Here is a 346,291-nt window from a genome sequence, read left to right as displayed (position 1 = left end):
CGCCACACCCACCGGGCCTGAGCCGACAGAGACGGTGTCGGTGACGGCGTTGGTGCCGGCGTCGATCACCGACACCGTGCCTGAACCGGAGTTGGCGACGTAGACGCGGGCGCCGTCCGGGGAGACCGCCACACCCACCGGGCCTGAGCCGACAGAGACGGTGTCGGTGACGGCGTTGGTGCCGGCGTCGATCACCGACACCGTGCCTGAACCGGAGTTGGTGACGTAGACGCGGGCGCCGTCCGGGGAGACCGCCACACCCAGCGGTCCTGCGCCGACAGGGACGGTGGCGATGACGGTGTTGGTGCTGGTGCTGATCACCGACACGGTGTTCGCGTCGGCATTGGCGACGTAGACGCGGGCGCCGTCCGGGGAGACCGCCACACCCACCGGGTTGTCGCCGACGGGGATGGTGTTGGTGACGGTGTTGGTGCTGGTGTCGATCACCGACACGGTGTCCGATCCGGCATTGGCGACGTAGGCGGCCGCAGTCCGGCTGGGAGGTGGGGGCGTGGGGGAAGGTTCCGATGGCCCGGTTCTCGCACTCGCCACGCTGTCCGCGTAATTGTTGTTGACGCTGTCCGCGCGATTTTCGTTGACGTTATCCGAGTGATTTTCGTTGACGTTGTCCGAGTGGCTGTTGTTGATGACGTGGACAGATGGTCCCGTCTGGCCGGGAACCGGTGGGGTCGACGACACAGCCATCGATGCCGACAGCCCGGCCGCAATGACTACTCCGAGCAGGGTAATTCCGACCCTGAGCCACCAGATTGCCGTGGCAGGTGTGATTGGTCTCTTCCGCAACGGGGCCTCCATACCCATGCGACACACGCCAAGGCTCGCCAAGGCGGCAGCGCTTCACAGTGATGCCGCGAGCATAGGAATCCCATGTAACTTCGACGCGCTCGTTGGACCTTCTGCGGCGAGTCGCCCAGCACTCATGCCCTGCAAGCGGCGGAATAGTCACACCAGCCGCGTCACCAACCTGACCGAACAGCACACCTACCGCGTCAGCCGGTGCCGCAAGCGGCACCGGCTGACAGGATCCAAATTCTTCACCGGGGCGCCCATCACGGTATGCCGAAAGATCACCTAGGCTTCCCGGAAAAGCTGCAGGTAGTCGACTGCCGCACCCCCCGGCGAGAAGGGCGGCCCACCGGTTGGATCCGCCTCCAATAATCCATTCACGCCTCGGTAACAACAATGGGAACCAGAGCACCTCACACGAACGGCCGAGCGCATAATGTGCGCCCCCGTCATGTGGAGGAATGATCTTTTTCGACTCGCCATCGGGAGCCACGGTTTGCTACAAACGGCGACAACTCTCGGCCAACGGGATTACTCCGTTTGGGTGGTTGGTGGTGGCGGTGTCTTGTCACCCGGTTGGGTGTGTGGGTCACTGAGAGTGTGAACCGGCGGGCTGCCCATCCCCGTGCCGGGGGAACGTTGAGACAGGCAGCCGTTTGCCGGTTTTTCTTCTTGCCCACAGGAGATGCCCGCAGGCTGCAGCGCCCCTAGCCGTGGCCACGGCGGTGCGTCGCGTCCATTCGTCCTCCCTGGCTCCTGGCGGCGTTGACCGCGTGATGGTCTTGTCCCTTGTCACGCTGTCGTCGGTGGCTGGATGGCCTTTTGTGCCGGTTCCTCGCAAGTCCCCACAAGAGCGAGGAGTACAGCAATGCCCATCTCTCCGAATCAGGGTTCCACCGGCGGTGGCACGCTGGTGACCATCACGGGCACGAATCTGTCCAACACCAGCGCGGTGAGTTTCGGCACCAAGCCGGCCACGAACATCACGCAGGTCTCGCCGACCCAGGTCACCGCCGTCTCCCCCTCGGGTACCGGCACGGTCGGGGTCACGGTGACCACCCCGGGCGGGACGAGCAACCCGGTGCCGTTCTTCTACGTCGGCGCCCCGTTCAAGTCGTCCCTGAGCACGTCGTCCGGGCCGCTGGCCGGCGGCAACACCATCACGATCAACGGCACCGGGCTGTCCACGGCCACCAGTGTCGACTTCGGCGGCGTGACCGCCACCCCGACGGTGACCTCCGACAGCTCGCTCAGCGTCGCGGTGCCCGCCGGAGCCGCTGCCGGCCCCGTCTCGGTGAGTGTGACGACCGCGGGCGGCACCAACAACGGCCTGTCCTACACCTACATCGACAACCCCACGATCGGCACGGTCAGCCCGACCTCGGGTCCGACCTCGGGGGGCACGGCGGTGACCATCACCGGAACCAACCTCGACAGCACCGACTCGGTCACCTTCGGTGGCACCCCGGCGCCGTTCTCGGTGATCAACGCCACCACGCTGTCGGCGGTCACCCCGCCCGGCACCGCAGGAGCGGCCGACGTGGTCGTCACCAACCCCGCCGGATCCGACACCGCCGTCGGCGCCTTCACCTACGTCGCCGGACCTGGCATCTGACCCACCCGTCAGCCTCCGCTGCAGGGTGGCGGTGAACCCCGTCCGGGCGGAAGTCCCCCCTCCGCCCGGACGGCCCTCGGCCCCAGCGGCGCCACGATCCTGCCTGCCGTGTGTGATCAATTTCCGCGTTTTCTTCCCTGAAGGAGTCCTGTCATGGCTGCCCCTGTGGTCTCTTCGGTCAGTCCCAACCAGGGGCCCGCCGTCGGCGGCACCACCGTCACCGTGACCGGGACGGGCTTCACCGGCGCAACAGCCGTCCGTTTCGGAACCAAGACCGCGACATCGTTCACCGTCAACAGCAGCACCCAGATCACCGCGGTCAGTCCCTCCGGCACCGGCGCGGTGAACGTGACCGTCACGACCAGCCAGGGCACCAGCACACAACAGGTCCCCTTCACCTACCTCGTGGCCCCTTCCCTGTCGGGCCTGTCTCCCGCTCAAGGACCCGCCGCCGGCGGTACCACCGTCACCGTGACCGGGACGGGCTTCACCGGCGCGACGGCCGTGCGCTTCGACGGGATCGCCGCACCATCGTTCACGGTGGTCTCCGCCACCCAGATCACCGCCGTCACCCCCGCCCACGTCGCCGGCAGCGCCGCAGTCACCGTCACCACCCCCGGCGGCACCAGCAACCCCGACAATCCCGGCGCGTACTTCTACTACGCCGCGCCGCCCTCGCTGACCGCGGTCGCACCTGCCTCCGGAACGACAGCGGGCGGCACCACGGTCACCTTGACCGGCAACGACCTGCTCGCCGCGACGGCCGTGCGCTTCGACGGGATCGCCGCACCATCGTTCACGGTGGTCTCCGCCACCCAGATCACCGCCGTCACCCCCGCCCACGCCGCCGGCAGCGCCGCAGTCACCGTCACCACCCCCGGCGGCACCAGTAACACCCTCAGCTACATCTACCTCTCGGCGCCCACACTGACCTCGCTGGTGCCTGCCCAGGGACCGACGCACACCGGGACCGTCATCACTCTGACCGGCGCCAACCTCACCACGACCACCGGTGTTCAATTCGGTTCGACCCCGGCGTCGTTCACGGTGGTCTCCGCCACCCAGATCACCGCCGTCGCCCCCGCAGGCGCGGCCGGACCGGTCACCGTCACGGCCACCACCCCCGCCGGCACCAGCAACGGCCTGCCCTACACGCGGCGCGACGCCCCGGTCATCTGACCCTGCAAACGCGATGCACCGGCGACTGGCCCCCGGTCGCCGAAAGGATCGGCAGGCAAGCGATCCCGACTGCGACGACAATGCTGGACAGTACGTCCCTTCGGTGCATGGCCACCTCGGTCGCCCCTGCGACAACGGTCGTGGAAACCGTGAGAGCTTCGCGTGAAGGAGAGCCCCGACGATGTCCCGCCTCGCCGACCTGAGGTTCCGTGCCGCAACGTCCTTCCAGCGCCGCGTCAACCCGGTCCTGCGCCGCCTCCCCCTCCAGACCGTCCTCGAGACGACGGGCCGCGTCTCGGGCCTGCCCCGCCGCACGCCGGTGGGCGGCCGCCGCGTCGGCGACTCCTTCTGGCTGGTGTCGGAGTTCGGCGAGCGGTCGCAGTACGTGCGCAACATCAAGGCCGACCCGCGGGTGCGGGTGCGGATCCGGGGGCGGTGGCACACGGGAACCGCGCACCCGCTGCCGGACGACGACCCGGTGGCGCGGCTGCGGCGGCTGCCCAGGGTCAACGGGCTGGGGGTGCGGGCGTTCGGGACGGATCTGCTGACGGTGCGGGTGGATCTCGCCGACTGACGGCTCCCTGCCGCACGGCACTCACCCCGGCCACACGATCGCCTGTACCTCGCTGTACGCGTGCAGGGCGTACGAGCCGACGTCCCGGCCGACGCCGCTCTTCTTGAAGCCGCCGAAGGGGGCTTCCATGTTGCGGCCCACGGTGTTGATGCCGACACCGCCGGCCCGCAGGCGCCGGGCCAGCCGGAAGGCCCTGGCCACGTCGGCCGACCAGACGTAGTCGATGAGGCCGTAGTCGGTGTCGTTGGCCAGGGCCACGCCCTCCTCCTCGTCGTCGAAGGGGATGACGACCACCACCGGGCCGAAGATCTCCTCGCGGGCCACCCGCATGTCGTTGCCGCAGTCGGCGAGGAGGGTCGGGGTGACGTAGAAGCCGGTCGGCAGGCCGGGGCGGTCGCCGCCCGTGACGACCACCGCGCCTTCCTTCCGGCCGAGTTCGACGTACGACTCCACCCGGTCCCGGTGCGCCGCCGAGATCACCGGACCGACCACCGTGTCCGGATCGCGAGGGTCTCCCACCTTCAACCGGCCGGCGTACGCGGCCAGTTGGTCGACCAGACGGTCGTAGATGCCCCGCTGCGCCAGCACCCGGGTCGGGGCCGTGCAGATCTGGCCGCTGTAGAAGGAGAAGGTGGTGCCGATGCCGGCGACGGCCGAGCCGAGGTCGGCGTCGTCGAGGACGAGCGCCGCGCCCTTGCCGCCCAGCTCCATCAACTGCCGCTTCATGCCGCGCCCGCACACCTCGGCGATGCGCTGCCCGACCGCCGTGGAGCCGGTGAAACTGACCATGTCGACGTCCGGCGATTCCACGGCCGCCTCGCCGACCTCGGTACGCGCCCCGCTGACGACGTTCACCACCCCCGGCGGCACGCCCGCCGCCTCCAGGGCCTGAGCCATGCGGTAGACCGACAGCGGATCCTGGGGCGCCGGCTTCACCACGACCGTGTTGCCCATCGCCAGGGCGGGGGCGATCTTGCCGGCCGGGTTGGCCCAGGGGTTGTTGTACGAGGTGACGCACGAGACGACCCCGACGGGCTGGCGGACGGCGAGGGCGCCCATGACGCCCGCCCGCCCCATCGGCCCCGCCTCGTTGATCTGCGGCGGGATCGGCCACTCGGCGGGCTCCACGCGCGCGTAACGCCGGAAGCGGGCGGCGGCGACCCCGACCTGCATGGCGCGGGCGGTACCGGTGGTCGCGCCGGTCTCCGCCCGGGCCAGCTCGGCGTACGGCACGAGACGGTCCCGGATGATGTCCGCCGCGCGGGCGAGGACCGCGGCCCGCTCCTCGGCAGGCGTGGCCGACCACGGGCCGAAGGCCTCGCGGGCCGCGGCGCAGGCCGTGAGCACCTGGTCCCGCGAGGCCTGTGGCGCCCACCCGACGGTCTGCTCGGTCGCCGGGTCGATCACCTCGTAGTGCCCGCCGTCCGGTTCCACCCAGGAGCCGCCGACGAACAGCGCCTGCCGCTGCGTCACCTCGTGCTCACCGTCTCCGTGTCCCGGCCGGAGCGCAGCACCCGCCCCGGCACGGCACCCGTCACCACGTCGTCCCGGATCGCCTCGACCCCGTTGACCCACACGGCCCGCACGCCCAGCGCCCGGGAGTCCAGCCGCGGGCTGTCACCGGGCAGGTCGTGCACCAGGGTGGCCGGGCCCGCGTCGATCCGCTCCGGGTCGAACAGGACGAGGTCGGCGTGCCAGCCCTCCCGCACCCGGCCCCGCTGCCGCAGGCCGAAGAGCCGGGCCGGGTCGTCGGTCAGCATCTTCACGGCCTGCTCCAGACCCACCAGCTTCCGGCCGCGCAGACAGTCCCCGAGGAACCGGGTCGTGTACGGCGCCCCGCACATCCGGTCCAGATGCGCGCCCGCGTCGGACCCGCCGAGCAGCACGTCCTCGTGCCGCCAGGTCTCGGCCCGCAGCGCCCAGGACGCCGGGTCGTTGTCGGGCGGCATCGGCCACAGCACCGTGCGCAGCGCGTCGTTGGCGCAGATCTCCACCAGGCACGCGAAGGGCTCCTGGCCGCGCTCCTCGGCGATGTCCTCGACCACACGCCCGGTCAGCCCGGCGTTCGCCTCGCTGTAGGTGTCGCCGATGACGTACCGCCCGAAGTTCGCCAGCCGCCGGAAGACGCCCGCCTCCTTGGACCGGGCGCGCCGCAGCATCTCGTCCCGCACGTCCGCGTCGCGCAGCTTCTCGATCCGCTCGGGCACGGGCAGCCCCAGGATCGGTCCCCACCCCGGGATGAGGTTCAGCGCGCAGAACGTCCCCAGCGACATGTTCATCGGCGTGAGGATGGGCATGGTCAGCGCCACGACCCGGCCGCCCGCCTTGCGGGCCTGCTCGCTCGCCAGGAGCTGCCGGGGCACCCGCTCGGGCACGGCCGCGTCGATGGTCAGCACGTTCCAGTTCAACGGCCGCCCCGCCGCCGCGCTCATCTCCACGAACAGGTCGATCTCCGCGTCGCTGAACTGGTCCAGGCAGCCCGCGACGATCGCCTCGATCTGCGTGCCCTCGTGCTCCCCGACGGCCCGCGACAGCGCCAGCAGCTCGGCCGGCCCGGCGTGCCGGGAGGCGACCGGTTTCCCGTCGCCGTCGGAGTGACTGGTCGACTGGGTGGTGGACAACCCCCAGGCCCCGGCGTCCATGGCGTCCCGCAACAGCGCGACCATCGCCGCCAGCTGCTCCCCGGTCGGCTGCCCGCCGATGGCCTGCGGCCCCATCACGTACCGCCGCAGCGCACAGTGCCCCACCATGAACCCGGCGTTGACGGCGATCCGCCCCTCCAGGGCGTCGAGATACTCCCCGAAACCGTGCCAGCTCCAGGGCGCGCCCTCCTCCAGCGCCACCAGCGACATGCCCTCGACCTTGGACATCATCCGCCGTGTGTAGTCGGCGTCCTCGGGGCGGTCAGGGTGCAGCGGGGCGAGGGTGAACCCACAGTTGCCGCCCGCGACGGTGGTGACCCCGTGGTTGAGGGAGGGCGTGGCGTAGGGATCCCAGAAGAGCTGGGCGTCGTAGTGGGTGTGGGGGTCGACGAAGCCGGGGGTGAGGACGAGTCCGTGCGCGTCCTCACTGGTGCGCGCTTCCTCGGTGACCCGACCGATGACTGCGACCCGACCGCCGCGGATGCCGACGTCGGCGGTGCGTGCCGGGGCGCCCGTCCCGTCCACGACGGTCACACCCTTGATGACGTGATCAAGCACGACCACTCAACTCCTTGGAGTTCATCGTCCTTAAGGGGCGCGGGGAACTGCGCGAAGAACCACAACGCACGCCGCACCCGCCCGCGAACGCTCAGGCCCCTTGACGGAACCGCGAAGTCCGATGCACGGGATCCGTATCGATCTTGGGAATCACGTACTCCCCGACCAGCCGGATCGTCTGCAGCGTCTCCTCCTTCGGCACCCCCACCGGCAACCCGAAACTCAACTGGTCCGCCCCCGCCTGCTCCCACCGCTTGCACTGCGTGAGCACCTCGTCCGGATCCCCGCAGATCAGCAGCTCCTCCTCGATGAGGACCTCCACCAGCTCCTCGGTGTACTCCGGCAGCGTCTCCGGCCACACCGGAAACCCCTCGGGCCGCGGGAACGTGTCGTGGTACCGGAACACCAGCGACGGCAGATAGTGCAACTGCCCGTTCGCCGCGATCCGCACCGCCTCCGCGTGGGTCGGCGCGCAGATCGCCGTGGTCGTCACCATCACGTTGTCGTTGACGAAGTCACCCACCGGCTCGGCGTCCACGATCGCCGTCTTGTACTGCTCCAGCACCCACTCCATGTCGGAGACCTTCTGCACGCTGAAGCCGAGCACCCCGAGCCCCTTCTTCGCGGCCATGGCGTACGACGGCGGCGACCCGGCCGCGTACCACATCGCCGGGTGCGAGCCGCCGTACGGCTTCGGCAGGACCTTCCTCGGCGGCAGGGACCAGTGTGTGCCCTGGAAGCCGGCGTACTCGTCCTGGAGCCACATCTTGGGGAACTCGGCGATGGTCTCTTCCCAGATCTCCTTGGTGTGGTTCATGTCGGTCACCCCCGGCATGAATCCCAGGATCTCGTGCGAGCCGGCGCCCCGTCCGCTGCCGAACTCGAAGCGGCCCTCGCTGAGATGGTCGAGCATCGCGACCTTCTCGGCGACCTTGACGGGGTGGTTGACGGGGGCCAGCGGGTTGAAGATGCCCGAGCCCAGGTGGATCCGCTTTGTGGCGTGTGCCAGGTACCCGAGGAAGACGTCGTTGGCGGACAGGTGCGAGTACTCGTCCAGGAAGTGGTGTTCGGAGGCCCAGGCGTACTTGAAGCCCGACTTGTCGGCCTGGATGACGTACTCGGTCTCCTCCATCAGCGCCTTGTGTTCGGCCATCGGGTCGGTCTCGGCCCGTTTGCCCACGTATCCCTGTACGAAGACCCCGAATTCCAAGGAGATTCACCGCCCTACGGTCAGTTCTGACGGTCCGTCAGATACATGGCTCCGACTGTTCCACCGCTCCCGGGGAGCGTCAATAGCTGACGACTCGTCAGAGCGACGGGGGGGCCGGGTCAGAGGACACTCACGCCCGCCAGCCACCCCCCGTCGATCACGAACGGCTGCCCGGTGATGTAGGAGGAGTCCTCGCACGACAGGAACAGGGCGAGCCGCGCCACCTCCTCCGGCCGCCCGACCCGCCCCAGCGGCACGAGCTTGCGGTACAGCCGGTCGAGCCCCCGGGCCGTCTCCTCCGCGTCGGCGGCCGGGTCCAGCCGGGCCGGGTTGGACATCGCGGTGTCGACGGCGCCCGGGCAGACGGCGTTGACGCGTATCCCCCGCCCGGCCAGCTCCAGCGCGGCGACCCGGGTCAGCCCGACCACGGCGTGCTTGCTCGCCGCGTACGCGCCCACCGCCGCCATCCCGGTCAGGCCTGTGTACGAGGCGGTGTTGACGATCGTGCCCCCGTCGGCCATCTGGGGCGCGACGGCCCTGATGCCGAGGAAGCAGCCCACCTGGTTGACCTGGACGACCCGCATGAACTCGTCGAGGGGTGTGTCGAGGAGGGAGTTGAAACGGAGGATGCCGGCGTTGTTGACGAGCCCGTCGACCGGGCCGTACGCGTCCTGGGCGGCGGTGACGGCCGATTCCCAGTCGTCCTCCCGGCCGACGTCGAGATGGACGTACCGGGCGCCGATCTCCTTCGCGAGGGCCTCGCCCTGGTCGTCGAGGACGTCCGCGACGACCACCCGGGCGCCCTCCGCCGCGAACAGCCGGGCCTCCTGCTCGCCCTGGCCGCGCGCCGCTCCGGTGATGATGACGACCCGTCCGTCGAGCTTGCCCATGGCAGCCCCCTTCGCGCGGTGGACACGGTGACTCGGCATCGTACCGGCATACCTGACGGAGCGTCAGATGCAAGACCTGGCCGTTGCTGAGGCGAATCTCACGTAACCCACAAGTAGGGATGTTTGACCCTGTCGGGGTCGGTCGGGATCTTCCAGGATCTGGTCCATGGCCAAGAGGAGACTGAAGAACAGGAAGATCCGGGTCGTCGCGATCGGAGCGGCTCTCGTGACCGGCGGCGCCGTGGCCGCGGTACTGCTGCCCTCGGCGAACGCCGCCGACGAGAAGACCCCCGAGCAGATCATGACGATGTGCCAGCGGGCCAAGGTGCTCAACGGAAAGCAGCAGTCCATCTCCGATTTCGGCGGCCACCCCATCGCCGGCCCGAGTTTCGCGTCCGACAACTGCGATTTCGTCGAGACGAAGTTCGAGACCTTCGACGGACCGACCGAAAAGGCCTCCATCGACTTCCCGAACTGCGAACCCAACGCCACCGAACCGGCGAAGGTGTCGGTCACCTGGCAGGCGACGACCGGACAGGGCCAGGGCAAGTACACCGTCACCCAGCAGGGCGCCGCCGGAGGGCTCTTCGGGGCGCTGAGCGGATCCTGGGTCAAGCACAAGGGCACCCTCGACATGACCCTCACGTCGGCGACCGCCGGTGACACGGAACAGCGGGAGGTCCCGGTCGGCAAGGTGCTCCACATGGAGTTTACGCCGAAGATGCAGCGTATGACGGGCGAATGGCGGGTGCGGATCGACGCCCGTGAGGCGACGACCGTCACCAACGCCACTCCGGAACAGAACTTCGTCGCACCGGAGGTCGTCGAGGGCCCGGTCGTGCTGCCGGGCGCGGCCGGCGCTCCGGGTGTCGTGGACGGCACCTCCAAGGCCGTCCTGACCGACTGCTGACCGACCGCCGGCCTTCCTTCCCCCAGAGGAGAACCCATGACACGCACCAGCCGCTCGAGAAGCCACCGGAGCAAGAAGAAGCGCATCACCCTCGCCCTGGCCCCGGTCGCGGCCGTCGCGGTGGCCGTGCCGCTGATGAACCCGGCGGGTGCCGCCACCCCTTCCGAAGTGACCGCCGACTGCGCGGCGGACTCCGACAAGCTGGAGAACTGCGAGTTCGTCGACGTCCAGTTCAAGCGGGACAGCCTCGGCCCCAACGAGCGCGTCTCCGCGGTGACCGACAACTGCGGATCGACGGCCGCCGCCTCGAAGACCTTCAGCGTGAGCACGACCGTCACCAGGATCATTCAGCTGGAGGACGGATTCACCGCGGGCGCCGACACGAAACTCGGCAATTCCTTCTTCGAGATCGGCTCGAAGTTCAGCACGTCCGAGATCAACATCACGCGTGACGACAAGGCGACCACCTTGCAGTTCAGCAGGACGGACAATGTGCAGCCCGACAGCATCGGGTTCTTCATGTGGTCCGCGAAGCGCACCGACGTGAGCGGCTTCCTCAAGGCCACCTACAAGGAGGCGCAGGACGGCAGCAAGGTCTTCTTCGCCCCGAGCGAGGGCGCCGCGAGCGTGCACGTCTTCTATCCGCAGATCCTCAAGAACGGCACCCCGGACGGGCGGCTGTGGCTGCGCAACGTGAAGTGCGGAACGCCCGAGGCGCAGGGCCTGAAGAATTCCACGCGCGCCCTGCGCTCCGAACCGGGATTCGGCGAGGCCGGCGCGAACGTCACCGACGTCGAGATCCCGCTGTCGGAGGTTCCGGCGCCGTAGACAGCAGAGCCTGAGAGGTTCTCAGATGCGAAGCACGGGCGCGGCTCCCAGCCACCTCAGGACCGCGTCCGTGCTGCCGCGGGCGTCCAGTTTGGCGTAGATGTTGCTGAGGTTGTTGCGGACGGTCTTCTCGCTCAGCCGTAGCCGCAGCCCGATCTCCTGCGCGCCCAGACCGGTCGACAGCAGCTCCATGATCTGCCGCTCGCGCGGGGAGAGCTGCCCGCGCAGCCGCTCCAGCGCCGTGTCCTCGGTGGACGCCCGCCGGGCTTCCTCGCGCAGGGCCGCGCAGGCAGCCGGGGAGAGGTAGGTGTGCCCGATGGTGGCCCCGACGACGGCCGAGGAGAGCATGCAGGTGCAGTAGTCGCCCTCGACCAGGTACCCGGCGCCGCCCCGGAACACCTCCACGATCGTCTCGGCGTCCCGGTCCGGACCGATCACGATCACCGGCACACCGTCGGTCCGTAACTCCCGCAGCCCGTCGACCGGTTCGGCGCAGCGCAGCACGACCACGTCGACGCCGTCCGGGACGCGGAAGGGCGGGGGCGGGCGCAGGCACACCGTCCGCTCGACGTACCGGTCGTCCGGGGCCGGCCAGTCGGGATGCGGCCAGGGGCCCTCCGGGCAGGCGAGGGCGACGGAGAGTTTCCGGGAAGTGCGCACGTCATTGTGTCCTTCCGCCGAAGCCGTACGTGTCCGTACGTGTCCGTACGTCCGTGCATACGGAGATCGGCGTGGACATGTTCAAGCTTTCAAGGAACGCTTTACGGCAGCAGCGGTGCGACCTCCTCCCCGAACTGCTCTATCTGCGCGACGAGTTCGGCCCGACTCCGGCTGCGGAAGCGCACCTGGAGCTGGTCCGCCCCCATCGCGCGATAGGCCCGCAGCGACTCGGCGACCGCCCCGGCGGGCCCGCTGACCGTCCGCCGCCCGACGTCCCAGCCCGGTGTCCCGACGTACAGGGGCTCGGCGATGGCGCCGACGGTGAACGGCCCCTCGATCCCGGCCTCTTCCCTGAGCCGCCGTATCCGCGCGATCCGGTCCGGCAGCACGTCCCTCGGGTCTCCCTGGGGCAGCCAGCCGTCGCCCTTGAGCGCGGCCCGGCGCAGGGCGGCGGGCGAGGACCCGCCGACCCAGAGAGGGACCCGGTCCTGCGCGGGGCGGGGCCGCTGCCCGAGACCCTCGAAGTCGTACAGCTTGCCGTGGTGTTCGGGGAACTCCTCCGGCCCGAGGGCGGCGCGCAGGGCGTCGATGGTCTCGTCCAGGACGGCGCCGCGCCGCTCGAAGTCGGCCCCGAGCGCCTCGAACTCCTCCCGGACGTGCCCGGCCCCGACCCCGAGGATCAGCCGGCCGCCCGAGAGGTGGTCGAGGGTGGCGTACTGCTTGGCCGTCAGCAGCGGATGCCGCAGCCCCACCACGGCGACGTGACTGAGCAGCCGGGTCCGCTCGGTGGCCGCCGCGAGGAAGGCGAGGGTGGCGACCGGGTCGTACCAGACCGTGCTCATCGCGGACGCGAGGTGGCGCGGGATGGCGACGTGGTCGCAGCTCGCCAGGTAGGAGAAACCGGCGCGGTCGGCGGCGCGGGCCACGGCGAGCAGGTCCTCGGGTCCGGCGGCGGCCTCCCAGGGCTCGGCGTAGATCGTGCTCTGGGACTGGACCGGGAGCTGGATCCCGAACGACAGGGTCACCGCGGCCCGTCCCAGAGGCCGTCGTCGGTCAGGCCGAGCAGCTCGATCGCGTTCCCCCGCACGATCCGCTCCACGGCCTGCGGCTCCAGGTGCCCCATCTGTGCCTCGCCGACCTCGCGGGACTTGGGCCAGGTGCTGTCGGAGTGCGGGTAGTCGGTCTCGTAGAGGACGTTGCCCAGGCCGATCGCGTCCAGGTTGCGCAGCCCGAAGGCGTCGTCGAAGAAGCAGCCGTAGACATGCTCGGCGAACAGCTCTGACGGCGGCCGGTGCACCTTGTCGGCGACGCCGCCCCAGCCGCGGTTCTCCTCCCACACCACGTCGGCGCGCTCCAGGATGTAGGGGATCCAGCCGATCTGCCCCTCGGCGTACATCACTTTCAGATTCGGGAACTGCTCGAACTTGCCGCTCATCAGCCAGTCGACCATCGAGAAGCAGCAGTTGGCGAAGGTGATGGTGGAGCCGACGGCGGGCGGGGCGTCGGCGGAGGTGGAGGGCATCCGGCTGCTGCTGCCGATGTGCATGGCGACGACCGTGCCGGTCTCGTCGCACGCGGCGAGGAAGGGGTCCCAGGCGTCGGTGTGGACGGAGGGCAGCCCGAGGTACGGCGGTATCTCGGAGAAGGCGACGGCGCGGACCCCGCGGGCGGCGTTGCGCCGGACCTCCTCGGCGGCCAGCTCGGGGTCCCAGAGGGGGATCAGGGTGAGCGGGATGAGCCGCCCGTGCGCCTCGGGCCCGCACCACTCCTCCACCATCCAGTCGTTGTAGGCGCGGACGCAGAGCAGACCCAGTTCGTGGTCCTTGGCCTCGGTGAAGGTCTGGCCGCAAAAACGCGGGAACGTCGGGAAGCAGAGGGCGGACTGGACGTGGTTGACGTCCATGTCGGCGAGCCGGGCCGGGACGTCGTAGGAACCGGGCCGCATCTGCTCGTAGGTGATGACCTCCAGGCGTATCTCGTCCCTGTCGTACCCGACGGCGGTGTCGAGGCGGGTCAGCGGCCGGCGGAGGTCCTCGTAGACCCACCAGTCACCGACGGGCCCGTCGTCGCCGGGCGCGCCCATGACGGGCTTGAAGCGCCCGCCGAGGAACGTCATCTCCTTCACGGGCGCACGGACGATCCGGGGACCGGCCCCCCGGTACTTACCCGGGAGCCGGTCCTGCCAGACGTTCGCGGGCTCCACGGTGTGGTCGTCCACGGAGATGATCAGCGGAAACGTGCTCGCGTGGCTGTCCATGGGACTCACGGTAGCGCCGATCTGACGGATCGTCAGCTATGCCCGGAGCGCACGGGTGATCGATCGCAGGAGTACGGCACGGCATGGCGGCCTGTGGACACCTCTCGGGTCACCCGGAGGCACCCGGGTCATCTGCGGGCACACTTCGGCCGCGACGGCTCCCCCTCCGCGCCGCCGCGGCCGAACCCCGTGTTGAGATGGCTTACTTCGTCGGCTTGAAGGGCTCCGACGTGGCGTGCAGGTCCTTGGTCTCCAGCGGCTCGTCGGTGGCGTGCAGGTCCTGCGTCGTCACGGTTCCCTCTTCCGTGGCGTGCAGGTCCTCCGTCGAGGCCTCGCCGTCCGTGCCGCCCGTGGCATGCAGGTCCTGCGGCTTGAGCTCGTCGCCCATGATCGTCAACTCCCCTTGGCATGGATCAAGCAGTGAGGTCGGCGGGCCTGCCCGGTCACTCCCCCGAGGGTGACCGGGCAGGCCCGCCCGGGCCGCTCACCCGGTTGCGCGGTGGCAGGCCCTGCGCAGTGACCCGTCTGCCCCCCGACGCGACGGATCGACTGCCTCAAGCATGGCGGGGAGCGATAAACGAATGATGAACGCGTGCGCGCCGGGCCTCAGGCAGCCCGCACCGGCGACAGCAGCGCGCGCACCTCGGCGGCCTCGGGCGACCCCAGCTCCTCGTAGATCGCCGCCGCCTCCTGCCAGCAGACCTGGGCCCGGCCGGTCTGCCCTATACCGCTGAGCGCGCGGCCGAGGACGGTGAGGACGTTGCCCCGCCGCCACTCCCCGCCGATGCCGCGCAGCACCGTCAGGGCCATCTCGGCGTTGGCGGCGGCCTGTGCGGGGCGCAGGGCGGCGAGATCCACCTCGGCCAGCCGGAACAGGCTCATGCCCTCCCACAGGCGTTGCCTGCTGTCCCGGAACACCTCCAGCGCCTCCTGGAGCCGGCCGGCCGCGTCGCCCAGCTCACCGCTCTGCGTGAGGGCGAGGCCGAGGGCGTAGCGGGCGTTGGCCCCGCGCATGGAGTTGCCCATGGCGTCGTAGATGTCGATGCCCTCCTGGGCGAGTTCGACCGCGCTCTGGGTCCGCCCGGTCGCGAGGTGAATCCGGGAGAGGTTGCACAGCGCGGCGGCCTCGCCGGGACGGTCGCCCAGGGCCCGGAAGTGCTCGATGGCCCGGGAGAGGTGTTCCTCACCGTCCTCGTGCCGGTTCTGGTAGAGCGCGATGATGCCGCGGGCGTTACTGGCCCAGCAGACGGGCAGCAGATCGCCGGCCTGCTGCGCGAGGACGATGGCCCGTTCCGCCTCCTGGTCCGCCCGCTCGAAGCGGCCGCCGACGTGGTGGACGTTGACGAGCGTCATCAGCGCCCGGGCCTCCGCCCGCGCGAGGCCGAACTGCCGCGCCGCCTCCAGGAGCGCCCCGGCCGTCGCCTCGTACTCCCGGGAGTTGGCTCCCGACTCGGAGAGGTCGTGCCCGGCCCACAGCAGGTCGATCGCCCGGGGGAGGGTGTCCGGCAGCGCCGCGGACTGGCGTACGCAGGCGAGGAGGCAGATGGCCTCGGCGTACAGCCAGTCCTGCGCCGCGTGCCGGCTGTCGAACCGCAGCCCCGGGTACGAGGCCGGCTCCAGGTGGTCCACCAGCCCGTCGCCGGGCCGCTCGATCGCGTACACCCCGGCCGCGGACGCCAGGTAGAAGTCCAGCAGCCGCGACAGCGCCGCCCCCCGCTCGCTCGGCGGGAGTTCGTCCCTTTCCGCACAGGCACGCGCGTAGAGCCGGACCAGGTCGTGGAAGCGGTAGCGGCCGGGGGCCGCCGATTCGAGGAGGGAGGTGTCGACGAGGGCCTCCAGGAGGTCCTCCGTGTCCTCCACCGGAAGGTCGAGGACCGCCGCCGCGGCCGGCAGGGAGATGTCCGGGCCGTCGGCGAGGCCGAGCAGGCGGAAGGCGCGGGCCTGGGCGGGCTCCAGCTGGCCGTAGCCCAGCTCGAAGGTGGCCTTCACCGCCAGGTCGCCGGCCTGGAGTTCGTCCAGGCGGCGGCGTTCGTCGGCGAGCTTCGCCGCGAGGACCGACACCGTCCAGGTCCGGCGGGCCGCCAGGCGGGAGGCGGCGATGCGGATCGCCAGCGGCAGGAAGCCGCAGGCCGCGACCACGTCCAGGGCGGCCTTCCGCTCGGACGCCACCCGCTCCTCGCCCACGATCTTCGTGAACAGGGCCAGGGCCTCCTCCGGTGACATCACGTCCAGGTCGATCAGGTGGGCGCCCGCCAGGTCCACCATTCGCACCCGGGAGGTGACCAGCGCGGCGCAGCCGTCCGTGCCGGGCAGCAGCGGACGCACCTGGGCGGCGTCGCGGGCGTTGTCCAGCAGGACCAGGACGCGGCGGCCGTCCAGCACCGAGCGGTACAGCGCCGCGCGCTCCTGAAGGGAGTCGGGGATCGCCGTGTCGGCCGTGCCGAGCGCGCGCAGGAAGGAGCCCAGGACGGTCTCCGGATCCGCCGCCCGGGCGCCCGCGCCCTGGAGGTCGACGTACAACTGCCCGTCCGGGAACGCCCCGCGCGCCTGGTGGGCCACGTGCACGGCGAGGGTCGTCTTTCCCACGCCGCCGATGCCGGCCAGGGCGGAGACCGCCATGACCCGGTTCTCGGCCGAGGCCAGGATGTCGCCGAGTTCGCGCACGAAGGCGGAGCGGCCGGTGAAGTCCGGCACCGTCGCGGGCAGCTGCGCCGGACGGACCAGGACGGCGGCCGGCTCGGGGGCCGGGGAGGAGGGCTCCGCGAGTCCCGGGTCCGCCTGCAGGATGCGCTGCTGGAGTTCGCTCAGGCCGGGGCTGGGGTCCACGCCCAGTTCGTCGGCGAGCAGGCGCCGCGTGTCGGCGTAGACCGCGAGGGCCTCGGCCTGGCGGCCGCTGCGGTACAGCGCCAGCATCAGCAGTTCGCGCAGCCGTTCGCGCAGCGGATGGGCCGCGGTGAGGGCGGTGAGCTCCGAGACGGCCTCCGCGTGGCAGCCCTGCTCCAGGTCCATGTCCAGCCGGGATTCGGTGAGCTGGAGCCGCCACTCCTCCAGGCGGACGCGCTGTGCCTGCGCGTACGGGCCGGGTACGCCCGCCAGGGTCTCCCCGTCCCACAGGGCGAGGGCCCGCCGCAGCACCTCCCGGGCGTGGCAGAGGTCGCCGGCCGACCGGGCCTTCTCCGCCTCGGTGGCCAGGTCCTGGGCGACGGTCAGGTCCAGGGCGCCGTCGCCCAGGCCCCGTACCGCGTAGCCGCCCGATTCACTGACCAGGACACCGGGGTCCAGCACCTTGCGCAGCCGGGAGGCGTAGGTGCGCAGCGCCGCCAGGGCCTGCGAGGGCGGTTCCTCGCCCCACAGGGCGTCGATCAGCTCGGCGGCCGTGGCCGTACGGCCCTCGCGCAGCAGCAGGGCGGCGAGCAGGGCGCGCTGCTGGGGGGAACCGGTGGCGAGCGGCTCCTCGCCCCGCCAGGCGCGCACCGGTCCGAGCACGCCGAACCGCAGCGCGGTCGGCCCCGTCGCCTCAGCCGGCTCCGGCGGCTTCGCCGGGGAGTCGGAACGCCGCTGCTCCGGTACGCGCGGTACACCGTCCGGTACACCGTCCATGCAGTCCCCCTAGACATCCTGAGCAACCAGGCCAGTTTGCCTTGTGCACGGCGGATACGTCAGCCGTGGGAGACACCGATCACAGGCCGGGACACGGGAGTCCACAAGGTCCGCACACTCTCTCCGTTCCCGGGGGACGTCGCTCCGTTCCGGCATCCGGAGGGGATTGGAGCGGCTGGGCCACGGGGCAGGCGGCTTTCCCGGGTATCAGGGGCCCGCAAGGCGCCCATACGCTCCAGTTTCCCGTGTTGGCGGGGGTGCGGGGTGGCGGTGGGGGGATAGTGGTCCGGCAGGGCAGGAGTCGAGGCGAAGGTGGAGGTGGCGGGGGATGCCGGGTGAGCAGCCGCAGACGTACGAGACGCTCGACGAGCGGTTCCGGACCGGGCGGTGTCAGGCGGGGGACTCCCGGCTGGAGACGCTGTTCGACGGGTGCCGCTGGGCCGAGGGGCCGGTGTACGTGCCGGCGGGGCGGTATCTGCTGTGGAGCGACATCCCGAACGACCGGCTGCTGCGCTGGGACGAGACCACCGGGTCCGTCGGGGTCTTCCGCTCGCCCGCCGGGTACCCGAACGGCAACACCCTGGACGGCCAGGGGCGGCTCATCACCTGCGAGCAGGGCAACCGGCGGGTGACGCGGACCGAGCACGACGGGTCGGTCACGGTGATCGCCGAGCGGTTCCGGGGGAAGCGGCTCAACAGTCCGAACGACGCCGTGGTGCGGTCCGACGGGTCGGTGTGGTTCTCCGACCCCGAGTTCGGGATCGCGACCGACTACGAGGGGCACCGCGGGGAGAGCGAGATCGGGGCGCGGAACGTCTACCGCGTGGACCCGCGCAGCGGCGAAGTGCGGGTGGCCGCCGAGGGCTTCCAGGGCCCGAACGGGCTGGTGTTCTCCCCCGACGAGCGCAGGCTGTACGTGTCGGACAGCCTGGCCAATCACATCCGCGTCTTCGACGTCCGGCCGAACGGCACCCTGAGCGGCGGCGATGTCTTCGCCGAGTGCCGCGACGGCAACTTCGACAACATCCGGTTCGACGACGAGGGGCGCCTGTGGGCCGCCGCCCTGCACGGGGGTGTGCACTGCTACGACCCCGACGGCACGCTCCTCGGCCGTGTCCTGGTGCCCGGCACGGTGGCCAACATCCGGTTCGGCGGCGCCCGCCGCAACCGGCTGTTCATCGCCGCCGACACCACCCTGTACTCCCTCGTCATGTCCGTCACCGGGACCCCGGCGCTGCCGTCGTCCGGCCGCTGAGGAGGCCGTCCCGCAGCGCCCCCTTCACGACCTTGCCGCTCGCGTTGCGGGGCAGTTCGGCCACGAACTCCACCGTCCTGGGGACCTTGTAGTTCGCCATCTCCCTGCGGGACCAGGCGATCAGGTCGTCCGCCGTCAGCAGCGCGCCCGGCCGCCGTACGACGTAGGCCCTGCCGACCTCGCCCAGCCGGGCGTCGGGGACGCCGATCACGGCGACGTCCGCCACGTCCGGGTGGAGGCCCAGGAGTTGCTCTATCTCGGCGGGGTAGGCGTTGAAGCCGCCGACGATGAACATGTCCTTGAGGCGGTCGGTGATGCGCAGGTTGCCCGCGGCGTCCAGGACGCCCACGTCGCCCGTGCGCAGCCAGCCGTCCTCCGACAGCACCTCGGCGGTGGCCGCCGCGTCCTCGTAGTAGCCGGTCATGACGTTGAAGCCGCGGACCATGACCTCGCCCGGCGTGCCGGGCCCCAGGGGTTCGCCCCGCCCGTCCGCGACCCGGATCTCGGTGCCGGGGATCGCGCGGCCCGACGTCGACGCGATCACGGTCGGGTCGTCGCCGCGCCGGCACATCGTGACGATGCCGGAGGCCTCGGAGAGGCCGTAGGCGGTCAGGACCGTGCCGACGCCGAGTTCTCCGCGCAGCCGCTCGACGAGTCTGAGCGGCACCACCGCCGCTCCCGTCACCACGAGGCGCAGGTCCGACAGGTCGTGCGCGTCCCGTGCCGGGTGGTCGAGGAGGGACTGGAGGAGGGTCGGGGGGCCGGGGAGGACGGAGACGCGTTCGGCGGCGATGTTGGCGAGGACCGTGTTCACGTTGAACACCGGCTGGGGGATCATCGTCGCGCCCCGCATCAGGCAGGCGAGCACCCCGGCCTTGTAGCCGAAGGTGTGGAAGAACGGATTGACGATGAGGTAGCGGTCGCCCCGGGCCAGGCCCGCCAGGTCGCTCCAGATGCCGTACGCCCGCAGCGTCTGGGCGTGGGTGATGACCGCGCCCTTCGGGCGGCCGGTCGTGCCCGAGGTGAAGACGATGTCCGAGGGCCGGGAGCCGTCGACCGCCTCCGCCCTCGCCCGCACCTGTGCCGCGCCGGCCGTCTCTCCGCTCGCCAGGAAGTCCTTCCAGGTGCGGAAGCCGGCCGGGGCGTCCTCCGAGAGGACCACCACGTGCTCCAGGTCCGGCAGGCCGGGCAGCGGTCCGGTGCCCGGGCCCTGGCCCGCCGCCCGGCGCAGCGACGCCACGTACGACGTGCCGAGGAACGTGCCCGTCACGAACAGCAGCCGCGCCCCACTGCGGCGCAGCACGTCCGCCGCCTCCGCGCCCTTGAAGCGGGTGTTCAGCGGCACGAGCACCGCGCCCGCCGAGACCGCGCCGAGGGCGCTGACGATCCAGTCGAGCGTGTTCGGCGCCCAGATGCCGATCCGGTCACCCGGTCCGATGCCGTGCGCCAGGCAGGCCGCCGCCGCGCGCTCCACGCGGGCGCCCAGCTCCGCATAGGTGATCCGGGTGCGGCCCTCGACGACCGCCTCGACGTGCGCGTACCGCTCGGCCGCCGTGCGCACCAGGCCCGGGATGCTTCCCCACTCCGTATCCGCTCGCACCGCAAGCCTCCCCAGCAGTAGCCGGCACAGGAGCTGACTGACCGTCAGATTAGCTGTAATCTGACGACCTGTCAGCGAACCGTCGGCCTGGAGGTGCGTGCGGCATGGCAGCAGGATCGGACGGCCTCAAGGACGCCACCGCCATCGTCGGCATAGGCCAGACGCCCTTCGCCAAGCGGCTCCCCGAGGACGAGCGCACCCTCGCCTGCCGTGCCGTCCTGGCCGCCCTCGACGACGCCGGGATCGCACCCGGCGAGGTCGACGCCCTCGCCTCCTACACCATGGAGGAGACGGACGAGGTGGAGCTGGCGAAGGCCTGCGGCTTCGGTGACCTCACCTTCTTCAGCAAGGTCGGCTACGGAGGCGGCGGTTCGTGTGCCACCGTCGCCCATCTCGCCGCCGCCGTCGCCACCGGGCAGGCGAGCGTCGGCGTCGCCTGGCGGTCGCGCAAGCGGGGCAGCGGACCCCGGCCCTGGACGAACACCGCCGTCCAACTGCCCACCCCGGCCCAGTGGACCCGCCCGTTCGGGCTGCTCAGACCGGTCGACGAGATCGCGATGCTGGCCCGCCGCTACATGCACGAGTACGGCGCCGGCCGGGACCACCTGTTCAACGTCGCCCTGGCCTGCCGCAACCGGGCCAACCAGAACCCCGCCGCGATCATGTACGACCGGCCCCTCACGCGCGAGATGTACATGACGTCCCGGTGGATCAGCGAACCCCTGTGTCTCTTCGACAACTGCCTGGAGACGGACGGGGCCCTGGCCTGTGTCGTCGTCTCCGCCGAGCGCGCCCGGGACTGCCGCCGCACCCCCGTCTACGTCCACTCCGCCGCCCAGTCGCTCCCCGCCCAGCACCACGGCATGGTCAACTACTGGAACGACGACCCCCTCACGGGCCCGGCCTGGGCCGCAGCCCGGCAGCTGTGGAAGCACTCCGACCTGACGCCGCAGGACGTGGACGTCGCGCAGATCTACGACGCCTTCACGCCCCTGGTCCTGCTGTCCCTGGAGGGGTACGGCTTCTGCGGGCGGGGCGAGGGCGGGGCGTTCACCGAGGGCGGGGCGCTGGAGACCGGCGGGCTGCTGCCCGTGAACACCGGCGGGGGCGGCCTGTCCGAGGCCTATGTGCACGGCTTCAACCTGATCAACGAAGGGGTGAAGCAGTTGCGCGGGACCAGTACCGCACAGGTGCCGGGCGCGTCGGCCTGTCTGGTCACCGCGGGTGAAGGCGTGCCCACCTCCGCCCTCCTGCTGAGGAGTTGACATGCTGCGTCCCGTCACCGACACCGACGGCGCCCCCTTCTGGGAGTACGCCGCCCGGGGCGAGCTGCGGGTCCAGGCCTGCGCCGGCTGCGGTGAGCTCCGCTTCCCGCCCCGGCCCTGCTGCCCGCACTGCCAGTCCTTCCAGGCCGACTGGCGCCGGATGTCCGGCCGGGGCCGCGTCTGGTCCTACGTCGTTCCGCATCCGCCGCTGCTGCCCGGCTACGCCGAGCTGGCGCCGTACAACGTGGTCGTCGTCGAACTCGACGAGGCGCCGCGCATCCGGCTCGTCGGCAACCTCGTCGCCGGGCCCGGTGAGCCGATCGGCTCCCTCGCGGCGGACCGCCTGAGGATCGGCGCCCGGGTGCGGGCCGTGTTCGACGACGGGCTTCCCCGGTGGGTCCCGGAGCGGTCGTGAGCAGGGTCCTGGTCAGTGCCGACGAGGACAGCGGGGTCGCCGTCGTCACCCTGAACCGGCCCGACCGGCTCAACGCCGTCGACCTGGAGATGGCCCGTGAACTCGCCGGGACCTGGCGGACGTTGAGATTCGAGGACTCCGTGCGGGCGGTCGTCCTCACCGGTGCCGGGGAGCGGGCCTTCTGCACGGGCATCGACCGGGACGCCGTCGTGCCGCAGCCGGACTCGCCGTACTCCCAGGACGATCCGCTGCTCGGCATCGGGCCGAAGGCGAACGACCTGTGGAAACCGGTCGTCGCCGCCGTACGCGGGATGGCCTGCGGAGGTGCCTTCTACCTCCTCGGGGAGGCGGAGTTCCTGGTCGCCGACACCACCGCCGCCTTCTTCGACCCGCACACCACGTACGGAATGGTCAGCGCCTACGAGTCCGTCCTGATGGCGCAGCGCATGCCGTACGGGGAGGTCGCGCGGATGGCGTTGATGGGGACGGCGGAACGGATCTCGGCTCGTCGGGCCTACGAGATCGGGCTGGTGTCCGAACTCGTGGCGGAGGGCGAGGCGTTGGGGGCGGCGCGGGCGTGCGCCGCCGTCCTCGCCGGGTATCCGGCCGAGGCGGTGCAGGGGACCGTGCGGGCGCTGTGGGCCGCGAGCGAGGCGGGGCGGGCCCAGGGGTTCGCGCAGGCTCCGCATCTGATCGCGCTCGGGAACGCGACGGGCGAGGAGCAGGCCCGGCTGTTCGCGGGGCGGCGGCGCGAGTACCGGTCGCGGTAGCCGGTCGGCCGGTCGCGGTAGCCGCTTGGCCTTGCGCCAGGGAATCGTTTCCCCTTACACGCGTATGCTCGACGGGTGGTTGAGCATCGGATGATCGACGTGAACGGCATACGGCTGCACATCGCGGAGCAGGGCGAGGGCCCGCTCGTGGTGCTGCTGCACGGGTTCCCGGAGTCCTGGCACTCCTGGCGGCACCAGTTCGGGCCGCTGGCCGAGGCCGGTTTCCGGGTGGTCGCGCCCGACCAGCGCGGATACGGGCGCAGTGATCACCCCGAGGACGTGACGGCGTACAGCATCCTGCACCTGGTGGGTGACGTGGTCGGGCTGGTCCACGCCCTGGGTGAGGAGCGGGCGTTCGTCGTCGGGCACGACTGGGGAGCGCCGGTGGCCTGGCACACCGCGCTGCTGCGGCCGGACGTGGTGCGCGGGGTGGCGGGGCTGAGCGTGCCGCCGCCGTTCCGGGGCGCACAGCCACCGCTCAGGACCATGCGGGAGCGGTTCGGCGGGCGCTTCTACTGGAACTACTTCGAGGAGCCCGGGGTCGCCGAGGCCGAGTTCACCGCCGACACCCGCGCCACCCTGCGCAGGCTGCTGTACTCCGCCTCCGGTGACGCCCCGGGCGCCGGACGCCCCGAGCAGGCCCTGGTCGACCTGGACCGCGGCTGGCTGGCGGACGCGCCCGACCCCGAGGTGCTGCCCGAATGGCTGACCGAGGAGGACCTCGACGCCCTCACCGACAGCTACGCGCGGGGCTTCACCGGCGCGCTCAACTGGTACCGCAACCTGGACCGCAACTGGGAGCTGACCGCCCCCTGGCAGGGAGCGGTCGTGTCCACGCCCGCGCTGTACGTGTACGGCGACCGGGACCTGGTCCCGGCCTTCCCGGGCACGGCCGAACTGATCGAGAAGCTGCCCGAGTTGATGCCGAACCTGCGCCGGAAGCCGCTCGTGCTGCCGGGCTGCGGCCACTGGACGCAGCAGGAGCGGCCCGCCGAGGTGAACCAGGCGCTGCTGGACTTCCTGACGGAGCTGCGGGACTGACGTCCCATCGCCCGTCGGAAGGAAGTCCCCCTCGGCTCCGGCCCTGTTCAGTCGTCGACGAGGGCCTGGCGGTCGACCTCGCAGTGGTCGACCGAGTCCACCAGGCCCGCTCCGCCGCCCACCTCGACCTGGACGGTCGCCTTGCCCCGGGCGGGGACCGTGACGTCCGCGTACCGGTCGATGACGGTGATGCCCCGGGCGTCCTCGAAGGTCACCGAGACGGAGAACGTGGCCTTGCGGCTGTTGGGGTTGCCGACCTCGACGGTCGCGTGGGGCGTGGCGGGGGTCGCGCAGGTCACCAGCTTCGCCGTACCGTCCCGCAGGGCCTTGCCGGAGCCGGAGCCGGTCGTGGCCGTCGGCCTGGACCCGTAGTTCGGCCTGCGGTTGTAGGAGCCGCCGCCGCTGGTCGCGTAGTCGTCGTCATCGTCGTCGTCGGAACGGTAGGAACCGCCGGAGCCGCCGGAGCTGTACGAGCCGCCGCCCGACGTCGACGACGACCTCGAACTGTCGTGGTCCTGGCGGGAGCTGCTGCACCCGCCCCCGCTGCCGTGGCTGCCGCTGTGGCTGTGGCTGTGGCTTCCGCCGCGGCCCCGGCCCGTGGAGAAGCCGGTCAGTGCCAGTACCACCAGGATTGACACCGCTGTGAACTTGAGCCCGCGCCCCCGAATCCGCATGGCGGACAGCCTAGTGATCGACTGTCACGGTCATGTCACCGTGGGGCGACCGGCGCGTGCCCGAGGCGGTCGGGCACGCGGCGGGCGCGTCACGCGGTGCGCGCCGTGCCCGTGCCCTTCTCGGCGTCCAGCGCGTACACGCAGCGGTCCTTGCTGCACGCGTACACCACTCCGTCCCGGACGACCGGGGAGCCGGTGATCTCGCCGCCGGTGGCGAGTTTCCAGCGCAGCCGGCCGTCGTCGGCCTTCAGGGTGTAGAGCAGGTGGTCGGTGGAGCCGAAGTGGATACGGCCCTCGGCCACCGAGGGGGCGCCCACGATGTCGCCGCCCGCCTGGAAGCGCCACTTGGGTGTGCCGGTGACCGCGTCGAGGGTGTAGAGGCCCTTGCCGCTGCCCACGTGGACATGGCCGGCGGCGACCAGGACGGGGTCGACGGACGCCCGGGACTCGGTGGCGATGCGCCAGCGGTCCCGGCCGTCGGTGGCGTCGAGGGCGTAGACCGTGCCGAGGTAGTCGGCGAGGTAGATGCCGCCGCCGGTGACGGCCGGGCCGGGGACGAAGGCGGGCGGGGACAGGAAGACGGCCGGGGCCTCGAAGTGCCACTTCACGTGCCCGGCGGCCACGTCGAGGGCGAGGACGCGGGTGCCGGCGCAGACGTAGACGTAGCCGTCGGACGCCTGGGCGACCCGGACCGGGACGCCGCCGCAGGAGGCCGTGTCGCCGATGGGGTACGACCAGCGCTCGTCGCCGGTGCGGGCGTCCAGGGCGCGCAGCCGGGCGTCCTGCCACACGTAGACCGTGCCGTCGTGCAGGGCGGGTCCGGCCTCGGGCGACTCGAAGTCGCTCTGGCAGCCGGTGACCTCCCAGAGCTTCTGGCCGTTCGAGGCCTCCCAGCCCTGGACGCCGCCGCCCCGGGTGCCGGTGACGACCGTGCCGCGTTCGGCCTTGAGCGAGTAGACCCAGGCGTCCGTCTGCAGGCGCCACAGGTCGGCGCCCTCGCGGGCGTCGAGGGCGAACAGCGTGGGCCCGTCGGAGGCGTGGATACGGCCGTCCGCGACCGCCATGGACCAGGCGACGTCCCGGGTCTTGAAGCGGCGGCGGCCGGTGGCCACGTCCAGCGCGTGCACCTCGAAGGAGGTGACGTAGACCAGGTCGCCGTCGACGGACGGGGTGCCCCAGACGTCGTTCGACATGCGGAAGCGCCAGGGCCGCCAGCCGCTCGCCTGCTCGGGCGGCGCGGCCGGGGCCGGGGGCGCGGCGACGGCGGGGCCCACGGCGGGGTCGGTGCCGTTGACGCCGGGGCGGGGCTTGGACCAGGAGGCGGCCAGGGCGGCCTCCGGAGGGGGTGCCTGGACGGCGGCGGCACGGACGTCGGCGACGCGCGGGCCGGGGCCGATGGGCACCTGGGCGCCGGCCAGCCGTACCGGGCCGGTGTCGGGGCCGCCGACGGGGGCGGGCACGGGCGCCGGGACGACCGGGGCGTGCGAGGGCGGGGGCGGGACGGGGGCGGGCGCCGGGGCGGGGCGTCCGCCGCCGCTGCGGCCGGTGGCGGTGGCGGGCTTGCCGGCCGGGCGGCCGTTGCGGCGGGACTCGATCAGGCCGACGGCCCGCTCGGGCAGCCACGCGGAGGCCGTGCCGCTGTCGTCGGAGCCGGAGCCGAAGAGGTGGGGGGCGAGCTGGGCCTGGAGGTCGGCCGGGTTGGGGCGGGCCGTGGGGTCCATCTGCATACAGGACTCGATGAGCGGCCGCAGCTCGTCCGGGAGGCCCTCCAGGTCCGGGCCTTCCCGCAGCAGCATGAAGACGGTCTCTACCGGGTTGGCGCCGTGGAAGGGCGGGTGTCCGGTGGCGGCGAAGACCAGCATGGAGCCGAGGGAGAAGACGTCGCTCGCGCCCGTGACACTGCGGGAGTCCTTGGCCTGTTCGGGGGACATGTAGGCGGGCGTGCCCACCGCCACGTTCGTCATCGTCAAACGTGTGTTCGAAACGCCCGACGCGATACCGAAGTCGATCACCCGGGGGCCGTCCTCGACGACGAGGACGTTCGACGGCTTGAGGTCCCGGTGCACCAGCCCGGCACCGTGGATGGACTGGAGCGCCTCGGCCACGCCCGCCGCCAGCCAGCGCACCGCCTGGGCCGGGAGCGGCCCGCAGTCGTTCACTATCTCTTCGAGGGAGGGTGCGGGAACGTACGCGGTGGCGAGCCACGGCACGGCGGCGCGCGGGTCGGCGTCCACCACCGCGGCCGTGTAGAAGCCGGAGACGGCGCGGGCCGCCTCCACCTCACGCGTGAAGCGGACCCGGAACAGCTGGTCCTCGGCGAGCTCCGTGCGGACGGTCTTGATCGCCACGCGCCGGCCGGACGCCGAGCGCGCGAGATAGACCAGCCCCATGCCGCCGGCACCCAGCCGTCCCAGCACCTCGAACGGCCCGATCCGCCGCGGATCGTGCTGCGTCAGCTGATCCACCACTCTGCCTGCCACCTCCCCGTACGAGCCGCGCCAAGCCACATGTTCCACGCGACCCCGTGCAGCGTCTCACCACCGCACCGCCATGGCGGCACGCACCCCGATTCTTCCTGGCCGGAGCCCTGGTTGCGAACCCGGTGACAATTGGGATGTCTCTGGACACAGGCGATCAAACGACGACCAAAACACTGCGCGATCAGCCCTGCTCAGCGGTGCAGCAGCGCGAAGGACGCCCCCTGATTGTCCGTGACGACGGCGACCGTCCCGTACGAGGTCGCAAACGGCGGGGCCTGGATCCGTCCGCCGAGCCGGGTGACGTCCTCCAGCGCGGCCGGTACGTCCTCGACGGCGAAGTGGACCAGGAAGTGGGGCGGCATCTCGGCCGGGAACACGTCGGTGACCGGGGCGCGGCCGACATCGGGCTCGGCGTCCGGTCCGAACAGTGCCTCCTGGAAGAGATCGCCGTAGAAGGCGTTGGCCGCCTCGGTGTCCCGGGCGTACAGCTCGGCCCAGGCGAAGGTGCCCGGCTCGTGCCGCCTGCCGAAGCCGGGGTGCCCGACCGCCTGCCACAGGGCGAAGACGGCCCCTTCCGGGTCGGTGACCAGGGCGGTGACGCCGAGCTCGCCGGCCGGCACCGGCGCCGAGACGACCTGCCCGCCGGCCGCCCGGATGCGCCGGGCCAGGGCCGCCGCGTCCGGGGTCGCGAAGTACACCGTCCAGACGGTGGGCAGCCGGCCGTCCATCTTGCGGACCAGCGCGGCCACGGGTTCACCGTCCTTCAGCGCCTGCGCGAAGGGGCCGAACCAGTCCTCGAAGGTCCACCCGAAAAGTTCACCGTAGAACCGCTTGCCCGCCTCGACGTCGGGAAGCTGCGCGTCCACCCAGCAGGGAACGCCCTCTGCTTACACCGATGCCCTGTTTTCGGCCATGCCGACAACGTAACCGCGACTGCCACAGCCCGCAGACCAGGCACACCAGCCCCCGCACTCCCTTGCACCCCATTTGCAGTCGGCCGAATCGCGCCCCGATCACGCCTCGGTAAGCTGACGGCATGACAGGACAAGTGCGTACCGTCGACGGCCGCGTGGCCGGCAGGCGTGGGCAAGCGACCCGGCAGAAGCTGCTCGACTGCCTCAGCGAGATGCTCAGCTCCTCCCCGTACCGGGACGTCAAAGTCATCGATGTCGCCCGGAAGGCGGGCACTTCGCCCGCGACCTTCTACCAGTACTTCCCGGACGTCGAGGGCGCCGTCCTGGAGATCGCCGAGCAAATGGCGACCGAGGGCGCCGCGTTGACCGAGCTCCTCCAGGGCCGTTCCTGGGCCGGCAAGGCCGGCTGGCAGACGGCGCAGGAACTCGTCGACGGGTTCCTGGAGTTCTGGCGCAAGAACGACGCGATCCTCCGGGTCGTCGATCTCGGCGCCGCCGAGGGCGACAAGCGCTTCTACAAGCTCCGGATGAAGATCCTCAACTCGGTGAACAACTCCCTCGCGGACTCCGTCGCCGAGCTCCAGGCCAAGGGCCGGGTCGACAAGGACGTGAACCCGGCGGCCGTCGCCGGTTCGCTGGTCGCGATGCTCGCGGCGGTCGCCTCCCACCAGAAGGGCTTCTCCTCCTGGGGCGTGAAGCAGGCCGAACTGAAACCGAACCTCGCGCTGTTGGTGCACCTGGGCGTCACGGGCAGAAAGCCCACGAAGTAGCCCGGCCCGCCGGTCCCGGCCTTTTTCCCGCATCCAAGTCCTGTCTGGCAGGCGGCGGTCCACCCGAGTGGACCGCCGCCTGTTGCGCTTTCCGCCGTCGTCGGATACGCGACTTTCTACCGTCGTACGACCCTGAATACCCGTATCTCCCGCTCCACCCGCGCCTGATACGCCGCGTACGGCGGCCAGAACGCCAGCACCGCCCGCCAGGCCGCCGCCCGCTCCGCCCCCTCCAGCAGCCGGGCCGTGACCGGGATGTCCTGGCCCTTCCAGCTGATGCGGGCGTCCGGGTGGGCGAGCAGGTTGTGACTCCAGGCGGGATGCCCGGGCCGCCCGAAGTTCGACCCGACGAGGATCCAGCCGTCCTCGCCGCCCTCCGGCATACAGGCCAGCGGTGTACGACGGGGCAGACCGCTCTTCGCCCCGGTCGAGGTCAGCACCACTCCCGGCAGGAGCTGCGCGCTGAGCAGCACTTTTCCGCCCGTGAGCCGGTGCACGGCCCGGTCCAGGGCCGGGAAGACGTGCGGCGCCACCCGCGCGAAGCCCCGGGTGGAGGACACCTTCTGCACGAACCGCACGCCCCTCATCGGCCGGCCTCCTCGAAGACATGCGCCACGTCGGCGGCGTGCGCCCGCAGCCGGTGCACCGGCCCGAACAGCAGCTCGTCGCCCGCGGCACGCTTGAAGTACAGGTGAGCCTCGTGCTCCCAGGTGAAACCGATGCCGCCGTGCAGCTGGATCCCCTCGGCCGCGGCCGAGCGCAGGGCCTGGAGCGCCTGCGCGAGGGCGAGGCCGCCCACCCGCTCCCCCTGGGCGACGGCCCAGGCCGCGTAGTACGCCGCCGAGCGGGCCGCCTGCACCTGGACGTAGACATCGGCGAGCCGGTGCTTGACCGCCTGGAAGGAGCCGACCGGCCGCCCGAACTGCTCGCGCTGACCGACGTACTCGACGGTCCGCTCCAGCACCCGGCCGGCGGCGCCGACGGCCTCGGCGGCGAGACAGGCGGCGGCGGTGTCACCGAGGCGGGCGAGGGCGGTCAGGGCGTCGGTGTCCTCGCCGCCCAGCAACTCGGCGGGGGTGTCGCGCAGTTGAAGGCGAGCCTGCGGACGGGTCGCGTCCAGCGCGGTCTGCCGTACGCGGGTGAGACCGGCCGCCTCCCCGCGCACGAGGAAGAGGGGCACGCGGGAACGGGCGAAGCCCCCGGTGTGCGCGGCGACCACGAGCAGCCGGGCACTGTGCCCGTCGAGGACCTGCTCGACCTGCCCGTACAGCCGCCAGCCGCCATCGGCTCGCCGGGCCTGCACACCCCCGGCCCGCCCGCCGCCGGCCCACTCCCCGTGCGGGTCGTGGCCGGTGAGGGCGAGGGCGGTGACGAGGGCGGGACCCGGTACCGCGAGGGCCGCGGTGAGTGTCCCGGAGGCGATCCGCGGGAGGAGGGCGGCCCGCTGGGCGTCGGTGCCGAGGGCGAGCAGCAGCGGGGCGGCGAGGACGGCCGTGGCGAGCAGCGGGGAGGGGGCGAGGGCCCGGCCCGTCTCCTCGCAGGCGAGGGCCAGCTCCGTGACGGAGCAGCCGACACCGCCGTGACGCTCGGGCAGGGCCAGTCCGGGCAGGCCTAGCTGCTGCGCGAGGGCGGTCCACAGGGCCGGGTCGTGCCCGGCCGGCGTGCCGGCGGCGGCCCGCAGCTCCTCGGGGCCGCACCGCTTGTGGAGCAGTTCGCGCAGGGCGCGGCGGATCTCGTCCTGTTCGGGGGTGAAGCGGGCGTCCATGGGGGCAGCACCTCCATATCTGACGGTGCGTCATATTAGGGCGCGGGGGCGGGGATGCCCAGAGCCCGGGCGGCCTTGCGCCACCGATTAGCTGATGTACCGTCAGATTCATGGTTGCCCGGAGGAAAGTGGCCGTCGTGGGCGTGGCCCTCTCGGACTGCGGCCGCGTGGACGACGCGACCCCGTACGCCCTGCACGCCCAGGCGGCCCGGCGCGCCCTGGCCGACGCGGGCCTGGACCGCCGCCTGGTCGACGGCTTCGCCTCGGCGGGCCTGGGCACCCTGGCCCCCGTCGAGGTCGCCGAGTACCTGGGCCTGCGTCCGACCTGGGTCGACTCCACCTCGGTCGGCGGCTCCACCTGGGAGGTCATGGCCGCCCACGCGGCGGACGCGATCGCGGCCGGGCACGCGCGCGTGGTACTGCTCGCCTACGGCTCGACGGCCCGCGCGGATGTCAGGGCGGGCCGCCGCACCGCGACCCTGTCCTTCGGCACGCGCGGTCCCCTCCAGTTCGAAGTCCCCTACGGCCACACCCTGATCGCCAAGTACGCCATGGCGGCACGCCGTCACATGATCGAGTACGGCACGACGATCGAGCAGTTGGCTCAGGTGGCGGTCCAGGCCCGGGCCAACGCGGCCCTGAACCCGGAGGCGATGTTCCGCACCCCCGTCACGGTGGCAGAGGTCCTGGCCGGCCCGATGATCGCCGACCCCTTCACCAAGCTGCACTGCTGCGTCCGTTCCGACGGCGGGGCGGCGGTGCTGCTGGCGGCGGAGGAGTACGTACGGGACTGCCGCAGGCCGCCGGTGTGGGTGCTGGGCAGCGGGGAGCACGTCTCGCACGCGGCGATGTCCGGGTGGGCGGACTTCACGGTGTCCCCGGCGGCGGTGAGCGGACGCCTGGCCTTCGAGCGCGCGGGCGTACGGCCGGACGAGATGGACTTCGCGGAGATCTACGACGCGTTCACCTACATGACCCTGGTGACGCTGGAGGACCTCGGCTTCTGCGGGAAGGGCGAGGGCGGGGCGTTCGTGGAGCAGGGCCGGCTGCGGGTCCAGAGCGGGGACCTGCCGGTGAACACCGACGGGGGCGGGCTGTCGGCCCAGCATCCGGGGATGCGGGGGTTGTTCCTGCTGGTGGAGGCGGTACGGCAGTTGCGGGGTGAGGGCGGGGAGCGGCAGGTGCGGCGGGGCGCCGACGGGGCGCTGCCGCGGCTGGGGGTGGCGTCCGGGACGGGCGGGTGGTTCTGCTCTTCGGGGACGGTGGTGCTGGGGGTGGGGTGAGGGGCACGCCCACAACCAAACGAAGCACTACTAGCGCAGCTCGCGCGGTGGAGCACACGGACGCCGCCACGGTCAGCGCTTCGATCACCCGGACCGGCACGGATTCCGCGCGGATCACCGTGACCGACACCTCGCGCACCAGACCCTCCCGCTCCCGCCGGTTGGGGACGGCCGGCCGTGTGCGGGGCGAGGCGCGCCATCGCGGCCGGTTGTTCCGGCTGTGGATCTGCTTGGTGTCCTTGCTCCGCATAGGTCTGGAGGGGTGTGGCACCGCTGCGGCGGTGGTTGCCACCCAGGCCCTGGAACCAGTTTCTTGCTCACGACCCGTCCCGACTGTGATCATGGAATGTGGCGAGCACGGATGAGAGCAGAGTCGAGGGCGCGCGAGAGACGGACCGGTGGCCGGACATACCCGGCGACACCGCGTTCACCATCAGGATCCCCGAGGCAGATCCGCTGGTCCGGGCCGGGTTCCCCGCCCATGTGACCGTGCTCTACCCGTTCGTGCACGAGAGCCGCATGGACGCCCCGGTCCACCGGGAACTGTCCGGCCTCTTCGCCGGGCACGATGCGTTCACACTGACCTTCGCCGCATTCGGCCGCTACCCCGGTGTCCTGTATCTCGACCCGCAGCCGCACGCCCCGGTCAAGGCGCTCACGGCGGACCTCACCAGGCAATGGCCCGAACTGGCGCCGTACCGGGGGCTCTTCGGCAGCGGCCTCGACCCGCACCTGACCGTCGCGAACCACGAGGGCCCCGCGACCCAGGACGCGGCGTACGACGCGCTGCAGGCCGAACTCGCGCCGCTGTTGCCCCTGAGCTGCCACGTCAAAGCGGTCCAGCTCATCGTCTGGGACGGCGAACGCTGGCAGAACCGAGCCGAATACCCGCTCGGTCGCGACAAGGCCTGTTGCGGGCAAGTTATCTGACGTACCGTCAGATGACAGTGTCGGGCGGCGTCGACGCGGGAGCATGGGCATGGACACGATCTGGCTCAGCGGAGCGGAATGGCTGGCCGTGCTGCGGATCGGGCTCGGGCTGTGGTGGCTGGAGAGCTGGCGGCACAAGGACCGCAAGGCCTGGTTCGCACGCGGCACCGGCATCGCGTGGGCGGCCGGGATAGCCGCCAAGCACCGGTGGAGCGCCGTACGGTCGGGCTTCGACACGGTCGTCGCGCCCCACCCGCGCGCGATGGCGTACGTCGTCGTCTACGCGGAACTCGCGCTCGGACTGGGTCTGATCACCGGCTTCCTCACTCCGGTCGCCCTGGTCGGCGGATTCCTCCTCAACGCCCTCTACTTCACCCTCATGATCCACGAAGTCGCCGAGCAGGGGCAGAACTCCATGATGGCGCTGATGTCGGTGGTCGGGCTGTTCGGCATGTCCTGGCAGACCTGGTCGCTCGACAGCGCGCTGGGGCTGTTCTGATGGCCGGGCGGTTCGACCTGCCCGAGCCGGACGCCTTCACCCGGACGTACTGGGACGCGGCCGCCGAGGGCCGGCTGCTGATCCGCCGTTGCCGGGCCTGCGGCCGGGCCCATCATTATCCGCGCGAGTTCTGCCCCCACTGCTGGAGCGAGGACGTCGCCTGGGAGCCCGCGAGCGGCCGCGCCACCCTCTACACCTGGTCCGTCGTCCACCGCAACGATCTGCCGCCCTTCGCGGAACGCACCCCGTACGTCGCCGCCGTGGTCGACCTCGCCGAGGGGCCGCGGATGATGACGGAGGTCGTGGGGGCGGCGGAACCATCGGCGGGAGAACCGACGGCCGGGGAGCTGTCCGCCGGGGCGGAGCTGGAGGTCGTGTTCCGGGACGGGATCCCGGTGTTCCGGGTGGTGTCATGCGCGGCCGACGGGTGAACGGCGCCGCCCCACGCGCTTGAATGGCCCCATGGCCCCCATACCCGACCGGTCCCTGACCGGCCCCCTCCCGGAAATCCACGGCCACGGCCTCCATCTGCGCCCCTGGGACGCCACGTCCGGCGCCGACGTCGAGACCTGGCTGCGCGGCATGCGGGACCCGGAGTTCCGGCGCTGGAACACTCCGCTGAGGCTGGTCACGGACCGGACGAGCGCCCGGGAGTCGCTGCTCGCACGGGCCCAGAGCGCGACGGAGGGCACATCCATGTCGTTCCGGATCGCGGACGCCCGCAGCGGCATCGCCCTGGGCCACATCGGCGTCAATGAGATCAAGTACCACGTGAAGGTCGCCCGCGTCGGCTACTGGGTGCTCCCCGAGGCCCGCGGCCAGGGCGTCGCCACCCGGGCCCTGCTGCTCGCCGCCCGCTGGGCCCTCACCGAACTCGGCCTGCACCGGCTGGAACTGGACCACGCCGTCGGCCACGAGGCCTCCTGCCGGGTCGCCGAGCGGTGCGGGTTCGCGTACGAGGGGACCCTGCGCGGGGCGATCTTCGAGGAGGGCCGGCACGACGCGTTCCGGAACGCCCACCTGCACGCCCGCCTGGCCACGGATCCGGAACCGGGCGCGGAATCGGCTCCGGAATCGGATGCGGGCCGTGGGCCCGGGGCGTAATTCGGAGGAGCCGAGCCGGGCGCGGGCGGCATCATGGGGCATGCGCACCGACGACTGGCACTGGCATCTCACCCAGGACCTCGACGCCTTCCTGACTCGCGCCGGCGATTTCCTCCGCTCCCAACCGGCCCTGCACACCGTCCCGTTGACCGTCACGGAGACCCTGCGCACGCGCGGGCTGCACGTCTACGGCGACGGAACACCGGAGTTCGGCGTGCTGGAACAGGACGGCACGGTCCGGGCGACGTTCTTCCGCACACCACCGCACCGGCTGAACCTCACCGCCCTGACGGCCGAGGACGCCGATGCGCTGGCCGCGCGGCTGGCCGCCCTCGGCCGACGCCTGCCCGGCGTGCAGGCCGACCACGACACCGCCACCGACTTCGCCGAGGCCTGGCAGCGGCACACGGGCGCCACGATCGCGCTCGGGCAGCGTCAGCGGCTCTACCGGCTCGGCACCCTGACCGTGCCCCGTCCCCTACCGCCCGGCCGGCCGCGCATCGCCGGCGAGGCGGACCGGGAGCTCCTCATCCGCTGGCACGACGAGTTCGTCGCAGCCGCCGGCTCGGGCGTCTTCCAGGACGCCGCCGAGTGGGCGGACGCCCGTATCGAGCGGGGCGGCATCACGTTCTGGGAGATCCCCGACGGCACCCCCGCCGCCATGGCCGACACGACCCCCGAGGTCGCCGGCCAGGTGCGCGTCTCCGCGGTCTACACCCCGTCCCCTCTGCGCGGCCGAGGCTACGCGGGCGCCGCCACAGCCGAGGTCAGCCGCGCCGCCCTGGCCGCCGGAGTGCAGGAGGTGCTCCTCTTCACGGACCTGTCGAACCCGACCAGCAACGGCCTGTACCAGCGCATCGGGTACCGGGCGGTGGCGGACTTCGCGGTGTACGACTTCACCGGGTCCACCGGGTCCACCGCGCGAACCGCACCCGCTTGACCTTGACACGGTGACAAGGCCTTCACTGGGGCGAGGAGGTGATCCCGATGAGAGGTCTCCGAGGCCTGGAGGACAGCAGCCCGTCCGTGCGGCTGCGGGCGGCGCTGGCCGCCGGCACGGCGCCTGACCCGCGGTTCGTCGGCAAGCTCATCGAACGATGCGCGAGGGAGCCGGAGTTCTCCGTGCGCGAGATGCTGACCTGGGCGCTCACCCGCCACCCGGCGTCGACGACGGTCCCGGGGCTTGTCAGGGAGCTCCGCTCGGAGCGTGCGCAGGCCCGGAGCCAGGCGTTGCACACGCTGTCCAAGATCGGGGATCGGCAGGTCTGGCCCGCGATCACACGGGCGCTGCTGACCGATGCCGACGACGAGGTGGCGCGCAGCGCCTGGCGGGCGGCGGTCGTTCTCGTGCCCGAGGGTGAAGAGGCGGGGCTGGCCGGGGTGTTGGTGACACAGCTGGGGCGCGGCGGGCGTGAGACGCGGTTGAGTCTCAGCCGGGCACTGATCGCGCTCGGTGAGGTGATCACGCCGGTCCTGCACGATGCGACGGCGGATCCCGACCCCCGCGTGCGCGCGCACGCGCTCGCCACGGAACGGCTGTCCCGCGACCCGGATGCCGGGTTCGAGTTCGCGATCGAGGAGGCGAAGCGCGTCGTGGCTCTCGGCGCGACCGGCCAGGAGGGGTGACAGGCCGTGCTGATCGGTGAGGTGGCCCGGCGGTCGGGGGTCAGCGCCCGCATGCTCAGGCACTACGAATCGCTCGGCCTGGTGCGGCCGACGGGTCGTACCGATGCCGGTTATCGCGAGTACTCCGGCGCGGACGTCCGGCGGATCTTCCACATCGAGAGCCTGCGGTCGTTGGGGCTGTCGCTGCGTGAGGTCAGGCGCGCGCTGGATGATCCCGGCTTCGCTCCCGCAGAGCTGGTCGACGGCCTCGTCCGCCAGACGCGAGAGCGCATCGCGGCGGAGACGGAGCTGCTCACGCGACTCCACAGGATCGGCGCGGCGGAACCCTCCGACTGGGAGGACGTCCTGCACGTCGTCGCGTTGCTTCGGGGGTTGGGGTCGAAGAGCGCCGGAACGCGCCAACGTGCGGCCCTGTCCTCGGGCGACGAGGTCCCGGTGCCGGTGGAAGCCCTGGTCGAGGCGGTGCTGAGCGAGACCGACCCGAACGTCGCCGGAGCCCTGCGGTGGGCTTTGGCGCGATCGGGCCACGGCGCACTGGCGCTGCTGGCCGAGGGCCTCGGCTCACCGGCGGCCGAGGTGCGCAGGCGTGCCGTCGAGTCGATCGCCGAGCTTGCGGACGGTGAGGCGACCGCACTGCTCCGGGACGCCCTCGGGCACCCCGACATCGCGGTCCGCAGGTATGCGGCTGTGGCGCTCGGGACACGCGGGGTGGCCGACGCGGTCCCGACGCTCATCGACATGGTCGTCGAGGAGGCGAACGACGTCGACGCGGCCGATGCGCTGAGCGCGCTGGCGGATCGCCCCGCGGCGGCGGACCGGATCGCTGCCGGGCTCGTCGACCGCCTCGCCGACCACGCCGTCGGATCGTCCGCACGTCGACGGCTGACACAGGCGCTCGCGGACATCCCGTCAAGCACGGCGGCACATGCCCTCGCCGAGCTGTCCCAGGACGAGGACCGTGCCGTGGCGCTCACCGCGGCCTACGTTCTCGGGCTGCGCGAGACGCGATAGGCCCGGGCCCGTTCACGGCCACAGCAGTTCCCGCGTCCACTCCTCCCCTGTACTCCGATAGCGGAGCCGTACGTGCCGCCGTGCCGCGTCTCCCTGGAAGAACTCCACTTCTTCCGGCCGCAGCCGGTACAGGGTCCAGGACGACACGGGGGCATCCGGCTCGCTCCGGGCTCGTTCCCACGCCGCCTCGGACACCCGCGCCAGCTCCTCCACAGAGCCCAGGATCTCGCTCTGGCGGCCGGTCAGCGCCGCGGCCAGCGCGCCCGTCGAGCGCGCGTGGAGGTCGCCCTGGGCCTCCTCGGACGGAGCCGACGACACCGGGCCGCGCACCCGGACCTGCCGGCCCAGGACCGGCCAGTAGAAGCAGAGCGCGGCGTACGGGCGGGCGCCGAGGTGGCGGCCCTTGCGGCTGCCGGCGTGGGACGCGAAGGACCAGCCGGTCTCGTCGGCGCCGTGCAGCATGACGGTCCGTACGTCGGGCAGGCCGGACTCGTCGGAGGTCGCCAGCGACACGGTGTGCGGCTCGGTCTGCCCGGCCGCCACCGCCGCCGCGAACCATTCGGCGAAGAGCGGCAGCGGGGCGGCGGGGGCGGTCGTCGGGTCGAAGGGGGGCAGTTGGGTGACCTGCGGGTCCCAGACCCGAAGCGACCTCAGCAGCTCGTGAAGATCCGTTGCCATGCCCCGATTGTCACCCGGGAGGGCGTCTCACACCCGCCTCACACCTGCCCGAGGTCCGACGACACCCACCGCTGCGGCCTCATCCGCAGCACCACCAGGTCTCCGTCGTTCTTCAGGGAGAACTCGACGTAGTCGTCGACCTTGTCGGCCGGCAGGTAGCGCGCCGAGAGCTCGCGGAGCTGGTCGCGAGTGGCCGGGGCCGTGTCGACGACCGGGCCCTCGACCGACACGTAGCGGATCGTCGGCTCCAGCCGGTCCACCATGAGCGAGAACCGGCCCGCCGCGCTGATCAGCTGGTTCTTGCGGGATTCGAGGCCGGTCATGATCCAGATGTCGCCGCCGGGCTCGTACTGGTACCAGATGGGCACGGTCAGCGGCGCGCGGCCCGGCCCCGCGTCGACCGCGAGTGCGGCGATGTGCGGCTCGGCCAGGAACTGTTCACGCTCTTCACGGGTCAGGGCCATTCCGGTCTCCTTCGCGGGGTCGTTCCCGTCTCCACCTCGGTGTCCTCTCAACACCCCTCCCACAGACGGCTGTTCCCGTGGCGCCCCGTGTCCTTCGGCCTCTGCTCCCGGCACGTCAGGAATGATCACCGGCTCGCCACAACCGGGCCCGTCACACCACCGGCTCCACCCCGTCCCCCTACAGCCGTGATCAATCCGAAACCAATTCCGGTCTTGACCGAGACCCATCAAGCAGGCCCGTGGCTACGCTCCCGCTCATGGCCGACTCCACACCCCCCACACACTCCCCCGCGCCCCCCACACCCGACCGCCCCGTCTACGTCGTCGGCGGCGGCCCGGGCGGGCTCTCCGCCGCGTACGCGCTGCGGGCCCGGGGCATACGGGCCGTCGTCCTGGAGAAGTCCGACCGCGTCGGGTCGTCCTGGCGCGGCCACTACGACCGGCTGCACCTGCACACCACCCGCCGGCTGTCGTCCCTGCCCGGGCTGCCGATGCCACGCCGCTTCGGGCGGTGGGTGTCCCGGGACAACGTGGTGCGGTACCTGGAGAAGTACGCCGAGCACCACCGGCTCGAAGTCGTCACCGGCGTCGAGGTGTCCCGTATCGAGCGCGCGCCCGACGGCACGGGCTGGCTGCTGCACGCCACCGGCGGCCGGGAGCTGACCGGCGCGGCGGTCGTCGTCGCCACCGGCTACAACCACACGCCCCGCGTGCCCGACTGGCCCGGCCGCGACACCTACGCCGGCGAGTTCCTGCACGCCTGCGCCTACCGCAACGCCGAGCCCTTCGCCGGCCGCGAGGTCCTGGTCGTGGGCGCCGGCAACACCGGTGCCGAGATCGCCGTGGACCTGGCGGACGGCGGCGCCCGGGTACGGCTGTCCATCCGCACCGTCCCGCACATCCTGCGCCGCTCCACCGCGGGCTGGGCCGCGCAGTACTCGGGCGTCTTGGCGCGGCACCTGCCGGTCGGCCTGGTCGACCGGATGGCCCGGCAGCTGGCCAGGCTGAGCATGCCCGACCTGTCCGCCCAGGGCCTGCCGCGCCCCGACACCGGCCTCTACACCCGGGTCACCGAGGGCGCCGTACCCGTCCAGGACATCGGCCTGATCGACGCCGTACGCAAGGGCAGGGTGGAGGTCGTGGCGGCCGTGGAGGGCTTCGAGGACGGCAAGGTCGTCCTCGCCGACGGCACCCGACTCTCCCCGGACGCCGTCGTCGCGGCCACCGGCTACACCCGGGCCCTGGAGGGCCTCGTCGGCCACCTCGGCGTACTCGACGCCCGCGGCAAGCCCGTCGCCCAGGGCCCCCGCAGCCCGCGGACCGCCCCGGGCCTGTACTTCACCGGCTTCACCAACCCGATCAGCGGCATGTTCCGCGAGATGGCGATCGACGCGGTGAAGATCGCGAAGGCCATCGCGCGGGACGGCTCAGGGGCGGTGTCCCGACTCCCGGGCTAGGGGCGTGATGACCCCATCAAGGGGACTATGCCGAGAACGACCCCGCACCGCCCGGCACATGCGTCCCGTACCCGGGCTGCACCACCAGTGAGGGGCCGAGGCAGAACGGGTTGCTGTAGATCTTCACCGGCTGGTCCGTGAGATTCGACAGCACATGGGCGGCTGCGGGCAGTTGCCGGCAGCCCTCCGGGTCCCGGTAGACGTCCAGGGGCTGCAGCTCGGTGGAGAAGACCACGACGTCACCCGACGCCGCGGCCTGCGCACCCCCCGCCAAGCCCAGCACCGAACCAGCCGCGACCAGGGAAACAAGAAGGGATTTCGCTCGCACGATCGTCCTTTGCCACTGACGCTCCCGCTCCGCTCACGGGCTCGCTCCAGTGCTATCGCGCATACACCGCCACGATCCATCCGATCCAATCCGGTTCACCCGATCAGCCCACGAAACGGCAAGCACCGTCGCCGTACTCGTACGTTCAGCGCGCCCGGCGGGCAACTTCACTGGCGCCCAACCGTTCCTGACATCACGTCAGTTCGGATAATCTGACAGAGCGTCAGTTAGCGGCTGTCTCACAGGAGCGGGCGGAACGATGCTTGGATCGACCCACGGCACCCTCACCACCGACTCCCGCCGGACCCGGGCCATCGCCTGTGGCGAGCGGTCCGGGCCCGTCGTGCACGGCAGGCCGGCCCAGACGGGAGACCTCGATGTCAGCGGGCGTCCGCTGCACGCGGACGTACCCGACCTGGACCGCTTCTTCCACCCGCAGTCCGTCGCCGTGATCGGCGCGTCCGATGCCGAGGGGCGCCCCAACACCGGCGTCACACGGCAACTCGCCGACTGGGCCGGGCGGGTCGGGGCCCGGCTGTATCCGGTGCATCCCAGCCGCCCGTCCGTCTTCGGCATACCCTGCTGCCCGTCCGTCGCCGGCCTGCCCGAGCAGGTCGATCTGGCCGTGGTGCTGGTCGGCGACCCCCTCCCGGCGGTCGAGGAACTGGCCGAGGCCAAGGCGCGGTTCGCGGTCGTCTTCGCCTCCGGGTTCGCGGAGACCGGGCCGGAGGGCGAGGCCGCCCAGCGGCGACTGGCCGCCGCCGTCGAGCGGTCCGGGATGCGGCTGCTGGGCCCCAACACCAACCTCAACGCCTTCGAGCGGTTCCGTGACGACCTCCAGGGCCCGGCGATCGCGCTGATCACCCAGTCCGGCCACCAGGGCCGCCCCGTCTTCGCCCTCCAGGAACTCGGCATCCGGCTCTCCCACTGGGCGCCCACCGGCAACGAGGCCGACCTGGAGAGCGCCGACTTCCTCTCCTACTTCGCCGAGCAGCCCGGGACCGGCGCCATCGCCTGCTACCTGGAGGGACTGAAGGACGGCCGCTCCTTCCTGCTCGCCGCCGACCGGGCCGCCCGGCGCGGCGTGCCGGTCGTCGCGGTCAAGGTGGGCCGCACCGAGACCGGCGCCCGCACGGCCGCCTCCCACACCGGCAAACTGACCGGCGCCGACGAGGTGGTGGACGCGGCGCTGCGCCAGTACGGCGTGATCCGCGTCGACGGGCTCGACCAACTCCAGGACACCGCCGCCCTGCTGGCCCGGGCCCGGCCGCCGCGCGCCGACGGGGTCGTCGTCTACTCGATCTCCGGCGGCACGGGCGCGCACGTCGCCGACCTGGCGACGGAGGCGGGCCTGCGGCTGCCGGTCCTGTCCGAGGCGAAACAGGCCGAGCTGCACCAGTGGATACCCGAGTACCTCGGCGTCGCCAACCCCGTCGACAACGGCGGTCACCCGGTGGGCGACCGGCGCGGCCGGAAGATCATCGACGCGATCCTCGACGACCCCGAGGTGGGCGTGCTCATCTGCCCGATCACCGGGCCGTTCCCCCCGCTCAGCGACCGGCTCGTGCGGGACCTGGTGGACGCGGCGGAGCAGACGGACAAGCTGGTGTGCGTGGTGTGGGGCTCACCGGTCGGCACCGAGCCCGCCTACCGCGAGGTCCTGCTCGGCTCCTCCCGCGTGGCCACCTTCCGCACGGTCGGCAACTGCCTCGCCGCCGTCCGCGCCCACCTCGCCCACCACCGCTTCACGACCGGCTACCGCTCCCCCTTCGACGACGCCCCGCGCACCCCCTCCCCCTCCTACCGCAAGGCCCAGGCGCTGATGCGGCCCGGCGAGCAGCTCAGCGAGCACGCGGCGAAGCAGCTGCTGCGGGCGTACGGCATCCGCGTGCCGCGCGAGCAACTGGTGACCAGCGCGGCGGCGGCCGTACGGGCGGCCGGGCTGGTGGGCTACCCGGTGGTGATGAAGGCCTCGGGCGCCCGGATCGCCCACAAGACCGAACTGGGCCTGGTGAAGATCGGGCTCACCTCGGCGAGCCAGGTCCGCGACGCCTACCGGGAGCTGACCGACATCGCCCGCTACGAGGACGTCCCGCTGGACGGCGTACTGGTCTGCCAGATGGTCGAGCCCGGCGTCGAGATGGTCGTCGGCATCACGCACGACGACCTGTTCGGGCCGACGGTGACGGTCGGGCTCGGCGGGGTCCTCGTCGAGGTCCTGCGCGACACCGCCGTGGGGGTGCCGCCGTTCGGCGAGGAGCAGGCCCGGGACATGCTCGCCGGACTGCGCGGGCGGACGCTGCTCGACGGGGTCCGGGGCAGGCCGCCGGCGGACCTGGACGCACTGGTCGAGGTCGTCCTGCGCGCCCAGCGCATGGCGCTGGAACTCGGGGACCAGCTGGCCGAGTTGGACATCAACCCGCTCATGGTCCTGCCCCGGGGGCAGGGCGCGGTGGCGCTGGACGCGCTGGCGGTGTGCAGCCGATGACGGAACCCGCCGTCCTGCACACCACCGCCGGCCACGTCCTCTCCCTCACCCTCAACCGGCCCGAGAGCCTCAACGCCCTCACGCCCGGCCAGCGGGACGAGATCGTCCGGCTGCTGGCGGAGGCGTCCGCGTCGGCGGGGGTGCGAGCGGTCCTCCTCACGGGAACGGGCCGGGGCTTCTGCGCCGGCGCGGACCTCCGGGCCACGGCCGCCACGCCCGCCGCACGCGTGGCCGGCGATGTCGCACGCACCCTGCGCACCGGCGCCCAGCGTCTGATCGCCGCCGTCCTGGACTGCGAGAAGCCGGTGATCGCGGCGGTCAACGGCACGGCGGCGGGCCTCGGCGCGCATCTGGCGTTCGCCTGCGACCTGGTCCTGGCAGCCGAATCCGCCCGCTTCATCGAGGTGTTCGTACGGCGCGGACTGGTGCCCGACGCCGGCGGCGCCTACCTCCTGCCCCGCCTCATCGGCCCGCAGCGCGCCAAGGAGCTGATGTTCTTCGGCGACACGCTCACGGCGGCCGACGCGGCGCGGCTGGGGCTGGTGAACCGGGTCGTCCCGGACGCCGACCTGGACCGGACGGCCCGCGCCTGGGCCGAACGCCTCGCCACCGGCCCGACCCGCGCCCTCGCCCTGACCAAGCAGCTCGTCAACGCCTCCCTCGACACCGACCGCGCCACCGCCTTCGCCGCGGAGGCCGCCGCGCAGGAGATCAACATGACGACGGCGGACGCGCAGGAGGGTGTACGGAGCTTCGTGGAGCGACGGAGCCCGGTGTACCGGGGCCACTGACCGCTCAGGATCGTCGACACCGGCCTTCCCATCTGACGATGCGTCAGCTTGAATGGCATGTGTGATGGGACAAGCAGGAATGGCCGAAGCCGCCGTCCGCTACCTGAGGTCGGTCCGCACACCACCCGCCCCGGAGCCCGTCGAAGCGCTGCCGCGCCCCGAGCTGCGGTGCGTCGGCGAGGACGAGCGCGCGCCCGTCGACCCGGCGGATTTCCGCCGCGTCCTGGGAAACTTCGCGACGGGCGTGGCCGTGATCACGGCACCCCCCGCCGCCCCCGCCGACTCACCCGCCGGCTTCGCCTGCCAGTCCTTCACGTCCCTCTCCCTCGACCCGCCGCTGGTCGCCTTCATGGTCGGCCGCGGGTCGACGACCTGGCCTCGTATCGCCCGGGCCGGGGTGTTCTGCGTGAACGTCCTGGGAGCCCACCAGAGCGAGCTGTGCCGTGCCTTCGCGGTGAGCGGGGCGGACAAGTTCGCGGGGGTGGCGTACGACGCGGCGCCGGTCTCCGGTTCGCCGCGCCTGTCGGGTGGGGTCGCCTGGATCGACTGCGCGGTCCACGCCGTCCACACCGGCGGCGACCACCTCATCGTGGTCGGCCGGGTGGACGCCCTCGGCGCGCCCGACGGTCCGGACGGACCGCTGCTCTTCCACCGAGGGCGCTTCGCGCGGCTGTCGGACCGAGTCGTCGTGCAACCACCCCTAGGATGATCAACCTGTGATCACAGCGGTCGAGTTGACGGCCGCGAAGCACGAACGACTGGAATCCGCATGCCCCTTACTCCCCTCCGCAAGACGTTGGTCAGCGGTGCCGCCATCGTCACCACCGCGCTCGGCTGCACCCTGCTGGCGGCGCCGAGCGCCTCGGCCGTCGGCTCGTCCGCGTGCACGAAGAACGTCAGGGACGAGACCTGGAACGTCACCAACACCTTCAAGAGCCGCTCCGTCATCCAGGACGGACCCGGCTACAAGTACAAGAACAAGGAAGAGCTCTTCGGGGGCGCGCCCTTCCGCGTCTACTGCAAGACGAAGAAGTCCGGCATCACCTGGTACTACGGCAAGCACCTCAACGGCGGCATCAAGGGCTGGCTGGACTACCGCGCCTTCGAGGACCTCGGCACCTGAGAACCGGCCGGCGGGGGATCCGGCAGCAGCCGCGTTCGCGGATGCCCGCCGGACCCCCGCTCTTCCGGCCGGTGCGGATCAGGGGACGGCCAGCCGCCACAGTGACGTGACCTCGGCGGCCCGTGCGGCGTGCAGCGGATCATGCCTGTCGCGCACGCGCGCGTGGCGCGGGCGTGTGTCCAGACGGTCGATGACCCGCAGCCCCGCCGCCTCCATGGCGGCCAGCAGTTCGGCCCGGGTGCGCAGCCCGAGGCGCTCCGCCAGGTCGGACAGCACGAGCCAGCCCTCGCCGCCCGGCTCCAGCCGGCCGGCGAGTCCGTCGAGGAAGCCGTGGAGCATGCCGCCGCCCGCGTCGTAGACGCCGAGGTCGAGGTCGGATGCGGGACGGGCCGGGATCCAGGGCGGGTTGCACACCACCAGGCCGGCGCGACCATCGGGATACAGCCCGGGCCCGGTGACGCGGACCGCCTGTCCGAGCCCCAGCCGCCGTACGTTGTCCCGGGCACAGGCCCGCGCCCGGGCACTGACATCCGTGGCGACGACCTGCCGGACACCCCGCCGGGCGAGCACGGCGGCCAGCACTCCGGTGCCGGTACCCAGGTCGAACGCCGCACGCATGCCGGGGCCCGGCAACGGCGCCCGCGCGACCAGGTCGACGTACTCACTCCTCGTCGGCGCGAACACCCCGTAGTGCGGGTGGATCCGAGCGTCCAGCGCCGGTACGTACACGCCGTTCTCCCGCCACTCCCGGGCACTGATCACGCCCAGCAGTTCGGTCAGGGCGACGGCCACCGGGCCATCGGACGGCCCGTAGGCCTCGACACACGCCCGGCTCACATCGGGCGCCCGGCGCAGCGCCAGGGTGTGGTCCTCCTCCAGCAGGACGAGCAACTTGCCCAGCACGCGCGCACGGTGAGCACGAAACCGCCGGTACAGATGAAAGGTCTCGGCCGGCGTCCCCGCCGAACCGGGCGCGGCACCACGGACACGACGGTCCATGGCACGCAACAACTGCCGCGCGTTCTGGAAATCCCCCCGCCACAACAGCGCGGTGCCCTCACAGGCCAGTCGGTAGGCGACGGCCGCCCTCATCCGGTCGTCGGCGACGACGACCCGTCGGGGCAGGGGCAGCCCGGACTCAGAATGCCAGCGGGCGGAACGGGGTTGAGCCTCGATCCAGTGGATCGTGGACACGGCAAACTCCTCGGAAGGTCGAACGTGAACGAACCTGCGACGTCACGACGACCACGTCACCGAGGACCATGCCGAGTGTCATCAACGGACCTTCCAAGAGATGAACGGACTGGTCCAAGGATAGGCACGGCCCCGGAAGGAGATGGTGTCCGGCCAGGTCATCGGCGATGGGCCGGAGTTGGCGTTCGAGCCCGGTGCCGACGGGGTGAGAGCCGATCGCCATGGTGGGCATGGTCAGCCGGGCCTCGCGACGGCGTCCTGGATCTGCCGCGCGCTGGCGGGCAGGGCTCGGCAGTAGGAGAACGCGCAGCTGCTCCGGGCAGACGGCCGCGCAGTGACTCCATCACGACAGGCGCCGGACGAGGCCGGGCCGGCGCAGCGCGAGCAGGACGGCGGGAGCGGTGCCCGCGTCGTAGCCCTCGACGGCACGTTCACTGGCCCCGAAGCCCCGCAGGTCCGGGGCGATGACCCGGTGCTGCCCGGCCAGTCGGCCCATGATGCCGCTCCAGAGTCGCCAGGTGTGCGGGAAGCCGTGCAGCAGGAGAACGGGGGGTGCCCGCCTCACCCGGGACGGGCTGGTGTCACGCCGGGTCGAACCGACCGTGCCACCGCGGGTCTTCTACCGACTCACCGAACTCGGACTGTCCCTGGAAGTCGCTCTCGCGGGGCTGCGCACCTGGGCGGAGGAGCACATGTCCGAGATCGACCGCGCCAACGAAGCGGCCGATCAGGAGGCCCTGGTCTAATACGCGGATGGAGAACAACCCCCATGCGGAAGCTCCACTCCCCGACCCGTGGCTTGCCTACTTCGCCGACCGCGGGCACACGGGTGTCCGCCGTATCGGCGCCGGCGTCGAGGGCGTCGTCTACCGACTGGGCGAGGGCCGGACCGCCAAGGTGTGGACCGGTCGGCCGCCGGCCGGTCTCGATCTCACCCGCCAGGTGTACGCGGACATCGCACGGCACCACCTGCCGTTCTCCACACCGGAAATCTTCGGCGTCGAGGACCACGAGGGCGTCCTGGTGACGTACGAGCGTGAGCTGCCCGGAGGCTCGATGCGGGCCGACTCCGCGCACGCGGCCTATGAGCGCGAGCTGCCCACCCGGCACAACGACGCGCTCCTGTCCGTCCTGCGGGGTCTGGCCTCCGTGCCCGGCACCGACGCCATGCGCCAGTTGACCGTCCAGGGTGATGACCGTCCGCTGTGGCGGGATCACGACTGCTTCCGCGACGCCCTCGCGGCCCTGGTCGCCCGGGCCGCAGCCCGGCACGGTGCCGCGCTGGCCGCTTGTGTGCCGGACTTCGCGGCGGGAGTGGAACGCACGCGGAAGGCACTGCGCTCGCTCCCCGACGCCCCGGTGACGGTAATCCATGGCGACCTCGTCCCGCCCAACATCCACATCGACGCCGCCGGACGGCCCGTCGCGGTGCTCGACTTCGGCTTCTACACGACCGCGGGCGACCCGGCCTTCGAGGCCGCTGTCACCGCCGCCATCTGGGACATGTACGGGCCGCACGCCGAGGAGCACACCGCGGAACTCACCAGGCTCTTCGCCCGCGAGCTCGGGTACCCGCCGGCGACCCTCACCGCCTATCAGGCCGCGTACGCCCTCACGACCTACGACCTCTTCGGCATGGACGACCGCGACGGGCACTTCCGGTGGTGCGCGCAGCAGCTACGCCGCAACGCCGTGTTCAGCGCATGACCAGCAGGCGGACAAGTGAGCGTGCGTCAGGTTATTTCGATGTTGGCCATCATGCCCATGTCCTCGTGTTCCGCGTTGTGGCAGTGGAAGAGGTAGCGGCCGCGGTAGCCGTCGAAGCGGGTGATGATCTCCGCTGATTCGCCCGGTCGCAGCGAGATGGTGTCCTTCAGTCCCGCATCGTGCGGCAGGGGCGCGCGCCCGCCGCGGGCCAGCACCCGGAAACCGACCAGGTGGAGGTGGATGGGGTGGTGGACGTCGGCGACGAACCGCCACACCTCCACGGCCCCGAGCCGGGTGCGGACGTCGGTGCGCGAGGGATCGAAGGCTCGCCCTCCGATGACCCAGCCGCGGCCGTGCCGCGTATGTCCGGCGCGGAAGGCGAAGTCCCGGACACTGGTTGCCTCGGAGCGCCGCCAGGCGGGCAGGTCGTCGGCGAGCAGTGCGGGGATGCGGGTGGCTTCCCGGACGCGGCGCCCGATACGGAAGGCCATCACCTCGCGGGTGCGTCCGGTGCCGAGCCGGTTGATCAGGCGCACCCTGCTACCGACCGGCAGGCCCGCGAAGTCGACGACCACGTCGTAGCGTTCCGCCGGTGCGACCGGCAGGGTGGTGTGGGTGACGGGAGCGGCGAGCAGGCCCTGATCGGCGCCGATCTGCGTCAGATCCAGTCGGCGTCCGTCCTCGGTGACGGCCTGGAGCTCGTAGTGGCGGGCGTTGGAGGCGTTGAGCAGCCGCAGCCGGTACCGGGAGGTGACCACCTCGTGGACGGGCCACGGGGCGCCGTTGACCAGGATCACGTCGCCGAGCACGCCGGCCGCGTAGGGCGCCCGCACGCCGGGCCGCTCGCGCAGTGCGGGGTCGATGGACGGGTAGGCCAGGGAGCCGTCGGAGGCGAACGACCGGTCAGCGATCATCAGCGGCAGTTCGCGTTCTCCGCGGGGCAGATCGAGGGCGTCCTCGGTGTCGTCGCGGATGATGTGCATCCCGGCCAGGCCGCGCCAGATCGCCGGGGCGGTGAAGTCCATGCGGTGGTCGTGGTACCAGAGCATCGCCGCTCGCTGGTCCATCGGGAAGGTGTACTCACGCGTGGTCCGGCTGATGACCGCGCGGGGGTCGGGCATGGCGTGTGCGCCGGAGTGGTGGTGCGCCGCGGGGCCGGGCCGGCTCTGCGGGAGGACCAGGTCGGTGGGGTAGCCGTCAGAGGCGGCGGGGGTGCGCCCGCCGTGCAGGTGCACCACGGTCGGCACGGGCAGCTCGTTGCGGTGCGCCACGGTGACGGGTCGTCCGCGGCGAGACTCGATCGTCGGCCCGGGGAAGGTGCCGTCGTACGTCCACAGCTCCGTTCGGACTCCGGGCAGGATCTCCGCGGACACCTGGCGCTGGGTGATTTCGTACCGGTCGGCGCCCTCAGAGGTGCCGGCCGGTTCGAGGACGGGCGGGATGGGCAGCGGCACGGTGTACGGCTTGGGCAGCGGCACGGCGCTGCGCAGCTGGTTGCCGGTGCCGGCCGGACGGTGGGCCATCGCACCGGACAGCGCGAGTCCTCCGACCGTCGCCAACCCCAGTGCGCCGCCTAGTCCGAACACGCGCCGACGGGTCCACTCCGTGCTGCTCCAGCCGTCGTCAGGGACGAGTCCCGGTCGCTCAGACATGGGTCTCCTTCCCCCGCGGTCCACCCGCATCTCCGGCTCGCCCCGCCACGGCGCGGTTCGGCAGCGGCCGCACCCAGACCGCGGCGGACAGCACGGCCAACGCCGCGATGATCATCACGCCCAGAGGGAGGTGCACCCACAGCAGGCCGGACAACCCCGCCATGTACTGCCCCGTCTCGGCCGCCACGATCAGCACCGATACGGCTGTCGGCCACAAGCGGCGCGTCCGCGCCCAGGCCGCGGCGCCTGCGACGGCTTGCAGCAGTCCGAGGGAGAACACGACGTCGGCGCCGCGAGCGTGCCAGTCGAGGCCGCCGATCTCCCCGGTGAGATAGACGCCCGCGAAGACCGGCTGGCCGAAGGCCGCAACGGTGTGCACGGTCACCGCCGCACGGAACAGCAGACCCGCAAGGCCCGAGGGAAGCAGGCTTGTTGATGGTCTTTCACCTGTGGTGGTCACGCCATCCACAGTCATGCTCGATACGGCATCACGTCAAAGATCAATATGGCTATGCTGCTATGCGATCGGGGCTATGAGAGGAGAGAGCGGCGATGGATCTGCACGCGCTCCGGCAGTTCCTCGTCGTCGCACGGCTGGAGCACCTCAGCCGGGCTGCCACGGAACTGCGTGTCGCTCAGCCGTCGTTGAGCCGCACCATCGCGCGGCTGGAGTCCGAACTCGGCGCGCCGCTGTTCGATCGGGCCGGTCGTCTGCGGCTCAACGAGTCGGGGCGGCTCTTCCGAGATCACGTCGAGCGCTCCCTCGGGGAGTTGGAAGCGGGACGCCGTGCCGTGGCGGAGGCGGCCCGCGACGGCGTCGGCGGCGTGCGGCTGGCCTCGGAAACGTTCCTGACGATCACCGGCCCTCTGGCCGCCTACAAGGACGCCCACCCCGACATCGACGTCGAACTCCACCAGATGCCCGCCGAGGACATGCACCGCGCCCTGCACGCCCGCGAGGTCGACCTGTGCGTCGCCTCCCAGCCGATCCCGGGCGACGGACTGGACAGCGTCCACCTGCACGACGAGCCGGTCTGGCTGGCCGCGCCGCCCGGCCACCGGCTCGCCTCCCGCGCCTTGGTCGGTGTCGAGGAACTGCGCGAGGAGCCGTTTGTGATCTCACGGCCCGGTCACTGGCAGCGCCGCCTGCTCGACCGGCTCTTCGCCGACCGGAATCTGACCCCGCGGATCGTCTGCGAGGGCGACGAGCCGGCCGCCCTCGCGGGCCTGGTCAGCGCCGGCATCGGCCTCACCCTCATCCCGGCCATGGCCCGTGGTGCCGACATCAGCGCACCGGGCGCCTGGATCGGCATCGACGACCCCGCCTGCCGCCGCACCCTCACCCTGCACCGGGCCGCCGACAGCCGGCTCTCGACCGCTACCCGGCTGATGCGCACCATTCTGGTCACCTGGCCCTGGAACACCACAGGCGGCCGGCAGCGCCGATGACCCGCCGGCCGACCCGCCCAGGTGCCGGCACCGGAGCCGACGCTCAGCGGCCGGGCGAGACGAACTCGGGCTGGTCGAGCAGGCGCAGCCAGCTTCCGTCGGGCTGGCGCCGGACGACCTGGGCCCGGGCGCCGGTCCCGTCCTTCGGCGGGGTCGAGGTGAGGGCGATGTCGCCGCTGACGAGAGTCGGCAGCGGTTGTTCCGGCTCGAAGCGGGGACGGCCCGCCAGCACCTTTTCCCACAGCGCACGGATCGCTTCCCGGCCCACCGTCCGCTCGCCGGGCGGGTAGGCCAGCACCGCGTCCTCTTCGTAGAGTGCGGCGACCCCGGCCGCGTCACCGGCGTTGGAGCGTTCGACGAACAGGCGGGTGATGTCTTCGGGCCGCATGGCCTTCTCGTACTCCGGCACGGCTGCCTCCTGACGTCGGGCTTCAGTGGGTTCCGCTGCTTTCCAGCGCTTTCCAGCCTGGTCCCCCGCGGGTCAGAAGTCCAACAGATGGTTCTTCTGGAAACTAGAATTGTCCGTCATGGAACTGAGGCAGTTGGAGTACTTCGTCGCAGTCGCCGAGGAACAGAACTTCACCCGGGCGGCCGAGCGGGTCCACATCAGCCAGTCCGGCGTCAGCGCCCAGATCCGCCGGCTGGAGCGCGAACTCGGCGCCGAGCTGTTCCACCGCTCGGCGCGCACCGCCACCCTCACGGTCGCGGGAAAGGCGGCCCTCGAACACGCCCGCGCCGCGCTCGCCGCGGCCGACGCGGTCGGACAGGCGGTCGGGGAGGTCACCGACCTGATCCGGGGGCGGCTCACGGTCGGGATGGTCATCGGCTGCACCGTCACGCCGCTGTTCGACGCCCTCGCCGCCTTCCACCGGGCGCATCCGGGTGTGGAGGTCTCCCTGCTGGAGGACAACTCCGACCGGCTCGTCGAGGGCGTCCGCGCCGACGCCGTCGACCTGGCTCTCATCGGGACCGCAGCCGCCGCCCCGGACGGGCTGGACGCGCTGACGATCACCAGCGAGCGGCTGGTCGCAGCGGTTCCGGCCGGGCACCCCCTGGCGGAACGGCGGCGAGTCACCCTGCGCGACCTGGCCGCTCACCCCATCGTGTGCATGCCACCCGGTACGGGCCTGCGCACCGTATTCGACCGCGCCTGCGCCGCGCAGAGCCTCCAGCCCGCGATCGCCCTGCAGGCCAGCTCCGCGGACGCCATCGCCGACCTCGCCGCCCGCGGGCTCGGCGTCGCCCTCCTCAGCGACTCGATGGCCGCGCACCACGGCGACCGGCTCACCGCCCGCCCCGTCGACGACGTCGAAACGCCGGCGTTGCTCGCCCTGGTCTGGAAGAGCCCGCCCAGCCCCGCCCTGCGGAAGTTGCTCCGGCACAGCCGCGAGGCCTTCACCGAGCCCGGCCCTGCCTGAAAGCGCGCGAGCCCCCTCTCAGGCCATGGCCTCCACCGCCACCCCCCGCCGCCGGATCACCAACGCCATCAGCGCCGCCACCGCGCACAACGCCCCCGACGCATACCAGACCACGTCGTACGAGCCGAACGTGTCGCGGGCGAGGCCGCCGAGGAAGGCGACGAGGGCCGCGCCGACCTGGTGGGAGGCGAGGACCCAGCCGAAGACGATCGCGCTGTCCTCGCCGTACTGCTCGCGGCACAGGGCGAGGGTGGGCGGGACGGTGGCGACCCAGTCGAGTCCGTAGAAGACGATGAAGAAGATCATCGGCGGCTGGACGCCGGGCGTCACCAGCAGCAGGGGCAGGAAGAGCAGGGAGACCCCCCGCAGGGAGTAGTAGACGGCGAGCAGGCGCCGGGCCTCGAAGCGGTCGGTGAACCAGCCGGAGGCGATCGTGCCGACGACGTCGAAGACGCCGATGACCGCGAGCAGCGAGGCGGCGGTCGTCAGCGGCATGCCGTGGTCGTGCGCGGCGGGCACGAAGTGGGTCTGGATCAGGCCGTTGGTCGAGGCGCCGCAGATCGCGAAGGTGCCGGCGAGCAGCCAGAACGGGCCGGTGCGCGCGGCCGAGAACAGGACGGTCACGGCCCGGCGGGCGGCGCCGGGAACCGGTGCGGGCTTCGGTACGAACTCGGTGGCGCCGTACGGCTTCTGGCCCACGTCCGCGGGGTGGTCGCGCAGCAGGAGCCAGACGAACGGGACGACCGCGAGGGCGGCGAGCGCGACCGTCACGGCCGCCGGGCGCCAGTCGTGCCGTTCGACGATCCAGGACAGCAGGGGCAGGAAGATCAGCTGGCCGGAGGCGGACGCGGCGGTGAGGATGCCGCTGACCAGGCCGCGCCGCTCGGTGAACCAGCGGTTGGTGACGGTCGCCGCGAACGCCAGCGCCATGGAGCCGGACCCGAGGCCCACCAACAGGCCCCAGCACAGCATCAGTTGCCAGGCCGCCGTCATCCACACCGTGAGGCCCGAGCCGAGCGCGATGACCGTCAGGGCGACCGCGACGACCCGGCGGATGCCGAACCGGTCCATCAGGGCCGCCGCGAACGGGGCCGTCAGTCCGTACAGCGCGAGATTGACCGAGACGGCGGCGCCGATCGTGCCGCGCGACCAGTCGAACTCGTCGTGCAACGGGTCGATGAGCAGGCCCGGCACGGAACGGAAGGCGGCCGCGCCGATGATGGTCACGAAGGTGACGGCGGCGACGAACCAGGCCCGGTGCACGCGGATGCGGCTGCCACGGCCCGGCTTCGACGGCTGCTGTGCGACTGCTGCGGCTTCGCTTGTCTGGGTCACGGCATAGAGCTTCCGGTCTGCGGCAGGCTCCATCGAGTGGCCCGGAGGACAGCATTCGCTAGGATCGGGCCATGACATCGGCCAGCCACTCCGGTCCGGCCCCGGATCCGGCCGCAGGCTTCCGGCCCCACCGCGTCGTCGTCCTCGCCCTCGACGGACTGCTCCCCTTCGAACTGGGCATCCCGCACCGCATCTTCGGCCGCCCCCAGGACGCCCTGGGGCGGCGCCTGTACGAGGTGGTGACCTGCTCGGTCCGGGCGCCGGGCCCCGTCGGCACGGACGCCGACTTCGCCATCCACGTCGCGCACGGACCGGAGGCCCTGGCCGAAGCCGACACGGTCGTCATCCCGTCGTCGTACCGGCTCGGCCCGGTCCACCGCGAGGGCGTGCTGACCGACGAACTGGCCGCCGCCCTCGCCCGCGTCCGGCCCGGCACCCGGCTGGCCTCCATCTGCACCGGCGTCTACGTCCTCGCCGCGGCCGGCCTCCTCGACGGCCGCCCCGCCACCACCCACTGGGCCGACGCCGCGCGCCTCCAGCGGCTCTTCCCCAGGATCCGGGTCGACCCGGACGTGCTGTTCATCGACGACGGCGACGTGCTGACCTCCGCGGGCGTCGCCGCCGGCATCGACCTGTGCCTGCACATCGTGCGCCGCGACCACGGCGCCGCCGTCGCCAACGACGTGGCCCGCCGTACGGTCGTACCGCCGCACCGCGACGGCGGCCAGGCGCAGTACATCGAGCGGCCGGTGCCCGATCCGCAGCAGGCCTCCACCACCACCGCCCGCACCTGGGCCCTGGGCCGTCTCCACGAGCCGATCCAGCTGCGCGACATGGCCGCCCAGGAGTCCATGTCGGTGCGCACGTTCACCCGCCGCTTCCGCGAGGAGACCGGCGTCAGCCCCGGCCAGTGGCTCACCCAGCAGCGCGTGGAACGCGCCCGGCACCTGCTGGAGACCACCGACCGCTCCGTCGACCAGGTGGCCCGCGACGCGGGCTTCGGTACGGCCCAGTCGATGCGCCGGCACCTCCAGGCGGCGCTCGGTGTCACGCCCACCGCCTACCGGCGCACCTTCCGGACCGCCAGAGACAAGGGGGCCGTCAGAACGTGAGGACCGCGCGCGCCACCCGCCCGGCCTCCGCGTCCGCCGCCGCCTTCTCGAAGTCCTCGACCGGATAGGTCCGGGTGACGAGTTCGTCGAGCAACAGCCTGCCCTGGCGGTACAGCTCGGCGTACAGGGCGATGTCCCGCTGGGGTCGGGAGGAGCCGTAGCGGCAGCCCAGGACGGACTTGTCGAGGTACATCGACGAGACGCGGAAGGACACCTCGGCCGTGGCCGGCGGCACCCCGAGGAGGACCGCCTGGCCGTGCCGGTCCAGCGCGTCGATCGCCTGCCGGATCAGCTCCACCCGGCCGACGCACTCGAAGGCGTGGTCCACGCCCGTGGGCAGGATGTCCCGCAGGCCTTGCGTCGAGGTGAGGAAGTCCGTCGCACCGAAGCGGCGTGCCACCTCCTCCTTCGCGGGGTTGGCGTCGACGGCGACGATCCGCAGGGCGCCCGCGAGCCGCGCCCCCTGCACCACGTTCAGTCCGATGCCGCCCGCACCGATCACCAGGACACTGTCGCCGCGGTCGACCCGCGCCCGGTTCAGCACGGCGCCCACCCCCGTCAGCACCCCGCATCCGATGAGCGCCGCCGACGCCATGGGGACGTCCTCGGGGATCCGGACCGCCTGGACGGCCTTCACGACGGTGCGCTCCGCGAACGCCGAGTTCGCGGCGAACTGGTGGACCGGCAGGCCGGCGTGCCGGAACGGCCGGCCCGGACGCCCGATCGCCTGCCGGCACATCGTCGGGCGTCCCCGGTCGCACTCCGCGCACGTACCGCAGTTCGCGAGTGTGGACAGCGACACGTGATCCCCGGGCGCGACATGGGTGACGCCCTCCCCCACCGCCTCCACCACACCCGCCCCCTCATGGCCCAGCACCACAGGAACCGGGAAGGGTATGGTCCCGTCCACCACCGACAGGTCGCTGTGGCACAGCCCCGCCGCCGAGATCGCGACCCGCACCTCCCCCGGCCCCGGCTCCCGCACCTGAAGATCCGTGACGACCCGGACCTGCTTCCCGTCGAAGATCACGCCTCGCATCACGCGGCTCCCTTGGGCTCCCTGGGCAGACCGAGCACCCGCTCGGCGATGATCGTGCGCTGGATCTGGTCCGAGCCGCCGTAGATGGTGTCGGCCCGGGAGAAGAGGAAGAGGTGCTGCGCCGCGTCCAGTGCGTACGGCGACGCCGGCGACCAGTCCCCGGGACCGGCGCTCGCCGCCGCGCCACGCACCAGCACCGCCAGCTCCCCGAGCCGCTGATGCCAGCCGGCCCACAGCAGCTTCGCCACGCTCGGGGCGCCCGCGTCACCCGAACCGCCCAGGGTGCGCAGGGCGTTCCAGCGCATGGTGCGCAGCTCGGCCCACTGCCGTACGAGCCGTTCCCGCACGACGGGATCCGTCACCGCGCCCGACTCCACGGCCGTCCGCACCACGCTGCCCAGCTCCTCGGCGAACCCGATCTGCTGAGCCAGCGTGGACACGCCCCGCTCGAAGCCGAGGAGGCTCATGGCGACGCGCCAGCCGTTGCCCGCACCGCCGACGACCTGCTCCGCGCGCGCCCCGTCGAAGAAGACCTCGTTGAAGTCGCTGGTGCCCGTCAGCTGCCGGATGGGCCGCACCTCGATGCGGCCCGGCTGGTCCATGGGGACGAGCAGGAAGGTCAGTCCGTGGTGCCGCTGGGAGCCGGGCTCGGTGCGGGCGAGCACGAAGCACCAGTCGGCCTCGTGCGCGAGTGACGTCCAGATCTTCTGCCCGGTGACGCGGTAGGCACGACCGTCCGCCTCGGGCACGGCAGCGGTACGGACACCGGCCAGGTCCGAGCCGGCGCCGGGTTCGCTGTAGCCCTGGCACCAGAGTTCCTCGCCGGCGGCGATCGGGGGCAGGAAGCGGGACTTCTGCTCCTCGGTGCCGTGCGCGATGAGCGTGGGGGCCAGGAGGTTCTCACCGATGTGCCCCGAGCGCGGGGGCGCGCCCGACCGCGCGTACTCCTCGGCCCAGACCACCTGTTGGGTGAGCGTGGCGGTGCGGTTGCCGTACCCGCCCGCCCCCCACCCGATCCCGATCCAGCCGGCCGCCCCGAGGGTGCGTTCCCAGGAGCGGCGGTCGCTAGCGCCCTTGGCATGCGCGGCCAGCCAGGCCCGAGCCTCGGCACGAAACTCCTCGTCTTCTTGCACGAACCCGAAATCCACGGTTGCCGCCCTCGCTTCGATGACTGGGCTTGAGATGAGGTGCCCTAGGGGCGCGGGGAACTGCGCGACAAGCCCCCACGCACCCGCAGCCGCCGTACGACCCCCGCCCCCGAGCTACTGGGCGTTCGGCCGTTCCCCTTCCCGCGCCGCCCGCTCCATCTCCCGCACCCGCTCCAGCATCGGCATGGGATCCATCCCCACCGACCCCGGCAACACCTCCGCGATCCGCTCCGGCGTCCACGCACCGCCCTCGGCGTACACGGCCCGCAACTCCCTCGGCTGCGCCCACACCGCGATCTTCGCCCCGGCGACGGTGTACACCTGCCCCGTGATCCCCTGCCGGGAGGCCTGCTCCGACAGCAGATACACCACCAGCGCGGCGACATCCTCCGGCTCCCCGATCTCCGCCAGTTCCATCGGCACCCCCGCGGACATCCGCGTACGCGCGACCGGCGCCACCGCGTTCGCGGTCACCCCGTACTTGTGCAGCCCCAGCGCCGCGCTGCGCACGAGCGAGATGATCCCGCCCTTGGCCGCGCTGTAGTTGGCCTGCGACACCGACCCCTGATGGTTGCCGCTGGTGAAGCCGATCAGCGTGCCGGCGCGCTGCCCCCGCATCACCGCCGAGGCGGCCCGGAACACGGTGAACGTGCCCTTCAGATGCGTCGCGACGACCGCGTCCCACTCCTCCTCGGTCATGTTGAACAGCATCCGTTCCCGGAGGATCCCGGCCACGCAGACCACTCCGTCGAGCCGCCCGTACGACGACAGCGCCACGTCGACGACCCGCTGCCCGCCCGCCATCGTGGAGATGTCGTCGGCGACGGCGACGGCGTCCCCGCCCGCCGCCTGGATCTCCTTGACCACGGCCTCGGCGACCGCACTGGTCGGACAGGCGCCGTCGACCGCCACGCCGTAGTCGTTGACGACGACCTTCGCGCCCTCGGCCGCCGCCGCGAGCGCGACCGCCCGGCCGATGCCCCGGCCGGCGCCGGTGACGGCGACCACCTTGCCTGCCAAGAAGTTCCCCACGCCCGGCCCCTTCCCGTCCCACGGTTTCTGACGGACCGTTAGATTTGCAGACCTCCAGATTCTACGACCCGTCAGATACGGGAACACAAGCCCCGGGGAGGACTCGTGTCGCTGCCGGACGCGTTCCACGACATCGCCGAGCGCGTGAACAACTGGGGACGCTGGGGAGCCGCCGACGAGCTCGGCACACTGAACCTGATCACCGACGAGGTCGTACGGGAGGCCGCGGCGACGATCCGCACCGGTCGCCGGATCCCGCTCGCGCTGCCCCTCGGGCGCGACGGCGTCCAGACGGGGATGATCCCGGGGCGGATCGACCCGCTGCACGTCATGGTGCAGATCAACCAGGAGCTCTTCGGCCCGGGCACCGTCGCGTGCAGCGACGACGCCGTGACCATGGGGCTCCAGGCGGCCACCCACTGGGACGCGCTGCCGCACGTCTCGCACTCGGGCAGGCTCTACAACGGTCGCCCGGCGCACTCCATCACCCCGCACGACGGCGCCGAGTTCAGCGGCATCGACAAGGTCCGGCACCTCGTCTCCCGCGGCGTGCTGCTCGACGTCGCCCGGGCCCGGGGCACGGACCGGCTCGACGGCGGGCACGCCGTCACGCCCGAGGACCTGGACGTGGCCGAGGACCTGGCCGGTACGCGCGTGCGGGCCGGTGACATCGTGCTCGTACGGACGGGGCAGGTCCAGCTCTGCCTGGCCGGGGACCGGCACGCGTACGCGTATCCGTCGCCGGGGCTGTCGATCCGGACGCCGGAGTGGTTCCACGCACGCGACGTCGCGGCGGTCGCCAACGACACCCTCACCTTCGAGGTGTTCCCGCCCGAGGTGGAGGACCTGTGGCTGCCGGTGCACGCCCTGCATCTCGTGGAGATGGGGATGCCGCAGGGCCAGAACTGGAATCTCGAAAAGTTGTCCACAGCCTGTGGAGAAACGGGCCGCTACGCGTTCCTGCTGGCGGCGACACCCGAGCCGTTCACGGGAGCGACCGGCTCTCCGGTGGCCCCGGTCGCCGTCCTGTAGGGCCAGGACCAGGCCCGCACGCCAGGCCGCCATCCGCCCCAGGAGGCTGGATGGCGGCGCCGCGCCGCTCGCCCCGAGCACGGCAGCGCGCGCCGCCACCCGACTCCGGCGCTCCCGCCCCGGCTCCCGTGGCCCTGAAAACAGGGAGCCGACGCCGAATCACGACTCACACTCGCCGAGGGCCGCCGTCGCCGGCCCTCGCCGTCCCCTCACGGCGAATCGCTGCACACAAGCGTGAGCAAACGGTCACGACCCGTCAACACCCGTTCGGGGATTTGTGGCTTATGCGGCTTTCACCGTGGGCGCGCACGGAAGCACGTCCCGGCGCATCGCCGCATGCCATGACGACAACGGAGGCCCCGCCTGCGACCGCGCCCCGGCCCGGCCGCAACACCGCGCGGCATGTGCCGCCGTACACCGCCCCACGCCGGCTCACACGGCCTCGTAGGCCAACCCCTCCACGGCGGCCCCGCCGCCGTACGCCGCCGCGCCACCGCACCCCGACGTGACCTCGGGCGACTTCGCACACCGGTCCAGTTCGCACCAGATGCGCTTGCCGGTGCTCTCCACGCTCCAGCCCCAGCGGTCGGCGAGGCCGTCGACGAGGGCGAGGCCCCGGCCGCCGGTCGCGTCGTCGTCCGCGCACCGGGGTACGGGGGCCCGGCCGCTGCGGTCGGCGACCTCGAGGCGGACGGTGACCTCCTCGGCCATCGCGTGCGGCAGGGACAGCCGCACCACGGCGGGCCGGCCGGTGTGCACCACGGCGTTGGTGACCAGCTCCGAGACGAGCAGGATCACGGTCTCGGCGAGCGGCTCGTCGGCCTGTATACCCGACCCGGCCAGGCGGGAGCGGGCCCACCGCCGGGCCCGCCCCACCTCTGCGGGGTCGGGCCGGATCTCCAGCTGCACTTGAAGCACCTGCACCGCTCACACCATCCGAACCGGCGGACACTTAGGCTCGCGCCTCACGAAGGCCACGATCGTAGCCATTTTCTGCATGGCCAGAACAACGGCCGGGACAAGGATCACGGAACGTGAATCCCTTGTGGGACAGCATGGTTGACGTACAGTCACCCCAACAAGCGCTTCGGGCATATTCCAGCGCGAAGGAGTACCCGTGCGGCATACTGTGCGACGCTCGCCGCGGGGAGTCGAACAGGCGGCGTTACCGGGTCGTACCGCGCTCAGAACCACTCGCATCTCACACAAGGTACCGGAGCCCGCAGCCGACTCCGGGCCGTGACGAGTCACTCCGGGGGCACCGGCCGACATCAACGCTCCGTGATCACGCACTGCCACGATCCGCGACATCCCCGCGGGCACGTTCGGTGACACCGCAGCAAGGCGGCCCGTCAGGCCGCTCCGGCCGCCAGAGCGGCCGCGAGAATCTCCTCACTCTCCGTAACTCCCCCCGCACGCTGGGTTCGAACCCATGCGCGTTTCAGATGGAGATGGACCTCGGACTCCCAGGTGAAGCCCATGCCGCCGTGCACCTGGAGACAGTCGCGGGCGCCTCGCACGGCGGCCTCGTCGGCGAGCAGACGGGCGGCGGCGATGTCGACCGGGTCGGCGGTGACGGCCGCCGCGTACACCGCCGCGCGGGCCGTCCGGGACCGCACCAGCATCCCGGCGCACAGGTGTGCCACCGCCTGGAAGCTCCCGACGGGCCGTCCGAACTGTTCGCGCGCCCGGGCGTGTTGCACCGCCAGTTCGCCGACGCGGCCGGCCGTGCCGAGCTGCTCGGCGGCGGTGAGGAGGACGGCGACCGGGTCCGGGTCCGCCGCCGTGCCGCCGGGCACGCGGTGCAGGGGCGTCAGCGGGTCGAGGGAGCGCACCGGCACGGCTCCGGCGGCGTCACCGCGTACGACGTCGGCCTGGGCCGGCCACTCCACGAGCCCGCCGTCCACGGCCGCGACGACCGTCTCCCCGGTGGCGGCTCCCGGCACCACACCGGCCGCGAGATGGGTGGCGGCCAACGGACCGGGCAGCAGCACCCGCCCCGCCTCCTCGAACACCAACACCGCCTCCGGCAACCCGAGTCCCACCCCGCCCTCGGCCTGAGGCAACCGCAGCGCGAAGAACCCGGCGTCGCCGAGGGCCCGCCACAGCCCCCGGTCGAGCCGGGCGGGCCCCTCGGCGGCGGCCCGCAGCGCCTCCCCGTCGAAGTGCCGCGCCAGCAGCTGCCGCATTGCGTCCCGCAAGGCCCGCTGGTCCTCAGTCAGCCGGAAGCGCACGGTCACCGTCCCTTCGGCAGGCCGAGGATCCGCTCGGCGATGATGCCGTGCTGGATCTGGGAGGTGCCGGCCGCGATGGTGTACGACAGGGAGGACAGGCGGTCCAGCGTCCAGGGGCGGTCGAGGTCGAGGCAGTCGGCGCCCAGCACCTCGGCTGCGGCGTCGTAGAGCTCCTGGCGGGCGTGCGAGTACCGAAGCTTGAAGACCGAGCCTGCGGCGCCCGGCACGCCGCCCGACGCCTGCGCGGCGCTGACGTTCCACTGCGTCAGCCGCCACAGAGCCCGGAACTCGGCGTGCAGCCTGCCCAGCCGGCGCCGCAGCGCCGGGTCGTCCCAGCGGCCGTTCTCGCGGGCGGCGACGGCCAGTTCGCCGAGGACGCGGCGGCAGGCGACGACCTCGCCGGCGAAGGCCGTGCCGCGCTCGAAGGACAGCGTCACCATGGTCACGCGCCAGCCGTCGTTCTCGTCCCCCACCCGGTTCGCCACGGGCACCCGCACCTCGTCGAGGAAGACCTCGGCGAACTCGGCCGAGCCGGCGAGCGTGCGCAGCGGCCGTACGGTGATGCCGGGCGCGTCCATGGGCATCGCCAGCCAGGTGATGCCCCGGTGCCTGGGCGCCTCGGGATCGGTGCGCACCAACAGCTCGCACCAGTCGGCGACTTCCGCGTGGGAGGTCCAGATCTTGGAGCCGGTCACCACGTAGGCGTCGCCGTCGCGCCACGCGCGCGTGCGCAGGGCCGCGAGATCGGAGCCGGCGTCCGGTTCGCTGAAGCCCTGGCACCAGACCTCCTCGCCGCGCAGGATGGGCGGCAGCCAGCGCGCCCGCTGCTCGTCCGTGCCCTCGGCGGCGATCGTCGGCCCCGCGTGCAGCAGCCCCACGAAGTTGGCGCCCACATAGGGCGCGCCCGCCTTCTCCGTCTCCTCCAGGAAGATCAGCCGGACGGCCGGGGAGGCGTCCCAGTGGACGCCGGCGTATCCGGCGTCGTGGAGCCTGCGCTGCCAGCCGAGGTCGTAGGCCCGCCGTCCGGGCCAGTCGTCGGGGGACGGCTTGGGCGGGAGGCCGGGGAGCGTCTTGGCGAGCCAGTCCCGCAGCCGGGCCCGGAACTCCTCCTCCTCGGGCGTGTCCGACAGGTCCATCAGCGGTCGAGGTCCAGGTCCAGCATCCGGATGGCGTTGCCCCGCATCAGCTTGTACACCGTCTCGTCGTCGAGGCCCTTGACGTGGTCCAGGGCGACCTCCTTGGTGTGGGGGAAGGTCGAGTCGACGTGCGGGTAGTCGGTCTCGAAGGTGGCGTTGTCGCGGCCGACCGCGTCGATCGAGGCCACGCCGTGCTTGTCGCGGAAGAAGCAGCAGAAGATCTGCCGGTAGTAGTAGGTCGACGGCGGCTCGGGGACGGTGTCGCGGACGCCGCCCCAGGCGCGGTGCTCCTCCCAGACGTCGTCGGCGCGCTCCAGGGCGTACGGGACCCAGCCCATCTGGCCTTCGGAGTAGGCGAGTTTCAGGTGCGGGAAGCGCACCAGCACGCCGCTGAAGAGGAAGTCCATCATCGAGGCCATCGCGTTGTTGAAGCTGAGCGAGGCCTGGACGGCGGGCGGGGCGTCCGGGGAGGCGGCCGGCATCTGGGACGAGGACCCGATGTGCATGTTGACCACCGTCCCGGTCTCCTGGCAGACCGCGAAGAACGGGTCCCAGTAGCCGGAGTGGATGGACGGCAGCCCGAGGTGGGTGGGGATCTCGGAGAAGGTGACGGCCTTCACCCCGCGCGCGGCGTTGCGCCGGATCTCGGCGACCGCCAGGCCGACGTCCCACAGCGGGATCAGGCACAGCGGGATGAGCCGCCCGCCGCTGTCCCCGCACCACTCCTGCACCATCCAGTCGTTGTAGGCGCGCACGCAGGCCAGGGCGACCTCCTTGTCGTGCGCCTCGGCGAAGGTCTGGCCGCAGAAACGGGGGAAGGAGGGGAAGCAGAGGCTGGCCTCGACGTGGTTGAGGTCCATGTCCTCCAGCCGCGCCTTGGGGTCCCAGCAGCCGCGCCGCATCTCCTCGCGGGTGATCCCCTCCAGGGTCATCTCGTCGCGGTCGAAGCCGACGGCGGCGATGTTGCGCTTGTACGGGAACTTCAGGTCCTCGTAGACCCACCAGTCGGTGGGCGGGCCGTCCGGGTCCATGGTGATGCGGTACTTGCCGCCGACGTAGGCGAGTTCACCGATCCCGGCGGTCAGCGCCTTGGGCCCGCGGTCGCGGTACTTGGCGGGCAGCCAGGTGTCGAAGAGGTGGGCGGGCTCGATCACGTGGTCGTCGACGCTGATGATGCGGGGCAGTTCGGTCGCCATGGGTCCCCTCCGCCGGACGGTACTTATCTGATGCATCGTCAGATAGCATCCCACCTGACGACCCGTCAGCCAAGCAGCAGGGGGCAGCCGTGACCGAGACCCCGCACGCCCTGAGTTCGTCGCGCACCCTGTGGGAGCTTCTCGCCCGCCGCGCCGCCCTCACCCCCGGCCGCCCGCTCTTCCTCCAGGACGACCGCGTGCTCACCTTCGGCGCCCTGCGTGCACGTGCCGAGCGGGTCGCGGCCGGCCTGTACGGCATGGGCGTACGCCCCGGCACGGTCGTCGCCTGGCAGCTGCCCACCCGGATCGAGACGGCCCTGCTCTCCTTCGCGCTGGCCCGCCTCGGCGCCGTGCAGACGCCGGTGATCCCCTTCTACCGGGACCGCGAGGTCGGCTTCGCGCTGCGCGAGTCCAAGGCGGAGTTCTTCGCGGTGCCGGGCGTGTGGCGGGGCTTCGACCACGCGGAGATGGCCCGGCGGCTCGGCGCGCGGGGCGTCTTCGAGGCCTACGACGACCTGCCCGACGGCGATCCGTCCGTGCTGCCTGCCCCGCCCTCCGACGGCACCGCGGTCCGCTGGATCTACTGGACGTCCGGCACGACCTCCGACCCCAAGGGCGTGCTGCACACGGACCGTTCCCTGCTCGCGGGCGGCTCCTGCCTCGCCCACGCGCTGCGCCCCTCGGCGGGCGACGTGGGGTCGATCGCCTTCCCCTACGCCCACATCGGCGGGCCCGACTACACGGTGATGCTGCTGCTGTACGGCTTCCCGGCGGTGCTGTTCGAGCAGTTCGCGCTGCCGGACGCGCTGGAGGCGTACCGCGGGCACGGTGTGACGCTGGCGGGCGGGTCGACGGCGTTCTACTCGATGTTCCTGGCGGAGCAGCGCAAACAGCCGGGTGTTCCGGTCGTCCCGTCACTGCGGCTGCTGGCGGGGGGCGGGGCGCCCAAGCCGCCGGAGCTGTACCACGCCGTCGTGCGCGAGATGGGCGTGCGGCTCACCCACGGCTACGGCATGACCGAGGTGCCGATGATCACCATGGGGTCGCCCGGCGACACCCCCGAGCAGCTGGCGACGACCGAGGGGCGGCCGCCCGAGGGCATGGAGATACGGATCGTGGACGGGGAGGTGCGGTTGCGCGGCGAGGCGGTGTGCCGGGGCTATCTGGACCCGGGGCAGACGGCCGAGGCCTTCGACGAGAACGGGTTCCTGCGCACCGGCGACCTCGGGCGGCTGACGGAGACCGGGCACCTGGTCCTCACCGGCCGGCTGAAGGACGTGATCATCCGCAAGGGCGAGAACATCTCGGCCCAGGAGATCGAGGACCTGCTGCACCGGCATCCGGCGGTCGGGGACGTGGCGGTGATCGGGCTGCCGGACGCGGCGCGCGGGGAGCTGGTGTGCGCGGTGGTGGAACAGCCGCCGGGCGCCGAGCCCTTGACGCTCGCTGCCGTGACCTCCTTCCTGCGCGCCGAGGGACTGTCCGTGCACAAGCTGCCGGAGCGGCTGGAGGTGGTGGACGCCCTCCCGCGGGGCGAGACCCTGCGGAAGGTGCTGAAGTACAAGCTGCGCGAGCGTTTCGCGGGCACGTGACGCCCGGCGCCGGGGGTGGCTACTCGGGCACGGTGAAGTAGCGGGCGAAGGCGGGGACGACCTCGGCCTCGCCGACCTTGCCGTCGCCGTCCGCGTCGAGCGCGGCGGCGGCCGGGCCGGCGATGTCCTCGGGGACACCCAGGCACTTCAGGACGCGGGCGGCCTCCTCGACCGTCGCGGCGCCGTCACCGTCGGTGTCGACGACGTCCAGGGCCGCGTGCAGGAAGGGCCGGGCGATCTCGGCGAACCGGTCGGGGTTGTCGCGCAGCCGCTTGACCGCGCCGCCCACGAACTCCTCGCGCGTGATGCGCTGGTCGCCGTCGCGGTCCGCTATCCCGGCCATGCCCTGCCAGAACGCCTCGGCTCCGCCGTAGAGCGCCTGCCCCTTGTCGGACCGGGCCGCGACGGCGAACTCCGTGAGCAGCGCCTTGGCCGCGCCGTAGAAGTCCTCGCGGTCGATGTAGCCGTTGCCGTCCTGGTCGAAGGTGGCGAACCGGGCGGCGATCCTGCGCTCGTACTCGCTGCTGGCCATGTCTCTTTCGGGCCGCCTTACGTCGGGTGGGGTGCGTCTGGCTCGGAGCCTACGACGGAGGGGGCCGTCCGGGCGCGGGAAAACGTCCCTTGTGCCAAGACCGGGGGAATTCCGGGACACGAGCGTGCCGGAACGGCGACATTCGCCCTACCGTGCGTCACCGGCTCCTCACGCGGACAGGGGTTCACCCTCGTCGCCCAGGGCCGCGTCCACATCGCCGTACACGTCGAACAGCCTGCGAACGCCCAGCGCGCCGAGCACCCGGTTGACATGCGATCCGTCGGCCGCGCCCCGGGCGGGCAGTACCAGCCGCAGTCGGCCCTGGCAGGAGCGGATCAGCCGGCGGGCGGCGATGAGCACGCCGACGCCGCTGGAATCGCAGAAGAACACCTCGGACAGGTCCAGGACGAGACAGTGATGCCCTTCGGCCACCGCGTCGTGCACACGCTGACGCAGCACCGGCGACGTCACCAGATCCAGCTCGCCCGACACCTGGAGCACGGCCCATTCGCCCTGCTCGCCGCCGGTCACTTTGAAGGTCACCACCACGCCCTTCGATCGCCAAAACGGAAGCAGTCCCTACGCTTCCTTGCAGCGCGGCTGCCCAGCGGCCGTTCCCTGAAACACAACCCGAAAAACGGATCCCTCGGAGAAGAGGCTTGTTTTAGTCGACTTCGATCCTGTTCGATCCTCTTCAGTCAGGTCTGATCGGAGGAGGGTGGGGTAGGCGCGGCCCGAGGGCACCCGGCGCGAGCCGCCGGCGGTCCCCTACCACCTGCGGCCGGTCAGGGGGCGCACATTGCCACAAAGGGGCGTGCGCTACCGGACGTGCCGACTACATTCGGGGAGACGCCGGACACAGGCTGGACAGGGCACGGGCGCGGGACACGAGCAGGGGGTGAGGGGGCCGCATGGCGAAAAAGGACGTACCGCCTCGCTGGGACCGCAAGATGCAGCAGCGGCTCGCCCGCGGGGAGGCCGCCGCCCTCGGCGAGCTCTACGACCGGTTCGCCTCCCTCGTGCACGGCCTCGCCCACCGCGTCCTGGGCGACGAACGCGCCGCCGACGGCATCACCCGCGAGGTCTTCGTCCACGTCTGGGAGCACCCGGACACCTACGACCCCAAGCAGGGCCCGCTGCGCACCTGGGTCGCCACACTGACCCACCGCCTGGCCGTCCAGCGCCTGCGCGCCACCGAGACCGCCGCGCTCGCCCGCGAGGGCTCCGGCTCGGCGGAGGAACTGGAGCGCACCGTGCGCCGGGCCTCGGTCGCCGCCCGCGCCGACTACATCGTCCAGTCCATGCCCGTCCCGCTGCGCGCGGCCCTGGAACGGGCCTACTTCCAGCGCCGCGACTACCGCCAGACCGCCACCGACCTCGGCATCACCGAGGACGAGGCCCGCCGCCGCCTCCGCCTGGGCCTGCAACTCCTGGCCACCGCCCACGACTCCGAGGCACCCGGCGCACCGCCCGGATACGGGGGTGCGGTGTGAGCGGGCCGGACCGGTTCGAGGCGTACGAAGGCGATGAGGAGGAACCGGGGCGCCCGCCGCGGATCCCCACGCCCCGGGTCTCCGTCGAGGACAGCGGGCTGCCGTTGCCCGCTCTGGAGGAGCCCGGTGACGCGACAGAGCCGCCGCCCGCACCGCCCGTGTTCGAGCACCCCGTGCTGAAGGCCCTGCTCGGTGCCTGGGCGCTGGCCGCGTGCTCGGCTCAGGAGGCCACGGCCGTCGAGGAGCACCTCGGCGAGTGCGGCGCGTGCGCCGACGAGGCCCGGAGGCTGCGCGAGGCGGTCGGGCTGCTGCAACGCCCCGACAGCCTCGACCTGGACCCGGGCCTGCGCACCCGGGTCCTGGAGTCCTGCCTGGAGCGCCGCCCGCCGCGCATCCCGGTGCCTGACTGGGCCGCCGCGTACGACACCGAGACCGCGCGCCTGGACGCCCTGCTCCAGGACTTCGGCGACGCCGAGTGGCACGCGCCGGTACGGCTGCGCTGGTTCCGGGGCGACGAGGCCACCAGCCGCCGCACCACCGTCGCCGGCGTCATCGCGCACCTGCTCAGCGTGGACGGGCTGGTCGCGGTCGCGCTGGGCCTCGACGACCCGCTCGGCGACGTCCCGTCCCGGCGGCCGACCCCGGCGGCCCGCACCGAGGCGTACTGGAACGCCTCCCACTTCCCGCCCACCCGGGCCGTGCGGGCGCCCTGGCGGGAGCAGAGCCACCACCTCGTCCGCACGGTGTCCTTCACGGGCGGCGGCGCCGGCGGGCTGCCGGTGCCGTACGGCGACTTCGAGCTGCCCCTGCACGACGCGATGCTCGACCGGGCCTTCGAGTGCTGGGTGCACGCCGAGGACATCGCGAACGCGGTCGACTACCCGTACGACCCGCCCTCGCCGCGCCATCTGCACCGCATGATCGACCTGGCCGCCCGCATGCTGCCCGACGTCCTGGCCGACCGCCGCCGGGGCGGCCTGGCCGCACCCGCCCGCCACCGCCATCTCGTGACGGCGGGCGAACCGGGCCGCAGCCTCCGCCTGGAGATCGAGGGCTCGGGCGGCGGCGAGTGGCTGATCCCCCTCGACTCCCCCGCGGCGAAGGGCTCCGCCGAGCACGAGGTGGCCCACGTGGCCCTGGACGGCGTCGAGTTCTGCCGCCTGGCAGCCGGCCACGTGCCCCCGCAGGAAGCGGCGGCGGGCCAGGTGGGAGACAGAGCGGCGATCAGGGACGTCCTCTACGCCGCCGCATCACTGAGCAGGATGTGAGTGACTCAGGGACGCGGGGAACTGCGCGAACAGCCACAGACACCCGCACTCGCGACCAAACGGAACACCCCGAGTTCCTAGGCGAAAATCACAGTCCGCCGCCCATTGAGCAGAATCCTCCGCTCGGCATGCCACTTCACGGCCCGCGCCAGCGCCCGGCACTCCACGTCCCGCCCGATCGCGACCAGCCCCTCCGGCATCACGTCGTGCCGAACCCGCTCGACCTCCTGCTCGATGATCGGCCCCTCGTCGAGAGCGGCCGTCACATAGTGAGCCGTCGCACCGATCAGCTTCACACCCCGGGCGTGAGCCTGGTGATACGGCTTCGCACCCTTGAAGCTCGGCAGGAACGAGTGGTGGATGTTGATGATCCCCCCGGCGAGCGCCTTGCACAGGTCGTCCGACAGCACCTGCATGTACCGCGCGAGCACGACCAGCTCGACACCCTCGTCCCGCACGATGTCGAGCAGCCGGGCCTCGGCCTCCGGCTTCGTGTCCTTCGTCACCGGGATGTGGTGGAAGGGGATGTTGTAGGAGCCCACCAGCTCCGCGAAGTCCGTGTGGTTGGACACCACACCCGCGATCTCCACCGGCAACGCCCCGGTCCGCGCCCGGAACAGCAGATCGTTCAGGCAGTGCCCGAACTTGCTGACCATCAGCAGGATGCGCATCTTCTCGTCGGCCCGGTTGATCTGCCAGTCCATCTGGAAGGAGTCACCGATCGCCGCGAAGCTGGCCCGCAGCTTGTCCAGGCTCACCGGCGCCTCGGCCGAGAAGTGGACCCGCATGAAGAACAGTCCCGTGTCGTGGTCGCCGAACTGCTGGCTGTCCTCGATGTTGCAGCCGGTCATGAACAGATAGCTCGACACGGCGTGCACGATGCCCTTCCTGTCCGGACAGGAGAGGGTGAGGACGTACTGGTCGGCCGGGGCCGCGGCGCTGGTGGACTGCTCGTTCATGCAGGACAGGTTCCCACAAGCCACGAGAGCACCGGCAATCGTCCCGCTACGCGGACCTCGTCATGATCCGCAGCACCTCCAGGCTGCGCGGCGGCGCGTCCGGCTCGTCGCCGTCGCTCACGGCCAGCCGGACATGGGCGTCCCGGGCCGCCTGGACGGCGTCCGGCCACGCCTGGTGCTCCAGGTACGCGGCGACCGGCGCGTCCGGCCCGACCTGGTGCATGATCCGCAGCACCCGCAGCACGGCGGTGTCGACGAGGGCCGCCTCCTGCGAGTCGCGGAAGATCGTGCCGACGTACTTCTCGGCGGACCAGTGGTCCAGCCAGGTGTCCTCGACCAGCCGGTACACCGCGTCGGTCACGTCGCCGTAGCCGTCCACGCCGGCCAGCCAGACGTCCCGCTGGAACACCGGATCGGAGAGCATGTGCAGCGCCGAGCGCACGTTGCTGCGCCAGCGCCACCACGGCATGTCATTGACAGGCATGCCGCCCATGGTGGATGAGCGACGGCCACGACGGGAAGAGTTCTCCGAAGCTTGCACGGTCATCGATCGTACGTTCCCCTTCACATCGGTCACACCGACCCCTGTAATTCACCTGCGCGACACCGATCGTTGACCGGAGATCACTCCCGGATTAGCCATGTGACGGAATCGTGCGGAACCATGACCGGCAGGCGACGCAAGCGCAGCACATTCCTCCCCGGCCTCCTCACCCGTCACGCCAGAACCGGCGTCCTCTCCGCGGGCACGGCGGTCGCGTGCGCGTCGCTCCTCGCCGGCTGCGGGGTCGTCCCCGGCACCACGGGGGATGCCGGGGGCGACCCGATCACCGTCATGACCTGGGCCCCGCAGGACACCAAGGCCACCAACAAGCCCGGCATGCCCGCCTTCGCCCGCGCCTACGCCCGCTGGGTCAACGCGCACGGCGGGATCAACGGCCGCAGGCTCGACGTGCTGACCTGCAACGAACACAACGACAACGTGGCCGCCGCCAAGTGCGCCCGGCGGGCCGCCAAGGAGAACGTCGTCGCGGTCGTAGGATCCTACAGCCAGCACGCCGACTCCTTCTTCCCGTCCCTCGAGGGCGCGGGCATCCCCTACATAGGCGGCTACGGCATCACCAACGCCGAGTTCACCAGCCCGCTGTCCTACCCCGTCAACGGCGGCCAGCCGGCGCTGCTCGCCGGGCTCGGCAGCGCGCTCGCCGGCGACTGCGGGCCCGTGGCGCTGATCCGGCCCGACACCATCACCGGCGACCAGCTGCCCCCGCTGCTCGACTCGGGCCTGAAGGCCGGCGGGCACCGGCCCGCGCGGGACCAGCGGGCGGCGGAGGACGCCACCGAGTACGACGGCCAGGCCGGGCGGGCGCTGGAGACGACCACCACCGACCCGTCGAACCGGGGGTGCGTGGTGCCCGCGCTCGGGGACCGCAACGGCACCTTCATGGACTCCTTCCGCCGGGCCCGCGAGGACTATCCCGACGTACGGACGGCCACCGTGCTCGGCAGCGTCGACCAGACGGTGATCGACGCGACCGGCGGGGCGTCGGGGCCGTACGAGGGCTCGTACATCACCGGCTGGTACCCGGTGGCGAGCGATCCCCGCTGGGACGCGATGAAGCGGGTGATCAAGGAGGAGGCCTTCGACGACAACAGCATCGACCCCGCGGACGCCGGAGTGCAGACCACCTGGATCGCCTACACCGTGTTCCGCAAGGTCGTCGAGTCGCTCGGCGGCGGTGAGGTGACCGCCGACACCGTCGCGGAGGCCCTCGACGACGGCCTCCGGGTCAGCACGGGCGGGCTCACGCCGACGCTCCAGTGGCGGTTCCAGGACAAGCTCGCCGCCGTCGGCTTCCCGCGCCTGGTCAATGCGAACGTGACCCTTCAGGTGGTGCGGGAGGGACGGCTGGTGTCGGCGCGGAAGGGCTTCGTCGACACGACGAGGACCCTCCAGAACGCCGACGTGAACGAATAAGACCCGGTCACCTCACAGCTGCGTGGGCTGGCGCTCGGTCAGGCCGTACTTCTTCGCGATGCCGTTCCACAGGCGGGCCGCCTTCGCCTTCTCGGTGCTGGCGACACCGCTGGCCCGGTTGCCGGCCTGCGTCTGGCCGGTGACGCGGGCCTGGCCCTTCTTGCAGCCCTTCTTGCCCGCGGTCTGGTCGGCCCAGGCCGCGTAGTGGTTGTCGGCCGAGGCGGAGGCCTGCCACGCCTTGGTGAGGGCGGTGGTCAGCGCGGCGTGATCGGGCAGCTTGTCGACCGCGATGCCGGAGAGCCGCGTGACCAGCTGGTTGCGCTGCCTGGCCGCGTCGCGCAGGTCCTTGGCGGCCTGGGCGAGGTTGTCACAGCCCTTCACGTCGGCCACCGCGTTGATCACCGTGCTGCGGCTGTCACCGCTGTCGGCGAGCAGCTTGTCCAGCTCCACCGCCTGCGCGCGGGCCGGGTCGGCGGACGGCGAGGCGGACCCCTCCGTCGCGGGCGCGGAGGCGGCCACGGTCTTGTTGTTGTCGCCGCCGTCGTCGTCACCGCCTCCGCCGCCGGCGATCAGCGCGCCGGCGCCGATGCCGAGGACGGCGATGCCGATGCCGACGGCCGCGATGACGGGCAGGCGCGAGCCGGTCCGGCCACCACGGCCGCCCCGCCCGCCGCCGGGCGGGGCGTAGGAAGTCTGCGGCTGCGGCTGCGGCGGCTCGAAGCGGGGCATCTGCTGGGTGGCCGCGGCCGGGCTCTCGGCGCCGGGCTCACTGCGGAAGAGGTTCTCGAACCCGGCGGGCGGCTGCTGGCCCCCGCCGGGCACCGGCGGGATGTACTGCGTCGCCTCGGCGTCCGGGTTCGAGGCGGGCGGCAACGGCCCGGTCCCCAGGAACCGCGTCGCCTCGGAGTCCTGCTCGGCGGGCATCTCGGGCGGCAGCGCACCCGGGCCCACCGGGGGTATGTACTGCGTCGCCCCTTCGTCGGCGGGGGTGGCCGCGACGGGCGGCAGGTACTGGGTCGCCCCCTCGTCGGCGGCCGGGGGCAGGGGGGCGCGCCCGGCAGCGGGGCCGTACGCGTCACTCTGCTGGACCGGCTGCCCGCCGGCAGGCCCGTACGCACCGGAGGCCGGAGGCAGGGCGCCCCCGACGGGAGGACCGAACGCGCCGGACTGCTGCGGCTGCTGTCCCCCTGCGGGGCCGGATCCGTACGCGTCCAACTGCTGAGGCTGCTGTCCGGATCCGTACGCGTCGGACCGTTGAGGCTGTTGCCCACCGGTGGATCCGGTCCCGTACGCATCGGCCTGCTGCGGCGACTGCCCACCCGCGGGGCCGACCCCGAACGCACCGGACTGCTGGGGCTGCTGCCCAGCGGGGCCGGCCCCGAACTCGCCGGACTGCTGGGGCTGCTGCCCGCCTGCGGGGCCGGATCCGTACGCGTCGGACCGTTGAGGCTGCTGCCCACCGATGGATCCGGTTCCGAACGCATCGGCCTGCTGCGGCGACTGCCCACCCGCGGGGCCGGTCCCGAACGCACCGGACTGCTGGGGCTGCTGCCCGGCGGGGCCGGTCCCGTACCCGCCGGTCCCCTGAGGGCCCGCTGGGCCGGCGGGTGGGTTGTACGCGTCGGAATGGTGTGGCGGCTGCCCGCCCGTGCCCTCCGGCGGCAGCGGGCCGCCCGCGGGTGCGCCGTAGGAACCGGCGTACGGGTTCGGGGGCCGGGTGCCCTCCGGGGGGAGCTCGCCCGGGCCCGGGGTGCCGGGGGCGGGGTGCCGGGCGTCCCAGGCCGGAGGCTCCGTCCACTGCTGGGGCGGTGGGGACTGCCAGCTCTGGCCCGGCTGCGGGGGCGGGGACTGCTGGTCGGGGCCCCACGGCTGGCCCCAGGTCTGGCCCTCGGCGGGGGCGGAGGCCGGGGCCTGTCCGGTCGGGGGCGGGCCGGACCGGCGCCCGGAGGGAGCGTCACCGGCTCCGCCCGTCATGCCCGGCAGCAGGGGCTCGCCACCGTCTGAGGGCAGCACGATGCCTTCGCGCGCGGGGCGCGCCGAGGGCTCCTCGCCCTGTCCACTCTGCGTCACCGGGACTCCTACTTATGGGGGACCTTGTGAATCGTCGGGTCACGCTACCGGGTCCCCTGAGCCCCGTGCCACGCAGCACAGGACGCGACCTCCTGCCCTGTGAGCGCGGTAACAAAACCGGGTCACGGCCCGCCGCCCCCGTCACCTCCTTCCCGTCAAGCGGCCGTTCCCGTACGTTCACGCATCGGCGGACCCTGTGTTCACGCCGCCGCCTGGAGGTCCAGCCGCGCCCCGAACTCCCTGACCACCGCCTCCTCCCGGTACGGCTCCAGCCGCTGCTGGAAGTCCTCCAGATACTCGGCACCCCGGTTGGAACGCAGGCTCTCCAGCAGTTCGACGGCCTTCATGCCCGTGCTGCACGCCTCTTCGATCTCACGCTGCTGCACCTGCGCCGTGGCCAACAGCACATAACCGATGGCCCGGCGGCGCACCCGCGTCTCGGGATGCCCGGCCAGCGACTCCTGCGCGCACCGCGCCGCCGCCTCGGCCTGCCCCAGGTCCCGGTGGCAGTGGGCCAACTCGTCGGCGAGATAGGCCTCGTCGAAGTGCGCGATCCACGCCGGGTCGTCCCCGGTGTCCGCGTCGGCCGCCTCCAGGGCGCTCACCGCCCGCCCGGCGCTGGACTGGGCGGCGCGCGCGTCGCCCAGCAGGGCGTGCCCGCGCGCCTCCGCCGCGTGGAACATCGACTCCGCGCGCGGCGTCACGCGCCCCCGCGCCCCCTCTTGCGCCGCCCGCGCCAACTGCGCGATCTCCCGCGGGCTCCCGAGTTGCGCGGCGAGGTGGCTCATGGAGGCGGCGAGCACGTACCCGCCGTAGCCGCGGTCCCCGGCCGCCTGGGCGAGCCGCAGCGCCTGGATGTAGTAGCGCTGGGCCAGACCGGGCTGCCCGGTGTCCACGGCCATGTACCCGGCGAGTTCGGTCAGCCGGGCCACCGCGGCGAACAGGTCCCGCCCCACCGCCTCCCGGTACGACCCCGCCAGCAGCCCCGAGACGACGCTGTTGAGGTAGTGCACGACGACCGGCCGGACATGCCCGCTGCCGTACTGGTGGTCGAGATCCACCAGCGCCTGCGTCATGGCCTGCACCGCCTGCACGTCGGACTGCCCGACCCGCGGCCCGGCCGAGCGCGCCACCTGGCCGTCGGGTGCGGAGATCAGCCAGTCACGGCTGGGCTCGACCAGCGCGGAAGCGGCGACGGAGGAGCCGGACAGGAAGTCCCGCCGCCCCACGTCACTGCGCCACAGCTCGCAGACCTGCTCGATGGCCCCCAGTACGGTCGGCGAGAACTGCAGACCCACCCCCGAGGCGAGGTTCTTGCCGTTGGCCATGCCGATCTCGTCGATCGTGACCGTACGGCCGAGCTTGCGGCCGAGCGCCTCGGCGATGATCGCCGGGGCCCGTCCCCGCGGCTGCTGCCCGCGCAGCCAGCGCGCCACCGACGTCTTGTCGTAGCGCAGGTCGAGACCGTGCTCCGCGCCGCACATGTTGACCCGGCGGGCGAGGCCGGCGTTGGAGCATCCGGCTTCCTGGATGAGCGCCTGGAGCCGTTCGTTCGGCTGCCTGGCGACGAGCGGCCTTGCGGCCATGGCGTACCCCCTGTGGCTGCGGTGCCTGCCCACGCACCGAGTTGACGTGTCTTCCGCGGCCGGGGTCCCTCGCGTCCCGGCGCAAAGATCCGGCCGTGAAGATCAATGCCCCGCCGACCAGGCGAAAATGCGAGGCATGTGAGGATTGCCGGGGTAACGGCTGTTGCCGGCCCCACACGTGGCTACCCGGCCCCGGCCACCGATCCTCCTGCGCGCCCCCGCACATGCACCCATGCGCCCCGACCACTGGGGCGATGCTCCTCCCCGCGCACGCGAGCGGGCGTAACCCCTGGTGACGACCAGAGTTGTGTTCATCGTGGAAGAGACGATCGCCGGCACCGAAGCCGCTCAGATCCCGAAGCAGCGCGGGGAATCGCTGCTGGAGACCGCTGTCCGCTACGCCGAGGAGCGCCACTGGGACGTCTTCCCCGGGACCTGGCTGGAAGCCGCCGACGGCGCTCAGCGCTGCTCCTGCGGTGACGCCGCGTGTCCGGCCCCGGGGTCGCACCCGGCGCGCCCGGACTGGGAGTCGCAGGCGACGGGCAGCGCGACCGTCGCGCGGCGGATGTGGCAGAAGCAGCCGACGGCGTCGGTCCTGCTGCCGACGGGGCGGACGTTCGACGCGATTTCCGTGCCGGAGACGGCCGGGTTTCTCGCGCTCGCGCGGATGGAGCGGATGGAGCTGACGCTGGGGCCGGTGACGCTCACGCCGGATCGGCGGATGGAGTTCTTCGTGCTGCCGGGGGCCGCTGTGAAGGTGCCTGATCTGGTGCGGAAGCTGGGGTGGTCGTTGTCGTCGCTGGATCTGACGGTGCTGGGTGAGGGGGCGTATGTGGCCGCGCCGCCCACGCGGTTCGGGTCTCGGGGGGCCGTGCAGTGGGCCTGCCGGCCGACGCCTGCGAATCGGTGGTTGCCGGATGCGGAGGAGTTGATCTCGCCGTTGGCCTATGCGTGCGGGCGGGATCGGTAGCGCCTGATCGTCTGCGTGGTTCCTCTTCGTCGGCGGCTGCGGCTTCGTCGTGGTTGATCGCGCCCACGCGGCGGAGCCGCATATCAGGCAGAGTCCCATGCCCCTTGGGGACGCTTCTCCACCGTAGGGTTCAAGGTGACGGAGGGAGGCGCGGTGGGATCCAGTGCTGTGCGTGTGGAGGGGCTCTGGAAGCGGTTCGGGCAGCAGGTCGCTGTTGCCGGGGTCGATCTGGAGTTGCCCGCGGGCAAGTTCATCGGGCTTGTCGGGCCGAACGGTGCCGGGAAGACCACCACTCTGTCGATGGTGACCGGGCTGCTCAGGCCCGACCAGGGGACCGTCGAGGTGGTCGGGCACGACGTGTGGCGGGACCCCGTCGAGGTGAAGGCGCGGATCGGGGTGCTGCCGGAGGGGCTGCGGCTGTTCGAGCGGCTGTCGGGGCGGGAACTGCTGGCGTACACCGGGCGGTTGCGGGGGCTGCCGGGTGCCGAGGTCGACAAGCGGGCCACGCAGCTCCTCGACGTCCTCGATCTCGCGGGGGCGCAGCACAAGCTCGTCGTCGACTACTCGACCGGCATGCGCAAGAAGATCGGGCTGGCCACGGCTCTCCTCCACAATCCCGAAGTGCTGTTCCTGGACGAGCCGTTCGAGGGCGTCGATCCCGTCTCCGCCCAGACCATCCGGGGCGTGCTGGAGCGGTACACCGCCTCGGGCGCCACGGTCGTGTTCTCTTCCCACGTCATGGAGCTCGTCGAGTCGCTGTGCGACTGGGTCGCCGTCATGGCCGCCGGGCGGATCCGCGCGCACGGGACGCTGGCTCAGGTACGGGGTGAGGCGCCCTCGTTGCAGCGGGCGTTCCTGGAGCTCGTCGGGGCGCAGAGCCGGGACGCCGGGTCCGATCTCGACTGGCTGGGCGGCGGGGCCCGGTGAGCGACTCCGCGATCACCCCGCTCTTCATACGGCTGAAGTTGTCGCTGCTGCGCAACGGGCTGCGGCAGTCCGGCGGGCGGAAGGCCGCCTACATCGCCTCGGCGGTCGGTGCGCTGTTGTTCGCCGCACTGCAGCTGATCGGTCTGATCGCGCTGCGCGGGCACGCGCACGCCGAGTCGGTGGTCGTGCTGGCGGCGGCGGTGCTGGGGCTCGGCTGGGCGGTGATGCCGCTGTTCTTCCCCAGCGGCGACGAGACGCTGGATCCGACCCGGCTGGTGATGCTGCCGCTGCGGCCCCGGCCGCTGGTGCGGGCCCTGCTCGTGGCGTCACTGGTCGGAATCGGGCCGCTGTTCACGCTGTGCCTGCTGATCGGTTCCGTGGTCGCGGTGGCGCGGGGCGGGGCGGCGGTCACGGTGGGCGTGGTCGCCGTCGTGCTGGCGCTGCTGGTGTGCGTGGCGCTCGCGCGGGCCGTCGCCGCCGCCAACGTACGGCTGCTGACCAGCCGCAAGGGGCGGGACCTCGCGGTGCTGAGCGGGCTCGTCATCGCGATCGGGGCGCAGGTCGTCAACTTCGGTGCGCAGCGGCTCGGGGCGTCCGGGCTGGGCGAGCTCGACCCGGCGGCGGACGTGCTCCGGTGGGTGCCGCCCGCGTCGGCCATCGGGGCCGTGCACGCGGTGGGCGAGGGGGCGTACGGTCGCGCCCTCGCGCAACTGGCGCTGACGGCGGGCGCCCTGGCCGCGCTGCTGGCCGTGTGGTCACGGCATCTGACCCGGCTGATGACCTCGCCCGACGGGTCGACGCTGCCGGCCGCCGAGTCGGCCGCCCGCGAGCGGACGTCCAGCGGGCTCTGGCGGCTGCTGCCGGCGGGCCGTACGGGGACGGTCATGGAGCGCAGCCTGCGGTACGTGTGGCGCGACCCCAAGACCAAGGCGGCCTGGGTGACGTCGCTGGCCATCGGGCTGATCGTGCCGGTGTTCAACGCCTGGCAGGGCACCGGCTCCGTGTACTTCGCCTGCTTCGCCGCCGGGATGCTCGGCATCCAGATGTACAACCAGTTCGGTCAGGACACCTCGGCGTTCTGGATGGTCGCGATGACGATCTCCTCGACCCGCGACGCCTACGTCGAGCTGCGCGCCCGCGCCCTGGCCCTGCTGCTGATCACCCTGCCGTACGCCACGCTCGTCACGGTGGTGACGACCGCCATGCTGGGCGACTGGCGGCGGCTGCCCGAGGCGCTGGGGCTGTCGTTCGCGCTGCTCGGCGCGATGCTCGCGACCGGGGCGTGGACATCGGCCCGCTTCCCCTACTCCATCCCGCAGGAGGGCTACAAAAACGTCGCCCCCGGGCAGGCCTCGCTCGCCTGGATCTCCGTCTTCGGCGGGATGATCGCCGCCGCCCTGCTGTGCGCGCCCGTCATCGCGCTCGCGATCTGGCTGAACGTGAGCGCCGCCGGCGACGACTGGACGTGGCTGCTGCTGCCGGTGGGCGCGGGGTACGCGGCGGCGCTCACGGCGGCGGGGCTGCGGCTCGCCGCCCCGCGGACGGCCGGGCGGCTGCCGGAGATCCTGACGGCGGTCAGCAAGGGGTGAGGGCGTGGCGTCAGTCGGTGCTGAGGGCGTCCAGGAACGGTTCGATCGCCGCGCGCCAGGCCTCCGGCTGGTCGTAGTGGACCAGGTGGCCGGCGTCGGCGACCTCGGCGTACTGGCCGCTGGGCAGGACGCGGACCATCTCCTGGGCCTCGGCGCGGCCCAGCTCGCCGTCCAGGCCGCGCACCACCAGGGCGGGGCAGCGGACCTGGGCCAGCTCCTCCCAGTGCGCGTCGAACACCCACGTCTCGCGGGAGCGGAGCATCTGCTCCGGGTCGAAGACCGGACGCCAGCCGTCCGGGGACTCGGCCATCACCTCGGCGTAGAACTCGCCGCGGGCCGGGTTGGGCCGCTCCACCCAGGGGTCGTCCTCGCCGAACCACTTGCGGACGTCGGCGAGTGTGGCGAACGGCAGCGGCCAGGACTTGAACCACTGGTCCCACTCGCGCTGTGAGGCGGCACCGAGCGCGGAGGCCCGCATGTCGCAGATGATCAGGCCACGGACCAGATCCGGGCGCTTGGCGGCGAGTTGCCATGCGGTCAGCGCGCCCATGGCGTGGCCGATGAGGACGACCGGGGCGAGGCCGAGCTGTTCGAGAGCGGCCTCGGCGTCGTCGACGTAGGCGTCACGCGTGAAGGAGCCCTGCGGGGGCTTGTCGCTGCGGCCGTGGCCGCGCTGGTCGAGGGCGACCGCGCGGTACCGGCCGGAGAGCCAGCGGGCGGTGGACGCCCAGTGCGAGGCGCGGCCCATGAGGCCGTGCAGTAACAGCACGCCCGGAGAGCCGTCCGGCACGTCCCGCGCCGGATCGGACCCGGCGTGATCGGGCCCGGCGAGATCGGATCCGGCCGGATCGGTCTTGGGCGGGTCTCCGAACTCCCAGGCCGCCAGGCGTACGCCGCCCGTCCCGGTCACGTCGATGCGTCGCGCCATGTCCTGGCACCCCCCAAGCTTCGCGCGGACCGGGGCCGTCTCGGGCCGGTCGGTCCTGTGATCCGTGTTCTGCCTGCTGTGCCTGTCGCCGTTCCCTGTGGTTCCTTGCCGTTCCTGCCGGAGCGCCCATCCCTGTAGCGCATGTTCCGGTTGGTACGTCACCCGCAGATTATCGAATGGCCATTCGAGAAGGCCGTTCTCGCGGGCAACACCCCTCGTTCGAGTGACCGCCCGCAAGGATTGATCGCCTCGGCGGAGGGGAGATCTTCAGCAGGGGGCGGACCGCTCGGGGAAACCGGTCCGCGGGGAATGACCCTGAGAGCTCGGGGCTCCGGGTCAGCACAGGGGAGGACAGGCCCCGGCGCCACAAGGCGCCGGGGCCCTCCGCTTCTCCACGGCACATCCTTGCGCCCCCTCCCCGGCCGGGCGACATCGCTGTCGCGCCGCGGCCAAGAGCCCTCAGGTCATATGCCTCACGCGACAGCGTCGCACGGGAAACGAGCGAGCGCTGCCATTCGGCCGACTGAATCCCGGATTCGGCGGGATCACGCCAACGCCACAACCGCCCCACGGGTAACGGGAGTCGGGCGACGCCCCCGGGACCTGCGCCGGGCCGCGATAGGGCCGCGATCCGGACCGCGATAGGGCCGCGATCCGGGCCGGGCTCAGGGCTTGGCGACGAACACGTGGGAGGCGATGTCCGACTCCAGCTCGGCCGCCTCGCCACCGCTGCCGACCAGCACACCGCCCGCCGACTCCGTCACACTCACCACCGAGCCGGGCTGCACGCCCGCGCGCCGCAGCGTGTACATCAGCTGCGCGTCCGTCTGGATCGGCTCGCCGATCCGGCGCACCACGACCGTCTTGCCCTCGGGGCCCGGGTCGAGGCTGGCCAGCGACACCATGCCCTCGTCCAGGAACGGGTCGGCGCCGTCCTTCTCGCCGAGCTCCTCAAGACCCGGGATCGGATTGCCGTACGGCGACTCCGTCGGGTGCCGCAGCAGCTCCAGGACGCGGCGCTCCACGGCCTCGCTCATCACGTGCTCCCAGCGGCACGCCTCGGCGTGGACCTGCTCCCACTCCAGGCCGATCACGTCGACGAGCAGACACTCGGCGAGGCGGTGCTTGCGCATCACGCGCGTGGCGAGGCGGCGGCCCTCGTCGGTGAGCTCCAGGTGCCGGTCGGTCGCGACGGACACCAGGCCGTCGCGCTCCATCCGCGCCACGGTCTGGCTGACCGTCGGCCCGCTCTGGTCCAGCCGCTCGGCGATACGGGCGCGCATGGGGACCACACCCTCTTCCTCCAGCTCGAGGATGGTGCGGAGATACATCTCCGTGGTGTCGATCAGTCCGGACATACGTGCCCCTCGAATGAGATCTGCCGGAGGCTGGACGGCTCACCGGCGTGTGCGCTGGCCCTGCACCCAATTCTGCCGGATACCACCGACAACCGTGCCGCGGGAGGGAAAGCGAAGGTTAACCGGGCCCGCGGCGGGGTACGACGGAGCTTTCCACAACCACACGCAGCCCCCACACACCCCTGCCGGGCTTTCCCACGCCTCGGACGGCCTGTCCCGACCCCGCCCGAACCGGGCCGCTCGCGGCTCGCCCGGCCTATCGCGACCCCACCTGCCCAGCTTTCTCGCGGCTCTACCGGCCTTCCCAGCCCCACCCGCCGGGCCAGCGGCTCGCCCAGCCTTCCTCGGTCCCGCCCGGCCGGGCCGCTCCCAGCGCTGTCGGCCTTTCCCGGTCGTATTGACATCGCACTGGTCCAGACCGCACCGTGATGCGCGACACTCGGCCCAGCCCAGCCCGAAGGGACCCCGTATGAGCGACCGCGCGCCGGCCGGTGAGTTCCTCGACGCCGCGATCGGCCTGCTGCGGCGGGTCCGCGACGAGGAGGCCGAGCGCATCGCGGCGGCCGGGACGCTCCTCGCCGACACCGTCGAGAACGGCGGCCGTCTCTTCGCCTTCGGCGCCGGGCACTCCTCACTCCCCGCGCAGGACCTCGTCTACCGCGCCGGCGGTCTCGCCCTGATGAACCTGCTCGCCGTGCCGGGTGTCGTCGGCGTCGACGTCATGCCCGCACCGCTCGGCTCCGCCCTGGAACGCGTCGACGGCCTCGCGAGCGCCGTCCTGGACAGCTCCCCGCTCCGCGAAGGCGACGCCCTGCTGATCATCTCCCTCTCGGGGCGCAACGCCCTTCCCGTGGAGATGGCCCTGCACGCGCGCGCCCTCGGCGTGAAGGTCATCGGCGTGACGTCGGTGGCGTACGCCGCGCAGACGACCTCGCGGCACTCCTCGGGGACGTACCTCAAGGACCACTGCGATCTCGTCCTCGACTCGAAGATCGCGGTCGGCGACGCGGAACTCACCCTCGACACCGTGCCCGCCCCCTTCGCCCCCGCCTCCACGGTCGTCACCTCGGCGCTCCTCCAGGCCGTCATGGCGACGACGGCCGCGACGCTCGCCGACCGGGGCGTGGAGCCGCCGCTGCTGCGCTCCGGGAACGTCGACGGGGGACATGACTGGAACGCCCGGGTGATGGAGCGGTACCGGGACCGGATCTTCTACCGGCACTGACAGCCGCTCACTCCACGTCCGACAGCCCCGCCAGATCCAGCGCCGCGGCGATCCGTACCGCCACGTCCTCCGCGTACATCGCGTCGGACCGCTCGAAGGCGCTGCGCCCCGCGCCCCGCAGAAACGTCACGACACCCAGCGTCCGCCCCCGGCTGCGCAGCACCGCGCACAGGGCGTGCACGGCGTCCGGCGGCCACTGGCGGGCCAGGGCCCACTCCCGGGCCTGCTCGGGCGGGACGGTGCCCGCGCTCGCCCGCAGCGCGCCGACGCGCTCCACGCACTGCAGGGCCGGATGCCCCTCGGCGTACCGCACGGGCAGGCCCGCGCGGTCGGCGAGCTTGGACGGCCCCGGCGCGCCGGAGGGCGTCTCGGCGACCCGCACCAGCCGTACCGGCCCCTCGGACTCTCCGTCGGTGAGCGGGCCGCCGGACACCCGGTCGATCAGCCCGTGGTCGGCGAACCCGGCCAGGGCGAAGTCCAGGTGGATCGTCGCGGCCTCCGCCGGGTCCTCGCACTCGGCGGCGGCCCGCGAGGCCCGGTGCAGCTGCTGCGTACGGAACCGCAGCAGCGACGCCTCCTGCTCGCTCTGCTTGGCCTCCGTCACGTCCTGGAACAGCCAGCCGACACCCAGCGGAACCGGCTCCTCCGCGAGCGGCGAGGCCAGTCGCAGGAAACCGCTGCGCCAGCACCGCCGCCGCTCCCCCTCGGGCGTGCGCACCGTCACCCACACCTCGGCGGGCGCGGGCGGCGCGCCCTGGGCCAGCACATGCTGCAGCGCGCTCTCCAGCTCCTCCACGCCCTGCGTGAGCAGCTCCCCGAGCGGCCGCCCGAGCACGGACGCACGCCCTGTGCCCAGCGCCCGGGCCGCGTGCGCGTTCACCACGGCGGGCCGCAGGTCGACGTCCACGAGCACGACGCCCCAGCTCGCGTCCTCGAACAGCGCCTCGCTGAGGGCGATCGACCGCTCCAGATCGATCTGCGTGTGCACCTCGCTGAAGGCGCAGTACACACCCGCGGGCTTTCCGTCCGGACCCCGCACGGCCGCCGACTGCGTCCGTACGAGGACCCGCCCGCCGTCCTTGGTCAGCAGCGCGAACTCGTGGACCTGGCGCCCCGGGGCGTGCATGGCGGACATCAGCCGCCCCTCGACCTCCTCGGCGTCCGCGCTGCGCACGGCCCACCCGGCCAGGCCCCGCCGCCCCACGGCCTCGTCCGCGCTCCAGCCCAGGATCCGCTCGGCCTCGCGGTTCCAGTGCGTCACGACCCCGTCGGCGTCGAAGGCGCACAGCGCCGCGTCCATGCCGTCCAGCAGCGCGGCGAGCAGATCCGAGCCGTCCGAACCGTCCCGCTCGGGCTCGGGCTCGTCCGGCCCCAGCTCGTCGGTGGTCCCACTACGCCGGGAAGCACTCACCTGGACCCCCTGCAGGCTGCGTCCGCACGTACGGCACATCGGTTCGCTACTTGCAATCATTCAACTCGAACGTGACCCAGCGCACACCGAGTTCCCACAACATTGAAGGAATCGTTGTACGGCGGCGATCCCCACGTCAACGCCTTGAGGGCGGCCCGCCACGGACTCAGTCGATCAACGCCACACCCCCAGTACCACTCCCGCGGCGCGCGTACACCTCGATCTCGATCTTCATCCGGGGGTCCGCCAGCCCGCACACCATCATCGTCGCGGCCGGCCGCGCCTCGCCGAAGCACTCGCGCAGCACCGGCCAGCACGGTTCGAAGTCCTCCCGCTCCGGCAGCAGGTACCGCACCCGCACGACGTCCGCGAACGAGCACCCGGCCCTCTCCAGCGCGGCCTCTATGTTCCGCAGGCACTGCCCGGCCTGCTCCACGACGTCGTCGGAGATCGTCATGTCCGCGTAGTCGAACCCGGTCGTCCCCGACACATGCACCCAGTCCCCGTCCACCACGGCCCGGGCGTAGCCGATCCGCTCCTCGAACACCGAACCACTGAGAATCGCCTGTCGCTGCTTCATGGGGCGAACGCTAGGCAATTCGGAGGCTGCCACGCTGCAGTAGCAGGGAGATCGGCTACACGTTCGGCACTTTGGTCACCGAAGTGCCGTCGTCACAGTCCGGCGCGGCCGTGCCCGCCGGTCAAGCTGGCTGCCGCCCTCCCTGCGTCATCGGGTCGATACCACCTTCTCGATGGCCGACCGACTGTGCCGCTGGGCGCCCGTGACAGAGATCCACGTGGAAAGCGTCGCTTTCGACACCCACTCGTTGATCGCGGGCAGGCTCCTTCCTTGTTCCGTGCAACAAGGCCAAAGGCAGCAAGCCGGTCGAGACCTTCCTGGCGCATCGTCCCGACTGTCTTGCGATGGTCCTCCCCCAGGTCAGGGCGCCCCTCGATGACGCCGCCGCCATGAATGCCACTCGCCAGCAACTCACGGCTGTGCTGGCCACCCTCGGCAGACCGGTGCACGCCTGGTCCGGTCGGCTGACCAAGGCGAACCGCCTCGGCATGGGCCTGGACAAGACACACACCCTGGATGCCCTGTGCATCGGGCCGATTGATTGTGCGGTCGGCGGCCAGATCGTGCGGTTCCCCCACCACGCGCTGACGGCCAAGGCCTCTGGCCGCGGCTCTTACGCCCGTACCACTCCGGACAGACATGGGTTCCCCCGTCTGCTGAGGACTCGTGCCAAACAGCATTTCGGATACGTCACCGGAGACCTCGTGCGGGCCGTCATGCCCACCGGTAAGTGGTCAGGAACATGGACAGGCCAGGTCTCGGTGCGGGCCAGGGGGCAGCACAGCCTCACTACGCCCACGGGCCGGATCAACGTCTCCCACCGGAATCTGCGGCTGCTTCAACGGGGTGACGGATACAGGTGGGCCATCCGGTCCGAGGCGGCACGGTCAACCTCTCGGAAAAGGGGTTGATCGGGTCGCCGATTGGTTCTTAGTGTGTGGTTCACACCGAAGGGAGGTGATCCGGAGAATGTATGAATCCCGGACGCGTGAGGTGGCTGCGGGCTAGCGGCCCGACACCACACACAGTGCGGTGCCGGACCAGCGCGTGAGCGAAGCGTGCAGCCGGCCCAATCTCCAGCAGTCACCCGACCCGCGAGTCGCCGGTACGTCCGGCCGGCTCCTCCACTGGAGGACCAGGCTCGCGGGTCGTCTGCGTTCTCGGGGGGCGATGGTGGTGGGCGAGTGGCGCGACGACCGGATCGGCAGCGCCCTGCGGGGTGAGAACCCTGCCGTGATGCGGAGGCTGGACGCCGGGTTCGCCGTGATCGGCGATGTGCAGTTCCTGCCTGGCTATTCGGTGCTGCTGACGGACGATCCCGCGGTGGAGCGGCTGTCGGAGCTGCCGCGGAGCGGGCGGCTGGCGTTTCTGGGGGACATGGAGCGGCTGGGGGAAGCCGTCGAGCGGGCCTGTCGGCGGGTGGAGTCGGGGTTTCGGCGGGTCAATCTGGAGATTCTCGGGAACGCCGACGGGTTTCTGCACGCTCATGTGTGGCCGCGCTACGACTGGGAGCCCGAGGAGCTGGTGCGGCTGCCCGTGTGGCTCTATCCGCGGGAGATGTGGAGCGCGGAGCGGTATGCGCTCGGGGCGCGGCATACCCCGGTGCGGGAGGCGATCGGGGAGGAGCTGGACCGGCTCACGGGGTGAGACGTGCGGACGGCCCCACCCGGAGCAGGGTGAGGCCGTGTGCGGGACGGGTCAGTGGGCGATGTCCTCGTAGCCCTCGATCTCGCGGGGGTCGCGGGAGCCCGGGCCCGTGTAGCGGGCCGAGGGGCGGACCAGGCGGCCCGTGCGCTTCTGTTCGAGGATGTGGGCGGACCAGCCGGCCGTGCGGGCGCAGGTGAACATGGAGGTGAACATGTGGGCCGGGACCTCGGCGAAGTCCAGGACGATGGCCGCCCAGAACTCGACGTTGGTGGCCAGGACCCGGTCGGGGCGGCGGGCGTGGAGTTCCGCCAGGGCCGCCTTCTCCAGGGCCTCGGCGACCTCGAAGCGGGGGGCGCCCAGCTCGCGGGCGGTGCGGCGCAGGACCCTGGCCCTCGGGTCCTCGGCGCGGTAGACGCGGTGGCCGAAGCCCATGAGGCGTTCGCCCTTGTCGAGCGCGTTCCTGACGTAGCCCTCGGCGTCTCCCGTGCGTTCGATCTCCTCGATCATGCCGAGGACGCGGGAGGGGGCGCCGCCGTGGAGGGGGCCGGACATCGCGCCGACCGCTCCCGAGAGGGCCGCCGCCACGTCCGCGCCCGTCGAGGCGATGACCCTCGCCGTGAACGTGGACGCGTTCATGCCGTGTTCCGCGGCGCTCGTCCAGTACGCGTCCACCGCCGCCACGTGCTTGGGGTCCGGCTCGCCCCGCCAGCGGATCATGAAGCGCTCGACGACGGAGTGGGCCTTGTCGATCTCGCGCTGCGGGACCATCGGCAGGCCCTGGCCGCGGGCCGACTGGGCGACGTAGGACAGGGCCGTGACGGCGGCCCGGGCCAGGTCCTCGCGGGCCTGCTCGGCGTCGATGTCCAGGAGGGGTTTGAGGCCCCAGACGGGCGCGAGCATGGCCAGGGCGGACTGGACGTCCACGCGGATGTCGCCGGAGTGGACAGGGATGGGGAACGGCTCGGCGGGCGGCAGGCCGGGGTTGAAGGCGCCGTCGACGAGCAGGCCCCAGACGTTGCCGAAGGAGACGTGGCCGACGAGGTCCTCGATGTCGACGCCCCGATAACGCAGGGCGCCGCCCTCCTTGTCCGGCTCGGCGATCTCCGTCTCGAACGCGACGATTCCCTCGAGCCCGGGTACGAAGTCGGACATCAGGCGGCTCCTCGTGATGGAAGTGACAGATGGTGTGACGTGGGGTGGGACGAACCATGTGTCAGACAGCTTGCGAAGCGGGCGGCCGTCCGGAGGATCCACGGTCGTGTGCGGCGACTCGCGGTCCTGGCCGGTCTCCCCTGTGATGCCCCGTGCGGCTGGCGGTCACCCAACCGCAACGGCACGGAAACGATATCCCCGAGTGCCACCGTTGGGGAGGGTTCACGGCACTCAGTGCCAGGCAGTGACGAAGGACACCGTCCGTACGGCAAGATGACCGGGTGACCGACCGCGACGCCGTCCCCTTCGACCTGGCCTCGATGCGCAAGCAGTACCGGGCCGAGGGCCTCTCCGAGAACGAGCTGGCCGCCACCCCCGTCGAGCAGTTCGCGCGCTGGTTCAAACAGGCCGCGACGGACGGCGGGCTGTTCGAGCCGAACGCCATGATCGTCTCGACGGCCGACGCCGAGGGCCGCCCCAGCTCCCGCACGGTGCTGCTGAAGCACTTCGACGAACAGGGCTTCGTCTTCTACACGAACTACGACTCCCGCAAGGCCCGTGACCTGGCGGAGAACCCGTACGTCTCGCTGCTGTTCCCCTGGCATCCGATGGCCCGGCAGGTCATCGTCACCGGGATCGCGCGCCGTACCGGGCGGGACGAGACCGCGGCGTACTTCCGGACCCGGCCGCACGGATCGCAGCTCGGGGCGTGGGCCAGCGTCCAGTCCTCGGTGATCGCCACCCGCGCCGACATCGACGGCGCGTACGCCGAGCTGGCCGCCCGCTACCCCGAGGGCGAGCAGGTCCCCGTGCCGCCGCACTGGGGCGGTTTCCGGGTGGCCCCCCAGACGGTGGAGTTCTGGCAGGGCCGCGAGAACCGGCTGCACGACCGGTTGCGGTACGTGGAGCGGGCCGACGGGAGCTGGCGCGTGGAGCGGCTCAGTCCCTGACGGCTGCCGGGCGGCTCGGTCCCCAAGGCGTGTCGCCTGTCACCAAGGTCCCCAGGACAGCACACCTAGCGGCTGCCGAGCGCCCCCTCCAGCAGCCCGGCCCACTGTTCGACCACCCGGTCCCGGCGGGCCGTGTCGTCCGTGAGGAGGTTGGCGAGGCCCAGGCCGCGGGCCATGTCGAGCAGGCCCTGGACGGTTTCGCGGACACCGGGGACGGATTCGTCGGCGGACAGCAGGTCGACGGCTATGCGGTGGGTCTCGCGGCCCACGCGGGATTCGAGCTCGGTGACGCGGGCGCGCAGCTGGTCCTCGTTGGAGGCGGCCACCCACAGGTGGAGGGCCGCGCGGAAGAGCGGTCCCGTGTAGAGGTCGACCAGGGCCGCGACGACCGCGTGCCGGTCTCCGGCCGTGCCCTCGGGGAACAGGGCGCGCAGGGCCGTGGAGCGTTCCTCGGCGACGTACTCGACGGCCGCCGTGAAGAGGTCCTCGCGGGTCGGGAAGTGGTGCTGGGCGGCCCCGCGGGAGACGCCGGCGCGTTCGGCGACGACGGAGACGGTGGATCCCGCCCAGCCGTGTTCGGCCAGGCAGGACACGGCGGCTTCCAGGAGCCGCTGCCGGGTGGCCCGGCTGCGGTCCTGCTTGGGAACTCGCTCCGCGCGGTCGGCCGTGCTCACACCGCCCATGTCCTCACACCACCCATGCCGGATCCCGTCGTTCGAGGAAGGCCGTCATCCCCTCGCGGGCCTGCGGGGAGGAGAACAGCCGGGCCGAGAGCGCGGTCAGGACGGCCGCGTCCCGGTCGAAGGTTTCCAGCACCCTAGCCGTGAGCAGCCGTTTCGTCTCGGCCAGGGCATCGGGGGCGGATCTGCGCAGGCCGTCCAGGATGGGGGCCAGCGCGGTGTCCACGTCGTCGGCGTGGGTGGTGAGCAGGCCGGTCGCGGTGGCCTCGGCGGCATCGAAGCGTTCGCCGGTGAGGTAGTAGCGGGGCAGGGCGCGCGGGTCGGTGCGCGGCAGCAGCGGCAGGGAGATGACCGCGGGGGCGACGCCGATGCGGACCTCCGTGAAGGCGAAGGTGGCCTCGGTGGCGGCGGCCGCGATGTCGCAGGCGGCCAGCAGGCCGAGGCCGCCCGCGCGGACGTGGCCGGTGACCCGGGCGACGACCGGCTTGGGCAGCTCGACGATCCGGCGGAGCAGGGCGACCAGCGCCTCCGGGGGCGGCGGGTCCTTGAGGTCCGCGCCCGCGCTGAAGGTGGTGCCGGTGTGGGTGAGGACGACCGCGCGAACGCCGCTGTCCTGGCCGGCGTCCGTGAGCGCGTCGGCCAGTTCGCCGACGAGGGCCGCCGACAGGGCGTTGCGGTTGTGGGGCGAGTCGAGGGTGAGGGTTTCCACGGCACGCGCGCGTGCCCTGCCGATCAGGGTCACGCGCGCTCCCTGAGCTGTCGTCGGAGGATCTTGCCGGAGGCCGCCCGGGGAACGCCGTCGATGAAGGTGACGTGCCGGATCCGCTTGTAGGGGGCCACGCGCTCGGCGACGTACATCATGATCTCAGCCTCGGACAGGTCGGTGCGGTCCGGCCGGCGGACCACGTACGCGTGCGGGATCTCGTTGCCGTCGTCGTCGTACACGCCGATGACGGCGGCGTCGGCGATGCCCGGGTGGGTGAGCAGCAGGGCCTCCAGCTCGGCGGGGGCCACCTGGAAGCCCTTGTACTTGATGAGTTCCTTGACGCGGTCGACGACGAACAGCCAGCCTCCCCCATCCACGTGCCCCACGTCGCCGGTGTGCAGCCAGCCGTCGGGGTCGATCATCGCGGCGGTGGCATCGGGGCGGCCGAGGTAGCCCTTCATGACCTGGGGGCCGCGGATGAGGATCTCGCCGGACTCACCGGCGGGCAGGTCCTTGTCCGGGTCGTCGAGGGAGACGATCCGCATCTCGGTGCCGGCGATGAGCTTGCCGACGGTGCCGGGCGGCGCGTCGCTCATCGCGTCCAGCGGGACGACGTGCGTGCCGGGCGACAGTTCCGTCATGCCGTAGGCCTGGCCGACGGGCGGCAGGCCCAGCCGCGCGGAGCAGGCGGCGGCCAGGCGTGCGTCCAGGGGTGCGGCGGCGCTGATGACGTACTTCAGCGACGACAGGTCGTACTGCGCGACGGCCGGGTGCTTGGCGAGGGCCAGCACGATCGGCGGGGCGACGTACAGGGCGGTGATGCGGTGGTTCTGGATGGCCGCGAGGAATTGCTCCAGATCGAAGCGGGGCAGGACGACGACGGTGGCGCCCTGCGTCAGGGGCGCGTTCATCAGGGCCGTGAGGCCGTAGATGTGGAAGAAGGGCAGAACCGCCAGGACGCGGTCGCCCGGGCCGGCGGGTATCGCCGGGGCGAGCTGCGCGAGGTTGGTGGCGATCTGCCGGTGCGTGAGCATCACGCCCTTGGGTGTGCCGGTGGTCCCGGAGGAGTACGGCAGGGCCGCCACGTCCTGCGCGGGGTCGATGGCGACCTGCGGCTCGGGGGCGGCGCAGGCCAGCATGTCGATCAGGGAGCGATGGCCGGTCGCGCTGTCGCACACGAAGATCTCGTGTACGCCGCCCGCGAGTTCGGCGGCCCGGCGCGCGATGTCCAGCAGCGGTGAGACGGTGATGATCCAGCGGGCCGCCGAGTCCGTCAGCTGCTTGGCGAACTCCTGGGCGGTGGCGAGCGGGTGCACGGTGGTGACGGTGGCGCCCGCGCGCGTGGCGGCGTAGAACGCGGTCGGGAAGGCGATGGTGTTGGGGCTGTGCAGGGCGAGGACGTCGCCCTTGCGCACCCCGGCCTCGGCGAGGGCGGCGGCGACGCGCCGGTGGAACCGGTCCACCTGCTCGTACGAGAGGGTGGTGCCGTCGGTGCCGTCGATCAGCGCCGGGAGGTCGCCGAACTCCGCGGCCCGGGCCAGGACGGCGTCGTGGATGGGCAGGTCGACGGGCGGGACGTCTGCGTACTCGCTGCGGAACATGGTTCCTCCTCGCGCGCGGGCCGTCTCAGTACGACTTGGGCAGGCCCAGGGTCTGGTGGGAGACGTAGTTGAGAATCATCTCCCGGCTCACCGGGGCGATACGAGCCACGCGCGAGGCCGTTATCAGCGAGGCCAGGCCGAACTCGCGGGTGAGGCCGTTGCCGCCGAGGGTGTGCACGGCCTGGTCCACCGCCTTCACACAGGCCTCCCCCGCCGCGTACTTCGCCATGTTGGCGGCCTCACCGGCGCCCAGGTCGTCGCCGGTGTCGTACAGCCGGGCCGCCTTCTGCATCATCAGGCGCGCCAGTTCCAGGTCGATGTGGGCCTGGGCCAGGGGGTGAGCGATCGCCTGGTGGGCGCCGATGGGGGTGTTCCAGACCTGTCGGTCCCGGGCGTACTCGACGGCCTTCGCGAGGGCGTGGCGGCCCATGCCGATCGCGAAGGCGGCCGTCATGATGCGCTCGGGGTTGAGGCCGGCGAAGAGCTGGAGCAGCCCCGCGTCCTCGTCGCCGACGAGCGCGTCGGCGGGCAGCCGTACGTCGTCAAGGGTCAGCTCGAACTGCTTCTCTGCGGCGGCGAGTTCCATGTCGATGGGGCGGCGGGCGAAGCCGGGCGCGTCGCGCGGGACGATGAACAGGCAGGGCTTGAGCCGGCCGGTGCGGGCGTCCTCCGTGCGGCCGACGATGAGGGTCGCGTCCGCGAGGTCGACGCCGGAGATGAAGACCTTGCGGCCGGTGAGGATCCAGTCGGTGCCGTCTTTTCGTGCCGTGGTGGTGATGCGGTGGCTGTTGGACCCGGCGTCGGGTTCGGTGATGCCGAAGGCCATGAGACGGGTGCCGTCCGCCAGGGCCGGGAGCCACTGTTGTTTCTGGGCGTCCGTGCCGAAGCGGGCTATGACTGTGCCGCAGATCGCCGGTGACACGATCATCATGAGCAGGGGGCAGCCGGCCGCGCCGAGTTCTTCGAGGACGATGGAGAGTTCAAAGATGCCGCCGCCTCCGCCGCCGTATGCCTCCGGCAGGTTGACGCCGAGGTAGCCGAGTTTTCCTGCTTCGGACCAGAGTTGTGTGGGGTCGGCTGTGCGGCCGTGGCGGGTGCCGAGTGCGGAGACGGCTTGGCGTAGGGCCTTGTGGTCCTCGGTGTCCATCGGTGTCCTTTCGGGTGCGGGTTCCATGTGGTTGATCGCGCAGTTCCCCGCGCCCCTAAGAGGTCTCCGCCACCACGGCCAACAGCGCGCCCGGCTCCACCTGTTGGCCTGGTACGACATGAAAGGCAGTGACGGTTCCCGTGACGGGTGCCGTGATCTCGTGCTGCATCTTCATCGCCTCCAGCCAGAGCAGGGGGTCCCCGGCCTTGACGGGTGTTCCGGCCGTGACGCCGTCGGCCACGCGGACGACCGTGCCCGGCATGGGGGCCAGGAGGGAGCCGGGGGCGTGCTGGGTCGTCGGGTCGGGGAAGCGGGGCAGGGCCGTCAGGGCGGTGTTGTTCACGTGGATCCGGTCGCCGTAGGCCGCCACCTCGAACTTGCGCTGCACGCCGTCCACTTCCAGGACCACGAGGTGCGCGTCGGCGTGTACCACCCGGACGCCGTCCGCCTCCGGGCCCGTGCGCGTGTGCCGGTAGCGGACCTCGTGTTCCTGCCCGGCCATGGCGTAGCGCTTGGTCTGGGGCTGTGCGGGGACGTTGCGCCAGCCGCCGAAGCGGGAGCGGCCGTGGGCGTCGGCGAGGGCGGCGGCCAGCGGGGCGTACGGGTCGGGGGACGGCTCGGCCAGGTCCGGCAGGTGACGGTCGTAGAAGCCGGTGTCCATGCGGGCCGCGGTGAACTCCGGGTGGCGCAGGGAGCGGACCAGGAGGTCGCGGTTGGTGACGGGGCCGTGGATCACGGCCCGTTCCAGGGCGGAGGCGAGCTTGCGGACGGCCTCCGCGCGCGTGGGGGCGTGGGCCACGGCCTTGGCGAGCAGAGGGTCGTAGTGGACTCCGATGTCGTCGCCGTCGGTGTAGCCGGTGTCGAGGCGGATGCCCTCGGGCAGGGCGAGGCGGTCCAGGCGGCCCGTCTGCGGGGACCAGTCGCGGGACGGGTCCTCGGCGTAGAGGCGGGCCTCCACGGCGTGACCACGGGCGCGTGGAGGGGTGCTGTCGAGGGGGTGGCCCTCGGCGACGCGGATCTGTTCGGCGACCAGGTCGAGGCCGAACACGGCTTCCGTCACGGGGTGTTCGACCTGGAGGCGGGTGTTCATCTCCAGGAAGTGGGCCCTGTCGTCGGCGACGAGGAACTCGACCGTGCCGGCGCCCACGTAGTGGACGGCTCGGGCGGCCCGTACGGCGAGGGCGCTCAACTCCTCCTGGAGTTCCTCGGACAGTCCGGGTGCGGGGGCCTCCTCGACGACCTTCTGGTGGCGGCGCTGCAGGGAGCAGTCGCGGGTGCCGAGCGGCCAGACGGTGCCGTGGGTGTCGGCGAGGATCTGCACCTCGACATGGCGGCCGTTCTCCACGTACGGCTCGACGAAGACCTCGCCGTCACCGAAGGCGCTCGCCGCCTCGGCGCGCGCGGCGGCCGACTCGGCGTCCAGGTCCGCGAGGTGCCGTACGACGCGCATGCCCCGGCCGCCGCCGCCCGCCGCCGCCTTCACCAGGACCGGGAGGTCGGCCTCGGTGACGTCGGTGAGGGGCTTCAGTCCCATGAGCCGCTTGGCGCGGGTCTTGGACGCCATCGCCGCGATGGCGTCGGGGGGCGGGCCGATCCAGACCAGGCCCGCGTCCAGGACGGCCCGGGCGAAGCCGGCGTTCTCGGAGAGGAAGCCGTAGCCGGGGTGCACGGCGTCCGCGCCGGCCGTGACGGCGGCCTTCACGATCAGGTCGCCGCGCAGGTAGGTGTCGGCGGGCGCGGCCCCCGGCAGTCGTACGGCCGTGTCGGCCACGCGCGTGTGCAGCGCGTGTGCGTCGGCGTCCGAGTGCACGGCGACCGTGCGGATGCCCAGCTCGCGGCAGGTGCGGAAGACGCGGCAGGCTATCTCGCCCCGGTTGGCGACGAGCACAGAAGTGATCACTGGAGGTCTCCTCACATCCGGAAGACGCCGAAGCCGCCGCGCGCGCCCTCGTAGGGGGCGGTGTGGAGGGCGGAGAGGCACAGGCCGAGGACGGTGCGGGTGTCGCGCGGGTCGATGACGCCGTCGTCGTACAGCCGCCCGGAGAGGAACATCGGCAGCGACTCGGACTCGATCTGCTGCTCCACCATGGCGCGCAGCGCGGCGTCCGCCTCCTCGTCGTAGGGCTGCCCCTTCGCGGCGGCCGACTGGCGGGCGACGATCGACAGCACGCCCGCGAGCTGCTGCGGGCCCATCACGGCCGACTTGGCGCTGGGCCAGGCGAAGAGGAAGCGGGGGTCGTAGGCCCGGCCGCACATGCCGTAGTGGCCGGCGCCGTAGGAGGCGCCCATGAGGAGCGAGAGGTGCGGGACGCGGCTGTTGCTGACCGCGTTGATCATCATGGCGCCGTGTTTGATGATGCCGCCCTGCTCGTACTCCTTGCCGACCATGTAACCGGTGGTGTTGTGCAGGAAGAGCAGCGGGATGTCACGCTGGTTGGCGAGCTGGATGAACTGGGCGGCCTTCTGGGACTCCTCGCTGAAGAGGACCCCCTGTGCGTTGGCCAGGATGCCGACCGGATAGCCGTGGAGCGCGGCCCAGCCGGTGGTCAGGCTCGTCCCGTACAGCGGTTTGAACTCGTCGAAGTCGGAGGCGTCGACGATGCGGGCGATGACCTCGCGCGGGTCGAAGGGGCTCTTGAGGTCGCCGGGGACGATGCCGAGGAGTTCCTCGGCGTCGTACTTGGGAGGCTCGGCCGGGCCGGGATCGCCGTAGGCCTTGCGGTGGTTGAGGCGGGCGACCACGCGGCGGGCCTGCCGGAGCGCGTCGTGCTCGTCGACGGCGAAGTAGTCGGCGAGTCCCGACACGCGCGCGTGCATCCCGGCGCCGCCCAGGGACTCGTCGTCGCTCTCCTCCCCCGTGGCCATCTTCACCAGCGGCGGACCGCCGAGGAACACCTTCGCCCGCTCCTTGACCATGATCACGTGGTCGGACATGCCGGGGATGTAGGCGCCCCCGGCGGTGGAGTTGCCGAAGACGACCGCGACGGTCGGGATTCCGGCGGCGGACAGCCGGGTGAGGTCGCGGAAGACGGCGCCCCCGGGGATGAAGATCTCCTTCTGGGAGGGCAGGTCGGCGCCGCCGGACTCCACCAGGCTGATGCAGGGCAGCCGGTTGGCGAGGGCGATGTCGTTCGCGCGCAGGGCCTTCTTCAGTGACCAGGGGTTGCTCGCTCCCCCGCGCACGGTCGGGTCGTTGGCCGTGATCAGGCACTCCACTCCCTCGACGACACCGATGCCGGTGACGAGGGAAGCGCCGACGGTGTAGTCGCTGCCCCAGGCGGCCAGCGGGGACAGCTCCAGGAAGGGCGTGTCGGGGTCGAGGAGCAGCTCGACGCGTTCGCGGGCGAGGAGCTTGCCGCGGCTGCGGTGCCGCTCGACGTACTTCTCGCCGCCGCCCGCGAGGGCCTTGGCGTGCTCGGCGTCGAGTTCGGCGAGCTTGGCGAGCATGGTCTCGCGGTTGGCCCGGTACTCGGGGCCGCTCGGGTCGAGTGCGGAGGTCAGGGCGGTCATCGGAGGGCCTCCGGTATGTCCAGGTGGCGGGAGCGCAGCCATTCGCCGAGGGCCTTGGCCTGCGGGTCGAAGCGGTGCCGTGCGGCGACGCCCGCGCCGAGGATCCCTTCGACGACGAAGTTGAGGGCGCGGAGGTTGGGCAGGACGTGCCGGGTGACCTTCAGCGGCCGGCTCTCGGGGATCAGCTCCTGGAACCGGTCGGCCGTCAGCTCGTGCGCGAGCCAGCGCCAGGCGTCGTCCGTGCGGGTCCAGACGCCGACGTTGGCGTTGCCGCCCTTGTCGCCGCTGCGGGCGCCCGCGACGAGGCCGAGGGGGGCGCGCCGGGTGGGGCCGGGCGGCAGCGGCTCGGGCAGCGCTGGTTCCGGCACGTCGTCGAGTACGAGGACGTCCTCGGGCGGCGGCACCGGAACCCGGCGTCCGTCAGGGAGGACGGCCACATGGTCGACGGCACCATGGGGGACGTACACATCCTCGAAAACCCCATAGGGCGACCCCTTTCCGGGGGGTGCCAGCACATGGAAGCCGGGATAACTGGCGAGCGCCAGTTCCACGGCCGCCCCGCTCAGGGCCCGCCCGACGACCTCCTGGTCGGGGTCCCGTACGACGAGCCGCAGCAACGCGCTCGCCGTCTCCTCGCTCGGGGCGTCGGGCCGATCGGTGCGGACCAGCTCCCAGCGCACGTCGCTGACTTCGCTCAGGGCGGGTTCCAGCTGCTCCCGCACCAGGGCGGCCTTGGCCTCGATGTCGAGGCCGGTGAGCACGAAGACGACCTCGTTGCGGAAGCCGCCGAGCGTGTTGAGCCCGACCTTGAGGGCGGGCGGCGGCGCCTCCCCTCGCACGCCCTCGATCCGCACCCGGTCGGGCCCGTCCTGGGCGAGCCGCACGGTGTCGAGCCGGGCGGTGACGTCCGGCCCCGCGTACCGCGCCCCGGCCGTCTCGTACAGCAACTGGGCGGTGACCGTGCCGACGTCGACGAAGCCGCCGGTGCCGGGGTGCTTGGTGATGACGCAGCTGCCGTCCTCGTGGAGCTCGGCGAGCGGGAAGCCCGGCCGGCGCACGTCGCCGTCCCGGAAGAAGGCGTAGTTGCCGCCGGTGGCCTGCGCCCCGCACTCCAGTACGTGCCCGGCGACGACGGCGCCCGCCAGCCGGCCGTGGTCCGTCTCCCGCCACCCGAAGTGGGCGGCGGCCGGCCCGGTGACGAGTGCCGCGTCCGTCACCCGCCCGGTGACGACGACGTCTGCGCCGGCCCGCAGACAGGCCGCGATACCGAAGCCGCCGAGGTAGGCGTGGGCGGCGAGGCTGCCGGGGTGGGCGGCGGTGAGGTCGTCACCCTCCACATGTGCGACACGCACCGGGATGCCGAGCCGGCCGGCCAAGTGCCGTACGGCGTCGGCGAGTCCGGCCGGGTTGAGCCCGCCGGCGTTGGCGACGATCTTCACGCCCCGCTCGTGGGCGAGCCCGAGACAGTCCTCCAACTGCCGCAGAAACGTGCGGGCGTATCCGGCGGCGGGGTCCTTCAGCCGGTCCCGGCCGAGGATGAGCATCGTCAGCTCGGCGAGGTAGTCACCGGTGAGGACGTCCAGGTCGCCGCCGGTCAGCATCTCTCGCAGGGCGTCGAAGCGGTCGCCGTAGAAGCCGGAGGCGTTGCCGATGCGCAGGGTCACGGTGTGGCCCCCTTCGGGGGGCGCCCGGCGCCCGGCGGCCCCGCGAAGGCCTGGGCGATGTCCAGCCAGCGGTCGGCGTCGGGGCCGTCGGCGCGCAGGGCGAGGTCGGCGCGGTGGGCGCGCTGGGTGACCAGGAGGCAGAAGTCGAGGGCGGGCCCGGTGACGCGTTGCGGGGCGTCCTCGGGCCCGTACGCCCACACATCGCCCGAGGGCGAGTCGAGTGCGACGCGGAAGAGCTCGGCGGGCGGAGTCAGCCCGTGCACACCGTAGGCGAAGTCCCGGGTCCGCACCCCGAGCCAGGCCACATGCCGCAGTCGGTCGGTGGGTGGGCACACCACACCGAGGGTGTCGGCCACGTCCTGACCATGGGCCCAGGTCTCCATCAGGCGGGCCGTCGCCATCGAGGCGGCCGACATGGGTGGGCCGTACCAGGGGAAGCGCGCCTTGGGCGGGGCGGCCCGCAGCGCCTCCTCCAGCGCCGTGCGGCCGTCGCGCCACCGTGCGAGCAGCTCGGCGGGCGGGAGTCCGGCGTCCTCCTCGGCGCCCTCGTCGACGAAGGAGCCCGGTGCGGCGAGGGCCTTGTCGACCAGGGCCCGGAAGCCGTCGGCGTCCGTGACGGCGAGCAGGGCCGTGCGGTCCGTCCAGGCGAGGTGGGCGATCTGGTGGGCGACGGTCCAGCCGGGAGCGGGGGTGGGGAGAGCCCAGCGCGGCGCGCTCAACCCGGCGACGAGGCGGTCGAGTTCCTCGCTCTCCTCACGCAGGTCGTCGATCACGGACGTCGGATCGGACACGGGCGCTCCCCTCGGGGCACGACGGTGTGCGGGGTTGGTGCGGCGTGCTGAGGAGCATGGCAGCGGAGCCAGAAACAATCAAGCGTGCTTGCATGAAACTGTGGGGTGGCTGAAAGCGTGTTCTTTCGCGGCGCGATCAATACACTCTGGGACGCGCTCGTTCACCGGGTCGCGCAGGGGTCACGCATCGGGGGAGACACAAGGATGAGCAACTGGAACCCGGGCGGGCAGCCGCCGCCGTACGGCCCGCACGGCGGACAGCCGTACCCGCCGCCGCAGCCCGGGCCTTATCCGCCCGCTCCCGGCCCCTATGGGCCGCCACAACCGCCGCCGGGCGGTGGCGGTGGCTATCCGCCCCATGTGCCGCACCCCTACACACCCCACCCGATGCCACCGCAGGCGCCGCCGCCCGGCCCCTTCACGCGGCTGCGGCGGCGGATCGGCCCCATCCACACCGCGCGCCGGGTCTTCAAGCCGTCCCGGCCGGACCTCGTCGAGGATCCGTTCATCGCGCGCATGCAGAAGATCCGTACGCTCGTGGGGCTCGGCGCGGTGGTGTGGGTGTCGCTGTCCTACAAGATCGCCCGCTCCGTCGAGGACGTCGCGGACGACCGGTTCCAGCAGTCGTGGATCAGCGTGCTGGTGCTGTCCGTGACGCTTCCGGTGGTCGTGGGCGTCCTGACGGCCCTGACGGCTCCGTCGGCCCGCCGGGACCTCCTGCGCCGGGCCGCGAAGTCGTTCGGCGCGATCGTGGCCCTGATCGCCGGGGTCGCCGTCTTCCCGGCGTCCGTGCTCACCGGCATCCTCGACGGGAAGCTCGCGATCAACCCGGTGATGACGGTGGTCACTTGGGTGGTCATCGTGTTCACCCTGGTGTGGGTGACGCCGTTCATCTTCTGGGGCATCGGCCTGGCCCTGATCCATGTGTTCCGCACGGCCGACATCCACCAGACCATGCCGCCGCTGCTCGCCATGACGCTGGTCTGGGAGATGGCGCTGATCGACGTCGTCAACGGGGCGTATGCGGGCGTGCCGGCGGCGGTGCGGGCGGTGTTCGTGCTCGGGGCCCCGCTGTCGGTGACCGCGGTCGGGTTGTGGGAGCTGCGGCGGCTGCGGGTGCATTACGGGATCTCGGTGCGGGGGGTGTTGGTGCGCTAGGGAGCCCCTAGGGGTTGATCCCGGGGCGGTTGTCGCCCGCGGGTCGGACATGGCCCCGCGGAGCCGGCCACCTGCCTGATGGCCGACCACCGCACGCGGCACTGTGGCCACCGCTCGCAGCAGGCCTCAGCCGTCGATGTCCAGCGCCGTTCCGTACAGCCGGTCCACGTGCAACCGCACGACCACCCGCCGCTCGGCCACCAACTGCTCCAGGAACGCGCCTTCGTCCTCCGGCCTGGCCTCCTCCGGGATGATCCCGAGCAGCTCCCGCCCGACCTCGTCACCTGGAACCGTCGTGACGTCGGAAACCTCCGCCTCGCCCTCCGCGACGGCGAACGACCACACGTCACCGCCCTGCACATGCAACGCCGCGCGCGGATTGTGCCGCAGCTGCCTGACCTTGACGCGGTCGGCCGTGGTCGAGAACCGCACGATCCGGGCGTCGGGGTCCCAGCTGTAGACCATGGTGGTCAGATGGGGCCGTCCGTTGCGCTTGACGGTGGCGAGCGTGCCGAACTGCTGCTTGCCGAGCAGGCCGGAGAGGGCTTCGTCGGACAGGGGGCGGGGGGCGGGGCCTTGAGTCATGGTCAGATCAACTCCGCGGCCCGCACGGAAATTTCACGGCCGGCGTCCGACCGCCGTTAGTGTGGCCCGGCATGGGAGCCGGCATGGACGTGGAGAACAGGCTGGTGGCCGTCCCCCCAGGGCAGGTGACGCTGTCCGACCGGCGGACGCGGCGGAGTTGGGCCGTCGACGTGGCGGCGTTCCGGATGTCGGTGTTCCCCGTCACTCAGGCCTGGTACGCCCAGGTCACCGGGGAGCGGCCGAGTGCCGTTCGTGGTGAGCGGCTGCCTGTCGAGGGTGTGTCGTGGTGGGACGCGGTCCGGTTCTGCAACGCGCTGTCCCGGGCGGAGGGGCTGACGCCCGTGTACCGCCTGTGCGACGACTCGGAGTCGGTCGGGTGGGACGCCTCCGGTGACGGGTACCGGCTGCCGACCGAGGCGGAGTGGGAGCACGCCTGCCGGGCCGGCGGCAGCGGGCCGCGGTACGGGAGGCTCGACGAGATCGCCTGGTATCGCGGCACCTCGCAGGAGCGCATCCGCCCCGTGGGCGGCAAGCGGCCCAACGCGTGGGGCCTCTACGACATGCTGGGCAATGTCTGGGAGTGGTGCTGGGACCTCTATGACGCCGAGGTGTACGGCACCTACCGGGTGCTGCGGGGCGGCGGCTGGGCCGACGAGCACTGGAGTTGCCGCGCTTCTGTTCGGCGCCGGAGTCATCCGACGTTCCGGATCGACGACGTGGGGTTTCGCGTGGCGCGCGGAGAGCGGTCAGCGGCCTCGGTGGACGCGCCCCGGCCTACGCGGCTTCCCGGGCGGCGGCTCCGGCTCCCGGGTGGCTGCTAGCCCTCCAGCCCCGTACCCTCCAGCGGCGCCGTCTTCCGGCGGCCACCGCCGCGTCCGCGCCCGACCTGGGTCCGTACCGCCCCCATGCTCGCCGCGATGACGAGGGCGATCGCGGCGGCCTCCGTGGTGGTGAGGGTCTGGTCGAGGAGGAGGAAGCCGGCCGTCGCGGCGATGGCCGGTTCCAGGCTCATGAGGATCGCGAAGGTGGAGGCGGGCAGGCGGCGCAGGGCGAGGAGTTCGAGGGTGTAGGGCAGGACCGAGGAGAGCAGGGCCACCGCCGCGCCGAGGCCCAGCGTCACCGGGTCGAGCAGCTTCGGGCCCGACTCGGCGATGCCCAGGGGAAGGAACAGCACCGCCCCCACCGCCATGGCCAGTGCCAGGCCGTCCGCCTGCGGGAAGCGGCGGCCCGTACGGGCGCTGAAGACGATATAGGCCGCCCACATGGCGCCGGCCCCCAGGGCGAAGGCCGCTCCTATGGGGTCGAGGTCGCTGAAGCCTCCCCCGCCGAGGAGGAAGACGCCGGCCAGGGCGAGTGCCGCCCAGACGACGTTGATCGCGCGGCGGGACGCCAGGACCGAGAGGGCGAGCGGGCCGAGGACCTCCAGGGTGACCGCGGGGCCCAGCGGGATGCGGGCGACGGCCTGGTAGAAGAGGCCGTTCATCGCGGCCATGGTGATGCCGAAGACGACGACCGTGCCCCAGTCGGTGCGCGAGTGGCCGCGCAGGCGCGGCCGGCAGACCACCAGCAGGACGGCCGCCGCCACGAGCAGCCGCAGCGCCACGACCCCGAGGGCGCCCGCCCTCGGCATCAGCATCACCGCCAGCGCGCCGCCGAACTGCACCGAGATCCCGCCCGCGAACACCAGGCCGACCGGCCCGAGGGAGCCGAGGCGGCCCGGTCGGCCCTGTGCTGTGGCAGCGGCGGTCGTCGCGGACTGGGGCGTGGTGGCGGTGTCCGGAGTGGTCACGGCAGGTCCTGTGCTCGGCGTACCTACATCTTGCTGCACACTCGTGTGCAGCAAGATGTACTTTGAAGTCCAGAGTAATGGACTCGCTCAGGTGCGTAAACCGTTTATGCCACTGTCCCGGAGTGCTCCGGGCCGGGCCCTCAGCGGCGGGCCAGGTACAGGCTCAGCGCCTTGTACAGCAGCCGGTTGACCGGGAAGTCCCACTCGCCGAGGTACTCCACGGCCTCGCCGCCCGTGCCCACCTTGAACCGGAGCAGGCCCAGCAGATGGCTGGACTCCTCCAGCGTGTCGGTGATGCCGCGCAGGTCGTAGACGGCGGCGCCGAGTTCATGGGCGTCCGTCATCATCCGCCACTGCACGGCGCTGCTCGGCTGGACCTCGCGCCGCCGGCTGGTGGAGGCGCCGTAGGAGTACCAGACGTGGTCGCCGACGGTCAGCATCGTCGCGGCGGCGAGCACCTCGCCGTCGTGGTGGGCGAGGTAGAGCCGCATCCGGTCCGGGTGCTCGGCGGTGAGCGCCCTCCACATGCGCTGGAAGTAGGGCAGCGGGCGCGGGATGAAACGGTCCCGCTCGGCGGTCTCGCAGTACAGCTCGTGGAAGGCCGGCAGATCCTCGTAGCCGCCGCGTACGACCTTCACGCCGGCCTTCTCCGCCTTGGTGATGTTGCGCCGCCACTGCTGGTTCAGGCCGCCGCGGATGTCCTCCAGCGACCGCCCGGCCAGCGGCACCTGGAAGACGTACCGGGGCTGTCCCGCGGCGAAGCCGTCCTCGCCGCCGGGTTCGGTCTGCCGCCAGCCCATGCGGCGCAGGGTGTCCGCTACCTGGCCGGCCCGCGGTTCGAACGACGTCGCCCGCACGTCGCGCAGGCGCCGGGCGGCCGGATCCGCGATCGCCGCCTTGACCGCCTCGGCGCTCCAGCGGCGCACCACGACCGGCGGGCCCATCCGCACCGCGAAGGCGCCCCGGCTCCCGAGGTGGGCGACCAGCGGCTCCAGCAGATGTTCGAGGCCGGGCTCGTGCCAGTCGATGAGCGGGCCCTCGGGCAGGTACGCCAGGTACCGCGGCAGTCCGGGCAGCTTCGGCCCGGGCAGCGGGCGCAGCAGTACCAGTCCCGCGCCGGCGAGCTGCCCGGCCTCGTCGAACCAGCCGAGGCTCTCCGCCCGCCAGTCGGGCTTCACCTCGCCCCAGGAGGGGATCTGCGTGTGGCTGGCGGAGGGGCGGGCCGCGACGAACGCGAGATGCTCGTCACGGGTGATCGGCTGGACGCGGACGCTCATGCGCGGGCTCCTTCGAGTGGCTGGTGCCGAGAGCCTAGGAGCGGCTTCGCCCCTGCCGCGGCTCAGACACTCGGGTCCGCCGCTGCCGTGGCCCGAACGCCTCAAGCGCGGGCGTGAGGGCAGTCGGTGTCAGCCGTCCCCCTCCAGCCCCGCCGCCAGCACCTCCGCCAGGTGCCTGCCCCGCACGCCCGCCAGCTGCTCCAGCTGCGTGCGGCAGGAGAAGCCGTCCGCCAGGACAACCGTGCCGTCGGGGGCGTCCCGTACCGACGGCAGGAGCTGTTCCTCCGCGCAGGCGGCGGACACCTCGTAGTGGCCCTTCTCGAAGCCGAAGTTTCCCGCGAGGCCGCAGCAGCCCCCGCTCAGCTCGCCCGTGAGCTGTGCGGCTCCCCGCAGTCGGCGGTCGGCGGCGTCGCCCAGCACCGCGTGCTGGTGGCAGTGGGTCTGGCCGGTCACCGGGCGGTCCACGCGCGGTGGTGTCCAGCCGGGGGCGTGGCGTTCCAGTGCCTCCGCGAACGTGCGGACCTTCGCGGCGAGGCGGGCCGCGCGCGGGTCGTCGTGCAGCAGCTCGGGGACGTCCGTGCGCAGGGCCGCCGCGCAGCTCGGCTCCAGGACCACGACCGGCGCGTCGGTCTCCAGCACCGGTTCCATCAGGTCGAGCGTGCGGCGCATGACCGCCCGGGCGCGGTCCAGCTGCCCCGTCGACACATACGTCAGCCCGCAGCAGACGTGGCCCCGGCCCCGCAGCAGGGACAGCGGGTCGAGGGCGACGGTCCTGCCGTCGCCCACCGGCGGTTTCTCCAGGCGCACGGTCGGCGGCAGCGCCACCCGCAGCCCGGCCGCCTCCAGCACCCGCACGGCGGCCCGGCCCACGGAGGGCGAGAGGTACTCGGTGAAGGTGTCGGGCCACAGGACGACCAGGTCGCCGCCCCGCACGGAGGCCCGGCGCCGCTCCCACCACCGGCTGAACGTCAGGGTCGCCACCCGGGGGATCTCCCGCTCGGGGGCGATCCCGCCCAGCCGTTTCGCCACCCCGGCCACAGGCCGCACCCGGGCCAGGGCGTTGACCAGCCGCGCCGTGTGCGTACGGGACACGGCGCGCAGCCACACCGGCAGCCGGCCCATCGTGTAGTGCGCGGCCGGCCGGCGCCGGCCGGCGTAGTGGTGGTGGAGGAACTCCGCCTTGTACGTGGCCATGTCCACCTCCACCGGGCAGTCCGACCGGCAGCCCTTGCAGGACAGGCACAGGTCCAGGGCGTCCCGCACCTGCGTGGAGCGCCAGCCGTCGGTGACCACCTCACCGGCGAGCATCTCGTGCAGCAGCCGGGCACGCCCGCGCGTGGAGTGCTCCTCGGCGCCGGTCGCCCGGAAGGACGGGCACATGACGCCCGAGCCGGACACCGACGTCGTACGGCACTTGGCGACGCCCACACAGCGCCGTACCGCCGCCGGGAAGTCACCGCCGTCGGCGGGGTAGCCGAAGGCGACGTCGACGGGCTCGCGGGGCAGGACGGAGAAGCGCAGGCCGGCGTCCAGGGGCGCGGGGCGGACCAGCATGCCGGGGTTGAGCAGGTCGTCCGGGTCCCACACCACCTTCGCCCGCTCGAACAGGCCGACCATCTCCGGCCCGTACATCTTCGGCAGCAGCTCCGCCCGCGCCTGCCCGTCGCCGTGCTCCCCGGACAGCGAACCGCCGTGGGTCACCACCAGCTCCGCGAGCTCCTCCGAGAAGCGGCGGAAACGGGCGATGCCGGGCTCCGTCAGCAGGTCGAAGTCGATCCGGACGTGGATGCAGCCGTCCCCGAAGTGCCCGTACGGCGTGCCGCGCAGCCCATGGGCCGCCAGCAGCGCCCGGAAGTCCCGCAGATACGGCCCGAGCCGGGCGGGCGGTACCGCGCAGTCCTCCCAGCCGGGCCAGGCCTCCGTCCCGTCCGGCATCCGGGTCGCCGTGCCGCTCGCGTCCTCCCGGATCCGCCACAGCGCGCGCTGCCCCGCCGGGTCGGTGACCACCAGGGCGTCCACGCCATCGGCCGCCCGCACGATCGCCTCCGCACGCGCGCGTGCCTGCTCGGCCGACTCCCCGCCGGTCTCCACGAACAGCCAGGCCGCGCCCCGCGGCAGGGCGGCCGGGGACGGCACCAGGTCCTCCGCCATGCCCTCCACCGTCAGCGGGCTGTACGGCAGCAGCCCGGCAGCGGCCTCCGCCGCCGCGCTCTCGTCGGCGTAGCCGAGCACGGCCAGCGCACGCGCGCGTGGTGCCTCGACCAGTCGTACGACCGCCTCCGTCAGCACGCCCAGCGTGCCCTCGGAACCGCAGAAGGAGCGGGCCACGTCGGCGCCCCGCTCGGGCAGCAGGGCGTCCAGCGCGTATCCGGAGATACGGCGGGGCAGCTCCGGGAAGCCGGTGCGCAGCCGGGCCAGTTCGCCGTCCACCAGTTCCCGCAGGCCGTCCGGCGCGCCGGCCCACCCCTGCCCGAGCCGCAGCCGCCGCCCGCGCGCGGTGATCACGTCCAGCTCGCGCACACTGTCCGCGGTCGTCCCCCAGGCCACCGAGTGCGAGCCGCACGAGTTGTTGCCGATCATGCCGCCGAGCGTGCACCGGCTGTGGGTGGACGGGTCCGGCCCGAAGCGCAGCCCGTGCGGGGCCGCCGCCTCCTGGAGCCGGTCGAGCACCAGCCCCGGCTGCACGACGGCCGTACGCGCCTCGGGGTCCAGGGCGACCAGCCGGTTCATGTGCCGGGTGAAGTCCAGGACGACGCCGGTGCCGGTGGCCTGACCCGCGATGGACGTGCCCCCGCCGCGGGCGACGACGGGCACCCCGTGCTCCCGGCAGACGGCCACCGCGGCGGCGACGTCGTCGGCGTCCACGGGGGCGACGACCCCGTGAGGAACCCTCCGGTAGTTGGACGCGTCCATGGTGACCAGCGCCCGGGAGGTGACGTCGAACCCGACCTCGCCCCGGACCGCCGCCCGCAACCCCGCCTCAAGTCCGGACATGCCTCCGCTCATGTCTGCGCTCATGCCCCCACTCAACACCGTCTCACCCGACGGACGACGTTTCGCCCGCGTTTCGGGAAGCGACTACGCTCCCCTCCGTGGCTGAGATCCGGATTCCCTCTGACATCAAGCCCGCGGACGGTCGTTTCGGCGCGGGTCCCTCCAAGGTGCGGACGGAGGCGCTGGACGCCCTCGCCGCCAGTGGCACGTCCCTCATGGGCACCTCCCACCGCCAGGCCCCTGTCAAGAACCTGGTCGGCAAGGTGCGTGAGGGCATCCGTGAGCTGTTCCAGCTCCCCGACGGGTACGAGGTGATCCTCGGCAACGGCGGCTCCACCGCGTTCTGGGACATCGCGACGCACGGCCTGATCGAGAACAAGTCGCAGCACCTCAGCTTCGGCGAGTTCTCCTCCAAGTTCGCCAAGGCCGCCAAGCTCGCGCCCTGGCTGGCCGAGCCGGACGTCATCTCCAGTGACCCGGGCACGCACCCCGAGCCGGTCGCCGCGGCGGGCGTCGACGTCTACGCCTTCACCCACAACGAGACCTCGACCGGTGTCGCCATGCCGATCAAGCGCGTGGCCGGCGCCGACGAGGGCGCCCTGGTCCTCGTGGACGCCACCTCCGGCGCCGGCGGCCTCCCGGTCGACATCGCCGAGACGGACGTCTACTACTTCGCCCCGCAGAAGTCCTTCGCCTCCGACGGCGGCCTGTGGATCGGCGTCTTCTCCCCGGCCGCCATCGAGCGCGCGGAGCGCGTCCACGCGTCCGGCCGGCACGTCCCGGAGTTCTTCTCGCTGCCGACGGCGATCGACAACTCCCGCAAGAACCAGACGTACAACACCCCCGGCCTGGCCACCCTGTTCCTCCTCAACGAGCAGCTGGAGTGGATCAACGGCCAGGGCGGCCTGGACTGGTCGGTGCGCCGCACCGCCACCTCCGCGCGGACGCTGTACGGCTGGGCCGAGGACGTCAAGTTCGCGAACCCGTTCGTCACCGACCCGGCCAAGCGCTCCCAGGTCATCGGCACGATCGACTTCACGGACGAGGTGGACGCCGCCGCCGTCGCCAAGGTCCTGCGCGCCAACGGCATCGTCGACACCGAGCCCTACCGCAAGCTCGGCCGCAACCAGCTGCGCGTCGCGATGTTCCCGGCGGTCGACCCGGCGGACATCGAGGCCCTGACGAAGTGCGTCGACTACGTGATCGAGAAGCTCTGATCTTCCCCCGCATGTGCGACAGGGCGCCCGGCGGAGTACCGCCGGGCGCCCTGTCGCATGCGCCGTGCGCTACCCGGCGGCCACGGACGCTCGGCTCGGTCTACCACTTCTTCCCCGGCGGCAAGCAGGAACTCGGCACGGCCGCGGTGCGGCTCGGCGACGAGGAGTTCACCGAGCTGCTGCGCGAGTCGCTCGACGCGGAGCCGGACCCGGCGAAGGCCCTCGCCGCGCTCACCGCCTCCCTCGCCGAGGGGCTGCGCGACTCCGACTGGCTCGACGGCTGCCCGGTCACCCAACCGTCGTCGGCAGCTGGCGCGATGGCTCGCGTCGTACGGAGGCAGCGGCCGCACGTGAACACGCAAGGGGCGCCCGGCAGACCCGGGCGCCCCTCACGTCATGTCAGGCGATGCTCACGCGAGCGCGTCAGACACCGGACCCCAGGATCCCGCGCAGGGTGTCGCCGACCGTCGCGACGGCCGACTGGCCCGTGCTCGGGGTCTTGCCCGCCGTGGCCTGCGGCTTCGGGTCGGGCAGCTTCTTGCAGACCGCGTCGGCCACACCGCTGCCGTGCGGCACCTTGCCGCTGGTGAGGTACGTCGCCAGGTACTTGTCGAGGCAGGCGTTGCCGCTCAGCGAGATGCCGTGGTTGCCGCCGCCCTGCTCCACGACCAGGCTGGAGCCGCGCAGCAGCCGGTGCATGGTGACACCGCCCTGGTACGGGGTGGCCGCGTCGTCCGTCGCCTGGAACAGCAGCACCGGCGGGAGCTTGGTGTTCGCCACGTTCACCGGCTTCAGCGTCTTGGTCGGCCAGAACGCGCACGGCGCGTTGTACCAGGCGTTGTTCCAGGTCATGAACGGCGCCTTCTCGTACACCGCCCAGTTGTCCTTGCGCCACTGCTTCCAGTCACGCGGCCAGGACGCGTCACGGCACTGCACCGCGGTGTAGACGCTGTAGCCGTTGTCGCCGGAGGCGTCGATGGCGGCGATGTTGTCGTACGCCTTGACCAGCGCGGCGGTGTCCTTCTTGTTGACGTACGCCGCGAACGTCTGGGCGAGGGTGGGCCAGTAGGCGTTGTTGTAGCCGCCGGGTATGAAGATGTCCTCCAGCTCGGAGGCGCCCACCTTGCCGCCCGCCGGCTTCTTGGCCAGGGCCGCCCGCATGGCGTACCACTTGGCCTCGACCTTCTTCGGGTCGGTGCCGAGCTTGTACGTCGAGTCGTACTTGGCGATCCACGCCATCAGCGCCTTGTGGCGCTTGTCGAAGGCGTAGTCCTGCTGGATGTTGTCCTCGTACCAGACCCCGGTCGGGTCGACGATCGAGTCCAGCACCAGGCGCCGCACCCGCTCCGGGTACAGCTTGGCGTAGACCGAGCCGAGGTAGGTGCCGTACGAGTAGCCGAAGTAGTTGATCTTCTTGGCGCCGAGGGCCTTGCGGATCGAGTCCATGTCCTTCACGGCGCTGACCGTGTTGATGTACGGCAGGACACCCGCGTACTTCTTGCCGCAGGCCCGGGCGAAGGACTTGGCCCGGTCGAGGTTGGCCTTCTCCAGCGCGGGCGTGCTGGGCACGGAGTCGGGGCGCACCGGGTCGAAGTGGCCCGGCTTGCAGTCCAGGGCGGGCTGGCTCTTGCCCACGCCGCGCGGGTCGAAGCCGATGACGTCGTACTGGGCGGCGACCTCCTTCGGCAGGGACGACGCGACGAAACCGGCCAGCGACAGACCGCTGCCGCCGGGGCCGCCGGGGTTGACCAGGAGCGGGCCCTGGTACGTCTTGGCGGTGTGCGGCACGCGGGACAGCGCCAGCGTGATCTGCTTCCCCTGCGGCTTGGCGTAGTCGAGCGGCACCTTCACCGACGCGCACTGCATCGTCGGGGTGTCCTCCGTACCGCACTTCTTCCAGGTGACCTTCGCGGCCTGAGCGGTGTTCGCGGAGTGCGGCGCACTGGCGCTGGCGGGGACGGCGGTGAGCGTCCCGGCCAGGACGACGGTCGCGCCGCACAGGACGGCTGCGCTTCTTCTCATGGAGTTCTCTCAGAACAGTGAGGGGGGTCAGGACCGCGGGTCCCACGGTCCGTGCCGCATCGTTTCGGAAGAGGACGCCCCGCACGTACGTTTTCGACCAAGACTTGACCGAATCGAGTCATCGCACGTCTTCAAGCACCTTCAGAAACAGGGGTGTTCCGGCGATTTCCGGCACGCTTCTCCCCCCTCACCTCACTTCGCCCTCAGGCAGCCGTACAGCTCACGCTCGGCACACCGCCGCCCCCGGGCGCGCCGCTCAGACCGAAGCTCGCCGAACCTCCCGCCGGTACGCTCCCGTTGTGCGCGGCGTTCACCGCCGTGACGGTCGCGCCGCTCTGGGTGTGCGTCGCGTTCCACATGCTGGTGACCTTCTGCGAGCCGGTCCAGGTCCAGCTCACCTTCCAGGACGTGAGCGGCACGGTGCCCGTGTTGGTCACCTTCACCTCGGCGTTGAACCCGCCGCCCCAGTCGCTGCTGACGGTGTAGACGGCGGAGCAGGCGGCCTTACCGCCGCCGGGGTCACCCGGGCCGCCCGGGCCGGGTCCGGAACCGCCGCCCTCGAAGCCCGGCGCCTTGACGGCCGCCAGGTATCCGTCCTTCGCCGTGTCCACGGTCTGCCAGTCGTCCTTCAGGATCCCGCCCGTGTCACCGGAGTTGGGGTTCCAGGACCAGAACGTCCAGTGGAAGCCGTCCGCGCCGTACGCCGACGTCGAGCGCAGGTACTTCACCAGCTCGGCCAGCCACTTCTGGTCCACCGCCGGCTGGAGCGTCGTACCGAACTCGCCGAGCCACACCGGCGCGATGTTCTGCTTGAAGATGTAGCCCCAGTACTTGTCCCAGATCCCGGGCATGTTGGCCGGGAAGGACGGGTCGCTGAACCACGACTGCTGCGCCACCGACGTGGCGTAGTCGTGGGCCGAGTACACCAGCCGGTTCGGGACGTCCAGTTGGACCGGGTACTGGGCGACGCCCATGAGGTTGCCGCCCCACCAGCCGTTGCTGCCGTTGTACGACTGCACGCCCTCGACCATGATCAGCAGGTCGGGGTTGACCGACAGCACGGCGTTGCCCGCGCGCTGGGCGGCCAGCCGCCAGTCCCGGGCCGTGTCGCCGCAGCCCCAGCAGGCGGGGTCGTGGGGCTCGTTGTGCAGGTCGATGCCGACGACGGTGGGGTTTCCCTTGTAGCGCGTCGCGAGGGACTTGAGGCCCGCGATCCAGGTCGACTCGGGGACCGACGCCGTGTACCAGAGCGCCGACTGGCCCGCCGCGTCCGGGCGGTGCCGGTCCAGGACGATCTTGAGTCCTGCCTGACCGGCGTACGCCACGATCCGGTCCAGGACCTCCAGCGACGTCAGACCCCGCAGGTCGGTGTTCTTGCCGTCGAAGTTGATGCTCTCGGGCATGGCGCCGGGCTTGAGGATGTCGTCGCTGTAGGGCATCCGGATGGTGTTGTAGCCCAGCGACTTCATCTGGTCGATCATGCTCTTGTAGTCGCGGGCCCACAGGCCGTGGACGACGTGGATGTCGGTCTCGAAGCCGAACCAGTTGACGCCGGCGATACGGACCGGCTGCCCGGCCGCGTCCAGGATCTGCCGGCCGCTGGTGTGCCAGTAGCCGGCGCCGGCCCGGGCGTCGACGCCGGCGTCCGCGTCGGCCTGGGCCGACTGGATACCGGCCAGGGGTAACAGGAGCGCCGCGGCGACGCACAGCGCTCTTCGCAGAGTGCGGAACATGGCTGCTTCCTCTCGGGGAGGCGCGGCCCCGGAACTCGTACATGGGAGCGCTCCCATTTTCGCCGCGCACCTCCCAGGAAACTGACGCACCATGAGCACGTCAACCCTCCGGGAGGTGCGGACACCTACTGGGCCCTGTCGTCACATTCCCGTCGTCCGCCCGAAGAGCGGGCCCCGCGGCGTCAGATGCGTGCGAGAGGGCGCGCATGGCGTCGCGGGGCAGGCGGGAACGTGGCGACCGGGCCTAGCGGCTCAGCTTCCTGAACCGCCGTACGGCCAGCGGCAGGAAGGCCAGCGTGAGGATCAGGGGCCACACCCCGGCCATCAGCAGCGCGTGCCGCTCGACCCATGTCTCGCCGCCGACCGGCGTGCCGAACAGCTCGCGGGTCGCCGCCGCCGTGGAGGAGATCGGGTTCCAGACCGCCACCCAGCCCAGCCAGTCGGGCATCAGCTGCGGCGCGACGAAGATGCTGGAGATCATCGTCAGCGGGAAGGCCACCGCGAACAGGCCGCCCGCCGCCTCCGGGTTGGGCACGAGCAGGCCGAGCCACACCCCGATCCAGATCAGCGCGAACCGCAGCCACAGCAGCAGCCCGAACGCGGCCAGGAAGCCGAGGCCCCCGTCCGGCCGCCAGCCCATGGCGAGCGCGGTGAGCATCATGATCGCCAACTCGGCGCAGGCGACGAGCAGATCGGTGACACCGCGTCCGGCCACCACGGCGGAGGACGCCATCGGCATGGAGCGGAAGCGGTCGATGACACCCTTGGTGGAGTCGTGGACCACGACGGTCGCCGTGTTGATGAAGCCGAACGCCATGGTCATCGCGAACATGCCCGGCATCAGGTAGTCGTTGTAGTCGCCGCCGCCCGGCACCTTCATCGCACTGCCGAAGACATAGCCGTAGAGCAGCACGGAGAGGATCGGGAAGCCCAGCTGCCAGGCGATGTTGACCGGCTGGCGCTGGTAGTGGGTCAGTCCGCGGCGGACGACGTTCCAGCAGTCGGCGAGCAGCCAGTAGGTGCGGCCGTGCGTGCCGGGCGAGCTCAGGTCGATGGCGCTCATGCCGCTGCCCCCTCCTCGGTCCGGTGTCCGGTCAGGCGCAGGAACACGTCGTCGAGGCTGGGCCTGCGCAGCCCGATGTCCTGGACGCGGGCGCCCTCGTCCTGGAGGGTCCGCGCCACCTCGGTGAGTGCCGTGACCCGGTCGGTGACCGGGGCGTGCACCCGCAGCTCGGCTTCGTCCGCCTCGGGTTCGCCGTCGGCGACCCGGGCGACCACCTTCAGCACGCGCGGGATCTCTGCTCGTTCGGCGACCACGACCTCGATACGGTCGCCGCCGACCAGGTTCTTCAGCCCGTCCGGGCTGTCGTCGGCGATGGCCCGCCCCTGGTCGATGACGGTGATGCGGGAGGCGAGCCGGTCGGCCTCCTCCAGGTACTGCGTGGTGAGCAGCACCGTCGTGCCGCCCGCCACCAACGCCCGTACGGAATCCCAGACTTCCCCGCGACTTCGGGGGTCGAGACCGGTGGTCGGCTCGTCGAGGAAGAGGACCGACGGGGCGAGGATCATCGACGCGGCGAGGTCGAGGCGGCGCCGCATGCCGCCGCTGTACGTGTCCACGCCCCGGTCGGCGGCGTCGGCCAGGCCGAACTGTTCCAGCAGTTCGGCCGCCCGGAGCCGGGCCCGCCCCCCGCCCAGGTGGAACAGCCGGCCGAACATCTCCAGGTTCTGGCGGCCGGTGAGCACCTCGTCCACCGCCGCGTACTGCCCCGTGAGCCCGATCCGGGCCCGCACCTCGCGCGGCTGCCGGGCCACGTCAAGACCGGCGACCGTCGCCCTGCCGCCGTCCAGCCGGATCAGCGTGGACAGGATGCGGACGGCGGTGGTCTTGCCCGCCCCGTTCGGCCCGAGCAGGCCGTGCACCGTGCCCTCGCGTACGGCCAGGTCGAAGCCGTCCAGGGCGCGTTTCTCGCCGTACCGCTTCTCCAGCGCCTCGGCCCGCACCGCGTATCCGTCCATGCCGCCCCTCCTCTGTGCTCGTGCCCAGCGCGTCACCTAACTGGGTACACCGTACCCGATTGCGCGTACGCCGTACCCAGTTTTTTGTCGTGGCCCTAAGCTGGGCTCCATGGAAAGCGGCACGAGTGGTACTGGCGGTACTGGCGGCACAGGCAGTGCGGGCAGTGCGGGCAGTGCGGAGACCAGCGGCAGCGGCGATATCGCCCGCACCCTCGAACTGCTGTGGGACACCGGCCGGCGTCCCAGCCGCGGTCCCAAGCCGACCCTGACCCTGGAGCAGATCGTGGAAGCGGCCATCCGGGTCGCGGACACGGAGGGTCTGGAGGGGCTCTCCATGCGCCGGGTCGCCGCCGAACTCGGCACCGGCACCATGTCGCTCTACCGGTACGTCCCCGGCAAGGGCGAGCTGCTCGACCTGATGCTGGACCGGGTCCAGCGTCCCTCCGAGAATCCGGCGGACCTGGGCGACGGCGGCTGGCGTGCCGCCCTGGAGGCCATGGCCCGCGGGACGCTCGCCCTGTACCGCCGCCATCCCTGGCTGCTCCAGGTCAACCAGTCCCGTCCGATCCTGGGCCCGAGCGCCCTGGACGGCATGGAGAAGATCCTCACCCTGATCCGCCCGATGGGGCTGACGGACCCCGAACTGGTCTCCGCGATCACCCTGATCGACGGGTACGTCGTCGGGGCCGCGCGCACGCAGCTCTACCAGCAGGAGGCGGAGCGCCGGACGGGCCTGACGGACGCGGAGTTCTGGCAGGCACAGGTGCCCGCGCTGGAGAAGGCCCTGGCCTCGGGCCGCTACCCGGTGATGGCGTCCCTCTCCGTGGACACGTTCGGGCCGGACTTCGACCACTTCGGGTTCGGACTGCAGCGGATCCTGGACGGGTTGGAGGTACTCGTGGCGCAACGCCGAGACGAGCCGGCCTCATGAGCCGCCGTCCCATGCTGCTACCTGCGCCGCCTCAGCCCGCGCAGACCGAGCAGGGCGGCGCAGGCCACGGCCACGGCGATGGCGCCGGTCTTGAGACTGCCGCTGAACCCGTCGCCGCCGCCACCGCCGCCACCGCGCGCTGATGGACTCCCGCCCCCGGCCGCCGATCCGGAGCCGCCGGGCGCGTCCTGCCCCTCCACCGAACTGTCGGCCCCCTCGGCGCCGTACATGAGCCTCGTCCCGTCGGCGGTGTAGGTGACGGACTCGCCCTGCCCGAGGAACGGCACGCCGAGCCGCTGCTTCCGCTTGATCTCGCCGCCGTTCCAGTCGTACGCGATCGCGCCGAAGTAGCTGCGGACGACGAGGTGTTCGCCGTCCGGGGAGAGCGTGGCGTCGGTGGCCTCCAGGTCGGGCACGGCGGCGACGGGCCGGAAGACGTTCGTGCCCGAGGCGGAGAGCTCGGCGGGCCCCTCATACAGATGCCCGCCCTTCTCGTTCTTGTCGACGATGTAGGCCCGGCCGGTCTTCGGGTGCACGACGAGGGACTCGGCGTCGCGGGCCCCGTCGGAGTACTTCACGACGTACTGCGTGGCCCGGACCGTCTGGTCCTTCAGCGTCTTCGGCTCGGGCAGCTCGTAGATCCACACGTGGGGCCAGCTGCCGCCGAGGTTGTCGCCTATGTCGCCGACGTAGATCCGGTTGCCCGGGCCGATGGAGATCGCCTCGACGTCCCGGGGCGCGCCGACGCCGGTGAGGGTGAGGCGGGCGACGGTCTCGCCCGTCCCGCTGTCGACGGCGTAGATGTAGGGACCGTCGTCGCTGTCGTTGTGCGTCCAGTAGATGCCGGGGTGGAGCCGGGAGGCGGCCAGACCGCTGGACTCGGTGATGCGCGGGTCCTTGATCGTGAAGTCCTCGTCGGTGTCCGCGGCGGCGGCGGGCACGGCGAAGACGCCCACGAGGAGGGCCGCGGCGAGGAGGACGGAGGGTCTGCGCATGCCCCAAGCCTGCCATCCCGCTGCGCGGTTCATCGGGTGCCGTTCGGTGGCCGGCACCTCCCGGCCGGAGGCGGTAGTCCCTTCTTTGCCATCACGCCGGTCTGCGTCCGATCGCCAGCAGGTGGGAACTCGCTGCCAGCAACTCGGGGTAGGGCTCGGCCATGCGCGCTGCGGTCAGTGCCGACCTGAAGAGGGCAGAGTCGCGGAAGTCGCCGCCGGTGTTGCGCTCGGCTGCCGCAAGCATCGACCAGGCGGGGCCCTCGATGCCGAAGACCTCGGCTCCCTCGAACCCGGCCGCGGCGACCTCGTTGCGCAGTTGCTCGCCGCTGTGGAAATAGGCAGCGGTGAACGCCTTCTTCCCGTCGTGGATCTGGCTGCGCAGGATGCCGCAGATGCTCACCTGCACCGCCTCTTTGTGGAGGTGGGCAAAGGCGGCGTGTTCGAACAGGGACGAGTATCGGTTGATGCCCGCGGCCGCCAGGAGGCCGCCTGGCTTGAGTACGCGGTACGCCTCGGCGAGGGCCCGGTTGCGGTCGGCGCGTTCGATGAGGTGGTAGAGGGGGCCGAGCAGGAGCACGACGTCGTATGAGGCGTCCTCGCCGGTGAGCTGGCGGGCGTCCCCGAGCTCCACGGTGGCGCCGGTGTCCTTGGCCTGCTCGATGTGGCGTGGGATCGGGTCGACGAGGTGCACGGTGTAGTCGTCCTTCACGAGCCAGCGGGCGTGGGCGCCGGGGCCTCCGCCGACATCGAGGACCCGGGCTGGTGGCTGGGGGAGGTGTCGGCGCAGCAACTCCTGCGTACGTACCATCTCCAAGCGCCCATCGGCAGTGGTGGTCAGCCTGTCCGCCTCGTCGATGGTCTCGCTGTAGAACCGCGTGATCTCCGGCGCTAGCTCAGGGCTCGTCATGCGAGCATTCTGGTGGCCTGCCGGTGGACCAGTCCAGTGATCGGAAGCAAGCCATGTCCCTGCTGAAGTACGAGCAGATCGCCGACGACCTGCGCACGCGCATCGCCAACGGTGAGTTCGGCCCGGGTGAGCTGCTGCCGTCAGGTCGCGATCTGGCCGAGCAGTGGAACGTGTCGAGGGCCACGGTCGTCAAGGCATACGACGTGCTACGGGCCGATGGCCTCGTCGTGGCCCGGCAGGGAGCAGGGTTCACGGTCGCCGAGGCGCCGATCGCGCGTCCTGCGGGCGGACGCCGGGCTGACTCAAGCCGCGTCACGGGCGGCGCGCCGTACCGGCGACTGGGGGTTCCTGACCGGGTCGTCCCGCCCGCGCACGTGATCGATGCCCTGGGGCTGAAGCCCGGCGAGACTGCGTTGCGGCGGAGGCGTCTGGTGCTTCTCGACGACGGCTCGCCGGGAACGCTCGTCACCGCATGGTTTCCGCCGGCGGTCGCCGACCTGGCGCCCCGGCTGGCCCTGAATGGACCTATCGCCGAAGGCACCACGCACTATGTGCGGCGTGAAACCGGTCGGTCGCCCGCTGAAGGTGTCGACATCACGACGGTCCGTCTGGCCAGTGACGAGGAAGCCGGCGTGCTCGAAGTGGATCAGCCTGTGGCGGTGGCCGTCGTGCGGCACGTGGCGTATGACCAGGACCGACGTCCCCTGGTGTGCGAGATCGGTGTCACGCCGTCGCACGTGTTCGAAGAGACGGACACGTACCCGATGAGGTAGCAGCGCATCCAAGCCGCTTGACTGGACCGGTGGACCGGTCCAGTCTTTGGGTTGTGCCGTGCCGGCGCGCCGTGAAAGCGGCCGTGCTGTGTCCGGCTGCCGGAAATGACGAAGCCCGGCGACCGCTGACACGGCCCCGGGCGCGGCCAACGCTGCTGAGGAGCGTCGACGATGACTTTCCTATCGCGAGCACTCGAATGGGTAAGAGCGGTGCTGTTCGGACCGCGCACTCCCGGTCGGCACCGCCGTGCCCCCGCCCCGCACACGGCGCTCCCCGAGCCCTCTCGCCATCCGTGGCCTGAGGTATGGGGCGCGCGGCTCGTGACCGCACGCAGTCACCGCCGGGAACGGCAGGCGCCGCCACTGCGGGAGGGCACAGGCGTTCTGGTCCGGCCCTACGTGGCGCGCCTGGGCGAGGGCGTGTACGCAGGGGCGGGTGCCCAAGCAGGCCCCTGGGGGGATGCGCGATGAACGCCACCCGCGGCACAGAGGCGCTCGCCTCGACCGTTGTCACGATGGCCAGTCAGGCGACCTGGTTCATCGAGCAGCCCACGCTGCTGGGCCACCAGACGGTCAAGAGCTTTGAGGCCGACTTCCGCGCCTTCATCGAGCAGATGACTCCGCAGATCGAGAAACTCGCCGCCACTCAGTCCGCTGACGACGTCCCTGCGAACGTGGCACTCGCCGCGATCGCCGAAGCTCACAGCCGCATGGGCGAGCCCGAGGCCGCGGGCCTGCAAGGTGAGGTTGAGCGGGTGAAGGGGCTGGCGCGATCGGTCGTGTCCCTGGTCGGCCATCACGACAGCCTCCTCGGCATCAGGATGTGCCCGTTGTGCGACCGGCTGATCCATGGCGACGACGCGTGGGAGCCGTACGGCGTCGGCCGCCCGCCTGGTGAGGCGGCCCGGTCGGGCCGCGTCCACGCCGCGTGCGCCACACGCTGTCCCTGACGAGGGGTCGCCCTGCCCCGGCGTGAGGGGCTCTGAGCAGGCCGAGCGCTAGGCGGGCCGTACCCACACCCGACGCAATGAGAGGAAGCCCCTTGTTTGCTCATTCCGATCGGCTCCCGACCGGGACGCCGCTGCCGTCCGGCGCCTCAACTCCCGTCCCTTGGGGCCTGCGGCGCATGGCGCCCTACCCGGCGTTCGCCCCAGGCTACGCACGGACCGAACTCGACCCCGCCACCCAGACCGCCCGCTACTTCGACGCCGATGGACAGGTGCTGGAGATGGGAAAGCACGGCACCAGCACCGGGACGAACCCGCCTACCAACACCGGCAACCCATCCGACGGCCAGGGCGGTGGCGGCAGTGGCGGCGGTGACCAGGACACCGGGAACGACAGCGACCAGTGACCGGTTCCGGCCCGGTCCTGGTCGTCACCAACCTGGACGACCCTACGGCCGACGTGGTGATCAGCGAGCTGCACGAACGGGATGTCCCGGTCGTGCGGTTCGACTCGGGGGACTTCCCCCACGCCCTGTCGGTCGCGGCCACGTTCACGTCGAACGGCGTGGAGGGCACACTGTCCACGCCGTCCCGGTCAGCAAACCTGTCCGGCATCCGTTCCCTGTACTATCGCCGGCCCTCCGGCTTCACCTTCCCCCACCTGGATCAGCAGGACGCTCGGTTCGCCATCACCCAGGCCCGCTACGGGCTCGGTGGCATTCTGGCCTCGCTGCCGGGCTGCCGGTACGTCAACCACCCACACCGCATTGGGGATGCCGAGTTCAAACCGTCCGGCCTGGTCGCCGCGGCGACAGCGGGTTTCCGCCTGCCGCCTACGGTCATCACCTCCGACCCGGACACGGCCCGGGACTTCGTCAAGCAGTACAGCCCGGTGATCTACAAGCCGCTGTCGGCGCCGCTGTACCGCATCGACGGCGTCTCGTGCACCGTTGAGGTTGCCGAAGTCGGGGCCAACGATATCGATGAGGCCGTCTCCGGGACCGCACACCTGTTCCAGCAGCGCGTCGACAAGGCCGCAGACGTACGGGTCACCGTCATCGGTGACCGGGTCTTCGCCGTCCGTATCGACTCGGACTTGCTGGACTGGCGCACCGACTATGGCCGCTTGCGCTATTCCGTCGCCCAACCGCCGCCCGGAGTTACCGAGGCCCTCCACGCATACCTGGGCCACTTCGGGCTGGTCTTCGGCGCTTTCGACTTCGCTGTCGACGGCCAGGGGCAATGGTGGTTCCTGGAGTGCAATCCGTCCGGCCAGTGGTACTGGCTGGAACCCGAGACCGGCCTGCCGATGCTCGGGGCCATGGCCGACCTCCTGGAAGGGAAGAACCGCTGATGAGTGTCATGGCCTCCGCCGCCCTGCGCCGGGCCCTGGCCGACCAGCTTGCCGGGGCCGGCGCCTTGCGCACCGAGCCGTGGCGGCAGGCCGTCGAAGAGGTGCCCCGGCACGAGTTCCTCCGCGGCGGTTTCTTCGAGCGGGTCGAAGGCTCCGCCCCGACCGCCTGGCGGCCGGTCCTGGCCGACACCGACGGCTGGTTGGAACGCTGCTACGCCGACGAGTCGCTGGTCACGCAGATCGCCGGCACCATCGTGCCCGGCGACATCCATGGCCAGATCATGCGTGTTCCGACCTCTTCCAGCACACTGCCGAACCTGGTCCTCCGCATGCTGGAAAACCTCCGGGTTGAGGACGGTAACCGGGTGCTGGAGATCGGCACCGGCACGGGGTACTCCACCGGATTGCTCTGTCACCGGCTCGGCGACGACCTGGTCACCTCTGTGGAAGTGGACCCCGAAGTGTCACGCCGGGCCGGCACCGCCCTCGGCACCTGCGGCTACTTCCCCGAACTGGTCGTCGGTGACGGCCTGGCCGGGCACAAAGAGGGCGCCCCATACGACCGGCTGGTCGCCACCTGCGGCGTGCTCGAGCTACCGCACACGTGGATCGAGCAGACCAAGCCGGGCGGCATCATCCTTGGCACGCTCGGCGGCTGGCTTTACTCCTCGGAGCTGGCCAGGCTGACCGTCGGCCACGACGGGGTGACCCGCGGTCAGTTCCTGGGCGGTCAGGTCTCCTTCATGCTCGCCCGCCCGCAGCTCCCGCCCCCGCTCGGCATGCTCCCCGACTTCGGCGCCGGGCAGGAGCGGACGACGCCGGTCGGCGCTGATGTCCTGGACGACTGGGTCGCGCGGTTCGTCGCGCAGCTGGCAGCCCCGCGCGCGCAGCGCCTCAGCCTGACGATCGCCGACACGACCCAGGATGTCCTGGTCGACGTGGAGGCCGGCGCCTGGGCAGCCCTCACCCAGGACGGTGAGCACTGGATCGTCCGCCAGGGCGGGCCGGTGCAGCTGTGGGACGCCGTCGAGGACCACGTGCTGCGGTGGCGGGCGAACGGCTCCCCGGCCCTGGACCGCTTCCAGATCATCGTCACCTCCGAGGCGCAGAGGGTGATCTGGCAGCAGGTCTGACGTCCTCCTGACCGGCCCCGCTCGTCAGGGTCCGTGGCCCGACTCACACCCCGTCCGCCCGTCTGATCGTCCATGATGAGCGGATGCTCAGGTTCATGCCCGTCGGTGACTCCATGACGATCGGGAGCGCGGGCGAACACACGTGGCGCTACCGGATGTGGCAGCACCTGTGCCGTTGCTACGGCGGCCCCTTCACCCTCGTCGGCCCGCGCGAGACGCTGCACGACAAACTCGCCGACGCCCCGACCTCGTACGCGTACGCCGACCCGGACTTCCCGCGTGCCCATCTGGCCGGCTGGGGCGAGGGCTGGCTGCACATGGCGCCGCTGATCGGCGAGGCCGTGCGGTCGTGCCGCGCGGATGTCCTCCTGGTCTCCCTCGGCCTGATCGACCTGGGCTTCTACACGAACGCCGAGCAGACCGCCGAGAACGTGAGGGCCTTCGCCGCCGAGGCCCGCGAAGCGAACCGGCGGGTGCGGATGGTGTGGCTGCCGGTGACCCCGAACGTGCGGGCCCAGTCCGACCCGGCCTTCGCCGCCGAGGTCGCCCGCTTCAACGAACTGCTGGCGAAGACGGCCGCCGACCTCGACGAGCCCGGCTCGCCCGTCCTCCTGGCCTCGACCCCGCCGTCGTACGACATCGACGCCGACACCTACGACGGCACCCACCCCAACGACAGCGGCGAGCACAAGATCGCGGCGGCCTTCGCCGAGGCGATGTACCAGGCCTGGGACCTCGGCGAGCCCTACGAGGAGTAACTCTCGGTGATCACCCGGGTCAGGAACTCCGCGCAGGGCCGGGGCGCCAGGTCGTCCCAGCGCTCCGTCTCGTCCCCCAGGTAGACGGCCCGGGCGCGGGCGAGGGCGGGCCGGTGCTCGGCGGGGAGCCGGTCGAGGGCCCACGCGGCAGCCGCGTCCTTCGAGCGGATGGTCCCGGTGGTGAGGGTGGTCCAGATCCGGGCGAGGGTGAGCAGCACGTTGCGGGTGTCGGAGTCCAGCTCGGCCATCAGCTCCGGCACGCCGGCGACGATGGCGCGCCTGAAGTCGTCGTGCGGGACGGGGTCGAGGAGCTCGGCGGGCGGCGGCCCGTGCAGCGGGGCGTCGGCGCGCAGGACCATCGTGAGGAGAGGCGCGAGGTCGGGGCTGGGTTCGGGGGCCGGGGTCACTCCGCGCTCGTAGTCCTGCCGCAGCCAGTCGCCGTAGAGGAAGTGGCAGGTGGGCGGGTAGCGCCAGGGCCGTACGTCGTCCTGTACGACGACGATCAGCTCCACGTGCCGCCGCCCGTCCACGCCGGACACCGTGAGCAACTCCTCGACCAGGGCCCGGCGTTGGGCGTGTGTCGCGGACTCCCGGACGACGGCCAGGACGTCGATGTCACTGTGCGGGCGCAGGCCGCCGAGGGTGGCGGAGCCGTGCAGGTAGACGCCGAGGAGCGAGTCGCCGAGGGTGGTGCGGAGGAGCTGGACGAGGTGCTCGGTGGCGGGCTGGTCTGGCATATGCGCTTCTTTCCCGTGTCCTGGTCACCGTGCGTATCGTTGTATTGCGCGGCCGCCCACGTCCATGGGGTGGCCGGGGAGGAGCGCCACGATGACCGTCCTCGAAGACAGGATCGAGATGGCCGAGGCAGACGACGAGCTGACGTTGGACGAGCTGTTCGAGTCGCTCGAGCGGACCACCCCCGAGGGTTACAAGGTCGAGATCGTCGGGGGGGCCATCTTCATGTCGCCGCAGCGGGACACGCACTGGGAGATCATCGCCGACATTTACGAGCAGCTGCGTACCAGGTACCCGCGCAAGCGCGTGAAATCGGACGTCCGCGTCGACTACCCGGGGCACCTCAACGGATTCGCCTCCGACGTGACCCTCGTGGCCGAGGGAGCCGAGAAGAACGAGAGGGGTCTCTGGCGCTGCCAGGACATCGAGTTCGTGGCCGAAGTCATCTCGAAGGGCACGGCCCACAACGACTACGGCCCCAAGAAGACCGCCTACGCCCTCGCCGAGGTCCCCGTCTACCTCATCGCCGACCCGTACCAGGGCAAGTGCCACCTCTACACCCAGCCCAAGGACGGCGACTACCTCACGGAGACGACGGTCGCCTTCGGCGGGGGCGTCGACCTCACCATCACGGACATCGGCCTCACCCTCAAGACGGACGAGTTCCCCCGCGACTGACGACGCCGCATCAAAAACCCCGTTCCAGCTCACCGCGTGCTTGCTTGGAGCGCACTTCAAGAAGTTGGCTTGGGCACCATGAAGTACACGCAGCTCGGACGCACGGGACTCAAGGTCAGCCGGCTCGTCCTCGGCACCATGAACTTCGGCCCGCAGACCGACGAGGCCGACAGCCACGCCATCATGGACGCGGCGCTGGACGCGGGCATCAACTTCTTCGACACCGCCAACGTGTACGGCTGGGGCGAGAACAAGGGCCGCACCGAGAGCATCATCGGCAACTGGTTCGCCAAGGGCGAGGGGCGGCGCGACAAGGTCGTCCTCGCCACGAAGGTGTACGGCAGCATGGGCGCCGACGGCCCGGCCTGGCCCAACCACGACAAGCTCTCCGCCCTCAACATCCGGCGGGCCGTGGACGCCAGCCTCAAGCGGCTCCAGACCGACCACATCGACGTCTACCAGTTCCACCACATCGACCGGAACACGCCCTTCGAGGAGATCTGGCAGGCCATCGACGTCCTGGTCCAGCAGGGCAAGATCCTCTACGCCGGGTCGTCGAACTTCCCCGGCTACAAGATCGCCCAGGCCAACGAGATCGCCGCCCGGCGGGGCGGGACCATCGGGCTGGTCAGCGAGCAGTGCCTGTACAACCTCGCCGAGCGGCGTGCCGAGATGGAGGTCATCCCGGCGGCGCAGGAGTACGGCCTCGGCGTGATCCCGTGGTCGCCGCTGCACGGCGGTCTGCTGGGCGGTGTGATCAGGAAGGAGGTCGAGGGCGGACGCCGTGCCTCCGGCCGCGCGGCCGACGCGCTCGCCGACCCCGCCACCCGCGCGCGGATCCAGTCCTACGAGGACCTGCTCGACAAGCACGGCATCGAGCCCGGCGAGGCCGCCCTGGCCTGGCTGCTCACCCGGCCCGGCGTGACCGGCCCGATCGTCGGCCCGCGCACGGCCGAACAGCTCGCCTCCGCGGTGCGCGCGTCCGAGCTGGAGCTCTCCGAGGAACTCCTGACGGGCCTTGACGAGATCTTCCCGGGCCCGGGGCCGTCGCCGGAGGCCTTCGCCTGGTAGACGCCCTTCTTGGTCAGGGGCGCGGGGAACTGCGCGACCAACCCCCACCGGCCCGCAGCCGGAAAGCGGCCGTCCGCAGTTCCCCGGCCGCCGCCCTACCTCCCGAGCACGGAAGCCAAGGCGACAACAAGAAACATCAGCACGAGCACACCGGCCATGATCCGGTTCCGGGTCTTCGGGTCCACGCCCCGAGCCTAACCGGCGCCTCCGAGCGGCCAGCGGCCGACCGCCTCGTACCGGGGCTGCTCCCCCGGAACCCCCGAGGTCGGCAGCTCGCTCCGCACCAGCACCAGGTCCTCCACGGTCCAGGTGCCGCTCGCGAACGCGTCCAGGGCCTCGACACAGGCCCGCACCTCGGCCGCGTCCCGACTGCGCGCCAGCGTGAGGTGCGGCTTGTATCGCCGGTGCTCCCCCATCGGCACGCCCGCGCGGCGCGCCGCCGCCTCCGCCCGCCCGGCCAGCACCCGCAGGGCCGCCAGGTCCCCCTCCGCCCCGGCCCACAGGGCACGCCCGTGGCCGAACTGGCCGCCACCCCGCACGGCCAGCGGAAAGGGACCGGTACGGCGAGCGGCCCGCTCCAGCCGGGCCGACAGCTCCGGCAGGAGCCCGTCGTCGACCTCGCCGTAGAAGGCGAGGGTGAAGTGCCAGCCCGGGCGGCCGGTCCACCGCAGCCCGTCCGCCCCGGGCAGCTTGCGCAGCGCGTCCACCACGGCACCGAGTTCGCGGATCACCCCGTCCGGGGGGAGCACGGCGGCGAAGAGTCTCATGACTCCAGCCTGACACCATGAGGCCATGGAGATCACCATCAGAGAAGGCGGCCCCGACGACGTTCCCGCGATCCTCGGCATGCTCGACAGCTGCGTGGAGTGGCTGGTCTCGCAGGGGCGCACGGGGCAATGGGGGACGAAGCCCCTGTCCCGGAGCCCGAAGACGGTGGAGTCGGTCGGCCGGTACATCGACGAGGGCAGCGTGTTCATGGCCGATGCCGACGGCGTGCCCGCCGCCACCCTCACCCTCACCGACTCGCCCGGCGCCTACCTGTCCCACCTCGCGGGGCCCGGCGAGCCCGAGCGGTACATCCACTGGCTCGCCTCCGACCGCCGCTTCAAGGGCCACGGCGTGGGCAGCGCGCTCCTCACGCACGCCGCCGAGGTGACCCGGCGGGCAGGCGTGGGCCTGTTGCGGGTCGACTGCTACGCCGGCGACGACGGCAAGCTCGTCCGCTATTACGAGGCAGGCGGCTTCACCCGGACCGAGGCCTTCACGGTCGGCGAGAACAACTGGCCGGGCCAGCTGCTGGCCAGGAGGGTGTGAGCCTCCCAGCCACGCATCGCTACGCCGCCGGTGCCAGCTGCTCCTGCTGCTCCCGGGGCACGAACCGCACCCGTGGGTGGCCGCGGTGCCAGCCGACCGACAGCCGGAGGTTGCCGACGCGGGCGAGGATCAGGCCGATCACGGCCGCGGCGACGGCCGCGACGGCACCGCCGGCCGCGAGGCCGACCCGGGCGCCGTACGTGTCGGTGACCCAGCCGACGATCGGCGCGCCGACCGGGGAGCCGCCGAGGAAGACCATCATGTAGAGGGCCATGACACGGCCGCGCATGGCCGGGTCCGTGGACATCTGGATGCTGGTGTTCGTGGTGACGTTGACCGTCATGCCGAACAGGCCCAGCGGGATCATGAGCAGCGCGAACATCCACAGGGTGGGGGTGGTCGCCGCCAGCATCTCCAGCGCGCCGAAGACCATGGCCGCCGCGATCAGCAGCCGCAGCCGGGCCGTGCCGCGCCGGGCGGCGAGCAGCGCGCCCGCGACGGAGCCGACCGCCATCAGCGTGTTGAACATGCTGTAGGCGCCCGCGCCCGCGTGGAACACGTCGTCCGCGAAGGCCGAGAGGTAGACGGGGAAGTTGAAGGCGAAGGTGCCGACGAACCCGACCAGCACGATCGGCCAGATCAGCTCCGGGCGGCCGGTGACGTACCGCACGCCTTCCCGCAGCTGGCCCTTGCCGCGCGGGGCGCGTTCGACGACGTGCAGGTCGCGGGCGCGCATCAGCAGCAGGCCGGTGAGCGGGGCGATGAAGGACAGGCCGTTGAAGAGGAACGCGTAGCCGGTGCCGACGCCGGTGATCAATATGCCCGCGACCGCGGGGCCGATCAGGCGGGCGGACTGGAAGTTCGCGGAGTTCAGGCTGACCGCGTTCTGCAGCTGCCGCGGGCCGACCAGCTCGGAGACGAAGGACTGCCGGGCCGGGTTGTCGACCACCGTGGCGAGACCGACCGCGAAGGCGGCGACGTACACGTGCCACACCTGGACCTGGCCAGTGAGGGTGAGGACGGCGAGGGCGAGGGCGGTGAGGGCCATCGCCGACTGTGTGACGAGCAGGGCCGGCCGCTTGCGCAGCCGGTCGACGAGGACACCGCCGTAGAGGCCGAAGAGCAGCATCGGCAGGAACTGCAGTGCCGTCGTGATGCCGACGGCCGCGGAGGAGCCGGTGAGGCTGAGGACCAGCCAGTCCTGGGCGATGCGCTGCATCCAGGTGCCGATGTTGGAGACCACCTGACCCATGAAGAACAGGCGGTAGTTCCTGACCTTCAGGGAGGAGAACATCGAGGACTTGCGGACCGGCCGGGCGTCACCGGAGGGGCGGGTGTCGGAGGTGGGCGGGGAATCGTGGGGATCAGGTGCGGGGGCGGAAGCTGCTCCGGGTCCCGAACTCAAAAGGGTTCGCCTCCTTTTTCTCTGCTCGTTCGCCTTCGGGGCGCTGGAGCCGGTGTCGGGGGGCCGACCGTGGTCACCCCTTCGGGTCTCCGCGCGCTCGGCCCCTCGACACCGGCGCGCCCCTACGGCTCACTCGCGGCGACGACTACGGCTTACAGATGCGCGAGTTTCTCCAGCACGGGGGCGGCGGCGCGCAATGTCGCCCACTCGTCCTCGTCGAGGTTCTCCACCAGCGAGGCCAGGAACGCGTTCCGCTTGCGGCGGCTCTCCTCGAGCATCGCTTCGGCCTGCTCGGTGCGCGTCACGACCTTCTGGCGCCGGTCCTCGGGGTGCGGCTCCAGACGGACCAGTCCCTTGGACTCCAGCAGCGCCACGATGCGGGTCATCGAGGGCGGCTGGACGTGCTCCTTGCGGGCGAGCTCGCCCGGGGTGGCCCTGCCGCACAGGGACAGGGTGCCGAGCACCGACATCTCGGTGGGGCTGAGCGACTCGTCGACCCGCTGGTGCTTGAGCCGACGGGACAGCCGCATCACGGCGGATCGGAGGGAGTTCACGGCGGCTACGTCGTCGCCATGGCTGAGGTCCGGCATGTTCTTTAGCGTAACTCATTACTCTCGCTAAATACCACCCGGGGCGCACATGAAGGCCCGTGACCCTGGCCACTGAACCATGACATCACTCGTATGGGTGATCCGATGGTGGAACGTGACACACCGGACCGAAGGGTGCCGCGACCCTTCGGTCATGGGGACCAGTGTGCTCAGCCTGCGAATAGACCACGAGCTGCTTCAGCGGCTGCGGCACCATGCCGCGAAAAGGGGAATGAGCGTCCAGGACTACGTCGTCCGGATGCTTGTTCGAGATGACTTCGACCAGCGTTTCCAGGCCGCCGTCGAGGAGACGGAGAGGTTCTACGGGTCACCCGGCTCGGGCGACGAGGACGAGGATCAGGTCAGACCCAGCGCCGGCATCAGGTAGTAGAACGCGAACACCGCCGCCACCGCGTACATCGCCGCCGGCACCTCCCGGCCCCGCCCCGCCGCCAGCCGCAGCACCACGAAGGTGACGAAGCCCATGCCGATGCCGTTGGTGATCGAGTACGTGAACGGCATCATCAGCATCGTCACGAAGGCCGGGATGGCGATCGTGTAGTCCGCCCAGTCGATCTCCTTCACCGAGCCGGCCAGGATCAGGAAGCCGACCGCGAGCAGGGCCGGGGTGGCCGCCTGGGACGGCACCATCGTGGCGACCGGCGTCAGGAACAGGGCCGCGGCGAAGAGACCGCCGGTGACGACGTTCGCGAGGCCGGTGCGCGCGCCCTCACCGACACCGGCCGTGGACTCGACGAAGGCGGTGGTCGCCGAGGAGGAGCTGGCACCGCCGGCGGCGACCGCGAGACCGTCGACGAACAGCACCTTGTTGATGCCGGGCATCTGCCCCTGCGCGTCGGTCAGCTTCGCCTCGTCCGAGACGCCCATGATCGTGCCCATCGCGTCGAAGAAGCACGACAGCAGCACGGTGAAGACGAACAGCACACCGGTCAGCACCCCGACCTTCTCGAACCCGCCGAACAGGCTGACCTGCCCGACCAGCCCGAAGTCGGGGCCGGCGACGGGGTTGCCGGGCCACTTCGGGGCGGTGAGTCCCCAGCTCGGCACCTTGGCCACGGCCTCGATGACCATGGCCACGACGGTCATGGCGACGATCGAGATCAGGATCGCGCCGGAGACCTTGCGCACGATCAGGGCGAGCGTGAGCAGCACACCCAGGACGAAGACCAGCACCGGCCAGCCGCCCAGGTGGCCGTCACCGCCGAGCTGGAGCGGGACGGTGGTCTGGGCGGCGTCCGGGATACGGGAGACGAAACCGGAGTCGACGAGACCGATCAGCATGATGAACAGGCCGATGCCGATGGAGATGGCCTTGCGCAGCCCGTAGGGGACGGCGTTCATCACGCGCTCGCGCAGCCCCGTGGCGACCAGCAGCATGACCACGAACCCGGCGAGGACCACCATGCCCATCGCGTCCGGCCAGGACATGCGGGGGGCGAGCTGGAGGGCGACGACCGAGTTCACCCCGAGGCCGGCGGCGAGCGCGATCGGCACATTGCCGATGACGCCCATGAGGAGGGTGGTGAGCGCGGCCGTGAGGGCCGTCGCGGTGACCAGCTGTCCGTTGTCGAGCTGGTGACCGTACATGTCCTTGGCGCTGCCGAGGATGATCGGGTTCAGCACGATGATGTAGGCCATCGCGAAGAAGGTGGCGAGGCCGCCCCGGACCTCACGGGACAGCGTGCTGCCCCGCTCGGAGATCCGGAAGAAGCGGTCGAGTGCGCCGTACGCGGACCCGGCTCCCGGCTGTTCAGGGGCGGGGACCTTGGTGGGAGCCGAGGAGGACATGTGGTTGGTGTTTCCTACGAAGAGAAGTGATCAGACACAAACCGTTTCAGTATGAACATATAAGGTCGCGAACGCACATCTCCGCGCGTAGACCCGATCGCCTCGTAAGCTGTCCCCATGGCGAAATGGACCCCCAGACACGAGGCACCGGAGCCCCTGGAGGGCCCCGTGGTCGCCACCGTCACCGGCGGCACGATCCTCTGGTTCGTCCTCTTCCTGGTCCAGCTCCCCTTCTACGGCTGGTTCGACGACCACGGCCACACCTGGTGGGTGTGGACCTGCCTGGCCGGCGGCGGCCTGGGGCTGATCGGCATCTGGTACGTCCGCAAGCGCGATGCCGCGATCAAACGGGCGGCGGCACAGGAGCTGACGGCGACCCCTCAGACCGACCAGGCGACTCCCCAGGCCGACTAGAAACCGACGGAGACCCGAGGCCGTACAACTGCCGTACGACCAGGGCACGACGTCCGTCGTCCCCAGGTCGGATCTTCCGCGCATTCGGCGGGTGAAGCGGCAAAACCGCACGTACCGTCGAATGCATGACGCATCTCGACGCGGGTGCCCGGCCCGACTCCGCGCGGCCGGTGACGGTCACCTCACGCGAGACCGGCCTGACCACGGCCCAGGTCACCGAGCGGGTGGAACGCGGCCAGGTCAACGACGTGCCGGTGCGCGGCAGCCGCTCCACCGTCGACATCGTCCGCGCGAACGTCTTCACCCGCTTCAACGCGATCATCGGCGTGCTGTGGCTGATCATGCTGTTCGTCGCGCCGATCCAGGACAGCCTGTTCGGCTTCGTGATCCTCGCCAACACCGGCATCGGGATCGTCCAGGAGTGGCGGGCGAAGAAGACGCTGGACTCGCTCGCGCTGATCGGTGAGGTGCGTCCCACCGTCCGCCGGGACGGGGCCTCCGGCCAGGTCAGCACCTCCGAGATCGTCCTCGACGACCTGATCGAGATCGGGCCCGGCGACAAGGTCGTCGTCGACGGCGTCTGCGCCGAGGCCGACGGGCTGGAGATCGACGAGTCGCTGCTGACGGGCGAGGCCGACCCGGTCGTCAAACGCCCCGGCGACCAGCTGATGTCGGGCAGCTTCGTGGTCGCGGGCGGCGGGGCCTTCCAGGCCACGAAGGTCGGGCGGGAGGCGTATGCCGCGCAGCTCGCCGAGGAGGCGTCCCGGTTCACGCTCGTCCAGTCCGAGCTGCGCTCCGGCATCTCCACGATCCTCAAGTACGTCACGTGGATGATGGTCCCGACCGCGATCGGCCTGATCATCAGCCAGCTGTTCGTGAAGGAGAACGCCTTCGACGACTCCCTCGCCCGCACGGTCGGCGGTATCATCCCGATGGTCCCCGAGGGGCTGGTCCTGCTCACCTCGGTCGCCTTCGCCATCGGCGTCATCCGCCTCGGCCGCAAGCAGTGCCTCGTCCAGGAGCTGCCCGCGATCGAGGGCCTGGCCCGGGTCGACACGGTCTGCCTCGACAAGACCGGCACCCTCACCGAGGGCGGCATGGACCTCACCGAGCTGCGGCCCCTGCAGGGCTCCGACGAGACGTACGTACGCCGGGTGCTCGGCGCCCTCGGCGGGTCCGACCCCCGGCCGAACGCCTCCCTCAAGGCGATCATCGACGCCTACCCGGCGGCCGAGGACTGGCGCTGCACCCGGGCGCTGCCGTTCTCCTCCGCCCGCAAGTACAGCGGCGCCGCGTTCGCCGAGGCCGACGGGGACACCAGCACCTGGCTGCTCGGGGCGCCGGACGTGCTGCTGCCCGACGACGACCCGGCCCTCGCCGAGACGGGGCGGCTGAACGAGCAGGGCCTGCGGGTGCTGCTGCTGGCCCGGGTCGACCGGGACCTCGACGACCCGGAGGTGGCCGAGGGAGCGAAGCCCGTCGCGCTGGTGGTCCTGGAACAGCGGCTGCGGCCGGACGCGGCCGGGACGCTGCGCTACTTCGCCGACCAGGACGTGGCCGCCAAGGTCATCTCCGGCGACAACGCGGTGTCGGTCGGCGCGGTCGCGACCAGGCTGGGGCTGTCCGGCGCCACGGTGGACGCGCGCCGGCTGCCCGCCGAGCAGGACGCGATGGCGCGGACCCTGGACGACGGCACGGTGTTCGGGCGGGTCACCCCGCAGCAGAAGCGGACCATGGTGGGCGCGTTGCAGTCCCGGGGGCACACGGTCGCGATGACGGGCGACGGCGTGAACGACGTCCTCGCCCTGAAGGACGCCGACATCGGCGTCGCGATGGGCTCCGGCTCCGAGGCGACCCGGGCGGTCGCGCAGATCGTGCTGCTGAACAACAGCTTCGCGACGCTGCCGTCGGTGGTGGCGGAGGGCCGCCGCGTCATCGGCAACATCACACGGGTCGCGACCCTGTTCCTCGTCAAGACGGTCTACTCGGTGCTGCTGGCGATCATGGTGGTCTGCTCGCAGGTCGAGTACCCGTTCCTGCCGCGCCATCTGACGCTGCTGTCGACCCTGACGATCGGAATCCCGGCCTTCTTCCTGGCGCTCGCGCCCAACAAGGAACGCGCGCGGCCGAACTTCGTACGGCGGGTGATGCGGTACGCGATCCCGGGCGGGGTGGTGGCCGCGCTGGCGACCTTCGCGACGTATCTGGTCGCCCGGCACCACTACACGGGCGCGGGCGCCCTGGACGCGGAGACCAGCGCCGCGACGCTCACGCTGTTCCTCATCTCGATGTGGGTCCTGGCGATCATCGCCCGCCCCTACACCTGGTGGCGGATCGCCCTGGTGGCGGCGATGGGCGGGGCGTTCCTGCTGGTGCTGGTCGTGCCGGGGCTCCAGCACTTCTTCGCGCTGAAGCTGGTCGGGCTGGCGCTGCCGTGGCTGGCGGTCGGTGTCGCGGTGGTGGCGGCGGCCACCCTGGAACTCCTGTGGAGGTGGGTGGACCGCCGCGTGCCGGCGTAGCCGGGGTTACCTCACGTCGACGTAGTCGCCCGTGGCGTTGACCGCCGGGGTGGTCGTCGTGCCGGCGAAGCTGAAGCGCCAGTAGCCGTCGTACTGGGCGGTGGCGGTGGCCTTCAGGTTGCCGTACTGGTCGGAGTACACCGTCTTGACCGTGGTGTACGTGCTGGTGCCCGCCTTGCGGAACTGCAGCTTGACCGGCTGGTTGGTGTAGCCGTGGTAGGCGTTGTCCTCCCAGTTGGCGCGGGACAGCTTGCCGGTGGACGTGATGGTCTTGCCCTTGTAGACGGGCTCGGGGCCGGCGTTGACGGTCAGCTTGGAGTAGCGCTGCACCTTGGTGCTGCCCAGGCCGCCCTGCTCCTTCTCGTCGCCGTCGCTGGTGACGGCGAGGGCGCCGGCGCCCCAGGTGCCGGCGTCGGAGTTGAACAGGTCGCCGTCGGCCGGGCGTATGGCGATGACGCCCTTGCAGTTGAGGACGGTCGACGAGGCGGCGGTGCAGGTGGCGGGGTCGTCGCTGATGAGGACGTTGTCCGCGGTGTCCAGTGAGGAGCCGTGGTAGATCAGCGGACCGGTGGCGAAGTTGTCCGAGCTGGTGTCGAGGTCGGCGGCGTGGGTCACGGTGTAGGTGACCGGGAAGCTGACCACGTTCGTGGTGCCGACGGCGATGTTCTTGCCGCTGTTGACCTTGACGTCGGAGAAGGTGACGTCAAGGGTCGAGGCGGTGGTGCCCGAGTCGGCGCCGGCCGAGGCGGAGCTGAAGGCCGCCTTGCCGGACGACGCGTCGGCGGCCTGCGCGGCCGGGACGACGAGGGCGGAAAGGGCCAGGGCGCCGGCGACGGCGGCCACGGTGGCTCGGATGTGCATGTGTTCCCCAGGTGGAGAAGTGATCTAGGAGTCTCTTGACTCGGCTGATCAGATCCACGAGCCCGCGAACAGGTTGTACACCCCGTTCCGGTTTTGCCGCCGCATCCCCCATGTTTGACCCGGGCATGGGACTTGGGCCATGAGACATACGGAACCGCCGGTCCCGGAGCGGATTCCGGGGCCGGCGGTGTCGTCCGTGCCGTGCGGGACGGTGGCTATCGCACGTCGACGAAGTCACCCGTGGCGTTGACGGCCGGGGTGGTCGTCGTGCCCGCGAAGGAGTAGCGGAAGTAGCCGTCGGTGGCGGCCTTGACGGTGGTCTTCAGCTCGCCCGTGCTGTTCGACGTGATGGTCTTCACCGTGGTGTAGGTGTCGGAGCCCTTCTTGCGGAACTGGAGCTTCACGGGCTGGCCGGTGTAGCCGTGGTACTTGTGGTCCTCCCAGTTCGCCCGGGACAGCTTGCCGGTGACGGTGATGGTCTTGCCCTTCGCCACCGGCTCCGGGGAGGCGTTGACCGTCAGCTTGGAGGCGCGCTGGACCTTGGCGGTCTTGTAGGCGTCGCGGATGACGTAGTCACCGTCGTTGCCGACCGCGCCGGCCCAGACCTTCCAGGTGCCGGCCAGGATGTTGCTGTAGAGGTCCACGGCCGGGTCGGCGACGATCGTCACCTTGCAGGTCGCGGTGGTGGCACTGGAGTTGGTGCAGTCGCCGACGAACTCCTGGTCCAGGCTCTCCGGGACGAGCGCCCCGTCGGCGTTGTCCGGGTCCGTGCCGTGCCACAGGACGGGGTAGGCGTCGTAGATGCCCTCCGGGTCGGTGGCCGTCACGGAGACGGTGAAGGACTTCTTGACGGTCGTGCCGACGACGATGTTCTTGCCGCCGTTGACGGTCACGCTCGTGATCTTCGTGTCGCCCTCGCCCTCGTCAGTCGGGCCGGCGGCCGCGAACGGCGTGGCCTTCGAGGTGGAGGGGACCAGCGAGGCCAGGTTCGGCATGTGGTCGTCCGCCTGCGCGGCGGGGACGGCCAGTGCGGAAAGGGCCAGGGCGCCGGTGACGGCGGCCACGGTGGCTCGGATACGCATGCGTTCTCCAGGTGGAGAGGGGCCCCGGCGCTCATCGTCGGCTCCTGGGGCCCAAGTGATCGTGGAGTCTGTTGACTCACGTGATCAGATACGCGAGCAAAGCGCTTGGTTGTACGAACGATGAAGAATTTGTGCGGGAGTTTTCACCGAACGTCCAAGCGCCGCCGCATGCTTCAGTCGAACCACCGGTCCCGCGCCAGCTCCTCCGTCCGCGACGGGTCCTCCAGCAGCGCCGCCACCTCGAACCGCCGCGGCCACTGCCCCGCCGCCCAGGCGAGCCCCGCGGCGACGCCCTCCAGGGTGGCGGCGTGCAGGACGCCGTCGTCGGTGAGCCGCCAGTCGATCTCGACGCCGTCGACGACGAGTTCCTCGTGCTCGCTGTAGGAGGAGGGGGTGCGGGGGCCGAGCAGGACGCGGACGGAGTCCGGGACGTCGTGTTCGGCGCCCTCGGAGGAGACCTGCCCGGTGACCGACTCGCTCAGGCGTCGCACCTGGAAGAGTTCGGCCAGATCGGCGGCCCGGGCCGGGCGGACCGGCAGCAGGGGGACGCCGGCCGTGAAGGGCAGCAGGTCCGGTGAGTCGCACACCACGGCATCGGACGCCTCCACGACCTCCACCCGGCCGTCGATGACGGCACGCAGCTCGTCCGGCAGGGTCACCTGCTCCGGGTCCAGCTCGGCCAGCGCCCCGTACAGCGCGTGCAGTTGGGCGTCCGTCACCTCGCGCTCCGGGTCGGCGAGCCGGTCGAGGAGTTCGGCGGCACCGCCGGGCTCGTCCAGCAGCGCGGCGACGGACGTCCGGACACCCAGCGCCCGCAGCACCTGCTCGTCATCGAAGCCGGTCGCGTCGGCCTCCTCGTAGAGACCGCGCAGCAGCGGGTCGCCGCCGGCGGCCCGCAATCCGGCCGGGCGGCGGCCGTCGAGCACCGGGTTCCCGCGCAGCCACCACGCCGTGTACGGCCGGACGACCTCGTGCGTGCCGTCCGGAAGCAGGACGCGCACGGGCTGGACGATCGCGTCCCGCAGAGGCGGCTGCGACAGCAGGGACAGGGCCTGGGACCACTTGTCCTCGTCGACCAGGTCCAGATCCCTTACGGCGATGATCTCGGTCGCGACCGGGGGCACCGGGCTGTCCGGGAAACGGTCGAGGATGTCCTCCGCCCACACATCGACGGCGTCCAGCAGGCCCGGGTCGTCGGGCTCGGCGAAGTCGCCCTCCCGGGGCTCCAGTTCGTCGGGGTCCAGGACGACGTCGGTGGCGCGGACGAGCGCGAAGTTCACCAGCACCCCGCAGGCGGCCAGCGGCTGCTCGCCCCACTTGGAGGCCAGCTCGGCGTCCACCGCGGCCAGTTCGCCCTCGCGCATGACCTGGGCGAACGGGCCGCCGGGGAAGACGAGTTCGCAGGCCGGGGCCGGTTCGCCGTCCTCGTCGGGCAGCGCGAGCGCGCCCAGCCAGGGCTCGTCACCGGGCTCCAGACCGGCGTCCCGCACCAACGCGAGGACGGTGTCGGCCAGTTCCTCCGAGTCGAGGGCGTCCTCCTCCCACAGCACACCGCCCTCGTCGTCGAGCGACGCGGCGACGGCGGCCCTGACCTGCGGGGTGGTCAGCACGGCGCGCGGGGTCGCGGGCAGGGCGCCCAGCTTCTCCAGGATCGGGTGCGCGGCGTCCGGGTGAGCGACCTTCAGACCGAGCCGGGCCAGGGTCTCCGGGTCCGTACCGGTGGCGTCGGGGCTCGGCAGCAGGACCTGCCGGGGACCGATCGTCGTACGCCCGTCCGCGAGCGGCACCGGCAGGCCCGACAGCCGGTCCGGGTCGACTCCCGCCAGGCTGTCGTAGAGCCGCCGCCACCAGCCGGGCTCCTTCTCCAGCCCGGCCAGCCGGTCGATCGCGTCGGTCAGCGGCACCCGGGCGACACCCAGGGTGCGCAGCTCCGCCCGGCGTTCGAGACCGGCGGGCAGCAGCGTGGGCAGCACCTCGGCGAGCACCCGCACCGTGTCCGCGCCGGCACCCTCGACGACCTCGGCGTCCCGGGGCCGCAGCGACTCGGGCAGCTCGTCGCCGTCGTGCTCGCGGCGCTCGACGGCGGGCGGCAGGAACGACGTGCGGGGCAGCCGCTCCAGGATGGCCTGGCGCAGGGCGCCGTCCAGCTCGCCCTTGCCCAGCGGGCCCGGCACGAGATCGATGAGCCCGGCCGTCACCGGCCGCCACTCGCCGAGGAGTTCGGTGTAGGAGTCGGCCGCGCGCTGGATCAGGAAGTCGGTCAGCGGGCCGGGGGCGGCGTGCCGGCGGGTGGAGTCCAGCGGGAACGAGGCGATGAGCAGGGCGGGCACGCCGAGCGGCTCGTCGCTGGGGGTGGGGGCGTGCACGACCGGGCTGGTGCGGGGCCGGGCCGGGCTGCCGTCGGAGTCCACGGGCACGGCCCAGGTGACCGACCAGTGGGGGCGCAGCCGCTCCTCGACGGGCCGGCCGGTGAGCAGCTCGGGGTCGAGAGGGCCGTGGGCGGCGGCCGTGCGCCAGTAGGTGACGCCGTCGCCGGAGTCGTCGACGACGGTGAAGGGGCCGTCGGTGCGGCGGGAGAGCGTCCGGGGGCTCTCGCCGTTGATCTCGACGACGACCTCTTCGAGACCGGCGAGGGTGAGCAGGAGCGCGTCGTCGACCGCCCGCAGCAGCCGTTCGGCGAGGTCGGCGGCGGCCGCGTCCCGCAGCGGCAGGATGACGGCGGTGTCGTACGGATCGGGGGCGGTGCCCTCGGCGGCGAACGGCAGCCGCAGCAGCGGTACGTGACCGTCGCGCCGCCGGACCTCGTCCCCGAGGCCGGGGCTGTGCCGGGCGGTCTCGGCGGCCAGTTCCCGGGCCTCGGCCAGCGACCAGCGCACGCCGCCGTGCCGGCCGACGACGGCGGGCTCGTCGGTCACGGCGAGGACGGCGGCGAAGCCGACGCCGAACCGCCCGACGGCCTGCTCGTGGGTCTCCCGCTTCGCGGAGGCACGCAGCGTGGACAGCGACTCCACGCCGGCCGCGTCCAGCGGAGCGCCGGTGTTGGCGGCGACGAGAACCCCGTCACGCAGGGTGAGCCGCAACCGTCCCGGCACCCCGGCCCGGGCCGCCGCGTCGGCGGCGTTCTGCGCGAGTTCGACGACGAGCCGGTCCCGGTACCCGCCGAGGACGAGATCCTCCTCGGCGTTGGCGTCCTCACGGAACCGGGCGGGGCTGGTGGCCCAGGCGTCCAGCACTCCACGCCGCAGACGTGCCGTACCGAACGGATCGGCACCCTCGGCGGCGGGCCGCACGAACTTGCTGCTCACGTTCCTTCTCCTCATCGACGAGAGGACGAAGGTACCGCCTGGGGAGCGGGGCCGCGCGCCCCCTCCGGCCCCGGTTCAGCTCCCGGAGGCGAACGTCACGAAATCCGCCCATGCGGCGGGGCGACGGCGTACCGCTGCTCTTCCCGAGAACCTCAACGGTGAAAGAACCGCACCCATCCCCACCCCGGCGCCCGCTCACCCGCCCGGGTGAACATCACCAACTCGGCTGGCGTGGCGCCTGGTTACCGGACCTACTCTCGGCGCGATCCCGACGAAAGGCCTGACACCCCCCATGGTCAGCTCGCCCCACGAGGCGATGCACCGCATCTTCCAGGACCACCCCGGGCTGTTCTCCCGGGTCTCCGAAGTGCTGGGCATCGACTTCGCCCCGCCCACCTCGGTCACCGTCCTGCCCACCGACCTCACCGAGGCCCGCCCGCTCGAACGCCGCGTCGACACCCTGCTCCGGCTGGAGACCGAGGACGACGAGCCGTTACTGCTCGCGGTCGAGGCGCAGGGCAAGAAGGACCCGGACAAGCCCGCGAGCTGGGCGTACTACGCCTCGTACCTGCTCACGAAATACCGGCTCCAGCCGCTGCTCCTGGTCGTCTGCCAGGACCGCGCCACGGCCGAATGGGCGGCGCGGCCGGTGAGCTTCGGCCCTCCCCAGTGGCCCCTGCTCACCCTGCGCCCGCTGGTCGCCGGGCCGCACAACATGCCGGTGCTCACCGACCCGGCCGAAGTCCGCAAAGACCTCGCGCTCGCCACGCTGTCGGCCATCACCCACGTCAAGCACCGGGACATCGGGGCCATACTCAAAGCAGTGACAACCGTCCTGCGGGACACACCGCACCCGATCGCCGACCCGATCGTCGAACTCATCGCACAAGGGCTGGGCAAGCACCCGGCCGCGGAAATGTGGAGGAACCTGGTGGCCGTGGACCTGTCCTTCTACAAGTCGTACATCTCGGAAGAAATCCGCGACGAAGGCCGTGAAGAAGGCCGTGAAGAAGGCCGGGCCGAGGGCGAGGCCCGGCGGGCCGCCGAAGACGTTCTGGAGGTTCTGGACGTCCGGGGCATCGACGTCCCCACAGCGGTCCGCGAGCGCATCGTCAGCTGTCGTGACCCCGAAACCCTGCGCCGCTGGCACCGCCGTGCCGTGATCGCCCCCTCCGCCGAGCAGATCTTCTCGGACGAATAGTGGATCTCTCCTTCTACAAGTCGTACATCTCGGAAGAAATCCGTGCAGAGGGTGAGGCCCGGCGGGCCGCCGAAGACGTTCTGGAGGTTCTGGACGTCCGGGGCATCGACATCCCCGCAGCCGTCCGCGAGCGCATCGTCAGCTGTCGTGACCCCGAGACTCTGCGCCGCTGGCACCGCCGTGCCGTGATCGCCCCCTCCGCCGAGCAGATCTTCTCGGCGGAGCAGGACGAGTAGGCGAGGGCGGCCGGGCTACGAGTGGCCCAGTTCCTCCGTGTCCTCGTCCGCCGTCGCCGGGACCGAGCCCGAGTCCGAGGCCGGGCGGAGCGGGAACGGGTCGACGCGGGTCTCGTCGATGACCGGCGGGGCCGGCTGGGGCGGCTTGGGCATGACCGCCGCCTCGGAGTGGCCGCCGCAGCCGTAGGACAGGGAGACGACGCGGCCGTCGGCCGGGGAGTACTCGTTGGCGCAGACGCCGAAGGCCTGGCCCAGGGAACCGCCGATACGGAGCAGGAAGCCGCAGCTCACACAGGCGGCGGGGGCCGCCTGTGCCATCGGCGTCTTGGGGCCGAAGGCTTCCTCCCAGCGGTCGGCGGCGATGTGCAGGCCGTAGCGGGACAGCACCCGGGCACGGCGCACGCCGAGTTCCTCGGCCACCGCCGCGATGGAGCCGCGGGCGGGGGCGGCCAGCGGCCCCGCCGTGACCTCCGCGTCCTCGGCCTCCGCCAGTGCCGCCATCTCGTCGGAGACGACGGAGTTCGGCGGCGGCTCGTCCTCTCCGGTCCAGCCGGGCTCAAGGCGAAGGTCCTCGGCGTCCGTGGGCAGCAGGTCGCCCGGACCCATGTCGCCTGGGCGCAGCCGCTCGCTCCACGGCACCCACTCCGGCGCGAGCACCGCGTCCGGGCCGGGCAGCAGCACCGCCTCGTCCACCGTGACGATCTTCGCCCGGGACGCCCGGGCCACCGTCACGGCCCAGCGCCAGCCCCGGTACCCGAGCTCCTTGCACTCGAAGAAGTGCGTGACAACGCGGTCCCCCTCGGAGACCAGCTCCACGTGCTCGCCGACGATTCCTGGTGCCGCGGCCTCCTCGGCTGCGGCGCGGGCGAGGTCGACGGCCTCGGCGCACAGACGGTCAGGGGTGCGGCTTCGCGTTGTCGCTGCGCTCACAGGTATCGCTTCTCTCCATACGCCGTCTCACGTGTGCGCCACTCCCAGCGCAGGGGGCGGACGGAGCGGACCAGGGGACCGCGTCGACGTCCTTCATCCATTTTGCGGGATGGCTGAGATACGCACGCTACCCTTCCGCCCCACTTCGCGTACACCGACGGTCCTGACCGAGGCTCCGGACCACCGTGCCGACCGGCCCCCCGCAACCCTGACAGTCACCCCACAGGCCCTATACGAGCGTGAATGGCACTACCCACTGCCATCTCGGGGCACTATGACGTCGTGGCAGCCGCGAGGACGCCCCAGGGCGCCACCGGGACCGGTGGGTCGAAAGGGGTCAAGGGAAGCAGCCGACTGAGCGGGCCGGGCCGTCTGCGCGGCTCCCTCCGCGCGGTCGGCCATGCCCTGCACCTCCCGTTCACCGGCACCGCCCGCGGCATCCGCAAGGCCACCCACGCGCACGGCGCCGGCGAGTCCGGCCTCGGCAAGCTGATCGAGCTGCACGGAGTGAACGGCGCCGGGGACGTGATGATCACCGTCGCCCTCGCGTCGACGGTGTTCTTCTCCGTGCCGACCGACGAGGCCCGCGGCCGTGTCGCGCTGTACCTCGCGATCACCATGGCCCCCTTCACCCTCCTCGCGCCGGTGGTCGGCCCGCTCCTCGACCGCCTCCCGCACGGCCGCCGGGCCGCGATGGCCGGGGCGATGCTGGCCCGGGCGCTGCTCGCGCTGATCCTGTCCGGCGCGGTCGTCAGCGGCAGCCTCCAGCTGTATCCGGCGGCCCTCGGCGTCCTCGTCGCGTCGAAGGCCTACGGAGTGGTCAGAAGCGCCGTCGTGCCCCGGCTGCTGCCGCCCGGCTTCTCCCTGGTGAAGGCCAACTCGCGCGTCACCCTCGGCGGGCTCCTCGCCACCGGCGTCGCCGCGCCGATCGGTGCCGGCCTTCAGCAGATCGGACCGCGCTGGCCGCTCTACGGCGCCTTCGTGATCTTCGTTGCAGGGACGTTCCTGTCGTTCACGCTGCCGCCGAAGGTCGACTCCGCCAAGGGCGAGGACACCGCGCTGCTGGCCTCGGACGAGGAGCACCTGCACGGGCCGCACCGCCGTCCCGTCAAGCGCCCCGGGCTGCGCACGGTCGGCCCGGCCGTCACGCACGCCCTCGCCGCCAACGCCGCCATCCGCTGCCTCACCGGCTTCCTGATCTTCTTCCTCGCCTTCCTGCTGCGCGAGCACCCGGTCTCCGGCCAGAGCGCCGCCGTGTCCCTGGGGATAGTGGGCGTGTCGGCGGGCGCGGGCAACGCGCTCGGTACGGCCGTGGGGGCGTGGCTGCGGTCCCGGGCACCGGAGATCATCATCGTGACGGTCGTGGCGTTCGTGCTGGGCGCGGCGATCACGGCCGCGTTGTTCTTCGGCGCGGTCATGGTGGCCGGCCTGGCCGCGATCGCCGGCTTCGCGCAGGCCCTGGCCAAGCTCTCGCTCGACGCGCTGATCCAGCGGGACGTGCCCGAACTGGTCCGGACCTCGGCCTTCGCCCGCTCCGAGACGCTGCTGCAGATGGCCTGGGTGCTGGGCGGCGCGGTCGGCATCGTGATGCCGCTCAACGGCACGCTCGGGCTGGCGGTGGGCGCCGCGATCGTCGGCACGGGCTGGCTGACGACCGTACGGGGGCTGATCGCCTCGGCCCGGCGCGGGGGTACGACACGGCCGCGCGTGGCCTAGGGCCCTAGCCGCACGGGCACGCCGTACCCCGCGTGGGCGGTGCGGTCGGCGAGCCAGATAGCCTTCGCCCATGACCAGGTTGCAATCCGCTGTGCGACGCCGCCGCGCCGTCGCCGCCGCCGGCGTCGTGTCCGCCGGACTGCTCGTCCTCTCGGCCTGTGACAAGCCGACTCCGATCTCCACGATCACCGTGGGTCAGGATTCGGTGAACTCCGAGGCCACCTGTGGCGGCCAGGGCGATGCCCTGAAGCCGTCCGACCTCAACCAGTGCCTGAAGGACAAGGGCATCAAGAGCATCTCCGTCGACCCGGACGAGACCGTGCGCTTCGGGGTCGACCCGGAGATCGCGGACGAGGGCTGGACGATCCTGATGAACGGTCAGCCGCTGACCGACTCCAGCACGAAGACCTACCGCACCATTCCGGGCAGCGTGTTCTTCAACGCGCAGTACGGGGCGCAGGGCAACTCGACGCTGGTGTCCATCAAGGAGGGCAAGAAGGACGCGTCGGGGCTGTGGAACTTCAAGCTGGAGAAGGACACGTAATCGCTGCCGCCGGGCTGGGCAGGGTGCTTGTCGTCACCGCCGTTTCCGTGGAGCGGGACGCGGTGGCTGCTGCCCACGGCGGTATCGGCGGTAGCGGCAGCAGCAGCGGTGTCGACGTCGTCGTCGTGGGTGTGGGGCCCGGGCTCGCCGGGGCGTCCACCGCCTCCGTGCTCACCGCCGCCGCCCTCGAAGGCAGCCCCTACGACCTCGTCGTTTCCGCCGGGATCGGCGGGGGGTTTGTGCCGGAGGCGCGCGTGGGGTCGCTCGTCGTCGCCGACGAGATCGTCGCGGCCGATCTGGGGGCCGAGACGCCCGACGGGTTCGTGTCGGTCACCGAGCTCGGGTTCGGGAGTGTGCGGCACCAGCCGCCCGCGGACCTCGTACGGCTGGTCGGTGACGCCGTCGGGGCGCCGACCGGGGCCGTGCTCACCGTGTCCACCGTGACCGGGACCGCCGAGCGGGCCGCCGCGCTCCGGGAGCGTCACCCCACCGCCCTCGCCGAGGCCATGGAGGGCTTCGGGGTGGCCGAGGCCGCCGCCGTGCACGGGGTGCCCGTGCTGGAGGTGCGGGCGATCTCCAATCCCGTCGGGCCGCGCGACCGCGCCGCCTGGCGTGTCCCGGACGCCCTGGCGGCCCTCACCGAGGGATTCGGGAAGCTCGTGCCCGTACTGGAGAGTTGGAACCGGCATGACCAGTGAGCAGCTGCAGATCGCCTACTCCCCCTGCCCGAACGACACCTTCGTCTTCGACGCCCTGGCCCACGGCCGCGTCCCCGGCGCCCCCGCCTTCGACGTGACCTTCGCCGACATCGACGTCACCAACGGCATGGCCGAGCGCGGCGAGTTCGACGTGCTGAAGGTGTCGTACGCCGTGCTGCCGTACGTGCTGGAGCAGTACGCCCTGCTGCCGTGCGGGGGCGCGCTGGGGCGGGGGTGCGGGCCGCTGGTGCTGACGCGGGAGCCGGATGTCGACCTCGGCGGTCGTACGGTCGCCGTACCCAGTGAGAGGTCCACCGCCTACCTGCTGTTCCGGCTGTGGGCCGCGGACACCGTGCGCGACGGGGTCGGCGAGATCGTCGTCATGCCGTTCCACGAGATCATGCCGGCCGTACGGGACGGGAAGGTCGACGCGGGGCTCGTCATCCACGAGGCGCGCTTCACGTACCGGAACTACGGGCTGCACAAGCTCGCCGACATGGGCGAGCACTGGGAGAACACCACCGGGCTGCCGATCCCGCTGGGCGCGATCATCGCCAAGCGGTCGCTGGGCGAGCAGAAGCTACGGCTGCTCGCCGACTCCATCCGGGCGTCGGTGCGCGCCGCCTGGGACGATCCCGAGGCGTCCCGGCCCTACGTCATGGAGCATGCCCAGGAGATGGACCCGGCCGTCGCCGACCAGCACATCGGGCTGTACGTCAACGAGTTCACCGCCGGCCTCGGCGAGGACGGCTACGCCGCCGTACGCGGGCTGCTGACACGCGCGGCGGCCGAGGGGCTGGTGCCGCCCCTCGGCCCGAACGCACTCGCTTTTCCCTGAGGGTTTTCCTGAGGGTTTGCCTGAGGGTTTCCCTGGGTGTTTTCCCTGGCGGGGATCACACGTCCAGCTGGTCGGCGACCGCGCGCAGCAGGCCCGCGATCTTCTTGCCGGCGGTCTTCTCGGGGTAGCGGCCCCGCTCCAGCATCGGGGTGATGTTCTCCAGGAGGGTCGTCAGGTCCTGGACGATGGAGGCGAGTTCGTCCGGCTTCTTGCGGGTCGCGGCCGCGACCGAGGGCGTCGGGTCGAGAATCGTCAGGGACAGCGCCTGGTCGCCGCGCTGTCCGGCGACGACGCCGAACTCCACCCGCTGTCCCGGCTTGAGCGTCTCGACTCCGGCGGGGAGGACCGAGGAATGGACGAAGACGTCGCCGCCGTCGTCACGGGAGAGAAAGCCGAAGCCCTTCTCGCTGTTGAACCACTTGACCTTGCCGGTAGGCACGTCTGTCCTCGTCCTCGTACTCGTCGGAAAACTGCTTCTGGAAACGGCTCTTGATAGCACTCGGGCGGGTCGTACGACCCGCCGGTACCAAGGCTAATGCTCTTCAGGCCGGTGACAAGACGTCACCCGGTTGTTCCTTCGCGCTGGGAACTACCCTGGTCGGGTGCGTGACAAAACCCAAACGAATTCCGCCGCGCCCGGTGACCGTCTGGTCCGTGCCGGTGCCATCGTCTTCTTCATCGGCGCCGTGGCCACACTGGTCACGGTCGCCCCGCTGTTCCTGGGGACGACGCCCTTTCCGACGTACATGTTCGGCCTGAGCATGCTCATGGCGGTCGGATTCCTGATGGCCGGTGCGGGAGTACTGCGTTCCGTGGCGGCGGGCCGACGTCAGGCGCGTGCGGGACGGTAGTCCGAAAACCACCCGGGGAATTCCGTCAGTCCGGTGAGGACGACGTCCGCGCCCGCCGCGCGCAGGTCCTCGGCGGGGCAGGGGCCGGTGGTCACCGCGACCGACAGCGCGCCGGCCGTCCGGGCGCCGCGCACGTCCCCGACGTGGTCGCCGACGTAGACACCGGCGTCGTGCTCGCGCAGCGCGTCCGCCTTCTGTTCGGCCCACAGGTCGCCTATGACCGCGTCGGGCTCGATGCCGAGGTGGGCGAGGTGCAGCTTGGCGTTGGGCTCGTACTTGGCCGTGACGACGATCGCGCGTCCGCCGGCCTCCCGTACGGCCGCGATGGCCTCCCGGGCGCCGGGCAGCGCCGGGGTCGCGGCGATCGCGATGGTCGGGTACATCTCCCGGTAGAGGTCCGCCACGGCCGCGATCTCCTCGGCCGGGAACCAGTTGATCAGCTCCTCGGCCAGCGGCGGCCCGAGCCGCGTGACCGCCAGATCGGCGTCGATGTACGTCCCCGTCCGCTCGGACAGTGCCTGGTAGCAGGCGCGGATGCCGGGGCGGGAGTCGATGAGGGTCATGTCGAGGTCGAAGCCGACGGTGAGCGCGGGCGGGGTCATGAAGGCCATATGGGCCATTGTGCCCAGGGGGTGTGAACGGCAGACGTCACCCTGTGATCGGCTAGCGGGAGCGTTGTGAGCGCCAGATCAGGAACAGGGCCGACGCCACCGCCGCGCCCCGGACCACCCACGGCCAGGTCTGTGCCACCGCGTCGTTCATGTGGCCCTCGGCGATCGGGGTGCCCCAGCGGTCGTTCGTCCTGCCCCACAGCCAGAGGATGCCGGCCGCGACGGAGAGGCCGGGGAGGATCATCACCGCCCACTTCGTCTCCGCCGGGGTCAGGCGACGTGAGGCGTAGGCGATGAGCCAGCCGAGGATCAGCACGAACCAGTTGCCGAGCACGGCACCCGCGACGAGCAGACCGGCGGCGATGAGGAGCAGGGGGTTGCTCCAGCCGCCCGCGGGCAGCCGCGCGAGACGCCGGCGGTCCGTCTTGCCGGCCGTCTCCTCCGGATCTCCGGCGACCTCGACGGCCGGGGCCGTCTCCTCGTCGGCCGGCGGCTTGTCCAGGTCCGGCTTCCTCGGCTTCGGCTGCTTCAGCAGGTCCGGCAGCTCCACGCCGCCCACGAAGCCCGGCACTTCGTCGCCGACGCCGAAGGGGCTGCTGTCCACCCGCCACCAGTCCGGCTGGACGGCGCTGTCCCCGAGCTCGTGCCCGGCGGCCAGGTGCGGCGGGGCCGCGCCCCCGGCGGCGGGGTGTGACTCCTCGGCGGGCCGGGCCGGGCGGGGCCGTGGTACGACGCGCCGCAGGACCCCCTTCGGCCGCTCGCCCGTCTCCTGCGGCTCATGGGCCTCGCGCTGTACGGGCACGGCGGCGGGGGCGGTTTCCGTCGTACCGCCGCCGACCGCGCCCGTGCCGTCGGCGGCCGCTGCCACGATCTCGTCGGGGCTGCCGAGGCGGGACAGGATGCGGCGGACGGCGGCGGGCGAGTCGACGGTGGCCTTGGCGCGGCGCTTGTCGATCTCGTTGCGCAGGTCCGCGACCAGACGCATGCGGGTGGCCGACGACAACTGCCGCTGCTGGGCCACGTCGCCGACGCGGCTGAGATACTCGTAAACGACCTGGTCGCTCTCAATCCCCACGAAGTCCCCTCCGGGGCGTGTGCGTTGGCTGACGCCGTCGGTCGACGGTACCGCGAGTACGGACGGGCGACCCACAGGCCCGCGCACAGTCGCCCCGGCCGCAGGAGGCGACCCGCTACCGTGGACCGGATGAGCACCGAGGACAGGCCGCCGGCCCCCCGTTCCCTCGCGGAAGCCCTCCGCGGGCGGGACGACGTCTCGCTGGGCGCACTCCTGCGCAGCCGTCCGGATCTCATCACGCCCGTGCCCACCGACCTCACGCAGCTCGCGACCCGCGCCGGCACCCGGGCCTCGGTGGTGCGGGCCCTGGAGCGGCTGGACCGGTTCACGCTCCAGACGGCTCAGGCGCTGGCCGTGGCGGCCGATCCGGCGACGTACGACGAACTGCTCGGGCTCATGGCCGGGGACGACGCCGACCCGGCCGTCGCCCAGGCCCTGCCGCACGCCGTGGGCGTCCTGCGCGAGCAGGCCCTTGTCTGGGGCGGCGACGACCGGCTGCGGCTGGTTCGCACGGCCCGTGAGCTGCTGGCTCCCTCGCCGCAGCATCCCTCGCCGACGGGGCTCGGCCCGACGGTCCAGGAGGCCACCGCCGGGATGTCCCCGGGGCGCATCCAGGAGATCGTCACGGCCGCCGGGCTGCCCTCGACCCACGACTCGGTCTCCGCGGTGACGTCCCTGACCGAGCTGTTCTCGGACCGGCGCCGGATGGCCGCGTTGCTCGCCGGGGCCCCGGCCGACTCCCTCGACGTGCTGGAGCGGCTTGTGTGGGGGCCGCCGTACGGGCAGGTCACGGCCGATCCGGCGCCCCGGCTGCGCTGGCTGCTGGACCGGGGGCTGCTGTTGCCGACGGCGCCCGGGACGGTCGTGCTGCCGCGCGAGGTCGCCCTGCACCTGCGGCGGGGACTCGCGCACCGGACGCCCGAGCCGGTGCCGCCGCCGGTCGAGACCGCCGCCGTGCACCGTCCACAGGTTGTGGACAGCACGGCGGCCGGGCAGGCGTACACCGCGCTCGCGACCGTCGAGGAGCTGCTGAAGGACTGGGACGAGGGCGGGCCGGCGGTGCTGCGGGCCGGCGGGCTGAGCGTGCGGGACCTGAAGCGGACCGCCGTCGCCCTCGACGCGTCCGAGCCGGCCGCCGCGTTCTGGGTGGAGCTGGCGTACGCGGCGGGCCTGATCGCCCCGGACGGGGAGGCCGACGAGCGGTACGCGGCGACCCCGGCGTACGACGAGTGGCGGGAGCTGCCCGCCGCCGAGCGCTGGTCGCGGCTGGTCACGGCGTGGCTCCCCGCGACCCGGACGGCCGGGCTGGTGGGCGGGCGGGACGCGAAGGACCGTACGTTGTCGGCGCTCGGGCCGGGTCTGGACCGTTCGGCGGCGCCCGAGGTACGGCACCGGGTGCTGGCGTTGCTGGCCGGGCTGCCGGAGGGCACCGCGCCGGCCGCCGAGTCGGTGCCGGCCCGGCTGCGCTGGGAGCGGCCCCTGCGCGGGGCCCGGCCCGAGGACGATCTGCGCGGGCGGCTCGCCGAGTGGGTGCTGTCCGAGGCGGAACTGCTGGGTGTCACGGGCAGGGGTGCCCTGTCGGCCCACGGCCGGGCCCTGCTGGGGGCGCCCGCGGCTCCCGCGAGGGGCCCGGAAGCGGAGCCCTCCGGTCCGGGCGACAAGCTCCCGGTCCACCACCGCCCCGCGCATCTCACCGCCCTCTCCCCCGCCGAACAGGCCGTCGCCTCCGCCGCCGCGGCCCGGCTGCTCACGCCCCTGCTGCCCGAGCCGCTGGACCACGTGCTGCTCCAGGCCGACCTGACGGCGGTGGCGCCCGGGCCGCTGCGGCGCCCGCTCGCCGACATGCTGGGCGTGCTGGCGGACGTCGAGTCCAAGGGCGGGGCCACCGTCTACCGCTTCACGCCCGGCTCGGTGCGGCGCGCCCTCGACGCCGGGCGGAGCGCCTCGGACCTGCACGCCTTCCTCGCCGAGCACTCCCGTACGCCGGTGCCGCAGCCGCTGACGTACCTGATCGACGACGTGGCCCGCAGGCACGGGCAGCTGCGCGTGGGCGCGGCCTCGGCGTACGTACGCTGCGACGACGACGCGGTGCTGGGCGAGATCCTCGCCGACAAGCGGGCCGCCGCCCTGGGGCTGCGGCGGCTCGCCCCGACCGTGCTGGCCGCGCAGAGCGACCCGGCGGGGCTGCTGGAGGGCCTGCGGGCGATGGGGTTCGCACCGGCCGCCGAGTCCGCCGAGGGCGATGTCCTGATCACCCGCGCGCACGCGCACCGCACCCCTCCCCGTACGGCGCCCGAGCCGGTCCCGGACGGCCCGCCGGTCCCCGACGACACGCTCCTCGCGGCGGCGCTGCGCGCCATCCGGGCCGGCGACCTCGCCTCCACCACCCCGCGCAAGCCCGGCACGGCTCCGGCGGTCAACGGCGAACTGCCCCGCACCGGTTCCGCCGAGACCCTCGCCACCATGCAGGCCGCCGTCCTGACCGGCCAGACCCTGTGGATCGGCTACGTCAACGCCGAGGGCGCCGCCAGCCAGCGCGTCATCGCCCCGATCCGCGTCGAGGGCGGCTTCGTCACCGCGTACGACCACACGGCGGACGAGGTCCGTACGTACCCGCTGCACCGGATCACCGGAGTCGCGGAGCTCGCCGACGACGCGGGCTGAGCCGCCGGGGGCTACTGCGTGTGCGTCACGGCCCGCATCATCGGCGGCACGCCGGAGATCTCGGACCGTGCCCCCGGCACCGACGGGGCATCAGCCGCCGTGCCAGTCCCGCAGGTCCCCTGCTCAGACCTTGCGCCAACCCGGAATCCAGGCACCGTCCTGGACCTGATAGTCCCCGAACAGCGCCGGGGCCTCCTTGGCCATCAGCTCGCCGACCTTGCCGAAGAGCAGACGGATCTCCTCCTCCGCCCCGGGCGCTGTCCGGTTCTCGATGACGTGCCGCAGGGTGCGCACATTGGCCGTCCAGACCAGGCCGGTGGCGACACCCTCGGGAGCAAACCGGCGCATGAACGAGGTCTTGGCCTTCTTCTCGCTGAACCGCACGCCTTCCTCCTCCAAACCGAAGTGCCCGGTCATCCAGCCCTGGAAGGCTTCCATCTGCTCCAGCAGAGCGGTGGCACGCTCCATGAGCTCGGTGTCCTGCTCGGCCCATTGCGGGAACCAGAACGGCAGATCGTCCAGGCGCACGAAACGCAGCGACTCCTGCGAGACGGCAGCGCCGGCGCGGTGCCGGACAAGCTCATGAGTGGCCACCCGGCTGACGTTGTGCAGCACGAACGAGAAGCTCACGTGCTCCAGGACCGAGCCGTGCGCGCTGGCCAGGATGTTACGCAGGTACTCATCCTGGTCGGACCGGATCCGGGTCACGTTCGGGTTCAGGCCCGGTTCCCAGGACCGGTAACAGATACGGCCCGCGAACTCAGCGAGGTTCTGCGCATCATCCAGGTCACCGCGGTCCACCCGCTCCAGCCAGCTCTCCCCGCCGACCTCGGCCAGGTAGTCAGCGACCTCGTCATAGTCCAGCTCCGGCCGGGCGATGAGACGGACCTCGGGTTCGACACGGCGCAAGACGTCCTCCACTGCGACTCGGGAAACAGGCGGCCCGAGTCTCCCACGATCCCGCGGCTCAGCATCGAAAAGGAGCTCCTATAGAGCCGCCGCCATCGAGGACGGTGAGACGGGCGGGAATCCGCTGGAGCCCCGGGCGGTCCAGGCCTCGGGAGTAGCCTGAAACGTCGATGTCCTCCGCGGCGGCCATGACCTTCCAGCCTCGGGCCTCGCACAGGGCCTCGCAGGCGGCACGCTGCCGCTCGGGCGACGTAGACTCTTGTGTTTCTCGCGAAAGGCCGACGTAGATGGCAGCGCGCATTCCGGGAGCGCTCGCCGCCACGCCTTTCGTGCGACGAGCGCGGGGCATGGCCCGGGCCGTGGCAGATACGGGTGCGGTGTCTGTCACAAGACGATCTATCCCTGGAGGTATGCGTGTCCTGCCTAATCGTCCAGTCCGACAAGACCCTGCTCCTGGAGGTCGACCACGAGCAGGCCGGCGACTGCCGTCGGGCCATCGCCCCGTTCGCGGAGCTGGAGCGGGCGCCGGAGCACATCCACACCTACCGGGTGACCCCGCTGGGCCTGTGGAACGCCCGGGCGGCGGGGCACGACGCCGAGCAGGTCGTGGACGCGCTGGTGCAGTACAGCCGCTACCCGGTGCCGCACGCGCTGCTGGTCGACATCGCCGAGACGATGGACCGCTACGGGCGGCTCACCCTCTCCAAGCATCCGGCGCACGGACTGGTCCTGACGACCACCGACCGTCCGGTGCTGGAGGAGGTCCTGAAGTCGAAGCGGATCGCGCCGCTGGTCGGCGCCCGCATCGACCCCGACACGGTCGCCGTGCACCCCTCCGAGCGGGGGCAGATCAAGCAGACGCTGCTGAAGCTGGGCTGGCCGGCCGAGGACCTCGCCGGGTACGTCGACGGCGAGGCGCACCCGATCGAGCTGGCCGAGGACGGCTGGGCGCTGAGGCCGTACCAGAAGCAGGCCGTGGAGAACTTCTGGCACGGCGGGTCGGGCGTGGTCGTCCTGCCCTGTGGCGCGGGCAAGACGCTGGTCGGCGCCGGGTCGATGGCGCAGGCGAAGTCCACGACCCTGATCCTCGTCACGAACACGGTCTCCGCCCGGCAGTGGAAGCACGAGCTGGTGCGGCGGACGTCACTCACCGAGGACGAGATCGGCGAGTACAGCGGGACGAAGAAGGAGATCCGGCCCGTCACGATCGCCACGTACCAGGTGCTGACGACCAGGCGGAAGGGCGTCTATCCGCACCTGGAGCTGTTCGACTCCCGGGACTGGGGCCTGATCGTCTACGACGAGGTGCATCTGCTGCCGGCGCCGGTGTTCAAGTTCACGGCGGATCTCCAGGCGCGGCGGCGGCTGGGCCTGACGGCCACGCTGGTGCGTGAGGACGGGCGCGAGTCGGACGTGTTCTCCCTGATCGGGCCGAAGCGGTTCGACGCGCCCTGGAAGGAGATCGAGGCGCAGGGCTACATCGCGCCCGCCGACTGTGTGGAGGTCCGGGTCAATCTGACGGACGCGGAGCGGCTCGCGTACGCCACGGCCGAGGCGGAGGAGAAGTACCGCTACTGTGCCACGACCGACACCAAGCGGAAGGTCACGGAGGCGATCGTCCGCCGCTTCGCCGGGCAGCAGATCCTCGTCATCGGCCAGTACATCGACCAGCTCGACGAGCTGGGTGAGCACCTCGGGGCGCCCGTGATCAAGGGCGAGACGTCGAACGCGCAGCGGGAGAAGTTGTTCGACGCGTTCCGGGAGGGCGAGATCAGCGTGCTCGTCGTGTCCAAGGTCGCGAACTTCTCGATCGACCTGCCGGAGGCGACGGTCGCGATCCAGGTGTCCGGCACGTTCGGGTCGCGCCAGGAGGAGGCCCAGCGGCTGGGCCGGGTGCTCCGCCCGAAGTCCGACGGCCACCAGGCCCACTTCTACTCGGTGGTCGCCCGGGACACGATCGACCAGGACTTCGCCGCGCACCGCCAGCGCTTCCTGGCGGAGCAGGGGTACGCGTACCGGATCATGGACGCGGACGAGCTGCTCGCGGACAGCTGAGGCAGGCGGGCCGCGCACGGCTCACTTGCGGCGGACCACGCCGACTTCCTCGCCGTACTGGCCGAGGATGATCACATCGAAGGCGGCGCCCGCGAACACCTTGACGGCGCGCAGGGCATCGCCGAGGCGGTGCCGGTGGCTGCCTGCCACGGCGGTGGCGCCGGGCGGGCGGCCCGGCGCCGGGGCGGGGGAGAGGGTTGCTGCGCTCATGTCTCCATGGTGCGTTTCCGTACGTAAAATCCGCGTCGGCCTGAGGACCGAACCCGCGCGCTCCGTCCGTACGCCTGCGGACCGACACCGGCCCCTCAGGGAAGAGGGCCCCGTCCCCTAGGGGATGGGAAACCGGGGACGGGAAACGCGGGGCGGGAAACGCGGGGCGGGAAACGCGGGGCGGGAAACGCGGGGCGGGTAGCGCGGGACGGGAAACGCCGGGCGGGAAAAACCATTGGCGGTCGGCTCCCCCGCTCCTCTAGGATCTCCGCTCTTGCCCGCCTCCTCATGGAGTGCCGCCGACCGGACGGAAACCGGCCGGCATCTCACCGCCATCTCTCAGCAGGTCCTCCGGAGGCACCCCCTTGTCCACGCCCGTCGACGACCCGCTCTCCCGTGAGCGCTCCCACCTCGCCGCGTCCCGTTCCGCCCTGCGTGCCATGCGCGAGGGCGTCGAGGCCCTCGACATCAGCGACGTCACCGCGAACTGGGTCAACGCGGCGGTGCTGGCCCACCAGATCGAGGAGCGCGTCAAGGCCCTGGCCGACCTCAGCGACACCCCGCTGTTCTTCGGGCGGCTCGACTATCTGCACGCACCCGGCGCCGAGCAGGCCGAGGGCGCGGAGGGGGAACGCTTCTACATCGGGCGGCGGCATGTGCACGACCATGACGGCGACCCGATGGTCATCGACTGGCGCGCCCCGGTCTCCCAGCCGTTCTACCGGGCCTCCAAGAAGGACCCGATGGACATCGCGCTGCGCCGCCGCTTCGGCTACACGGGCGGCGACCTCACGGCGTACGAGGACGAGCGCCTGTCGGACCCGGGCGAGGCGGCCCGGACCAGCAGACTCCTCCAGCAGGAGATCGAGCGCCCGCGAGTCGGGCCGATGCGGGACATCGTCGCGACGATCCAGCCCGAGCAGGACGAGATCGTCCGGTCGGGGCTCTCCGGCACGGTGTGCGTGCAGGGCGGTCCGGGCACCGGGAAGACCGCCGTCGGCCTGCACCGGGTCGCCTACCTCCTCTACGCCCACCGCGAGCGCCTCGCCCGCACCGGCACGCTCGTCATCGGGCCGAACCGGTCCTTCCTGCACTACATCGAGCAAGTGCTACCCACGCTCGGCGAGTTGACGGTGCGGCAGGCCACCGTCGAGGACCTGGTGGCACACGTAGAGATCAAGGGGACGGACGACGCGACGGCCGCGGTCGTCAAGGGCGACGCCCGCATGGCGCGGGTGCTGCGCGGGGCCCTCTACTCGCACGTCACGATGCCCACCGAACCGGTCGTGGTCGTGCGCGGCTCCCGCCGCTGGCGTGTGGCGGCGTACGAACTGCAGGACATCGTCCGCGAGTTGCTCGACCGCGACATCCGCTACGGCGCCGCCCGCGAGGCCCTTCCGCAGCGCATCGCGCACGCCGTGCTGGTGCAGATGGAGCGCTCGGGGGAGGCGCCGGACGACCGGGTGCAGGACGCGGTGGCCCGCAACAGCGCGGTCAAGGCGGCCGTCAAGGCGGTCTGGCCGGCCGTCGACCCGGCGAAGCTGGTGCTGCGCCTGCTGTCGGACGCGGACTTCCTCGCCGAGCACGCGGAGGGGATCCTCGACGAGGAGGAGCAGAAGGCGGTGCTGTGGGCGAAGCCGGCGCGCAGCGTCAGGTCCGCCACGTGGTCCGCCGCCGACGCCGTGCTCATCGACGAGGCCACCGACCTGATCCAGCGCACGCACTCGCTCGGCCATGTCGTCCTCGACGAGGCGCAGGACCTGTCCCCCATGCAGTACCGGGCGGTCGGCCGCCGCTGCACCACCGGCAGCGCGACCGTCCTCGGCGACCTGGCGCAGGGCACCACGCCGTGGGCGACCCGGAGCTGGCAGGAGGCGCTGGCCCACCTGGGCAAGGCGGACGCGGTGGTGGAGGAGTTGACGGCCGGTTTCCGCGTGCCGACGGACGTCATCACCTACGCCTCCCGGCTCCTCCCGCACATCGCCCCGGGCCTCACCCCGGTGGTCTCGATCCGTGAGAACCCGGGCCACTTCGAGGTCCGCGAGGTCCCCGGCACCGCCGACGTGGTCGACGCCTGCCGCGCGTCGCTGCGCCACGAGGGCTCGACGGGCCTGATCGCGGCGGACGCCAGGGTCCCGGAACTGGCGGCGGCCCTGACGGAGGCCGGGATCGCCTACCTCGGCCCGGGCGAGGAGACGACCCTGGAGACCCGGCTGACCCTGGTCCCGGCGTCGCTCGCGAAGGGTCTGGAGTACGACTACGTGGTCCTGGACGAACCCCAGGCGGTGGTCGACGGCGAACCGGACGAGCGAACGGGCCTGCGCCGCCTGTACGTAGCGCTGACGAGGGCGGTATCGGGCCTGACGGTGACCCACGCGGCGCCGTTGCCGCCGCAGTTGATCGCCTGAGCGCGGGACATCGTGCCGCTGGGGCGGACGGGGCACAGACACCCGGGCGCGCATCGCAGACGCCCGGCGCAGCGGCTGATGGCGGGGCGGCGGCGCAACCCGGCGCAGCGGGATTGCCGCCCGCGCCCACCCGTGCCGCCTCAGCGGCACGACTGCCCGCGGGCTGACGCCACCGCTCAACCGCCGTCCACCGCAGCCCGCCACTCGGCCACCGCCGCCGCCGACACCGGCTCCCCCCATCCCCCCGGCCGCACCGCCCCACCGATGTGAAAGGCGTCCACCCCCGCGCCCCGCAGCACCGGCACATGCTCCAGCCGCAACCCACCCCCCACCAGCAACCGCTGCCCATACCCCGGCTGCCCGGCCCGCCCCGCCTCCGCGAGCAGTACGGGGAGCCCGTCGTCGACCCCGTTCGCCGAGCCGGCCGTCAGGTACGTGTCCAGCCCGGGCATCCCGTCCAGCTGCTTGCGCAGGGCGTCCCGGTCGGCGGCCCGGTCGATGGCCCGGTGGAAGGTCCAGGGGCAGCCGTCCAACGCCCCCACAACCCGCTCCACAGCCGCCAGATCCACCCCACCCTCCGCGTCGAGAAACCCCAGCACGAACTCCTCGGCCCCGGCCTCCCGCAGCCCGGCGGCCACCCCGGCAAGCCGGTCGACGTCCCCGGCCGCGAAGCCGTCGGCGAGGCGGAGCATCACCCGCAGCGGGAGGTCGACGGCCCGGCGGATCCCGGCGACGGTGGCGGCCGACGGGGTGAGCCCGTCGGCCGCCATGTCGGTGACCAGCTCCAGCCGGTCCGCGCCTCCGGCCCGGGCGGCGACCGCGTCCTCGACGCCGAGGGCGATCACCTCCAGGACTGCACGCTTGCTCATGGGGCCCCTTCGTCGGCATGGCGTCGGCGTACGACAGCAGGTCTGAACCCAAACAGGTCTAGTCCAATCAAGACTACGCTGCCCGCTCCCGCCGCATCCCACGCCCCGGGGGCCCGGCTCATCCGAAGATGTTCAGGTCCTTCGCCTCCACCCCGACCAGCTCGAACTCGGCCCCGCCGGCCGGCCGCCCCGTGTACAGCCGCACCAGGGTCGGCCCGTCCCCGATGAAACGGCCCGGGGGCCGCTCCCCGCCGCTCTCCCCGAGCCGCAGGGGTTCGTCCAGGTCGTCGAGGTCGGCGTGCAGCGGCACATGCCCCCGCTCGCGGGTGATCCGGGCGAGCAGCGCCAGCGCGTCCGGCAGCCCGGCCCCGCCGTACGCCCCGGGCTCGCCGAAGGCGTCGCGGACGTCCCCGGCGTGCACCCACTCCCCCAGCGCGAGAGCGTCCAGCTTCCCGCCCGCCCCGGCGATCACCGGCCCGGCCTCGGTCATGCCGCGCTCCAGCTCGTCGACCACCCGGGCGTTGCTCCAGCCGTCCCGCTCGGCGATGTCCCGGTCGTTCGACTCGGGCGAGAACACGCCCTCCTCGAACCGGTTCTCCACCACCCGGGTGAGCGCGGCCGAGCAGTGCGCCAGCACCGACCGCACCGACCAGCCCGGACAGGCCCCCACGGGCAGCGCGAAGTCCTCCTCGGTCCTCCCCCGGAGCAGCGGGATCAGCGCGTCACGCTCGATCGCGAGCAGCCTCCCGGGCTGTTCGGGGTCCCGTACGTCGTGCACATCAGCAGGAGTCGTCATGGACCCCACGCTAGGTGCCTGGCCCCGCCGAGCGGGAGAATGCCCCCATGGCCGATATCGACGCCCTCCGTGTCCGCTTCGTCCGCACCCTGGAAGCGGCCCGGGGCCCGGCCGCCGGTCCGGACCCGGTCCCGTACGCCGACGACCTGCTCGGCCGCTGGCAGGAGCCGCAGCGCCGCTACCACACGGTGGCGCACCTGGCGGCGGTCCTGGACCACATCGACGCACTGGAGAAGTACGCCCGCGACCCGGACGTGGTCCGGCTGGCCGCCTGGTTCCACGACGCCGTCTACCTGCCCGAGCGCTCCGAGAACGAGGAACGCTCCGCCCGCCTGGCCGAACGCGCCCTGCCCGAGGCCGGCGTGCCCGCCGCGAAGACCGCCGAGGTGGCCCGCCTGGTCCGCCTCACCGTCGGCCACGACCCCGCCGACTCCGACCCCGACGGCCAGGTCCTGTGCGACGCCGACCTGGCGATCCTCGCCTCGCCCCCGTCGGCCTACGCCGCCTACACCGCCGCCGTCCGCGAGGAGTACCACTTCGTCCCGAACGAGGCCTTCCGCACGGGCCGCGCGGCGATCCTGGGCCAACTCCTCGATCTGCCGAGGCTGTTCAGGACGCCGTACGGAGCATCGGAGTGGGAGGCGACCGCCCGCTACAACCTCACCGCCGAGCTGGAAATGCTGTCGCTTCCGCCCGACGACGCCTCGTAACCTGCCCGGCATGTGGACAACGGGCGCGGAACAGGTGGAGCGGGCCGTCGACGAGTGCGTGGGCCTGCTGGGGGCGGTCACCGACCGGGACTGGGAGGCGGTGCGGGCCGGGCGGCTGGAGTGGAGCTGCCGGGAGACGGCGGTGCACATCGCCGAGGACCTCATCGGGTACGCGGGGCAGCTGGCGGGGCGCGAGCAGGAGGCGTACGCGCCGTTCGAGATCTCGCTGGAGGAGGGGACGGACAACGCGGGCACGCTGCGGGTGATCCGCACGATGGGCGCCCTGTTCGCCGCCGCGATCCGCACCACCCCGCGCGAGGTCCGGGCCTTCCATCCGTATCCGTTCCGCAGCGCGAACCGTGAGGGGTTCGCCGCGATGGGCGTGGCCGAGGTGCTGCTGCACACCCACGACCTGGCCGAGGGCCTGGGCCTGGCGTACGAACCGGCCCCCGAGCTGTGCGACTTCGTCCTCACCCGGATCTTCCCGCAGGTCCAGCCCGGCCCCACCCCGTGGCGGACCCTGCTGTGGGCCACCGGCCGCGGCGATCTGCCCGGCCGGGAGCCGGTCACCGAGTGGCGGTGGAGCAACAACCACGTGATCCCCACCGGCCGGCTCACCCTCCAGGGCGTCACCCCGGCGGCGGCGGGCGATCTCGCCACGGTCGGCGACGGCGGCTTCGAGTGGCTCGACGGCGGCCCGGTCGAGGGCACCCGGGTGGGCTCCGGGCTGGTGTTCAAGCAGTACGAGGACGGCGTCCACCGGCCCGAGTGGGGCATGTACGTCCTGGTCCGGCGGGAGGACGGCCGCGCGCTCGGCGCCATGGGCTTCCACAGCGTGCCGGACGCGTCGGGGCGGGTGGAGGTCGGCTACGACCTGGTCGAAGCGGCCCGTGGCCACGGTTACGCCACCGAGGCGCTGCGCGCGCTGTCGGCGTGGGCGCTGTCCCGGGACGAGGTGCGGACCGTCGTCGCGAACGTGGAGCGGGACAACGCGCCCTCGCACCGCGTCCTCGCCCGCACCGGGTTCCAGGTCGTGGCGGAGGACACCGAGCAGGTCGGCTACGAGCTGCGCGAACCGCGCGGCTGAGTCCGCCCCTTCGGCCGGCGCAGCCCCGCCCCGTGCAGCAGCCGCACCACCTCGCGGCTGCTGACCTCCACGGCCCCGGCCGCCACGACGTCCGCGTACCGCTGGTCGGGGATGTCGTAGTGGTCGCGCTCGAAGGCCCGCCGGGGCACGCCGAGGCGTTCGGCGAAGGCGTGCAGTTCCTCGTACGAGACGTCGCTGATCAGGTGGGACCACATGCGGCCGTGGCCGGGCCAGGTCGGTGGGTCGACATAGACGGTCACGAGGAAGCCGCTCCGCCGAGCGCCTCACTCAGCGAGCCGACCGCCGCGACCTTCACGCCCGCCTCGCTGCACACCCAGTGCGGGTCGGGCCCCAACTCCGGTTGCACGTCCAGCGCGTGCGGGTCGCCGGTGCCGCACACCGGGCACAGCGGCCAGCGGCCGTAGCGCTCCAGCAGGGCGTCCTGCACGTCCTGCGCGACCAGACCGGCGACGTACTGCGCGCCCTCCGGCCACTGCTCGACCCACCATCGCCGCTGCACGACGGACTCCTCGACCAGGGAGACGACGTCCGCCTCGGCGACGCGTCCCGCGACGAGGTCGGCCAGCACGAGGGCGCGCGCGGCGTGCAGTGCCTGCTCCAGGGGGCTGATGGGGTCCATGCCCCCATTGTGCGCACTCTTGACCGCGACGCCGAGCCGAAAATATCTTTCAGATGTGACCCGAAGAGTGAAGGAAACTTTCCACAGTGAAAGCGGCGGTGCCGGCGGCCGGGACGGCACGGGCGGTGCGGGTGCCATGGCCGGCACGCTCGGCACCCCGCCCGCCCCCGCCGCCCTCGCGGCCAAGGTGCGCACGCTGGGCCCGTCGATGACGCGTTCGATGCAGCGCGTCGCCGAGGCCGTCGCGGGCGACCCGGCCGGCTGCGCGGCCCTCACGGTCACCGGCCTCGCCGAGCTCACCGGCACCAGCGAGGCGACCGTCGTACGCACCGCACGGCTGCTGGGCTATCCGGGTTACCGGGACCTGCGCCTGGCCCTCGCCGGCCTCGCCGCCCATCAGCAGTCCGGCCGCGCGCCCGCCATCACCACGGACATCGCGGTCGACGACCCCATCGCCGACGTGGTCGCGAAGCTCGCCTACGACGAGCAGCAGACCCTGGCCGACACCGCCGCCGGCCTCGACACCGCCCAACTGGGCGCGGCCGTCACCGCGCTGACCGCCGCCCGCCGCACGGACGTGTACGGCGTCGGGGCGTCCGGCCTGGTCGCCCAGGACCTCACGCAGAAGCTGCTGCGCATAGGGCTGGTCGCGCACGCCCACAGCGACCCGCACCTGGCCGTCACCAACGCCGTGCAACTGCGCGCGGGCGATGTCGCGATCGCCATCACGCACTCCGGGTCGACGGGGGACGTCATCGAGCCGCTGCGGGTCGCCTTCGAGCGCGGGGCGACGACGGTGGCGATCACCGGCCGCCCGGGCGGCCCGGTCTCGCAGTACGCCGACCACGTCCTCACCACGTCCACGGCCCGGGAGAGCGAGCTGCGTCCCGCGGCGATGTCCTCCCGGACCGGACAGCTTCTCGTGGTGGACTGCCTGTTCGTGGGGGTCGCGCAGCGGACGTACGAGACGGCGGCGCCGGCACTCTCGGCGTCGTACGAGGCGTTGGCCCACCGGCACCGCCCCTGAACCGGCCCCGCTCGAACCGGCCCCGCCGGCACACACCGGAAAGACACGGAAAAGAGCCGTCCCATGACCTCCACCTCCGATTCCCAAGAGCTCAGAGCCGAATTGGAGTCCCTGACCACCGAGGCCTTCCGGCCGGAGCTGGCCGGCATCGACCGGCTGCCCACCCTCGACATCGCGCGGCTGATGAACGGCGAGGACGCCACCGTCGCCGGGGCGGTCGCGGCCCGGCTGCCCGAGATCGCCGCCGCGATCGACGCCCTGGCCGAACGGATGGCCCGGGGCGGCCGCCTGGTCTACGCGGGGGCCGGCACGGCGGGCCGGCTGGGCGTCCTGGACGCCTCCGAGTGCCCGCCCACCTTCAACACCGACCCCGCCCGGGTCGTCGGCCTGATCGCGGGCGGCCCGCAGGCCATGGCCACCTCCGTGGAGGGCGCGGAGGACTCCCGGGAACTGGCCCGTGCCGACCTGGAGCCCCTCGGCCTGACCCCGGACGACACGGTGGTCGGCGTCTCGGCCTCCGGCCGCACCCCCTACGCCATCGGCGCCGTCGAGTACGCCCGCGCCCACGGCTCCCTCACCATCGGCCTGGCCTGCAACCCCGGCAGCCCGCTCGCGGCCGCCGCCGAGCACGGCATCGAGATCGTCGTGGGCCCCGAACTGCTCACCGGCTCCACCCGGCTGAAGGCCGGCACGGCACAGAAGCTCGTCCTGAACATGCTCTCGACGATCACGATGATCCGCCTGGGCAAGACCTACGGAAACCTGATGGTCGACGTCCGCGCCTCCAACGACAAACTGCGCGCCCGCTCCCACCGCATCGTCGCCCTCGCCACCGGCGCCTCGGACGAGGAGATCGAACGGGCGCTGGCGGCCACCGACGGCGAGGTGAAGAACGCGATCCTGACCCTCCTGGCCGACGTGGACGGCCCGACGGCGACCCGCCTGCTGGCGGACTGTGACGGCCACCTCCGCGCGGCCCTGGCGGCGGCGACGGGCACACCCTAGAGCCCGACGGCGACCCTCGGCCCCTCCCCTCGCCACTCCTCGTGCTCCGTCGCGGCCTTGCCGGCCAGGGCGTTGACGGCCGCGTTGAAACGCTCCATCGAGGTGGGGCGGTCCGGGCCCAGGACGTACTCCTTGAGGACCCGGCGGTCGGCGGCCATCGGGTCGTGGCGCGGATCGCGGACCGAACGCAGGATCTCCGGCAGACGCGCGCAGTCCCGGTCGAGCAGGTAGGCGCCCCCGGCGGTGGTGTACGCGGCCCGGAACTCCGCGTCGGGCAGGTCGGCCGCATTGGTCAGCACGTACGGCTTGAGGCTCGCCACGAAGTCCGCGACCACGGACGACACGTCGCTGATGAGCAGGTCGGCCTGGTCGAAGCACTCGTACAGCGTGGGCAGTTGCCCGACCACCACGTTGTGCCGGACGGGGCCCCGGCTCTCCCAGAAGATCCGGTGCCACTCGGCACGCAGCTCGTGCCACTCGGCCTCCCCGTCCAGGCCGGGGAGGCGCGCCGCACGGGTCTGCTCGGCGTCGTCGCCGGCGAGCCGCCCGGACAGCTCGGCGAGGCGGGCCTGGATCTCGGCGAGCCGCGGCTTCGCGGCGGCGACCGCGGCGGCCGCCCGCTCCGCGTCACGCCGCTCGTTGTCCGCGCGCAGCAGCTGCCGGACGGCCCGGTCCGCTTCGGCGGCCGCGCGGGAGCGCTTGCCGGTGAGGGGATGCGGCTTGTAGACGACCCGTACGTTCTCCGCGAGCAGTCTCTCCACCAGCGTCACGCCCATCGGGATCAGGGACGTGTGGCAGTCGTCGTCGCTCCAGCCCTCCCAGGTCGGCGCGTACAGCACGACCGGCAGCGGACCGGGCACATGGTCCGCGTGCAGCCGGATCGACGACAGCTGCGGACGGCCCACCTCGACGATCGCCCCGTCACTGATGGCGTGCCGCACCCGCTGGTAGCGGTCCCGCCCGGCCCGCCCGGCCACCCAGATCTCGTCGTACACCTTGCTCACCCGGTTGCTGCTGGCGAGCTTGTCGCTGTCGCCGTGCCCGATGAAGACGTGCTTGGCCTCGGCGACGCGCAGCATGTGCACGTTCTTGCCCGCGTTGCCGGGGTAGAGGACGACCCGGAGCTCGGGCAGCTCCAGCTGCGCCACGTCATCGGCCTTCGGCACGCACACCACCGGCAGCCGCGTACGGCTCAGATAACGGAACGAGGCCCGCTCCCGCAGGATGATCAACGGCCGCCGGTCGAGCTGTTCCAGCGTCTCGATCCACATGTTGACCTGGTACATGAAGTCCCGGGACACGGACGCGAAGCTGAAGTACAGCGCCACCTCCGGCCGGTACCCGCCCAGTTGCCGGTTGACCTCCGCGATCACCTCGCCCCCCGAGGGCATCCGGCGGGCCCGGCGCAACTGCGCCAGCAGCGCCACGACGGCCACCGCGGACAGCCCGGCCGTGAGCGCGAAGCCGACGCCGGCAGGGGTCCACTCCCCGACCGCCAGCGCGACAAGCAGCCCGGCGTGCGCGGGCACGTCGAGATGCAGCAGCTTGCGCAGGAACCGCCGGTAGAGGAAGGCGGGCGGCGCCGCCGGGATCCCCGCCCCGCTCATGTCGAGGTTGCGCACCACCACCGGGAGCGTGCGCCGCCGCCGGACGGCGTGATGCACCGCCGTGTACAGCGTCACCAGCGCGAAGTGGGCGCTGAACACGGCCAGGGCGGTCACCAGCACCGCGTCCGAGGCGTTCATGCGGTCGGCCAGGGCGAGCAGCATCACCGTCCGCACGGTGAACCGCATGGTGCGGGTCAGCTGCAAGGCGGCCAGCCGCCGCACGAAGGACGGCGACCGCGCGTGCAGCACCTCGTCCGCGACGTAACTCACGACCGAGGCCGCCGCGAAGCCCCACAGCGACGGCAGCAACGCGAAAACGGGCAGGGCGGCGAAACCGGCGGCGAAGAGCAGGACGAGCAACAGATCGGTCTTCCCGCGCACACGCAGGACACCACACAGCCAACGGAGCGTCATGAACAGGATTCCTCTGGGGAAAGAACGTCTCTTCCGGGAGGGCGTGCGGTGGGGCGTACGCCGCTGTACGCGCGGTACGCCAGTTCGACGACGAGAGGGGGCGAATGGTTGTACACCTGCCGGTCACCAATACTTCACCGTGACTCCGACTCCCGGTTGACCTGCCTCACCCGAGCCCGCAGCGTCTCCTGCACGGGCAGCGAGCGCAGTACGTCGGTCAGCTGCTCGGCTGTCCGTACATTGCACCGCCCCAGATCGACCAGGGCGAACGGCTCCTTGCTCGCCCCGCTCACGGGGTCGATGCCCAGCGACGGCAGCACGACACCGACTCCCGCGAGAGCGTCCCGCAGCGACTCCACGATCTCTTCGGTCGAACGCACCTTTCCCTACCTCCACACTGAGTTTGCGATTCACCACACAGCGTGTCCGAGGGGTCTCTAACCTGGCCATACACGGCGTTCCAACAACCCCATGTGTGCGACAGGGAGTGCCCATGCCCGGATCCAGGGACCTCGACCCGTCCTCCTCCCCGCGGGCCCTCCTGGGCGCCGAACTCCGCCACGCCCGCGAGAAGGCCGGCCTCAGCCAGGAGGAACTGGGACAGCGGCTGTTCGTGAGCGGGTCGTTCATCGGGCAGTTGGAGGCGGGTACGCGGAGGTTGCAGCGGGAGTACGCGCGATTGCTGGACGAGGTGCTGGGGACGGAGGACTTCTTCCAGCGGAACTGCGGGGCGGCGGCGAAGTCGAAGTATCCGGAGCATTTCGCGGAGGCGGCGGAGGCGGAGGCCCGGGCTGCGGCCATCAGGGAGTACACGTCGATGCTGATCCCCGGCCTGCTTCAGACGCCCGCCTACGCCCGGGCGGTGTGCCGCGCCTATCAGCCGACGGCCCCCGATGAGGAGATCGAGAAGAGGGTGGCCGCTCGCATGGAGCGGACTCGCATCCTCGACGATCCAACAAAGCCGATGTTGTGGGCGGTGATTGACGAGTCGGCGTTGCGTCGGGTGACAGGAGGGGCGGAGGTTATGGCAGAGGCTCTGTGGCACATCACCGAGCTGGCTCGCCGGAGCCGGGCCATCGTGCAGGTGCTGCCGTTCGACGCGGGGGCGCACCCGGCCATGCAGGGGTGCATCAAGCTGATGGACTTCGACGACGCGCCCCCGCTGGTCTACCTGGAAGGCGTTGGCACCGGGCGGCTGGATGACGACCCCGCCACCGTCGCGGAGTACCGGTTCTACTACGAGTTCCTCGCGGCCTCCGCGGTCTCGCCGGAGAAGTCTCTAGCCCTGCTTGAAGCGATGGCCCAGGATTACGAGCATGAGGAACATTCCTGACTCCGACCTGCGCGCGGCCACCTGGCACAAGTCCAGCTACAGCGGCGGGAGCGGCGACAACTGCCTGGAAGCCACCCACGACTTCCCCACCGCCATCCCCGTCCGTGACTCCAAGAACCCCCACGGCCCGAAGCTCGTGTTCCGGGCCACCGCCTGGGCCGCGTTCGTCGCAAACCTCAAGGACGAGACGGCCTGAGCTTCGGGCTCCGAGCTTCGAGCCCTCTTTTCAAGGAACGGGTGGAGGGCCTCAACCCGCCCTCCCGCCCTGGCAAGTTGACGTGACGCATCCGGCTTGCCACGGACAGTCACGTACCTCTACCGTTCCCGCATACGCAACAGCCCCCGCTCGGTGCGCCAACACCTGCGGGGGCTTAACCAACGAGATCGAAGGACAAGTTCGGTCCCATGGCTGAGTCCCAGCTTAGTGCTGCCTCCCCGTCCGCGCACCCAATGGCGAACCCGGGTTACGGCAAGCGCTCCGCCCCCGACCAACTCCCCCGCTCCCCGCACGACTTCGCACACCTCCCACCCCGCGAAGCCGCCATCGCCGCCTACCTCGACCGCCTCCCCGACGGCGCCGACATCTCCGTGAAGACGCTGGCCAAACAGCTCCCGTACGGCCAGTGCGCCCTGGGCACAGCCCTCAACCGCATCCAGCGGGCAGGCCACCTGCGCCGGGGTCAGGAGTGCGTGACGGCGGACGACGGCAGCTCCCGCTGGATCACCCGAACGTGGTTCACCCGCACCGCCCGGGATGACGACTGGTGGGCCGCCTTCACTCGCGGCGACGTACCAAAGCAGCAGCGTCCGACCCGCTCCCGGGCCCATATCCTCCTCGCCGCCCTCGGCCGTACCGCGCCCGTCCTGTCCCTCTCCCAGGCCGATTGCACGACCCTCGCCCCGCTGGTGACGGAGTGGTTCACTCGGGGCGCCTCGGAGGACGACATCCTGCGAGCCCTCACGGCCGGCCTGCCGACACCCGTCCACCACCCCGCCGCCCTGGTCCGCAACCGCCTGACCAGCAAACTTCCGCCCCCACCCGCCCCACGTCCGCCCCTACGGGTCCTGGAGTGCGCGAACTGCGGCGCTCCGGGACGTCCGGAAACCCTGCCAGGGGGGCGTTGCAGCGCCTGCCGGGGCGAACGCGCGCCCGCGCAACCCCCCGCACCCCTGTCCGCCCCCACGGTTCACGACCGCGCGGCCCAGATCCGCGCCGCGATGGCCCAACGACGCCGAGAGGACACCGCCAAACTCAAGGACTACGCAGACTGAGGACAATGGGCACCATGAACCATGCCCAGCTGACCGCCCTCGGCCGTGCCCTCCGTCTGCTCGGTGAGCATGGGGAAGCCCTCACCTCCGACACCCCGGACGCCAAGCTGCACGAGGTCAAGGCGGATCTGAAGCGCGCCCTGGACCTGCTGGAGGAGAGCGTCTCGAACGCGGCGCCCAGCACACGCTGCCCCGAGCATCCGAACGGCCCGGTCGACGAGGGCGCCCCCGACCTGTGCCTGCTGTGCGAGACCCGGCGCCGGGCCGCCCGCCGGGCGGAGTTCAACGGACCCGCCCCGCATCACCAGCCCACCGAGCCGGTCCAGTCCCGCTACGGCGTCAGCGGTGACCGCCCCCAGCCCCAGCAGCGCTGGCTGCCGGAGCTGTGGACCGGCCAGACCTGGCAGCTGTGCGGCACCCCGCGCCGGGACCGCCGCGAGGCCGAGCTGTACATCGCCGCCCAGCGCAAGGCTCCCCGGGCCGCCATGGCGTACCGGCTGGTGCACGAGTTCACCGACTACGAGGTGCTGCGCGTGTGGGGGACACCGGTCAGGGTCGACATCGAGCCGATGGGCAACCTGTAGCTCACAGCAGGGGCAGGGCGGAGAAGTCGTGGCCCTCCCACAGCCGCCGCGACGTCTCCTCCGGGTACGCCCGCACCGTCGGCTCCGCGTCCAGCACCTGCACCAGCCGCTCCGTCTCCTCGTACGCCGGCCAGCCAGGGTCCCCCGTCCTCGCGAACGCCGTCCAGGACGACCGGAAGCGCGACGACAGCGCCTCGGCCTCGGCGGACGGCTCCGTGCCCGCGAACAGCAGGGCCCCGAGGTCCGCCCCGTACGTGCCGAACAGCAGGGGGATGTCCAGGCCGTGGCAGGCGCCCAGCGCGCCGCCGCTGCCCGGGGCCGGCCAGGTCAGCTCGTAGACGTGCGCCCGTCCGCCGCCGGCGCGCTGCGCCTCGGCCAGGTGCAGGGAGGGCATGGCGAACAGCCAGTCCGTCTGGACGCGTTCGTACAGTTCGCCGGGGGTCGCGTCGGGGAAGGCCGTGCGGTAGTCCCGCTCGCCGTCGGGGCCGGGGGCGAAGAGGCGGAGGGCCGCCGTCGCCCGCTCCTCGGATATCTGGCCCAGCTGTCCCGCCATGGCGACGAAGAGGCGGTACTCGTCGCGGTTGTGGCCGACGATCAGGTCGATGTCCTTGGCCGCGCCGGCCGCCAGCGCCTGCCAGGGCGTGACCGGCAGGACCTCGCCGTCGACGACCGGCGAGAAGGGCGTGACCGTCGGCGCCGCCTGGCCCCAGCGGTCGACGTACCCGGCCATCTTGGCGCTCAGCGACTCACCCGCCGAGGTCAGTTCGCGCGGCGGGATCGTCGCCAGGTCGGCGACCGTGGGACGCAGTCCCGCCTCCGCGGCGAGCGCGGCACCGATGTCACGGGCCAGTGCGTCGGAGAAGAACGTCCCCGGCACGCTCTGCGCGATCGCCCGCCGGAACAGGCCGGTCGCGCTCGGCATGGAGAGCAGCGAGGCGACCGAACCGGCACCGGCCGACTCACCGAAGACCGTGACCTGGCCGGGGTCGCCGCCGAACGCCTCGATGTTGTCCCGGACCCATTCGAGGGCGGCCACCTGGTCGAGCAGCCCGCGGTTGGCGGGAGCGCCCTCGATGTACGCGAAACCCTCCATGCCCACGCGGTAGTTGAGCGACACGACCACCACGTCGCCGTCGGCCGCGATGCGCCGGGCGTCGTAGCCGGGGCTGCCGGCGTGGCCGAGCTTGTAGGCGCCGCCGTAGATCCACACCATCACCGGGCGGCGGGCGCCCCGGTCGGGTGCGGGAGTCCAGACGTTGACCGTGAGCCACTCGTCGCCCTCGGGCACGTCGATCAGGCCCGGTCCGGCCAGGTTGCCGAGGTCCTGCGGGGGCGGCGGGCCGAAGGCGTAGGCGTCCCGTACGCCGTCCCAGGCGAGGGCGGGGCGCGGTGCCTGGAACCGGGCCTCGCCCACGGGGGGCGCGGCGAAGGGGATGCCGCGGTAGACGGTGAGGCCCTCCTCCGTGCGGCCGCGTACCGCACCGGCGGTGGTGCGCACCACCGGTGCGGGCTGCCCGGCCAAGGGGCCGGTCGGGGGGTGGGACTCGGTCGTCGTCATCTCTGGAGCTCCTCACGGGGTGCCGGTGAACAGGCGCTCCGCCAGTGTCCTTGACTGACGCAAGGGAAACCAGGGCGGCCCGGGTGCGGACCGCCCCCGGGGGATCAGCTGAGCGTCTTCAGCGCCGCCGGGTCGTACGGCGCCAGCTCGTCGAAGCGGCCGGACAGCACCTTCTGTGCCCACTGCGGGTCCTGGAGCAGGGCGCGGCCCACGGCGACCATGTCGAACTCGTCGCGCTCGAAGCGGTCCAGGAGGTTGTCGAGGTCGCCGACCTCGGCGCCCTCGCCTTGGAAGGACTTGAGGAAGTCGACGCCGCTCAGGCCGACCGAGCCGACGGTGATGGTCGGCTTGCCGGTGAGCTTCTTGGTCCAGCCGGCCAGGTTGAGGTCCAAGTCGTCGAACTCGGGCACCCAGTAGCGGCGGGTGGAGGCGTGGAAGGCGTCGACACCGGCCGCCGCGAGCGGGGTCAGGATGGCCTCCAGTTCCTCGGGCGTCTCGGCGAGGCGGGCGTCGTAGGCCTCCTGCTTCCACTGCGAGTAGCGGAAGATGACGGGGAAGTCGGCGGAGACGGTCTCGCGGACGGCCGCGACGATCTCCGCCGAGAACGCGGCACGGGCGACCGGGTCGCCGCCGTAGGCGTCGCCGCGGCGGTTGGTGCCCTCCCACAGGAACTGGTCGAGCAGGTAGCCGTGGGCGCCGTGGATCTCCACGCCGTCGAAGCCGATGCGCTCGGCGGCGGCCGCGGCCTCGGCGAACGCGCCGATGACGGCGTCGATGTCGGCCTGGGTCATGGCCTTGCCGGTGGGTTCGGTGGCGCCGATGCGCAGACCGGAGGGGCCGACGGCCGGGGCGTCCGCGACCGGGGGCTCGCCCTGGTTGCGGACCATGCCGATGTGCCAGAGCTGCGGCACGATCGTGCCGCCCGCGGCGTGCACCGCCTCGGCGACCTTCGCCCAGCCCGCGAGCTGCTCCTCGCCGTGGAACCGCGGCACGCGGTCGCTCTGCCCGGCCGACTCGTGGCCGACGTAGGTGCCCTCGGTGACGATCAGGCCGACACCGGCTGCGGCACGGCGCGCGTAGTACGAGACGACGTCCTCGCCGGGGATGCCGCCCGGGGAGAACATGCGGGTCATCGGCGCCATCGCGATCCGGTTCGGGACGGTCAGGCCGCCCAGCGATACGGGCCGGGACAGGATTTCGGCGGCGCGGGAGGCGGCGGAGGCGTCGACGGTCACGTGGGGGCTCCTCTTGATACCGGACAGTATGTGCATACGCATAAGACGTACGGTCCAACCATCCGGCCCCGGCCACCTCATCCCGTCCGCACTGTGATCCCGGACACGCCCGAGGGCGGCACCCCCTGTCGGAACAGGGAGTGCCGCCCTCAGCAAGGACGTTGATCGACCAGGTCGATCAGAAGTCCATGTCACCGCCCGGCATGCCGCCGCCGGCGGGCGCGGCGGCCTTCTCCGGCTTGTCGGCGATGACGGCCTCGGTGGTGAGGAACAGCGCGGCGATGGAGGCGGCGTTCTGCAGCGCGGAACGGGTCACCTTCGCCGGGTCGATGATGCCCTCGGCGATCATGTCGACGTACTCACCGGTCGCGGCGTTCAGGCCGTGGCCGACCTGGAGGTTGCGGACCTTCTCCACGACGACGCCGCCCTCGAGACCACCGTTGACGGCGATCTGCTTCAGCGGGGCCTCCAGCGCGAGCTTCACGGCGTTGGCGCCGGTCGCCTCGTCACCCTCCAGCTCCAGCTTCTCGAAGACCTGGGAGGCCTGCAGCAGGGCCACGCCACCACCGGCGACGATGCCCTCCTCGACGGCCGCCTTGGCGTTGCGGACGGCGTCCTCGATGCGGTGCTTGCGCTCCTTGAGCTCCACCTCGGTGGCGGCACCGGCCTTGATGACGGCCACGCCGCCGGCCAGCTTCGCCAGGCGCTCCTGCAGCTTCTCGCGGTCGTAGTCCGAGTCGCTGTTCTCGATCTCGGCGCGGATCTGGTTGACCCGGCCCTGGACCTGCTCGGCGGAGCCGGCACCGTCGACGATGGTGGTCTCGTCCTTGGTGATGACGACCTTGCGGGCCTTGCCCAGGAGGTCGATCGTGGCGTTCTCCAGCTTGAGGCCGACCTCCTCGGAGATCACCTCGCCGCCGGTGAGGATGCCGATGTCCTGCAGCATCGCCTTGCGGCGGTCGCCGAAGCCCGGGGCCTTGACGGCGACGGACTTGAAGGTGCCGCGGATCTTGTTGACGACCAGGGTCGACAGGGCCTCGCCCTCGACGTCCTCGGCGATGATCAGCAGCGGCTTGCCGGACTGCATGACCTTCTCGAGGAGCGGCAGCAGGTCCTTGACGTTGCTGATCTTCGAGTTGGCGATCAGGATGTACGGGTCGTCGAGGACGGCCTCCATACGCTCCATGTCGGTGGCGAAGTACGCCGAGATGTAGCCCTTGTCGAAGCGCATACCCTCGGTGAGCTCCAGCTCCAGACCGAAGGTCTGGGACTCCTCGACGGTGATGACGCCTTCCTTGCCGACCTTGTCCATCGCCTCGGCGATGAGCTCGCCGATCTGGGTGTCGGCGGCGGAGATGGAGGCCGTGGAGGCGATCTGCTCCTTGGTCTCGACGTCCTTCGCCTGCTCCAGCAGGGCGGCGGAGACGGCCTCGACGGCGCGCTCGATACCGCGCTTGAGGGCCATCGGGTTGGCACCGGCGGCTACGTTGCGCAGGCCTTCCTTGACCAGGGCCTGGGCGAGCACGGTCGCGGTGGTCGTACCGTCACCGGCGACGTCGTCCGTCTTCTTGGCGACTTCCTTGACCAGCTCGGCGCCGATCTTCTCGTACGGGTCCTCGAGTTCGATCTCCTTGGCGATGGACACACCATCGTTGGTGATCGTGGGGGCGCCCCACTTCTTCTCGAGGACGACGTTGCGGCCCTTGGGGCCGAGCGTCACCTTGACGGCGTCCGCGAGCTGGTTCATGCCGCGCTCGAGGCCGCGCCGCGCCTCCTCGTCGAACGCGATGATCTTGGCCATGTGAAGTGGTCCCTCCAGGACTGGGGGTGATTACTTCGGACCGCGCCCGCGCCCGCGACGGACGGCTCGCCGACCTCGTGGTTCCTTCCCACCCGGCCTGCGGGCCTCACCGACCCGGTCCTTACGTTGTCACTCTCACCTTCAGAGTGCTAACGCAATGATTAGCACTCGGGCATGGCGAGTGCAAGCGACTCCCACGGTTCGGGCGGGCGCTCAGCCTCCGGCGAACAGGGCGCACCCGGCTCGGCCCGCAGGCCACGGGCAGGCCGAAGGGCCCGCACCCCGGGGGGTGCGGGCCCTTCAGAGAAGACCGGTCGCTTGCGCTTGGTCGTGGTGCGCGTTCAGGCAGAGACGCGAACCATGTCGGCCTGCGGTCCCTTCTGGCCCTGCGAGATCTCGAACTCGACCCGCTGGCCCTCTTCCAGGGTGCGGTAGCCGTCCATCTGGATCGCACTGTAGTGGACGAAAACATCCGCACCACCGTCGACCGCGATGAAGCCGTACCCCTTCTCCGCGTTGAACCACTTGACGGTGCCCTGAGCCATGCCTAACTCCCCTATTACTGGCCCTTGCACAGATCCACACTTCGCGGACCCGGGTCAGACCTCACCCCCCACGGTTGGGGGCGTGCGCCGGAACGCGTCGACCGCGGCCGAATGTATCTGTCCAACTGCCGTCTGCAACAGGTCAATCGGACGAGAATTCTGGACGCGCGGGGTCCGGAATGTAGGGAGAATTCGCCAGACTTCAGGGCAAGTCGGGCCACACAAAAGGAACGAAAGCCGCGAAAGATACACACACTTTGGCTACATCTTGTCGGGCGCGCGGCGGGAATCCAGGGCTCCCGATCGGGAGATCGGCGCTGCGTTCCCCAACTGTACCGCGCTCAATCACACAGAATTGCCCCCTCCGCTTCTCTCACGGAGGGGGCAATTCGATGAACTCTCAGTGACCGCCGTTACCGAAGGTAACAATCAAGCCGGTCGACCGGTTCAGCCACCCGCGACGGCGGGGATGATCGACACCCCGGCGCCGTCCGGCGTCGCCGTCTCCAGACCCTGCTCGAACCGCACGTCGTCGTCGTTGACGTACACGTTGACGAACCGGCGCAGCTTGCCCTGGTCGTCCAGCACCCGGGCGGCGATCCCGGTGTGGTTCTTCTCCAGATCGGCGATGACCTCGCCGAGGGTCGCCCCCTCGGCGGCGACCTCGGCCTGCCCGCCGGTGTAGGTACGCAGGATGGTGGGGATACGAACGGTGACGCTCATCGGGGTATGACCTCCGGTTTTGATTGAAGCTACGGCTGGGGGCGCACCTAGGGGCGCGGGGCTGTGTCGATGTTCGGCTCCGCCGCGTGGGCGCGACCAGCCCCGTCCGGCCCGCAGCAAGTACGAAGCCCTAAACGAGCCCCGCCTCACGGAACGAATCCAGGTTGGGACGAATGGTCGCAGTAAGCCCCGTCCCGGCCACCGCATCCAGCGTCTTCAGACCATCCCCCGTGTTCAGCACCACGGTCGTCAACGACGGGTCGAGCACCCCGTTCTCGATCAGCTTCTTCGCCACGCCCACGGTCACCCCACCGGCGGTCTCCGCGAAGATGCCCTCGGTCCGGGCGAGAATCTTGATCGCGTCGACGACCTGCTCGTCGTTGACGTCCTCCACCGCACCACCCGTACGCCGCGCGATGTCGAGCACGTACGGCCCGTCCGCCGGGTTGCCGATCGCCAGCGACTTGGCGATCGTGTCCGGCTTCTGGGGGCGTACGACGTCGTGCCCGGCCTTGTACGCCGTCGACACCGGCGAGCAGCCCTCGGCCTGCGCGCCGAAGATCTTGTAGGGCTTGTCCTCGACCAGCCCGAGCCTGATCAGCTCCTGCAGCCCCTTGTCGATCTTCGTGAGCTGCGAGCCGGAGGCGATCGGCACCACGATCTGGTCGGGGAGCTGCCAGCCGAGCTGCTCGCAGATCTCGTACGCCAGGGTCTTGGAGCCCTCCGCGTAGTACGGCCGCAGGTTGACGTTGACGAAGCCCCAGCCCTCGCCGGCCGGGTCGCCGATCAGCTCGGAGCAGAAGCGGTTCACGTCGTCGTAGTTGCCCTGGATGCCGACGAGCTCGCCGCCGTAGACCGCGGCCATGACGACCTTGCCCTGCTCCAGGTCGTGCGGGATGAACACGCAGGAGCGGAAGCCGGCGCGGGCCGCCGCGGCGCCCACGGCACCGGCGAGGTTGCCGGTGGAGGAGCAGGACAGCGTGGTGAAGCCGAAGGCGCGGGCGGCCTCCAGGGCCTGGGCGACGACCCGGTCCTTGAAGGAGTGCGTGGGGTTGCCGGAGTCGTCCTTGATGAAGAGCTTGCCGGCGTCGACACCCAGCTCACGCGCGAGGTTGTCGGCCTTGACGAGCTGGGTCCAGCCCGGGTTGATGTTCGGCTTCGTCGCCACGTCGGCCGGGACCGGCAGCAGCGGGGCGTAGCGCCAGATGTTCGCGGGTCCCGCTTCGATCCGCTTGCGGAGTTCCTCGGTGTCGTAGGCCGAGAAGTCGTAGGCGATCTCCAGCGGGCCGAAACACTCCTCGCACGCGAAGACCGGGCCGAGGGGTACGCGGTGGCCGCACTCGCGGCAGCTCAGGGCGGCGGCGGGGCCGAGGTCTACGGTGGAGTCGGTGGTGCTTGCAACAGTCTGCACAGCCATGTGAGGCGAGGCCCTTTCTCCTCATCTTCCTCACGACGCATCTCGCCGTGAGACGGATTTGGCACCTTCCCGAGCCGGGAGCCTCGCGGAGCGGTCGACAGTGACCTACGAGTATCGGCTGGAGGGTTGCCGGGGCTTCATCGGGCCGTATCCCTCTGCCCCTCTGGATGAGCTGTATTCGGTTGTAAACAACGGCTGACCCCGGACATGCGATGGTCATCCGCGTTGTTCAAGACTGTAACCGACGACCAGGACAGTTGAGATAGTCGTCCGAACCGCGAGATGACTGTACCCGTCAGCCGCTACCGCGGCGGGCAGTCCGTCCCGCCGAGAGTACGCAGAGGAGCCGCCACGGTGCTGGAAGAAGTCGAGCGCTGGCTGAGCACCCGGTCCTGGTCAGCGACCGATCGTCCGCTCCACCAGATCCTGGCCGCCAAGCAGCGCACGGGCCAGACGGTGAGTGTGGTGCTGCCCGCGCTCAACGAGGAGGAGACGGTCGGTGACATCGCCGCGATCATCCGCCATGACCTGATGCGGCAGGTGCCGCTCGTCGACGAGCTGGTCGTCGTCGACTCGGGGTCGACCGACCGCACGTCGGAGGTGGCCGCCGCCGCGGGCGCGACGGTGGTGCACCGCGACGAGATCATCCCGCGGATCCCGGCCGTGCCCGGCAAGGGCGAGGTGCTGTGGCGCTCGCTGCTCGTCACGCGCGGGGACATCGTCTGCTTCATCGACGCGGACCTGAGGGACTTCTCGTCCGAGTTCGTCTCCGGGATCGTGGGCCCGCTGCTCACCGACCCGGACGTCGCCCTGGTGAAGGGCATGTACGACCGTCCGCTCGGCGGGGCGGCCGGGCAGGGCGGCCGGGTCACGGAGCTGATGGCCCGCCCGCTGCTCAACATGCACTGGCCCCAGCTGGCCGGGTTCGTGCAGCCGCTCGGCGGCGAGTACGCGGCCCGCCGCTCGCTGCTGGAGCAGCTGCCGTTCCCGGTCGGCTACGGCATCGAGCTGGGCATGCTGGTCGACGCGCTGCACCTGGTGGGCCTGGACGCCCTCGCCCAGGTGGACGTCGGGGTGCGCAAGCACCGGCACCAGGACGGCCAGGCGCTGGGCCGGATGGCCGCCGCCATCTACCGCACGGCCCAGCTGCGGCTGGCCCGCGGGCATCTGATCCGGCCGTCCCTGACGCAGTTCGAGCGCGACGGCGACGGCTTCGAGCCGCGCACGTACTCCGTGGACACCGAGGAGCGTCCGCCGATGGCGGAGATCGCCGAGTACCAGGCGCGGAGAGCGGCCTGACCGGGGTCGTTTTCGGCCGGATGGGGCGGGGCCGCACGTTTGAGCGTTTCCGGGCCGGGCTAGGTTGAGGCGTATGGCTTCGACGTACGGTGCTGCACAGGTGCTGGTGGCGTCCAACCGCGGTCCTGTTTCGTACGCGGTGGGCGAGGACGGTTCGCTGAACGCCAAGCGGGGCGGCGGCGGACTGGTCTCGGGCCTGTCCGCGATCGGCTCGGACGCCGACGCGCTGTGGGTGTGCTCGGCGCTGTCCGACGGCGACCGCGAGGCGGTCCGGCGGGGCGTCGGCGAGGACGGCGTGCGGATGCTGGACATCCCGGCCGACGTGCACGCCGACGCGTACAACGGCATCGCCAACTCGGTGCTGTGGTTCGTGCACCACATGATCTACCAGACGCCGCTGGAGCCGGTCTTCGACGCGGAGTTCCGGCGCCAGTGGGCGTCCTACGAGACGTACAACCGGGCGTTCGCCGAGGCGCTGGCCGAGGAGGCGGCACGGGGCGCGGCGGTCGTGGTGCAGGACTACCACCTGACGCTGGTGCCTGGCATGCTCCGCGAGCTGCGGCCGGACCTGAGGATCGGCCACTTCTCGCACACGCCGTGGGCGCCGCCCGAGTACTTCCGGATGCTGCCGGACGACGTGGCCGGGCAGGTGCTGCGCGGCATGCTGGGCGCGGACCGGCTGGGCTTTCTCACGCGGCGCTGGGCCGACGCGTTCACGGCGTGCGCCGAGCAGTTCGCCGGCGGGCTCGGGGGCACGCGGATCGGCGTGCACGGGCTGGGGGCCGACGCGGACTTCCTGCGGAAGCGGTCGCACGAGCAGGACGTCGAGGAGCGGATGGCCGCGCTCCGGGAGGAGATCGGCGAGGGCCGCCGCACCATCGTGCGGGTCGACCGCACGGAGCTGTCGAAGAACATCGTGCGCGGCCTGCTGGCCTACCGCCGGCTGCTTCAGACCCACGCCGAGTGGCGCGAGCGCGTGGTGCACGTGGCCTTCGCGTATCCGTCGCGCCAGGACCTCGCGGTGTACCGGGAGTACACGGCCGAGGTGCAGCGGGTCGCGGAGGAGATCAACGCCGAGTTCGGGACGCCGGGATGGACCCCGGTCGTCCTCAACCTCAAGGACGACTTCGCCCGCTCCCTGGCCGCGTACCGGCTGGCCGACGTGGCGCTCGTCAACCCCATCCGGGACGGCATGAACCTCGTCGCCAAGGAGGTCCCGGTCGTCTCCGACGGGGGCTGCGCCCTGGTGCTGTCGCGGGAGGCCGGGGCGTTCGAGGAGCTGGCCGAGGACGCGATCGCGGTGAACCCCTACGACGTCACGGGCACGGCGGCGGCCCTGCACGAGGCGCTGTCGATGCGCCCGGAGGAGCGGGCCGAGCGCAGCAAGCGCCTGGCCGCGGCGGCGACGGCACTGCCGCCGGCGCAGTGGTTCCTGGACCAGCTCGACGCGTTGAGGGGCTGAGCGCCGATGACCGGTCCCACGGACTCCCCGCTGCCGGTGCCCGCCACGAAAGCCGGGCAGGAGGGTCTGGACGCTCTTCTGACCCGCCCGGCGACGGCCTTGATCGGCCTCGACTTCGACGGGACGCTCGCGCCGATCGTGGCCGACCCCGAGCAGGCCCGGGCCCACCCGGACGCCGTCCCCGCGCTGGCCGCGCTCGCGCCGAAGGTGGCCGCCGTGGCGGTGATCACCGGGCGGCCCGCCGAGGTCGCCGTACGCAACGGCGGCTTCGCAAACGCCCCGGGCCTGGAGCACCTCGTGGTCCTCGGCCACTACGGCGCCGAGCGCTGGGACGCCCGCACCGGCGAGGTCAGCGCCCCCGAGCCGCATCCCGGCGTCGCCGCCGTCCGCGCCGAGCTGCCCGAGCTCCTCGAACGGCTCGGCGCGTCGCAGGGGACCTGGATCGAGGACAAGGGCCGGTCCGTGGCGGTGCACACCCGCCGGGCCGCCGACCCGCAGGCCACGCTGGACTCCCTGCGCGAGCCGCTCGCCGGCCTGGCCGGCCGGCACGGCCTGATCGTGGAGCCCGGCCGCATGGTCCTCGAACTGCGCCCGCCCGGCATGGACAAGGGCGCCGCCCTCGCCGGGTTCGCCCGGGAGATCGGCGCCGGGTCCGTCCTCTTCGCCGGCGACGACCTGGGCGATCTGCCCGCCTTCTCGGCCGTCGACACGCTCCGCTCGGACGGCACCCCGGGCCTGCTGGTGTGCAGTGGCAGCGACGAGGTGACCGAGCTCAGGGAGCGGGCGGACGTGGTGGTGGACGGCCCGGAGGGTGTCGTACGCCTGCTGAGCGAGCTGGCGGACCGGCTGCCGTAAGGCCTGTCAGCGCTCCGCCCGGCGCCTCTCGCGGATCCGCCGCAGCCGGTTCACCGTCACCGGGTCGTGGGCCAGGGCCCGGGGGTCGTCCAGCAGGGCGTTGAGGAGCTGGTAGTAGCGCACGGGGGCGAGGCCCAGCTCCTCCCGTATGACCCGCTCCTTCGCGCCAGGCCCGGAGAAACCGCGGCGTTCGAGCGCGAGGATGTCCCGCTCCCTGCGCCCGAGCCGCTCGTCGCCCGTGTCCTCGTCCATGCCAGGCACCGTAACGCCCGCCACCGACAGCGGGTCTACTCCCCGCTCTCCGCCCGGGTCGCCACGGTCTGGAGGTGTCCCAGGACGCCCGTGGGGCTGCCGGTTGGGGCGACGGCCTTGCCGATCTGCTTCTTGACCTCGGCGCTGACGTCGGCCCAGGAGGTCTTGCCGACCGGGTAGAGCTCGGAGGCCACCAGCTCCTCCAGGAACGGCCTGAGGTGCCGGTCCTTGCCGGAGGCGGCCATGGTCCGGGAGGCGGATCCGGTGACCGGCAGCAGGTCGTACTCGCGGGAGAAGGCCAGCACGTTCTTCTCGCTGTAGACGAAGTCGAGGAAGTCGCCGACCTGGTCGCGGTGGCCGTTCTTGCGAAAGGCCGTCATCCAGTCGGCGACACCGAGCGTGGACTTGCTCGGCCCCTCCTTGCCCGGGGTCGGCACCATGCCGTACTCGACGCCGCGCTTGGCGGCCATCTTCATCAGGGAGGGGTGGCCGTTGAGCATGCCGACCTGGCCCTTGGCGAAGGCGGCGAACGCGGCGGCCCGGTTCAGCGCGCCGGGCGCGACCGGCCCGGTCAGGTCCTTGGCGACCAGTTCGTTCTTCAGCCAGGAGAAGGTGTCGATGTTCTCCGGGGCGTCGATGCCGTAGCTGCCGACCGTGTCGGTGTAGCCGCCCCCGCCGCTGAGCATCCACTGCAGGGTCTCGGCCTGCGCCTCCTCCGGGCCGAGGGGCAGCGCGTAGGGGTACTTCACGCCCTCTTCCTTCAGCGCCTCGGCGTCGTCGGCCAGGTCGTCCCAGGTCTTGGGCGGGGTGATGCCGGCCTTGGCGAAGAGGGTCTTGTTGTAGAAGAGCACGCGGGTGGAGGAGGCGAACGGCATGCCGTACTGCACGCCCTTGACCTGTCCCGCGGAGGCCAGCTGCCCCACGAAGTCGGCCTGCACGGGTATGGAGAGCAGGTCGTCGGCCTTGTAGAGCTGGTTCTGCGCCGCGTAGTCGGCGTAGGCGCCGATCTGCGCCATGTCCGGCGGGTCACCGGCGGCGACCATCTCCCTGACCTTGCGGTCGACGTCGTTCCAGGAGTAGACGCTGACGTCGATCCTGACGCCGGGGTGGCCGGCCTCGTACTCCTCGACCAGCTTGTCCCAGTATTTCCGGGAACTGTTGGCCGCGCTGTCGCCGTAGTCGGCGGCGACCAGCTTCAGGGTCACGTCGGCGGAGCCACCCGTCACGCCACAGCCGCCGAGGACCGCCGTCATGCCCAGTGCGGACACCACCGCGATCGTTCCTGCCATCCGCCGCCGCTGCACCGCTGCTCTTCCCCAACCCTGGCGTGACCGCCACCGAAAGTTTCCGATATTCGGAACAAGGTCTACACCACGCGAGTGGACTAGACCTCTTGCGGGTCCCCGGGTCACACTGTTCCCCGTGAGACATGTCATCGCCCTCGACGTGGGCGGCACCGGGATGAAGGCCGCTCTGGCCGGCCCGCGGGGCGAGCCGCTGCACCGCGCCCGCCGGGCCACCGGACGCGAGCACGGACCGGACGCCGTGGTCGAGGGCATCCTCGACTTCGCCGCCGAGCTGCGCGCCTACGGCGCCGAGCACCTCGGCACGCCCGCGTCGGCCGCCGGGGTGGCCGTGCCCGGCATCGTCGACGAGGCGCGGGGCGTCGCCGTCTACGCGGCGAACCTCGGCTGGCGCGACGTCCCCCTGCGCGACCTGCTGGCGGAGCGGCTGGACATCCCGGTCGCCCTCGGCCACGACGTGCGCACCGGCGGCCTCGCCGAGGGCCGGATCGGCGCGGGCCGGGGCGCGGACCGGTTCCTGTTCGTCGCGCTGGGCACCGGCATCGCGGGCGCCATCGGCGTCGACGGCCGGGTCGAGGCGGGCGCTCACGGCTTCGCGGGCGAGATCGGCCATATCGTCGTACGCCCCGGCGGGACGCCGTGCCCCTGCGGGCAGCGCGGCTGCCTGGAGCGCTTCGCGTCGGCGGCGGCGGTGAGCGAGGCGTGGGCAGCGGCCTCCGGCACCCCGGGCGCGGACGCCGCGGACTGCGCGAAGTCGGTCGAGTCGGGGGATCCGAGGGCTCGGGCGGTCTGGCAGGACGCCGTGGACGCTTTGGCCGACGGCCTGGTCACGGCCCTGACTCTGCTGGATCCCCGCACCCTGATCATCGGCGGCGGGCTGGCGGAGGCGGGAGAGACGTTGTTCACGCCGCTGCGGGAAGCCATCCGTCGCCGCATCACCTTCCAGAAACAGCCGTCACTCGTCCCCGCGGCGCTGGGGGACACAGCCGGATGCCTGGGCGCCGGGCTCCTGGCCTGGGATCTCCTCGACCGAACCGACCGTATGGAGGTAACTCCCTGATGACCGATGCCCCAGGGGCGCGGGACAGCGTCGATATGCGGCTCCGCCGCGGGGCGCGACCAGCCACATCGCACCCGCACCCCGCAACGGCCGGACACCCCACGGTCCTCACCGGCGCAACAGTCGTCCTCCCCACAGGAACCGTCGAAGACGGCCGCCTGACCATCGACGGCACCCGCATCACCGGCACAGCACCGGAAAACGCCCAGGCCGTCGACCTGACAGGCCACTGGCTGATCCCCGGCTTCGTCGACATCCACAACCACGGCGGCGGCGGAGCCTCCTTCACCTCCGGCTCGGTCGAGGACATCCTCAAGGGCATCCACACCCACCGCCTGCACGGCACGACGACCCTGGTCGCCTCGACCGTCACCGGCGACATGGACTTCCTCACCCAGCGCGCGGGCCTGCTGAGCGAACTGGCCGAGCAGGGCGAGATCGCCGGCATCCACTTCGAGGGCCCGTTCATCTCCCCCTGCCGCAAGGGCGCGCACTCCGAGGCACTGCTGCGCGACCCGGACCCGGCGGAAGTCCGCAAACTGATCGACGCGGCCCGGGGCAGGGCGACGATGGTCACGCTGGCCACGGAACTACCCGGCGGCATCGACTCCGTACGCCTCCTGGCCGAACACGGCGTGATCGCGGCGATCGGCCACACCGACGCGACGTACGAGCAGACGGTCGAGGCCATCGACGCGGGCGCAACGGTCGCCACCCACCTCTTCAACGCGATGCCGCCGCTCGGCCACCGCTCCCCCGGCCCGATCGCCGCGCTCCTGGAGGACGACCGGATCACGGTCGAGCTGATCAACGACGGCACGCACCTGCACCCCGCCGCGCTCCAGCTGGCGTTCCACCGCGCGGGCGCGGACCGGGTGGCGTTCATCACGGACGCGATGGACGCGGCCGGTTTCGGCGACGGACGCTACTGGCTGGGCCCGCTGGAGGTGGAGGTCGCGGAGGGCGTGGCCCGCCTGCTGACGGACGGCACGATCGCCGGTTCGACGCTCACCCTGGACCGCGCGTTCAAGCGGGCGGTCACGGTCGACGGCCTGTCCGTCGAGGACGCGGTGACGGCCCTCTCGGCCACCCCGGCCCGGCTCCTCGGCATGGACGACCGGATCGGCTCCCTGGAGCCCGGCAAGGACGCGGATCTGGTGCTTCTGGACGCGGACTACGAGCTCAAGGGCGTGATGCGCCGGGGCGAATGGCTGGTCGGTCCTCAACTGCACTGACCCATCCGGCCGTAGGGAGACGGTGGCCGACTCCAGGACTGGGCCGACCGCCGTCTCTTTGGCATGATCGGACTAACTGAACGTTCACGGCGGCAAGCGCATTCTCGGGGGAGGTCGGCCCAGGTGATCCTCACGGTCACGCTGAACACCGCTCTCGACATCACCTACCGCGTCCGGTCCCTGAGGCCGCACGCCTCCCACCGCGTCTCCGAGGTGACGGAACGCCCCGGCGGCAAGGGCGTCAACGTGGCCCGGGTGCTCGCCGCGCTCGGGCACGAGGTGACGGTGACCGGTTTCACGGGCGGGGCGACGGGGCGGGTCGTGCGGGAGCTGCTCGCGGCGGTGCCGGGCGTGGTGGACGCGCTGGTCCCGGTCTCGGGCGCGACCCGCCGCACGATCGCCGTGGCCGACGAGCAGACCGGCGACACGACGCAGCTCAACGAACCGGGCCCGATGGTCACGCCCGGCGAGTGGTCGGCCTTCCAGGAGGCCTACGGGGACCTGCTCCGGTCCGCCTCGGCGGTGGCCCTGTGCGGCAGCCTGCCGCCGGGCGTGCCGGTCGGTGCGTACGCGGGCCTGGTCCGTACGGCCCGTGCCGCCGGCGTCCCGGTCCTCCTGGACACGAGCGGCGAAGCCCTGCGCCGGGGCGTCGCGGCCCGCCCGGACATCATCAAGCCGAACGCGGACGAACTGGCGGAACTGACCGGCTCCCACGAACCCCTGCGCGCCACCCAGGACGCCCGCCGCCGGGGCGCGGCCGCGGTCGTGGCGTCCCTCGGCCCCGAGGGCCTCCTCGCCGCCACCCGAGAGGGCCGCTGGCGGGCCACCCCACCGACCGCTGTCCGAGGCAACCCGACGGGCGCGGGCGACTCGGCGGTCGCCGGCCTGCTGTCGGCCCTGGTCGAACACCTCCCCTGGCCGGACCGCCTGGCCCGGGCGACGGCCTTGTCGGCGGCGACGGTGACAGCACCGGTGGCCGGGGAGTTCGACCGGGGGGTGTACGAGGAGCTGCTGGGCAGGGTGACGGTTTCGGGGGAGGTCAGCGCGGCTTGAACGCGGCCGTCACTTCTGGAGCCAGAGCTGATCGAGGTTCGCGTCGCACTGGTTGCCCTCGTTGCAGGCGAGCTCGATCGTGTTGGTGCCCTTGGTCAGGTTGACGTTGGACCACGTCTCCTGCCAGCCCTTTTCCCAGTCGCCCTTGGGAAGGTTGCCGAAGTTCTTCATGTTGACGGGCCGGTCCTGGGGCTTGCCGTTGACGGCCAGCGTGGCGTTCGCGTCCACGCCCGGGATGCCATAGCGCACGTAGAGCCGGTAGGTGCCGGCCTTCTTGATGCCGTCGACGGTCCAGGTGACGGTCGCTCCGACGTGGTTGAAGCCCGTCACATAGACGCCCCCGTCGGCCTTCGCGCCCTTGATGTCCGACGCCGTCGAAACGCCGGGCCCGAGCCGCAGCGTCTTGGCGTCGGTCTTCGGAAGATCGACCTTGCTCTCGCCGCCCTTGCTGGGCGACGGGCTCGGCTTCGACGCCTGGGACTGGGTCGGCCCCGGGTTGGCCTGGTTGTCGGGCTCGTCCTTGTCCTTGTCGCCGCCCATCATGGCCACGCCGATGCCGATGACGACCGCGGCGACCACCGCGATGGCGCCGATCAGCAGGCCCTTGGTGTTGGGGCCGCGGCCACCCCGGCCGCCTCCGCCGCCGCCCGGCACCTGCTGCTGCGCGGTGGGGGCGCCGCCGGGCAGCGTCTCCGGTGCCGCGTAGTGCGGGTTCGGCCGGCCGGGAGCACCCTGCTGCTGCGGGACCTGCCCGTAGGACGCCTGTTGCGGCTGCTGGCCGTACTGGCGCGTGCCGACCGCCCGCACCCGGTTGACCGAGTTCGGGTAGCCGTAGCCCCCGGACGGCGGCTGGGCCCCGTTGGCCTGCCCGTCGGCGTAGAGATAGCCGAACGGGTCGTCGTCCTCGGGCGTGCTCGCGCCGTTGTTGCCGGGCGTCATCCCTTGGTCTCCTCAGTCAGGTGCGGTGCAATGCGGTACGTGGGTGAGAGAGCGAGCCTACCCGCTCCCAGTGACCCAAACGGGTGACTCAGACCGCATCAACTCGCTGACCTGGGATTCACCCGGCGCGTCTGTGTTGTTTGGGACGAGATCGTTTCTCGACGTACATCCGCTCGTCAGCGGATTTCAACACTTCGTCCGCCGTCATTCCACAGTGTGCCCATCCGATGCCAAAGCTGGCGCCGACCCGGACGGCCCGCCCCTCGGCGCGGATGGGCTGGATGATCTCGTTGCGCAGACGGACCGCGAGGTCCTGCGCGTCGGCTCGGCCCAGCCCGTCGGCGAGGATGACGAATTCGTCACCACCGAGCCGGGCGACCGTGTCGCCGTCGCGGACGCCGTTGCTCAGCCGGCGGGCGACCTCGATGAGCACCGCGTCACCCGCGTTGTGCCCGAACCGGTCGTTGATCGACTTGAAGCCGTCGAGGTCGCAGAAGAGGACGGCGAGGCCCTTGGTGCCGTCGTCGCGGTCGCCGTCCGGGGCGATGGTGTGCACATGGTGGTCGTAGGCGTCGAACGGCTCGGCGCCCGGCCCGGCGTCGAAGGCGTGGCCGATCGCGTCGAAGCCGGGGTGGCCGAAGGCGGCGTCGTGGGACTCGATGATGCCGGGATGCGGGGGCGCGGCGCGCTGGCACAGCCGGGCGGACAGGCGGGAGCGCAGCTCGGCGGAGTTCGGCAGGCCCGTGAGCGAGTCGTGGGAGGCGCGGTGGGCGAGCTGGAGCTCGCGGCGCTTGCGCTCCTCGATGTCCTCGACGTGGGTGAGGAGGAAGCGCGGGCCGTCGGCGGCGTCCGCGACGACGCTGTTGCGCAGGCTGACCCAGACGTAGGTGCCGTCCCGGCGGCCGAGGCGGAGTTCGGCCCGGCCGCCCTCGGCGGAGGTGCGCAGGAGCGTGCCTATGTCCTCGGGGTGGACCAGGTCGGAGAACGAGTAGCGGCGCATCGCGGAGGCGGGGCGGCCGAGCAGCCGGCACAGGGCGTCGTTCGTGCGCAGGATCCGGCCGTGCTGGTCCCCGCCCATCTCGGCGATGGCCATGCCGGACGGGGCGTATTCGAAGGCCTGCCTGAAGCTTTCCTCACTGGCCCGCAGTGCCTGCTGCTCGCGCTCCAGCCGGACGAGCGCCCGCTGCATGTTGGCGCGCAGCCGGGCGTTGCTGATCGCGATGGCGGCCTGGAAGGCGTACATCTGGAGCGCCTCACGGCCCCAGGCGCCGGGGCGGCGGCCGTTGCGCGGCCGGTCCACGGACAGCACGCCGATCAGTTCGCCGCAGGCCGCGCTGCCCTGCGGGCCGGGCGCGTACATCGGGGCGAAGAGCCGGTCGGCCGGGTGCCACTCGTCCTCGAAGCGGGGGGCGGGGCCGTCGGTGTACCACTGCGGGACGTCGTCGTCGTCGAGGACCCAGCCCTCGGTGTGCGGTATGAACACCAGGTCGCCCCAGTGCTCGCCCATGCCGAGGCGGCGTTCCCAGGACGCGCGCGAGCCGACGCGGCCGGTGATGAGGGCCTCGGCGGCGGGGTTCCCGGCGAAGGCGGCGACGACGAGGTCGCCGTCGGGCCGTACGAGGTTCACGCACGCCAGCTCGTACCCGAGGGCGGCGACGACGCCCTCCGCGACGGTCTGCAGTGTGTCCGCCAGGCTGCGGGCCGTGTTCATGTCGGCCATGACCTGGTGCAGTTGCCGCAGGGACGCAAGGCGGACGTAGGGCTCCGACTCGGTCTCCATGCTCGCCCTCCCCCCGAGACCTCGCAGCGAATCAAGGGTTCTCATCGGCGTATCGTCCTGGCAGCTTCCCAGCCACTGAATCACAGCGCGCTGCCCACTCGGTACACAGGGTCAACAATTCCTGCCCCTTGTGACTCAAGTCACAGGCAAACCTGAACAATTGAGTGGAGTTTCTGCGTTCTTCACGTGCGACTACCGAACGCAGGCTTTGTCAGGTTGCGCACACATTTCTCCCCCGAGTCCGTCGGGAGGCCGTCGGGAGACCGTCCGGAGCCCGTCGGGAGACCTAAGACCGTGATCGGGCGGGAGCCCGATGCGGGGCGCCGGAGACGGAGATTAGCGTTTCGGGCGTGCCGAACACTCCCGCTGCCACGTACCCGATCATTCCGTCGCCCGCCCCCGGGCATGCTGAGGGGGTGAGCAACGACGAGTTCCGCGCCGCCATGTCCCGGCTGGCCTCGGGCGTGGTCCTGGTGACCGCGCAGGAGCCGCCGCTCGACCCCGACGACCCCTCGGCGCCGGGCAGCGAGGACGTGGGCATGACGGCCACGGCCTTCATGTCGGTGTCCCTGGACCCGCCCCTGGTGCTGGTGAGCCTGCGCGAGGGCTCCCGCATGGACGAGCTGCTCGACGAGCAGCCCCTGTGGGCGGTCTCGGTCCTCTCCGAGAGCCAGCGGCACATCGCGGGCCGCTTCGCCATGAAGGGCCGCGTCAGCGACCGTCTGCTCTTCGCGGACATCCCGTACACGCGCGGTGAGTACACCGGTTCGCCCCTGGTGGGCGGTGCCCTGGCGGTCCTGGAGTGCCGCACCGAGCAGCGCGTGCCGGCCGGCGACCACACCCTGGTCATCGGCCGCGTCCTGACGGCCCGGGTGCCGAGCGCGGAGGGGGGCCCGCTGACGTATTTCCGGGGCCGGTACCGGCAGTTGGGCTGAGGAAACGGTTGGCCCGGCGGTGATCCGCCCGCCTGGGCTGCGCGCATGACCAGGACCGGCCCGCGCCTCGCGGAGATCACCCCCGCGAATCTCGACGCCGCCCTCGGTATCGCCGTCCGCCCCGATCAGGAGCACGCGGTCGCCCCGGTCGTGAAGTCCCTCGCGGAGGCCTACGTCCATCCGGGCGTCGCCTGGCCCCGCCTGATCACCGACGGCGACCACCCGGTCGGATTCCTCATGGCCTTCTTCGACATCGACTGGTACGAGGACGGCAGCGTGCTGCGCTCGGGCCTGTGGCGGCTGAACATCGCGGCCGGGGAGCAGGGCAGGGGCCACGGCCGTTTCGCCGTCGAGTCCGTCGCGGAGGAACTCCGCCGGCGCGACACCCGGCAGTTCTACGTCACCTGGCATCCCGGCCCCGACGGCCCTGAGGGCTTCTACCTGGGGCTCGGCTTCCGCCCGAACGGGGAGATCAGCGGAGGCCAGACGGTCGGAGTGCTGGAGCTGACCTAGGGCCCTAACTCCAGCCCTGCGCCGATCGCCCCCGCTTCGTCTCCGAGCGCTGCTTCTTCTCGCGCAGCCGCCGCTCGTTGATGCCCCGGGGGATCCGGGTCGGCTTGCGGGGCTTGGGCGGGGGTGCGGTCGCCTCGGCCAGGAGCGCGGCGAGGCGTACGGCGGCGGCCTCGCGGTTGCGCCACTGGGAGCGGTGCTCGGAGGAACGCACGGTGACGACCCCGTCGACCAGGCGCCCGGCCAGCCGCTCCAGCGCCCGCTTCTTCCACACCTCGGGCAGCGCCTCGGTCCTCGCCAGGTCGAAGCTCAGCTCGACCTTCGAGTCACTGGTGTTGACGTGCTGCCCGCCCGGCCCCGACGACCGCGAGAAACGCCAGATGAGCTCGGCCTCGGGCAGGGAGACGGAGCCGCGGATGACGTGAGGACCGGACATGCCGTCCATGTTCCCGCTCCTGTCCGGTCCACGTCACCCGAATAATCGCGAGTAAAGAAAGTAAAGGACCTGGAACCTCGCGTACCCCTCTCCGCGTTCATGGGGGTAGCTGTAGCTTCTTTGCCGTACGTAAACGAGGGAAGGGACTCCCAACAATGGCTGTAAGCCTGTCCAAGGGTGGCAACGTCTCGCTCACCAAGGAGGCTCCGGGCCTGACCGCTGTCACCGTGGGCCTCGGCTGGGACGTCCGCACCACCACCGGCACGGACTTCGACCTCGACGCGTCCGCGATCGCGGTCAACACACAGGGCAAGGTCTACTCGGACGCCCACTTCGTCTTCTTCAACAACAAGCAGACCCCGGACAACTCGATCGTCCACACCGGTGACAACCGCACGGGTGAGGGCGCCGGCGACGACGAGGCGATCAACGTCAACCTCGCCGCCCTCCCGGCCGACATCGACAAGATCGTCTTCCCGGTGTCCATCTACGACGCCGAGAACCGCTCGCAGAACTTCGGCCAGGTCCGCAACGCCTACATCCGCATCGTCAACCAGGCCGGCGGCGCCGAGATCGCCCGCTACGACCTGTCGGAGGACGCAGCCACGGAGACGGCCATGGTCTTCGGCGAGCTGTACCGCAACGGCGCGGAGTGGAAGTTCCGCGCGGTCGGCCAGGGCTACGCCTCGGGCCTGGTCGGCATCGCCCAGGACTTCGGCGTGAACGTCTGACGGACGCCCTCACCCGCGGCGAAAGCCCCCGGCACCGGCCCACCGGCCCGGGGGCTTCCCCGTCCCCGGCCGGCCCCGGCCGCTGCCGAACCTGACGACATCCGCCCGGAGCAGGTGGCACACGCCCTGTCGGAGGAGTGGACCGGCCCGGCACCGAGGTGCTGCTCGCCCGCGGCTTCGGCGGCCTGGCCGGGATCGCGATCACACTCGCCCACCACCCCGACCCCGCCGACCCGGACCCCTGGATCGGCCTGCTGATGGTGGACGCGAGCCTGCACGGCCAGGGCCACGGCCGCCGTCTGGCCACCCTCCTGGAGGAGCGCTTCCGCGCGGCGGGCCGCACCGGCGCACGCCTCGCCGTCCTCGACGCCAACCCGCAGGCCGTGGCCTTCTGGACCGCCCTCGGCTACGAGGTCGTCGACCACCGCGAGGACCGGCGGATGAAACGCCCGTGCGCGGTCCTCCGCAAGGAACTCAGCGCGCCCTAGCGTGCCCTGGCACCCTCAGGGCCGCTCCGGCTTCCCCTCCCCGTACAGCCAGTCCTCCCAGATGCCGTCGAAGTCCTTCCCGGGCGCCTGTTTCTCGACGTACGCCGTGAAGTCGGCCGTGTCGGCGGTCCCGTGGCGATGGGCCGCCGCCCACCCCCGGAGGATGTCGCCGAACACCTCGTCACCCACCGCCTGGCGGATCTTGTGGAGGACCATCGCGCCGCGCTGGTAGACGGGGGCTCCGGACAGGTGCGCGGCGTCCGGGGGTCTGCCGGGCGGGAAGGACCAGAGGTCCTCGTAGGTCTTGTCCCCGTGGTCGTACAGCGCGTCGAAGCTCTCCTGCGCCGTGTCGCCGCCGTGATCCTCCTCCCACAGCCATTCCGCGTACGTGGCGAAGCCCTCGTTGAGCCACATGTCCCGCCAGCTCTCCGGCGTCACGGAGTCGCCGTACCACTGGTGGGCGAGCTCGTGGACGAGGAGCGTGAGGTCCGGGGCGCCGGGGAAGACGGGGCGCGTCTGGGTCTCCAGGGCGTAGCCGATGTCGGCCGCGCGGTCGACGATCGCGCCGGTGGAGGAGAAGGGGTACGGGCCGAACCGCCGCTCCGCCCAGCGCAGGACCTCGGGGATGCGCGCGAGGACCGCGCGGCTCTTCTTCTTCTCCGCCGGGTCGACGGCCGTGTAGACGGGCAGGCCGTCCGCGGTGGTGGAGCGGCTGATGTCGAAGTCGCCGACGGCGAGCGTGGCGAGGTAGCTCGCCATCGGCTCGGCGGTGTGCCAGCGGAAGGTCGTCCGGCCCCGCGCGGTCGTCTCGCCGCGCGGCTCCCCGTTGGACACGGCCCTCAGCCCGCGCGGCACCGTCACCGTGAGGTCGTACGCCGCCTTGTCGGAGGGGTGGTGGTTGCCGGGGAACCAGGCCATCGACCCGGCGGGCTCGCCCAGCGCGAGGGCCCCGTCCGTCGTGCGCAGCCAGCCCTCCTGGGAGCCGTCCGGGTCGGTGACGGTCTCGGGCGCCCCGGAGTAGCCGACGGTCACGCGGAACGTCTCGCCCTCGTCGAGATCCTCCCGCGGCCGGACGGTGAGCTCCTGCCCGGCACGGTTCCAGCGGGCGGTCTCGCCGCCGACGGTGACCTTCCCGACCTTGAGTCCGAGCAGGTCGAGGTTGAAGGCGGAGAGGGCTTGGGTGGCCCGGGCGGTGAGGGTGGCCGTGCCGGTGAGGTGGTGTGCGTCCGGGGCGTAGTCGAGACGCAGGCCGTAGTGGGTGACGTCGTAGCCGCCGTTGCCCGCCTTCGGGAAGTACGGGTCGCGTACGCCGGAGCCGCCCGGGGTGCCGTGGACTCCGCCGCCGCACGCGGTGCCGGCGAGAGCGCAGCAGACGAGCAGGACGGGGACAAGACGCACAGATCGAGCCACCCTCCGGATCCTAGGGTGTGTCCGCGAAGTCCCGCCTGCCCCGCGGCGCCCGGTACGCTCCCCCACTGCCTCAAGGGCGTGGGAAGTGCCCCCACTCGCCGCACCGGACGAAAGCCCGAGTACGCCCAGTACGGGGGCTCCCGGCCGGCGCTCCCCAGCCTTCGGCCGGGGGCCCCAGAGCACGCACCGGACGCCGCGCGGCCCGCCCTCCAAGCGGACGGCGGGACTTTGCGGACAAGCCCCAGGCGGACGCCCCCTCAGCGGCGCGTGGCACCATCACGTCCGTGCTCGACATCGGCTACGCCCTCTCCAACCGCTTCCCCGACCCGCCGCAGACCGACTACCGCCGCGCGGACGTCCGCGCCCTGCGGCACGACCTGTTCTGCGGTGACGTCTATCTGGCGGACACCAAGACCGACCATGAGGTGTCCACAGCCTGGGGATGGGTGCCGGTGCTCGACTTCGCGTGGGCGCTGTGCGACATCGTGGAGCGGATCGACCGGGACCCGGCGGGCTCCCGGGCGTCCCGGCCGCAGCGGGCGGAGCTGGACTTCACCGAGTCGACCGACCGGATGCTCTTCGAGCGCCGCTTCGGGTGGGTGGACATCGAGGCCGACTGGATGCCGGCGGACGAGCCCCCGCTCACCGTCTCCCACGCCGAACTGCGCCGCGAGGCCCGGGACTTCCTGCACGACCTGATCGCCGACCTCACCGACCTGCACGACGACCTCGCCGAGAACCCGGCGATCTGGACGCTCCAGGCGCGCTTCCCCCGCCTTCCGTGAACACCCGCGTCCCCGGGGGCCCGTGACCGGCACGAACGCCTTGCTCAGTCCTCCACACGGATCCCCCACTGCGCGGCCAGCACCGGCGCCAGATCCAGCAGCTGCGCCGTGCTGATCACCGCCCCCGACAGCCGGTCCAGCCCGCGGCTGATCTCCAGGGACGCGGCGCCCCGCAGGTCGACGTCCGTCAGGGTCGCCGCGTGGAGGTCGGCGCCCTTCAGCGCGCAGTCCACGAACTCCACGCGCTCCAGGCGGGCCCCGCCGAAGTCCGGCTCGACCAGGACACAGCCCTCGAAGACGACGTCTCTGAGCCGGGCCGTGCGCACATTCAGGTAGTCGATCTTGCCGCCGCGGATCAGCACGCGCTCCAGCATCGCCCCGTGCAACTGCGGCCCGCCGAGCCGGGCATCGGTCAGCTCCACATCGCGCAGGGTCGCCTCGGCGAGGTCGGTGCCGACGCCCCGGACGCCGGTGAGAGTCGAGTCCAGGACGCGGGCGTGCCGCAGCCGGGTCTCGTCCAGCGCGCAGCCCGTCAGGGCGCAGTCCATGAAGCGGGCGCCCGAGCCGTCCTGACCGGTGAAGTCCGCTTCCTGGAAGTCCAGCCCGTCGTAGTCCCCGTCCGGTTCCAGCTCGCCGCCCTCGTGGGGCCCCAGCGCGGGCAGCCGCACCTCCGGTCGCCGCGCACTCTTCACACCCGTACCGCCCGCCGCTGTCCTCGCCATGCCCCCATGCTGCACCCCACCTCTGACAACCGGCCCTGACCTGCGGGAACACCGACCATGTCACATTCCGGTGCCCTCGGTCGGTCGTACTTTCCAGAAGGCGACCCCGACCCGAGGGAGACCCCCAGCCATGCACCGCATCACCGTCATCGGCGGCGGCTTCGCCGGACTGACCGCCGCCATCACCGCCGCCGAGGCGGGCGCCAAGGTCACCGTCCACGAAGCACACCACACCCTCGGCGGCCGGGCCCGCACCGCCGAGGGCCCCTACCGCACGAACGAGGGCCCGCACGCCCTCTACAACGGCGGCCCGCACTGGGCCTGGCTCAAGCAGCGCGACCTGATCGGGCCACTCGCCCCGATCCCGCCCCTGGAGGCCGCCCGGCTACGGTTGCGGCACCACGGCGCGCTGCGCCGCACCCCGCCCTTCCCGATGCTGAAGCTGCTGCGCCGGACCGCCGAACAGGCGCCCGTGGACGTCGACTTCCTGACCTGGGCGACCGGCGTCGCGGGCGAGGAGGGGGCCCGGGCCGCCGCCCACTACTCGGCCGTCGCCCTCTTCCACCACGACCCCGGCTCCCTGTCCGCCGCGTTCGTGCAGGAGCGCCTGCGCCGCGCCACCAAGCTGCCGCCCGAGGCGCACTATCCGCGCGGCGGCTGGGCCACCCTCATCGACCGGATGGCCGCCCGCGCCTGGAACCTGGGCGTCCGGGTGGAGACCCTGTCCCGGGTCGACACGCTCCCCACCGACACGCCGGTCGTCGTCGCCACGTCCCTCGACGCCGCCCGGCGCCTGCTCGGCGACGACTCCCTGACCTGGCCGAGCGGCCGTACCGTCCTCGTCGACCTCGCCGTACGGACGCGGCGCGGGGACGCGTTCGCGGTCTCCGACCTCGACGCGCCCGGCTGGCTCGAACGGTTCACCGCCCAGGACCGCAGCCTCGCCCCGGCCGGCCGGCAGCTCATCCAGGGGCAGATCCCCATCGCGCCGCACGAGTCCAAGGCCGATGGCACCGCCCGCGCCGAGCAGTTGCTGGACCTGGGCTTCCCGGGGTGGCGCGAGCGCGTCACCTGGCGGCGCGAGGCCGTCGCGAACGGCCGTACGGGCGCGGTCGACCTGCCCGGCACCAGCTGGCGCGACCGGCCGGCCGTGGACCGGGGCGACGGTGTCTACCTCGCCGGCGACCAGGTCGCGGCCCCGGGCGTGCTGTCGGAGGTCTCCTTCAACAGCGCCCTGACGGCGGTGTCGTTGGCGCTCGGCCGGCGGGAGCTTGACCTCAAGCAAGCTTGAGGTTGAAGGCTGGGCGCACCGGACGCACCGATGAGCACAGACGGACCCCGCTCGCACCGGACGCCCCACCGGCACACCGGACAACGCCACCCAGGAGTTCCCATGCACGCCATACGCCTGCACGCCTTCGGCCCGGCCGAGAACCTGACCTACGAGCAGGTCGAGGACCCGCGGCCGGGCCCCGGCCAGGTCCGGGTCGCCGTACGGGCCGCGGGCGTCCACCTCCTGGACACCGCCCTGCGCGAGGGCGTACAGGGCCCGGCGCCCGAGCCGACGCCCCTGCCCACCATCCCCGGCCGCGAGGTGGCCGGTGTCGTCGAGTCCCTGGGCGAGGGCGTCGCGGACCTGTGGCTCGGCAAGCGGGTCGTCGCCCACCTCGGCTTCGCCCCCGGAGGCTACGCCGAACTGGCCGTCACCGAGGCCGGGCGCCTGCACGAGATCCCGGCGAACCTGGACTTCGCCGAGGCCGTCGCCATGATCGGCACGGGCCGTACGACGATGGGGATCCTGCAGTTCGCCGAGCTGGGCCCCGACTCGGTGGCCGTCGTCCCGGCCGCGGCCGGCGGCATCGGCACGCTCCTCGTGCAGTACGCGAAGAACGCCGGCGCCACGGTCGTCGGCCTCGCGGGCGGGCCGGAGAAGGTCGCCCGCGTCCAGGCGGGCGGCGCCGACCTCGCCGTCGACTACACGGACCCGGCCTGGCCCGCGAAGGTCCGTGCCCACCTCGGCGGCCGGAGCGCGACCGTCGTCTTCGACGGCGTCGGGGGCGACGTGGCCCGCGAGGCCGTCGCCCTGCTCGGCCCCGGCGGCAAGCACGTCGTCTTCGGCTGGTCCGCGGACGGCATCCACGACGGCGGTCCCTACCTCGTCGAGGGCGTCTCCGAGCAGGTCCTCGGCCCCGTGATGCTCCGGAAGGCCGGCGGCCCCGACCCGGTACGCACCCTCGAACTGCGCGCCCTCGCCGAGGCCGCCGCCGGCCGGCTCACCCCGGCCGTACACCGCTTCCCGCTGCGCGAGGCCGCGGCCGCGCACCGGGCGCTGGAGAGCCGGGGGACGATCGGAAAGGTGGTGCTGGAGCCATGAGGCGAGGCCCCGCCCGTTAATTCACATGACCCGCCCGGCCCGCCCCACTACCGTGCCGAAAGTGATCGACATCCCCCGGGAACTGGCAGCGTCACAGGAGAGGTACAACGGCGAGGCGGGCCGCGCCTTCATCGATGAACTGCCGGACCTGACGGCCGGCTTCCTCGACCGCTGGGGACTGGAGCCCGACGGGCCGCCCATGCACGGCGTGTCCGCCCTGGTCGTCCCGGTCCGCCGCGCCGACGGGGGCCCCGCGGTCCTCAAGCTGCAGATCCTCGACGAGGAGAGCGAGGGCGAACCGGTCGCGCTTGGCGTCTGGGACGGCGACGGAGCGGTCCGGCTCCTCGACCACGACGAGCCCACCGGCACCATGCTGCTGGAGCGTCTCGACGAGACCCGGATGCTGTCCCACGTCCCGGACCCCCACCAGGCCGTCGTCACCATCGCCGAACTCCTCGCCCACCTCACCTCCTTCCCCGCCCCGCCCGGCATGCGCCGCCTCGGGGACATCGCCCGGGCCATGCTCGACCAGACCCCGTGGGCGATCGACCGCGTCCCGGACCCCGAGGCCCGCGGCCTCGTCGCCGACTGCGCCGCCGCCGTACGCGAGGTCGTCGACGAACCCGGTGACCGGCTCCTGCACTGGGACCTCCACGACGAGAACGTCCTCGCCTCCGACCGCGCCCCCTGGCTCGCCATCGACCCCAAGCCCCTCGCGGGCGACCCCGGCTTCGAGCTGTGGCCGGCCATCGCCAACCGCTACGACCCCGACGACATCCTCTGGCGCTTCGACGCCATGACCGACGTCCTCGCCCTGGACCGCCCCCGCGCCCGCGCCTGGACCCTCGGCCGCCTCCTCCAGAACGCCCTGTGGGACATCGAGGACGGCCGCCCCCTGGACGACGACCAGCTCACCATCGCCCGCCGCCTGCGCGACCACACCGGCTGACCATGCCCCCCTTCCTCCCCGGCCTGGAACTCTCCCGCCGCTTCTACACCGAGGCCGTACGCCCCCTGCTGGACGAGGCCCTCCCCGGCCTGCCCCACTCGGCCGCGCGCCTGGGCAGCGGCTCCGAGGTCCTCGGCTACGACACCGCACGCTCGGCCGACCACGAGTGGGGGCCGCGCCTCCAGCTCTTCCTGCGCCCGGAGGACGCCGAGGCCCACGGCCCCCGCCTCACCGCCCTGCTCTCCCACCGCCTCCCGAAGACCTTCCTCGGCCACCCCACGCACTTCGCCCCCACCGGGGACGACCCGGGCACCGACATCCGCGTCATGACCGGCACCGACGGCCCGGTCCACCACCGCGTCGACATCGCGGACCCCGCCACCTGGTTCACGACCCATCTCGGGTTCGACCCGGCCCAGGGCGTCACCACGGCGGACTGGCTGGCCACCCCCACCCAACGCCTGGCCGAGGTCACCGCGGGCGCCGTCTTCCACGACGGCCTCGACCAACTCGCCCCGGCCCGCACCGCCCTCCGCTGGTACCCGCACGACATGTGGCTGTACGTCCTGGCCTGCCAGTGGAAACGCATCTCGCAGGAGGAGGCCTTCGTAGGCCGCTGCGGCGAGGTGGGCGACGAACTCGGCTCCGCGATCGTGGCCGCCCGTCTGATCCGCGACCTGATGCGCCTGAGCCTCCTCATGCACCGCCGCTACCCGCCGTACAGCAAGTGGCTCGGCACCGCCTTCACCGCGACCCCCCTGGGCGCGACGCTCACCCCCACCCTGACCGCGGCGCTGACGGCCCCCGACTGGCACACCCGCGAGCACCACCTCAAACACGCCTACGAGGCCATCGCGACCCACCACAACGACCTCGCGCTCACAGACCCCGTCGACCCCACCACCCGCCCGTACCACAGCCGCCCGTTCCAGGTCCTCCACGCGGAACGCTTCACGGCAGCACTCCGCGCCCGCCTCACGGACCCGGCCCTGCGCGCCCTGCCCGACACCGGCGCGATCGACCAGTGGGTGGACAGCACGGACGCCCTGAGCGACGTCCAGAACGTGCGACATCACCCGTGAGGGCATGACAAGGGCCCGTCCGGACTTGGACGGGCCCGTCGTATGTCGTGGTGCAACCACCCCCGCGGCCCTCACCAGTCCCCCTCGGTCACAGATTCATCACGCAATGTTTTCATCCTTACGCGCATGGCAAAGAATGCGCCAAATAAAAGTCATGACTGGGTCGTGAACTTGGGGTGGGGCTGTGAGTTTGAGATGGGGGCGCCGCGCTGGCGGCGTGCACGGAAGACCGATGCGGACCCTGGTTTCCGCTGTGACCGCGGCGACGATTTTGGCAGTTGTGCCTGCTTGGGGGCCGGTTTCCCAGGCGGTGGCGGATGAGGCTCAGCCTCCGCTGTCGGAGGGGCAGAGGGCGCTCGCCGAGGCCCAGGAGTCGGGGAAGCGGGTCGAGGTCGTCGGAGAGCGGTCGGAGCGTACGACAGTTTTCGCCAACCCTGACGGTTTCACCTTCACGTTGGAGGAGTCCGCGGTTCCGGTGCGGGTGCCCTCGTCCGGTGGGGGCTGGCAGGCGCCGGACGCCACCTTGGAGCTCCGTGGGGACGGGATGGTGGCGCCGAAGGCCACGGCGGTCGAGATGGAGTTCTCCGGTGGCGGGGACGCCGAGCCGCTGGTGAAGATCTCCGATCGGGGACGGTCACTCCAGTTGGGGTGGCCGGGCAAGCTCCCGAAGCCGGAGCTGGACGGGACCAGCGCGGTGTACGCGGAAGTGCTTCCGGGCGTCGACCTGAGGGTTACGGCGTCTGTCGAGGGGTTCCGCCATGTGCTGGTGGTGAAGACTCCTGAGGCTGCGGCCCTGGAGGAACTGAAGCAGATCGACTACTCGCTGAAGGCGGCCGGCCTGAGCCTGCTCAAGGGGAAGGCGGGCAACCTCACTGCGATCGACGACGACGGCAACCGTGTCTTCAGGGCCCCGCCTGCTCAGATGTGGGACTCTGCCGGTACGGCATCCGGTCCGCAGACGATGTCCCTGGCGACAGCCTCGGTGGATGCGGACGCTGAGGGCTCGGATCCCGCCGAGGTGGGTGCGTCATCAGCGGAGGGTGCTGAACCGGGCGCGGGGGACACCGTCACCACCATGGACGTGAAGGTCTCCGGCGACGCGCTGACGGTGATCCCGGACGCGGGGATGCTGACCGGGACGGAGGCGTCGGCGTTTCCGCTGTACATCGATCCGACGGTGACCTGGGGCGAGTCGGAGCGCACGCTGCTGCGCAGTGACGGCTATGAGTCCTACGGCTGGAGCAACGGGGACGACGGTCTGGGCAAGGGCGCGGGCGAGTGCGGCACCTGGAACAACTACTACTGCGGTCCGGGCTATGTGCAGAGGCTGTACTTCGAGTTCTCGCCGGCGAGCCTGAAGGGCAAGCACGTCCTGGACGCCACGTTCCGGGTGACCGAGCCGTGGGCGTTCCAGTGCGATCCGCGCTGGGTGGACCTGGTGCGCACCAACAACATCTCCTCCTCCACCACGTGGTCCTCCCGCCCCAAAGCGCTCGACCTGATGGGTGACCGGCATGTGTCGGCGGGGCGCGGCTCGCTGTGTGATCCGGACTCCCCGGACGCGCCGATCGAGTTCAACGACAACCCCGAGGAGTCGAACGAGAACCTGACGCCGACGGTGCGGAGCTTCGCGGCGGGCAAGTTCTCCCGGCTCACGCTGGAGATCCGGGCGCACGACGAGTCCGACACCAGCGCCTGGAAGCGCTTCAAGAACGACGCCGTGCTCGCGGTCGACTTCGTCGGTCTGCCGGCCAAGCCGACCGGCATCGGCCTGGTGACCGGCTCGGGCACGGTGTGTGAGACGACCGAGTCGGACCCGGCGATCGTCTCCGACCCCACTCCGGCGCTGACCGCGACGGCACAGACTGCGTCGGGTGGTGAGAAGGATGCGCAACTGCGGGTCTACTTCGACCTCGACCACAAGAACAGTGACACCACCTGGTCGGACACCACGGCCGGCAACGGTGATCTCAGCCCGTCCAGCGGGTACGTCGGTGACGGTGTGAAACTGACGAAGTCGTGGTCGACGCTGACCGAGGGCACGCTGTACCGGTACCGGGCCTGGGTGCGTTCCTACTACAACGGCGGCGGAAGCTACCTGTCGGGACCGTCGAACGCCTCGACGACCGGCTGGTGCTACTTCAAGGTCGACCCGACCGCACCGAAGGCCCCGAAGATCACTGTCGGCAGCCCCTACTCCGCCTGCACCGACACGGCCTGCGCACCCGGAGGGGGGCCCGGCCAGAAGGGGACCTTCACGTTCGGCCCGGCCACCGGGGACTCCAACGTCGCTTACCAGTACAAGCTGTCCTCCGAGGACGCCTGGTCGACGGCGATCGATGGATCGACGGTGTCGAAGGACATCACGCCCAACAGCTCCGGTACGTACAGCCTGTATGTGCGGGCGAAGGACACGGTGGGCCGCTGGGGCGCCCAGAACGTGGTCGACTTCCTGGTCGCCGCGGGCGAAGGCCCGGTCGGGCGCTGGCACTTCGACGAGACCGACGGCACCGCCAAGGATTCCGCGACCGGTGACGGCAGCGACGACGCGACGCTGGGCGGCGGTGCCGTGCGCGACGACCGCGGCCGGCGCGGGCTGATCACGCACGACGGCGAGGGCCGGCCTTTGGCGGAGGCGGTCACGGACAAGGGGCTGTCGCTGAACGGGACCACCGCCTACGCGGAAACCAGCGCGCCGGTGCTGGAGACCCGCTCCGCCTACACGGTCTCCGCCTGGGCGCGGCTGGACGAGGGCAACAAGAACGCCTCCGTGCTCGCACAGCCCGGGGGACAGGGCAACACGTTCGTGCTCTGGTACCTCGCCGATGTGAAGCAGTGGTTCTTCGGCGTACTCGACCAGGACGGCTCCACCCTCCGCGGGAAGTACTCCGTCTACGCCGCCCAGACCGGTGTGTGGACCCACCTGGCCGGCAGCTACGACCCGGCCACGGAAGAACTGATCTTCTACGTGGACGGCCGTCGGCAGAGCGAGCCTCTGGCGACCGGCGCGGGCTCCTGGGAGTCCACCGGCGGGCTGCAGTTCGGCCGCTACAAGTTCCCGAGCGGCAGTTCCACGTACCACTTCCCCGGCTCGATCGACGAAGTCGCCGTCTGGCAGCGTGTCCTTACGCACGAGGAGGTCGCGGACGAGACGCGGCTGCTGGTCTCGGAGAAGTTCGCCGGCGTCGAGCTGGTGGCTGACTGGAACGCCGCCCGGGGAAGCGGAACGACCGTGGCGGACACCACGTCCGGCTATGGCAGGAGTCTGACCCTGGCCGGCGGTGCCGCCATCAGCGGCGAGGCCATCCTCCTGGACGGAGTGGATGACGCGGCCACGACCCCGGGCCCGCTGGTGTACGACCACGCACCCTTCACCGTGTCCACGCTCGTCGAGCTGGACTCCGCGAAGTTGCTGAGCAAGGACATCGGATACACCGGCCAGGTCCTGGGCCAGCGGACGGAAGACGGTTCGGCCTGGGGCATCTGGTACGAGCTGACCGGCAAGGACACCGTGCTGGACGAGGAGACGCTGGAGGAGACCACGAGGCCGGTCGGCATCTGGCACTTCGGCCGCCTGAACGCTGATGGCACCTTCTCCTCGGTGGTCTCCGATGAAGCGGCGGCTCTGGACAGCCCGGTGCGGCTGACCGGTATCTACGACTCGGTGTACGGCACGATCAGCCTCTATCTGGGCTACGGGCAGAACGGCGACGCGAAGTCGTTCACCGTCCAGCTGGGCAGTGGGGACTTCGCCATCGGCAAGGGCTTCACCAACGGCACATGGCGGCACTACCTGCCCGCTCGTGTCTCCGAAGTCCGCCTGTGGGCAGGGGCGATGGCGAGCCCCGAGCAGGTCGAGGTCCGCGTGGGCGACTGACCCTCGCGGTCGGGCGGTGCGGCGCCACTGTGGCGGCGCCGCACCGTAACGCCACAGCGCTTATCAGCATTTCGACGTCTCTGTCGGCCTTTCGAAACGAACAGCCCAACGGGGTGGGAGCGGACAATCATGGCCTTTGGCATAGGCACATCAGAGAGAAGACGGAGTGGCAGAAGGCGGCGCGCCGGGACGATCGTGACGTTCCTGGCCCTGTCACTGGTGGTCCCTACCGGGCCGGCCTCCCTGGCGCAGGCCGCCGACAAGGGGCTTGGTCGACCGGACGTTCCTGATCAGCGGGTGAGCAAGGTCAAGGAGGTCGACGGGCCCGGCGCGAAGAAGGCCCGTGCGAAGGTCGCCAAGGACAACAAGGCCAATGCCGAACGGGCCCGGAAGGCCCGTGCCGAGCGGAAGGCGGCCTGGCCCGAGCAGGGTGAGGCACGCCTCGAACTGGAGGCCGGCAAGCGCGTCCGGGCGGAGCCCGGCGGCCTCCCCGTCAGTATCACTTCGGCCCGAGGCAAGAACGGCGCCGAATCCGGTACCACCGCACACATCACGGTCCTCGGCCAGAAAGCCGCCAGGGCCGCCGGCATCACCGGTGTCCTGCTGACCGCCGAGGCGGACAGGCCGGGACAGACCGAACTCGGCATCGACTACAGCGGCTTCGCCTCAGCCATCGGCGGCGGATGGGCCTCCCGGCTGCGCCTGGTGCGCCTGCCCGGCTGTGCCCTGGACACGCCGGAGAAGGCCGCGTGCCGCACCGCCACCCCCGTCAAGTCCGACAACGACCTCACCGACCGGATCATCACCGCCTCCGTGCCACTGGCCGAGACCGGCGACGGCCCCTCGACGCAGCTGGCCGACGCGGCCACCGCGCAGACAGCGGTGTTCGCCGTGACCGCGTCCGACCCCGGCTCGGGAGAATCCCCCTCAGGCGCCGGCGACTACTCGGCCACCGAACTGTCGGAATCATCCACCTGGGAGGCGGGCGACAACTCCGGTTCCTTCACCTGGAACTACGACTTCAACGTGCCACCCGCAGCGGCCGGGCCGACGCCGGAGCTGTCCCTCTCGTACGACTCAGGCAGTGTCGACGGCCGCACCGCCACCACCAACAACCAGGGCAGCGCAGTCGGCGAGGGCTTCAGCCTGACCGAGTCCTACATCGAGCGGTCCTACGGCTCCTGCGACGACGACGGCCACGACGACGTCTTCGACCACTGCTGGAAATACGACAACGCCCAGCTCGTCCTGAACGGGAAGGCGAGCCGCCTGGTGAAGAAGTCCGGCGACTGGGACAGCACCTGGCGGCTGGAGGACGACGACGCCTCCACGGTGACCCGCTCCACCGGAGCCGACAACTCAGACGGCAACGGCGAGTACTGGACCGTCGTCACCGGCGACGGCACCAAGTACGTCTTCGGCCTGAACAAGCTCGACGGCGCCGCCGACCAGCGCACCAACTCCACCTGGACCGTCCCCGTCTTCGGCGACGACTCCGGCGAGCCCGGTTACGACAACGGCGACGCCTTCGGCGACCGCTCCGTGACCCAGGCGTGGCGGTGGAACCTCGACTACGTCGAGGACACCCACGGCAACGCCTCCACCTACTGGTACGCCAAGGAGACCAACCACTACAAGAAGAACAAGGCCACCACCGCCAACGCCTCCTACACGCGCGGCGGCTACCTGAAGGAGATCAAGTACGGGCTGCGCAAGGGCGCGCTGTTCACCGACGACGCCGACGCCAAGGTCACCTTCAGCCACGCCGAGCGCTGCACCGCCTCGGACTGCTCGTCGCTGACCCAGGACACCGCCGAGAACTGGCCCGACGTTCCCTTCGACGCGATCTGTACCGACGGAGACACCGACTGCCTCGCCAGCGGCCCCTCGTTCTTCTCTCGTAAGCGCCTGACCGGCATCGACACCTCCTCGTGGAACGCAGCCACCAGCGCCTTCGATCCCGTGGACTCCTGGGCGTTCACCCAGGAGTACTTGGACGGCGGGGACATCGGTGACACCTCCGATCACGTCCTGACCCTGAAGTCGTTGAAGCGGACTGCCAAGGCCAGTGAGAGCGAGATCGTTCTCAACCCGGTCTCGTTCACCTACCAGTGGCGGGAGAACAGGGTCGACGGCACCGACGACATCCTGCCGCTGACCCGGCCACGCATCTCGACGGTCACCTCGGAGACCGGGTCGATCACCACGGTGACCCTGTCCTCGCCGGAGTGCGTGCGCAGTGAGGTGACGGGCGCGGCCGAGGACGCCAATACCCGCTCTTGCTATCCGAAATACTGGAACATCAACGGCTCCTCAGAGGCGTCGGTGGACTGGTTCCACAAATACCGGGTCCAGGCCGTCGTCGTGTCGGACCCGGCGGGCCACAACGACGCGGTCGAGTACGCCTACGACTACAGCGGCGCGGCCTGGCACCACAGTGACGATCCCTTCACGCCGAAGGCCGAGCGCACCTGGTCCGACTGGCGCGGCTACCGCGAGGTGACCGTCTACACGGGTGCCACGAGCACCACGCGGTCCAAGACCGTCTCGCTCTACATGCAGGGCATGCACGGCGACAAGAAGAAGGACGGCACCACCCGCTCGGTCACGCTCAGCCCGCTTTCTTCGCCGGCGATCGGGGTCGCGAGCATCACTGACAGCGACCAGTACGCGGGCACACGCCGCGAGCACGTCACCTACAACGGCGCGACGCCGATCACGGTCGAGGTCAACGACCCGTGGTCGAACGAGACGGGACGCCAGAACGTGCCCGACGCCGCCGACCATGTCGCCCGCTACGTCCGCACGGCCAAGACCACCACCCACCAGTACCTGACCGCCGCGAACACCTGGCGGGCCCGCGCGATCGCCACTACGTACGACGACTACGGCATGCCGGTCACCGTCGACGACTCCGGTGAGGTCGGCAAGGGCGGCGACCAGACCTGTACCCGTACCTGGTACGCCCGCAACGACACGGCCGGCATCAACGACCTGGTCTCCCGTACCCGGACGGTCGGCCAGTCCTGCTCGGTGGCCGACACGAGCCTGAGCCTTCCGGCGAACTCAGCCACCCGGGGCGACGTCCTGTCCGACACCGCCACGGTGTACGACAACCCCTCCGCCACGGCCTGGTCGGCGTCCCAGACGCCGGCCAAGGGGGCGGCCACCTGGACCGGCCGCGCCACCGGCTACTCCGCCACGGCGGGCTCGGACGGGCTGCGCCCTGCTTCGGGTTGGCAGACGACCACGACCACCGCGTACGACACCCTCGGCCGCCCCGTCGACGTCACCGACGCCGTCGGCAGCACCACCAACACGGCCTACACCCCCGCCGCCGCAGGGCCACTGACCAAGACCATCGTCACCGACCCCAAGGGCCACAAGGTCACCAGCTTCCTGGACCACAGGCACGGCCAGGCCCTGCGCGTGTATGACGCGAACCTGAAGAAGACCGAGTCCACCTACGACGCCCTCGGCCGGCTGACCGCGGTCTGGCAGCCCAACCGCAACAAGGCCGCCGGCTACAGCGCGAACACCACTTTCAAGTACCGGATCAGCAGCAGCGAGCCGTCATGGGTCTCCACCTCGGCCCTGAAGAAGGACGGCGAGACGTACAACACCACCTACGAGCTGTACGACTCGATGATGCGGCCCCTGCAGACGCAGTCGCCCACCCCGCTCGCCGGCCGGGTGCTCACCGACACCCGCTACGACACACGCGGTCTGGCCTACGAGAAGTACGAGGACATCTTCGACAGCACCGCCACCCCGAACGGCGACTACACGCGTGCGGAGTACGGAGAGGCGCCTACCCAGACCGAGACGGTGTACGACGGCTCGGAGCGGCCGACCACCAGCACTCTGTACACGTACGGGGTGAAGAAGTGGTCGACCACCACCAGTTACACCGGTGATTCCACCGCCACCACCGCCCTCCAGGGCGGCTCGGCCACCCGCACCATCACCGACGTCCGCGGCCGGACCGCCGAGACCCGCCAGTACACGGGCACCAGCCCGGCCGACCCGCAGTTCGGCGGCGGCTCGGGCACCGTCTCGTACGCCACCATCACATTCCAGTACACGCTGGACGATCAGCAGTCCCAGGTCACCGGTCCCGATGGCGTCAAGTGGACATACGGTTACGACCTGTTCGGCCGCAAGACCACCGCCGACGACCCGGACAAGGGTCTGACCAGGATGGACTACGACAAGCTGGACCGGCTCACCAAGACCACCGACTCCCGTGGCAAGAGCATCCTCACCGGCTACGACGAACTCGGCCGCACGACCGGCACGTGGACCGGCTCGAAGACCGACGCCAACCAGCTGACCGCCTTCACCTACGACGCGGTCCTCAAGGGTCTGCCGGACGCGAGCACCCGCTACGTCGGCGGCAAGACGGGCAAGGCGTACACCGAGACCGTCACCGCCTACGACAGCCTGTCCCGGCCCACCACCACCGAACTGACCCTGCCGGACTCCGACCCACTCGCTGCGGCGGGTGCGGCCACGCTCCGGTTCGAGAGCACCTACAACACCGACGGCACCCTCCAGAGCGCCAAGGAGCCGGCCCTCGGCGGCCTGCCCTCGGAGATCGTCGACTACGGCTACACCGGCACCGGCCAGGTCACCTCCATCGGCGGCAGCACGGGCTACCTCCTCGACATCGACTACTCCGCCCTCGGCCAGGCACAGCAGCTCGTGCTCGGCACCGCCGACACCGAGGAGCACAAGAAGGCGTACGTCACCAACACCTGGGAGGAGGGCACAGGACGGCTCGTCGGCAGCCATGTCACGGACCAGACCCATCCCTACAAGCTGCAGAACCTCAACTACACCTACGACCAGGCGGGCAACGTCACCTCCGTCGCCGACACCAGCACCCCCGGCGGCACCGCCGCGGCGGAGACCCAGTGCTTCGCCTACGACGGCCACCGACGCCTGACCGAGGCATGGACACCCGCCTCACAGAAGTGCTCCGACGCCCGCAGCGCCAGCAACCTGAGCGGGCGGGCCCCGTATTGGACCGGCTACACCTACAACGATGCCGGCCAGCGCACAACGGAGACCAAGCACACCGCCACCGGCGACACCACCACGACCTACTGCTACACCAAGGAGGGCCAGCCGCACGCCCTGACCGGCACCAGCACCAGGGCTGACTGCACCGCCCCGGAACACGCCTACGAGTCCGACAGCGCCGGCAACACCACAAGCCGTCCCGACGGCACCGCCACCCAGGGACTCGAATGGTCCGACGAGGGCAGGCTGAACACCCTTACCGAAGACGGCGAGACGACGGACTACCTGTACGGGGCCGACGGCACCCTTCTCATCCGCAGCACTGCGGGCGGGGACCGCGTCCTGTACGCGGGGGCGACCGAGCTGCATCTGCGGGCCGACGGAAGCACATGGGCCCAACGTCACTACAGCTCCGGAGAGCTGACCGTCGCGGTCCGTTCCAACGAGAGCGGCAGCAACGAGGTCAGCTACCTGGTCACGGACCCGCACGGCACTGCCGGCCTCGCCATCGACGCCACGGACCAGGCATTCTCCCGGCGCTACATGACCCCGTTCGGCGCACCGAGAGGCAGCACCACAGGGACTGCGTGGCCCGACGACAAGGGCTTCCTCGGCAAGACCACTGACACCAGCACAGGTCTCACCCACGTCGGGGCCCGCCAGTACGACCCCGAGATCGGCCAGTTCATCAGCGTCGACCCGCTCCTGCAGACAAATGTGGGGCAGACCCTGAACGGCTACAGCTACGGGGTCCAGAACCCGGCCACCGTCGCCGACCCCTCCGGCCTCGGCGTCCCCGAGTGCCGCGAGCCGCAGAAGTATGGCATCACGTGCCGGGGCGGCATTCCGGTCAGCACCAGCAAGAAGAAGGCGAGCAGCAGCAGCGAGGGTCCCGTCCGGGCCTGCCGCTGTGGCAGCCGTCCGCCGCTCGTCAAGGGCATGAAGCCCACTGGTCTCGGAGGCATCCCGGGCCGCCGCAACATCACCCTGCCCTCGACGCCGGCTCCGAAGGGCTGGCTCAAGACCATCCCGCCGCCGCCCAATCCCGGTCCCGAGCCCAAGAAGGACGACGGTTTCTGGGGAAGCATCAAGAACACGGTGAAAAAGGGAATCGGCGCGGCTCACGACTTCATGCAGGACAACAGCAAACTCCTGGGCTGGATCGGCGTCGGGCTTGGCGTGGCTTCGATGATCACCCCATTGGGATGGGTTGCCGGCGCGGCGTTGGTCGGCGGATTCGTGCTGGGTGCCGCCACGACCGCGGACGCATGCTTCTCCAAGCAGTGGGGGAGCTGCGCGATGGGTGCAGCAAGCCTGGGCATGGCTGGAGCCGCTCTTGGTGCCAGTCGGGTCGCGACTTCAGCGCTGCGAGAGGCAGCAGGAGCCGGCATCGTTACGCGGACTGTGCTCAAGGGCGGTGCGGTCGTGTCGCGTGGTGTTGCCGGTGTCGCCAACGTGAGTTCTGTTGGTTTTGCGACCGTTGGGACCGCCTCGGGAGGCAACCTGGGCGACTCCGGGCGTTGGGAGGATGATTAGCTCATGGTGGACTCCGGTGGACGTCCCTCCGTGAAAGCGCTCGATGAGTCAAAGCGGCTTCCTTTGCAGGTCAGGTGGCGCTTGCGGAGGGAGCAGCGCAGAAGGCGAACAGGGGTCCTGGTGTTTGCGGAGATCAGGGAGCCACTTCGGAGCCTGACGTACAAGGCAGGCGTGGTGTCTCTCTGGGAGAACGGCGTGGAGCTCTGCTCGCGCAGTCGCGATGCGAAGCGGCCCACATTCGTTGAGCTGCCGCCCGGACCCCATCGGCTCGAGTTCAAGGTGACACGCGTGAGGGCAGGGAAGAGCACCTCGTTCCAGAAGGCCGTGGACCTGAAGGAACACGAGATCCTGCTTGTGTTGTGTGATCCCGTACAGTCGAACGTCTTCTACAGGCGGGCTCCGGACGTGGATACCTGGGTGCTCGGATCCATTTCTCCGTAGAACCGCAAAGTGATCACGCGTGACCCCAGGTCTGCACCTAGCTGACCTGGGGTTTCTCGGAGCCCCCTGTCGGATTCGAGACAGACCCCGTGCTGATTGCGATGGCCGCACTCGTCGCCACGCTCGGCGGCTACGCCGTGTTGTGCGCCCTGAAGCCGTTCGCCCCGTGCCGCAGGTGCCGCAGGACGGGCGAGATTGAGCGGTTCCGGAAGGTGCGGACCTGCCCCCGGTGCCGCGGGAAGAGACTCCGGTTGCGCGTCGGCCGGCGGGCGCACAACGCGTGGCGCCGCACCCACCAGGCCGGGACGCGCTGAGCACACCACGGCCCCCGCCTCGATCGTCGAGGACGGGGGCCTTCCGCACGTCTGGGTCAAGCTGCCTTCAGGCGGGCGACTTCCCTCGCCCGCTCGGACAAGGCCCGCACCGCCGGCAGCGTCTTGTACACGGGCAGGCTCTTCCGAAGCGCCTTCAAATGCTCGTCACCCCGCGCCGAGCTGATCGTCATGTACTCGTCGAGGAACTGGCCCCACGTCTCGCAGGCAGCCTCAACATGCCGCATACGGAACTGCCGCTCAGCGATCACCCCAAGGCAGTGCACGCGCCCCTGACGCTCCAGCGGGGACCGCACCGCATTGGACTGCCGCAGCGCCCGGATGGAACCCTCACGGTCCTTCAGATGCCAGCGGACGTGAGCTTCGTGGAAGAAGTACGCGGCCTGGTCGTAGCCGCCCACAGCGTCACGCCGGTTGTCCGCTCGTGCCAGCGCCGTCTCGGTCTCGGTGAGCCGGGTCAGGGCAGTGTGCCGGTCACCCGTCATCGCCGCCGCAGCGGCCTGCTGGCCGCGCAGGAACGCCACCAGGCGCGGCCCCGCAGACGGCGCGGCCTCGGCAGCAGCATCGGCGAGTTCCAGACCCTTTGCTCCGTGGCCAAGATGGGTGGCTTGCAGGCTCATCCCGCGCAGGGTGCGGCAGTAGGTGACGTGGTCCTCGGCAGCGCCGGCGAGTTCCAGCGCGCGCAGATAGTACTTCTGCCCGAGACCCTGCTGGTTCTCGTACATGGCCATCCACCCCGTGAGGTACACGAAGTCAGCGACGGCCGCCCGCATGTCGCGGGTGACCTGCTCCGTTCCGCTCGCCCGCAGGTAGGGTCCGGCGGTGTTGACGAGGAAGGCGGCGGCCATCGGCCGGGCGTGCCCGGCTCCGACCTGGTCCAGGATGTCGGCGACCTTGTCGGTCATCGTGCGGACGGTCTCCACGTCGGACCTGCCGATGTGCACGGTCCGGCCTGCCGTTACCGATTCCAGCCGCCCCGTCACGTCCTCGTACCTGGGTACGGCCAGAGCCGCCGCGTACATGCCGGTCTTCAGCACGCCCCGGCGGGACGGGTCCATGTCGGCTCGGCTCAGGTCGATCACCCCTGCTACTGGGCCGTGTGTCTCGGCGCCCTTGGTGTCGGGCCATCCGATCTCAGTGCACGTTACGGGGCGCCCAAGCAGCCGAGAGAGCGCCTCGGTGACCGCTGGCCGCGCCTCAGGTTTCGGCACCGATCCAGCGAGCCAGTGAGACACGCTCGTCTTGTCGTAGTGGAGTGTGACGCCCAGTTCGCGGCCCGTCGCGTTGACCCTGCGTGCTAGCTGCGCGTTCCCGATCCCTCCCGTCTGCATGAGGGCCGCGAGGGCGGTGTTCGGTGTGCGTGGTCGCCGTGGCATGTGAGCCCCCGAGTCGTGTTCAACCAGTTCAACCGCTGCTCCACTGTCCTCCCTTACCCACAGCAGCGCACAGGGGTTGGGTGGTTACAAGCCGTTCGCGCCCCGGCCGGCGGTTGACGGCCCGGCGTCCTCTACCCCCGAGGAGGAGGGCGCCGGGCGCCTGGAACGAAGACGCCCCGGCGACCGCTGACACGGCCCCGGGGCATGGCCAACGCTACTGAGGAGCGTCGACGATGACTTTCCTATCACGAGCACTCGAATGGGTAAGAGCGGTGCTGTTCGGACCGCGCAGCCCCGGTCGGCACCGCCGCACCACCCCGCCGCACTCCGTGCTCCCCACGCCCTCTCACCACCCGTCGCCTGAGGTTTGCGGCGCACGGCTGATGGCCGCCCGCAGTCACCGCCGGGAACGGCAGGCGCCTCCGCCAGGGGAGGAGACAGGCTTCCTGGTCCGGCCCTACGTGGCGCGCCTGGGCGAAGACGTGTACGCGGACACCCTGGCCAGCCCCTGGGGGGATGCGCGATGAACGCCACCCACGGCACAGAGACGGCCGCCTCGACCGTTGTCACGATGGCCAGTCAGGCGACCTGGTTCATCGAGCAGCCCACGCTGCTGGGCCACCAGACCGTCAAGAGCTTCGAGGCCGACTTCCGCGCCTTCATCGAGCAGATGATCCCGCAGATCGAGAAGCTCGCCGCCGCCCAGTCCCCTGACGACGTCCCGGCGAACGTGGCTCTCGCCGCGATCGCCGAGGCTCGCAGCCGCATGGGCGAGCCCGAGGCCGCGGGCCTGCAAGGTGAGGTTGAGCGGGTGAAGCGGCTGGCGCGATCGGTCGTGTCCCTGGTCGGTCACCACGACAGCCTCGCCGGCCTCACCATGTGCCTGTTGTGCGACCGGCCGATCGCCGGCGAAGACGCGTGGGAGCCGTACGACGTCGGCCGCCCGCCTGGTGGGGCGGCCCGGTCGGGCCGCGTCCACACCGCGTGCGCCACACGCCTCCGCTGACGAGCGGTCGCCCTGCCCCAGCGTGAACGGGGCCCCACGGCGACCGCAGGGTCAGGGTCGCAACCACCGAACGCCCGTCCCGCCCCCTAACTCTGGACAGGTCGAGCGCCGGGGCAGGCCCACACTGCTTGGAGAGAATCATGACTACACCGAACGTGGCAGCCATCCGTTCCGTCGAGCTGGAGGTCACCGGCCGTTGCCAGCTCAAGTGCACGCACTGCTGCACCAGCTCGGGCCCGAAAGCGTCCGCCGGCGCCATGACTGACCAGGACTGGCTGGACACCATCACGGACATCGCCGAACTTGGTATTCCCGCAGTGCAGTTCATCGGCGGTGAGCCGACGCTTACCCCCTACCTCCCCCGGTACGTCGACCACGCCCTGGGCGCCGGCCTGAAGGTCGAGGTGTACTCCAACCTCACCCACATCCGGCCCGGCCTGTGGTCCGTGTTCGAGCGGCCGGGCGTGTGCCTGGCCACCAGCTACTACAGCGACCAGGCCGAGCAGCACGAGCAGATCACCAAGGGGCCCGGCAGCTACCGGCGCACCCGCGACAACATCGCCGAAGCCGTGCGCCGCAGCATCCCCCTGCGCGTCGGCATCGTCGAAGTCCTCGACGGTCAGCGCGTTGCTCAGGCACAGGAGGAACTGCGTCGGCTCGGGGTGACGAGCATCAAGGTGGACCGGGTCCGCAAGGTGGGCCGCGCCGCCAACCAGGCCGCCGCGGTACCGAGCACGTCGGAGCTGTGCGGCAACTGCTTCCGCTACCGCGTGTCCGTCGACCCTGACGGCAAGGTGTCCGGGTGCATCCTGTCGCGGTTCCTCGTCGCCGGGAACGTCCGCGAGCAGCGTCTCGCTGACATCCTGAACAGCGACCGCTGGCAGAAGCTCACCGACGCGGTCCCTCTGCCGCGTGCCGCTTGTCCGCCCGACGACTCCGGCGACTGCGACCCGGCGAACACCGAGGCGTGCGATCCTGCGTACGCCATGGCCCCGACGACGCCCAGCCTCGGAGTGACCGCGTGATCTGGGAAACCTGCGCAGCAGAACTCGCCGACCGCGTGACGCACCGGTCCTCGCGCTGGCGGGGAGCCGTCTCCCGTACGCCACGGCACCTCTTCGTACCGAAGTGGTGGGACATCGATGACGGCCGCTGGGTGCTGCGCGAACCGGTGAACGAGGACGCCTGGTTCCAGGCCGCCTACAGCGACCGCTCGCTGATCACCCGCGTCGGAACCCTGCACGCGGACCGGGCCAAGCCGGACGACCACCCCACCGGCCGGCCGACCTCGTCGGCGACACTTCCCAGCCTGGTCGTGCGCATGTTCCAGCACGCCCGGATCGACGACGGCGACGAGCTCCTGGACGTGGGCACCGGCAGCGGGTACGGAGCCGCGCTCGCCGCACACCGGCTCGGCGACCAGGCAGTGACGAGTGTGGACGTCGACCACTACCTCGTCGAGGCCGTCCGCGATCGGCTTGAGCAGGCTGGCCTGCGCCCGACCTTGGAGCCGGTCGACGCGACCGGACCGCTCCCCGCCCGCGCGGGCAGGTTCGACCGGATCGTTGCCACCGTCGCCGTGCGGAGCGTCCCGGCGAGCTGGCTGACGGCTCTGTGCGTCGGCGGACGGCTGGTCACGACGATCGCCGGGACGTCGCTGCTGGTGACCGCTGAGAAGCGACCGGACGGCAGCGCCCAAGGCCGCGTGGAGTGGGACCGCGCCGGATTCATGCACGCCCGGCACGGCGACGACTACCGGCCTGGCCTGACCGGGATCCTCGCCGCCGCACACGACATGGACGGCGAAGACGTGGCGACCAGTCCGTACCCGGTGGTCGACGTCGCCAACGCGTGGGACCTCGACTCGATGCTTGGTGTCACCGCGCCCGGCATCGAGCACTCCTACCAGGAGCAGGGGGAGCGGCGGACGGCAGTGATGGCGCACGCCGACGGCTCGTGGGCCCGCGCGGTCACCGGCGGCGACGGACGAACGGTGGTTCACCAGGGCGGGCCGCGCCGCCTGTGGGACATCCTGGACGGGCTCCGCGCGTACTGGCTCCAGCACGGTGAACTCCCCGCTCGCGGCGCCCGGGTTCTCATCACCCCGGACGGAGAGACACGTCTCGCCCGCGGCAAGTGGCGAGCCGTGCTGTAGTCCTCCTTGGCCGGCCCCGCTCGTCTGCTTCCCCCCGTGGCAGATGAGCGGGGCCTGGAACTACGCCGCACCTCCGGACGGCCGACCCCGCATCCTCCACCGCGGCCGACCGCCATATGTACGCCCGCCCGTCCTCTCCACCCCGTCCTCGTGGCGAGAGCGTGGGCTGCTTGCCCCCCCCGGGCCCGGAACGCGAACGACGCCGCGGCGTTCGCGCGTCCGCTGCCGGCGTCACCGGCCGCCCCGCTTCACCCTCGGCGAGCACGGGACGGGGCGGCCCACACACCGGAGGACACGGCCGAGCCACGCGCGAGGTGCTCAACCGTCCAGATGACGGAGCCGTGCCCTCCCTGCTGCCCCGCAGACACAGCCGCCTGTGGGGCAGCCCGGCCTCAGCCCAGCAATGTTGTCCCCACCGGCTGCGCCTGCTCCTCCGCAGCCGTCAGAGGCCGAATGTCGGTGACCCCCAAGAGGCCGGGTGAGCCGTCCGACAAAGCCCCCTCTTCGCTCCATCAGGGAGGGCATCCTTGCGAAGCCCCATGTGATGTTGATCGGGAACACCGTCTCGTCGGCGAGCCCGAGATAGAGCCGCCATTCCCCGTCTGGGGCCTGTTCGGTGCACTGGAATTGCAGGAGCGCGCAGATCGGTTCACTCACTTCGGCTTCCATGGTCACTTCCTCCCGACGAGCCCTTGCCATGACAGGGCCCTGAGCATGGCCTCAGGCGTCGCCTCTGCGAGGCTGTCGTACGCGCGAAAGTCCGCCAGCTGGAGCGGGAGCGCGACGCGGGCAAGACGAAAAAAGCCGGCCGCCCGCCAACGGTGGAGCAGTGGCTCACCACATGGATGGACACGGCCTGCGCGCGCAAGGTCGCGGACGGCACCATGAGCCCGCCAACCCTCGACGACTACCGATCGACGTGCAGGCTCTACCCTCTTCCCCGGCATCGGGAAGCACCGCGTCGACAAGCTCGGCGCCGAGCACCTGGACGCCCTGTACCTGCGCATGATCAAGCAGGGGTTGGCATCGGGCACGTGTTGAAGACCCACCGGATCCTCGCCCGCGCTCTGAAGGTGGCCATGCAGAGGGACATCGTGACGCGGAACGTTGCGACCCTCGTCGAGCCGCCGTCCTCGACCGAGGAGGAGATCGAGCCCGTCAGCCAGGCCGAGGCCCGCGGCCTGCTTGGCCCAGGCAGCGGAGCGCCGTAACGGGGCCCGCTGGTCGGTCGCCCTGGGGCTGCGGCAGGGCGAGGCGCTGGGGCTGCGCTGGAAGTACGTCGACCTGGACAACGGCGTCGCGAAGATCTGGTGGCAGCTCCAGCGGCTCACATGGCAGCACGGGTGTGACGACCCGCACGCCTGCGGCGCGGCACACCACCGCAAGGCGTGCAAGGCCGGCTGCAAACAGCACGCCCAAGCTGAAGAGCAACTGGCGCTGCAACCAGGCCCGAAACAGTCCAGCGGCCCCCCGAAGGAAACCCCTGGTCAGAGTGGGAGCCCCCTGTCGGATTCGAACCGACGACCTACGCATTACAAGTGCGTTGCTCTGGCCATCTGAGCTAAGGGGGCACCGCGTACTACACCGCCGTACGCGAGGGCGGCACCACTGTACACAGAGCCTGTTGCCCCGAGCCACGAAGTTCCGCCCCGCCCGGTCTCACTCCAGCTCGTACTCGAAGCGGTACGTCACGGTCGTCTCCCCCTGGCGCGCGGCGAAGTCGCCCTTCCCCCGCAGTCCGGCCAGCTCCCCGCTCCCGGAGTCCGGCACCACCTCGAACGTGCAGTGCACCGTCCCGTCCTCACCGAACCAGCCCCGCTCCTCCACCGCGAAGCTGCCCTCGCGCCCGTCGAGACGGCCGGTGATCAGTTCCATGCCGGTGAAGGAGCCGGTCTTCTGGGTGACGTAGACGATGGAGTACTCGCAGATCGTGCGGGCCGCCTCGATGCCGCCGCTGAAGGTGTTGCGGACGGAGGCGTGGGCGAGCCGGGGGTTCGCGTCCTCCCCCGGGCCGATCACTCGCTCCTGCCAGTCGGCGAAGGTGAAGTGGCCGGTGGTGGTGGTGTTCGTGGTGGTGTTCGTGGTGTTGGCGTGTGTGCCGGGCATGGTGCGTCCTCTCGAGCTGCCGGTGGCCGTGCGGGCCGTCTGAGAACAGCACTCTGCCCGCCGTACCTGACATCTCCTGTCAGGTACGGGGACGGGTACGGGGATGTCCACCGGACAATGGCCCCCATGCGTGCCGACCGGCTCCTCTCCCTGCTCCTGCTGCTCCAGAACCGCGGGCGGATGACCGCGCCCGAGCTCGCCGCCGAGCTGGAGGTGTCGGTGCGCACGGTCTACCGGGACGTCGAGGCGCTGGGTGCGGCGGGCGTGCCGGTGTGCGCGGATCGCGGGCCGGAGGGGGGCTACCGGCTGATGGACGGCTACCGGACCCGGCTGACCGGTCTGACGGACGCCGAGGCCGGGTCGCTGTTCCTCGCCGGGATGCCCGGCCCGGCGCGCGAGCTGGGGCTCGGGGCGGTGCTGGCCAGTGCCCAGCTGAAGGTGCAGGCCGCGCTGCCGGCGGAGTTGGCCGGGCAGGCGCGGCGGGTGCAGGAGCGGTTCCATCTGGACGCGCCGGCGTGGTTCCGGGAGGCCGATCCGGTGCCCTGCCTGGAGCCGGTGGCGGCGGCCGTGTGGGAGCGGCGGGTGCTGCGCGTGCACTACCGGCGGTGGCGGGGCGAGGTGCGCCGGGAGGTGCGGCCGCTGGGGCTCGTCCTCAAGGGCGGCATCTGGTACCTGGTCGCCCTGGCGGAGGAGTCCGTGCGGACCTACCGGGTCTCCCGCCTGCTGGCCGTGGAGGAGACCGGGGAGCTCTTCGACCGCCCGGCCGGCTTCGACCTGGCCGCCTGCTGGGAGGAGTCGTCCCGGCGGCTGGAGGCGGCCCTGCAGCAGGGTGTCGCCCGGGTGCGGCTCTCACCGCGGGGGCAGCGGCTGCTGCCCATGCAGTTCGGGGCTGCGGGTGCACGGGCGCTTGAGAGCGCGGGTGCGCCGGACGCGGACGGCTGGGTGGAGGTGGAGCTGCCCGTGGAGGCGGAGGCCGTGGCCGTCGGGGATCTGCTCCGGCTGGGTCCGGAGGCGGAGGTCCTCGGGCCGCCCGGGCTGCGGCAGGCCGTTGCGCGGGCGGTGGCGGCACTGGCGGACCGGTACGGGCGGCCGTGAGGTGTCTTCGAAAATTTCCACGAAGTTCACAGGGCCGGAGGTACTGACAGACCACGTGAACGCCAGGTACCGTCCTGAGCCAGTTCACCCGCGTGGACTACACCACCACGGAACACCGTCGTGGCACCGCCTTCCTACTCGGATCGTCCGGCACGTTCCTGCCGGTAGAAGGGGTTCATTCACCATGGCCACTGTCTCGTTCGACAAGGCGACCCGGGTCTACCCGGGTTCCACCAAGCCCGCTGTTGACGCGCTCGACATCGACATCGAGGACGGCGAGTTCCTCGTCCTCGTCGGCCCGTCCGGCTGCGGCAAGTCCACCTCGCTCCGCATGCTCGCGGGACTCGAGGACGTCAACGCCGGCGCCATCCGCATCGGCGACCGCGACGTCACCCACCTGCCGCCGAAGGACCGGGACATCGCCATGGTGTTCCAGAACTACGCGCTCTACCCGCACATGACCGTCGCCGACAACATGGGCTTCGCGCTCAAGATCGCCGGCGTGAACAAGGCGGAGATCCGGCAGAAGGTCGAAGAGGCCGCGAAGATCCTCGACCTCACCGAGTACCTGGACCGCAAGCCGAAGGCGCTCTCCGGTGGTCAGCGCCAGCGTGTCGCCATGGGCCGCGCCATCGTGCGTGAGCCGCAGGTGTTCCTCATGGACGAGCCGCTGTCCAACCTGGACGCCAAGCTCCGTGTCTCCACGCGTACGCAGATCGCCTCGCTCCAGCGCCGCCTGGGCATCACCACCGTCTACGTCACCCACGACCAGGTCGAGGCCATGACGATGGGCGACCGCGTGGCGGTCCTCAAGGACGGCCTGCTCCAGCAGATCGACACCCCGCGCAACATGTACGACAAGCCCGCCAACCTCTTCGTGGCCGGCTTCATCGGCTCCCCGGCGATGAACCTCGTCGAGGTCCCGGTGACCGACGGCGGCGTGAAGTTCGGCAAGTCGGTCGTGCCGGTGCAGCGCGACGCCATCGCCGCCACCACCGACAAGACCGTCACGGTCGGTGTCCGCCCCGAGCACTTCGACGTGGCCGGCCCGGACGTCGAGCAGGGCCTCGCGGTCACCGTGAACGTCGTCGAGGAGCTCGGCGCCGACGCCTACGTCTACGGCACAGCGAAGGTCGGCGACGACTCCAAGGACCTCGTGGTCCGTGTCAGCGGCCGTGACGTCCCGGACAAGGGCAGCCAGCTGCACATCGTGCCCCGCTCGGGTGAGACCCACGTGTTCTCGACCTCCACGGGCGAGCGCCTGTCCGACTGACCCACCGGCAAACGCACAACCCCGGGTGAATCACCCAGGTTGACGAAGAGGGCCCTGCGGCGTGCCGCGGGGCCCTTCTCGTTGTCGACAAATACCCCGGCATACCGGACGTTTCGAGCGGTGCGCGTCAACGCTCTACCCAAAAACGGGCACTCTCTCATCCCCCGAACCGGTGACTAAATGTCTACAAACCATTACCGCGCGCTACCCTCACACGCGTGAAGCACTCCACTAACCAACAGACGCGACGCGGCCGGGGCCCCGCCCGCCGGATCGGCCGCACCCTCGCTTTCGTCCTGCCCGTCGTCCTGGTGCTCTCCGGGACCCTCGCGGTCACCCGAGTCAACTGGTCGGGGAGCACCTCCGGCCCGGTGCTCACCGCCGCGGACACCAGCACGTCCGCCGGCACCCCGCGGGCGGCCAAGCGCGCCCCGCAGGACCTCCTGCGGGACCAACTGCTCACCGAACTCCAGGAGGAGAACCCGGGCGTCGCCCTCACCCATCTCCAGCAGGCCGTCAACGGCCGCCCGTCGCTGGCGAAGCACTGCGCGTCCATCGCCCGCGCCCTCGGACAGGCCGCCGTCCGGGTCTACGGCCCGACACGCGCCCAGTCCTACGCCCGCCCGGTCTGCGACACCGCCTTCGCCACGGGCGTCGCGGCCGCGCACACCTGAGCACCCCGCCCTGCCGCCGGACCAGAGAGGTGAGAAGCCGGCCGCGGCTGACGCGAGAACCCTTGTCCGCCGCGGCCCCGGGCGGGACGCCACGTACAGTTCGGTCTCATGAGCGATCCGAGCGCCGCGTCCCGCCCCGTTCAAGCCGTCGTTCTGGCCGGTGGCCAGGGCTCCCGGCTACGCCCGTACACCGACGACCGGCCCAAGCCGATGGTCGAGATCCCCGGCACGGGGACACCGATCATCGGCCATCAGCTGTCCTGGCTCGCCGAGGAGGGCGTGACGGACGTGGTGGTCTCCTGCGGCCACCTCGCCGAGGTGCTCCAGAAGTGGCTGGAGACGGCCGATCTGCCCGTCTCCGTCACCACGGTCGTGGAGTCGGAGCCCCTCGGCCGCGGCGGCGGCCTCAAGTACGCCGCCGCGCATCTGCCCCACCCGGACCGGCCCTGGTACGCCACGAACGGCGACATCTGGACCCGGTTCTCGCTGCGTGACATGGCGGACTTCCACGCCGAGCGGGACGCCGTCGCGACGCTGGCCCTGGCCCGCCCGAAGCTGCCGTGGGGTGCCGTGAAGACGGACGGCTTCGGCCGCATCACGGACTTCATCGAGGCCCCGCCGTCGACCTTCGAGATCAACGCCGGCGTGTACGTCTTCTCCCCCGAGTTCGCGGGGCTGCTGCCGGACCGGGGCGACCACGAGCGCACGACGTTCCCCCGGCTGGCCCGAGAGCGGAAGCTGGCCGGGTTCACGATCCCTCAGGGGTCGTATTGGCGTGCGATCGACACGGCGAAGGATCTGACGGAGGCCGCCAAGGAACTGGCGTCGTCGGGGCGCTGAGAACTCGGTCGGTTGCGGTCGTGGGGCGACTGCGGGCTTGTCGTGGCTTGTCGCGCCCACGCGGCGGAGCCGCATGGCAAACACAGCCCCGCGCCCCTTGTGTCTGCTGCCCCCTCTGCGTCAGAAGGGCCCCGCGCCTCAAAGGTGCGGGGCCCTCTTGGTGCCTGCTCTGCCGGCTACCCCAGCAAGCCGCCCACCAGGCCCGGGCGGCCCGTGGACGAGGAGCCGCCGCCCTCGCCCGTGCTGCCGGTCGAGCCCGTGCCGCCGCTTGCCGTGCCGCCGGACGCCGTACCGCCGGAGGTCGGGCCGGAGGTGGTACTCGGGGCCTGGCCGGCCGGGGAGGACTGCTGGGGCGGGGCCTGACCCGCGCTGCCCTGGGTCTGGCTGGGCGAGCCGCCGGTGACCGTGCCGGCGTCCCGGGTGGCGCCCGGGCTGGTCGTGGTGCCCGCGCTGGGGCTGGCCGAGCCGGCCGTGACGCCCTGGGTGGGCGAGGTGGGGGCCGACGGGGTCCGCGGGTCCTGCCGCTTGCCGGGCTCGCCCGGGAGCGGGGAGCCGGGCAGTTCGTTGCGCGGGGCCTCGCCGGGGCCGGGGACGACGACCCGGTCGGCATCGCGCACGGCGCCGCCGAGCAGCGAGCCGACGAGCAGCGTGAGGCCGCTGGCGACGGCGGTGACGAGGGCGCCGCGGCGCAGCACGAAGCGGCGCAGGTCCCAGATGTCGGCGCGGGGTCCGAGGCGCCGCCAGGCGCTGCCGGCCAGGCGGCCGTCGACGGAGTAGACGGGAGCGCCGGCGATGATCAGCGGGGACCACGCGGCGAGGTAGATGATGTCGGGGGTCTCGTAGACGGGGACGCTCTTCCAGCTGACGGTGACCAGCAGCGCGGCCGAAAGCAGGGCGCCGAAGCAGGCGGCGACGCGCTGCCAGCAGCCCAGCACCGTCAGGACGCCGACGATGACCTGGGCGAAGGCGATGGCCAGTCCGGTCCCGACCGGGTGCTCGAAGGCGAACTGCCGCAGCGGCTCGGCGACTTCCCAGGGGTGCAGCGTGTTCAGCCACTTGACCATGGAGCCGCGCTTGCCGCCTTCGAAGTAGACGGGGTCGCACAGCTTGCCCATGCCGGCGTAGATGGAGATGAAGCCGAGGAAGACGCGCAGCGGGAGCAGGACGACGCCGAGGTTCATCCGGCGGCCCGGGTAGTAGGCGTGCCGTGCCGGGTCGTCGCCGTGGCGCTTGCCGCCCCGCCGGGTGTCGTCCGCCTCGTCGGCGTCGTCCTCGAACTCCTCCTCCGCGTAGCCCGGTTCGTCGTAGCCGGGCTCGTCGTAGGCGGGTTCGTCGTACGCGCTGCCGGCCGTGCGCATGGGAGGCAGCAGCCGGGTGCCGTCGGCGGGCTCGTGGCTGCGCTGCGGGCCGACGACGGGGGTCTCGACGGTCTGGGTGAGCTCGTCCTGGTAGCCGTCGCCCTGGTAGCCGGTGCCGCCGTAGCCGCCGTCCTGGTACCCGGCGCCGTAGCCCGGGGCCTGCGGGTCGGTGCCGACGCGGGAGATGACCTGGGTGGCCCCGGTGTCCGTGGCGGACTCCTCGGGGTGGCGGACGCTCTCGTGCCGGACGGCCTGGAGGAGCCGGTGGGCGCCGGTGTCGTCGGGCGCGGACTTGCCGCTCCAGACGACGGGACGGCGGCGGGTGGCGGCCCCGTCCGCCGCGCCCCCGGCGGTGACGACGGGGATGCGGGCGGTGTCCTCGCTGGTGGTCAGATGCCGTGCGACCCGGGGGGACTGGACGCGACGCGTCGAGACGCCCAACTGCACGCGGAAACTCGCGTGATTGACGATGACCTGCGCCGGGTCGCTCGGCACCTTCACCATGCTCAGCGCGGGAGCGTCGTCGAGTCCCGACGAGCGTTCCCCCGTGGGTGTGCGGGGTGTTCTGGTGTCCACGCTCATCTAACCGAGTGACGTCGGGATAGGACACTGCTTTGACTCGCCGGATCTGTCCGGACCCCGTCAAGCTTGTCCTCGTCGCCCCGATGGTCCCGGAATTAACTCGTACGGATGAGGTGGCGGACGCCTGTTCAGCCGCGCAGGCGGGCCGCCTCGTACAGCACGATCCCCGCCGCCACACCGGCGTTGAGCGACTCGGCGCCGCCCGGCATCGGGATCCGCACACGGAAGTCGCAGGTCTCCCCGACCAGCCGGGACAGGCCCTTGCCCTCACTGCCGACGACGATGGCGACGGGCCCGCCGAGGGCCTCCAGCTCACCGAGTTCGACCTCGCCGTCGGCGGCGAGTCCGACGACCACGATGCCGGCCTTCTTGTACGCCTCCAGCGCGCGCGTCAGGTTGGTGGCGCGGGCGACGGGCGTACGGGCGGCCGCACCGGCGGACGTCTTCCAGGCACCGGCCGTCATCCCGGCGGCCCGCCGCTCGGGTACGACGACGCCGTGCCCGCGGAAGGCGGAGACGGAGCGGACGACCGCGCCGAGGTTGCGCGGGTCGGTCACCCCGTCGAGCGCGACGATCAGCGGGTCCTCACCGGCGTCGGCGGCGGCATCGGCGAGGTCCTCGGGGTGCGCGTACTCGTACGGCGGGACCTGGAGCACCAGGCCCTGGTGGTTGAGCCCGTTCGTCATCCGGTCGAGCTCGGGGCGGGGGGCCTCCATGAGGTTGATCCCGCCGCGCTCGGCGGCGAGCTGGAGGGCCTCACGGACGCGCTCGTCGTTGTCGATGAACTGCTGGACGTACAGCGTGGACGCCGGCACGCCGTCGCGCAGCGCCTCGTAGACCGGGTTGCGGCCGACGACCAGCTCGGACGTGGACTTGCCGCCGCGGCCCCGGGGCGCGGGACGGCGCGCGGTCTGCCGCGCCTTGGCGCTCGCGACACGGTTCTTCTTGTGTCCCTTGCGCATCTCGGCGGGCGGAGTGGGGCCCTTGCCCTCCAAGCCCTTGCGTCGCTGGCCGCCACTGCCGACCTGCGCGCCCTTCTTGCCGGACATGCGGCGGTTGTTGGCTGCCATGACCTACCTGTCTGTGGGTGCGGTGCGTACGTACGTCTGTGCAGTGTGCCGCCCGGAGGCCCGGGCGGCACAATCGATCTTCCGGATCGCGGTCGGGTCAGCGCGGTCCGAGGCTCCAGCGCGGCCCCTGCGGGCTGTCCTCGATGACCAGGCCGGACTGACCGAGCTGGTCGCGGATGGCGTCGGCGGTGGGCCAGTCCTTGCGGGCCCGGGCGGCCTCGCGCTGGTCGAGGACCATGCGGACGAGCGTGTCGACCACGCCGTGCAGGTCGGCGCCGCGGTCGCTCTCCCCGGCCCAGTGGGCGTCGAGCGGGTCGAGCCCGAGGACGCCGAGCATGGCGCGGACCTCGGCGAGCCGGGCGACCGCTGCTTCCTTGTCGTCGGCGGACAGCGCGCTGTTGCCCTGCCGGACCGTGGTGTGCACCACGGCGAGGGCCTGCGGCACGCCCAGGTCGTCGTCCATCGCCTCGGCGAAGGCCAACGGCACCTCGGCGGCCGGCTCGACGGCACCGGCCTTCTCCACCACGCGCTGCACGAAGCCCTCGATCCGCGCGAACGCCGACTCGGCCTCGCGCAGCGCCTCCTCGCTGTACTCGATCGTCGAGCGGTAGTGCGGGGTGCCGAGGTAGTAGCGCAGCACGATGGGCCGCCAGCGCTTGACCATCTCGCTGACCAGGACCGAGTTGCCGAGCGACTTCGACATCTTCTCGCCGCTCATGGTGACCCAGGCGTTGTGCACCCAGTACTGGGCGAAGTCGTCGCCGTAGGCCTTGGCCTGGGCGATCTCGTTCTCGTGGTGCGGGAAGACCAGGTCGAGGCCGCCGCCGTGGATGTCGAAGGCGGCGCCCAGGTACCTGTGCGCCATCGCCGAGCACTCCAGGTGCCAGCCCGGACGGCCGCGGCCCCACGGCGTCTCCCAGCTGGGCTCCCCCGGCTTCGCCGCCTTCCACATGGCGAAGTCCCGCGGGTCGCGCTTGCCGGTGATGCCCTCCTCGGCGGGCTGGCGCATCTCGTCGAGGTCCTGCCGGGACAGCTCCAGGTAGGAGGGCCAGGAGCGGACGTCGAAGTAGACGCTGCCGTCGGCCTCGTAGGCGTGCCCCCGGTCGATGAGGCCGCGCATCATCTCGACCATCTCGGTGATGTGGCCGGTGGCGCGGGGCTCGTAGGTCGGCGGCAGGCAACCCAGCTCGGTGTAGCCGTCGTTGAAGGCGCGCTCGTTCTCGTAGCCGATGGCCCACCAGGGGCGGTTCTGGTCGGCCGCCTTGGCGATGATCTTGTCGTCGATGTCCGTCACGTTCCGCACGAACGTGACGTCGTAGCCGCGGTACGCGAACCAGCGGCGCATGATGTCGAAGTTCAGACCCGACCGGATGTGCCCGATGTGGGGCGCTGCCTGCACGGTGGCACCGCACAGGTAGATCGAGACACAACCCGGCTTGAGCGGGGAGAAGTCACGGATCTGCCGGGCGCTGGTGTCGTACAGGCGAATAGTCACGGGACCAGGGTAGTAGGCCGTGGGGGGTGTGTGGGGCAGAGCCGTCACCCGGCCCGTACGACCAGCGCCGTCGCCACCGCCATCAGGCCCTCGTCGCGTCCGGGGAAGCCCAGTCCGTCCGTCGTCGCGCCCGACACGGAAACCGGTGCTCCGGCCGCCTCCGACAGCAGCTTCTGAGCCTCGTCCCTGCGCTTGCCGATCTTCGGCCTCGGGCCGACGACCTGTACGGCGATGTTGCCGATGCGGAAGCCGGCCGCGCGGACGATCCGGGCGGCCTCCGTCAGCAGCGTGATGCCGGACGCGCCCGACCACTCGGGGCGGCCGGTGCCGAAGTGCTGTCCCAGGTCGCCGAGGCCGGCCGCCGAGAACAGCGCGTTGCACGCGGCGTGCGCGACGACGTCCGCGTCGGAGTGGCCCGCGAGGCCCGGGCCCTCACCCTCCCACTTCAGCCCGGCGCACCACAGCTCGCGCCCTTCCTCGAAGGCGTGGATGTCGGTGCCGATGCCGACCTGGGGCAGGGGCATCGGGGGGGTGCCGCTGGACGCGGGCGTCTCGTCAGAAGCCATCGTTGAGCCTCCTGCGGGCCAGGACGGCCTCCGCGAGCACCAGGTCCAGGGGGCGGGTGACCTTGAACGCCTCCTCGTGGCCGGGCACCGCCACGACCGTGAGGCCGAGCTGTTCGACCATGCCGGCGTCGTCGGTGACGTCACCGGTGACCGTCTCGTGTGCTCGTACCAGCGTCGTCCGGTCGAAGCCCTGCGGTGTCTGCACCGCCCGCAGCCGCGCACGCTCCGGCGTGGCGACGACCGGCTCCGGCTCGCCGGGCGCCCGGGCGGGCTCGACCTGCTTGACGGTGTCGGCGAGCGGCAGGGCCGGGACCACGGCCGGGGCGCCCTCGCGTACGGCCTCGATCACGGCGTCGACCGTGTCCACCGGCACCAGCGGCCGGGCCGCGTCGTGCACCAGCACGATGTCGTGGCCGGGGGGCAGCGCGTCCAGGCCGAGCTTCACGGATTCCTGGCGGCTCTGCCCGCCCGGTACGACGAGGAAGTCGGTCCGCTCGGGCAGCGCGTGCGCGGCGAGCAGCGACTTGACCTCGGCGGCACCGTCGGGCGGGGCCACGACGACGACCAGCGAGACGGCGCGGGAGGCGGCCATCGCGCGCACCGCGTGGATGAGCATGGGGGTGCCGCCCAGCGCGCGGAGCGCCTTGGGGGCTCCCGGGCCGAGCCGCACACCACGGCCGGCGGCCGGGATCACGGCCGCCGTACGGCCTGCCGGAGGGGCGGCCGACGGCGAGGGACGCGATTCGTCAGACATCGGTTCCTGTCAGGTTTGTGTGTTGCCCTGGGGTGGGTATGGCGTGGAGGAGTGCCGGGCGCGACGCGCTCGACCGGACCCTTCCGTGACGCTGGTCGAGCCGGCTGCCCGGGCCCGGCACGCCAAGCACCGGATCGTGAGTGATAACACATCCGGCGGTGACGGCGCATTCGGCATCCGAGTACGAACATGCCGCAGCGCCCGGCGACTGGAGAATGTCATCGGGCACCGCGGCATTTCGATGTGCAGGATTGATCAGCAGAGTGCTGAGCGACCGGCTTCGCCTCAGGAGGCGAGAACCTCGTCGAGCAGGGCCTCGGCCTTGTCCTCGTTGGTGTTCTCCGCGAGGGCAAGCTCGCTCACCAGAATCTGGCGGGCCTTGGCGAGCATGCGCTTCTCGCCGGCGGAGAGTCCGCGCTCGCGCTCACGACGCCACAGGTCACGCACCACTTCCGCGACCTTGATGACATCGCCCGAGGCGAGCTTCTCCAGGTTTGCCTTGTAACGACGGGACCAGTTCGTGGGCTCCTCGGCGTACGGCGCGCGCAGCACCTCGAAGACCCGGTCCAGCCCGTCCTGACCGACCACATCACGCACGCCGACGAACTCCGCATTGTCCGCTGGCACACGCACTGTCAGGTCACCCTGGGCGACCTTCAGCACCAAGTAGGTCTTGTCCACGCCTTTGATCTGGCGAGTTTCGATAGCCTCGATCAGCGCGGCCCCGTGATGGGGATAGACCACGGTGTCGCCAACCTTGAACGTCATGTGACAGGTACCCCTTCCGTGGCTATCCAGGGTAACACGGAAACTGCGGGTTCTGAATGGCGTTTTCGCAGGTCAGGGCATATCTCGGGGCTTGACAAGTCCGACAGGAACGTGCTTCGGACAGGGGATGGAAGAAGGTATTCGCAGGTCGGAGCGGCTGTCCGGGCCGAGTGAAACGCGTACGTTACACACATCCGGACCCCCTTCCAAGCGGCCGAACATCCCCATATGTCCGGTTCCGTATGATCGACTTCCGCTACTCCGTTCGATGGCCCGAGCCGGGTTCCGGTCGAATCCGGAATTGATCACCGGGCGTCCCGGCGAGCCGCCGGTGATCAATTCCCAGGTGGTCCGCGCATTCCTTCACGGAAAATCCGCGCTGCCGCCCGAGGCTCTTATGTGAATGCCCGACGAGCACCCGCCAATGTGACCTGGGTGTCACTTGTGACTAGGTGGACCGCAGGTGCCGGGGGGTCGGGTGCGGCCGGGCGGGAACGGCTCGGTAACCTGAGGCCTGCTGACAGACACTTAGGGCGGCTTTATCGGCCGCTCCGCTCGAGTCAAGGAGTTGCCGCCGCCGTGAGCAGCAGCCTTCGACGCGGCGTCCTCGCCGCGGCCGCCATCGCGTTCTCCGTCACCTCGCTCGCCGCGTGCGGCGCCGGCAGCGACGCGCAGACCCTCGAGATCAAGCCGGACAACGCGGCGACGAGCGTCGGCAACATCAAGGTCCAGAACGCGATCGTGATCACGCAGCCCGACCTCGAGTCGACCGGCCCGGCCGCGATCTCCGCCACCTTCTTCAACTCCGGCAGCAGCGCCGAGACGCTGGAGTCCATCACCCTGCCCGGCACCGGCAAGAAGGCCGAGCTCAAGCCCGCCAAGGGCGGCAGCCTGAGCATCCCGGCCCACGGCTCGCTGGTCCTGGGCGGCAAGGACAACGCCGCCGCCGTGCTGCCGAGCAGCCGCGAGGCCGTCCAGGACGGCAACGCCCAGAAGGTCACCTTCACCTTCAGCAAGACGGGTGACGTCAGCCTGCGCGCCTTCGTCGTCCCCGCCGAGCACTACTTCAAGGAGTGGGGCCCGACCGAGGTCCCGGCCGCTCCGGGCGCCTCCGCGTCCCCGTCCGGCTCGCCGTCGGGGAGCCCCTCCGGTTCGCCGACCGGCACCGAGAGCCCCGCCGCCGGCGAGAACCCGGGCGGCCAGGAGTCGCCGCGCACGCCGACCGACGCGGCCTCGGCGAGCGCCGGGCACTGAGCGGCCGTAGCAGGAGTCACAGCAGGGGCGGGACCTCCGGGAGGTCCCGCCCCTGCTGTGTGTGTCGCACGCGGCCGGTTTACGGCTCGAACTTGTAGCCCAGGCCGCGGACCGTCACCAGGTAGCGCGGGGCACCCGGGTCCGGCTCGATCTTGGCGCGCAGGCGCTTGACGTGGACGTCGAGGGTCTTGGTGTCACCGACGTAGTCGGCGCCCCAGACGCGGTCGATGAGCTGCATGCGCGTGAGCACGCGGCCGGCGTTGCGCAGCAGCATCTCCAGCAGGTCGAACTCCTTCAGCGGGAGGTCGATCTTGGTGCCGCCGACGGTGACCACGTGCCGGTCGACGTCCATCCGGACCGGGCCGGCCTCCAGCGCGGCCGGGGTGACCTCCTCCGGCTCGCCTCTGCGGCGCAGCACGGCGCGGATGCGGGCGACCAGTTCGCGCGAGGAGAAGGGCTTGGTGACGTAGTCGTCGGCTCCTATCTCCAGGCCGACGACCTTGTCGATCTCGCTGTCCTTGGCGGTCACCATGATGACGGGGACGTTGGAGCGGCCGCGCAGCTGGCGGCAGACCTCGGTGCCCGGCAGGCCGGGCAGCATCAGGTCGAGGAGGACGAGGTCGGCGCCGTTGCGCTCGAACTCGTCGAGTCCGTCGGGCCCGGTGGTCGCGACGGCGACCTCGAAGCCCTCCTTGCGGAGCATGTACGACAGGGCGTCGGAGAAGGACTCCTCGTCCTCGACGACGAGCACTCGGGTCACGGAAGGACCTCCGGGGCAGGAAGCGTTTCGTACGCGGTTGATTCGGGGGATGTGGGGGTGGACCGCCCGGCCTCTTCGTCGAGGCCCGCGCCTCCTGCGCGTTCTGATCGGGCGGGCTGCTGATGTGCGCGGTCGCGGGCCGCACCGGCCTCCGGCAGCCGCAGGGTGAAGGTGGAGCCCTGGCCTTCGGCGCTCCACACCGTGACCTCCCCGCCGTGCGAGGCGGCCACGTGCTTCACGATCGCCAGCCCGAGGCCCGTACCGCCGGTGGCACGGGAGCGGGCCGGGTCGACGCGGTAGAAGCGCTCGAAGATGCGTTCCTTGTCCTTGTCGGAGATGCCGATGCCCTGGTCGGTGACGGCGATCTCGATGTGCTCCCCGCCGGGCGCGTTCACCTTGCGGGCCGCTATGCCGACGCGGGTGCGGGCGGGCGAGTAGTTGACCGCGTTCTCGACGAGGTTGCCGAGGGCGGCGGCGAGCTGGCCGCGGTTGCCCCACACATACAGGTCGGCGGTGCCGCCCGCAGCCATGGTGATCTCTTTGGCGCCGGCCTGATGCCGGCAGCGGTCGATGGCCTCGGCGACGAGTTCGTCGACACGGACCGGCTCGGCGTCCTCCAGCGGGTCGTCGTTCTGCACCCGGGAGAGGTCGATGAGCTCCTGGACCAGGCTGGTGAGCCGGGTGGCCTCGATCTGCATGCGCCCGGCGAACCGCTCGACGGCCTCGGGGTCGTCGGAGGCGTCCATGACGGCCTCGGACAGCAGGGACAGGGCGCCGACGGGCGTCTTCAGCTCATGGCTCACGTTGGCGACGAAATCGCGCCGCACCGCCTCGATCCGGCGGGCCTCGGTGAGGTCCTCCACGAGCAGCAGCACCAGCCGGGAGCCGAGCGGCGCGACCCGCGCGGAGACGGCCAGGGCCTCCCCGCGTCCGGTGCCGCGCCGCGGCAGGTCCAGTTCGACCTGGCGTATCTCACCGTCGCGCCGGGTGTCCCGGGCCATCTGGAGCATCGGCTCGACGGCGAGCTTGCCGCCGCGGACCAGACCGAGGGCGTACGCCGCCGAGCTGGCCTTGACCACCGCGTCCGCCTCGTCGAGCACGACGGCGGAGGACCTGAGGACCGACAGGACGGTGTCCACGCCCGGCGGGAGCACCGCGTCCGTGTGGAGGGAGCTGCGCGTGGGGCGCTTCTGTTCACGCTCACTCCAGCGGAACGCCAGCATGGCGATGACGCCGGTGAGCACCCCGGCGATCGCCGCCACTGCGGCGACCGCCGCGTTCACGTCCATGCACCCAGGTTAGGCATGGGTCGGGCACGGGCCACAGCCGTCCGGCTGCGACCTCGAACACTCGTCGCCCAGAGTTCACCTTGGAGCCAGTATTGGTTCATTTGGGATGACGGAAACGGACGCGTACGGGCCGGAACGTGGGAGCGTGGGGTTCGGACCGTTGGCACTACGACGGTCGCACCGCCGGTTGTCCGGTGGGCCCCGGCCCTTGAACCCCGACACGGACGCACGAGAGGGATGCCTGATGCGGGACGCGTACCACGAGGAACTGGACTCGATCGGCGACGGTCTGGTGGAGATGGCCCGGCTGGTCGGCTCGGCGATCGGACGCGCCACCACCGCCATGCTCGACTCCGATCTGAAGCTGGCCGAGAACGTCATCGAGGCCGACCAGAAGGTCGACGAGCTCCAGCACGACCTGGAGGCCCGGGCCATAGCCCTGCTGGCGCGGCAGCAGCCGGTGGCGACGGACCTGCGCATCGTCGTCACGTCGCTGCGCATGTCGGCCGACCTGGAGCGCTCGGGTGACCTCGCCCAGCACGTGGCGAAGCTCGCGCGCCTGCGCTACCCGGACCGCGCGGTCCCGAGCGACCTGCACGCCACCATCCTGGAGATGGGCCAGCTCGCCCAGCGCCTGATGGCCAAGGCCGCCGAGGTGATCATCACCAAGGACGTCGACCTGGCGCTCCAGCTGGAGCAGGACGACGACGAGATGGACCTGCTGCACCGCACGCTCTTCCAGCACCTGATGGACGACCGCTGGAAGCACGGCATCGAGACGGCCGTGGACGTGACGCTGCTCGGCCGCTACTACGAGCGGTTCGCCGACCACGCGGTCTCGGTCGCCAAGCGGGTGGTGTACCTGGTGACGGGTGAGCACGCGGACGAGCTCCAGACGGATGTGCAGCCGGAGATCCAGGCGGTGACGGGGTCGGAGAGCGCCTGAGCGTGCGGGTGAGTCGGCCCGTGGCCGGGGTCGGCGGGGAATCGCCGTGGCCGCCAGTGGCCGGGGCCGGCGGGGATCGGCCGGGGCCGCCAGTGGCCCGGGCGCGGGGATCTGCCGTGGCGCGTGGGCGCCTCTGTGCGCCGTTGATGCGCCCGGCGGAGCGGGCATCCAATGGGCACAGGCACCAGCCTCGAGGAGGGACCCATGGCCGAATCCCCCAGCACCATGCCCGACCCCACGCGGCAGCGCGAGACCGAGCAGCCCGCCGAGACCAGGAACCTGCCCCTGGTCGCCGCATGCGGCTGCGGCTCGGGCTGCGGATGCGGATGCCAGTCGGGCAGCCCCTGCCAGTGCGGCTGACGCCGGCGTTCTCGTAGGACCAGCAGGGCCCCGGCGGTTCGCCGCCGGGGCCCTGCCACGTTGTGAGGGATTCGGACGTCGTGGTGCCTTCGTACCGGTACGGGCGGACCATGGAGGTACGCCCGCTGTTTCGGCGTGCCGCCGGGGACTGGGAAGGAAGCGTGACGTCATGGCCAAGTTCATGGATGTCCACCACAGCATGAAGGGCATCACGGAAGAGCAACTGCTCGCGGCCCACAACGCGGACCTCGCCATAGAAGGAGACGAGAGCGTGCACTTCGAGAGGGCCTGGGCGGACCCGGAGTCCGGCCTCGTCTACTGCCTCTCCGAAGCACCCGACGCGGAAGCGGTCCAGCGCGTCCATGAACGCGCGGGGCACAAGGCGGACGAGATCCACCCGGTGCCGTTGACGGTCCAGTGAAGTGGACTTGGGCTGAAGGTGAGGTCGGCCGGTCTCAGGGAGTTCGCAGGGCCTCGGCAGCAGGCTCGGCGGACTCGGTGGGAGCAGCTGGCTGCTCCTCCTGCGGCACCCGCCGCATCAACACCCCGTACCCCAGCCCGGCCACCGTCCCCACCACCGCGCACAGCCCCCACAGCCACTCCGCCCCGAACCGGTCGATGACGAACCCGGACATCAGCGGGGCGACGAGCCCGGCGACGGACCAGGACATGCTGTACATCCCCTGGTAGCGCCCGCGTCCGTGGAGCGGGGAGAGCCGGACGACCAGGCCGGTCTGCGTCGGGGCGTTGACGATCTCGGCCAGCGTCCACACGCACACCGTGAGGGCGATGACGCCGACCGACCCGGCGAAGGCGGTGAGCCCGAAGCCGTATCCCGCGAGGACGGACGAGACGACGAGCAGCCGGCGCGGGTCCCGGTGTTCGATGAACCGCGTCACCGGGATCTGGAGCACGACGATCAGGAAGCCGTTGACGGCGATCGCCATGCCGTACTCGGCGGACGTGAACCCGGCCTCGCCCATCGCCACCGGCAGCCCCACCGAGGCCTGCTGGAAGATCAGCGCGACGAGGAAGGACAGCCCGACGACGCCCATGAAGCGCCCGTCGCGCAGTACGGTCCCGAGACTGACGGAGCTGTCGGAGCTGTCGGAGCCAGGGGCCGTCTTCACCGTCTCGGCGGGGGGCTTGGATTCGGGCAGCTTCAAGAAGACGACGACCGCGCAGACCATCGTCATCCCCGCCTCGATCAGGAACCCGGCGAGATAGCTGACCTCGGCGATGAACCCGGCCGCCATGGAGGACACGGCGAAGCCGAGGTTGAGGGCCCAGTAGTTGAGGGAGAAGGCGCGGATACGGTCCTCGGGCCGGACGATGTCGGCCATCATCGCCTGCACCGCGGGCCGGGACGCGTTGCTCGCCATGCCGACGAGGAACGCGACACCGGCGATCGCGACCGGGTGGTGCACGAACCCGAGGAGCGCGACGGACACGGCGGTCGAGGCCTGCGCGATCAGCAGGGTGGGCCGCCGCCCCAGCCGGTCGGTCATCACGCCCCCGCCGAGTGAGGAGACCACCCCGCCGAGCCCGTGCAGGGCGGCCACCAGACCGGCGTACGTGGCGGAGTAGCCGCGGTCGAGCGTCAGGTACAGCGCCATGAAGGTGGCGACGAAGGCGCCGAGCCGGTTGACGAGGGTGCTGGTCCACAGCCACCAGAACTCGCGGGGCAGTCCGGAGACGCTCTCCCGGACGGCATGTCTGGCACGCAGGACGTACGGCATGGACGACATGGGCTCCCCCGGAGCGCGAGAATGTAAGCGGCGCACGTAGCCGTCACAAATTACAAAGCCCCGCTTGACGGAGGCCACTCAATTAACAGAACCCGTCAAACGTCCGCCTGCCGGGCAGTCACGCGAACGGGCGAATGCGTGGATTACGCTCTGGGGCATGGCCGACGCACCGTACAAGCTGATCCTCCTCCGCCACGGCGAGAGCGAGTGGAACGAGAAGAACCTGTTCACCGGCTGGGTGGACGTCAACCTGACCGCGAAGGGCGAGAAGGAGGCGACGCGCGGCGGCGAGCTGCTCAAGGACGCCGGCCTGCTCCCCGACGTCGTCCACACGTCCCTCCAGAAGCGCGCCATCCGCACCGCGCAGCTCGCCCTGGAGTCCGCCGACCGCCTCTGGATCCCGGTCCACCGCAGCTGGCGTCTGAACGAGCGCCACTACGGCGCCCTCCAGGGCAAGGACAAGGCCCAGACGCTCGCCGAGTTCGGCGAGGAGCAGTTCATGCTGTGGCGCCGCTCCTACGACACCCCGCCGCCGGCGCTGGACCGTGACGCCGAGTACTCCCAGTTCTCCGACCCGCGCTACGCGACCCTCCCGCCGGAGCTGCGGCCGCAGACGGAGTGCCTCAAGGACGTCGTCGTCCGCATGCTCCCGTACTGGTTCGACGCCATCGTCCCCGACCTGCTGACCGGCCGCACGGTCCTGGTCGCCGCCCACGGCAACAGCCTGCGCGCCCTGGTCAAGCACCTCGACGGCATCTCCGACGCGGACATCGCGGGCCTCAACATCCCGACGGGCATCCCGCTGTCCTACGAACTCGACGCCGACTTCAAGCCGGTCAACCCGGGCGGGACGTACCTGGACCCGGATGCGGCTGCGGCGGCGATTGAGGCGGTCAAGAACCAGGGCAAGAAGAAGTAGCCTTTGCGATCACGCCTCCCACCTGCGCATACGGCGCGGATGGGAGGCATTTTCGTGCCCGGTGTCATGGGTTTTCTCGTTGCTCCACAGCGCGGCCGATGAGTTTGCGGCTCCCGGCCGGTCCAAGCTCGTGACACCGTAACGAAAGGACACCGCCATGTCGGAGCTTCTCGTCGACTTCATCACCTCCCTCGACGGCTACGCATCAGGAGAGGGATGGCCCGGGTTCTGGGGCCTGGAGGGTCCGGAGTACCTCGCATGGCTCGGCGAGCAGCCCGAGGCCACCTACCTGATGGGAGCGAACACCTACCGCCTGATGTCGGGCTTCGCCGCAGGCGAGGTCCCGAAGGGCCAGGACGAGTTCAGGCCCGAAGAAGAGGCGTCCGTCGACGAGCTCACGCAAGCGTCCAAGGTGGTGTTCTCCTCCTCTCTCGAGGAGCCACTGACGTGGGCCAACTCCACGCTCGTCCGCGACGACGCCGTCGAGGCGGTCCGCGCCATGAAGTCGAGCGGTGGGCTCCTCAGCACGATCGGCAGCCTCAGCCTGTGCCGGTCCCTGCTGCGAGCCGGACTCGTCGACCGCTTCCGGGTCGTGATGTTCCCGGTGATCACCGGGGCCACGGGCGAAGAACGCATCTACGACGGCTATCCGGACGTTGCCCTGGAGATGATCGAGCACCGCACCTTCGACGGCCGCATCCAGCTGGTCGAGTACAAGCCCCGCGTGCTCGAGCACCCGCCGCTCGGCGTCCCTGCGTGACGTCGCCCCGTCCGCCGGTCTGGACGCCCGCCGGACCGGCGCCGGCGGGCACGGAGCAAGACTGGGCGCACACCTGGACTTTGCCACGGCCGCCGTCAGCCCGAGGCGCGCGCTCACGTCTGCACGGACAGGCCCTACACCGCTTCGTCCATCGCCTCGGCCCGGCCCTGCCCGCCCCGTGCCGTGGCCGGGTCCGGGGCCTTCTCGTCGCGGGCGCGGGCGCCCCATTGGATGACGGGCTTCATGGCGAAGGACACGGCGATGAACGTCGCGCCGAGCAGGATCCAGCCGGGCGGTCCCCAGTAGACGATCAGTCCGGTGAGGACCAGGGGGCCGAGCATCTCCGAGATGGTGATGCCGTTGCCGAAGAAAGCCTGGTACTGGCCCGTCTTGCCCTGGGGTGCCAGGCCGAAGCTCGCTTCCCACTCCCCGGCGGCCTGCATCATCTCGCCGACCACCATCAGGCCCGCGCCGACGACGAGGAGAACCCCCGCGGTCCAGGCGGAGTCGCCGGCCGCGGAGAAGGCGAACGCGACGCATGCGGCTGCCAGCAGGAAGCTGCCCAGGATCAAATAGCGCGCCGCACCGGCGAGATCCTTCACCCCCTCGGAGACCCGGACCTGGAACAGCGCCACCACGAGCGTGTTGAGCATCAGCATCACCGACAGCAGCGACACCGGGGCCGATGTGTGCTCACTGATCCACAGGGGCAGGGCGACGGCGATGAGCGGAACGTACAGGAGCAGGAAGGTGTTCAGGGCGCTGAGGACGACGTAGGGGGCGTCCCGGAACACCGATCCGTCGCGTCGGCCGCCCGAGGCGACGGCGGGCCCGGCGGGAGCGACCGGCTGGGGCGCCACCGCGGGCAGCCGGCGCAGGATCCAGGCGGAGACCAGGAAGGCGAGGGAGTTCAGCGCGAACGCCGCGTAGTACGCCTCCCGGGTGTCGAAGAGGAGCACGAGTCCGCCGAGCCCGGCGCCGATCGTCATGCCCGCGTTGAAGCTGGACTGGACGTACGCGCGGACCTTGGTGACCTGGTCCTTCGGGACCAGACCGGCCAGCAGGGCCTGCTCGGCCGCGAAGCCGCCGCGCTGACTCACCGCGTACGCGCACGACGCGATGACGAACGGCACGAAGGACGAGACGAAGGTGAAGGACAGGATCGACACGGCCGCGCACGCGAACAGCGCGACGGCCGTGCCGCGCGGGCCGGCCCGGTCCGCCAGGTGGCCCAGCGGAACGCTCAGTACGAGCGCCGCCGACCAGCCGATGGTCAGGCCGAGGCTCATCTCGAGCGGCGACAGTCCGACGATCCGGGTGAAGAACAGGGCGGCGCAGATGTTGTAGGCCCCGTCCCCGAGCCGGCACACGAGTTGGGCGAGGGCGAGGCCTCGCGGTGGTCCGGGGGGCGGGATCAGCCCCTTGAGCATGTTGGACACGAAGCTCCTTGAGATGTGGCTCGCGCAGGTCGTCCGACGACGGTGTTCGCGGCACGGCACGGCACCGGACGCGGCCCGCGACCGGGCTCTCGGTGTCGGTGTGCGCGCGGGCGTGCTCGCCGGACAGATGCGTCAGCCTGGAAGAGTGGGTCGCCGCGACCGGTCCGGTGCCCCGCGTGGGGTTCCGGCGACCTGTGCCATCGCCTGCGAAAGCTGCGAAGGTCACAGGGCTGCGAAGGCCACGGGGCTGCGAAGCCTCGGGCGAAGTCGCGGCATCTCCCTGGCCCACACCGGCCAGAAGTCTCGTGTTGAGCGTCAGCCGCTCAGCTGTCCCCTACGACAGGGAGAAACGTAGGCACAGTTGGAGGGGCGCACAAGGGGCGGTGTTGAGGCAGGCCGTCGCCAGAATCCTTACCTCCGACGTCATCGACGGTCCTCCGGCGTCGTCGGCAAGCTGGATCCCATGACAGCCACCAGCACCGCGGACGCCACCCGCGCCACCGTCCAGAAGTTCCTCGCACTCCGGCTCGCCGGCGACACCGAGGGGCTCACCGAGATCTTCGCGGACGAGGTCGACTGGATGCTGGCCGAGAACCCCGTCGTTCCCTGGATCCGGCCTCGCTCCACGGCCGCCGAATGTGCCGCTCAGTCCGACGAGTTGGCCGAGTACACCGTGCCGGAGGACGCCCGCGCGTCCATCGACACGATCCTCGTCGACGGTTGCGACGCCGTTGTGACGGGGCACCTCTCCGGGACCGTCCGTGCGACCGGCGCGTCGTTCACCGGGCCCTTCGCGCTGCGGCTCACCGTAGAGGGCGGGCGGATCACCCGGCACCACCTCTACGAGAACAGCGCGTCGATCGCGGCGGCATGCACATCCGTCGACGTCACCCGCTGACGATCCGCCAGTACTGTCGCTTCTCCTCGTCCCGTACGACCACGCCCAGCCGCAGCAGCTCGCGGCGCAGCTCACGGGCATCCTCGGCGTCGTCGTCGCTCTTGAGGGTCTGGGCGCGGGCCCGCAGGAGGGCGTCCGCGCCCTCGGGGAGACCCGGGGTGCCGCGGACCCAGCGGCGGAACTCGGCGCGGTACGGGTCCTCCTCCGCCCAGCGGTAGCCGTGCTCGGCGAGGGCGGCGGTCAGGCGGGGCCAGGGCAGGCCGCACTGCTCCCGGGCCAGTTCCATGCCACCTGGGGCCAGCACCACGAGCTGCTTGCCGTCCCTGCACAGCACCGCGATCTCCTCGCGGGTGAACTCCCGCGTGCTGTCCCTGATGGCCAGCGCCAGGTGGGTGTCGCAGACGCGGACCGACAGCGACTCGTGCGCGGCGGCGAGGCCCAGCAGCAGGCCGCCGAGTGCGCCCACCGCGATCGTGCCGAGGGTGAGGGCGGGTTCCGGGATGGAGGTCAGGAGTTCGGCGGGGCCCTCAAGCGGTGCCCACGGCAGCTTCAGCAGCAGGCGGGCGAGGAGCGGGAGCAGGGCGCCGACGCCGGCGCAGCAGGCCACGCAGAAGAGTGTGATCACCCAGGCCGGCTCGGACAGTTCCGTGCCCGAGCCTGTGCCTGCGCCCGTGCCCGTCGGCGGCACCCGCTTCTTCCCCAACCGAACGTTCCTCGCGTCCTCCATGGGGCGAGTGTCGGCGGGCGGGACGCGCCCTGTCGTCAGCCGTTGGTCTACGCGTCCGCGACTTTGGTCGTCAGCGCGTTCATGCCCCGCCTCACGGGTGCATCCGCGCCCCCTTCACCACCTTGTCCACCGCGTTCTTCGGGCCGTGGACCGCGAGCCCGACCAGATCCAGGTCCGCCGTCGGCACCGACCGTACGGCCGCGCGGTTGTCGCGGTCGTTGCCCGTGGAGAACAGGTCCGAGGTGAAGATCGCACGGGGCAGGGAGCGGGACAGGGCACGGGTGTGGGCCGTGGTCAGGGTCTCCTTCGTGGCCTCGAAGACCAGGACCGGCTGGCGGAACATCGGCAGGTAGGGCACGCCGTCGGCGTCCTCGTACGGCTCGCCGATCACCTCGGGGACCTGTGTACCCAAGCCGCTGACCAGGAACGACGTGACGTTGAGACGCTGCCAGGGCTCCAGGTCGGCGCGCAGCAGTACGGCGATCTTCGTGTCGAAGCGGATCGGCTCCGGAGCCGGTTCGGTGTGCGTGTTCATGATGCGAGCGTGTCCGGCGGCCCCCGTCGGGGTCTTGTACGTTTTTTGCATGGCTTCCCAGCCCGCCCGGATCGTCTCCGCCTGGCGGCCCGCCGTGCCCGGTGTCGTCGAGGTCTTCCACGCCCGCTTCACCGAGTACGCGTACCCGATGCACGTCCACGACGCCTGGACGCTGCTGATCGTCGACACCGGCGCCGTCCGGTACGACCTCGACCGGCACGAGCACGGCACCCCGCACGACACCGTGTCGCTGCTGCCGCCGCACGTGCCGCACAACGGCTCCCCCGTCACCCCGGAGGGCTTCCGCAAGCGGGTGCTGTATCTCGACGGGACGTATCTCGGGGACGAGTTGATCGGGGCCGCCGTCGACCGGCCGGACCTGCGCGATCCGCTGCTGCGGCGACGCGTGGGGCAGGTGCACGGCGCGCTGCTGCGGCCCGGTGAGGAACTGGAGGCCGAGAGCAGGCTGCTGTTCGTCGGGGAGCGGCTGCGCGGGCATCTGCGGGGCGAGCGCGACAAGCCCCGGCCCGCGGATCCCGTTCTCGCGCGGCGGCTGCGGGAGTTGCTGGACGAGCGGGTCGTGGAGGGGGTCGGGCTGCGGGAGGCGGCCGGGCTCGTCGGGGCCCACCCCGCCCATCTCGTACGGGCCTTCAGCGCCGCTTACGGCATCGCCCCGCACCAGTACCTGACGTCCCTGCGCGTGGGCCGCGCCCGGCGGCTGCTGCTCGAAGGGCGCTCGCCGGGCGAGGTGGCGGCCGAGACCGGGTTCTACGACCAGTCGCACCTCACCCGGCACTTCCGCAAGCTGGTGGGCGTGCCGCCGGGGCGTTACCGAAGGAGACGGCCCGAAGCCGGATCCGCCTGAGCCGTCCGCTGCTGAGCGGCGGTGCCGGCGCCACGGACAGGACACCGGTCACCGTCGGCGTCGCAACGGTCGGCAGCCCAGCCGCACGGACAGCGGCCAGGCTGCCGACCCACCCTGCCGGCGCCGAGCGCGCTGGATCAGGTGTTCCTGCGGCTTCTCCTGCCGACGAGTGCGGCGGCGGCTGCGCCCACGGCGACCAGCGCCGCCCCGCCTGCCAGCAGGTACGGCGTCATGGGGCTGCCACCGGTCTCCGCCAGCCCGGCCTCCTGGGAAGGCGCGACCGACGGCGCGAGGGGTGCCGACCGGCCGGACGTCGCCGGGGTGACCGACGGCGTGTTGGACGGTGCCGGGTTCTCGGAGGCCGGCTGAGGAGACCGGCAGGTGGCCTGCGCCAGCGTCACGGTGCCTTCCACCTTCTCGACGCCCAGCCGCAGGGGATCGACGGACACGTGCAGGCGGAGTGACGTGGCGGCGGCGGTGTCACTGGTCGTCTCCCTCTGGGACAGGGAAAGCCGGACCGTGCCGACACCTGGGGCCTCGACGGTCGCGGTGCCGCCGGCTCCCAGCTCCACCCGCTTGCCGAGAGCGGTGACGGGGCCCAGTACCTGGGACTCGGCGACCGGTTCTTGGCCGGCGGCACACGTCGCCTTGGCGGTGACCTCTTCGACCTCCACCAGGGACAGTGCGGGCAGCCCGGGCACATGGACGCGCGCCCGTACGAGATGGGACGTCCCTTCGGCCCGGCCGTCTTCGACATCGGCTTTCGACGCGACGGCGTCGGCCTGAAGCAGACGGACCGGGCGGTCGCGGTTGACTCGGTCGACGGTGACGTCGAGCGTCTTCTTCTCCGCGGTCGCCGGAGCTCGAACCTCGTCGAGCGTGGCTCGCAGAGGTGTCGTTCCGGCCGAATCGGCCCGGGAGACGTCCAGCGCTGCGCGGAACGCCACTGCCGTGGCGCTGCCCCGGGAGGTGTCGGCCGCGGGAACCGCAGTGGCTTCGGCGGCGAGTGCTGAGCCGGCCAGGAGAAGGCCCGTGGCTGACACGGCAGCGAGGCGACGGGCGTATGCAGTCCGAGGCGAGATTCTGGTCAACGCGGTGTCCTTGCGTACGGAGAGGTGGAGGCCGCCCGGAACCAGCCGGTGACCGGCCGGCCGGGCAGCAAGGCTCCATCCTGCTGGGGCGAAAGCCGCCTGTAGGGTGCAACACGGAAGCTTCACTACAAGGAAGACGTTTGCGGGCAAGCGTTCTAACCATGGCTTTCCGGGCTACCACGGAGCGCCGCCCCGGTCCTGCTCGGCTCTCTTTGGGGCACAACAACCCTGCGAGTAGCGCGTGGCGCCGTGTTCCCCGGCGCCACGCGGGTGAGCATGTGCGGACCCTGCCCTCCTCCCGCACCGAGGCGATGCGATGTCCGACCGCGCCGACCAGGTCCGCTCCGAAAGCGTCGCCAGGAGGTGGATCACGCGTCATCGGCCGCTGGAGCAGTCGCTGTTCGGCGGCATCTACGGACTGGTGCTGGCCAGCGCCCTGGTGGCCGCCTTGGACACGACGGGCGAGAAGGCCGAGCCCGGTCCGGACGCGCTGTGGGTCCTGCTCACCGCACTGGCGTCGGGCGCCGCCCATGGGTACGCGCACGTCATCGCCCAGCGTGCGTCCGACGACGGGGCTGCCACCACGAGCAGACTGCGGTCGGTCCTCGCCGAGTGGCCGCTGGTCGCCGCCGTGCTGCCCACGGTGGCGCTCCTGCTCGCCGCGGCAGCCGGGTGGTGGTCGGAGGCCACGGCTGTGGACGTGGCCCTGCTGTTCAACACCGTCGCCTTGTTCGGCTGGGGCGCCTGGGCCGCCCGTACTTCCGGGCACGGATGGCCGTCCTCATGCCTGGCGGGGGGCCTGGACATGCTGATCGGCCTGGTGATCATTGTCGCGGACACCCTGATCAAGTAGAGGTGCCACCAAGGCAGGAAAGGCCGCGCCCCCGAACCAGACCGTCTAGCTGCCGGGGCGTTGGGTGAGGTGGGCGAAGGCGTCCAGGTTGCGCGTCGGCTCCCCGCGGGACACCCGCCACTCGTACTCCTTGCGGATCGCCGAGGCGAAGCCCAGCTCCAGAAGGGTGTTGAAGCTGCCGTCGGAGGCCTCGAGGACCTGGCCGAGCAGGCGGTCGATCTCGTCGGCGGTGACGGCGGACAGGGAGAGCCGGCCGGTGACGTAGACGTCGCCGTGCTGGTCGACGGCGTAACTCACGCCGTAGAGCTTGAGGTTGCGTTCCAGGAGCCAGCGGTGGACGCCCTGCTCGTTCTCGTCGGGGTGGCGGATGACGAAGGCGTTGAGCGACAGGGAGTGGCGGCCGACGATCAGGGAGAGCGTCGTCTTGAGCTTGCGGGTGCCGGGCAGCTGCGCGACGTAGGTGCCGGGCTGGGGGCTCTCCCACTCCAGGCCGGCGTCCTTCAGCACTCCCTCGACGACCTGTGCCGCACGCTGTTCCAGATCGGTTTCACCCATGCTGCGAGCGTACGCGACGGCGGTGCGCCTGCATCGCTGCTGTGTACACGTCCGCCGTGGTGGCGGCCGAGGTGTCCCAGCCGAAGGACTGGGCGTGGCGCGCGGCCTGCCCGCCCAGCCGGGGCGACAGTTCCGGATCGTCGGCGAACTCGCGCAGCACGCGCGCGTAGTCGGCGGGATCGTGGCCGCGCACCAGGAAGCCGGTGTGGCCGTCGCGCACGGCGACCGGCAGACCGCCGACCGAGGCCGCCAGCACGGGGGTGCCCGCCGCCTGCGCCTCTATGGCGACCAGGCCGAACGACTCGCTGTAGGAGGGCATGACCAGGACGGAGGCGGCGCGGAACCAGTCCGCCAACTGCTCCTGGCCGACCGGCGGGTGGAACCGTACGACGTCCGCGATGCCGAGGCGTGCGGCCAGCTTCTGCAGGCCCTCGGGCTTGGCGAGGCCGCTGCCGCTGGGGCCGCCGACGACGGGGACGAGGATGCGCGAGCGCAGCTCGGGGTGATCGTCGAGGAGGACAGCGACGGCGCGCAGCAGCACGTCGGGGGCTTTCAGGGGCTGGATGCGGCCCGCGAAGAGCGGGATCAGCGCGTCCCTCGGCAGGCCGAGGCGGGCCCGGGCGGCGGCGCGGCCGTCGGCGGGCGAGAAGCGGCTGAGGTTGACGCCCGGGTGGACCACGGCGACCTTGTCGGTGTCGGCCGCGTAGTGCCGTACCAGTTCGTCGGCCTCTTCGGTGGTGTTGGCGATGAGGCGGTCGGCGGCGGCGACGATCTGGGTCTCGCCGATGACGCGGGCGGCCGGTTCGGGGGTGTCGCCGTCGGCCAGGTTGGCGTTCTTGACCTTGGCCATGGTGTGCATGGCGTGCACCAGGGGCACGCCCCAGCGCTGGGCGGCGAGCCAGCCGACGTGGCCGGAGAGCCAGTAGTGGGAGTGGACCAGGTCGTAGTAGCCGGGACGATGGCCGGCCCAGGCCTGCATCACGCCGTGCGTGAAGGCGCACAGCTGGGCGGGGAGGTCCTCCTTGTTGAGGCCCTCGTAGGGGCCGGCGTCGATGTGCCGGACGAGGACGCCGGGGGCGAGCTCGACGGTCGGCGGGAGGGCGGCCGAGGTCGCGCGCGTGAAGATCTCGACCTCGATGTTGATCGCGGCGAGGCGCTGCGCGAGCTCCACGATGTAGACGTTCATGCCGCCGGCGTCGCCGGTGCCCGGCTGGTGGAGCGGGGAGGTGTGCACGGAGAGCATGGCCACCCGGCGGGGCCTTCGGTGCAGCCGCAGGCGCGTGGGCGATGACGCGGAGCGCCGCCCGAGCCTGCCGATGTACTGGCTCACGTGGCGTTCCTCCTCGCTCCGGGCATGCCTTGGCAGGGCCCATGTGCCCTGGAGCGGTCAACACCGGAGGGTTGGGTTCCATTTCCTGATTCGCGACTTTTACCGAATCATTACCGCCTCTCGCTCAACTGTTCGAGGGTGACGGGGGGCTGAACGCGATCGAACATCGCAGGTCACTCGCGCTGTCCGCGCGATGAAAAGGCCCTGGAAAGGACGACGAGGCCGGAACCGCGGACAACCCGGCGCCCGCCCGACCGGTCACAGCCTGCGGAAGGATCCACTCCTGCCTCACGGAGGTAACGCGATGCCCTCTCGCCCGGTCAGCCGCCGGCTGTTACGCGCCTCAGCGGTTCTGACGCCGGTTCTCGGCATGGTTCTGGCCGTTCCGATCGCCCTGGCCGGCCCGGCCGGTGCCGCGGAGCCGACGGCCACCGCAGCGGTGAACGAGTACGGCTGGCAGCTCACCTACACGGCCGCCCCCGGGCAGGCCAACACGGTGGCCGTCACACAGTCGTTCACCAGCGACCGCTCCCGGTTCATCTACGTGATCGACGACGTCGTCCCGATCGACGCCGGGAACGGCTGCCGCCACCCCGACAGCGCGGACCGCTCCAAGATCTCCTGCACGGTCGAGACCCCCGAGAGCCAGTCCCCGCTCAGCTCCCTGGAGATGGACCTCGCCGACCGCGACGACACCGTCTCCTTCGACAACGCCACCGACCAGGTCTACTACTTCGGCACGGTCGAGCTGGGCGACGGCGACGACAGGTGGACCGGCACCACCGGGGGACGAGTCGACGGCACCACCGTCCGGGGCGGCGCGGGCGACGACACCATCAGGGCGGGCGCGCTGGGATACGCCGGCGGCGGTGATGGCGACGACACCCTCTACGCCGGCGTCGACGGAGAGATCGTGGACGGCGGCCCGGGCGACGACGTCCTCCGCGGCGGCGCCGGCGACCAGATCCTGCGAGCCGATGACGGGGACGACACGGTGTACGGCGGGGCCGGCGACGACGAACTGTACGGCGGCAGGGGCGACGACGTCCTGTACGGAAACAGCGGCGCCGACCGGATCTGGGGGAACAGCGGCGACGACAAGCTGTACGGCGGCCCCGGAGCGGACACACTCTCCGGCGGACCGGGCACGAACATCGTCCGGCAGGACTGACGGTTTCTCCCCGTCCGGGGAGCCACTTCTCCCCGGACGGGGAGCCACGCGGTCACGCGTGCGGGTTCCCGGGCGGGTCCCCGAGGACGGATCCCAGGGGCGGGTGCCCCGGGGCGGGTCCCAAGAGGCGGGTCCCCGACGGGCCCCCGGGGCGGGTCCTCGATGCGGACCCTGGGGGTGGGTGCCCAAGACGGATGCCCGGGGCGGGTCCCCCGGGGCGGGTCCCCCGGGGCGGATCCCGCCGCGCGGTCACACGTGCGGGCGCCCAAGGCGGATCCCCGGGCGGGTCCTCGATGCGGATCCTCGGGATGGGTGCCCAAGGCAGCTCCCCGAGGCGGGTCCCGGGGCGGGTCCCGGGGCGGGTCCCGGGGCGGGTCCCGGGGGCAGATCCCCGGGACGGATCCCACAGCGCGGTCACACGTGCGGGTCCCCAAAGCGGATCCCCGAGGCGGGTCCTCGATGCGGACCCTGGGGGGTGGGTGCCCAAGACGGATGCCGGGGGTGGGTTCCCCGAGGCGGGCCCGGGGGCGGGCCCCGGGGGGCAGATCCCAGGGGGCAGATCCCCGGGACGGGTCCCACCACCCGGTCACACGATCCCACCGCCCGGTCACACGATCCCACCGCCCGGTCACACGATCCCACCGCCCGGTCACACGTGCGGATCCCCAGGGCGGATCCCCGACGGCGGGACCCCGAGGCAGATCCCCAGGGGGCGGGCCCCACGGGCGGACCGCCGGGCGGACCCGGGGGCGGATCCCCCACAGGGTCTTCATCCCTGGCGCGGCGTTTAACCTCTTACGCATGACATCCCGCGCCGCCGCCCGCCGCCCCGTGGGCACGGTGACGCGTGGGACGACCAACCCCAACCGCCTGCGCCGCATGGACCGCTGGATCGCGGCCACGCACGGCGCCGAGCTGCGCCGGGCCGCCGACCCGGTGGCCGTCGACCTGGGGTACGGCGCCGCCCCCTGGACGGCCGTCGAACTGCTGCACCGCCTGCGTACGGTGGCGCCCCGCGCGCGTGTGGTGGGCGTCGAGATCGAGCCGGCCCGGGTCGCGGCGGCGCTGCCGTACGAGCGGGCGGGGCTCGTGTTCCGGCACGGCGGTTTCGAGATCCCGGTCCCGCAGCGACCCCTGCTGGTCCGCGCGGCGAACGTGCTGCGGCAGTACGCGGAGGGCGAGGTCGACGCCGTCTGGCAGCGGCTGTGCGGGCGGCTCGCGCCGGCCGATCCGGCGACCGGCGCGCGCGGCGGGCTGCTGGTCGAGGGCACCTGCGACGAGATCGGGCGCCGGCACGTCTGGGTCGCGCTCGGCCCGGAGGGACCGCGCACGGTCACCTTCGCGACCCGGCTCGGCTCCCTGGACCGCCCCTCGGACCTGGCGGAACGCCTGCCGAAGGCGCTCATCCACCGCAACGTCCCGGGCGAGCCGGTGCACGCCTTCCTGCGCGACTTCGACCGCGCCTGGGCCGCCGCCGCGCCCTACGCCTCCTACGGCGCCCGACAGCGCTGGATCCGGGCGGTACGGGACCTGACCGCCGACTGGCCCGTGGCGGACGGGCCGGTGCGGTGGCGGCAGGGCGAAGTGACGGTGCGGTGGGAGGCGTTGGCACCGCGGGGCTGAACCCGCCCGGACCGGACCGGCCCGGCCGGACAGAACCGGCCCGCCGGGAACGATCTCTTTGAGTCGTTCGTCACACAGGCGGGGAGATCGTCATGCCGGGGGCATATCGGGGAGGGGACTGCGGGAAGTACTACCCCTGTCGCTTCGCGCGCCGACGTGGCAGCATCCCCGGACGCACCGGATGTTACTGACGGTTAATCAGTTTGGGGGCTGAGGTATGGGACCGGGCAAGCGCGGCCTGATCACGACGGCCGTGACCATGGTCTGCGCGCTCACGGTACTGGCGGCACCGGGCACGGCGTTCGCGAGCCCCACACCCACACCCACCCCGAGCGCGGATGCCACGCGCGGGCCCGGCAAGGACCTGGAAGCCGTGCGCGAGAAGCTCGACGAGCTCTACCGTGCCGCGGCCCGCGCCACCGACGAGTACAACGCCGCCGAGGAGAAGGCCGACCAGCAGTCCGCCGAGCTCGTCAAGCTGGCCAAGAAGATCGTCAAGGGCCAGGAGAAGCTGGCGAAGCTGAAGGACCGCGCGGGCGCCTCGGCCGCCGCCCAGTACCGCGGCGGCGGACTCCCGCCCGAGGCCCACCTGATGCTGAGCGACGATCCGCAGGAGTTCCTCGACGGGGCGGGCCGGGTGCGCCAGGGCCAGCACGCGGCCAAGGGCCTGATCGGCGAACTGACCCGCACGCAGGAGGACTTGGAGCGGTACGCGCAGGACGCCTCCGCGCAGTGGAAGAAACTGGAGGCGGGCCGCAAGGCCAAGGCCGCCGCGCGGAAGAAGGTCGAGAAGCAGATCGCGCAGGCGGAGAAGCTCGAGTCCGAGCTCCAGAAGGAGGAGCAGGAGCGCCTCGCCGAGCTGGAGAAGGAGGCCGCCGGCCGGGCACAGACCGCCTGGCTCGGCTCCGGCATCCTCGACGAGATCAGCGGAAAGGCCTCCGAGCAGGGCAAGAAGGCCGTCGCGTACGCCACGGCCCAGATCGGCAAGCCGTACCAGTGGGGCGCCGAGGGCCCGAAGACCTACGACTGCTCCGGGCTGACCTCCCAGGCCTGGATATCCGCCGGCCGCGGCATTCCGCGCACCTCGCAGGAGCAGTGGAAGCGGTTGCGGCACATCGACATCCAGGACATGCGGCCCGGCGACCTCATCATCTACTTCGACGACGCCAGCCATGTCGCGATGTACGTCGGCGACGGGGCGATCGTGCACGCCCCGCGGCCCGGGCGGACGGTGACCCTCGCGGGGGCCGGGTCGATGCCCATCCTCGGGGTGGTACGACCGGACGCCGACTGAGCTGGGAAAGCTCGGCCGAAGGGGCACCCCATGGGCCAGGTGGCCACGGCGACGTGATCCAGCCCACCCCGCCCCGCCGCCAAACCGCGCGCTGACGTGACGTTCGTCATTCCCGCAGCATCCCGGCGGTGTCCAACTGGGGCGCATATCGCGGCATATGACACTGGCCGATGGCGCAGCGGCGTGGCTCACACCATTCCAATGGGGCGCCGACACCCGCTATGGTCCCGCTCGGTGGGTCGAGGTCCCTCGCCCCCGCCGTGCCCTCGGGGGGAGGGAAGGAACCCAAGACGATGCCCGTACCCATACCGCGGCAGAGAGCGATCCCGGCCGTGGAGAGTGGTCAGGCGCAGGCCGAGTCCCGCTGCGACGGCCCCGCCGAGCAGTCCGCCACGGACGCCTCGGCAGCCGCCCCGCGCACGCCGGACACCGCCGGGAGCATCACGGACAAGGTGGAGACCAACACCGCCCACACGAACCTGACCCTGCTGCTGATCGAGGACGATCCGGCCGGTTCGCCGATCGTGCCCGACATGCTCGACCAGGCGGGCAAGCCGATCCGCGTCCGCACGGCCCGCAACCTCACCGAGGCCGGGCGGCTGCTGACCGACGACGTCCACTGCATCCTGCTGGACCTCGCCCTGCCCGCTCCGGGCCGCAGCGACTCCGACGACGAGCTCGCCGTGCTCAAGCACGTGCTGGAGCTCGCGCCCCGGCACGCCGTCCTGGCCCTGACCGCCTCGGGCGACGCCGAGCGCGGCGCGGAGGCGGTGCGCGTGGGCGCCCAGGACTATCTCTTCCGCGACGAGCTGGACGGCCGGCTGCTGAGCCGGGCGATCCGCTACGCGGTGGAGCGCAAACGCTCCGAGTCGGCCGAGCGCCGGCTCGCCGAGGGCCGGCTGCGCGCCCAGGAGAACCGCCGCCTGGAGCGCGGTCTGCTGCCGACCCCGCTGCTGGACGGCTCCCCGCTGCGGTTCGCCGCCCGCTACCGCCCGGGCCGCTCGCGCGCCCTGCTCGGCGGCGACTTCTACGACGTCGTGCGCACACCGGACGGCACCGTGCACGCCATGATCGGTGATGTCTGCGGTCACGGCCCGGACGAGGCCGCCCTGGGCGTGGAGCTGCGGATCGCGTGGCGCGCGCTGACGCTGGCGGGCCTGTGCGGCGACCAGCTGCTGGGCACGCTCCAGCAGGTGCTGGAGCACGAGCGGGCCGACGACGAGATCTTCGCGACCCTGTGCACGGTGGACATCGCGCCGGACGGCCGCCGCGCCGGCCTGTGCCTGGCGGGCCACCCGTCGCCGCTGCTGGCCCGCCCGGGCAGGCCGGCCCGCCTGCTGCCGTACGACAACAACGGGCCGGCCCTCGGGCTGCTGCCGGGTGCCCGCTGGCCGCGCATGCAGGTGGAGCTGGGCGCCGAGTGGAGCCTGATGCTCTACACCGACGGCCTGATCGAGGGCCATGTCGGCGAGGGCCGTGAGCGGCTCGGCCAGGAGGGCATGACTCAGATGGTGCGCCGCCAGATCGCCCAGGGACTGCGGGGCGAGGAACTGCTGCGGGCGGCCGTGAACGAGGTGCGCGAACTCAACGGTGGCGAGCTGACGGACGACGTGGCGGTACTGCTGCTGGACCGGGTGCCGTAGCCCCGGCCGGCCCCGAAGTGCTGCCCGGGGGCTTACCGGCCGCCGTTCCAGGGGCCGTACGGGCCGTCGCTGCTGGAGCCGCGGCTGCTGCGGCCGCCGCCGGGGAGCGCGCGGATGGCGGGACGCACGTCGACCATGTACACGATCGTCGCGATGAGCCCGATGATCGGCAGGAACGACAGGATCGGGAAGAGCAGGTTCACCACGAAGGCCAGCCCGAGGACGATCATCCAGAACGGCTTGGTCTTCTTGTCGGCCGCGCGGTAGGCGTCCTCACGCCGCACGGCGGCGTCGAACAACGCGAAGCCGCTGAAAATGATCAGGGCAATGCTCAGAAGCCACATGAACCCTGCGAAGCCCTGCATCAGCACTACGTCCACCACCTGACTCGGCTCGTCCCTACGCGGTCACCGTACCCGTACAACGGGCCGGACACCCCCAGGGTGCCCGGCCCGTGTGATCGCTGTGCGCCCGCGCCGTCCTACTTGGCCGGCGGGGTGGTCTTCTTGGCGGTGGTCTTGCGCGCCGGGGCCTTCTTGGCAGGGGCCTTCTTCGCCGGGGTGGCCGAGGCGGCGGCGGGCTTCGCCGGCTCCTCCTTGACCTCGACCGGCTGGGCCTTCGGCTCGACGGCCACGGCCAGTTCCTCGACGCCCTCGGCGACGTCCTCGATGCCCTCGGCGGCCTCGCCGCGCCAGGTGCGCACGGCCTGCTCGCCGTGCTCGGCGACCTTCTCGTAGGTCTCGCGGGCCTTGACGGCGTACTCGGCGGCCACGCCGACCCCGCGCAGCGCGAAGTCCTGGGCGGTCTCGCCGATCTTCTTCAGGTCCGCGTCGATCGTGCTGCCGAGCTTCTTGACGTCGACGTCGATCGAGCCGATGAACTGTGTGACCTTGGTCTGGAGGGTCTCCTGCGTCTCCTTGACGCGGGTGGAGGCCTTCTCCTGAACGGCCTTGGGGTCGGTGTTGCGTACGGCGTCGATCCGCGCGGGGGCCTCGGAGCGCAGCTGCTCCACCAGGGCCGGCACCTTCTTGGCCTGCTGAAGGGCGAGGTCGGCGGTGCCTGCGGCGAAGTAGAGCGGCGTCGGGTCGCTGAGGGTCTTGCGCAGGTCGTCGGTGATGGCCATGGTGATGGTCCTCCCGGATTCTGTTTCGCTTGGGGGTTCGGCTGAGGGTGGTGTGATCCGCAGCGGTGCGGCCGGTGCCCTGGTCCGGCTAGCCGGCCGTCTGCTGCGGGTCGGTGTCGCTGCCGCCGGTGGTCTTGCGGGCCCGGCGGGCGGCGGACGTACCGCCGGTGGTCTTGCGGGTGCGACGGGCGGGCGACGGTGACGTACCGCCGTCGTCCCCCCGCGTGCGGCGGGTCGCCGACGGCGTCGCGGACGGGCCGCCGTCGCCGCCGTCGCTGTCGCGGGTACGGCGCTCGGCGGGCCGGCCGCCGTCGGCCGTGCGGGTCCGAGGTATCCCGGTGCCGCCGTCCGGGGAGTGCCCGTCTCCGTCTCTGTCCGCCGCGTCCTCGGCGACCACGCGGTCGACGACCGCGGAGCCGTCGCCGGTCCCGAAGCCGTTCTCCTTGCGGAAGGACTCGTAGATCTGCAACAGCACCTGCTTCTGCCGCTCGTTCAGCGTCGGGTCCGCGAGGATGACGGCACGCGTCTCCACCTCGTCCCGGTCCCGCTCGGCGTCGAGGATGCCGGCCCGGACGTACAGCGTCTCGGCGGAGATCCGCAGGGCCTTGGCGACCTGCTGCAGCACCTCCGCGCTCGGCTTGCGCAGCCCGCGCTCGATCTGGCTCAGATACGGATTGGACACCCCGGCGGCGTCGGCGAGCTGCCGCAGCGACAGCTGCGCGGTGCGCCGCTGTTCGCGCAGGTAGTCACCGAGATTGCCGACGTTGAGGGATGCCATGACTCCACAGTGCCGCACCCCGCTAACTATTGCAAGCACCCGCTTGCAAGAGTGCGCCACGCCACGCCTGATGTGACTGATGTGACTCACGCCACTGGAGGGGCATCCACCGGCGCCACCGCACGTCTGGCGCGAATTGAGCGTTCCGGCCTCCCGGAATAAATAATTCCTGATTGCCGACCACTCCAGCCCGTCTCGCGGGCTTCTGCCGGATCCCACTCCGGAAACATCCGTACCCGCAGGTCTTCGTAATGCAGTCGGCATTCCGCTTCAACACCTGAGGCAGATGAATAGCGGACCGGCATCATCCGTATTTCCGGAAGGGTTGACAGAGGTCAGTTCCGGAATGTTGCATGACGTCATCAACGGGGCGGGATGGCAAACGGGGGCCATTGGGGAGGACCAACGCCGCAGAGGCGTTCTCTTAGCCTGCTGCCATCTCCATTTTGGGGGAGATGCCATGACCAGAATCAAACTCACGCTGTCCATCACCACCTCGGCCATTGTGTTTACGGCCGTGAGCATCGCAGGCCCCACCTTCATCCAGACCGAGATGGCGAATACGTCGGCGCCTGCGGGCAAGTCGCCTGCCACCGCTGTCCCGGCGAATACCAAGAGCATGCCGGACGCCGCTCGTACGCCGGCCGAGTTGCTGCAACTCCTGGGCGAGCGGATCAAGGCCAAGGACGTGGACGGAGTCGTCGCACTCCAAGAGCCCGAAGCGGCGATCGTCAATTACGACGGATCGGTTATCAGGGGCCACAAGGAAATACGAGCGTTCTACGTCGACTGGTTCAAGTCCGATCCGGTACTCACCGTCAACCCTCGCCAGACCGTGCTGGCGGGAGGGAAACGCACAGGCGACAAGGTACGCAACCGCACGGCCTCCATAATGGGCGACTATTCCCTGGAGCAGACCGGGCCTGACGGTACCCGCACACGATTCACCGGGAATTTCTGCGACACCGTGCAAGAGCAGCCGAACGGTACGTGGCTGTACCTCCAGGACAACCCTTACCCGCCCCACGGCAACGCAACATCGGCCCATCACTGACCGGGCGTCATGCACAGACGGCGAGTTGCCGACATGTTCGAGGTCTGGAGAAAAACTTGAACGTCACCTCGCCCGAAGTCTCGCGGGCCCCGGTTGCCCGGCAACAGCCTCAGTGGGCGGACCCGGCACAGGTCAAACAGGTCAGGGAGGTGCTGGCGGCCCTTCCCCCGCTCGTGGAGGCCGAATCGCTTGGCCGATTACGGGGGTTGCTCGCCACCGTCGCCGCCGGGCAGGCCCAGGTGGTGCAGGCGGGTGACTGCGCGGAGGATCCGGCGGAATGCGCCGCGCGCGACGTGGAGCGGAAAGTGGCACTCCTCGACGTGCTCGCCGGCGTCATGGGCGCCATCACCCACCAGCCGGTGGTGCGGGCGGGCCGGATCGGCGGCCAGTACGCCAAACCCCGGTCGGCACACACCGAATGGGTCGGTGGCGTGGAACTCCCGGTGTACCGGGGGCACATGGTGAACGGCCCGGAGCCGGTTCCGGAAGCACGGCGGCCCGACCCCCGGCGCCTGCTGGCGGGCTACCGGGCGGCGAGCCAGGTCATGGCCAACCTCGCCCCGACACCCCGGGCGCGCGTCGAGCCGGCCGTGTGGACCAGCCACGAGGCCCTGCTGCTCGACTACGAGATCCCGATGCTGCGCCGGGACCGGGAGGGCCGGGCCGCGCTCACCTCCACGCACTGGCCCTGGATCGGTGAGCGGACCCGCCAGCTCGACGGGGCCCACGTCGCGCTGCTGGCCGATGTGGTCAACCCGGTCGCGTGCAAGGTCGGGCCGCGGATGACGGTCACCGACCTGCTCGGGCTGTGCGCGCGGCTCGACCCCGGACAGGAGCCGGGCCGGCTCACCCTGATCGCCCGGATGGGTGCTGACGCGACGATGGATGTGCTGCCGCCGTTGGTCCGGGCCGTGCGCGCCGCCGGACACCCGGTGATCTGGCTGGTCGACCCCATGCACGCCAACACCCTGACCACCGCTGAGGGACGCAAGACCCGGGTCGTGGAGACGATCGTCCGGGAGGTCACGGCGTTCCAGGCCGCCGTGCGCACAGCCGGCGGAACACCGGGCGGGATACATCTGGAGACCACGCCCGACGACGTGACCGAATGCGTCGACGCCCAGCACGGCATCGACCGGATCGGCCGGAACTACACGACGTTGTGCGACCCGCGGCTCAACCCCCGCCAGGCGGTGTCGGTGGTCTCGGCCTGGCAGACGCACGTGATGACGGACCGGGCCGAGGGAGAACCGTGCCGGGCATAGCGCCGATTCCCGCCTACCCCCTGCCGACCGCGGCCGAACTGCCCGCCAGCACCGCGCGGTGGACCCCCGACCCGCGCCGGGCCGCGCTGCTCGTGCATGACATGCAGCGCTATTTCCTCGCGCCGTTCCCCTCCTCGGTGCGCGATCCGCTGGTGCGCCACTGCGTGCTGCTGCGGGAGCGCTGCGCCGCGCTCGGCGTCCCGGTGTTCTACACCGCGCAACCCGGTGGCATGACGGAGGAGGAACGCGGCCTGCTGAAGGACTTCTGGGGTCCGGGCATGAGGGTGGACCCCGTAGATCGTCGGATCACCTCGGAACTCACGCCCCGGCCGGCGGACCAGGTGCTCACCAAGTGGCGCTACAGCGCGTTCTTCCGCTCGGACCTGCTGACGCGGATGCGCGACCAGAACCGCGACCAGCTGATCATCTGCGGCGTCTACGCCCACGTCGGGGTGCTGGTGACGGCCCTGGAGGCGTTCACCAACGACATCCAGCCGTTCCTGGTCGCCGACGCCGTCGGTGACTTCTCCGCCGAGTACCACCGGCTGGCCCTCGACTACGCGGCCGCCCGCTGCTCGGTGGTCACCACCACCGAGGAGGTCTTCCGATGAACTCACCGCGCCTGCTCGACCAGGTGCTGGGCCCCGATCCGGGCGCCTTCGCCCTCCTGCACCGCCCCGAGACCCTCGGCCCGGACCGGGTGGAGATCCTGCTGGGGCGGGTCGGCACCCCGGCCCGGCTCGCCGACATCCCACTGGCCGACCGGACCGGACGGCCCGGCCGGCCCCGGCAGGAAGCGCTGGTCCTGGTGCCCCACCAGCAGGTCACCGAGCGCGGCTTCGCCGCCGCCGCGGACGGCTCACCGCTGCTCGCGATGTCGGTGACCGACCAGGAGCAGATCGCCACCTCCGAGGCACTGAGATCCCTTCCGGACGAGCCGATCAACCTGACCGGTGGGCGTTTCGACACCGAGGACGACGCCTACGCCGACACCGTGCGCGCGGTGCTGGACAACGAGATAGGCACCGGGGAGGGCTCGAACTTCGTCATCAAGCGCTCCTTCGTCACCAGCATCACCGGATACTCCACGCGCAGCGCGCTGAGCCTGTTCCGCCGGCTGCTCACCCGGGAGACCGGCGCCTACTGGACCTTCCTCGTGCACACCGGCACCCGCACCTTCGTCGGCGCCACACCGGAGCGCCACGTCAGCCTGCGCGACGGCGTCGCGGCGATGACCCCGATCAGCGGCACCTACCGCTATCCGGCCTCAGGACCGGTCGTGTCGGAGGTCATGGAGTTCCTCACCGACGGCAAGGAGACCGACGAGCTGTACATGGTCCTCGACGAGGAACTCAAGATGATGGCCCGGGTCTGCCAGGGCGGCGGCCGCGTGTCGGGGCCGTTCCTGCGGGAGATGGCCTGGCTCGCGCACACCGAGTACGTCATCGAGGGGCGCAGCGACCTCGATCCCCGGGACATCCTGCGGGAGACGATGTTCGCCCCCACCGTGACCGGCAGCCCGCTGGAGAACGCCTGCCGGGTGATCGCCCGCTACGAGCCGCGCGGCCGCGGGTACTACGGGGGCGTCGCCGCCCTCATCGGCCGGGACGCCGACGGCGCGCGCACCCTGGACTCGGCCATCCTCATCCGTACCGCCGACATCCGGACCTCGGACGTCGACGACACCGGACACGTCGAGGTCGGCGTGGGCGCGACCCTCGTCCGGCACTCCGACCCCGACGCCGAGGTCGCCGAGACCCGTACCAAGGCCGCGGGCGTGCTCGCGGCGCTCGGTGCCGGCGAGCGGCTCGGCGCACATCCGCTGGTCCAGGAGGCGCTGGGAAGGCGCAACGAGACGATCGCGAACTTCTGGCTCAGCGAGGCCGAGAAGCGCGCGCAGCCCCATCCGGTGCTGGACGGCCGCCGGGCGCTGGTCGTCGACGCCGAGGACACCTTCAGCGCGATGCTGGCCCACCAGTTGCGCGCCATCGGCCTGACCGTGGAGCTCAGCGGTTTCGACGCGGACCACCGCTTCGACGACCACGACCTCGTCGTCATGGGCCCCGGGCCCGGCGACCCGCGGGAGACCGACCACCCCAGGATGGCCGAGATGAGCCGGGCCATCGAGGAGTTGCTGTCCCGGCGCATCCCCTTCCTGGCCGTCTGCCTGAGCCATCAGCTGCTCTGCCGGCACCTCGGGCTCGAACTGCGGCGCCGCGACGTCCCGAACCAGGGCACCCAGCGCGAGATCGACCTGTTCGGCTCGCGCGAACGCGTGGGCTTCTACAACTCCTACTCGGCCCGCACGCGAGCCGACCGGCTCCAGTGCCCCGGTGTCGGCGAGGTGAAGGTCTGCCTCGACGCCGGCACGGGCGAGGTGCACGCCCTGCGCGGGCCGCACTTCGGCTCGGTGCAGTTCCACCTGGAGTCCGTGCTCACCCAGGACAGCGAGCGCCTCCTGGCCGACCTGCTCGTACCGCTGATGGAGACCGCGGAGGTAGTGAACGTATGAAAGCCACCATCTCCTGGTGGGACCTGACCGGGTCCGGCCAGACCATCGACTCCTTGCGCGTCTACCTGCGCGACGAGGGCGTGGATCCGTGGACGGAGGTCCGCGGAATGCGGTTGAAGTTCTGGATCTCCGACCGGGAGACCAACCGCTGGGGCGCGGTGATGCTGTGGGATCCCGATGCCGACCTGACGGCACCCCTGCCGCCGAACCGGGCCACCGAGCTCATCGGATACCCGCCCACCGTGCGGATGATGACCGACGTCGAGGCCATCGTCGAAGGTGTCCACTCCGGCCGGCTGGTCGAGCGCGGACTGGCCTTCGAGACGAGCGGGACGTCATCGTGAGCGCATCGACGAAGCCCCGGACCGCCGAGGAGTTCACCGCCCCGCCCGCCGAACCGATGGAGCTGCTCCAGGCCTGGTTCGACAGCGCCGTCGCGGACGCCGTCCGCGAGCCGGGCGCGCTGGCACTGGCCACCGTCGACGCCCGCGGCCACGCCTCCAACCGGATCGTCCAGGTTCTGAAGATCCGTGCGACGGGTCTGGTGTTCGCCAGCCACTCCGACAGCCGCAAGGGCCGGGACCTGGCCGAGACGGGCTGGGCGTCCGGGGTGTTCTACTGGCGCGAGGCCGGCCGCCAGGTGAGCGTGAGCGGTCCGGCCGGTCCGCTGCCCGACGAGGAGTCCGAGGCCCTGTGGGCGGCCCGGCCCGTCAGCACGCACCCGATGTCGGTGGCGGCGCACCAGAGCGCACCGCTGCTGGACGAGGACGCGCTGCGCGAGCAGGCCCGGGAACTGGGCCGGGACGGCTCGGCGCTGCCCCGCCCGGAGCGTTGGCTGGGCTATCTGCTGGAGCCGGCGTCGGTGGAGTTCTGGCAGTCCGACCCGGAGGACCGGTTGCACCGGAGGCTGCGTTACGAGCGCGACGGTTCCGGCTGGCGTGCGGACCGGCTCCAACCCTGACCGTGCTCTGGATCGTGGACTCGACAGGAAGAAAGGCAAGTCGATGTGTGGAATGACGGGCTGGGTCTCGTTCGACCGGGATCTGACGCTGCAGCGCGCGCAGCTGGACGCGATGACGCAGACCATGGCCTGCCGCGGACCGGACGCCCGCGGCGTCTGGCTGGACCGGCATGCGGCGATCGGCCATCGAAGGCTGGCGGTCATCGACCTCGAAGGCGGCACCCAGCCCATGGTGGTGCCCACCGACGACGGCCCGGTGACGATCACGTACACAGGTGAGGTCTACAACTACACCGAACTCAGGGACGAGTTACGTCGTCGGGGCCATCGTTTCCAGACCCGCAGCGACACCGAGGTCGTGCTCCACGGCTACCTGGAGTGGGGCGAAGCGGTCGCCGAACGGCTCAACGGCATGTTCGCGTTCGCCGTCTGGGACTCCCGGGCCGAGAAGCTCGTGATGATCCGCGACCGGATGGGCGTCAAGCCGCTCTACTACGCCGGCACCGACGACGGGGTGATCTTCGGCTCCGAGCCGAAGGCGATCCTCGCCAACCCGCTGGCGGACCGCGCCGTCGACCTCGCCGGACTGCGGGAGCTGGTCAGCTTCACCCAGACGCCGGGCAGTGCCGTGTGGTGCGGGATGAACGAGGTGGTCCCGGGCGGCCTGGTCACCGTCGACCGCTCCGGTCTGCGCGAGCGCCGCTACTGGACGCTGCCCACCCGGCCCCACACCGACGACCAGAAGACCACCGTCGCCACCGTGCGCGACCTGCTCGAGGACATCGTCAGCCGCCAGCTGGTCTCCGACGTCCCGCGCTGCACCCTGCTCTCCGGCGGTCTGGACTCCAGCGTGATCACCGCGCTGGCCGCCGCCAAGCTGGGCCGGCCCGGGGAGCACGGCGAGCCCGGCGAGAAGGTGCGCAGCTTCGCCGTGGACTTCGTCGGACGGGAGAACGACTTCGTCGCCGACGAACTGCGGGGCACGACGGACGCCCCGTACGCGCTGGAGGTGGCCGCGCACGTCGGCTCCCAGCACGAGTCCATCGTGCTCGACCACGCCTCGATCGCCGACCCGGCGGTGCGCCGGGCCGTCATCACCGCGCGGGACAGTCCGCTCAGCCTCGGTGACATGGACAACTCGCTCTACCTGCTGTTCCAGGCCATCCGGGAGCAGTCCACGGTCGCCCTGTCCGGGGAGTCCGCCGACGAGGTCTTCGGCGGGTACAGGTGGTTCCACCAGCCGGAGGTCCAGGCCGCGCAGACCTTCCCCTGGATGGCCGTCTTCGTCAGCGGCGCGCGGGCCCAGGTGTCCGACCGGTTCAACGCCGACATCACCGCCGCCCTCGACCTGCCCGCCTACATCCGCGACCGGTACTCCGACGCGGTCGGCGAGGTCGAGCGGGCCGAGGGCGAGAGCGACCAGGAGATGCGGATGCGGGTGATGTGCTACCTGCACCTGACGCGCTTCGTCCGGATGCTCCTGGAGCGCAAGGACCGGATCAGCATGGCCGTCGGGCTGGAGGTCCGGGTCCCCTTCTGCGACCACCGCCTCGTCGAGTACGTCTACAACACCCCGTGGTCGCTCAAGACCTTCGACGGCAGGGAGAAGAGCCTGCTGCGGGCCGCGACCGCGGACCTGCTGCCCCAGTCGGTGCTGGACCGGGTGAAGGCTCCCTACCCCGCCACGCTGGACCCGCAGTACACCAGCGCGCTGCTGCAGCAGTCCAAAGAGCTGCTCACGACCGACGACCCGGTCTTCGACCTGGTCGACCGCAGCTGGCTGGAGGACATCACGCGGCGTGACTCGGCCACCATGCCGATCGACGTCCGCAACGGCATGGAGCGCGTGCTCGACCTGAGCACCTGGCTGGACATCTACCGGCCCGAACTGCGGCTCTGAACGCGGCCGGGCACCTCACGTCAACGTCCACCCCCGGCACACCCGGCACACCCGGCACACGGAGTGAGGAATACGAGATGGGAACGGAAGACACTCAGTCCAAGGGGCTCGACGCCGACCTCGAACTGCGCGCCCGGCACCGTGCCGTCGTCGCGGACTACATGAGCCGCAAGGGCGAGAACCGGCTGACGCGCTACCTGCTCTTCACCGAGGACGGCAGCGCCGGCCTGTACACCAGCGACACCGGCGAACCGATCAACTCCCGGGGACACGAGAAGCTGAAGGCGCACGGCGAGTGGTCGCTGCGCATGTTCCCCGACTGGGAATGGAAGAACGTCGAGATCTTCGAGACACAGGACCCCAACAGGTTCTGGGTCGAGTGTGACGGGGAGGGGCAGATCCTCTACCCGGCCTATCCGCCCGGCTACTACCGGAACCACTTCATCCACTCGTTCCTGCTCGAAGACGGCAAGATCAAGCAGCAGCGCGAGTTCATGAACCCGTTCCAGCAGCTGCGCGCGCTGGGCATCGAGGTGCCGAAGATCAATCGCGGCGGGATCCCCACCTAGGGACCTCCCACCACTCGTTCGCACTGACAGCAAGGAGCATCAGGTGGGATCGCGGCTCAACCCGTACATCGCCTTCGACGGGAACGCCCGGCAGGCGATGGAGTTCTACCACGACGTCCTCGGCGGCAAGCTGGAGCTGGGCACGTTCGGCGACTTCGGCTCGCCGGAGTCGCCCGACCACCCCGACAAGATCATGCACGCCACACTCGTCACCGCGGACGGCTTCACGGTGATGGCGTGGGACGTCCCCGAGCGGGTCCCCTTCAACCCGGGCACCAACGTCGCGCTCTACCTCGGCGGCGACGACGCGGGCCTGCGCGAGTACTTCGAGAAGCTGTCCGTGGGCGGCACCGTGTCGCTGCCCCTCAGGAAGCAGATCTGGGGCGACGAGGCCGGCACGCTCGTGGACAGGTTCGGGATCACCTGGATGTTCAACATCACCGGGCAGCAGGCCTGATCACCCGCGGGGCCACGGGGTTCGAGGGAGCCGGGAGGCGATGACCGACGCTTTGGACGACCGGTTGGACCGGATCGGGCGGCACCCCTTCCGCGCGAAGTTCCGGCTGCGCGGAAGGGACCGCGCGGTGGTCGACCTGCGCGGGATCACGACCGTCCGCAAGCACGCCGAGGATCTGATCGGTCGCAGGCTGGCGCCGGCCGAACCGCGCAACGACGGCCGTCAGACGCCCTTCCGGGGGCATCCCGTCTTCGTCGCCCAGCACGCCACCGCGACGTGCTGCCGTACCTGCCTCGCGCGCTGGCACGGCATCCCCGCCGGCCACGCGCTCGACGACGCCGAGCGGGCCTACGTCGTGGAGGTGATCTGCCGGTGGATCGCGCGGCAGTACGAGGCTTCACCGTAAGAGGCAAGTCAAGTCGTGTCAGCAAGCGTGAGGTGAGGACTCCATGACAGTCGACGTGCAGGCCACTCGGGACGTGGTCGACATCATCACCGGAGGATGGCGGGCTCAGGCGCTCTACACCGCGGTCAAACTGGGACTGCCCGACCACATCGAGGCCGGCCGTGCCACCGACGCCGAACTGGCCAAGGCGACCGGGGCGGACGAGCAGGGCGTTCACCGTCTTATGCGCCTGCTGGTGGCGATGGGCATATTCGAGGGCGGCGACTCCACCGGCTACCGCGGTACCCGGGTGAGCGCCGCCCTCCTCGAAGGCCCCCAGTCCCTGAGCGACATGTGCCTGCTGTACGGCGAGGAGTTCTACGCCGCGTGGGGGCACGCCCACCACGCCGTCAGCACGCGGAGCTCGGGATTCGAAGTCGCCTACGGCCGGTCGCTCTACGAGTACCTGGGTCAGGACCCGGCCACCGCCCGCCGGTTCCAGCTCACCATGAACGCCGCGAGCATGTTCTTCCACCAGGTGCCCGGGGTCTTCGACTTCTCCGGCAAGAAGGTCGTGGACGTCGGTGGCGGCGGCGGGCACCTGCTCGCCACGATCCTCGGCGCCACGCCGGACGCCGAGGGCACGCTCTTCGACCGCGAGCACATGATGCCCAAGGCGCGCGAACACCTGTCCGCCACCGTCGGCCTGGACCGGGCCGAGCTGGTCGGGGGCGACATGTTCCAGGGCGTCCCGGCGGGCGGGGACGTCTACATCCTCTGCCGGGTGCTGGCCGGCCACGACGACGAAGCCGTCGTCGGTGTCTTCGAGCACTGCCGCCGCGCCATGGCGGACTCCTCCTCGCGGCTGCTGATCCTCGACCGGTTCGTCGAGGACGAGAACTCCACCGTGCTGCCCGCCCTGTGGGACCTGCACCTCCTGGTGACGACGGGCGGCGAACACCGCACCCTCGACCGGATCACACACCTGCTGGACCGCGCCGGCCTGGAGATCACCGGGACCGCGGAGCTGCCCATGGAGACGACCGCCCTGATCGCCGCACCGCACACCCCCTGACGGCAGGCAGACACGCAGAGAACGTACCCGGGTGAAGCCACCCGGGTGGAGCACGCGCACCAGCGCGAACAGGAGACCTCGGTGCTCAAGTTGGCAACGATCGGCGTCTACGGCTTCGACGGCGATTCCTTCCTGGAACGACTACGGCAGGCCGACGTGCGCCTGCTGATCGACGTACGTCAGCGCCGCGGAGTGCGCGGACCCGACTACGCCTGGGCGAACTCACTCCGGCTGCAGGCGGCCCTCGCCGGGGCCCGGATCGCCTACCGGCACCACCGCGAACTCGCCCCGACCACCGAACTGCGTCACCTCCAGTACGCCGAGGACGACCGCCAGGGGGTCGGCAAGCGCTCCCGCCGCGAACTCGCCGCCGAGTACACCCGCCGCTACACGGCCGAGATCCTCGACCCGGCCGACCTCGATCCGCTCGTGGCGGCCCTGCCGAGCGACGGCATCGCGTCGCTGTTCTGCGTCGAGCGCGACCCCGAGGCGTGCCACCGGTCGCTGGTCGCCCAGCGGCTGGCCGAGGAACACCACATCACCATCGAGCACCTGAGGCCCCTGTGACCGATGACCTTCCCGGGCCCGGCACGCCGCGACCGAGGATCGCGGTGTTCGCCGGACCGACGGCGACGATCCTGAACACACCGGACCTGGTCACGTCGAACAAGGCCCGCGCACGCCACGGGCTGCCGCTGTGCCCCTCCCGGTTCGACACCCTGCGTCCCCAACGGCTCGCGGCGCCCGTGACGTTGTACGTCGAGGCGTTCAGCGCGCACCCGCTCGAACGGGACGCGGCCGGCCTGTACGCCCCGCCGGACGGCTGGCTCGACGAGGACGGCACGTTCCACGCCGAGCAGCCGTCCGACGACGCCACACCGGTGTACGTCGTCGAACTCGACCCCGCCGACGGTCTCTACCCCCTCCCCTACATGGGGAGGCAGGCGGACGGATCCGCGTGGGAGGAGACCTCGACCGCGCCGTACGCACCACCCGGAGCGGCCCGGCAGACGTTCTACCCCGACGCCCGCCGCCTCTACGAGGAGATCGAGCGGTTCGGCCTGGGCGACTACGGCACCCCCGTCGAGCTGGGGTCCGTCGCCGACTTCGAGTTCTTCCGCGCCGCTCCGTCCGGCGGGTACACCACGGGTCCCGAATCCGAGCGCCTCGGGCAGGACTTCTTCGTCTACTACCCGTACCACCTGCAGAGCGAGCCCGGTCTGGCGGACCTCGCCCGGGCGACCAACCAGGTCCAGTCCGTCCTGGCCACGGGCGAGTTCGCCGGCGTCCAGTGGCTCGAGGGGAGCCCGACGGTCGACGAGACCCTGTACTGGCTCGGGCTGCTGGTCGACACGAAGGTGCCGCTCGTCGGACACGCGGCGCAGCGCCGTCACCAGTCCCTGAGCGCGGACGGGGACCGCAACGTGGTGGACGGCGTGAAGTTCATCGCGTCCGGCGTCGCCCTGGACGAACGGGGCGAGGACCGCGTCGGTGCCTGCGTGATCGTCGACGAGCTCGTCTACTCGGCCCGGGACGTGACCAAGGTCGACGCCCGGCCGGGCGGCTACGAGGTCACCGGCGGCCACGGCGGAATAGTCGCCGACCTCGGCGGCTACGGCCCCCCGCAGCTCACCTACCTTCCCGCCCGCAAGCACACCCACCGCTCGGAAGTGCGCCTCACCGTGCTCCCCGAGCGGGTGGCCGGCGTCGCCGGGAGCCTGGGCTCGGGCGTGTTGTCGGTCGATGTCGGGACGAAGGACGCCGGGGGACTGGTCCCCACCGCCGTGCCGCACGTCTCGATCACCAAGTACAGCCGGTACGCGGCGACGGGAACCGGCACCGACGACCCGCCCGTCGACGAGGAGGAGGTCGAGATCCTCGCCCGGATCGACGCCAACCTCGCAGGCGCGCCCCTGTCCGGTTTCGTGTGCGAAGGCATGTCGCCGTTCGGGATGGCCGACCCGACGAGGAACGCGGCGCTGAGCGTCGCCGTCTTCGCCGGCATGCCCGTGGTCCGCACGGGCCGCGGCAACACCGGAGGCATGGCGTACCGCACCGACCCGACGTTCATCTCGGGCAACAACCTCACGGCCACCAAGGCGCGCTTCCTCCTCATGGCCGCACTGCTCAAGTTCGGTGCCCTGCCCCCAGCCGCGAACCCCTTCGCCCCGACCCCCGACGAGCGCGCGGCCACCGAGAAGGCGGTCGGCCAGTACCAGGCCCTGTTCGACACCCACTGACCCGGAAAACCCCTTCGAGAACGGAACCCATGGGTACGTACGAGTACGTGGTGGCCGACGTCTTCACCGACGTCCCGCTGGAAGGAAACCCGACCGCGGTCTTCCTGGACGCCTCCGGCCTCTCCGCCGCACGCATGCAGCAGATCGCGCGGGAGATGCACCTGTCCGAGACCGTCTTCGTCCTCCCCGCGCAGGACGGCGGGGACGTGCGGGTCCGCATCTTCACCCCGGTGAACGAGCTGCCGTTCGCCGGGCACCCCACCCTGGGCACGGCCGTGGTGCTCGGCGAGTCGCACGAGGCGAAGGAACTCCTCATGGAGACCGCCAAGGGCACCGTGGCGTTCGAACTGGAGCGTGACGACGACGGCCGGACCGTCGCCGCCGGCATGTGGCAGCCCCTCCCGACGTGGGAGCCCTACGACCGCGCGGACGAACTGGTCACCGGTCTCGACCTGGCGGCCACCGGCAGCACGCTCCCGGTCGAGGTCTACGACAACGGGCCCCGGCACGTGTTCGTCGGCCTGGACAGCGTGGCCGCGCTCTCCGCCCTGGAGCCGGACCAGAGGGTGCTCGCGAGGCTGCCCGACATGGCCGCCAACTGCTTCGCGGGCTCGGGGACCCGGTGGCGGCTGCGCATGTTCTCCCCCGCCTACGGCGTGGTCGAGGACGCGGCCACCGGCTCGGCCGCCGGCTCCCTCCCCGTACACTTGGCCCGGCACGGACTGATCCCGTTCGGGGAGTGGATCGAGATCCGCCAAGGGGTGGAGATGGGGCGCCCTTCGACGATGCGCGCTCGCGCGACGGGGACGCCGGAACGGATCGATTCGGTCCAGGTGGCGGGGTCCGCCGTGGCCGTCGCCCGTGGAACGCTGTACGCGTAGCCGCCGAGATCGTATGAGTGACCTGTCTGCAGAGGAAGGGCCGCCGCGCGTGTCCATGGCCGCCGAGGACGACGGGCTGTTCGCGTTACCCACGTCGTCCGACGACACCCCGCCCGCCGAGCCCGTACCAGCCGGCGCACCGCTGGCGGTACGGATGCGACCGCGCACGCTCGCCGAGGTGGTCGGCCAGGCGCACCTGCTGCGGCCCGGCGCGCCGCTGCGGCGGCTGGCGGAGGGCGGGGAGGCGGCGTCGGTGCTGCTCTACGGTCCGCCCGGCACCGGCAAGACGACCCTCGCGCGGCTGCTCGCCGATGCGGCCCCCCGGCACTTCGTCGCCCTCTCGGCGCTGTCCAGCGGGGTGAAGGAACTGCGCGACGTGATGAACGACGCGCGCCACCGCCGCGACCGGCAGAAACGGCAGACCGTGCTGTTCATCGACGAGGTGCACCGTTTCTCCAAGACCCAGCAGGACGCGCTCCTCGGCGCCGTGGAGGACAGGCTGGTGCTGCTCGTCGCGGCGACCACCGAGAACCCGTCGTTCTCGGTCGTGGCCCCGCTGCTCTCCCGCCTGCTGGTGCTGCAACTCCAGTCCCTGAGCGAGGACGAGGTGCGCGCGTTGCTGCGCCGCGCCGTGCGGGACGAGCGCGGCCTCGGCGGTGCGGTCACGCTGTCCGCCGAGGCCGAGGACGCCCTCGTACGCCTCGCGGCCGGCGACGCCCGCAGTGCGCTGACCGCCCTGGAGGCGAGCGCCGACGGGGTGACCGGCACCGGCGGCACGGTGGTCGACGTATCCGCGGTGGAGCGGGCGGTCGCCCAGACGACCGTCCGCTACGACCGGCAGGGCGACCAGCACCACGATGTCGTCAGCGCGTTCATCAAGTCGATCCGCGGCTCGGACCCCGACGCCGCGCTGCACTACCTGGCCCGCATGCTCGTGGCCGGGGAGGACCCGCGGTTCATCGCGCGGCGGCTGGTGGTGCACGCCAGTGAGGATGTCGGGCTGGCCGACCCCACGGCACTGCAGGCGGCCGTCGCGGCGGCGCAGACGGTCCAGCTCATCGGCATGCCCGAGGCCCGCCTCGCCCTGGCGCAGGCCACCGTGCACCTGGCCACGGCGCCGAAGTCGAACGCGGTGATCGTCGGGATCGACGAGGCCATGGCCGACGTCCGGGCGGGCGCCGTCGGCGAGATCCCCGCCCATCTGCGCTACGGCCGCTACACCGGCGCCAGGGAACTGGGCAACGCGATCGGCTACCGCTACCCCCACAGGCTCCCCGAGGGAGTCCTGGAGCAGCAGTACCCGCCGGACGACCTGGTGGGCACGGACTATTACCGCCCCACGCAGCACGGCGGGGAGCGCGTCCTGCACGAGCGCCTCATCAGGCTCCGCCGTGCCGTCCGCGGCGAGGAGGGATAGCAGCCGCCGCCCGTGCCGGCTCACGGGCACGGGCAGCGGAGGAGACGGGGTCACATCACGCGACAGCGGTGCCCTCGAGCTCGACCATCTGGCCGGGGATCGCCAGGCGCGTCACACCGAGCATGGTGGTGGCCGGCGCGACCTGGGCGGCGCCGAGCCGGCCCGCCAGCACACCGTAGTGCTGGAAGAGCAGGTCGACGTCGGTCGTGTAGACGTTGAGCCGGACGAGGTTGGAGAGGGACATGCCGGCCTCGGCGAGCACCGCCTCGATGTTGTCGATGCTCAGCGCCAGCTGCGCCGCCATGTCACCATCGTGCTCGGGCTTGCCTTCCTTGCTCATCGCGGTCTGGCCCGAGATGTACAGGGTCCGCGAGTGCCCGGAGACGACCTCACCCTGGTTGAAGCCCATCTCGACCGACCACGACACCGGGTTGACCGCGTTACGTTCCATTGCCGACTCGCTCCATCCGCTGGGTTCACTGAGTACGTACGTCAACAACTCGGCACCCGCCGGGCGTTGTCGTCGCACAAAGGAGCCTTCCAGCAATACGTGACATCCTCGGTCATGTATTTCGTTAGAGTTTTCGCATGCGCGCCGACCGGTTGGTTTCCCTGGTGCTCCTGCTGCGCCAGCGCGGTCGGATGACCGCGGAGACACTGGCTCGTGAGCTGGAGGTGTCCACCCGCACGGTGCTGCGCGACATCGACGCGCTGTCCGCGGCCGGCGTCCCGGTGTACGCCGAGCGCGGCCGGCACGGCGGTTTCGCGCTGTTGCCCGACTTCCAGACGGCGCTCACCGGACTGAATCACGACGAGGCGCTCGCCCTGCTCGTGGCCGGATCGCGGCGCGGCGCACAGCTGTTCGGCCTCGGTTCGGCGCTCGCCTCGGCCATGCTCAAGGTGGTCGACGCGTTGCCCGAGGGGCTTCGGGACACGGCGGCCGATGCGGCGCGGCGATTACTCATCGACCCGGAGACCGACATCCTCTCGCGCCGCACGGCCACCGAGGAGATGCCCGACGCCATCGTGGCCGAGGTCCGGCGCGCGGTGTTCGCCGGACACAGGTTGCGCATCCACTACGCGGCGGTGGGCCAGGCCCCGAAGTGGCGCACGGTGGACCCGATCGGCCTGGTCACCGTGCGCGAGCAGGGTTACCTGCTGGCCAAGAGGGCCGGCGAGGACCGCACCTACCGGCTGTCCCGGGTGCTGGCCGCCGAGGAACTCGACGAACCCGCGCAGCGACCGGAAACCGTCGACCTGGACCGGGCCTGGCAGGAACGCAACGCGCGGTTCCGGACCGGCGGTGACAAGGTCGCCGTGCTGGTGCGGGTGAATCCGGCCCGGCGGGAGCACCTGGTCGGCACCGCCCTGGCGGTCTGCGCCGAGGAAGCCCACGCGGACGGCTGGCTGCGGCTGAACGTGATCTTCCAGGATTCGCGCCATGCCGAATGGGCCCTGTGGCAGCACGCCATCGACGCCGAGGTCCTGGCCCCGCAGTGGCTGCGCACCTCCCTGTGCGACCGCGCCGCCGCGGTCGCCGCCCGCTATGGTCCGCCGTCCCGGGCGGACCGGTGCCCCGTTGCGGACTGACCCCGCTGTTCCGCGGCAACCGGCGACCTCGAAAGCGTCCCGTCAGCCCCTGGCGAGCAGTTCGAGCGTGTCGATCACGCGGTTGGAGAAGCCCCACTCGTTGTCGTACCACGCGACCACCTTGACGTGGCGGCCGTCGACGCGGGTGAGGGCCGAGTCGAAGATCGACGAAGCGGGATCGCCCGTGATGTCGGACGACACGAGCGGGTCCTCCGAGTACTCCAGGATGCCGGCCAGCGGCCCCTGGGCCGCGGCGCGGTACGCCGCCAGCACGTCGTCGCGCGTCACCTCGCGGGCGACGGTCGTGTTCAGTTCGACGATCGAGCCCACCGGCACCGGGACGCGGATCGAGTCGCCCGACAGCTTGCCGTCGAGGTTCGGCAGCACCAGGCCGATCGCCTTGGCGGCGCCGGTCGTGGTCGGCACGATGTTGACGCCGGCGGCCCGGGCGCGCCGGGCGTCGCGGTGCGGACCGTCCTGGAGGTTCTGCTCCTGCGTGTAGGCGTGCACCGTCGTCATGAACCCGTGCTCGATACCGGCGAGGTCGTCGAGCACCTTGGCCAGCGGCGCGAGCGCGTTGGTGGTGCAGGAGGCGTTCGAGACGACCGTGTGCACGGCCGGGTCGTAGGCGTCGGTGTTGACGCCGAACGCGAGCGTGACGTCGGCGCCGTCCGACGGCGCGCTGACGAGTACCTTCTTCGCGCCCGCGTCGAGGTGGGCCCGGGCGGCCTTGGCCGAGGTGAAGCGGCCGGTGGCTTCCAGGACGATGTCGACGCCGAGTTCGGCCCACGGCAGCTGCGCCGGTTCGCGCTCGGCCAGCACCGTGATCCGGCGTCCGTCGACGACGAGGGCGTCCCCGTCCGCGGTCACCGGGCGCCCGAGCCGGCCGGCCGTGCTGTCGTAGGCGAGCAGCCGGGCGAGCGTGGCGGGCTCCGTCAGGTCGTTGACGGCGACGACCTCCAGGGCGCTGTCGCGCTCCAGCAGGGCGCGCAGCACATTGCGCCCGATGCGGCCGAATCCATTGATGGCGATACGAGTCATGAGTGATGTCCCTTCCCTCCCCACCAGGCTCGCCCGCGGCCGGCGCCGCGGACAGTGGCGGGATCGCCACGGTTCAAAAGGATCCCGCCACACGGTGCCCGGGCGGGTCACTCGCCCCGGGTGAAGGTGCGCCGGTACTCGCTCGGTGTGGTGCCGAGGATGCGCTGGAAGTGCAGCCGCAGGTTGGCGCCGGTGCCGAGCCCGACGTCGGTGGCGATCTGCTCGACGCCGCGCTGCGAGCGCTCCAGCAGTTCGCGGGCCAGGTCGATGCGGGCGCGCATCACCCACTGCATCGGCGTGTAGCCGGTCTCCTCGACGAAGCGCCGGGAGAACGTGCGCGGCGAGACCCCCGCCTGCCGCGCCAGGATGTCGAGGGTGAGGGGCTCGCCGAGCCGGTGCAGCGCCCACTCGCGGGTGGCGGCGAACCGTTCGCCGAGCGGCTCGGGGACGCTGCGCGGCACGTACTGGGCCTGGCCGCCGCTGCGGTAGGGGGCCGCGACCAGACGCCGCGCCGCGTGGTTGGACGCGGCCACGCCGAGGTCGCCGCGCAGGATGTGCAGGCACAGGTCGATGCCGGAGGCGGCGCCGGCCGAGGTGAGCACGCTGCCCTCGTCGACGAACAGCACGTTCTCGTCGACCTTGACGAGCGGATGCCTGACCATGAGAGCCCGCGTGTAGTGCCAGTGGGTCGTGGCGCGCCTGCCGTCGAGCAGGCCCGTGGCGGCGAGCGCGAACGCGCCCGTCGAGATGGCGGCGAGCCGCGCGCCCCGGTCGTGGGCGGCGATCAGTGCCTCGACGACGGCCTGCGGCGGGTCCTCGCGGTCCGGGAACCGGTAGCCGGGGACGAAGACGATGTCGGCCCAGGCGAGCGCGTCGAGGCCGTGGGCGACGGAGTACGCGAGGCCGTCGCCGCCGGTCACGAGACCGGGTGTCGCCCCGCACACCCGCACCTCGTACGGCATGCTCGCGCGGGTCGTGAACACCTGCGCGGGAATCCCGACATCGAGCGGCTTCGCACCCTCCAGGACGAGGACGGCGACGCGATGCAGGCGGGGTGCGGGCACGGGAAGAGGTTACGTGGGTGCGCCCCGGGCAGGCCCGTCAGCCGCTAGCGTGGGGCCGCATGATCGTATGGATCAACGGAACCCACGGCGCGGGCAAGACGACGACCAGCGCGCTCGTGCAGCGGCTGCTCCCGGATGCGCGGGTGTTCGACGCGGAGAAGGTCGGCGAGACGCTCATGGACATCAAGCCGGGGCTGCCCGAGACGGACAACTTCCAGCACTGGCCGCCGTGGCGGCCGCTCGTGGTCGAGACCGCCCGCCGCGTCCTCGACTACACCGGCGGCACCCTGGTGATACCCATGACGGTCCTGGTCGAGCGGTACTGGCGGGAGATCAGTACGGGCCTGGCCGAACACGCCATCCCGGTACGGCACTTCGTCCTCCACGCCGACCAGGACACCCTCCGCGCACGCATCGCGGGCGACACCGTCGTCGGCCCCAACTCTTCGTTCCGTCTCCAGTACCTGGAGCCCTACGCCGAGGCGGCCCGCACCTGGCTGCACGCCGAGGCGGAGATCGTCGACACCACGCACCTCACACCCGCCGAGGCCGCCCAGCGGATCGCGGAGGCCGTCAAGAACTGAGCTCCGCCCGACCCACGCCGGGCCCCTCAGCCTCCGACGATGCAGCACGGGTGCCCCGCCGGATCCATGAGCACGCGCCATCTGCCCTCGTCCGGCTGCCACTCGGACCGACCCACTCCCAGCCCCAGCAGCCGCGCCTCGGCCTCCTCCGGTAGCCGTCGACCCGCTGAAAGCCGAGGGAGAGCCCCTCCCCACCGCCAAGTGAGGCGAACTCGGCGTTCGACCTCGGGCAGCCGCGATCCGAAGACACTACTCAACCCGGTTACATAGCACTGTCGGGCAACTCGTCCTTCAGCCATTTCTCCAGCAATCACGACGCAGAAGCCACGCCGACCAGGCAATAAGACACCGCCTTGACAGGTGTTTCATCGCGGGCTCATGCTGGTGTTTCCCGATCGATAGGAGGCACCGTGCACGATCATGACGAGTACCTGTACTTCCTTCGCCGCGCCTTCGACGGGATGCTCGGCGCGCTGGAAGAACTGGGTGACGACCTCGGCAACACCGCGCCGCCCCTGCCGGGCGCCAACTCCCCGTACGCCATCGCGCACCACTGCACGGCGGTGGCCGACTACTGGCTGGGGCACGTGATCGCGGGGCGCCGTGTCGACCGCGACCGGCCCTCCGAGTTCACGGCGAAGGGGGACGTGCGGCGCCTGCGGAGGGAGGTCGACGCTCTCTTCACGCGTCTGGAAGCAGACCTGCGCCAGGCGCTGCCGTCACAGCCGCCGCGCAACACGCCACCTGCCGACTTCGAGGGCCCTGATCGTCCGCTGAGCGTGCGGGGCGTCCAGCTTCACGTACTGGAGGAACTGGCCCAGCATCACGGACAGGTTCAGATCACCCGCGATCTGCTGCGGGCCGGGGCACCGGCATGAAGCCCGCGCCGACTCGGGGAATTCCCGGCTTCGATGACCTCGACCCCGGCTGGCTGCGCGCTCGCGGCAGCGTGAAATGGCACCGTTCGCAGGAGGACGTCCTGCCGGCGTGGGTGGCCGACATGGACTTCCCCACCCCGCCGCCGGTGGTGGCCGCGCTGCACGAGGCCGTCGACCGCCGCGATCTCGGTTATCCGGACTGGCCAGACGGCAGTCCGCTGCGTACGGCCTTCGCCAAGCGGATGGCCGAGCGCTATGGATGGACCGCGCCGGCCCACCGGGTGCGTGAGCAGACCGACCTGATCCAGTGTCTGCAACTCGTCCTTCACCTCGCGACGTCGGACGGGGACGCGGTGGCGGTGCAGGTTCCCAACTACCCGCCGTTCCTGGCGACGTTGCGGACGATGAACCGGCGAATCGTGCCCGTCCCGATGGAGGACACCGATGACGGCTGGCGCATGGACTTCGCCGCCCTGGACACCGCGGTGAAGCGGTCCGGCTGCACGGCACTTGTCCTGGTCAATCCGCACAACCCCACCGGCCGAGTGCTGACGCACGACGAACTCGGCGAGTTCGCGGCCATCGCGCGACGCCACGATCTGCTCGTCGTCAGCGACGAGATCCACGCCGAGCTGACCTACGCCCCCCACCGGCACATCCCCTTCGCGAGTCTGTCCGGCGACGCCGCGCGCCGCACGGTGACCCTGACCTCCGCGACCAAGGCGTTCAACCTGGCGGCCATCCGCTGTGCCGTCACGCACTATGGCCCGGACCGCCTCCTCGCGCTGCGGGATGCCCAGCCGCCCGACCTGTACGGCACCGTCTCACCGCTCGGTGTGGTCGCCACCCTGGCCGCGTGGGAGCACGGCGACGCCTGGCAGCGCGATCTTCTGACCGTGCTGAGCCGCAATCGCCGGCGCGTCCGCGACGTGGTACGTGACCGGCTCCCGTCCGTCCGCCACCACCTGCCCGAGGCCACGTACCTGGCATGGCTGGACACCCGGCCGCTCGGCCTGGGCGAACCACCGGTGGAGAAGGTGCTCGGCGACGGCCGGGTCCTGCTCGACGGCGGCCTCCCCTTCGGTCCCGGCGCCGAGGGGTTTGTGCGGCTGAACTTCGCCACCTCGCACCAGGTGCTGGACGAGATCCTGGGCCGGGTCGCCGACGCACTGGGCGAGCGGGAGGGGTGACGGCGGTGCCGGACACCACCTGGCAGCATGGCCGTGTGGATGATTTCGTCTTCGTCAGCGGGCGGCTCTGCCTGGACCTCGCGGGCACCCTGCTGTGGCGGCGGAGCCGGCGTATCGAACTGCTGCGTTCCCCTGACGACCTGCGGCGCTGGATCCACCAGGCCGGACTTCTCGACACGCCCGGCCGGCTGGACGCACGCGCCCTGACGAGAATGTGCCGTCTGAGGGAAGCCGTGTACACGCTGGTTGGCGCGTGGCCCCTGACGGCGGCCGCGGACAGCGAGGCGCGGGAAGCCCTCGCCGAGGTGAACGAGGCGGCGCGGTTGCCGCTGCCGAGGCTCCAACTCGACGAGGACGGTCACCTGACGCGTACCGGAGGCGTCGACGAGGTGCTCGGCGCGGTGGCCCGGGACGCGGTGGATCTGCTGGGCGGCGCCGACTTCGCCCGCGTGCGGGAGTGCCTCAACGAGGAGTGCACCCGGCTGTTCGTGGACCTGTCGCGGTCCGCCAACCGGCGCTGGTGCGGCATGGCCGAGTGCGGGAACCGGCACAAGGTGGCCAACTACCGCAAGCGGCGCCAGCAGGCGGCACACTGACCGCTTCCCGGCGTCGCATGCCGCCAGGTGGGAGCCCTGCCGTACCGGTGGCCGCGGCTCCGAACCCGCCGTGCTTCGCACGGGGCGAGACGACCGCCGCCGACAGGAGGGTGTGGCCGCACGGCGGTCAGCGACGCGCCCGCCCCCGCTACCGCGGCTTGTACGCCAGGAACGTGCCGGTCTGCCGCTTGGTCCCCTCCTCCGGCTCCTGCACCACACGCGTCGTGACGACCAGCCCGGCCCGGTGGAGCAGTTCCGCGATCCGGTCCGGCGGCAGCAGGTACGACTCGTAGGACACCGGGTGGTCGCCGTAGGCGTGCGAGGGGCGCAGGTGCTCGCCGCCGCCCACCGGGCCGGCCAGCATCAGCCGGCCGCCGGGCGCGAGGGTGCGGTGGAACTCGGCGAACACGGCCGGCAGCCACTGCGGCGGGGTGTGGTGGGTGGAGTAGTACGCCAGGATGCCGCCGAGTTCGCCGCTGCCGGTCTCCAGCGCGGTCATCGAGCCGACGGTGAACCGCAGATCCGGGTATGCCGCCCGGGCCAGTCCGACCATCTCCGGCGACACGTCCACGCCGAACACCGGCACGCCCAGCGCGGCCAGATGTGCCGTCACCTTGCCCGGCCCGCAGCCCAGGTCGGCCACCGGCCCGGGGTGTGGCGGCCGGACGAGCTCGGCGAAGGCGGCCAGCATCGCGCGCGACACCGGGTCCAGCTCGGCCGGCTCCTTGACGAGCCGGGCGTAGTCGGCGGCGACGGTGTCGTAGGACTCTCGGACGGCGGTGAGGTGGGACGGCTCGGTCATGCCGTGAAGGTAGACGACGGGGCTGACAGAGCCGGGCTGTCACGCCGGGGTGGTAGCTGCCGGTCCCCCGCCCGTACTCCCCCGCCACAACGCCGACGCCCGTACTCCGACACCAGTACGCCGGTTTACTCCCGCCGTCGGACGCCACCGCCACCCCCGCCCGGCACGGTGGCAGCGTGAAGCCGAAGCAGAAGTCCCACCCGATTCCGAAACTCGGCCGCCCGGCGCGCCGGGCCGTTCTCGTCGTCCACGTCATCGCCTCCGCGGCCTGGCTCGGGCTCACGCTCGGGCTGCTCGCGCTCGGGAGCACCGCGGCCACCACCGGGTCCGCCGTGACCGTGGAGTCGTCCGTGCGGGCCATGAAGCTCTTCGCCGACTGGCTCCTGCTCCCCGTCGCGTTCCTCACGCTGCTCACCGGACTGGTGCTGTCCCTGGGCACGCCGTGGGGACTCGCCCGGCACCGCTGGGTCTGCACGAAGTTCTGGCTCACCCTCGCCACGACCACCGCCACGGTGTTCGCCCTGCGCCCCGCGGTGAACTCGGCGGTCACCGCCGTCGCCGCGGGCGGGCCCCTGCCCGATGCCGGTGACGTGCTGTTCGGGCCGGTCGTCTCGCTGTGCGCCTACGTCTTCATGACGGTGATCTCCGTCCTGAAGCCCTGGGGCCCGACCAGGCGCGGCAGGAGGCTGCGGGCACCCGCCCGACGCGCCCTCCAGGACGCCTGAGGCAGCACACGGCTTCCATAACGGCACTCGAATTTGCCTAATAGCTTTAGGCAAATGCACACTACCTTCTGGCAGAAGGGAGTGGCCGTATGGCACGCGTAGGACTGACACCGGAACGCCTGACACAGGCGGGTGCCGAGCTGGCCGACGAGGTCGGCTTTGATCAGGTGACCGTCTCGGCGCTCGCCCGCCGGTTCGACGTCAAGGTCGCGAGTCTGTACTCGCACGTGAAGAACTCCCAGGACCTCAGGACCCGGATCGCCCTGCTCGCGCTCACGGAACTCGCCGACCGGGCCGCCGACGCCCTGGCCGGGCGGGCCGGCAAGGAAGCCCTGGCCGCCCTGGGAGACGTCTACCGCGACTACGCCCGGGAACACCCCGGCCGTTACGCCGCCGCCCAGCTGCGGCTCGACCCGCAGACGGCGGCGGCGAGCGCGGGCGTCCGGCACGCGCAGATGACCCGGGCGCTGCTGCGCGGCTACGACCTGACGGAACCGGACCAGACCCACGCGGTCCGGCTGCTCGGCAGCGTCTTCCACGGCTACGTCAGCCTGGAGATGGGCGGCGGGTTCAGCCACAGCGCTCCCGACACCGACGTCACCTGGGCCCGGATCCTCGACGCCCTCGACACGCTGCTGCGGAACTGGCCCGCACCGGAACGCGCTCATACGCACTCAACCAGCAGCAGCTCACCCGCACCCCCCACCGACCCCCGAGGCTGACACCCATGCACACCGAGCACGACTGGATCACCACGCCCCTCACGGCGGACCTGCTGCGCGGCGCCCTCGACCTGGAGCGCACCGAGCACGGGCTGCTCCCGCACCGGCTGCCCGCCCGGGCCCGCGCGCAGAACACCAACGCCCAGCTGGCCATGGCCGAGGCCCAGCCGTCCGGTGTCCGGCTGGCGTTCCGTACCGCGGCGACCGCCGTCGAGCTGGACACGCTGCGCACCAAGCGCGACTACGCCGGCTTCCCGCCCCGCCCGGACGGCCTGTACGACCTGCTCGTCGACGGCCGCCCGGCCGGCCAGGCCGCGGGAACGGGCGGCAACGTCCTCACGATCGACATGGCCACCTGGGACGGCGAGGTCACGCCGGGCCCGGTCGGCACCGTCCGCTTCACCGGCCTGCCCGCACGGGAGAAGGACGTCGAGATCTGGCTGCCGCACAACGAGACCACCGCGCTCGTCGCCCTGCGCACCGACGCTCCCGTCGAGCCCGTGCCGGACCGGGGCCGCCGGGTGTGGCTGCACCACGGCAGTTCGATCAGCCACGGCTCCGACGCCGCGAGCCCGACCGCCATCTGGCCCGCGATCGCCGCGTCGCTCGGCGGTGTGGAACTGGTCAACCTCGGTCTGGGCGGCAGCGCAATGCTCGACCCGTTCACCGCGCGCGCCATGCGGGACACCCCGGCCGACCTGATCAGCGTGAAGATCGGCATCAACATCGTCAACGCGGACGCGATGCGGCTGCGCGCGTTCGGTCCGGCGGTGCACGGTTTCCTCGACACGATCCGCGACGGGCACCCCGACGCCCCGCTGCTGGTCGTCTCCTCGATCCACTGCGCCATCCACGAGACCACGCCCGGACCCACGGCCCCGGACGTCAGCGCGCTCGGCGAGGGCCGGCTGCGGTTCGCCGCGATGGGCGACCCGGCGGAGGTGCCCGCCGGGAAGCTGACGCTCGGCGTCATCCGGGAGGAACTGTCCCGCATCGTCCGGCAGCGCGCCGCCGCCGACCCGAACCTCCACTACCTCGACGGCCTCGACCTCTACGGCGCCTCCGACGCGGCGCGGCTCCCCCTCCCCGACGAGGTGCACCCGGACGCCGCCACCCACCGCCACATCGGCGAACGCTTCCACGCACGGGCCTTCACCGGAAGCGGCCCCTTCGCCCCGGCCTCATGACCGCATGACCTCGCGCGACGGCGTCCACACCCTGGGGACGCCGTCGCGGCCGGCAGGTCAGAACGGCAACGGCCGCGCCCGCACCACCTCCAGCCGTGACACCGCCCGCGTCAGCACCACGTAGAGCCGGTGCAGTCCCCGGTCCTCCGCCTCGGCGATCGCCGCCGGCTCGACGGCCACGACGTGGTCGTACTCCAGCCCCTTGACCACGCTCGCCGGTACCAGGGACACCCTCGCGCCGAGTTCCCCGGGGCCCGCCGCGTCGATTCCGGCCGCGTCCAGGGCCACTCGGATGCCGGGCACGTCCGCGTCCGCCGCGACGACCCCGACCGAGCCCTCCCGCCCCAGTGCGTCCCGTACCGCCTCCACGACCGCGCCCGGCACGCCGGCCGCGTCGGTCTCGCGCGTCCGCAGCTCCCCGTCCCCGCGCAGCGAACGGGCCGCCGGTACGTCCACGTCCAGCCGCTCCAGCAGCCGGTTGGCGAGGGCGACGACCGCGCGCGGCACGCGGAAGCCGGTGGTCAGCTCGACCACGGCCGCGTCCGGTTTCCCCAGGTGCGCCAGGACGGCCTGCCACGACCGCGCCGCCCACGGTGTCGTCCCCTGCGCCAGGTCGCCCAGGACCGTCAGCGAGCCGAAGGGCGCCCGGCGGGCGATGGCCCGGCACTCCATCGGGGACAGGTCCTGCGCCTCGTCGACGACCACATGCCCGTACCCCTCCGGGTGCTCGATCAGCCCGGCGACCTCGTCGAGGAGCACCAGGTCGGCGGCCGACCAGCGGGCCGACTTCCACGACCGGGGCGGCTTGCGCCACAGCAGCGCCCGCTGCTCGGCCGGGTCCAGCAGCCCGTCGGCGGCCTCCGCGAGCGCCCCGGCGTCGCCGAGCAGTCCGGCCACGACCTCGTCGGGCCGCACCCGGGGCCAGACGGCGTCGACGTACGCGGACACGGGCCGGGCCCGCTCGATCCGGCGCACCCAGGCGTTGGGGGGCGGCCCGGCCCGCCGTTCGGCCTGCTCGCGCAGGCACCGCGTGATCCGTGCCCGCACCCGCTCCCGCCCGACCCCGTACGGCGGTTCCTCCCGCCGCACGTCCGCCACGATCCCTTCCAGCGTCGGCGCCGGCACCCGCCAGCGGTACGACCCGTCCGGCACGGCGAGGGAGCCGGCGCCCTCGGCGCGCACCCGCGTGTACAGCGCCCGCCGCAGCACCTCGGCCATCCGGGCGTCGTGCTTGACGACGGCGGCCGCCGGCTCGTCGACACCCCGGACCGGATGCCGCGCGATCTCCTCGGCCGGCGTCGACTGCCGAACGCCCGTCTCGCCGAGGGACGGCAGGACCTCCGCGATGTACGACAGGAAGGTGCGGTTGGGCCCGAGGATCAGCAGACCGCCACGCCGGATGCGCTGCGGGTGCGTGTAGAGCAGGTAGGCGGCCCGGTGCAGCCCGACGGCCGTCTTGCCGGTGCCGGGCGCCCCCTGCACGCACACCGACACCGCCAGGTCCCCGCGGACGAGGTCGTCCTGCTCGGGCTGGATGGTCGCGGCGATGTCCCGCATGGGCCCGACGCGCGGCCGTTCGATCTCCCGCGCGACGATCTCGCTGGTCCGCGTCTCGCCCTGCCCCAGGTGCTCGTCCTCCAGGCCGGTGAGGTCGCCGGAGTCGCCCCGGCTGCCGGGCGCCCACCCGAACCGGCGGCGCACGGCGACGCCCTGCGGGTCGCGGGCCGAGGCCTGGTAGAAGGCGCGTGAGACGGGCGCACGCCAGTCGACGACGAGGGGCGGCTCGGCCGGATGCTCGGAGATCCGCAGGCGCCCGATGTGCAACTGCCCGTCCTCCCCCTGCAAGGCCCCGAAGAACAAGGGCCCCTCGGGCAGCTCACGCAGCGCCTTGGCCTGGCTGCGCAGCCGGTACCCGAGCACCTCGGCATCGGCGCCGGACGCGGACACGTCCTCCCCGATGACGACCTGCTCGTCGGCGCCCTCGACCATCGCGGCGAGGGCGGCCCGGCAGCGCTCGTGATGGACGCGCTCACGGTCGAGGACTTGCTGAAGGGCAGGCTCGGTCGACGTCATTCCACAGAGCGTACAAGGAAAACGCAACCAAGTTAAATTTATTACTTGGTATCACTTTGGATGCCGGGCGGCAGCCCCGCCGCCAGCCACCCGAAGGCCCGCTCCGCCGCCGCCACCGCGTCCGCCCGTACGTCCGCCATCGACTCCCCCGCCGCGATCCGCCGCCAGTTCTCCATCGCGAGGATCCGCCGCACGGCCATGATCTGCCCGGCCGCGAGCCGCGCGTCCAGATCACCGCCGAGCGCCTCGGCGAGCGCGGCCTCGGAGCGCTCCTGGTGCGTGTGCGCCCGGGCGACCAGGGAGGGCGTCCCGTAGAGCAGCCGGTGGAAGGCGAGCACCCGGGGATCGTCGTTGAGCCCGGTCACGGGATCGCACCGCTGAAGCCCCTCCAGGAAGTGCCGCCGCAGCGCCTCCACGGGCTCCCCCTCGGCCTGTGCCACCACCCGCGCGGCCTCGCCCTCGTGGTCGGCGATCCGGTGCAGCACCAGATCCTCCTTCGCGGGGAAGTACCGGAACAGCGTCGGCTTGGAGATCTCGGCCGCCGCCGCCACCTCGGCGACGGACACCGCGTCGAACCCCTTCTCCAGGAAGAGCCGGATCGCGATGTCCGACACGACCTGGTACATCCGCTGCTTCTTGCGCTCCCGCAGCCCGATCTCACTCATGCGGCGAGCCTACGCAGTACCGGGCCGCGGGAGTCCGTGTCAGGGCGTGTGCCAGCGGACCAGCGCGGCCATGATCTGCGAGCGGCTCGGCACCTGCGCCAGGCCGAGCGGGCGTGCGGCGGCGGTGAGGATCTTCTGGAGCCTGCCGGCGGCCACGGGCAGGGCCACCCAGTTGAAGGCCGCGTCCTCGCGCAGGGACAGCGACACCCGGATGACGTCGGTGAAGACCGACTGCGCCCGCTTGAAGTCGAGGATCAGCGGCAGGTCCCGCTCCCACCCGGCCGAGCTGCCCGGCCGGATCCCCTCGACCAGGTCGCACCACTCACGGATCATCCGGCTCTCCTGATCGCCCGGGTAGCGCATCAGGTAGAGGTGGGTGGCCAGGTCGTAGAGCGGATCGCCCAGCATCGCCAGCTCCCAGTCGATGGCCCAGAGCCGGCCGTCGGGGTCGAGGACGAAGTTCTCCCGGTGCAGATCCGCGTGCAGGAGACAGAAGGGGCGCTCCTTCAGCCCCAGGACGTGCTTGCGGAGCAGGGTGAACGATTCCTCCGAGATACCGAGCGCGTGGAACAGGCCGGCGAACTCCGTGCGGTTCTTCCGGTAGACCTGATCCTCGACGAAGACGATCAGACGCTCCAGAAAACCGTCGCTGTCCCCCTCCTCGGCGCGGTCGCGGTCCGAACAGCGCCGCTCCACCCGCAGCATGTCCGGCGTGACCCGCACCATCTCCCGGAAGAGATCGACGATCTGGTCGAACACCGCGTCGGGCACGCGCCGCCCCGGCCGCCGCTGCTCACCGAGCGTCCGCCCCTCGATGAAGCCCTGGAACCCCATACCGGCGACATCGACGATGCCGGGGACGCGGCTGATGTGCTCCTGGAGGGCGCGCAGCAGCGCCTCCTCCGACCTGAAGCACCTCCGGTCGAACCACAGGATCTCGGAGCGCGGCTCACGTACCTTGACGGTCCGTGTCCCGCCGGGCAGCGCGAGGACGTAGGTCTCGTGGTGGTACCCCTTGAGCGGCCCCGTGACCAGGCTCGGGTCGCCGCTCAACTCGACTGCTCGCTGCCGAGCACCGGAGACCGATGGGGGTGTCATTGGGTGGTTCAGCCTGCCCCGGTGGTGCGGATGGTGTAAGGGGGAAGGCACGTTACTCCACCGGACGCCGTGATCAGGGGAGAACCGGGGTATCGATCCGAACTCCCCCCTCCCAGGTGAACCGGCGTCCCTGAGCGATACTGCCTAGCCGCGCAGCAAGGCCAGCACGGGCTCCAGGGATTCGATCACGGCCCCGGCTCCCGCCTCCTTGAGGATCTTGGCCTTGCGGGGGTTGCTCGCGTACCCGAGGAACGGCACCCCGGCCCGGGCGGCGGCCTCGTGGTCCGGGGGCGTGTCGCCGATCATCAGGGCGTCGCCAGGGGCCGCGCCCATGGCGTTCAGCGCCCGGTTGAGGCAGTGGGGATCCGGCTTCAGGTGGTGGAGTTCCTGGGTGCGGCCGTAGATGTGCGGGGCGAAGCAGCCGGCGATGCCCCGGCCTTCGAGGTACGTGCGGACCACCCGCGGGGAGTTGTTGGTGGTGATCGCGAGGCCGGAGCCCACCGCGGACCAGGTGCGTATGAGCGGATCCGCGTACGGGGTCGGCATAGCCAAGGACGCGGCCCGCAGCTCCTCCTGGGTGAGGCGTTCCTCCAGCTCCGCGACGAGGTCGCTGCCGGGATGCCGGCGGTCCACGGCGCGCAGGACGACCTGCGGGTCGAGCGACTCGCGTTCCTTCTCCGTCAGCAGGCCGTGCAGCCCCCGGCCCTCCAGCCAGGCCACCAGGTCGCCCGCCACCCCGTCCGCCGAGTGCCGGGCGAACAGCCGGCAGATGGGACCGTCGAAGTCCCACAGCACGACACGGGCGCCTTTGATCAGAGTCGGAAGGTGGTACTGGTCGTTCTCGTTCTCGACTGTCGCCGAACCAGTCTGTGTCGTATCAGAAGTCACTAGGAGAGTGTCAGGTCCGTGGTGATGGTTTCCCAGAGGGCGTCGAACCACTTCTGGGATTCCTGGACGAACGCGGCGTCCCGCAGGCCCGCCCGTTTCACGAAGGAGAAGAGGAGCGACTGGGAGCCGAGGACGTCGTACATGTCCAGGGTCTGGCTGCCCCACTCCTCCGCGCGCCTGGTCAGCATGTAGTAGCCGATCAGCGCCTCCTCCTGGTTGAGCAGGTACAGCTTCACCGGCGGGGTGAAGGGCAGCGCGCGGAACGTGACGTGGACGTCGATGCCGTGCGTGGAGCGCAGGGCCAGCAGGTTGTGCTGGAGGACCTGCCCCTGGGCGTTGCGCATCGCCAGCCAGCGCTGGTGGACCGGATTGTCGTCGCCGTGCGCCTCCACGGGCACCGGGAAGGCCAGCTCGATGTCCCGGGAGGGGACCAGGATGCGGACGTCGATCGACTCGGGGTGGATACGGCCCTCGTGGATCAGGCGGAGCGGCTCGCCGATGGCGACCATCAGGGTCTCCGCGGTGTGGCAGACGACGTCGACGCGGACCCGGCGGGCCGAGAACGCCTCGGTGAGCCGCGGTGCCAGGCCCACCATCGTCGGCTGGGGCTCACCGCGGGCCGGGGCGGGCGCGGCGATCCGCGGCGGGCTGCCCTTGCTGACGTTGGTGAGGAGACCGTCCTCCTGGAGCGCTCGCAGGGCCTGACGCACGGCGCCGCGTTCCACGCCGAACTCCTCCGCCAGTTCGGCCTGGGTGGGCAGGCGGTCGCCCGGCTTGAGTTCACCGGCGCGGATACGTTCCCGCAGGATGTCGGCGATCCTCTGGGGCGAATGCCTGCTGCTGCCGTTCACTGCCACGCTCTCCTGGGTCACGACCAAACGCTACAACTCTGATCCATCTGGCGGGAGTTGTTTGAAAGTTGTTTATTACTAGTAGCCAAGTGGGGACAACTTAATCAGAGTTGGTTGCCAACTCGATTGAGTTGGCGGAAGTTTTGCTTCCGAAGGGGGAAACCAGATGCCCGCCCTCGCTCTCCTCTCCGCCGCCTTCGTCGTCGCCTTCGAGCAGCTCGTCCAGTGGAAGTACGGTCCGGCCGGAATCGTCGGGCTGATCCTTCTCAGCGTGGGCATCAAGGCCAAGAGCCCGGCGGTCAGCTCCGCCGGAGCGGTCGTGCTCGCCCTGCTGATGACGGGCCCCGTCCGCTGACGTCAGCTCGTCAGCACCAGCTCCGAACTGATCGTCTCCCACAGTGCGTTGAACCACAGGTGCGACTGCTCGACGAACGTCGTGTCGCGCAGGCCGGGCCCCTGCTGGAAGGAGAACAGCATCGACTGGGTGCCCTGGGCGTCGTACATCTCCAGGTGCTCGTGGTCGATCTCGGCCTCCCGGCGCATCAGCGTGTAGTACGCGAACAGCGCCTCGGTGTCGTTGAGCAGGTACAGCTTCACCGGCGGGGTGAAGGGCAGCGCGCGGAACGTGACGTGGACGTCGATGCCGTGCGTGGCGCGCAGGGCCAGCAGGTTGTGCTGGAGGACCTGCCCCTGGGCGTTGCGCATCGCCAGCCACCGCTCGTGCACCGAGTCGTCACCGTGCCCTCCGACCGGCACCGGGAAGGCGAGGTCGATGTCCCGGCTGGGCAGCAGGACCCGGACGTCGACCTTGGCCGGTTTCAGCCGTCCGGCGTGGATCTGCCGCAGGGGCTCACCGATGGCGAGCGTCAGGGAGATCGCGGTCAGGCACACGGCGTCGATCTCGACGTGCTCCGCCGCGAAGGCCGCCGCGATCCGGGGCGCGAGGGCCACCGTGGTGGGCAGGGGCGGGGCTTGCGGGCCGGTCAGCGCCCTGGCGGGCTCCGGGGCGACGGTCGCCGGGCTGCCCTTGGACACGTTGGTGAGCAGCCGCTCGGACTGGAGGATGCGCAGGGCCTGGCGGACGGCACCGCGCTCGACGCCGAACTCGTGGGCCAGCTGGGCCTGGGTGGGCATGCGTTCACCCGGCCGCAGTGCTCCTGACCTGATCCGGGCGCGCAGTTCGTCGGCCACCTCGTGATGTGTTCTCTGTGGCCGTTGCGACCTCTTCCGTCCAGTGACGGAGGCGTGTTCCGGGTCCACAACCAAACAGTACAACTTCCCGCCATCTTCCGGCAGTTCATCACCAGGTGGTTATGAGACGCTTCCAAGCGGAGATAAGTACAGAGAAGTTGGTCGCCAACTTGAGCGACATGGTCAGATCTTCAGGGGCTGGCCATCCATCATGGGGCTCCCTTCCGGAGGGGAGCCGGGAGCCCCGGACACCTCGCTACGGATGCGGGATCCCTGCCGCCGGCGAAAGGAGGGCGGCTCAGAACATGTCCGGGCACCAAGGCCGCCTGGACGTACGCAGCAGGGCGTCGGCCTTCCGGGCGGCGCCCGCTCGTTCTTCCCGGACCCGGCCGAGCGCCGCAAGACGCACCGCCGACTCGTCCCCGAGCCACAGCGCCGCCAACTCCCCCAGCCCCAGCGCGATGTCCGCGCTCCGGGTGGTCGGCGCACAGGACGCCCCGTCCGCCGAGGCCTGAAGCCGGTAGCGCCCACCGGTCAGTCCGTCCACGCCGGCGACCTCCAGCACCAGCGCCCCCTCCCCCTCGTACGTCCGCGCCTCAAGCGCCCGTACGACATCGAGGATCCGCACCCACAGCCAGTCCGCCAGCGAGGTGATCCTGGCCGCCCGCGGATCCGGCAGCAGGAACGGGAGCAGGTCGTCGGGCGCCCGCCAGCCGCTCTTGACCGTCACGACCCAGTCGATGGAGCACAGGTACTGCCACAGGGCGCGCTCCGCGGCCGGTGTCGCGCCGAGCAGCCACCTCACGGTGGCCGTGTTCAACGGCTGCTTGGCGTCACCCCAGTTGTCGTCGACGTCGTAGGCGGCCATGCCCTCGACCTCGCCGGACGCCGAGCGGTACACGGCGAAGAAGGGAAGCTTCCACGACGGGTCGAACCGCAGGGCACCGGTGCTGACCTTCCACCACACCTCGTCACGGGTGATGACACCGGGCCGGGTGCGGCGCAGCCGCTCGTGCAGCTCCGGGCCGAGCTTGCGGACGTCCTCGCCGTCCACCAGGTCGATCCGCCCGCCGTCCGCCGGGCTCGCCCAGCGGGCGTCGAGACCGGCGCGCGGCACGTCGACCGTCCACTCCGACGTCCAGGCCGCCGGCCCGAAGCCGTACCGGCCGTAGATCGGGTACTCGGCGGCGATCAGCGTCGCGACGACGTCCCCGCGCTCCTTCGCGGCCGCCAGGTCCCGCGCCATCATCCGGCTGAGCAGCCCGCGACGGCGGTGTGTGGCGGTGACGGTGACGCCCGAGACCGCGTCGGCCGGGACACTCGCCCCGCCCACGGCCGTGAGTTCCTGGTCGAAGGACCTGAAGGTCGCCACACACCGGCCACCGTCGAAGGCACCGAGGTAACGGCCGGGGACGAACTGCCGGCGACGATTCTCGATCTCCTCCTCGGTCGGCGCGGGCGCCCGCAGGAAGCCGGTGTTCACGGCACGCAGCCAGTCGGCGAACTCGGCTTCGGCGATCGGGCGTACGTCGATGCCGTCGGCGCGGGGAGCGGTGGTCATGGCATCACGCTAGGCGGGGGGCCGGTCGGTGTCGCGTCAATATCCGACCGGCCCTCGCGGGGCCGCTGACGACTCACACGAGCAGGTCGTCGACCTGGGCCTCCCCCTCGCGGTACCGGCGCGCGATCTCCGCGCTGCACTCGTCGGCCGTGCGCTGGAGCCGCTGCCGCCGCCGGGAGACCTGCTGCTCGTAGCGCACGAGCCGGACCATCGCGGTGTTCAGCTCCAGGTCCGTACGGGCGTCCAGGTCGGACAGCTCGACCTCGGCGAGCATCTCGGCGGCCAGCCGCCGGTACTCCTCGCCCTGCGGTGTCCCCAGGGTCAGATGACGGGCGGAGGAGCGGTGCCGGGCCGGGGCGTCCCGCAGGATCTCCGCGAGCCGCTCCACGACGGAGGCCTCCGCGGGGGCGGCGACGGAGGCCGAGCCCACCGGGGTGCGCCGCGTCAGCTCCGCCCGCAGGATGTCGATCCGCCCCTGGAGCAGCCGCCGCACGTAGCTGAGGTCGGCCTCGTCGCGCTGGGCGTCGCGGCGCAGCGTGCGCAGTTCGGGCAGGCTCAGCGTGACCAGATCGTGCTCGGGAGCGTCCGAGGGCAACGGCGGGCTGTCGGTGCGCTGTGTGGGCGGCCGGTGGTACTCCGCCGCCGCGGCCCCCGTGTGGCCGGGCCAGACAGCCCCCAGCGGATGTCCGGTACTGGATGTGCTCATGTGCCTCAACCGTCCCCTCGACCGGTGTGTGAATGCATCGTGCCACCCCAAGTGGCCGCTATGGGAACGAGTGCCCCCGATAGACCCCAGATGGGCGGTTAAGCAGCAAAATACGGCCGTGCAGGGCCTGTTGGCGCCCGGGCAAACCACCCTTTCGGGCCATGCGCGAACCGCGCGAGGCGCGAAAGTCACCGCCCTGCATGATGGACGTATGCGAGCAGTGGTGCAGAGGGTGGACGGCGCGAGCGTCGTCGTGGACGGCGAGACGGTAGGGGCGATCGAGGGCGAGGGGCTGTGTGTCCTCGTCGGCGTCACACACGAGGACACCAAGGAGAAGGCGGCCCAAATGGCCCGCAAGCTCTGGTCGGTCCGCATGCTGCACGACGAGAAGTCCTGCAGCGACATCGACGCCCCGCTCCTGGTGATCAGCCAGTTCACCCTCTACGGCGACGCCCGCAAGGGCCGCCGCCCCACCTGGAACGCCGCCGCCCCCGGCGATGTCGCCGAGCCGCTGGTCGACGAGGTGGTCGCCCAGCTGCGCGCGCTGGGCGCGACGGTGGCCACGGGCCGTTTCGGAGCGGCGATGCGTGTATCACTGACGAACGACGGCCCGTTCACCGTGCTGATCGAGATCTGACCCGAAAGAACGACAAGCCTTACGGCTCGACGACGACTTCCTGGGCCGCGGCCGTGTCACCGGCCACCAGCGGGGCGTCCACGGCCACGTTCCGCTTCACCAGGGCGAGGGCGACCGGTCCCAGCTCGTGGTGGCGCGCGGAGGTCGTGATGAAGCCGACCTTCCGGCCGTCGGGGCCTTCGTCCGCGAGCCGGACCTCGGTGCCGGCCACCGGCAGGTGGACCTCGCTGCCGTCCAGGTGCAGGAAGACCAGCCGGCGCGGCGGCTTGCCCAGGTTCTGCACCCGGGCGACCGTCTCCTGGCCCCGGTAGCAGCCCTTCTGCAGGTGCACCGCCGAGCCGATCCAGCCCAGCTCGTGCGGAATGGTGCGGTGGTCGGTCTCGAAGCCGAGCCGGGGCCGGTGCTGCTCCACGCGCAGCGCCTCGTAGGCGAGGATCCCGGCGGGCGGCCCGGCCTGCGCGGCGTACGCCTCCAGGCCGTCGCGCGGCAGGAACAGGTCCCGCCCGTACGGCGTCTCCCGTACGACGACGCCCTCGGGGACCTCGGCGATGGAGCCGGCCGGGAGATGGACGACCGCGATGTCGGCGGTGCGGTCGGCGACCTCGACCTTGTAGAAGAACTTCATGGACTCCAGGTACGCGATCAGCGCCTCCTGGGTGCCCGGCTCCACATGGGCCCAGACGGTCTCGCCGTCGTCGACGAGGTACAGCGCGTGCTCGATGTGGCCGTGCGCGGAGAGGATCAGCGCCTCGGTGGCCTGGCCCGCCGGGAGGTCGCTGACGTGCTGGGTGAGCAGCAGGTGCAGCCAGGCGAGCCGGTCCTCGCCGGTGACGGCGACGACCCCGCGGTGCGAGAGGTCCACGAAACCGGCGCCGTCGGCGAGGGCGCGCTGCTCGCGGAACAGATCGCCGTAGTGGGCGGCGACGCCTTCGTCCACGCCCTCGGCGGGGACGGCGCCGGGCAGGGTCAGCAGGGGGCTCTTCATATCCGTAAGCCTACGACTCGGTAGTTGAAGCCTTGAGCGTGCAGTCCTCGCACCGGCCGAAGATCGCGAAGTGCTTCATGTCGGTGTCGAACCCGAACGTCTGCCGCAGCTTCGCGGTGAACTCGGCGGCCACGGAGACGTCCGCCTCGATGACGTTCTGGCAGTCACGGCAGACCAGGTGGAGGTGGTGGTGCCGGTCCGCGAGGTGATACGTCGGCGCCCCGTGCCCCAGATGGGCGTGACTGACCAGGCCGAGCTCCTCCAGCAGCTCCAGCGTCCGGTACACCGTGGAAATATTGACCCCCGACGCCGTTTTCCTCACTTCCACGAGGATGTCGTCGGGGGTCGCGTGCTCCAGGGTGTCCACGGCTTCGAGCACGAGTTGCCGCTGCGGGGTCAGCCGGTAGCCGCGCTGCCGCAGATCGCTCTTCCAGTCGGTGCTCTCCACAGCACCCAGTGTAGAAGTGCCGACCCGATCACGGACACGGTGGCAGCCGGCCCGACATCAGGAGATCCGAGAGAGTGTCGCGCAGGGCACCGGTCGTCCTGACAATGTCCTCATGGGCCCGGATCTTCTCGTCGACCGCGGCCAGGGCAACTCCGATGTCCCGCTGCTGCACGCGCAGAAGAAATCTGTTAACCCCTCGGGACTGTTTCGGGAGTGGCTCTGACGCACAAGGAGCGGCCCCGGCCATGCTCGGCCGGGGCCACGGGGAAGCGAGGGTGCGGGGACTACTTGAAGAAAGCGATCCCGTCGTCCGGCATGTCGTCGGGCAGGGCCTTGGCCCAGCGCTCGACCTCCTCCGGGGTGACGACCTTCTTCAGGTGGGCCGACATGTAGGGGCGCAGCTCGACCTCGGGGGTCTGCTTCTCGCCGACCCACATCAGGTCGCTCTTGACGTAGCCGTAGAGCCGCTTGCCGCCGGTGTACGGCTGGGAGGCGGCGGTGCGGGCCACCGCGTCCGTGACGAGGTCGATCTGCGGCTTCTTGTCGGCCAGCTCGCCGTACCAGATCTCGATGACGCCGTCGTCGCGGGTCATCGTCACCTCGACCTTGCGCTCGGCGTCGATCCGCCAGAAGCCGTGCTCGGACTCCAGCGGCCGGACCTTGTTGCCGTCCTTGTCCAGCACCCAGCTGTGGGAGCGGTACTCGAGGAAGTCCCGGCCGTCGTGGGTGAAGGCGACCTCCTGCCCGAAGTTGCACTTCTCGGAGCCGGGGAAGTCGTGCACACCGGCCCCGGCCCAGTTGCCGAGCAGGAAGGCGAGCGGGACGAGGTCCTTGTGGAGGTCGGACGGGATCTCGATCATGGGAACTTCCTAGACGGGGGTCAGCGCTGGCCCTGGTACAGCTTCTTCACGGTGAGCCCGGCGAAGGCGAGGACGCCGACGGCGACCAGGACCAGCAGGATTTCGAAGAAGAGTTCCACGGGGTGCTCCTTGAGCGGGGTGCGAGTGGGTGCACAGGGCCGGGCCCAGCTTACGCGGCCGGGCCCCGGGCCTCTGTGTGAGGTGGGCCCGGGGCGGGAGTCAGCCGAGCAACTGGCTCTGCAGGGTCACCGTCTGCTGGAAGGGCACGGCCCGCGCACCGCCCTTCCGGGACTGCACGACCAGCGCGAGGGTGTCACCGGCGGCCAGGTAGGAGTGACGGACCTGTTCGACGCCGTGCGGCCTGGTCTCGTCGTAGACCACGCGCTCGACGTCGGCCACCACTGCGTCGGCGGGAAACGTCTTGTCGTTGGCGGACGTCCCGGCGCCACGCAGGGGGAACTTCGGCCCGCTGTAAGGGGCGAGGTAGGGCGCGAGCAGTTGGTCGACGACAGCCGCGGTGTCGAACTGGAGCAGGTAGATCCGTGTGCGGGTGCCGTCCGGCATGGTCCAGCCTCGGGCGGTGATGTGCCGCAGTCCATGGTCGGTCAGGTGCTGCCCGAGTTCCTCTCGGTCGTCCTTCGCGGCGTACTCCGCCAGGAAGTCCTTCTCCGCCAGCCAGCCGTCCGTGCCCCGCAGCGCCTTGTCGTCCCTGGCGCCCTTTGGAGCGGACAGGAGGAGGGCACGCAGGTCGGCGTGGTGCGTGCCGGCCGTGTTCGCCTCGGCGAAGGGGCCCGGACTGCCGGAGGGCAGCGGCGGCCGGGTGAGTACCGGGTACTCCCAGCGCCCGTCGGACTCCGTCGCGAGCCCGGGGACATCGGTCCGCTCCATCCGTGTGACGCCGTACGCCGTGGCCGCCCCGACCACCGCGAAGACGACCACGGCGGCCGTCCATCGCAGGACGGCCCGCAGGGCCCTGCGGTCCTTGCGCACGGGCGCCGAGGGCGTCTTGTGCGGCGCGGGCGGCACGGGAGTCTGCTGCTCGGTCATATCGCCTTCCCCGGCTCTGCGATGCGGTCGAGCTGCTCGCGGAACAGCGTCGCGGCCCCCTTGCTGTCGAGCGGCTTCGCACCGTCGGCGATGACGGTGACCAGGACGTTCCCGACGTACCCGGAGCAGAGCATCGCCTCCAGCTTTCCGTCTTTGTCCTTCGGCGGCAGGAAGCAGCGGGCGTTCTTGTGGCCCTTGATCTTCGGGCCCTCGCGGAAGATGTCCAGGGCGTCGAGGAACGCGCCCCGCAACCGCGAGGCGCCCTGGACGGCGGCCCGGTTCTCCATCTGGGAGAGCTCGACGCGCACGGTGTAGACGTCGTCGGTGTAGCCGCTGGACAGCTGCGTGGTGCTGAGGTAGCTGCGCATGGCGATGCCGGTGATGCGCTGCTGGTCGACCGCCTTCTCCAGCCGCTTGCGCTGGGTGCGCGGCAGACCGCTCAGTGCCTCCTTGCGCAGGGCGGTGGCCTGCTGCCCGCTCAGCGCCGCGTCCGGGCCGTACTCACCGATGTCGGGGCCGCGCCCCCAGCCGTTGGCCCCGGGGGCCCCGTACGGCACGAGCATGCCGGCGAGCCCCGAGGGGGCGGCCTTCCTCTGCGCCTCGGACTCACCGGCGGCCTTGGGGAACGTCCAGACCGGGGCACCCGCGTCCCGGTCGGCGCCGGTCACGGCCACGACGGTGTAGCCCGCGCAGCCGACGACGGCGACCGCCAGCAGCGCGGATGCGGCGACAGCGGCGACACGGCCACGGAGTACGGGCTTGCCCGGGAACTCGGGGGCGGGCTCGGACACGGACGCACTCCCCACCTGCTCCCCCTGGTTGTCGCTCACAGCCGCTCCATCTGCCGCTCGGCCAAGTCCATGATCTTGGCCTTGGGTATCGGTTTGGTGTCCGTGATCCACATCTCCAGGGCGATGTCGCCGCGCCAGGCGTGTGCCTCGGCGGTGTACAGCGGCACGTAGCCGGGCTTGGTGTCGGGCCGCGTGTGGACGTAGACCCGCCCGTTTCCGCTGCCGGGCACGGCCCAGCTGTCGGTGCCGTCCTCGTCCTCGGCCCCGTACTGGTTGGTGCGCACGTTCTCCGCGGCGGCGAGCGTCTCTTCCTGCCGGTACTGCACCAGGCGGATCTCCACCTCGTAGGTGCTGCCGACCAGCCAGCCGGTAGTGGCCGCGCGACGGAACTCGTCGCTGACGATCTCGCCGAACGCCTCGTCCGGCCTGTCGTAGAACCCCACGTAGTCCGCCAGGGCCAGCCAGCCGTCGTCACCCATCAGGTACTCGGCGTCCCGCGCCCCGCGCGGTTTCTCCAGCAGCAACTTCCGCAGGTCCCCGTCGGTCCTCACCCGCCGGTCCCGTGCGGCCGACAGTGGCTCGGGCCCCTCGCCCTTGGCCTGCGCGAGCGTCGGCTGCGACAGGGAGGGCAGCTTCGTGGGCGCGCGGTCCACCTGTACGAGGTAACCGGCGCAGGTACCGGCGACCAGCCCCAGTACGGCGGCGGCACCGATCAGCGAGGCCGTACGCCCCCGCCGACGGCGACGCGGCCCGGGCCCGGGCTCGGACGCGCCAAGCACTTCTTCGGGTACTTCCAAGACGCCCCCCAGAAGGTGAGTCGCGCATTCCGTATACGCGCGCACAGGAGACCTCCGGGCGACGCCCGCGGTTGCACGGGCGTTGATTACGATTCGGACCATGGCGAAAAAGCTCGTGATCAAGGTGACGGCCGGGGCGGACGCCCCCGAGCGGTGCTCCCAGGCGTTCACGGTGGCGGCGGTGGCCGTCGCCAGCGGCGTCGACGTATCCCTGTGGCTGACCGGCGAGTCCGCCTGGTTCGCCCTGCCCGGCCGCGCCGCCGAGTTCGAGCTGCCGCACGCGGCCCCGCTCCCCGACCTGCTCGACTCCGTCCTGGCGGCCGGCCGCGTCACCCTGTGCACGCAGTGCGCGGCCCGCCGCGAGATCACGGAGCAGGACGTCCTGAAGGGCATCCGCATCGCGGGCGCCCAGGTCTTCGTCCAGGAGGCGACGGCGGACGAGACGCAGGCGCTCGTCTACTGAGACTCCGTGTACAGGCAGAACGGGTGCCCGGCCGGGTCCAGGAGCACCCGGACACCGGCCTGCGGCTACTCGGCGAGGCGCGCGCCCTCGGCCAGGGCCCGCGCGGTCTCGCGTTCCAGGTCGTCGACCTCGATGTCGAGGTGGATCATCATCTGCTGCCGGTCCGGCGTGCTCGGCCAGGCGGGCGGCCGGTAGGCGGGCTCGGTCTGGAAGGACAGTCCGGTACCGCCGTCCGACGGCCGGATGTGCACCCAGTCCTGCCCGTCCTCCCCGCGCCACACCCGCCACCCGGGCAGCAGCCGCAGGTAGAAGGCGGCCAGCTCACGGGCGTCCGGGGCGTCCAGAGTCGCCGCCGTCAGACGCACGGTTCCTCCCCCTCGTGCATTCACTACCGGCGCTTCTTGCCGTCCAGTTCGTCCCACCACTCGTCGGACTTGGGGTCGCCGGAGGGGTCGTCCCACCAGCGGTCCTCGGGGCCCCGGCGGTTCGCGACCATCGCCGCGACAGGCGGGATGACCATGGCCACCACGCACATCCCCACGGCCACGGGAATGGACCACAACCGCACAACACCCCAGGCCAGGACGAAGAGGCCGATGCACAGGCCCATCATCGCGAAGTACGTATGCCGCCGTCGTGCGTACATACCTCAAGCGTAGGTCCGGGCACGCCGAAGGGCCGCACCCCAGGCGTCCAACCCGTGGGGTGCGGCCCCTCCTGGCACTGTCGCCGTCAGACGGCGATCGCGACCTCCGCCAGGCCGCCCTTCTGGGCGACGACCGTGCGGTCGGCGGTGGCGCCGGGCACGAGGGCACGGACGGTCCAGGTGCCCTCGGCCGCGTAGAAGCGGAACTGTCCGGTCGCCGAGGTCGGCACCTCGGCCGTGAACTCGCCGGTCGAGTCCAGCAGACGCACGTAGCCCGTCACGGGCTCGCCGTCCTTGGTCACCTGACCCTGGATGGTGGTCTCACCGGGCTTGATCGTCGAGGCGTCGGGGCCGCCGGCCTTCGCTCCACACATGTCGTACTCCTGAAGAGAGGTCTTGAAAGGTCGGTCGGTGTGCTTACTTGTTGGCGCCGAGCTCGATCGGCACGCCCACCAGGGAGCCGTACTCGGTCCAGGAGCCGTCGTAGTTCTTGACGTTCTCCACGCCGAGCAGCTCGTGCAGCACGAACCAGGTCAGCGCGGAGCGCTCACCGATACGGCAGTAGGCGATGGTGTCCTTGGCCAGGTCGACGCTCTCCGCGGCGTAGAGCTCCTTGAGCTCCTCGTCCGACTTGAAGGTGCCGTCGTCGTTGGCGTTCTTGGACCACGGGATGTTGCGGGCGCTCGGCACGTGGCCGGGGCGCTGGGACTGCTCCTGCGGCAGGTGGGCCGGGGCGAGCAGCTTGCCGGAGAACTCGTCGGGCGAGCGCACGTCGACCAGGTTCTGCGAGCCGATGGCCGCCACCACGTCGTCGCGGAAGGCACGGATGGACGTGTTCTGCGGCTTGGCCTTGTAGTCCGTCTTCGCACGCTCCGGCACCTCGTCGCCGGCGACGAGCTCGCGGGCGTCGAGCTCCCACTTCTTGCGGCCGCCGTCGAGGAGCTTGACGTTCTCGTGGCCGTACAGCTTGAAGTACCAGTACGCGTACGAGGCGAACCAGTTGTTGTTGCCGCCGTAGAGGACCACGGTGTGGTCGTTGCCGATGCCCTTCTCCGACAGGAGCTTCTCGAAGCCCTCCTGGTCGACGAAGTCACGGCGGACCGGGTCCTGGAGGTCCTTGGTCCAGTCGATCCGGATGGCGTTGCGGATGTGGTTCTTCTCGTAGGCGGACGTGTCCTCGTCCACCTCGACGATGGCGATGGTCGGGTCGTCCAGGTGCTCCTGGAGCCAGTCGGCGTCGACCAGGACGTCGCTGCGGCTCATGCTCTTTCTCCTCCGGGGCAGTTACGGCGGGGCGTGCGAGGTCTGCGGGGCGCGCCCATGACGAGGGCGGCGCACGGGTGCCCTTGGTACAGGGCGGCGGGGATGCGCGCGCCGGCGCATGGGCCGACGCGGTCGCTCAGAAGGTGCGACAGAGCATGGCGGCGACGCGGCACAGGTCTACTGCCCGCCGCTTCGTGAGATCCGCCTGTCGCTTCATGCCGTCGATCGTAGGGACGGTCGGGCACGCGTGTCACCGGTGTGTCGCATTCTGAGACGAGAAAATCCACGATGCGAGATCGAGGAGGTTCGCGGAGGCCCGGGACAGGGCTTGTGTCCGAATGCATCCGCCGTCACCTCTGCGCTACGGACATCACCGTCTCGCCCACCGGACGCCGGGGCCGGTCCGCCCGGCGGCTTCCCTACCCGGCCAGGCGGACGTCGGAACCCTTCACCGTGATCTCGACGCCGTTCGGCGCGGCCTGCACCTTGTCCAGCTGGATGCCGCCGGGCAGGCCGTCGATCTTCTGCTGGAAGTCGGTGATGGCCCGGACGCGGGACTCGGCGATCTCGACGCCGCCGAACTTGGGCAGGCCGTCGGCCTTCACCCGCACGGTGTCGCCGTCGATCACCTTCACCGAGCTGAGCACGGAGACCGGTTCGGGCAGCTTGGTGCCGAGGACGGTGGCCTCGACGGTGACCTTGATCTTGCCGTTGCCGCCGTCGGAGAGGCCGACGACGTGGGCGGTGACGCCCGGGGCGACCTGGGTGGGCTCGGACTTCGCCGTCTTCAGCAGCTCGTCGTAGGCGATGGTCGCGGTGCCGGTGGCGCTGGTGGCGGTGGCGGAGCTGTAGTCGCCGGAGAACTCGACGCCGCGCATGTCGGCCCGGAGGTCGTCGATACGGATCTTCTGGGCGCCGTTGCCCGCGGCGGCCTCGTAGTTCGTGATGCCGACCTCGATGTCGTCGAGGGAACCGCCGACGACCTGGGTGAGGAACGGGAAGCCCTTGATGGACACGTCCGGGGTGGCGGAGAGGTTCTCGGTGGTCTTGAGGCGGTCGGCGGCCTCGCCCTCGGCGAAGTTCACGGCGACGCGGTCGGCGATCACGAAGAGCCCGCCCAGGATCACGACGACGATCAGCAGTATTCGCAGTGCGCGCATGCGGTGTTTCCCCCACCTAGGCGGTTGGACGGCGGTCCGGCGTTCGACGACCGAGCGGCCGTCCTTGCGTGAGGGTAACTCCGTGTGCGATGTGGTCCCCGGGTTTGTCGATCATCTGTGACAGGCCGGGCACTGGGGGAGGCACGACTGCCCGCAGCCGGGGACGCGCTAGACCAGGGCCCGCCCCAGTACGTAGACCACCGGGGCCGCTGCCGACAGGGGCAGAGATACTCCCGCCGTGAAGTGGACGAAGCGGGACGGGTAGTCGTAGGAGGCGACTCGGTGGCCGATCAGGGCGCAGGCCGCCGCGCTCGCGCCCAGGAGGGCGCCCGACGTGCCCAGGCCCGTCAGCGCGCCGGCCGCGACGCCGCCGCCCGCCCCCGCGAGCAGCGCCAGCACCACCGACACGGGGGTCGGCAGCGGCAGGGCGCGGGCCAGGACCGCGACCGCCACCGCGCTCGCGCCCACGGTCACCGCGTCCGCCTCGGCCGCGAGGTACCCGCCCGCCATGATCGCCAGCGCCGACGCCGCGACCGTCGCCATCAGGCCGTACATCCGCTCGTCCGGGTCGGCGTGCGACCGCAGCTGGAGCACCAGCGCCAGCAGCACCCACACCCCGAGCGTGCCCAGGATCGCCGAGGGCGAGCGGTCCGACGCCAGCAGTGCCGCGTCCGCGGCCAGCGCGCCCGCGAAGCCCAGTGCGATGCCCTGCCGCGCCGGCCACATCCCGTTCAGCCGGAACCAGCCCGCCGCGGTGACGGCCTGGAGGACGACGAGCGGCACCAGCAGCGCGTATGTGCCGACCGCCGCCGCGCCGGCCAGCAGCAGCCCCAGCAGCGCCGTCAGCGCGGCCGGCTGCATCCCGGGCTCGATGATCGGCGAGCGCCCCTCCGCCCGCGCCCGCTGCGCGTCCGTGATCCGCGGGTTCCCGGCGACGGTGGCGGGGCCGTACTCGGCGGTGGAAGCAGGCGTGGGAGCGGGAGCCGGAGCCCCGTACCCCTGCGGCGGCAGATACGCCGTCTCCTCCGCCGCCGTCACCCGCGCGGACACCGGAGACTGCGTCTGCGTCTCCCAGGTCTGCCCCTGCCACTGCTGCGCGTACTGCTCAGCGGCGTACGGGTCGTCGTAACCCTGGTGCGCCTGCTGCCACCCCTGGTGCCCTTGCTGGTACCCCTGCTGCCCGTAGGGGTCGTAGCCGTCGTACGGCTGGTTGGTCGGCTGGTCGGTCATCGCTCACCCTCCTGCGAACGGCGGGAGCACCTCGACCGTGCCGCCGTCGGCCAGCCGTACCGTCTCATGTCCGCGGGTGCCCACGGGGTCACCGTCCACGAGGAACGAGCACCGCCGCAGCACACGCTCCAGTTCGCCGGGGTGCCGCTCCCGCACCCCGTCGAGCGCCTCGGCGAGCGTGGCCGCCTCGTACGGCTCCTCGGCCACCCCGGCCGCGGCCTTGGCGGCGGCCCAGTAGCGCACCGTGACCTTTGGCATCTGCTTCCTCGATCTGCTTGTCGGTGAACTCCGTCAGGCTAGCCCGCCCGGCCCGCCACCCACTCCCCGATCCGCCCCAGCAGTTCGTCACCCGCCGCGTTCTCGGCATGCCCCATGCCCGGCTCCAGCCACAGTTCGCCCTGGTCGGCGGCGGCCGCGGCCAGCATGCGGGGATGGTCGACGGGGAAGTAGCCGTCGGCGTCGCCGTGCACGATCAGCAGGGGCGTGGGCGCGATCCTCGGCACCGCCTCCACGGGCGAGAGCGGGACCGGGTCCCAGTCGCGGTGGTGGATGCGCGTACGCAGGCCGTAGCGGCTCAGCACCCTGCCCTCCGGCCGCGTCACCAGCCAGTGCAGCCGGCGCATGGGGGCGGTGCCCCGGTAGTACCAGCGGGCCGGCGCGCTCACCGACACCACCGCGTCCGTCTGCCCCGGGTACAGCGCCGCGTGCCGCAGCACCACCGAGCCGCCCATGGAGAATCCCACCGTGCCCACGCGCGCGTGCCCGAGTTCCCGGGCCCACTCCACCGCCGCCGCCAGGTCCAGCACCTCCCGGTCCCCGACCGTCGACCGCCCGCCGGACGCCCCGTGGCCCCGGAAGGAGAACGTGACGACGGCCCCGTACCGGGCGAGGGCCCGCGCCACCCGCCGCACGTGCGGCCGGTCCACGGCCCCGGTGAAGCCGTGGGCGACGACGACCACGGGGTGATCGGCAGGCGTCCGGGAGGTGTCGTATACAACCGCACCCGGGTCGTATACGGCGTCGATGGACACACCGTCCGACGTGCGCAGAAAGGTCCGCAATCGCGTCCGCACAGGTGTTTCCCGGGTCGTCTCGGAGTGCGGACGATCGGTGGAACGCGCCACATGACCTGCCGGTCCAGTGCTCATGTGGGCTATTCTGCTGGGCAGAGGACTCGGGCAGCGTAGCCCCCGGGTCCTTTTGTGCTTTCGGAAGCGTTGTATACGACGCGGGAAACCGCAGGTGTACGGGGCCTTCGGGATCGCAGAGCTGTGCTGTGCCAACAAACGTCCTCGCAGGGACCGAGGAGGAACCAGACGTATGAGTTCTCTGCTGCTCCTGACCAACGCCCTCCAGCCGTCGACGGAGGTGCTCCCAGCCCTCGGCCTGCTCCTGCACAACGTGCGGGTGGCCCCCGCGGAGGGGCCCGCCCTCGTCGACACCCCCGGCGCCGACGTCATCCTCGTCGACGGCCGCCGCGATCTGCCACAGGTCCGCAGCCTGTGCCAGCTGCTGCGCTCGACCGGGCCCGGCTGCCCGCTCGTCCTCGTCGTCACGGAGGGCGGTCTCGCGGCCGTCACCGCAGACTGGGGCATCGACGACGTCCTGCTGGACACCGCCGGACCGGCGGAGGTCGAGGCGCGCCTGCGGCTGGCCATGGGCCGCCAGCAGATCGTCAGCGACGACTCCCCGATGGAGATCCGCAACGGCGACCTGTCGGTCGACGAGGCGACGTACTCCGCCAAGCTCAAGGGCCGCGTCCTCGACCTCACCTTCAAGGAGTTCGAGCTGCTGAAGTACCTCGCGCAGCACCCCGGCCGCGTCTTCACGCGCGCCCAGCTGCTCCAGGAGGTCTGGGGCTACGACTACTTCGGCGGTACGCGCACGGTCGACGTGCACGTACGGCGGCTGCGCGCCAAGCTCGGCCCCGAGCACGAGTCGCTGATCGGTACCGTCCGCAACGTCGGGTACCGATTCGTCACGCCGGAGAAGGTGGAGCGCGCCGCCGAGGAGGCGAAGGCCAAGGCGGCCAAGGAGAACCCGGACAAAGCGGACGAGTCGGCCGCTGTGGACGCCGTCGAGTCGCGCGGCAAGGCGTAAATCATACGAAAGCTCCTTTACGCCCTGCCCAGAGCGGGTATATCCGCGTAGACTCCGCGCGTGGCCAAGGTGACTCGGGATGATGTGGCGCGGCTGGCAGGGACTTCCACTGCCGTGGTCAGTTATGTCATCAACAACGGACCCCGGCCGGTCGCCCCGGCCACGCGCGAGCGTGTCCTCGCCGCGATCAAGGAGCTGGGGTACCGGCCGGACCGGGTCGCGCAGGCGATGGCGTCCCGGCGTACGGACCTCATAGGCCTGATCGTGCCGGACGCCCGCCAGCCCTTCTTCGGGGAGATGGCGCACGCGGTCGAACAGGCCGCCGCCGAGCGCGGCAAGATGGTGCTCGTCGGCAACTCCGACTACATCGCCGAGCGCGAGGTCCACTACCTGCGCGCCTTCCTGGGGATGCGCGTCTCCGGGCTGATCCTGGTCAGCCACGCCATGAACGACCTCGCGGCCGCCGAGATCGACGCCTGGGACGCCCGCGTGGTCCTGCTGCACGAGCGGCCGGAGGCCATCGACGACGTCGCCGTCGTCACGGACGACCTGGGCGGCGCCCAGCTCGCCGTACGCCATCTGCTGGAACACGGGCACGCGTACGTCGCCTGCATGGGCGGCATAGCGGAGACACCCGTGGTCGGCGACCCGGTCTCCGACCACGTCGAGGGCTGGCGGCGTGCGATGGCCGAGGCCGGGGTCTCCACGGAGGGCCGGCTCTTCGAGGCGCTGTACAGCCGCTACGACGCCTACCAGGCGGCCCTCAAGATCCTCTCCGGGCCGGACCGGCCGCCCGCGATCTTCTGCTCCACCGACGACCAGGCGATCGGCCTGCTGCGCGCCGCGCGCGAGCTGCGCATCGACGTGCCGGGCGAGCTCGCGGTGGCGGGCTTCGACGACATCAAGGAGGCGGCCCTGGCCGACCCGCCCCTCACCACGGTCGCCTCGGACCGGCCGGCCATGGCCCGCGCGGCGGTGGACCTCGTCCTCGACGACGGACTGCGCGTGGCGGGAGCCCGCCGGGAACGGCTGAAGGTGTTCCCGTCGCGGCTGGTGGTACGGCACTCCTGCGGCTGCGTCTAGCACTCTCCTGGGCGTCTTTATATCGGGCATACGAGGTTCTGTCGGGCTTCTCAGGGTGCACTCAGGAAGCTCTCATCGTCGGGATCCAAGCTCAAGGACATGACCGAGAGCTTCCACCGCAGTGGCGAGTACCAGAACCCTTACGAGGGTCAGCAGCAGGCCCCGGTGAACCCCGAGTGGCCGCCTCCGCCGGCGTACGCCCCGGCACCCGCTCCGAAGAAGCGCAAGCGTGGCCCGGTCGCCCTGCTCGCCGCCGTGGCGATCGTCGCCGCGGCGATCGGCGGCGGCACCGCCTACGGCATACAGGAGCTGACGGGCAACGACACCGTCGCCTCCAGCTCCACCAGCACCAACGTGGTGCCGTCCGCCCAGAAGGGCACGGTCGCCGGGGTCGCCAAGGCGGTCAGCCCCAGCATCGTCGAGATCAGCGCCGCCTCCAACGCCGGTTCCGCCACCGGCTCCGGCGTGATCATCACGAGCGGCGGCGAGGTCGTCACCAACAACCACGTCGTCGCCGGTGCCTCGCAGATCAAGGTGACGACCAGCGACGGCAAGTCCTACTCCGCCAAGGTCGTCGGCACCGACAGCAAGAAGGACCTGGCGCTGATCAAGCTGGAGAACGCCTCCGGCCTGAAGGCGGCGACGCTGGGCGACTCCTCGGGCTTGCAGGTCGGTGACCAAGTCGTGGCGATCGGCTCCCCCGAGGGTCTGTCCGGCACGGTCACCAGCGGCATCGTCTCCGCCCTCGACCGTGACGTCACCGTCCCGACCAGCGAGGACCAGGGCCAGCAGCCCCAGCAGGGCGACGGGTGGCCCTTCGAGTTCGGCGGGCGGCAGTTCAACGGCGACACCGGCTCCGACACCACGACGTACAAGGCGCTCCAGACCGACGCGTCCCTCAACCCGGGCAACTCCGGCGGCGCGCTGATCGACATGAACGGCAACATCATCGGGATCAACTCCGCGATGTACTCGCCGGCGGGCACCGCCTCCTCGTCCTCCGACGCGGGCAGCGTCGGCCTGGGCTTCGCCATCCCGATCAACACCGTCAAGGCCGACCTCGCCAAGCTGCGGGCCGGCGCCACCGACTGAGGCCCACCGCAGCGAGGAGTACGGCGATGATCCAGCAGGTTCCGCACACGCTGCCGGGGACCGACCCGGCGGGGTTCGCGCTGGCACTGGCGGTGGCGTACGCACTGCACGCACCGACGGCGCGAGCGCCCGAGGTGGCGACGGCCAAGGCCCGCCCCGCCCGCCGGGCCGCCGCCGCCCGGCGCCGCACGGTACGGGGCTGATCCGGGGCTGATCCTTCTCCCGGCCCGCCCCGCCGACGTGCGAGGCTGAGAGCGTCAGCGACACCCCGTCCCGCCCCACCACACCACACCCCCGAGGACCCCGACCCATGAGCCCCGCAGACGGCGACCGTGACCCCCAGCGCATCCTGATCGTCGACGACGAGCCGGCCGTACGCGAAGCACTCCAGCGCAGCCTCGCCTTCGAGGGGTACGGGACCGAGGTCGCGGTCGACGGCGCGGACGCGCTGGAGAAGGCGGCGGCGTACCGGCCCGACCTGGTCGTCCTGGACATCCAGATGCCCCGCATGGACGGCCTGACGGCGGCGCGCCGCATCCGCGGCACCGGCGACACGACCCCGATCCTCATGCTCACGGCCCGCGACACGGTCGGCGACCGGGTCACGGGCCTCGACGCGGGCGCCGACGACTACCTGGTCAAGCCCTTCGAACTGGACGAACTCTTCGCCCGCATCCGCGCGCTGCTGCGCCGCAGTTCCTACGCGGCGGCCGTCGGCGCGGGCTCCCCGGACGACGAGGACGTCCTCGCCTTCGCCGACCTGCGCATGGACCTGGCGACCCGCGAGGTCACCCGGGGCGGCCGCCAGGTGGAGCTGACCCGTACGGAGTTCACGCTGCTGGAGATGTTCATGGCGCACCCGCGCCAGGTCCTCACCCGGGAGCAGATCCTGAAGGCGGTCTGGGGCTTCGACTTCGAGCCGTCGTCGAACTCCCTCGACGTGTACGTGATGTACCTGCGCCGCAAGACCGAGGCGGGCGGCGAACCGCGCCTCGTGCACACGGTGCGGGGTGTGGGCTACGTGTTGCGGCAGGGCGGCGCGGAGTGAACAAGCTCGTACGCCGGTTCCGTTCCCTGCCGATCCGCTCCCGGCTGGCGCTGCTGGTGGCGGCGGCGGTGGCGTTCGCGGTGGCGGCGGTCTCGGTGACGTGCTGGTTCATCGTGCAGGGGAAGCTGTACGACCAGGTGGACGGCGACCTGGAGAAGTCGCTGCAGAAGCCGGGCCAGAACATCGCCATCCAGCAGGCGGTGGACAACTGCACGCAGACCCCGCAGGGTGGCAACAGCTTCCGGAACAGCTCCTACTTCGAGGTCGTCAAGGCGGACGGGGACATCTGCGTCCACTCCAGCTCCGTGGGCCTGGTCAAGGTCACCGAGGCCGACCGGGACGTGATCAGGAACTCGCCGGTGGGGCGCGGCATCGTCCGCAACGGCACCGACGAGCACGGCAACGCCCTGCGCGTGATGACCGTGCGGCTGGCGTCCGAGCAGCCCGACGCGCCCAGCGCCGCGCTGATCCTCGCCCTGCCGCTGAAGAACACAGAGTCCACCCTCAACGATCTCGCACTGATCCTGCTGCTGGTCTCGGGCGTGGGGGTCCTGGGCGCCGGAGCGGCCGGACTGGCGGTCGCCCGGGCCGGACTGCGCCCCATCGACAAACTCACCGAGGCCGTCGAGCACGTGGCCCGCACGGAGGACCTGGGCATCCGCATCCCGGTGGACCAGGACAGCGGGGACGAGGTGGCCCGGCTCTCCCACTCGTTCAACTCGATGACCTCCGCGCTGGCCAGCTCCCGCGACCTCCAGCAACAGCTCATCGCGGACGCCGGCCACGAACTGCGCACCCCCCTCACCTCCCTGCGCACCAACATCGAGCTCCTCACCCGCAGCGAGGAGACCGGCCGCCCCATCCCCGAGGCCGACCGCAAGGCTCTGCTCGCGTCGGTGAAGGCGCAGATGACGGAGCTGGCCGCGCTCATCGGCGATCTGCAGGAACTGTCCCGGCCGGACACCGGCCAGCACGCGGGCCGCACGCGGATCATCGCCTGGCACGACATCGTCGACTCGGCGCTGCGGCGGGCCCGGCTGCGCGGCCCGGAACTGACGATCACGGCGGACGTCCAGCCGTGGTTCGTCCGGGCGGAACCCTCCGCCCTGGAACGGGCGGTGGTCAACGTCCTCGACAACGCGGTGAAGTTCAGCCCGGAGGGCGGCACGATCGAGGTGCGCCTGTCCGAGGGCACCCTGACCGTCCGCGACCACGGCCCCGGCATCCCCGCCGACGAACTCCCCCACGTCTTCGACCGCTTCTGGCGCTCCCCCGGCGCGCGAGCCCTGCCCGGCTCGGGCCTCGGCCTGTCGATCGTGGCCCGGACGGTGCAGCAGGCGGGCGGCGAGGTGTCGCTGTCCCCGGCGGAGGGGGGCGGCACGGTGGCGGCGGTACGACTGCCGGGGGCGGCGGTGCCTCCGCCGGACAGCCCCACCTTCGCCGACGAATAGCACCCGTCCGATATCGATATATCGTGGTGTGTCGCACTGACGCGCGAGGAGGGTGGCACATGGCCGCGACGGCGGAACTGGACTCGACCGACCTGATCGAGGTGTTCAAGGCCCTCGGCAACCCTGCCCGGCTGCAGATCATGCAGTGGCTGAAGGATCCCGAGGCGCACTTCGGCGCGTACGAGCCGATCGCGGACCGCCGGGCGGTCGGTGTGTGCGTGACGCACATCCAGGCGAAGGCGGGACTCGCCCAGTCGACGGTCTCCAGCTACATGAGCACGCTCGAACGGGCGGGACTCGTGCGTCCCACCCGGGTGGGCAAGTGGACCCACTACCGGCGCGACGAGGAGCGGCTGGCACGGCTGGCACGGGCGATCGGCACCACCGTCTGATTGACGAATCGCGATACGTCGATATGATCTCCTCATGTCGACCTTCACCGCTGCGCCCACGGCCCTGATCGTTCACGCTCACCCCGAGCCCCAGTCGTTCAGCACCGCCCAGATGACCGCCGCCGCCCGGTCCCTGGGCGAGGCCGGGTACCGGGTCGACGTCCTGGACCTCTACGCCGACGGCTGGGCGCCGGTGCTCGCCCGCGAGGAGTTCGCACCGGTCCAGAGCCCGTTCAAGCCGCAGGCCGAGCAGCTGCGGGCGGTGCGGGAGGGGACGCTCGACGCGGCTGTCAGGGCCCATCTCGACCGGCTGCTCGCCGCTGATCTGCTCGTGCTGTCGTTCCCGATGTGGTGGTTCTCGCTGCCGGCCGTCCTCAAGGGATGGGTGGACCGGGTCTTCGTGATGGGCGGAGTCTTCGGCGGGGACCACGGCCTCTTCGGGGACGCGGCGCTCGCCGGAAAGCGCGCGATGCTGCTGTTCACGACCGGCGGGCCCAGCGAGTCGTTCCGGCCCGGTGGCGCCTTCGGCCCGATGGACGACTTCCTGTTCCACATCCACCGGGGGATGCTGGAGTTCGTCGGCTTCCAGGTCCTGGAGCCCGTGATCACGTACGGCCCCGCCCGGATGACCGACCAGGAACGAGCCGCGGCGCTGGACGCGGTCAGGGAGTCCGTCGCGCGCGTCGCGGCCGCTGCCGGAGCCACCGTGGGCTGAGGCCGGCACCCACCGGGGCCGGCACCGTCACGTCTCCGTCCGGTACATCAGATCCACCTCGTGCGTGACGAACCCCAGCCGCTCGTACACCGACACCGCCGCCGTGTTGTCGGCGTCGACGTACAGCATCGCGGTCGGCAGCCCCCGGTCCGCCAGGTGCCGCAGGCCGATCGTCGTGAGGGACTTGCCGAGGCCGCCGCCCTGGGCGCCGGGGGCGACGCCGAGGACGTACACCTCGCCCAGGCCCTCCCCGGCGTGGACCTTGGTCCAGTGGAAGCCGACGAGTTCGTCGCCGCGGAAGGCGAGGAAGAACCCCGCGGGATCGAACCACGGCTCGGCCTTGCGGTCGTCGAGGTCCCGCTGCGTGAGGGAGCCCTGCTCGGGGTGGTGGGCGAAGGCGGCGGCGTTGACGGCGAGCCAGGCCGCGTCGTCCCGGCCGGGGACGAAGGTGCGGACGGTGACGCCCTCGGGCAGGACCGGCTCGGGCGCGTCGAAGCCGGTCAACGGGCGCCGCATCTGGCGCAGTTCGCGGAACAGGGTCAGACCGAGGACCTGGGCGAGGTGCCGGGCGGCGGAATGGCCGCCGTGCGCCCACACCCGCAGCCGCTTGCCGGACGCGGCCAGCAGCGCGGAGCCCAGCGCCCGCCCGTGCCCCTGGCCCCGGTGCCCGGGGTGCACGACCAGCTCGGCGGCCGGCGGCTCCACCGGGTCGGTGTCCTCCAACTGGGCGTACCCGACGAGTTCGCCGTCCACGGTGAGCAGCAGATGGGCCACGCCCGGGCGTTCGCCGCCGCGCAACTGCAACCGGCCCTGCTCGGAGACCGCCTGCTGCCCGTCGGTGCGGGCGGCCTCGTCGAGCAGTCCGAGAACGGCCTCGGTCTGCTCCGCCGAGAGGGCGGCACAGGTGTCGATCGAGCGGGTGCGGCCGGGCCGTGCGATGTCGTCGCTGGTCATGCGTACGAGGGTACGGGGAGCACCGGAAATTCGGCGGCAAGAAGCAACCAGGCTGTAACCACGAAAACTCTGTCGCGCTACGCGCGTTGACTCTAGGCTGCGCCGGACGACATCACTGTCCCAGCAGACCCGACAGGGGGACGTATGCCAGCCACTTCACCGGCACCGGCGCACCAGGAGCGCCGCAGACGTCGCACGAACCGTCTCGTCGCTCTCGCCGCCGGTGTGGTCACCGTCGGCGCGCTGGCCGCGGCGGCGGTGCCCGGGTCGGCGTCGGCCGGAGAAAACCACGGCGGGGGCGGTCACTGGCCGGGCCGCTACCAGGACGTCCAGTTGCTGTCCTTCAACGACCTGCACGGCAATCTGGAGCCGCCCGCCGGATCCTCCGGCCGCGTCACCGAACACCAGGACGACGGCACGACGAAGACCATCGACGCGGGCGGTGTCGAGTACCTCGCCACCCATCTGCGTCAGGCCCGCAAGGGCGAGAAGTACTCCATCACCGCGGCCGGCGGCGACATGGTCGGCGCCTCCCCGCTCATCTCCGGCCTCTTCCACGACGAGCCCACCATCGAGGCGCTGAACAAGCTGGACCTCGACGTCACGTCCGTCGGCAACCACGAGTTCGACGAGGGCGCCAAGGAGCTGGCCCGCCTGCAGAACGGCGGCTGCCACCCGAAGGACGGCTGCTACACGGACCAGAAGTTCACCGGCGCCGACTTCCCCTACCTGGCCGCCAACGTCCTCGACGAGAAGACGAAGAAGCCGATCCTCAAGCCCTACTGGGTGTGGAAGAAGAACGGCGTCAAGGTCGGCTTCATCGGCGTGACCCTGGAGGGCACCCCGGACATCGTCTCCGCCGAGGGCGTCAAGGGCCTCGCCTTCAAGGACGAGGTCGAGACCATCAACAAGTACGCCAAGGTGCTCCAGAAGCAGGGCGTGAAGTCGATCGTGGCCCTCATCCACGAGGGCGGCTTCCCGGCGTCGGCGTCGTACAACTACGACTGCGACGCCCCGGGCGCGGGCGACGGCATCTCCGGCCCGATCGTCGACATCGCCAAGAACGTCACGCCGCAGGTGGACGCGCTGGTCACCGGCCACACGCACAACGCGTACGTGTGCACGATCGACGACCCGGCGGGCAAGCCGCGCATGGTCACCTCGGCCGCGTCCTTCGGCCGCCTCTACACCGACACGACGCTGACCTACGACCGGAAGACCGGCGACATCGCCCGTACGGCCGTGAAGTCCGCGAACCACGTGGTCACCCGGGACGTCCCCAAGGCGCCCGACATGACCGAGCTGATCGGCAAGTGGAACACGCTGGCCGCGCCCATCGGCAACAAGCCGATCGGTTACATCTCAGGCGACATCGGCAACACCGGCACCGAGTCCCCCCTCGGCGACCTCATCGCCGACGCCCAGCTCGCCCACGGCAAGCAGCTCGACCCGGAGACCGACCTGGCGCTGATGAACCCCGGCGGCATCCGGGCACCGCTGACGTACGCGGCCAAGGCCGGTGAGGGCGACGGTGTGGTGACGTACGCCGAGGGCTTCACGGTCCAGCCGTTCGCCAACACCGTGAACCTCCAGGACTTCACGGGCGCCCAGCTGATCCAGGTGCTCAAGGAGCAGGTGAGCGGCCCGAACGCGGCGGCGCCCAAGGTCCTCCAGGTGTCGTCCGGCCTCACCTACACGCTGGACCTCACCAAGTCCGGCGCCGACCGTGTGGTCACGGACTCGGTCCGGCTGGACGGCAAGGCCATCGACCCGGCGGCCACCTACCGCGTCGCGACGAACAGCTTCCTCGCGGGCGGCGGCGACGGCTTCCCCACGCTCGGCAAGGGCACGAACGACGTCGTCGGCGCCGACGACCTGACCGCGCTGGAGCAGTACCTCACGGCCAACTCCTCGGCCGCGAACCCGCTGGCCCCGCCGAAGGCGGACCGCATCACGGTCGTCCAGTAGACCGCGAACCCGCCCCCAGGGGCTTGGCACGGGGCCGGTGCACGTCACCGGCCCCGTCGCCGGTTTTCGGTACCGGAGACGTCCTGGTATTTCGGTCGAATCCCTGCCCAGGTCAGACCCGTTGCGGCACGATGAGTGACCCGCCGTCGGCAACCGGTCACCGTGGCCGGGACGGACGGCGTAGGGGAGGGGGGACCATGCTGCTGCCCGACAACCCGATCTCGGGTCCGGACGGAGACCGGTTCGGATTCGGCACCCATGCCAAGGTGCTCTGCGACGCGATCGCGACCGCCGAGGGGCTGCCGCTGACGATCGGCGTCTTCGGCCCCTGGGGCATGGGCAAGTCGAGCTTCATGAAGGTCTGCGAGGGCATGCTGAAGGAACGCGGCGTGCGGACCGTCTGGTTCAACCCCTGGAAGTACGACCAGAAGGACGAGATCTGGCACGCCCTCATCCAGACCGTCCTCACCGAGATCGCCGTCGACCTCGACAGACGGCGGGAGGCCGGTGAGGAGACACGGCAGGAGCGGCTGTCCGCGGCCCTGGACACGGTCAAACGGCTCAGTCAGGCGGCGGCCTGGCTGCTCGCCCGCAGGGCGGCCGGCCCCCTGACGGCGGGGTTCCTGGCCCCCGAGGACGTCGACGCCGTCCAGGGCGCGCTCACCGCCCCGGGGGCGGAGACGTACCTGCACGTCAACCGCTTCGAGCAGGACTTCCGCGAGGTCGTCGACATCTACTCCGGCGGCGGCCGGCTCGTCCTGTTCATCGACGACCTGGACCGCTGCCACGAGGACGCCGCGATCACCGTGCTCGACTCCCTGAAGCTCTTCCTGGGAGAGGGCTCCTGTGTCTTCGTGCTCGCCATGGACTACCAGGTCGTCGCGGAGGCCGCCGCCAAACGGTTCGACCGGGAGGGCACGGACGGCGCACGCGGGCGGCAGTACCTGGAGAAGCTGATCCACTTCCCGTTCCATCTGCCGGGCATCCCCTTCGAGTTGCTGTACCAGCAGCTCAGCAGCGAGGTCACGGACCCGGCGGTGGGTGCCTCGCGGGAGCTCTGGGAGCTCATCGAGGTCGCGTTCTCGGCCAACCCGCGGCGGGTGCGCCGCTTCATCAACGGCCTGAACCACACGGTCCGCACGCTCCAGCAGCACGACGGCCGGCCCGGCAGCGACCGCCTGCTGCACGCGGGCGTCCTGCTCGCCTTCCAGATCAAGTTCCCGGACTTCTTCTCGGCCCTGCAGAACGATCCCGGGGTCTGGGCCCGGTTCGACGACGCGGAGTTCACCAAGTCGGAGCTCGGCGGCCGGGACGGGGAACTCGCCGCGCGGAACCCGGGGGTGCGGCGGCTGATCGCCTCCGTCTCCTCCCGGCGGACCGGGTTCTCCTTCCCGCCCCCTCCGACGGCCAGCGTGCTCAGACTGCTGACCGAGGTGCTGACCGTCACCGGCGGAGCGCTCACCGGCGAGGGCGAGGCCCCTACCGGGTGACGGCGCAGCCGCCCCGTCCGACGTCCGGAACGCGATCGGCCCGGACCTCGGCGACCGGGTGGATCCCGCCGAAGTGGCCGGTGAGGCGCGGCCGTCCGTGACATCGGTCGCACAGCGGGGGTTCAGGTTGCGGCCAGGGGCGGTGCGCATGGTCGGATGAGACGATGCGCACCCCCCACCGCATGGACACGCAACACCCCCACGACCGCTCCGACCAGCCCCGCAACCCCTACGAGGAACTCGGCGCGCTCGACGACGGCCCGCTGGAGGAGACCCCTCTGGAGGAATTCCTCGGCGAGGAGGCCGAGCAGCGGGACGAGGCGGAACCGCAGTGGTCGCCGCCCGACCACCGGCGCGGCGGCCGGCGTCGACGGAATCGTTTCGCCGGGCTGCCGCTCGCGGTGAAGGCGGTGGTCGGCCTGGTCGTGCTCGCCGCCTTCCTCGCCCTCGGCGACCGCTGGGCCGTGCTGTACGCCGAGCACCGGGCCGCCGACACGCTCAAGGACCGGCTCGACCTCGCGGCGGCGCCCGAGGTGGAGATCGGCGGGTTCCCCTTCCTCACCCAACTCGCCGACAAGCGGCTGGACTCGGTGAAGGTCACCGTCCCGGACGTCGCCGCCGACCGGGTCTCCCTGGCGAAGGTGTCGGCCACGGCGCACGACATCTCGCTGGACGCCGACGGCCTCACGTCCGTGCGCGGCGCCCACGTCCCCCGGTTCGACGGGGACGTCCTGCTGTCCTTCGAGGACCTCAACCGCGAACTCGGCGCCTCCCAGGTGACGTTCACCGGCGAGGGCCGCGACCGCGTCCGGGCCGACGGCACCCTGCCCGTCGCCGGACACGACCTGCGGCTGCGCGCCGAGGCCCGGATCCAGCGGCAGGGCGAGCGAGGCATCGCCACGGAGATCGGCGGCATGCGGCTCGACATCGGGAACCTGGCCACCTACCGCCCCGGCACCCGCGCCTTTGAGGGCCTGCACCTGACGCCCAAGGGAACCGCCGACCTGGCCCGGGAGACCCGCAAGGCCAAGGCGCTGCTCTCGGTCCCGGCCATCGTGCGGCGGATGGGCGTCCCCGAGGCGACCGTGCGCGAGGCCCTGGCCGACGACGGCAAGCTCGCCGAGCTGACCGGCTCCCCGACGTTCGCCCGCCAGGCCGAGCGCCTCAACCTCATCGACCTGGCCCTGGACAACCCCGAGGTGCTCCGCCGCATCGGCCTCGACCCCGACCTCCTCGACGAGCTGTCCGGCCTGACCCGCCCGGTCCTGGCCGACCGGCTGGCCCTGGCGTTCGAACTGCCGAAGCCGGAGCAGGGGGACGTACGGCTGGACGACGTACGGGTGGAGGAGGACGGCATCCGGGTGCGGGTGTCGGGCTCGGGGCTGAACGTGGGGTCGTAGACGGCGGGCCCCCTGGGTCCGGACTGTCTGCGTTCTTGATGAAATTTGGTGAGCAGATGTGTTGACCCCTGTTCGAGTCCTCTTCTAGTTTGCGGGAGCCAACGAACCGCCGCTCTGTACGCGAGGTCTCGCGGAACACAACTGCTCAGAAGGGGACGTCGTGTCACGAAAGACTCACCGGGGGACAGCCGGTCTCGGAGCCCTGCTCGCCTGCGTCACGGCGTTCGGCGGAGCTCTCGCCTCCCCCGCCGCCGCCTCCCCCGCCGACCCGCCGCCCGTCAGCGACTTCAAGGGCGTCAACTGGGCCGATCCGCGCGACAACTTCGCCCACGACGCGGTCGTGCCCTCGGGCCTGTCCACGTCCGACAGCTACGCCACCACCTACGCCAAGTCCAAGGCGATCATCGGCGGATTCTCCAAGCTGGGCGCCAACACCGTCCGCCTCCCGGTCAACCCCACCTCGGTGAACGGCCCGTTCTGGAAGTCGTACCGGGGTGCGATCGACGCCGCCACCGCCAAGGGCTTCAAGGTCATCCTGGGCTACTGGGAGGCCGACAACGCCAAGGACGGCAAGATCGACAACCAGGCCTCCTGGGACCAGATGTGGGCGCGGATCACCTCCGCCTACGCCCGCAACTCCAAGGTGTACTTCGAGCCGATGAACGAGCCGTTCGGCTACACCGCCCAGGAGTGGACGGACATCGCCGCCAAGTGGGTGGCCTCCCACGGCAACGTGCCCCGCGACCGGATGGTGATCGGCGGGTACAAGTACAGCGAGGACGTCAAGCCGGTGTGCGCCGACCCGCGCCTGAAGGGCACGCGCCTGGCCCTGCACAACTACGGCTTCTGGCACACCGACTGGACCAGCGTCGACCAGTGGAAGCAGGACTTCAAGACGCGCATCGGCGACTGCGCCTCCCGCACGATCCTCGACGAGTTCGGCGCGTCCATGACGACCGGCCTGGACTACAACGGCCCCGTCAACGGCTCCAACGAGGTCGCCTACATCCAGGCCGCGACCGACACCATCCGCGAACTGGGCCTGGGCTCGGTGTACTGGCCCGGCCTGCGCAACGGTGACACCTACTCCCTCACCACGCTCCAGGGCACGGGCACGAACCTCAGCCTGACGGTGAACAACTCCAGCGGCCTGGACCGGCTGCACTACGCCTGGAACCAGTAAGCATGGTGGCCCTTCCGGGTCCGGCGCCGCTCGTCAGCCGGACCCGGAAGGGAGCTTTCAGGACGCCGAGGGCGTCCAGCCCGCGAGCCAGTCCGCGACCTCCTGGTTCGCGGCCTGCGCGTCGGTCAGATGCGGCCGGTTGGAGCTCGCCGAGCCCGCCCCCGCGCCGGTGTTCTTGTACTCGGCGAACCGGTCGTCCTTCCACGAGAAGCCGCTCATGTCGGTCCACGGCGTGGACTTGATCGCGGCACTCAGGCTGGTGTTGCGGACCGTGGTCTGCGGGTCGAGCGAGGCGTCACCGCCCGCGTGCCAGGGCCGGCCGAGGTAGAAGCTGCCGCCCGACACATCGCCGTTCACCGTGGAGTTGGCGATCAGGATGCCTTTGCGGTTCGCGGCGGTGCTCGGTGCGGTGATGTAACCGGCCGAGGTGCCGTCCCAGCGCTTCTTCAGCGTGATGACGGACCTGTCGACGACGGCCGTGGCCCGCCCGAAGATGAAGTCGACGTTGCCGATGACGTAGGAGTTGCTGACGTAGACCCGGCCCAGCCGGTCCTTGGCGGCGGTGTCGAGGAGCAGCGTGTCCTGGTCGCCGCTGACGATGATCCCGTCCAGGAACACCTTGTCGGCGGCGGTCCGCAGCGCGACGGCCTGGCGGTCCTTGAGGTTCTGGTTGGCCTTCTCGTCGAAGTCGTTGGAGATGGTCAGGTTGCGCGCCTGGAAGTCGTCGGCCTCGACGGCGACGGTGGCGCTGCCGCCCGTGCCGTACGTACCGCCGCCGGGCTTGGGCGTACCGGACGCGTTGTTGTAGACGATCGTCGTGTCCTTGCGGCTGCCGCCGGTGCCCTGGATCGTGACGTGCGGCTTGTTGGACGGCACCTTGACGAGCTCCCGGTACGTCCCGGGCTTGACGGCGATCACGACCCGCGACGGATTGTTCGCCGGCACGGCGTTCACGGCGGCCTGCACGGTGGTGTACTGCCCGCTGCCGTCCTTGGCGACGGTGAGGGTCGTCGCGGCGGCGGCCTTGGCGGAGGCGGTCGTACCGATGGAAGCGCGGGGCCCGGCACCGGACTTGAGGATCGACGGCAGGTCGGCGGCCTTGTCGAGGGAGTACGGATAGTACGTCTTCGGGTCGAAGGCGGTCCCGCCGCTCTCGTTGCGCCCGCTGGTGCCGGAGAAGGAGTTGCCGCGCTGGACGATGGTGGCGCCGCTGTCCTTGATGACGGGGTTCTTGATGCCCTGGAAGAGGGAGTTCTCCAGGACCATCTTCGTCGCGCCGCGCGAGTAGTTGCCGTACGACGACTTGATGTCCGTGCCCGGGGCGTCCTGAAGGAAATTGTTGTAGAGGTGCGCGTGGGCGGCGTTGTCGGTGGACGGGTTGCGCTGCTCGGTCTCGCGGAACCAGTTGTGGTGGATCGTGATGTCCGTCTTGACGTTCTCGGTCCAGCCGATGCCGAAGGTCTTGTTGTTGTCGCTCAGCTTGTTCCAGGAGACGGTGACGTTCGTGCTGTCCTTGCGGACGTCGATGAGCCCGTCGGCCATGTGCCGCAGATCGTTGTGATCGATCCACACATGGTGGGCACCGTCCATCTGAACGGCGTCGAAGTCATGGTCCTTGTCGTTCCAGATGCCCTGGTACGAGTCCCGGATGGTCAGATTCCGGATGATCACGTTGTGCACGCCCTGGCCGAGGAAGAACCCACCGCCGACGATGTGCCCGGAGGTCCCGGACCCGACGATGGTCTTGTCGGACTGCACCTTGATCTCTTTGCCGACCGGGTTCATGTTGATGGCGCCGGCGACGACGATGACGTACGGCTCGGTGGCCGTGGCGTACTTCTCCAGCTCGGCCTGCGTCTTCACGGTGACCGTCTTGCCGTCCCGGCCACCGTACGTCCCGTTCTGCCCGAGGGAGTTGACGGAGGCGAACCCGTCGGCGGTGTCGGCGGCCCAGGACGGAGCGGCGGCGGAGGCCTCCTGGGCGGTGGCCCCGAGGACGCCGAGGTCGGTGCCGTAGGCGAGGGTGCCGGCGGCGGTCAGGGCCAGCGGGACACCGACCGCCAGGGCCGTGCGGCTTCTGCGGTGCCGGGGCTTGCTGCGCAGCTCACTCATGCGGCGAATCCGTTCCGTGGGGGGGTGATCCGGGGGTGGGTTGCCGCTGGGGGTGGAAAGGTTGCCGGGTCTGAACACGATCGTGTGAAAGGGGTCGGAGGCCAGGGGCGCACCCTGCCGTGGTGTGGCTACAGTGGAGCCATGGCAGACAACACGACCATCCAGGTGTCCCGCCAGGCCCGGGACCATCTCGCGCAGGTGGCCAAGGAGCGGGGGGTGACCCTGGGGCAGCTTGTGGAGCAGTTGGCTTCGGAGCAGCCGACGGCGGCGCAGCTCGCGGAGCGCGTCGCGGCTGACCGGCAGGTCGTCCGGGACGTGATCGGTGTCGACATCAGTGACGAGGAGTTCGAGAAGGCACCCGACGTACTCGGCAACATCTACAAGATCGCCGCCGAGAAGGCCCGCGCGGCCCGGGGTCCGGCCGCGTGATCATTCTCGACACCGGTGCCGCCCGGGCGCTGGCCGACGGCCACAAGACGCTGAACCTCCTCGCCGGGAACATGGCGCGCACCCCGGGCGACTTCCTCCGGATTCCCGCGCTCTGCCTCATGCAGGCCGAGTCGGAGGACGAGGGTGCGGCAGGGCGGGTGCTCGCCTTCTCATCCGTCGTCGTCGACGACCTCACGACGGTTTCCGCAGTCACCGTCGGAACGATGGTCAGGGACGGCTACGGCGGCTCGGACAGGTGCCACGCCCTGTACTGTGCGCTGCCTCGCGCCGAGTTCACAGGGATGTCGATCCTGCTGACGGACCGGGAGGACGCATATCCGCCGGGAGTCGTCACGGTGGACATCGACTCCCCCGGGATGCTCGGCTTCCACTGACGGGTCACCTGTCGCCCCCGTGGATGCGCTCGCCCCGGCTGACCGCGACACGCAGCACGTCCCCTAGCGACTCCAAGGCCCTGCCCAACGCGAAACGCACGGCGCGTTCACCGGCCTCGGGGTCGCGGAGCACGGCCCCGGCACCGCCCAGGACCTGTTCGGCGGAGGCGAGCTGAGCGGCCTCGATGTCGTCGGCGAGCCGCGAGAGGAGGCTGTCCGGGTCGTCGGTGCTGAGGTAACAGGGTTTGCCGTCGGTGCCGGTCCAGGGGAGCAGCCTCATGCGAAGACCTCCACGGTGTCGAGGTACGGCCGTACGAGGGGGGTGTCCATCACCAAGGGCTCCTCCGGGGCGAGGGGGAGGGCACCGCGTGTCGGCGGGGATGGGGCCGATGTGGCTCGGTGACGCCCTCGGGCGGGCAGCAGGGTTCGTACGAGGAGCAGCAGGACCACTTCGCAGAGTTCGGCGATACGCAGGCGCACGGGAGCGTCCCTTCTCAGGGCAGGGGGCATGGGTGTGACGAGCGGTGATTACCGTTCGTGCCTTCATCGTCACTGGTCGCGCGTACGCTGCGGAAGGGGCCAGGTGTTGCCTGGCGCTCCAGGCAACAGTGAGGGGTGACGTGGGCGAAGTGGTTGACGGGGAGCGGGAGTCGGGGCGGACTGTGCTGGGACGAACTCTCCGGTTCCTCCGGGAGAAGGAGGGCAAGTCGCTGGGCCAGTTGGCTGACGAGACCGGGTACGACAAGAGCTATCTCAGCCGCCTGGAATCGGGAGAGCGGCTGTCCAAAATCGCGGTCATGGGGGACCTGGACAGCTATTACGGGTCCGGTGACCTATTGGTGGGCCTCTGGGCGTTGGCACGGCTCGACGCCTTCAAGAACAAGTACAAGAGGTTCATGGGACTTGAGGCGACGGCCCGGGTCATGCACAAGTACACGCCGAACGTGCCTGGTCTGCTGCAGACCGAGGAATTCGCCCGTGAGGTGTTGTCTGGCTCCCAGGCAACGGACCTTCAGGACACAGAGGCGGTCGAGGAACAGGTGGCCGCCCGCCTGGGACGGCAACTCCTGCTGCGCAGGCCTCCCATGCCAAACGTCCGTTTCATCATCGACGAGTTGGCCTTCCGCCGGCCCTCCGCTAGCCCGGAGGTGTGGCGCGGCCAGTTGCAGCACATCGAGGACGCGGCCCAGTGGCCCAACATCGCCGTCCAGGTGCTGCCGTTCTCCGCCGGCATTCACCCCTTCATGGCAAAGGGGTCACTCACCCTGCTGTGGCAGGAGGACGGCGGTGCCGTGGCCTACACGGAAGGTGACAGCAGCGGTCTGTTGATGGACGATCCAGAGGACGTTCTGCACCACCGTTTGTCCTACGATCTGCTGCGGGATCTGGCGCTGTCCCCGTCGGACTCGCTGACGTTCATCAGGGACCTACTGGAGGAGCACCGATCATGAAGCTCACCTGGCGTAAGTCCAGCTACAGCGACGGGGGCGACAACAACTGCCTGGAGGTCGCCGACAACTGCCCCGGCACAGTCCCCGTCCGCGACAGCAAGCAGCCGGACGGACCGATACTCGTGTTCGGCGCAAGCCCCTGGGCGTCCTTCCTCACGTACGTCACGAAGTAACCGTCAGGCCGGGTCGGGTCAGTCCGCCCACGACGGTTTCCAGACCTCTCCCTCGGTCAGCCGGGGGCGTGTCGCCAGCAGATGGTCGCGCAGGGCCGCCAGGCCGGGATGTGGATTGTCCGTCCGCCAGAGGAGGGAGTGCGGGTAGACCGGGGTCGGGTCGCGCACGGGGACGAGGCGCAGGTCGTGGTCGGCCGGCCAGACCAGCGGGGTCCGTTCGCTGAGGAAGGTCGCCAGGGTCGAGGAGGCCGCGACGGTGTCGAGGAGGGCCTCGATGCCGAAGTTGGGGCCGATCGTGTCGATGTCCGGGCCGAAGGTCTCGGCGAGTTCGTCGTAGTAGGCCGACCACTCCGTGCCGGGCGCGTTGCCCGGCATCCAGATCCGGTGTCCGGCCAGGTGCGCGGGTGTCACCGAGGTGGCTCGGAAGAACTCGTGGTCGGGTCCGACGCACAGGCGCAGCGGCTCGTCCAGGACGGGGACGGCCTCGACGCCGTCGGGGAGCCGGCGCCCGGGCATCGTGACCGCACGGAACGTCGCGTCGACGGCCCCGTCCCGGACGGCGGCCACGGCCGTGTCCGCGTCGAAGAGCGTGACGACGTCCAGGGCGATCTCCGGATGCGCCCGGTGGAAGTCCCGTACCAGTCCGGCCGTGGCGACCCGGCGCCCCACGACGTCCACCCGCAGCGCGCGTTCGCCGGGACGCACGGCCGTCACCGCCCGCTCCTCGGCCTGGAGCAGGGCCCGGGCGTGCGGCAGGAGCACCTGCCCGTCGATGGTGAGCTCCGCGCCGCGCGGCGTCCGCACCAGCAGCCGCACCCCCAGGTCCTTCTCCAGCGCGGCGATCCGCTTGGAGACCGCCTGCTGGGTGAGCGACAAGTCCACGGCGGCCTTCTGGAACTGCCCGGCATCGGCGATCGCGACGAAGGCACGTACGGCTTTGAGGTCCACGGCGACAGCCTTCCATCTCATGGACCGAGGACGCGCTGCAGGCCCGGCTCGACGTCCGGGGAGCTGATCCCGCCGTAGCCGAAGACGAATCCCGGGCGTACGGAACGGTTCGCGGCGACCTCCGCCAGGGTGTAGACCGCCACGCCGGACGCCCGGGCCCGGCGGGCGCGGTCCGCGAGGGCGTCGGGGTCGGCGAGGCTGCCTCGGGTGAACGCGGTCACGTGCAGGCCCGCGGCGGACGGCACCAGCTCGGACAGGTCCGCGAAGTGGTCGGTGAGCGCACGGGTGACGGCTTGGTGCCTGGTCGCGTACGTGTGCTGCATCCGGCGGATGTGCCGGGCGAGCAACCCGTCGTCGACGAAGCGGGCGAGCGCCGCCTGCGTGGGGATCGCCGTGTGCCAGTCGGCGGTGTACTTGGCGGTGCGCAGTGCTGTGCGCAGCGGGGCCGGCGCCACCAGGAAGCCGACGCGCAGGGAGGGCAGCATCACCTTGGAGAACGACCCCACATAGATGACGTGTCCGTCCCGGTCCAGACCGTGCAGTGTCTCGACCGGCCGCCCGCCGAACCGGAATTCGCTGTCGTAGTCGTCCTCGATCACTGCCGCGCCGTGCCGCCGCGCCCACCGCAGCAGCGCCGCTCTGCGCCGCAGGGACATCGGCATCCCGAGCGGGAACTGGTGGGCGGGGGTGACGTACACGGCGCGGGTGTCCGGCGGGATGGCGTCCACCAGCAGGCCCTCGGCGTCCACCGGTACGCCCGTGACCTCGGCGCCCTGCGCCAGGAACGGCAGCCTGGCCGGTGGGTAGCCGGGCTCTTCGACGGCCACCCGGTCGCCCGGTTCGAGCAGCACCCGCCCGATGAGGTCCAGGGCCTGCTGCGTGCCGGTGGTCACCAGCACGTCGTCCGGGCCGGTCCGCACGCCGCGGGAGAGTCCGATGTGCCGGGCGAGCGCGGTCCGCAGCCCGGGGTGGCCGGCCGGATCGCCGTACCCGACCGCCCCGTCCGCCGAAAGGCGCAGTTCCCGGGCGATCAGGGGACGCCAGGTGTCGTACGGGAAGAGCCGGGCATCTGGCAGACCGACCCGGAAGTCGTGGGCCGCCGTGGTCGGTCCCGTGAACTCCGGGCCCGCCCATGGGGACAGGCCCGCCCACAGGGCGCGGGGGCGCAGTCCCGAGGCGGTGGTGTCGGTGGCGGTCGCGGCCCCGTGCGGGGGCAGGCCCGTCGTACGCACATAGGTCCCGGAGCCGACCCTGCTCTCTGCGTAGCCCTCGGCGACGAGCCGTTCGTAGGCGACGCCGACGGTGTTGCGGGCCACCTCCAGGCGGCGGGCCAGCTCCCGGGTCGGGGGCAGCGGGTCGCCGGGCCGCAGCAGTCCGTCGTGGATCGCGGTGCGCAGCCGGCGGTAGATCTGGCCCGACAGGTCGCGCCGCCCGTCGAGCCTGATGTGCACGTCCATCCCGGCTCACCGCTCCTTCCGCTCGGCCGTGTTGGCTGTCCGAACAGCAACTGGCTCAATCAGTTGGCAGGTTATTGGCTCTGGGGCTGAACCGCTGTGCGAAATTACGCTCCAGCCATGGACATACGACGACTTGACCGCCAGGCGCTGTTACTGACCGGGGAGATGGTCTCCCGGGTGAAGACCGACCACTTGAGGCTGGCGACGCCGTGCGCGGACTGGACCCTGTACGGCCTGCTGCGCCATCTGGTCAGCCAGAACGAGGGGTTCACCACCTCCGCCCGCGGCGCGGGCGAGCCGTGGGCCGTATGGCGCGACGGCGACCTCGGTGACGACCCGGCCGCAGCGTACGAGGCGTCGGTGGAGGAGGTCACCGCGGCGTTCGCGGAGGACGACGTGCTGGAGCGGCGGTTCGCGCTGCCGGAGGTGGGCGAGGGCTTCGCCGTCCCCGGACGGATCGCGATCGGCTTCCACCTGCTCGACTACGTGGTGCACGCCTGGGACGTCGCGGTGACCATCGGCGTCCCGTGGGAGCCCGCCGCCGAACTCACCACCGCCGCGCTGCGCGTCGCCGCCCTGGTCCCGGACGAGGGCCGCGGGGCCGGTGCCGCGTTCCGCCGACGGATGGCCGTCCCCGACGACGCCCCGCCGGGCGAGAGGCTGCTCGCCCTGCTCGGCCGCGACCCGTCCTGGACGCCGGCGCCGTGCTGAGGAGCCGCTGGTGCCCGGGTCCGGCCGGGGGCCGACTCGGCGACCGCGCCGCGGCGCGTGGCGTCGACAGCGGCGCGCGCGGCCGCCCGAGCGGCCCGCTGCTCGTCAGCGTCACCGACTTCACCAGCGACACGTACCGCGACCTGCCCGGCATCGCGCGTCGCGGTTTCGCGCTGCGGCGCCGCTGGCCGCATCTCGACGGAGCCGTCGGCATGTGGTTGTGGACCATCCCCTCGGCCCGGCGCTGCGGGTCGGTCGCGGTGTGGACCGGGCAGCGGGCCCTGGCGGAGTTCGTACGCCTGCCGGAGCATGTCGCGATCATGAACCGGTACCGTCGGCGAGGCACGACCAGGTCGGTGATCCTGGAGTACGAGAGCCTCGACACGGCGCGGATCCGGCGGGACGCGGAGGCATGGCTGATGTCGGACGATCACCGCCGTGACGCGGGGGAGACGCCACGGCGGATGACCTGACCACGGCTTCTCAGCTCAGGGGCCGGGATCGACAGGCGCCCGCGCCACCCGCCGGCCGCAAGCCGCCGGCCCGTCGCCGCAACGGCTCCACCGCCCCCAGCACCCCCACCAGCACGGCCACGCCCAGCACCACCGCCCACCGGTCGTGTGCCGCCGCCCACCGGTCGTCCTCCACCGGTACGAACAGCGCCCACCGCCCGGGCCAGAGAAAAATGGCCAGTACCGCCGAGGTCAGCAGACCGGCCGCGACCCGCGTGCCGGGCCGCGTGGCCTCGCTGCAGCGCACCGCGACCGCCGCGCCGGCCACCGCCAGGGCGAACGCCGCCCCGGCCTCCAGCGTGATGTCGGCGACCGGTGGCCGTAGCTCCGGCGGCACGAGCAGCAGTGCTGCCGTCCACCAGGCCGCCGTGGCGGGGACGACGAGGGCGACCCGCAGCGCGATCCGGGCCGGGCGCGGGACCGGCACGGTGGCCGTGGTGTGCCGGGCCGGGTCGTCCAGGAGGAAGACCAGGCCCAGCGCGAAGGCCAGGACGGCGGCGCGCAGCAGCTGCAGGGAGAGGCGTTCGCCCGTCTCGCCGGTGATCCGGGTGAGCGCCGCGAGCAGCAGGCCCGCGCCCCCTGCCGTACCGACCACGCCCAGGGGGAGGGTCCGGCAGACCGGGAGGAGCAACTCCCGTGTCAGTCGAGGCACTTGTCGTCCCCCTCGGGCGAGCGCACGCCCAGCAGCCGCGCCGCCCGGGCCGCCGTCACCTTCGGTTCGGTCAGTTCGGCCCAGTGGGACTTCACGCGCGCGGTGACCTCGCCGCGGGGCCGGTCCAGCAGGGCGCGCAGGACCTCCGTCTGCGCGGCCGTCATGTACATCCCGTCGGTCGGCTGGAGCACGAAGTCCGAGCCGGTCACCGTGTCGTTGAGGCGGACGCGGCGCAGCACCGCCATCGGGTCGGACTCCCAGCCCAGGGCCAGCCACATGACGGTCACCATGCGGCCGTCGCACATCGACGTCGACGCCTTCTCGTTCCCCGCGACCAGCACACCGGCCACGGCCGCCGAGAACTCGGGGACGCGGTTCCCGCCCCACCGGGTGCGCACGGTCACCTCGTGCGGCCGCTCCAGAGGCATCAGCGCACTGTCGCCGGAGAGCCCGTAGCGGGCCTCGATCCGCTGCCGTACGACGACGTCCTGGTCGTGCGCGCTGCCCCCGGCCAGCGACCGCACCCGGTGCACGACCCCGGCCCAGTCCGCGACCCGCGGGCCCCACTCGGGGAACGCGCAGTACGCCGAACCGTCCCGCCGGACGCAGGTCTGCACCTGCTCCGGGTTCACCGTGGCCCGCTCCCGGGCCTTGACCAGCTGGGGCGAGTCGCCGCCGGCCTGGGCGACGCCGCCCACCAGCGTCATGGCCACCGCCCCGGCGACCCCGGCCAGCACCACCGGCCTACGGCCACCGGCGGCCAGCACCGCCACCAGGCCCGCGCACAGCGCCAGCCCGGCCAGATACAGCGCGTGCCAGGCGGCGGGGCGGCCGATGAGGTCGGACGGCAGTGTGATTGCGGCCGGCTCCAGGACCACCGGCATGAACCACCGGGTCGCACCGTCGCCCATACCCGTACCGAAGAGGGACAGGAGGAGGAAGAACACCACCGTCAGCGGGGCGGCGAGGGCCGACCGCACCAGCTGCGTCATGAGCAGCCCGGCCAGCCCGGCCAGCAGCACGGTCAGCGGCCCCACCAGCAGTTCCCCGACCGAACCGTGCCCGATCGCCCCGGGCCTGAGCGCCTCCCGGCCGAACTGCCCGGCCACGCACACGGCGGTGAGCAGGGCCGCGGCCACGACCGACAGGGCATGGGCGACCGTACGCCGCCACGGTGGCAGGACCAGCACCGCGAAGTGCGCTTCCGTCCCGTACCGCCGCGAGCGCAGCGCGGCGCGGTTGACGGCCAGCAGGACCGCGAGGCCGACCAGCATCGGCGCGCTCTGGGTGGCGCGGTCGGCGTCCTGGAGGGCCGGGTAGCCGTCCCAGGCCTTGCCGCCGCGCCACACGGTCCAGCCGATGTACACGACGAAGGCGATGATCACCGGCAGCCTCGTCAGCAGCCGGCGGGTCTCGAACAGGGCGAGGGTGAGGACGGCGGCCCGCGTCCCGCCCGGCTCGGCCGCCACCGTCGCCCGGACCGGCTTCGCCACGACCGCGGTCATGCCGTCACCTCCGCGGCGTCACCGTCGAGGGTGAGCAGGTAGCCGTCCTCCAGGGTGGGTTCGAGCAGCTCCGCGCCGTCCGGCGGATCCCCCACGTTCCGGAAGGATCCGGTCCCCGTGCGCCACCCCGCCCTGGCGTCCGGATCGCGTTCCGTGCTGCTCCACACCCGTCCGGCGGCCCGGGCCGTCAGCTCGGCTGGAGTGCCCTCGAACCGGACCCGGCCGCCGGCCATGACCAGCACCCGGTGACAGAGCATCGCCACGTCCTCCGTCTGGTGGGTGGACAGCAGCACCGTGCGCCCTTCCCCGGCCCCGGCGATCAACTCCCGGAACCGCATGCGCTGTTCGGGGTCCAGCCCGACGGTGGGCTCGTCCAGCACCAGGAAGCCGGGATCACCGACCAGGGCGGCGCCCAGGGCGACCCGCTGCCGCATGCCGCCGGACAGCTTGCGGATGCGCTTGCCCCGCACGTCGGCGAGCCCCACCTCGTCGAGCACGCGCCGCACCTCGCGATGCCGGGCGGCCCGGTCGGTCATCTCCTTGAGGATCGCCACGTAGTCGACGAACTCGAAGGCGGTGAAGTCCGGGTGGAACCCAGGCGTCTGCGGCAGATAGCCCAGCCGGCGCCGTACCTCCTGCCTGCCCCGCGCGGTGCCGGGGTCGTGCCCGAGCACGGTGAAGGCGCCCCGGTCGGCGGGCAGGGCCGTGGCGAGGACCCGCAGCAGCGTGGTCTTGCCGGCGCCGTTGGGGCCGAGCAGCCCGGTGACGCCGCCGGTCAGCCGCAGCGACACGTCGTCGAGGGCCCGGGTCCCGCCGTAGCGGAGGCTGAGCCCGGAGGCGGACACGGTCACAGTCATACGGCACGTCCCTGGAAGAGGTCGAAGCGGTCACGGAACAGGAAGAGCAGCGCGGCGGCGAGCGCGGCGACCAGGGCGGCGATGCCCTGCCCGGCGACGGTGAACGGCGCGAGCGGCACCTCGGGGCCGGCCCGCAGGGCTTCGGCCAGCACCAGCAGGCCGATCCACGCCCCGCCGGCCAGCGAGGGCGCGAGCACCGGCCCCAGCCGGGGCGTCAGCGCCAGCCCGGTCGCGGTGAGCGCGAGCGCGGGCAGCAGCCAGGCCAGCGCCCGCAGCCCGTACGCGGGCAGCGCGAGCGTCGCCAGGCCGTTCAGCCCCAGCACCACGCCCAGCACGGCCACCGTCCGGATCATCAGCAGCCGGAACCCGTGCATCGGCGCGACGACGGCCATCTCGTGCGTCGGATCCAGCGCGGGCCCGTACGACAGCGCCACCCCCGCGAGCGGCAGCAGCGGCGCGAGCGCGAGGAACAGCGTGGGGAACTGCCCGCCCCGCACGGCGTGCCCCGCCGCGACGCTCAGCAGCAGCACGGCGACGACGGCCCCCAGCCACGACCGGCGCAGCACCGGCGCCGCCGCCAGCAGCCGCGCGGTGTGCCCGGCCACCCCGGCCCGGACCAGCAGTGACTCCAGCAGCCCCGCCCGGGGCGCGTCGAGCTCGGCGTCGAGCCGCTCCCACCCCGCCTCCAGCGCGACGGGATCGCTCACCTCGGCGAGCACGCCCCGGCACGCGGCGCAGGCGCCCAGGTGGGCGTCGGCGGACCACAGGGCCGGTGCCGCCAGCTCGCCGCGCGCGTAGGCGCGCAGATCCTCTTCCGGCACGTGCCAGCTCATGCCAACGCCTCCCGCAACTGCTTGCGGGCCCGCATCGCCCGCGTCTTGACCGTCCCCGGCGGAATCCCCAGCAGCACGGCGGCCTCCCGGGTCGACAGCCCGTCGATGACGGTCGCCTGCAACACCGCCCGCAGCTCCGGCGACAGCCGGACCAGCGCGCCCGCGAGGTCCCCGTGCTCCACCCCCGCGAGCACGCGCTCCTCCGCCGACACCTCGTCCCGGTGCCGCAGCCGCGCCAGCGCCTGCCGCAGCCGCCCCCGCGCCCCGTCACCGCGCAGCGCGTCCACCAGCCGCCGTGACCCGATACGCCACAGCCACCCGGCCACATCGCCCTCCTCCCGGTAGCGGGCCTTGCCCCGCCACACCGCGAGGAACGTCTCCTGTACGACATCGTCGACGACGCCCGGATCGGCGCACCGGCCCCGCAGCCGGGCGCGGAGCCACGGCGCGTACCGCCGGTACAGCTCCTCGAAGGCGCCCCGGTCGGCGTCCGCGGCGACGGCCCGCAGCAGCTCCCCGTCGCTTCTCGTTTCGCTCACGTCTCCTCATCGGACCGCCCGGCTGGAACGGTTCACGAAAACACGCTTGGCTTTCGTGCCGCTCACCGCGTCCACAGCCTGTGGACGGCCCGCACATGGCCGGATCGCCCTCTCCGGCACCCCCGCGAGCCGCCCCGCGCTATCCCACACGTCATGTCGCCGTAACCATCGATTCAGACGGGCTTGCGAGGCTCGGCCAATGACTCCCGCCGCGCCAGAGCCTTCACCGCCCCCAGAGGGGCCTGTGAGGAACGGGACCACTCATGTGACGCCCCCGCTCCCGCCCGCGCTGTCCGACGCGCCCGTGATGCTGGCGGCGCGGAACAATGGGGCCATGAGCCAGCCGAACACCCAGGCACAGGTCCAGCACGCGCAGCCCTCCGTGGGCTCCATCGCGGCCCACCGCCCGCACACCATCGCGGCGGCCGTCTCCGACCTCGAACCCGACATCGACGCCGACCTCGACGCGTACGAGGAGTCGCAGGTCGACGGCGTCCAGCTGCCGCAGGGACGCTTCCTCGACCGGGAGCGCAGCTGGCTCGCGTTCAACGAACGGGTCCTCGAACTCGCCGAGGACCCGAACACACCCCTGCTGGAGCGGGCCAACTTCCTCGCGATCTTCGCCAGCAACCTGGACGAGTTCTTCATGGTCCGGGTCGCCGGTCTGAAGCGCCGTATCGCCACCGGCGTGGCCACCCGCTCCGCCTCCGGCCTCCAGCCGCGCGAGGTGCTGGAGATGATCTGGGCCCGCTCCCGCGAGCTCATGGCCCGGCACGCCGCCTGCTACCACGAGGACGTCGCCCCCGCACTCGCGGAGGAGGGCATCCACCTGGTCCGCTGGAGCGAGCTGCAGGAGAAGGAGCAGGCCCGCCTGTTCACCCTGTTCCGGCACCAGATCTTCCCCGTGCTGACCCCGCTGGCGGTCGACCCGGCCCACCCCTTCCCGTACATCTCCGGCCTGTCCCTGAACCTGGCCGTCGTCGTACGGAACCCGGTCACGGGCCACAAGCACTTCGCCCGCGTGAAGGTGCCGCCGCTGCTGTCCCGCTTCCTGGAGAGCTCCCCGGGCCGCTACGTCCCCATCGAGGACGTCATCGCCGCCCACCTGGAAGAGCTGTTCCCGGGCATGGAGGTGCTGGAGCACCACGCCTTCCGCCTCACCAGGAACGAGGACCTGGAGGTCGAGGAGGACGACGCGGAGAACCTGCTCCAGGCCCTGGAGAAGGAACTCATGCGGCGCCGCTTCGGGCCGCCGGTGCGCCTGGAGGTCGAGGAGTCCATCGACCGCGAGGTCCTGGACCTGCTGGTGCGCGAGCTGAAGATCAGCGAGGCCGAGGTGTACCCGTTGCCGGGCCCCCTGGACCTCACGGGCCTGTTCCGGATCGCCTCCCTGGACCGGCCGGAGCTGAAGTACCGCAAGTTCGTCGCCGGCACCCACCGCGACCTCGCCGAGGTCGAGTCGGCGTCCGCGCCGGACATCTTCGCCGCCCTGCGCGAGCGGGACGTCCTGCTGCACCACCCGTACGACTCGTTCTCCACCTCCGTGCAGGCCTTCCTGGAGCAGGCGGCCGGCGACCCGGACGTCCTCGCGATCAAGCAGACCCTGTACCGGACCTCGGGCGACTCGCCCATAGTCGACGCCCTCATCGAGGCCGCCGAGACCGGCAAGCAGGTCCTCGTCCTGGTCGAGATCAAGGCCCGCTTCGACGAGCACGCCAACATCAAGTGGGCGCGCAAGCTGGAGGAGGCCGGCTGCCACGTGGTCTACGGCCTGGTCGGCCTGAAGACCCACTGCAAGCTGTCCCTGGTGGTCCGCCAGGAGGGCGAGACGCTCCGCCGCTACAGCCACGTCGGCACCGGCAACTACCACCCGAAGACCGCCCGCCTCTACGAGGACCTCGGCCTGCTCACGGCCGACCCGCAGGTCGGCGCGGACCTCTCGGACCTCTTCAACCGCCTCTCCGGCTACTCCCGCCGCGAGACCTACCGCCGGCTGCTCGTCGCCCCCAAGTCACTGCGCGACGGCCTGGTCTCGCGGATCACCAAGGAGATCCAGCACCACCGTGCCGGACGGCCCGCGTACGTCCGTATCAAGGTCAACTCGATGGTCGACGAGGCCGTCATCGACGCCTGCTACCGCGCCGCCCAGGCGGGCGTACCGGTGGACGTGTGGGTGCGCGGCATCTGCGCCCTGCGCCCGGGTGTGGCGGGCCTGTCGGAGAACATCCGGGTCCGCTCCATCCTCGGCCGCTTCCTCGAACACTCCCGTGTCTTCGCCTTCGGCAACGGCGGCGAGCCCGAGATCTGGTTCGGCAGCGCCGACATGATGCACCGCAACCTCGACCGCCGGATAGAGGCCCTGGTCCGGGTCACCGACCCGGCCCACCGGGCGGCCCTGAACCGGCTGCTGGAGACCGGTATGTCCGACGCCACCGCCTCCTGGCACCTCGGCCCGGACGGCGACTGGACCCGGCATGCGACCGACGCGGACGGCCAGCCCCTGCGCAACGTCCAGGAGATGCTCATAGACGCCCGGAGGCGCCGGCGTGGCACAGCGACACCTTGAACCGACGGGCCCCCTGGCCGGGCCCGCCCCCACCGGGGACACCCTCGCGGGTTACCTGCGGGCCCAGGCCACGGAGTTCCTCCGCGCGCTGCGCCTGCACCGGGAGACCGGTTCCGGGGCGAACGGCTCGGAGGGGTCCGTCGAGGCGGCCCGCGCACTGCGCCGCTCGGCCCGCCGCATCAGCGCCAGCCTGCACACGTTCCAGCCCCTCCTCGACACCGACTGGTGCGAGGCCATGCGCCCCGAACTGGCCTGGGTCTCGGGCACGCTGGCGATGGAACACGCGTACACGTCCCGCCTGGAACGCCTGCTGAACGCCTTGCACCGCTTGTCGGGCTCCGACCGAGCCGCGGGCACGCATGCGGACGCAGCCGCGGGCGCGCGGGGCGACCTGGCCGCGGGCACGCGCGCGGACGCAGCCGCGGGCAGCCGTGCCGACGTAGCCGCGGGCAGCCGTACCGCTGGGGCGGCGCCCGTCCCGACGAGAGCGGCACCCCGCGACGCCGGGCCGCGCAACCCCCCGCCCCCGGCACAAGAACGCAGCAACCTGACCGTCGGAGCAGCAAAAGCAGGCGCCCTGCTCGACCGCCAGCTGAACCTCGCCCGCACCCGAGCCCACTCCACCGCCCTCCAAGCCCTCGGCTCCAGCCGCTTCCACGCCATCGCGGACAAGGTCGCCGTCCTGGCCAGCGAAGTCCCCCTCACCCCGGCCGCGGCCACCGCAGACCTCCGCCCCCTCGCCACCGCCGCGAAGGACCGCCTCACCGACGCCGTGACCGCGCTCCCCCTCGTCACCGCCGGCCACCCGTACAACGCCGCCGCCCTCATCCACGGCCTCTCCCCTGACACGGTCCCGCATCCGCAGGACGCCCCCTGGCACCAGGTCCGCCTGCTCCTGCGCCTGCACCGCTACGCCCGCGAAGCCGTCAGCGGCCCGAAGGGCAACGCCGTCGTCGACCTGCGCCTGCTCTCCGCCGGCCAGGCCCTGAACCGCCACCGCGACGCCTCGGAGGCGGCGGCAGCGGCGGCCCAGGCGGCGCGTACCCCCCGGATCGCCCCGGCCACGGCCTACGCCCTCGGCGTGCTCCACGCCGACCAGCGGCACGAGGTCGAGGCCGCGCGCTTCGCCTTCCAGCAGGCCTGGCAGAAGGAAAAGGAAGCGGTGAGCACCCGGTGAGTTCGATTTCCGGCCCCGCAGACCCCACCGTGCGGGCGGCCGGCTGCGTCCTGTGGCGCCGCTCCCCCGCCACCGGCGAGCTGGAGCTCTGCCTCGTGCACCGGCCGAAGTACGACGACTGGTCCTGGCCGAAGGGCAAGCTGAAGCGGGACGAGGAGCCGCTCGCCGGCGCCTTGCGCGAGGTGGCGGAGGAGACGGGCTGCCGGGCCGAGCCGGGCGCCGAGCTGCCCACCCAGCGCTACCGGGCGGACGGCCGCCCCAAGCAGGTCCGCTACTGGGCGGCCGAGGCGGTCTCCTGCGCGTTCTCCCCGACGGACGAGGTGGACCGCGTGCTGTGGCTGACACCTGTCGCCGCCCGCGCCCGCCTCACCCAGCCCCACGACCGTCCCCTGGTCGACGCCCTGCTCGACATACTGGATCCGCCGCAACAGGCCGGAGAAGCGGACTGAACCCCTCAGGTCCGGAAAGCGGAACCCCCACGCGCTCTCCCCGTAAGCGTTCCGTGACCTAACCACACCGTCGGCAGGGGTTCACCCCTCGTTCATGTCCGGCCATCGGCGCCTTCATCTGATCTGTCTAATTTCGGCCGTACCAGATGCGAGCCGCGCCTGCCGTGCGCGGCCTCGTCCAGCGACACCCACACTTCGCACGCCGCCGATCAGGACGGCGGCTCCTGGAAGGAACTCAAGTGAAGCTTCAGCGCATGAACCGGCGGGCCCTCGCTCTCGGTGCTCTCGCCGTCTCCGGCGCCCTGGCCCTCACGGCGTGCGGCTCCGACGAGACCGGCACCGCGGGCGGAGACTCCTCCAACGCCGCCGCGCCGAGCAACATCAAGTGTGACGACGCCTCGGGCCAGGTGCTCTCCGACGGCTCCTCCGCGCAGAAGAACGCGGTCGACGCGTGGGTCAAGCAGTTCTCGGCGGCCTGCAAGGTGGAGATCAACTACAAGGCCGGCGGTTCCGGTGCCGGTGTCACCGCCTTCACGCAGGGCCAGGTGCCCTGGGCCGGTTCGGACTCGGCGCTGAAGCCCGAGGAGGTCGCGGCCTCCAAGAAGATCTGCTCCGGCGGCCAGGGCATCAACCTGCCGATGGTCGGCGGCCCGATCGCCGTCGGCTACAACGTCCCGGGCGTCGACAAGCTCGTCCTGGACTCGTCGACGATCGCCAAGATCTTCGACAGCAAGATCACCAACTGGAACGACCCGGCGATCGCGAAGCTGAACCCCGGCGCCAAGCTGCCCAACCTCAAGATCCAGGCGTTCCACCGCTCGGACGAGTCCGGCACCACGGACAACTTCACCAAGTACCTGATCGCCACCGCCAAGAAGGACTTCCCCTACGAGGGCGGCAAGGCCTGGCAGGCCAAGGGCGGCCAGTCCGCTCCGCAGTCCTCCGGAGTCGCCGCGCAGGTCAAGCAGACCGCCGGCGCGATCGGCTACTTCGAGCTGTCGTACGCCAAGGACGGAATCAAGACCGTCGCCATCGACACCGGCGCCGCCAAGCCGGTCGAGGCGACCGTCGACAACGCCACCAAGGCGATCGCGGAGGCCAAGGTCGTCGGCACCGGCAAGGACCTCGCGCTGCAGCTGAACTACGGGACCAAGGCCGAGGGCGCCTACCCGATGGTCCTGGTGACCTACGAGATCGTCTGCGACAAGGGCAACAAGGCCGAGACGCTGCCCGCGGTCAAGGCGTTCCTGCGCTACGCGGCCTCGGAGGACGGCCAGAAGATCCTCGCCCAGAACGACTACGCGCCCATGCCCGAAGAGATCATCACCAAGGTTCGCACGACCGTCGACAGCCTGAGCTGACCTGAGTGCGGTCCGGTCCCCCAGCGGGACCGGACCGCACCGTCCGGTGCACCGCCGCCAAGGGCCGCACGGCACGTGCGGTTCCGCAGACCGGAGAACCCGATGGACACAACACAGATAGCTGACGCACCTCCCCCCACGCAGCCGCCCACGGCCGAGCAGAAGCGCGCGGCCCGTGGCGCCACCCGACCCGGCGACCGGATCTTCCTCGGCCTCTCGCGTGGTTCCGGCATTCTGCTGCTGGTGATCATGGCCGCGATCGCGGTCTTCCTCACCTACCGCGCCGTCCTCGCCATCAGCAAGGACGACGGCAACTTCCTGACCACCTTCCAGTGGAACACCGGCGTCAACCCGCCGGTCTTCGGCATCGCGGTCCTGGCCTACGGCACGATCGTCTCCTCGATCATCGCCATGGTCATCGCGGTCCCGGTCTCGGTCGCCATCGCACTGTTCCTCACGCACTACGCCCCGCGCCGGCTGCGCGGCCCCATCGCGTACGTGATCGACCTGCTCGCCGCCGTACCGTCCATCGTCTACGGCCTGTGGGGCGCCCTCGTCCTCGTCCCGCACATGAACGGCCTCTACGGCTGGCTGAACGACTACCTCGGCTGGACCGGCGTCTTCTCCTGGCAGGGCGGCGCCGCACGCTCCATGCTCACCGTGGGCATCCTGCTCGCGATCATGATCCTGCCGATCATCACGAACGTGAGCCGCGAGGTCTTCCGCCAGGTCCCGCAGATGCACGAGGAGGCCGCCCTGGCGCTCGGCGCCACCCGCTGGGAGGTGATCCGCATGGCGGTCATCCCCTTCGGCCGCTCCGGTGTCATCTCGGCCTCCATGCTCGGCCTCGGCCGCGCCCTCGGCGAGACGATGGCCGTCGCCACCGTGCTCTCGCCCGACTTCCTGATCCACACCAGCCTGCTGGACCCGGGCGGTGGCACCTTCGCCCAGAACATCGCCAGCAAGTTCAGCGAGGCCACCGAGTTCGGCCGTGACGCGCTGATCGCCTCCGGCCTGGTCCTGTTCGTCATCACCCTGCTGGTCAACGGCGCGGCCCGCGCGATCATCGCCCGCCGCAAGGAGTACTCGGGGGCCAACGCATGAGCACCGCACCCACCCTCGCCGGCAAGCGCCCCAGCACCCTGCGCGGCGGCCATCTGCCCAAGTGGGCCCCGTGGGCCATCGCCGCCGGATCCGTCGCCGCCGGACTCGGCGTCAGTGCCGCCGCCGGCCTGCACAGCAGCGTCCAGTGGGCGCTCATCGCCGCGATCCTGCACGTCCTCGGTACGTATGTCATCGCGTCGCTGGTCGAGAACCGCCGCCAGGCCAAGGACCGCGTGGTCACCTCACTGGTGTGGGTCGCGTTCCTGCTCGCCGTGGTGCCGCTGGCATCGCTGGTGTGGTCGACCGTCCAGCGCGGCGTGAAGGTCCTCGACCTCTACTTCCTGACCCACTCCATGGGCGTGGTCGCCGACTCCGAGACGGGCGGCGGCATCTACCACGCCATTCTCGGCACGCTGGAGCAGGTCGGCCTCGCCACGCTGATCGCCGCGCCGGTCGGCGTGCTCACCGCGATCTACCTGGTGGAGTACGGGCGCGGCAACCTCGCCCGGGCCGTCACCTTCTTCGTCGACGTCATGACGGGCATCCCGTCGATCGTCGCCGGCCTGTTCATCCTCAGCCTCATGCTGATGTTCGACATGGAGCCCTTCGGCTTCGCCGGGTCACTCGCCCTCGCGATCCTGATGATGCCCGTGGTCGTCCGCTCCACGGAGGAGATGCTCAAGCTCGTACCGAACGAGCTGCGCGAAGCCTCTCTCGCGCTCGGCGTACCCAAGTGGCGCACCATCCTGAAGGTGGTCCTGCCGACCTCGCTCGGCGGCATCACCACCGGCATCATGCTGGCCATCGCCCGCATCGCCGGTGAGACCGCGCCCGTGCTGCTGCTGGTGTTCGGCAGCAAGTTCATCAACGCCAACCCCTTCGACGGCGCGCAGGCGTCGCTCCCGCTGTACATCTACCAGCAGTACGGATCGGGCGAGGTCACGGCGTACGACCGCGCCTGGGCGGCGTCGCTCACCCTGATCGCCTTCGTGATGATCCTGAACCTGGTGGCCCGCGGGATCGCCCGCTGGAAGGCCCCGAAGACCGGTCGCTGAACTGTCAATGTGCGGCTACCGCCGCGCGGGCCCCACAGCGACCCCCAGACTTTCGGAAGTGAAGTAGAGACATGGCCAAGCGAATCGACGTAAGCGGACTGACCGCCTACTACGGCTCCCACAAGGCGATCGAGGACATCTCGATGACCGTCGAGCCCCGCTCGGTGACGGCGTTCATCGGCCCGTCCGGATGCGGCAAGTCGACGTTCCTGCGCACCCTGAACCGTATGCACGAGGTGACGTCCGGCGGCCGGGTCGAGGGCAAGGTGCTCCTCGACGACGAGGACCTCTACGGCACGGGCATCGACCCGGTGTCCGTGCGCCGTGAGGTCGGCATGGTGTTCCAGCGGCCGAACCCGTTCCCCACGATGTCGATCTTCGACAACGTGGCGGCGGGCCTGCGCCTCAACGGCAGCTACAAGAAGAGCGAGCTGAGCGACATCGTTGAGAAGTCGCTCAAGGGCGCGAACCTCTGGAACGAGGTCAAGGACCGCCTGAACAAGCCCGGCTCGGGCCTCTCCGGCGGTCAGCAGCAGCGTCTGTGCATCGCGCGGGCGATCGCGGTCGAGCCGAACGTCCTGCTCATGGACGAGCCCTGCTCGGCCCTGGACCCGATCTCCACCCTCGCCATCGAGGACCTGATCGGCGAACTGAAGGAACGGTTCACGATCGTCATCGTCACGCACAACATGCAGCAGGCCGCGCGCGTCTCCGACCGCACGGCGTTCTTCAACCTCGCGGCGGTCGGCCAGCCCGGCAAGCTCATCGAGATCGACGACACGGAGCGCATCTTCTCCAACCCGTCGGTCCAGGCCACGGAGGACTACATCTCCGGCCGCTTCGGCTGATCCGCCCCTCGCCGAGACCCCTCGCGGTGCTGCATGGCGGTGCCACCGCGAGGCCGAAAAGGGCCCGCCCCTACTCCCAGGGGCGGGCCCGTTCGTGTTGCTGAGCTGCGGGCATACGTGCCGCCAGGGCCACCTACAGGAACGCCAGACTCACGATCCCGTACGAGGCCGCGGCCACGATCGCCGCCGCCGGCATCGTGATGAACCACCCCAGGATGATGTTCTTGGCGACCCCCCACCGCACGGCGTTCACCCGCTTCGTCGCCCCGACCCCCATGATCGCCGAGGTGATGACGTGCGTCGTGGAGATCGGCGCCTTGAACAGGAACGCCGTGGCGAACATGATCGACGCCCCCGTCGTCTCCGCCGCGAACCCCTGCGGCGGGTCCAGCTCGATGATCTTCCGTCCCAGTGTCCGCATGATCCGCCACCCGCCGGCGTACGTGCCCAGCGACAGCATCACCGCGCAGGCTATCTTCACCCACACCGGAATCGGATCGCCGTAGTCCTCGACATCCGCGATGACCAGCGCCATCACCACGATGCCCATCGTCTTCTGTGCGTCCTGCAGACCGTGCCCCAGCGCCATTCCGGCCGCCGATACGGTCTGCGCTATCCGGAACCCCCGCTTGGCCTTGTGCGGGTTGGCCTTCCGGAAGATCCACATGATCGCGGTCATCACCAGATAGCCGGCCACCAGACCGACCACCGGGGAGACGAACATGGGGATGACGACCTTGTCCAGCACCCCGCTCCAGTAGACCGTCGTCCCGCCGGCCAGCGCGGCACCGACCATCCCGCCGAACAGCGCGTGCGAGGAGGACGAGGGCAGCCCGAAGTACCAGGTGATGAGGTTCCAGACGATCGCCCCGACCAGCGCGGCGAACAGGATCCCCATCCCCTTCGAACCGGTCGGTGTCTGGATCAGGCCCTCGCTGACGGTCTTGGCGACCCCGGAGCCCATGAACGCACCGGCGAGGTTCATCACCGCGGCCATGGCCAGCGCGGCCCTCGGCGTCAGGGCACGCGTCGACACGGACGTGGCGATCGCGTTCGCCGAGTCGTGGAAACCGTTGGTGTACGTGAAGAACAGCGCGACCGCGATGGTCACGACCAGAGCAAAGGTGTCCATGAAGGGCTCAGGACTCCTTGACGGCGATGGTCTCCACCGTGTTCGCCACGTGCTCGAACGCGTCCGCCGCTTCCTCCAGCACGTCCACGATCTGCTTGAGCTTGAGGACCTCGATGGCGTCGTACTTGCCGTTGAAGAGGTGCGCGAGCAGCTTGCGGTGGATCTGGTCGGCCTGGTTCTCCAGCCGGTTGACCTCGATCCAGTACTCGGTGAGGTTCTCCATCGTCCGCAGATGCGGCATCGCTTCGGCCGTCAGTTCGGCAGCGCGCGCCAGCACCTCGATCTGCTGCTCGACGCCCTTGGGCAGTTCCTCGACGTTGTAGAGGACGACCAGGTCGACGGCCTCCTCCATGAAGTCCATGATGTCGTCGAGGGAAGAGGCGAGGGAGTAGATGTCCTCGCGGTCGAACGGCGTGATGAACGAGGAGTTCAGCTGGTGGAAGATCGCGTGCGTGGCGTCGTCACCCGCGTGTTCCGCTGCCCTCATACGCTCTGCGATCTCGGCCCGGGCGGAAGAGTCCGCCCCGAGCAGTTCCATCAGGAGTTTCGAGCCCGTGACGATGTTGTCCGCGGATGCGGCGAACATGTCGTAGAAGCTCGTCTCCCTGGGGGTCAGACGAAAGCGCACGTGGGGTCCTCGGCTTGCTTCGGTTTCGGTCAGGCTGATGCTAGGCGCATCATTCGGCCACGGCTATCGGGCCGCCCACCAGTGTCGCCCATCGGGCACAGTGATGAGCACGGGGGCGGTCCAAGGGCCGTATACCCCGCAAAGTTCGGTACCATATACCCACTAGGGGTATATGTCGGCGCACCGCCCGCATATGTCGGCACACAGCCCACCAGGAGGACGCGATGACCGACGTGACCGACGTTACGAATGCCGGGGATGTCACGGATGTCACCGCGGGAGCAGACGTCGTGACCGACCACGACCGGGGCGTGCACGGGTACCACAAGCAGAAGGACGAGCACCTCAAGCGCCTGCGCCGCATCGAGGGGCAGATCCGCGGCCTGCAGCGGATGGTCGACGAGGACGTCTACTGCATCGACATACTCACGCAGGTCTCCGCCTCCACCAAGGCCCTGCAGTCCTTCGCCCTGCAACTGCTGGAGGAGCACCTGCGGCACTGCGTCGCCGACGCCGCAAGCAAGGGCGGTGACGAGATCGACGCGAAGGTGAAGGAAGCGACGCAGGCGATCGCCCGCATGCTGCGGACATGAGCCGGACTCAGTCCGCGCGGGCGCCCCGCTCCTCGGCCACTTTCAGCACCTCGTCGATGCTCTCCAGGCTGAGCCGCTCCTCGTCGGCGGCCGACGCCGCGATGATCAGCTCCCCGCACAGCTCGATCTCGGCGAGGGCCACGTGGTCCTGAACTGCCGTACCGCCGACCGGAGCCACGTGCATCACCTCGTCTCTGCCGTTACCGACTTCCTAGAGTAGGGAGCGGCCTACACACCGCGCATGGCACGGACGGGCTAGTTCGCGCCGGTCAGTCCTCGGCGATCCTGCCCGCGAAGATGTCGTCGGTGTCCGGCAGCCGGACGCGCGCCGAGGCCCCGAAATCGTAGAGCAACGTGGTCGAGGCGACGGCCACGGGGCTCTTCTGCCCGCCCACGAAACTGAACCGGTGCCGGACCTTGCGGATCCGGCCCTCGTCGTCGAGGTAGACGTCGAACGGCACTTCGGCCGTGGCGAACCCTCTCACCGCCGCGCTCAGGGACGCCTTGTTGCCCTCGGAGGCCTTCTCCGCGGCGGCGCCGAGATCCGCCGTGCCCCGGTAGTGCCGCACGCCGGTACCCGCGACCTCGGTCCGGCCCACGAACGTCGCGGACCGCGCCCCGCGCAGCACCTCGGCCGCCGCGAACGGATCGGTGGCCCCGCCGGTGACGAGGTTCCCGTCCGACAGGGTCCGCGTCTCCACCCGCACCCACTTGTCCGCGGGCACACCGGCGCCCCGGTTCTTCATGAAGAGGGCTCCCGGCGCGAGCAGTTCGGTGATGGGCCGGCGCTCGGTGGCCCCCGCGGGATCCTGCGGCAGCAGGACCTTCAGCTGCCCCATCCGCTTGCGGTAGTCGTAGACCCCCGCGCCCCTGATGGTCACCCGGGTCCCGCCGGCGGCCATCTCCATCGACGTACGGGCCTTGGAACTCCCCGCCTCCACCAGCCGGTCCGCGGCCCGGTGCAGCACGAGCACTGCGTCCCCGCCCCGGGCGTCGCCGGCCACCGCGTCACCGCCCGCGCATCCTCCGGCCCCCAGCCCCACCCCGGCCATGACGCCGACCGCGACGAGCGCCGCACCCGTCCGCCTGTGCCGCCGTTCCCGCTGCCGCCCAGTCATCGCCTGCCTACCCCCAGCCGGTACGTCCGTCACGGGCCCCCTTGTTGTTCCGGTTAACGACCGGTAGGTGCCCCCGTCACGCGAGCCCTCCACAGCTGGCATACGAAGCCTTTACCCGGGCTGGGTACCGTGGTCGCCGTGGCGCAGCAGGACGGGCCGGCACCTCCCCCCCACCTCCCGGAACACCGCACGACGACACAGGACAAGGGCCGCTTCTGCATGGCCCACTGCACCTGCGGCTGGCGCGGCCCGGCCAGACGGGCGAGAAGCCAGGCACGCACGGACGCGGAGAACCACCGGGCCGACTGAGCCCGCCATGGAACCCGCACCCTCACCACCCCGTCTCCCACGACGGAACCACCGGGAGGCCCCATGGAACGGCGTACATTCCTCGCAGTCGGCACGGCGGGCATCGCCGCGGCCGCAACCCCCCTCACCGCCGCCTGCACGGCAGCGGACACCCGCTCCAGGACCACGGCCACCGCCAGAACCAGCACCACCACGAAGACCGCAGCCGACTGGTCCGCCCTCGCGCGCGACCTCGACGGCCCCCTCATCCGCCCGGGCGACACCGACTGGAAGACGGCCCGGCAGCTGTACAACACCCGTTTCGACGCGCTCAAGCCCGCCGCGGTCGCGTACGTGTCCCACCCGGACGACATCCGCACCGCCCTGGCCTACGCCCGCGGCCACGCCCTGCGCGTGGCGATCCGCAACGGCGGCCACTCCTACGCGGGCTGGTCCTCCGGCGACGGCCGCCTGATCATCGACGTCTCGAAGCTCAACCGCGTCCGGGCGTCCGGCACCACCGCGGTGGTCGGCGCCGGCGCCAAACTCATCGACGTCTACCGCGCCCTCGCCGCCAAAGGCATGACGATCCCCGCCGGCTCCTGCCCCACCGTCGGCGTCTCGGGCCTCACCCTCGGCGGCGGACACGGCGTGGTCTCCCGCGCCTACGGCCTGACCTGCGACAGCCTCACCCGGGCCACCCTGATCACCGCGGACGGCAAGCAGCTCACCGCCGACGCCACCGAGCACAAGGACCTCTTCTGGGCCCTGCGCGGCGCCGGCAACGGCAACTTCGGCGTCGTGACGGAACTGCACTTCACGACCCACCCGGCCCCGCAGGGCGTCTCGGCGTACCTGTCCTGGCCGGCGTCGAAGGCGGCGGCGGTGGTGAAGGCCTGGCAGGAGTGGGGCCCCTCGCAGCCCGACGAGATCTGGTCCTCCCTCCACCTGGCGAACGCCGCCGGCGGCAACCCGACCGTCTCCGTCGCGGCCTTCTCCCTCGGCACCTACGGCGAGCTGAAGAACGCGGTGGACCGCCTCGCCGACCGCGTCGGCGCCCCGGCGAGCAGCGTCTCCCTGAAGCGCCGCTCGTACGAGGAGTCGATGGAGGTGTACGCCGGCTGCTCCTCGTTCCCGGCGGACGCCCAGTGCCATCTGCCCGGCTCGACCCCGGGCCGTTCCCCGAAGGGCGCGCTGGGCCGCGAGACGTACGCCGCGGCCTCGGACTTCTTCGACCGCTCCCTCTCGGCGGCCGGCATCCGCACACTGCTGACCCAGATCAGGTCGGTACGCGGCGGCACGGGCAGCATCGCCCTCACAGCCCTCGGCGGAGCGGTGAACCGGGTCTCCCCGACGTCCACGGCGTTCGTCCACCGCCGTTCCCGCATGCTGGCCCAGTACATCGCCGCCTGGCGTCCCGGCACGACGGGCACCACGGCCCGCGACTGGCTGGCCTCGGCCCACAAGTCCATGCGCCCGTACGCCTCGGGCGCGGCCTACCAGAACTACACGGACCCGACCCTCACCGACTGGCGCAAGGCGTACTACGGCGACGCGGCCCCCCGCCTGAAGAAACTGAAGGACGAATACGACCCGACCCGCTTCTTCACATATCCCCAGGCGCTGTGAGCCGAGTTGCGGGCGCGAGGACTACGCGGCGAGGTCCCTCTCGGACGCCCCGCCCCGCTCACTCCGCGCCCCGGGAAGCACCGCATCCGATCCATCCCCACCGACCCCGCGCCCACGAGCCCGCACCAGCCACCCCACCCGAGGCGACCGCTCAACCGCCCGCGCCACAGGCGTCAACAACGCCATCGCCACCGGCGACAACAGCAACGCCACGGCCGTCCCCAGCGCGAACCCGCCCACGACATCCGTCGGGTAATGCACACCCATGTAGACGCGAATGAACCCGCCGAACACGGCCAGCACCAGCGCGACCAGCCCGAACCGCCGGTTCGCCACGAACAGCCCGACCGCCATCGCCATGACGATCGTCGCGTGGTCACTCACGAACGAGTAGTCGGTCTTGCCGCTGACGAGGACCTCGAGCCCCTGATGGTCGAGGAAGGGCCGGGGCCGCTCCACGAACCCCCGTATCGGCACGTTGACCAGCACGGCGATACCCGCCGCCAGCGGCGCCCAGACCAGCGCCGCTACGGAGGATGCCGCGTCCTGATCGCCCCGGCGCCGCACGGACCACCAGCACCAGAGCACGAGCAGGACGATGGCGAGCAACAACCCGTACTCGCCGACGAACTCCATGACCCGGTCGAACCACGGCGGCGCGTCCTTGGCCAGGCCATTGATGTCATAGAGCAGGTCGACGTCGGGGTTCGACCCGGATGCGGCGAGTCCAGCCATGGTGCTGCGGCCCCTTCGTCGTCTCTCCCGGCGCACCTGAGTGTGCGCCGTTCCTGCCACCCCCGTGGTTGCGGATCGCTTTCGCAGCACGCGTCCCTGACACGTGCCGACTCGCGTCCGCTCGGCTACGTCACAAGGAACGCATGGTCCCCGTCGATACGTTCCACACTCCACCGAATGATCACTCAGACGTTATCGAAGAGAGACACGTCTTCGCAGCTCAGGGGGTGGGTTCACGCTCGGCTCACACCCTCGTGGGCAGTGCTTTCGCGCCATCTTCCGTGACCCGGGTGGCCCCGAAGTAGTCGGGGGTGTCGATCGGGTCGAACCGGATCACCGCACCCGTTCGCGGCGCGTCGATCATGTACCCGCCTCCGACATAAATGCCGACATGCCGGATGGCACGCGAATTGGTGAGGTCGTCCGAGAAGAACACGAGGTCACCGGGGAGCAGTTCGTCCCGCGCCGGGTGCGGCCCGGCGTTGTACTGGTCGTTGGCGACGCGCGGCAGCTTGATGCCGACGGTCTCGTAGGCGGCCTGCGTCAGTCCCGAGCAGTCGAAGCGTCCGCCCTGCTCAGCGGTGCCGGTGCCGCCCCACAGATAGGGCGTGCCGAGTTTCTTCTGCGCGTACTCGATGGCGCCGGCGGCCTGCTCGGAGGGGTCGACCCGCCCGACGGGCGCCGCGAAGCTCTCCGAGAGCGTCGTGATCCTCTTCACGTAGTTCCGGGTCTCGGTGTACGGCGGCACGCCCCCGTACTTGATCACCGCGTACGCCCCCGCGTTGTACGCGGCCAGCATGTTTTCCGTCAGATTCCCGCCAACCTTCTTCACGTACGACGCGAGTTCGCAGTCGTAGGAGGCGGCGGAGGGAATCGCGTCCTTCGGGTCCCACACGTCCCGGTCGCCGTCCCCGTCGCCGTCGATGCCGTGGGAGGCCCAGGTACCGGGGATGAACTGCGCTATGCCCTGGGCTGCGGCGTGGCTCTGGGCCCTCGGGTTGAACCCGCTCTCCTGGTAGAGCTGGGCGGCGAGCAGGGCCGGGCTGATGGCGGGGCAGAGGTTGCCCCACTTCTGCACGAGGGTCGAGTACGCGGCGGGCACCGCCCCCTTGGCCAGCGCTTTCGCCCCACCGCCGACCCCGTTGACCAGGTTCCCGGCGACGATGTAGACCCCGACGACGAGCAGCATCACGAAGGCCAGGGCGGAGCTGATCGCAACACTCGCCACGATCCATGCCTTACGCACCGTCAACCGCCCCTCGCCGGCCAGGAGTCCGTCGCCCGGTCAGTGTAGAGGCGGCCGCCGCACACCGGAATGATCACGGGGAGGGGAGTCGGGGCGGAAAGGGGAACACCCACAAGCACGGGGCGGCACGGCGGGGGCACCCGGCGCACGGCCCCGTCACGCGTCGCAGCCCGCCGCATCCCGGTACAACCGCTCCGCCTCCGCACGGAGCACCACGCTGTAGGACACGTCGGGGGTCGTCCCGCCGTCGTCATGCCCGCCGAGGACCCCCACGACCTGCCCGTCCCCGTTCACCCAGGGACTTCCGCTGGTACCGCCGGCGAACCCCGGGCAGGCGATGCGCTGCTGGGTGGGACTGTGCGCCGATGGCTTGTTGGTGCAACTGACGGGCGTCTCCCGGGAGTCGGGGTATCCGGTGAGGGTCACGGCCGTCGCCCCGGTCGCCGTACCGGCGGCGAACCGGTACCCGCCGACGGCGTCCTCGACCCCCTCCCCGCCCCGAGGGGCGACCACCGCGAACGCCACGTCACTGTCCTCCCGCCGCCCCTCGACCCACCCACGGGGCATGAACCGCCGCTTCACGCTCCACACCCCGTAGGGCGCACGGCCGTCCCGGTACCCGGGCACGAACACGAGCGACCCGCGCCCGTCCAGGCAGTGCGCCGCGGTGACGAGGAGATCGCGGGACGGCGCCCGCACCACGGACGCGGTGCAGAAGTGCGCCCCGGCAGGCCGGTCCGCCCGGCCGGCGGGGACGAGCACCCCGACCCGCGCACTCCCCGCGACCGCCCCGGCGGTGACGGTCACCCCGAAGGGCCCGGCCCCGTCGTCGGCCACCGCGGTGGACGCGGAGGTGAGGGCGACGAGGACCACGGCGAGGGAGAGGACGCGCTTCATCGGGACCACTGTGTCCGACGAAGGTGAGAAAAACGTGTGCCGCGGCTTCGTGACAGACCGTTACTTGAGGAACCCGGGCCAACGGTCCGCGGCCACCCGTCCACGGCCACCCGGCCGCGGCCCGTTCGCCCCGCCAGGTAGCCTTCACCCGGAGAACACCGGCACGACTCGGGACGACCACTCACCCGACCGACCGTCAGAAACGGTCCGGAAAGGTGACACAGGCCGCAGAAGGGCACAACGGCGGAACCTCACGACAGGTTTCGCTCAGGCCTCATTGCCCGGCGTGACACGCCGTGATACACAGAGTGACCATACGATCCTTCGTACACCGTCCGCCGCCTCCCTTAGGGGCCGGCACGGAACGATGGCAAGGTATTCGTACGAAACCCGCCAATCAATGACGCCAAGTCGACATCCGGCAGCGTCATTGTCGGCGAGAATGAGGCCTGACCTCTGCACGACCGCAGAGGATGCGGAACTACCCAACAGGGGCGGTGACTTACATGCTCTTTGCGGCCGACAAGGGAGACATCAACACGATCATCGGCGGGATCGCTCCGGACTGGGGCCCCTTCGGCAGCCTGGGCAACGAGGCCAAGGTGATGATCGAGGTCGTGATGGCGGTGGCCATCCTGCTCTGCCTCGGCATCGCCATCTGGGGCGCCGCCAAGCAGCGCATCGGTGCCACCGCCCTGCGGGACACCTTCAGCGCGGAGCAGGGCAAGGGCCTCATCATCGCGGGCCTCACCGGAGTCTTCATCATCGGCTCGCTCGGCACGCTCTTCACCATCGTGTACGGCATGGCCGTGTAGGCCGGGCCCCATCCGCCCCGGCCGGGCACGCCCGGTCCCCCTCCATCCCACCCGCCCGTCGTGCCCACCGGCGAAGGTTGCGTTTCCCTGATGTCGAGTCACCACACCGCGCCCGCGCGGGAACCAGCACGGCTACCGTCGTACGAGGAGTACGAGCGGTACGACGTCGAGGGGGCGTACGCGGCATGAGTCTCGGTGACGAGCAAGAGGCCTCCGGCGGCTACGGCGGCACGGGCCAGACCCGCACCCGCCTGCCCGACACCGGATCCGACCCCTACGGCACCCCCCGCCGCCCCCGCTCGTCGTCCCGCAGCCTGGTCACGGTGGTCGGCGTAGTGGTCCTCCTCATCGCCGCAATCGCCTTCGCGAACCGCGACGACGACGACCCGTCCTCCACGGGCACCAACACAAACAAACCGGAGACAGCGGCAACGGCCCCTTCGGGAAAACGGCCAGTGCAGGCGAAGACCGGCAGCACTCCTTCGGGGTTCGCACATGACCAGCAGGGAGTGGAGAGCGCGGCGGCCAACTACGCCGTCGCCCTGGGCTCGGCCGACATGTTCGACAAGGTCAAGCGTGACGCCGTCCTACGGGCCATCATCGCTCCCTCCCGGGTGGCCGGCTTCGAAGCCAGACTGGACAAGGCCTACACACCGGAGTTCAACAAGAACATCGGCCTGAACGAGGACGGTTCAGCGCCCGACGGCTTCACGTTCGTGTCCCGGACAAGCCCGATCGGCACCAAGATCACCGAGTACTCCGCCGACAGCGCGACCGTCGAGGTCTGGTGCAGCGGTCTCCTTGGCCTTGCGGGCGAGAACTCCACGACTCCGGTCACGAACAGTTGGTTCACCATCACGATGCAACTCGAGTGGGCCAACGGCGACTGGAAAATCGTGACGCACTCTCAGGAGGACGGCCCGACGCCTGTTCCCGGCGATGACAGGGCCTCCAGCGCCGATGAGATGGCGAAGGCCGTCGAGGAGTACGGAGGGTTCACGTATGCCCGGTAGCTCGCACCGCGTGCTCAAGCTCGTCGGCTTCGTGGCCGCCGCACAGGCGTCCGCTGCACTGTTCGCCGCACGAGCCCTTGCAGCGCCCACGCCCACGCCGACACCGAGCGAGAGCGGCGACTGCTCGCTGATCGCTCCTCCTGCCAGGAAGTATTGCGAGGAAGGCGGCGGCTCCAGGGGAGGGGGCGGCGGCACCTCCCGCCTCGACCCCACCTCCACCCTCGACCCCCTCTCCTCCCTCGCCAAGGGCTGTGCCGACGCCGCCGCCTGGACCGTCGACAAGCTCAGCGACGCCGTGAAGGAGACGGCGAACGTCGACTTCACCAACCCCAAGTTCCTCCAGCAGTACGCCGTCGTCTTCGCCGCGTCGACGATCCTCACGCTCCTCCTCTGGCTCCTGGCCGTCGCCAAGCGAGCCGTCCGCGGCGTGCCCCTGACCACCGCCCTGTCCGAGGCCATCGGGTTCCTCTGGCTGACCGTCCTCGCCTCCGCCTTCACCCCCCTGATCCTCTACACGGTCGTATCGGCCACCGACGGCGTCACCGAGGTCCTCGCCAAAGCCACCGGCGACCAGACCGACGCCTTCTTCGGCACGTTCTCCGAGGCCCTCAACAAGGGCGAGGACATCGGCGGCGGCCCGATCATGCTGATCGTCGTCTCCCTGGTCAGCATCCTCGCCGCCGGCGTGCTCTGGCTGGAGCTCGTCATCAGGGCGGCCCTCCTCTACGTCGGCGCCCTCCTCGGCACCGTCGTCTACGCCGGCCTCGTCGACAAGAACCTGTGGGGCCACGTGCGCCGCTGGGCCGGCATCATGATCGCCGTGATCCTGGTCAAGCCGGTGATCGTCATCGTCCTCGGCCTCGCCGGCGCCCTCTCCGCCGACGACGGCCCCGACGCCTTCTCCGCCGTTGTCTCCGGCCTCGCCATCATCCTGCTCGCCATCTTCGCCAGCGCGATGATCTACCGCTTCGTCCCCGGCTTCGGCGACGAGATCGCCGGCTCCCGCAACAACCGCCTCATGCAGGGCGCCGAGAGCAAGGCCGCCGCGGTCATCAGCTCCCCGGCCTCCCTGGTCGCGCAGGGCATCAAGACCCACAGCACCCGCGCCGACAACAACGGCGGAGGCAGCCAGTCCTCCGCCCCCCGCCCCAGCAACCCCGCCTCCGGCGGAGTCGCCGCGCACAGCTCGCGCCCCTCGAACGGCGGCGGCGGATCCGTCCCCTCCGCCGCACCCGCCCCCCGTTCGAGCAGCCCTGTCAACACCCCCCACGCCAGCAGCACCCGCAACAGCCGTACCAACCGCACGGGAGGTGAAGGGCGTTGACGACCGACTCCCACGTGTCCCACCCGGTCACGCCCCGCCGTACGTATCTGATCGGCCGCGCCCGGCCGAACGCGATCATCGGCCGCAACCGCGAGACCGGCGAGATCGCCCTGATCGTCGTCGGCGCGTTCCTCGGCATGATGTGCGGGCTCCTCGTCCCCGTGCTGTCCCTGCGCATCGTGCTGCTCGCCGGATTCCCGATGCTGGCGCTGGCCGCCGTGTACGTGCCGTACAAGCACCGCACGTTCTACAAGTGGTTCGAGATCAACCGCAGCTACAAGCGCACCCTGAAGCAGGGCGCCACCTACCGCTCCTCCGTCATCGAGGCCGGTACTCGGATCGACGGCCGCGAGGTCGAGGTCGGGCCACCTCCGGGCATCGGCCGCATCACCTGGCTGGCCGCCCCCTTCGGCCCCGACGAGATCGCCGTCCTGCTGCACGCCGACCGCAAGACCGTCACCGCCGCCATCGAGATCGAGGGCCCCGGCGTCGGCCTGCGCGACTCCGAGGACCAGGAGGCCCTCGTCGACCGCTTCGGCACCCTGCTCAAGCACGTCGCCAACGGCGACGGCTTCGTCACCCGCCTCCAGATGCTCGCCCGCACCCTCCCCGCCGACCCGGACGCCCACGCCAAGGACGTCGCCGTCCGCGGCGACGACAAGGCACCGCCATGGCTGCAGCAGTCCTACGACCAGCTCCAGTCGATGGTGTCCACCAGCAGCGAGCAGCACCGCGCCTACCTCGTCGCCTGCATGCACTACACCCGCGACCTCGCCGCCGAAGCCAACGCCATGGCCCGGGCCGCCCGCGCCCACGGCGGCAAGGTCGACCGGGACGCCGGACTCGCCATCGTCATGGCCCGCGAGCTCACCGACATCTGCTCGCGCCTCCAGGAGGCCGACATCCGCGTACGGCAGCCGCTCGGCCAGAGCAGACTGTCCTCGCTGATCCACTCCATGTACGACCCGGACCACCCGATCGACCACATCCAGGCGATGACGAAACGTAATGCCTGGCCCGCCGAGCTGGACGCCATGGAGCCCACCTACCTCCAGGCCAAGACCCGCGAGTCCTCCACCCGCGCCCCCTGGTGCCACGCCACGGCCTGGGTGAAGGAGTGGCCCATGACCCCCGTCGGCGTCAACTTCCTCGCCCCGCTGCTCGTCCACACCCCGGACGTCATCCGCACGGTCGCCGTCACCATGGACCTCGAACCCACCGAGGTCGCCATCGAGCGCATGCTCACGGAGAAGACCAACGACGAGGCCGAGGCGTCCCGCGCCGCCAAGATGAACCGCACCGTCGACCCGCGCGACGTGGCCGCGAACTCCCGGCTCGACCAGCGCGGCGAGGACCTCGCCAGCGGCGCCGCCGGGGTGAACCTCGTCGGCTACATCACCGTCTCCTCGCGCTCCCCCGAGGCCCTCGCCCGCGACAAGCGCACGATAAGGGCCTCGGCCGGAAAGTCGTACCTGAAGCTGGAATGGTGCGACCGCGAGCACCACCGCGCCTTCGTGAACACCCTTCCCTTCGCCACCGGCATTCGGAGGTAGGACCTGATGCGGGACCCGCTGTCCGTCCTCACCGACGCCTTCACGTCCTTCCTCTTCGGGAAGGTCGAGACGACCCGGCTCCCGGTGCGCACGTCCACGGGCCAGGCCCAGGCGGTCTACCTCCCGACCGCCGCCCCCGGCCTCGGCGACTCCGGCGTCATCATCGGCCGCGAGGTGTACTCCGGAAAGGGCTACATCTACGACCCCTTCCAGCTCTACGGCCAGCAGCTCCCCGCCCCCCACTGGCTGGTCCTCGGCGAGTCCGGCAACGGCAAGTCGGCGCTGGAGAAGACGTACGTCCTGCGCCAGCTCCGCTTCCGCGACCGCCAGGTCGTCGTCCTCGACGCCCAGGGCGAGGACGGCGTGGGCGAATGGAACCTCATCGCCCAGGAGCTGGGGATAACCCCCATCCGCCTGGACCCGATGGCGGCCCTGGACATGGGCATCCGCCTCAACCCGCTCGACCCCGCGATCACGACCACGGGCCAGCTCGCGCTGCTCCGCACGATCATCGAGGTCGCCATGGGCCACGGCCTGGACGAACGCTCCGGCTTCGCCCTCAAGGTCGCGCACGCCTACGTCAACGAGACCATCGTCGACCGCCAGCCCGTCCTCACCGACATCGTCGAGCAGCTGCGCCACCCCGAGCCCGAGTCGGCCGAGGCGATGAACGTCGCCATAGACGACGTACGGGCCTGGGGCCTGGACGTCGCCCTCGTCCTGGACCGTCTCGTCGACGGTGACCTGCGCGGCATGTTCGACGGCCCGACGACGGTCGGCATCGACCTCGACGCCCCGCTCATCGTCTTCGACCTCTCCCACATCGACCGCAACTCCATCGCCATGCCCATCCTCATGGCGATCGTCGGCGTGTGGCTGGAGCACACCTGGATCCGCCCCGACCGGAAGAAGCGCATCTTCCTCGTCGAGGAGGCCTGGCACATCATCAACAGCCCCTTCGTCGCCCAGCTGTTCCAGCGCCTGCTGAAGTTCGGCCGGCGCCTGGGCCTGTCGTTCGTCGCGGTCGTCCACCACCTGTCCGACGTCGTCGACGGCGCGGCGGCGAAGGAGGCCGCGGCCATCCTGAAAATGGCCTCGACGAGAACGATCTACGCCCAGAAGGCCGACGAGGCGAGGGCCACGGGCAGAGTCCTCGGCCTGCCCCGCTGGGCGGTCGAGATCATCCCCACCCTCACCCCGGGCATCGCCGTCTGGGACGTCAACGGCAACGTCCAGGTCGTCAAACACCTGGTCACGGAGACCGAACGCCCCCTGGTCTTCACCGACCGCGCGATGACCGAGTCCTCCGCCGACCTCGAGGACGACGCCCTGCGCGCCGCCGAACTGGAGGCGGAGGAACGGGCGGCGGCCTTCGTGGAGCACCACCTGGGCGACTCCGAATCGACGGTGGCGTAGGGGGAGGACGCGTGAGACCGGACGACCGCCGCATCCAGCGCGACAGCCAGCAAGGCATCCCCGACGGCCTGCTGGTCGGCATACTCGCGTTCCTCCTCGGCATGACCCTGCTGGTGTGGACGGCCACCGGCCTCGCCGCCCTGTTCGCCCACGGCTCCTGGCCGTCCGGCGTCACCTTCACCCGCACGCCCCTGGCCATGCGCGGCCTCATCGCCCAGCCTCACGACATCCCCGGCGCCTGGCCCGACACACCGCCCGGCGAACTCTCCGGCTACGGCCTGTTCTGGGGCCTGTTCATCGGCCAGCTGATGATCCTGATCGTCCTGACGGTGTTCGTCATGGGCACACTGGCCAGATGGCGCGCGGTCCGGGCAAGGCGCCGGGCGGAGAGGACGACCCCGCCGGAGCCGACGGGGGTCGCGTACGGAACAGGTGGCCCGGCACACCACGAGATGCCGACGGCACAACAGCACAGGACACCGCCCACCCCGGCGCAGCATGACGCCCCGGCACCAGTGCAGCACGCGGCGCCAACACCGCACGACGTACCGGCACCGGCGCCGCACACCACCCCCACGTCGGCGCAGCACGACGTCCCCACCCCCCGCCGCGCAGCCCCCGAACCCACACCCACGCACCTCCTGGACCCGACGGCACCCCTCGCCCCGACCCCGGCGGCCGCACCCACGAGCCCTGCTTCTGTGTTCGGCCAGGAACGAGTGGGCGGGTGGGAAAAAATCCTCGTAGCCCCGAGGGAAACCCGCCAAACCACCGCCACCCAGGCCGTACGCGACGCGGAGGGCCCGGCCCTCATCGTCACCTCCAACCCAGCGGTCTGGCAGGAAACCAAAGACGCGAGGGCCAAACTGGGCCCCACCCACCTCTACGACCCCACCCACCTCTGCGCCACCCCCGCCCGCCTCCACTGGTCCCCCACCGCCGGCTGCGAGGACAAGGCCACAGCCACGGGCAGAGCAACCGCCCTCCTCGCCCCCGTCCGCCCCACCGCCAAACTCGACCAGGCCCTCAGCGACACCGCCGAGACACTCATGCGGAGCTATCTGCACGCCGCCGCCATCGACGGCCGCACCATCCGCCACGTCCACCGCTGGTCCCAGGGCACCCAGATCCAGGACGCCGTACGCATCCTCCGTACCAACCCCAAGGCCGCCCCCGGCTCCGCGGGAGAACTCGAAGGCGCCCTCACCGCACACCCCGAACGCCGGGACATGGCCCAGCAGCTGACGACCCGTGCCCTCGCGGCGCTCTCCACCGTCAACATCCGCGAGGCCTGCACTCCCAACCGAAATGATGCCCTCGCCCTGGATTCCTTCGTCCATGAAGGGGGCACGCTCTATGTGGTGGGTGAATCCATCGAGGACCCCAGGACGGACCCGGGCGCGATGCCCCTCCTGACGGCCCTCGTCTCCAGCGTGGTCGAGCGCGGCCGGCGCATGGCCGAACGGTCATCCTCCGGTCGCCTCGACCCACCATTCACCCTCGTCCTGGACGACGTCGCCGCCGTGGCCCCGCTTCCCCAGCTCCCGGAGCTGCTGGCCACCGGAGCGGACCGGGGCATGCCGACCCTGGCCCTGCTCCGCTCCCGCGAACAGGGCCGCGCCCGCTGGCCGCACGACGAACTACCGGTCTGAGAAGGGCACCCCCACAGAGCTCCGCTCCAGCACGAACTCCAGCTCCCGCTCCCCGGAGCCGGGGAGCGGCACGACCAGCCCACTCGGCTCGAACCCCGCCCGCCGGTAGAACCGCTGCGCCCGCCCGTTCTCCTCGTGCACGATGAGCCGCACCCGCTCAAGCCCCCGCCCCCACGCCCACTCCAGGGCCGCGTCGAACAGCACCTCGGTCAGCCCGCTCCCGCGCTCCTCGGGCCGTACGAAGACGCCGACGATGTGCCCCTGCTTCCGCTCCACCGGAAACCCGGCCCAGTCCGTCGTCCCGGGCTCCTCCACCAGCACGGTCAGCGTGCCCACCCACCGCCCGTCGGGCCCCTCCGCGATGATCTGCTGAGCCTTGTCGGCCCCTTCGGCGCCCCCAGCCGTCCGCTCCTGCCAGAAGGAGTCCGGCCGGGCCTCGGCCTCCTCGTACGTCTCCAGGAAGGCCAGGTGCGCCACCGGATCCCGCAGCGCCGCGAGCCGCAGCTCCTTCGCCGCAGGCCACTCATCAGCACGGACGGACCGGATCACATAGCTCATGCCGGCAACGGTAGTACCCGGGTACGACACCGCTCACCCCGATTACCGCCGCCGGTCCGACGCGGGCCGCCCCCGCACGCACGAGCATCGAAACATGCTGACGGCACACGAACTCACCAAACGCTACGGCGACCGGACGGTCGTCACGGACCTGTCCTTCACCGTCCGCCCCGGAACGGTCACCGGCTTCCTCGGCCCGAACGGCGCCGGCAAGTCCACGACCATGCGCATGATCCTCGGACTCGACGCCCCCACCCGCGGACACGCCACCGTGGGCGGACGCTCCTACGCCACCCACCCCGCGCCCCTCACCGAGGTCGGCGCCCTGCTGGAGGCCCGCTCGGTCCACCCCGGCCGCACGGCCTACCACCACCTGCGCGCCCTCGCCCTCACCCACGGCATCCCCCGGGCACGGGTCGAACAGGTCCTCGGCCTCACCGGCCTGACCGACGTGGCCCACCGCCGCGTCAAGGGCTTCTCCCTCGGCATGGGCCAACGCCTCGGCATCGCCGCCGCCCTGCTCGGCGACCCGGCCACGCTCATCCTCGACGAGCCGGTCAACGGCCTCGACCCGGAGGGCGTGCTGTGGATCCGCAACCTGCTCAAGTCCCTCGCCGCCGAGGGCCGCACGGTCCTCGTCTCCTCCCACCTGATGAGCGAGATGGCCCTCACCGCCGAGCACCTGGTCATCATCGGCCGCGGCCGTCTCCTCGCCGACACCACCGTCACCGACTTCGTACGCGACTCCGGCGCGGGCACCGTCAAGGTCGTCACCCCGCAGGCCCCCGACCTCGTACGCCTCCTCACCGCCCCCGGCGTCGACATCACCACCGACACCCCCGGCACCCTCCAGGTCCGCGGCACCGACGCCGAACACATCGGCCGCACGGCAGCCGCCCACGGCATCCCCCTCTACGAACTGGCCCCCAACGCCGCCTCCCTTGAGGAAGCCTTCATGGACCTCACCCGCGACGCCGTGGAGTACACGGCGACCCTCGAAGGAGCGGCAGCATGACCACGGCGCCCCTCCCCTACCGCGTGACCCCGGCCCGCGTCCTGCGCTCCGAGTGGCACAAGCTCCGGACCCTGCGCTCCACCTGGATCACCCTCATCGCCACGAGCCTGCTGACCCTCGCCATGGGCATGGGCCTGGCCGCCGCCTACGACAGCAGCGGCGAAGACGGGATGGACACAGTCCTCTTCATCCTCCTCGGCACCCAGTTCGCCACGATCAACCTCGGCGTGCTGGGCATCCTCGCCACGGCCGGCGAGTACTCCACGGGCCAGATCCGCGCCACGATGACCGCCGTCCCCCGCCGCCTGCCCGTCCTGTGGTCCAAGGCGGCCGTCCTGGCCGCGATCGCCTTCCCCCTCACCCTGCTGACGAACCTCGTCACCTTCCCCCTCGCCCAGTCCTTCCTCACCGGCACCGACCAGGCGGCCTCCCTCGGCGACCCGGGCGTCCTGCGCGCCCTCGCCGGCAACGCGGCGGGCCTCACCCTCCTGGCCGTGCTCGCCCTCGGCGTCGGCGCCCTGCTCCGCTCGGTCCCGATGGCCATCGGCGCCTTCACCGGCCTCATCATGATCGTCCCGGAGATCCTGGCCATGCTCCCGTACGACATCGTCGACGACGCCGTCCGCTACTTCCCCGGCAAGGCCCTGGAGACCCTGACCACCGCCCAGCCCCTGCCCGGCACGGCGTCCCCCGGCGCCGCCCTCCTCGCCATGCTCCTGTGGACGACGGCGATCCTCACACTGGCCGCCGCCGTCCTACGACGCCGAGACGTCTGACACGCGGTGCCGGAAACCCTCACGATGTACCCCGTGACGGAAGACCGGGCGCCGGAGCCCCTCACCGAGTACGCCCACCGCCTCACCCGCCGGGTGCGCGCCTTCGACCGACGCCACCCGCTGCTGTGGGACCTGCACATCACCGCTTTCTGGGTGACAGCGGCCCTGATCGACTACGTCGGCGGCGGCTGGCGCCACAACGCCCACAACCTCGACGTCCCCGGCTGGCTGCTCCTCACCCTGAGCCTCGCCCTCGCGGTTCCTCTCCTGTGGCGACGCACCCACCCCAGGACCGTCCTCGTCGCGATGGCCGCCTTCGCCCTCGTCAACGCGTGGACCGGCGCGGCCCTCCAGGCGGCCCTGCTCCAGCTCGCCGTCGTCTACCACATCGCCCTGCGCCGGGACCTGCGCAACCTGTGGTGGGCGACGGCCCTGGTGATCGCCCCGGTCCTGGTCTCGGTCGCCCGCCACGGGGAGGGCTCCTGGGACCAGCAGGTCGGCTCCCAGCTGATGTCCGTCACCGTGGCCGCCCTCATCGGCATCACCGTCCGCACCCGCCGCAACTACACCGAGGCCCTGGAGGACCGCGCCCGCCGCCTGGAGACCGAACGCGACCAGCAGGCCCGACTCGCCACCGCCGCCGAACGCGCCCGCATCGCCCGCGAGATGCACGACATCATCGGCCACAACCTCTCCGTCATCACCGGCCTCGCCGACGGCGGCAGATACGCGGCTGCCAAGTCCCCCGAACGCGCAGCCCAGGCCCTCGACGCCATCGCCACCACCAGCCGCCAGGCCCTCACCGAACTCCGCCGCGTCCTGGACGTCATGCGGGAGGACGAACAGCACCAGGCCGATCTGACCCCCCAGCCCGGCCTCACGGACCTCGACCACCTCCTCGACGGCGTCCGCTCCGCAGGCCTCCCCGTCCACACCAGCACCCACGGCAGTCCCGGCCTCTCCCCGAGCCGCCAGCTGACCGTCTACCGCGTCATCCAGGAAGCCCTCACCAACACCCTCAAACACGCAGGCCCCGACGCCACCGCGCAGATAGAGCTGACCTACGAGGACAAGGGTGCCGTGACGGTGACGATCACGGACACGGGCAACACCGGCCGAACCGACCGCCAGGCCCCAGGCGGTCGCGGCCTGCCCGGAATGCGCGAGCGAACCGCCCTGTACGGCGGCACACTTGAGGCCGGCCCTCGCCCGCACCCCGAGCAGGGCTGGCGCGTCCGCCTACACCTCCCGGAGGAAAACCCGCAGTGACCACGGTCCTGATCGCCGACGACCAGCCCCTGCAGCGCTTCGGCTCCCGCATGCTCCTGGAGAGCCAGGACGACATGACGGTCGTGGGCGAGGCGACGAACGGCAGCGAAGCGGTCCGCCTGGCGGCCGAGCTGCACCCCGACGTCGTCCTCATGGACATCCGCATGCCCGGCCTGGACGGCATCGAGGCGACCCGCCGCATCACCGCCGCCGGCGACCGCACCCGCATCCTGATCGTCACCACCTTCGACCTGGACGAGTACGCCTACGCGGGACTCCGCGCGGGTGCCTCCGGCTTCCTGGTCAAGGATGCCCAGCCCGAGGAACTCCTGGCCGGCATCCGCGCGGTCGCCACGGGCGACGCGGTCGTGGCCCCCAGCCTGACCCGCCGCCTCCTCGACGCCTACGTCCACCACCTGCCGTCGGGCCCGTCGTCGGACGCCCCGCCCCAGGAGGACCCCCGTCTCGCTTCCCTCACCGACCGGGAACGCGAAATCCTCACGGTCATCGGCCAGGGCTGGACGAACACGGAGATAGCCATGCGTCTCCACCTGGCCGAGTCGACGGTGAAAACGCATGTGGGCCGCATCCTCGCGAAGACGGGCTCCCGAGACCGCATTCAGGCGGTGATCCTGGCGTACGACACCAAGCTGGTACAGCCGTCGTGACGCCCGTAAAACACAAAAAGGCCCACACCGTAAGGTGTGGGCCTTTTCAATAATTGTTCGGCGGCGTCCTACTCTCCCACAGGGTCCCCCCTGCAGTACCATCGGCGCTGTAAGGCTTAGCTTCCGGGTTCGGAATGTAACCGGGCG

At 71.5% G+C, this 346,291-nt stretch carries 334 protein-coding genes, 1 tRNA gene, 1 rRNA gene, 5 pseudogenes and 1 riboswitch; of the genes and pseudogenes, 177 read left to right on the top strand and 164 right to left on the bottom strand.

Annotated features, from left to right (window positions below):
* Nucleotides 1–822, bottom strand: an 822-nt coding sequence (locus ACFZDA_RS10040; RefSeq protein ID WP_391077702.1) for a YncE family protein, incomplete at its 3' end; no start/stop codon positions are given.
* Nucleotides 823–1,675: 853 nt separating this feature from the next.
* Here ACFZDA_RS10040 and ACFZDA_RS10035 point away from each other — a divergent pair.
* From ACFZDA_RS10035 to ACFZDA_RS10025, 3 genes are all read left to right on the top strand, one after another.
* The gene (locus ACFZDA_RS10035; protein WP_391077699.1) at nucleotides 1,676–2,422 is read left to right on the top strand and encodes an IPT/TIG domain-containing protein; all 747 of its coding nucleotides are present in this window, start codon (nucleotides 1,676–1,678) and stop codon (nucleotides 2,420–2,422) included.
* A gap of 153 nt (nucleotides 2,423–2,575) precedes the next feature.
* A complete protein-coding gene (locus ACFZDA_RS10030) occupies nucleotides 2,576–3,601 on the top strand; it encodes an IPT/TIG domain-containing protein (RefSeq protein ID WP_391077696.1) in 1,026 nt (341 codons plus the stop codon).
* Between the two features lie 181 nt (nucleotides 3,602–3,782).
* Nucleotides 3,783–4,175, top strand: a complete 393-nt coding sequence (locus tag ACFZDA_RS10025; RefSeq protein ID WP_391077693.1) for a nitroreductase/quinone reductase family protein — start codon at nucleotides 3,783–3,785, stop codon at nucleotides 4,173–4,175.
* A 21-nt stretch (nucleotides 4,176–4,196) separates the two neighbouring features.
* Here ACFZDA_RS10025 and ACFZDA_RS10020 read toward each other — a convergent pair whose 3' ends face one another.
* The 4 genes from ACFZDA_RS10020 to ACFZDA_RS10005 form a co-directional block, all read right to left on the bottom strand.
* Entirely contained in the window at nucleotides 4,197–5,648 is a 1,452-nt protein-coding gene (locus ACFZDA_RS10020) for an aldehyde dehydrogenase family protein (protein WP_391077690.1), read from the bottom strand.
* The gene (locus ACFZDA_RS10015; protein ID WP_391077687.1) at nucleotides 5,645–7,375 is read right to left on the bottom strand and encodes an amidohydrolase family protein; all 1,731 of its coding nucleotides are present in this window, start codon (nucleotides 7,373–7,375) and stop codon (nucleotides 5,645–5,647) included. The genes ACFZDA_RS10020 and ACFZDA_RS10015 overlap by 4 nt, the downstream gene beginning before the upstream one ends.
* A gap of 91 nt (nucleotides 7,376–7,466) precedes the next feature.
* Nucleotides 7,467–8,585: an LLM class flavin-dependent oxidoreductase gene (locus tag ACFZDA_RS10010; protein WP_391077684.1), complete on the bottom strand. Its 1,119-nt coding sequence runs from the start codon at nucleotides 8,583–8,585 to the stop codon at nucleotides 7,467–7,469.
* 119 nt (nucleotides 8,586–8,704) lie between these two features.
* Entirely contained in the window at nucleotides 8,705–9,475 is a 771-nt protein-coding gene (locus ACFZDA_RS10005; protein WP_391077681.1) for a glucose 1-dehydrogenase, read from the bottom strand.
* Nucleotides 9,476–9,641: 166 nt separating this feature from the next.
* Between ACFZDA_RS10005 and ACFZDA_RS10000 the strand changes: the two genes are divergently transcribed.
* A complete protein-coding gene (locus ACFZDA_RS10000) occupies nucleotides 9,642–10,385 on the top strand; it encodes a hypothetical protein (RefSeq protein WP_391077678.1) in 744 nt (247 codons plus the stop codon).
* Between the two features lie 36 nt (nucleotides 10,386–10,421).
* Nucleotides 10,422–11,213, top strand: a complete 792-nt coding sequence (locus ACFZDA_RS09995; protein ID WP_391077675.1) for a hypothetical protein — start codon at nucleotides 10,422–10,424, stop codon at nucleotides 11,211–11,213.
* A gap of 21 nt (nucleotides 11,214–11,234) precedes the next feature.
* Here ACFZDA_RS09995 and ACFZDA_RS09990 read toward each other — a convergent pair whose 3' ends face one another.
* The 5 genes from ACFZDA_RS09990 to ACFZDA_RS09970 all read right to left on the bottom strand — a co-directional run bounded on the left by ACFZDA_RS09990 (nucleotide 11,235) and on the right by ACFZDA_RS09970 (nucleotide 17,730).
* Nucleotides 11,235–11,873: a LuxR C-terminal-related transcriptional regulator gene (locus ACFZDA_RS09990; RefSeq protein WP_391077672.1), complete on the bottom strand. Its 639-nt coding sequence runs from the start codon at nucleotides 11,871–11,873 to the stop codon at nucleotides 11,235–11,237.
* A gap of 101 nt (nucleotides 11,874–11,974) precedes the next feature.
* Nucleotides 11,975–12,892, bottom strand: a complete 918-nt coding sequence (locus ACFZDA_RS09985; RefSeq protein WP_391078558.1) for a TIGR03619 family F420-dependent LLM class oxidoreductase — start codon at nucleotides 12,890–12,892, stop codon at nucleotides 11,975–11,977.
* A 2-nt stretch (nucleotides 12,893–12,894) separates the two neighbouring features.
* The gene (locus tag ACFZDA_RS09980; RefSeq protein ID WP_391077668.1) at nucleotides 12,895–14,130 is read right to left on the bottom strand and encodes an amidohydrolase family protein; all 1,236 of its coding nucleotides are present in this window, start codon (nucleotides 14,128–14,130) and stop codon (nucleotides 12,895–12,897) included.
* Between the two features lie 202 nt (nucleotides 14,131–14,332).
* On the bottom strand, nucleotides 14,333–14,518 hold the full coding sequence (locus tag ACFZDA_RS09975) for a hypothetical protein (protein WP_355844679.1): 186 nt from the start codon (nucleotides 14,516–14,518) through the stop codon (nucleotides 14,333–14,335).
* Nucleotides 14,519–14,736: 218 nt separating this feature from the next.
* The gene (locus ACFZDA_RS09970; protein ID WP_391077664.1) at nucleotides 14,737–17,730 is read right to left on the bottom strand and encodes a BTAD domain-containing putative transcriptional regulator; all 2,994 of its coding nucleotides are present in this window, start codon (nucleotides 17,728–17,730) and stop codon (nucleotides 14,737–14,739) included.
* 328 nt (nucleotides 17,731–18,058) lie between these two features.
* Between ACFZDA_RS09970 and ACFZDA_RS09965 the strand changes: the two genes are divergently transcribed.
* The gene (locus ACFZDA_RS09965) at nucleotides 18,059–18,985 is read left to right on the top strand and encodes an SMP-30/gluconolactonase/LRE family protein (protein ID WP_391077661.1); all 927 of its coding nucleotides are present in this window, start codon (nucleotides 18,059–18,061) and stop codon (nucleotides 18,983–18,985) included.
* Here ACFZDA_RS09965 and ACFZDA_RS09960 read toward each other — a convergent pair.
* A complete protein-coding gene (locus ACFZDA_RS09960; protein ID WP_391077658.1) occupies nucleotides 18,948–20,585 on the bottom strand; it encodes a FadD3 family acyl-CoA ligase in 1,638 nt (545 codons plus the stop codon). The two genes, ACFZDA_RS09965 and ACFZDA_RS09960, sit on opposite strands and share 38 nt — an antisense overlap.
* Before the next feature lie 104 nt (nucleotides 20,586–20,689).
* On the opposite strand from ACFZDA_RS09960, the gene ACFZDA_RS09955 reads away from it, so the two are divergent.
* The 4 genes from ACFZDA_RS09955 to ACFZDA_RS09940 all read left to right on the top strand — a co-directional run bounded on the left by ACFZDA_RS09955 (nucleotide 20,690) and on the right by ACFZDA_RS09940 (nucleotide 24,076).
* Complete coding sequence (locus ACFZDA_RS09955) at nucleotides 20,690–21,850, top strand: lipid-transfer protein (protein WP_391077655.1); 1,161 nt, start codon at nucleotides 20,690–20,692, stop codon at nucleotides 21,848–21,850.
* A 1-nt stretch (nucleotide 21,851) separates the two neighbouring features.
* Nucleotides 21,852–22,265, top strand: coding sequence for an OB-fold domain-containing protein (locus ACFZDA_RS09950; protein ID WP_391077652.1), 414 nt, complete (start codon nucleotides 21,852–21,854; stop codon nucleotides 22,263–22,265).
* Entirely contained in the window at nucleotides 22,262–23,035 is a 774-nt protein-coding gene (locus tag ACFZDA_RS09945; RefSeq protein ID WP_391077649.1) for an enoyl-CoA hydratase-related protein, read from the top strand. The genes ACFZDA_RS09950 and ACFZDA_RS09945 overlap by 4 nt, the downstream gene beginning before the upstream one ends.
* Before the next feature lie 90 nt (nucleotides 23,036–23,125).
* Nucleotides 23,126–24,076 (top strand): alpha/beta fold hydrolase, encoded by a 951-nt coding sequence (locus ACFZDA_RS09940; RefSeq protein ID WP_391078556.1) that lies wholly within the window; start codon nucleotides 23,126–23,128, stop codon nucleotides 24,074–24,076.
* Nucleotides 24,077–24,123: 47 nt separating this feature from the next.
* Here ACFZDA_RS09940 and ACFZDA_RS09935 read toward each other — a convergent pair whose 3' ends face one another.
* The 3 genes from ACFZDA_RS09935 to ACFZDA_RS09925 all read right to left on the bottom strand — a co-directional run bounded on the left by ACFZDA_RS09935 (nucleotide 24,124) and on the right by ACFZDA_RS09925 (nucleotide 28,096).
* Nucleotides 24,124–24,714, bottom strand: coding sequence for a hypothetical protein (locus ACFZDA_RS09935; RefSeq protein WP_391077646.1), 591 nt, complete (start codon nucleotides 24,712–24,714; stop codon nucleotides 24,124–24,126).
* 125 nt (nucleotides 24,715–24,839) lie between these two features.
* Nucleotides 24,840–27,218 (bottom strand): PQQ-binding-like beta-propeller repeat protein, encoded by a 2,379-nt coding sequence (locus tag ACFZDA_RS09930; RefSeq protein WP_391077642.1) that lies wholly within the window; start codon nucleotides 27,216–27,218, stop codon nucleotides 24,840–24,842.
* A gap of 203 nt (nucleotides 27,219–27,421) precedes the next feature.
* Entirely contained in the window at nucleotides 27,422–28,096 is a 675-nt protein-coding gene (locus tag ACFZDA_RS09925) for a VOC family protein (RefSeq protein ID WP_391077639.1), read from the bottom strand.
* Between the two features lie 182 nt (nucleotides 28,097–28,278).
* Here ACFZDA_RS09925 and ACFZDA_RS09920 point away from each other — a divergent pair, with 182 nt between their 5' ends.
* On the top strand, nucleotides 28,279–28,914 hold the full coding sequence (locus ACFZDA_RS09920; RefSeq protein ID WP_059418219.1) for a TetR family transcriptional regulator: 636 nt from the start codon (nucleotides 28,279–28,281) through the stop codon (nucleotides 28,912–28,914).
* Between the two features lie 116 nt (nucleotides 28,915–29,030).
* Here the strand turns inward: ACFZDA_RS09920 and ACFZDA_RS09915 are convergent, their stop codons facing one another.
* Together ACFZDA_RS09915 and ACFZDA_RS09910 are read right to left on the bottom strand one after the other, a co-directional pair.
* Complete coding sequence (locus tag ACFZDA_RS09915; protein WP_391077637.1) at nucleotides 29,031–29,501, bottom strand: nitroreductase family deazaflavin-dependent oxidoreductase; 471 nt, start codon at nucleotides 29,499–29,501, stop codon at nucleotides 29,031–29,033.
* On the bottom strand, nucleotides 29,498–30,679 hold the full coding sequence (locus ACFZDA_RS09910) for an acyl-CoA dehydrogenase family protein (RefSeq protein WP_391077634.1): 1,182 nt from the start codon (nucleotides 30,677–30,679) through the stop codon (nucleotides 29,498–29,500). The genes ACFZDA_RS09915 and ACFZDA_RS09910 overlap by 4 nt, the downstream gene beginning before the upstream one ends.
* 110 nt (nucleotides 30,680–30,789) lie before the next feature.
* Between ACFZDA_RS09910 and ACFZDA_RS09905 the strand changes: the two genes are divergently transcribed.
* From ACFZDA_RS09905 to ACFZDA_RS09870, 8 genes are all read left to right on the top strand, one after another.
* Entirely contained in the window at nucleotides 30,790–31,962 is a 1,173-nt protein-coding gene (locus tag ACFZDA_RS09905; RefSeq protein ID WP_391077632.1) for an acetyl-CoA acetyltransferase, read from the top strand.
* Between the two features lie 348 nt (nucleotides 31,963–32,310).
* Nucleotides 32,311–32,892 (top strand): 2'-5' RNA ligase family protein, encoded by a 582-nt coding sequence (locus ACFZDA_RS09900; protein WP_391077630.1) that lies wholly within the window; start codon nucleotides 32,311–32,313, stop codon nucleotides 32,890–32,892.
* A 49-nt stretch (nucleotides 32,893–32,941) separates the two neighbouring features.
* Nucleotides 32,942–33,391: a DoxX family protein gene (locus ACFZDA_RS09895; RefSeq protein ID WP_391077628.1), complete on the top strand. Its 450-nt coding sequence runs from the start codon at nucleotides 32,942–32,944 to the stop codon at nucleotides 33,389–33,391.
* Nucleotides 33,391–33,822, top strand: a complete 432-nt coding sequence (locus tag ACFZDA_RS09890) for an OB-fold domain-containing protein (RefSeq protein ID WP_391077625.1) — start codon at nucleotides 33,391–33,393, stop codon at nucleotides 33,820–33,822. The genes ACFZDA_RS09895 and ACFZDA_RS09890 overlap by 1 nt, the downstream gene beginning before the upstream one ends.
* Before the next feature lie 31 nt (nucleotides 33,823–33,853).
* The gene (locus ACFZDA_RS09885) at nucleotides 33,854–34,495 is read left to right on the top strand and encodes a GNAT family N-acetyltransferase (RefSeq protein WP_391077622.1); all 642 of its coding nucleotides are present in this window, start codon (nucleotides 33,854–33,856) and stop codon (nucleotides 34,493–34,495) included.
* Between the two features lie 40 nt (nucleotides 34,496–34,535).
* Nucleotides 34,536–35,435 (top strand): GNAT family N-acetyltransferase, encoded by a 900-nt coding sequence (locus ACFZDA_RS09880; protein ID WP_391077620.1) that lies wholly within the window; start codon nucleotides 34,536–34,538, stop codon nucleotides 35,433–35,435.
* A 47-nt stretch (nucleotides 35,436–35,482) separates the two neighbouring features.
* Nucleotides 35,483–36,121, top strand: coding sequence for a HEAT repeat domain-containing protein (locus ACFZDA_RS09875; RefSeq protein ID WP_391077617.1), 639 nt, complete (start codon nucleotides 35,483–35,485; stop codon nucleotides 36,119–36,121).
* Between the two features lie 6 nt (nucleotides 36,122–36,127).
* The gene (locus ACFZDA_RS09870) at nucleotides 36,128–37,132 is read left to right on the top strand and encodes a HEAT repeat domain-containing protein (protein ID WP_391077614.1); all 1,005 of its coding nucleotides are present in this window, start codon (nucleotides 36,128–36,130) and stop codon (nucleotides 37,130–37,132) included.
* 12 nt (nucleotides 37,133–37,144) lie between these two features.
* Here ACFZDA_RS09870 and ACFZDA_RS09865 read toward each other — a convergent pair whose 3' ends face one another.
* The gene (locus ACFZDA_RS09865) at nucleotides 37,145–37,810 is read right to left on the bottom strand and encodes a pyridoxal 5'-phosphate synthase (RefSeq protein ID WP_391077611.1); all 666 of its coding nucleotides are present in this window, start codon (nucleotides 37,808–37,810) and stop codon (nucleotides 37,145–37,147) included.
* 38 nt (nucleotides 37,811–37,848) lie between these two features.
* Nucleotides 37,849–38,274, bottom strand: coding sequence for a pyridoxamine 5'-phosphate oxidase family protein (locus ACFZDA_RS09860; protein ID WP_391077608.1), 426 nt, complete (start codon nucleotides 38,272–38,274; stop codon nucleotides 37,849–37,851).
* Between the two features lie 257 nt (nucleotides 38,275–38,531).
* Here ACFZDA_RS09860 and ACFZDA_RS09855 point away from each other — a divergent pair, with 257 nt between their 5' ends.
* Nucleotides 38,532–39,731 (top strand): NAD(P)-binding domain-containing protein, encoded by a 1,200-nt coding sequence (locus ACFZDA_RS09855; RefSeq protein WP_391077605.1) that lies wholly within the window; start codon nucleotides 38,532–38,534, stop codon nucleotides 39,729–39,731.
* Nucleotides 39,732–39,756: 25 nt separating this feature from the next.
* On the opposite strand, the gene ACFZDA_RS09850 is transcribed toward ACFZDA_RS09855, so the two are convergent.
* On the bottom strand, nucleotides 39,757–40,059 hold the full coding sequence (locus ACFZDA_RS09850; RefSeq protein WP_391077601.1) for a hypothetical protein: 303 nt from the start codon (nucleotides 40,057–40,059) through the stop codon (nucleotides 39,757–39,759).
* Nucleotides 40,060–40,318: 259 nt separating this feature from the next.
* On the opposite strand from ACFZDA_RS09850, the gene ACFZDA_RS09845 reads away from it, so the two are divergent.
* From ACFZDA_RS09845 to ACFZDA_RS09830, 4 genes are all read left to right on the top strand, one after another.
* Nucleotides 40,319–42,547 carry an acetate--CoA ligase family protein gene (locus ACFZDA_RS09845; protein WP_391077598.1) on the top strand — a complete coding sequence of 743 codons (2,229 nt, stop codon included), beginning with the start codon at nucleotides 40,319–40,321 and terminating at the stop codon, nucleotides 42,545–42,547.
* Nucleotides 42,544–43,338, top strand: a complete 795-nt coding sequence (locus ACFZDA_RS09840; RefSeq protein WP_391077594.1) for an enoyl-CoA hydratase-related protein — start codon at nucleotides 42,544–42,546, stop codon at nucleotides 43,336–43,338. The genes ACFZDA_RS09845 and ACFZDA_RS09840 overlap by 4 nt, the downstream gene beginning before the upstream one ends.
* A 79-nt stretch (nucleotides 43,339–43,417) precedes the next feature.
* Entirely contained in the window at nucleotides 43,418–44,047 is a 630-nt protein-coding gene (locus tag ACFZDA_RS09835) for a flavin reductase (protein WP_391077590.1), read from the top strand.
* 60 nt (nucleotides 44,048–44,107) lie between these two features.
* Nucleotides 44,108–44,461 (top strand): hypothetical protein, encoded by a 354-nt coding sequence (locus ACFZDA_RS09830; RefSeq protein WP_391077587.1) that lies wholly within the window; start codon nucleotides 44,108–44,110, stop codon nucleotides 44,459–44,461.
* 78 nt (nucleotides 44,462–44,539) lie between these two features.
* Here ACFZDA_RS09830 and ACFZDA_RS09825 read toward each other — a convergent pair whose 3' ends face one another.
* Entirely contained in the window at nucleotides 44,540–45,655 is a 1,116-nt protein-coding gene (locus ACFZDA_RS09825) for a methyltransferase (RefSeq protein ID WP_391077585.1), read from the bottom strand.
* A gap of 133 nt (nucleotides 45,656–45,788) precedes the next feature.
* Nucleotides 45,789–46,220: pseudogene (locus tag ACFZDA_RS09820) on the bottom strand (alpha/beta fold hydrolase); the annotation flags it as partial.
* Here ACFZDA_RS09820 and ACFZDA_RS09815 point away from each other — a divergent pair.
* Both ACFZDA_RS09815 and ACFZDA_RS09810 read left to right on the top strand, forming a co-directional pair.
* Nucleotides 46,216–46,401: pseudogene (locus ACFZDA_RS09815) on the top strand (winged helix-turn-helix transcriptional regulator); the annotation flags it as partial. The pseudogenes ACFZDA_RS09820 and ACFZDA_RS09815 sit on opposite strands and share 5 nt — an antisense overlap.
* A gap of 7 nt (nucleotides 46,402–46,408) precedes the next feature.
* The gene (locus ACFZDA_RS09810; RefSeq protein ID WP_391077581.1) at nucleotides 46,409–47,362 is read left to right on the top strand and encodes a phosphotransferase; all 954 of its coding nucleotides are present in this window, start codon (nucleotides 46,409–46,411) and stop codon (nucleotides 47,360–47,362) included.
* 26 nt (nucleotides 47,363–47,388) lie between these two features.
* Here ACFZDA_RS09810 and ACFZDA_RS09805 read toward each other — a convergent pair whose 3' ends face one another.
* Together ACFZDA_RS09805 and ACFZDA_RS09800 are read right to left on the bottom strand one after the other, a co-directional pair.
* Complete coding sequence (locus ACFZDA_RS09805) at nucleotides 47,389–49,014, bottom strand: multicopper oxidase domain-containing protein (RefSeq protein WP_391077578.1); 1,626 nt, start codon at nucleotides 49,012–49,014, stop codon at nucleotides 47,389–47,391.
* Entirely contained in the window at nucleotides 49,007–49,483 is a 477-nt protein-coding gene (locus tag ACFZDA_RS09800; protein ID WP_391077576.1) for a hypothetical protein, read from the bottom strand. Before ACFZDA_RS09800 ends, ACFZDA_RS09805 begins: the two co-directional genes overlap by 8 nt.
* Before the next feature lie 83 nt (nucleotides 49,484–49,566).
* On the opposite strand from ACFZDA_RS09800, the gene ACFZDA_RS09795 reads away from it, so the two are divergent.
* Nucleotides 49,567–50,463: a LysR substrate-binding domain-containing protein gene (locus ACFZDA_RS09795; protein ID WP_391077573.1), complete on the top strand. Its 897-nt coding sequence runs from the start codon at nucleotides 49,567–49,569 to the stop codon at nucleotides 50,461–50,463.
* A 43-nt stretch (nucleotides 50,464–50,506) separates the two neighbouring features.
* Here ACFZDA_RS09795 and ACFZDA_RS09790 read toward each other — a convergent pair whose 3' ends face one another.
* Complete coding sequence (locus ACFZDA_RS09790) at nucleotides 50,507–50,872, bottom strand: nuclear transport factor 2 family protein (protein WP_391077571.1); 366 nt, start codon at nucleotides 50,870–50,872, stop codon at nucleotides 50,507–50,509.
* Between the two features lie 118 nt (nucleotides 50,873–50,990).
* Between ACFZDA_RS09790 and ACFZDA_RS09785 the strand changes: the two genes are divergently transcribed.
* A complete protein-coding gene (locus tag ACFZDA_RS09785) occupies nucleotides 50,991–51,881 on the top strand; it encodes a LysR substrate-binding domain-containing protein (protein ID WP_391077568.1) in 891 nt (296 codons plus the stop codon).
* Between the two features lie 18 nt (nucleotides 51,882–51,899).
* Here ACFZDA_RS09785 and ACFZDA_RS09780 read toward each other — a convergent pair whose 3' ends face one another.
* Nucleotides 51,900–53,216, bottom strand: a complete 1,317-nt coding sequence (locus ACFZDA_RS09780; RefSeq protein WP_391077565.1) for an MFS transporter — start codon at nucleotides 53,214–53,216, stop codon at nucleotides 51,900–51,902.
* Between the two features lie 71 nt (nucleotides 53,217–53,287).
* On the opposite strand from ACFZDA_RS09780, the gene ACFZDA_RS09775 reads away from it, so the two are divergent.
* The gene (locus ACFZDA_RS09775; RefSeq protein ID WP_391077562.1) at nucleotides 53,288–54,328 is read left to right on the top strand and encodes a helix-turn-helix domain-containing protein; all 1,041 of its coding nucleotides are present in this window, start codon (nucleotides 53,288–53,290) and stop codon (nucleotides 54,326–54,328) included.
* Here ACFZDA_RS09775 and ACFZDA_RS09770 read toward each other — a convergent pair.
* From ACFZDA_RS09770 to ACFZDA_RS09760, 3 genes are all read right to left on the bottom strand, one after another.
* Nucleotides 54,318–55,367 (bottom strand): alcohol dehydrogenase catalytic domain-containing protein, encoded by a 1,050-nt coding sequence (locus ACFZDA_RS09770; RefSeq protein WP_391077560.1) that lies wholly within the window; start codon nucleotides 55,365–55,367, stop codon nucleotides 54,318–54,320. The genes ACFZDA_RS09775 and ACFZDA_RS09770 overlap by 11 nt on opposite strands.
* Nucleotides 55,367–56,515: an acyl-CoA dehydrogenase family protein gene (locus ACFZDA_RS09765; RefSeq protein WP_391077558.1), complete on the bottom strand. Its 1,149-nt coding sequence runs from the start codon at nucleotides 56,513–56,515 to the stop codon at nucleotides 55,367–55,369. Before ACFZDA_RS09765 ends, ACFZDA_RS09770 begins: the two co-directional genes overlap by 1 nt.
* Before the next feature lie 114 nt (nucleotides 56,516–56,629).
* Entirely contained in the window at nucleotides 56,630–57,547 is a 918-nt protein-coding gene (locus tag ACFZDA_RS09760; RefSeq protein ID WP_391077555.1) for an SDR family NAD(P)-dependent oxidoreductase, read from the bottom strand.
* Nucleotides 57,548–57,652: 105 nt separating this feature from the next.
* Between ACFZDA_RS09760 and ACFZDA_RS09755 the strand changes: the two genes are divergently transcribed.
* Nucleotides 57,653–58,579: a cyclase family protein gene (locus ACFZDA_RS09755; RefSeq protein WP_391077553.1), complete on the top strand. Its 927-nt coding sequence runs from the start codon at nucleotides 57,653–57,655 to the stop codon at nucleotides 58,577–58,579.
* A gap of 432 nt (nucleotides 58,580–59,011) precedes the next feature.
* Here the strand turns inward: ACFZDA_RS09755 and ACFZDA_RS09750 are convergent, their stop codons facing one another.
* The 4 genes from ACFZDA_RS09750 to ACFZDA_RS09735 form a co-directional block, all read right to left on the bottom strand.
* The gene (locus tag ACFZDA_RS09750; RefSeq protein ID WP_391078553.1) at nucleotides 59,012–59,488 is read right to left on the bottom strand and encodes an ATP-binding protein; all 477 of its coding nucleotides are present in this window, start codon (nucleotides 59,486–59,488) and stop codon (nucleotides 59,012–59,014) included.
* A 443-nt stretch (nucleotides 59,489–59,931) separates the two neighbouring features.
* Nucleotides 59,932–60,813, bottom strand: coding sequence for an acyl-CoA dehydrogenase family protein (locus tag ACFZDA_RS09745; RefSeq protein WP_391077551.1), 882 nt, complete (start codon nucleotides 60,811–60,813; stop codon nucleotides 59,932–59,934).
* A 2-nt stretch (nucleotides 60,814–60,815) separates the two neighbouring features.
* Entirely contained in the window at nucleotides 60,816–61,949 is a 1,134-nt protein-coding gene (locus tag ACFZDA_RS09740; protein ID WP_391077549.1) for an acyl-CoA dehydrogenase family protein, read from the bottom strand.
* The gene (locus tag ACFZDA_RS09735) at nucleotides 61,949–63,145 is read right to left on the bottom strand and encodes an amidohydrolase family protein (RefSeq protein WP_391077547.1); all 1,197 of its coding nucleotides are present in this window, start codon (nucleotides 63,143–63,145) and stop codon (nucleotides 61,949–61,951) included. Before ACFZDA_RS09735 ends, ACFZDA_RS09740 begins: the two co-directional genes overlap by 1 nt.
* An 89-nt stretch (nucleotides 63,146–63,234) precedes the next feature.
* Here ACFZDA_RS09735 and ACFZDA_RS09730 point away from each other — a divergent pair, with 89 nt between their 5' ends.
* Entirely contained in the window at nucleotides 63,235–64,737 is a 1,503-nt protein-coding gene (locus tag ACFZDA_RS09730) for an AMP-binding protein (RefSeq protein WP_391077544.1), read from the top strand.
* Nucleotides 64,738–64,756: 19 nt separating this feature from the next.
* Here the strand turns inward: ACFZDA_RS09730 and ACFZDA_RS09725 are convergent, their stop codons facing one another.
* Together ACFZDA_RS09725 and ACFZDA_RS09720 are read right to left on the bottom strand one after the other, a co-directional pair.
* Nucleotides 64,757–65,269 carry an EF-hand domain-containing protein gene (locus tag ACFZDA_RS09725; RefSeq protein ID WP_391077542.1) on the bottom strand — a complete coding sequence of 171 codons (513 nt, stop codon included), beginning with the start codon at nucleotides 65,267–65,269 and terminating at the stop codon, nucleotides 64,757–64,759.
* A gap of 168 nt (nucleotides 65,270–65,437) precedes the next feature.
* Nucleotides 65,438–65,818, bottom strand: coding sequence for an STAS domain-containing protein (locus tag ACFZDA_RS09720; protein WP_020272191.1), 381 nt, complete (start codon nucleotides 65,816–65,818; stop codon nucleotides 65,438–65,440).
* 362 nt (nucleotides 65,819–66,180) lie between these two features.
* On the opposite strand from ACFZDA_RS09720, the gene ACFZDA_RS09715 reads away from it, so the two are divergent.
* A complete protein-coding gene (locus tag ACFZDA_RS09715) occupies nucleotides 66,181–66,762 on the top strand; it encodes a sigma-70 family RNA polymerase sigma factor (protein WP_391077540.1) in 582 nt (193 codons plus the stop codon).
* A complete protein-coding gene (locus ACFZDA_RS09710) occupies nucleotides 66,759–68,030 on the top strand; it encodes a zf-HC2 domain-containing protein (protein WP_391077537.1) in 1,272 nt (423 codons plus the stop codon). Before ACFZDA_RS09715 ends, ACFZDA_RS09710 begins: the two co-directional genes overlap by 4 nt.
* 77 nt (nucleotides 68,031–68,107) lie before the next feature.
* Here the strand turns inward: ACFZDA_RS09710 and purU are convergent, their stop codons facing one another.
* Both purU and ACFZDA_RS09700 read right to left on the bottom strand, forming a co-directional pair.
* A complete protein-coding gene (gene purU / locus ACFZDA_RS09705) occupies nucleotides 68,108–68,989 on the bottom strand; it encodes a formyltetrahydrofolate deformylase (RefSeq protein WP_391077534.1) in 882 nt (293 codons plus the stop codon).
* A gap of 46 nt (nucleotides 68,990–69,035) precedes the next feature.
* Nucleotides 69,036–69,536 carry a hypothetical protein gene (locus tag ACFZDA_RS09700; protein ID WP_391077532.1) on the bottom strand — a complete coding sequence of 167 codons (501 nt, stop codon included), beginning with the start codon at nucleotides 69,534–69,536 and terminating at the stop codon, nucleotides 69,036–69,038.
* A 117-nt stretch (nucleotides 69,537–69,653) separates the two neighbouring features.
* Here ACFZDA_RS09700 and ACFZDA_RS09695 point away from each other — a divergent pair, with 117 nt between their 5' ends.
* Entirely contained in the window at nucleotides 69,654–70,967 is a 1,314-nt protein-coding gene (locus ACFZDA_RS09695) for an ABC transporter substrate-binding protein (protein WP_391077530.1), read from the top strand.
* 12 nt (nucleotides 70,968–70,979) lie between these two features.
* Here the strand turns inward: ACFZDA_RS09695 and ACFZDA_RS09690 are convergent, their stop codons facing one another.
* Both ACFZDA_RS09690 and ACFZDA_RS09685 read right to left on the bottom strand, forming a co-directional pair.
* Nucleotides 70,980–72,431, bottom strand: coding sequence for a hypothetical protein (locus ACFZDA_RS09690; protein ID WP_391078550.1), 1,452 nt, complete (start codon nucleotides 72,429–72,431; stop codon nucleotides 70,980–70,982).
* A gap of 806 nt (nucleotides 72,432–73,237) precedes the next feature.
* Entirely contained in the window at nucleotides 73,238–74,623 is a 1,386-nt protein-coding gene (locus tag ACFZDA_RS09685) for a transcriptional regulator (RefSeq protein ID WP_391077527.1), read from the bottom strand.
* A gap of 307 nt (nucleotides 74,624–74,930) precedes the next feature.
* Between ACFZDA_RS09685 and ACFZDA_RS09680 the strand changes: the two genes are divergently transcribed.
* The 3 genes from ACFZDA_RS09680 (at nucleotide 74,931) to ACFZDA_RS09670 (ending at nucleotide 78,109) form a co-directional block, all read left to right on the top strand.
* Nucleotides 74,931–75,593: a bifunctional DNA primase/polymerase gene (locus tag ACFZDA_RS09680; protein ID WP_391077524.1), complete on the top strand. Its 663-nt coding sequence runs from the start codon at nucleotides 74,931–74,933 to the stop codon at nucleotides 75,591–75,593.
* A 135-nt stretch (nucleotides 75,594–75,728) separates the two neighbouring features.
* Nucleotides 75,729–76,520 carry an ATP-binding cassette domain-containing protein gene (locus ACFZDA_RS09675; protein WP_391077522.1) on the top strand — a complete coding sequence of 264 codons (792 nt, stop codon included), beginning with the start codon at nucleotides 75,729–75,731 and terminating at the stop codon, nucleotides 76,518–76,520.
* The gene (locus tag ACFZDA_RS09670) at nucleotides 76,517–78,109 is read left to right on the top strand and encodes a transporter (protein WP_391077519.1); all 1,593 of its coding nucleotides are present in this window, start codon (nucleotides 76,517–76,519) and stop codon (nucleotides 78,107–78,109) included. Before ACFZDA_RS09675 ends, ACFZDA_RS09670 begins: the two co-directional genes overlap by 4 nt.
* Before the next feature lie 10 nt (nucleotides 78,110–78,119).
* On the opposite strand, the gene ACFZDA_RS09665 is transcribed toward ACFZDA_RS09670, so the two are convergent.
* Both ACFZDA_RS09665 and ACFZDA_RS09660 read right to left on the bottom strand, forming a co-directional pair.
* On the bottom strand, nucleotides 78,120–79,037 hold the full coding sequence (locus ACFZDA_RS09665) for an alpha/beta fold hydrolase (protein WP_391077516.1): 918 nt from the start codon (nucleotides 79,035–79,037) through the stop codon (nucleotides 78,120–78,122).
* Nucleotides 79,038–79,702: 665 nt separating this feature from the next.
* On the bottom strand, nucleotides 79,703–80,395 hold the full coding sequence (locus tag ACFZDA_RS09660) for a metal-dependent transcriptional regulator (protein ID WP_086562108.1): 693 nt from the start codon (nucleotides 80,393–80,395) through the stop codon (nucleotides 79,703–79,705).
* A gap of 469 nt (nucleotides 80,396–80,864) precedes the next feature.
* On the opposite strand from ACFZDA_RS09660, the gene ACFZDA_RS09655 reads away from it, so the two are divergent.
* Nucleotides 80,865–81,620 carry a sugar isomerase domain-containing protein gene (locus tag ACFZDA_RS09655; protein ID WP_391077512.1) on the top strand — a complete coding sequence of 252 codons (756 nt, stop codon included), beginning with the start codon at nucleotides 80,865–80,867 and terminating at the stop codon, nucleotides 81,618–81,620.
* Nucleotides 81,621–81,627: 7 nt separating this feature from the next.
* Here ACFZDA_RS09655 and ACFZDA_RS09650 read toward each other — a convergent pair whose 3' ends face one another.
* Together ACFZDA_RS09650 and ACFZDA_RS09645 are read right to left on the bottom strand one after the other, a co-directional pair.
* Nucleotides 81,628–83,031: a PAS domain-containing protein gene (locus ACFZDA_RS09650; RefSeq protein ID WP_391077509.1), complete on the bottom strand. Its 1,404-nt coding sequence runs from the start codon at nucleotides 83,029–83,031 to the stop codon at nucleotides 81,628–81,630.
* A gap of 166 nt (nucleotides 83,032–83,197) precedes the next feature.
* Complete coding sequence (locus ACFZDA_RS09645; protein ID WP_391077507.1) at nucleotides 83,198–83,611, bottom strand: Rid family hydrolase; 414 nt, start codon at nucleotides 83,609–83,611, stop codon at nucleotides 83,198–83,200.
* A 130-nt stretch (nucleotides 83,612–83,741) separates the two neighbouring features.
* Between ACFZDA_RS09645 and ACFZDA_RS09640 the strand changes: the two genes are divergently transcribed.
* Both ACFZDA_RS09640 and ACFZDA_RS09635 read left to right on the top strand, forming a co-directional pair.
* A complete protein-coding gene (locus ACFZDA_RS09640) occupies nucleotides 83,742–83,990 on the top strand; it encodes an RRXRR domain-containing protein (protein WP_391078548.1) in 249 nt (82 codons plus the stop codon).
* A gap of 791 nt (nucleotides 83,991–84,781) precedes the next feature.
* A complete protein-coding gene (locus ACFZDA_RS09635) occupies nucleotides 84,782–85,258 on the top strand; it encodes a diadenosine tetraphosphate hydrolase (RefSeq protein ID WP_391077505.1) in 477 nt (158 codons plus the stop codon).
* 51 nt (nucleotides 85,259–85,309) lie between these two features.
* Here ACFZDA_RS09635 and ACFZDA_RS09630 read toward each other — a convergent pair whose 3' ends face one another.
* Complete coding sequence (locus ACFZDA_RS09630; RefSeq protein WP_391077502.1) at nucleotides 85,310–86,410, bottom strand: citrate synthase; 1,101 nt, start codon at nucleotides 86,408–86,410, stop codon at nucleotides 85,310–85,312.
* A gap of 281 nt (nucleotides 86,411–86,691) precedes the next feature.
* Between ACFZDA_RS09630 and pdxH the strand changes: the two genes are divergently transcribed.
* Nucleotides 86,692–87,360, top strand: coding sequence for a pyridoxamine 5'-phosphate oxidase (gene pdxH / locus ACFZDA_RS09625; RefSeq protein WP_391077499.1), 669 nt, complete (start codon nucleotides 86,692–86,694; stop codon nucleotides 87,358–87,360).
* A 65-nt stretch (nucleotides 87,361–87,425) separates the two neighbouring features.
* On the opposite strand, the gene ACFZDA_RS09620 is transcribed toward pdxH, so the two are convergent.
* The 8 genes from ACFZDA_RS09620 to ACFZDA_RS09585 are packed head-to-tail and all read right to left on the bottom strand — an operon-like array spanning nucleotide 87,426 to nucleotide 97,459.
* The gene (locus ACFZDA_RS09620) at nucleotides 87,426–88,043 is read right to left on the bottom strand and encodes a TetR family transcriptional regulator (RefSeq protein ID WP_391077497.1); all 618 of its coding nucleotides are present in this window, start codon (nucleotides 88,041–88,043) and stop codon (nucleotides 87,426–87,428) included.
* Nucleotides 88,044–88,047: 4 nt separating this feature from the next.
* Nucleotides 88,048–88,782 (bottom strand): enoyl-CoA hydratase family protein, encoded by a 735-nt coding sequence (locus tag ACFZDA_RS09615; protein ID WP_391077494.1) that lies wholly within the window; start codon nucleotides 88,780–88,782, stop codon nucleotides 88,048–88,050.
* Entirely contained in the window at nucleotides 88,779–90,347 is a 1,569-nt protein-coding gene (locus tag ACFZDA_RS09610) for an AMP-binding protein (RefSeq protein ID WP_391077492.1), read from the bottom strand. Before ACFZDA_RS09610 ends, ACFZDA_RS09615 begins: the two co-directional genes overlap by 4 nt.
* A gap of 25 nt (nucleotides 90,348–90,372) precedes the next feature.
* A complete protein-coding gene (locus ACFZDA_RS09605) occupies nucleotides 90,373–91,494 on the bottom strand; it encodes an acyl-CoA dehydrogenase family protein (protein WP_391077490.1) in 1,122 nt (373 codons plus the stop codon).
* Nucleotides 91,495–91,549: 55 nt separating this feature from the next.
* On the bottom strand, nucleotides 91,550–93,394 hold the full coding sequence (locus tag ACFZDA_RS09600) for a biotin carboxylase N-terminal domain-containing protein (RefSeq protein WP_391077488.1): 1,845 nt from the start codon (nucleotides 93,392–93,394) through the stop codon (nucleotides 91,550–91,552).
* 11 nt (nucleotides 93,395–93,405) lie between these two features.
* Nucleotides 93,406–95,004 carry a carboxyl transferase domain-containing protein gene (locus ACFZDA_RS09595; protein ID WP_391077485.1) on the bottom strand — a complete coding sequence of 533 codons (1,599 nt, stop codon included), beginning with the start codon at nucleotides 95,002–95,004 and terminating at the stop codon, nucleotides 93,406–93,408.
* Entirely contained in the window at nucleotides 95,001–96,668 is a 1,668-nt protein-coding gene (locus ACFZDA_RS09590; RefSeq protein ID WP_391077482.1) for an acyclic terpene utilization AtuA family protein, read from the bottom strand. The genes ACFZDA_RS09595 and ACFZDA_RS09590 overlap by 4 nt, the downstream gene beginning before the upstream one ends.
* Entirely contained in the window at nucleotides 96,665–97,459 is a 795-nt protein-coding gene (locus ACFZDA_RS09585) for a TIGR03084 family metal-binding protein (protein WP_391077479.1), read from the bottom strand. Before ACFZDA_RS09585 ends, ACFZDA_RS09590 begins: the two co-directional genes overlap by 4 nt.
* Before the next feature lie 204 nt (nucleotides 97,460–97,663).
* Here ACFZDA_RS09585 and ACFZDA_RS09580 point away from each other — a divergent pair, with 204 nt between their 5' ends.
* Complete coding sequence (locus tag ACFZDA_RS09580) at nucleotides 97,664–98,617, top strand: hypothetical protein (protein ID WP_391077476.1); 954 nt, start codon at nucleotides 97,664–97,666, stop codon at nucleotides 98,615–98,617.
* Nucleotides 98,618–98,743: 126 nt separating this feature from the next.
* On the opposite strand, the gene ACFZDA_RS09575 is transcribed toward ACFZDA_RS09580, so the two are convergent.
* Nucleotides 98,744–99,202: a TIGR03618 family F420-dependent PPOX class oxidoreductase gene (locus ACFZDA_RS09575; protein WP_391077474.1), complete on the bottom strand. Its 459-nt coding sequence runs from the start codon at nucleotides 99,200–99,202 to the stop codon at nucleotides 98,744–98,746.
* 83 nt (nucleotides 99,203–99,285) lie between these two features.
* Between ACFZDA_RS09575 and ACFZDA_RS09570 the strand changes: the two genes are divergently transcribed.
* Complete coding sequence (locus ACFZDA_RS09570; RefSeq protein WP_391077471.1) at nucleotides 99,286–100,023, top strand: SUMF1/EgtB/PvdO family nonheme iron enzyme; 738 nt, start codon at nucleotides 99,286–99,288, stop codon at nucleotides 100,021–100,023.
* Here ACFZDA_RS09570 and ACFZDA_RS09565 read toward each other — a convergent pair.
* The 3 genes from ACFZDA_RS09565 to ACFZDA_RS09555 all read right to left on the bottom strand — a co-directional run bounded on the left by ACFZDA_RS09565 (nucleotide 100,020) and on the right by ACFZDA_RS09555 (nucleotide 105,262).
* The gene (locus tag ACFZDA_RS09565) at nucleotides 100,020–100,991 is read right to left on the bottom strand and encodes an EamA family transporter (protein ID WP_391077468.1); all 972 of its coding nucleotides are present in this window, start codon (nucleotides 100,989–100,991) and stop codon (nucleotides 100,020–100,022) included. The two genes, ACFZDA_RS09570 and ACFZDA_RS09565, sit on opposite strands and share 4 nt — an antisense overlap.
* Before the next feature lie 140 nt (nucleotides 100,992–101,131).
* Nucleotides 101,132–102,268, bottom strand: a complete 1,137-nt coding sequence (locus tag ACFZDA_RS09560) for a peptidoglycan bridge formation glycyltransferase FemA/FemB family protein (protein ID WP_391077465.1) — start codon at nucleotides 102,266–102,268, stop codon at nucleotides 101,132–101,134.
* Between the two features lie 129 nt (nucleotides 102,269–102,397).
* Nucleotides 102,398–105,262 carry an FAD-linked oxidase C-terminal domain-containing protein gene (locus ACFZDA_RS09555; RefSeq protein WP_391078545.1) on the bottom strand — a complete coding sequence of 955 codons (2,865 nt, stop codon included), beginning with the start codon at nucleotides 105,260–105,262 and terminating at the stop codon, nucleotides 102,398–102,400.
* 98 nt (nucleotides 105,263–105,360) lie between these two features.
* On the opposite strand from ACFZDA_RS09555, the gene serC reads away from it, so the two are divergent.
* Entirely contained in the window at nucleotides 105,361–106,479 is a 1,119-nt protein-coding gene (gene serC / locus ACFZDA_RS09550; protein WP_391077462.1) for a phosphoserine transaminase, read from the top strand.
* Between the two features lie 423 nt (nucleotides 106,480–106,902).
* Here the strand turns inward: serC and ACFZDA_RS09545 are convergent, their stop codons facing one another.
* The 4 genes from ACFZDA_RS09545 to ACFZDA_RS09530 all read right to left on the bottom strand — a co-directional run bounded on the left by ACFZDA_RS09545 (nucleotide 106,903) and on the right by ACFZDA_RS09530 (nucleotide 112,253).
* Nucleotides 106,903–108,501 (bottom strand): alpha/beta fold hydrolase, encoded by a 1,599-nt coding sequence (locus tag ACFZDA_RS09545; protein WP_391077459.1) that lies wholly within the window; start codon nucleotides 108,499–108,501, stop codon nucleotides 106,903–106,905.
* Between the two features lie 203 nt (nucleotides 108,502–108,704).
* Entirely contained in the window at nucleotides 108,705–110,234 is a 1,530-nt protein-coding gene (locus tag ACFZDA_RS09540) for a cellulase family glycosylhydrolase (protein WP_391077456.1), read from the bottom strand.
* A 244-nt stretch (nucleotides 110,235–110,478) separates the two neighbouring features.
* On the bottom strand, nucleotides 110,479–111,297 hold the full coding sequence (locus ACFZDA_RS09535; protein WP_391077453.1) for an ABC transporter permease: 819 nt from the start codon (nucleotides 111,295–111,297) through the stop codon (nucleotides 110,479–110,481).
* Nucleotides 111,294–112,253 (bottom strand): ATP-binding cassette domain-containing protein, encoded by a 960-nt coding sequence (locus ACFZDA_RS09530; RefSeq protein WP_391077450.1) that lies wholly within the window; start codon nucleotides 112,251–112,253, stop codon nucleotides 111,294–111,296. The genes ACFZDA_RS09535 and ACFZDA_RS09530 overlap by 4 nt, the downstream gene beginning before the upstream one ends.
* Nucleotides 112,254–112,362: 109 nt before the next feature.
* Here ACFZDA_RS09530 and ACFZDA_RS09525 point away from each other — a divergent pair, with 109 nt between their 5' ends.
* On the top strand, nucleotides 112,363–113,184 hold the full coding sequence (locus ACFZDA_RS09525) for a TetR/AcrR family transcriptional regulator C-terminal domain-containing protein (protein WP_391077447.1): 822 nt from the start codon (nucleotides 112,363–112,365) through the stop codon (nucleotides 113,182–113,184).
* A gap of 17 nt (nucleotides 113,185–113,201) precedes the next feature.
* On the opposite strand, the gene ACFZDA_RS09520 is transcribed toward ACFZDA_RS09525, so the two are convergent.
* Both ACFZDA_RS09520 and ACFZDA_RS09515 read right to left on the bottom strand, forming a co-directional pair.
* The gene (locus ACFZDA_RS09520; protein WP_391077444.1) at nucleotides 113,202–114,179 is read right to left on the bottom strand and encodes a WD40 repeat domain-containing protein; all 978 of its coding nucleotides are present in this window, start codon (nucleotides 114,177–114,179) and stop codon (nucleotides 113,202–113,204) included.
* Between the two features lie 91 nt (nucleotides 114,180–114,270).
* Complete coding sequence (locus ACFZDA_RS09515) at nucleotides 114,271–115,086, bottom strand: methyltransferase domain-containing protein (RefSeq protein ID WP_391077442.1); 816 nt, start codon at nucleotides 115,084–115,086, stop codon at nucleotides 114,271–114,273.
* 53 nt (nucleotides 115,087–115,139) lie between these two features.
* Between ACFZDA_RS09515 and ACFZDA_RS09510 the strand changes: the two genes are divergently transcribed.
* The 6 genes from ACFZDA_RS09510 to ACFZDA_RS09485 all read left to right on the top strand — a co-directional run bounded on the left by ACFZDA_RS09510 (nucleotide 115,140) and on the right by ACFZDA_RS09485 (nucleotide 120,051).
* The gene (locus ACFZDA_RS09510) at nucleotides 115,140–115,859 is read left to right on the top strand and encodes a GntR family transcriptional regulator (protein WP_391077439.1); all 720 of its coding nucleotides are present in this window, start codon (nucleotides 115,140–115,142) and stop codon (nucleotides 115,857–115,859) included.
* 467 nt (nucleotides 115,860–116,326) lie between these two features.
* Nucleotides 116,327–116,809 (top strand): DUF6415 family natural product biosynthesis protein, encoded by a 483-nt coding sequence (locus ACFZDA_RS09505; protein ID WP_391077436.1) that lies wholly within the window; start codon nucleotides 116,327–116,329, stop codon nucleotides 116,807–116,809.
* A 92-nt stretch (nucleotides 116,810–116,901) separates the two neighbouring features.
* The gene (gene tgmA / locus ACFZDA_RS09500; protein WP_359762846.1) at nucleotides 116,902–117,213 is read left to right on the top strand and encodes a putative ATP-grasp-modified RiPP; all 312 of its coding nucleotides are present in this window, start codon (nucleotides 116,902–116,904) and stop codon (nucleotides 117,211–117,213) included.
* The gene (gene tgmB / locus ACFZDA_RS09495; RefSeq protein WP_391077431.1) at nucleotides 117,210–118,160 is read left to right on the top strand and encodes an ATP-grasp ribosomal peptide maturase; all 951 of its coding nucleotides are present in this window, start codon (nucleotides 117,210–117,212) and stop codon (nucleotides 118,158–118,160) included. Before tgmA ends, tgmB begins: the two co-directional genes overlap by 4 nt.
* Entirely contained in the window at nucleotides 118,160–119,293 is a 1,134-nt protein-coding gene (gene tgmC / locus ACFZDA_RS09490) for an ATP-grasp peptide maturase system methyltransferase (RefSeq protein WP_391077429.1), read from the top strand. The genes tgmB and tgmC overlap by 1 nt, the downstream gene beginning before the upstream one ends.
* Nucleotides 119,294–119,376: 83 nt before the next feature.
* Nucleotides 119,377–120,051 (top strand): GDSL-type esterase/lipase family protein, encoded by a 675-nt coding sequence (locus tag ACFZDA_RS09485; protein ID WP_391077426.1) that lies wholly within the window; start codon nucleotides 119,377–119,379, stop codon nucleotides 120,049–120,051.
* On the opposite strand, the gene ACFZDA_RS09480 is transcribed toward ACFZDA_RS09485, so the two are convergent.
* Nucleotides 120,039–120,788, bottom strand: coding sequence for an aminoglycoside adenylyltransferase family protein (locus ACFZDA_RS09480; protein WP_391077423.1), 750 nt, complete (start codon nucleotides 120,786–120,788; stop codon nucleotides 120,039–120,041). The two genes, ACFZDA_RS09485 and ACFZDA_RS09480, sit on opposite strands and share 13 nt — an antisense overlap.
* A gap of 91 nt (nucleotides 120,789–120,879) precedes the next feature.
* Here ACFZDA_RS09480 and ACFZDA_RS09475 point away from each other — a divergent pair, with 91 nt between their 5' ends.
* Nucleotides 120,880–121,464: a Uma2 family endonuclease gene (locus ACFZDA_RS09475; RefSeq protein ID WP_391077421.1), complete on the top strand. Its 585-nt coding sequence runs from the start codon at nucleotides 120,880–120,882 to the stop codon at nucleotides 121,462–121,464.
* Between the two features lie 78 nt (nucleotides 121,465–121,542).
* Nucleotides 121,543–122,535 carry an aldo/keto reductase gene (locus tag ACFZDA_RS09470; protein WP_391078542.1) on the top strand — a complete coding sequence of 331 codons (993 nt, stop codon included), beginning with the start codon at nucleotides 121,543–121,545 and terminating at the stop codon, nucleotides 122,533–122,535.
* A 194-nt stretch (nucleotides 122,536–122,729) separates the two neighbouring features.
* Here the strand turns inward: ACFZDA_RS09470 and thpR are convergent, their stop codons facing one another.
* The gene (thpR, locus tag ACFZDA_RS09465) at nucleotides 122,730–123,302 is read right to left on the bottom strand and encodes an RNA 2',3'-cyclic phosphodiesterase (RefSeq protein ID WP_391077419.1); all 573 of its coding nucleotides are present in this window, start codon (nucleotides 123,300–123,302) and stop codon (nucleotides 122,730–122,732) included.
* 25 nt (nucleotides 123,303–123,327) lie between these two features.
* Here thpR and ACFZDA_RS09460 point away from each other — a divergent pair, with 25 nt between their 5' ends.
* Nucleotides 123,328–123,849, top strand: coding sequence for a GNAT family N-acetyltransferase (locus tag ACFZDA_RS09460; protein WP_391077415.1), 522 nt, complete (start codon nucleotides 123,328–123,330; stop codon nucleotides 123,847–123,849).
* Nucleotides 123,850–123,868: 19 nt separating this feature from the next.
* Here ACFZDA_RS09460 and ACFZDA_RS09455 read toward each other — a convergent pair whose 3' ends face one another.
* Together ACFZDA_RS09455 and ACFZDA_RS09450 are read right to left on the bottom strand one after the other, a co-directional pair.
* Nucleotides 123,869–125,254, bottom strand: a complete 1,386-nt coding sequence (locus ACFZDA_RS09455; RefSeq protein WP_391077412.1) for an MFS transporter — start codon at nucleotides 125,252–125,254, stop codon at nucleotides 123,869–123,871.
* A gap of 152 nt (nucleotides 125,255–125,406) precedes the next feature.
* Entirely contained in the window at nucleotides 125,407–125,844 is a 438-nt protein-coding gene (locus ACFZDA_RS09450; RefSeq protein WP_391077410.1) for a MarR family transcriptional regulator, read from the bottom strand.
* A gap of 154 nt (nucleotides 125,845–125,998) precedes the next feature.
* Between ACFZDA_RS09450 and ACFZDA_RS09445 the strand changes: the two are divergent.
* Nucleotides 125,999–126,172, top strand: a pseudogene (locus tag ACFZDA_RS09445) (ribbon-helix-helix protein, CopG family); the annotation flags it as partial.
* Between the two features lie 29 nt (nucleotides 126,173–126,201).
* On the opposite strand, the gene ACFZDA_RS09440 reads toward ACFZDA_RS09445, so the two are convergent.
* Nucleotides 126,202–127,653, bottom strand: coding sequence for a solute carrier family 23 protein (locus tag ACFZDA_RS09440; RefSeq protein ID WP_391077408.1), 1,452 nt, complete (start codon nucleotides 127,651–127,653; stop codon nucleotides 126,202–126,204).
* A 117-nt stretch (nucleotides 127,654–127,770) separates the two neighbouring features.
* Between ACFZDA_RS09440 and ACFZDA_RS09435 the strand changes: the two genes are divergently transcribed.
* Both ACFZDA_RS09435 and ACFZDA_RS09430 read left to right on the top strand, forming a co-directional pair.
* On the top strand, nucleotides 127,771–128,067 hold the full coding sequence (locus ACFZDA_RS09435) for a DUF2530 domain-containing protein (RefSeq protein WP_391077406.1): 297 nt from the start codon (nucleotides 127,771–127,773) through the stop codon (nucleotides 128,065–128,067).
* Nucleotides 128,068–128,192: 125 nt separating this feature from the next.
* Nucleotides 128,193–130,586, top strand: a complete 2,394-nt coding sequence (locus ACFZDA_RS09430; RefSeq protein WP_391077403.1) for an HAD-IC family P-type ATPase — start codon at nucleotides 128,193–128,195, stop codon at nucleotides 130,584–130,586.
* A gap of 6 nt (nucleotides 130,587–130,592) precedes the next feature.
* On the opposite strand, the gene ACFZDA_RS09425 is transcribed toward ACFZDA_RS09430, so the two are convergent.
* From ACFZDA_RS09425 to ACFZDA_RS09415, 3 genes are all read right to left on the bottom strand, one after another.
* Nucleotides 130,593–131,447, bottom strand: coding sequence for a hypothetical protein (locus ACFZDA_RS09425; protein WP_391077400.1), 855 nt, complete (start codon nucleotides 131,445–131,447; stop codon nucleotides 130,593–130,595).
* Between the two features lie 215 nt (nucleotides 131,448–131,662).
* Entirely contained in the window at nucleotides 131,663–132,529 is an 867-nt protein-coding gene (locus tag ACFZDA_RS09420; RefSeq protein ID WP_391077397.1) for a calcium-binding protein, read from the bottom strand.
* A 173-nt stretch (nucleotides 132,530–132,702) separates the two neighbouring features.
* Entirely contained in the window at nucleotides 132,703–135,849 is a 3,147-nt protein-coding gene (locus ACFZDA_RS09415; RefSeq protein WP_391077394.1) for a sacsin N-terminal ATP-binding-like domain-containing protein, read from the bottom strand.
* A gap of 277 nt (nucleotides 135,850–136,126) precedes the next feature.
* On the opposite strand from ACFZDA_RS09415, the gene ACFZDA_RS09410 reads away from it, so the two are divergent.
* On the top strand, nucleotides 136,127–137,035 hold the full coding sequence (locus ACFZDA_RS09410; protein WP_391077391.1) for a hypothetical protein: 909 nt from the start codon (nucleotides 136,127–136,129) through the stop codon (nucleotides 137,033–137,035).
* Entirely contained in the window at nucleotides 137,035–137,271 is a 237-nt protein-coding gene (locus ACFZDA_RS09405; protein WP_391077389.1) for a hypothetical protein, read from the top strand. Before ACFZDA_RS09410 ends, ACFZDA_RS09405 begins: the two co-directional genes overlap by 1 nt.
* A 15-nt stretch (nucleotides 137,272–137,286) precedes the next feature.
* On the opposite strand, the gene ACFZDA_RS09400 is transcribed toward ACFZDA_RS09405, so the two are convergent.
* A complete protein-coding gene (locus ACFZDA_RS09400) occupies nucleotides 137,287–138,201 on the bottom strand; it encodes a DUF3027 domain-containing protein (RefSeq protein ID WP_391077386.1) in 915 nt (304 codons plus the stop codon).
* A 282-nt stretch (nucleotides 138,202–138,483) separates the two neighbouring features.
* Here ACFZDA_RS09400 and ACFZDA_RS09395 point away from each other — a divergent pair, with 282 nt between their 5' ends.
* From ACFZDA_RS09395 to ACFZDA_RS09380, 4 genes are all read left to right on the top strand, one after another.
* Nucleotides 138,484–139,917, top strand: a complete 1,434-nt coding sequence (locus tag ACFZDA_RS09395) for an MFS transporter (protein WP_391077383.1) — start codon at nucleotides 138,484–138,486, stop codon at nucleotides 139,915–139,917.
* A 70-nt stretch (nucleotides 139,918–139,987) separates the two neighbouring features.
* Nucleotides 139,988–140,461, top strand: a complete 474-nt coding sequence (locus tag ACFZDA_RS09390; RefSeq protein WP_391077380.1) for a DUF2771 domain-containing protein — start codon at nucleotides 139,988–139,990, stop codon at nucleotides 140,459–140,461.
* 62 nt (nucleotides 140,462–140,523) lie between these two features.
* Nucleotides 140,524–141,159: a futalosine hydrolase gene (locus ACFZDA_RS09385; protein ID WP_391077376.1), complete on the top strand. Its 636-nt coding sequence runs from the start codon at nucleotides 140,524–140,526 to the stop codon at nucleotides 141,157–141,159.
* Nucleotides 141,149–141,997 (top strand): MqnA/MqnD/SBP family protein, encoded by an 849-nt coding sequence (locus tag ACFZDA_RS09380; protein WP_391077374.1) that lies wholly within the window; start codon nucleotides 141,149–141,151, stop codon nucleotides 141,995–141,997. The genes ACFZDA_RS09385 and ACFZDA_RS09380 overlap by 11 nt, the downstream gene beginning before the upstream one ends.
* A 55-nt stretch (nucleotides 141,998–142,052) precedes the next feature.
* Here the strand turns inward: ACFZDA_RS09380 and ACFZDA_RS09375 are convergent, their stop codons facing one another.
* Nucleotides 142,053–142,436 carry a cold-shock protein gene (locus ACFZDA_RS09375; RefSeq protein WP_010035896.1) on the bottom strand — a complete coding sequence of 128 codons (384 nt, stop codon included), beginning with the start codon at nucleotides 142,434–142,436 and terminating at the stop codon, nucleotides 142,053–142,055.
* A gap of 163 nt (nucleotides 142,437–142,599) precedes the next feature.
* Between ACFZDA_RS09375 and ACFZDA_RS09370 the strand changes: the two genes are divergently transcribed.
* Complete coding sequence (locus ACFZDA_RS09370; protein WP_010035898.1) at nucleotides 142,600–142,848, top strand: hypothetical protein; 249 nt, start codon at nucleotides 142,600–142,602, stop codon at nucleotides 142,846–142,848.
* On the opposite strand, the gene ACFZDA_RS09365 is transcribed toward ACFZDA_RS09370, so the two are convergent.
* Both ACFZDA_RS09365 and ACFZDA_RS09360 read right to left on the bottom strand, forming a co-directional pair.
* On the bottom strand, nucleotides 142,827–143,459 hold the full coding sequence (locus tag ACFZDA_RS09365) for a haloacid dehalogenase-like hydrolase (protein WP_391077370.1): 633 nt from the start codon (nucleotides 143,457–143,459) through the stop codon (nucleotides 142,827–142,829). The genes ACFZDA_RS09370 and ACFZDA_RS09365 overlap by 22 nt on opposite strands.
* A 52-nt stretch (nucleotides 143,460–143,511) precedes the next feature.
* Complete coding sequence (locus ACFZDA_RS09360; RefSeq protein ID WP_391077368.1) at nucleotides 143,512–144,534, bottom strand: hypothetical protein; 1,023 nt, start codon at nucleotides 144,532–144,534, stop codon at nucleotides 143,512–143,514.
* A gap of 129 nt (nucleotides 144,535–144,663) precedes the next feature.
* On the opposite strand from ACFZDA_RS09360, the gene ACFZDA_RS09355 reads away from it, so the two are divergent.
* Nucleotides 144,664–147,198, top strand: coding sequence for a helicase-associated domain-containing protein (locus ACFZDA_RS09355; protein ID WP_391077366.1), 2,535 nt, complete (start codon nucleotides 144,664–144,666; stop codon nucleotides 147,196–147,198).
* A 123-nt stretch (nucleotides 147,199–147,321) separates the two neighbouring features.
* On the opposite strand, the gene thyX is transcribed toward ACFZDA_RS09355, so the two are convergent.
* Nucleotides 147,322–148,107 carry an FAD-dependent thymidylate synthase gene (thyX, locus tag ACFZDA_RS09350; protein ID WP_391077364.1) on the bottom strand — a complete coding sequence of 262 codons (786 nt, stop codon included), beginning with the start codon at nucleotides 148,105–148,107 and terminating at the stop codon, nucleotides 147,322–147,324.
* Between the two features lie 58 nt (nucleotides 148,108–148,165).
* Entirely contained in the window at nucleotides 148,166–148,408 is a 243-nt protein-coding gene (locus tag ACFZDA_RS09345) for a recombinase family protein (RefSeq protein ID WP_391077362.1), read from the bottom strand.
* Nucleotides 148,409–148,521: 113 nt separating this feature from the next.
* Here ACFZDA_RS09345 and ACFZDA_RS09340 point away from each other — a divergent pair, with 113 nt between their 5' ends.
* Nucleotides 148,522–150,162, top strand: coding sequence for a DNA repair helicase XPB (locus ACFZDA_RS09340; RefSeq protein ID WP_391077359.1), 1,641 nt, complete (start codon nucleotides 148,522–148,524; stop codon nucleotides 150,160–150,162).
* Between the two features lie 21 nt (nucleotides 150,163–150,183).
* On the opposite strand, the gene ACFZDA_RS09335 is transcribed toward ACFZDA_RS09340, so the two are convergent.
* The gene (locus ACFZDA_RS09335) at nucleotides 150,184–150,372 is read right to left on the bottom strand and encodes a hypothetical protein (protein ID WP_391077356.1); all 189 of its coding nucleotides are present in this window, start codon (nucleotides 150,370–150,372) and stop codon (nucleotides 150,184–150,186) included.
* Nucleotides 150,373–150,737: 365 nt separating this feature from the next.
* On the opposite strand from ACFZDA_RS09335, the gene ACFZDA_RS09330 reads away from it, so the two are divergent.
* Nucleotides 150,738–152,780 carry a UvrD-helicase domain-containing protein gene (locus ACFZDA_RS09330; RefSeq protein WP_391077354.1) on the top strand — a complete coding sequence of 681 codons (2,043 nt, stop codon included), beginning with the start codon at nucleotides 150,738–150,740 and terminating at the stop codon, nucleotides 152,778–152,780.
* A 176-nt stretch (nucleotides 152,781–152,956) separates the two neighbouring features.
* On the opposite strand, the gene ACFZDA_RS09325 is transcribed toward ACFZDA_RS09330, so the two are convergent.
* On the bottom strand, nucleotides 152,957–153,649 hold the full coding sequence (locus ACFZDA_RS09325) for a copper homeostasis protein CutC (RefSeq protein WP_391077351.1): 693 nt from the start codon (nucleotides 153,647–153,649) through the stop codon (nucleotides 152,957–152,959).
* 118 nt (nucleotides 153,650–153,767) lie between these two features.
* On the bottom strand, nucleotides 153,768–154,445 hold the full coding sequence (locus ACFZDA_RS09320) for a maleylpyruvate isomerase family mycothiol-dependent enzyme (RefSeq protein ID WP_391077348.1): 678 nt from the start codon (nucleotides 154,443–154,445) through the stop codon (nucleotides 153,768–153,770).
* Between the two features lie 47 nt (nucleotides 154,446–154,492).
* On the opposite strand from ACFZDA_RS09320, the gene ACFZDA_RS09315 reads away from it, so the two are divergent.
* Together ACFZDA_RS09315 and ACFZDA_RS09310 are read left to right on the top strand one after the other, a co-directional pair.
* On the top strand, nucleotides 154,493–155,155 hold the full coding sequence (locus ACFZDA_RS09315; protein WP_391077346.1) for a hypothetical protein: 663 nt from the start codon (nucleotides 154,493–154,495) through the stop codon (nucleotides 155,153–155,155).
* A 34-nt stretch (nucleotides 155,156–155,189) separates the two neighbouring features.
* Nucleotides 155,190–156,242, top strand: coding sequence for a GNAT family N-acetyltransferase (locus ACFZDA_RS09310; RefSeq protein ID WP_391078539.1), 1,053 nt, complete (start codon nucleotides 155,190–155,192; stop codon nucleotides 156,240–156,242).
* Here the strand turns inward: ACFZDA_RS09310 and ACFZDA_RS09305 are convergent.
* Both ACFZDA_RS09305 and ACFZDA_RS09300 read right to left on the bottom strand, forming a co-directional pair.
* Nucleotides 156,215–156,502 carry a DUF4031 domain-containing protein gene (locus tag ACFZDA_RS09305; RefSeq protein WP_391077343.1) on the bottom strand — a complete coding sequence of 96 codons (288 nt, stop codon included), beginning with the start codon at nucleotides 156,500–156,502 and terminating at the stop codon, nucleotides 156,215–156,217. The genes ACFZDA_RS09310 and ACFZDA_RS09305 overlap by 28 nt on opposite strands.
* Nucleotides 156,499–156,882, bottom strand: a complete 384-nt coding sequence (locus ACFZDA_RS09300) for a hypothetical protein (RefSeq protein WP_391077340.1) — start codon at nucleotides 156,880–156,882, stop codon at nucleotides 156,499–156,501. Before ACFZDA_RS09300 ends, ACFZDA_RS09305 begins: the two co-directional genes overlap by 4 nt.
* 55 nt (nucleotides 156,883–156,937) lie before the next feature.
* Here ACFZDA_RS09300 and ACFZDA_RS09295 point away from each other — a divergent pair, with 55 nt between their 5' ends.
* Entirely contained in the window at nucleotides 156,938–157,909 is a 972-nt protein-coding gene (locus ACFZDA_RS09295) for an SIS domain-containing protein (protein ID WP_391077337.1), read from the top strand.
* 63 nt (nucleotides 157,910–157,972) lie between these two features.
* On the top strand, nucleotides 157,973–158,914 hold the full coding sequence (gene murQ, locus ACFZDA_RS09290; RefSeq protein WP_391077334.1) for an N-acetylmuramic acid 6-phosphate etherase: 942 nt from the start codon (nucleotides 157,973–157,975) through the stop codon (nucleotides 158,912–158,914).
* On the opposite strand, the gene ACFZDA_RS09285 is transcribed toward murQ, so the two are convergent.
* Both ACFZDA_RS09285 and ACFZDA_RS09280 read right to left on the bottom strand, forming a co-directional pair.
* The gene (locus ACFZDA_RS09285; protein ID WP_391077331.1) at nucleotides 158,911–160,935 is read right to left on the bottom strand and encodes a hypothetical protein; all 2,025 of its coding nucleotides are present in this window, start codon (nucleotides 160,933–160,935) and stop codon (nucleotides 158,911–158,913) included. The two genes, murQ and ACFZDA_RS09285, sit on opposite strands and share 4 nt — an antisense overlap.
* Nucleotides 160,936–161,069: 134 nt before the next feature.
* Nucleotides 161,070–161,315: a hypothetical protein gene (locus tag ACFZDA_RS09280; protein WP_391078591.1), complete on the bottom strand. Its 246-nt coding sequence runs from the start codon at nucleotides 161,313–161,315 to the stop codon at nucleotides 161,070–161,072.
* Nucleotides 161,316–161,428: 113 nt separating this feature from the next.
* Between ACFZDA_RS09280 and ACFZDA_RS09275 the strand changes: the two genes are divergently transcribed.
* From ACFZDA_RS09275 to ACFZDA_RS09260, 4 genes are all read left to right on the top strand, one after another.
* Nucleotides 161,429–162,268, top strand: a complete 840-nt coding sequence (locus tag ACFZDA_RS09275; protein WP_391077328.1) for a Scr1 family TA system antitoxin-like transcriptional regulator — start codon at nucleotides 161,429–161,431, stop codon at nucleotides 162,266–162,268.
* Entirely contained in the window at nucleotides 162,252–162,464 is a 213-nt protein-coding gene (locus tag ACFZDA_RS09270; RefSeq protein ID WP_391077325.1) for a DUF397 domain-containing protein, read from the top strand. The genes ACFZDA_RS09275 and ACFZDA_RS09270 overlap by 17 nt, the downstream gene beginning before the upstream one ends.
* A gap of 254 nt (nucleotides 162,465–162,718) precedes the next feature.
* Nucleotides 162,719–163,540, top strand: coding sequence for a hypothetical protein (locus tag ACFZDA_RS09265; RefSeq protein ID WP_391077321.1), 822 nt, complete (start codon nucleotides 162,719–162,721; stop codon nucleotides 163,538–163,540).
* A gap of 14 nt (nucleotides 163,541–163,554) precedes the next feature.
* Nucleotides 163,555–164,124, top strand: coding sequence for a hypothetical protein (locus tag ACFZDA_RS09260; protein WP_391077319.1), 570 nt, complete (start codon nucleotides 163,555–163,557; stop codon nucleotides 164,122–164,124).
* Between the two features lies 1 nt (nucleotide 164,125).
* Here the strand turns inward: ACFZDA_RS09260 and ACFZDA_RS09255 are convergent, their stop codons facing one another.
* The 6 genes from ACFZDA_RS09255 to thrC all read right to left on the bottom strand — a co-directional run bounded on the left by ACFZDA_RS09255 (nucleotide 164,126) and on the right by thrC (nucleotide 171,403).
* Entirely contained in the window at nucleotides 164,126–165,682 is a 1,557-nt protein-coding gene (locus ACFZDA_RS09255; protein WP_391077316.1) for a carboxylesterase family protein, read from the bottom strand.
* Between the two features lie 104 nt (nucleotides 165,683–165,786).
* Nucleotides 165,787–166,917: an NADH:flavin oxidoreductase gene (locus ACFZDA_RS09250; protein ID WP_391077314.1), complete on the bottom strand. Its 1,131-nt coding sequence runs from the start codon at nucleotides 166,915–166,917 to the stop codon at nucleotides 165,787–165,789.
* 178 nt (nucleotides 166,918–167,095) lie between these two features.
* Nucleotides 167,096–168,718, bottom strand: a complete 1,623-nt coding sequence (gene groL, locus ACFZDA_RS09245) for a chaperonin GroEL (RefSeq protein WP_020271010.1) — start codon at nucleotides 168,716–168,718, stop codon at nucleotides 167,096–167,098.
* A 341-nt stretch (nucleotides 168,719–169,059) separates the two neighbouring features.
* Nucleotides 169,060–169,263 carry a cold-shock protein gene (locus tag ACFZDA_RS09240; protein ID WP_010035953.1) on the bottom strand — a complete coding sequence of 68 codons (204 nt, stop codon included), beginning with the start codon at nucleotides 169,261–169,263 and terminating at the stop codon, nucleotides 169,060–169,062.
* A 447-nt stretch (nucleotides 169,264–169,710) separates the two neighbouring features.
* On the bottom strand, nucleotides 169,711–169,986 hold the full coding sequence (locus ACFZDA_RS09235) for a ubiquitin-like small modifier protein 1 (RefSeq protein ID WP_010035955.1): 276 nt from the start codon (nucleotides 169,984–169,986) through the stop codon (nucleotides 169,711–169,713).
* Nucleotides 169,987–170,116: 130 nt separating this feature from the next.
* Nucleotides 170,117–171,403 carry a threonine synthase gene (gene thrC / locus ACFZDA_RS09230; protein WP_391077308.1) on the bottom strand — a complete coding sequence of 429 codons (1,287 nt, stop codon included), beginning with the start codon at nucleotides 171,401–171,403 and terminating at the stop codon, nucleotides 170,117–170,119.
* A gap of 18 nt (nucleotides 171,404–171,421) precedes the next feature.
* A riboswitch (SAM riboswitch) is annotated at nucleotides 171,422–171,577 on the bottom strand.
* Between the two features lie 180 nt (nucleotides 171,578–171,757).
* Here thrC and ACFZDA_RS09225 point away from each other — a divergent pair.
* The 3 genes from ACFZDA_RS09225 (at nucleotide 171,758) to otsB (ending at nucleotide 175,019) form a co-directional block, all read left to right on the top strand.
* Nucleotides 171,758–172,702 (top strand): glucosyl-3-phosphoglycerate synthase, encoded by a 945-nt coding sequence (locus ACFZDA_RS09225; RefSeq protein WP_391077305.1) that lies wholly within the window; start codon nucleotides 171,758–171,760, stop codon nucleotides 172,700–172,702.
* A 73-nt stretch (nucleotides 172,703–172,775) separates the two neighbouring features.
* Complete coding sequence (locus ACFZDA_RS09220; protein ID WP_391077302.1) at nucleotides 172,776–174,164, top strand: trehalose-6-phosphate synthase; 1,389 nt, start codon at nucleotides 172,776–172,778, stop codon at nucleotides 174,162–174,164.
* 6 nt (nucleotides 174,165–174,170) lie between these two features.
* Complete coding sequence (otsB, locus tag ACFZDA_RS09215; protein WP_391077298.1) at nucleotides 174,171–175,019, top strand: trehalose-phosphatase; 849 nt, start codon at nucleotides 174,171–174,173, stop codon at nucleotides 175,017–175,019.
* 6 nt (nucleotides 175,020–175,025) lie between these two features.
* Here the strand turns inward: otsB and ACFZDA_RS09210 are convergent, their stop codons facing one another.
* Both ACFZDA_RS09210 and ACFZDA_RS09205 read right to left on the bottom strand, forming a co-directional pair.
* Entirely contained in the window at nucleotides 175,026–175,271 is a 246-nt protein-coding gene (locus tag ACFZDA_RS09210) for a DUF3263 domain-containing protein (protein ID WP_391077295.1), read from the bottom strand.
* A 35-nt stretch (nucleotides 175,272–175,306) separates the two neighbouring features.
* Nucleotides 175,307–176,560 carry an extracellular solute-binding protein gene (locus ACFZDA_RS09205; protein WP_391077292.1) on the bottom strand — a complete coding sequence of 418 codons (1,254 nt, stop codon included), beginning with the start codon at nucleotides 176,558–176,560 and terminating at the stop codon, nucleotides 175,307–175,309.
* A 133-nt stretch (nucleotides 176,561–176,693) separates the two neighbouring features.
* On the opposite strand from ACFZDA_RS09205, the gene ACFZDA_RS09200 reads away from it, so the two are divergent.
* The 3 genes from ACFZDA_RS09200 to ACFZDA_RS09190 all read left to right on the top strand — a co-directional run bounded on the left by ACFZDA_RS09200 (nucleotide 176,694) and on the right by ACFZDA_RS09190 (nucleotide 179,923).
* The gene (locus ACFZDA_RS09200) at nucleotides 176,694–177,635 is read left to right on the top strand and encodes an ROK family protein (RefSeq protein WP_391077289.1); all 942 of its coding nucleotides are present in this window, start codon (nucleotides 176,694–176,696) and stop codon (nucleotides 177,633–177,635) included.
* Nucleotides 177,635–178,870 carry an N-acetylglucosamine-6-phosphate deacetylase gene (gene nagA, locus ACFZDA_RS09195; protein WP_391077286.1) on the top strand — a complete coding sequence of 412 codons (1,236 nt, stop codon included), beginning with the start codon at nucleotides 177,635–177,637 and terminating at the stop codon, nucleotides 178,868–178,870. Before ACFZDA_RS09200 ends, nagA begins: the two co-directional genes overlap by 1 nt.
* A gap of 123 nt (nucleotides 178,871–178,993) precedes the next feature.
* The gene (locus ACFZDA_RS09190; protein ID WP_391077283.1) at nucleotides 178,994–179,923 is read left to right on the top strand and encodes a hexose kinase; all 930 of its coding nucleotides are present in this window, start codon (nucleotides 178,994–178,996) and stop codon (nucleotides 179,921–179,923) included.
* Nucleotides 179,924–179,932: 9 nt separating this feature from the next.
* Here the strand turns inward: ACFZDA_RS09190 and ACFZDA_RS09185 are convergent, their stop codons facing one another.
* Entirely contained in the window at nucleotides 179,933–180,862 is a 930-nt protein-coding gene (locus tag ACFZDA_RS09185) for a carbohydrate-binding protein (protein WP_391077280.1), read from the bottom strand.
* Nucleotides 180,863–180,980: 118 nt separating this feature from the next.
* Entirely contained in the window at nucleotides 180,981–182,642 is a 1,662-nt protein-coding gene (gene cdgB / locus ACFZDA_RS09180) for a diguanylate cyclase CdgB (RefSeq protein ID WP_391077276.1), read from the bottom strand.
* A 350-nt stretch (nucleotides 182,643–182,992) separates the two neighbouring features.
* Between cdgB and ACFZDA_RS09175 the strand changes: the two genes are divergently transcribed.
* Nucleotides 182,993–183,577: a flavin reductase gene (locus tag ACFZDA_RS09175; protein ID WP_391077273.1), complete on the top strand. Its 585-nt coding sequence runs from the start codon at nucleotides 182,993–182,995 to the stop codon at nucleotides 183,575–183,577.
* 45 nt (nucleotides 183,578–183,622) lie between these two features.
* Entirely contained in the window at nucleotides 183,623–184,090 is a 468-nt protein-coding gene (locus tag ACFZDA_RS09170; RefSeq protein ID WP_391077270.1) for a GNAT family N-acetyltransferase, read from the top strand.
* Nucleotides 184,091–184,094: 4 nt separating this feature from the next.
* Here ACFZDA_RS09170 and arfB read toward each other — a convergent pair whose 3' ends face one another.
* The gene (gene arfB, locus ACFZDA_RS09165; RefSeq protein WP_391077268.1) at nucleotides 184,095–184,532 is read right to left on the bottom strand and encodes an alternative ribosome rescue aminoacyl-tRNA hydrolase ArfB; all 438 of its coding nucleotides are present in this window, start codon (nucleotides 184,530–184,532) and stop codon (nucleotides 184,095–184,097) included.
* 146 nt (nucleotides 184,533–184,678) lie between these two features.
* Here arfB and ACFZDA_RS09160 point away from each other — a divergent pair, with 146 nt between their 5' ends.
* Both ACFZDA_RS09160 and ACFZDA_RS09155 read left to right on the top strand, forming a co-directional pair.
* On the top strand, nucleotides 184,679–185,254 hold the full coding sequence (locus ACFZDA_RS09160) for a TerD family protein (protein WP_010035999.1): 576 nt from the start codon (nucleotides 184,679–184,681) through the stop codon (nucleotides 185,252–185,254).
* Between the two features lie 137 nt (nucleotides 185,255–185,391).
* Complete coding sequence (locus tag ACFZDA_RS09155; protein ID WP_391077264.1) at nucleotides 185,392–185,742, top strand: GNAT family N-acetyltransferase; 351 nt, start codon at nucleotides 185,392–185,394, stop codon at nucleotides 185,740–185,742.
* Nucleotides 185,743–185,757: 15 nt separating this feature from the next.
* Here the strand turns inward: ACFZDA_RS09155 and ACFZDA_RS09150 are convergent, their stop codons facing one another.
* Complete coding sequence (locus ACFZDA_RS09150; RefSeq protein WP_391077261.1) at nucleotides 185,758–187,152, bottom strand: M1 family aminopeptidase; 1,395 nt, start codon at nucleotides 187,150–187,152, stop codon at nucleotides 185,758–185,760.
* Nucleotides 187,153–187,436: 284 nt separating this feature from the next.
* On the opposite strand from ACFZDA_RS09150, the gene ACFZDA_RS09145 reads away from it, so the two are divergent.
* The gene (locus ACFZDA_RS09145; protein WP_391077258.1) at nucleotides 187,437–187,937 is read left to right on the top strand and encodes a hypothetical protein; all 501 of its coding nucleotides are present in this window, start codon (nucleotides 187,437–187,439) and stop codon (nucleotides 187,935–187,937) included.
* Nucleotides 187,938–187,981: 44 nt separating this feature from the next.
* On the opposite strand, the gene ACFZDA_RS09140 is transcribed toward ACFZDA_RS09145, so the two are convergent.
* Nucleotides 187,982–188,659 carry a pentapeptide repeat-containing protein gene (locus ACFZDA_RS09140; RefSeq protein ID WP_391077255.1) on the bottom strand — a complete coding sequence of 226 codons (678 nt, stop codon included), beginning with the start codon at nucleotides 188,657–188,659 and terminating at the stop codon, nucleotides 187,982–187,984.
* A gap of 130 nt (nucleotides 188,660–188,789) precedes the next feature.
* On the opposite strand from ACFZDA_RS09140, the gene ACFZDA_RS09135 reads away from it, so the two are divergent.
* From ACFZDA_RS09135 to ACFZDA_RS09110, 6 genes are all read left to right on the top strand, one after another.
* Nucleotides 188,790–189,950 (top strand): FAD-dependent oxidoreductase, encoded by a 1,161-nt coding sequence (locus ACFZDA_RS09135; RefSeq protein ID WP_391077252.1) that lies wholly within the window; start codon nucleotides 188,790–188,792, stop codon nucleotides 189,948–189,950.
* Nucleotides 189,951–190,052: 102 nt separating this feature from the next.
* Nucleotides 190,053–191,033 carry a zinc-binding dehydrogenase gene (locus tag ACFZDA_RS09130; protein WP_391077249.1) on the top strand — a complete coding sequence of 327 codons (981 nt, stop codon included), beginning with the start codon at nucleotides 190,053–190,055 and terminating at the stop codon, nucleotides 191,031–191,033.
* 25 nt (nucleotides 191,034–191,058) lie between these two features.
* Complete coding sequence (locus tag ACFZDA_RS09125; RefSeq protein WP_391077246.1) at nucleotides 191,059–191,982, top strand: aminoglycoside phosphotransferase family protein; 924 nt, start codon at nucleotides 191,059–191,061, stop codon at nucleotides 191,980–191,982.
* A gap of 2 nt (nucleotides 191,983–191,984) precedes the next feature.
* Nucleotides 191,985–193,064, top strand: a complete 1,080-nt coding sequence (locus ACFZDA_RS09120) for a DUF4037 domain-containing protein (protein WP_391077243.1) — start codon at nucleotides 191,985–191,987, stop codon at nucleotides 193,062–193,064.
* A gap of 232 nt (nucleotides 193,065–193,296) precedes the next feature.
* Complete coding sequence (locus ACFZDA_RS09115) at nucleotides 193,297–196,941, top strand: LamG-like jellyroll fold domain-containing protein (RefSeq protein ID WP_391077240.1); 3,645 nt, start codon at nucleotides 193,297–193,299, stop codon at nucleotides 196,939–196,941.
* A gap of 129 nt (nucleotides 196,942–197,070) precedes the next feature.
* A complete protein-coding gene (locus ACFZDA_RS09110) occupies nucleotides 197,071–203,502 on the top strand; it encodes an RHS repeat-associated core domain-containing protein (protein WP_391077237.1) in 6,432 nt (2,143 codons plus the stop codon).
* 811 nt (nucleotides 203,503–204,313) lie between these two features.
* Here ACFZDA_RS09110 and ACFZDA_RS09105 read toward each other — a convergent pair.
* The gene (locus ACFZDA_RS09105; protein WP_391077234.1) at nucleotides 204,314–205,651 is read right to left on the bottom strand and encodes a hypothetical protein; all 1,338 of its coding nucleotides are present in this window, start codon (nucleotides 205,649–205,651) and stop codon (nucleotides 204,314–204,316) included.
* A 523-nt stretch (nucleotides 205,652–206,174) separates the two neighbouring features.
* Between ACFZDA_RS09105 and ACFZDA_RS09100 the strand changes: the two genes are divergently transcribed.
* The 4 genes from ACFZDA_RS09100 to ACFZDA_RS09085 all read left to right on the top strand — a co-directional run bounded on the left by ACFZDA_RS09100 (nucleotide 206,175) and on the right by ACFZDA_RS09085 (nucleotide 210,023).
* Entirely contained in the window at nucleotides 206,175–206,657 is a 483-nt protein-coding gene (locus ACFZDA_RS09100; protein ID WP_391077231.1) for a DUF6415 family natural product biosynthesis protein, read from the top strand.
* A 140-nt stretch (nucleotides 206,658–206,797) separates the two neighbouring features.
* Nucleotides 206,798–207,682, top strand: a complete 885-nt coding sequence (locus ACFZDA_RS09095; protein WP_391077228.1) for a radical SAM protein — start codon at nucleotides 206,798–206,800, stop codon at nucleotides 207,680–207,682.
* A complete protein-coding gene (locus tag ACFZDA_RS09090; RefSeq protein WP_391077224.1) occupies nucleotides 207,679–208,812 on the top strand; it encodes a methyltransferase domain-containing protein in 1,134 nt (377 codons plus the stop codon). The genes ACFZDA_RS09095 and ACFZDA_RS09090 overlap by 4 nt, the downstream gene beginning before the upstream one ends.
* Nucleotides 208,813–209,846: 1,034 nt before the next feature.
* The gene (locus tag ACFZDA_RS09085; RefSeq protein WP_391077221.1) at nucleotides 209,847–210,023 is read left to right on the top strand and encodes a hypothetical protein; all 177 of its coding nucleotides are present in this window, start codon (nucleotides 209,847–209,849) and stop codon (nucleotides 210,021–210,023) included.
* A 286-nt stretch (nucleotides 210,024–210,309) separates the two neighbouring features.
* Here the strand turns inward: ACFZDA_RS09085 and ACFZDA_RS09080 are convergent.
* Both ACFZDA_RS09080 and ACFZDA_RS09075 read right to left on the bottom strand, forming a co-directional pair.
* Nucleotides 210,310–210,383: transfer RNA gene (locus tag ACFZDA_RS09080), tRNA-Thr, on the bottom strand.
* Between the two features lie 88 nt (nucleotides 210,384–210,471).
* Nucleotides 210,472–210,918, bottom strand: a complete 447-nt coding sequence (locus ACFZDA_RS09075) for a DUF3224 domain-containing protein (RefSeq protein WP_391077218.1) — start codon at nucleotides 210,916–210,918, stop codon at nucleotides 210,472–210,474.
* 126 nt (nucleotides 210,919–211,044) lie between these two features.
* Here ACFZDA_RS09075 and ACFZDA_RS09070 point away from each other — a divergent pair, with 126 nt between their 5' ends.
* The 4 genes from ACFZDA_RS09070 to ACFZDA_RS09055 all read left to right on the top strand — a co-directional run bounded on the left by ACFZDA_RS09070 (nucleotide 211,045) and on the right by ACFZDA_RS09055 (nucleotide 214,800).
* Nucleotides 211,045–212,013: a WYL domain-containing protein gene (locus ACFZDA_RS09070; RefSeq protein ID WP_391077215.1), complete on the top strand. Its 969-nt coding sequence runs from the start codon at nucleotides 211,045–211,047 to the stop codon at nucleotides 212,011–212,013.
* 184 nt (nucleotides 212,014–212,197) lie between these two features.
* A complete protein-coding gene (locus ACFZDA_RS09065; protein WP_391077212.1) occupies nucleotides 212,198–213,286 on the top strand; it encodes a sn-glycerol-3-phosphate ABC transporter ATP-binding protein UgpC in 1,089 nt (362 codons plus the stop codon).
* A 218-nt stretch (nucleotides 213,287–213,504) separates the two neighbouring features.
* Nucleotides 213,505–213,960: a hypothetical protein gene (locus tag ACFZDA_RS09060; protein WP_391077210.1), complete on the top strand. Its 456-nt coding sequence runs from the start codon at nucleotides 213,505–213,507 to the stop codon at nucleotides 213,958–213,960.
* A gap of 108 nt (nucleotides 213,961–214,068) precedes the next feature.
* Complete coding sequence (locus tag ACFZDA_RS09055; protein ID WP_391077208.1) at nucleotides 214,069–214,800, top strand: sugar phosphate nucleotidyltransferase; 732 nt, start codon at nucleotides 214,069–214,071, stop codon at nucleotides 214,798–214,800.
* Between the two features lie 176 nt (nucleotides 214,801–214,976).
* On the opposite strand, the gene ACFZDA_RS09050 is transcribed toward ACFZDA_RS09055, so the two are convergent.
* The 6 genes from ACFZDA_RS09050 to ACFZDA_RS09025 form a co-directional block, all read right to left on the bottom strand.
* The gene (locus ACFZDA_RS09050) at nucleotides 214,977–216,740 is read right to left on the bottom strand and encodes a DoxX family membrane protein (protein ID WP_391077205.1); all 1,764 of its coding nucleotides are present in this window, start codon (nucleotides 216,738–216,740) and stop codon (nucleotides 214,977–214,979) included.
* Nucleotides 216,741–216,868: 128 nt separating this feature from the next.
* Entirely contained in the window at nucleotides 216,869–217,810 is a 942-nt protein-coding gene (gene rlmB, locus ACFZDA_RS09045) for a 23S rRNA (guanosine(2251)-2'-O)-methyltransferase RlmB (RefSeq protein WP_391077202.1), read from the bottom strand.
* A 97-nt stretch (nucleotides 217,811–217,907) separates the two neighbouring features.
* The gene (cysS, locus tag ACFZDA_RS09040; RefSeq protein WP_391077199.1) at nucleotides 217,908–219,305 is read right to left on the bottom strand and encodes a cysteine--tRNA ligase; all 1,398 of its coding nucleotides are present in this window, start codon (nucleotides 219,303–219,305) and stop codon (nucleotides 217,908–217,910) included.
* Nucleotides 219,306–219,349: 44 nt separating this feature from the next.
* Nucleotides 219,350–219,871 (bottom strand): 2-C-methyl-D-erythritol 2,4-cyclodiphosphate synthase, encoded by a 522-nt coding sequence (gene ispF, locus ACFZDA_RS09035; protein ID WP_391077196.1) that lies wholly within the window; start codon nucleotides 219,869–219,871, stop codon nucleotides 219,350–219,352.
* A complete protein-coding gene (ispD, locus tag ACFZDA_RS09030; RefSeq protein ID WP_391077193.1) occupies nucleotides 219,861–220,625 on the bottom strand; it encodes a 2-C-methyl-D-erythritol 4-phosphate cytidylyltransferase in 765 nt (254 codons plus the stop codon). The genes ispF and ispD overlap by 11 nt, the downstream gene beginning before the upstream one ends.
* Nucleotides 220,626–220,910: 285 nt before the next feature.
* The gene (locus tag ACFZDA_RS09025; protein WP_003953493.1) at nucleotides 220,911–221,393 is read right to left on the bottom strand and encodes a CarD family transcriptional regulator; all 483 of its coding nucleotides are present in this window, start codon (nucleotides 221,391–221,393) and stop codon (nucleotides 220,911–220,913) included.
* Nucleotides 221,394–221,972: 579 nt separating this feature from the next.
* Here ACFZDA_RS09025 and ACFZDA_RS09020 point away from each other — a divergent pair.
* A complete protein-coding gene (locus ACFZDA_RS09020; protein ID WP_391077190.1) occupies nucleotides 221,973–222,647 on the top strand; it encodes a DUF461 domain-containing protein in 675 nt (224 codons plus the stop codon).
* 79 nt (nucleotides 222,648–222,726) lie between these two features.
* On the opposite strand, the gene ACFZDA_RS09015 is transcribed toward ACFZDA_RS09020, so the two are convergent.
* Both ACFZDA_RS09015 and ACFZDA_RS09010 read right to left on the bottom strand, forming a co-directional pair.
* Nucleotides 222,727–223,407 (bottom strand): response regulator transcription factor, encoded by a 681-nt coding sequence (locus ACFZDA_RS09015; protein ID WP_030243122.1) that lies wholly within the window; start codon nucleotides 223,405–223,407, stop codon nucleotides 222,727–222,729.
* The gene (locus ACFZDA_RS09010; RefSeq protein ID WP_391077186.1) at nucleotides 223,404–224,696 is read right to left on the bottom strand and encodes an ATP-binding protein; all 1,293 of its coding nucleotides are present in this window, start codon (nucleotides 224,694–224,696) and stop codon (nucleotides 223,404–223,406) included. The genes ACFZDA_RS09015 and ACFZDA_RS09010 overlap by 4 nt, the downstream gene beginning before the upstream one ends.
* Nucleotides 224,697–224,940: 244 nt before the next feature.
* Here ACFZDA_RS09010 and phoU point away from each other — a divergent pair, with 244 nt between their 5' ends.
* From phoU to ACFZDA_RS08995, 3 genes are all read left to right on the top strand, one after another.
* Nucleotides 224,941–225,642 carry a phosphate signaling complex protein PhoU gene (gene phoU, locus ACFZDA_RS09005; protein ID WP_391077183.1) on the top strand — a complete coding sequence of 234 codons (702 nt, stop codon included), beginning with the start codon at nucleotides 224,941–224,943 and terminating at the stop codon, nucleotides 225,640–225,642.
* Nucleotides 225,643–225,846: 204 nt separating this feature from the next.
* Nucleotides 225,847–226,002 carry a hypothetical protein gene (locus tag ACFZDA_RS09000; protein WP_391077179.1) on the top strand — a complete coding sequence of 52 codons (156 nt, stop codon included), beginning with the start codon at nucleotides 225,847–225,849 and terminating at the stop codon, nucleotides 226,000–226,002.
* A 169-nt stretch (nucleotides 226,003–226,171) separates the two neighbouring features.
* Nucleotides 226,172–226,423 (top strand): SCO4226 family nickel-binding protein, encoded by a 252-nt coding sequence (locus ACFZDA_RS08995; protein ID WP_391077176.1) that lies wholly within the window; start codon nucleotides 226,172–226,174, stop codon nucleotides 226,421–226,423.
* A 34-nt stretch (nucleotides 226,424–226,457) separates the two neighbouring features.
* On the opposite strand, the gene ACFZDA_RS08990 is transcribed toward ACFZDA_RS08995, so the two are convergent.
* Nucleotides 226,458–227,741: an MFS transporter gene (locus tag ACFZDA_RS08990; protein WP_391078536.1), complete on the bottom strand. Its 1,284-nt coding sequence runs from the start codon at nucleotides 227,739–227,741 to the stop codon at nucleotides 226,458–226,460.
* 166 nt (nucleotides 227,742–227,907) lie between these two features.
* Here ACFZDA_RS08990 and ACFZDA_RS08985 point away from each other — a divergent pair, with 166 nt between their 5' ends.
* Nucleotides 227,908–228,669 (top strand): phosphoglyceromutase, encoded by a 762-nt coding sequence (locus ACFZDA_RS08985; RefSeq protein WP_020271854.1) that lies wholly within the window; start codon nucleotides 227,908–227,910, stop codon nucleotides 228,667–228,669.
* 157 nt (nucleotides 228,670–228,826) lie between these two features.
* Nucleotides 228,827–229,429, top strand: coding sequence for a dihydrofolate reductase family protein (locus ACFZDA_RS08980; protein WP_391077172.1), 603 nt, complete (start codon nucleotides 228,827–228,829; stop codon nucleotides 229,427–229,429).
* A gap of 134 nt (nucleotides 229,430–229,563) precedes the next feature.
* Here the strand turns inward: ACFZDA_RS08980 and ACFZDA_RS08975 are convergent, their stop codons facing one another.
* On the bottom strand, nucleotides 229,564–230,859 hold the full coding sequence (locus tag ACFZDA_RS08975; protein WP_391078533.1) for an MFS transporter: 1,296 nt from the start codon (nucleotides 230,857–230,859) through the stop codon (nucleotides 229,564–229,566).
* Nucleotides 230,860–231,331: 472 nt separating this feature from the next.
* On the opposite strand from ACFZDA_RS08975, the gene ACFZDA_RS08970 reads away from it, so the two are divergent.
* Nucleotides 231,332–231,766, top strand: coding sequence for a nuclear transport factor 2 family protein (locus ACFZDA_RS08970; protein WP_391077170.1), 435 nt, complete (start codon nucleotides 231,332–231,334; stop codon nucleotides 231,764–231,766).
* On the opposite strand, the gene ACFZDA_RS08965 is transcribed toward ACFZDA_RS08970, so the two are convergent.
* Nucleotides 231,756–232,493 (bottom strand): hypothetical protein, encoded by a 738-nt coding sequence (locus tag ACFZDA_RS08965; protein ID WP_391077167.1) that lies wholly within the window; start codon nucleotides 232,491–232,493, stop codon nucleotides 231,756–231,758. The two genes, ACFZDA_RS08970 and ACFZDA_RS08965, sit on opposite strands and share 11 nt — an antisense overlap.
* 91 nt (nucleotides 232,494–232,584) lie before the next feature.
* Nucleotides 232,585–233,028 (bottom strand): DUF2000 family protein, encoded by a 444-nt coding sequence (locus ACFZDA_RS08960; RefSeq protein ID WP_391077165.1) that lies wholly within the window; start codon nucleotides 233,026–233,028, stop codon nucleotides 232,585–232,587.
* A 49-nt stretch (nucleotides 233,029–233,077) separates the two neighbouring features.
* Here ACFZDA_RS08960 and ACFZDA_RS08955 point away from each other — a divergent pair, with 49 nt between their 5' ends.
* A complete protein-coding gene (locus tag ACFZDA_RS08955) occupies nucleotides 233,078–233,893 on the top strand; it encodes an AraC family ligand binding domain-containing protein (RefSeq protein ID WP_391077162.1) in 816 nt (271 codons plus the stop codon).
* A 137-nt stretch (nucleotides 233,894–234,030) separates the two neighbouring features.
* On the opposite strand, the gene ACFZDA_RS08950 is transcribed toward ACFZDA_RS08955, so the two are convergent.
* Nucleotides 234,031–234,936, bottom strand: a complete 906-nt coding sequence (locus ACFZDA_RS08950; protein WP_391077160.1) for an SCO1860 family LAETG-anchored protein — start codon at nucleotides 234,934–234,936, stop codon at nucleotides 234,031–234,033.
* A 364-nt stretch (nucleotides 234,937–235,300) separates the two neighbouring features.
* Between ACFZDA_RS08950 and ACFZDA_RS08945 the strand changes: the two genes are divergently transcribed.
* Nucleotides 235,301–235,837 (top strand): hypothetical protein, encoded by a 537-nt coding sequence (locus tag ACFZDA_RS08945; RefSeq protein WP_391077157.1) that lies wholly within the window; start codon nucleotides 235,301–235,303, stop codon nucleotides 235,835–235,837.
* Between the two features lie 45 nt (nucleotides 235,838–235,882).
* Here ACFZDA_RS08945 and ACFZDA_RS08940 read toward each other — a convergent pair whose 3' ends face one another.
* Entirely contained in the window at nucleotides 235,883–236,392 is a 510-nt protein-coding gene (locus ACFZDA_RS08940; protein ID WP_391077154.1) for a YbjN domain-containing protein, read from the bottom strand.
* Nucleotides 236,385–237,722, bottom strand: a complete 1,338-nt coding sequence (gene mshA / locus ACFZDA_RS08935) for a D-inositol-3-phosphate glycosyltransferase (protein ID WP_391077152.1) — start codon at nucleotides 237,720–237,722, stop codon at nucleotides 236,385–236,387. The genes ACFZDA_RS08940 and mshA overlap by 8 nt, the downstream gene beginning before the upstream one ends.
* Before the next feature lie 370 nt (nucleotides 237,723–238,092).
* Here mshA and ACFZDA_RS08930 point away from each other — a divergent pair, with 370 nt between their 5' ends.
* The 4 genes from ACFZDA_RS08930 (at nucleotide 238,093) to ACFZDA_RS08915 (ending at nucleotide 243,453) form a co-directional block, all read left to right on the top strand.
* A complete protein-coding gene (locus tag ACFZDA_RS08930) occupies nucleotides 238,093–238,893 on the top strand; it encodes a calcium-binding protein (protein ID WP_391077150.1) in 801 nt (266 codons plus the stop codon).
* 801 nt (nucleotides 238,894–239,694) lie between these two features.
* Nucleotides 239,695–240,516: a class I SAM-dependent methyltransferase gene (locus ACFZDA_RS08925; RefSeq protein ID WP_391077148.1), complete on the top strand. Its 822-nt coding sequence runs from the start codon at nucleotides 239,695–239,697 to the stop codon at nucleotides 240,514–240,516.
* A gap of 217 nt (nucleotides 240,517–240,733) precedes the next feature.
* Nucleotides 240,734–241,810 carry an NlpC/P60 family protein gene (locus tag ACFZDA_RS08920; protein WP_391077145.1) on the top strand — a complete coding sequence of 359 codons (1,077 nt, stop codon included), beginning with the start codon at nucleotides 240,734–240,736 and terminating at the stop codon, nucleotides 241,808–241,810.
* Nucleotides 241,811–242,103: 293 nt separating this feature from the next.
* Complete coding sequence (locus tag ACFZDA_RS08915; protein ID WP_391077142.1) at nucleotides 242,104–243,453, top strand: SpoIIE family protein phosphatase; 1,350 nt, start codon at nucleotides 242,104–242,106, stop codon at nucleotides 243,451–243,453.
* Nucleotides 243,454–243,485: 32 nt separating this feature from the next.
* Here the strand turns inward: ACFZDA_RS08915 and ACFZDA_RS08910 are convergent, their stop codons facing one another.
* The 3 genes from ACFZDA_RS08910 to ACFZDA_RS08900 form a co-directional block, all read right to left on the bottom strand.
* Nucleotides 243,486–243,818, bottom strand: coding sequence for a DUF2516 family protein (locus ACFZDA_RS08910; RefSeq protein WP_391078530.1), 333 nt, complete (start codon nucleotides 243,816–243,818; stop codon nucleotides 243,486–243,488).
* Between the two features lie 116 nt (nucleotides 243,819–243,934).
* Nucleotides 243,935–244,576, bottom strand: a complete 642-nt coding sequence (locus ACFZDA_RS08905) for a hypothetical protein (RefSeq protein ID WP_391077140.1) — start codon at nucleotides 244,574–244,576, stop codon at nucleotides 243,935–243,937.
* A gap of 88 nt (nucleotides 244,577–244,664) precedes the next feature.
* Entirely contained in the window at nucleotides 244,665–245,354 is a 690-nt protein-coding gene (locus ACFZDA_RS08900) for a helix-turn-helix domain-containing protein (protein WP_391077137.1), read from the bottom strand.
* A gap of 460 nt (nucleotides 245,355–245,814) precedes the next feature.
* Here ACFZDA_RS08900 and ACFZDA_RS08895 point away from each other — a divergent pair, with 460 nt between their 5' ends.
* The 15 genes from ACFZDA_RS08895 (at nucleotide 245,815) to ACFZDA_RS08825 (ending at nucleotide 260,070) form a co-directional block, all read left to right on the top strand.
* Nucleotides 245,815–246,408, top strand: coding sequence for a YybH family protein (locus tag ACFZDA_RS08895; RefSeq protein ID WP_391077134.1), 594 nt, complete (start codon nucleotides 245,815–245,817; stop codon nucleotides 246,406–246,408).
* A gap of 56 nt (nucleotides 246,409–246,464) precedes the next feature.
* Complete coding sequence (locus ACFZDA_RS08890) at nucleotides 246,465–247,673, top strand: 3-deoxy-7-phosphoheptulonate synthase (RefSeq protein ID WP_391077131.1); 1,209 nt, start codon at nucleotides 246,465–246,467, stop codon at nucleotides 247,671–247,673.
* Nucleotides 247,661–248,284: an isochorismatase family protein gene (locus ACFZDA_RS08885; RefSeq protein ID WP_391077128.1), complete on the top strand. Its 624-nt coding sequence runs from the start codon at nucleotides 247,661–247,663 to the stop codon at nucleotides 248,282–248,284. The genes ACFZDA_RS08890 and ACFZDA_RS08885 overlap by 13 nt, the downstream gene beginning before the upstream one ends.
* Nucleotides 248,281–250,185, top strand: coding sequence for a chorismate-binding protein (locus ACFZDA_RS08880; RefSeq protein WP_391077125.1), 1,905 nt, complete (start codon nucleotides 248,281–248,283; stop codon nucleotides 250,183–250,185). The genes ACFZDA_RS08885 and ACFZDA_RS08880 overlap by 4 nt, the downstream gene beginning before the upstream one ends.
* Nucleotides 250,182–250,529, top strand: a complete 348-nt coding sequence (locus tag ACFZDA_RS08875; protein ID WP_391077123.1) for a hypothetical protein — start codon at nucleotides 250,182–250,184, stop codon at nucleotides 250,527–250,529. The genes ACFZDA_RS08880 and ACFZDA_RS08875 overlap by 4 nt, the downstream gene beginning before the upstream one ends.
* Nucleotides 250,526–251,146, top strand: coding sequence for a phenazine biosynthesis FMN-dependent oxidase PhzG (gene phzG / locus ACFZDA_RS08870; protein ID WP_391077120.1), 621 nt, complete (start codon nucleotides 250,526–250,528; stop codon nucleotides 251,144–251,146). Before ACFZDA_RS08875 ends, phzG begins: the two co-directional genes overlap by 4 nt.
* A 43-nt stretch (nucleotides 251,147–251,189) precedes the next feature.
* The gene (gene asnB / locus ACFZDA_RS08865) at nucleotides 251,190–253,046 is read left to right on the top strand and encodes an asparagine synthase (glutamine-hydrolyzing) (protein WP_391077117.1); all 1,857 of its coding nucleotides are present in this window, start codon (nucleotides 251,190–251,192) and stop codon (nucleotides 253,044–253,046) included.
* Between the two features lie 77 nt (nucleotides 253,047–253,123).
* The gene (locus ACFZDA_RS08860; protein ID WP_391077115.1) at nucleotides 253,124–253,615 is read left to right on the top strand and encodes a PhzA/PhzB family protein; all 492 of its coding nucleotides are present in this window, start codon (nucleotides 253,124–253,126) and stop codon (nucleotides 253,613–253,615) included.
* A gap of 43 nt (nucleotides 253,616–253,658) precedes the next feature.
* Nucleotides 253,659–254,072: a VOC family protein gene (locus tag ACFZDA_RS08855; RefSeq protein WP_391077112.1), complete on the top strand. Its 414-nt coding sequence runs from the start codon at nucleotides 253,659–253,661 to the stop codon at nucleotides 254,070–254,072.
* Between the two features lie 40 nt (nucleotides 254,073–254,112).
* On the top strand, nucleotides 254,113–254,478 hold the full coding sequence (locus ACFZDA_RS08850; RefSeq protein ID WP_391077109.1) for a DUF4186 family protein: 366 nt from the start codon (nucleotides 254,113–254,115) through the stop codon (nucleotides 254,476–254,478).
* A 43-nt stretch (nucleotides 254,479–254,521) separates the two neighbouring features.
* The gene (locus tag ACFZDA_RS08845) at nucleotides 254,522–255,532 is read left to right on the top strand and encodes a methyltransferase (protein WP_391077107.1); all 1,011 of its coding nucleotides are present in this window, start codon (nucleotides 254,522–254,524) and stop codon (nucleotides 255,530–255,532) included.
* An 81-nt stretch (nucleotides 255,533–255,613) separates the two neighbouring features.
* Nucleotides 255,614–256,099 carry a DUF488 family protein gene (locus ACFZDA_RS08840; protein WP_391077104.1) on the top strand — a complete coding sequence of 162 codons (486 nt, stop codon included), beginning with the start codon at nucleotides 255,614–255,616 and terminating at the stop codon, nucleotides 256,097–256,099.
* Complete coding sequence (locus ACFZDA_RS08835) at nucleotides 256,096–257,772, top strand: asparaginase domain-containing protein (RefSeq protein WP_391077102.1); 1,677 nt, start codon at nucleotides 256,096–256,098, stop codon at nucleotides 257,770–257,772. Before ACFZDA_RS08840 ends, ACFZDA_RS08835 begins: the two co-directional genes overlap by 4 nt.
* 29 nt (nucleotides 257,773–257,801) lie before the next feature.
* Nucleotides 257,802–258,653, top strand: coding sequence for a PhzF family phenazine biosynthesis isomerase (locus tag ACFZDA_RS08830; protein WP_391077099.1), 852 nt, complete (start codon nucleotides 257,802–257,804; stop codon nucleotides 258,651–258,653).
* 13 nt (nucleotides 258,654–258,666) lie between these two features.
* Complete coding sequence (locus ACFZDA_RS08825) at nucleotides 258,667–260,070, top strand: AAA family ATPase (protein WP_391077096.1); 1,404 nt, start codon at nucleotides 258,667–258,669, stop codon at nucleotides 260,068–260,070.
* Between the two features lie 55 nt (nucleotides 260,071–260,125).
* Here the strand turns inward: ACFZDA_RS08825 and ACFZDA_RS08820 are convergent, their stop codons facing one another.
* Nucleotides 260,126–260,521, bottom strand: a complete 396-nt coding sequence (locus ACFZDA_RS08820) for a Rid family hydrolase (RefSeq protein WP_391077093.1) — start codon at nucleotides 260,519–260,521, stop codon at nucleotides 260,126–260,128.
* A gap of 137 nt (nucleotides 260,522–260,658) precedes the next feature.
* On the opposite strand from ACFZDA_RS08820, the gene ACFZDA_RS08815 reads away from it, so the two are divergent.
* Entirely contained in the window at nucleotides 260,659–261,660 is a 1,002-nt protein-coding gene (locus ACFZDA_RS08815; protein ID WP_391077091.1) for a WYL domain-containing protein, read from the top strand.
* Between the two features lie 42 nt (nucleotides 261,661–261,702).
* Here ACFZDA_RS08815 and gap read toward each other — a convergent pair whose 3' ends face one another.
* Nucleotides 261,703–262,701, bottom strand: coding sequence for a type I glyceraldehyde-3-phosphate dehydrogenase (gene gap, locus ACFZDA_RS08810; RefSeq protein WP_391077088.1), 999 nt, complete (start codon nucleotides 262,699–262,701; stop codon nucleotides 261,703–261,705).
* A 107-nt stretch (nucleotides 262,702–262,808) separates the two neighbouring features.
* A complete protein-coding gene (locus tag ACFZDA_RS08805; RefSeq protein ID WP_391077085.1) occupies nucleotides 262,809–263,765 on the bottom strand; it encodes a helix-turn-helix domain-containing protein in 957 nt (318 codons plus the stop codon).
* A gap of 59 nt (nucleotides 263,766–263,824) precedes the next feature.
* Here ACFZDA_RS08805 and ACFZDA_RS08800 point away from each other — a divergent pair, with 59 nt between their 5' ends.
* Complete coding sequence (locus ACFZDA_RS08800) at nucleotides 263,825–264,349, top strand: AAA family ATPase (protein WP_391077082.1); 525 nt, start codon at nucleotides 263,825–263,827, stop codon at nucleotides 264,347–264,349.
* A 26-nt stretch (nucleotides 264,350–264,375) separates the two neighbouring features.
* On the opposite strand, the pseudogene ACFZDA_RS08795 reads toward ACFZDA_RS08800, so the two are convergent.
* A pseudogene (locus ACFZDA_RS08795) lies at nucleotides 264,376–264,578 on the bottom strand (VOC family protein); the annotation flags it as partial.
* A 181-nt stretch (nucleotides 264,579–264,759) separates the two neighbouring features.
* Between ACFZDA_RS08795 and ACFZDA_RS08790 the strand changes: the two are divergent.
* Genes ACFZDA_RS08790 through ACFZDA_RS08780 form a run of 3 tightly spaced genes read left to right on the top strand, consistent with a single transcriptional unit; the run spans nucleotide 264,760 to nucleotide 267,013 of the window.
* Nucleotides 264,760–265,227, top strand: coding sequence for a DUF664 domain-containing protein (locus ACFZDA_RS08790; RefSeq protein ID WP_391077079.1), 468 nt, complete (start codon nucleotides 264,760–264,762; stop codon nucleotides 265,225–265,227).
* Nucleotides 265,224–266,417: an aminotransferase class I/II-fold pyridoxal phosphate-dependent enzyme gene (locus ACFZDA_RS08785; protein WP_391077076.1), complete on the top strand. Its 1,194-nt coding sequence runs from the start codon at nucleotides 265,224–265,226 to the stop codon at nucleotides 266,415–266,417. The genes ACFZDA_RS08790 and ACFZDA_RS08785 overlap by 4 nt, the downstream gene beginning before the upstream one ends.
* A gap of 35 nt (nucleotides 266,418–266,452) precedes the next feature.
* Nucleotides 266,453–267,013, top strand: coding sequence for an ABATE domain-containing protein (locus ACFZDA_RS08780; protein WP_391077073.1), 561 nt, complete (start codon nucleotides 266,453–266,455; stop codon nucleotides 267,011–267,013).
* Between the two features lie 148 nt (nucleotides 267,014–267,161).
* Here the strand turns inward: ACFZDA_RS08780 and ACFZDA_RS08775 are convergent, their stop codons facing one another.
* Complete coding sequence (locus ACFZDA_RS08775) at nucleotides 267,162–267,815, bottom strand: methyltransferase domain-containing protein (protein ID WP_391077071.1); 654 nt, start codon at nucleotides 267,813–267,815, stop codon at nucleotides 267,162–267,164.
* A 176-nt stretch (nucleotides 267,816–267,991) separates the two neighbouring features.
* Here ACFZDA_RS08775 and ACFZDA_RS08770 point away from each other — a divergent pair, with 176 nt between their 5' ends.
* The 3 genes from ACFZDA_RS08770 to ACFZDA_RS08760 all read left to right on the top strand — a co-directional run bounded on the left by ACFZDA_RS08770 (nucleotide 267,992) and on the right by ACFZDA_RS08760 (nucleotide 270,449).
* Nucleotides 267,992–268,540: a DUF2269 family protein gene (locus ACFZDA_RS08770; RefSeq protein WP_391077068.1), complete on the top strand. Its 549-nt coding sequence runs from the start codon at nucleotides 267,992–267,994 to the stop codon at nucleotides 268,538–268,540.
* Nucleotides 268,541–268,629: 89 nt separating this feature from the next.
* Nucleotides 268,630–269,262, top strand: a complete 633-nt coding sequence (locus tag ACFZDA_RS08765) for a WHG domain-containing protein (protein ID WP_391077065.1) — start codon at nucleotides 268,630–268,632, stop codon at nucleotides 269,260–269,262.
* Between the two features lie 5 nt (nucleotides 269,263–269,267).
* Nucleotides 269,268–270,449 carry a GDSL-type esterase/lipase family protein gene (locus tag ACFZDA_RS08760; RefSeq protein WP_391077062.1) on the top strand — a complete coding sequence of 394 codons (1,182 nt, stop codon included), beginning with the start codon at nucleotides 269,268–269,270 and terminating at the stop codon, nucleotides 270,447–270,449.
* A gap of 57 nt (nucleotides 270,450–270,506) precedes the next feature.
* On the opposite strand, the gene ACFZDA_RS08755 is transcribed toward ACFZDA_RS08760, so the two are convergent.
* The 5 genes from ACFZDA_RS08755 to ACFZDA_RS08735 all read right to left on the bottom strand — a co-directional run bounded on the left by ACFZDA_RS08755 (nucleotide 270,507) and on the right by ACFZDA_RS08735 (nucleotide 276,051).
* Nucleotides 270,507–272,522, bottom strand: a complete 2,016-nt coding sequence (locus tag ACFZDA_RS08755) for a HelD family protein (protein WP_391077058.1) — start codon at nucleotides 272,520–272,522, stop codon at nucleotides 270,507–270,509.
* 41 nt (nucleotides 272,523–272,563) lie between these two features.
* On the bottom strand, nucleotides 272,564–273,187 hold the full coding sequence (locus tag ACFZDA_RS08750; RefSeq protein WP_391077056.1) for a TetR family transcriptional regulator: 624 nt from the start codon (nucleotides 273,185–273,187) through the stop codon (nucleotides 272,564–272,566).
* Between the two features lie 39 nt (nucleotides 273,188–273,226).
* Nucleotides 273,227–274,285: a phosphotransferase gene (locus ACFZDA_RS08745; RefSeq protein WP_391077053.1), complete on the bottom strand. Its 1,059-nt coding sequence runs from the start codon at nucleotides 274,283–274,285 to the stop codon at nucleotides 273,227–273,229.
* Between the two features lie 144 nt (nucleotides 274,286–274,429).
* Complete coding sequence (locus ACFZDA_RS08740) at nucleotides 274,430–275,173, bottom strand: HAD family hydrolase (RefSeq protein ID WP_391077051.1); 744 nt, start codon at nucleotides 275,171–275,173, stop codon at nucleotides 274,430–274,432.
* Nucleotides 275,173–276,051, bottom strand: a complete 879-nt coding sequence (locus ACFZDA_RS08735) for a GntR family transcriptional regulator (protein WP_391077048.1) — start codon at nucleotides 276,049–276,051, stop codon at nucleotides 275,173–275,175. Before ACFZDA_RS08735 ends, ACFZDA_RS08740 begins: the two co-directional genes overlap by 1 nt.
* 139 nt (nucleotides 276,052–276,190) lie before the next feature.
* Here ACFZDA_RS08735 and ACFZDA_RS08730 point away from each other — a divergent pair, with 139 nt between their 5' ends.
* Nucleotides 276,191–276,379, top strand: coding sequence for a hypothetical protein (locus ACFZDA_RS08730; RefSeq protein ID WP_391077047.1), 189 nt, complete (start codon nucleotides 276,191–276,193; stop codon nucleotides 276,377–276,379).
* Between the two features lie 2 nt (nucleotides 276,380–276,381).
* Here ACFZDA_RS08730 and ACFZDA_RS08725 read toward each other — a convergent pair whose 3' ends face one another.
* The 3 genes from ACFZDA_RS08725 to ACFZDA_RS08715 all read right to left on the bottom strand — a co-directional run bounded on the left by ACFZDA_RS08725 (nucleotide 276,382) and on the right by ACFZDA_RS08715 (nucleotide 279,482).
* Nucleotides 276,382–277,290 carry a GntR family transcriptional regulator gene (locus ACFZDA_RS08725; RefSeq protein WP_391077044.1) on the bottom strand — a complete coding sequence of 303 codons (909 nt, stop codon included), beginning with the start codon at nucleotides 277,288–277,290 and terminating at the stop codon, nucleotides 276,382–276,384.
* Nucleotides 277,291–277,513: 223 nt separating this feature from the next.
* A complete protein-coding gene (locus tag ACFZDA_RS08720; protein ID WP_391077041.1) occupies nucleotides 277,514–278,776 on the bottom strand; it encodes a GNAT family N-acetyltransferase in 1,263 nt (420 codons plus the stop codon).
* A gap of 73 nt (nucleotides 278,777–278,849) precedes the next feature.
* Nucleotides 278,850–279,482: an aerial mycelium formation protein gene (locus ACFZDA_RS08715; protein WP_391077038.1), complete on the bottom strand. Its 633-nt coding sequence runs from the start codon at nucleotides 279,480–279,482 to the stop codon at nucleotides 278,850–278,852.
* A 211-nt stretch (nucleotides 279,483–279,693) separates the two neighbouring features.
* On the opposite strand from ACFZDA_RS08715, the gene dtd reads away from it, so the two are divergent.
* On the top strand, nucleotides 279,694–280,119 hold the full coding sequence (dtd, locus tag ACFZDA_RS08710) for a D-aminoacyl-tRNA deacylase (protein ID WP_391077035.1): 426 nt from the start codon (nucleotides 279,694–279,696) through the stop codon (nucleotides 280,117–280,119).
* 19 nt (nucleotides 280,120–280,138) lie between these two features.
* Here the strand turns inward: dtd and ACFZDA_RS08705 are convergent, their stop codons facing one another.
* The 6 genes from ACFZDA_RS08705 to ACFZDA_RS08680 all read right to left on the bottom strand — a co-directional run bounded on the left by ACFZDA_RS08705 (nucleotide 280,139) and on the right by ACFZDA_RS08680 (nucleotide 285,029).
* Nucleotides 280,139–281,104 carry a YgfZ/GcvT domain-containing protein gene (locus ACFZDA_RS08705; protein ID WP_391077032.1) on the bottom strand — a complete coding sequence of 322 codons (966 nt, stop codon included), beginning with the start codon at nucleotides 281,102–281,104 and terminating at the stop codon, nucleotides 280,139–280,141.
* A 10-nt stretch (nucleotides 281,105–281,114) separates the two neighbouring features.
* Nucleotides 281,115–281,552, bottom strand: a complete 438-nt coding sequence (locus ACFZDA_RS08700; RefSeq protein ID WP_391077029.1) for a transcriptional repressor — start codon at nucleotides 281,550–281,552, stop codon at nucleotides 281,115–281,117.
* Between the two features lie 284 nt (nucleotides 281,553–281,836).
* The gene (locus ACFZDA_RS08695) at nucleotides 281,837–282,412 is read right to left on the bottom strand and encodes an FABP family protein (RefSeq protein ID WP_010036187.1); all 576 of its coding nucleotides are present in this window, start codon (nucleotides 282,410–282,412) and stop codon (nucleotides 281,837–281,839) included.
* 219 nt (nucleotides 282,413–282,631) lie between these two features.
* Nucleotides 282,632–283,459 (bottom strand): hypothetical protein, encoded by an 828-nt coding sequence (locus ACFZDA_RS08690; protein ID WP_391077026.1) that lies wholly within the window; start codon nucleotides 283,457–283,459, stop codon nucleotides 282,632–282,634.
* The gene (locus tag ACFZDA_RS08685; RefSeq protein WP_391077023.1) at nucleotides 283,456–284,289 is read right to left on the bottom strand and encodes a hypothetical protein; all 834 of its coding nucleotides are present in this window, start codon (nucleotides 284,287–284,289) and stop codon (nucleotides 283,456–283,458) included. The genes ACFZDA_RS08690 and ACFZDA_RS08685 overlap by 4 nt, the downstream gene beginning before the upstream one ends.
* Complete coding sequence (locus ACFZDA_RS08680; RefSeq protein ID WP_391077021.1) at nucleotides 284,286–285,029, bottom strand: hypothetical protein; 744 nt, start codon at nucleotides 285,027–285,029, stop codon at nucleotides 284,286–284,288. Before ACFZDA_RS08680 ends, ACFZDA_RS08685 begins: the two co-directional genes overlap by 4 nt.
* A gap of 118 nt (nucleotides 285,030–285,147) precedes the next feature.
* Here ACFZDA_RS08680 and ACFZDA_RS08675 point away from each other — a divergent pair, with 118 nt between their 5' ends.
* Entirely contained in the window at nucleotides 285,148–285,510 is a 363-nt protein-coding gene (locus tag ACFZDA_RS08675) for a DsrE family protein (protein ID WP_391077018.1), read from the top strand.
* Here the strand turns inward: ACFZDA_RS08675 and ACFZDA_RS08670 are convergent.
* The 9 genes and pseudogenes from ACFZDA_RS08670 to ACFZDA_RS08630 form a co-directional block, all read right to left on the bottom strand.
* Nucleotides 285,504–285,875 (bottom strand): annotated as a pseudogene (locus ACFZDA_RS08670) (VOC family protein). The gene ACFZDA_RS08675 and the pseudogene ACFZDA_RS08670 sit on opposite strands and share 7 nt — an antisense overlap.
* A 23-nt stretch (nucleotides 285,876–285,898) precedes the next feature.
* The gene (locus tag ACFZDA_RS08665; RefSeq protein ID WP_391077016.1) at nucleotides 285,899–286,156 is read right to left on the bottom strand and encodes a DUF3099 domain-containing protein; all 258 of its coding nucleotides are present in this window, start codon (nucleotides 286,154–286,156) and stop codon (nucleotides 285,899–285,901) included.
* Nucleotides 286,157–286,242: 86 nt separating this feature from the next.
* Nucleotides 286,243–286,530, bottom strand: coding sequence for a DUF1416 domain-containing protein (locus ACFZDA_RS08660; protein ID WP_010036201.1), 288 nt, complete (start codon nucleotides 286,528–286,530; stop codon nucleotides 286,243–286,245).
* Between the two features lie 43 nt (nucleotides 286,531–286,573).
* The gene (locus ACFZDA_RS08655; RefSeq protein ID WP_391077012.1) at nucleotides 286,574–287,419 is read right to left on the bottom strand and encodes a rhodanese-like domain-containing protein; all 846 of its coding nucleotides are present in this window, start codon (nucleotides 287,417–287,419) and stop codon (nucleotides 286,574–286,576) included.
* 136 nt (nucleotides 287,420–287,555) lie between these two features.
* The gene (locus ACFZDA_RS08650; protein WP_350310325.1) at nucleotides 287,556–287,636 is read right to left on the bottom strand and encodes a putative leader peptide; all 81 of its coding nucleotides are present in this window, start codon (nucleotides 287,634–287,636) and stop codon (nucleotides 287,556–287,558) included.
* A gap of 202 nt (nucleotides 287,637–287,838) precedes the next feature.
* Nucleotides 287,839–288,579: an LmeA family phospholipid-binding protein gene (locus ACFZDA_RS08645; RefSeq protein ID WP_391077009.1), complete on the bottom strand. Its 741-nt coding sequence runs from the start codon at nucleotides 288,577–288,579 to the stop codon at nucleotides 287,839–287,841.
* A 168-nt stretch (nucleotides 288,580–288,747) separates the two neighbouring features.
* Entirely contained in the window at nucleotides 288,748–289,809 is a 1,062-nt protein-coding gene (locus ACFZDA_RS08640) for a hypothetical protein (protein ID WP_391077006.1), read from the bottom strand.
* Nucleotides 289,810–289,812: 3 nt separating this feature from the next.
* Nucleotides 289,813–290,067: a MoaD/ThiS family protein gene (locus ACFZDA_RS08635; RefSeq protein WP_010036212.1), complete on the bottom strand. Its 255-nt coding sequence runs from the start codon at nucleotides 290,065–290,067 to the stop codon at nucleotides 289,813–289,815.
* Nucleotides 290,068–290,105: 38 nt separating this feature from the next.
* Nucleotides 290,106–290,957 (bottom strand): alpha/beta fold hydrolase, encoded by an 852-nt coding sequence (locus tag ACFZDA_RS08630; RefSeq protein WP_391077003.1) that lies wholly within the window; start codon nucleotides 290,955–290,957, stop codon nucleotides 290,106–290,108.
* Between the two features lie 172 nt (nucleotides 290,958–291,129).
* On the opposite strand from ACFZDA_RS08630, the gene ACFZDA_RS08625 reads away from it, so the two are divergent.
* The 8 genes from ACFZDA_RS08625 (at nucleotide 291,130) to ACFZDA_RS08590 (ending at nucleotide 297,690) form a co-directional block, all read left to right on the top strand.
* Nucleotides 291,130–291,909: a winged helix-turn-helix domain-containing protein gene (locus ACFZDA_RS08625; RefSeq protein WP_391077000.1), complete on the top strand. Its 780-nt coding sequence runs from the start codon at nucleotides 291,130–291,132 to the stop codon at nucleotides 291,907–291,909.
* A 60-nt stretch (nucleotides 291,910–291,969) separates the two neighbouring features.
* Nucleotides 291,970–292,992 (top strand): substrate-binding domain-containing protein, encoded by a 1,023-nt coding sequence (locus tag ACFZDA_RS08620; protein ID WP_391076997.1) that lies wholly within the window; start codon nucleotides 291,970–291,972, stop codon nucleotides 292,990–292,992.
* A 99-nt stretch (nucleotides 292,993–293,091) separates the two neighbouring features.
* Nucleotides 293,092–294,084 (top strand): trypsin-like peptidase domain-containing protein, encoded by a 993-nt coding sequence (locus tag ACFZDA_RS08615; protein WP_391076994.1) that lies wholly within the window; start codon nucleotides 293,092–293,094, stop codon nucleotides 294,082–294,084.
* Nucleotides 294,085–294,110: 26 nt separating this feature from the next.
* Nucleotides 294,111–294,287 (top strand): hypothetical protein, encoded by a 177-nt coding sequence (locus tag ACFZDA_RS08610; protein WP_391076991.1) that lies wholly within the window; start codon nucleotides 294,111–294,113, stop codon nucleotides 294,285–294,287.
* Nucleotides 294,288–294,394: 107 nt separating this feature from the next.
* Nucleotides 294,395–295,132, top strand: coding sequence for a response regulator transcription factor (locus tag ACFZDA_RS08605; RefSeq protein WP_306965752.1), 738 nt, complete (start codon nucleotides 294,395–294,397; stop codon nucleotides 295,130–295,132).
* The gene (locus ACFZDA_RS08600) at nucleotides 295,129–296,583 is read left to right on the top strand and encodes an ATP-binding protein (protein WP_391076987.1); all 1,455 of its coding nucleotides are present in this window, start codon (nucleotides 295,129–295,131) and stop codon (nucleotides 296,581–296,583) included. Before ACFZDA_RS08605 ends, ACFZDA_RS08600 begins: the two co-directional genes overlap by 4 nt.
* 59 nt (nucleotides 296,584–296,642) lie before the next feature.
* A complete protein-coding gene (locus ACFZDA_RS08595) occupies nucleotides 296,643–296,975 on the top strand; it encodes a helix-turn-helix domain-containing protein (RefSeq protein ID WP_391076984.1) in 333 nt (110 codons plus the stop codon).
* 34 nt (nucleotides 296,976–297,009) lie between these two features.
* The gene (locus tag ACFZDA_RS08590) at nucleotides 297,010–297,690 is read left to right on the top strand and encodes an NAD(P)H-dependent oxidoreductase (RefSeq protein ID WP_391076981.1); all 681 of its coding nucleotides are present in this window, start codon (nucleotides 297,010–297,012) and stop codon (nucleotides 297,688–297,690) included.
* 27 nt (nucleotides 297,691–297,717) lie between these two features.
* Here the strand turns inward: ACFZDA_RS08590 and mshD are convergent, their stop codons facing one another.
* Nucleotides 297,718–298,644 carry a mycothiol synthase gene (gene mshD / locus ACFZDA_RS08585; protein WP_391076978.1) on the bottom strand — a complete coding sequence of 309 codons (927 nt, stop codon included), beginning with the start codon at nucleotides 298,642–298,644 and terminating at the stop codon, nucleotides 297,718–297,720.
* A 144-nt stretch (nucleotides 298,645–298,788) separates the two neighbouring features.
* On the opposite strand from mshD, the gene ACFZDA_RS08580 reads away from it, so the two are divergent.
* The 4 genes from ACFZDA_RS08580 (at nucleotide 298,789) to ACFZDA_RS08565 (ending at nucleotide 304,685) form a co-directional block, all read left to right on the top strand.
* A complete protein-coding gene (locus ACFZDA_RS08580; RefSeq protein ID WP_391076975.1) occupies nucleotides 298,789–300,612 on the top strand; it encodes a 5'-nucleotidase C-terminal domain-containing protein in 1,824 nt (607 codons plus the stop codon).
* A 197-nt stretch (nucleotides 300,613–300,809) separates the two neighbouring features.
* The gene (locus ACFZDA_RS08575) at nucleotides 300,810–302,102 is read left to right on the top strand and encodes a P-loop NTPase fold protein (protein ID WP_391076972.1); all 1,293 of its coding nucleotides are present in this window, start codon (nucleotides 300,810–300,812) and stop codon (nucleotides 302,100–302,102) included.
* A 164-nt stretch (nucleotides 302,103–302,266) separates the two neighbouring features.
* Nucleotides 302,267–303,502 (top strand): LmeA family phospholipid-binding protein, encoded by a 1,236-nt coding sequence (locus ACFZDA_RS08570; RefSeq protein ID WP_391076970.1) that lies wholly within the window; start codon nucleotides 302,267–302,269, stop codon nucleotides 303,500–303,502.
* Between the two features lie 160 nt (nucleotides 303,503–303,662).
* Nucleotides 303,663–304,685: a cellulase family glycosylhydrolase gene (locus ACFZDA_RS08565; protein ID WP_391076968.1), complete on the top strand. Its 1,023-nt coding sequence runs from the start codon at nucleotides 303,663–303,665 to the stop codon at nucleotides 304,683–304,685.
* Nucleotides 304,686–304,742: 57 nt separating this feature from the next.
* Here ACFZDA_RS08565 and ACFZDA_RS08560 read toward each other — a convergent pair whose 3' ends face one another.
* Complete coding sequence (locus tag ACFZDA_RS08560) at nucleotides 304,743–306,797, bottom strand: pectinesterase family protein (RefSeq protein WP_391076965.1); 2,055 nt, start codon at nucleotides 306,795–306,797, stop codon at nucleotides 304,743–304,745.
* Nucleotides 306,798–306,938: 141 nt separating this feature from the next.
* Between ACFZDA_RS08560 and ACFZDA_RS08555 the strand changes: the two genes are divergently transcribed.
* Both ACFZDA_RS08555 and ACFZDA_RS08550 read left to right on the top strand, forming a co-directional pair.
* A complete protein-coding gene (locus ACFZDA_RS08555; protein ID WP_391076962.1) occupies nucleotides 306,939–307,226 on the top strand; it encodes a hypothetical protein in 288 nt (95 codons plus the stop codon).
* Complete coding sequence (locus tag ACFZDA_RS08550) at nucleotides 307,223–307,621, top strand: hypothetical protein (protein ID WP_391076959.1); 399 nt, start codon at nucleotides 307,223–307,225, stop codon at nucleotides 307,619–307,621. Before ACFZDA_RS08555 ends, ACFZDA_RS08550 begins: the two co-directional genes overlap by 4 nt.
* A 4-nt stretch (nucleotides 307,622–307,625) precedes the next feature.
* On the opposite strand, the gene ACFZDA_RS08545 is transcribed toward ACFZDA_RS08550, so the two are convergent.
* Both ACFZDA_RS08545 and ACFZDA_RS08540 read right to left on the bottom strand, forming a co-directional pair.
* Nucleotides 307,626–307,901, bottom strand: a complete 276-nt coding sequence (locus ACFZDA_RS08545; RefSeq protein WP_391076956.1) for a hypothetical protein — start codon at nucleotides 307,899–307,901, stop codon at nucleotides 307,626–307,628.
* Entirely contained in the window at nucleotides 307,898–308,101 is a 204-nt protein-coding gene (locus ACFZDA_RS08540) for a hypothetical protein (protein WP_391076954.1), read from the bottom strand. The genes ACFZDA_RS08545 and ACFZDA_RS08540 overlap by 4 nt, the downstream gene beginning before the upstream one ends.
* A gap of 140 nt (nucleotides 308,102–308,241) precedes the next feature.
* On the opposite strand from ACFZDA_RS08540, the gene ACFZDA_RS08535 reads away from it, so the two are divergent.
* Nucleotides 308,242–309,072 (top strand): Scr1 family TA system antitoxin-like transcriptional regulator, encoded by an 831-nt coding sequence (locus tag ACFZDA_RS08535; protein WP_391076951.1) that lies wholly within the window; start codon nucleotides 308,242–308,244, stop codon nucleotides 309,070–309,072.
* Nucleotides 309,069–309,245, top strand: coding sequence for a DUF397 domain-containing protein (locus ACFZDA_RS08530; protein WP_391076949.1), 177 nt, complete (start codon nucleotides 309,069–309,071; stop codon nucleotides 309,243–309,245). The genes ACFZDA_RS08535 and ACFZDA_RS08530 overlap by 4 nt, the downstream gene beginning before the upstream one ends.
* Nucleotides 309,246–309,263: 18 nt before the next feature.
* Here ACFZDA_RS08530 and ACFZDA_RS08525 read toward each other — a convergent pair whose 3' ends face one another.
* Together ACFZDA_RS08525 and ACFZDA_RS08520 are read right to left on the bottom strand one after the other, a co-directional pair.
* Nucleotides 309,264–310,193, bottom strand: coding sequence for a LysR family transcriptional regulator (locus tag ACFZDA_RS08525; protein ID WP_391078527.1), 930 nt, complete (start codon nucleotides 310,191–310,193; stop codon nucleotides 309,264–309,266).
* Between the two features lie 17 nt (nucleotides 310,194–310,210).
* Nucleotides 310,211–311,650 carry an aminotransferase class I/II-fold pyridoxal phosphate-dependent enzyme gene (locus ACFZDA_RS08520; RefSeq protein ID WP_391076946.1) on the bottom strand — a complete coding sequence of 480 codons (1,440 nt, stop codon included), beginning with the start codon at nucleotides 311,648–311,650 and terminating at the stop codon, nucleotides 310,211–310,213.
* Between the two features lie 117 nt (nucleotides 311,651–311,767).
* Between ACFZDA_RS08520 and ACFZDA_RS08515 the strand changes: the two genes are divergently transcribed.
* Nucleotides 311,768–312,361, top strand: coding sequence for a TIGR03086 family metal-binding protein (locus ACFZDA_RS08515; RefSeq protein ID WP_391076943.1), 594 nt, complete (start codon nucleotides 311,768–311,770; stop codon nucleotides 312,359–312,361).
* Nucleotides 312,355–312,834 (top strand): hypothetical protein, encoded by a 480-nt coding sequence (locus ACFZDA_RS08510; RefSeq protein ID WP_391076940.1) that lies wholly within the window; start codon nucleotides 312,355–312,357, stop codon nucleotides 312,832–312,834. The genes ACFZDA_RS08515 and ACFZDA_RS08510 overlap by 7 nt, the downstream gene beginning before the upstream one ends.
* 10 nt (nucleotides 312,835–312,844) lie before the next feature.
* On the opposite strand, the gene ACFZDA_RS08505 is transcribed toward ACFZDA_RS08510, so the two are convergent.
* The 5 genes from ACFZDA_RS08505 to ACFZDA_RS08485 are packed head-to-tail and all read right to left on the bottom strand — an operon-like array spanning nucleotide 312,845 to nucleotide 317,259.
* Nucleotides 312,845–313,525: an ABC transporter gene (locus ACFZDA_RS08505; RefSeq protein ID WP_391076938.1), complete on the bottom strand. Its 681-nt coding sequence runs from the start codon at nucleotides 313,523–313,525 to the stop codon at nucleotides 312,845–312,847.
* Nucleotides 313,513–315,030, bottom strand: coding sequence for an ABC transporter permease (locus ACFZDA_RS08500; RefSeq protein WP_391076937.1), 1,518 nt, complete (start codon nucleotides 315,028–315,030; stop codon nucleotides 313,513–313,515). Before ACFZDA_RS08500 ends, ACFZDA_RS08505 begins: the two co-directional genes overlap by 13 nt.
* The gene (locus tag ACFZDA_RS08495) at nucleotides 315,027–315,887 is read right to left on the bottom strand and encodes an ATP-binding cassette domain-containing protein (protein WP_391076934.1); all 861 of its coding nucleotides are present in this window, start codon (nucleotides 315,885–315,887) and stop codon (nucleotides 315,027–315,029) included. The genes ACFZDA_RS08500 and ACFZDA_RS08495 overlap by 4 nt, the downstream gene beginning before the upstream one ends.
* Entirely contained in the window at nucleotides 315,884–316,720 is an 837-nt protein-coding gene (locus tag ACFZDA_RS08490; RefSeq protein WP_391076931.1) for a zf-HC2 domain-containing protein, read from the bottom strand. Before ACFZDA_RS08490 ends, ACFZDA_RS08495 begins: the two co-directional genes overlap by 4 nt.
* Entirely contained in the window at nucleotides 316,717–317,259 is a 543-nt protein-coding gene (locus ACFZDA_RS08485; protein ID WP_391076929.1) for a sigma-70 family RNA polymerase sigma factor, read from the bottom strand. The genes ACFZDA_RS08490 and ACFZDA_RS08485 overlap by 4 nt, the downstream gene beginning before the upstream one ends.
* 199 nt (nucleotides 317,260–317,458) lie before the next feature.
* Here ACFZDA_RS08485 and ACFZDA_RS08480 point away from each other — a divergent pair, with 199 nt between their 5' ends.
* The 7 genes from ACFZDA_RS08480 to pstB all read left to right on the top strand — a co-directional run bounded on the left by ACFZDA_RS08480 (nucleotide 317,459) and on the right by pstB (nucleotide 325,819).
* On the top strand, nucleotides 317,459–319,825 hold the full coding sequence (locus ACFZDA_RS08480; protein WP_391076926.1) for an RNA degradosome polyphosphate kinase: 2,367 nt from the start codon (nucleotides 317,459–317,461) through the stop codon (nucleotides 319,823–319,825).
* The gene (locus ACFZDA_RS08475) at nucleotides 319,806–321,002 is read left to right on the top strand and encodes a CHAD domain-containing protein (RefSeq protein ID WP_391076923.1); all 1,197 of its coding nucleotides are present in this window, start codon (nucleotides 319,806–319,808) and stop codon (nucleotides 321,000–321,002) included. The genes ACFZDA_RS08480 and ACFZDA_RS08475 overlap by 20 nt, the downstream gene beginning before the upstream one ends.
* Nucleotides 320,999–321,451 (top strand): NUDIX domain-containing protein, encoded by a 453-nt coding sequence (locus ACFZDA_RS08470; protein ID WP_391076921.1) that lies wholly within the window; start codon nucleotides 320,999–321,001, stop codon nucleotides 321,449–321,451. The genes ACFZDA_RS08475 and ACFZDA_RS08470 overlap by 4 nt, the downstream gene beginning before the upstream one ends.
* 239 nt (nucleotides 321,452–321,690) lie before the next feature.
* Complete coding sequence (pstS, locus tag ACFZDA_RS08465) at nucleotides 321,691–322,812, top strand: phosphate ABC transporter substrate-binding protein PstS (protein ID WP_391076918.1); 1,122 nt, start codon at nucleotides 321,691–321,693, stop codon at nucleotides 322,810–322,812.
* Nucleotides 322,813–322,914: 102 nt separating this feature from the next.
* Entirely contained in the window at nucleotides 322,915–323,916 is a 1,002-nt protein-coding gene (pstC, locus tag ACFZDA_RS08460) for a phosphate ABC transporter permease subunit PstC (protein ID WP_391076915.1), read from the top strand.
* The gene (pstA, locus tag ACFZDA_RS08455) at nucleotides 323,913–324,971 is read left to right on the top strand and encodes a phosphate ABC transporter permease PstA (RefSeq protein ID WP_391076911.1); all 1,059 of its coding nucleotides are present in this window, start codon (nucleotides 323,913–323,915) and stop codon (nucleotides 324,969–324,971) included. Before pstC ends, pstA begins: the two co-directional genes overlap by 4 nt.
* A gap of 71 nt (nucleotides 324,972–325,042) precedes the next feature.
* A complete protein-coding gene (pstB, locus tag ACFZDA_RS08450) occupies nucleotides 325,043–325,819 on the top strand; it encodes a phosphate ABC transporter ATP-binding protein PstB (protein WP_391076908.1) in 777 nt (258 codons plus the stop codon).
* A 133-nt stretch (nucleotides 325,820–325,952) separates the two neighbouring features.
* On the opposite strand, the gene ACFZDA_RS08445 is transcribed toward pstB, so the two are convergent.
* Both ACFZDA_RS08445 and ACFZDA_RS08440 read right to left on the bottom strand, forming a co-directional pair.
* Nucleotides 325,953–326,951, bottom strand: a complete 999-nt coding sequence (locus ACFZDA_RS08445) for an inorganic phosphate transporter (protein WP_391076905.1) — start codon at nucleotides 326,949–326,951, stop codon at nucleotides 325,953–325,955.
* Between the two features lie 7 nt (nucleotides 326,952–326,958).
* A complete protein-coding gene (locus ACFZDA_RS08440; RefSeq protein ID WP_189204381.1) occupies nucleotides 326,959–327,579 on the bottom strand; it encodes a DUF47 domain-containing protein in 621 nt (206 codons plus the stop codon).
* A 224-nt stretch (nucleotides 327,580–327,803) separates the two neighbouring features.
* Here ACFZDA_RS08440 and ACFZDA_RS08435 point away from each other — a divergent pair, with 224 nt between their 5' ends.
* The gene (locus ACFZDA_RS08435) at nucleotides 327,804–328,172 is read left to right on the top strand and encodes a metal-sensing transcriptional repressor (RefSeq protein WP_391076902.1); all 369 of its coding nucleotides are present in this window, start codon (nucleotides 327,804–327,806) and stop codon (nucleotides 328,170–328,172) included.
* 7 nt (nucleotides 328,173–328,179) lie between these two features.
* Here the strand turns inward: ACFZDA_RS08435 and ACFZDA_RS08430 are convergent, their stop codons facing one another.
* Together ACFZDA_RS08430 and ACFZDA_RS08425 are read right to left on the bottom strand one after the other, a co-directional pair.
* The gene (locus tag ACFZDA_RS08430; RefSeq protein ID WP_391076900.1) at nucleotides 328,180–328,356 is read right to left on the bottom strand and encodes a hypothetical protein; all 177 of its coding nucleotides are present in this window, start codon (nucleotides 328,354–328,356) and stop codon (nucleotides 328,180–328,182) included.
* An 85-nt stretch (nucleotides 328,357–328,441) separates the two neighbouring features.
* A complete protein-coding gene (locus tag ACFZDA_RS08425) occupies nucleotides 328,442–329,290 on the bottom strand; it encodes a hypothetical protein (RefSeq protein WP_391076897.1) in 849 nt (282 codons plus the stop codon).
* Nucleotides 329,291–329,428: 138 nt separating this feature from the next.
* Here ACFZDA_RS08425 and ACFZDA_RS08420 point away from each other — a divergent pair, with 138 nt between their 5' ends.
* Both ACFZDA_RS08420 and ACFZDA_RS08415 read left to right on the top strand, forming a co-directional pair.
* The gene (locus ACFZDA_RS08420; RefSeq protein ID WP_391076894.1) at nucleotides 329,429–329,599 is read left to right on the top strand and encodes a hypothetical protein; all 171 of its coding nucleotides are present in this window, start codon (nucleotides 329,429–329,431) and stop codon (nucleotides 329,597–329,599) included.
* 63 nt (nucleotides 329,600–329,662) lie between these two features.
* Nucleotides 329,663–331,207: an FAD-binding protein gene (locus ACFZDA_RS08415; RefSeq protein ID WP_391076892.1), complete on the top strand. Its 1,545-nt coding sequence runs from the start codon at nucleotides 329,663–329,665 to the stop codon at nucleotides 331,205–331,207.
* Nucleotides 331,208–331,228: 21 nt separating this feature from the next.
* Here ACFZDA_RS08415 and ACFZDA_RS08410 read toward each other — a convergent pair whose 3' ends face one another.
* From ACFZDA_RS08410 to ACFZDA_RS08400, 3 genes are all read right to left on the bottom strand, one after another.
* Nucleotides 331,229–331,942, bottom strand: coding sequence for a phosphatase PAP2 family protein (locus tag ACFZDA_RS08410; RefSeq protein ID WP_391076889.1), 714 nt, complete (start codon nucleotides 331,940–331,942; stop codon nucleotides 331,229–331,231).
* A 244-nt stretch (nucleotides 331,943–332,186) separates the two neighbouring features.
* A complete protein-coding gene (locus ACFZDA_RS08405; RefSeq protein ID WP_391076886.1) occupies nucleotides 332,187–333,194 on the bottom strand; it encodes an NlpC/P60 family protein in 1,008 nt (335 codons plus the stop codon).
* Between the two features lie 150 nt (nucleotides 333,195–333,344).
* A complete protein-coding gene (locus ACFZDA_RS08400) occupies nucleotides 333,345–334,085 on the bottom strand; it encodes a trypsin-like peptidase domain-containing protein (RefSeq protein ID WP_391076883.1) in 741 nt (246 codons plus the stop codon).
* Between the two features lie 506 nt (nucleotides 334,086–334,591).
* Here ACFZDA_RS08400 and ACFZDA_RS08395 point away from each other — a divergent pair.
* The 6 genes from ACFZDA_RS08395 to ACFZDA_RS08370 all read left to right on the top strand — a co-directional run bounded on the left by ACFZDA_RS08395 (nucleotide 334,592) and on the right by ACFZDA_RS08370 (nucleotide 341,858).
* Nucleotides 334,592–334,900 (top strand): hypothetical protein, encoded by a 309-nt coding sequence (locus tag ACFZDA_RS08395; protein ID WP_003991275.1) that lies wholly within the window; start codon nucleotides 334,592–334,594, stop codon nucleotides 334,898–334,900.
* A gap of 185 nt (nucleotides 334,901–335,085) precedes the next feature.
* Nucleotides 335,086–335,913 carry a hypothetical protein gene (locus ACFZDA_RS08390; protein WP_391076881.1) on the top strand — a complete coding sequence of 276 codons (828 nt, stop codon included), beginning with the start codon at nucleotides 335,086–335,088 and terminating at the stop codon, nucleotides 335,911–335,913.
* On the top strand, nucleotides 335,903–337,237 hold the full coding sequence (locus ACFZDA_RS08385; RefSeq protein ID WP_391076878.1) for a hypothetical protein: 1,335 nt from the start codon (nucleotides 335,903–335,905) through the stop codon (nucleotides 337,235–337,237). Before ACFZDA_RS08390 ends, ACFZDA_RS08385 begins: the two co-directional genes overlap by 11 nt.
* Nucleotides 337,234–338,790 (top strand): SCO6880 family protein, encoded by a 1,557-nt coding sequence (locus tag ACFZDA_RS08380; RefSeq protein WP_391076876.1) that lies wholly within the window; start codon nucleotides 337,234–337,236, stop codon nucleotides 338,788–338,790. Before ACFZDA_RS08385 ends, ACFZDA_RS08380 begins: the two co-directional genes overlap by 4 nt.
* A 6-nt stretch (nucleotides 338,791–338,796) precedes the next feature.
* Nucleotides 338,797–340,206 carry an ATP-binding protein gene (locus ACFZDA_RS08375; protein ID WP_010036307.1) on the top strand — a complete coding sequence of 470 codons (1,410 nt, stop codon included), beginning with the start codon at nucleotides 338,797–338,799 and terminating at the stop codon, nucleotides 340,204–340,206.
* Nucleotides 340,207–340,217: 11 nt separating this feature from the next.
* Nucleotides 340,218–341,858, top strand: a complete 1,641-nt coding sequence (locus ACFZDA_RS08370) for a TraM recognition domain-containing protein (RefSeq protein ID WP_391076871.1) — start codon at nucleotides 340,218–340,220, stop codon at nucleotides 341,856–341,858.
* Here the strand turns inward: ACFZDA_RS08370 and ACFZDA_RS08365 are convergent.
* Entirely contained in the window at nucleotides 341,847–342,416 is a 570-nt protein-coding gene (locus ACFZDA_RS08365; protein ID WP_391076868.1) for a GNAT family N-acetyltransferase, read from the bottom strand. The genes ACFZDA_RS08370 and ACFZDA_RS08365 overlap by 12 nt on opposite strands.
* A gap of 94 nt (nucleotides 342,417–342,510) precedes the next feature.
* On the opposite strand from ACFZDA_RS08365, the gene ACFZDA_RS08360 reads away from it, so the two are divergent.
* Genes ACFZDA_RS08360 through ACFZDA_RS08345 form a run of 4 tightly spaced genes read left to right on the top strand, consistent with a single transcriptional unit; the run spans nucleotide 342,511 to nucleotide 346,144 of the window.
* Nucleotides 342,511–343,431 carry an ATP-binding cassette domain-containing protein gene (locus tag ACFZDA_RS08360; RefSeq protein WP_391076866.1) on the top strand — a complete coding sequence of 307 codons (921 nt, stop codon included), beginning with the start codon at nucleotides 342,511–342,513 and terminating at the stop codon, nucleotides 343,429–343,431.
* The gene (locus ACFZDA_RS08355) at nucleotides 343,428–344,207 is read left to right on the top strand and encodes an ABC transporter permease (protein WP_391076863.1); all 780 of its coding nucleotides are present in this window, start codon (nucleotides 343,428–343,430) and stop codon (nucleotides 344,205–344,207) included. Before ACFZDA_RS08360 ends, ACFZDA_RS08355 begins: the two co-directional genes overlap by 4 nt.
* 24 nt (nucleotides 344,208–344,231) lie before the next feature.
* The gene (locus ACFZDA_RS08350) at nucleotides 344,232–345,476 is read left to right on the top strand and encodes a histidine kinase (protein WP_391076861.1); all 1,245 of its coding nucleotides are present in this window, start codon (nucleotides 344,232–344,234) and stop codon (nucleotides 345,474–345,476) included.
* The gene (locus ACFZDA_RS08345; protein ID WP_391076859.1) at nucleotides 345,473–346,144 is read left to right on the top strand and encodes a response regulator; all 672 of its coding nucleotides are present in this window, start codon (nucleotides 345,473–345,475) and stop codon (nucleotides 346,142–346,144) included. Before ACFZDA_RS08350 ends, ACFZDA_RS08345 begins: the two co-directional genes overlap by 4 nt.
* Before the next feature lie 55 nt (nucleotides 346,145–346,199).
* On the opposite strand, the gene rrf is transcribed toward ACFZDA_RS08345, so the two are convergent.
* Nucleotides 346,200–346,291 (bottom strand): 5S ribosomal RNA (rrf, locus tag ACFZDA_RS08340); the annotation flags it as partial.

Origin of the sequence: Streptomyces sp. NPDC007991 (genome assembly GCF_042958445.1) — a bacterium.
Classification (GTDB): Bacteria; Actinomycetota; Actinomycetes; order Streptomycetales; family Streptomycetaceae; genus Streptomyces.
This window is presented reverse-complemented; position numbering and strand designations above follow the sequence as displayed.

Bases quoted from the DNA above. Each gene is read 5' to 3' on its own strand.
- ACFZDA_RS09530 (WP_391077450.1), bottom strand. From the start codon at position 112,253: ATGGACGGATACGCGGTGCGGGCCGAGGCGCTGGAGAAGCGGTACGGC.
- ACFZDA_RS08955 (WP_391077162.1), top strand. From the start codon at position 233,078: ATGGCTTCCCAGCCCGCCCGGATCGTCTCCGCCTGGCGGCCCGCCGTG.
- ACFZDA_RS08430 (WP_391076900.1), bottom strand. From the start codon at position 328,356: ATGCACGTGGCTCCGGTCGGCGGTACGGCAGTTCAGGACCACGTGGCC.
- ACFZDA_RS09235 (WP_010035955.1), bottom strand. From the start codon at position 169,986: ATGAGCGTCACCGTTCGTATCCCCACCATCCTGCGTACCTACACCGGC.
- ACFZDA_RS09555 (WP_391078545.1), bottom strand. From the start codon at position 105,262: ATGTCCGGACTTGAGGCGGGGTTGCGGGCGGCGGTCCGGGGCGAGGTC.
- ACFZDA_RS09410 (WP_391077391.1), top strand. From the start codon at position 136,127: ATGGTCAGCTCGCCCCACGAGGCGATGCACCGCATCTTCCAGGACCAC.
- ACFZDA_RS09830 (WP_391077587.1), top strand. From the start codon at position 44,108: ATGCCCCTTACTCCCCTCCGCAAGACGTTGGTCAGCGGTGCCGCCATC.
- ACFZDA_RS09450 (WP_391077410.1), bottom strand. From the start codon at position 125,844: ATGCCGGACCTCAGCCATGGCGACGACGTAGCCGCCGTGAACTCCCTC.
- ACFZDA_RS08945 (WP_391077157.1), top strand. From the start codon at position 235,301: ATGTCCGACCGCGCCGACCAGGTCCGCTCCGAAAGCGTCGCCAGGAGG.
- ACFZDA_RS09300 (WP_391077340.1), bottom strand. From the start codon at position 156,882: ATGGACCCCATCAGCCCCCTGGAGCAGGCACTGCACGCCGCGCGCGCC.
- ispF (WP_391077196.1), bottom strand. From the start codon at position 219,871: ATGGCTTCTGACGAGACGCCCGCGTCCAGCGGCACCCCCCCGATGCCC.
- ACFZDA_RS08720 (WP_391077041.1), bottom strand. From the start codon at position 278,776: ATGACCACCGCTCCCCGCGCCGACGGCATCGACGTACGCCCGATCGCC.
- ACFZDA_RS09950 (WP_391077652.1), top strand. From the start codon at position 21,852: ATGCTGCGTCCCGTCACCGACACCGACGGCGCCCCCTTCTGGGAGTAC.
- asnB (WP_391077117.1), top strand. From the start codon at position 251,190: ATGTGTGGAATGACGGGCTGGGTCTCGTTCGACCGGGATCTGACGCTG.
- ACFZDA_RS08545 (WP_391076956.1), bottom strand. From the start codon at position 307,901: ATGAGGCTGCTCCCCTGGACCGGCACCGACGGCAAACCCTGTTACCTC.
- ACFZDA_RS08375 (WP_010036307.1), top strand. From the start codon at position 338,797: ATGCGGGACCCGCTGTCCGTCCTCACCGACGCCTTCACGTCCTTCCTC.
- ACFZDA_RS09345 (WP_391077362.1), bottom strand. From the start codon at position 148,408: ATGCGCGCTGCCATCTACGTCGGCCTTTCGCGAGAAACACAAGAGTCT.
- ACFZDA_RS09335 (WP_391077356.1), bottom strand. From the start codon at position 150,372: ATGAGCGCAGCAACCCTCTCCCCCGCCCCGGCGCCGGGCCGCCCGCCC.
- ACFZDA_RS09560 (WP_391077465.1), bottom strand. From the start codon at position 102,268: ATGAGCGTCCGCGTCCAGCCGATCACCCGTGACGAGCATCTCGCGTTC.
- ACFZDA_RS09595 (WP_391077485.1), bottom strand. From the start codon at position 95,004: ATGACCGCCCTGACCTCCGCACTCGACCCGAGCGGCCCCGAGTACCGG.
- ispD (WP_391077193.1), bottom strand. From the start codon at position 220,625: ATGTCTGACGAATCGCGTCCCTCGCCGTCGGCCGCCCCTCCGGCAGGC.
- ACFZDA_RS09665 (WP_391077516.1), bottom strand. From the start codon at position 79,037: ATGGCGCGACGCATCGACGTGACCGGGACGGGCGGCGTACGCCTGGCG.
- ACFZDA_RS09840 (WP_391077594.1), top strand. From the start codon at position 42,544: ATGACGGAACCCGCCGTCCTGCACACCACCGCCGGCCACGTCCTCTCC.
- ACFZDA_RS09610 (WP_391077492.1), bottom strand. From the start codon at position 90,347: ATGTTCCGCAGCGAGTACGCAGACGTCCCGCCCGTCGACCTGCCCATC.
- ACFZDA_RS09630 (WP_391077502.1), bottom strand. From the start codon at position 86,410: ATGTCCGACTTCGTACCCGGGCTCGAGGGAATCGTCGCGTTCGAGACG.
- ACFZDA_RS09885 (WP_391077622.1), top strand. From the start codon at position 33,854: ATGGCCCCCATACCCGACCGGTCCCTGACCGGCCCCCTCCCGGAAATC.
- ACFZDA_RS09955 (WP_391077655.1), top strand. From the start codon at position 20,690: ATGGCAGCAGGATCGGACGGCCTCAAGGACGCCACCGCCATCGTCGGC.
- ACFZDA_RS09915 (WP_391077637.1), bottom strand. From the start codon at position 29,501: ATGAGGGGCGTGCGGTTCGTGCAGAAGGTGTCCTCCACCCGGGGCTTC.
- ACFZDA_RS08845 (WP_391077107.1), top strand. From the start codon at position 254,522: ATGACAGTCGACGTGCAGGCCACTCGGGACGTGGTCGACATCATCACC.
- ACFZDA_RS09440 (WP_391077408.1), bottom strand. From the start codon at position 127,653: ATGTCCTCCTCGGCTCCCACCAAGGTCCCCGCCCCTGAACAGCCGGGA.
- ACFZDA_RS08750 (WP_391077056.1), bottom strand. From the start codon at position 273,187: ATGAGTGAGATCGGGCTGCGGGAGCGCAAGAAGCAGCGGATGTACCAG.
- ACFZDA_RS08530 (WP_391076949.1), top strand. From the start codon at position 309,069: ATGAAGCTCACCTGGCGTAAGTCCAGCTACAGCGACGGGGGCGACAAC.
- ACFZDA_RS08875 (WP_391077123.1), top strand. From the start codon at position 250,182: ATGAAAGCCACCATCTCCTGGTGGGACCTGACCGGGTCCGGCCAGACC.
- ACFZDA_RS09115 (WP_391077240.1), top strand. From the start codon at position 193,297: ATGCGGACCCTGGTTTCCGCTGTGACCGCGGCGACGATTTTGGCAGTT.
- nagA (WP_391077286.1), top strand. From the start codon at position 177,635: ATGACCGATGCCCCAGGGGCGCGGGACAGCGTCGATATGCGGCTCCGC.
- ACFZDA_RS09285 (WP_391077331.1), bottom strand. From the start codon at position 160,935: ATGACGCTCCGTTGGCTGTGTGGTGTCCTGCGTGTGCGCGGGAAGACC.
- ACFZDA_RS09275 (WP_391077328.1), top strand. From the start codon at position 161,429: ATGCCCGGATCCAGGGACCTCGACCCGTCCTCCTCCCCGCGGGCCCTC.
- ACFZDA_RS08570 (WP_391076970.1), top strand. From the start codon at position 302,267: ATGCGCACCCCCCACCGCATGGACACGCAACACCCCCACGACCGCTCC.
- ACFZDA_RS08880 (WP_391077125.1), top strand. From the start codon at position 248,281: ATGAACTCACCGCGCCTGCTCGACCAGGTGCTGGGCCCCGATCCGGGC.
- ACFZDA_RS09605 (WP_391077490.1), bottom strand. From the start codon at position 91,494: ATGGACACCGAGGACCACAAGGCCCTACGCCAAGCCGTCTCCGCACTC.
- ACFZDA_RS09480 (WP_391077423.1), bottom strand. From the start codon at position 120,788: ATGCCAGACCAGCCCGCCACCGAGCACCTCGTCCAGCTCCTCCGCACC.
- ACFZDA_RS09050 (WP_391077205.1), bottom strand. From the start codon at position 216,740: ATGAGCGTGGACACCAGAACACCCCGCACACCCACGGGGGAACGCTCG.
- ACFZDA_RS09135 (WP_391077252.1), top strand. From the start codon at position 188,790: ATGCACCGCATCACCGTCATCGGCGGCGGCTTCGCCGGACTGACCGCC.
- ACFZDA_RS10025 (WP_391077693.1), top strand. From the start codon at position 3,783: ATGTCCCGCCTCGCCGACCTGAGGTTCCGTGCCGCAACGTCCTTCCAG.
- ACFZDA_RS09130 (WP_391077249.1), top strand. From the start codon at position 190,053: ATGCACGCCATACGCCTGCACGCCTTCGGCCCGGCCGAGAACCTGACC.
- ACFZDA_RS08390 (WP_391076881.1), top strand. From the start codon at position 335,086: ATGAGTCTCGGTGACGAGCAAGAGGCCTCCGGCGGCTACGGCGGCACG.
- thrC (WP_391077308.1), bottom strand. From the start codon at position 171,403: ATGGCTGTGCAGACTGTTGCAAGCACCACCGACTCCACCGTAGACCTC.
- ACFZDA_RS08385 (WP_391076878.1), top strand. From the start codon at position 335,903: ATGCCCGGTAGCTCGCACCGCGTGCTCAAGCTCGTCGGCTTCGTGGCC.
- ACFZDA_RS08560 (WP_391076965.1), bottom strand. From the start codon at position 306,797: ATGAGTGAGCTGCGCAGCAAGCCCCGGCACCGCAGAAGCCGCACGGCC.
- ACFZDA_RS08995 (WP_391077176.1), top strand. From the start codon at position 226,172: ATGGCCAAGTTCATGGATGTCCACCACAGCATGAAGGGCATCACGGAA.
- ACFZDA_RS08930 (WP_391077150.1), top strand. From the start codon at position 238,093: ATGGTTCTGGCCGTTCCGATCGCCCTGGCCGGCCCGGCCGGTGCCGCG.
- ACFZDA_RS09910 (WP_391077634.1), bottom strand. From the start codon at position 30,679: ATGGACGCCCGCTTCACCCCCGAACAGGACGAGATCCGCCGCGCCCTG.
- ACFZDA_RS09265 (WP_391077321.1), top strand. From the start codon at position 162,719: ATGGCGAACCCGGGTTACGGCAAGCGCTCCGCCCCCGACCAACTCCCC.
- ACFZDA_RS09515 (WP_391077442.1), bottom strand. From the start codon at position 115,086: ATGACGAGCCCTGAGCTAGCGCCGGAGATCACGCGGTTCTACAGCGAG.
- ACFZDA_RS09260 (WP_391077319.1), top strand. From the start codon at position 163,555: ATGAACCATGCCCAGCTGACCGCCCTCGGCCGTGCCCTCCGTCTGCTC.
- ACFZDA_RS09995 (WP_391077675.1), top strand. From the start codon at position 10,422: ATGACACGCACCAGCCGCTCGAGAAGCCACCGGAGCAAGAAGAAGCGC.
- ACFZDA_RS08775 (WP_391077071.1), bottom strand. From the start codon at position 267,815: ATGACCGAGCCGTCCCACCTCACCGCCGTCCGAGAGTCCTACGACACC.
- ACFZDA_RS08400 (WP_391076883.1), bottom strand. From the start codon at position 334,085: ATGAAGCGCGTCCTCTCCCTCGCCGTGGTCCTCGTCGCCCTCACCTCC.
- ACFZDA_RS09695 (WP_391077530.1), top strand. From the start codon at position 69,654: ATGACCGGCAGGCGACGCAAGCGCAGCACATTCCTCCCCGGCCTCCTC.
- pstB (WP_391076908.1), top strand. From the start codon at position 325,043: ATGGCCAAGCGAATCGACGTAAGCGGACTGACCGCCTACTACGGCTCC.
- phoU (WP_391077183.1), top strand. From the start codon at position 224,941: ATGCGGGACGCGTACCACGAGGAACTGGACTCGATCGGCGACGGTCTG.
- ACFZDA_RS09055 (WP_391077208.1), top strand. From the start codon at position 214,069: ATGAGCGATCCGAGCGCCGCGTCCCGCCCCGTTCAAGCCGTCGTTCTG.
- ACFZDA_RS08960 (WP_391077165.1), bottom strand. From the start codon at position 233,028: ATGAACACGCACACCGAACCGGCTCCGGAGCCGATCCGCTTCGACACG.
- ACFZDA_RS08500 (WP_391076937.1), bottom strand. From the start codon at position 315,030: ATGACCGCGGTCGTGGCGAAGCCGGTCCGGGCGACGGTGGCGGCCGAG.
- ACFZDA_RS09140 (WP_391077255.1), bottom strand. From the start codon at position 188,659: ATGGCGAGGACAGCGGCGGGCGGTACGGGTGTGAAGAGTGCGCGGCGA.
- ACFZDA_RS08360 (WP_391076866.1), top strand. From the start codon at position 342,511: ATGCTGACGGCACACGAACTCACCAAACGCTACGGCGACCGGACGGTC.
- pstC (WP_391076915.1), top strand. From the start codon at position 322,915: ATGGACACAACACAGATAGCTGACGCACCTCCCCCCACGCAGCCGCCC.
- ACFZDA_RS09620 (WP_391077497.1), bottom strand. From the start codon at position 88,043: ATGGGCGGTGTGAGCACGGCCGACCGCGCGGAGCGAGTTCCCAAGCAG.
- ACFZDA_RS08395 (WP_003991275.1), top strand. From the start codon at position 334,592: ATGCTCTTTGCGGCCGACAAGGGAGACATCAACACGATCATCGGCGGG.
- ACFZDA_RS08910 (WP_391078530.1), bottom strand. From the start codon at position 243,818: ATGCAGGGCTTCGCAGGGTTCATGTGGCTTCTGAGCATTGCCCTGATC.
- ACFZDA_RS09980 (WP_391077668.1), bottom strand. From the start codon at position 14,130: ATGGACAGCCACGCGAGCACGTTTCCGCTGATCATCTCCGTGGACGAC.
- rlmB (WP_391077202.1), bottom strand. From the start codon at position 217,810: ATGGCAGCCAACAACCGCCGCATGTCCGGCAAGAAGGGCGCGCAGGTC.
- ACFZDA_RS08665 (WP_391077016.1), bottom strand. From the start codon at position 286,156: ATGTACGCACGACGGCGGCATACGTACTTCGCGATGATGGGCCTGTGC.
- ACFZDA_RS08695 (WP_010036187.1), bottom strand. From the start codon at position 282,412: ATGATCGAGATCCCGTCCGACCTCCACAAGGACCTCGTCCCGCTCGCC.
- ACFZDA_RS08445 (WP_391076905.1), bottom strand. From the start codon at position 326,951: ATGGACACCTTTGCTCTGGTCGTGACCATCGCGGTCGCGCTGTTCTTC.
- ACFZDA_RS09715 (WP_391077540.1), top strand. From the start codon at position 66,181: ATGGCGAAAAAGGACGTACCGCCTCGCTGGGACCGCAAGATGCAGCAG.
- gap (WP_391077088.1), bottom strand. From the start codon at position 262,701: ATGACTCGTATCGCCATCAATGGATTCGGCCGCATCGGGCGCAATGTG.
- ACFZDA_RS09000 (WP_391077179.1), top strand. From the start codon at position 225,847: ATGGCCGAATCCCCCAGCACCATGCCCGACCCCACGCGGCAGCGCGAG.
- ACFZDA_RS09905 (WP_391077632.1), top strand. From the start codon at position 30,790: ATGGTTGCCCGGAGGAAAGTGGCCGTCGTGGGCGTGGCCCTCTCGGAC.
- ACFZDA_RS09210 (WP_391077295.1), bottom strand. From the start codon at position 175,271: ATGGACGAGGACACGGGCGACGAGCGGCTCGGGCGCAGGGAGCGGGAC.
- ACFZDA_RS08690 (WP_391077026.1), bottom strand. From the start codon at position 283,459: ATGACCGAGCAGCAGACTCCCGTGCCGCCCGCGCCGCACAAGACGCCC.
- ACFZDA_RS09240 (WP_010035953.1), bottom strand. From the start codon at position 169,263: ATGGCTCAGGGCACCGTCAAGTGGTTCAACGCGGAGAAGGGGTACGGC.
- ACFZDA_RS09095 (WP_391077228.1), top strand. From the start codon at position 206,798: ATGACTACACCGAACGTGGCAGCCATCCGTTCCGTCGAGCTGGAGGTC.
- ACFZDA_RS08705 (WP_391077032.1), bottom strand. From the start codon at position 281,104: ATGAAGAGCCCCCTGCTGACCCTGCCCGGCGCCGTCCCCGCCGAGGGC.
- ACFZDA_RS09365 (WP_391077370.1), bottom strand. From the start codon at position 143,459: ATGGCCTTCATGACCCCGCCCGCGCTCACCGTCGGCTTCGACCTCGAC.
- ACFZDA_RS09255 (WP_391077316.1), bottom strand. From the start codon at position 165,682: ATGACGACGACCGAGTCCCACCCCCCGACCGGCCCCTTGGCCGGGCAG.
- ACFZDA_RS09270 (WP_391077325.1), top strand. From the start codon at position 162,252: ATGAGGAACATTCCTGACTCCGACCTGCGCGCGGCCACCTGGCACAAG.
- ACFZDA_RS10005 (WP_391077681.1), bottom strand. From the start codon at position 9,475: ATGGGCAAGCTCGACGGACGGGTCGTCATCATCACCGGAGCGGCGCGC.
- ACFZDA_RS09435 (WP_391077406.1), top strand. From the start codon at position 127,771: ATGGCGAAATGGACCCCCAGACACGAGGCACCGGAGCCCCTGGAGGGC.
- ACFZDA_RS08940 (WP_391077154.1), bottom strand. From the start codon at position 236,392: ATGGGTGAAACCGATCTGGAACAGCGTGCGGCACAGGTCGTCGAGGGA.
- ACFZDA_RS08675 (WP_391077018.1), top strand. From the start codon at position 285,148: ATGGCGAAAAAGCTCGTGATCAAGGTGACGGCCGGGGCGGACGCCCCC.
- ACFZDA_RS08990 (WP_391078536.1), bottom strand. From the start codon at position 227,741: ATGCCGTACGTCCTGCGTGCCAGACATGCCGTCCGGGAGAGCGTCTCC.
- ACFZDA_RS08415 (WP_391076892.1), top strand. From the start codon at position 329,663: ATGGAACGGCGTACATTCCTCGCAGTCGGCACGGCGGGCATCGCCGCG.
- ACFZDA_RS09075 (WP_391077218.1), bottom strand. From the start codon at position 210,918: ATGCCCGGCACACACGCCAACACCACGAACACCACCACGAACACCACC.
- ACFZDA_RS08655 (WP_391077012.1), bottom strand. From the start codon at position 287,419: ATGAGCCGCAGCGACGTCCTGGTCGACGCCGACTGGCTCCAGGAGCAC.
- ACFZDA_RS09860 (WP_391077608.1), bottom strand. From the start codon at position 38,274: ATGGCCCTGACCCGTGAAGAGCGTGAACAGTTCCTGGCCGAGCCGCAC.
- ACFZDA_RS09970 (WP_391077664.1), bottom strand. From the start codon at position 17,730: ATGGACGGTGTACCGGACGGTGTACCGCGCGTACCGGAGCAGCGGCGT.
- groL (WP_020271010.1), bottom strand. From the start codon at position 168,718: ATGGCCAAGATCATCGCGTTCGACGAGGAGGCGCGGCGCGGCCTCGAG.
- ACFZDA_RS08630 (WP_391077003.1), bottom strand. From the start codon at position 290,957: ATGAGCACTGGACCGGCAGGTCATGTGGCGCGTTCCACCGATCGTCCG.
- ACFZDA_RS08350 (WP_391076861.1), top strand. From the start codon at position 344,232: ATGTACCCCGTGACGGAAGACCGGGCGCCGGAGCCCCTCACCGAGTAC.
- ACFZDA_RS08580 (WP_391076975.1), top strand. From the start codon at position 298,789: ATGCCAGCCACTTCACCGGCACCGGCGCACCAGGAGCGCCGCAGACGT.
- ACFZDA_RS09125 (WP_391077246.1), top strand. From the start codon at position 191,059: ATGACCCGCCCGGCCCGCCCCACTACCGTGCCGAAAGTGATCGACATC.
- ACFZDA_RS09010 (WP_391077186.1), bottom strand. From the start codon at position 224,696: ATGGACGTGAACGCGGCGGTCGCCGCAGTGGCGGCGATCGCCGGGGTG.
- ACFZDA_RS08480 (WP_391076926.1), top strand. From the start codon at position 317,459: ATGACTCCCGCCGCGCCAGAGCCTTCACCGCCCCCAGAGGGGCCTGTG.
- ACFZDA_RS08365 (WP_391076868.1), bottom strand. From the start codon at position 342,416: ATGAGCTATGTGATCCGGTCCGTCCGTGCTGATGAGTGGCCTGCGGCG.
- ACFZDA_RS09525 (WP_391077447.1), top strand. From the start codon at position 112,363: ATGGAAAGCGGCACGAGTGGTACTGGCGGTACTGGCGGCACAGGCAGT.
- pstA (WP_391076911.1), top strand. From the start codon at position 323,913: ATGAGCACCGCACCCACCCTCGCCGGCAAGCGCCCCAGCACCCTGCGC.
- ACFZDA_RS08605 (WP_306965752.1), top strand. From the start codon at position 294,395: ATGAGCCCCGCAGACGGCGACCGTGACCCCCAGCGCATCCTGATCGTC.
- ACFZDA_RS09425 (WP_391077400.1), bottom strand. From the start codon at position 131,447: ATGCACATCCGAGCCACCGTGGCCGCCGTCGCCGGCGCCCTGGCCCTT.
- ACFZDA_RS09795 (WP_391077573.1), top strand. From the start codon at position 49,567: ATGGATCTGCACGCGCTCCGGCAGTTCCTCGTCGTCGCACGGCTGGAG.
- ACFZDA_RS09070 (WP_391077215.1), top strand. From the start codon at position 211,045: ATGCGTGCCGACCGGCTCCTCTCCCTGCTCCTGCTGCTCCAGAACCGC.
- ACFZDA_RS08900 (WP_391077137.1), bottom strand. From the start codon at position 245,354: ATGGCATCCCTCAACGTCGGCAATCTCGGTGACTACCTGCGCGAACAG.
- ACFZDA_RS08610 (WP_391076991.1), top strand. From the start codon at position 294,111: ATGATCCAGCAGGTTCCGCACACGCTGCCGGGGACCGACCCGGCGGGG.
- ACFZDA_RS08820 (WP_391077093.1), bottom strand. From the start codon at position 260,521: ATGGAACGTAACGCGGTCAACCCGGTGTCGTGGTCGGTCGAGATGGGC.
- ACFZDA_RS09160 (WP_010035999.1), top strand. From the start codon at position 184,679: ATGGCTGTAAGCCTGTCCAAGGGTGGCAACGTCTCGCTCACCAAGGAG.
- dtd (WP_391077035.1), top strand. From the start codon at position 279,694: ATGCGAGCAGTGGTGCAGAGGGTGGACGGCGCGAGCGTCGTCGTGGAC.
- ACFZDA_RS08830 (WP_391077099.1), top strand. From the start codon at position 257,802: ATGGGTACGTACGAGTACGTGGTGGCCGACGTCTTCACCGACGTCCCG.
- ACFZDA_RS08490 (WP_391076931.1), bottom strand. From the start codon at position 316,720: ATGAGCTGGCACGTGCCGGAAGAGGATCTGCGCGCCTACGCGCGCGGC.
- purU (WP_391077534.1), bottom strand. From the start codon at position 68,989: ATGAACGAGCAGTCCACCAGCGCCGCGGCCCCGGCCGACCAGTACGTC.
- ACFZDA_RS09475 (WP_391077421.1), top strand. From the start codon at position 120,880: ATGACCGTCCTCGAAGACAGGATCGAGATGGCCGAGGCAGACGACGAG.
- cdgB (WP_391077276.1), bottom strand. From the start codon at position 182,642: ATGGAGACCGAGTCGGAGCCCTACGTCCGCCTTGCGTCCCTGCGGCAA.
- ACFZDA_RS09805 (WP_391077578.1), bottom strand. From the start codon at position 49,014: ATGTCTGAGCGACCGGGACTCGTCCCTGACGACGGCTGGAGCAGCACG.
- ACFZDA_RS08660 (WP_010036201.1), bottom strand. From the start codon at position 286,530: ATGTGTGGAGCGAAGGCCGGCGGCCCCGACGCCTCGACGATCAAGCCC.
- ACFZDA_RS09835 (WP_391077590.1), top strand. From the start codon at position 43,418: ATGGCCGAAGCCGCCGTCCGCTACCTGAGGTCGGTCCGCACACCACCC.
- ACFZDA_RS08895 (WP_391077134.1), top strand. From the start codon at position 245,815: ATGACCAGAATCAAACTCACGCTGTCCATCACCACCTCGGCCATTGTG.
- arfB (WP_391077268.1), bottom strand. From the start codon at position 184,532: ATGGACGGCATGTCCGGTCCTCACGTCATCCGCGGCTCCGTCTCCCTG.
- ACFZDA_RS09460 (WP_391077415.1), top strand. From the start codon at position 123,328: ATGGAGATCACCATCAGAGAAGGCGGCCCCGACGACGTTCCCGCGATC.
- ACFZDA_RS10030 (WP_391077696.1), top strand. From the start codon at position 2,576: ATGGCTGCCCCTGTGGTCTCTTCGGTCAGTCCCAACCAGGGGCCCGCC.
- ACFZDA_RS09355 (WP_391077366.1), top strand. From the start codon at position 144,664: ATGAGCACCGAGGACAGGCCGCCGGCCCCCCGTTCCCTCGCGGAAGCC.
- ACFZDA_RS10000 (WP_391077678.1), top strand. From the start codon at position 9,642: ATGGCCAAGAGGAGACTGAAGAACAGGAAGATCCGGGTCGTCGCGATC.
- ACFZDA_RS08555 (WP_391076962.1), top strand. From the start codon at position 306,939: ATGGCAGACAACACGACCATCCAGGTGTCCCGCCAGGCCCGGGACCAT.
- ACFZDA_RS08650 (WP_350310325.1), bottom strand. From the start codon at position 287,636: ATGAAGCGACAGGCGGATCTCACGAAGCGGCGGGCAGTAGACCTGTGC.
- ACFZDA_RS09205 (WP_391077292.1), bottom strand. From the start codon at position 176,560: ATGGCAGGAACGATCGCGGTGGTGTCCGCACTGGGCATGACGGCGGTC.
- ACFZDA_RS09110 (WP_391077237.1), top strand. From the start codon at position 197,071: ATGGCCTTTGGCATAGGCACATCAGAGAGAAGACGGAGTGGCAGAAGG.
- ACFZDA_RS08825 (WP_391077096.1), top strand. From the start codon at position 258,667: ATGAGTGACCTGTCTGCAGAGGAAGGGCCGCCGCGCGTGTCCATGGCC.
- ACFZDA_RS09875 (WP_391077617.1), top strand. From the start codon at position 35,483: ATGAGAGGTCTCCGAGGCCTGGAGGACAGCAGCCCGTCCGTGCGGCTG.
- ACFZDA_RS08785 (WP_391077076.1), top strand. From the start codon at position 265,224: ATGAAGCCCGCGCCGACTCGGGGAATTCCCGGCTTCGATGACCTCGAC.
- ACFZDA_RS09170 (WP_391077270.1), top strand. From the start codon at position 183,623: ATGACCAGGACCGGCCCGCGCCTCGCGGAGATCACCCCCGCGAATCTC.
- thpR (WP_391077419.1), bottom strand. From the start codon at position 123,302: ATGAGACTCTTCGCCGCCGTGCTCCCCCCGGACGGGGTGATCCGCGAA.
- ACFZDA_RS08495 (WP_391076934.1), bottom strand. From the start codon at position 315,887: ATGACTGTGACCGTGTCCGCCTCCGGGCTCAGCCTCCGCTACGGCGGG.
- ACFZDA_RS09430 (WP_391077403.1), top strand. From the start codon at position 128,193: ATGACGCATCTCGACGCGGGTGCCCGGCCCGACTCCGCGCGGCCGGTG.
- ACFZDA_RS09520 (WP_391077444.1), bottom strand. From the start codon at position 114,179: ATGCGCAGACCCTCCGTCCTCCTCGCCGCGGCCCTCCTCGTGGGCGTC.
- ACFZDA_RS09770 (WP_391077560.1), bottom strand. From the start codon at position 55,367: ATGCGAGGCGTGATCTTCGACGGGAAGCAGGTCCGGGTCGTCACGGAT.
- ACFZDA_RS09865 (WP_391077611.1), bottom strand. From the start codon at position 37,810: ATGGCAACGGATCTTCACGAGCTGCTGAGGTCGCTTCGGGTCTGGGAC.
- ACFZDA_RS09880 (WP_391077620.1), top strand. From the start codon at position 34,536: ATGCGCACCGACGACTGGCACTGGCATCTCACCCAGGACCTCGACGCC.
- ACFZDA_RS08760 (WP_391077062.1), top strand. From the start codon at position 269,268: ATGCACACCGAGCACGACTGGATCACCACGCCCCTCACGGCGGACCTG.
- ACFZDA_RS08915 (WP_391077142.1), top strand. From the start codon at position 242,104: ATGCCCGTACCCATACCGCGGCAGAGAGCGATCCCGGCCGTGGAGAGT.
- ACFZDA_RS08715 (WP_391077038.1), bottom strand. From the start codon at position 279,482: ATGAGCACATCCAGTACCGGACATCCGCTGGGGGCTGTCTGGCCCGGC.
- ACFZDA_RS09220 (WP_391077302.1), top strand. From the start codon at position 172,776: ATGGCTTCGACGTACGGTGCTGCACAGGTGCTGGTGGCGTCCAACCGC.
- ACFZDA_RS08970 (WP_391077170.1), top strand. From the start codon at position 231,332: ATGACAGCCACCAGCACCGCGGACGCCACCCGCGCCACCGTCCAGAAG.
- ACFZDA_RS09660 (WP_086562108.1), bottom strand. From the start codon at position 80,395: ATGTCCGGACTGATCGACACCACGGAGATGTATCTCCGCACCATCCTC.
- ACFZDA_RS09700 (WP_391077532.1), bottom strand. From the start codon at position 69,536: ATGACCGTGCAAGCTTCGGAGAACTCTTCCCGTCGTGGCCGTCGCTCA.
- ACFZDA_RS09100 (WP_391077231.1), top strand. From the start codon at position 206,175: ATGAACGCCACCCACGGCACAGAGACGGCCGCCTCGACCGTTGTCACG.
- tgmC (WP_391077429.1), top strand. From the start codon at position 118,160: ATGAGTGTCATGGCCTCCGCCGCCCTGCGCCGGGCCCTGGCCGACCAG.
- ACFZDA_RS09065 (WP_391077212.1), top strand. From the start codon at position 212,198: ATGGCCACTGTCTCGTTCGACAAGGCGACCCGGGTCTACCCGGGTTCC.
- ACFZDA_RS10035 (WP_391077699.1), top strand. From the start codon at position 1,676: ATGCCCATCTCTCCGAATCAGGGTTCCACCGGCGGTGGCACGCTGGTG.
- ACFZDA_RS09325 (WP_391077351.1), bottom strand. From the start codon at position 153,649: ATGAGCAAGCGTGCAGTCCTGGAGGTGATCGCCCTCGGCGTCGAGGAC.
- ACFZDA_RS08625 (WP_391077000.1), top strand. From the start codon at position 291,130: ATGAGTTCTCTGCTGCTCCTGACCAACGCCCTCCAGCCGTCGACGGAG.
- ACFZDA_RS09470 (WP_391078542.1), top strand. From the start codon at position 121,543: ATGAAGTACACGCAGCTCGGACGCACGGGACTCAAGGTCAGCCGGCTC.
- ACFZDA_RS09535 (WP_391077453.1), bottom strand. From the start codon at position 111,297: ATGAGCGCCATCGACCTGAGCTCGCCCGGCACGCACGGCCGCACCTAC.
- ACFZDA_RS09635 (WP_391077505.1), top strand. From the start codon at position 84,782: ATGGTGGTGGGCGAGTGGCGCGACGACCGGATCGGCAGCGCCCTGCGG.
- ACFZDA_RS09105 (WP_391077234.1), bottom strand. From the start codon at position 205,651: ATGCCACGGCGACCACGCACACCGAACACCGCCCTCGCGGCCCTCATG.
- ACFZDA_RS09485 (WP_391077426.1), top strand. From the start codon at position 119,377: ATGCTCAGGTTCATGCCCGTCGGTGACTCCATGACGATCGGGAGCGCG.
- ACFZDA_RS08435 (WP_391076902.1), top strand. From the start codon at position 327,804: ATGACCGACGTGACCGACGTTACGAATGCCGGGGATGTCACGGATGTC.
- ACFZDA_RS08635 (WP_010036212.1), bottom strand. From the start codon at position 290,067: ATGCCAAAGGTCACGGTGCGCTACTGGGCCGCCGCCAAGGCCGCGGCC.
- ACFZDA_RS08920 (WP_391077145.1), top strand. From the start codon at position 240,734: ATGGGACCGGGCAAGCGCGGCCTGATCACGACGGCCGTGACCATGGTC.
- ACFZDA_RS09725 (WP_391077542.1), bottom strand. From the start codon at position 65,269: ATGGCCAGCAGCGAGTACGAGCGCAGGATCGCCGCCCGGTTCGCCACC.
- ACFZDA_RS09390 (WP_391077380.1), top strand. From the start codon at position 139,988: ATGACCAGGTTGCAATCCGCTGTGCGACGCCGCCGCGCCGTCGCCGCC.
- ACFZDA_RS08425 (WP_391076897.1), bottom strand. From the start codon at position 329,290: ATGACTGGGCGGCAGCGGGAACGGCGGCACAGGCGGACGGGTGCGGCG.
- ACFZDA_RS09685 (WP_391077527.1), bottom strand. From the start codon at position 74,623: ATGGCCGCAAGGCCGCTCGTCGCCAGGCAGCCGAACGAACGGCTCCAG.
- otsB (WP_391077298.1), top strand. From the start codon at position 174,171: ATGACCGGTCCCACGGACTCCCCGCTGCCGGTGCCCGCCACGAAAGCC.
- ACFZDA_RS09415 (WP_391077394.1), bottom strand. From the start codon at position 135,849: ATGAGGAGAAGGAACGTGAGCAGCAAGTTCGTGCGGCCCGCCGCCGAG.
- ACFZDA_RS09505 (WP_391077436.1), top strand. From the start codon at position 116,327: ATGAACGCCACCCGCGGCACAGAGGCGCTCGCCTCGACCGTTGTCACG.
- ACFZDA_RS09740 (WP_391077549.1), bottom strand. From the start codon at position 61,949: ATGGACCTGTCGGACACGCCCGAGGAGGAGGAGTTCCGGGCCCGGCTG.
- ACFZDA_RS09810 (WP_391077581.1), top strand. From the start codon at position 46,409: ATGGAGAACAACCCCCATGCGGAAGCTCCACTCCCCGACCCGTGGCTT.
- ACFZDA_RS09320 (WP_391077348.1), bottom strand. From the start codon at position 154,445: ATGACGACTCCTGCTGATGTGCACGACGTACGGGACCCCGAACAGCCC.
- ACFZDA_RS08975 (WP_391078533.1), bottom strand. From the start codon at position 230,859: ATGCTCAAGGGGCTGATCCCGCCCCCCGGACCACCGCGAGGCCTCGCC.
- ACFZDA_RS09975 (WP_355844679.1), bottom strand. From the start codon at position 14,518: ATGGGCGACGAGCTCAAGCCGCAGGACCTGCATGCCACGGGCGGCACG.
- ACFZDA_RS08800 (WP_391077082.1), top strand. From the start codon at position 263,825: ATGATCGTATGGATCAACGGAACCCACGGCGCGGGCAAGACGACGACC.
- ACFZDA_RS09315 (WP_391077346.1), top strand. From the start codon at position 154,493: ATGGCCGATATCGACGCCCTCCGTGTCCGCTTCGTCCGCACCCTGGAA.
- ACFZDA_RS08590 (WP_391076981.1), top strand. From the start codon at position 297,010: ATGTCGACCTTCACCGCTGCGCCCACGGCCCTGATCGTTCACGCTCAC.
- ACFZDA_RS08925 (WP_391077148.1), top strand. From the start codon at position 239,695: ATGACATCCCGCGCCGCCGCCCGCCGCCCCGTGGGCACGGTGACGCGT.
- ACFZDA_RS09185 (WP_391077280.1), bottom strand. From the start codon at position 180,862: ATGACGCCCGGCAACAACGGCGCGAGCACGCCCGAGGACGACGACCCG.
- ACFZDA_RS08745 (WP_391077053.1), bottom strand. From the start codon at position 274,285: ATGACACCCCCATCGGTCTCCGGTGCTCGGCAGCGAGCAGTCGAGTTG.
- ACFZDA_RS09890 (WP_391077625.1), top strand. From the start codon at position 33,391: ATGGCCGGGCGGTTCGACCTGCCCGAGCCGGACGCCTTCACCCGGACG.
- ACFZDA_RS09655 (WP_391077512.1), top strand. From the start codon at position 80,865: ATGAGCGACCGCGCGCCGGCCGGTGAGTTCCTCGACGCCGCGATCGGC.
- ACFZDA_RS09940 (WP_391078556.1), top strand. From the start codon at position 23,126: ATGATCGACGTGAACGGCATACGGCTGCACATCGCGGAGCAGGGCGAG.
- ACFZDA_RS09580 (WP_391077476.1), top strand. From the start codon at position 97,664: ATGAGCAACTGGAACCCGGGCGGGCAGCCGCCGCCGTACGGCCCGCAC.
- ACFZDA_RS08520 (WP_391076946.1), bottom strand. From the start codon at position 311,650: ATGGACGTGCACATCAGGCTCGACGGGCGGCGCGACCTGTCGGGCCAG.
- ACFZDA_RS08755 (WP_391077058.1), bottom strand. From the start codon at position 272,522: ATGACGTCGACCGAGCCTGCCCTTCAGCAAGTCCTCGACCGTGAGCGC.
- ACFZDA_RS08645 (WP_391077009.1), bottom strand. From the start codon at position 288,579: ATGCGCGCACTGCGAATACTGCTGATCGTCGTCGTGATCCTGGGCGGG.
- ACFZDA_RS08850 (WP_391077109.1), top strand. From the start codon at position 254,113: ATGACCGACGCTTTGGACGACCGGTTGGACCGGATCGGGCGGCACCCC.
- ACFZDA_RS08615 (WP_391076994.1), top strand. From the start codon at position 293,092: ATGACCGAGAGCTTCCACCGCAGTGGCGAGTACCAGAACCCTTACGAG.
- ACFZDA_RS09645 (WP_391077507.1), bottom strand. From the start codon at position 83,611: ATGAAGCAGCGACAGGCGATTCTCAGTGGTTCGGTGTTCGAGGAGCGG.
- ACFZDA_RS09420 (WP_391077397.1), bottom strand. From the start codon at position 132,529: ATGCGTATCCGAGCCACCGTGGCCGCCGTCACCGGCGCCCTGGCCCTT.
- ACFZDA_RS08815 (WP_391077091.1), top strand. From the start codon at position 260,659: ATGCGCGCCGACCGGTTGGTTTCCCTGGTGCTCCTGCTGCGCCAGCGC.
- ACFZDA_RS08595 (WP_391076984.1), top strand. From the start codon at position 296,643: ATGGCCGCGACGGCGGAACTGGACTCGACCGACCTGATCGAGGTGTTC.
- ACFZDA_RS09735 (WP_391077547.1), bottom strand. From the start codon at position 63,145: ATGGCGACCGAACTGCCCCGCATCATCAGCGTCGACGACCACGTGATC.
- ACFZDA_RS09545 (WP_391077459.1), bottom strand. From the start codon at position 108,501: ATGAGAAGAAGCGCAGCCGTCCTGTGCGGCGCGACCGTCGTCCTGGCC.
- ACFZDA_RS09845 (WP_391077598.1), top strand. From the start codon at position 40,319: ATGCTTGGATCGACCCACGGCACCCTCACCACCGACTCCCGCCGGACC.
- ACFZDA_RS09785 (WP_391077568.1), top strand. From the start codon at position 50,991: ATGGAACTGAGGCAGTTGGAGTACTTCGTCGCAGTCGCCGAGGAACAG.
- ACFZDA_RS09510 (WP_391077439.1), top strand. From the start codon at position 115,140: ATGTCCCTGCTGAAGTACGAGCAGATCGCCGACGACCTGCGCACGCGC.
- ACFZDA_RS09570 (WP_391077471.1), top strand. From the start codon at position 99,286: ATGGACGTGGAGAACAGGCTGGTGGCCGTCCCCCCAGGGCAGGTGACG.
- ACFZDA_RS09895 (WP_391077628.1), top strand. From the start codon at position 32,942: ATGGACACGATCTGGCTCAGCGGAGCGGAATGGCTGGCCGTGCTGCGG.
- ACFZDA_RS09855 (WP_391077605.1), top strand. From the start codon at position 38,532: ATGGCCGACTCCACACCCCCCACACACTCCCCCGCGCCCCCCACACCC.
- ACFZDA_RS08765 (WP_391077065.1), top strand. From the start codon at position 268,630: ATGGCACGCGTAGGACTGACACCGGAACGCCTGACACAGGCGGGTGCC.
- ACFZDA_RS08860 (WP_391077115.1), top strand. From the start codon at position 253,124: ATGGGAACGGAAGACACTCAGTCCAAGGGGCTCGACGCCGACCTCGAA.
- ACFZDA_RS08575 (WP_391076972.1), top strand. From the start codon at position 300,810: ATGCTGCTGCCCGACAACCCGATCTCGGGTCCGGACGGAGACCGGTTC.
- ACFZDA_RS09965 (WP_391077661.1), top strand. From the start codon at position 18,059: ATGCCGGGTGAGCAGCCGCAGACGTACGAGACGCTCGACGAGCGGTTC.
- ACFZDA_RS09380 (WP_391077374.1), top strand. From the start codon at position 141,149: ATGACCAGTGAGCAGCTGCAGATCGCCTACTCCCCCTGCCCGAACGAC.
- mshD (WP_391076978.1), bottom strand. From the start codon at position 298,644: ATGACCAGCGACGACATCGCACGGCCCGGCCGCACCCGCTCGATCGAC.
- ACFZDA_RS08905 (WP_391077140.1), bottom strand. From the start codon at position 244,576: ATGGCCATCACCGACGACCTGCGCAAGACCCTCAGCGACCCGACGCCG.
- ACFZDA_RS08980 (WP_391077172.1), top strand. From the start codon at position 228,827: ATGTCGGAGCTTCTCGTCGACTTCATCACCTCCCTCGACGGCTACGCA.
- ACFZDA_RS09575 (WP_391077474.1), bottom strand. From the start codon at position 99,202: ATGACTCAAGGCCCCGCCCCCCGCCCCCTGTCCGACGAAGCCCTCTCC.
- ACFZDA_RS08965 (WP_391077167.1), bottom strand. From the start codon at position 232,493: ATGGAGGACGCGAGGAACGTTCGGTTGGGGAAGAAGCGGGTGCCGCCG.
- ACFZDA_RS09775 (WP_391077562.1), top strand. From the start codon at position 53,288: ATGACATCGGCCAGCCACTCCGGTCCGGCCCCGGATCCGGCCGCAGGC.
- ACFZDA_RS08515 (WP_391076943.1), top strand. From the start codon at position 311,768: ATGGACATACGACGACTTGACCGCCAGGCGCTGTTACTGACCGGGGAG.
- murQ (WP_391077334.1), top strand. From the start codon at position 157,973: ATGACCTCCACCTCCGATTCCCAAGAGCTCAGAGCCGAATTGGAGTCC.
- ACFZDA_RS08730 (WP_391077047.1), top strand. From the start codon at position 276,191: ATGCCCGCCCTCGCTCTCCTCTCCGCCGCCTTCGTCGTCGCCTTCGAG.
- ACFZDA_RS09540 (WP_391077456.1), bottom strand. From the start codon at position 110,234: ATGTTCCGCACTCTGCGAAGAGCGCTGTGCGTCGCCGCGGCGCTCCTG.
- ACFZDA_RS09120 (WP_391077243.1), top strand. From the start codon at position 191,985: ATGCCCCCCTTCCTCCCCGGCCTGGAACTCTCCCGCCGCTTCTACACC.
- ACFZDA_RS09025 (WP_003953493.1), bottom strand. From the start codon at position 221,393: ATGACGTTCAAGGTTGGCGACACCGTGGTCTATCCCCATCACGGGGCC.
- ACFZDA_RS08355 (WP_391076863.1), top strand. From the start codon at position 343,428: ATGACCACGGCGCCCCTCCCCTACCGCGTGACCCCGGCCCGCGTCCTG.
- ACFZDA_RS08410 (WP_391076889.1), bottom strand. From the start codon at position 331,942: ATGGCTGGACTCGCCGCATCCGGGTCGAACCCCGACGTCGACCTGCTC.
- ACFZDA_RS08640 (WP_391077006.1), bottom strand. From the start codon at position 289,809: ATGACCGACCAGCCGACCAACCAGCCGTACGACGGCTACGACCCCTAC.
- ACFZDA_RS08985 (WP_020271854.1), top strand. From the start codon at position 227,908: ATGGCCGACGCACCGTACAAGCTGATCCTCCTCCGCCACGGCGAGAGC.